Raw genomic sequence first — 388,181 nt, 5'->3', positions numbered from 1 at the left:
CGAGGGAGCCGGCGGTGTAGCCGTTCGAGGCCACCAGGCCCTCGACGACCTCGTCCTCGGTGATCTCCAGATACGCGGCGAGTTCGGCCACGGTGGGCGGGGCGTCCAGCACCGTGGTGAGGTGGTCGCGGGCCTTGGCCAGCTCCACCCGCAGTTCCTGGAGCCGGCGCGGTACATGGACGGCCCAGCTGGTGTCGCGGAAGAACCGCTTCATCTCGCCGACGATGTACGGCACCGCGAAGGTGGTGAACTCCACCTCGCGGCTCAGGTCGAACCGGTCGATCGCCTTGATCAGCCCGAGGGTGCCGACCTGGAGGATGTCCTCCAGCTCGTCCCGGCCCCGCCCGCGGAAGCGCCGGGCGGCGAACTGCACCAGCGACATGTTCATCTCGACCAAGGTGCTCCGCGCGTACGAGTATTCGCGGGTGCCCTCCTCCAGGTCCTGCAGCCGGTCGAAGAACAGCTTCGACAGTGTCCGCGCGTCCTTCGGGGGCGTCTTCCGCGCTTCTTCGATGAACGGCAGCCCACCTACGGTCGGAACGTCGTGGCCGGCCCGGGCCGGTCCTGTGGTTGTTCCTGCACCGTACGTGGTTACCGCCATGTGGTCCCCTCACGCTGCCGAGTATGTCCAGCATCGCCTGCCCGCGATCGCGGCAAGCACACCAGGATCGGAACACGACTGATGGGGCGGTGAGGCTTCCGGACTACCAGTGCCACCGGACCACGACGCCGAATGTGCCGCCAACACCCAGGTGAGATGAGCCCGCGCTGCCATGCGATCTTCACGATCACTTCTTCCGGCCTGCGGTCGCGCTGTGCCACTCTTGCGGGACCGGCGGTCGTTCGACTCGGGAGCATGCATGGATTCTTCCGCCGCACAGGTCCCGAGGGACGTGCCACGGTTCACAGTGTCCTGCGTCCTGGGGACTCCCAGCTTGATCACGGTGCGCGGAGAGGCCGATCTGGGCGGCATCGAGCTGCTGCAGAGCGCCGCGGACCGCGCCTTGGAGCACCACTCCCACGTGGCCTTCGACCTCGCGGGGGTGACCTTCGCCGACTCCACCTTTCTCAGCATCCTCCTGCAAACCCGCCTGAACGCCCTGGAACGTGGCGGAACCGTCCTTCTGCTGGCACCCAGCGCCAGCGTCCGCCACCTGCTGAGCATTACCGGCGCACTCGATCTCTTCCCGGCGGCCGAGTGAAAGACAGTTCAAACAGCTGTGAGTGAGAGCCGGCTGCCCGAACGCGGAGTTGCGCGAGGGATAGGCGTGGGTGGCCTACGGCGTGTGTCGAAAGTGGATGGTTGTGGTTCTGTGGCCTGTGTTTTTATGGCGGAGTGAACAACGAGAGATTCGGGTCTTCTGTGGAGAGGCCGGGCCCCAGGGTCCGCCCGAGGGCTGATGGCGATGTCGAGGGGTGCGTGAGGGTTCTCGCGGAGGTCCATCGACGTGACGGGTACCCGGTGAATTGGCCTGGCCGGCCTCATGAGTGGTTGTCGCAAGCTTCTCTCTTGGGGGCCTGGGTAGCTGAACTTGGTGGCCGTCTCGTTGGTCATGTCAGCTTGTCTCACAGCGGCGAAGGAGATCTGGCTCCTGGCTTGTGGAGCGAGCGCAGTGGGACGAGCGAGGATTTGGCCGCGGTGGTGAGCCGGCTATTCGTTGCCCCGCAGGCCAGGGGGCACGGCATCGGAGCACTGTTGATGGGCAGAGCAGCGGAGGAAGCACGACGTCGTGGCCTGCACCCGGTGCTCGACGTTGTGGTCTCGGATACTGCCGCGGCGGCCCTGTATGAGCGGCTGGGCTGGGAATTGATGGCCACGGTCGAGCAACGATGGAGTCCTTCTCAGCTGGTGGCGATCCACTGTTACGCGGCAGCGTCGTGATCTGGCGGGACACAGCAGCCACTCGTTGATGGCGGCGACGATGACGGTCGCCTCATGGACGCCCGCTTGGCCCCGAGTAGCCCGGACACCCCACGACTAGGCTGTCTCCATGATTCGCGCTGTGGTGTTCGACGTCGGTGAGTGCCTGGTGGACGAGACCCGTGAGTACGGCACCTGGGCCGACTGGCTTGGTGTGCCTCGGCACACCTTCGCCGCCGTGTTCGGCGCGGTCATCGCGGAGGGCCGTGACTACCGGGAGACGTTCCAGGTCTTCCGGCCCGGGTTCGACCTGTCCGAGGAACGAGCGCTACGGGCAGCCGCCAGGAAGCCCGAGTGGTTCGGTGAGGACGACCTGTACCCGGACGTGCGGCCCAGTCTGTCGGCGTTGCGAGAGTCCGGCCTGTGGGTGGGCATCGCCGGCAATCAGACTGTGCGAGCGGGCGCCCTACTCCGCGACTTGGATCTGCCGACCGATTTCATTGCGACCAGCGACGACTGGGGCGTTTCGAAGCCCGATGTCGCGTTCTTCGAGCACGTGGTCGAAGCCGCTCCAGCCGGACCGGGCGAGATCTTGTACGTCGGCGACCGGCTGGACAACGACATCCGCCCCGCGGTTCGAGCGGGGCTGCTGACCGCACTGATCCGCCGCGGACCGTGGGGGACGATCCAGCAGCGCGACCCGGATGCGGATGCCGTCACCGCCATGCGCATCAGTTCCCTCACCGAACTGCCGGAACTGATCGCGAAGTTCAACGCTGGAGGGCGCTGAACGTCATTCCCGAGGCCCAGAGCGGATCGTTGACCGCGATTTGGCGGCGATGGCGGCTGCAAACGGGGCCAACCGTGTTGCTGTAGGTCGAGGAGCAAGAACCCGATGTCCTTGACACCAGGGTGAACGCCGTTCATGTCTCCGCTAGGAGGTCGTTGAACGCGGCAGCCACGACAGTAGGACCGTAAGCGGCGAGCGCCCATAGTGCGGAGACCTTCGAAGCTGCAGTCCACAGCTTCTCGGAGGCAGAGGGTGGACGGAAGGCACAGATGTTGAGTTGGCGCTCCTCGAAGGGACCGTGGTCGAGATACCGCAGACCGCCAGTGCCGCAGAGGTAAGTGCCGGCGTTCACCGCAGCCGTGAGGTCGGCCAGGCGCATTGAGCGGTCCGAGGAGGCGGAGAGATCGCCGCTGCGCACGATGGAGCCATGCCATCTCAAGAGGTTCAGCAACGCACGCGTGGTGGCTTCGGCAGCGGCGGCAGTACGACCGGTCTCGGTGACCGCGTGAACGGCGGGTTCGAGCACGGCCTGCAGTAGTGGCCAGTAGTCGCTGAGCTGGTAGTGCTGTGCGGGCAACTGGCTGAGGCGACGGGCGGCACGTGCCGGATCTGCAAGCCGAGCGTCGCGGATCAACGTCGCTCGCCCATATGGGAGGTGAGTCTCCAAGGACAGCCACTGGTGCTGCTCCGGGTGGTCAAGTACAGCGAGGCGAGCCCGGTGCTGGTAGTCGCGGCGGGCGAATTGGACATCGTCGAGGATCACCCAGACATCGGCCGCGTAGAGCTTCGCGAGAGTGGAAAGGCGGGGCAGCAGGTTGGGCTGATGGATCGCACACGAGCGTGCCGCCGGCGCGTCCAAGAACGTACCGTGATCAAGCGGGCAGCAACCAGGTGTCGTAGCCACGGGAGCGGAGGCGGTCGAAGGCATCGCGGACTCTTCCCGGGACGTGCTGCTCCACGGCGAAACCGCGCTTGGGGTAATCCATCACACGGTCCAAGTCGCCCATGAGCATCTCAATGAGCTGCTTCTCGTCGTCATGTGTCCTGACGTACTCGTCGTACGGCATGTGCTGGGAGACGCATACCGGCTCCACCTCGGGCCAGAGCTTGCGGCATGTGGCGTAGGCGCGACGCTGCATGTAGGGCATCGAGATGAGGAGCAGGGTGGATACTGCGATGCCCGTGTTCTCCAGCACCTCGCGGGAGAAGCCGATGTTCTGGCCGGTGTTGGTTGCCTTCGGCTCAAGCAGGATGGCTTCGTTCGGCACCCCGAGGCAGAGCGCGTGCTCGCGATAGTGGGTGGCCTCACCGCGGGGAAACCGCGCCCGGGTGGCTGTGCTGGTGTCGCCCGTGAAGACCACCTTCGGGAACATGCCGTCGTGGTACAGATCGGCGGCGGCGGTGGCCACACCGAGATCGAGGCTGCCAAGGGCGATCGCAGCGGAACAGGGCTTCAACTCGTGGCCCATCTGGTGGAAGTCCCAGATCACGCGAGCGTCGGCCCGGTCCGCGTCGCTGATCGGATCTTGGTAGGTCACGTGTACTCCTCGCTGGTGCGCACGGTTTTGATACTTCGTAGTTGGTGCTTCAGGCCGTATCGCGTGGCGATTTCGGAGGCACGATCGAGTACAGAGTGGCCGACGCTGCGGGTGGCGGGGTCGGTGAGCAGAATGTGGCCGTGCGCGGTATCGATCTGGACCCGCTGGAGCGGGGTCTCGAATCGACCGTTGTTGCGTGCCGTATCGATGAAGGCCAAGGCGCGGGTGAGATCGCCGACACCACGGTGGGCCGTTACGAGCGCGAACAGCGCATGCGTGAGGGCACGTTGGCGTGGGTGGCTCACTACCGGCGCCGGGTGGAGGAGCTCGCGGGGGCTGTCACCGGGGTGCGCGATCAGGTGGCCTCCGGCGAGGCGGTGACCGTTCCTGCGCTTCCGTCGGCGTCCGTCCAGGAGGGCCCGTTCGCCGATGTCGACCGCAGCCTGATCGCACTGGGCCAGTTGGCCGTCGAGGCGGTTGAGCAGGCGTCCGCAATCGCCGCGACGAATGTATCGCGCTCGGCGTCTTCGCCCGGCTCAAGCAGGTCGCGCTGGCCTCCTACGATCGGATCGTCGGCCTCGTGCTCGACCAGATCGCCGTCGATGGCTCCATCACCAAGGCACCGGGTGGCGGTGAGGTCGCCGGACGTTCACCAGTCGACCGTGGCAAACAGGGCCTCAAACGCTCAGGCATGACGGATGGCTACGGAAATCCGCTGGGCCGCGTGCTGGCCGGAGGGAACCGTCACGACTCCCCGCTCCTCGCCTCGACCCTGGACCGCCTGGACGACCTGGGACCCCTGCCGGACGACGTTACCGTGCACCTGGACGCCGGCTACGACTCTGACAAGACCCGCGCCCTGCTCGACGAGCGCGGCCTGCACGGCCGCATCGCGCACACGGGCGAGAAAGCACCGATCCAGGCACGTCAGAGGTGGCATGTCGAAAGGACCCACGCCTGGCAGAACGCCTTCTACCGCCTCGCCCGCTGCTACGAGCGCCGGGTAACTGCCATCGACGCCTTCTTCGACCTGGCCGACACCATCATCACCGTTCGTACCCTGATTCGACGGGCATGGACGACCCACCGCTGGGACGAACGCCCGATCCGCCGCCCGTGAGAGCACGCCTGTCTGGGGACCTCTCGTCGGCGTTGCAGCGAGCGGTCGTCGGTGGTCGGTGCGCCGGCTGCGGGCCATGGGGAGTGCGCCCGCCGACTGCTATCCCGGGGTGCTGTCTTCGCTCATGGTCTGGGTGCCGATGACGTTGAGGAGCCGGAGCCGGTCGGCGGCTTCGCTGCCAGGAGCGGCGGTATAGGCGACGATGCGCAGATCGCTGCCGGGAGCCGTCAGCACGTCACAGTCGAAGGTGATTGCGCCGGCATCGGGGTGATGGACGGTCTTGGTGTCCGACTCATGGACGCCCACGATGCCCGTGTCCCACAGGCGTGCGAAGTCGGTGCTGACACCCCGCAGGTCCTTGATCAGGGAGCGCAGGCCGGCATCGGCGGGGTAGCAGGCGGTCGCCGCCCTGAGATCGGCGACCACGGCCGCCTCGAACCGGGCCTCCTGCTCGGGGGTGTGGCTGACCCGGCTGGGCAGACCGGCGAAGTGCCGCCAGACGATGTTGCGCTCGCGTCCGCGCAGCGCGGACGGGTCTCCGAACAGGGCAGCCCACAACGGGTTCCACAGAATCAGGTTCCAGGCGGCGTCATACACGCTCAGCGGTGCGCCGTCCAGCTGGTCGAGCAGCCTTCGGACCCCCGGTGGAATGTGCGCCGACAGCTGCCCGGGACCCGGCGCCGGCTGGCCCGCGAGGAGATACAGGTATTCGCGCTCGGCTGCCGACAGACGCAGGGCGCGGGCCAGCGCGGACAGGACCTGCGCCGACGGGGAAGTGGCCCGGCCCTGTTCCAGGCGGGTGATGTAGTCCACCGACAGGCCGGCGAGCTGGGCCAGTTCCTCGCGGCGCAGTCCGGCGGCCCGACGTACCCCGCCCGCAGGCAGTCCGACCGTGGCGGGGGCGATCCGGTCCCGCCAGCCATGCAGGGCTCTGCCCAGTTCCCTGGATTCGCTCACCGTCCCAGTATCGCGCCGCCGCGCCCGGACAGCCTGGTACTGCTGGTCCACTGGCTGAGGCGGGCACTACTTGTTCGTCTGCGGTGCGACGACGGTGGAGACATCACCGACCCACCGATCACCACCGGAGTGAGCACATGACCGCCACATTGATCACCGGAGCGAACAAGGGCCTCGGTTTCGAGACGGCTCGCCGCTTGATCGAGGCCGGGCACACCGTCTACGTCGGGGCACGCGATGCCCACCACGGCCGAACGGCGGCCGAGAGGCTCGGCGCCCGCTTCGTTCAGCTCGACGTCACCGACGAGGACTCCGTCAAAGCCGCCGCCGAATTCGTCCGCGCGGACGCCGGCCGCCTCGACATCCTGGTCAACAACGCCGGGATCGTGGGCGCGCGCAAGCCAGTCGGCGAGGTCACCGGGGCCGACATGACGACCACGTACGACACGAACGTCTTCGGCGTCGTGCGCGTCACGCACGCCTTCCTGCCCCTGTTGGAAGCAAGCGACGCCCCGGTCGTCGTCAACGTCAGCAGCGGTCTGGGCTCGCTGGCGGCGTGCGCCGACCCCAGCCGGGTGGAGTTCCAGGTGACAGTGCTGGACTACAACTCCTCCAAGACCGCGCTGGTCATGGTCACCTCGCAGTACGCCAAGGCGTTCCCCGCCATCCGGTTCAACGCCGTCGACCCCGGCTACACCGCCACCGACCTCAACGGCCACCAGGGCACCCAAACCATCGAGGAGGGCGCGGAGATCATCGTCCGCATGGCCTCGATCGGCGCCGACGGCCCGACCGGCGGCTTCTTCGACAAGACCGGCCCGGTCATCTGGTAACGATCCGGTCGCTGATGCGTGGGCGATGGCGCCCAGCGGATGGGTCGGGACGTAAGCCGGCCGCTCAGGCAACAGCGCGGCAAATTGGTCCCAGAGCGGTTCGGTCAGCCACGATGGCGGGACAGGCACAGGTCTCCCCGTTGATCACAGAGCGTCGCAACTCCAGGGTCACCCATGCCTGCGCCTGCTTTGCTGCCGGGGTGCACCACCGCGCCTATCCGCGCGGCCTCTAAGGTCGGACACTGGATTTTCCCTTCCAGTCCTTAGCGTGGGTTCGCTCGAGGGGGCCGCGGTGGCGATGTGGGCCGACTTGGGTTTTCAGGAAAGCCCGTATGCGACTCGACCGGTCCCTGCCACAGGGAAGGGATAGAGCCTCTTCGTCGGGCGAGACGCCGCGGCCAAAAGGATGGCTAACTAATACTCCGGCCGTAGATCGTGATCTTGCTGGTCGGGGCCGGTGCGGAGAGGGCTGCGGTCACCGTTGATCATCGTGAGTTGTGTCGACAAACGAAGATCAGGCGGTGGCCACAGGTCACAGCGTCGTACCTACCCCATGGCGGTCGATGTTCGACCAGACACAGGTGTGGTCGTCCCGCGATCCCCAGGCATGGGGGATGTCGATCGCGTGGATACTGGGCCCATGCGTATCGACTTCGATCCCGCCGAGCAGGACCGCGGGTCGTTCTACAAGCTCCTGACCTCGGTGATCGTGCCCCGGCCGATCGCCTGGGTGTCGACCACGAACCGGGACGGTTCCGCGGACAACCTCGCACCGCACAGCTTCTTCACCGTCTCCTGCGTGAGTCCGCCCATCGTGCAGTTCACGTCGGTGGGGCGGAAGGACTCGGTGCGGAACGTGGAGGAGACCGGGCAGTTCGTGGTCAACCTCGCGCCGGAGCACCTGTTCGAGCAGATCAACGCGACGGCGACGGACTTCCCGCACGGGGTGAGCGAGTTCGACGAGGTGGGGATCGCCCGCGAGCCGAGTACCCGGGTGAAGCCGCCGCGGGTGGCCGCGTCGCCGGTGGCACTGGAGTGCGAGCTGCACAGCACGCTCCGGCTGGGGGACTCGACCGTGGTGTTCGGGCGGGTGGTGTACGCGGTGGTCTCGGAGGCCGTGATGTCCGACGGCCTGCCCGACGTCCGCGCGCTGCGCCCGCTGGCCCGGCTGGGCAAGGACGAGTGGGGCACCCTCGGCGAGGTGCTGGAGATCAAGCGGATCCCGCTGGCGGACTGGCCGGATCCGCTGGGGCGTTGACGCCTTCGAGCGGGTCCGCGGGCGTGTCCGGGCCGGCGTCGGACGTCCGGGTCCGGCGGCGCGCGTACGCCGTCGCCGCGACCGCGGTCACCCCGAGGAACCCGAGCGCGAGCAGGAACGTGGGGGACGTCGGCGAGGCGGCCCGGGCGCCCGCGACCACGTAGGCGGCGGTGTTGGCGGCGCTGCCCGCGGCCGTGGCGGTCAGGAAGGGCGCCAGGCGGATGCGGGACAGCGCCGCGGCGTAGTTCGCCGCGGCGAACGGCACGCCCGGGAAGAGCCGGAGCGCCAGCGTGCTGCGGAATCCGTGCCGGCTGAGCTGGCGGTCGAGGGACAGGACGAGACGCCCCCGCAGCAGCGGCCGTACGGCGTCACGTCCGAGGAAACGGCCGAGCAGGAAGGCCAGTCCGGCTCCGAGCACCGTGCCGCCGATCGCCGCGGGCAGCCCCGCGTGGATGCCGTAGAGCGCGCCGGCCGCGGCGTTGAGCAGCGGGCGCGGGACGAAGGCGACGGTGGCGAGGCCGTACGCGAGGGCGAACAGCAGGACCGCGGTGGTGCCCGAGGTCTGCGGCGGCCAGCCCTTGGTCAGCAGCCGCTGCGGCTGCCAGGCGATGGCCAGCGCGATCCCCACGGCCAGCACCGCGACGAGCAGCCCGAACCGCGTCCACGGCGAGAGCATCAGCCGCGAGCAGCGTACGGCCAGCCGCGCGACCGCCCCGCGGGACGACGGTGCCGGCACGAAGTCCGCCTCAGCCTCTGCCATTTGCCGAGCCTAACCGAGCGGCGCGGCCCCGGCCGATGCCCGGGCCCCGGACGGGTGGTCCCGCCCCGGCCTCGACGTACTGCCGGGACGCCGCTCCGAACGCGCCCTGGTCCGGCGAGCCCGCCCGGGCCACCACGCCCCTACGCCGGCTCCTCGACCTCCCGCCGCACCCGCGGCCCGCCTTCCGCGATCACCGCGGACGACGTCACCGCCGTGCGCCGGTCGAGCCGTCCCGCCGTGACCGCGATCGCGAGCCCGACCACCGCCAGGACGGCACCCACCAGCGCGGGCGAGGTCCAGCCCCAGCCCGCCGAGATCGCCGCGCCGCCCAGCCACGCGCCGCCGGCGTTCGCGAGGTTGAAGGCGGAGTGGTTGGAGGCGGAGGCGATGGTGGGGGCGTGCCGGGCCTTGTTCATCACGAGCATCTGGAGCGGCGTGGTGGTCATGAAGCCGACCGCGCCGAGGACGACCACGGCGATCGGCGCGGCGACCTTGGAGCCCGCGGCGAAGTGGAAGCCGACCAGGACCACCGCGAGCGCGGCCAGCGAACCGTAGAGGGTGGGACGCAGGGCGCGGTCGGTGAGGGGGCCGGCGGCCAGCGCGCCGAGGGTCATGCCGATGCCGAACAGCGCGAGCAGCAGGGTGACGGAGGAGTCGGAGAACCCGGTCACCTCGGTCATCATCGAGGCGAGGTAGCTGTAGACGGCGAACACCCCGGCGAACCCGAACACCGCGGTGAGCAGGCCGAGTACGACCTGGGGTTCGCGCAGCGCGCGGAGTTCCTGGGCCACGCCGACGTGCTCCTCCGCGGGCAGTCGCGGGATCAGCAGTGCGAGGGACGCCAGCGCGACCAGCCCGATCACCGAGACCACCACGAACGTCGCGCGCCAGCCGAGGTGCTGGCCGAGGGCTGTCGCGGCGGGCACGCCGACGATGTTGGCGACGGTCAGCCCGAGGAACATCGCGGCCACCGCACGCGCCCGGCGCTCCTCGGCGACGAGCCGTGCGGCGACGACCGCGCCGACGCCGAAGAACGCGCCGTGCGGCAGCCCCGCCAGGAAGCGGCCCGCCAGCAGGGTCCAGTAGCCGGGCGCGAACGCGGAGGAGAGGTTCCCGACCGTGAACAGGCCCATCAGCAGCAGGAGCATGCGCTTGCGCGGGATGCGGGAGCCCAGCGCGGTCAGCAGCGGGGCGCCGACCACGACGCCGAGCGCGTAGGCGGAGACGAGGTAGCCGGCGGTCGGCACGGAGGTACCGAGGTCGCCCGCGACGTTGGGCAGCAGGCCCATCATCACGAACTCCGTGGTGCCGATGCCGAAGGCACTCACCGCGAGGGCGAGGATGGCCAGGGGCATGGAGGGTGTCCTTTGCGGAAGGAGGGGTGGGGACGGCTTGTTAAGTTTAACAGCGGAACAAAGTCTCCCACCCGCTGGATTCCCGTACGTCACCGGCAGATGAAGAACCATCGACAGTTGCGTCACCAGCGGGTTCGCGGGTGCGCCGACCCACTGACCGGTGCGCGGGCGCCAACCCGGATGCGCCGGGCGGTAATTCGTTCGACGGACCTGCCGCGCTCATGGATGATCGTCCTATGTTCCGGCTCGCCTTCCTCGCAGACGCCACCGCAGCAGCGGTCGCGCTGAAGGCTGCCCGGAACGCATCGGCCGCACAGGCCGCATCGGCCGCCCGGCCCGCCTTCCTCGACGGCGCACGAAGCTGACCCTCCCCGGAACGACATATCCGGCGGACCCCGCAGGGGGAGGGTCGGTACGGCCCGGGGTCCGCGAGGCGGTCCGCCGCCTTCCCCCTTCCGGCCACCGCACGTCACGCGGCGGCCGTCGAGGAAGAGCCCACCCATGCCCAAGCAGGCGTACATCCGCACCAAGCCGCACCTGAACATCGGCACCATGGGTCATGTCGACCACGGCAAGACCACGTTGACCGCCGCCATCACCAAGGTGCTGGCCGACCGGGGGAGCGGCACGTTCGTGCCGTTCGACCGGATCGACCGGGCCCCGGAGGAGGCGCGGCGCGGCATCACCATCACCATCGCGCACGTCGAGTACGAGACCGACACGCGGCACTACGCGCACGTCGACATGCCGGGACACGCCGACTACGTCAAGAACATGATCACCGGCGCGGCCCAGCTGGACGGGGCGATCCTCGTCGTCTCGGCGCTCGACGGCGTCATGCCGCAGACCGCCGAGCACGTGCTGCTCGCCCGCCAGGTGGGCGTGCGCCACGTCGTGGTGGCGCTCAACAAGGCGGACGCGGCCGACGACGAACTGGCCGACCTGGTCGAGCTGGAGGTGCGCGAACTGCTCTCCGCGCACGGCTTCGCCGGTGACACGCTGCCGGTGGTCCGTGTCTCCGGGCTGCGCGCGCTGGCCGGCGAGCCGCGCTGGACCGCCGCGATCGAGGCGCTGCTCGACGCCGTCGACACGTACGTGCCGGTGCCCGAGCGGTACGTCGACGCGCCGTTCCTGCTGTCGGTGGAGAACGTCCTCACCATCACGGGGCGCGGCACCGTCGTGACCGGCGCGGTCGAGCGCGGGGTGGTGCGTCCCGGGGACCGGGTCGGCGTGCACGGCGTCGACGGCGAGGCGCTGACCAGCGTCGTCACCGGGCTGGAGACCTTCGGGAAGCCGATGGAGTCCGCGCAGGCCGGCGACAACGTGGCGCTGCTGCTGCGCGGGGTGCAGCGCGGGCAGGTGCGGCGCGGTGACATCGTCGCGGCGCCGGACAGCGTGACGCCGCACCGCCGTTTCACCGCCCGGGTGTTCTTCGTGCCCGCGGCGGAGGGTGGCCGGCACACGCCGGTCGCCACCGGCTACCGGCCCCAGTTCTACATCCGCACCGCGGACGTGGTCGGGGACGTCTCCCTCGGCGCCGAGGGGATGGCGCTGCCGGGCGACACCGCCGACATCGCCGTCGAGCTCGGGCGGGCGCTGCCGCTGGAGCCCGGGCTCGGCTTCGCGATTCGCGAGGGCGGTCGCACGGTGGGGGCGGGCACGGTGACGTCCCTCGGGTAGCCGGCCGCGGACGGGGCCGGGCGGGTCCGCCCGCCCGGCCCGGTCCGTTCACCGGCCCGGCGGGGCTGGTCCCCCCGGTGCCCGCGCCTCCCGGATCGCCGGCCGGTCCGGGAGGAGGGGAGGATGGAGGGGTGCAAGGTGAAGCGATTCCTGTGACGCGTGCCGTGGACTTCGGGGTGGCGAAGCTGCTGCCCGACGTGGACCGGGACGACGCGTGGCTGCTGACCGTCGACGGCGCGCCGCAGTCCTACGTGGACCTGGCCGACCCGGAGTACGTGGAGTTCGAGTACGTGCGGCGTGTCGCCCATGTCGTGGAGGCGGTGTGCGACACGCCGGTCGAGCGGGACGGGCCGCCGGCGATGGTGCACCTGGGCGGCGGGGCGATGACCCTGCCGCGCAGATTCGCCCGGACGGTGCCGGACGCGGCGCACGACGTCGTGGAGGCCGACCGGGGTCTGGCCGCGCTGGTCGCCGCATACCTGCCCTGGCACGCGCCGCAGATCCGTACGCACCTCGCGGACGCCCGCGAGTGGCTGGCCGGGCGGCCGGACGGGAGCGCCGACGTCCTGGTCACCGACGTGTTCGGCGGGGCCAGGGTGCCCGCGCACCTGACGACGGTCGAGTTCGCGACCCACGTGGCCCGCGTCCTGCGCCCGGGCGGCGTGTACGTGGCGAACCTCGCCGACCAGGCGCCGTTCGCCTTCCTCGGCTCGCAACTGGCCACCGTGCGTGCCGCGTTCGGGCCGGGGGTCGAGGTGTGCGTGCTGGTGGAGCCGGGGGTGCTGCGCGGCCGCAGATACGGCAACGCGGTGCTCGCGGCGGCCCGTTGCCCGCTGCCCACGGACGTGGTGGCGCGGCGGTGCGCGGCGGATCCGTTCCCCGCCCGGGCGCTCGACACGGCGGAGGCGCTGCGCGCGTTCCGGGGCTCGCCGGTGTACGACGCGGCGGCGACCGACTCGCCCGAGCCGCCGGACGGGGCCTTCACGGTCGGCTGACCCCCGGCCCGTTCGGCCCCGTACCGCCCCCGGCGCTGCCTAGGCTGAAGCGGCGCGGAAGCGACGCCGCGCCCCGAACCAGCGGAGGACACGGTACCCATGGCGACGTTCGAGATCTCCACGGCCGGCGCGGACGAGCTGAGGACGTTCGCCGACTGGGCCGACGACGAGCAGTGGAACCCGGGCCTGTCGGACGGCGAGGCGTTCTACCCGACCGACCCGCACGGCTTCCTGCTCGGCCGGCTCGACGGCCGGGCGGTCGCGTCCGTGTCGGCGGTGCGCTACGGCCTCGACCACGGGTTCCTCGGCTTCTACATCGCGCGCGAACCGGTGCGCGGCCAGGGCTACGGGCTGCGGATGTGGAACGCGGCCATGGACCGCCTCGACGGACGCAACGTGGGCCTGGACGGCGTCGTCTCCCAGCAGGACAACTACCGCAAATCGGGCTTCCGCCGGGCCTGGAACCACATCCGCTACGAAGGCGTGCCGTCCGGCGAGCAGGCCCCCGCCGGCGTCACCCTGGTCGACGCCGGCACGCTGCCCTTCGCCCGGCTCGCCGGCTACGACCGGCGGTTCTTCCCCGCCGCACGCGACGTCTTCCTCGCCGCGTGGATCGGCCTGCCGGGGCACACCGCGCTCGCGGCGGTCCGCGACGGGGAGCTGTGCGGGTTCGGGGTGCGCCGCCCCGCCCGCTCGGCGGCGCGCGTCGGCCCCCTCTACGCCGCCTCCCCGGACATCGCGCACGCCCTGCTCGGCGCGCTGGCCGCCACCGCCCCGGGCCTGCCGGTCGCCGTCGACGTCCCCGACGTGAACCCGGCCGCGACCGCCCTCGTCGAGCGCCTGGGGCTGCGGCCCACCTTCGAGACGGCCCGGATGTACACCGGCCCCACCCCCGCGATCGACATCGCGGGCATCTTCGGCAACACCACGCTCGAACTCGGCTGAACGGCCGGGCGCCGCGCGGCGGTCCGAGGCGTCAGGGGGTCTGGGCGAGGTCGGCCGGACCCGCGGGCAGCGGCCGCACGTCGGGTGCCGCGGTGGCGATGCCGGCGTGCTCGGAGGCGACCTTCACGCGGCGTTCCAGCCGGCGCACGTCGGGCAGCAGCAGGACCGCGCCGGTGAGCAGCAGGACCAGCACGGAGGAGCCCCACAGCGCCCGGGTCCTGCCGAAGGCGATCGCGGCGGGACCGGCCAGCGCGGTCGCGATCGGGGTCAGCGACACCGAGCCGAGCCAGTCGTAGGCCGACACGCGCGACATCTTGTCCTCGGGGATCTCCTGGTGCAGCGCCAGCATCCAGCCGACCGCGAAGACCTCCACGGCCAGTCCCGTGACGAACATGGCCGTCGACAGCAGCCACGTCGGGACGGCCAGGGCGAGCGCGGCGGCGGGCAGCGCCATCGGGAAGACGCCCATGGTGCCGGCGAGCAGCATCCGGCGCGGGCGCCAGCGGATCATCAGCAGCCCGCCGCAGACCGTGCCGACACCCGCGGCGGCCACCGCGATGCCCCACGGGCCCGCGCCCCCGAGATGCTCGCGGGCGACCAGCGGCCCGTAGACCGACTCGGTGGCCGTGACGACGCCGTTGACGACGCCGAACTGGAGCACGATGCCCCACAGCCAGGAGCGGGAGGCGAACTCCCGCCAGCCCTCCCGCAGTTCTCGGACGATGCCGCCGGACTCGGCGGGGCGCTCCACCGCCTTGGTGCGCAACCTCGCGCGCATGGCCGCGGCGAGGGCGAACCCGGTGGCGTCGACGGCCAGCACCCAGCCCGGGCCGACGGCCGCCACCAGCGCGCCGCCGAGGGCCGCGCCGATGATGCTCGCGCCGTTCATCGACAACCGGTAGACCGAGAACGCCTTGCCCGCGTGGCCCGGGTCGACCGTCGAGAGCACCATGCCCTCGGAGGCGGGCGAGAAGAACGCCTGCCCGGTACCGCCCACCGCGGCCAGCGCGGCCATCGTCCACAGCGCGGGCGAGCCGGTGATCACCAGGATCGCGAAGGCCGCCTGCGACGTGGCGTTGAGCAGGTTCGCGCCGACCATCACCCGCTGCCGCGGCAGCCGGTCCGCGACCGCGCCGCCGACCAGCAGGAAGACCACCAGGGCCAGCGTGCGGGCGGCGACCACCAGGCCGACGTCGGTGGCGCTGCCGCCCTGCTCGATGACCGCGTAGGCGGCGGCGATGGTCGCGCCGGAGTTGCCGAGGTTGGAGATGAAGGACGCGCTGACCAGCAGCCGGAAATCCCGACCGGCCCAGGGCGGGGGATGCGGGAGGGACGGCAGCCGCCCGAGCAGGGCACGCACGGTGCCGTCGGGGTGGCCGGAGCGGGGGCTGGTGCGGTTCACCCGGGAACTATCCAGGAAAGCCCCGCCCTCCGCCAGGGAATATCGGCTCGGGCCCCTGGCTCAGGCCCGCCCGGTCCGGGCCCGTGGCGCGGGTCCGCGTGTGCACGGTCCGGCGCCGCCCGGTTCGGGTCCGCGTGTGCTCGGCTCGGGTCCGCGGTCCGGGTCCGCGGTCCGGGCCCGCCCGGCTCGGGGTGGGTCCCGGGTCCGCGCCGGGTCGGTCCGACGACGGTCCGGGGGCCGCCCTCGGCCCGTCCGGGGTCCGCCGCGCCGAGCCGCTCGGGCCCGGCGGGCGGCCGGGGCTACTTCTTCAGTGGCCGGATGGTGCTCTTGATCTTGTCCACGACGGACTGCGCGAGCTGGTCGGACACCCCTGTGTCGGCGTAGAGCACCCACACCACCGGCGTCGGCGTCTTCTGCGCGGGGTCCAGCCACGCGACGGTATAGGCGACGCCGCCGGGCGACGAGCACTTGTTGGCCTTCGGCACGTTGGTCGCGGTGGCCTCGGACTGCCAGCCGCTGATGCCGTAGGCGTCCTTGAACGCCTTGCTGTCCTTGGCCTTGGAGAAGGTGCCCTTGCCGTTGTCCTGGTAGGCCCAGTACGCCCACGCCTCGGCCTCGTTGTCGGCGGCGTTCTTCAGGCTCTTCGCCCCGCTGCCGCCCTTGGTGCCCACGGCGGCCCGGTCCGAGTCGCCGTCCTTGGTCGTGCACCACGCGTGCTTGTAGTACGCGGGCGCGCTCATGACGACCTGCGGGTCGCCCTTCTTGTCGGTGAAGCCGATGCTCATGCCCTCGGTGTCGACCGTCCAGTCCGGCGGCACGTCGAACGCGACGTTGCGCTCGTCGCGCTTGACCACCTTCCAGCCGGGGATGACCGGCTTGAGGTCGGTGGCGGCGCCGCGCGGGTTGTCGCTGCTGTCACCGCCGCTGGCGGCGGGGGCGCCGGTGGACGGCGTGCCGGTCGGCTTCACCGACGCGGTGGGCTTGGTCGTCTCCTTGGCGTCGTCCTTCTTGTCGTGGTTGCCGGTGACGTAGACCGCGCCCACCGCCACGGCGGCGATCACCGCGACGGACGCGGTGATGGCGATGCCGATGGTCAGCTTCCGGTTGTCCTTCTCCGGCGGCGGCCCGCCCGGTCCCCCGGGGCCGCCGGGCGAGCCCGGGCCCCACGACTGCGGGTTCGTCGGGTAGCCGGACGGCGGCTGGCCGGGCTGCTGGTAGCCGGGCTGCGCGTACGGGTAGGCGGGCTGGCCGTACGGCTGGGTCTGCTCAAAGCCGGACGGCTGCGGCGCCTGTGGGGGTTGTTGCGGCTGCTGCTGCGGTTGCTGCGGCGGCTGGTAACCCGGCTGCTGCTGGTACCCGGGCTGCGTGTACGGGTTGGGCGGTTGCCCGTACGGGCCCTGCGAGGGCTGCGGTTGCTGCGGTTGCTGAGGGGGGGTGCCCTGCGGGTACTGCTGCCCCCCGGACTGCTGGTCTCCTGGCCACATGGCTCGAAACACTAGGGGAGCGGGCCGGGCGGTTCCACGCTGGATCGCTCTACTCACTGGTAACATACGGCCATGTCCGAGACGACGCCCTCCATAGGCGAATTCCTCACGGCCACCGTGCCGATGGTCCGCACCCTGAACCTCCAGTACGTCGAGATCACGGCCGAGCGCGCGGTCGTCTCGCTGCCGGACCTCCCCGAGTACCGCAACCACGTCGGCGGTCCGCACGCGGGCGCGATGTTCACCGCCGGCGAGTCCGCCTCGGGCGCCGTCGTGGTCGCCGCGTTCGGCGACCAGCTCGCCCGGGCCGTGCCGCTCCCGGTGCGGGTCGAGGTCACCTACGCCAAGATCGCCCGAGGCGAGCTGCTCGCCACCGCGACGCTCGGCCGGCCCGTCGCGGAGGTCGTCGCCGAACTCGACGCGGGGCAGCGCCCCGAGTTCGCGGTCGAGGTCTCCCTCACCCGTGAGGACGGCGCCGAGACCGGGCGGATGACCGTCGTGTGGACGCTGCGCCCCCACAGCTGAGGGGCCGGTCGGCCGCGCGGCAGGTGGGAGCCACGGAGTGGTGACCGGGGGAGCACCGCTGAGCGGACGGGTTGTCCGCTCCGTCGGTTAGGCTTCCTTGAGCGTGCTGCGGGCACGCGTTCGACCGCCACCCCCGGGGAGGGACCTGCTGTGCACGTGCAGGACTGGCTCGACGGCATTCCGCCGGTCGCCGTCTACCTGATGGTGGGTCTCGTGGTCGGGGTGGAGAGCCTCGGCATCCCGCTGCCCGGCGAGATCGTGCTGATGACGGCGGCCCTGCTGTCCTCGCAGGGCCACGTCAGCCCCTGGATCGTGGGTGCGTGCGCGATTCTCGGCGCGGTCGTCGGCGACTCGATCGGCTACGCCATCGGGCACAAGGGCGGCCGGCCCCTGCTGGACTGGCTCGGCCGGCGCTTCCCCAGCCATTTCTCGCCGGGCAACATCGCCACCGCCGAACGCTCCTTCCAGCGCTGGGGCATGTGGGCGGTCTTCTTCGGCCGGTTCGTGGCCCTGCTGCGGATCTTCGCCGGCCCGCTCGCCGGCGTGCTCAAGATGCCGTACTACAAGTTCCTGATCGCCAACGCGCTCGGCGGCATCGTCTGGGCCGGCGGCATCACCGCGATCATCTACTACGTCGGGATCGTCGCCGAGCCCTGGCTCACCCGCTTCGGCTACGTCGGGCTCGGCATCGCGGTGCTCTTCGGCATCGGCTCCTTCCTCTACGTCCGGCGCCGCGCCGCCAAGGCCCAGGCCGAACTCGAGGCGAAGGCCGAACCCGAGGTCGTCGTCACCTCGTCCGGCGAGTAGCCGGAGCAGGCCGAGCAGAGCGAGCGAGGCGCAGCGGCGGAAGACGCCGGCTCCGGCGACGATCCGCCCCGCCGCTACCCGGCCCCACCCGGCAGCTGCGGTACGTCACCCCCGCCGCCCAGCGCCTCGCGGTGCGTCCCGGCGAGCGCCACGTAGTGCTCCGCGTTCAGCCGCAGCATCTCCCGCTCCTCCGCGGTCAGCTCCCGCTTGACCTTCGCGGGCACCCCCGCCACCAGCGAGTGCGGCGGCACCTGCATGCCCTGCGGCACCAGCGCCGCGGCCGCCACCAGCGAACCGGCACCGATCCGGGCCCCGTTGAGCACCGTGGCGCCCATTCCCACCAGCACGCCGTCCTCGACCACGCACCCGTGCAGCACCGTGTTGTGCCCCACGGTGACGCCCGCGCCCACCACCGCGGGGAATCCGGGATCGGCGTGCACCGTGCAGTTGTCCTGGATGTTGGAGCCTTCGCCGATCCGGATCTTTTCGCAGTCGCCGCGCAGCACCGCGTGGTACCAGACGCTCGCCCGCGCCCCCAGCGTCACGTCGCCGAGCACGACCGAGGTCGGCGCCGCGTACGCACTCGGGTCCAACCGCGGCTGCCTGCCGAGGATGCCCGCGACCAGTGCCCCGGCCGCCTGCCCCACCGCGCCCGCATCCGCGCCGCCCTCGCCCGGGGTCCCGCCTGCCTGCCGCACCGACTCCGCCATGCCCGCTCCGTCCGCTCCCGCGCCACTCCACCAGTGTTCAGCGGCACCGTATACGGTGGCCGTGTGCCCGAGAACGAGAACGTGTTCTTCTCCCTGCTGTCCGGTGCCGCCGCCTGGCGCCGGCGCGCCACCACCCGGCTGGTGCACCGCGCCTGGCGCCGCGTGCAGAACGCGGGCGCGGTCACCGCGGAGCGCCCCGGTCTGCTGCGTTTCGGCCGGATCGGGGCCGGTACCCGGCTCGCCTTCCCGCAGGGCACCGTCTTCGGGGAGCGATGGATCCACCTCGGGGCGTGCTGCATCATCGGCGAGCAGGTCACCCTCACCGTCGGCCTCGCCCCCGCCGACGTCGACTACGGCCCGGACCCGGTGATCCGCATCGGCGACGGCGTCGTCCTCGGCCGGGACAGCCACGTCGTCGCCATGGCCCCGATCGTGATCGGCGACAAGGTCTACTGCGGCCCCAACGTCTACGTGACCAGCACCAACCACTCCTACCACGACCCGGACCAGGCGATCGGTGAGCAGTGGCCGAGCTCCGCGCCGGTGGAGATCGGCCCGGGCAGCTGGCTGGGCGTGGACAGCGTGGTGCTGCCCGGCGCCCGGCTCGGCCGCAACGTGGTCGTCGCCGCGGGCTCCGTGGTGCGCGGCGAGATCCCCGACCACGCGGTCGTGGCGGGCGCCCCCGCCAGGATCGTCCGCCGCTGGTCGCCCGACACCGGCTGGCAGCCGCCCCTGCGCACCCCCGCGCCCTCTCCCCTTCCCGATCGGGTGCCGCCCGAGGAGCGCCTCGACGTCCCCGAACTCGAAGCACCCGCCGGCGCCTGACCTCCCCGCGCCCGAGCCCCAGGCTTCCCCCGGGGCCGCGCCGCCCGCCTCGGGGATCTGGTTGGATTGGCGGTATGCGCGCACCGATCGGACCCTTCGAGGATGCCCAGCCCGCCACCGAGCGACGCGAGTTGCTGCCGCCGCCGGTCGCCGCGGCGGTGACCGCGGAGATGCTGCACGTGGACACCGACCCGGCCATCGCCGACACCGCTGACTTCGTCGCGACCTACGGCCAGGACCTGCTGGAGAAGTCGGCCAACTGCGTGGTCGTCGCCGGCAAGCGCGGCGGTGAACTGACCCTGGCCGCCTGCGTGGTGCTGTCCACCACGCGCGTCGACGTCAACGGCACGGTCCGCCGCCACCTGGGCGCGCGCAAGGCGTCCTTCGCCTCGATGGACACCGCGGTGAGCGAGACGGGCATGGAGTACGGCGGCATCACCCCGGTCGGACTGCCCGCGGCCTGGCCGCTGCTCGTCGACGCGGCCGTGGTGGAGACCGCCCACGTGGTGATCGGCAGCGGAGCCCGGCGCGGCAAGCTCATCGTGCCCGGCAAGATGCTCGCGACCCTGCCCGGCGCGGTGGTCCTGGACGGCCTGGGCGCCTGAACCCCGGCCCGCCCCGCACCACCCCGACAGCGACGCCCAGCCTGCGCCCGCCCCACTACCGGGGCCGGCGTCAAAGCTGCAGTATCTCGACGGCAGGACAGCGGTAGAATAATTCCCTATGTCTAGCGCCGACGCTGGCATAGAGGGGGCACGGTGGAGCGGGAAGACGAAGCCGCACTTCAGGCACTCGGTCTCACGGCTGAGGAGCGGGCAGGCATGGGGCTGGACCGCCCTGCGGATGGCGAGCCGGAGACCCTGGCAGACGTCTACATCAGGCGGTCGAAGAAGAGCGAAGACCTGGCGACCCTGCGGGGTCATCTGCGCCAGGTGCACGCCTATCTAGCGCGAGAGGACGTGGCGATCCGTCACGTGTGGCTGGAGCAGAAGAGCGCCAGCAAAGTGCATGTCCGTCGCGACGAGTTCGATAACGCGTGTGCGGCCGTGCTCGCTGGCCGCTCAAAAACCCTGGCAGCATGGAAGACGGACCGCTTTGACCGACGCGGAATGGGGCAAGTTACCCCGCTGCTCGACGAGTTGGAGAAGCGGCGGGGGCGTCTCGTCTCAACGTCCGAAGGGCTGGACAGCTCACGCGGAGGCCGCGTTGTCTTTGCGTTGCTGTCGGACCGCGCGATGGAGGAATCACGGGATATCTCCAAACGCGTCCTCATCGGGCTCGAATCACATCGGGTAATCGGTCGTGTTCCCGGCGGACCTCTTCCATTCGGGCTGCAGCGTGTCGGCAACGGTCGGATCGCCCCACACCCGGACGAGTATCCAACGGCCCGGAAGATTGCTGAACTTCTCCTAGAAGGTCTTGGGGGAACCACGGCCGCACACCGAGTCAACGCGGAGGGACTGTCTACCCGCTCGGGGCGGCACTGGTCTGCCAATGCAATCGCGCGTATGGCGCAGTCCCCCCTTTGGGCGGGACTCGTCCCCTTCCGGGAGCGACACATCGACGAGTTTGGGCAGCCGATCGACAAATGGGGGACGTGGAAGGCTGACGTCCTCCTAGACGCCAGTGGCACGCCAGTGTCTTGCGGAACTGGCGTAGTGACGCTGACCGAGTGGTATGCGATTAAGGCGCAGTTCTCCTCTCGAACGTTCCGCGGCGCCAAGGGGATGCACGGAGCAAAGCGACCCGGAAAGCTTCTGACTGGAATCATGAAGTGCCCACACTGTCAGGTGGGGATGGTGTCGGGTGGCGAGTCTTACCGTTGCCGCACGCATCTTGAGGGTGGCCCCACAGCCTGCCGGGGAGTCCGAACGAAGGCGTCTCGCGTTGATTTCGTGGTGGGGGAGATGTGGGTGACCCACGTGTCAGCGCTGGAGCCAGGCGGCGAGGCCTTATACGAGATTGCGCGCCGATGGCTGTCATATCAGGACCCTGAAAAGAAAGCGCGACACCGTCACACGGAGGCCGCGCTTAAGGACTCTCATCGACGGGCGGAGGAGCTGGATGCGGCGTACTACGTGCACGGCCGCATGAGTGCCGAGCGGTACGCGCAACTTGCCGACGCGCTAGCGGCACAGGTTGCACTCCTGGGCGAAGACTTGCGGGAGTTGGAGCGGCAAGCTGACCTGACGCCGCTTCTCGACGCGGAACTGTTGACGGAGGCTTGGGCGACGGCGGAGCTGGACGACAAACGGATGTTGCTCCGCAGCGTCGTCGACGAGTTGGTTCTACTACCGTCCGCAAAGCAGGGAGACAGGACGCCCATTGAGAATCGGCTTCGCGTCCGATGGGTTGGCGGCCCGAAGTAGCCCGCGAACGACGGAGAGCGCCCCCCAGGACCCTCTTGGGGGCTCTCTCTTGTGTCTGGCGACTCGTCGGCCGTCGACGTTGACCACGGGCCCGCTGGTGGCCGCTCGGGCAACTTCGCCCCGGGGCGGCGCAGCTGCCAGCGGATGAACTCATGGATCACCTCGCCGCGCGGGCTGCGGCCGGCGGGGTTCGCCACCTTGGCAGCCACTAGGAAGGGCTCCCACTCATCATCAGGCATCCGCACCCCCCCCGGGGAGGGTCCCAGCCTCCTCCGCTGATGGAAGAGACCGACGGTGTCTGTCGCCCTTAGGCAGTTTCGTTTGGATCACCGGCCGGACCAGAGGAAGATCCCGCGATGTGGAGTCCGCCCAGGTAGATGGCGGCTGTCTTCTCGTAGCGGATGGCAATGCCTCGCCACTGTCTCAAGCGATTGATGCACCGCTCGACGGTGTTGCGCTGTTTGTAGGTCTCGTGGTCGAAGGCTGGCGGCCTGCCGCCTCGGCTGCCCCGACGGAGCCGGTGGCTGCGCTGGTCTGCGGGGACTGGGATCACTGCCCGGATGCCGCGGTTACGCAGGTGCTCGCGGATTGCGCGGAAGGAGTACGCCTTGTCGGCCAGGACCAGATCCGGCCTGGTGCGAGGCCGTCTTCATCGACGGGGAACTCGTAGGCGGGCCATGACCTCGGTGAAGGCAGGTGCATCACCGGCTTGTCCGGCGGTGAGAACGAACGCGAGGGGCCAGCAGCGGGCACCGGCCGCGTGCTGGTGCGCTCGCACGATCGTGGAGTCGACCGAGACGGCCCAGTTGAGGTCCTCGTCTGCGTCCGTTGGTGCCACCAGAGCGGTAAACACTCGCTCCCAGGTGCCGTCGACGGCCCACATTCGCAGCCGGTTATAGACGCCACGCCAGTTGCCGTACTTCTCCGGCAGGTGGACCCATTGCGTCCCGGTCTGGAATATGTGGGCAATGGCGTCGATCACTTTCCGGTGGTCGCGCCAGCGGCCACCCCGCTTCGGCGTGCGGTCCGGGAGTAACGGCTCGATCCGCGCCCACTGCGCATCGGTCAACGACATGACCTGACAACGAGGTGCATCGTTGCCGGACGCTGCCCTATTCAGCCAGGTCTGGCATCTGACGTCGTGCTTCCGACATCCACAGCCCTTCTCCGCCACGCGTCATTGACTCATCGCGTCCCTAGTACTCCAGCTGTAGATCTTGATCTTGGCCTGTGGGCCGAGAGCATCTCGGGTCGGAGGTCGGTTTCTGCTGGCCGCTGGCAGGTAGACCGGGCCCGGTGAAGCAGGCACTATGCCCCGGTGAGCATCGTCATCAAGTTCTTCGTGGCACCGGACCATGAAGCCGCCGCTGCTGTCGCGGAGGGTGGTCCCGACGGGGTCTTCGAGTCGCTGACCTTCGGCAACTTCGATGTCGAGGAGGCTCTGATCGAGTGGGAGAGTATCCTCGCCGGTCGGAGCTTCGAAGAGGTCCTCGACGACGATGTTCCCGAGACTGTTGCCGACCCGGACGAGGGCGAGGGTCCGCTCGTCCTTGCCGTCTCCCGCACCCTTCAAGCCGCCCTGAGCGCCGCCGACGCGCACCGGCTCGCAGAGGTCAGCCAGCTGTGGGTGGCTGAGCGGGCGGCAGAGGGCGAGGGCTTCGATCCCGAGATCGCTGTGTGGATCCTGAGGGGCTTGGCCAACGTGGCTCGTGCCGTCGGCGAGGGAGACGAGAGCTTGTACTGCTGGGTGGCGTAGAAGGGAACGGCCACCGTTGATCATCGTCGGTTGTGTGGACAGACGAAGATCAGCTGATGGCTGTGGGCCACAGCGTAGACCCTGCCCGGTGGCAGCCGGTGTTCGACAGCCTGATGGCGAGGGTGGCAGGGCGGTTCGCCCGGGTCGAGCCGCGTCGCAGAGCACGGGCGTTCGTGCTGGGCCTGCTGGCAGAGTTGCCGCGGAAGAACTGCTGGACGATCGCCGAGCACGCCGGTGACAGCAGTCCGGCCGGTATGCAGCACCTGCTCAGCCGCGCGTCCTGGGACGCCGACCGAGTTCGCGACGACATACGGGACTTCGTGGTCGAGCACCTCGGCAACACGGACGCCGTCCTCGTGGTGGACGAGACCGGCGACCTGAAGAAGGGCACCGCGAGTGTCGGGGTGCAACGCCAGTACACCGGGACCGCGGGCCGCATCGAGAACTCGCAGGTCGCCGTCTACCTCGTCTACTCCACCCCGGCCGGGCACGCTGCCATCGACCGCCGCCTCTACATCCCACGCTCCTGGACCCAGGACCCCGACCGATGCAGAGCGGCGGGCATCCCGGAGGACACGGGGTTCGCCACCAAGCCCGCCCTGGTCACCGAGATGATCGCCCAGGCCCTGGACGCCGGCGTCACGGCCTCATGGGTCACCGGCGACGAGGTCTACGGCGGCGACCCGCACCTGAGCGCCGAGCTGGAGAGCCGTCAGGTCGGCTATGTATTGGCCGTCTCACGCAAGCGACCGATCCCGACCCGCGCGGGCATCTTCACGGCCGGCATGCTGGCCCACTGCCTCCCGAAGAAGGCCTGGCAGCGACTCTCGGCCGGAGACGGTGCCAAAGGTCACCGCTTCTACGACTGGGCCCAGGTCGAGATCGACAGCCCGTCCGGCAGCACAGGGCACCGGTCCTTGCTCATTCGACGCAACCGGCGCACCGGCGAACTCGCTTTCTACCGCTGCTACTCGGCTGGACCCGTTCCTTTGAGCACCCTGGTCAGGGTGGCTGGCCGCCGCTGGACCGTGGAGGAGACCTTCCAGTCCGCGAAGGGACTGACCGGGCTGGACGAGCACCAGGTCCGCCGCTGGACCTCGTGGCACCGCTGGACCACGCTGGCCATGCTCGCGCACGCCTTCCTCGTGGTCACGGCTGCCCTCGAACGGACCGCCGTGGCCACCTCACCAGGGCTCGCTCCGCTGACCTGCAGCGAGATCCAACGGCTCTTCGCCGCCTTCGCCGCACCACAACCCTGCGGCCTGGCGCACCGCCTCAGCTGGTCAAGCTGGCGCCGACGACACCAAGCCCGTGCACGCAGCAGCCACTACCAGCGCCAGGCCCTCCAACAGTCGTGATCAAGATCTACAGCTGGAGTACTAGGCTGCTGACTCCAGATAGTCCAGCCGTGCCTGCGTCAGGCTCAGCCTGCCGTTGGGCCCGCCCCGCACGATGTGCGCGTCCGCGCCATCCTGCCCATCGTCCTCCCAGCCGCACTCCGGACAGATCTCAAAATTGGCCTGTTCCTCCAGAGTCCGCTGGAAACAGCAGGGGCATGGGATGAGGCCGCCAGCGGCGTCGCTTGACTGACTGGAGAGCGAGTCTTCAGAGGCCATGGCTGACATCGTTGCACTCTCTTCATGATCCACACGACAGCCCCTAGCTCTGGCGGCGCCGTCCAGCGCGCCACCTGCCATCCCCGTGGCAGGGGGCTTTGTTGTGCGGTCGACTGCTAACGCAGGGAGTTAATCTCGATCGCGGGACAGCGATCCATGACCATGTCCAGACCCGCCTCCCGCACCCGCGCGTACGCCTGCTCGTCGACCACGCCGAGCTGGAACCAGACCGCCTTCGCGCCGACCGCCGCCGCCTCGTCGGCCACCGCGCCCGCCAGCGCGGAGTTGACGAAGACGTCCACCACGTCGACGGGGAAGGGGATCTCCGCCAGCGACGCGTATCCCTTCTCGCCGTGCACCGACTCCGCCTTCGGGTGGACCGGCACCACGCGCTTGCCGAACCGCTGCAGCACCGCCGCCACGCCGAACGCCGCCCGCGACGTGTTGTTCGACAGGCCGACCACCGCCCAGGTGTCACCGCTCTCGGTGAGGATCCTGCGCACCGTCTCCGCGTCGCCGTACATCCCGCTCACCCTTCCCCTGCTTCTGCCCGCCCGCACGCTTCCCCGCGCTTCCTGCCTGATCAACGCCCCGCCCGGCACCATGATTCCCCCGGCACTAGGCTGAAAGGGTGGTAGATCGGTATCTGACGGTGGCGCGGCCGGGCGTGTACGAAAGTGAGATCAAACGCTCGCGGTTCCGGTGCGCGCTGGCGCCGGCCGGCAGCCAGGAAGAGGCCGAGGAGTTCGTCCGCGCCGTGCGCAAGGAGCACCCGGGGGCCTCGCACCACTGCTACGCGTACGTCATCGGCCCCGACGGCCGCCTGCACCGGGCGAGCGACGACGGCGAGCCCGGCGGCACCGCGGGCACCCCCATGCTCCAGGTCCTGCTCGCCCGCGAGGTGCGCGACACCGTGGCGGTCGTCACCCGCTACTACGGAGGCGTCCAGCTCGGCGCCGGCGGGCTGGCCCGCGCGTACGGCGGAGCCGTGTCGGCGGCGCTGGACGCGACCGGCACCGTCGAGCGGCGCCTGCTGGCCCTGCTCACCGTCACCGCCGACCACCAGCGCGCCGGACGGCTGGAGAACGACCTGCGCACCGCCGGCCACGCCGTGCGCGAGGTGGAGTACGGCGCCGCGGTCACCTTCCGTCTCGGCGTCCCCGAACCCGACACCGCGGCCTTCCGCTCCTGGCTCGCCGACGCCACCTCCGGCACCGCCACCTGCACCACCGAGGGCAGCGCGTATGTCGACGTCCCCTGAACCGCCGCCCCCGGCACGGCGCAAGGCGACTCCGCGGTAGCCGGAGAGTGCCCCGCGGGGTGTGCGGGCGAGGGGCGGGAGTGATCGGTAGTACGGTGCTGCTCTGCGGGTGAACGCCCGGGGACGATGAGGGGGACGGGTGCGGTTCGGAGCGGTGGCGTGAGATTCCTGCACACCTCGGACTGGCACCTCGGCCGGTCCTTCCACCGGGTGAGCCTGCTGGAGGACCAGCGGACCTTCCTCGACCACCTCGTGGCCACGGTGCGCGCCGAGCAGGTGGACGCGGTGCTTGTCGCCGGCGACGTCTACGACCGGGCGGTGCCCCCGCTGGGCGCGATCGAGTTGTACGACGAGGTCCTGCACCGCCTCGCCGATCTCGGCGTGCCGGCCGTGCTCACCTCCGGCAACCACGATTCGGCCCGGCGGCTAGGGGTCGGCGCCGGGCTGATCGGCCGGGCCGGCGTCCACCTGCGGACCGACCCCGCGACCTGCCACCTCCCGGTCCTGCTGCCCGACCCGCCGCACGGCGACGTCGCCGTCTACGGCCTGCCCTATCTCGAACCCGCCCTCGTCCAGGCCGAGTTCGACACCGAGCGGGCGGACCACACCGCCGTGCTGGGCGCCGCCATGGACCGGGTCCGCGCCGACCTCGCCACCCGCCCGGCGGGCACCCGCGCGGTCGTCGTCGCGCACGCCTTCGTCACCGGCGGCGCGCCCTGCGACAGCGAGCGCGACATCACCGCCAGCGGTGTCGAGGCGGTGCCCGCCGGCCTCTTCGACGGAGCCCATTACGTCGCGCTCGGCCATCTGCACGGCTGCCAGACCATCAACGACCGCGTGCGGTACTCCGGTTCGCCGCTGGCCTACTCCTTCTCCGAGCAGCACCAGCGCAAGAGTATGTGGCTCGTCGACCTCGGCCCCGGCGGCGACGTCACCGCACGCCGCCTCGACACCCCCGTGCCCCGCCCGCTCGCCCGGTTGCGCGGCCACCTCGACGACCTGCTCGCCGACCCCGCGCTCGAACCGCACACCGGGTCGTGGGTCGAGGCCACGCTCACCGATCCGTTCCGGCCGCACGAGCCGATGGCGGCGCTCGCCAAGCGGTTCCCGCACATCCTCGCGCTGGCCTTCGAGCCCGACCGCGACACCGAGGACCCGCTCGCCACCTACGCCCGCCGGCTGCACGGCCGCACGGACCAGCAGATCGCCGAGGACTTCGTCGCCCACGTGCGCGGCAACGGCCCGGACGGAGCCGAACGCGGCGTCCTGCGGGCCGCGTTGGACGCGGTACGGGCCGACGCCGTCCGGGCGGAGCGCGACTGATGCGCCTGCACCGCCTCGTCCTCACCGCCTTCGGCCCGTTCGCCGGCAGCCAGCGGGTCGATTTCGACGAACTCTCCGCGGCGGGGCTGTTCCTGCTGCACGGCCCCACCGGCGCGGGGAAGACCTCCGTCCTGGACGCCGTCTGCTACGCGCTGTACGGGCAGGTGCCCGGCGCCCGGCCTGCGAACCGGCTGCGCAGCGACCACGCCGAGCCGGCTACTCCGACCGAGGTCGTCCTCGAACTCACCGTCGGCGGGCGGCGGTTGGAGATCACGCGGCGCCCCGAGCAGTTGCGGGCGAAGAAGCGGGGCACCGGCACCACTGTCGACAAGCCGGTCACGCTGCTGCGGGAGCACGTCGGGGGCACCTGGCAGGGCCTGTCCACGTCGCATCAGGAGATCGGCGAGGAGGTGCGGCAGCTCCTCGGCATGAGCTGCGAGCAGTTCTGCCAGGTGGTGCTGCTGCCGCAGGGCGAGTTCGCGACGTTCCTGCGCGCGGGCGCGGTGGAGCGCGCCGCGCTGCTCGGGCGGCTCTTCGACACGCGCCGTTTCAAGGCCGTCGAGCAGTGGCTCCGCGACCGCAGGCACGACGCGGAACGGCAACTGGCCGCAGGCGACGGTGAACTGCGGCAACTCGGCGCGCGGATGCGGCAGGCGGCGGGGTACGGCGGCGCGCCGTACGGCTCCGGGTCCGTGTCCGATCCCTCCGGCGCACCGGATGACGGACCCGGATCCGGCATCGACGTCGGCTCCGCGGGCGACGCGGCGACCGAACTCGGCGCCGGCCTGCTCGCCGAGGCCGCCGTCCTGCGCTGCGAAGCCCGCGAGCGCTACGACGTGACGGCCGGCGCCGTACGCCTCGCCGAGGACGGGCACCGCACCGCGGCCGAAGCGGCCGCCGTCGCGCGCGAGGTGGCGGCCCTGCAACAGCGGCGTCGCGACGCCCTCGACCGCGAGACGGCCGCGGCCCGGCAACGGCCCGCCCGCGCCGCCGTCCGGGACCGCCTCGACCGCGCGCATCGTGCCCTCGCCGTCGACCCCGCGCTCGGCCTGCACGACAAGGCAGCGGCCCGGCACGCGGAGGCCCTCGCCGCGGAGCGGGCCGCGGTCGGCCGGCTCGCCGGTTCGGGCGAGCTCCCCGCGCTCCTCGCCGCCGATCTCCCCGCAGACGCCGTCACCCCGATCGCGCTGCCCGCGCAGGACACGCACCCGACGTCCGCCGCGCCGACCGCGACCGGTCGGGGTTCCTCCCGTTCCTCCGGCGCGGCACACGACGGGTTCCGGGCCGGCGCCGGCCGGGGTGAGGCGTCCGCACGCCGTGGGCCGTCCGGTCCGGCCCCGGGGGAGGAGTTGCCGGGTGCGGCCGGTGGTGAAGCGGTCCGCGGCGTCCCGGCGCAGTACGGGCCCCGGCGTGCGGACGCCGCGGAAGCGTCCGCGCCCGCCCCGCGGCGGCTGTCCGTCGACGCGATCGCGGGCAGGGTGGGGGAGTTGCGGGAGGAGCTGGGCTCCCTGGCCGGCGCGGGCGAGGCCGAGGCGCGGCTGGAGGAGATCGCCCGGCGGCGGGAGCTGTTGGAGCGGGAGGAGCGGGCCGACGAGGGCGCCGTGCGGGAGGCGCAGGCGTGGCTGGAGGGCTGGGCGCGGGAGCGGGGACGGCTGCAGGGCCGGGTGGAGGCGGCCGCTGAGGCGGCGGCACGCGCGGAGGGACTGGCCGGGAGGGTCGAGGCGGCGCGCGGACGGCGGGACGCGGCGGCCGAACGGGACCGGCTGGCACGGGGGACGGAGCGCGCGGAGCAGGCCGCCCGCGAGGCCCGCGACCGCGCCGCGGAGGCCCGCGAGGCGTGGCAGGACGCCCGGGAGGCCCGGATCGCGGGAATCGCCGCCGAGTTGGCGGACGGCCTGGTCGACGGGGAGCCCTGCCGGGTCTGCGGCGCCGAGCAGCACCCCGCCCCGGCCCGCCCCGGCGCCGGCCGCCGGACCACGTCCGCCGACGAGGACAGGGCGAACGCGGCCTACGAGCAGCGCCGTTCGGCGTACGAGACGGCCGGAGCGGAAGCAGCCCGGCTGCGGGCCGCACGCGACGCGGCCGCCGCCTCGGCCGGAGCCGCGCCGTACGCCGAACTCGCTGCCGCCTGCGCCGAGTCCGAGGCCGAGCATGCCGCCGCCGTACGGTCCGCCGGGGACCTCACGGAGGCCCGCCGCGCCCTCGCCCGCGCGGAGGAGGAACGTGAACGCCGCACCGCGCAGCGGGAAGGCGCGCTCAGCCGCAGCGCCGCCCGCACCTCCCGGCGGGAGGAACTGGACGAGCAGCACCAGCGGTTGGCCGCCGAACTCGCCCGGATCCGCGCGGGCCACGCGACCGTACGGGCCCGGCACGCGTCCCTGACCGCGCGCGTCGGGCTGCTGGACCTGGCGGCGGACGCGGCGCGGGAGCGCATCGACGGCGAGCGGCGGCTCGCGGAGGCGGTGGCGGCGCTCGCGCAAGCTGCCGCGGCGGCGGGGTTCGGGTCTGCCGCGGAAGCCGCCGCGGCGCTGCTGCCACCGGCCGAACTCGCCCGAACCGAGCGGGAGGTGGCCGCCTGGGCGCGCGAGGAGGCCGCGATCGAGGCGGCGCTGGCCGCGCCCGAACCGGCTGCCGCCGCCGCGCTGCCGCCCGCCGATCCCGACGGCGCGCAGCAGAGCGCGCAGGCCGCGCACCGCCGGTTGCGGGACGCCTCCTCCGCGGAGTCGGCCGCCGCCACGCGCTGCCGGGAACTCGACCGGCTGACCGCCGAGGGCACCTCGCGGGTACGTGAACTCGCCCCGGCGCGTGAGGAGTTCAGCCGCCTCAAGCGGCTGGCGGACCTGGTCGCGGGCAACTCCGCCGAGAACCAGTACCGGATGGAGCTGGAGACCTACGTCCTGGCCGCCCGGCTGGAACAGGTCGCCGCGGCGGCGGGGGTGCGGCTGCAGCGGATGTCCGCGGGCCGGTACACGCTCGTGCACAGCGACGCCCGCGCGGGCCACCGGGCCAAGTCGGGCCTCGGCCTGATGGTGGTGGACGCCTGGACCGGCACCGAGCGCGACACCGCGACGCTCTCGGGCGGCGAGACGTTCTTCGCCTCGCTCGCGCTGGCCCTGGGCCTGGCCGACGTCGTCACCGACGAGGCGGGCGGGGTCCGGCTGGACACCCTCTTCATCGACGAGGGCTTCGGCAGCCTGGACGAGCAGACCCTCGACGAGGTGCTCGACGTCCTGGACGGGCTGCGCGCCCGCGACCGCGCCGTCGGCATCGTCAGCCACGTCGCGGACCTGCGCCACCGCATTCCCGCCCAACTGCGGGTGGTCAAGGACAAGGACGGGTCGAGCGTGCGGATGCACACCGGCGCACGCTGACGGTATCCCTCGCCGCGCCCGGGCCTGTTGCGAGGGATTCCGCCGGCCGGCGCGGCCGCGGCGTCACAGGACGAGCGGGCGGCGTGCCAGCGGCGAGGAGTAGACCACGCTCGTGGTGACCGCGCCGAGCCCGGAGATCCGCCCGGTCACCTCCTCCAGGTGCCGCATCGACCGCGCCGCGACCTTCATCACGAAGCAGTCGTCGCCGGTGACGTGGTGGGCCTCCAGCACCTCGGGGGTGGTGTCGAGCAGGTCGTGGAAGGGCTTGTAGTTGCCGTGCGGATAGCGCAGCCGCACCAGCGCCAGCACCGGCAGGCCGACCCGCTCGGGGTCGATCACGGCGGAGTACCCGGCGATCACCCCCGCCTCCTCCAGCCGCCGCACCCGCTCGGTGACGGCGCTGGCGGACATCGCGACGACCCGGGCCAACTCCGCGTAGCTCGCCCGCGCGTCCTCCTGCAGGGCCGCCAGCAGCCGCCAGTCCGTCGCGTCAAGGGAAAACGTGGTCATTCCCCAGCGATACCAGGGAAAGCCCGGTCGATCAAGAAGAGCGCCGGGGAATCCGCCTTCAGCCCGCGGGGAGGGGGCCATAGATTTCCCGGCATGACAGCCACCACGCAGAGCGCCGCCGCACCCGGACCATCACCCGCCGTACCCGAACTCGCCTCACCCGCAGTCGAACTCACTCCACTCGCACCCCAAAGTGCGTGCCCCGCCCCCGAATCAGTCGCACCCGTACCCGAACTCGCCGTACCCGTACCCGAACTCGCCCTACCCGCACCCGCACCCGCCGGACCCGTGCTCAGCACGCCCCCGGCCGCACCCGCCGAGGCGGCCGCGTACTTCGCCGCGAGCCTCGCCTTCCACACCGACGTCTCCGACGTGGCCGCCGCGCTCGCCGCCGGCGGCGACCCCGGGTTCACGCTGGTCGACACCCGCAGCACCGAGGCGTGGGACCAAGGCCACATCCCCGGTGCCGTGCACCTGCCCACCGCAGAGATCCCGCGGCTGGCCACGACCTTCCTCGACCCGGCCCGGCCCGTCGTCGTCCACTGCTGGGGCCCGGCCTGCAACGGCGCCGCCCGCGCGGCGCTCGCCCTGGCCCAACGCGGCTACCGGGTCAAGGAGATGCTGGGCGGCATGGAGTACTGGATCCGCGAGGGCCTCGGCTACTCCACCGCCGACGGCCCTGCCCGCCGCGACCCGGACCCGCTGACGGCGCCCGTCGTCGCCGACGTGTGCGGCTGCTGACCCCCCGGCGCCCTCACCGCCGAGACGGCGGCCCGGGACACCGTCGCGGAGGGGCCCGCCGTCAGACGTGTCCCGCCGGCGGAACCCCCGCCGTCACTCCGGCATCGTGGTCAGCTCGTACGACCACAGGTCCCCGCGGTTCGCGACGCGCTCGAAGCCGATCCGCTCCAGGACCTTCTGCGAGGCGAGGTTGCCCGGCTCGGTGGTGGCCAGGACGACCACCACCTCCGGCTGGCCCAGTGCCCACTGGCACAGGGCACGGGCCGCGTCGGTCGCCCAGCCCGCTCCCCGGCCGGACTCCGACAGGTCGTAGCCGATCTCGACCGCGCCGCGGTCCGGCGGGCCGTGGAAGCCGACGCCGCCGACGGCGATCCGGTCCTCGGTGCGCTGGATCGCGAACAGCCCCCAGCCGGGATGGTAGACCCCCGCGCCGGCGGCGGCGACCGTCATCGACGCCGCGCTCATCGTGCCCTCGCCCGGCACCCCGTCGATCCAGGTGAGCGCCCCGGGCTTGCCGTCGGCCAGCAGCGCGGCCTCCCCAGGAAGCTGCTCGCGCAGGGTGAGCCGGCCCTGGGTGAGCACCAGGCTCCCGGCGTCGTGGGAAGCGTGCAGAGTCATCGGGCCGAACCGCCTTGTCGCCAACGGAAGGAAGCAGGAGCCGGACCCGGCCCGCACGACACCCGGAAGGCGCGCGTGAGGAACACCGAGACCCCCTATCCGGCACCCTACGCCCTGGTCACTCGCCCCGGGAGGGCGTCCCGCGCACTGCTCACCGGGGCCCGCGGGACGGTGCGCGGAGCGGGCCGGCGGGGCCCGGTTCGAGCCGGACCCCACGTGCCCCGGGAGCACGCCGCGGGCGCGACGGCCCCGCCCGCACCACTACAGCGCGGACAGCTCCACGAGGAGATCGTCCAGGCCCAGGGAGCCCAGCGACAGCGCGGCCATGTGCCATGCCTTCAGGTCGAAGGCGTCGCCCCGAGCAGCACGGGCGGCGGCCCGCCCGGCCAGCCAGGTGCGCTCGCCCATCTTGTAGCCGATCGCCTGGGCGGGCATGCCGAGGTAGCGGATCAGCTCGCTCTCGACCGTGTCGGCGGGGCTGCCGCTGTGGGCGGCGAGGAAGGCGTGGCCCAACTCCGGCGTCCAGCGCTCCCCGGGGTGGAACGGCGAGTCGGCCGGGATGGTCAGCTCCAGGTGCATGCCGATGTCGATGATCACCCGCACCGCGCGCATCATCTGCGCGTCGAGGTACCCCAACCGCCGCTCGGGGTCGGTGAGGAAGCCGAGTTCGTCCATCAGCCGCTCCGCGTACAGCGCCCAGCCCTCCGCGTTCGCGCTGACCAGCCCGACGGTGGCCTGGTAGCGGGACAGGCTCTCGGCGATGTGCGTCCACTGGGCGAGCTGGAGGTGATGGCCGGGCACGCCCTCGTGGTACCAGGTCGAGACCAGGTCGTAGATGGGGAAGCGGGTCCGGCCCATCGTCGGCAGCCAGGTGCGGCCGGGGCGGCTGAAGTCCTCGGTCGGTCCGGTGTAGTACGGCGCGGAGGCACCCCCGGGCGGGGCGATGCACGCCTCCACCTTCTTGACCCGCTCGGCGAGTTCGAAGTGCGTGCCGTCCAGCGCGCCGATCGCCTCGTCCATCAGCTCCTGCAGCCAGGCGCGCACCTCCGGCACGCCCTCGATGACGGTGCCGTGCTCGTCGAGGTGGCGCATCACCTGCCACGGGTCGCCGTCGGGGAGGATCTTGCCCGCCTCCGTGACCATCTCCGCGAGCAGCCGGTGGAACTCCGACCAGCCGTAGGCGTACGCCTCTTCGAGGTCCAGGTCCGCGCCGTTCCAGAAGCGCGAGAGGCGGGCGTAGCGCTCGCGGCCCACGGTGTCCGGAGCGCCCTCGACGGCCGGCGCGTACGTGTCGCGCAGCCAGTCGCGGATCTGCGCGAAGGCGGCCGCCGCCTCGGCCGCCGCCGCGTCCAGCTCCGCGCGCAGCTCGGCCGGGCCGTCCGCGGTGAGCTGGGCGAACCAGCTGCCCGCGGCGCCGTCGCCGACCCACGTGCCGATCTGCCCGATGACGGTCTCGACCTGCTTCGGGCCGCCCAGCAGGCCGCGGTCCAGGCCCGCTTCCAGCGAGGCCCGGTAGCCGGCCACCGAGGCGGGCACCGCGCGCAGTCGCGCGGCGAGGTCGGCGTGGTCCGCGGCGGTCTCGGTGGGCATCAGGGTGAAGGTCTCGCGGATGCTGTGCAGCGGCGAGTTGATGTTGCTGACCGTCCGGAGGTGCTCGTCGGCCTGGTAGACCTCCAGGTCGGCCGACAGCCCGCCGCGCAGCAGGCCGGCGCAGCGTCGCTCCACCGGGCTGTCGCCGCCGGGCCGCGCCTCGGCCTCGGCCAGCCGGGCGAGGGTCTCGCGCGCCAGGTCGGCCACCGCCCGGGCTCCGTCGGGGGAGTAGTCCGGCAGTCTGCGGGCACTGCCCGGCGCGCCGAGGTACGTACCGAGGGTCGGGTCGAGGGCGATCAGGTCGTCGACGTAGGCATCGGCGACCTGGCGGGGCAGCGGGTTGTTGGTGAGAGTCGACATGCGGCCATCTTGGTATGCCGAGTGGTACGGCGTCACCCCGGGACTGCCTGCGCGACCTGCGACCGGCCGCCCGGCCCGGGCGGAACGGTCCGGTCCGGACGCTCGCCGGACCGGGCCGGGCCGGAAACGAGCCCGGTCGCCGTCTCGTCACACCGGACGGTCGATCACCGTCCAGGGCAGCAGCGCGGGTGCGCCGGCGGCCGGCGCGGGCAGCGTGGCGGTGACGACGAGGGTGCCGTCCTCGACCTGGTAGTCCAGCGGCAGGTCCAGCTCGCGCATGGTGGCGATCATGCCGGTGTTGGCGGACCGGGTCACTGCGTAGACGCTCTCGCGGCCCGCCTCCACCGCGAGTTCGACCAGCTTGCGCAGCAGGGCGGCGCCGATGCCGCGGCGCTGCCAGTCGTCCTCGACCAGCAGCGCGACCTCGTTCTCGTCGCCGTCCCAGAGCAGGTGGCCCAGTGCGACCAGGCGGCCGGAGGCGGTCTCCACCGCGAGGGACTGGCCGAAGCGCGGGCTGAGCAGGTGGGCGAGATAGCGGTCGGCGTCGGCGACCGGGCCGTGGTAGCGCTGGGCGAGCGTGGCGGGCGAGCAGCGCTCGTGCAGGGCGAGCGCCGCCGTGTGGTCCTCGGGGCGGGCCCGGCGCAGGCTGATCTCGTTGCCCTCGGGCAGGGTCAGCACGTCCCGGCGGTGCGGCATGCGCACGCCGAGCCGGGCGTCCAGCTCGACCAGGGCCCGGGCGCGGGCGAACTCGGTGGGCGTGAAGGGCAGATGCTCGCGGCGTACGGTGATCATGCCGCCGGACGGGTCTCGCAGCCGCATCACGGTCGGCGCGTCCTCGGACCCGCCGTCCCCGCGCCGCTCTCCGTCCGGGCCGTCCGGCCGCTCCTGGCGTTCGTCCTGCTGCTCGTCGTGCTGCCCCGCGGGGGTCGAGCCGATCGTGCAGCGGCCGAAGAGCTGCCGCAACGCCAGCGGGAGTTCGGCCGCGTCCAGCGCGGTCCGGGTGGCCAGGGTGAGCATCCGGGTGGGCATGTCGACCAGGTCGTGCGCGTCGGCCCGCTCCAGCCAGGTGTCGGTGCCGCCGGCGTCGGCGACGGTCAGGGCGAGCGCGGCCGCGGGAACCCCGGACGGCGCCCGCAGCAGGAACTCGTCCACGGTGGCGTCGGCCAGCGGGTGCGTCTGGAGGGTGACGATGTCGACCCGGCCGGCCGCCAGCGCCGTGCACACGGCGCCGAGGGTGCCCGGCGCGTCCCGTACGGTCGTCCGCATCCGCCACAGCGTGGTCGGGCCGGGAACCGACGCGGAGGAGGGCGCGGGGGCGATGGCTGCCGGAAGCAGCGGGTGGTCGGCGTTCCGGGTGTGTGCCTGCGCGCGCTCACCGGTGTCGCCGTGCCGTCCGGTCCACCACAGGTGGAAGCCCGCGGCGAGCAGCAGCCCGGCCGCCGAGGTGATCAGCAGCACTCTCCCGTCGGGGCCGTCGTTGACCAGGTCGGCCACGCAGTCGGCGACGGCCATCGCGGCGAACAGCGCAGCTACTTCGGCGAGTTCACGGCCCCAGTGACGGCGCCGTGCGGGGGCGGAGGCAGAGGAGGTCGAATGCGGCATACGGCCACCATGCCGAAGACGTGTTGCGCGATCACGAACACACCATGACCGGACGGTAAAGGGGCGATCTTTTCGGTTAACTCACCTTTTCGTGGGTTTCGCCGATCTCGGGTGAGTCCGGGTCGTCCCCGCAGGTGGCGCGCCCAGCAGGCGCACCGCGCGGGCGATCGCCTCCGGCGCGAGATGCGCGTAGCCGACCACGAGGTCGACCTCGTCCCCGGCGGCCTGCCGGGGAGCGGGCCCGGCGGTGTAGTCCGACAGCGGACGCAGCCGCACCCCCGCCGCCGCGGCCCGCGCGAGGAACCGCTCCTGCGGCCCGTAGCCCGCCGGCAGCGTGACGATCGCGTGCAGCCCGGCCGCGATGCCGCTGACCCGCGCGCCGGGCAGGTGCTCGGCCAGGGCGGCGACCAGCGCGTCCCGCCGCAGCCGGTACAGCCGCTGGCAGCGCCGCAACTGCCGGTCGTACTGGCCGGTGGTGAGGAACTCCGCGAGGACGGCCTGCTCGGTGACGGGGTTGCCCAGATCCATGGTCCGCTTGCGGGCCGCCGCCTCCTCGACCACGTCGGCCGGGGCCACCAGCCAGCCCAGCCGCAGCCCCGGCGCCAGGGACTTGCTCACCGACCCGGTGTACGCGACGTGGCCGGGCGCGAGGCCCTGCAGCGCGCCGACCGGCGCGCGGTCGTAGCGGAAGTCGCCGTCGTAGTCGTCCTCGATCACGAGACCGTCCACCGACCGGGCCCACGCGGCCAGTTCGGCACGCCGCGACGCCGAGTACGCCACGCCCGAGGGGAACTGGTGGCTGGGCGTCGCGATCACCGAGCGCACCCCGGAGGCCGCCAGGGCGTCCACCCGCAACCCGTCGGGTCCGACCGGCACCGGCACGGCCGACAGCCCCACCGCGGCCAGCAGTGCGTGGTGTTCCGGGCTGCCCGGGTCCTCCACGGCGACCGCGCGCTCGCCCCGGGCGTGCAGCACCATGCCGAGCAGCGTGTGCGCCTGGGCCACCCCCGAGACCACCATCACCTGGTCCGGCTCCGCGGCCACGCACCGCCGCCGGACGAGGAGTTCGGCCAGTGCCTGCCGCAGCTCGGGCAGCCCGCGCGGATCGGGGTAGCCGAACGCGCGGTGCGGCAACTGCGCGACGATCCTGCGGTGCGCGGCGGACCAGGCCGCCCGCGGGAAGAGCGAGAGGTCCGGCAGGCCGGGCCGCAGATCCGCCGGGCCGCCCCGGTCGTCCGTTGCGAAGCCGCTCACGGCCGGTACGGCGGGGCCGGCCGCGGTGCGAGCCACCCACGTGCCCGAACCCCGCCGCCCGGTCAGGTAGCCCTCGGCGGTCAACTGCTCGTACGCGTCGGTCACCACGCCCCGCGACACCCCGAGGTCGGCGGCCAGCGCCCGGCTCGACGGCATCCGCACCCCGGCCGCCAGCCGCCCCGACCGCACCTCCTCGCGCAGCGCCGACTGCAGCGCGCGGCCCCGCCCGCGGCGTGCGACGTCCAGCGACGGCAGCAGTACCTCCCACGCGGCGGTGGGCACCTCCCACGCGGCGGTGGCCCCGGCGGCGGCGTGGCTCGCGGGAGTCGCGGCGCCGCCCGCACCGGAAGTGGTTCCCCAACTTTCCATGAAAGTGGACCTTAAAGCAGACCGCCTCGGCTCCGTACGGTCCGGACATGAACTCCTCGCACCGCACCGGCGTGCTCCTCAGCGCCCTCGCCTGCGTCCTGGTGGGCGCGTCCTTCACCGCGGGCGGCGCCCTCGTCCACTACCCGCACGCGGGCGGCCAGGCACTGCGCTACGGCGCCGCGTTCCTGCTGCTGGCCGGCCCGGCCCGCCGGAGCGCGGCGAGGTTACGGGCGCTGCGCCTGCGTCACTGGCTGCTGGCGGCGGCCGTCGCCGGGGTCGGCATGGTCGGCTTCAACCTGTCGGTGCTCGCTGCCGAGCGGACCGCGCAACCGGCGGTGCCCGGCGTGCTGGTGGGCTGCGCGCCCGTCGTGGTGGCGGTGCTGGTCCCGCTGGCCACGGGACGCCGGCCGACCCGGTCCGTCGCCGGGGGAGCGGTGCTGGTGGCGGCGGGCGCCTTCGCCGTGCAGGGCTGGGGCGGCACCGACGGCCGGGGCCTGGCGTGGTCGGTGGCGGCCCTCGGCGGCGAGGTGGGGTTCGCGCTGCTGGCCGCCCCGCTGGTGCGCCCGCTCGGGCCGCTGCTGCTGTCCACCTGCGTGTGCGGGTTCGCCGCCCTGGAGGCGGGAGTACTGGCCGCGGCCGGCGACGGGTTCCGGGTCCCGACGGCTCCACAGGCGCTGGCACTCGGCTGGCAGTCCGTCGTGGCCACCGTGATCGGCTTCGTCTGCTGGTATGCCGGGTTCCAGCGGCTGGGCACCGAGCGGGCCACCCTCTTCTCGGGCCTCATCCCGGTCGCGGCGGCCCTGACCGCGCCGGTGGTCTCCGTCGGCACGCTCGGGATCGGGCAGCTCGCCGGCAGCGGGCTGGTGGCCGCGGGCGTGGCGGTGGGCTCGGGCGCGCTGCGGGGCGTGGAGCCGCGCGCGAAGGAGGACGTGGGGGAGCGCTCGACGGAGGGCCTGGCGGCGGGCGTGACGACGGCCGTGGCGGCGGACGGGCAGCGGGTGACGGCCGACCGCCGGGGCTGAGCGTGGCGGGCGCGCGGGGGATCGGTGCACGTCGGCGAGGGCGGGCCGGGCCGGCGGGTGCGGCCGGCGGGGGGCGTGCGGCGGGCCTGCGGAGGAAGGGGAAAGCGGGAGAAAACGGTCACTGCATTTATGCGTGGGGGCGGGAACTCCGCCGGGATGGGGGGAGTTGTGTCAGTACGGGCCGGTGCGAGTCGCCGGCCCGGCCAGCGGCTCCGACCGGGCGCCCCCGTCCCGGTCGGAGCTTCGAAGGCCGTCCGCGCGTCCGCCGGCCCCCTCCTCCGGCGGGCCGCGGGCGGCGCGCCGGAAGAGGGTGTGCCGGAGCCGGGCGTGCCGGTCACGGCACTAGTTCACGCCGAACGCCTGCTGCAGCGGGTCGATCGCGAAGTAGGCGAGGAAGCAGACGGACACGCCCCACACCAGCGGGTGCACCTCGCGGGCCTTGCCGAGGGCCGTCTTGAGCACGACGTAGGACAGGAAGCCCGCGCCGATGCCGTTGGTGATGCTGTAGGTGAAGGGCATCACCGCGATGGTCAGGAACGCGGGGATGGCGGTGTCGAACTCGGTCCAGTCGATGGTGCGCACCTGTGCCATCAGCAGGAAGCCGACGGCGACCAGCGCGGGCGCCGCCGCCTGCGCGGGCACCACCCCGGCCAGCGGCGACAGGAACAGCGACAGCGCGAAGAGCGCGCCGGTCACCACGCTCGCCAGGCCGGTGCGGGCCCCCTCGCCGACGCCTGCCGCCGACTCCACGAAGGCGGTGTTGGAGGACGACGACGCCAGGCCGCCCGCGACGGCCGCGGCACCGTCGATGAAGAGCACCCGCCCGATGTTGGGCACCCGGCCCTTCTCGTCGAGCAGCCCCGCCTCCGTGGAGATGCCGACGATCGTGCCCATCGCGTCGAAGAAGTCCGACAGCACCAGGGTGAACACCGACAGGATGCAGGTGACCACTCCGGCGTCCCGGAACCCGCCGAAGAGGCTGAAGTTGCCGACCAGCCCGAAGTCCGGTGTGGCGACGAGCTTGTGCGGCACGGTGGGCGGGTTGGTGCCCCACGCCAGGTCGGGGATGTCCGCGATCTTGTTCACGATGATCGCCACGATGGTCATCACCACGATGCTGATCAGGATCGCGCCGCGCATCCTGCGCGCGACCAGCGAGACGGTGAGCAGCACCCCGACGCAGAAGACCAGCACCGGCCATCCGGTCAGCGTCCCGTTGCTGCCGAGCTGCACCGGGGTGGTGTTGTGCGCGGCGTCGGGGATGCGGGTGACGAATCCCGCGTCGACCAGGCCGATGAACGCGATGAACATGCCGATGCCGACGGCGATCGCCTGCTTGATCGCCGGCGGGATGGCGTCCATGATCGCCTGCCGCAGGCCGGTCACGACCAGCAGGCAGATCAGCAGGCCCTCCAGCACCACCAGGCCCATCGCGTCCGGCCAGCTCATCTGCGGGGCGAGCTGGAAGGCGACCACCGCGTTCAGGCCGAGGCCGGTCGCGATCGCCAGCGGGAGGTTGCCGCCCACGCCCATGATCACCGTCATGACGGCGGCCACCAGCGCGGTGACGGTGACCACCTGGTCGGTGTGCAGGTGGACGTGGTTCATGTCGGCGCTGCTGGTGAGGATGATCGGGTTGAGCACGAGGATGTAGGCCATCGCGAAGAAGGTCGCGATCCCTCCGCGCACCTCCCGCCCGGGTGTCGATCCCCTCTCGGATATCCGGAACCATCGGTTCAGGGCGTTGTCGTCGCCAGGTGGGGCGGGTGCGGGCGTCACGGCGTCGGCGACGGGTCCGGGCATGGTGCTCCTTCTGGAATTGTCCGAAGTCGGTGGCGGGGCACACGGATTGTGCCCCCGTGCGGCGCCGCGCGGGTTTCCCCGGCGTTACCCCGTATCACCGTCGGGTTTCGGACATGCCCAGGTCAACACTTGCGTCAGGGAAAGATCACCCGTCGTCCCCGCCGCCGGCCCGGTCCCGGCCGTCGTGGGCCGCGCTCACAGGCCGCCGGTCACCCGCAACGTCGCGCCCGTGGTGTAGGACGCGTCCGGCGACAGCAGCCACACCACCGCCCCGGCCACCTCCTCCGGCTGCCCCGGCCGGCGCATCGGAATGCGGTCGCTCTTGCGCCACGGCCGCTGCGCGTCGCCCATCGCCGCGTGGATGTCGGTCACGATCATGCCGGGCTGCACCGAGTTGACCCGCACGCCCTCCTCGGCCAGTTCCTTCGACAGGCCGAGCGACATCGCGTCGACCGCCGCCTTGCTCGCCGCGTAGTGCACGTACTCGCCGGGGCTGCCCAGGGTTGCCCCGCCCGACGAGATGTTCACGATCGCGCCGCCCGCGCCGCCGTACCGGGTGGACATGTCCAGCACCGCCCGCCGCGCGCAGATCAGCGCGCCCATCACGTTGACGTCCACCACCCGGCGCATCACCTCGACCGGGGTCTCGGCGAACCGGCCGAGCGGGCCGGTGATGCCCGCGTTGTTCACCAGGCCGGTGGCCGGGCCGAGCGTCTCGCGCACCGCGCCGAAGAAGGCGTCGACCTGCTGCTCGTCGCTGGTGTCGACCTGGTGCACCATGCAGGTCCCGCCGCCGTCGCGGATCTGCCGGGCCACCTCCTCGGCCGCCTCCTGCGCCCGCTCGTAGCCGATCGCGACCTGGTGGCCCGCCGACGCCAGACGCAGCGCCACCGCCGCCCCGATACCGCGGCTGCCACCGGTGACCACCGTGACCTGCTCCATCGCCCCGCTCCTCGCTGTGCCGTTCGCGCCGTCCACCCTGCGTGGCCGTCGCCGTCCGTGCGCCGTGCGCCGTACCCCGTGCGTGGCGCGCCGTCCCCGGTCGTCCCGCAAAGATCACGAACGCTACCGCAGCGCGCCGTCAACATCGTATGAACGCCTCATGTATCCGGTTCCGCCGGGCATGGGCGGGTTCGAGGATTGGTCTTGACCAAGTTTGCGATGCGCCTCTATCGTCCTAGTAGTGCAAGGACCTTTAATAAACACGGGTTCGGAAACAAGCCTGAACAACGCGTGACCCGGCCGGGGCCCCGGCGGTCACAGCCCCGGCGATTGCGAGGACAGGGTGGGGACCACGCAGCTCGAAGCTGTGCAGGAGCCGAAGTACTGGCACCTCAAGACCGTGCTGAACGACGCACTCGACTCGGAGTTCGAGGTCGGCGAGATCCTGCCCAACGAGCGGGACCTCGCCGCGCGCTTCGGGGTCGCCCGCGCGACCCTGCGCCAGGCGCTCGAACAGCTGGAGCTGGAAGGCCGCCTGCAGCGCCGGCGCGGCGTCGGCACCACCGTGGCGCCGCCCCGGATCGGCGTGGCCGTCGGACCGTCGGCGAACGTCTGGCCCGGCGCCGTGCGTGACGCGTGGACCACGATCGGCTGCGTCGAGGCGGTCGCCCCCGCGCCGATCGCGGCGCTGCTCGGCACCGACCCCGAGCAGGCCGTGCACACCGTGCGCCGCGAGCGGGTCACGCAGGGGCAGCCGGTCGCCACCGAACTGCTCTACGTGCCGCCCGCGTCGGTGCCCGGGCTGTCGACGCTGCTCACTCCCGCCGAGCACGCCCCCGCCGTGCTGGACGAGTTGCACTCCCTGGAGCTCGAAGGCGAGGACCGCGCCGTCGAGTTGGGCTCGGCCCGTGCCGAGGACGCGAAGCAGCTCGACCGGCTGCCGGGCGCGCCCGTCCTGGTGGTGACCACCCGCTACTACGCGCAGGGGCGCGTCGCCGCCGCCTCGGTCGCGACCTACCGCGCCGACACCTGCCGGCTCACCTTCGGCGACTCCGGTGCGCTGGAGGTCATGCACGAGCAGCCCGGGCGCCGCCAGGCGTCCTGACCGGCCGGGGCCGCACCCCGCGGACCCGTCGCCCGCCCGCTCTCTCCACGCGCCCGCATCCGGCCGCGTTCGGCCCGCTCCCGTCGTGCACGGGGGCGGGCCGCAGCCGTGTCAGGGGCGAGGGCGGGCCGGGAGCGGGGCCGGGTCGGGGCGGGAAGGCCCGCGCGGGCCCAACTCCCCCCGGTCCACCCGTAGGTGCGCGCCGTGCGGTCAGCGCCGCGGCAGCGACGACTGCTCGACCGCGAACAACTGCTCCTCCACGTGGTCGAGCGCCAGCCGCAACGCCCCGGTGGCGATCGCCTCCTGGCCCAGCGCGGAGAGCACCACGTTCGGAGGCCGCAGGCAGTAGCGCGCCAACTCCGAGCGCAGCGGCTCCAGTACGCCGTCGAGCCCGGCCGCCCAGCCGCCGATCACCACCAGCTCCGGGTCGATCGCCAGCACCAGCGCGGCCACGTCGTGCACCAGCCGGCGCAGGAAGCGGTCCAGCGCGTCCTTGGCCTGCACGTCGCCCTCGCGGGCCAGCGCGAACACCCGCTCCACGGCGGGCTCGTCCAGCGGGTGCAGCGGCGTCCCGGTGGTCGACAGCAGGTGCTCGGGCGTCACCTCGCGGCCCAGCAGGTGCAGCGCGCCGATCTCCCCGGCCGCGCCGCCGAAACCACGGTGCAGCCGGCCGCCGATCAGCGAGCCCGCGCCCGGGCTCAGCCCGGCGAGCACGAAGACGACGTCGTCCGTGCCGACCGCGGCGCCCTTCCAGTGCTCGGCGACCGCGGCCACGTTGGCGTCGTTCTCCACCAACACCGGGCAGCGGAAGGAGCGTTGCAGGCGCTCACCGAGGGCCAGCCCGGTCCAGCCCGGCAGCGCGGTGCCCAACCGCACCTCGCCGCCCGCCTCCACGATGCCGGGACTGCCCACGCCCACCGCCCACAGGGTGCTGCGGGCCACGCCGGCCCTGCGCAGCAGGTCCGCGACGGTGCCGCGGACCCGGTCGATCCGGTCGTCGGCTCCGGCCGACTCCGCGACCTGGTGGCCGAGCGAGTCCAGTACCTGGCCGCTGAGGTCGGAGAGGACCGCGCGCACCTGGTGCGCGCCGATCTCGATGCCCAGCAGGTGCCCGGCCTCGGCATGGAAGCGGAAGCGGCGGGCGGGCCGGCCCTGCTTGCGCGTGTCACCCGGCTCGGGCGCGACCTCCACCACCAGGTCGGACTCCGTCAGCCCCTCGATGACGCCCTCGACCGTGGGCCGGGACAGCCCCGTGTCGTGCACGAGTTCGGTCAGGGTCGGGGTCTGCGCTCCGCGCAACGCATGGAGGACGACCGCGGAGTTGATCCGCCGGAGCAGGGACGGGTCCCCGCCGGTGAGGCGCTCCAAGGTGTGTCCTCCCAGCCTGTACCTGTGTCGCGGATCGTACCCGGCGCGGGGCCGCGCGGCGAGTGCCGCCGGAACCCGTCCTCCGCGCCGTGCCCCGGGAGCCGCCCCCGGACGCCTGCCGCGCCCCGTACGTCCTGCCCCCGGACACCGTACGACCAGCACGGACGTGCCCGGACTACGGCCCGGGCACCGCTTCCGCGGCAGGCCCCGCGAGGTGCCTCGCGACGCCCCCCGCGGCCGGTTCGGCGAGGCCGCTTCCGTCGAGTTCGGCGCGGTCCGCCGGGAAGGCCGCCGCGCGCAGCCGGGCGAACTCCTCGGCCAGTGCGGTGGGCGACCAGTGCGCGTTGAGGCCGCTGGGACTGGGCAGTACCCAGACGCGGGCGCCGCCCAGGGTCCGTTCCTGCGGGCCGACCGACGCGTGCTTGTCGGCGAACGCGACGCGGTACGCGGTCACGCCCAGCACCGCCAGCCACTCCGGCCGGTGCCGCGCCACCTTCGCGGTCAGCGACCTGCCGCCGGCGACCAGCTCCTCGGCGGTCAGCTCGTCGGCCCGCGCGGTCGCCCGCGGGGCCACGTTCGTCAGGCCGAAGCCGAGCGCGAGGACCTGGTCCTGCTCCGCCGGCGCGAACCGGCGCGGGGTGAAGCCCGAGGCATGCAGCGCCGGCCAGAACCGGTTGCCCGGGCGGGCGAAGTGCCGACCCTGGTAGGCCGACATCAGCCCGGGGTTGATCCCGCAGAACAGCACCCGCAGGCCGGGCCCGACCACGTCCCGCAGCGTGCGGGTACGGGCCTCGGCCAGCTGCTCGGGTGTCAGAGGATCGCCCCCGGCCGGTACGCCGCCGCCTGCGGGTACGCCTTGACGACCTCCTCGACCCGCCCGGCCACCTCGGCGACCTGCTCGGCCGCCGCACCGGTGAAGGACAGCCGGTCGGCCATCAGCGCGTCCAGCGCGGCCCGGTCCAGCGGGATCCGGTCGTCGGCGGCGAGCCGGTCCAGCAGCTCGTTGCGCTCGGTGCCCTGCTCCCGCATCGCCAGGGCCGACGCGACCGCGTTCTCCTTGATCGCCTCGTGCGCCGCCTCCCGGCCCACCCCGGCCCGCACCGCGCCCATCAGCACCTTCGTGGTGGCCAGGAACGGCAGGTAGCGGTCGAGTTCGCGCGCCACCACCGCCGGGAACACGCCGAACTCGTCCAGCACCGTCAGGAAGGTCTCCAGCAGGCCGTCGAACGCGAAGAACGCGTCCGGCAGCGCCACCCGGCGCACCACCGAGCAGGACACGTCGCCTTCGTTCCACTGGTCGCCGGCCAGCTCGCCGGTCATCGAGGCGTAGCCGCGCAGCACCACCATCAGGCCGTTGACACGCTCGCAGGACCGGGTGTTCATCTTGTGCGGCATCGCCGAGGAACCGACCTGGCCCGGCTTGAAGCCCTCGGTGACCAGCTCGATCCCGGCCATCAGCCGGATCGTCTTCGCCAGCGAGGACGGCGCGGCGGCGAGCTGCACCAGCGCGGTCACCGCCTCGTAGTCCAGCGAGCGCGGGTAGACCTGGCCGACGGAGCTGAACGCCCGCGAGAAGCCGAGGTGGTCGGCGATCCGCTGCTCCAGGTCGGCGAGCTTGGCGCTGTCCCCGCCGAGCAGGTCCAGCATGTCCTGCGCGGTACCGACCGGGCCCTTGACGCCGCGCAGCGGGTACCGGTTCAGCAGCTCCTCGATCCGCCCGAACGCCACCAGCAGCTCGTCGGCGGCCGTCGCGAAGCGCTTGCCGAGGGTGGTCGCCTGCGCCGCCACGTTGTGCGAGCGGCCGGTCATCACCAGCTCGCCGTACTGGCCCGCGAGCTGCCCGAGCCGGGCGAGCACCGCGACGGTACGGTCCCGGGCGTGCTCCAGGGACAGCCGGATCTGCAACTGCTCGACGTTCTCGGTCAGATCGCGCGAGGTCATGCCCTTGTGGACCTGCTCGTGCCCGGCGAGCGCGTTGAACTCCTCGATGCGGGCCTTCACGTCGTGCCGGGTGACCTTCTCGCGCTCCGCGATCGACTCGAGGTCGACCTGTTCCAGCACCCGCTCGTAGTCCGCGATCGCCTGCGGCGGCACGTCGACGCCCAGGTCCGCCTGCGCCCGCAGCACGGCGAGCCAGAGCCGGCGCTCCAGGACCACCTTCTGCTCGGGCGACCACAGCGCGGCCAGCTCCGCGGAGGCATAGCGACCGGCGAGGACATTCGGGATACGCGGCTTGGCTGTCACGTGTGGAGATTCTACTGGTCGTGAGGGGTGGCCCGTACGGCGGCGAACCCGGCGCCGCCCCCCGCGGAGACGGCCGCGGTTCGGTCCCGCGCTCACGCGGCGGGACGGGCCCCCGGGCGGGCGTCAGGCGTCGGTCGCGGGGACGGCCGCGCTGTCGGCCGGTGCCGGGGCCGAGGTGGTGGGGGACGGCGCGAGGTAGGGGAGCAGGTGTGCGCGCTTGGGGCTGCGGCCGTCACCGCTGGAGCGGCCGGTCAGGCGGCGGCCGATCCACGGCAGCAGGTGGGCGCGGGTGAAGCGCAGGTCGGAGACGCGGCGGGCGGTCCACCCGGCGCGCACCTCCGGGGGCAGCGGGCGGGTCCAGTCCGACTCCGGAGGCAGGCCCAGGGCCTGCCAGACCGCTTCCGCCACGCGCGCGTGGCCCTCGGCGGTGAGGTGCAGCCGGTCCTCGGCCCACATCCGCGCGTCGCCGAGGACGTGCGCGCCGTACAGGTCGACGACGACCGCGCCGTACCGCGCCGCCAGGTCGTCCACGAAGTCGAACAGCTCCACCATCCGCGGCAGGAACCGCGTCGCGACCGGGCCGCGCCTGATCGGACTGCGCATCAGCACGAGGCGGTCGCAGGCCGGGGCGAGGCGCTGCACGCAACTCTCCAGCGCCGCGCACACCGCGGCCACGTCGCAGCCCGGCCGCAGCACGTCGTTGAGCCCGCCGACCAGGGTGATCACGTCGGGGCGCATCGCGGCCGCCGCGTCCACCTGCTCGTCGGCGATCTGCCGGATCAGCTTCCCGCGCACCGCGAGGTTGGCGTACCGCAGGCCGGCGCCGCCGTCCCCCCGCGCCGCGGCCGCCGCCAGCCGCCCCGCGAGCAGGTCCGCCCAGCCCCGGTAGGAACCGTCGGGCAGCAGGTCCGACATCCCCTCGGTGAAGGAGTCTCCGACGGTGACGAGGCTGGTGTACGTGGCTGGGGTCCGCATGGCCCGCTGATCGTACCCGCGCGCCGCCTCGAGTCGCGGCGGGACCTCGCCGTACCCGCGGTGCGCGGCGCCGGTCAGGTCCGGCCGCGCACCACCAGCTTCTTCAGGACGTCCTCCATGGTGACGAGGCCGACCCCGCGCCCGTCCGCGTCGACGACGGCGGCGAGGTGGGCGCGCCCGGCCCGCATCGCGGTGAGGACGTCGTCGAGGGGGGTCGCCGCGCCGACCCGGGTGATGCGGCGCAGCGCGGAGCGCGGGAAGGGCGCGTCGCGCGGCTCGGCGTCCAGGGCGTCCTTGACGTGGAGGTAGCCGAGCACCCGCCCGTCGTCGTCGGCGACCGGGAAGCGGGAGAAGCCGGACCGGGCGCTCAGGGCCTCCAGCTCCTCCGCGGTGACGCCGAGCCGGGCGCGCACCACCCGGTCCGGCGGCACCACGATCTCGCCGACCGGCCGCCGCCCGAGTTCCAGCGCGTCCCGCAGCCGCTCGGCGGCCCGCTCGTCGAGCAGCCCGGCCGCGCCCGCGTCCACCACCATCCGCGACAACTCGTCGTCGGAGAACACCGCCGCGACCTCCGTGCGCACCTCCACCCGCACCAGCCGCAGCCCCAGGTTGGCCAGCGTGTTGATCGCGAAGATCAGCGGGCGCAGGGCCCGGGTCAGCGCCACCAGCGGCGGCCCGAGCAGCAGGGCCGAACGCACCGGGTCGGCGAGCGCGATGTTCTTCGGCACCATCTCCCCGAACAGCATGTGCAGGTAGGTCGCGACCGCCAGCGAGATCACGAAGGACACCGGGTGCACCGCACCGTGCGGGACGTGCAGCAGGTGGAACAGCGGCTCCAGCAGATGGGTGATGGCCGGCTCGGCGACGATGCCGAGCACCAGCGTGCAGGCGGTGATGCCGAGTTGGGCGGCGGCGAGCAGCGGGGAGACGTGCTCCAGGCCCCACAGCACCCGGTGCGCCCGCCGGTCGCCGGCCTCCGCGCGCGGCTCGACCTGGTCGCGGCGTACCGTGATCAGCGAGAACTCGGCGCCGACGAAGAAGCCGTTGACCACCAGGGTGAGCAGGCCGACCACGAGCTGGACGGCGGTCACCGGGCGGGCCTCCTGCCCCCGGTGGCCTCGCCGCCGCCCGGACCGGCGCCGAGCGGCGGGGAGACCAGCCGGGCCCGTGCCGCGCGCCGGCCGCTCGCGTCGCTCACCTCGATCCGCCAGCCCTCCACCTCGAGCACGTCGCCGCGCTCCGGGATCCGGCCGAGCCGGTGCGCGATCAGCCCGGCCAGCGTCTCGTACGGCCCGTCCGGCACGTGCAGGCCGATCCGCTCCAGGCGGTCCTCGGTACGCGCGGCGCCGTCGGCGTCGTAGACCCGCCGGCCCAGCGGGTCCTCACGCAGGAAGAGCAGGTCGGGCAGCTCCACCGGGTCGTGCTCGTCGCGCACCTCGCCGACCACCTCCTCGACGATGTCCTCCAGCGTCGCTACGCCGGCGGTGCCGCCGTACTCGTCGATCACCACGGCCATCGACCGGCGGCTGGAGAACCGGTCGAGCAGCCGGTCCACGGCCAGGGAGTCCGGGACGAGCAGCGGCTCGCGCAGCAGCTGGGTGACCGGCAGCCGGGGCCTGCGGTCGGCGGGGACCGCGAGTACGTCCTTGATGTGCACGGTGCCGATCACCGTGTCGAGGGACTCGCGGTAGACCGGGAAGCGGGACAGCCCGGTGGCGCGGGTGGCGTTCGCGACGTCCTCGGCGGTGGCGCTCGCCTCCAGCGCGGTGACCTGGACCCGGGGCGTCATCACGTTCTGCGCGGTCAGGTCCGCCAGGCCGATGGTGCGGACGAACAGTTCGGCGGTGTCCGGCTCCAGGGCGCCGGCCTTCGCCGAGTGCCGGGCGAGCGCGCGCAGCTCCTGGGGGCCGCGGGCGGAGGCCAGTTCCTCCGCCGGTTCCAGGCCCATGCGGCGCAGCACCCGGTTCGCGGCGTTGTTCAGGTGCCGGATCAGCGGCCCGAACGCCGTGGTGAAGGCGCGCTGCGGGGCCGCGACCGCCTTGGCGACGTCCAGCGGGCGGGAGATCGCCCAGTTCTTCGGTACCAGCTCGCCGATCACCATCAGCGCCACGGTGGACAGCGCCGTGCCCAGCACCAGTGCCAGCGAGGCGGCCGCGGACGACGGCAGCCCGGCGGCGCGCAGCGGACCGCGCAGCAGCTTGGCGACCGACGACTCGGCCAGCATGCCGATGATCAGCCCGGTCACGGTGATGCCGAGCTGCGCGCCCGACAGTTGCAGGGTCAGCGAACGGACCGCGGACAGCGCCGCCGCCGCGCCGCGCTGCCCGTCCCGGCTGGCGCGCTCCAGGTCGCCGCGCTCGACGGTGGTCAGCGAGAACTCCGCCGCGACGAACACGCCGCAGACGAAGGTGAGCAGCAGGGCCACCGCCACCAGGAGCGTTTCGGTCATCGGAACACCTCGGTCCCATGATCGGCCAGGGTCCGCGCGCCCGCACGGCACGGCGGTCCGCCGGTACGACCGCGATCCCGCCCGAAGGCGGGCGCGGCCGCCGCTCCAGGCCGCCGCCACAGATCGCCGGGCCGGCTCGGGCCCGCTCAGGCCAGCGGCTTCGTCCAGCGCCGCCAGTGCTCCTCGGGTCCGTAGCCGGCCGCCCGCCAGGCGTGCTGCGCGCGGGCGTTCGCCTGCAGGACCATCGCGTCGCCGCGCCGCCCGCCCAGCGCGAGGAAGCGCACCTCCGCCGCCTCCAGCAGCGCGCGGGCCACTCCCTGGCGGCGCGCGTCCGGGTGCACGGCGAGCCGGTACAGGTGGCAGCGCCACCCGTCGAACCCGGCGATCACCGACCCGACCAGCAGGCCGTCCCGCTCGGCGAGCAGCAGCGACTCCGGGTCCCGCGCCAGCAGCGCGGTCACCCCCGCCTCGTCGTCGCTGATGCTCGTGCCCTCGGCGGCCACCCGCCAGAAGGCCAGGACGTTTCCGGCGTCCGCCGCCGCGGCGGGCCGTATGCGAAGGTCGTTCACGCCATCCAGCCAAGCAGCCCCCCGCCGGGGCGGCGACGGAATTCCGCGATGCGAGACACCGGCGGGGCCGTGGGAGACCACCCGGCGCGGCACCCGGAGGCGCCGCGCGGCGCCGGCCCGCGCGTCCCCCGAGGGCGCTCTTGCCGCTACTAGCGCCCGAGCGCTAGCGTGGACGCATGGCGAAGACCCAGTTGAACGTGCGGGTGGAAGAAGCCACGGCGGAGACGGCGCGGGAGCGCGCCTCGCAGCGCGGCATCAGCGTGAACCGCTACATCGAGGAACTCGTCCAGCAGGACGAAGGGGAGAACGGCCGGGCGTTCGTCCAGGCCGCCGCCGACTTCATGAGGCGATACGAAGCGGTCTTCGACGAGGAGTTCGGCACTCCCGCCCAGCCGGCCGAAGGCACCCGTTGACCCTGCGCGTCGACCTCGCCTGGCTGCTGATGGTCGCCGAACACAACACGCCGGGAGATCCCCAGGTCACCGACTGGGGCGCGCTGGTGGCCGCGGTCAGCCGGCACCGCGCCGAGATATTCGGCCGCCCCGTCTACGGCGACGAGCACCTGCGGGCCGCCGCGCTGCTCCAACTGCTGGTGCACGTGCCGGCGCTGGAGCGGTCCAACGCGCTGTTCGCCACCGCCGTGGCCTACGCCTACCTCGTCGCGGAGGGGCTGAAGGTGACCACGTCGCCCGAGCAGGTCCGCGACTTGGCGCGCCTGGTCAAGGCCGGCGGGGTCGGCGTCGACCGGATCGCCCGGGAACTGCGCGCCTGGACCCGCTGAACCGGGCCGGCCGGACGTGACCCGGTCAGGCCAGGTCCGGCCACGCCCGGCCCCGCTCGTCGGTCGTGCCCGGCGCCGCGTGCCGCCGGGCGCTCACCCCTGCGCGGGCAGCTCGGGCCTCCCGTAGACCTGCCCGAAGCCCGCCGCGTCCCACACGCCGCCCAACTGCGGGGCGAGCCAGTCGCGGGCAGCGGTCCGGAACACGGTGGGCGACAGGGCCGCGGCCGACTCAGGCAGCGCGCCGAGCAGCGGCGAGCCCGCCGCCACCGGCAGGTCGGCGACGTTGCAGCGCTCGGCGAGCCCCGGGTCGGCCGCCCAGCTGCCGATGATCACACCGAGACAGGTGAGCTTGCGGGCCCGCATCGCCTCCGCGGTCAGCGCGGTCGCATTCAGCGTGCCCAGGCCCGCCGGTGCGACCAGCAGCATCCCGGCGTGCAGCAGGGCCGCCGCGTCCGCCAGCGTGGAGCCCTTCTCGTCGTAGCGGACGAGCAGGCCCCCGGCGCCCTCCACCAGCACCACGTCGTGCACGGCGGACAGCTTCGCCGCCGCCTCCGCGATCTCCTCCGGGCCCACCGCGGGGCGCCCCGAGCGCCGCGCGGCCGTCGCGGGTGCCAACGGCTCGGGGTAGCGCGCCAGTTCCACCGCGGTCACCTCGCCGGCCAGCCGCGCCACCTCCGCGGCGTCCCCGGGCTCGCTCGGCGACACCCCGGTCTGCGCGGGCTTGAGCACCGCCACGCTCAGCCCCTGCGACAGCGAGGCGGCGGCGACCGCGGCCGTCGCCACGGTCTTCCCCACCTCGGTCCCCGTCCCGGTCACCACGACGATCGCCATGCTCGCAACTCCCCTCGGAAAGACCCCCAGCATGCCCGCCCACCCCCCACCTCCCGCAAACGGGTCCCGGCCGCGGGCCGGATCCCGGTGCGGGCGGCGGCGTCTCAGCCGCGGTCCAGCCGGCGGACACCCGCGGTGACCGCCCACCAGAAGACGGCCAGCGCGAGCACGGCGACCGTGACGGAGTCCCAGGGGGCCCGCAGCCGGCCGGACCCGCCGAAGGTACCCAGCCAGGACAGCAGCGTGAGCGCGGCCAGGTAGACCACCAGCCAGGCGCCGTCGCCCAGTTCCCGGCGCAGGGTGGCGCGGGACTCCTGTCGCCGCAGGAAGAGAAAGAGGAGCAGCCCGCCGAGCACCAGCGGCAGCGCCAGGCGCAGATCGTGCCAGCCGGACCAGTAGACGAACTCCCCGGAGATGACGAAGGCCACCGGGGCGATCGCGCGCAGCCCGGGCACCCAGCCGGGGAGCCGGTCGCGGGGGCTGAACAGGAAGACGGCCGCGGCCACCGAGGAGGACGCGTAGATCAGCAGATACATGTCGCCCATGACGCTGACGATGTTCTGCCAGCCGCCGAAGGGCAGCAGGAACACCACGATCACCGCGAGGTTCAGTGCCAGCGCCCGGTTCGGGGTGCCGAAGCGCCGGTCCACCTGCATGACGGTGCGCGGCAGCAGGCCGTTCTTCGCGAGCGCGTACGTGTGCCGGGAGTCGATCGCCACCCCCACGTAGGCCGAGCCGCCCGGGGAGATCACCGCGTCGACGTAGAGCAGGCTGGACAGCCACTGGAGGTTGAGCAGCAGTGCCAGCTGGCCGAACGGCGAGTCGAAGTCGACGCCCTTCCATCCGTTGCCGAGCAGCCGCTCCGGTACCGCGTAGAGGAAGGCCAGCTGGAGGGCGAGGTACATCGCGACCGACAGCCCGATGCCGGCCAGCACCGAGGACGGCATGGTCCGGCGCGGGTCGCGCGCCTCGCCGGAGAAGTCCAGCGGGGCCTGGAAGCCGTTGACGGAGTAGACGATGCCGCCGGCGGACAGCGCGCTGAGGCAGGCCGCGTAGCCGTACGGGGCGAAGCCGCCGTGCGAGGTCAGCCGGTCGCCGGTGTGCAGTCCGGAGGCGAACAGCGCGATCACGGTGATCGTCGGCACCACGACCTTGAACACCGACACCGCGTTGTTGACCCGCGCGAAGAGCTGGACGCCGAACCAGTTGAGCGACGTCAGCACCACGCTCACGCCGAGCGCCAGTCCCAGTCCGGAGGCGCTGAGGGTGTGGCCGTTGTACAGGCGCGGCAGGTAGTGGGCGCTGTACTGCATGATCGCGGTGATCTCGGCGGCCGTGCCTCCGACGGACAGCAGTACGGACCAGCCCACCATGGTGCCGACCAGGCGCCCGCTGGCGTACAGCGGCCAGCGGACGGTTCCGCCGCCCTCCGGCCGGGACGCGCCGAGTTCCACCATCACCAGGGCCACCAGCGCGCTGAGCAGCCCGGCGCCCACCCAGGACAGCAGCGAGGCGGGGCCGGCGATCTGGGCGGCGAACATGGCGGCGAAGAGCCAGCCCGAGCCGAGGATGTTGGAGAAGCCGATCGCGGTCAGGCCCCAGAAGCCCAGGCGGTGCTTGAGCCGTCGCTCCTGGGCGGCGACCGGCTCGCCACCCTCGGCGGGCGGCGGCGCCGGGGGGCCGTCTGGCAGCCGGTCCTGGGACACCGCACGCTCCTCGACATCGCCGCGCTCCGACCCCGCCCCGCCCTGAGGGTGCCATGCCGGGCCCGGCGGGGGCGGTACCGCTGCGTACCGCGCGGCGCGTGCGCGGGGCCGGCCCGGTCGAGGCGGGGACCAAGACCGCGCGGGCGGACGGCCCTTGGGCCGGCTCCACGTCCTACGGCTGGGACGTGCTGCTGTCCTGGCCCGACGCCGGGTTCCGCGTGAGGCCGTCACCGCCGGGGGAGGGCGTGGCCGTGGACGTCGAGTGGGGGGTGGGGGACTGGCTCGCGCCGCCACCCGAGCCGGAGGTGCTGCCTGTCCCGGTCCCGTCGCCGCCGCCGGGATTCGACGGGGAGGAGGGGGTCTGCGTGGGCGTCGGCTGCCCGCTGTGCTCGGGCGCCGTGCTGGGGGCACCCGACTGCGGATGGTCCGGCCGGGACGGGGCGTCCCCGCCGCTCCGGGTCGCGCTGCCGGAGGGCGTGGGGGTGCCGGTCGGGTCGCCGCCCGAGGGCGTGGTCGTGTGGTGCGACGAGCCGCCGCCGGAGAAGACGTCGCCGACGGTGGTGCCGCCGGACCCGCTGATGCTCCTGCCGGAGGTCGCCTCGTATGCCGTGATCCCGCCCATGGCCAGGCCGAAGGCGATCACGACCGCGACCACCGGGCGCTTCCACCCGCGCCCGCGGGCACGGTGGAGCGTGCCCGCGCTGAACTCGCCGTCGGCGGGCGGCTGCCACAGCGGGCCGGTCCGCGTGGGGACCGGCCCGGTGGCCGCGAGCAGCCGCGTCGCGTCCGTGACGTCGCCGGGGAGGTGCTCGGGTTCGGCCGCAGGGAGCAGCCCGGTCGGCTCGCTCGGCGGGAGCAGCGCGGTCGGGTCGGTGATCGGGGAGGCGTGGTCGGGGAGCAGCGCGGTGCGGTCGGGGTCGGCGGGGTCGAAGCTCGCGGTGGGGTCGGTCGCGAGACGTGCCCGGGTGTCGTCCGGACCGTGTCCGCCGGACCGCTGGATGGCGGTCTTCGTGAGGAGGGCGGAGGGGGCGTCGCCGGAGTGGAGGGTCGGCAGGTGCAGCGTCGGCAGCGTGACCCTGGGCCGGGCCTGGACGGCGACCTCGTGCACGTGCCGGCCGGTGCGCCGGAAGACGTAGTGGAAGATCGAGCCGCCGCAGGTGCCCAGGGCGCTGACCACGCCGGCGCCCATGATGGTCCCGTAGACGCCCAGGTTGGAGGCGAGCTTGGCGGCCACGACCGCGGCGACGGCGCTCCCGGCCACCTGCGGGACGCTCAGGTCGAGCGGCTTGTCCTTCGGCGTGCCCGAGGGGGTCGCCTCCGGCTGCTCCTTCGGTTGCTCGTCATCGACCTGCCTGTCGTCCATGCCAGCCCTTGCCTGCCTCTCCCGTGCCCGGCTCCTGCCGTGCCGGCCCTTCCCGCCCGGTCCATGACGGGAAACGCCCGTTCGGGGGTACAGGTTCCGTTTGCGGCGTTTTTGTGAAGAGCGCCACGGTGGGGCGGGGAGAGGCGGGCCGCGACGAGCGAGCGTCGTGCCTCCGGGGGAGGGGATGCGGCAGGGCCCCGGTTGCCCGGGGCCCGGGTCACCCGGCGGCGGCCGCCGCGCGGATGGCCTCGCAGACCCGGGCGACGTCCTCGTCGCCGGTGACGTACGGCGGCATCGTGTAGATCAGGTCCCGGAAGGGCCGCAGCCAGACACCCGCGCGGACCGCGGCACGGGTGGCCGCGTCGATGTCGACGGGATGGTCGAGCTGGACCACCCCGATCGCGCCGAGGACGCGGACGTCGCGCACCCCGGGCAGCGCGGCGGCCGGGGCCAGCCCGTCCCGCAGCCCGGCCTCGATCCGCTTGACCTCGGTCGCCCAGTCCTGGGCGAGCAGCACGTCGAGGGACGCGTTGGCGACGGCGGCGGCGAACGGGTTGCCCATGAACGTCGGGCCGTGCGCGAGGACCGGCACCTCGCCGCGGGAGATCCCCTCGGCGACCCGCGAGGTGCACAGGGCCGCGGCGAGTGAGACGTATCCGCCGGTGAGCGCCTTGCCGACGCACATGACGTCAGGCGCGATCCCCGCGTGCCCGGCGGCGAACAGCCGCCCGGTGCGGCCGAACCCGGTGGCGATCTCGTCCAGGACGAGCAGCACGTCGTGCTCGTCGCACGCCTCCCGCAGCACCCGCAGGTACGCGGGGGAGTGGAAGGCCATCCCGCCGGCGCCCTGGACGACGGGCTCGACGACGACCGCGGCCAGCTCGTGCGCGTGACGTGCGATCAGCCCGCGCAGGTGGGCCGTGTACGCGGCCGACGGCTCGGCGTCGAACCCCGGCGGCGGCGCGTCCGCGAAGACCTGCTCCTGTAGCACGCCGGACCAGAGATGGTGCATACCGCCATCCGGGTCGCACACCGACATCGGCTGCCAGGTGTCGCCGTGGTACCCGCCGCGCCACGTCAGCAGCCGCCGCTTGCCCGGTCGCCCCAGGGAACGCCAGTACTGCAGGCACATCTTGAGCGCGACCTCGACCGACACCGAGCCGGAGTCGGCGAGGAAGACGTGCTGCAGCGGCTCGGGGGTGATCTCGACCAGCCGCGCGGCCAGCCGCACCGCCGGCTCGTGGGTCAGCCCGCCGAACATGACGTGGCTCATCCGGTCCAGCTGGGCGTGCGCCGCCTCGTCCAGGACCGGGTGCCGGTAGCCGTGGATGGCCGACCACCACGACGACATGCCGTCGACGAGTTCGGTCCGGCCCTCCGCGGGTGCGGCCAGCCGCAGCCGGACGCCGGAGGCCGACGCGACCACCAGCGGCTCCTGGCGGCCGGGCATCGGGCCGTACGGGTGCCAGACGTGCTGCCGGTCCAGGTCCAGCAGCACGTCCGCGGGCAGCGGTTCAGGCATTGGGCGGCAGGTCCGTCCCCGCGCCGCGCCGCCGTACGGCGACCAGGTCCGTACGGGCGCCCGCGCTCGCGGCCGGTCCCGGCGCCGACGTCGCGGCGGCGACGGTCCGCGCTGCCGCCGGCTCGCCGTGCTCGCAGGACCCGCATCCCGTGTCGTGCGACCCGCAGCCGGAGCCCCCGGCGGCCGGGGCCCCGTCGCCGTCCGCCCGGCGGTGGGCCGGCAGCGTCGTCGTCTCCGCGCCCTCCACCTCGAAGCCCGCGTCCGTGATCATGTCGAGGTCGGCCTGGCCGGCCTGCCCCTCGCTCGTCAGGTAGTCGCCGAGGAAGATCGAGTTGACCAGGTGCAGCGCCAGCGGCTGCATGGTGCGCAGGTGCACTTCCCGCCCGCCCGCCAGCCGCACCTCGACGTCCGGGCAGACGAACCGCACCATCGCCAGGATGCGCAGGCACCGCTGCGGGGTGAGGTTCCACTCCTTGGCCAGCGGGGTGCCCTCGAACGGGATCAGGAAGTTCACCGGCACCGAGTCCGGGTCCAGGGCGCGCAGCGAGAACACCACGTCCACCAGGTCCGCGTCGCTCTCGCCCATCCCCGCGATCAGCCCCGAGCACGCCGACAGCCCGGCCGCCTGCGCCTGCCGCACCGTGTCCACGCGGTCGTCGTAGGTGTGCGTCGTGGTGATGCCGGCGTACGTGCCCTCGGAGGTGTTGAGGTTGTGGTTGTACGCGTCCGCGCCGGCGGCCCGCAGCCGCTCCGCCTGGTCGCCGGAGAGCAGGCCCAGGCAGGCGCACACCTCCACGCCCTCGTTGCCCTCCTTGATCGCCTCGATGGTCTTCGAGACCCGGTCCACGTCGCGGTCGGTCGGGCCGCGCCCGCTGGCCACCAGGCACACCCGCTTCGCACCGCCGGAGACCCCGGCCGTGGCCGCCGCGACGGCCTCGTCCGGCTTCAGCCAGGTGTACTTGAGGATGTCGGCCTGCGAGCCGAGCCGCTGCGAGCAGTACGAGCAGTCCTCCGGGCACAGCCCGGACTTGAGGTTCACCAGGTAGTTGAGCTTGACCCGGCGGCCGAACCACTGCCGGCGCACGCGGCCCGCCGCGGCCACCACGTCGAGCAGTTCGTCGTCGGAGGTCGCGAGAACCGCCAGCGCCTCGTCCCGTGTCGGCGGTTCGCGCCGCAGACCCTTGTCCACCAGTGCCGTCAGCAGATCCATGCCCGTCATCCTCGCTCACGGCGGCGGGCCCGGCCAAGAGCGCACCGCACAACACCGGTGGCCCGAAGTGTGTGGATCACCACACTCCGTACCGGTCCGCGGACCCAGTACGTTGCTACCCGTGGACACCGCAGCTCAGCAGCAGGAACCTGCCGAAAGCCCCTTCGGGTGGCTCGCCGACGCCGACCGGGTCCGACGTGCCGCGGGCCTGCGCCGCGAACTGCGGCCCCGCGCGGCCGACTCGCCGCTGCTCGACCTGGCCGGCAACGACTACCTCGGCCTGACCCGTCACCCGGAAGTGGTACGGGCCGGCGCGGACGCCTGCCTGCGCTGGGGCGCCGGCGCCACCGGCTCCCGCCTGGTCACCGGCACCACCGCGCTGCACGCCGAACTCGAGGCCGAGCTCGCCGCCTTCACCGGCTTCGAGGCCGCCCTCGTCTTCGCCTCCGGTTATGCCGCCAACCTCGCCGCGATCACCGCGCTGACCGGGCCCGGCACCCTGCTGGTCTCGGACGCCGCCAACCACGCCTCCCTCATCGACGGCTGCCGCCTGTCCAAGGCCACCACGGAGGTGGTGCGGCACGCCGACCCCGACGCGGTGCGCAAGGCGCTGCAGGGCCTCCACGACGGGACGGCGCGCGACGCCGACGGACACCAGGGCCACGGCGACCCTGACGCGCGGGCGCTGGTGGTCAGCGACGCGGTGTTCTCCGTGGACGGCGACGCGGCGCCGCTGGCCGGGCTGGTCGCGGCCTGCCGCGCGCACGGTGCGGCGCTGCTGCTGGACGACGCGCACGGCCTCGGCGTGATGGGCGAGGGCGGCCGGGGCAGCGCCAACGCCGCCGGACTGGCCGGGGCGCCCGACGTGGTGTGCACCGTCACCCTGTCGAAGTCGTTCGGCGCCCAGGGCGGCGCGGTGCTCGGCCCGGCCGTCGTGATCGAGCACCTGGTCAACGCGGCCCGGTCCTTCATCTTCGACACCGGCCTGGCGCCGGCCGCCGCCGGAGCCGCCCTGGCCGCGCTGCGGCTGCTGCGCCGCGAACCGGACCGGGCGGGCCGCGCCCGGCAGGTGGCCCGGGACTTCCACCGGCTGCTGGCCGAGCGCGGTCTGGACGTCACCGCGCCCGACGCCTGCGTGGTGTCGGTGCGCGCACCCACGCCCGGCAGCGCTCTCGCATGGGCCGCGCGCTGCCGGGACGAGGGGCTGGCGGTCGGCTGCTTCCGCCCGCCGTCCGTGCCGGACGGGGTCTCCCGGCTGCGGTTGACCGCGCGCTGCGACCTGACCGGCCGTCAGGTCCGCCGCGCGGTCGATGTCATCGCCGCGACGGCCCCACCGCGCTGAGCGGCCGCCCGACCGCGCCGAGCGGACCGTCCTCGGCCAACTCCCGGAGGAAATCGGCCCATGCCCGCGGTGCGAAGAGCAGCGCGGGCCCGCTCACGTCCTTGGAGTCGCGAACCGCGGTCAGCCCGGAGGGGAGCCGGGCGGCTTCCACGCAGTTGTTCGCGGCGGTGCTGTGACTGCTGCGCCGCCAACTCGCGCCGCTAAGCGTCTCGCTGGAGGAAATAAAACGGGGCAGCGTTGTCATGAAACCTCCTTACGGATGCTGTTGATCATTTCGGCCGACTCCTCCCGGTGAAGAGCGCGGCCACTCAATCGGGCGAACGCTGCTCCGTACGCCCCGATGTCTTCTTTCCGATCGACGTAGAGACTACTCGTCAAATGGTCGACAACCACCACGTCGAGATCCGCACTGCGCGGAAATGAGAAGATGACGAAAGAATTAGTCACTCCTTGGTGTCCGCCGGCTGCGAAGGGCAGCACCTGCAGCCGTACCTGCGGCAGCTCCATCGCCTCGCGCAGCCGCAGCAACTGCTCGGCCATCACCTCCCGGCCGCCCACCCACCGCCGCAGCACCGACTCGTCGAGCACCGCCCACAACTCCAGCGGGCGGTCCTGCCGCAGCACGGCCTGCCTGGCTATCCGGACGTCGACGAGCGCGTCCACCTCGCGCTCGCTCAGGTGCGGCATCACGTCCCGGGTCAGCGCGCGGGCGTACGCCGGGGTCTGGAGCAGTCCCGGCACCACGCTGTTCTCCATCGAGCGGGCCCGGCTCGCGCCGGTCTCCAGGGTGATGAAGTCGCGGTACTCCGTGGGCAGTACGTCGCGGAAGTCGTGCCACCAGCCGCGCTGGTAGCCGCGGCCGGCCAGCGTCGCCAGCAGGTCGCGCAGGTCGCGGTCGCGCACCGCGTACACGTCCAGCAGCACCGCCACGTCCTCGGCGAGTACGCTGCTGCGGCCGGTCTCGATCCGGCTGACCTTCGACTGGTGCCAGCCGGCCAGCCGGGCCGCCTCCCCGCTGGTCAGTCCGGCCAGATCGCGCAGCCGACGCAGCTCCTCGCCGAGCCTGCGCCGGCGCACGGCCGGGACTCGTTCCATGATGTCTCGTGCCTCCTGGGCTGAAGTGGGTGCGGCGGTCGTCCACCACGAACACTGCGATACGCCAGTGTGCCGACCAAATGCGTTCTCACGTAGCAGAGTTCACCGTTTTGAGCGACAGATATATGCATTGCACTGCCCTCGGTCGCTTATGGCGGCACGATGGATGACACTCTGGCGCGAATCAGCCGCATCCGGACCCGATCGTACGGAACCACGTACGCCACGGTGGCCGGCCCGGCGGGAAAGGGAACAGCGTCGTCATGGCCGACCTTCAGGAAGCAACCCTCACCCTGCCGAGTGATCCCGCGTCGGTGTCCGCGGCCCGGGCCTACGTGTGCGCGCGGCTCGCCGAGTGGGGGCTGCCGCCCGCCGCGCCGGCGCTGGACTCGGTCCGTCTGGTCGTCTCCGAACTCGCCACCAACGCCGTGCTGCACACGTCCGGTCTGTCGCCGAACTTCACCGTGGACCTTCGCCTGGAGCGCGCGGAGCACTTGCACATCGGCGTCACCGACTCGCATCCCCGCTGGCCGCAGCGCCTGCCCGGCGCGGTCCAGCAGGACAACGGGCGGGGGATGGTGATCGTCCGCCACCTCATCGCCGAGTCCGGCGGCAAGTTGCGCATCATCCCGACCTGCGACGGCGGCAAGACCGTCTGGATCATGATCCCTTGGGCGGTCCCGGTGGTCTGAGCGACCGCCAAGTACCAGCGCACCGCATCTCGGTGAGCCCGACGGGTCCTGGCGGGCGCTCACTCGTCCGGCGCGTGCGGGGCCCGCACCAGAAGGGCCTCGGCTCCGACCGGGGTGAATCCCGCGGCGAGGAACGCCCGCAGGCTCGCCGCGTTGCCCGGCGCCACCTGCGCCCACAACGGCCCGCCGCCGGGCACCAGATGGCGCGCCGCGACAGCGAGGGTCCGCCCCAGTCCCCGCCCGCGGGCGCCCGGCTCGACCTCCACCGCCGTCTCCCAGCGCCCCGCGACGCCGCGGCCCAGCAGGAGCGTCCCACCCGGGAGCGACCAGGCCCGCACCTCGTCGCGGTGCCTCAGCGCCCGTACGATCCGCGGGTGCGAACGGTCGGCGGTCTCCCGCAGGGCGGGACCGGGCGGCGGCCCGGGCAGCGGCCCGGCCGTCATGAGGACGTCGATGTTGTTGACGTGACGGCCGGTGCGGGCCGAAAGAGCGCTGAGGAAGGGCGGGTTGAGCGGCGCGGAGAGGTCCTCCGGCGGCAGCAGCGACCGCAGCGCGCCCACGCCCCCGCTGGATCCGGCGTCCTCGTCCGCGTCGAGGTCCGCGAAGACCACGGTGTGCGCGGTGAACGCGATCACCCCGCAGTCGCGTGCGGACGTTTGCGGCACGAAGGTGACGCTCCCGTCGGGCGGGGGGAAGGCGCCGCGCGCGGCATCCGCGAGCAGCCGGGCGAGTACGGCGGAACGGTTCATCCCCGCATCCTTCCGCCCGGCCGGCATGCGGTGCCCGCGGGGGCCGCCGGAGCGGCCAACTCCGGTTGCCCGAAGCGGCGTACGGTCCCCCGTACAGGAGGACGCGCCGACGATCGGGTGACGGTCCGCGGCGGCGGGGCCGGCGACCGGCACGCTGCCTTCCATGATCATGAACCGAGTCAGGTCGCTCGCCGCGGCCGGCGCGCTGATCCTGACCGCCATCCTCGCCACTCAGACCTCCGCCGGTCCGGCGACCGCCGCCGCGGACACGGTCAGGGTGCCCGAAGCGGCCGCGGCGGCGGCCTTCTGCCCCACCGTCGGCGACCCCCTCTACGCCGCGGCCGACCGCAGCGTCGACGTCCACCGCATCGTTCCGGACCCGCCGACCTACCGCGGCACCTGCGATGAGCTGTACCGCGCAGACGGCCGCGCGCCCTCCGTCGTCTTCCACGACGGCTTCCACCCGAAGGCCCCGCTGGACGGGCAGTACGACCTCGCCGCCTACGTCGAGGTCAACCAGCCCTCGCCGTTCGTCAGCACCAGCTACGACCACGACCTCTACAAGCAGTGGAAGTCCGCCTACAACTACTACGTCGACGCTCCCGGCGGGATCGACGTCAACGCCACGATCGGCGACACCCACAAGTGGGCCGCGCAGCACGAGGTCGCCTTCGCCGGCGGCATCGCGCGGCGCTTCATCGTCGGCGCCTGCCCGGTCGACAAGGCGACCAGGAGCGAGGTCCTGTCCGCCTGCGTCCGCAACCCGTTCTACGTCCCGTGGCGCGGCACCCCCGCGCCCGAGCCCGAGAGGCCCGAACTCCTCCCGGTGAACTGACCCGCCGCGCCCCCGCCCTCCGCGCCGCCGCACGCGCGGGGCGAGGGCGCGCCCGCGTCAGCCGTCGCGCTCCGCCACCGACTCGACCAGCCGCTCCAGGTCGTCGAGGTCGGCGGCGTACTCCGCGTCCCAGTCGACCGGGGGCAGGAGCCAGTCCGCGACCGCGGCGTGCGCGGGGAACGCATCGCCGGCCCTCCCGCGCACGCCGCGCGGATCGCCCGGGCCGAACCGCCCACCGGACTCGGAGGCGATCCACCCGAGGACGTAGGTGCTCACCAGGCGCTCCAGGCGCGGCACCTGCCCGGGCGGCACGCCGGCGTCGAGCAGGGCGCCGTAGAGCAGGTCCACGGTCCCGACCGCGTCAGGGGTGACGGCGGGACGGGAGAACAGCAGGGTGACCGCCCACGGATGACCCATCGCCAGACTCCGCGCGGTGTCGGCGAACGCCCGCAGGCGGACCCGCCAGTCCTGGCTCCCCGACAACTGGGGCGCGGCTTCGCCGACGTTCGCCAGCAGCCGCCCGAGCATCGCGTCGAGCAGGCCCGCCTTGTCCTTGACGTGCGGGTAGAGCGCCATGGGCGTGACGCCGACCGCCTGTGCCACCGCCCGCATGGACACCCCGCCCAGGCCCCGCTCGTCGGCGATCGCCAGGGCCGCCTCCACGATCTCTTCCCGTTTCCCGCTCATGCCTCTACACTGTAGATCTATACGGTGTAGATCAACTTCAGGGGGCGGTGGTCCGGGATGGACGCGGAGGGTTCGGGCGGCATGCTCGCGGCACGGGGACTCAGGAAGCGCTACGGCGGGCGGACCGCGCTCGACGGCTTCACCCTCGATGTGGGCCCCGGCGAGATCACCGGCCTCATCGGGCACAACGGAGCGGGGAAGACCACCTTCGTGGAGGTCGTCACCGGCCTGGTCCGCCCGGACGCGGGCCGGGTCGAGGTCTGCGGGACCGACGCGCTCGCCCATCCGCGGGCCGCCCGCGCGCTGCTGGGAGTGGCGCCCCAGGAGCTCGCGCTCTACCCGACGGTGACGGTCCGGGAGCACCTGCGGCTGTTCGCGGGCCTGGCCGGCCTGCGGCGGGGCGCCGCCGGCCGCTCGGTGGCCGCGGTCGCCGAGGAGCTGATGCTCGGCGACGTCCTCGACCGGCGGTGCGCGGTGCTCTCCGGCGGGCAGCGCCGCCGGACCCAGGCCGCCGCCGCGATGGTCGGTGCCTCCCGGGTCCTGCTGCTCGACGAGCCGACGGCGGGCGCCGACCCGGAGACCCGCGCCGCCCTGCTCGCCGCGGTCCGGGCTCGTGCGGCGGCAGGCGCGGCGGTCGTCTACACCACCCACTACCTGCCCGAACTCGTCGACCTGGACGCCACCTTGGCCGTGGCACGGGACGGCCGCGTGGTCGCCCGCGGCGCGCGTGCCGAGCTCACCCGTGACCTTCCCGGCGAGATCCGGGTCACCCTCGACCCGGCCGGCCCGCGCCCCGTCCTGCCCGAGGAACTGCGGGCCCGCACCCGCCCCTGCGGACCGGACGGCCTGCGCATCGCCACCCGCAATCCGCCCGCGGATCTCGCCACCCTGCTCGGCACGGGCTGCGCCCCCACCGCCGTCGACGTGCGCCGCCCCGATCTCGACGACCTGTATGCGGCACTGGCCGCCACCACGCCGGCCCGCAGGGAGGCCAGCCATGCGGCATGACCCGGTCGTGGGCGCGGCCGCGGCAGTCGGGAAGCGCCCGCCGAGGAGGGCCGGGCACGAGCCGCGGGAGTTCCTGCTGCGCGCCGGGGTGCTGGTCCGGCACAACACCGCGGTGCTGCTGCACGAACCCGGCCCGCTGATCGGCCGGTTGGTGATGCCGTTGATGATGCTGCTCGCGATGCGCCCGCTGTATCGCGCCGCGCAGGGACCGGCCGGCACCGCGCAGGCGGTGGTGGGGTCGCTGGTGATGTTCTCGCTGCTCGCGCTGTCGGTGGTGGGCAGTTCGATCCTCTCCGAGCGGGCCTGGCGGACCTGGGACCGGCTGCGGGCCACCCCGGTGCGGCCGCTGGAACTCCTGGTCGGCAAGGCCGTCCCGGTGCTGGGCGTGCTCGCCGCCCAGCAGGCCGTCGTGCTCGGCTTCGGTGTCGTCGCGTTCGGCATGCCGGTTGCCGCCCCCGGCCTGCTCGGGCTCGCCTGCGTCGCGTGGGGGCTGGCGCTGCTGGGCATGGGCAGCGCGGTCGGCCTGCTCGCCCGCAGTTACGGCCAGCTGTCCGCCGTGCTGGACATCGGCGCGTTCCTGCTCACCACGCTCGGCGGCGCCCTGGTGCCGATTTCCACGCTGCCGGGCTGGGTGCGCGCGATCGCGCCCGCCTCGCCCGGCTACTGGGGCGCCGACTGCCTGCGGCACGCCGCCGCGGGCGACACCGGCCGTACCCTCACCGGTGTCGCGGTGCTGCTCGCGGTCGCCGTGGTCAGCGGGTCCATCGCCGCGTGGCGGGTGTCCCGCGGATGGGGCCGCGCGACGGCGATGTGACACCGCGTCAGCCGGCGTCCTCAATTCACCCGGCCGTACCACACGCCGCTGGTCCAGATCCGCTCCAGCCGGACCGTGGCGCCGGTCTTGGGCGCGTGCCAGATGTAGCCGCCGCCCGCGTAGATCCCGACGTGGTACACGGAGGAGCCTGACGAGCCGCTGTGGAAGAAGACGAGGTCGCCCGCCCTGCGGGAACTCGCGGAGATGTGCGTGGTGCGGTTGTACTGCGCCGAGGCGGTGCGGGGGAGTTTCTTGCCCGCCCGTTTGAACGAGTACAACGTCAGCCCCGAGCAGTCGAATCGGTTGGGGCCGGTGGCGCCCCACTGGTAGGGCGAGCCCTTCTTCGACGCGGCGATGCTCAGCGCCTGGGCCGAGACGGCGGCGGCGTCGGCCTGCTGGGCGGCGCCCGGCAGCAGGGGTGGGACGGCGACGGCAGCCGCCGTGAGCAGGGAGGCGGCTCCGAGCCGCGAGAGCCGGGCGGACGCCGGCCTGAGGTCGATGCGGTTGGGCGTGCACATGCGCAACCCTTCGTCATCAGCCTGCGAAGGATGACCTGTCGGGTTCGGGCTGGCGAAGATGCCCGGCCGCGTACGGCGGCTTCACCCCAAGGGCGCCCCGGCGCCCGCCGGAGACCGGCGGGCGCGGGTCGACCCGTCGTGCTGGGTCCTCCGCTCCTGCCGTTGCACTCGTGTCGACCTGGCATCCGCGCGTCGGCAGGACTGGGCATCCGCACGGACCGCCCCGCCACGGTGGCGGGGGCTTGTCGTCACCACGGATGGTTACGCACACGGCGAGCCGGTGCGGGGACAGAAACGCGCGATGTGAGTTTCGTCACATCGCCTCCAGCCGGGTGAACCCGAGGCGCAACCCCCCGGTCGTGCGCCCCCCTCGTACCCGCTGAACTGCGCGAACCGGTGGGCGCCCGGAGGCGGTCCAGCCGACACGCGCAATCGCGCACCCGATTGCCACACGAACTTCCGATACGCCAATGGGCTGATGGGATCGGGAGGGGTATCGGCGAAAAAGGTGACAGGCAGTCACGCCGGTCGAGATCACTCAGGGGTCCGCACGGGCCGCCTCATTCGCCCGGAGCCTCCGGTCCGCCCGATCCGCCCGATCCGCCCGACCCGGCGGTCGCCGGATCGGGCGCCACCGCGACCCGTGCGGACCGCCGCTCCCCGTCCAGGACGCGCAGCGCCCGGCCGAGCGTGGCGTGGTGCAGGTCCGTCTCACCGCGCAGGTGCATCACCGTCAGCGCGTCCCGCAGCGCCACCGCCCGGCTGACGAGGGCCTGGGCGGAACGCAGCGCCGTGTAGGTGTCGGTGGTGCGGGAGGGGTTGATCCGGCCCATCAGGTCGACCAGTTCCAGGTAGCAGTCGACGAGTTCGCCCTCCGAGCGGGTGAGGGCGGGCAGCGGCGGGAGTTCGGGCACCACCGGGGCTCACCGCGCGCGGGGCCCGCGCGGGGCCGCGGACTTGCGGCTGGTGGTCATCATGTCGACCAGCCCGTACGCGACCGCCGACTCGGCGTCGAGGATGGTGTCGCGCTCCAGGTCCGCGGTGATCCGCTCGGCCGGCTGCCCGGTGTGCCGGACCAGCAGGGTCTCCAACTGCTCGCGGGTGCGCAGCATCTCGTTCGCCTGGATCTCCAGGTCCGAGGTGTCTCCCTGCACCACGTCGCCCAGCGCCGGCTGGTGGATGAGTACGCGCGCGCCCGGTGTGATCATCCGCTTGCCCGGAGCGCCCGCCGCCAGCAGGACCGCGGCCGCCGACGCGGCCTGCCCGATGCACACCGTCGCCACGTCGCAGGTGACGAACTGCATGGTGTCGTAGATCGCGGTCATCGACGAGAAGGAGCCGCCGGGGGAGTTGATGTAGACGCTGATGTCCTGGTCGGGGGACGCGCTCTCCAGATGGATGAGTTGGGCCATCACGTCGTTCGCCGAGGTGTCGTCGATCTGGGTGCCCAGGAAGATGATCCGTTCCTGGAGCAGCTTGGAGTACGGGTCCATGGTGCGCACGCCGTTGCTGCTGCGCTCGGTGAACTCGGGCAGGACGTAGCGGGCGGTGGGGGTCAGGGACGCCGTCGGCGTCCTGGGCGTCATGCGGTCGGTCATCGCACACCTCCGTCGACGCCGCGCCGATGCCTCGGGGCGCCGCCTCGGGGTCCCCGGCGCCGGCATCGCGCACGGCATCAGTGCCGTCAGGTCAAAATGTACAGGACGTACATCTCGTTATGATGGTGAGCATGACCCACGACGTACCGGTGACACAAGCGCGCGCGCAGCTCGCCGAACTGATCAACCGCGTGGTCTACGGCGGCGAACAGGTGGTGCTGACCCGGCACGGCAAGCCCCTGGTCGGCCTGGTCTCCGCCGCTGACCTGCAACGACTGCGGGAGCTCGACGAGCAGGCCGAGGAGCAGGTGATCAGTACGGTCTCGACCGTGGGCGGTCGCGCGTCCGCCACGGGCGAACGCCGCCGGTTCGGCATCGCCGCCGAGCATCGCGGTCCCCAGCCGGGCGACCGCCGCCCGTAACAGCCGTTAACGCGGGGGAAATCCCGCGGAACTAATCTCGCGGTCCGGAGACTGTGAGGTGTGGCTGTGCGGTTGACCCCCCATGAGCAGGAGCGGCTGCTGATCCACGTGGCCGCCGACGTGGCCGAGCGGCGGCGCGCCCGCGGCCTGCGCCTGAACCACCCCGAGGCGGTGGCGCTGATCACCGCGCACATCCTCGAAGGCGCCCGGGACGGCCGCGGGGTGGCGGAGTTGATGGCGTCCGGCCGGACCGTGCTGACCCGCGCGGACGTCATGGACGGCATTCCCGAGATGATCCCCGAGGTGCAGGTCGAGGCGACCTTCCCCGACGGCACCAAGCTCGTGACCGTCCACGACCCGATCGTCTGAGGGGGCGGCGCCGTGATCCCCGGAGAGATCCTGCCCGCCGAGGGGACCGTGCCGATCAACGCCGGCCGCCCGGTCACCCGGCTCACCGTGCTCAATGCGGCCGACCGCCCGGTCCAGGTCGGCTCCCACTACCACTTCGCCGAGGCCAACCCGGGGCTGCGGTTCGACCGGGCCGCCGCCCGCGGCCTGCGGCTGAACATCGCCGCCGGAACCGCCGTCCGCTTCGAGCCCGGCATCCCCGTCGAGGTCGAACTCGTCCCCGTCGCCGGGCACCGCGTCGTCGCCGGACTGCGGGGCGAGACCGCGGGGCCGCTCGACGCGACCCCCGAGCCGAACGGAGCCGCCGGTGCCTGAGCTGTCCCGCGCCGTATACGCCCGCCTGTACGGGCCCACCACCGGCGACCGGATCCGCCTCGCCGACACCGATCTGCTGATCGAGGTGGAACGCGATCTCGCCGGCGGCCCCGGCAGCGCCGACCACCCCGGTACGGCGGGCGACGAGGCGGTGTTCGGCGGCGGCAAGGTCATCCGCGAGTCCATGGGCCAGGGCCGCGCCACCCGGGCCGAGGGCGCCCCCGACACCGTGATCACCGGCGCCGTCGTCCTCGACCACTGGGGCGTGGTCAAGGCCGACGTCGGCATCCGCGACGGCCGGATCACCGCGCTGGGCAAGGCGGGCAACCCGGAGACGATGGACGGGGTCCATCCCGACCTCGTGATCGGCCCGGACACCGAGGTCATCGCGGGCAACGGCGCGATCCTCACCGCCGGCACCATCGACGCGCACGTCCACTTCATCTCGCCGACCCTGGTCGACCAGGCGCTCGCCACCGGCTGCACCACCCTGGTCGGCGGCGGCACCGGCCCGGCGGAGGGCAGCAAGGCCACCACGATCACCCCGGGCGGCTGGCACCTGGCAAGGATGTTCGCCGCACTGGAGGCGTACCCGGTCAACGTCGGGCTGCTGGGCAAGGGCAACACCGTCAACCAGCCCGCGATGCACCAGCAGCTCAGGGACGGCGCCGTCGGCTTCAAGATCCACGAGGACTGGGGCGCCACCCCGGCCGCGATCGACGCGTGCCTGTCCGTCTGCGAGCGCAGCGGCGCACAACTCGCCATTCACACCGACACGTTGAACGAAGCGGGCTTCGTCGAGGACACGCTTGCCGCGATCGCCGGACGCGGCGTGCACGCCTACCACACGGAGGGCGCCGGCGGCGGGCACGCGCCCGACATCATCACCGTCGTCTCCCAGCCGCACGTCCTGCCGTCCTCCACCAACCCCACCCGGCCGCACACCGTCAACACCGTCGAGGAGCACCTCGACATGCTGATGGTCTGCCATCACCTCAACCCGGCCGTCCCCGAGGACCTCGCGTTCGCCGAGTCACGCATCCGGCCCACCACCATCGCCGCCGAGGACGTGCTGCACGACCTCGGCGCCATCAGCATCATCAGCTCCGACTCCCAGGCCATGGGACGGATCGGCGAGATCGCGATGCGCACCTGGCAGACCGCGCACGTCATGAAGCGCCGCCGCGGGTCCCTGCCCGGCGACGGCCCCGCCGACAACCACCGGGCTCGCCGCTACATCGCCAAGTACACCATCAACCCCGCGATCGCCCAGGGGCTGGACGCGGAGATCGGCTCCGTAGAGGCCGGAAAGATGGCCGACCTGGTGCTGTGGCAGCCCGCGTTCTTCGGCGTGAAACCCCAACTGGTCATCAAGGGCGGCCAGATCGCCTACGCGCAGATGGGCGACGCCAATGCGTCCATCCCCACACCCCAACCGGTGCTGCCCCGGCCCATGTTCGGCGGGGTCGGCGCCGCGCCCGCCGCGAACTCCGTCAACTTCGTGACCCGGGCCGCCCTCGACGACGCGCTGCCCGAACGGCTCGGCCTCGCCAAGCGGTTCACCGCGACCCGAGGCACCCGCAAGGTCACCAAGGCCGACATGAGGGAGAACGACACGCTGCCCAGGGTGGAGGTCGACGCCGACACGTTCACCGTACGGATCGACGGGGAGGTCGTGGAACCATCACCCGCGACCGAACTTCCCATGGCCCAGCGCTACTTCCTCTTCTGAGGGATCATGGCGACGGACCACGGCTGCCCCGTCCCCGGCGCGCGTGCCGCACTGCTGCTGCTCGCCGACGGCCGCTTCCCGGCGGGCGGACACGCGCACTCCGGCGGCGCCGAGGCGGCGGTGGCCGAGGGCCGGCTGCGGGACGCGGGTACGCTCGCGGAGTTCTGCCGGGGCCGGTTGCACACCACGGGACTGGTCGCCGCCGCACTGGCCGCGGCGGCGACCTCCGGGGCCGATCCGCTCGGCCTCGACGACGCGGCGGACGCGCGCACGCCGTCCGCCGCGCAGCGCGCGGTGTCGCGGCGGCTGGGCCGCCAACTGCTGCGGGCGGCACGGGCCGTGTGGCCCGCCCCTGCGCTCGACGACCTTGCGGCGGCCCGGCCGCGCGGCGTGCACCAGCCCGTCGTGCTCGGGCTCACCGCCGCGTCGGCGGGGCTGCTGCCGCTGGATGCGGCGTACGCCGCGGCGTACGACTGCGTCAGCACGCCCGCGTCGGCGGCGGTGCGGCTGCTCGGGCTCGACCCGTTCCAGGCGGCGGCCGTCCTGGCCGCACTGGCCGCGGAGGTCGACTCCGTCGCGGAAGAGGCCGAGGGCGCCGGGCGGCGAGCCCTGCGGGAAGGGCCCGCCGCGTTGCCTGCGGGATCGGCGCCCCTGCTGGATCTTGGCGCGGAAGCGCATGCGGGGTGGGCCGTGCGGCTCTTCGCGTCATGAGGGGCCCTCCGGGGGCGGGGGCCGCGACCCTCCGGGGCGGTGGGTTCCGTCGGTCGAGGGATCACCTGTCGGTGGTGGGTTCTCGCGCAGTTCTCCTCCAGGGCGTCGCCTGGGAGGTGCCCCCACGCGCCCCTGATCGGTGCGGGTTGGCGGAGTTCGTGGAGCACTCCTCCCCAGGGCTTCGCCTGGGAGGTGCGCCGCGCTCCTGGTCCGTACGGGAGCCACAGGGCATGGAGTTGGACGTGTCGGACGAAGGGAGTGGTGAGGATGCATCGGGATGGGCCCGAGGTCTTTCCGGAGCGGTATACGGCTTCGGTGGAAGTGGGGGAGAGGGCGCTGCGGGTGGGGCTGGGCGGGCCCGTGGGGTCGGGGAAGACGGCGACCGTGGCCGCCTTGTGCCGGGCGCTGCGCGCCACCGTGTCGATCGGGGTGGTGACGAACGACATCTACACGCGGGAGGACGCGGACTTCCTGCTGCGGGAGGCGGTGCTGCCCGCGGAGCGGATCGTCGCGGTGGAGACGGGGGCGTGTCCGCACACCGCGATCAGGGACGACATCTCGGCGAACCTGGAGGCGGTCGAGGAGTTGGAGGAGGCGGTCGGCCCGTTGGACCTGGTGCTGGTGGAGTCGGGCGGGGACAACCTGACGGCGACGTTCTCGCGGGGCCTGGTGGACGCGCAGGTGTTCGTGATCGACGTGGCGGGCGGCGACGACATCCCGCGGAAGGGCGGCCCCGGGGTGACGACGGCCGACCTGCTGGTGGTCAACAAGATCGATCTGGCCCCGTACGTCGGCGCCGACCTGGAGCGGATGGCCGTCGACGCGGCCGCCCAACGCGGCGCGCTGCCCGTGCTGTTCACCGCAGTGAAGCAGCCGGGCGGGATCGACCCGGTCGCGGCCTGGGTGGGTGACCGGCTGGCCGCGTGGCGGGCGGTCCGCACGTGACGGACAGCACGGCGGCGCAGGGGGTGACGGCCGTCGCGCGGATGCGTGCGGTGCCCGACGGGCGGGCCGGCACGGCGCTGCCTCTGCTGGCCGGCGAGGGACCGTTGGCGCTGCGGCGGACCGGGTCGCCCGGCGATGGGGGTGCGCACGTCACCGTCGTGGGGGCGATGACGGCGCCGCTCGGCGGGGACCGGCTGCGGATCGAGGCGGAGGTGGCGCCCGGCGCCCGGCTGACCGTGGGCGCCTCGGCGGCGACGGTGTCGCTGCCCGGCCGGGACGGCGAGCAGGCGGCGTACGACGTGCGGCTGGCCGTCGGGGCGGACGCCGAACTGCGCTGGCTGCCGGAACCGGTGATCGCCGCCCGCGGCAGCGACCTGCGCATGACCACCCGGGTCCGACTCGCTGCCGGGGCCCGCCTGTTGCTGCGCGAGGAGCAGATCCTCGGCCGCTACGGCGAGCCGGCCGGCCGCCTCGTCACCCGCCTCTCCGTGGAACTCGACGGGCGCCCCCTGCTCGATCAGGAACTGTCCTTCGGCCCGGGCACCGCGCCCGGGTGGGACGGCCCGGCCGTGCTCGGCGGTCATCGTGCGGTCGGCCAACTCCTGCTGGTGGCACCGGAGCTGGGGGAGGAGAAGGCCGAACTCGCCGACGTGCCGGCGGAGTACGGTCGCGCGGCGCTCACCCCGCTCGCCGGCCCGGCCCGGCTGGTCACCGCGATCGCCCCCGACGGACACCACCTGCGCCGCCTGCTCGACGCCTACCTGCACCGTTTTCCGGGCGGGTGACTCCCCGGCCGCTGACCGCCGGCCCCCTCAGACGTCCGCCGCCAGTGCCTCCGCGAAGATCCGCGCCGCCCCCGCCGGTTCCGGGCGGGTCAGCACCTCCACCCGGTGGACCAGGCGCGGCGCGACCAGCGGGACTGCCACCACGGACCCGGCCGGCACGTCCCCGCCCCAGCCGGCCGCCCAGCCGGGCAGCGCGGCCAACCCGTGTCCTGCGGCGGCGAGTTGCCGCACCACCCCGGAGTCCGCACCGCGGTACCGCATCCCCACCGGAAAGGGCGAGCCCGTCGCCGCGCGCAGCGCCGCCAGGTCCACCGCGGCGTCCGGCGCGTCCAGCCACCGCGCATCCGCCAGATCGGCCAGCCGCAGCCCGCCGCGCCCGGCCAGCGGATGGTCGGCCGGCAGCAGCACCATCAGCGGGTCCTCGCCCGCGCGCACGACCGACAACCCGGCCGCGTCCGGCAGCGGCAGCGGGTCGGTCGGCGCCACGGTCCCGGCCACCAGGCCCGCGTCCAGAGCGCCGTCCGCGATACCCCGCACCACCTGCGCCGGGTCCAGCAGCCGCAGTTCCACCTCGGCCCGGGGCGTCCGCGCCCGTACGACGTCCAGCGCCCGCACCGCCCGCCCGCCGAGCGCGAGCGCGCCCGCCGCGCCGATCACCAGCCGGTCCGGGGGAGTGCGCGCCACCCGTACGACGTCCGCGCGGGCGGCGGCGAGGCGGGCCAGCAGGGGGCCGGTGTGGTCGAGCAGCCGGGCACCCGCCTCCGTGGGCGACACCGGGCGGCGGCCGAGGAGTTCCACGCCCAGGTCGGCCTCGAGTGCGGCGACGTGCTGGGAGACCGCCGACTGGGTGTAGCCGAGTTCCCTGGCCGCCGCCGAGAAGGAGCCCAACCGCGCCACCTCGGCGAACGTACGCAGCAGATGCGGGTCCATGTCCATCAGTATCACTGATGTCGCCACCATCGATCATCGTTGGACGCGATGACCCGGTGGCCCGCAGCATGGGAGGCATGACGACGACACCGCCGGAAGCGGCACCTCCGTCCCGCCCCGCACGCCTCGCCCTCGTCGGGGACCGCTCCCCGTCCGTCCGTTCGCACCAGCGCATCCCGGGCCTGCTCGCGGCACTGAACGAGCGCCATGGCCTGGCCGTCGATCCGTACTGGATCCCCACGCAGGACGCCGAACTCCCCGGCGCCGTCGACGGTTTCGACGCCGTGTGGCTGCTGCCGGGCAGCCCGTACCGCAGCGAGGCGGGTGCGCTCGCGGCCGTGCGCACCGCCCGGACCCGCGGCATCCCCTTCCTCGGCACCTGCGGCGGCTTCCAGCACGCGCTGCTGGAGTACGCCCGCGACGTCTGCGGACCGGCCGGCGCCAGGCACCTTGAGAACGACCCGAGCGACGCCGAGTACGGCGACGACGTCCTGATCGCCCCGCTCGCCTGCTCGCTCGTGGGGCGCGAGGGGCGCCTCCGCACGGTCCCGGGCAGCCTCGCCGAACGCCTGCTCGGCAGCAGGGAGACGGTCGAGCGGTACCACTGCGGGTACGGGCCGGTGCCGGGGCTGCTGCCCCGGCTGGAGGCGGCCGGGCTCCGCTTCACCGGGCACGACACCGAGGGCGCCGCCCGGGTCGCCGAACTGCCCGGCCACCCCTTCTACCTCGCCACGCTCTTCCAGCCGGAGCTGTCCGGCGACGGCAACGACCCGCACCCCTACATCAGGGCTCTTGCCGAGGCCGCGCTCGCCCGGGTGGGCAGCCGCCGGACCGCCACCGCCTCGCCCGGCCCCGCCTGACCCGACGCCGGCTGCTCCGGGTCACGCCCGCCACACCGGGTTACTCCGTGGACTCCGCCGCGATCGGCTCGGTGCGCGGCGCGGCCACCCGCACGTAGTCCTTCGTGTTCAGCGCCAGCGAGCGGTCCAGCCGCGCCGCGTTGAAGAAGATCTCGTCGTGGACCAACAGCCCCGGATCGACGACCAGTTCCAGCTTCTCGTCGAACGAGAAGGGCAGCACGGTGCCGCTCACGCTGCCCGCCAGGCGCTCGGCGATGTCCCGGGACGCGAACGACACGTAGGTGCCGGAGAGCATCGCCTTCACCGCGCCCAGGTCCACCCGTCGGTCGCCCGGCACCACGGCGAGGACGTAACGCGTCACCTTCTTCCCCACCTTGACCATCACCACGATGCACTTCGCCGCCTGTGGCAGGGCGTTGCCGCGCATCGCGCTCACCAGCTCGGTGGCGCCCTCCGGTGCGTGGTCGATGATCCGGTACTGCGCGCCGTGCTCGTCCAGCAGCCCGATCAGCCGGTCGTAGGTCTCGTGGTCGCCGTCGGTCCCGCCCGCCGTCTGCGTGTCGTCCGACGCGTGCGTCACTTGCTCGCTCATGGCCCCGCTCACTGTGCTCGTGTTCCGGTCCCGGTCCTTCGTCGCGGGTCCGGCGCGTCGTCCCGGTCCTCCGATGCGTCCCGGCCCTCCGGAGCGTCCGGCGCGAACACCGCGGTGAACGCCGCCCGGGTCGGGGAGTTCCCGCTCCGGTCCAGCACCGCGAAGACCGCCTCGTCCACCGCGCCGGTGAACCGCCCGCCCGGACCGAGCAGCGCCGCGAAGGCTCCCGCGACCTCGGCCGGGTCGTTGCGGAAGACCCCGCAGCCCCAAGCGCCCAGCACCAGACGCCGGTAGCCGTTCGCCACCGCCACCTCCAGCACGCGTTCCGCGCGTGCCGCCAGCGCCGGTCCGACCTCCCGCACCCGCTCCGGCATCGTACGCGCGATCACGCCCGCGTTCGGTGCGGGGGAGGTGAGGAAACCCGCGAGGTACGGCTGTGCGAGGAGCGTGCCGGAGTCCGCCCGGAAGACGGGGACCGCGGGGGAGTGGATCACCCGGTCGCTGTAGAAGGTGTCGCGGACCTCGCGGTGGTGGGCGTAGAACTCCGGTGCGCGCAGCAGGCAGTGGTACAGCGCCGAGGCCCGGCACAGCGCCTCCTCCTGCGCCTGGGCGCCGTTGACGTAGCCGCCGCCCGGGTTGCGCGCGGAGGCGAAGTTCAGCACCGCGACCGCGCCGGCGCCGTCCGCGACCAGCCGTTGCGCCGCCTGCGTGCTGCTCTCCGGCGTGACCGTGCAGCGCGTGCCGGGCCCGCCGCCGGCCGACGCCGGGACCTCGACCGGCATCGGGCCGTACATCGCCGTGCCGTCGGCCGCGCCCGCCACCGCGGCGGCCACGTCCACCCAGCGCCCGTCGGGGCCGGTCCAGCCGCCCTCGGCGATGATCCGTGCGTTCTCGCGGGCGATGTTCCGCAGTCGTGCGCTCATGCTCCGGCACGGTACGGCCAAGACCCGCCCCCGCACGATCCGTTATCGCCCGCGCGGGGGCCGCGGCACGGGTCCGGGGTGCGCCCCGCGCGGCCGCCGGACGCCTCCGCACACCGCCTTGCACCGCCCGCAAGACGCGATATAGCGTGAACCGTGTTCCGTCGGATCCCCCCAGGAGGTCGCCTCGTGTCCGAACCGTCGCCGCGGAAGTCGCCGGAGCCGGGCGGGACGGTCGACGCGCACCTGCGGGTGTCGGACGACGAACGGGACCACAGCGCGGCCCTGCTCGGCGACGCGTTGGCCGCCGGGCGGATCGACGTCGGCGAGCACGCCGAGCGGCTGGAGGCCGTCTACGCCGCACGCACCCGCGGGGACCTGGCACCGGTCACCGCCGACCTGCCGACCGCCACACCCGGTGCCCCGTTGTCCGCGCCGGGCGACAGCGCGCCCGTCGAGGCGCTGTTCGCGAAGGTACGGCGCGCGGGGCAGTGGCCGGTGCCGCCGCACACCGTCGCCCGGGCCCGTTTCGGCGCGATCGTCATCGACCTGCGGCAGGCGGTGTTCACCCGCCGCGAGGTGGTGATCGAGGCCGTCTCCTTCTTCGGCAAGGTCGAGATCCTGGTCCCCGACAACGCGAACGTCTACGACACCGGTTCCGCCCTGTTCGGGAAGCGGTCCCAGACGGGCAGCCGGGAGGGCAAGGAGGCCGACGGTCCGGTCGTGCGGATCACCGGGCGTTCGGTGTTCGGCCACGTCCGGGTGATGCGCGGCTCGAAGTGGGCCGCCTGGCTCGGTCACCACATGGGCGGCCAACTGGACGCCGGCATGGAGCAGTTCAGCCGCCACCTGGATCGGCGCATGGAGCACCTCGGCCGGCACATGGATCGCCGCATGGGCCGGGGAACGGGCGGGGACGACGGCGGGGACGGCGGCCGCGACTCCTGAGCGCGTGGCCCCGGCGGCGGCCGCGCCCGGCCGACAGCCCCTCCGATCCCGAGCCAGGCCGCGCCTCGCCGCCCGCCGCCCGCCCGCCGCCGTGACGCCGCACGCGGCGATCAGCCCCGCTTCGCCAGCCAGGCGTCCTCCGCCGCGTAGTCGAACCAGTCGCCGGACGCGTCCGAGAGCTTCGCCGGCAGCGGGAAGCGCTCCTTCCAGTCCGCGCCGGTCACCTCGTCCACCAGCCACGCCACCGTCCCGGGCAGCGAGTCCTCGTACGTCGTGACCGCCCGGTATCCCAACTCCCGCTCGGCCGCGGTCATGTCGAGCACGACCGGGTACTGCGTCGCCCACGGGTGGCTGCCCACGGTCGGCTCCGGCGGCGGCCCGTCCACCAGGACGGTCTCGGAGGTGCGGCCCATCGCCCGGTCGATCTCGGCGCTGATCTCCGCGGCGGTCGGCACCGCGGGGTCGCCGGCGTTGAGCACCCGCGAGCCGGGAGCGCGCGCGGCCAGCCGGACGAGTTCGGCGATGTTCGCGGCGTGCACCGGGTGGAACCTGGTGGTCCCGCCGTACGGCAGCACGCGCACCGTGCGGCCGTCCAACGCCCGCTTCACGAAGTACAGTTCGCGCGGCAGCGGGCTGTGCGGGCCGTGGATCGCGCCGGCCCGCAGCAGCGTGCTCGGCAGCCGGTCGCCGGCCGCCAGCAGGGTCTGCTCCAGCTCCACCTTGCGGGTGCCGTACGTCTCCGGGCCCGCGGCGACCGTCGGCTGCGTCTCGGGGATCGGCACCGGATAGCGCGGGAAGCCGTCCGGCTCCTCCTGGGTGTCGAAGCTGCGGCCCTCCTCGTCCCGGTAGATCGCGGCGCTGGAAATCACCACCGCCGAACCGATCCGGTCGGCCAGTGACAGCAACTGCCGGGCGTGCTCGCCGTCGTAGGCGACGCAGTCCAGCAGGACGTCGCAGCCGTCGCCCAGCGCCGCGGCCAGCGCGGCGGTGTCCGTGCGGTCCACCCGCACGGTCCGGACCCCGGGCGGCCAGCCGCCGTCCGATCCGCCGCCCCGCGACGCCGCCGTCACCTGCCAGCCGTCCGCGGCGAGCGCGCGCACCGCCTGCCTGCCGATCTGCCCTGATGCTCCGAGGATGAACGCTGTTCCCGTCATGCGCCGAACGTACGGCCCCCCGATCGGCCCGACCAGGGTGTTATGCCCTGCGCGGATCCGCGCAGGGCGCAATCCGCCGGTACGGCGCGGGCGCGGGGACGGCGGGGCGCGGCCGGGGGCCAGGGGGACGGCAGAGCCACGGAGACGGCGCCCACGAAACGGCGGCCCCCGGCCGGGCCGGTGGAAATCGCGATGCGGCGGCCCCGTCCGGCTGCCTACAGTTGGCAGTGCCGCGAAGCGAAGGCAGGGGCTCCTTCTCCCCCACAGGGGGGAATTCCTCCCCTGCCGGCCCGTACTCGCAGCACCCCACGGGGGGAGACAACTGGACACGGGTGGCCGGCGAAGCGCAGTGCGGGCCTCCTTCAGGATCAAGCGGTTGCGGGTTCGAGTCCTGCCCGGACCCTTCGGGCCCGGTAGCTCAATCGGCTGGAGCACCTTGGCACGCGCCCGTACGACCCGGCACTCGCCGGCCGCCCGGGCCCAGTTGTGGCACCTCCCGTCCGGTCGCCTCGCGGCCGGACCGACGACGGTGGACGACAACCGAACAGGCGCCGCGAAGCGCAGCACGAGCCTACTTCCGCTCATCACGGGGAGGTCGCGGGTTCGAATCCCGCCCGGCCCGCCAAGGGGGGCCGGTAGCTCAGCACGGCAGAGCACCATGAAGCCCGTGCGACAGGAACTCGCGGCGCCCGTCCGGGCCCACCGGCCGGTCCGATCATCCACCCCCACCCGTACCGCACGCGGGCCTCGCCCTGCCCGCGGCCGGCCGAGTGCGGGACCACGCCCTCATGGCAACTGCCATGACGACACGTCAGGAGATCGGAACCATGGGCAAGTTCGCCGCGCGCCGCCGCGCTCCCACCGGCCCGGTGGCCACCACCGGCCGCACCACCACCTACGAGGGCGGCGCCGCCTTCAGCCGGGACGCCAAGAGCGACCTGTTCCTGCTCGCCGCCGCCTCCATGGTCGGCGAGGACACCTTCTACGAGTCCGCCGCCGACCGCGACAGCCGGTTCCGGCAGCTCGTGCACGCCGTGACCCGGACCGACCCGGACTGGGTGGCGCGGTTCGTGCCGTACCTGCGCGGTGAGATGAACATGCGCTCGGCCGCGGTCGTGGTCGCGGCCGAGTCCGCGCTGGCCCGTCGCGCCGGCACCGACGTCGTGCCGAGCGTCTCCGTACGGAAGCTGGTCGACTCCGCGCTGCTGCGCGCCGACGAGCCCGCCGAGTTCCTCGCCTACTGGAAGGCGCGCACCGGCAAGGCCACGCTGCCTGGCGGGGTGCAGCGCGGTCTCGGCGACGCCGTCACCCGCCTCTACACCGAGCAGGCCGCGCTGAAGTACGACGGGGCGGCCGCGGCCTGGCGGATGGCCGACGTGGTGGCGCTCGCCAAGCCGCGCCCGGCCGGGCCGTGGCAGGCCGACCTGTTCGACTACCTCGCCGACCGGCGCTGGAAGCGGGACGTCGTGCGGGTCACCGCCCGGCTGCCGGTGCTCACCGCCTACCGGGCCGCCATGGCCATGCCCGTCGCCGAGCGCCGCGCGTACTTCCTCGCGGACCCGGCGCGGTTGGGCGCTGCCGGGATGACGTGGGAGCAGCTGGCCTCGCTCGGGGCGATGGACGCCGCCGCCTGGTCGGCGATCGCGCCGCGGATGGGGCTGATGGCGCTCACCCGCAACCTGCGCAACTTCGACGAGGCAGGCGTGCCCGACGACGTCGCCGAGCGGCTCGCGGCGCGGCTCGCGGACCCCGAGCAGGTGCGGCGCTCCCGGCAGTTCCCCTACCGGTTCCTGTCCGCGTACCGCGCGGCGCCGTCGCTGCGCTGGGGCGCCGCACTGGAGCGGGCGCTCCTCGCGTCGACGGGGAACATCCCGGCGCTGCCGGGCCGCACGCTGGTCCTGGTCGACACGTCCGCGTCGATGCGGCGGGCGATCTCGGGGCGCAGCCAGGTCCGGCACGTGGACGTGGGCGCGCTGTTCGCGGTCGCGCTGGCCGCGCGGGGCTGCGACGTCGACCTGGTCGGCTTCGCCAGCGGCGTGTTCAGCCACCGGCTGCGGCGCGGCGGGAGCGTGCTGCGGCAGGCCGACGAGTTCTGCGCGCGGGTCGGTGAGGTCGGGCACGGCACCGAGACGGTCACCGCGCTCAAGACCGCCTACCGGCGGCACGACCGGGTGGTGCTGTTCTCGGACATGCAGGCGTTCGCGTACCCGGGGACCGGCGCGCACGGCCTGTCCGTGTCCACGGCGGTGCCCGCCTCCGTGCCGATGTTCGGCGTCAACACGGCGGGGTACGCGCCGTCGGCGCTCGACACCGCCACCGCGGGCCGCTACGAGATCGCGGGGTTCTCGGACCGGCTGTTCACGCTGGTGGACCTCCTCGCCCGCGGCCGCGACGCCACGTGGCCCTGGGAGCCGTGAGGGGCGGTGATCGCCCGCCGCGGAAGCCGCCCACCGGTCCGGGCGGGGGAGAAGCGGGGGAGAAGGGGCCTTGTTCCGCGCGCCGTCCGGAGTGCCCGGCCGGGCGGCACGCGGCCGGGCACTCGAACCGCCGAGGCGCCCGTGCTCTTCGCCGGCGGCGAAGCGCACCCCCTGGGCCGCGCCGGGCCTTCCCGGGGCTCGCGTCGTACGGGGTGATCCGGCGCCCGTCCCCGCCCGACGCCCGTCCGGACCTCGCGGCTACCAGTCGCCGTCCACCACCTGCCCGGGCGCGTCACCCAGCGGCGTGATCTGCTGCGAGTCCGGGGCCACCCACGGCTGCTCGTCGTCGCCGAGCCAGTCGCCGGCCGGCCGCACCTGCTCCAGCGGGCCGGCCGCCGCCACGTCGTCGGCGTCCGCGTCGTAGTACGCGAACCACGGCAGCCCGGCGGCGGTGTAGGCGGCCCGGTCCACCGGTGAGGCGGGCGCCGGCTCCCCGGTGATCTCCCGCCACTGCGGAGCCGTCGCCAGGTGCACGAACACCCGGCCGGAGGGCTTGCGCCGCCAATCGTCCAGCGGCCGCACGTCGCGGTAGACCTCCTGCCGCATCAGGCCGCCCGCGCCCAGGCCCATCGCGGCCGCGGTCCGCCGGGCCGCCGGTGACCGTGGTCCGCCGGGTTCCGCCGCCGGGCTCTCCGGTGCGTGGGCCGCCATCGGCACGGCCGGCGGCCCGGGCGCACCGCCCGGCTGCGCTCCGCCGACCCCGCCCCACCCGGCCACCTCCCGCTCGGGAACCGCCCGTGCGCGCTGCTCGGCGTGCCACCGCGCCAGCACCGACGTGCGGAGCTCGAACACCTGCAACTGCACGCCGCCCCAGACTTCGGCGCCCGAGACCTGGCCCTCCACGGTCGCGCCCAGCCCCAGCGGCACCGCCACGAACTGCCGGATCGTGCCCCGGCCGGAGTTGATGCCGTCCAGCCACGGCTGGCGCGGCAGCACCAGGTAGTTCTGCGGATCCTGCGCCAGCCGGTCGCTCCACGGCCGCCCCGACACCGCGCACACCTTGCCCACCCCCACCTGGAGGGCGACCGGGGCGGAGGCGGAGAAGCTCAGCCACATCGCCTCGCGCTGGTAGACCGGCAGCAGCACCCCGCCGTGCCCGAGCCACTGCTCAGGAGCCCGGTCCGGGTAGTCCGCGACCCGCCGCAAGGGGAAGCCGCCCAGTCCGGGCGGCAGCGGATGGGTGCCGGTCTCCGGCAGCCGCAGCGTCCGCATGAAGCGCACCGTGGCCCCGCCGGGCAGCTCGAGCGCCCCCTGCGAGACCCTCACCTGTCCGCCCATCCACGGGCCCCCCTCCGGTCAACCGCGACCGCGCGCCTGCAGCGACGCCAGATAGGCGTTGTACGCCACGAGTTCCGCGTCGCCGTTCCGCTCCGCGGCCCGGTCGGTACGGCGCGCCTGCCGCTTCTCGGAGGTGTACCACTGGAACAGCAGGGCCACCAGCACGACCACCGAGGGGATCTCGCTGAATGCCCACGCGATGCCACCGGCCGCCGTCTGGTCGCTGAGCGGGTGCACGTTCAGCGACGCGGGCGGGTGCTTGAAGGTACTGACCATCGGCTCGCTCGCCATCATCAGCGCGATCCCGAAGAACGCGTGGAACGGCATGCCCGCGAACAGCTCCAGCATCCGCATCACGTAGCCCGGCCGATGCGGGCCCGGGTCGATCCCCATGATCGGCCAGAAGAACACCAGGCCCACCGCGAGGAAGTGCAGCATCATCGCGATGTGCCCGGTCTGGCTGCGCATCAGGTCGTCGAAGATCGGCGTGAAGTACAGCCCGTACAGGCTCGCCACGAACAGCGGGATGGTGAACGCCGGGTGGGTGACCACCCGCATCAGCCGGCTGTGCAGGAACGCCACCAGCAGCTCGCGCGGACCGGTGCGGCCGCGCCCGGCGGTCGGCAGCGACCGCAGCGCCAGCGTCACCGGGGCGCCCAGCAGCAGCAGGAGCGGCGAGAGCATGCTGAGCACCATGTGCTGCACCATGTGCACGCTGAACATCGCCATGCCGTAGTCGTTGAGCTTCGTGCACATCGTCACGCCGACGGTCAGCACCCCGACCGCGAAGGACACCGTGCGGCCCACCGGCCACCGGTCGCCGCGGCGGATCAGCCGCGCCACGCCCCAGCCGTACAGCGCCAGCAGCACGACGCACAGCACCAGGAAGAACGGATCACCGCCGAAGGCCAGCCCGCGGCCCAGCGTGAACGGCGGCAGGTCCGCGTCCATGCCCGGCATTCCCGGCATGGCCAGCATGGCCGAACCGCCGTGATCCATCTGTCACTCCTTCACCCGATGTGCCCGCACCAGACTAGAACCGCCCCCGGTCGCGGATCCGGCCGGGGGCGTCGACAGCGGGTGGGGAGGGGGTCAGCGGCGGATCCACCGCCCGGGTACGGCGCTCAGAGCACGCACTCGGCCTCGGTGTAGCGCTCGACCGGCACCGTCTTGAGGTGCTCGACCGCCTCCGAGAGCGGGACCAGGTCGATGTCGGTGCCGTGCAGCGCCGTCATCATCCCGAACCTGCCGTTGTGCACGGCCTCCACCGCGTGCCAGCCGAAGCGCGTGGCCAGCACCCGGTCGTACGCGGTCGGGGTGCCGCCGCGCTGCACGTGGCCGAGTATCACCGGGCGGGCCTCCTTGCCCAGCCGCTCCTCCAGCTCCACCGAGAGCTGGTTGGCCACCCCGGAGAACCGCTCGTGCCCGTAGACGTCGGTCGCGCCGGAGGTGAAGTCCATCGTGCCCTCGCGGGGCTTGGCGCCCTCGGAGACCACCACGATCGCGAACTTCTTGCCCGCCTCGAAGCGCTTGCCGACCACGTCGGTCAGCTCCTGCACGTCGAACGGCCGCTCCGGCACCACGATCGCGTGCGCGCCCGCCGCCATCCCGGAGTGCAGCGCGATCCACCCGGTGTGCCGGCCCATGACCTCCACGATCAGCACCCGCTGGTGCGACTCCGCGGTGGTCTTCAACCGGTCCAGCGCCTCGGTCGCGACGGTCACCGCGGTGTCGAAACCGAAGGTGACGTCGGTGGAGGCGATGTCGTTGTCGATCGTCTTCGGCACTCCGACTATCGGCAGCCCCGCGTCCGACAGCAGCCGGGCCGCCTTGAGCGTGCCCTCGCCGCCGATCGGGATGATCGCGTCCAGGCCCAGGTCGGCGACGTGGCCGCGGGCCTGCTCCACCCCGCCGCGCAGGTGCGCCGGCTGGACCCGGGAGGAACCCAGGATGGTGCCGCCGCGGGCCAGGATGCCGCTCACCGCATCGAGGTCGAGCTTGCGGTAGTCGCACTCGAGCAGGCCCTTCCACCCGTCGTGGAAGCCGATGACCTCGTCGCCGTGGTCCACCACGGCACGGTGCACCACGGACCGGATGACGGCGTTCAGCCCGGGGCAGTCGCCGCCGCTGGTCAGGACACCAATACGCATCGCTCGCTACTCCTGCAACTCAACCGGACGGCCGGACCCCGTCGTCCGGATGGATCGTCGCCAGCTTACCGAGCGGGACCCGGGCGCCTCCACGGCGACCGCACTGCGGACACCTGACGATTACCCGAACGGCAGGGCACGTCCGCACAGCGTCACGGTGACGTCCCTGGTCCGCCCGGGTCCTGCGGTTCAGGCCGGCTGGACCGCCGCGGCGATCCGCTCCGCGCGCAGCGCGTCGTACCACTGGTCGTCGACCGGCGGCAGCGCGTTGACGTCCAGCGCCAGCTTGATCAGCATGTCCGCGATGTGCGGGTTGCGGGCCATGACCGGGCCGTGCATGTAGGTGCCGAACACCGTGTCGTTGAACGCGCCCTCCGTGCCGTCGCCGGTGCCGTTGCCCCGTCCGATCCGCACCCGCGCGAGCGGACGCGCGGTCGGCCCGAGGTGCGTGACGCCCTGGTGGTTCTCGAACCCGGTCAGCGGCGGCAGACCCAACTGAGGATCGATGTCGGCCAGTACGTCACCGACGCACCGCTCGCCCTCGCCGCGCGTGCTCACCACGTCCAGCAGGCCCAGGCCCGGCTCGGGGTGGCCCAGGTCGTTGACGAACTCGTGGCCGAGGATCTGGTAGCCCGCGCAGACCGAGAAGACGATCGCGCCGTTGGCCACGGCCCGGTTGAGCCCGCCGTCGCGGCGCAGGCGTTCCGCCGCCAGCCGCTGCGGCCGGTCCTCGCCGCCGCCGACCAGGTAGATGTCGCCGGAGGTGGGGATCGGCTGGTCGGAGCGGACGTCGACCCGGGTGACCGGCACCCGGCGCTGCTGCGCCCGCCGTTCCACCACCAGCGCGTTGCCCTGGTCGCCGTAGGTGCTGAGCAGGTCGGGGTAGACCCACACCAGGCGCAGGCTGGAATCACTCATGCGTGCTTCTCCTCGGGTCCGTTGGGGGGATCGGGCCTGGGACCGGGCAGCGGCGGGTCCCGGGGCGTCCGCCCACCCCGCCTCGCGGTTCAGTTTCCGACCTTACGGCGCAGGTCCTGGAACGCGGTGTAGTTGGCGATCGCCTCGATCCGGCCGGGCGGCGCGGAGCGCACCGCCTCGTCCAGGTCGGCGCAGACCCGGAACTCGAGCCCGGCCACCTCCAGCCGCACCGCCAGGTCGAGCCGGCGGTCACCGAGCACCATGATCGGATGCCCCGCGAGGCGGGTGTAGTCGACGTCCCACAGCCAGGAGGTGTCGGTGCCGTCGGCCCCGCGCGCGTTCACCGACAGCACCACCGGCGCCGGCGGCCCGTCGATCAGCGAGAACGTCTCCAGCCAGCCCGCGGGGTTCTTCGCCAGCAGCAGCCGGACCTGGCGCTGCCGGTAGGTCACCACGTCGTAGCGGCCGGCGACCGCCTGCACCTTGTACATCCGCTCCAGCGCGACCTTGGGGTCGATGCCGAAGGCGGCCGCGACCGCGGTGGACACCGCCGCGTTGGACTTGTTGGCGCGGCCGGGGAGTTGGAGGTGGATCGGCCACGCGACGCCGTACGGGTCGACGACGTGGTCGCCGGACAGTGCCCACGTCGGGGCGGGGCGGCGGAAGCCGCACTCGCCGCAGAACCAGTCGTCCGACGGGCGCTGCAGCACCCCGCCGCAGGACGGGCAGGACCAGGCGTCGTCCTTCCACTCCTGGCCGGCCCCGACCCACACCACGGTCGGGCTGGAGGAGGCCGCCCACACGATCAGCGGGTCGTCGGCGTTCGCGACGACGATCGCCTCGGAACCCGCCAGCCCCTCGCGCCACTTCTCGGCGAGCATCCGCGTCTCGGCGGCGCGGTCGAGCTGGTCGCGGGAGAGGTTGAGCAGGGCGATCGCCTTGGGCGTGACGTCCCGCGCCACACCGGCGAGGTACTTCTCGTCGACCTCGATCACGCCGAAGCGGGCGTCGGAGCCGCCCGCCAGCGCCGAGGTGATGCCGGCCGGCATGTTCGCGCCCAGCGCGTTGGACACCACCGGGCCGCCCGCGCGCAGCGCCTCGGCGAGCAGCCGCGTGGTGGTCGTCTTGCCGTTCGTGGCGGATACCAGCACGACGTCCAGGTGGCGGGCGAGGCGCGCGAGCAGGTCGGGGTCGAACCGCAGCGCGACCTTGCCGCCGATCACCGATCCACTGCCCTTGCCTGCGACGCGGGATACGGCCGCCGCGGCCCTGCCCGCCGTCACGGCGAGCTTCGCCCGCGGCGTCAGCGGCTCAGAGTTGCCTGCCATCCTGTTGTTTCCTCCTCGACATTCGCCCGGGCATCAGCCTATCGACTTCCGGGCGGGGGAGTTGACCGCCGCGAGGGCCGGTGCCGCGCTCCGGCCACGCCGGGCGGCGGGTCGCCCGGCTGCCCCCGTCGGGGGTTGCCGAACCGGTGGGGATGGCGAGGCCGTTCGGAACGCGGCGCGGCGTGCGCCCTACAGTCCCTGGCTGCCGGCCCGGTCGCCGGCGAGGGTGAGCCGTCCCCACAGCAGGTCCGCCAGGGTACGGACGAGTTCGTCGCGGGAGCATGGCCGCTCGCCCAGCCACCAGTCCCCGGCGGCGAACATCATCCCGACGATGCCGTGGCCCCAGATCCGCGCGACCTGCCGGGAGTCCGGGCCCAGGTCGAGCCGCTCGGCGATCACCTCGCCCAGGTCCTCGCCCATCCGCCGCAGCAGGGGCGCCTGGTGGCGGCCGACGTCGAACCCCTTCTCCCCGTCGGCCGCGGGCGTCTCGGCCGGGTGCATCAGGAAGCGGTAGACCTGCGGGCGGGTCTCGATCGCCGAGAGGTACGCGTGCAGGGTCGCCTCGACCCGGTCGCGCCGGTCGCCGGGGGAGTCCAGCGCGCTGCGCAGGGTGGCCAGCAGCGCGTCGGTGTGCCGCTTGGCGAGCGCCCGGTACAGCCCCGACTTGTCGCCGAAGTGGCGGTAGAGGATCGGCTTGGTGATGCCGGCCTCGGCGGCGATGGCGTTCATCGACGCCTCCGGCCCGTCCCGCAGTACCACGCGCTCGGCGGCCTCCAGCAGCTCGGTGCGGCGCCGCTCCGTGGCGGTCCGCTGGTCCTGCCGATGCCCGGTCTCCACCGTGCGCCTCCTGGTCGTCCGCCGCGCTCGGAGGGCACCGAGCGCCGCTGGTCCACTGCTCGTGTGCCACTGCCCTGGGCGCAACGTAACACCCCTGGGCCCGTTCACGGCCCGGCGGCCTGCGAGTTGACATCCCCTACCGAACGGTAACAGACTGCTGTTACCGCAAGTAACAAGTACGTGGAGGGGACGATGGGCGACTTCACGCTCGAACTCAACGACGAACAGCAGTCCGTGCGCGAGTGGATCCACGGCTTCGCCGCGGACGTGATGCGCCCGGCCGCCGCCGAATGGGACGAGCGCGAGGAGACGCCCTGGCCCATCATCCAGGAGGCAGCCAAGATAGGGCTGTACTCGCTCGATTTCTACGCCCAGCAGTTCTTCGACCCGACCGGCCTCGGCATCCCCATGACGATGGAGGAGCTGTTCTGGGGTGACGCGGGCATCGCGCTGTCCATCGTCGGCACCGGCCTCGCGGCGGTCGGCGTGCTCGCCAACGGCACCGAGGAGCAGATCGGCACCTGGGTGCCGCAGATGTACGGCGACGCAGACGACGTGAAGGTGGCCGCCTTCTGCTCCTCCGAGCCGGACGCCGGCTCCGACGTGGGCGCGATGCGCACCCGCGCGGTGTACGACCAGGCCAAGGACGAGTGGGTGCTCAACGGCACCAAGACCTGGGCCACCAACGGCGGCATCGCCAACGTGCACGTGGTCGTCGCCGTGGTCGACCCCGACCTCGGCACCAAGGGCCACGCGTCCTTCATCGTGCCGGCCGGCACCCCGGGCCTGTCCCAGGGCCAGAAGTTCAAGAAGCACGGCATCCGCGCGTCACACACCGCCGAGGTCGTGCTGGAGGACGTCCGGGTCCCCGGTGACTGCCTGCTCGGCGGGAAGGACAAGCTCGACGAGCGGCTGGCCCGTGCCCGCGAGCGGGCGAAGTCCGCCGACGGGGAGAGGGTCAAGAACGCGGCGATGGCCACCTTCGAGGCGTCCCGCCCGGCGGTCGGCGCCATGGCCGTCGGCACCGCCCGCGCCGCCTACGAGTACGCCCTCGAATACGCCAAGACCCGCGAGCAGTTCGGCCGGCCGATCATCGACAACCAGGGGGTCGCCTTCCAGCTCGCGGACATGCGCACCCAGATCGACGCTGCGCGGCTGCTGGTGTGGCGGGCCTCCTGGATGGCCACCGCCGGGCGCCCCTTCACCTCGGCCGAGGGCTCCATGTCCAAGCTGTTCGCCAGTGAGACCGCGAAGAAGGTGACCGCGCAGGCGGTCCAGATCCTCGGGGGGAACGGCTACACCCGTGAGTACCCGGTGGAGCGGATGCATCGGGACAGCGCGATCTACACGATTTTCGAGGGCACCAGTGAGATCCAGCGGCTCGTCATAGCCCGAACCCTCTCCGGCCTGCCCATCCGCTGAGGCCGAGGCTGCCCTGACCCGCTGGGGTGCCCCTGTCCGCCGGCTACGGGACCTTGCGGTCCACGGTGGCCGTTCGCGCGGTTCCCCGCGCCCCTGGGTTTGTGCGGGTCCCTCCGCGAAAAGAGGCTCACCACCCAGAGGGCGCTGGGGGCCACCTCCCAGCCGCCAGGCTGGGGGAGGAACTGCGCGACAAGCCCACCACCGGCAGGTAGTCCCTCAACCGGCCGGCAGGGGCACCCCCGGGGGTCAGGGCGCGCCAGCCGGGAGGGTCAGTCGCGGTAGCCGCGCAGCAGGAACCACCCGAGGAACGCGGCTCCGACGACGGACACCACGATGAAAGTCCGCATCACCGGCCCGGGGCCGGGCGACTGGCTGACCGCCAGGGTGGTCAGCACGTGGTGGATCTGCATGGCGACTCCTTCGACTCGACGCTCCAGCGTAGCCCCGGGCGTCGCGGCCACCGCCCGCAGGGGTGGGCGTGGCGGGGCGCGCCGCGCGCGACGTGACGGCGGACACGTCAGGGCCTGCCCGGACCCTCACACCTGGGCCCCGGGGTCTGGTTCAATGGGGGGCATGGCCAGGACTGCTGACACCGGGACAGGTCGCGACGACCTCGAGCCCTTCTGGCCGTCCCGGCAGGAGCACCACTTCGACCGCTGGTGTTGCCGCGCGATCCCCGCGCGGAACCGCTTCTCCCGCTGACCTCGCGCCGCATCCGGCTCCCTCGCCGCCTGCCGCCCACCCACCAGCCGGTTTCCGGTCCCGCGCATACGGAGTCCTCCCGACCCCTCGCGCGAAAGAGCCGAACCCATGTCGAACGTCTCCTCCATCCCCTCCGCTCCCGCCGCCGTGACCGCCGCTCCCGCCGCCCGGCAGCGGCTGCGCGCCGTACGGCCCGACGAGGTTCCACCTGCCCCCGACTTCCTGCCGCCGGGCGCCACTTGGCTGCCGGCTCCCGGACACGTGCTGCCCGCGGTGGCCGGCGGCGCCCCGATGGTCGGCTACCTGGTCCTGGTCCCGGCCGACCGGGTCGGGGCCGAGCCGGCCCGTACGCTCGCCGATCCGTACGCGCTCGACCCCGGTCCGGCCGGCCCGCCGGTCGCCGAGCAGGGGCCGGCCGTGCCACCCGGGCCCGCCACGCCGGTGCGGATAGACGCCGAGCGCCGTACCGCCGACGTCGAGGGCCGCCCGCTGGACCTGACCTACCTGGAGTTCGAGCTGCTGGCCCACCTGGTCGCGCACCCGCACCGGGTGCACTCCCGGGACCAGCTCGTCACCACCGTGTGGGGGTACGGCCACGTCGGGGACGGCCGCACCGTCGACGTCCACATCGCCCGGCTGCGCCGGAAACTGGGCGCGGAGCACCGCGGCAGCATCGTGACCGTGCGCCGGGTCGGCTACAAGTACGCGCCCGCGCCGACCGCGCGCTGACCCGCCCGTCAGGGGCATCCGGCCGGTGATCCCGCATCCCGTCCGGTTGCGGGTCCCGGTCGCGTGCCCGCGCGGCCGGGGCTACGGCACCACCGTGACGGGCCATCGCCCGGTCTTGACCAGCCGCACCGCGACCGAGCCCACCAGGCGGTGGCCGGCCCGCTCCGAGGCGCCCACCACCACCGCGTCGGCGGTGAGTTGGTCGGCCGCCATCGCCAGCCCGTTGTAGGGGTCGCCGCGGAAGGTGTGGAACTCCCACCGCACGGTGAAGGTGCCCTGCACCCGCGCCACCGACTTGCGGATCTCCGCGAGCAGCAGATCCGCGATCCCGGTGTCCGCCTCCGACACCGGCACGCCGAGCGCGGCGCCACCGGCGATGTACGGCTGTACGTAGACCAGTGCGAGCAGGGCGTGCTGGCGTCGGGCCAGACCACCGGCGTACGCCGCGGCACGCCAGGAGGAGTCCGAGCCGTCGAGCCCGGCGACGATCACTTTCGGTCCGTCGGTGCCACGTTCGAAACGTGCCGGTAGCTTCTGCTCTTCCACCAGGTCAGGCTATCGGCCGCGAGCACCGGTGGATCACCCCCGTGCACGCAGCGTTCTCACCCGATTGGTCCTATTGCCACGACATGGGCGCATTTGCGGGGCACGCTGGTGAAGAGGAGTGAAGCAGGTGATCGCCCGTCCGGTGCACCGGTCGACCAACGGCCCGTGCCCGCGCTCGGCGGTGCCCACGCCGCTACCGGGGAGGTTTGCGATGCCTTGCGTGTCCACGAACGTGTTCGTGCGGCGTACGCCGACGGAGGTCTTCGACTTTCTCGCCGATGCCCGCAACCTCGCCCTGTGGAGCTCCGGGGTGGCGTCGGTGGAGTCGGCCTACGTACGGCCGGGGGGAAACGCGGTGTATCGCTACCGGTATCCCGGGCGGCGGCGGCCGTACCACCTGGTCTGCGCGGACTACGAGCCCGGCCGCCGGATAGCGTTCCGCGGCCAGCGGATGTGGTGCCCGCTGGGCACGCAGGTCCCGCTGTACGCGTTCGAGTTGCTGCCGCACGCCGACGGCACCCTGGTGCGGCTGTCGGTGACCAGTTCGCTCAGTGCGGCGCTGCTGCTCCTCGCGCCGCTGGTGGCGATGGCCTGGCGCCGTGATCTGCCGGCCGACAGCCTGAAGTTCCGCGACCTGCTGGGTGAGGGCCGTACGACCGGCGAGGCGTTGCCGGCGGCGTCGTCCGAGGTCGTCCCGAGCGTGGGGGCGGGAGCGAACGCGGGTGCGGGCGGTCCGGGCGCCGGCCCGGTCCCCGGAACCGACGCCGCTCCCGCCGGCGCGCCCGAGAACGTCCCGTCGGTGCCCGCCGCCACCCCCATGCGGACCTCCGCGACCCCGCACGGATTCGACTATGCTCATTGAGTGTTAAACTAACGTGGTGGCAGGGTGCGTGACGTGCCCGCCCCCGTGACTGCCCCGGCCTGGTCCCCCCGTCCCGGCCGGGGCTCCTTCATGTCCGGCGGCGCCAGCGCCCGGAACGCCTCCGCGACCTGCATCAGCCAGGCCACGTCCTCGTCGATCGTGCCGCTGCGCGGCAGGGCCGGGGCCGTGGACGGAGGGCGGCGCGCCGGTGGTTCGGCACCCGCGCGGCGCGCCTCCACGGCCGCCGTCAGTGCCGCCGCCTCCACCACCACGTCCGACATCCCGCCGCCCTGCGGCAGGCCCGCCACCGCGCCGGTCCCCGCCGCGGTCCGCGCGGCCAGCCACGCGGGCACGTCGGCCGGGAAGTACGGCCGCAGGGACAGCCGGCCGTCGTGGATCTCGATCACCCGCCGGTACAGCGCGAACTGCGTCTGCCGCAGCGCCGGCCGGCCCGGCCGGAAGCGGCTCGGCCGCGACGGGAGCAGCGCGATGGCCGGGTGCGCCTCGTACAGCGCCGACCACAGCGGTTCCAGCGCCCGGTACGCGCGCGCGGCCCGCACCAGCCGCAGCGGCGCGGTCAGCAGCCGTCCCCACGACGTGGCGGTCGCCCCGACGACCGCGAGCAGCGCGCAGGTCAGTGCGAGCACGGCCGCGGGGACGTCCTCGGCGGTGTCCTGACGCCCGGACCGCAGCACCTGCGCGGCGTCCGCGAGCAGCAGCAGCGCCCACACCGCCCCGACCGCGCCGCTCGCCTTCATCAGCACCAGCCCGGTCCGCAGCGAGCTGCGCGGCATCCGCCGGGCGTGCCGGCCGAGCAGCGTTGTGAACAGCAGCAGGCAGCGCAGCGCGTACGCCACGAACAGCACGTCGTAGCCGGCCAGCAGCCAGCGGCCCGGGGTGCCGGCCACGAAGCCGGTGCCGCCCCGGTCGTGCAGGCCGGCGGGCACGAACAGCGCGGCCAGCAGCAGGGCGGTGCCCAGCGCCTGCCAGGTCAGCCGCCGCTCGGTGCCGTGCCCGGGTTCGCCCAGCGCTCGTGCGATCAGCGCCAGCGAGGTCAGGCCGGTCACCTTCAGCTCCGCGCCCAGCAGTACCCCGATCTGCGGCACCGGTCCGAACCGGTCCAGCGCGGTCACCGTGGCCGGGGCCAGCACGAGCAGAGCCGCGCCGATGGACAGCGCGAACCGGTCGATGTGGCGGGTCGCGGGATCGGTCTCGTGATGCCGGTGGAGCAGCATCCGGTAGCAGGAGAACGCGATGAGCAGCGCGCCCGCGCCGTAGGTCCCGCCGTCAACCACGCGCCCGGCCCCATGCGGCGAGCGCGCCGAACATCGAGCCCAGCCGCCGCTGCTGGCCCTCCGCGAGCTGAGGCGCGGCCGCCTCCCGCGCCGCGCGCGAGCAGATCAGCGACGCCAGTAACTCCGCCTCGTGCTCCTGCGGTTCGGTGTAGACGGTGCGGCCCAGCACCCTTCGGACCAGGGCGTCGGGGAGGTGGCTGAGCAGCGCGTCGGTGCCGGCCGGGCCGGGCCCGCCCGGAACCGGGCCGCGCGCCGCCCGGTCGTGCCCGCACACGAGGTGGGCCGCTTCGTGCAGCAGGATGTGCCGCTGGTGCAGCACCGTGGTGTCCGTGGCATAGACGATGCAGTCCGCGTGGTCGGTGACCATCAGCAGCCCGCAGGGCAGGTTCGGGCGGGTGTCTACCGGGATCAGCTCGATCGGCCGCCCGCGCCGCTCGGCCAGCCGGGCGACCAGGGCCACCTCGTCGAACGGCCTCGGCAGGGAGGTGTCGCCCATGACCTGCCGGTACTTCTCCCACAGCGCGCTGTGCGCCGGTTGCGCCCTCACGTCCTCACCCCCGTCGGAGCCGGTGTCCGACGACTCGTCCCGAGCACCGGATCTCAGGAACCCACCGCCCTAAGGGGAGTTCCTATCGGCCTCCCTCTTGGCGATCAGGTCGATCATGTCGCTGATGGTGCCCATGCCCTCCGGCGACAGGTTCACCGCTCGCAGCGCGACGCTGCGCACCCCCGCGTCCCGCAGGGCGCCGAGCAGTTCCAGCTCGGCGGCGATCCGCGCGCCCTGCTCGTCGTCGAAGAAGTACGCCACCGGGATCTGGAAGAACTGCGCGAGCGCTTCCAGGTGGCGCTTGGTCGGGTTGGTCCGCCGCCCGGTGCGCAACTGCCACAGGTAGGTGGTCGAGAAGCTCTCCCCGGTCGCGTCGCGGCAGGCGCGTGCCACCTCCTCGTGGGTGTACACCTCGCGGTCCGGCCGGCGCACCACGCGGAAGAGCGCGTCGATCTTCTCCGCGAGAGTCGCCGTCCCCGTATCCGGCGCCACCCCGTCCCCGTTCCCGACCCCGTTGATCATGCCGCGATTCCACCGCCCCGCCCCGACCGGAGGCCCATCGTATCGGTGCGGGGCGGCAGTTGGCACTCCCGTCCCGCCGCCCCCGTCCGTCGCGGCCGGGCGCCCGCCGGGCTACGCCGGGCGGGAGGGGTCGTCGTCGCCGTCCTCCAGCCGCACCCGGGCGAGCTTGTCGGGGTTGGTGACCAGGAAGATGTCGGTGACCTGGTCGCTGTCCGGGTCGAGGTCCATGACCATCACGGCGTAGGGCGAGTCGCCGGAGAAGACGACGGCCGACGGGTCGCCGTTGACGTAGCGGTAGCGGATGTCCAGGGCCGCGGGCAGCTGTTTGCCGGCGTAACCGGTGAGCATCCGCGCGACGTTGTCGCGTCCCTCGACCGGGCGCAGCGCGGAGCGGGCCTTGCCGCCGCCGTCGCTCCACATCGTGACCTCCGGTGCGAGCAGTTCCATCAGCGCGGCGAGGTCCCCGCCGAGCGCGGCCGCGACGAACCGCTCGGTGATCTGCTGCTGCAGGCGCGGGTCGGCCTGGTAGCGGGGGCGCCGGGCGTGGACGTGCTCGCGGGCGCGGTGGCCGAGCTGGCGGACCGCGGCGGGGCTGCGGTCGAGGATGGCGGCGATCTCGGTGTGGGCGTAGCCGAAGACCTCGTGCAGCACGAACACCGCCCGCTCCAGAGGGGTGAGCGTCTCCAGGACGACCAGCAGCGCCATCGACACCGACTCGTTGCGCAGCGCCGTCTCCGCGGCGTCGGCCGCCCGCGCGGCTGCGTCGGACTCCCGTGCCGGCGGGGTCTGCGTGACCAGCGGCTCCGGCAGCCAGGAGCCGACGTACGTCTCGCGACGCCGGTTGATGCCGGCCTGCCGCGCCAGCGCCTGGTTGACCGCGATCCGCACCAGGTAGGCGCGCGGATTGTCGATCTCCGCCCCGTCGGCCCGGTCCGTGCGGCGGGTCCAGGCGAGCCAGGTCTCCTGGAGCACGTCCTCGGTGTCGGAGACGCTGCCGAGCATGTTGTAGACCACCGAGAAGAGCAGCTCGCGCAGGCCGACGAACGCCTGCGTGGCCCGGTCGCCGGCCCGGCCGGCGGTGGCCTCGGCCACGGGCCCGGCCGGGACCTCGCCGGTGAGCGCGGAGCCTTGCTCGGCGGTGGCCTCGGCCGCGCCCCGGGCGGTGAGCGCGGCGCCGAGCTCCGTCGTGCCCAACCCGGCGGTCGCGCCGGCCGTGCCCTCGGCGCCGAATCCGGCGATCGACTTCGCCGTGTCCTCGGCCGGGACGGGCGAACCCTCGGCGGCGGGTGCCGCGCCGAACTGCGTGCTGGGCTCGCCTGCGGGCGCGGGTCGCCGCTGCGGGGTGTCGGACACGATGGAGCCTCCCGTGGTGCGTTTCCCCGGAGAGGTCCCGCGCCCGCCGGGTGTGACATCGCAGCAGGGGAATGTGGGGCAGGTCACATCATCCTCGGGAGTGCCGCGTCAGTAGCGCAGCACTGCGGCGATGTGACCGGAGTCCGCCAGATCCCCGTCCGGCACGAACCGTACCCGGGCCCCGGTGTCCAGCGCCTGCTCGGCGATCTCGTCCACGATGTCGTCCCGGGCGCCCCGCTCGCCGGAGTCCGCGGGCACCAGGTGCTCGCCGTCGTCCCTGACCGTGGTGCGGTAGCCGTCCTCGATCGCCACCAGCGACGCGCGGCCCTCGGTGACCGACTGCCACACCTCGTCGACGCCGCCCGCGAACGTCCGGCTGCCGCGGGCGCGGTCCAGGTCGTCCAGCACCGCCGCCACCGCCCGCTCGTCCCGCTGCCGGTCGGCGTCCTCGACCGCCCGGGCCAGCGCCTCGCCGGGACCCTGGGCGAGGCCGCCGTGGCCGATGTGCGCCACCGCGTCCCGGGCCACCGGCCCGACCTCGTCCAGCGCGCTGATCGCCTCCGGCTCTGCCACCAGGTACATCGGCCGCGGATCGGCCGCCTGCACGGCCGTCACCGCGTCGGTGACCTCCCGCAGGAAGGTGCGGGTGTCCTCGTCGTTGAAGGTGCTGGGGGTGTCGCCGATCTGCTCCTCGCGCTCCGGGTCGAAGTCCACCGGCGGCCGCCGCACCGGGAAGTGCCCCTGCTCCTGCTGCGGGGTCTGCTGGCGCCCGCCGCTCCACAGCGTCGCCGCGTCGGCCGACAGCGCCAGGACCCAGAACGGCTGGTTCGCCGCGTACGCCGCCACCAGGTTGCGGGTCAGGAACGTCTGCGCCAGCAGCACCCGCTCCGGCACGGACCGCTCCAGCGACCACACGTGGTGTTCGCCGGGCGCGGCGAAGATCGCCAGGCCGTCCTCGGCGTACACCAGGTCGACCTCGGCGAGCGCCAGGTCGAGCTGCCCGATCACGTCGATGCGGTCCGCCCGGGAGACCTCGGGGTCGCTGTGCACCGCGTTCTTGGCCTCCTCCAGGAGGTTGCGCAGCCGCACGCCGTCCTGCGCGTTGTCCGGCTGGCGCCGGTGGGTGGGCAGCAGCACCGACACCGCGGGGTACTTGCGGGGGCGGCGCAGCTCGGCGAGCGCGGCAGGGGTCAGCGGCTGGTGCATGGAGGGCATGGGCACACCTTTCCGGCGGCTTGCGAAGACGCTCGCGGCGGCGGGTCGCGCGCGCTGGGCGCGGGGCCGGAGCGGCGGACACGACGGGCGGGGGGCGCCGGAACCCGTTCCGGCCGCGGGTGCGGCCCGAACCGTCCGTCTCCCGGTGTCTTCCCGTCTTGCTCTCTCTTCCTGGACTGTCCCTTCCTGGATATATCAATCAGTCGACTTCCGCAGCCCAGCGGACTCGCCGAGCAGCTCGTCCTCGGCCCACGCCACTGCCAGTGCCCGGGTCCCGCGTACCTCCGCGCCCGCCGCCAGGCCGCCATGGCCGTGCGCCTGTCCGCCGGGCACCACGCACACCCGGTGCCCGGCCGCGGTGACCCGGGCCAGCGCCGCCTCCAGCATCGCCCGGGCCGGCGGCCGCACCGTCAGGACCTCGGCCAGGTCCAGCACCAGCCACCCCGGCCGGTCCGGTGCCACCGACGCCAGCGCGTACAGCACCCGCTCCACCGCCGTGAAGTCCAGCTCGCCGCGCGCGGCCACCACCGCGACACGCGATCCCTCCCGCGCCAGCAGCTCCCGTTCCCGGGGCGGGCGGGCGGCGCCCGAGGGCTGCTGCCCGGCCGTCGTGCAGGCGGTGACGGTGTCGGGGCCCGGCGCGGGCGCGTGCATCAGGTGCATGCCGAACCGCCCGGACATCTCGCGCAGCGCGGCCACCGCCCGCACCGGGCTGCCGGTGGGGTCCAGGGGCGGGCTGTAGCAGGCGAGACCGAACCGTCCCGGGCTCGCCGCGGTGAGCCCGCCCGACACGCCGCTCTTGGCCGGCAGCCCGACCCGCACCAGCCAGTCGCCGGCCGCGTCGTACATCCCGCAGGTCGCCATCACCGCGAGCACCTGCACCGCGACCGGCTCGGGCACCACGCGGCGGCCGGTCACCGGGTTGACGCCGCCGGTCGCGAGCGTCGCGGCCATCACCGCCAGGTCCACGGTGTCGACCCGCACCGCGCACTGCCGGAAGTAGGTCTCCACCGCCGCGCGGGGCTCGGTGCGCAACGAGCCGGCGGCGTGCATCAGGTAGGCCAGCGCCCGGTTGCGGTCACCGCTCGCCGACTCCGAGAGGTACACCTCCTCGTCGACGTCCAGCCGGCGCCCGGCGAACGCGCCCAGCCCGTCCAGCACCCGCGCGAACCGCTCCTCGGGGCTGCCCGCGGGTACCAGGTTGGTGGTCGCGATCGCCCCCGCGTTGATCATCGGATTGGCGGGGCGCCCGGTGCCGCGCTCCAGGCTGATCGCGTTGAACGCGTCCCCGCTCGGCTCGTTGCCCACCCAGCGGTGCATCTCGTCCAGCCCCAGCTCCGCCAGCGCCAGCGCGTACACGAACGGCTTGGACACCGACTGGATCGAGAACCGCACCGCCGAGCGCCCCGCCTGGTACCGGTGGCCGTCCATGCTGACCAGCGCCAGCCCGAAGTCCTGCGGATCGGCCAGCGCGAGCTTCGGGATGTACGAGGCGACCTCCCCGTCCGTCAGCGGCAGCAACAGGCGGTGCACCTCGGCCAGCCCCGCGCTGATCACGTCCAACGGTCCCGTGTCGATCATGCGTCCATGCTTCGCGCGGTCCGGCCCGCCCGCAACGCGGAGCGGTCCCGCACCGCGGGCGGGCACCGGCCGCGTCCCGACCGATCCGCGGTCGTCGCCGGCCGCCGGACCCGCCGACGAACGCGGCCCGTCACGCACCGGCCCCCCACCCCCGCCCGTGACACACGCAGAGTGATGTGCCAAGCTGCCGACCGCGAGGGGGAGGCGTTTCGATTGGCGGGGCGGGAGTCGAGGACAGGTCTGGACGGGGCGCGGGTGGCGCTCGCCGTCGTGGTCCTGGCGGGGATCGCGGTGACCGCGATGCTGCTGCGGCCGAGCAGCGGCGCGATGAGCCAGGGCCGCGGGCCGATGGGCGGTGGCGGCGCCACCGTCGGCGTGGCCGCGCTGTGGGTGGTGGCCGCCCTCCTGGTCAACGGGCGCTACCGGGAACGGTTCAACCGCTACGACGAGCGGCGCGGCGTCGCCGAGCAGCGCCTCGCGGACGTCGTCCGCCACCTCCTGCTCCTCTCGCCGGTCGCCGTGCCCGTCCTCCTGCTGGGCCTGCACCGCTTCGACACCACGTCCGGCGGCCGGAAGCCCTACCCCTCGGTCCTGCCGACCCGGTCCGACGACACCACCCCCACCCCGTTGCCCACCGACCACAAGCCGCACGACGACAAGGGGTCGCTGCACCTGCCGGGCTGGCTGCTGCACGCCGGGCTCGCCCTGGTGGCCGTGGTCGTCGCCGCCGCCGTGGCCTACGCCGTCTGGTACCTGCTGCGGGTGCTGCGTCGGCCGGAACCTGCCGCGCCCCACGGCGACTTCGCCGTGCTGGACGACGAGGAGGAACTGCTGGCCCAGGCCGTGGACTCCGGTCGCCGCGCCCTGCGGGACACCGACGACGCCCGGGCCGCGGTGATCGCCTGCTACGCCGCGATGGAGACCTCGCTCGCCGCGTCCGGTGTCGCGCGACGCGCCTCGGACAGCCCGCAGGACCTGCTGGAGCGCGCCGCCGCCGACGACCTGCTGAGCGGCCCGGCCGCGGGCGCCCTGACCGAACTGTTCCGCGAGGCCCGCTACTCCACGCACCCGATGGACGACGGCGACCGTCGGCGGGCGTCCGACGCCCTCGGCGAGATCGCCGCGCAGCTCGAACGGCGGGCCGCCGCGGACACCGCCGACGGCCCCGCCCCCACCGCGGAGGCCGGCCGGTGACCAAGCACCCCGACGCCCCCGTGCCCCGCCACCGCATCGTGCCCGAGACACCGGCACCCACGGTGCCGGTCCGCAGCACGGCCGCCGCCCTCGTCGCGGGCGGAGTCCTCGCGGTCGCCCTGGTCGCGCTCACCGACGGCGTCGCCGCGGCCGGCACCGCCCTGGTGCTGCTGTCCCTCGTCGGGCTCGGCATCGTTCGCTACGTCGCCGGCAGTAACGCCCAGGACAGCGGCTACCGCAAGGCCGTACGCCTGCTGGGCAGCCGCGCCCCGGCCCTGGGCGAGTGGCAGCGCATCGTCGACCACTCGCTCGGCAGGGACGGCGCCGTCCCCTTCGCCACCACCCTGCGCCCGCAGCTCCAGCGACTGTTCGCGTCCCGGCTGGCCGAGCGGCACGGCATCGACCTGTACCGCGCCCCGCAGCGGGCCACCGCACTGGTGGGGGAAGCGTGGTGGCCGTGGATCGACCCGGCCCAGCCGCCCCCGGCGCCCGAACTGCCGGAAGCCGTCCTGGCCGGGCTGCTGGACCGGCTCGAAGCGCTGTGAGCTGCCCGCCGCCGGTGCCCGTTCCCGTGCCGGGCCGCCCGGGTCCACCGCGCGCCGTGGGCCCGTCCCCTTCCCGTTTGCCGTTCCGTCGCCCCGTTCGCACAGAGTGAGGATCCCCGCTGTGAGTAGTGAGAAGTTGCCGGTCGAGGACAGCGCGGTGCTCTCGCCGCAGGCGGCGGGAGCGCGGGCGGCCGAGGTGCTGGAAGAGGTGCGCGGCGCGGTGGTGGGCAAGCCGGAGCCGCTGGCCCTGGTGATGCTGGGCATCCTGGCAGGCGGGCACGTGCTGATCGAGGACCTGCCCGGGCTCGGGAAGACCCTGCTGGCCCGGTCGTTCGCGACGGTGCTCGGACTGGACTTCCGGCGCATCCAGTTCACGCCCGACCTGCTGCCGTCGGACGTGACGGGCGCGCCGTTCTACGACCAGCGCTCGGGGGAGATGGTGTTCCGGGCCGGGCCGGTCTTCACCCACCTGCTGCTCGCCGACGAGGTGAACCGGACCCCGCCGAAGACGCAGGCGGCACTGCTGGAGGCGATGGCGGAGTCCCAGGTGTCCGTGGACGGGAGCACGCGGGCGCTGCCCGACCCGTTCGTGGTGGTGGCGACGGCCAACCCGATCGAGTACGAGGGGACGTACACCCTGCCCGAGGCGCAACTGGACCGGTTCCTGCTGCGGGTGCGGATGGGCTACCTCGCCGCGGCCGAGGAGGTGGGGATGCTGCGGGCGCGGGTGGCGCGCGCGGCTCCCGAGGCGCGGCTGAGGGAACTGACCGGCCCGCGCGAGGTGCTGGCGATGCGCGCCGCCGTCGAGCGGGTCGAGGTGGACGACGACCTGCTGGAGTACGTGGTCGCGCTGGTCGGGGCGACCCGCGCGCACCAGCACATCCAGGTCGGCGCCTCGCCGCGCGGCGGGCTGGCGCTGGTGCAACTGGCCCGGGCCCGCGCGGTGATGGCGCTGCGGGACTACGCGACGCCGGAGGACGTGAAGTCGGTGGCGGTGCCCGCGCTGGCGCACCGGGTCACGCTGAAGCCCGAGTTGTGGGTGCGGCAGATCGACGCGGACGAGGTGATCCGGGAGATCGTCGGGACCGTGCCGGCGCCGCAGACCCTGCCGCGCGCCGCCGCCGCGTCATGACCGGACGGCCGTCGCCCGACGGCTCCGGGACCCGCCCGGCACCGGACCCGGCCGATCCGCGCGCCCGGGCGGTCGAACGCGCCCTGGGCGGACGGCAGGTGGGCCGGGACGGCGTGTACCAGGCACCGCCGGAGCCCACGCACGGCTGGCGGGTGAGCGAACGGGCCCTGGGCTGGAGCACGGTGGCCGCGGTCGGTCTGGCCGCGGCGCTGCTCAGCGGGCACGCGTGGGTGCTCGCCCTCGCCGCGATCCCGCTGACGCTGCTCGCCGTCTCCCTGCCGCTCGGCGCCCGGCCGCAGCACGTCGAGACCACCGTCGAGGTCGCCCCGCGCCGCTGCTTCGAGGGCGAGACCGTCACCGCGCGGATCACCGTCGCCCACGACGGCTCCGTCGGCCGGCTCGACCCGGGCATCACCCCCGGCCCCGGCATGCGGGTGGACGCGCTCGCCGTCGGCCGCGCCCGTATCGAACTGCGGCTGACCGCCGAGCGGTGGGGCCGCTGGACCCCGGGCACCGTCGACATCGACCTCTACGACACCGGGGGACTCGCCCGCCGCACCGTCCGCGTCGACCTGGGCGAGGTCGAGGTCTTCCCGCTGCCGACCGCCGCGGGGCTCACCCCCATCCCGGTCCGGCTGCCGACCCGGCTGGGCGAGCACGCCTCGCCCCAGCGCGGCGAGGGCATCGAGGTGATCGGGGTGCACCCCTACGTCCGGGGCGAGCGGCAGCGCCGGATCAACTGGCCCGCCACCACCCGGCGCGGCTCGCTGCAGCTCCACCAGTTCGCCGCCGAGCGCGCCGCCGACACCGTCGTCATGCTCGACGTCTTCGGTGACATCCGCGACCCCGTGACCGGCCTGTCCTCCCTGGACGAGACCTTCCGCGCCGCCGCCGGCCTCGCCCGCGCCTACCTGAGCACCCACGACCGCATCGGCGTGGTCTCCATCGGCGGCGCCACCCGCTGGCTGCAGCCCGGCAGCGGCGACGCGTACTTCTACCGGATCGTGCAGAGCGTGCTGGAGGTGCGCAAGGACCTCGCCCGGCGGGGCACCGGCCGGGTCCGGCTGCCGCCGCGCGCGCTGCCCGAGGGCGCCCTCATCTACGTCGTCACCCCGCTCGCCGACCAGCGCATCCTCGACGTGCTGCACCAGGTCAGGGCCGGCGCCAACCCGATGGTGGTGGTGGAGATCCCCTCCGGCGACCCGGAGGTCGAACCGGGCGACGTCACCGCGGAGATGGCGCTGCGGCTCTGGCGGGCCAACCGCGACGCGATCCGCTTCGCGCTCGCCGAGCGCGGCATCGCCGTCATCGCCCACCAGCCGGGGCAGACCCTCGACCTCGCGCTGGCCCCGCTGCTGCGCACCCGCATCCACGGAGGAAGCCGATGAGCCCGACGGTCCGGGGCCGGCGCGCCGCCCCGCTCGCCACCCGCTGCGTGGGCACCGCGCTCGTGGTGGCGGCCTGCGATCCGCCGGCCGCGCTGCGCGGATCGTCGCTGCAACCGGCGCTGGTGGTGATCGCGGCCCTCCTGGCGTGGTGGGCGAGCCCGATGATCGACGAGCGGCCCGCGCAGACGTCGATGCGGTGGCCGGCGCTCGCCGCCCGGCGGCGTGGCACGGTCATGGCCGCCGCCTCGATCGCCATCGCGGCCGTCACCGACCCCCCGGTGTGGCTCGCGGCCTGCGTCGCCGTCCTGCTGCTGGCGTATCTGCTGCTCACCGACGCCTGGACGACCGGCGTCACCGCCCCCGCGCGGCGCCCCGCGCCGGGGCCCGCCCTCGTGACGGCCGCGGCCAGCGCGCTGGTCCTTCTCGCCGCCGAGGCACCGCTGTCGCACACCCCGTGGGCCCGGCTGGCCGCCGCGCTCGCGGTCGCCGCGACGGTCACCTCCCTCGTGCTCGTGCTCCGCCGGCGCGGCGGTGGCGCCCCCCGCTGACGCGCCTGGCGCCCGGAGGGGGACGAGCCCGACGGCGTCGTGCGGTGTGCTCGAGCCGGCGGTTGTGGTGGCTGGTGGCCAAGGAGCACGCAGGGCGAGGGCGTGGGTGGGGACAGTGATCAGGGCGTGGATGCCCGCGAGGGTGAGGCAGCCGCCTCGGGAGCCTCGCCGGTCCAGGATCCTGCCGACAGGTATGCCGAGGGCCGCGGAGATGACGAGTGCCGTGGAGAAGGCGGCGGTGACCGCGGAGTTGGGCCATCCGGTGTCGGTGGTGATGCGCGGGGCGAGTACGGGAAATGCGAGTAGACGACGCCCCAGCTGGTGATCTGGGTGGCGCACAAGGCGGGGAGCACGGCGCGGGGCCGCGACCGATCCGTACGGGTCGCGGCCCCTGGGGTGTGCAGGTCGGTCATCGACGTGTCAGCAGCACGAGGCCGTGGTGCTTCCTGCGGAGACTGCCGCGGTGTCCTGCGTGGTGGCGCAACAGGTGCTGCCCTGTTGCTTGGTGAGGCTGTCGGCGTCGGCCTTCACGACGTAGACCTCCCAGGGTTCGCTGCCCGGTCCGTGGACCCACACCTTGTCCTGGACCGCGTAGCAGCAGGTGGTGTCGTTCTCCACGTCGGTGGCCAGGCCCGCGTCGGCGAGGCGGGTGGTGGCGGCGTGGACGGCGTCGGTGGTCTCGACCTCGACGCCGAGGTGGTCCATGCGGGTGTCCTCATCGGGTGTCCCCTGCACCAGGACGAGCTTGAGCGGTGGCTCGGCGATGGCGAAGTTGGCGTAGCCGTCGCGGAGTTTGCTCGGGGCGGTCCCGAAGAGCTGGGTGTAGAAGGCGATGGACGCCTCCAGGTCCGGGACGCGGAGGGCGAGTTGTACGCGAGACATGGCGATCCTTCCGTCGTGCGGGGGTGGTGGGGGTTCAGCAGCCGCCGGTCGACACGGGTGTGCCGGTGCCGATCTGCAGGACGGACGGCGCGGCGCAGCAGCCCCCGGCCTGTTCGGACCGGGGGTCGTCGAAGAGGCCGGAGCCGCCGCAGACGCCCGTCTCGGGCAGGGTCAGCTCGACGCGGTCGGCCGAGTCGAGGTCGCCGGCGAGGGCGGCGGCCACGGAGCGGACCTGCTCGTAGCCGGTCATCGCCAGGAACGTCGGGGCGCGGCCGTAGGACTTCATGCCCACCAGGTGCACGCCGTGCTCGGGGTGGGACAGTTCGCGGTGGCCGTGGGGGTGGACGGTGCCGCAGGAGTGCTGGTTGGGGTCGATGAGCGGGGCGAGGGCGACCGGGGCCTGGAGGCGTTCGTCGAGGCCGAGGCGGAGTTCGGTGAGGAAGGAGAGGTCGGGTCGGAAGCCGGTCAGGACGATCACCTCGTCGACCGGGTCGAGGCGGCGGCCGTCCTCGGCGACCAGGACGAGCTCGTCGCCTTCGCGCTCGACGACGGTGGTGCGGAAGCCCGTGACGGCGTCGGCGTGTCCGTCGTCGACCGCGGCCTTGGCCCGCAGGCCGAGTGCTCCGCGGGCGGGGAGCTGGTCGGCCTCTCCGCCACCGAAGGTGGAGCCGCTGATGCCGCGCCGCAGGACCCAGACCGCGCGGGTGCCGGGGGAGTCCTCGGCGAGGTCCGCGAGGAGGGCGAGCGCGGTGAACGCGGAGGCGCCGGAGCCGACGACCGCGGTGCGCCTGCCGGCGTAGCGGGCGCGATCGGCGTCGTTGCTCAGGTCCGGGACGCGGTAGGAGATGCGGTCGGCGGATGCGTCCTCGCCCAGGGCGGGCAGTCCGTCGCCGCCCAGTGGGCTCGGGAGGGACCAGGTGCCGGAGGCGTCGATGACGGCCGCTGCGGTGAGCCTCTCTTCGCCGCCGTCGGAGTGCTGGACGTGGACGGTGAAGGGCTGCTTCTCGCGGTCGGCGTCGACCACGCGGTCGCGGCCGGAGCGGGAGACGCCGGTGACGCGGCTGTCGTAGCGCATGTGGTCGCTGAGGGCGTCGGCGAGCGGCTGGAGGTACTGCTGGGCCCAGTCCGCGCCGGTGGGGTAGGTGTCCGCGCGGGGCCTGGTCCAGCCGGTGGGGGCGAGCAGCTTCTCGGCGGCGGGGTCGACGAGTTCGGACCAGGTGGAGAAGAGCCGTACGTGGCCCCACGCGCGGACGGCGGCGGCCGCGTGGCGGCCGGCTTCCAGGACCAGGACGTCCTGGCCGCGTGCGGTGAGGTGGGCCGCGGCGGCCAGGCCGATCGGGCCGGCTCCGATGACCACGGTGGGCGGGGTGGTGGCGGGCGCGTTCACGGTGGTTCTCCTCTGTTGGCCCTGATTCGACATTCATCAATGCGCTGTCGTCCCAGCCTCGCACTTGGTTTGATGAACGTCAACTTAGACACTCGTCGAACCCATACGCGACTGAGGCGTACCTTGAGGTGGTGGCCATCGGACGGGGCCGGTTCCGGCGGAGGGTTGGCGTTCCCCCATTGATTCGATGTGTGTCAACATAGAAGCATGTCGAAAGTGGAGTTGCTGCCCGTGCTGGAGCCTGACGCGGACGCCGTCCCGTGCTGTCCGCCGCTCAGCGAGCGTGCCCTGACCGCCGAGGAGTCCGTCCGTACCGCGGCGATGTTCAAAGCGCTCGGTGACCCGGTGCGCCTGCGGCTGTTCTCCCTGGTGGCATCTGCCGAGGGCGGAGAGGCGTGCGTCTGCGACATCTCCGACGTCGGCGTCTCCCAGCCCACGGTCAGCCACCACCTGAAGAAGCTGCGCGAGGCGGGGCTGCTGACCTCCGAGCGGCGCGGCACCTGGGTCTACTACCGCGTGGCGCCGTCCGTGCTCGCGGCGATGGGCAATCTGCTGGCGACGTCCAGCTGAGAATCCCCCTCGCCCAATCCCTCACCCTCTCGGCTGTTGCCGGCGATCTCGCTCACCCGTTACGCAGCGGGTGGTCCCGCCCGCGCAGGTCGTGAGGATTCGCCCGGTCCCGCCGTCGTGGCGAAGAGGGCGAACTCATCGACGCGCGCTGCCCCCGGGGACTTGAGGCCAGGAGTTCGGCGATCTCCCGGGCCGCGTCGCGGGCCGGGCGGCCGACGCCGATCAGGGTGGCGGAGGCGGGGCCGGTCCAGTCGCCGTAGCCGAGCAGGTGGAGGCGGGGTTCGGCGCTTGCGCGGGTGCCGGTCGTGGGGATGTGGCCGCGGTGGGTGCGCAGTCCGAGGGGTGCCAGGTGGGAGAGGGCGGGGCGGAAGCCGGTGCACCAGATCACGGCGTCGGCGGGAGCGGCGCTGCCGTCGGGCCGGACCGGCCCTTCCGGGGACAGTCGCGAGAACATCGGCTGGGCTGTGAGCCGGCCCGCGTCACGGGCGACCCGGACCGGGGGCACCGCGACGATGTCGCCGAGCGAGGCGACTCCGCCGGTGTCGGCTGCGCCGCTTTCGAGGGCGCGGCGGCGGGCAGTGGCGGCGTCGAACAGGGCGCGACCGTCGATGGCGTCGGCGAGGAAGCGCGGAGGACGCCGCGTGACCCAGGTGAGGTCGCAGTGGGCGGAGAGGTCGGCGGCGATCTGGGCGCCTGAGTTGCCGCCGCCGACCACGGTGACACGCTGCCCGGCGAAGTCCGCCGGGCCGCGGTACTCCACGGTGTGGAGTTGCCGGCCGCCGAATACCTCGCGGCCGGGAACGGCGGGCAGGAAGGGACGCGCCCACGTGCCCGTTGCGCTGACGACGGCTCGGGTGCTCCACTCGCCGGAGTCGGTGTCCACCCGGAGGAGTTCGCTGTCGCGGTGAACGCCGCGTACCCGGACCGGCCGGTGGACCGGTAGTTGGTAGCGGTGTTCGTACGCGGTGAGGTAGTCCACGACGTGGTGCGCGTCGGGGTGGACCTCGCCGCGCTGGTGCGGCATGGGGCGGCCGGGCAGGGAGGAGTAGGGGGCGGGGGAGAACAGGTGCAGGGAGTCCCACAGGTGCTGCCAGGCTCCGCCTGCCGCGAACTGGGCGTCGAGGATGGCGAACTCGATGCCCAGGCGGCGGAGGTGGTATCCGGCGGCGAGCCCGGCTTGGCCGCCGCCGATCACCACCACGTCCATCCGACGATCAGTCACTGCGTCGGCCTGCCCGGCCGAGATGTTCGGCTGCTCACGCGGTTGCTCCGACAGCGGCGGGAGCGGTGGTGAACCGTCGGCGCCAGGCGAGGGAGACGTAGACGAGGGCGATCAGGACCGGGACCTCGATGAGCGGGCCGACGACGCCGGACAGGGCCTGGCCGGAGGTGACTCCGAAGGTGCCGATGGCGACGGCGATCGCGAGCTCGAAGTTGTTGCCGGCCGCGGTGAAGGCCAGGGTCGCGGTGCGGTCGTAGGACAGGCCGATCGACTTGCCGAGGGCGAAGGTGCCGAACCACATGATCGCGAAGTAGGCGAGCAGCGGCAGGGCGATGCGGGCGACGTCGCCGGGCTGGTGGGTGATCGTCTTTCCCTGGAGGGCGAAGAGGATGACGATCGTGAACAGCAGCCCGTACAGGGCCCACGGGCCGATCCGGGGCAGGACCTTGGCTTCGTAGTCGGTGCGGCCCATCTTCTGCTCGCCGATGCGGCGGGTGAGGAACCCGGCGATCAGCGGGATGCCGAGGAAGATGACGACGTTGAGGGCGATCTTTCCGACAGAGATGTTCAGGTGCTGCCCGTTGCCCAGGCCGAGCCACTTCGGCAGGACGTCGAGGTAGAACCAGCCGAGCAGGCCGAAGGCGATGACCTGGAAGACGGAGTTCAGGGCGACCAGGACGGCGGCCGCCTCGCGGTCGCCGCAGGCGAGGTCGTTCCAGATGATGACCATGGCGATGCAGCGGGCGAGACCGACGATGATCAGGCCGGTGCGGTAGGCGGGCAGGTCCGACAGGAACACCCAGGCGAGGGTGAACATCACCGCCGGGCCCACGATCCAGTTGATCAGGAGCGAGGACACCAGCAGCCGCCGGTCGCCGGTGACGCTGTCGAGCTTGTCGTAGCGGACCTTGGCCAGGACCGGGTACATCATGATCAGCAGGCCCAGCGCGATCGGCAGGGACACCCCGCCGATCTCGACCTTGGCCAGCGTGTCGTTCAGGCCGAGAATGGCTCGGCCCAGTCCGATACCGACGCCCATGGCGATCAGGATCCACACCGCGAGGAAGCGGTCCAGGGTGGAGAGCTTCGCGACGATCGAGGGTTCCTCGACCGCGGCGGGCGCTTCGGCACGGGTCACGGGCAGGACCTTTTCGTGTCGGCGGCCGCGGTGGCGCGTGCGGTGGCGGCGAGTTCGGTGAACTGGCCGGCGAGGGTCTCGATGACGTCCGGTCGCAGCTTGTAGTACGTGAACCGGCCGCAGGGCTCGGTGTCCACGACGCCGGCCTCGCGCAGGACCTTCAGGTGGTTGGAGAGGTTGGTCTGCCTCGCGCCCGTCTCCTCCACCAGGTGGGTGGTGCAGAGCGTCTCGCGGGAGAGCAGGGTCACGATCTGGAGCCTGAGGGGGTCCGCGAGAACCCGGATCAGGTCAGTGTCGACTGACGTCAGCATGGGCTGATACTGTCACATCAGTGGTGGCTGACACCACCGGGCCCTGATGTCCATCGGGCCTGATGCGTCGTTCGACGAGAGAGACCCTCAGATGTCCGACAAGCCGTCCGTGCTGTTCGTCTGTGTCCACAACGCCGGCCGCTCCCAGATGGCCGCCGCGTGGCTCACCCACCTGGCCGGGGACCGCGTCGAGGTCCGCTCCGCAGGCTCCACGCCCGGAGATGCGGTCAACCCCGTCGCGGTCGAGGCGATGAGGGAGGTCGGCATCGACATCTCCGCCGAGACCCCGAAGGTACTGACCATCGACGCGGTCCGCGCCTCGGACGTCTGCATCACCATGGGCTGCGGAGACGCCTGCCCGGTCTTCCCCGGCAAGCGGTACCTGGACTGGAAGCTGGACGACCCGGCCGGTCAGGGCCTGGACGCCGTCCGCCCGATCCGCGACGAGATCCGGGTGCTGGTGGAAGACCTGATCGCCGAGATCGCCCCGGGGCCTGCCGCCTGAGCGGGACCGCCGAGGTGCGGGAGGTCATCGTCATCGGCTCCGGCCCGGCCGGATGCACCGCCGCCCCCTACGCCGCCCGCGCCCAGCCCAAGCCGCTGCTGTTCGGCAGCTCGATCTTCGTCGGCGGCTCGCTGACCACGACCGCCGAGGTCGAGAACTTCCCCGGTTTCCCCGAGGGCATCGACGGCCCTGACCTGATGAACTCCAGGCGCGCCCAGGCCGAGCGCCTCGGCGCCGAACTGATCGACGACGACATCGTCTCCGTCGACCTGACCGGCGAGATCAAGGAACTGACGGACTCCGAGGGAACGGTGCGGTGATCATCGCCACCGGCTCCGGCTGTCGCAAGCTCGGCCTGGCGGCCGAGGAGCAACTCTCCGGCCGCGGCGTCTCCTGGTGCGCCACCCGCGACGGTTTCTTCTTCAAGGACCGTGACAACGCAGAGCGCTACCTCGCCCACCTCGCCGACGCCGCGGGTCGCGGGACGCAGACGGGCGACGAGCAGCACGGCGCTGCTTCGGACGGGGCTCTGGCGCCCGTCGGCTGACCGCCGCACTCCGCCCGCGGGAGGGGCCGCACTCCGCCCGCGGGCTCTGGGTCCGAGACGACTTGGAGGTCGTCAAGGAGTCCGCACCCGGCAGCACGCCTGGGCCGGCTTCCGGGGAGGGACCCGCGCTTCACCAGACACCCCGCCACCCACCACTTCACCGGTTCAGCCCGAACCACCCAGTTCATCAGGCCTCCCTCTGTTCACCTGCGGCCATGGTGCTTTACCGTTTAACCGCGCCGCTCACCGGCGCCATCGGACGAGCAGGCAGGGGAAGACGCCATGAAGGACATCACGCCGGTCGCCGACGGCTGGGAACTGCGCGTTCCCGACCACGGCAGCGTGCCCGCGCAGGTGCCCGGGTGCGTGCACACCGACCTGCTGGCCGCCGGACTGATACCCGACCCGTACCTGGACCTGAACGAAGCCGAGGTGGCGTGGGTCGGCCGGGCGGACTGGACGTACCGGACCGTGCTCGGGCCGCTGGACGGGCCGGGCGAGGCGGGCCACGAGCGGGCCGATCTGGTCTTCGACGGGCTGGACACGGTCGCGGAGATCCGGCTGGGCGACCGCGTACTGGGGGCCACCCGCAACATGCACCGCGGCTACCGCTTCGACGTCACCGGCCTGCTGGACGGCGCCGGCGGCACCCCGCTCACCGTGGCCTTCACCTCCGCCTACACCGAGGCAGAACGGGTCCGCGCGCTGCTCGGCGACCGGCCGAACGCCTACCCCGAGCCCTTCCCCTACCTCCGCAAGATGGCCTGCTCCTTCGGGTGGGACTGGGGACCGACCCTCGTCACCGCCGGGATCTGGAAGCCGGTGCGGATCGAGCGCTGGTCCACCGCCCGGCTCGCGGGCGTCGCCCCGCTGGTCACCGTCGACGGCGCCACCGGCCGGGTGGAGGCCCGGATCGACCTGGAGCGCACCCCCTCCGGCGCCGCGCGCCCGCTGACCGTACGCCTGCGGGTCGGCGGCTCCGTCGCCGAGGCGACCGCCGCGCCCGGCACCGACCACCTCACCGTGAGCTGCGAGGTGCCCGACGCGCGGCTGTGGTGGCCGCGCGGGTACGGCGAACAGCCGCTGTACGCCTGCGAGGTGAGCCTGCTCGACGGCGACGAGCAGCTCGACGGGTGGGAGCGGCGGATCGGTTTCCGCTCGGTCGAGCTGGACACGTCCCCCGACGAAGGCGGTTCGGGGTTCACACTGGTCGTGAACGGCGTGCGGATCTTCGCGCGCGGCGTCAACTGGATCCCGGAGGACGTGTTCCCGAGCCGGATCGGCGCGGACACCTACCGGCTGCGACTGGAGCAGGCGGCGGACGCGGGCGTGGACCTGGTGCGGGTGTGGGGCGGGGGGATCTACGAGAGCGAGCACTTCTACGACGCCTGCGACGAGTTGGGGCTGCTGGTCTGGCAGGACTTCCTGTTCGCCTGCGCCGCCTATCCGGAGGAGAAGCCGCTGCGCGGCGAGGTCGAGGCCGAGGCGCGGGAGAACGTGGCGCGGCTGATGCCGCACGCGTCGCTCGTGGTGTGGAACGGCAACAACGAGAACCTGTGGGGTTTCCGGGACTGGGAGTGGGAGGAGCAGCTCGCGGGGGAGAGCTGGGGGGAGGGCTACTACCTGGGCCTGCTGCCGCGGGTGGTCGCCGAGGTCGACCCGACCCGGCCGTACTGGGCGGGCAGTCCCTGGTCGGGGTCGTGGGACCACCACCCGAACGACCCGGAGCACGGGACCGCGCACTCGTGGGAGGTGTGGAACCGCGAGGACTACGCCGCGTACCAGGACAGCGTGCCTCGCTTCGTGGCGGAGTTCGGCTGGCAGGCCCCGGCGGCGTACGCGACGATGCGGCGCGCGCTGAGCGACGACCCGCTGGCGCCCGACTCCCCGGGCATGCTGCACCACCAGAAGGCCGGCGACGGCAACGGGAAGCTGGCGCGCGGCCTGGCCCCGCACTTCCCGGTACCTGCCGACTTCGACGGCTGGCACTATCTGACCCAGGTCAACCAGGCACGCGCGGTGGCGGCGGGCGTGGAGCACTGGCGGTCGCACTGGCCGCGGTGCGCGGGCACGGTGGTGTGGCAGCTCAACGACTGCTGGCCCGTGACATCGTGGTCCGCGATCGACGGTGACGGCCGCTTCAAGCCGCTCTACCACGAGTTGAAGCGGCTCTACGCCGACCGGCTCCTCACCGTCCAGGAACGCGACGGCGCCCTGGCGCTCGCCGTCGTCAACCAGTCCGGGCAGGAGTGGGCCGGCACCGCGTGGCTGCGCCGCGTCGACGTCGACGGAGCCGTGCTCGCCGAGGCCCGGGTGCCCTTCACCGCGGCCGCGCGTACCGTCGCCCTCCTGCCGGTCGACCCCGGCCTGCGGCCCGCGCCGGACGGCGGCAGGGAACTGCTGGCCGCCGACGCAGGGGAACTGCGCGCGTACTGGTTCCCCGTGCCGGACAAGGACGTCGCGTACCCGGAGCCGCAATGGGACCTGGAGCTGGCCGTGCGCGGCGACGGCGCCGACGGCACCGCGCCCGTGGTCGAGCTCACCGTCACCGCCCGCACCCTGCTGCGCGACCTGCTGCTCCAGGCCGACCGGCTCGACCCGGCCGCGACCGCCGACCGCGGCCTGATCACCCTGCTGCCGGGCGAGAGCGCCACCCTCACCGTCCGCGGCTGGCCGGACCCGACCCGGAAAGCCGCGGCCACCGCCCTGCGGACCGTCAACGCGGCGGTCATACGGTAGGTTGATCCCGGCGCCGCAGTGCGCCCACACGACGAGCCGAGGAGGTGGGACCGATCAACCCCTGCACGACGAACCGGTCGTTCCCACCGTCCGGCCCCGCGCACTGACGCCTCGGCGTCACGGAGCGACGGCAGGGCCGGGGGAGCGCCGCACGCTTCCCGAAGGGCACCACACCATGCCAGAACCCGCCTTCCGCACCCCCCGATCCACCTGGCCCGAGACGGCCGACGTCGTCACCGCCCTGCGCACCGCCGGGTGCGTCTTCGCCGAGGACGAGGCACGCCTGCTGTTCTCGGCCGCCGGTACCCCGGACGAGCTGGCCGCCATGGTGGAGCGGCGGGCCGGCGGCTTGCCGCTGGAACACGTCGTGGGCTGGGCGGAGTTCGCGGGGCTGCGGATCGCCGTCGACCCGGGGGTGTTCGTGCCCCGGCGCCGCACCGAGTTCCTGGTGGCGCGGGCCGCGGCACTCCTGCGCCCGGGCGCCGTCGTGCTCGACCTGTGCTGCGGCTCCGGCGCGGTCGGCGCGGCCCTCGCCGCCGCCGTGCCCGGCATCGAACTGCACGCTGCCGACCTCGACCCCGCGGCCGTCCGGTGCGCCCGGCGCAACCTCGCCCCCGCGGGCGGGCAGGTGCACCACGGCGACCTGTTCGCGCCGCTGCCCGCCGGCCTGCGCGGCCGGGTGGATCTGCTCGCCGCGAACGTCCCCTACGTTCCCACCGGCGACCTGCCCTTCCTGCCGTCCGAGGCCCGCGACCATGAGGCGCCGCTCGCGCTCGACGGCGGCGCCGACGGGCTCGACCTGCTGCGCCGGGTGGCCCGTTCCGCCGGCAGCTGGCTCGCCGCCGGCGGCGCGCTCGTCTCCGAGACCAGCCGGGCCCAGGCGGCCGCCGCCCGCGCCGTCGTGCGGGCCGAGGGCCTGACCGCGCGCACGGCCCACGACCCCGACCTCGGCGCCACGGTCCTCCTCGCCACCCGCCGGTAGCCGCGCCCGCGCCCGCCGCGCACCGGGGCGGGCGCGGGTGGACCCGGATGCGTCCAGTCCATTGACATGTCCGGAGCCACCCCCCTACCTTCGCCGTCGAAGCGCTTCGACGAGCCGTGTCGAATCGATTCGACGCACATCGCACGTCGCACGTCCCCGCGCACCTTCCGACGCCAGGTGGAGGACCTTCCATGTCGACAGCGCGCCGCCCGCTCGTCCTGACCGCGATGGCCCTGGCCGCCTCCCTGCTCCTCGCGTCGTGCGGGAGTTCGGGGGGCGGCCAGGGCGACGGCAAGACCCTCAAGCTCTGGCACTACGAGGGCGCCGACAGTGCCATGGGCATCGCCTGGAACCAGGCGATCGCGGAGTTCAAGAAGACCCACCCCGGGGTGAAGGTCGAGTTCGAGGCCAAGGGCTTCGAGCAGATCCAGAAGACCGCCTCGATGGTGCTCAACTCCGACGACGCCCCGGACGTCATGGAGTACAACAAGGGGAACGCCACCGCGGGGCTGCTGGCCAAGCAGGGCCTGCTCACCGACCTGACGCCGGAAGTCACCAAGTACGGCTGGAACAAGCTGCTCAGCCCGAGCGTCACCACCACGAGCGAGTACAACGCCGCGGGTGTGATGGGCTCCGGCAAGTGGTACGGCGTGACGAACTTCGGCGAGTACACGATGGTCTACTACAACAAGGACCTCTTCGCCGCCAACGGTGTCAAGGTGCCCACCACGCCGGAGGAGTTCACCGCCGCGCTGGCCGCCTTCAAGGCCAAGGGCATCACCCCGCTGGCGAACGCCGGCGCCGAGTACCCCGCCCAGCAGTACCTCTACCAGCTCGCCCTCACCAAGGCCGACCGCTCCTGGGTGAACGCCTTCGAGCTGTACAAGGGCAAGGTCGACTTCCACGACCCGGCCTGGACCTATGCCGTCGACACCTTCGCCGACTGGGTCAAGAAGGGCTACATCGCCAAGACCTCCAGCGGCGCGAAGGCCGAGGACGCCGGCGTCTCCTTCATCAGCGGCAAGTACCCCATCTTCTTCTCGGGCAGCTGGTGGTACGGGCGCTTCAAGAGCGAGAACAAGTTCGCCTGGGGCTCCTTCCTGTGGCCGGGGTCGAAGCTGACGCTGGGCTCGGGCGGCAACCTGTGGGTGGTCCCGAAGAAGGCGAAGAACAAGCAACTCGCCTACGACTTCATCAACATCACGATGAAGCAGGACATCCAGAACGCGCTGGGCAACAACGGGGGCATCCCGGTCGCCGCCTCGCCGTCGGCCATCACCGACCCGGCGTCCAAGACGCTCATCGAGAACTTCAACAAGATCTCGGCCGCCGACGGCCTCGCCTTCTACCCGGACTGGCCGGTCCCCGGCTTCTACGACGTGCTGGTGTCCGCGACGCAGAAGCTGATCACCGGCAGCGGTTCGCCCGACCAGGTCCTCGACCAGTTGCAGAAGGCGTACGACGCGGGCGTCCCCACGTCATGAGGGCCCGATCGCACGCCCGGGGCGGCGGCCTCGCGCTGTACCTGGTGCCCGGCGCGCTGGCGTTCCTCGCGGTCATCGTCCTGCCGTTCGCGATGAACGTCTGGTACAGCTTCACCGACTGGCAGGGGGTGGGCTCGCCGCACTGGACCGGGCTCGCCAACTACCGCCGGCTGTGGTCGGACGACCAGTTCTGGGAGTCCTTCCGGCACAGCCTCGCGATGGTCCTGGCGATGGCGGTGATCCCCACCGCCCTCGGCCTGGTCGTGGCCGCCGCCCTGTTCGACTTCGTGGCCAGGAACTTCGGGTCGCGGATCGCCAGCCTGCTGCGGGCCTGCTTCTACCTCCCGCAGGTGCTGCCGATCACCGTGGCCGGCATCGTCTGGAGCTGGGTGCTGGCCCCCGAGGGCGGCGCGCTCAACGCGCTGCTGAAGGCGGTCGGGCTCGGATCGCTGCGGCAGGACTGGCTGGGCGACCCGAAGGTGGCCCTCTACAGCGTGATGGCCGTCATGGTGTGGGTCCAACTCGGCTTCCCGGTGGTCATCTTCATGTCGGGCCTGCAGCGGATCGACCCCGCCCTGCACGAGGCGGCCGAACTGGACGGGGCCTCCTGGTGGCAGCGGTTCTGGCACCTGACCCTGCCCCAACTGCGGCCGGAGATCTACGTGGTGATGCTCTGGTGCACCATCGCCGCGCTCAAGGTCTTCGGTGCCGTCTACGTGCTGACCAAGGGCGGGCCCGCGGACGCCACCGACGTCCCGTCGTACTTCTCCTTCGCCACCTTCTTCGAGAAGACCCAGGTCGGCTACGGCTCGGCGATCGCCACCGTGATGGCAGTGATCATCCTCGCGCTGGCCCTGGTGGGCCTGCGTTTCCAGACCCGTGCGGAGGACGCGCAGTGACCACGGCCAAACGCCTGCCCGCGCTGACGGTGATCGTGCTCGGCGCGGTCGTCATGGTGCTGCCCCTGCTGATCGTGCTCAACAACGCCGTCAAGTCGCCCGGCGACTACTCCGCGCACGGCCCGCTCGCGCTGCCCCACAAGATCTACCTCAGCGGCATCAAGAGCTTCTGGACCCGGGTGGACTTCGGCCGGATGCTGCTCAACTCCACCGTGATCTCCGGGTCGGTGGCGGTGATCGGCGTGGCGCTCTCGCTGCTCAACGCCTACGCGATCGGCATCGGCCGGATCAAGGGGCGGACCTGGGTGCTGGGCTTCTTCGTGCTGGCCAACATCCTGCCGCAGGAGTCCCTGGTCTACCCGCTGTACTACGTCGCCAAGCAACTCGGCCTGTACGACACCCGGTGGAGCCTGATCATCGTCTTCAGCGTCATCCAGGCGGCGTTCGGCACCTACCTGCTCTCCTCGGTGCTGGGGTCCTTCCCCCGGGAGATCATCGAGGCCGCGCGGATCGACGGTGCGAACAGCTGGCAGGTGCTGTGGCGGATCGTCGTCCCGGTCAGCCGCCCGACCCTCGGGGTGCTGATGGTGTTCTTCTTCATCTGGACCTGGAACGAGTTCCTGCTGCCGCTGGTGATGCTGCCGTCCAACGACAACCAGACGGTGGCGGTGGCCCTCGGCGTGCTCCAGGGGCAGCGGCTGATGGACGCCACCATGACCAACGCGGCCGGCCTGCTGGGCTCGTTGCCCGCCATCGCCTTCTTCCTGATCTTCCAGCGCACCCTCACCCGCGGCATCGCCGTGGGCGCGGTCAAGTGAGATCCCTTCCTCCACGAAAGGCTCGCCGATGAAGTTCACCGACGGCTACTGGCTGCTGCGCGAGGGAGTCACGGCGGCGTACCCGTCCGGAGTGCTCGACGTCGTGCCGGGGAAGGGCACGCTCACCGCGTACGCGCCCACCCAGCCCATCCGGAACCGCGGCGACCTGCTCAAGGGGCCGGTCGTCACGATCGAGTGCACCACGCCGATGCGCGACGTCATCGGCGTGCGCGTCACCCACTTCGCGGGCGGCCCGCCGGCGGGCCCGCACTTCGACCTGACCGGCGACGGCCACGAGGGGGTCGTGACCACCGGCGCGGACGAGGCGGTGCTGACCTCGGGCGCGCTCAGCGTCTCCCTCGCCCTGGGGGACACCTGGCGGATGGAGTTCCGCGCCGGCGGACGCACGCTGACCAGCAGCGACGCCAGGGGCATGGGCTTCATGACGACCGCGGAGGGCGGCCACCACGTCCGCGAGCAACTGCGCCTCGGCGTCGGCACCAGCGTCTACGGGCTCGGCGAGCGCTTCGGGTCGCTGGTCAAGAACGGCCAGACCGTGGACATCTGGAACGCCGACGGCGGCACGAGCAGCGAACAGGCGTACAAGAACGTGCCGTTCTACCTCACCGACGCCGGCTACGGGGTCTTCGTCGACGACCCGGGGAAGGTGTCGTTCGAGGTCGCCTCGGAACACGTGTCCCGGGTCGGGTTCAGCGTCGAGGGCCAGCAACTGCAGTACTACGTCATCCACGGGCCCACCCCGAAGGACATCCTGCGCCGGTACACCGCCCTCACCGGGCGCCCCGCGCTCCCGCCGGCCTGGTCCTTCGGCCTGTGGCTGTCCACCTCCTTCACCACCTCCTACGACGAGGAGACCGTCACCGGCTTCGTGGCGGGCATGGCCGAGCGCGAACTGCCTTTGTCCGTCTTCCACTTCGACTGCTTCTGGATGCGGGAGTTCAACTGGTGCGACTTCGCGTGGGACCCGCGGGTCTTCCCCGATCCGGCCGGGATGCTGCGCCGGCTGGCGGACCGAGGGCTGAAGGTCTCGGTGTGGATCAACCCCTACATCGCCCAGCGCTCCCCGCTGTTCGCCGAGGGGAAGGCGGCCGGATACCTGCTGAAGCGGCCGGACGGCGGGGTCTGGCAGTGGGACCTGTGGCAACCCGGCATGGCCCTGGTGGACTTCACCAACCCCGAGGCCGGCGCCTGGTACGCCGCCAAACTGGAGGCGCTGCTGGCCATGGGCGTCGACTGCTTCAAGACCGACTTCGGCGAGCGCGTCCCCACCGACGTCGTGTACTTCGACGGCTCGGACCCCGAGCGGATGCACAACTACTACACCCACCTGTACAACCGGACCGTCTTCGAGGTGCTGCGCAAGCACCGCGGCGAGGGCGACGCGGTGCTGTTCGCCCGCTCGGCGACCGCCGGCGGGCAGCAGTTCCCCGTCCACTGGGGCGGGGACTGCGAGTCCACCTGGGAGTCCATGGCCGAGTCGCTGCGCGGCGGCCTCTCGCTCGGCCTGTCCGGCTTCGGCTACTGGAGCCACGACATCGGCGGCTTCGAAGGGCTGCCCGACGCCGGGCTGTTCAAGCGCTGGATCGCCTTCGGCATGCTCTCCTCGCACAGCCGGCTGCACGGTTCGTCCTCCTACCGGGTGCCGTGGCTGTTCGACGAGGAGGCCGTGGACGTGCTGCGTGCCTTCACCCGGCTGAAGCTCGCCCTGATGCCGTACCTGTACCAGGCCGCCCACCAGGCCCACGCCGAGGGGCTGCCCCTGATGCGGGCGATGGTGCTGGAGTTCCCCGACGACCCCGCGTGCGCCCACCTGGAGCGGCAGTACATGCTGGGCGGCGACCTGCTGGTGGCACCGGTGTTCACGCCGGAGGGCGAGGTGGCGTACTACGTGCCCGAGGGCACCTGGACGCACTTCACCACCGGCGAGCAGGTCACCGGCCCGCGCTGGGTGCGCGAGCGGCACGGCTACCTCAGCCTCCCGCTGCTGGCGCGCCCCGGCGCCGTCATCCCGGTCGGCGCGGTCGCCGACCGCCCGGACTACGCGTGGACGCACGAGGTGACCCTGCGGGTGTTCCGGCCCGAGGACGGCTCACGGACCACGGTGCGCATCCCGCGGCACGGCGCCGAGGAGGGCGCGGCGGCCGAGCCGGTCGAGGTCACGGTGGTGCGCGAGGGCGCGGTCCTGCGGGTCGACAGCACCGGCGGCTCGTCCCCGTGGGGCGTCGAGGTCGTGGGCGGGCCCTCGGCGCGGGCCGCTGCCGGAACCGGTAGCCTCACCCTCGATCTGTCCGGCTTCTGACGTAAGTTCGCACAGTGGGCCGTCGTCAAAGGGAGCTCCATGGTCAAGATCACCGACGTCGCCGCGCACGCGGGAGTCTCCCCCAGCACGGTCAGCTACGCGCTCAGCGGGAAGCGGCCGATCTCGGCGGAGACGCGGCAGCGCATCGAGCGGAGCATCCGCGAGCTGGGCTACACACCGCACGCCGGCGCCCGGTCCCTGGCCAGCAGCAGGGCTCAGGTGCTGGCCCTGGTGCTGCCGCTGCGCAAGGGCATCCACGTGCCCGTGGTCATGCAGTTCGCCACCTCGGTGGTCACCGCGGCCCGCGCGCACGACCACGACGTGCTCCTCCTCACCCAGAGCGAGGGTGAGGAGGGGCTGCTGCGGGTGGCCAGGAGCGCCATGGCGGACGCCTTCGTCCTGATGGACGTGGAGTTGGAGGACCGCCGGCTGCCGCTGCTGCGCTCCCTGGACCGGCCCTCGGTGCTGATCGGGTTCCCCGCCGACCCGACCGGGCTGACCTGTATCGACCTGGACTTCCACCGGGCCGGCGAGGCATGCGTGGAACACCTGGCGGAGCTGGGGCACCGCCGGGTGGCCCTGGTCGGCTCGCCGCCCGAGGTGTACGCCCGCGACACCGGGTTCGCCCGGCGGGTGGCCGACGGCTTCCGCGAGGCAGCCGACCGGGCCGGGCTGCCCTCGAGCGTGTGGCCGTGCGCCGACACCTCGGTGGCCGCCCGGGCGCTGGCCGAGCGGCTGGTGCGCGAGCAGCCGGACCTGACCGGCATCGTGGTGCACAACGAGCCGATCGTCCAGCCGCTCATCGAGGCCCTGGTCGCCCAGGGGCTGCGGGTCCCGCAGGACGTGTCGGTCACCGCGATCTGCCCCGACGAGATCGCCGAGCAGGCACCGATCCCGGTCACGTCGGTCTCCATCCCGTCGGCGGAGGTGGGGGCGGGGGCGGTCGAGCTGCTGATGGCCAAGCTGCGGGGCCAGGCCGTCCCGGAGTCCACCCTGCTCCCGGTCCGCCTCACCGCGCGCGCCTCCACCGCGCCGCCCCCCACCGCGCGCCCGGCGCACGGCTGACCGTGCGCCCGGGGGCAGCGGCTATTCCGCGGGACCGTCCGCCGGGCGCATCCCGGCCGACCACTTCTCCTCGATGTTGCCGAACTTCCAGATCGCCAGCGCCACCGCCCAGGTGACGAAGAACAGCCCGACGATGACGTAGCCGACGATGTTGAGGTCGAGCCCGCCGATCCAGTCCCAGAAGGCGCCGTGCAGCCCGGCCTTGTCGGCGACGAGCCCGAGCAGCTCGACGGTGCCGATGATGAGGGCCACGGCGACGGACAGCCCGGTGATGGTGAGGTTGTAGTAGACCTTCCGGACGGGCTTGGAGAAGGCCCATTCGTAGGCGAAGTTCATGAACGACCCGTCGATCGTGTCCAGCAGGCACATCCCCGCCGCGAACAGGACCGGCAGGCAGAGGATCGCGTACCAGGGCAGGCCCGAGGCGGCGCCGGACCCGGCGAGGACGAGGAGGGCGATCTCCGTGGCGGTGTCGAAGCCCAGGCCGAACAGCATGCCCAGCGGGTACATCTGCCAGGGCTTGGTGAGGGACTTCATCAGCCGGCCGAGCAGGCGGTTCATGAAGCCGCGGTTGTCCAGCTGCTCCTCCAGCCCGGCCTCGTCGAACTCGCCGTGCCGCATCCGCCGGAAGACCTTCCAGATCCCGGCGAGGATCAGCAGGTTGAGGAACGCGATGACGTAGAGGAACGCACCCGAGACGGTCGTGCCGATCCAGCCGGTGACGTCGTGCAGCCGCGAGTTGTCGTCCTGGACCGGGCCGGCCAGCGACCGCACGCCGATGGAGAGCAGGAACGCCAGCACGAAGACGATGCTGGAGTGGCCCAGGGAGAACCAGAAGCCCACCGAGAGCGGCCGCTTGCCCTGGCCCATGAGCTTGCGGGTGGTGTTGTCGATCGCGGCGATGTGGTCGGCGTCGAAGGCGTGCCGCATCCCGAGCGTGTAGGCGGTGACGCCGATGCCGACGCCGAACACCCCGGTGCCGGTCCGGTAGTGGTGCGGCGCGACGATCGCCGCGAGGGTGAACCATCCGATCACGTGCAGCGCCACGATGAAAGCGGCCATGCCGCCCAGCCGGAGCCACTCCGCCCGCGACATGGAGCCGGAGATCCGGTGCCAGCGTGACCCGGGAGCGGCCGGGACCTCGAGGAGGGAAGTCAACGTTGCGTCCTTTGCGACGGGGGCGGGGCACCTCAGTGCGACACGTTACTTGTTGCAACTCACTCGCAACAAGCCCGGGCCGGCAACTACCTACCCCGCCGACCTGCCCTCATGCGGGGCGCACGGGAGCCCGCGACAGCACGCAGTCCCCGCAGAGCGCGCCCGCGCGCCCGGGCGCGGCCCGGTAGATGAGGCAGCAACTGCTCCGGCGGAAGGCCCCGGCGGCGGTGTGCAGCCCGCCCCCGCGCAGGGGGTCCCGCTCCAGCAGCAGCCCGGCCAGCGTGCGGGCCCGGGCTGCCGCGTCCGGGCGGGCGGCGGCGATCATCGACGCGGCGCCGTTCAGCGCGGACGCCGCGTTGCCCCGCAGGACGTGCGGCGACACCCGGAACCGCCCGCACGCATCACCGATCTCGCGCACCGCGCCCGCGAACACCGCGGTGGCGAAACGGTCGGCGAGCGCGGCGGGATCGGCACCATGCGGGTCGCCGTCCTCCGCCGCGCAGAGGGCGTCGTCACCCGCCGGCGGCAGCGCCAGCGGGTACGGTCCGCCGAGCGCGGGCCGCCACCGCAGGTCCGCCAGCCGCAGCCGCTCGGGCACCCGCCCGTGGAGCACCGCCAGCGCCAGGAAGGGTGCCACCAGCCGCGCCACCAGCCCGAGATGGACCACCGACGCGGCGACCCGCACCTCGACGGCCTGCTCGGGCTGCCCGCCACCCTGGGCCAGCAACTCGCGCACGCGTGCCACCCGGGCCGTCAACGCGTCGCCGCCGTCGGCGAGTTCGGCCATCGACCGCCAGCCGTCCGGGCCGGTCGTCCCGTCCCCCGGAGCCGGCCCGCCCGCGCCGATCGCCTCCACCGCGAAGAACGGCCCCAGCTGCGCCAGGGCCGTTCGTACCTCGACTTCGTCCACCCCGCCACCCTGCCACCGCGCGGGCGGCCGGTCGCGGGCGGCTCCCGCGGTCACACCCCCATCGGGTCGGCCCGGGGCGCCGGGGCCGCGCGGACCGCCGGAGCCGGGTGCAGCACCCGCTCGGCGAGCGGCGCGAAGACCAGCCCGATCGCGGACCACATCAGCAACTGCGCGGCCACCGAGTACAACCGGAACTGGAACAGCACGTCCGCGGGGAAGCCCGGGTAGACGATGCGGCCGTGCGGATCGGTCAGCGGCAGCGGTGTCTCGGTGGCGTGGTCGCCGTAGTGCTCGCGGTTGGCGGCGAGATGCCCCAGCGGGGGCAGCAGCGCGATCACCACGCCGATCGCGACCGCGAAGGCGGCTCCGGCCAGCAACGTGGCGTTCCACGTGCCGAACCGCTCCTTGAGCCGCTGGCCGCACCACACGGCGAGCGCCAGCAGCGTGATCGAGCAGACCACCATGATCAGGTACAGGCCGGTGCGCGCCCTGATGGTCTCCTCGTGCCCGATCGCCGGCGGGTTGGCCGGGTACTTCAGGAACGGCACCAGGGAGAAGCCGAGGAAGCCGCCACCGGCCACCAGGAGCGCGAGCGTGCGCGGCCGGAGATTCCCGACCCGCCCCAGGCACACGGTGTACACCACCGCGAAGATCGCGCCCATCGCGACACCGAAGAGGATCAGCCCCACGCCGATGCCGACGTCGGCCTGCACCGTCCGGCTGAACAGGTCGGGGCCGGCCGGGTCCACCGGCAGGCCCGCGGCCTTGTCGAGGGCGGCCTGCGCGGCGTCCCGCCCGTTCTCGTAGTCGATCGCCCGGCCGATCTGCGGCTCGGCGAAGATCCGTGCGAAGACGAACGCGAGCAGCCCGGCGAGGGCGCCGGCGAGCACGCCGCGCAGGATGAGTCGCTTTTCCATGTCGAGTTGTCCGCCTGCCGTGGTCGTCAGTGGCAGGGGAAGCCGAGGAAGTGCCGGGCGTCGTGCACGAACTCGTGGACGTGCATGTCCCGGCCGAACACGGAGACCGCGCCCTGGTCGACGCCGATGAAGTAGTACAGGGCCAAGGCGAGGATCGTGGTGCCCGCCAGCCACAACACGGCCTGGGAGACGGGCAGGACGACGGGCGTGGCCTCGGACGAGCCGGGGGTGGACATGCTGCTCACGGGTGGGCCTCCTTCGGGGATCTTGCGTCCCTCGTTCGATGGGGCTTCGTGACGGCGGAGTATCTGACTGCCCGAACGCCCGGGAGGCGAGCGGGTTCACAGTGGCGCGACCGTGCCGGATTCCCACCGGCTTCCTCACACCTTCACGAACTGCCAGCGTAGGGGCCCGCGATCGGGCACGTCAACGGATGTCACGTGCATGTCGCCACCCCACGTCGCGACCTGTTGCCGACCGCCATCTCCGGACCGGGAGTCCGGAACCCGCCCGCCGGATGTCCGGATCTGTGGGAGGCCCGTCCTCACGGACATGCCCGCAGGGAGCGTTCCCCGCCGATGCTGGGGGAGTGGCAGCGGTCCCGGCGGCTCCCGCCCGAGGACCGGCAGATCGACGAAAGGCGCAGGTGACATCCATGACGGCAGAGACCGGCTACCCGGCCGACGTGCGCATCCCCGACACCGCCCTGGCCCGGGAGGCCACCGAACTCGTCCGTGACTCCGCGACCGAGCTCATCTACCACCACTCCCGGCGGGTCTACTGCTTCGGCAGTCTCCAGGGCAGCCGCCGCGACCTCAGCTTCGACCCCGAACTCCTCTACGTCGCCGCGATGTTCCACGACCTCGGCCTGGGCGAGCGGTTCCACGCCAGCGGCCGGCGCTTCGAGGTCGACGGCGCCGACGAGGCACGCCGCTTCCTGCAGTCCCACGGCGTGCCCGAGGACAGCGTCCGCCGGGTGTGGACCGCGATCGCCCTGCACACCACCCCGGGCATCCCCGCGTTCATGGAACCCGAGGTCGCGCTGACCACCGCCGGTGTCGAGTACGACGTCCTCGGCATCGGCTACGGCGACATCGGCGACGCCGACCGGGCGGCGATCGTCGCGCTCCACCCGCGGCCTGACTTCAAGCGGCGCATTCTCGCCGCATTCACCGACGGCATCCGCGCCAAGCCCGGGACCACGTTCGGCAACGTGAAGGCCGACGTGCTGGCCGCCTACGTCCCCGGCTTCGAGCGGGGCGACTTCGTCACCACCATCCTCGACTCGCCGTGGCCGGAGTGACCCCGGCCGCGGGCTGAGCCCGGGGGCTCGCCCGCCCGGACCCGCGTCGCCCGGGCATCCACCGATCGGTGGATGCCCGGGTCCACCCATCGCCGCCGCACCCCGCCCCGCTGGTCGATCCGCCCGCCCGCCCTGCGGCGGGAGCCTTCTGCATGACGGCGAACACGCGCCGCGCAGGGGAAGAGGCAACGGGATGACGGTCATCGAGGTCGACGGGCTCCACAAGCGGTACGGCGAGCTGACCGCCGTGCACGACGTGTCGTTCACGGTCGCCGAGGGCGAGATCTTCGGCATCCTCGGCCCGAACGGCGCGGGCAAGACCACCACCGTCGAGTGCCTGTCGGGCCTGCGGGTCCCCGACGGCGGCACCGTCTCCGTCCTCGGCCACGACCCGCGCCACGAGCGCGACGCCCTGCGCCAGGTGCTGGGCGTCCAACTCCAGGAGAGCGGGCTGCCGGACAGGCTCACCGTCCGCGAGATCCTCGACCTGTTCGCGTCGTTCTACCGACGCCCCGCGGACAGCGCCGAGTTGCTGGACCGGCTCGGCCTGCGCGACAAGGCCGCGGCCCGCTACAAGAAGCTCTCCGGCGGCCAGAAGCAGCGGCTCGCGATCGCGCTGGCCATGATCGGCAACCCCCGCGCGGTCATCCTCGACGAGCTCACCACCGGCCTGGACCCGCACGCCCGCCGCAACACCTGGGAACTCGTCGAGCAGGTGCGTGCGGGCGGCGTGACCGTCGTCCTCGTCACGCACTTCATGGAAGAGGCCGAGCGGCTGTGCGACCGGGTCGCGCTGATCGACGCCGGCCGGGTCGTGGCCGTCGACACTCCGGCGGGCCTGGCCGCCCGCGCCGACCGGAACCAGCGGATGCGCTTCCGGCCCTCCGCCGAACTGGACGAGGCGGTGCTGCGCGCGCTGCCCGAGGTGAGCACGGTGACCTGGCACGGGCCGCAGGTCGAGATCACCGGCGACGGCAACCTCGTCCTCGCCGTCACCTCGCTGCTGGCCCGGCGCCGGATCATCGCCGCCGACCTCCGTGTCGAGCAGGCCACCCTCGACGACGCGTTCATCGCGCTCACCGGCCACGACGGCGCGTCCTGAGCCGTCGCCCCGTGCGCCTCTCCCGGCCGACCCCGAAAACCCGCGGCCTCGGCCGAACCCGCAGCCGGACCCGCCTCCGTACAGACAAGGACCCCGCGATGAGCACCCCCGCACCCGCCCTCCCGCACATGACCCGCCAGGGCTTCCGCGCGCTGACCGCCACCCAGGGGCGGCTGCTGCTGCGCGAGCCGGCCACCCTGTTCTGGCTGCTGTTCCCGCTCGGCATGGTGATCCTCTTCGGCAACATCCCCGCCTTCACCACCGATTCCGGCTCCCTGGGCGGCAGAAGCGTCATCGACGTCTACGTGCCGACCATCGCCGCGATGGTGCCGCTCTTCCTCGGCTGCGTCCTGCTGCCGACGAACATGGCCCAGCTCCGGGAGAAGGGCGTCCTGCGGCGGTTGTCGGTCAGCCCGGTGCCCGCCGCCGGGATGCTCGCCGCGCTGCTCGCCGTGATCGCCGCGCTCATCACGGCCGGCGTCACGCTGATCATCGCCGTCGGCCGGCTCGCCTTCCACGTCACCCCGCCCGCCGACCCCGGCGCCGTGGTCTCGTCCTTCCTCCTCGGCAGCACCGCGGTCCTCGCGCTCGGCCTGGTGGCCGCCGCACTGGCGCCCACCTCCGGGGCCGCCACCGGCACGGGCGTGCCGGTCATGGTGCTGAACTTCTTCTTCAGCGGCCTGTACTTCCCGGTCGCGGAGATGCCGCATGCCCTGCGGGAGATCGGCGCGTACGTCCCCTTCGGTGCGGTGACGGCCGCCTGGTCCGGCGAGGGCGCCCTGTGGCAGCACCTGCTGGTGCTGGCCGGATACACCGTGGTCGGCGCCATGGTGGCCGTACGCACCTTCCGTTGGGAATGATGACCAGGTGAACGCACCACGGACAGCACGCGGCACCGCCCCCGGGCGGTCCGCCGCCATGGCGGGGCCGCAGGCGCAGGACCGGCCTGCCGAGCCCCCGCCCGGCGGGGAGCAGGCCGCGGACGACCGTTTCCGGCAGCTCCAGCACCTGCTGCCCTACGGCGGCCTCGCCGTCTCGCTGGCCCTGGTACTGGCCCTCGGGCCGCACCACCCGCGGTCCGTCGCCGCGGCGGTGGGACTGTCGGCGGCCGCCGCCCTGTGGCACCGGTTCATGGCGGTGCCGTACCCCCCGCCCGCCGGCCGCCAGGGCCAGGCGATCGCCTACTGCGCCGGAGTGCTGCTGTTCATCGCCGGTCTGGTGCTGCTCAGCCCCTACTTCGGCTTCTTCGGCTTCACCGGCTACCTCCAGGTGGCGCTGCTGCCCCGGTGGCTGCGGCCCCCGGCGATCGCGGTCAACGCGGCGGCGATGGCCCTCAGCCAGGTCGGCGGCATCGGCCACCTGCACGGCGGGGGCGCAGCCGCCTACGCCGGGCTGGTCGTGGTCAACCTGCTGGTCGCCGGTGCCATCACCTACCAGGGCATCGAGGAGGACCAGCGCAGCAGGCGGCGCGCCAGGATGGTCGACGAGCTGGCCGAGGCCAACCGGAAGCTGCGCGAGACCATGGCCGAGAACGCCGGGCTGCACGCCCAACTGGTCACCCAGGCACGCGAGGCGGGAGTCCTCGACGAACGGCAGCGGATGGCCGGCGAGATCCACGACACCCTCGCGCAGGGCCTGACCGGCATCGTCACCCAGCTGGAGGCCGCCGACCGGTTCGACGGCGAGCCGCTGCGCCGCGCCCGGCACATGGCACTGGCCCGCCGGCTCGCCCGGGAGTCGCTGGCCGAGGCCCGCCGCTCGGTGCAGGCGCTGCGCCCCGGTCCGCTGGACGCCGCCGCGCACCTGCCCGGCGCGCTGGCCGATCTCGCCGAGCGGTGGACCCAGACGTCCGGGATCGCGGTACGCGTCGAGGTCACCGGCGACGCCGTGCCGCTGCCGCCTGCGCTGGAGGTCGTGCTCTTCCGCACGGCCCAGGAGGGCCTGGCCAACATCGCCAAGCACGCGGGGGCGAGCCGGGCCGGGCTGACCCTGTCCTACACCCATGAGGTCGTCGTGCTCGACGTCCTCGACGACGGCGCCGGCTTCGACGCCTCCGCCGCCGCTGACCGGGCCGGGCGGAGCGAGGACGGACACGGCTACGGGCTCACCGCGATGCGGCAGCGGCTGCGGCAGGTCGGCGGGGCGCTGGCGATCGAGAGCGCGCCCGGCGACGGGACGGCGCTCAGCGCGAGCGTCCCCGCGGTGCCGGCGGCACCGGACCCCGAGCCCGGCGAGGCCCCCGGGGTATCGGCGCCCGGTACGGACGCGGCTGCGCGGGAGAACGGTACGGACCCGTCTTCCGGGCCACCCGCGCACGCCGCGGACCAGGCTTCCGGGCCCTTGGCGCACGGTACGGGCCCCGCCCTCGGACCGCCGCCGTACGGCAGGAGCCGGACGGAGCCGCCGCGGGCGCTACCTCATCCGGCGCCGATACGGCCGCGGGGGAGCTCCCGCAGGGCCCCGCGGCCACGAAACCGGGACGCACCCCCACCGGCGGCCCCGGGATCATGGACAATGCCCTGTGACCATTCGCCTGCTCGTCGCCGACGACCACCCCGTCGTCCGTGACGGCCTGCGCGGCGTCTTCGACGGCGACCCGGACTTCGAGGTCGCCGGCGAGGCCGCCGACGGGGCCGAAGCCGTGGACCGGGCGCTCGCACTGGGCGTGGACGTGGTCCTGATGGACCTGCGCATGCCGCGGATGGGCGGCGTCGAGGCGATCGGCCTGCTGCGCGAGCGCGCCCCCGCCGTCCACGTGCTGGTCCTCACGACCTACGACAGCGACGCCGACGTGCTGCCCGCGATCGAGGCCGGCGCCACCGGCTACCTCCTCAAGGACGCGCCGCGCGACGAGCTCGTCCGCGCGGTCCGCGCCGCCCACCAGGGGCAGTCCGTGCTCGCGCCCACCGTCGCGCAGAAGCTCATCGGCCGGGTCCGCGAGCCCGCCGGGGGTACGGCCGCTGCCTCCGGGACGCTCACCGAGCGCGAGCTGGAGGTGCTGCGGCTGGTCGCCGCGGGAACCACCAACCGGGAGGCGGCCCGGCAGCTGTTCATCAGCGAGGCCACGGTCAAGACCCACCTGCTCCACCTCTACGCGAAACTCGGGGTGCGCGACCGCGCCGCCGCGGTGGCCGCCGCCTACCGCACGGGCCTGCTCACCTGAGCGCGTCACGGCCTGGCGCCCGCCCGCCCGGGATCCAGGGAATCCCGTCCCCCGGGAGGCGGAATCGGGCCATTCAGGGCATGATGGTGTACAGCCCCTGGGGAGGTGTGTGCCCATGGACGACTATCCCACCGTGTACGAACTGGTCTTCCAGGCCCCGGCCGTCGAGGACGACGTCGTGGTCGTACACCGCACCGACGCCTCCGGCGCGGGTGGTTACCCGGTCTACGAGGACGAGACCGGCATCGTCCGCGCCGAGATCAGTGCCGACGGCGAGGTCCGGATGATGGCGAGCGGCGGTCACCAGCAGCCGCTGCCGCCGATGGCGGTGCGCGCGGCGTGAGCAGTCCGCGCGCCTGAGTGACCCGCGCGGCCCGAGCATCCGGGGCCGCCCGGGCGAACCGAGCAACGGAAGCGGGCGGGTCGCGGCGAAGCTGCCGCGGCCCGCCCGCTTCGTGCCGGGGCGGCGCTCCGGGCGGCTCAGCCGCCGCCGGGGCCCTTTCCCTCCACCAGGACCGCCCGGTCGCGTGCGGCCACGACGGCCGTCGACAGGCTCGCGATGTCGTAGGCGCCGTGGTGGCGGCGGCCGTTGATGAAGAACGTCGGGGTGCCGGAGACCCCGCTGAGGTCGGCCGACTCCACGTCCTGCGCGACCCGCGCGGCGCCCTTGCGGGCCTTCAGCGCGTGCCGGAACTTGTCGAGGTCCAGGCCGAGCCGCTCCGCGTGGCGGACCAGGTCCTTGATGTCCAGCTCGTCCTGACTGGTGATCAGCAGGTCGCGCATCTGCCAGAAGCCGCCCTGCATCGCCGCCGCCTCCGAGGCTTCGGCGGCGAGTTGCGCGTGCGGGTGCACGTCGGTCAGCGGCAGGTGCCGCCACACGTAGCGCACGTCGCCGAAGTCGGCGAGCAGCTCGCGCACCACGTCCTCGGCCTGCCCGCAGAAGGGGCACTCGAAGTCGCCGTACTCGACCACGGTCACCGGCGCCTCCAGCGGGCCGCGCACGTGGTCGCGGGCCGGGTCGACCGGCTCGGCCAGGTCGACCACGGAGTGCGCGGTGCCCAGCAGGGCGCGGGCCCGGCGCGCCTCGGGCAGCCGCGAGGTCACCAGGGCCACCGCCGAGGTGCTGAGCATCGCGAAGACCACCGCGCTGAGCACGCCGATCTTCGCCTCGTCCAGCCGGTCCCCGGAGAACGCCAGCGTCGCGATCAGCAGCGACACGGTGAAGCCGATGCCCGCGATGGTGCCGCCGCCGGTCACCGCCGCCCAGCCCACCGGCGGCCGCACCCGGCCCCTGCTGAGGCGGGTCGCCAGCGCCGTCGACCCCACGATGCCGATCGGCTTGCCGAGCCCGTAGGCGAGCAGGATGCCCAGCGTGATCGGCGAGGTGAACGCCCGCGCCAGCAGCGAGCCGTTGATCTCGATGCCGGCGTTGGCGAGCGCGAACAGCGGCACGATCACGTAGCTGGTCCACGGGTGGTACAGCCGCTGCAACCGGTCGTTGGGCGACAGCGCCGACGCCAGTCCCAGCCGCGCCTCCCGCTCCAGCTCGGGCGTCGGCTGCTCGCGGAAGGACCGGAACAGGCCGCTGGCCCGCTCCAGGGCCTCGCGCGGAGCCGGGTAGGCGTACGCCAGCAGGCCGATGATCAGACCGACGACCACCGGGTCCACCCCGGAGTGCACGAACCCCGTCCACGCCCCGATCCCCAGCACCGCGTACACCATGCCGCGGCGTACACCGGCCTGCCGGACCCCCCACGTCACCAGCAGGAACCCGATCCCCACCGCCAGCGGCGTCCACGAGATGTGCTCGCTGTAGGCGATCGCGATCACCGCGAGGCCCACGAAGTCGTCGACCACGGCCACGGTCAGGATGAAGGTGTGCAGCCGGCGCGGGAAGCGCGAGCCGAGCAGCGCGAGCATGCCCAGCGCGAACGCGGTGTCCGTGGACATCGCGCTTCCCCAGCCGTGCGCCGCGTCGCCGCCGGCGTTCACCGCCAGGTAGATCGCCACCGGCACCACCATGCCGCTGACCCCCGCGAGCAGCGGCAGGGTGATCCGCTGCCGGTCGCGCAGCTCGCCCATGTCGAACTCGCGCCGCGCCTCCAGCCCGACCACCAGGAAGAACAGCGTCATCAGGCCGCTGTTGACCCAGTCGCGCAGATCCATGTCGACGCCGTGGCCGCCCAGTTGCACCGACAGCCGGGTGCTCCACACCGAGGCGTAGTCGCCCGGCGCGACATTCACCCACACCAGCGCCGCGATCGTGGCCAGCAGCAGTACCGCCGCGCTGCCGGACTCCGTGCGGATGTACGCCCAGTGCGACGCGGTGCTGTCGCGGTCCCGCTCGCTGCGGTCCTGCTCGGCCCGGTCGGTCAAGGGAGCCGTGAAGCCCCGGAACATCCAGCCTCCCCTCGTGTGAACTGCTCTGACTCACCCTGGCACGGTTGGTTGCCGCCGGGCGCGCCGAAACCGCCGAGCCGCCCTCGGCGGCCGCGCCGGTGCCGTACCCTCCCGAACGGGGAGGATGCAGCGATCATCGCGGATCGGGGGCGGGCATGGCGACCGGTACGGCGGACGGGGAGCACACCGTCGAGCTCAGCGCGGGCACCCTGGCCTACGGGGACACCGGCGGCGACGGGCCGGTCCTGGTCCTGCTGCACGGCCTCGCGCAGAACGGCAGCGTCTGGCGGAAGGTCGTCGACGAGCTGCGTACCGACCACCGCTGCCTGACCCCGACCCTCCCGGAGGGCGGGCACCGCATCCCGATGCGTCCGGAGGCGGACCTGTCGCCGCGGGCGGTCGCCGCGCTCGCGGCGGAGTTCATGGACCGGCTCGACCTGCGCGACGTGACGCTCGCCGAGGTCGACTCCGGCCGCGCCCAGCAGGTCGCCGCCTTCCACGGCGAGCGGATCGCCCGGCTGGTGCTGGTCGCCTGCGAGGCCTTCGAGAACTACCCGCCGGGCCTGCCCGGCAAGATGATCACCCTGGCGGCGCGCGTGCCCGGCGCCCTGCACCCGGCGGTGCGGATCATGGCCGCCAGGCCGCTGCGCCGCTCCACCGCCGGCCTGGGCGTGCTGAGCAAGTACCCCGTGCCCGACGAGGTGGTCGACGGCTGGATGCGGCCGCTGCTGACCGACCCCGCCATCCGCGCCGACCTGCGCCGCTACCTGCTCGGAGTGCGGCACGGCGAGATGGCGGAGGCCGCCGAGGAGCTGCGCCGCTTCGACCGCCCGGCGCTCGTGGTGTGGGCGACGGAGGACCGGATGATGCCGGCCGCGCACGGCCGCCGGCTGGCCGAACTGCTGCCGCGCGGCCGCCTGCTGGAGGTCGCCGACTCCCGCACGCTCGTCCCCGAGGACCAGCCGGGGCTGCTGGCCGGGGTGCTGCGCGACTTCGTCGCGACGACGGGCTGAGCGGCGGGGGAGCCTCGGGCCCTCCGGGCCGGAACCGCGCGGCCCCGACGCGCGTATTCCGTAAGGACCACCGGTGATCCCAGCGGGCCCGCTGGTGGGAGGATGGTAACGGTCGTAATTCGTAGCACCACGACGACAAGGGGGCGGTCGGTGATGGCACGGGACGAAGCCGTGATCGGCTGCACGGGGGAACTCCTCATCGGCACCCGTGGACCCGCCGGACCCGGCGAGGTCCACGTGCGGGTCAGGGGCGGCACCGAGACCTTTCTCGCCTGGTCGGACGAACCGCTGCCCAAGGGGGCGACCGTACTGGTGGTGGAGTCCCGCGGCAGCCGCCAGGTCGACGTCATCGAATGGGCCGACAGCCTGGACGCGCCGGCGGGTTGAGCCGCGCACATGGAGGAGACGAAGGATGTTCGGATACCGCGTTCCCGCGCCGGATGAAGCGATGCTGATCTCAGGGGGGCGACGAGGGCTGGGCGGTGCGCCGTTCCGCGTGGTGACCGGCCACGGCAAGTTCGTGCTGCCGGTGTTCCGCAAGACCCGGTTCCTCACCCTCGCCATGTGCGAGGCCGAGGTGTCGGAGAAGTGCGTGACGCGTCAGGGCATCGCCCTGACGGTGAAGGCCGTCATCGCGTTCAAGGTCGGCAACGACCACGAGAGCATCGTCAACGCCGGACAGCGCTTCCTGTCCGACCAGGACCAGATGGCGATCCTGACCGGGCGGATCTTCGCCGGTCACCTGCGGTCGATCATCGGCTCGATGACGGTGGAGGAGATTGTCACCGAGCGGCAGAAGCTCGCCACGGAGGTGCTGGAGACCTCCAAGTCCGAGATGGCGAAGATCGGCCTGACCGTCGACTCGCTGCAGATCCAGTCCATCGACGACGGCGCGACCGGCTACATCGACGCCATGTCCGCGCCGCACAAGGCCGCCATCCAGCAGCAGGCGCAGATCGCGCAGGCGCAGGCGACCCAGGCGTCCGTCGAGGCGCAGCAGGTCGCGGCGCGCAACCAGGCGGAGTACGCCCGGCAGACCGCGGTCGTGCAGGCCGAGTACAACGCCGAGGTGGACCGGGCCCAGGCCCAGGCCGCCCAGGCCGGCCCGCTCGCCCAGGCGCACGCCCAGCAGGAGGTGCTCGCGGCGCAGACCGAGCTGGCACTGCGCGCCGCCGAGCTGCGCCAGCAGCAGCTCGTCGCGGAGATCGTCAAGCCCGCCGAGGCCGAGGCCGAGCGGATCCGGGTGCTGGCGGTCGCCGACGCCGAGCGGATGCGGATCCAGGCCGCGGCCGCGGCCTCGCACGACCGGGTCGCGCTGGACAAGATGCTCATCGACCAGCTCCCGCAGATCGTCAAGGAGGCGTCGGCGGGTCTGTCCGGCGCCAACGTCAACGTCCTCAACGGCGCCGACGGCCTCAGCGAGATCGCGGCAGGTCTGGTCAGCCAGGGTCTGACCATCCTCGACTCGGTCCGCAAGAACCTCGGCGGCGAGCAGAACGGCGAGGCCCCCGGCACCGGGCTGACCCTGCGCGGGCACGTCGACGGCAAGGGCCGGCGGAACGGCTCCTCCGACGGCCCGGTCGACATCGACTGAGCAGTGCGGTGGCGCCGGCGGCGGCGCGGCGGCGGGACGCTCCGGCGGTCCCGCGCGCCGCGCCGCCGCGGCCTTTCGGGGCCGGGCGGGGAGATCTTGCACGAGCGGGCGGGTTCCGGGCGTGCGCGTGCTTCCCGGGACCGGGCGGTGTGAGCCCGGCTCAGCTCCGGTCGCGCAGGTCCTTCACCCGCTGGATCTTGCCCACCGACCGCTCCAGGGTCTCCGGGTCGACCACGGTGACCTCGACCGACACCCCCACGCCGTCCTTCACGGCGCGGGCGATCGACTCGGCGGCGGCTGCGCGCCCACCCGCGTCCGCCCCGGCCCTCGCCTCGACCCGTACCGCCATGTGGTCCATCCGACCCGGCCGGGTCAGCTCGATCCGGAAGTGCGGCGCGACCGCGGGGGTGCGCAGCACGATCTCCTCGATCTGGCTGGGGAAGACGTTCACCCCCCGCAGGATGATCATGTCGTCGCAGCGGCCGGTGACCTTCTCCATCCGCCGCATCGCCGGGCGCGCGGTGCCCGGCAGCAGCCGGGTCAGGTCGCGGGTGCGGTAGCGGATCACCGGCAGCGCCTGCTTGGTGAGGGAGGTCAGCACCAGCTCGCCGCCCTCGCCCGGCGCCATCACCGCGTCGGTGAGCGGGTCTACCACCTCGGGCAGGAAGTGGTCCTCCCAGATGTGCAGGCCGTCCTTGCCGTCGGCGAACTCCTGCGCGACTCCCGGCCCGATCACCTCCGACAGTCCGTATATGTCCACCGCGTCGATCGCGAACCGCTCCTCGATCTCGGCCCGCATCCCCTCCGTCCACGGCTCGGCCCCGAAGATCCCCACCCGCAGCGAGGTGCTGCGCGGATCGACGCCCTGCCGCTCGAACTCCTCCAGCAGCGTCAGCATGTACGACGGGGTGATCATGATGATCTCCGGCTCGAAGTCCCGGATGATCTGCACCTGCCGTGCCGTCATCCCGCCGGACGCCGGGATCACCGTGCACCCGGCCCGCTCGGCGCCGTAGTGCGCGCCCAGGCCGCCGGTGAACAGCCCGTAGCCATACGCCACATGGACCTTGTGGCCGGGCCGGCCGCCCGCCGCCCTGATGGAGCGGGCCACCACCTCCGCCCAGACCGACAGGTCGTGCTCGGTGTAGCCCACCACCGTCGGCAGCCCCGTGGTCCCGCTCGACGCATGGAGCCGCCGGACCTCGCCCATCGGCACCGCGAACATCCCGAACGGGTACGCCGCCCGCAGGTCCGCCTTCGTGGTGAACGGGAAGTGCGCCAGGTCCGCCAGGCTCCGGCAGTCCTCCGGCCGGACCCCGGCCGCGTCGAACTTCCGCCGGTACGGCTCGACGTGCGTGTACGCGTGCCGGAGGGTCGCCTGGAGCCGTTCGAGCTGGAGTTCCGCGAGCTCGTCCGGCCCCATCCGCTCCGCCGGGTCCAGCAGTTCGTCCGGAACGCTCCCGCTCATGCTGCTCTCCCTCGCACTCCGGTCCCTCACCGACCGACCGTTCGGTTCGACCTCGGAGCAAACGAATCAGCAACCGCTTCCGCTGTCAAGGAGTCGCATCCCCCGGCTCCTCCTCCACCCGGTGCCGCGACCGGGTGCGGTACCCGGCGACCTTCGCGAGGTTGCCGCAGCGGTCCATCGAGCACCACCGGCGGCGGCGCGCCTGCGAGTCGTCCACGAACAGCAGCGAGCACACCGGGTTCCCGCACTCCTTCACCCGCGCCGCCCCGGGCCCGCCCAGCAGCAGCACCCCGTCCCTCGCCACGGTGGCCAGCGCTGCCCCCGCCACCGGCCCGCGCTGCTGCCACCGCGTCCCCGGCCCGCCGGCGTGGTCCCCGCCGGCGGCCACGAGCTGCGGCGCCAGATCCGGCAGGACCGCGACCCGGTTGACGACCGCGATGTCGGTCTGGCCGTACGCCCGCCCGTCCATCGCCGCCCGCACCAGCCGGTTCAGCGCCTCCCGCAGCACTCGGGCCTGGGCCAGGCCCGCCGCGCCGACCTGCGGCAGCAGGGCCCCGGTCGGCAGCAGTCCCGCCTCGGCGAACCACCGTGCCAGGGAGGCCGGTTCGGGCAGCCGCTCCACCGGCTCCGTGTGCCGCATGCCGAGCGTGGCCACGAAGTCCAGGCACACCCGCCCGCCCACGAACCGGAAGTCCGTCCCGCTCTCACCGCTGGCCGTATGAGTCGACACCATGACACGACCGTAGCAGTTGACACCTCTTCAAGCGGTGTCGCAGAGTGGGAGCCCCTCACCGGTGACGGCGGGCCGGGCGGATTCCGGCCGGCGGTCGCCGACGACACGAGACAAGGTGGCCCATGCGCGCGGTACGGATCGACGAGTTCGGCGGCCCCGACGTCCTGACCCCGGTCGACATGCCCGACCCCGTCGCGGGCCCGGGCGAGGTCCTGGTCCGGGTGCGGGCGGCGGGCGTCAACCGCGCCGACGCCCTGATCCGGGCCGGCCGCTACCACCGCGCCCGGCCGCTCCCGCTGGTCCCCGGCCTGGAAGCGGCGGGCACCGTCGCCGCCGTGGGGGAGGGCGTCGACGGCCTCGCCCCCGGGACGCCGGTGATGGCCATGGGCGCCGCCACCCCGGGCTTCTACGCCGAGCTCGCCGCCGTGCCCGCCACCCGCGTCGTCCCGCTTCCCGACGGCATCGACCCCCGGGCCGCCGCGGGGCTGCCGACCGCCTGGCTGAGCGCCTGGTACTGCCTGCACCGGCTGGCCCGGATCCGGAAAGGCGAGACGGTCGTCGTGCACGCCGCCGCGAGCGGGGTGGGCACCGCCGCCGTCCAGATCGCCGCACACGCCGGTGCCCGGGTGATCGCGACCGCCCGCAGCGCCGAGAAGGTCGGCTGGGCGTCCGGGTTCGGCGCCCACGAGGCCCTCGACACCTCCGGACTGTCCGGCGACGCCGCCGTGGAGGAGGTGCTGCGGCTGACCGGCGGCCACGGCGCCGACGTCGTCCTGGACACGGTCGGCGGGGACGTCTTCGCGCAGAGCCTGCGCCAGACCGGCTTCGCCGGGCGCGTCGTCGCCCTGGCCAACGTCGCGCTCGCGCCCAGCACCGTGGACACCCGCGACTTCTACCCGAAGAACGTCTCCATCCACGGCTTCCAGCTGACCGGCCTGATCGAGCACGGCTACGACCCGCGGCCCGACCTCGGCGAGATCGCCGCGGGCGTCGCGGCCGGCACCTATCGCGTGCCGGTCGAGGCGTCCTTCCCGCTCGACCGGGCCGACCGCGCCCACGCGCAGCTCGAACAGCGCGACAACCGCGGCAAGATCGTGCTCACCGTCCAGGACTGAGCCCGCGCCTGAGCCCGCACGAGCCGCGCGTCCGGTCCGAGGGCGCCGCGGATTCGTGCGTACGCCGCCGCGGAAGAACCTCTGAGGCGCGGGGCGTCAGAGCGCCGAGTGGCCCGCGACCAGCGCGGTCGCGAGCGAGGAGAGCCGCGCGCGCTGGTCGCCGGTGAGATGCGCGGCGAGAGCGCGGATGCGGTGGCCCGCCTCGGCGGCGCCCTCGCGGGCCAGCGCGTGGCCGTCCTCGGTCAGCGAGACGAGGACGGCACGGCCGTCGCGGGGGGAGGGCGCGCGGCGGACGAGGCCGCGCCGCTCGGCCCGGTCGACCAGGCCGGTCATGCTCGACTTGTCGAGTCCCAGGTGCCGGGCGAGTTCCTGCATGCCGGGCTTGCGGTCGCGCAGCACCCCGAGCAGGCGGAGCTGGACCACCGACAGCCCGTGCTCGGCCGCGACCTCTCCCAGCACGCCCTGGACGAGGAACGAGAGCTGCGCCAGGCCGTCGGCGATCCCCAGGTCCCCGCTTGCGGGCTCGGGCGAACCGGGTGCGGGAGTGCCTGGCTCGCGTGTGCCGGGCTCCGGCGCGGAGAGGGCAGGGGTCGAGGCGTCGTCGGGCATGGGGCCACCCTAGCTTGACTTAGTACGTGGCACCAATTAATTTGATTGGTGTCACGTACTAAAGCAGCTTCGCGTACCCGTTCTGCCACTCGAAGGAGTCGCCATGCGCGCCGCCGTCGTCCGCTCGTTCGACCAGCCGCCCCGCTACGAGCACTTCGCCACCCCCGTCCCGAGCGGCGGGCAGGTCCTCGTCGACGTGCTCGCGGCGGGCCTGCACCCCCGGGTCCGCTCGGGTGCGAACGGCACCCACTACACCAGCGACGGGCGCCTTCCCCTGGTGCCCGGCATCGACGGTGTCGGCCGGCTGCCCGACGGGCGGCGGGTGTACTTCGTGGCCGACGACGACGTGCCCGGCACGATGGCCGAGCAGGCGCTGCTCGATCCGCGCCGCTCCGTCCCGCTGCCCGAGGACGCCGACCCGATCGTCGTCGCGGCCGCGATGAACCCGGCGATGTCCTCGTGGGTGGCGCTGCGCAAGCGGATCTCCTTCCGGCCCGGGCAGAGCGTGCTGGTGCTCGGCGCGACCGGCAACGCGGGCCGGATGGCGGTGCAGATCGCCCGCCGCCTGGGCGCCGCCCACGTCGTCGCCGCCGGGCGGGACCCCGGTCGGCTGGACCTGCTCACCGGCCTGGGCGCCACCGACGTGGTGTCGCTGGCCGGCGACCCGCAGGAGGCCGCGGACCGGCTGGGCGAGGCCGCCGCCGACGTCGACGTCGTCATCGACTACACCTGGGGCGCCCCGACCGAACTCGCCATCCCCGCGCTGCTCACCCGGCGCACCGAGCGCAGCGCGGCCCTGGACTGGATCCAGATCGGCTCCATGGCCGGACCCGACATCACCCTGCCCTCCTTCGTGCTCCGCGCGGCCAACCTGCGGATCATGGGCAGCGGTCAGGGCTCGCTCACCGCGGCCGGAATGATCGCCGAACTCCCCGCCCTGATCGAGGAGTTGTCCTCCGGAACGCTCACCGCCGCCGCCCTTCCGCTGCCGCTCGCCGACGTCGAGCGGGCCTGGACCACCCCCACCGAACCCGGCGGCCGCGTTGTCCTGACCACCTCTGCCTGATATCCGTCCCACGGTTCCGCTGGCGGCCCACCTTCCCGCGGGGTAGGACAGGAGGTGCGAGGCCGCGATCCGTGGGCAGGCGCACGCCAGGAACAGCAGCCGGGCCGCAGAAGGGAAGGTCAGCCGTGGCACGACCGAAAATCCTCGTGGTGGGCGCGGGCTTCGCCGGAGTGGGGTGCGTACGCCGGCTGGAGCGCAGACTCGGCGCCGGCGAGGCGGACATCGCCCTGGTGACGCCGTTCTCGTACCAGCTCTACCTGCCGTTGCTGCCGCAGGTCGCCTCCGGCATCCTCACCCCCCAGTCCATCGCGGTCTCGCTGCGCCGGAGCAAGAAGTACCGCACCCGGATCGTGCCCGGCGGCGCGATCGGCGTGGACACCAAGGCGAAGGTCTGCGTCGTCCGCAACCTCGCCGGGGAGATCGTCGACGAGCCCTACGACTACCTCGTGCTGGCGCCCGGCAGCGTCACGCGCACCTTCGACATCCCGGGGCTGGCGGACAATGCGCGCGGCATGAAGACCCTCGCGGAGGCCGCCTTCGTGCGCGACCACGTGATCTCGCAGCTCGACCTCGCCGACGCCAGCCACGACGCCGCCGAGCGCACCGCGCGGCTGCAGTTCGTCGTCGTCGGCGGCGGCTACGCGGGCACCGAGACCGCCGCCTGCCTTCAGCGCCTGACCAGCAACGCCGCCACGCGCTACCCGCGGCTGGACCCGCGCCAGATCAAGTGGCACCTGATCGACATCGCGCCGAAGCTGATGCCCGAACTCGGCGAGAAGCTCGGCCTGAGCGCGCAGAAGATCCTGCGGGACCGCGGCATCGACATCTCGCTCGGCGTCTCCATCGCCAAGGCGGGCCCGGAGGAGGTCACCTTCACCGACGGCCGGGTCCTGCCCTGCCGCACCCTGATCTGGACCGCGGGCGTCGTCGCGAGCCCGCTGATCAAGACCCTGGACGCGGAGACGGTACGCGGCCGCCTCGCGGTCACCGCGCAGATGTCCGTGCCCGGCCGGTCCGGGGTCTTCGCGCTCGGCGACGCCGCCGCCGTGCCCGACCTCACCAAGGACGACGAGGCCGCGGTCTGCCCGCCCACCGCCCAGCACGCCATGCGCCAGGGCCGCAAGGTCGCCGACAACGTCATCGCGTCCCTGCGCGGCCGGCCCCTGCAGCCGTACATGCACAAGGACCTCGGGCTCGTCGTCGACCTCGGCGGCCGGGACGCCGTGTCCAAGCCGGTCGGCATCGAGCTGCGCGGCCTGCCCGCCCAGGCCGTCGCCCGCGGCTACCACTGGTCCGCCCTGCGCACCAACGTGGCCAAGACCCGGGTGCTCACCAACTGGCTGCTCAACGCCGTCGCCGGCGACGACTTCGTGCGGACCGGCTTCCTGGCCCGCACCCCCGCCGCGCTGCGCGACTTCGAGTACACCGACGCGTACCTGACGCCGGAGCAGGTCCGCGAGCACACCGAGGCCGCCCACCTGCAGCAGAAGTAGCCCCGACCCGCGCCTGCGCGGGTCGGGCCCGCATATACCCGCCCCGCGCAGGCGTCCCGTGTCCGCCGTGCCCCCGGCAGGTGGCATGATCGGAGCGTGGCAGACCGCATCATCGCCGCCTGTGACGGCGCGTCCAAAGGAAATCCGGGTCCGGCCGGCTGGGGCTGGGTCATGGCCGACGGCTCGGGCGAGCCCGACCGGTGGGCGGCGGGCCCGCTGGGCACGGCGACCAACAACGTCGCCGAACTCACCGCCCTGGAAGAGCTGTTGACGACCGTCGACCCCGCGGTGCCGCTGGAGGTCCGGATGGACTCCCAGTACGCGATGAAGGCCGTCACCAGCTGGCTGCCGGGCTGGAAGCGCAACGGCTGGAAGAACTCCGCGGGCAAGCCCGTCGCCAACCAGGAGCTGGTGGTGCGCATCGACGCCCTGCTGGCGGGGCGGGCCGTCGAGTTCCGGTACGTGCCCGCGCACCAGGTCGGCGGCGACCGGCTGAACGACTTCGCCGACCGCGCCGCCAGCCAGGCCGCCTCCACCCAGCAGGCCGCGAGCAGCGCGGTCGGCTCGCCCGCCCCGCCGCCCGCTCCCGCGAGCTCCCGCAAGCCCGCCAAGGGCGGGGCTCGCTCCTCCACGCGGCCGGCGCCGGGCGGCGGCGGGTCCGAGGCGTCCGGGTCCGGCTCCGGGTCCGGCAAGGCCGGCGGGGGCGCCGTGCGCACGCTGAAGGCCAAGTACCCGGGCCGGTGCCGCTGCGGCCGGCCGTACGCTGCGGGCGAGCCGATCACGAAGAACCCGGACGGGTGGGGTCACCCGGACTGCCGCTGACGGGGCTGCGCCGCTTGCCGGAGCCTGGGCACGGTACGGGGAGGTCCGGGCCGTCCGGGGGCGTTCAGTCCCCGACCGCGTCCCCGCCGTCGCCCGTGGCCGCGTCGGCCCGGGCCGGCCGCGAGGGGTCACCGGCGTCCTGGTAGCGCAGCAGCAGCATCGCCGCGTCGTCGTGGAGCGGCCCGCCCGTGTGCCGGATCAGGTCCGCCCGCAGCGCCTCCAGGGCCCGCTGCGGGTCGCGGTCGGCCAGCACGTGCGCCCGCTCGCCGAGGGGGTAGAACGTCCCCGACCGGTCCCGGGCCTCGGTGACCCCGTCGGTGTACAGCAGCATCTGGTCGCCGGGGTGGAAGTCCACCTCGAACGGCAGCGGCGGCTGGTCCTGCCGCAACCCGAGGCCCAGCGGCAGCGAGTACGCGGGCGGCTCGGGGAAGCGCACCTGCCCCCGGGGACCGACGATCATCGGCGGCGGGTGGCCGAAGTTCAGCAGCGTGGTGCCGCCCATCGGGCGGATCTCCGCGATCACCGCGGTGACGAACTTCTCGCCGCCGAGGGTGCGGTCGGCCGCGCGCTCCACCCGCTCACCCACCCCGGTCAGGGTCTTCTCGTCGTGCGCCGCCTCGCGGAAGGCGCCCAGCACCACCGCGGCCGTCTCCACCGCGTCCAGCCCCTTGCCCTGCACGTCGCCGATGATCACCCGCACCCCCGCGGGCGACGACACCACCTCGTACAGGTCCCCGCCGATCCTGGCCTCGGTCACCGCGGAGGTGTACGACACGGCGGCCCGCAGAGGGCCGGCCCTGCGCGGGACCGGCCGCAGCAGGACGCGCTGCGCGACCTCCGCGATCGACCGGACGTTCGCCAGTTCCGCCTCGCGCCGCTGGCGGGTGACCGCGGCGATCACCGCGGCGATGGTCACGCCCAGCACCGCGCCGATCGCGGCGAACCCGCGCCGCTCGGCGAACAGCCCGTCCACCGCGCCCAGCGCGCAGACCACGGCGACGGCCAGCGCGCCGATCACCGCGGTCCGCACCCAGGAGCCGACCAGCCCGGCGAACGCCGGGCCGAGCGCCACCAGCGGCAGCAGGCCCACGCTCGCGCCGCCGATCCCGTCCACCAGGGCCACCACCGCCATCACGGCGTAGGGCAGCACCGTCAGGGACAGCGGCGCGGACGGCCGGTCCATCGCGACCGGAAGCAGGCTGCTCCCGGTGTCGGACCCTCCGTCGGCCGCCGGCATGACGTCCGGCTCGGCATCCTGGTCCACGCGGTCGGCCTCGCCGTCCCCGGGCGCGGCAGGGGACTGCGAGCGCTCCGGGGCGGGAGGGCGGTCGGCCCGGGATCGTCGCAGCACGGTCACCTCTCCTTCCCCGTCCTCAAGGCTAGGCCGGGGACGCCGATCAGGCCCGCGGATCCTCACAGGCCGTTACCGCTTCGCGTCCGGATTCAAAGCTTCGCGTACCTCACAGGTACCCCCGCACCGGGCGCACACCCCCGCACCGGGCGCACACCCCCGCACCGGGCGCACACCCCCGCGCCGGGCGCACACCCGTGCGCCGGGCGCACACCCGTGCGCCCGGGTCAGGACGGGGGATTGCCGGTCTCGCCCGCGATGAAGGGGGTGATCTCGAACATGCCGGCGCACTCCGTGATCTGCCCGGTGAACGTCAGCGACGCCTTGCTGCCCGGCGGGTACATCTTGAGCTGTGTCGAGGCCGGCAGGCAGGTGCCCTGCTGGTTGGCGGTGTGGATGGTGTCGCTGGCGGTCCCACCGGGCTTCAGCACGACGGGGGAGTAGTCCATGGGCCTGCGGGTGGCGGGCTGGCCGATCTGCTGGCCGTTCGCGTCGAGCATCGACAGGCCGGGATAGCCGGTGAGATGGCAGGCCGTCGAGCCGGTGTTGGTGATCACCAGGTAGCGGTAGAGGTTGCCGGCGCCCGCGTCGCCGCCGCCGAGGGCGGCGCTGAGCTGCGAGGCGGCGCACATCGGGGTGGTGTCCCCGCCCGTCGGGGCGGTGGAGGGCGCGCCGGCGCTCCCGGTGGTGGCGCCGGAGGTCGGTGTCGTGGGAGTGGGCGCGGCCGGGGTGTGCGAGCCGCCCGTGCCGGTGGCCGGTGTGCCGGACGGCCGGGCCGTCGGCGTGCCGGAGGGCGTGGGGGTGCCGGTCAGAGAGTTGCTGGCCGGGGGGCCGACCACCTCGTCGCCGTTGCCGCCGGGGTCGATCACCCCGGTCACGAAGAGCGCACCGGCGATCACGGCGGCGGCCACGCCGCCGCCCGCGAGCGCGCGGACCGTGCGCCGCCGCACCGCCCGGCGCCTGATGCGCTCGAACGAGCCCGGTGGGGCGGCAAGGTAGCCGCCCGGCGGCCGCATCAGGCGCTCCACCGGGTCGGGGGCGCCGTCGCCCTCGGGGTCGTCGATCCCGCCGAGGCGGTCGAACCGCTCCGTGTGGGAGAAGGGATCGGCGCGCGCGCCGGGGTCGCCACCGCCCTGGTGGCCGGAACCGCCGGAACCGCCGGGAGCCCCGGGTCCACCGTGGTCGTCGGGCCGGTCCGGAACCCCGGGGCGGTCAGGAAATCCGGTCATGGTGCTCCCCGAGCTTGGCGCGCAGCAGTTCACGGGCGGCGTGCAGATCGGCCTTGACGGTGCCCTCCCGGCGGCCCAGCAGGGCCGCCACCTCCCGGACCGGCAGGTCGGCGTAGTAGTAGAGCAGCGCCGGGTTGCGCAGCCGCTCCGGCAGCGACTGCACGAGCATGCGCACCGTGGGGTCGGTCGCCTCCGGCTGCTGCTTCACCGCTTCCTCCGTCGTCACCCGGCGCAGGGCGCGCCGTTCGCGCTCCAGTCTGCGCCAGTGGTCGCGCACCAGGTTCGCCGCGGTCACGTAGAGGAACCCGCTTGGCTCCTCGACCTTCGTCCAGCGCGCCCACAGCCGGGTGAACGCCTCGGACGCGATCTCGTGCGCGGTCCCGTCGTCGTCCACCAGCTTGCGCACCCAGCCCGCCAACCGCGGGTACAGGGCCGCGAACAGCTCGGAGGCCGCGCGCTCTTGAGACCGGATGACCGCTCCCCTCGCTCGTCGTGACTGCCCGGCGGGGCCCGCCGACCGTACCGGCCCGGTCAGGCCGCACGGTCGGCGGGCCGGTACGGTCGGCGTCGGGTTCACGATCCGGACACCAGCGAGGCGTACACGATCACGTTGTCCGGGTAGCCGCCGCCCCCGCTGATCCGGGTCCCGCCGCATGTGATGAGACGCAGCTCAGGGTGGTCGACGTTCCCGTACACGGCCGATGTCGGGAAATGCGACTTGGCGACGGTCTGCACCCGGTCCACGACGAAGGTGGCCACCGAGCGGTCGGCGCGGACCACCGACACGGTCTCCCCCTTGCGTAGCTCGTCCAGGTGCAGGAACACCCCGTCACCGTAGGCGCCGACGGTGACGTGCCCGAGGATCACCGAGGGGCCGAGCTGGCCGGGCGTCGGCGAGCCGTCGTACCACCCCGCGGGGGCGTGCTTCTCGATCGGCGGCACCTTCACCTCGCCGTCCGCGGCCAGGCCGAGGGACTCCACCGGCGTGTCGACGCCGATCGAGGGGATGCGCAGGCGCGCGGGCGTCGAGCGGGCCATGGGCTGCGCCGAGGCCGAGGCCGAGGCCGCGGGTGCGGACGTGGACGGGCTCGGCACGTGGCCCGCGGCCGAGGTGCTCGGCGCCACCGACCCGCCGTCGGACGGCGTCTGCGCGGGCGCGGTCGACGCGCACCCGCACAGCAGCGCCAGGCCCGCCGCGAGCGCGCACACGGCGCTCCCGCGGCGGGCCCGGCGGCCGGCGGCCTCCTGACGTACGGCGGTCACGCCGGCCGGGCGGCTCAACGGCCGTCCCGCACCCTGCGGCGGCGCGCCACCGCGAAGCCGGCCGCACCCAGCACGAGCGCGCCCGCGCCGGTCGCGGCGAGCGCCGTGCTGTCACTGCCGTGCGAACCGGTCGCCGCCAGGCCGGTGTCGGGGGCGCCCGAGGGCACGGTGGGCACCTGGGCGCCGCCGTTGGCACCCGTCGACGGTGCGGAGGTGGGTGACGTGGTCGGGGTGCCGCCGTCGTTGCCGCCCTTGCCGGGACCCATCGGGGTCACCGAGAAGGTGTTGAAGCACTCGGTGATGGCGCCGGGGATCGTGAGCGACGCGGTGTTCCCGGGCGGGTAGATCTTCAGCTTCGAGGACGGCTGCAGGCAGGTGCCCTGGTGGTTGGCGGTGTGGATGGTGTCGCTCGCCGACGCGCCGGGCTTCAGCACGACCGGGGAGTACGTCCGGGGCTCCCGGGTGGCGGGCTGCCCGATCTGCTGGCCGTTCGCGTCGAGCATCGACAGACCCGGGTAGCCGGTCAGGTGGCAGGTCGTCGAGCTGGTGTTGGTGATCACCAGGTAGCGGTAGAGGTTTCCGGCACCCGCGTCGCCGCCCCCGAGGGCGGCACTGAGCTGCGAAGTGCCGCACATGGGAGTGCCGGTGGAGTCCGCGACGGGCGAGGACGCCATCGCCGGCACGGCTCCCAGCACGGCCATCGCGAACACCGCGGTTCCCGCGGCGAGTGAACTGCTGCGCATCTCCTGCTCCTTGTCTCCCCGGATGTCTTCCCAGGCCCCTCCCGGGGCTTCCCCGGGCGACTCGCGGAACCCGTCGTCCGGAATCGGGAACAGAGACGACCGGTCCCGCGCCCGGGTTGTAAAGAAACGTCAAAGTCCGTCCGATTGACCCCAACGACCTTGCTGACCAGCCGACTTCGGGTTTCGGCCCACCCTTCACTACGATCCTGCGATGATCATGCGAAAGCTACTGGCCGCCGGATCGGCCTGCGGGCTGATGGCCGCGCTGGCCTGCGGCCTGCTGCCGGCCACCGCCCACGCCGGGGAACCGGTGCCGGGAGCCACCCCCAAGGTCGAACTCGTCCTCGACGTCAGCGGCTCGATGAGTGCCAAGGACATCGACGGGCAGTCCCGGATGTCCGCCGCCAAGCAGGCGTTCGACGACGTCGTGGACTCCACGCCCGACGGAGTCGAGCTCGGCATACGCACCCTCGGCGCCAACTACCCCGGTGACGACCGCAAGACCGGTTGCAAGGACACCAAGCAGCTCTACCCCGTCGGCGAGCTCAACCGGGATCAGGCCAAGAGCGCCGTCGCCACCCTCCAGCCCACCGGCTGGACCCCCATCGGCCCGGCGCTGCTCGCCGCCGCGAGCGACATCAAGGGCGGCGACGGCACCCACCGCCTGGTGCTCATCACCGACGGCGAGGACACCTGCGCGGCCAACCCCTGCGACGTGGCCCGGCAGATCGCCGCACAGGGTGTCGACCTCACCATCGACACCCTCGGCCTGGTGCCCGACACCCACACCCGCAGCCAGCTCAGCTGCATCGCCGAGGCGACCGGCGGCACCTACACCACGGTGCAGCACCGCCAGCAGCTCACCACCAAGGTCAAGCAGCTCGTCGACCGCAGCACGGACGTCGCGGTGACGCCCACCGCCACCCAGGGCGCCGACACCTGCGCGGGCGCGCCGGTGCTCAAGCGCGGGCTGTACAGCGACCGCGAGACGTTCTCCCAGAACCGCTGGTACCGCGTCGACGTGCGCCCCGGGCAGGAACTGCGCGCCTCCGCCACCGTCTCCGACGACCGCTCGGTGAACGCCGACTACGGCGTCCTGCTGCGCGGCGTGACCCTGCACGGGCGGGAGATCGTCCGCGACGACGAGAGCGGCACCGGGCGCACCGACGCCGTGTCGGCCGGCATCCGCTACCCGAAACCGAAGGCGGACGACGACGACACCCCGGCCGAGACGGTGTGCCTCCAGGTCGGCAACTCCTTCTCCGCGCCCGCCTCGGTCAAGACCACGCCCGGGCTCCCGGTCGAGCTGTCCATCGACCTCGTGCACAGCCCCGACCAGCCGTCCGACGTGGCCTTCTACGGACTCGGCCGCGGCTGGTGGCTGCTCGGCCTGCTCGCCGCCACCGGCATCGTCGCGGGGCTGATCACCGGCTGGGCCGCCCGCTGGCGCCTGAACACGGGGAGGACCCGCTGATGCGCACGCTCCGACTGATCGGCGCGGTCACACTGCTGGCCGCCGCCGCGCTGACCTCCCTGACCGGCACCGCACTCGCCGACGACTCCAGCGCCACCCCCGACCCGAGCGCTTCCGCCACCGGCTCCGACGCGCCGCCCACCCAGGCGGGCACCGACTTCCGCACCGCCACCGTGGTCGGGCAGGGGGTCCAGGCCACCGCCGACGCCTCGGCGGGCGACTACCTGTACTGGCAGTTCCCCGCCGACACCGGGCAGCACGTCACCGTGCACGCCACCGTCACCTTCCCCACCACCTCGACGCGGCACGGCGCGTCCAGCTGGCAGGTCGACGTCTACGACGGCCTGCGCCGCCGCCAGCCCTGCCGCTACGGCACCCAGACCGCCACCGCGGCCGCGTCCGCGACGTCCGTCGACCTCGTCTGCCACCTGCGGACCATCCGCTCCTGGGCCGAGCCGTGGTCGAACGACCCGCTGCGCGGCGCGTACTACGTGCGCGTCACCGTGCTGGACCTGCCCTCGACCGACCTCGGTCAGCCGGTGCACGCCACCGTCGAGGCCACCTCCGACGGCACCGCCGGCAGCCAGGCCGTCGACGGCTCCGTCGCCCCGGTGGTGACCGCGAACGGCCCCCGCGTCGCGCCCTCGGACGGCTGGGCCGGCACCTGGTGGTCGCCGCGCTGGCTGTGGACCGGAGGGGGCGGGCTGCTCGCCATCCTGCTCGCCTTCGCCGGCCACCGGCTGGCCCGCGGTCCGCTGCGGCCGCCCGCGCCCTCCCGCCCGCCGATGTACGACCGCCCGGACCGGCCCCGCGAGCCCGCCGGGTACGGCGACTGAGGCGAGCGGGGGAGACCGGGGATTCCGGAGGACCGGACGACCGGGCCGTGCGCGGGTGCCGCGCACGGCCCGGTCCGTCGTTCCGTGCGGTCCTTCCGGGCGCGGGGGCCGGGAGCCCGGCCCCCGATTGCGCCCACGGCGGACCCCGACGGTCCGGCGAGTGGACCCCGACCGGTCACGCACGGCCCGGACCCGGTAACGTCCTGTGCGTGGTCGGCTGCCGGCCGGTCCGCGGCCGCGGGATTCCCGCGGACCGGGGCGAACCGCCAGGCATGATCACGCCGTACCGGGGAAGGCGAGGCGAGGCACCGGGCCATCCCCGAGTCCTTCCCTGTCCCGAACGGAGCGGCACCCCAGTGACCAGCGAGCACCCGTCAGCGCCCCCCGCCACCGCGCCCGCCGTGGACGCGCCGCGAGGAGCCCCCTGCTGGGCGAACCTCACCGCGCGCGACCTCCAGGCGTCGGAGAAGTTCTACGGCAGCGTGCTCGGCTGGGAGTTCCGCAACACCACCCTCGGCAGCCACTTCGCGGTCGCCCTCAGCAACGGCCGCCCCGTCGCCGGCATCGGCGCGGTCGCCACGGACCTCCAGATCGCGGTCGGCTGGACCCCGTACTTCTTCGTCCCCCAAGTGGACGAAGCCGCCGCCCGCATCCGGGAGCGCAGCGCGACGGTGGCGCTCGGCCCGGTCGCCTTCGCCAAGGGCCGGGCGCTGCTCGCCGCCGACCGGGACGGCGCGGTCTTCGGCGTGTGGGACGGCCGGCTGCCGAGCGGCTGGGAGAGCTGGAACGACCAGGGGCCCGTGGTGGTGCGGCTGCGCACCCGCGACGCCTTCGAGGCCGCGATCTTCTACGGCGGCGTGATGCAGTGGGCCGACGGCAGCCCGGACGGGTGCACCGTGGACTACGAGCACGACGAGGTCGTCGTGCGCAGCGGCGGCGCGGTCGTCGCCCGGCTGAGCTCCGGCGCGGTCGAGGCCGATCCCGACCCGACGGTGCGGCCGCACTGGGACGTGCAGTTCACCGTTCCCGACATCGAGGCGTGCGTGGCCGCCGCGCGCGGCCTCGGCGGCACCCTGGTCCGCCAGGGCGCCACCTACTCCGGTGCCTTCGCGGAACTGCGCGACCCCGACGGCGGCCTGTTCACGGTGATCACCGACCGCGCCGACGGACCCGCGAACTGACCGGAGCGGTCCTGGCAGCGGATCCTGGCAGCACGGACCCGCCCGTCCGTCCCGCGGGTCCGGCGGCGTGCTCAGTCGAGGTACTTCTCCGCCCAGATCGTCTTCCCCGACGGCGTGTACCGCGTGCCCCAGCGGTCGGCGACCTGCCCGACCAGGAACAGCCCGCGCCCTCCCTCGTCCCACGGCTGGGCGCGGCGCGCGTGCGGCGAGGTGCTGCTGCCGTCGGAGACCTCGCAGATCAGCGCGTGGTCGCGGATCAGCCGGAGCGTCACCGGCGGGCTGCCGTGCCGTACCGCGTTGGTCAGGAGCTCGCTGACCACCAGCTCCATCGCGAACGCGTGCTCGGCCAGGCCCCACGCCTCCATCCGCGCCATCAGCGCGGCCCGCGCCGTCGCGACGTCCTCCGGTCGTGCGGGCAGCTCCCACATCGCCACCCGGTCACCGTCCAGCACCCGGGTGCGCGCCAGCAGCAGCGCCACGTCGTCGTCGCGCTCGGCGGGCAGGTGCGCGTACACCCGCTCGCACATCCCCTCCAGGACGTCCTGCTGCCGGCCCGCCCCGTCCCGGCCCGCCCGGTCGGTGCCGGGCGAGAGCAGTGCGGCCAGCGTCTGGGTGGCGTCGTCCGCGGCCTGGTGCCGCAGGTCCAGCAACCCGTCGGTGTACAGGGCGATGACGGTGCCCTCGTCGAGCGTCACCTCGCTGCCCTCGAAGGGCACCCCGCCCACGCCCAGCGGCGGGTTCTTCGTCACCGGCGCGAACTCCACCCGGCCGTCGGGGGAGACGAAGGCCGGCGGGGTGTGGCCGGCGTCCGCCATCGTGCAGGTCCGCGTGATCGGGTCGTAGACCATGTACAGGCAGGACGCGCCGGGCTCGTTGCCCTCGTCGCCCTCGCTCATGCGCAGCACCAGGTCGTCCATCCGCGCCAGCACCTCGTCGGGTGCCAGGTCGAGGTCGGCGAGGGTGTGCACCGCCGTGCGCAACCGCCCCATCGTGGCCGCCGCCTGAACCCCGTGCCCGACGACGTCGCCCATCACCAGCGCCACCCGGGCGCCCGACAGCGGGATCACGTCGAACCAGTCGCCGCCCACGCCCGCCGCGGTGTCGGCCGGCACATACCGGTAGCGCACCTCCGCGGCGCTGCTCGCGGGGAAGTCATGGGGCAGGAGCCCCCGTTGCAGGACCAGCGAGGTGTCGCGGCTGCGGGTCAGCGCGCGCTCCCGTGCCCGGCCGACACTGATGAGTACCGCGACCGACGCCGTCGCGGCCACGAGTCCCAGCCGGATCACCCACATGTCGGTGCTGTCCTCCGGCTGCCAGTGCCGCAGCGCCGCGTAGGTCGCCACGGTCAGCGCGCCGATGAGCGCGGTGGCCTGCACTCCGTGCACCGCGGCGGCGAGAAAGGGCACCACCGTGAGGACCAGTCCGAAGTGGCCGGTGGGTGAGGTCAGGACGAGTGCGGTGGCGGTGGCGGCGAGTACCAGCAGAGGCGCCGCGCGCCACAGGGGCGCGAGGCCGTAGCGTGCCGTCGCGTCGGCGCCCGATTCCGCGCCGGTGTGATTCACCTTGCCCCCTTCGACAAGTCGACGGGAACGCCTCGCGTCCACCCGCCTCCGTTCCGAGGTGAACCGGCGTTACCGAAAGCCTACGTCAGAGACATCGTGGTCGCTGAGAGTGACCGGTGCGGCGGGTGCGGGTGCTGCCGCGGGTGACGGCTCCGGTGCGGGCGCGCCGAACCGGGCGAGGCAGTGCCACACCTTCTTCAGGTCCTGCGGGTCGTACCGGCCGCCGGCCACCGCCGCTCCGATGACCGCCGGGTCCAGCCGGCCGTCGACCGCGATCCGGGCCCCCAGCTCCACGAACCGGGGGCCGCGGTAGTCGGGATGCCGGCGCAACTCCTCGACGGCGAGACGGAATCCGCCGTGCCACTGGAGCGGGAAGGGCAGCGCGCGGGCCTGCTCCTCCACCGCGGTGCCGCGGTAGCAGGGGTCGAGGACGAGGGCCTCGACGTCCTCCGCGAGCCGCACCGGCCGGTGCACTTGCGCCTCCACGTAGTCGTCGAGCGCGTCGGCGCGGTCCGCCTCCGCCAGCGCGACCAGCGCCATGCGCGCGGCCACGCCGAAGTCGGAGGGCTCGCAGAAGCTGTCGGGGTAGCAGAAGGTGGTCCGCGCGAGCACGTGCCCGGCCAGCCGGAAGTGCGCGGAGCCGAACCGCGGCGCCGCGCCGGTCGGGCGGCGGCGGAAGTTCAGTGCGCCGTACACCGGCCGCTGCTCGGGCGGCGCGTCGTCGTACGCGGCGCCGAAGATCCGGCTCTCCCAGCGCCAGCGGTCGCCGCCCGGGTACGCCGTGAGGCCGCCGTTGCTGCTCCCGGTCACGAACTGCGAGCGGTAGACGCCGTCGGCGGCCAGCGTGGCCAGGATCGCGCGGTCCCCGTGGGCCCGGTCCGGATGGAAGTTCAGCGTCACCCGCAACCGCGGGTCGAGCGGGCCGCCGGCCGACAGCCCCTCGACATGGCGCAGGGCCCGCTGCGCGGGCGTGGGTGGCAGGTCCTTGCTCGTCATCCCCGCAGTGTGCCCGGCAGGACGCGAACCCGCGCACATGATTTCGGGGGAGCCTGCCCCGGCGGACGTCGCCGCGTGGGCGACGTCCCATGGATGGATCGCTGAGACCCGTCCGCGCAGGGGCCGAGCTCGTACCAGCGGTGCGAGGTCTCCGTGGTGCCGCGGGACCGTTCACCCGGTCCGGCGCGGTTCATTCGCCGTCGCACCGCTCCAGAACGAGGCTCGCGGACCCGGCTTCGAGTCCGTTGGAGTCCTCCAGGTGGAGATGAGCCCCGTCGGGCGTGCCGTCCCGCGCGAGTGTGAGCAGATGGTCGGCCAGGGTCTTCAGCCCTGCGGCGTTTGCTTCGATGACGATCTCTCCGCCGAGGTCGCGCACCTCGATGCGCGCACCCTCCTCCCACGTGAAGACTCTCGTCACCCCGTCCGCCACCGTATTGAGGCGCGTGGACACCGGCGGAGAGCCGTTCGATTCGGAGGTCATGCGCAAGGATCACCCATCGACCGGGGCCTGAGCCAGTAGGTTGCGCGTAGGTGCACGCCTTCCAGGTCCGTTGGATGAGCCATAGGGTCGTTCGCCTTCGTGGCTCAATGAGACGGAAACGGACGGCAGGGAACGCCCACCCCGTCCGCTGCTCGGCGGTGCACGTGATCGCTCGACGAGCGTCACGCGCGGGTGCGGTGCCCCCGTCGGGCGAGCGGGTGGCGGGCACGCGGGGACACCCGCTACTCGTCCTCGAACTCCTCGACGGACGGCGGCAACCGGTACTGCCGTTCCACGTCGGCGAGCCGGGCGCGACGCACCTCGCCGATCGCGTCGAGGTCCGCGCAGACGACGGTGTGCGCCGGCATGACGAGGTCGTCGGGCAGGGGGTCTATCCCTCCGACCCGTACGGCGATCGAGCCGACGACGTACGTCGTACCGCCCGGTCTGGTGGGCTCGATCCGCCACCAGTACCGACGCGGCACCTCCTTGGCCCGCATCGACCTGGTCGCCAGATGCACCCAGCGTTCGTAGTTGGTGAGCACGGTCCGCACTTCCATGCCGCACTTGGGGCACTCGTCGGGCTCGATCGGCTCGAAGCTCTCCGGACCCGGGTCGGGCCTGGGCAGGGCCGTTGCCCCGTCGAGGTCCGCCATCTCGTTCGCCACCCGGTTCCAACACGGATCGCAGCGCATCACCTCGAGCGGGAACGCCACCCCGCGCATCTGCGCCGGCCGGCTCGGGTCGCCGCAGTCCCCACACACGTGCCGCTGTTCGGTGCGCCCACCACCCATACCTTCGAGTGTGAGCACGTGGGCGCACCGAGTAATAGGGCGAGTTCAAGCCCAATCCTGCTGGTCGAGCGAACCTGCCGGTTCGACGCCGGCGGACGGGCAGGGATCGCTCGGCGACCGGGGGAGCCGGATGTGCGGGCAGGCCCGAGAGCCGGGACCCGATCCGAACCGGTCGGCCTCGGCGATGCGGGCGACTCCCGGTGACGCCCGGGGCGAAGCCCCAAGGGCAGAAGGTCAGTTGGCGGACGCGGGCGCCGGCGTGGCGGGCAGGGGCTGGAGGCTGGCCGGCACGGACTCCAGAGCGCTGTCCCAGACCGCGGCCATCTTGTCGTACCCCTCCTGCTTGGGGTGGACGCCGTCGGCGAGGTCGTCCGCGGTGAGCGCGGCGTGCATGTCCACGAGGTGGACGTTCGGGCCCTTGCTCGCGACGATGTCCGGGATCGCGGCGTTGTACGTGTTCACCATCGTGGCGTGCGGCTCGCCCTGCTCGGTGATGATCCGGGCCACGAAGAGCTGCACGTCCGGCTTGGTCCGGAGGATGTGGTCGATGAGAGTGGACAGCCGGGCGGGCGCATCCGCGACGTCGTCGTCCTGGTTGATGTCGTTGGTGCCGATGTGCAGCAGGATCGTGCGCGGGTCGGTGGCGTTCAGCCAGCCGACGATGTTCGCGTCGAGCTGGTCGATGCGCCAGCCGGGGTGGCCTTCGTGGTCGTGGTCGCCGAGTTCGGCCGGCCCGTTGGTCTGCGAGCCGACGAAGTCGACGAGATGGCCCGCGCCGGCCAGGTCCTGCCACAGCGTGACCCGGTAGCCACCGGGGTAAGGCGTGTAGCCGTCGGTGATGGAGTCGCCGAGGGGCATGATCCGGACGCCGCCGTTGGACTCGCCCGGTATCGCCGCGACCGCGGAGGTCTGCGGCAGCGCCACCACGAGCGCCGCGAGCAGTCCGGCGAGCGCGGCGAGCAGGGACAGCGCGCGCCGGCGGGCGGCGGCGGGGGAACGGCCGGGGCGTCCCCGGCGAGGGAGGGTTCCGCGCATGGTGGGGGAGTCTCCTTTCGCGCGGCGCGGGCGAAAGAAGCCGCCTCGCGCCAGGAAACGTGCGGGAAAATGAAGGACTTTGCTCAGAAGTCGAGCGGGCTGATGCTGCCTCACATCAGACTGCCGGACCGCGTCGAGGTCACGAGGCATGCACATCAAGGCAGTTGGGGAGGGGTGTGGGTGCTTCGCGTGGAGGCAGGCGAGCAACGGGCGGGCGTGCGGGCGGAGATGGCATTCTGCGCGATGCCGTAGACAAGTCCGCCGGCCCTCTCTAGGGTCTGAGCGAGTCGCGCACTGTCGTCACCAGTCTCACCAGACCCTTCAGCTCCTCCGGTCCCACCCCACCCGCACGCCGGTTCCCGCACCGGCCGGCCCCCACACGACAGAGGAAGCCCCGATGACCAGACGACCCCTGCCCGGGTTCCGCCGCCGCGCGCTGCCCCTGATCGGTGGCTGCGCGGCGGCCCTGCTGATCGGCGCGTCCGGCGCGCTGCCCGCGAACGCCGCCGCCCACCCGAGCGGCTCCGCCGCGCGGCCCCCGAAGGCGGCCGCGCCCGCGTGGGACGGCACCTTGTGGGCCACCCAGCTCCAGTTCGACGACCACGGCACCGCCTGGTCCCAGGCGAGCTTCGCCGCGCTGAAGGCCGACGGACTCAACAGTGTCGAGATCGACCTGCCGTGGAACACCCTCGAACCGTCCGCCGGCCACTACGACTTCACCGAACTCGACCAGGAGCTCGGCAACGCCGCCGCCGCGGGCATCAAGGTCGTCCCGATCTTCTGGCAGGCCGGCTGGGGCGGCAGTCCCGCGAACTGGATCACCAGCCGCGAGGTCAAGAGCGACGGCACGCAGGGCGACCAGCCCGTGTGGTGGGACCCCACCGAGCAGCCCGAGTACTTCGACTACGTCACCAGCACCCTGAAGCACATCGTGTCCAACCCCGGGTACGGCGGCTCGATCCTCGACTACGGCCGGCTCGACGCCCAGTGGGACATCAACAGTGGCGCGGGCGGCTTCGCCCCGGCGGACGTCGCGGAGTTCCACAGCGCCTACCTGCCGCGCACCTACGGCACCGTCGCCGCGTTCAACACCGCGAACGGCACGACCTACAGCTCGTTCGACCAGGTGCCCGCCGCGCCGGCCGGGCAGCCGCTGGCCGGCGTCTACCAGGCGTTCCGCGCCTGGAGCGTGCAGGACACCTACAGCAGGCTCGCCGCCGCGGCCCGCGCCGTCACCAACACACCGCTGTACTTCTACTACGGCGGCCACGTCGGCGACGGCGCGAACTACGCCAACAACCCCGACACCTTCTTCAAGGTCGCCAAGCAGTACCGCGTCACCATCATCGAGGACGCCGCCAACAGCCCCGGCCTGTCGATGCTGTTCGGCAGCCTGTCGCGGGCATACGGCGTGAAGGTCGCCCAGGAGTGGACCGCGCCGACGGACGACGCCTCGATGAAGGCCCAGGCCGCCCAGTGGGTGTCCCTGCACGCCATGGACCTGCCGCAGAACGGCGGTGAGGACTTCTTCATCCACGACGGCACCAGCAAGGACACCATCGGCTGGCCGGTCTACACCGGCTTCGTCCCCACCCTCGAAGGGATGACCGGGTCCTACCCGACGAAGCCGGCCGCGGTGTACATCGACTACTCGCTCGCCTACGGCAACCCCTCCGGCGGCAGCCTCGGCGCGCCCGAGGACCACATCACGAACCTGTGGCTGGCCCAGCAGGCCGGCTTCTCCGTCGTGACCAGCCAGGAGGTCGCCAACGGGGCGGTGAAGCTGGGGCAGTTCAAGGCGGTGCTCCCGCTCAACGGGGTCGACGCGACGCTGAAGTCCTACCAGTCCGGGGGCGGCACCCTGCTCACCTCCGACGCGCAGATGGCGCAGTACGCACCCGCGTACGTCCGGCTCTCCGGCGCCGGCACCGCGCAGACGGTCCCGGCGGTCGCCAACGACCGCAGGAGCGCGTCGCTCACCCTGGCCGGGATCAGCCCGACCACCGGCTACGACGGCCCGGTGACCGTCCTGCCCTCCGGCCTGAACCTCGTCTCCGGCAGCTACCACCTCGTCGACGCCGCCGGCGGGACCGTCCTCCCGCAGAAGGCCGGCGCCGACGGCGGCCTGTGCGCGGCGGCCACGCTGGCCACGGGCGCCCTCGCCGAGTGGAAGGTCGTCCCGGGCGCGATCCCGTCCGGCACTCCGGTGCCGGCCGCTTGCGCGTAACGCTCGCGCGTCGCTTGGCGCGGTCGCCGTCGCTGTCTGCGGCCCGGACCCGGTCCGCCCCTCGCGGGCACCGGGCCCGGGCCGCCGTAGCATCGGCGCGTGAGCCGCAAGGAGGGCAGGGCACGCCGACTCGCCGTCGGCGAGGCGGAGTTCAGGTGGTCGGTGCTGCACCGCCACGAGGCGCGGGGCGAGGGCCGGTACGAGGACTGCCGCCAGGTCGTGGTGATCCGCCGGTCCGGCCGGCCGGGGTGCCTGCGCGTGGTGTTCCGGGCCGCCCCGGGCAGGTACGTGCCGGGCGGGGCGACGACGGCCTCGGGCACCGTCGGGGTCGTCGGCGGCGCGGCGCTGAACCTGCACGAGCCCGGCACCGCGCGGGCTCTGCTCGACGAGGCCCTGGCCCGAGGGTGGCGTCCCGAGGGGAGCGTGGCCGAAGAGGCGGACGGCTGGGCGCTGTTCGGCGCGGTGGCCGCCCGCCGCGGCGCGAAGCCGGAGTGCTGATCCGACGGCCGGCTCCGTGCCCCCGGCGCGGGGCGGACCACCTCGACGGCCGCCGGATCGCCCGGCAGCGCGCGGAAAACCGCGTGACGCGGTCGGCGCCGTTCGCCAGACTCACCGGCATGAGTCCGAGGATCACCCGCATCAATCCCGACGACCTCCATCCCACCGCCGGCTACAGCCACGTCACCGTGGTCGAGGCGGGCCGCACCGCCCATCTCGCCGGCCTGGTCCCGCTCGACCGCGCCGAGGCGCTGGTCGGGGCGGGATCGCTCGACGCGCAGATCGACCAGGTCGCCGCGAACGCGCTGGTCGCGCTGGCCGCGGTCGGGGCCGGGCCGGAGGATGTCGTCCGCTCCGTCATCTACGTGTGCGGCGACGAGACCGACCCGCTGGGCGCCGCCTGGCGCCGCCTCACGGACTCCGTCATCGGCCCGGCGTTCACCACCGCGAGCACCCTGCTCGGCGTCACCCGGCTCGGCTACAGCGGGCAACTGGTCGAGGTCGACCTGACCGCGGCGCTGCCCTGACCCGGGGGAGGACCCGCGGATGAACGCCCACCTGCGCGTGTGGTGCCTGCGGCACGCCGAGTCGGAGAACGTCACCTCCGGCATCGCGGGCGCCGTACCGCACGCGGCGCTCACCGCCCGGGGCCGCGAGCAGGCCGCCGCGGCAGGCCGTGTGCTCGCCGCCCACCGGCCGGTGGCGGTCTGCACGAGCAGCGCGCTGCGCGCCCGCGAGACCGGGCGGATCGTCGCCGAGGCCGCCGGTGGCGTCGTGACGCGGGCGCTGCCCTCGCTCGTCGAGGTCGGCATCGGCACCTTCGAGGGCTCGGCCGACCCGGCCGTCCACCGCCGCACCGCGGAGGTGCTGCACGCCTGGGTGGTCGGCCAGGACCTCGACCAGCGCGTCGCCGACGGCGAGAGCGGCCACGAGGTGCTCGCGCGAGTCACCGGAGCCTTCGACGACATCGCGGCCGCCCACCCGGGCGACACCGTCGCCGTCGTCGGCCACGTCGCGTCCCTCACCGCCGCCCTGAGCCACCTCTGCGGCCTCGGCCCCGCGGTCTGGGGCACCCCGTTGCCCCACGCCGCCCCCTTCCTCGTGATCCACGACGGCCGGACCTGGCACTGCCAATCCTGGCCCGCCCCCGCGCCCACGGGGAACTGAGACGCTGGACCGCCGGGGACGCGGGTGCGGCGGACGGCGGCCGGATGTCAGTGGGCCGTGGTTGCCTGGAGTCAGGACCGCAAGGGGCGTGCCGGGCAGCACGGAAGGTGGGAGCGGTGGCGGAGCGGAACCGGGTCACCCCGCTCGGCGAGGTCGCCGCGTTTGCGTTGCGCGGGGCGTGGACGGGCAACCGGGGGATCCTGCACGACGGTCACCGGGTGGTCCGCTTCCACGCGAGCGACGCGTGGCTGACCTGCGCTCTGGAGTTCCGCGGACGCTGGCGGCGGCAGTGGGAGCCGCACCACTACACGTACCTGTTCTTCCACGACGAGGCGGTGTCGCTGGCCGCCGGGCACCGCCCCTGCGCGGAGTGCCGCCGCGCCGCCTACACCGAGTACCGCGAGGCGTGGAGCAGCGCGCTGTCCGTGCCGGTGCCCTCCGCCCGGGAGATCAACCGGCACCTGCACGCCGAGCGGCTGTACCGCGGCACCCACCGGCGCCGCCTGCACGACATGGTGTGGTCCGGGCTGCCCGACGGCGTGTTCGTGCTCCTCGACGGGCGGACCCCGGCACTGCTCAGCGGCGGCGCCCTGGTGGAGTGGACGCGAGACGGCTACGGGGCGCGGCGTCGGGTGCCCTCCGCCGGGCGGGCCGTGGTGGTCACCCCGCCGTCCTCGGTGGCGGCGCTGCGCGCGGGCTACCGTCCCCAGATCGACCCCGGGGCCGCGCCCGCCTGATCAGCCGCGCCCCCGCACCCACCACCCTCACCCCTCGTCGGCGAGCACCTCGTCGAGCGAGCGGCGGTGCTCCGCGGCGGACGCGGGGTCGGTGTCGATCTGGTCCGCCAGGCAGATCAGGGACTTCCAGACCAGCCAGCCCCGGGCCCGCGACCAGGTGGCGGGGTCGTGGCCGACGGCCGCGCGGAACGCCTGCCTGCTGCGTCCGGAGAACATCGTCCAGGCGATGACGAGATCGCAGGCGGGGTCGCCGACCCCGCAGGTGCCGAAGTCGATGACCGCGGCCAGCCGGCCGTCCTCGACCAGCAGGTTGCCGTGGGCGATGTCGCCGTGGAACCAGACCGGTTGATCCTCCCACCGGCTGGTGAGGGCCTCGTCCCAGATCCGTTCGGCCCGGTCGGTGTCGATGCCGTGGCCCGGACGGCGGCGCAGTGTCGCGAGGGCCTGCCGGGTCTCGTCGTCGTAGTGGGCGGGCGGACCGCCGCGGTGGAAACTGTGTGCGCCGGCCGCGGGGCCCCCGGAGGCGTCCGCGCGCTGGAGGGCGCGGACGAACCCGGCCACCGAGACGGCGAACTCGGCCAGGTCACCGATGCGTTCGGCGCGCGCGGTCTCCCCGGCCAGCCAGCCGCGCACCGACCACGGGTACGGATAGCCGCAGCCGGGTTCGCCGGTGGCGAGCAGCGGCGGCACCGGCACCGGCAACTGCGGGGCCAGGACGGGCAGCCAGCGGTTCTCCTTCGCCACCGCGGGGACGTACCCCTCGGCGGTCGGCAGCCGTACCGTCATCGCGTCGCCGAGCCGGTACGTCCGGTTGTCCCATCCGTCGACGGGAACCGGCGCCACCGGCAGTCCCGCCCACTGCGGGAACTGCTCGGCGAGCAGCCGCCGTACCAGCGCGGCGTCGATCCCGGCCCGCCCGTCGGCCCTGCCGCCCCCATCGACGGGGGAGTTGCTCTCAGAGCTCTCGATCACCCAGGGATGGTGGAACGCGGACCCGCGCCCCCGCAACGGGTTTTGGCCTCCGCACCGGGCCGTCCGCGCACGATGCGCGAGGAGTTCGCACCTGCGACGAAGTTGCCCGTACCGGAACGCCCACCTACGCTGGCTGCGCCGTGGTGCTCGGGAAGATCGGTGCGATACCGAAGCGGCCCTCGCCACTGTGATCGGGAAGTCGTCGTGTTCGTTCCGCCCCGCATGCCGGGGCGGAGGCCACTGGTCGCCTGTGCGGCCGGGAAGGCCGAGCGCGGCGGCGTTCGACCCGTAAGCCAGGAGACCGGCCACGGCACCGCACGACGACACTGTCCACGAGGTGCTGGAGAGGCTGCCCCGACATGACCCTGCCCGAAATCGGCCCGGCGCCCGCCGGCCCGGCCGGCACGACGCCGGTTCCCCCGCTGCGGCGCTTCGGCCGCGCGGACCTGATACGTACCGGCGTGCTGCTGGCCGCCGTCGCCGCCCTGCACGTGGTGGCGTTCGCGATCCTGGTGGTCATGGTCGCGCCGCACCACTACGCCGTCGGCAAGCAGGCGTTCGGCGTCGGGCTCGGCGTCACCGCGTACACGCTCGGCATGCGGCACGCCTTCGACGCCGACCACATCGCCGCCATCGACAACACCACCCGCAAGCTGATGGCCGACGGCCAGCGGCCCGTCTCGGTCGGCTTCTGGTTCGCCCTCGGGCACTCCAGCATCGTCATCGTGCTGGCCGGGTTGATCGCGGGCGGCGCGAAGATCGCCGGTACCCTCTCGAACCAGGACTCCGGCACCCACGCCACCCTCGGGGTGATCGGCACCACCGTGTCCGGGTCCTTCCTCTATCTCATCGCGGCGCTCAACCTGGTCGCCCTCGCGGGCATCCACCGCGTGTTCAAGGAGATGCGCGCCGGCAACTTCGACGAGCACGAGCTGGAGAAGCACCTCGACAACCGCGGCTTCATGAACCGCGTCCTGGGCCGCCTGACCCGGTCGATCCGCCACCCCGGGCAGATGTTCCCGGTCGGGATGCTGTTCGGCATCGGTTTCGACACCGCCACCGAGGTCACCTTGATGGTGATGGCCGGTTCGGGCGCCGCGGCAGGGCTGCCCTGGTACGCGATCCTGTGCCTGCCGCTGCTGTTCGCCGCCGGCATGAGCCTGTTCGACACCCTCGACGGCACCTTCATGAACTTCGCCTACCACTGGGCGTTCTCCAACCCGGTGCGCAAGGTGTACTACAACCTCACCATCACCGGGCTGTCCATCGCGGTGGCCTTCGTCATCGGCACCATCGAACTCGTCGGTGTCCTGCACGACAACGCGGGGTTCAGGAACGCCTTCACCGACCAGGTCGCGGGCATCGACCTGAACAACGTCGGCTACGTCATCGCCGGGCTCTTCGTCGTGGTCTGGGCGTGCGCGCTGGCGTACTGGCGCCTGGCCCGGGTCGAGCACCGCTGGGGCGGGGCGGCGGCGGGCGGGTCCTCAGGGCGGTGACACGGGCGGTGACACGGGCGGTGACACGGACGGCGACGCGGACGGCGGCGACAGGGAGGTCGCCCCGGCGGCCGGGGTGCGGGTCACGGCGAGAACGGCCATGTCGTCCTGGCGGTCATGGCCGGTCCACCGGTCCACGTCCTCGGTCAGCGCGTCGACCAGGTCCCGCGGATCCGCGAAGTCCCGGCCGGCCAGCGCGGAGCGGCACGGATCGTAGAAGACCCCCTTGCCGTCCCGTGCCTCGGTGACCCCGTCGGTCACGAACAGCACGCTCGCGCCCGTCGGCAGCGGCCAGCGGTCGATCGGGCGCTCGTGCGTGGCCGCGCCCGGCAGTCCCATGCCCAGCGGCAGCGCGTACACGCTCGGCCGCAAGGGCGTGAACGACCCGCCCGAGACGAGATAGGGCGCCGGGTGCCCCCGGTTGACCAGGAGGAGGGTGCGCCCGTCGAGGGGCACCTCGGCGAACAGCGCCGTGGCGAAGTCCTCGGCCGGGAAGTCCACGCCCTCCCGCGCGGCGTTGCGCGCCAGCGCCTTGTCCATCCGCGCGGCCAGCGCGGCCAGGCTCGGCGCGTGCTCCGCCTCCTGCCGGAACGCCCCGATCGCGACGGACACCGCGCCGATCGCCTGCAGTCCCTTGCCGCGCACGTCCCCGATCATCAGCCGCACGCCGAACGGTGTCTCCTGGACCGCGAACAGGTCGCCGCCGATCCGCGCCTCCGCCTGCGCCGCGGTGTACGTCGACGCGACGGCCAGCGGCCCGGCCCGGGCCGGGAGCCGGGGGAGGACCGCCCGCTGCGCCGCCTCCGCGACGGCCGTTGCCCGCGCGAGCTCGGTCACCTGCCGTCTCATCAGCACGTTGACCGCCAGCGCCAGCACCCCCACCACGCCGACCACCGCCGCGTCCACCAGGGTCGCCAGCAGCGGCTGCCCCTGGCCGAGGTCCAGCACGACGGCGGCGACCGTCGCGAGCACCGCGAAGAGCACGCCGACACCCAACGACAGGGTCCCGGCGGCGGCCAGCGGCGCCGCCGCCAGCAGCGGCAGACCCACGTACGGTTTCGGGCCGAAGAGGTCGAGCAGGGCGCCTGCCACCAGCGTCAGCGTGGCGAGCAACCCGGGCGCCCTCCACAACGCGGCTCGCTCTCCCATCGCCCGTGCTCCTCATGGCGCCTGGTGACCGGGGCCGCCCGCCGCGCCTGCCGCGGGCTTTCGTCCCTCAACGGTAACGGCTGGCGGGAGGCCCGCAAGCGCGACGCCGCGACGGCCGCCCGGGAGACCCGCAGCCCTCACCAGCCGGGAACGAGCCGAGAAGACATCGGAGCTGTCGGCGATCCGACCGGTCCGGATCCTTGACAGGAAGCGGAAGAGAACCGAACTTGAGAGGGCTTCGCTCACGGATTCATCAGATGTATCGTGCCCCGCCCCACCGACTGCCCCCCACCATCGGTAGCGCCGGCCCGCCCCCACGCGGACGGCCCGAAGGGACCGTGACGCCATGCAGCGCCCCACCGGAACGTGGCCCACCCACCGCATCCTGCTGCTCTGCGCGGCGCTGGCGCTTGCCGTCGGCACGCCTGCGGCGCTGGGTGGTGGCCCCGCCTCAGCCTCCGCCTCCGCGGCCTCGGCCGCCGCACCCGCCGTGGTCGTGGACGACGGCGGCACCTCCCTCACGCACCGGGCCGCCGCGGACACCGGCGCCCTCGGCGTGACCTTCGGATTCGAGACCTCCACGCTCGCCGGCGGCCCGTACACCAACCAGGGCAGCACCATCTACAACCTGCCGATGTACCAGGCGGCGGACCAGCCCAGCTCCCAATTTTGGCTGAACTGCGTGGAGCAACTGGTCTCCGCCGGGGTGGACTTCGTCGCGGTCGACACCCGCGGCTTCGTACCCGGTTCCGCCGTGCCCAACGGCGGCGGCGACCCGCGCGAGCTGACCGAACTCGTGGCCGCCATCAACCAGGCGGGAGCGGCCGGCACGCTCAAGATCGCCGCGTTCGACGACACCCCCGCGTCGATGACAGACAAGAAGAACCAGGTCAAGCACCACACCGGCGGCTACTCCCCGCCGTTCGACATGAGCGACACGACCGGCGCGGGGGAGGGCGGCTACCAGTACCTGTGGGACGACGACCTCAAGGCGTTCTTCCAGGCCGTCCCGAGCAGCATGCTCTACAAGGTCGACGGCCGCCCGCTGGTCTACCTGTGGTCCGACAACAGCTTCGCCTTCAGCAACCAGGGCGGCGGCAACTCCGCGGCGATGCTCTCCTACGTCCGCACCCAGGCGCAGGCGCAGTTCGGCGAGAACCCGTACTTCGTGACCGACCAGTCGTGGATCGCCAACGATCCGGGGGTGGCGTCCGTCGCGGACGGCCAGGACGCGTGGTTCGGCGTGCCGAGCCCGGCGTACACCAACGCCACGCTCAACGGCCACACCTTCGGTGCCACGGTGCCCGGCTTCTCCTTCGTGACCGGCTCCACGAACATGGTGATCGACCCGGACCACGGCCGGACCCTCGTGAACGACCTCGCCGCGACCGTCGGCGCGAACGACTCCCTCACCCTGGTCGAGGGCTTCAGCGACTGGCTGGAGAACGCGGCGCTGTGGCGCACCGAGGACGCGCCCTATGCCACCACGCTGCGCGACTACCCGGGCCAGGACATCAACATCCTGCGCCGCTACTCCAAGGCGCCCTTCCCCGGCACGCTGACCGTCCAGGCGGAGACCGCCGACTCCGTCTCCGACACCACCTCCGGCAACGACTTCGGCGTCTACCGCGCGGACGGCCTCGACGTGCAGACCACGACCGACACCGGAGGCGGCTGGAACGTCGGCCTCGTCGCCACCGGCGAGTGGGAGCAGTGGAACGAGGTCCCCCTGCAGAACACCGAGGACTTCACGGTGCGCGTCGCCACCCCCAACCCCAGCACGCAGCTGCGGTTCGTCGTGGACGGCGTCGCCGGTCCCACCCTCACCGTGCCGGACACCGGCGGCTGGCAGACCTGGCAGACCGTCGACGCGGGCACCTTCCAGTTCAAGCCCGGCACCTACCACACGGTCCGGATCGAGTACCCCAACGGCGGCCTCAACGTGGACTGGTGGCAGGCCGTCAGCTCCTGAGCCCCTGCTCCGCCTCGTCCAGGGCGCGCGCGTAGGTGACGGACTCGCGGTCCACCGCGAACCCGAACTGCCGGTAGAACCCGAGCGCGCCGCTCGGGTTGGCCGTGTCCACGGTCAGCGAGGCCGTGGCGTACCCGGCGCCGCCCGCCGCCCGCAGCAGGTCGGCCAGCAGCGCCGGGGCCGCGCCCCGGCCGCGGTAGGCGCGCCGCGTGCCCAGGTAGCCGACATGGCAGTCCCGGCTGCCCGTGGCGGCGGTCTCGGCGGTGCTCTCCTCCGCCAGCAGGTAGGCCGCCACCTCGTCGCCCGCCATCAGCAGCCGCGACATCGCGGGCCGGAACGAGCGGGCGCCGGTGACCCATGTGCGCCAGTCGGTCCGGTCGAGGCTGGAGAAGTTCCAGTGGTCGCGGAACGCGTCGTTGTGCGCGAGCCGGGCGGCCTCGTCGTACGCCGCGTCGTAGGTCACCAGCCGGGTGCCCTCCGGCGCGGGCCGGGCCTCCGGGCGGTCCCCACCCACCGGCTGCTTCATCCCGAACCACCAGCGGCAGGCGGTGAAGCCGCATTTCTCGGTGAGTTTCAGCAGCCCCGCGTCGCCCGCCTTGCCCTCCAGCAGCAACTCGCCCGGCAGCGCGGACAGCGTCGCGTCCCCGGTGTGCCGGGCCCGTGCGCGCCCCTCCAGCCAGCGGACCAGCCGGACCCCGATGCCGCGCCGCCGCCACTGCGGGTGGACCGTCGCCTCGCCCTGGAAGCGCGCGACGTCCACCGCGCCGTGCGGTGTGTGCAGCACCGCGAACGCGGCCAGGCGCGATCCGTCCCACAGCCCGACGGTGTCGCGCGCGACGTCCAGCTTGGGGTCGTCCAGGACGTCGAGGAGTTCCCCGGCATCGACGTGGTCGCCAGCCCGGTCCACCCGCTCGACCGCCTCGTGGAGGTCCAGCCAGGCAGGGACGGCGTCCCCGCCGAGCGGGCGGGTGCTCAGCTGCCCCGTGCTGTCCAGATTGTCCATGATTGCCATCTTTTCACGCTGCCGATCCGCGGTCGCGGCGGCGCCCGCCCGGCGCGGGAGGCGGGGGTGGGCGGCGGTCGGCGCACGTGAACTGCGTCACAATGCCGGGTGGTGTGCACCGCCCCCTTCCGGGCCGGGCGGCGGGCAACGGCCCGCCCGGGGTGGCCGATCCGGGTGGACCACGCCCCCGAACCGGGTGGTAGGCCCTCCGTCACGCTCTCCGGAGAACTTAGGGGAACCTTCCCCGCGCCGCGGGTGCCTGGTACAGATGGAGGGGATACGCCAGCACATCGGAAGTCTTGCCATGAACCAGGACAACACGCCCGGCCTCACCCCCTTCGCGATCGACCTGACCTTCGAGGAAGCCCGGCGACGGGCCGAGGTCGTGGCCGCGCTCGGGCCCGACTGGGACCCGGTGGCCGTCCTCCGCGGTGAGGACGAGGCACACGCCCTGCTCTACTCCGGCCTGGACGCCGAGCAGCAGCGCACCTACGACCTGCTGGTTGCGGCCGGCGTGCTGCCAGGGGAGGAGCCCGGACGTGCCGCTGCCCATTGACCCGCAGGCGGACCCCGCCCGCCGCGCCTGGGTGGCCTGCCCGGTCTGCGAGGACGACCGCCACTGCGCGACCTGCGCCGACCGCCGCAACTGCGGCGAGCACTGGCGCTACCTGATCTCGAACCGGGGTCCGGTCGTCCACCTCCAGTGCCCCCGGTGCACGCACATGTGGGAGCTGAACACCCGCCCCGGCGTCACCCCCCGCGACGACGGCACCGCCTGCGCCTGACGCGCCCGGTCCCGTACCAAGCCCACCCCGGCGGCGCCCGACGCCGACCTCGCGCGCCGGCCGCCGCGACCGCCGCCCTACGATGCGATCACGTGTACGGGCGCGGGCCCGTCGCCGCCGAGCGGAGGGCACCATCGTGATCAGCTCCACCGACGAGGAACTGCTGCGGCGCGCCGTCGCCATCGCGGCCGACGCCGTCACCCTGGGAGACGCCCCCTACGGCTCGCTGCTGGCCGGACCGGACGGCGCGATCCTCGTCGAGGCCCACAACACCGTCCGGCGCGACAACGACATCAGCGCCCACCCGGAGCTGAAGCTCGCCCGCTGGGCGGCCCGCGAACTCGACGCCCAGACGGCCGCGCGCACCACCATGTACACCAGCTGCCAGCCGTGCGGGATGTGCGCGGGCGGCATCGTCCGCTCGGGCCTCGGGCGCGTGGTCTACGCGCTGTCCACCGAACAACTCGTCGAGCTCAACCCGGAGTCGGGCGCCTGGCCGGCGGTGGCGCAGGACGGACCGGCGCTGTTCGAGGCGGCCCGGGTGCCCATCGAGACGTACTACCGCTCCTGACGCCCGTCGGGCGTCGGCGGGCGGCACCCCGTCGCCACCGGTCGCCGGTCGGGTCAGTCGCAGGCCTCGGACCAGGCCGGCCCCATCGGGTCGCACTGCTCCCCGCCGGGTGGCGTGTCCACGGAGTGCGCGACGAGCACACCGAGCACGGCAAGGACCGCTGCCGCCACGGTCAGGGCCGCGAGCCGCACCCACGATCTGTTCTCGGCTTTGCCTGGCATGGGCATACCTCCCCCTCCCTGCTGAGACCCCGAGGATCTTGGATCGGTTCCGGCCGGGGGCCGTTCAGATCTCCGTCACGCGGGGGCGCGCGGCGGGGGAGCGCACCGGGTCGGGGACGGGCTGCTCGTTCTCGAAGGAGATCAGGAGGGTCCGCAGGAGGCCGGCCAGGACCTGCTGCTCCTCCGGGCCCAACGCGTCCAGCATCCGCCGCTCGTTGGCCAGGTGCAGCGGCGCCACCCGCGCGATCAGCGCCTCGCCGGCAGGGGTGAGGCCGACCAGCAGGCTGCGCCGGTCGTGCTCGTCGGGGAGGCGCTCCACCAGCCCGGCGTACTCCAACCGGTGCAAGGTGTGGGTGATCGCGCCGGCGGTGCGCATCAGCGCCTGGTGCAGGTCGGTCGGGGTCATTCGGTGCGGCGGGCCGACCCGGGCCAGGCTCGCCAGGATGTCCCAGCTCTGCCGGGTCAGTCCGTGCTGCCGGAACACCGTGTGCAGGCCCGAGTCGACGTACGCGTGCAGGCGGCCGAGCCGGGCGATCACCGCGATCGGGGAGGTGTCGAGGTCGGGCTGGTGGGCGGCCCACTGCGCCTGGACCCGGTCGACATGATCGCTGTCGGCTGAAGGGGAGTCATTTACCTGCACATTAAAATAAACTAGTCTCCGCTCCATTGGACCGCAAGCGCACGCCAGGAGGCACCCGTTGACCGAGTCCAGTCCCGACACCGGCGTCGGCCCGCGGAGTCTCACCGCGCTCCTGCACGAGGCGACCGCGCTGGCCGGCGCGTTGACGGGGGCCGACGCGGAGCGGCTGACCGCCAGCGTGCTGCGGCCGCTGTCGGCCGCGGTGGAGCGGCTCCCGGCGGATCCGGCGGGGACGCCCCACGAGCCGCCCGAGCCCCCCAAGTCCCCAGCAGCGGCGGCGCCTTCGGAGGCAGCCGCCGGTGAGCGGCTGTGGGCGCTGGCGCAGGAGGCGACCCGGCTGCGGACCCACCCTGAGGCGCCCGCCGGACTGGTCGAGGCCGCCGCCGCCCTCCAGGACCTGGTCCGTACCCAGGGCGACGGCGACACCGCGGCCCGGCGGCTGGCCGAACTCCGCCGGCTCCAGGAGCGGTTGCCGGCCGCGGTCGTCCCGGTGCCCGACGGGCCCTACCTCGTCACCAACGCCGAGGACGTCACCGACCACCTCGGCGAGCCCGTCGCGGTCACCCCGACCACGGCCCTGTGCCGGTGCGGCGCCTCCGCGCGCAAGCCGCTGTGCGACGGCAGCCACGCCACCAGCGGCTTCACCTCGACGAAGGACCCCCACCGGGTTCCGGACCGGCGGGACACGCATGTCGGGCAGCAGGTCGACGTCCTGGACAACCGGGGGACGTGCCAGCACTCCGGCTACTGCACCGACCGGCTCGCGACGGTCTTCCACCAGCAGGGCGACACCTTCGTCACCCCCAGCGGGGGCCGCATGGACGAGATCGTGCGGGCGGTCCGCGACTGCCCGTCAGGTGCGCTGTCCTTCGCGATCGACGGGGCCGAGGCACGCGACACCGTCGATCACCACGGCACCCGCCCGCCCGCGATCGAGGTCACCAAGGACGGCCCGTACCGCGTCACCGGCGCCGTCCCGCTCGTCCGGCCCGACGGCGCGCCGGTGGAGCGCAACCAGGGCGCCTCCCTGGAGCACTACGCCCTGTGCCGCTGCGGCCGGTCGCAGAACAAGCCGTTCTGCAGTGGCATGCACTGGTACGTCGGCTTCCGTGACCCGGCCCCGGACGCCGAGCACCGGCCCACCGTCTTCGAGTGGGCCGGCGGCCTGCCGGCGCTGGAGCGGATGACGCGCCTGTTCTACGAGAAGCACGTCCCCCAGGACCCGCTGCTGGCACCGCTGTTCGCCACGATGTCCCCCGACCACCCGCAGCGCGTGGCGAAGTGGCTCGGCGAGGTGTTCGGCGGGCCCGCCCGCTACAGCGAGGAGTACGGCGGGTACACCCGGATGGTCTCCCAGCACGTGGGGAAGGGCCTGACCGAGGAACAGCGGGCGCGCTGGGTGCAGTTGCTGACGCGGTCCGCCCAGGAGGCGGGCCTGCCCAACGACCCGGAGTTCCGCTCCGCCTTCGGCGCCTACATCGAGTGGGGCTCCCGCCTGGCGGTGGAGAACTCCCAGACCGGCGCCACGCCGCCGCCGAACATGCCGATGCCGCACTGGGACTGGCACACCGCGGCAGGCGCCCCCGGATCGCGCGTCTCGGCGCTCGCCCCGCCCGCCGCGGAGACCGGACCGCCGCCGGCGCTGCCGGCCGACGGCGAGCAGGTGCGGTTCGGCGAGCACGTCAAACCCCTGTTCCGGTCGATGGACCGGCAGTCGATGACCTTCGTGTTCGACCTGTGGTCCCACGAGGACGTCAGCCGGCACGCCGACGCGATCCTGCAGCGCCTGCGCGCCGGCACCATGCCCTGCGACGGGGCGTGGCCTGCCGACCGCATCGACGCGTTCGCCCGCTGGATCGACGACGGAAGGCAGCCGTGACCGCCCCTTCCGCCCCGCGTACCGGGGCGCCGGCATGGCCCTGACCGACAGCGGGCGGGTGGAGGCGTTCAGCGACGGCGTCCTCGCCATCGCCATCACCCTGCTCGTGCTGGACCTGCGCGTACCTGCGCGGGATGACCTGCACGGCGCGAGCCTGGCGTCGGCGCTGTCCCACCAGTGGCCCGCCTACGCCGCGTACCTCGTCAGCTTCCTCACCATCGGCATCATGTGGGTGAACCACCACGCGATGTTCACGCAGGTGCGGCAGGTCGACCGGCCGGTGCTGTTCGCGAACCTCGCGCTGCTGCTCGCCGTGTCGTTCCTGCCGTTCCCGACCCACCTGCTCGCGGAGTACCTCACCGCGGACGGCCGCGACGCGCACACCGCCGCGGCGGTCTACAGCGCGACCATGCTCGCCGTTGGCCTCGCGTTCAGCGTGCTGTGGCTGGCCATCACCCGCACCGCCGGGCTCCTGCACGCACACCTGGACCGCGCCGCCGGCCGGGCCGCCCTGCGCCGGTTCGGCGTCGGTTCGGTCGCCTACGCGGGCACCGTCGCGCTGTCCTTCGTCAACGCCTACGCGACGCTGGCCGTCCACGGCGCCCTTGCCCTCTACTACTGCTTCGACCAGCTCGCGACCTCCGGCCGGGCGCCGGTGCCGGAGCCCGGGGCGGAGTGAGCGCGAGCGCCGCCGGCCGTCAGAAGTTGATCATGTGGCCGGCCAGGCCGTGCACCGCCTCCTTGACCGCCTCGCTCAGCGTCGGGTGCGCGTGCACGTTGCGGGCGACCTCGTGGACGGTGAGGTCCCACTGCTGGGCGAGGGTGAGTTCGGGCAGCAGCTCCGTCACGTCGTGGCCGATGAGGTGGGCGCCGAGGAACTCGCCGTGCCGGTTGTCGGCCAGGAGCTTCACGAAACCGCCCGGCGCGCCGAGGCCGTGCGCCTTGCCGTTGGCGGTGAAGGGGAACTTCACCACCTTGACGTCGAAGCCGCGCTCGCGCGCCTGGGCCTCGGTCCAGCCGAAGCTGGCGATCTGCGGCTGGCAGTAGGTGCCGCGCGGGATCATCACGTAGTCCAGTTCCATGGTCTCCGCGTCCGCGAGGGTCTCCGCGGCGACGATGCCCATCGCCTCGGCGGCGTGCGCGAGCATGAGCTTCGCGGTGACGTCGCCGATCGCGAAGAGGTGCGGCACCGAGGTGCGGCAGCGGCCGTCCACGTCGATCGCGCCGCGCTCGGTCAGCCGGACCCCGGTGTTCTCCAGCCCGTAGCCCTCGACGTTGGGCGCGAACCCGATGGCCTGCAGCACCATGTCGGCCGCCAGCACCTGCTGGGCGCCGTCCTTGCCGGTGACGGTGACCCGCACCTGGTCGCCGGAGTCGTCGATGCCGTCCACGCGGGTGGAGGTCAGGGCGCCGATGCCGAGCTTGCGGTACTGCTTGGCGAGTTCCGCCGAGACCTCCTCGTCCTCCAGCGGCGCCAGCCGGTCGAGGAACTCGACGATGGTGACCTCGACCCCGTAGTTGTGCAGGACGTACGCGAACTCGACACCGATCGCGCCCGCGCCGGCGATCACGATCGAGCGCGGCAGCTCCTCACGCAGGATCAGCTCCTCGTAGGTGACCACGCGTTCGCTCAGCGACGTGCCGGGCAGCAGCCGGGTGGAGGCGCCGGAGGCGATGATGCAGTGCTCGAAGCCGACCGTGCGGGTGGAGCCGTCGGACTGCTCCACCCGCAGGGTGTGCGGGTCGAGGAAGCTGCCGCGCCCGTCGATCTCGGTGATCTCGTTCTTCTTCATCAGGAAGTGGACGCCCTTGACCCGGCCGTCGGCGACCTTGCGGCTGCGCCGGAAGGCCTCCCCGTAGTCGAAGGTGATCGGGCCGTCGGAGACGATGCCGAACGTCTTGGCCTCGCGGGTGACGAGGTGGGCGAGCTCGGCGTTGCGCAGCAGCGCCTTGGAGGGGATGCAGCCGACGTTCAGGCACACCCCGCCCCAGTACTTCTGCTCGACCACCGCGACCCGCTTGCCCAGTTGGGCGGCGCGGACGGCGGCGGTGTACCCGCCGGGGCCTGCTCCGAGTACGACGACGTCGAAGCGCTCGTCCATGGAGGTTCCTCTCGACAAAGAACGCCGTGCTCCGTCGGCACGGCTCGGCCCGCACCAGGCACGGGCATCCTGACGGCAACGTGATCACACGTTAGCGTCAAGCGGCGCCGTTCCGCGTGCGGTCACCCTGCTGCCGTGAAACGCAGCCTGATCGTGCGGGACTCCGGGCGGAGCGCGAACTCGGGCCACACGTCGGGTCCGCAGGCCCGGGAGCCGAGGCCGTGCTGGGCGGCGTCCACGATCAGGTGGGTCGCCGTGGAGGGCGGCAGCTCGTGGGGGTGGCCTGCGCGTGCGATCTGCTGCGGGGTGTGCCGGCTGAGCGAGAAGCCGGGGCGGCGCCCCTGCGTGTCCGGCAGCGCTGTGAGGTGCAGCACCTCACTCCCCGCGGCGGTCAGCGTCAGCTCCCGCACCCGGGAGCGGTGCCCGGTCTCCTGAGGGCGGGCGTAGTCGACCCCGAAGTCGCCGACGGTGGAGGCGAACCGGCCGGTGCGTGCGGCGCGCAGGCTGTCGGGGTAGGACTCGAACGGGCCGAGGCCGAACCACGCGACGCCGTCGACCGCGGCCGCGCCGTCGGGCAGCGCGAGCCGGACACCGATCCGCGGCCACACCGTCGACCAGCCGCGCGACGGCTCGATCTCCACCCGCAGTTCGAGGGCGTCGTCCACCAGCGACCAGACCGACTCCACCGACACCGACAGCGCCGAGTCGGCCGCGGAGACCCGGTCGAGCGTGCGCAGGGCGCCCTGGGTCGCCTCCACGGACACCCGACGCGTGGTGAGCCGGTCCAGGCCGTCGCGCCGCCACAGGTCGGCGTTCGAGACGCCGGGCACCGACGCGTCGCTCCCCTCGACCTCCTCCGACGCGCCCTTGTCGTTGTCGGTCGGCGCGCGGAACAGCTCCAGCCGCGGGCCGGCCACCACTCGTCCGGCCAGCCGCACCAGGGAGCCGCCGGCGAACTCGGCGATGCCGAGCGCCAGGGTGCCCTCGCTCGGCCGCCACCCGGTCACCGGCCGCACCGCGGGCGCGGATCGAGGCGCGGAACGGTCCAGTTGCGCGGTCGCGACCACGTGGCCCGCCGGCGCCCAGGCGGTGTCCGCCGCGAGCACCGCGTCGAGGGTGAGCCAGGTCTCCGCGTCCCGGGACACCGCGATCGGCGGCAGCGGAACCCGCACCGACCCGCCCGCGGGCACCACCGGGACATCCAGGTCGCCGCCGTCCACCCGCGTCCCGTCGTGCTCGACGCGCCACCGCAGGGTCAGGTCGGAGGTGTCGGCCGAGTGCCGCAGGTTGCCGATCTCCACCTCGTCCCCGTCGAAGGCGAAGCGGATCGGCTGCACGACCGCCTTGTACTCGTGCAGGCTCGGGGTCGGGACGTCGTCGCTCAGCAGCATGCCGTCCATCACGAAGTTGCCGTCGTGCACGACCTCCCCGAAGTCACCGCCGTAGGCGTAGTACGGCGTGCCGTCCTCGGTGGTGGCCAGGATGCCGTGGTCGCGCCACTCCCAGACGAAGCCGCCGTGCAGCCGCGGATGGTCGTGGACCAGCGCCTCGTACTGGTCGATCGCGCCCGGTCCGTTGCCCATCGCGTGGACGTACTCGCAGTGCAGGAACGGCCGGGTGCGCTGGCGGGCGCCCTGGGCGGGGGTGCAGTTCAGCAGCGGCGTGGTGGAGCCGTCGGTGCCGATCTGCTCGGTCTCGGGCACCGACGCGTACATGCGCGAGTAGACGTCGGTGTACTCGCCGGCGTGGTCGCCCTCGTAGTGCACCGGCCGTCCGGTGTCGCGGGCGTGCACCCAGGCGGACATCGCCGCGAGGTTGCCACCGGTCCCCGCCTCGTTGCCGAGCGACCACATCACGATGCTGGGATGGTTCTTGTCGCGCTCGACGGTGCGCTCGATCCGGTCGAGGCAGGCGGCGCGCCAGGCCGGGTCGTCGCTGGGGTTGCCCGCCCAGCCGAGCTTGTCGAACCCGTGCGTCTCCAGGTCGCATTCGAGGACGACCCAGAAGCCGAGCTCGTCGGCGAGGTCGAGCAGCCGCGGGTGCGGCGGGTAGTGGCTGGTGCGGATCGCGTTGACGTTGAACCGCTTCATCCGGGCGAGGTCCTCGCGGGCGTGCGCCTCGTCGAAGACCCGGCCGCGCTCGGGGTGCGTCTCGTGGCGGTTCATCCCGTGGAACACCACGCGCCGGCCGTTGACCAGGAACCGGTCGCCGCGGATCTCGACGGTGCGGAAGCCGACCCGCAGGGCGATGCTCTCCGCGGCCGACGACACGATGGCGTCGTACAGGCGCGGCTGCTCGGCCGACCAGGGGTGCACGCCTTCGACGTCGACCGGAGCCACGTCGGCGGGCGTCGCCCACACCTGCTCGACGCCGAGTCCGGGCAGGCGCAGGGTGACCGGGAACGCCTCGGGACCGGCGGTGATCTCGGGCTCGATCCGGCCCCGCCCGCCGTCGAACCCGGTGCGCAGCCAGACGTCGTCGATGCCGCCGGCCGGCCGGGCGAGCAGCGTCACCTCGCGGAAGACGCCCGGCAGCCACCACTGGTCCTGGTCCTCCAGGTAGCTGGCCGCCGACCACTGGTGCACGCGCAGCGCCACCACGTTGTCGCCCGGCCGCACGTACGCGGTCACGTCGAACTCGTGGGCGAGCCGGCTGCCGGCGGCGCCGCCGACCTCCTCGCCGTTGACCCAGACCGTGAAGAGCGACTCGACACCGTCGAACCGCAGCAGCACGCGCTCGGCGTCCGACCACGCCGCGGGCAGCTCGACGTGGCGGCGGTAGTCGCCGGTCGGGTTCTCGTCCGGGACGTGCGGCGGGTCGATCGGGAACGGGTACTGCACGTTGGTGTAGATCGGCCGGCCGTAGGCGCCGTCGCCCTGCAGCACCCAGTGCGAGGGCACCGGGATGTCGTCCCAGCCGCCGTCGTCGTAGCCCTCGGCGGCGAAGTCCTCCGGCACCGCCGCCGTCGGCGACAGCCGGAAGCGCCAGTTCCCGTCGAGCGGGATGCGGGGGGCGTCGGAGTGCAGCCACGCGCGGGCCGCGCGCAGCGCGCCGCGCCCGGGAGCGGTGTCGGAAACGTGGCGGAAGGTGGACGAGTGCACGGGGTCACGACTCTTTCGTGGAACGGGCGGGACCGGGGCGCCGGCCCGCCGGGGCGGGCCGGCGTGACCGGGGACTACCTGACCATGATCGTCCGTATCTCCCACGGACCGAGGGCGAGGTCGACCACACCGGTGGCGGGCGTCACGGACGACAGCGGCCGGCCGAGCAGGTCGACCGTGGTGGCCTCCGTGAACGCGCCGGTCACGCGGGCGGTGACCGGCGTGTCCCGCATCGCCGCCAACCGCACCTCGATGCCGGGCTCCTGCCCGTCGTCCGCGACGCGGCGGATGCTGGAGACGAGGACGCCGGCGCCGTCGACCCCTATGCCGGGGGAGTCGGCGGGCAGGGGGCCCGCGGCCGGCGCGGTCCCGCGGGCGACCAGCACGTCGTTGCGGAACTCCTCGGCCAGCGCCACCGCGTCGGCGCCCTGCCAGCCGGCGGCGGAGGGCAGGACGGCGAGGCGGTTCTCGATGCGTACGCCGAGGTCCTGCGCGCCGGGCACCGGGATCTCCGACGCCGCGGGCTCGTCGCGCAGCGGGTGGATGTTGACGCTGATCGAGCCGATCGCGCGCAGCAGGGTGACGGCGAGTTCGGAGCCGCCGTCGGCGAGTTCGTACTCGGTCGCGTGGTCGACCAGGACCGTCGCCGGACCCGCCGCCACGAACGACGCGGCCGGGAAGGTCGGGATCGGGTACTCGCCCCAGCCGCCCTCCGCGGTGAGACCGCGCTCGGTGACGGCGAACTGCCCGGCCGACGCGGAGACGGAGACCGGCTCGGGCAGCGGCACGTGGAAGCGCACCCGGTGGTCGGCCGACCGGTTGAGGAACGAGGTGCACACCCGCACGAACGGCTCGCCGGTGCGGAGTTCCACGACGGTCTCCACCGGGGTCGCCACGGTGTGCCCGCTGCGCACGTCCCGGTCGTCGCCGAGCGCGACGGGCCAGTCGTAGACCCGGGTGACGCGGACCCGGGACCGCAGCGGGCCGTCCTCGAGGAGTTCCGCCTCGACCCGCGCGGGCCGCTCCACCCGCACGTCCTGGGCCGGGGGTGCGTAGTTGTAGCTGTCACCGCGGTCGCCGCCGTCGACGAGGCGGCCGACCCCGCGCAGCACGGTGCCGTCGGCCCCGGTCACGTCGAGGGTGCCGTCGGCGTTGACGGCGACCTCGACCAGCCCGTTGGACAGCGTGCGGGCCGTCGCGGTGGCGGGTGCCGTCGCCGGTGCCGGGGGAGCGCCCTCGCCCGGGGCCACGTGGACCGAGGCCAGGCCGGAGGCGGGGACGTGCACGGGCACCAGCGCGGTCGCGCGGGCCTCCTCCAGCGTCAGCACCCGCCACTCGCCGGGATGCGCGGCGGCGGCCTCGGCGACCTCGCGGCGCAGCACCATCAGGTCGAACGGGCCGCTGGTGGGCACCTCGGCGAGATGGAACACGAGCGAGCCGGCGCTGAGTTCGTACGTGTCGATCAGCCGGCCGAACAGTTCACGGCGGTGGATGCGGCGCAGCACCCGCTCCAGCTGCGAGGCGTCCATCCGCTCGTCGCTGAGCACCGTCGGGGCCTGCGCGACCAGTTGCACCGGCCGCGTCGACCCGTCCGCCGCGGTGGCGACGAGCACGGCACCCTCGTCCGGGGCCGCGGCGTCGACCTCGACCAGGGCGGTGCGCGGCACGGGCAGCGGGTTGGCGACCAGGTAGCCGTCGCTCGGCACCCGGGCGGCGGGCTCGGCGAGGGCCGCGTCCCGGACCGCGCGGGCCGCGTGCGTGGCCTCGGCCAGCCGCGCCTCGACCTGGTCGCTGGTCTCGTCGGTACCGGAGCCGACGACGGAGTCGTGCGCGCTCGACTCGATGATCTTGTGCCAGGCGAGCGCGAGGAAGGGCGCGTCGTCGCGGGCCGACCACAGCGCGTTCATCCGCTCGGCGTGGTCGATGGTGCGCTCGGCGACGGCCATCCGCTGCTTGAGCGCGAGCCGCACGGACAGCACGCCCGGCAGGATGTTGCCGCGCACGTGGCTGCGCAGCTCGCCGGTGACGACCGCGGAGACATCGTCGCGCACGTGCTCGCGGATGTACTCGTCCAGCGTCGCGATGGTGATGGGGCGTCCGACGCCGGACGCGCGGTTCAGCCAGTCGGCGAGCCGCGGGTCGGGCGCGTTGTGGTCGGTGCCGGCCATCGCCAGCACCGGGTCGTTGCCCCACCGCTCGCCGGTCATCTCGGCGTACTCCGCGAGCGCGTGGCCGATCCGGTCGGGCACCAGCAGGACGTCGAGGCCGTTGTCGTAGCCGTCGAAGAGGAACTCGGTGCGCACCTCGGAGCCGTCGGGGGCGAGCCAGCGGAAGGCGTGGCCGTCGACGGAGCCGGGAACGCCCCGCCACAGCGCCGCGTGCTCGATCCCGGCGCGAGCCAGGATCTGCGGCATCTGCGCGACATGGCCGAACATGTCCGGCAGGTAGCCGATGGGCATCGAGCCGCCGAGTTCGGCCGCCGCCGCCCATCCCATCCGGAGGTTGCGCACGATGGTCTCGCCGGAGCAGAGGAACTCGTCGAGCAGGATCAGCCACGGCCCGATCGCGAGCCGCCGCTCGCCGACCAGGGCGGCCACCCGGTCGCGGTTCTCCGGCCGCATCTCCAGGTAGTCCTCGATCGCGGCCATCTGCCCGTCGACGGTGAACCGGAAGCCGGGGTTCGCCTCCGCCGTCTCCAGCACGGTGTCGAGGGCGGCGACGAGCCGGTGCCGGAAGACCTGGAACGGCTCGTACCACTCCCGGTCCCAGTGGAAGTGGGGTACGAAGACGGCTGAGTCGGGCAGCCGGCCGGGGTCGGCGGAGTTCTGCATGGCGGGAGGGACCTTCTGTTCGGCGGGCTGTGCGGCGGGCTGTTCGGGCGAGCGCGCGGGGCGCGGCTCGGTATGCGGGCACGCCGGGACGGCATGCCGGGATGGCGCGGCCGCCCGGACGTGCGGGTCGGGCGGCCGCGTGGGGGCGACTGCGTGCGTGCGGGCGGCGCTACTTGAGGGCGCCGGAGGCGAGACCGGTGCGCCAGAACCGCTGGAGGAGGATGAACACGACGATCACCGGCAGGATCGAGACGAGCGACCCGGTGATCACGGACTCCTGGAGCAGAGGGGCGCGGGCGGTCTGGCCGTTCCACTCGTACAGGCCGAGGGTGATCGGGAAGAGGGACTCCTTCTGCAGCATCACCATCGGCAGGAAGAAGTTGTTCCAGATCGCGACGAACTGGAACAGGAAGATGGTCACCAGCGACGGCGACATCAGGCGCAGGGCGACCGAGAAGAACGTGCGGAACTCGCCCGCGCCGTCCAGCCGCGCCGACTCCAGCAGCTCGTCGGGGACCGCGGCGGCGGTGAAGATGCGCGCGAGGTAGACGCCGAACGGGCTGACGATGCTCGGCAGGAACACCGCGAAGTAGGTGTTGACGATGCCGGTCTTGGAGAACAGCAGGAACAGCGGGAGCGCCAGCGCCGTGGTGGGGACCAGCACGCCGCCGAGGATGACCGAGAAGAGGAACTCGCGGCCCCGGAACGGGAACTTGGCGAGCGCGTAGCCGCACAGCGCGGAGATGAAGGTGCCGACGGCGGCGCCCAGCACGGCGTAGATCACGCTGTTGACGGCCCAGCGGCCGTAGATCCCGCCGTCGCGGCTGAAGAGGGTGTGCAGGTTGTGGAAGAGGTCGAAGTGCGAGAACGCCAGCCCGAAGGTGGAGGCGAGGTCGCTCTGCGGCTTGGTCGCCGCCACGATCAGGAAGTAGATCGGCAGCAGGAAGTAGATCGCCAGCAGGAACATCAGCGACATGGCGGCGGTGCGGCCGACGCGGCTCTCGCGGGCCGTGCTCGGGTTGCTCACAGTCCGGCCCTCCTCGTGGTCAGTCGCATGAACCCGAAGCTCAGGACGAAGGTGACGACGGCGATGACGACGGAGATCGCCGCTGCCTGCTGGTAGTTGTTCCCCGAGGCCACCGCGTACGCGAGCATGTTCGGCGTGTACGTGCTGGAGATGTTCGAGGAGATCTGGCGCAGCACGGCCGGCTCGGCGTACAGCTGCAGCGTGCCGATGATCGAGAACACCGTGGTGAGGATGATCGACGGCGCGATGATCGGGACCTTGATCCGCCACGCGATCGCCCAGTTGCTCGCGCCGTCGAGCCGCGCGGCCTCGTACAGCTCCTGCGGGATCGACTGGAGGGCCGAGAAGAGGATCAGCATGTTGTAGCCGGTCCACAGCCAGGTGGAGACGTTCGCCGTCGACCACAGCACGGCGCCCGGGCCCAGGAAGTTCGGTGTCAGGCCGACGTCCTTGAGCACCTCCACGACCGGGCTCAGCTGCGGCGAGTACAGGAACGACCACATGATCGCGGCGATGACGCCGGGAACGGCGTACGGCATGAACGCCGCGATCCGGAAGAACGACCGGAGCCGGAGCAGCGGGCTGTCGAGCAGCAGCGCCATGATCAGCGCGACGAACAGCATGACCGGCACCTGCACGACGCCGAACAGCCCGATGCGCTCGATGCTGCTCCAGAACTCGGTGTTGTGGAACACCTGGACGTACTGGTGGAAGCCGCCGAACGTGGTGTACGACGTGCCGTACTGGCCGCCGGTGCGGCGCACGACCCGGAAGCTCTGCCAGATCGCGTAGCCGATCGGCACCAGGTAGAAGAGCACGAACGGCAGGAAGAACGGGGTGAGGAACGCGACGATCGTGCCGGCCCGGGGGCCGCCGCCGAGATGACGGCGGCGGCGCCCGGAGGCCGCCACCACGCGGGTCGCGCGGGATGCGGTGTCGGTCATGCTGCGGTCACTTGCCCGCGGTCGCCGGGATCGCCAGATCCTTCATCGACTTCAGCGCCGCCGCCTGCGCGGCCGACAGCGAGCCGGTCAGCGTCCCACTGCCCGCGGCCGCCTTGGCCATGGAGTCCTGGAGGGCCAGGTTGACCGTCTTCTGGGTCGGCCCCCACGCGAAGCTGGTGTCGATGTTCTGCGACGAGTCGGCGAACACGTCGAAGATCTTCTGGTTGTTGTAGTACGGCACGCCCTGGGACAGGGCCGGCAGCTTGGTGCCGGCGGTGGCCGCCGGGTAGAGGCCGCCGAGCTTGTTCTCCAGCGCGAGGGCCTGCGGGTCGGTGTTCAGCCAGGAGTTGAACTCGACCGACTCGTAGAGGTGCTTGCTGCCCTTCATGAACGCCACGGTCGAACCGCCCCAGTCGCCGGAGGCGGCGTTCGTGCCCCACGTCGGCATCGGCACGACCGCCCACTTGCCGGCCTGGTCGGGCAGGTTGTCGCGGAACATGCTGTAGCCCCAGGCGGCGCCGACGTAGCTGGCGACCTGGTTCTTCTGGTAGGCCGCGTACATCGGGGTCGACCCGTTGGCGAGGTCGGTGCGCACCAGCTTCTGGTCGATCAGCTTCTGCCAGTACGCCGCGACCTGCTTGCTCTGCGCGGAGTCGACGCTGACGTGCCAGGAGTTGCCGGAGTAGGAGTACATGTGGGCGCTGTTCTGCCACAGCAGCCCGTTGAACCACTCCGCGTTGTTCGGGTCGAAGAACGTGATGCTCAGGTTGTGGTCGGCGTCGTGCAGCTTCTTCGCGTCCGCGGCGTACTCGTCCCAGGTGGTGGGGATGGAGAGGCCGTGCTGCTTGAAGATGTCGCTGCGCACGAACAGGGCCATCGGGCCGGTGTCCTGCGGGAAGGCGAACACGCCGGTGCCGCCGAAGCTGGCCTGCGACCAGGTCCAGGGCACGAACTTCGACTTGGCGGCGGTGGCGGCCTTGCAGGACGAGGCGTCCACGAAGGCGTTCTGGGTGCGCAGGTCGGGCAGCTCGTCGTAGCCGACCTGGGCGAGGTCCGGCGCCTTGCCCGCCTTGAGGGCGTTGCCCAGCGTGCCGTACTGGTCGTTGGAGATGTTCTTCGTCTGCACCTGGACGTTCGGGTGGCTCTTGTTCCACAGGGCGACGACCTTGTCCATGCCCGGAACGGTGTTCCAGTACTGGAGGGTCACCTTGCCCTTCGCGGGGGCGCACGCTGCCGCCGCCGCGGACGAGTGACCCGACGGAGCGCTCGACGAGCACCCGGTGAGTACCACCAGACTGGCTGCCGCGGCGACGCCGGCGAGGCGTATGCGCGTGACTGTGTTGCTCATATTTGTCCTTGAGAGAACGGCCGGCGATGCGCTGGCCGGGTCGACGTTGACACCTCAGGCAAGGGGGGATGTCTTCCGAGTGAAACGGACGCGACGCAACGGTGTCGGGTCGGGCGACAGGCGCCCTGGCGGGAGTTAGCAAACCATGTTTGCTAATTGCCCCGCAATACTTTGTGAGGACAAAGTTCGGTCACTCCGTCGCGAGGAGCAGCGCGGACGGCCGCGGTGAGAAGGTGTTGTCGAGCACGAGGGTCGCCGCTCCGACGGCCGCGACGTCCACCGGGATCGCCGACTGGGCGAACCTGATCGGGTGGGGCGGGATCAGCGCGGGGTCGGCGTGCACCGCGCCCGGCAGTGCGGCGAGGATCGCGGGGGAGACCCGGGCCCAGAACGGCCCGCCGAAGATGACCTCGTCGATGTCGAGGAGGTTCACGATCACCACGATGGCGCGTGCGAGCGCCTGCGCGGCGCCGGTCAGGATCACGCCGGCACCGGCGTCCCCGGCTGCGGCGAGCGCGGCGAGACGGGTGAAGGCGGCGTCCACGTCGACGGTGGAGTCGGGACTGCCGGCCTCCGCCGCGGTGAGCACGCCGGCGTGCACCGCCTGCTGGACCAGGGTGCGCGGCACCGTGATGTGCCCGACGCACCCGCGCCGCCCGCAGGCGCACACCTCGCCCTCGGGATCGACGGTGATGTGGCCGGCGTCGCCGGCGTTGGAGCCGATCCCGCGCACCACCTCGCCGGCCACCGACAGACCCGTGCCCAGGCCGGTGCCGTAGTACATGAACGCGAAGTCCCGGCTGCTGGTGGGATCGGCGAACCACAGCTCGGCGACGACCGCGGCCGTGGTGTCCTTCTCCAGCAGCACCGGCAGGCCGGTGGCCTCGGCCAGCGCGCGCCGCAGCGCCACTTGGTGCCAGGTCGGCATCATCGGCGGGTTGAGCAGCAGGCCCTCCTCGACGTTCACCGGCCCGGGCGACGCGATGCCGATGCCGAGTATCCGGGACCGGTCGACGGCGGAGCCCGCGATGAGCGCCTCGATCGCGTTCGCCATCTCGTCGATGACCGCGCTCGGGTCCCCCGCGGTCGGCGTGCCGGTGCGGGAGTGGTCCCGCACCGTGCCGGACAGGTCCACCAGGACGTAGGTCACCGCTGCGGGGTCGATGTGCACCCCGACCGCGAAGCCGCCGCTGGGGTTGAGCTTGACGACCGCGGCCGGCTTGCCCGGACCGCTGTTGCGCCGGCCCTGCTCGTCGACCAGGCCGGCGTCCAGCAGGCGGCGGCAGACCTTCGTCACCGTCATCCCGCTCAGCGCGGTCAGGGCGGCGAGTTCGGACCGGGTGATGCCCTCGGGGCGCCGGCGAATGGCGTCGAGGACAACCGTCTGGTTGTACTCGCCGACGGCGGGAAGGTTGGTTCCCGTGCGATTCATGGCTGACCCTCCGCCCGCGCTGTGACCCGTCGGCAGCCTAGCCGGGTCCTCCGGGCGCCGGGACGCTGCCCCTTCACCGCCGCCGCCGGGCCGTCCGTTCCGGCGCAGGTGGGGTGCATGCCTCAGCCGTGCCCGGCCCCGTCCTCACCGCCGTCCCCCCGGCCGGCGGCATCCCCGGCGGCGAGCAGCGGACGCTGCGCGCGCTTGTGCGCGGCGTACTCCGCGTGGGCGGCGCGCGTAGATTCCAGCGTGGACTGCTCGCTCACCGGGACGTCCCACCAGCTCTCGCTGTCGGGGGCCGGGACGAGCGGGTCGGTCTCGACGTGGATGACGACGGGGCCGCCGTCGTCCGGCCACGCCTTCGCCCGGTCGATCGCCGCCTCCAGTTCGGCCCGCGAGTGCACCTCGATCACGTGCGCGCCGAGGCTGCGGGCGTTGGCCGCGAGGTCGGTCGGCAGCGGCGGGCCGTCGAGGCGGCCGTCGGCGGAGCGGTAGCGGTAGCGGGTGCCGAACCGCTGCGACCCGAGCGACTCCGAGAGCGAACCGATGGAGTGGAAGCCGTTGTTCTGGACCAGGACGACGATGACCTTCACCCGCTCCTGGACCGCCGTGACCAGTTCGGTCGGCATCATCAGGTAGCCGCCGTCACCGACCATGGCGAAGACGTCCCGGCTGCCGTCGGCGAGCCGGACACCGATCGCCGCCGGGATCTCGTACCCCATGCAGGAGTAGCCGTACTCCACGTGGTACGCCTTGCGGTCGCGCACCCGCCACAGCTTGTGGAGGTCGCCTGGCATCGACCCGGCCGCGCAGAGCACGACGTCCCGCGGGTCGGAGCGCTCGTTGACGCAGCCGAGCACGGTGCTCTGGGTGAGCACTCCCTCCGCCAGCTTGTCCGTCACCGAGACGTCGGGGTGGTAGGCCGCCTCGACCTCGGCGTCCCAGTCCGCCCACCCGGCGGCCTGCCGCTCCTCGTACGCCACGGGCACCCGGTATCCGTCCACTGCCGCGGTGAGCGCCGTGAGCGCCTCGCGGGCGTCGGCGACGACGGACAGGCCGGCGTGCTTGCCCGCGTCGAAGGCCGCGATGTTGACGTTCACGAAGCGGACGCCGGGATGCTGGAAGGCCGTTCGGGAGGCCGTGGTGAAGTCGCTCCACCGGGTGCCCACGCCGATGACGAGGTCGGCGTCCCGGGCGAGGGCGTTCGCGGCGGTGGTGCCGGTGGAGCCGACGGCGCCCATCAGCCGCGGATGGCCGTGCGGCAGCGAGCCCTTGCCCGCCTGCGTCTCGCCGACCGGGATGCCGGTCGCCTCGGCGAACGCGCGCAACGCGTCCTCGGCGCCGGAGTAGTGGACGCCGCCGCCCGCCACGATCACCGGGCGCCGCGCGGCGCGGACGGCGGCCGCCGCCGCCTCGACGCGGGAGGCCTCGGCCGGCGGGCGGGCGATGTGCCAGGTCCGCGGGGCGAACAACTCCACCGGCCAGTCGTGGGCTTCGGCCTGGACGTCCTGCGGCAGCGCGAGCGTCACCGCACCGGTCAGCACCGGGTCGGTGAGCACCCGCATCGCACCCAGCAGCGCGGACGGCAACTGCTCCGGCCGGGAGATCCGGTCGAAGAAGCGGGACAGCGGTCGGAAGGCGTCGTTGACGCTGATGTCCGCGGCGTACTCCTGCTCCAGCTCCTGGAGCACCGGCGTGCTCACCCGGGTCGCGAAGGTGTCGGAGGGCAGCAGCAGCACCGGGATGCGGTTGATCGTCGCGAGGGCCGCACCGGTCAGCATGTTCGTCGAGCCGGGGCCGATCGACGCGGTGCAGGCCCACGTGGCGAGGCGGTCCCGCTGCCGCGCGTAGGCCACGGCGGTGTGCACCATGGCCTGCTCGTTGCGGGCCAGCACATAGGGCAGGTCGGTCGCGCCGTCCGCCTCGTGCTCCTGCTGGAGCAGGGCCTGCCCGATGCCCGCGACGTTCCCGTGCCCGAAGATGCCGAGGACCCCGGCGAACAGCCGCCGTCGCTCGCCGTCCCGCTCCGACCACTGGGCGGCGAGGAACCTGGTCGTGGCCTGTGCCACCGTCAGCCGCACCGTCGCGGCCCGCTCCGTGCTCATGCCGTGTCTCCTGAGGCTGTGCCGGACAAGGGGAGTCGCCCGTCGAAGGGTCGGCCGGGCCAGGTGTCGCGGACCCCGGCGTGGGCGGGGTCGTCGCAGATCAGCCAGGCCCGCTCGGGCCCCGGGCCTGCCATGACGTTGAGGTAGTACAGGTGCGCGTCGGGGGCGGCGATCGACGGGCCGTGCCAGCCGTAGGGCACCAGGACCACGTCGCCGGTGCGCACCTCGGCGAGCACGTCGATCGGCCGGTCGTCGCTCGCGGCGTAGACGCGTTGATAGCCGACCGGATCGGTGCCGCCCGGGTCGGTCGAGCGCGTCTCGAAGTAGTAGATCTCCTCCAGGACCGTCTCGGCGCCCGGGCGGGGCGTGTCGTGCTTGTGCGGCGGCCACGAACTCCAGTTGCCGGCCGGGGTGATGACCTCGCAGGCGATGATCGCGTCGGCGTCGAGGACGTCCGGCGTGCCGAAGTTGCGCACCTCGCGCGAGGCGGTGCCCGCGCCGCGCCGCTCCACCGGCACCTCGCCCGCGGTGACATGGCGGAACTCCCGCCCGCCGGCCGAGCCGGACCCCGTCCCGCCGGGCCCGCCGTCGCCGGTGACCAGCGCGCCGGCGAGCGCGACGCGGGCCGGGGCGCCGCTCGACGACCGCAGCGTGATCCGCGAGCGTGCCGGTACGTAGGCGACGTCGGTGGCACCGGCGAAGACGTCGGCCCGGCCGGCCAGTTCGGCCTCGTGGGCGATCCCGTCGGGGGTTCGCGCCGTCACGCGGACGCCGCCGGACAGCGGGACGACCAGGTACTCCCAGTCGCCGCCGTCCAGCACGCGGGTGTCCGCCCCGGACAGGGCGGCGACCCGCAGGCTCGTGTGGTGCCAGCCCTCGCGCCCGGGGCCGACGGCGACGTCCCATCCGTCGCCCGCCGCGCTGCCGAGGGGGAGGGTCCACCGTCCGTCGCCGTTCATGCGCCGCTCCCGTGCACGAGGTCCGCCGCGATGTCGACCGCCGCGGCGACATCGCCGTCCGGCGGATAGAGGAGCGCGCGTCCGACGACCAGGCCGCGCACGGCCGGGATCTTCAGCGCGGCTCCCCATGCCGCGTAGGTGAGGTGGGCCTCGCCCTCCGGGTCGCCGCCGAGCAGGAGGGTGGGCATCGTGGTCGCGTCCAGGACCCGGTCCAGCTCGTCGACCACCGGCAGCTTGAGCCAGGTGTGGGCACTGCTCGCGCCCAGCCCGCTGGCGATGGTGATGGACCTGATCACGCTGTCGGGGTCGAGGAGGTTGCGCACCCGGCCGTTCTCGCGCACCGACAGGAACGGCTCGACCATCGCCATCAGCCCGTGCTCGGCGAGCTCGGTGACCGCGGCGGCCGTCGCTTCGAGGGTCGCCACCGTGCCGGGGTCGCCGAGGCAGATCCGGGTGAGGGTCTTGCCGCCTTCCAGGCCCTGCGCGGCGATGGCCTGCGGGGTGTACGCCGTGATGCGGTCGTCGAGTTCGAAGGCCGAGCCCTGGATCCCGCCGCGGTTCATCGAACCGAGGGCGACCTTGTTCTCCAACGCGCCCATGAGCAGCAGGTCGTCGAGCAGGTCGGGGGTGCTGAGCACCCCGTCCACGCCCGGCCGGGACAGCGCGGTGGCGAGCCGGTCCAGCAGTTCCGTGCGGCTGGCCATGGCCCGGTCGTTGCCGCGCACGCCCAGCGCGCCGCGGGCCGGGTGGTCGGCGGCGACGATGAGCAGCCGGCCGTCGTCCCCGATCAGCGGGCGCCGCGCGCGCTCCTGCCAGGAGCGCCCGATCCGTTCGGGATGGCGAGCCCTTATCTCGGTCAGTTCGGCGGCGTTCATCCTGCCGTCCCTTCGGATGTCGACGGCCGGGAGGCGAGGGCCGCCTCCACCTCGGCGGCCGTGGGCATGGCCGTCGAGCAGGCGAGGCGGGAGGCGACGATGGCGCCTGAGACGTTGGCGAACGCCAGGGTTCGGCGCAACGGCCAGCCGTTGAGCAGGCCGTGCACGAGCGCGCCGCCGAAGGCGTCGCCGGCGCCCAGGCCGTTGACCACCTCCACCGCGAACGGCGGTACCTCGACCCGCTCCTCGCGGGTGGCGGCGAGCACGCCCTTGGGGCCCTGCTTGACCACGGCCAGTTCGAGCCCGCGCTCCAGGAGCGCGTCGGCCGCGCGCTGCGGGTCGCGCTCGCCGACGGCGACCTCGCACTCCTCGCCGTTGCCGACGGCGACGGTGACATGGTCCAGCGCCAGGCCGACCTGCTTCCTCGCCTCCTCGGGACCCGACCAGAACATCGGCCGGTAGTCGAGGTCGAGCACCGTATGGGCGCGCCGGCCGCGGGCCTGCCACGCGGCGAAGTGGGCCGCCCGGCTGGGTTCGGCGGACAGCCCGGTGACGGTCGACCAGTAGACGCCCGCCGCGCGGATGTCGTCCAGCGGCAGCTCGTCGGGCTCGATCATGAGGTCCGGCGCGGTGGGATAGCGGTAGAAGTAGAGCGGGAAGTCGTTCGGCGGGTGGAGCTCGCAGAACGTCACCGGGGTGGGCGGCCCGTCCGGTACCGAGAGCGGCGCGATGTGCACCGGGTCCACGCCGAGCCGCGCGGCCTCACGCCGTACGTAGCGGCCGAAGGGGTCGTTGCCGACGCGGGTGATCAGGGCGGCGTGGCGGCCGAGCCGGGCCGCGGCGACGGCGACGTTCGTCGCGCTGCCGCCGAGGAACTTCTCGAACGTCCGCACGTCCTCCAGGCCGACGCCGTGGTCGAGCGGGTAGATGTCCACCCCGGTCCGCCCGATGGTGACGAGATCGTGGGCCATCGGTCACTCCACCGCGCCGGGAGCGCGCCCCGGCGTCCGGGCGAGGGACAGGAGGTAGGCGAAGGAGGCGCGCACATCGTCCACCGGGTCGGCGGCACCGGCCTCACCGGGCGCGGCCCGGAGCACGGTGTCCTGTTCGAGTACATACCACCCGGTGTAGCCGCTGCCCTCCAACACGCGGACTATCGCGGCGATGTCCACGTCGCCGCTGCCCAGCGGCGCGTACATGCCCTCGGTCACGGCACGGGTGTAGGTCAGGGCGCCGCTGCGCACCTGGCGGGCGAGGTCGAGGCGCACGTCCTTGAGGTGGACGTGCGCGATGCGGTCCGGCCACCGGGTCGCGGTGGCGACCGGGTCGCCGCCGCCGATCAGCAGGTGCCCGGTGTCGAGGCAGAGGCCGACCACCGAGCCCTCCAGCACCCGGCGGGTCTCCTCGCCCGACTCGATCATCGTGCCGACGTGCGGGTGCAGCGTGGCGACGAGGCCGGCCGCGGCCGCGGTGGCGGAGATCCGGTCGAGATTGGCCAGCAGCCGCTCCCAGCCCGCCTCGTCGAGCACCGGGCGGGCGTCGTACCCGTCGGTGCCGGTGGCCGCCGCGATGACGACGGTGCCGGCGTCGGCGGCGAGCAGGCCGGCGATCGCCGCCTCGACCTGGGGGAGCGGGTCGTGCCCGGGATCGTGCAGCACGACGGGGACGAACTGGCCCACCGCCCGCAGCCCGTACGAGGCGAGGACCGCGGCCTTGTCGGCGGGGGCGTCGGGCAGGAAGCCCTCCGGGCCGAACTCGGTGGCGGTCAGCCCGATGTCGCGCATCTGGCCCAGGACCAGGCCGGGTTCGAGCTGGTGGCCCCAGCCGGGCACCTCGGACACGCCCCAGGAGATGGGCGCGCCCGCGACGCGCTGGGCGAGCGGGGTCGTCATGGCCGCGCTCCCGTCATCCGTCCGACGCCGGCCGACCTGATCCGCATGCCCGCCCCTTCCCTCGCTTCTCGCAACTGTCGCGCTCCCGGGTCGTCTGCCCCGCTCGCGTCCATCGAGCGTGCCTTCCCGGGCGACAGCATGTCAATGGTTTGTCCTGACATTCTGACTTCCGATCCTGCGGATCGTGCGACGTCAGGCCATGATCGGCCGCTCGCCGCGGCGCGGTTCGGACGCCGCTCGGCACCTGCGCCGGCGTACGGGCAGGAGTCGGGCCCGCCGTCGAGGAGGCGGCCGCGTGCGGCGCTCAGCGGGCTGCCACCGTCATCTCGAACGAGTAGCGGGAGGCCCGGTACACGTGGCAGCCGTACTCCACCGGCGTGCTGGACGCGTCGTAGGCGATGCGGACCATGGTCAGCAGGGTCGCGCCGCGGGTCTCGTCGAGGAGCCTTGCCTCGGCGGCGGTGGCCCGGCGGGCGCCGATGGTCTGCTCCGCGGTGCTCAGGGTCACGCCCGCGCGGCGCACCAGCTGGTACAGCCCGGCCCCGGCCAGCGCCTCCTCGGTCAGCTCCACGGTGCCCACCGGCAGGTGGTTGTGCAGCAGCGCGATCGGCTCGTCGTCGGCGTACCGCAGCCGCTCGACCGCCACCACCTCGGTGCCCTCCTCCACCCGCAGCGCGACGGCGACGTCGCCGTGGGCGGGCACGGTCTCTATGGACAGCACCTCGGTGCGCGGCCGGCGCCGGTCGCGCTCCAGGTCCTCGTAGAGGCTGGTGAACCCGACCTGGCGGCGGATGCGGTTGGTCAACACCTGGGTGCCGACGCCGCGTTTGCGGCTCAGCAGCCCCTTGTCGACCAGGTGCTGCATGGCATGGCGCATCGTCGGGCGGGACAGCCCGAACTGGTCGGCCATCGAGACCTCGTTGCTCAGCCGGGTACCGGGCGGCAGCACCCCGGTCTCGATGAGCTTCTCCAGCTGCTGGGCGAACTGGAAGTACAGAGGCACCGGACTGCTGCGGTCGATGGTGATCTGTTTCGCGAACGACTCCATGCCCACCCCTCCTTGGACTGCTGGCGACGGCCAGTATGGCGCATCCCACACTAAGCTCTGTACGTCCATATGTCATTACAAACTCTTGCCTTGTCATCCGCTGAAGAGTAGAAACCAGGTGGGCAGTCCAGGTCCTCCGCTCGAAAGGCATCCGCACATGCGCATCGGACTCATCGGCACGGGCCGTATCGGCAGGTTCCACGCCGCGACCCTCGCCGGCCTGCCGACCGTCACCGGCATCGTGGTGCACGACGCCGACGAACCCTCGGCCCGCGCCACGGCGCAGGAGGTCGGGGCGGAGTACGCCGGCGACCTGGACGGGCTGCTCGGCTCCCGTCTGGACGGCGTCGTGATCGCCGCGCCGACGTTCGCCCACGCCGAACTCATCCTCGCCGCGCAGCGCGCCGGGCTGCCGACCTTCTGCGAGAAGCCGGTCGCCGGCACGCTGGAGGAGACCGACGCGGTGCTGGCCGCGACGGCGGGCTCGACCGTCCCGCTGCACATCGGGTTCCAGCGCCGCTTCGACACCGGCTACCAGGCGGTGCGCGAGGCGATCGGCAGCGGCCGGCTCGGCTGGACGCACACGTTGCGGGCCTGCACCTCCGACCCGACGCCGCCGCCGCGCGGCTACATCCCCGGGTCCGGCGGCATCTTCCGCGACTGCTCGGTGCACGACTACGACATCATCCGGTGGGTCACCGGCCGCGAGGTCACCGAGGTGTACGCCACCGGCGCCAACCGCGGCGAGGACTTCTTCGCGGACGCGGGCGACGTCGACACCGGCGTCACCCTCCTCACCCTGGACGACGGCACCCTGGCCACCTGCACGGCCACCCGGTACAACGGCGCCGGTTACGACGTCCGGCTGGAGGCGTGCGGCTCCAAGGGCACCCTCGTCGCCGGCCTCACCGACCGGACCCCGCTGACCTCGGCCGAGGGCGACCCGTGGCCGACCGGCGAGCCGCACCCCGGCTTCATGGAGCGGTTCCTGGACGCCTACCGCGCCGAACTCACCGCGTTCACCGAAGTGGTGGCCGGCACCCGGCCCAGTCCCTGCACCGGCCAGGACGCGCGCGCCGCCCTGGCCGTCGCCGACGCCGCCAGCCGCTCGCGCGCCGAGGGCCGCCCGATCCGGCTCGACCCGCCCGCCTGAGCCCCCCGGCGACGCCGGCCGACCCCGTGCGACCACCTCGAACCGTCCCGCCCGCCGCTCGGGCACGGGACCGCGTCGTCGGGGTCGGGAGACGATCAGCAGCCCGTTCGACTCGAAGGAGACATGAATGGATGCTGCCGAGCGCATCGCACGGGGTCTGCTCTACACCGAGAGCGACACGACGACGTGGACGTCCGGATCGGGGACGGCGTCATGATCGCGCCGAACGTCACCCTCACCACCACGGGCCACCCGATCCACCCCGAACTCCGCTACGACCACAACCGGTTCTCCGAGCCCGTGACCATCGAGGACAAGGTCGGGATCGGCGGCAACGTCGTCGTCCTGCCGGGTGTGACCATCTCCCACGGATCGGTCATCGGCGCCGGCAGCGTGGTGACGAAGGACGTCCCGCCCATGGTGGTCGCGTTCGGCGCCCCTGCCGGGCCGTGCGGCCCATCACCGACGACGACCTGAAAGGCCGCCGGGGCGACGACTCCTGAGGCACCGTCACCGCCCGAGGCCCGCGAGCGCGCCGATCGCCCCGAGCCCGACGGCGGCGCACGCGACCGCGGCCGACACCGCCACGCACCGCCTGCGCAGGCTCACGTAGCGGGCGGTGTACTCCAGGCGCAGCTCGCCGGCGCGCTCGCAGATACGGGCCAGCATCGCCCGCGAGTCGGCGGTCCGGTCCGCGACGTACACCCGCTCCACGTCGTCGCGCTGTCCCGTGGTGAGCCAGGGCAGCAGGTCGGTGAACTCGCGGGCCCGGCGGCGGGCCTCCTCGACCTCGGCGTTCCAGAGCAGGAAGCCCTCGACCTCCCAGATGCCGTGCTCGTCTTTCCCGAGCGCCCGCGCCTGGGACCCGCGCCTCTCCTTCCTCATGGCTGCTCGCCGCCCGGCGCCGAGAACCCCGGCCCGGTGGTCGGTGCGGCGGTGTGGTCCACCGTGGCGATGTCCGGGTGGTGCAGGTCGAACGCCGGGGACTCGGAACGGATCCTCGGCAGTGTGAGGAAGTTGTGCCGCGGCGGCGGGCAGGAGGTCGCCCACTCCAGCGAACGGCCGTAGCCCCAGGGGTCGTCGACCTCGACCTTCTTGCCGTACTTCGCGGTCTTCCACACGTTGTACAGGAAGGGGAGCATCGACAGGCCGAGCAGGAACGAACTGATCGTCGAGACCGTGTTCAGCGTGGTGAAGCCGTCCGCCGCGAGGTAGTCCGCGTAGCGGCGCGGCATGCCCTCCACGCCCAGCCAGTGCTGGACCAGGAAGGTGCCGTGGAAGCCGATGAACAGCGTCCAGAAGGTGATCTTCCCGAGCCGCTCGTCGAGCATCTTGCCGGTCATCTTCGGCCACCAGAAGTGGAATCCGGCGAACATCGCGAACACCACGGTGCCGAAGACGACGTAGTGGAAGTGCGCGACCACGAAGTACGAGTCGGAGACGTGGAAGTCCAGTGGCGGCGCCGCCAGGATCACACCGGTCAGACCACCGAACAGGAAGGTGATCAGGAACCCGATGGACCAGAGCATCGGTGTCTCGAAACTCAGCGAACCCTTCCACAGGGTGCCGATCCAGTTGAAGAACTTCACCCCGGTCGGTACCGCGATCAGGAAGGTCATGAACGAGAAGAACGGGAGCAGCACGCCGCCGGTGACGTACATGTGGTGCGCCCACACCGTCACCGACAGGCCCGCGATCGAGATCGTCGCGGCGATCAGCCCGATGTAGCCGAACATCGGCTTGCGGGTGAAGACCGGGATGACCTCGGAGATGATGCCGAAGAACGGCAACGCGATGATGTACACCTCGGGATGGCCGAAGAACCAGAACAGGTGCTGCCACAGCAGCGCCCCGCCGTTGGCCGCGTCGAAGACGTGCGCCCCGAACTTCCGGTCGGCCTCCAGACACAGCAGCGCGGCCGCGAGCACCGGGAACGCGAAGAGCACCAGGAGGGCCGTCAGCAGCACGTTCCAGCAGAAGATCGGCATCCGGAACATCGTCATGCCCGGAGCGCGCATGCAGATGATCGTGGTGATGAAGTTGACCGCACCGAGAATGGTGCCGAAGCCGGAGAGCGCCAGACCCATGATCCACATGTCGGCGCCGATGCCGGGCGAGTTGATGGCGCTGGTCAGCGGGGAGTACGCGAACCAGCCGAAGTCCGCGGCACCTTGGGGCGTGAGGAAACCGCCGACCGCGATGAGCGAGCCGAACAGGTAGAGCCAGTAGGCGAGCATGTTCAGCCGCGGGAACGCCACATCGGGCGCGCCGATCTGCAGCGGCATGATCCAGTTGGTGAAGCCCGCGAACAGCGGCGTCGCGAACATCAGCAGCATCACGGTGCCGTGCATCGTGAACGCCTGGTTGAACTGCTCGTCGGACAGGAACTGGTTGCCCGGACGCGCCAGCTCGGCGCGCATCAGCAACGCCATCACGCCGCCGACGAGGAAGAAGGCGAACGACGTCACCAGGTACATCGTGCCGATCGTCTTGTGGTCGGTGGTGCTCGCCCAGCTGACCACGACGCTTCCGGCTCGCCTGCGCTGGTACGGAACTTCGTCCGAGTACGAGTCGTCGAGTTCGGCCGAACCCGTGGTCATGCCACTCGTCACTTCAACTCTCCTCCACCCGGCCATGGGTTGGCCATGGGGAAAGAATGGTGAACCCGAGGGGGAAAAGGGCGCGGGCCTCGCCGCTGCGTCAGCCGATCGGAGCAATCGTGCGCGCGGGCCGGACCTGCCGAAACGTATCGGCGGACGTGCCCCGTGCGCACCGGACGCCGCGAGTCCCCCCGTGCACCGGACGCCGGAACGCGCGACCGCGCGGGACCGCCCCGGAAAGGAGCGGCCCCGCGCGGGCGAGCGGGACGGGTCAGCTGCCGAAGACCTGGAAGTCCCAGAGCGAGTAGCCGTATTGGGTGGCACGCTGGGTCCCGTACACGCGGACATAGCGCCCGCTGCACGAGACGTTGATGTTCTGCACACCGCCTGGTCCGGTCGTCGTGCTGTAACAGGTGGTCCAGGTGTTCGCGTCGTTGGACACCTGGATCTGGAACGCCTTGGCGTACGCGGCTTCCCAGTTGAGAGTCACCTTGGTGAGGGCGTAGCTGCGCCCGAGGTCGACCTGGAGCCACTGCGGGTCGCTGAACCCGCTCGACCACCGGGTGCCGCTGTTGCCGTCCACCGCCGCGGAGGCGGGGAACGTCGCGTTCTCCAGCGACGACGCGGTCGCGGTCTTGCCCTGCGCGACGTCGCTGCCGGTGCTGCCGCCGCCGGGGGCCTTGTTGTAGACCGCCACGTAGTCGATGTTCATCTGTCCGCCGGAGACGGTGGAGGCGTTGGGGCCGCCGCCGAACGCGGCGGGGAAGCCGCCGCCCATCGCCAGGTCGTAGATGATGAAGAACGGGTGGTCCACGGCGTTGGCCCACGTGGTGGCGTCCACCTGGGTCGACTTGACGGTGAAGTAGTTCTGGCCGTCGAGGTACCAGCGGATCTGCTCGGGCGAGACCGAGCGGTCGATCTGCACGGCGTAGGTGTGGTAGCCGGTCTGGCAGCCGGAGCAGGCGTGCTCGCCGGAGCCGATGCCGGTCGACTCGTTGCACGGGCCGCCGGGGTTGGTGCCGCAGTGCAGCGTGCCGAACACCGAACTGCGGGCGTTGATGTCCTCCAGGATGTCGACCTCGCCCGAGGTCGGCCAGGTCGTGCCCGTGCGCAGAGTGGAGCCGAGCATCCAGAACGCGGGCCAGTAACCCGCCCCGTTGGAGGTGTTGAGGTTCGGCTGCTGGATCGAGGACTGCATCTCGACCACGCCGCCGGCCGGAGCGCCGAACGACGACGACTGCGTCTCGATCCGCCCCGACGTCCAGCCGGAGCCGGGGTTGGAGCCGGAGTGCAGGGCCTTCAGCACGAGGTGGCCGTTGCCGTCCTCGTAGACGTTGGAGGTGCTGTTGGTCATGGTCTCGATCTCACCGGTGCCGAAGCTGCTGCCCGGGCCGGTGTCGTACTTCCAGGTGGAGCTCGGCACGCCGGTGTTGGCCGCGCCGCTGAAGTCGTCGCTCCACGTGGTGGTGAAGCCCGCCGGTGGTGCGGGGACCGCGCTGGGTGCGGCGGCGGGGGCGGCGGCATCGGCCGCCGCGGGGGTGGCCGCGCCTCCGGTGCCCGTCGCGGCGGTCAGGCCGGCCAGGCTCATGGCGCTGACGGCGAGTGCGGCCAGCGCCAGCCGAGCCTTGCCGCGCCGCGCGCGCCTGCCGCTGCTGCCCGGGTCGAGCGGTTCCGTGTGCTGTGGTGCCTGTCTGGCGAACATGCGTTCTCCTGTCCCGTATGAGGCCGACGTGGGGGGTGCCCCGTGCGAGGTGACCTGCGAGAGCGGAACCCGCGGTGCGGACCGGTGCCCGGGCCCGGATCGGCCGCCCGGCGCGGACCGCGAGCGGCGTAACCGTTTGCGGTCCGCGCGCGGTTCGGACATCGGGAGGCCGCGGGGCATGGTGTTCTCCTGACCGGGTGGGGGACCGCGTACGGGAACGACGCTCGTGTGAGAGCGCTCTCTCAGTCTGGGAGTTGTATAGAGCTCCCGCCGCGGCGGCGTCAAGAAGCCGCACAGGAAACGGGGTCGGGCCGCGGGGGGAACGCTGCGGCCGGAGCGCGGTGAGGACATGAGCCGCCGGGTCGGCGGGCCCGCGCGCCTCCCGGCGGGCGGCGATATTCGCTGGACACCGACCGAACCGGCGGCCAGCGTGGGGGGAATGGAGCAGCAGGACATCTGGGACGCGGAGACGGCCGAGCAGTACGACACGCCCGGGCAGGGCATGTTCGCCGACGAGGTGCTGCGTCCGGCCGTGGACCGGCTCGCCGCACTCGCGGGTACGGGAGCGGCGCTGGAGTTCGCGATCGGGACCGGCCGGGTGGCCGTCCCGCTGACGGAGCGGGGTGTCCCGGTCACCGGCATCGAGCTGTCGCCGCCGATGGTGGAGGTGCTGCGCACCAAGGCCGAGGAGGCCGCGATCCCGGTGGTCATGGGCGACATGGCGACGACGGGCGCACCGGGGGAATACACCCTGGTCTACCTCGTCTTCAACACGATCGCGAACCTGCTCACCCAGGACGAGCAGGTCAGCTGCTTCCGCAACGCGGCCCGCCATCTCCGGCCCGGGGGGCGGTTCGTGGTCGAGCTGTGGGTGCCCGAGCTGCGCACCCTCCCGCCCGGTCGGACGGCCACGGTCTGCCGGTCCGAGCCCGGCTACATCGGTCTGGACACCTACGACGTCGTGTCCCAGCACGTCGTCTCGCACCACTTCCGGTTCGACGAATCCCGGCAGGCGCGGCTGTTCCGCACCCCGCACCGGTACGTGTGGCCGGCCGAACTCGACCTCATGGCCAGGCTGGCCGGGTTCGAGCTGGAGACGCGGCACGCGGACTGGGACGGCGCGCCGTTCACCGCCGACTCGCCCTCCCACGTCTCCGTGTACCGCCTCCCGGCCTGAGGTCTACCAGGCGCCGTGCTGGGCCATGCCCAGCGTCAGCGCGGCCACGGCGGTGGCGAGGAACACGATCCCGCCCACGATGTTCCGCGAACCCACCCGCAGGTGGGCGAAGATGGCGCCGACGAAGTACAGCACCAGGCCGCAGGCGGCGAGGGTGCCGAGGACCGGCACGGCGAGCCCGGCCAGCAGTCCCAGGGTGCCCGCGGCCAGCAACGTCCCCAGCACCGGTACGTACTTGCGCGGCAGACCCTTCATGTCCGCCTGGGTCTTGGGGTATTCGTGGCCGATCAGGTAGGTGACTGCCGCGGCGCCGTTGAAGACCGCGCCGACGAGGGTGACCGTGAGAAAGGTGGCGTGCACGTTTTCTCCGCTTCTGTGGTGACGGGGACCTGCGGCAACCCGACGCGGGGTGCCGTTCTCCCGTCAGGACCGGGTGGCACACCGGTTTCGTGACACCTGGGTGTGGAGGACCGCGGGGCGGGGCGGGAGACGCCGGGCCCCGGCCGTCTCCCGCCCGCGTCCAGGTCGCCCGAAGGAGGGAATCGGCCGCCACGTGCGGAGGACAGGCCGGTGCCGGGGGCGCGGTGGCCTCGTTCGCCTCGGGGGGTGCTTCCTCCCGTCCGGCCGCTGGGAGCAGGGCCGGTGAGCGCGCCCGTGCGAGCGGGCGGAGACCGGAGGTCACACGCATGACGACGTGGCGGGACTGCCTCGTGGCGGGGAACGTGCACTCCGCGGGGGCGCAGGAGGACTACACGGCGGCCGCGCGCTACCTGCGCAGACGCGAACCCGCCCTGTACACGGCGATCCGCCTGGTCGGCTGGGACGAGTACCAGCCGCACGCCGTGGCCGGGTACGCGTTCGCGTCCTTCACGGACGACCTGTGCGACTACGGTTCGCCGCCGGAACGCGCGCTCCGCCTGGACGCGTGGCGCCGGGAGGTGACCGGCGCCCTGGAGTCGGGAACCGCCCCCCACCCGCTGCTGCGCGCCTACGTCGGCTCGGTGCGCGAGCGGGAGATGCCGCACCGGTGGGTGCACGCCTACCTCGACGGGGCAGGCGTCGACCTCGACTTCCAGGGGTTCGCCGACGAGGCCGACCACCAGGCGTACATCGACCGCCTGTCCTGGCCGTTCGCCATGATCACCGCCGACCTGGTGCACCGTGGTGGCGGCAGCGAGCACTACGCGCGCTGCTGCCGCCTGCTGGCCGACCTGTGGCAGCGCACCGACTTCCTCGTCGACCTCCACCAGGACCTGCGGGGCGGGCGGCTCTACCTGCCGGAAGACGCCCTCGCCCACCACGGCGTGACCCGCGGCGACCTGGAGTCGCGCAGCTCCAGCGGCCGGGTACGCGCGCTGGTGCACGCGACCGCCGACACCGGACTGGCCCTCGCCCGCCGGGCGTTCTGCGTCCTGGAGGAGATGCCCGGCCCGATGCGCCCGCTGGTCCGCTTCATGATCCACCTGGCCCGGCTCCGCCTGGAGCGGGTCAGGTCAATCGGAGCCGGGATCACCCGGAGGCCCGTCGGCGACCGGCCGGTCGCCTGCCTGCGGCTCCTGTCCGCGGCCCGGTCCGAGACACGCCGCGCCCGAGCACGGCGGGCCCGGCCGGACGGAGAGGAGGAGGACGGGTCCGGGTCGTGCCCGGCCGGCCCGCCGCCTTCCGGGCCCGCCACGGCCAAATCCGATGCCATGGCGGGGACCCGGGCCGCCGCCCCGGTCGGCACCTCGCCGGACCCGGCGCGGGACCCGGCGCACGATCCGGCTCGGGGTCCCTCCGCCGCGACCGAGGCGCTCCGCCGGGCCCTGGCGGAGGAGACGGCCGCGCGCTGGCCCACCCACGCCGAGGGCATGGACGCCATCCACCACTACGCGCTGATCCCCTCGGGCAAGCTGCTGCGCCCGTTGCTGCTGTGCCACAGCGCGCTGGCCCTCGGCGCCGAGCTGGACCAGGTCCTGCCCGCCGCCGTCGGCTTCGAGTGCGCGCATGTCGGCAGCCTCGTCCACGACGACATCCTCGACGAGGACGCCGTACGCCGCGGCAGGCCCGCCGTCCACACCGCCTACGGTCCCGGGAAGGCGCTCCTGGCGGGCAACGCCCTGCTCTTCACGTGGTTCCGCGGCCTGGCCGAATGCGCCGAGCGGGGCGTCGACCGCCGCCGGATCACCGACGCCCTGAGTGTCCAGGCCCGCGCCGGGGTGGAGATCTGCCGCGGCATGGTCGACGAGCTGGCCATGGCGGGCGACCTCGGCTGCGGCACCGACGCCTACCTGGACATGGCCCGGCGCAAGACGGCGGTCCTCCTCGCGGCCGCCTGCCGCGTGGGCGCGATCCTCGCCGACGCCCCGCCCGACGTCCAGGACCGCCTGTCCGCCTACGGCGAGGCACTGGGCATCGCCTTCCAGATCCGCGACGACCTCATCCCGTATCTCGCCCCCGGCGACGGCGACGGCAAACCCGCCGCCAGCGACGTGCGCAACGGGCGTCCCACCTACCCGGTCCTGCTCGCGCTGGAGTCCGCGGACGGCGCCACCCGCAGCGCCATCCGGCAGGCCCTCACCGACCGGACCGACCCCGCGGCGGCGCGGCTGCGGATGGGTGAACTGCTGAGCGCAGCAGGGGCGTTGGCCGCGGCCCGGACCGCCGCGGAGGGGTACGGCACGCGGGCCCGGCAGGCTTTGCACGGCCTGCCGGAGAGCCCGCATCTGAGCGCGCTGCGGCTGCTCACCCGGCCCCTGCCGGCCGCGCGGCGGGCCGGCCCCGGGGCGCCGGCGACCAGCTGGGAACCGGGAGCCGGCCGGGCGCCCGCGCCGCGTCACGGCGACGGGGCTCCCGAGCCGCGGCAGGGCGCCGGGCGGGCGCCGGAGTACCCGCACTGAAGCGCCGCCCCGCGCCGGGTGGACCGGCGCGGGGCGGCGCGGGCCGCGGAGGGGAATCAGGCGAGGGCGCGCTTGTGCAGGGCGGTGACCGCGGTGCGGGCGGAGCTGAACGCGCCGTGCTGCCACGCGTCCATGTAGCTCAGCCAGTCGCCGGCGAAGTAGACGTGGCCGGTCGGCGCGGTGAGCGGCTTGTACCGGGGGTCGTCCGGGCCGCCGGGAGTGCTGTGCCAGGCGGCCTCCTGGTGCGGGAACTGGCGCCAGTGGTGGGAGAAGGAAGTGGCGAGCTCGGAACGGTACTTGTCGCCGTAGATCTTCACGCCGGCCGCCACTGCCCGGGCCTCGCGCTGGGCCGGGGTGAGCGGGGCGTAGGAGTCGGCGTTCGCTCCGGTGTTGTAGTAGCCGATCAGCAGCCCCCGCTCGCCGTGGAAGCCGTAGGAGGGGTGCCAGATGTGCGTGACGTCGAGGTCGGTCTCGGTGATGCCGCCGTATATCCGGTAGTCGGTCTCCCACCAGCGTGACCTGTACTCCAGGCCGATCTTCGCCGCGGACGACGGCGTGATCGCCTCCAGCGCGGACTGCACGCCGGAGCCGAGGTTGTGCGGGACCTTGGCCAGGATGTTGGGCGGCATCGCGGACACGCAGAAGTCCGCTTCGATGCTGCGGGCCCGGCCGTCGCGGCTGTAGGCGACCGTGACGCCGTGCTCGGTGTCGGTGATCCGCGTGACGGCGCTGCCGTACTGGATGCGGCGCGCGCCGATCGCAGTCGCGAGCGCGTACGGGATCCGGTCCATGCCGCCGACCGGCTGGAACATCAGCATCGCCTGGTCGAACTCGAACTCGAAGGAGAAGTAGCGGCCGACGCCGCTGGCGAAGACCTCCGAGGCCGACGGGACGTCGCCGGCCACCACTCCCGGCTGCCCCGCGGCGCCGGGCCACACGCTGTAGCCGCGACGTGTGCTGCCGGTGTACTCCAGGGAGCCGCCGAGGTCGCCGTAGTCCTTCAGGAACTCCATCAGGCGTTCCTTGTCCGACGCGGTCAACTGCTGGTCCAGCGAGCCCTGGTCGGTGAGCTTGGCCAGCATCTCGGTGGTGTAGCCGAAGACGTCGGCCTTCGCGGCGCGGTAGCGCGCCGGGGCGGTCATGCCCGCGGACTCGTTGTAGAGGAAGGCGTCCGCGTTGACGTTCGTGAACACCTCGATGGGAACGCCCAGTTCGCGGCAGTAGTCCAGGGTGACCATCCACTGTGCGAGGCGGGCCGGTCCGGCGTTCATGTACTGGCCCGGGGAGAAGCGGGCCGTCTGCGTGGTGCCGTACAGGTCGGTGGTGGTCGTGCCGCCGCGGACGGTGAAGTTGCGGCCGCCGGGGCGGTTCTGGGCTTCGAGGATCGTGCAGTCGTAGCCGGCCTTGCCGAGTTCGTAGGCGGTGGCGAGCCCGGCGATGCCGCCGCCGAGCACGACGACCTTCGCGGCGGCCCGCCCGGAGAGCGTGAAGTCGCTCTTGCGCGGCGCCTGGTAGCTCGCCGCCTCCCGGGTGGCCGCCTCGGCCGACTGGGTCAGGCCGAGGGCGCCCATGGTGGCGAGCATGGCGCCGGCCCCACCGGTGGCACCCACAGCCCGCAGGAACGCGCGTCGGTTCAACTGGGTCACTGTCATGTCCCCTTTCCTTCACTGGCCGTTGGGGACTCTGGCAGCGGGGTGTTACGCACGACGCCTGTGCGTGTGTCCTGCAGGTAAGCGAGCAAGGGTGCCCCGGAAGCGGCGGGAACGTCCCCCTTCCGGTGCGAAGCAGCCGTATTGCCGCAGGCCCGCGGGCCGGGTGGGAACGCGGGGAACAAGGGGACGGCGGTCGGCGCCAAGCGCACGGGCCCCGATCGCATGCCGGGACGGTGTGTCAGAGCGCGGCGAGGCGGTCCACCAGCAGTTCCACCCTCGGCTCGATGTCCTCCGGCGGCAGCCGTCCCGCCCGGGTCAGGGTCGCCAGCCCGTGCAGGGACGCCCAGAACACCTCGGTGAACAGCCCCGGTTCGACGCCGTCCCCGGCGACCTCGCCCAGGCTCTCCAGCAGCGCGGCGAAGGCGTCCTTCAGGGGCTCCGGGGTGTCCTCCCGCGCGTACGCCAGGCCGCCGTCGAGCTGGAACAAGGCGTCGTAGACCGCCGGGTTGCGTGCGGCGAAGTCGAGGTAGGCACGGGCGAGGGCGGCGACCCGGTCGCGCGGGCCGCTCGCTCCGGAAGCCGCGGCACGCATCGCCACGGCCATCTCGGCGGCGCCTTCAAGGGCGACGGCGCCGATGATCTCGCGCTTTCCGCGGAAGTGGCTGTAGAGGACGGGCTGGCTGTATTCGATGCGCTCGGCGAGCCGGCGCGTGGTGACCGCGTCCCAGCCCTGCTGCTCGGCGAGTTCACGGGCCGTCGCCACGATGAGGCGCTCGCGCTCCGCCCGTTCGCGTGCCTTGCGTTCCTGTACCGACATGAATTGATCCTAGCATCGCTAGACAATCGAGCGGCAACAGTACTAGCGTTGCATCGTCAGCTAGCAGCGCTAGATGCCAGGGGGTCATCATGCTCAGCGCACTTGAGGTCGTCTCCAGCGTGGTCGTCGGCGTGATGGTGGGGGTGGAGTTCTCCGTCGCCTTCGTCATCAACCGGATCCTCGATGCCCTCCCGGAGGACAGCGGCCAACTCGGCCGAGCCCACGGGGGCCGGATGCTCGGCGCCGTGATGCCGGTCTGGTACCTCACGTCGCTCGCCCTTGTCGCGGTCCGGGCCGTCGCCGGATGGCACCACCACGGCACCGGACTCGTCGTCGTCGCCGGCGCGCTGCTGATCCTCAGCGTGATCATGTCGCTTCTGCTGCTCGTCCCGATCAACAACCGCGGCAAGACGTGGACCCCTGACAACCGGCCGGCGGACTGGAAGGAGCAGACGAAGCGCTGGGACCGATTCCACTACGTCCGCGTCGCCGTCATCATCGCCGCCTTCGCCCTGCTGGTCGCCTCCCTCACCTGAGCGTGCGGGTACCCGCACATCTTCGAGCAGATCGGCGTATGACACGGCAGTTGCAGCCGGGGGAGGGCAGCCGGAGACCCCTGTCCCCCCGGGCGGTCACGTATCCATCCACCGTGCCGGGAGCCGAGGCCGCCACCACGCGTGGCACCGTCCCTGAAGACCTGAAGAGGAGCCGCCATGACCGTGGAACTGAATCACACCATCGTCCCCGCCCGTGACCCGCAAGCCTCGGCGCGCTTCCTGGCCGAGATCCTCGGCCTGAGTGTCGATCCGCCGGTGGCGCACTTCACGCCGGTCACGCTGGCCAACCAGGTCAGCCTGGACTACGACAGGAGCGACGACTTCGAGCCGCACCACTACGCGTTCATGGTCGGCGAGGAGGAGTTCGACGCCGCCCTCGCCCGGATCCGGCAGGGCGGCATCATCCACTACGGCGATCCCGCATGCCAGGAGATCGGGCAGATCTATCACAGCAAGAACATCGCAGGCCGCAGGGGCACTTACTTCCACGACCCCGACGGACATCTCATGGAAATCCTCACTCCGGGCGGTGCCGGGTCGTGATGCCGACGGCGACCCGGCGGAGCGCAGCCGTCGCTGACGGAGGCATCGCGTTCGTAGTCGCGGGCGACACGGTGACGCGCGTGGACGGGTGTCCGGATCAGCGAGGCCCGCTCGGGCATGCGGCACGCCACCGGCAAAGCCCTCTGGCACCGCGGTCGCCATGGCGCTCGGCGCCGAACTGCCGCTCGCCACGCTGTGTGCCGGCCGGCGCTGCGGACGCTGAGCCGGTCCGCGTGACGGCCGCATCAGTACATCGGTCACGCCCGACCAGGACACCTCGACACGATCCTGTGACGAGCTCATAGGACATGGTCCGAAGGCTTCACGCGATTCCGGTCCGTCGGGCGGCGGTCCGCGAGCATGCACAGCGGTCGCGGCCCTGACGCTCTGTAAGGGATAATTTCCCGCATGCGGGTTGATACGCGGGTCATCGCTCTGGCCGGTGGTGCAGTGGTGGCGGCGATCGTGCTCGGCTTCTGGGCAGGAGCATGGATCGGTGCCGCAACTGGATTGGGTGGGCTTCTGACGCCGGTGCTGCTGGAGGCAGCAATGAGGCGACGGGACGGTCGCGTGGCGACGGCTGAACGCGCCAAATCCGTGTTTCAGCCGGTGAGTCCGCTCGCCGTGACCGCGAGCATCACGGATCTGTTGCGGCCGGAGAACGAGGTCGTCCCCTTTCGCCGTCGGCCGGAGTCGGCGGAGTTGCTTCGATGGTGCCTGACTCCTCAGCAGCAGAAAGTGCGGCTGATCACTGGGGAGGGTGGCGTCGGAAAGACCCGTCTGGCCGTGCAACTCGGACGCGACCTTGTTGCCGGGACATGGCAGACGCGATGGGTGCGTCGGGGCGGGGAGGCCGATGCCGTCCGTATCGCGGGCGAGTTGGGACAATCGGTGCTCTTGGTTGTCGACTACGCCGAGACAAGGACGGGCCTGCTGCAACTGGTGCGGGCCGCAGCGAGCCTGCCGGACCAGCCGCCGTTTCGGCTTCTGCTCCTGGCGCGTAGCGCCGGGGAGTGGTGGGAGGAACTCCTCGGTAGCTGCGACGACTCATTGAGTGAGGCATTGACCGCGTCGCCACCGCTCGCTCTCGAGGCGATGCCCGGCAGCAGCTGTGGAGAAGCGTTCGTCGATGCGGTGAGTGCGTTTGCCGCGAGGCTCGGCCTTCCTCCGCCCGATGCGGTCATCGCGGATCACGAGCCGAACGTTGTCATCCTTGCCCTGCACGCAGCGGCCTTGCTGGCCGTGGTGGAACAACAGGGTGGATCGGATGTGACCGCAGCACTTGGCGTTGGCACCGAGGTTTTCAGTCGTCTGCTTCGGCATGAAGCGCGCTATTGGCACCAATCGGCCCGGGCCCGCGCGCTCCTCCTCGATCCGGGCGTGGAACGCCGAGCGGTCGCGCTGGGAACATGGATCGGCGCCAACAGTGAGGCCACTGCGGCCGATCTGCTCAGGCATGTTCCCGATCTCGTCGCGTCACCGGAACTCCGTGGAAGGACTGCGCGCTGGCTGCGCGACCTGTACCCGGCCGGTTCGGATGGCAGAACTGACGAGCACCCGGAATGGCTGGGTTCATTACAGCCGGACCGGCTCGCCGAGCGGCTCATCGGGGAGCTGCTGGCCGATGATCCGGGCCCGTTGCGGTCACTGCTTGCGGCGCTCGAGTCGCGGCGCCTGCTACGCGCGCTGACCATTGCCGTGCGCGCCGCCCAGACCGACAGCCGCGTCACCACCTGGCTCCAGGAAGCGTTGGGCGCCTTTCCGCACGTGCTGGTCCCGCCGCTGATCACCGTCGCGATCGAGACCGACCCTGCTGTCGGCCGTCTCATCGCGCAGGCAGTGGAGGAGGAGACCGACGCGGCGACCTTGCTGGCTTTTGACAGCATCATCCCGGGCCGCACGCTTGCTCTCGCCGAACCGGCGGTGGTGATTGCGCGTCGGATCGCGCACCTCGCCTCGCCGGGCAGCAGCAACCGCGCATCCCGGCTCATCCGCCTCGGCACCAGGCTTTCGAATGCGGGTCACGACGCGGAGGCCATTGCGGCAATCACGGATGCTGTCACCATCTTCCGGCGCCTGGAAGCCGAGACGCCAGGAGAGTTCACGTACGAACTCGCCAGCAGCCTGATGGGATTGACCGGTTCCCTGGTACGCGTTGGCCGCTCGGTAGAGGCAGTGACCTCCGCCCAGGAGGCGGTCACGCTCCTTCGTGTACTGGCCGACCGCGACCTTTCCACGTACGGCCGCACCTTCGCGGACACGCTGGTGAACCATGGCGGAGCCTTGTTCTTCGTCGGGCGCACGGAAGAGGCGCTGCCGGCGCTTGACGAAGCCGTCGCCATCTATCGGAGCTTGTCCGTGGCGGGCGCCGGTGACGGCGCTGTGGACGTGGACAGCGATGACATCGCGGCTGCACTGACGTTCAAGTCCGTGTGTCTGGGAATGCTGGGCCGCGCCGAGGAGTCATGCGCGATCTCGGAGGCAGCGGTCGCCAGCTATCGTCGGCTGGCCGAGGAGAACGCCGACGCGTTCGGGCCGTTGTTGCCATCCGGACTCCTGATACATACGGCCCTGTTGCTCGGATGCGGACGGTTGCAGGATGCGCTTCGGGCGGTCGAGGAGGCGGAGGCGATCTACCAGAGCCTCGTGGTCGATCGACCCACAGCCTTCAACAAGGATCTGGCTCAGGTTCTCGCGGTTCGGGCGCTATGCCTGGAGGCGCTCGGACGCACGGCTGCGGCGCGGGAAGTCCTTGACCTTGTTGTCAACATCTGTGGGCGCACGGCAACTGCTGACGCCGCAGTGGAAACAGCGGATATCTCAGGGATGTTGGTGGAACACGCCACGATTCTGGAGCGGTGCGGCAGGCCGGCCGAAGCCGAGCTGGCGCGTGGTACAGCCGCCGCCCTCGCCGACCGGAGCGCATCAGAGTTCCTGACACCTCATCAACCATGAGCATCGAGGACTCGCTGCCGGTCGCTGGACCGGTACGGCCGACGTCTCTGACGGCCGCTCCCACGCGATCCCGCCCCGAAACGCCCCGGAACGGCTGATCAGAGGTGGGATGCGGCCTGCTGGTGGTGCGTGTGGCGCCCGGGGCGGGTGTGTAACAGGAGTGTCCTGACGGGCAGTCGGGTGGAACGGCCTGACGGGTCGGACGAGTCCTGGTGATCAGGAACGCTCGCTCGTACCGACTCGTACGGACCCACACCGGTTCGTACCGGCTCACACCGGGCAACCGGAGCCTCCAACCGACACCGAGGAAGAAAAGATGCGCGTCCACAAGCTCACCTTCGCCGCCGTGATCGTCGCCGCGGGACTCTCGCTCACCGCCTGCAACAACGACGACAGTTCGGCGAAGAGCGATCCGACCTCCTCGACCACCGTGACGTCCGCGGACGGCGGTGCGAGCTCGGACGGCTCGGGCACGGGCGGTTCCGACCAGGCCGCGACCGGCTCCGGCGGGCAGGGCACGGGCACCGGCACGTCGTCCTCGGGCGGCGGCTCCGGCTCGGGCGGTTCGGGCACGGGCACGACCGGCTCCGGCGGGCAGAGCACGTCCGGCGGGATCGGCTCCGACGCGAGCGGCAAGGGCGGCAAGTGCCGCACCGACGACCTGAAGATCACGGCGACCGACACCTTCATCGACGGCGACCCGGCCGGCAGCGTCGCGGTGGGGCTGAAGAACGACAGCGGCCGGACCTGCACGCTCGCCGGGTTCGCCGGCGTCGACCTGACGACCAACGTGGGGGCGGTGTCCGCGAAGCGCGTCGGTGCCCCGGCCACCGCGATGAGCCTCAAGAACGGGCAGGAGGTGGACTTCAACGTCAACTACCCGCTCAACACGACGGGCGGCACTGGGGCCCGCATCACCGGGCTGCGGGTGACCGCGCCCGACGACACGACGTCGGTCACCGTGCGCTGGCCGGGCCGGGCCTCGCTGCCCACCGGCACGGACACCGGCGGCCAGGGCGTGGAGGTCGGCCCGATCGGCAGCGCCGGCCAGGGCGGCTGACCCGCTCGCGCGCCGGTTCGGGAGCGCGGACCAATCAGCACGAGGCCCGCCGTGAGGCGTTCGGATGGCTCCACCGCTACAACACCCGACGCCGCCACTCCCGCCTCGGGCACCGCAGCCCGATGGCCTACGAAACAGCGAGGCTAGACAATCTCTGCCTTCGGATTGACGTTCTTCGCGAGGAGTTCGTTCATCTCGCCGAAGGCCATCGACGCCTTGCTGTTGCTCTCGTCGTGGAAGCGCAGCAGGTAGTGGTACATCACGGCGACGCACTTGTCACGGCTCTTGTACTCCGCGTTGTCGGTGAGCTGCAGGCGCTCGGAGATCTCCTTGATCTTCCCGTCGGGCGTCGTGTAGAGCGGGTGCCACCGGAGGGTGACGGCGGGGTTGAGCCGCTGGATCATGCGCAGTTGGGGGATCTCCTGCGCGATCAGGACGCTGTCGGGGTTGTACGCCCGCAGGAACACGTGGACCGGGCCGGTCGCGCGCTCGACGAACGCGGTGGACAGGACGTTCCACAAGGGCGCCTGGAGCTTCCAGTTGGCGTGCAGCTCCAGCTGGTCGACGACCTTTCCGAGTCGGGTGAACTCCAGGGAGGTGTGCCCCTTGCCGTGGGCGTAGACGCTCACGTCGAAGCCGCCGGACCAAAGCGCCAGAGTGGGAGTGGTGATCCGCAGGTGGTCGCCCACGAGGTTGACGAGCTCTCGGTACCAGGTGTTGGAGGCCCGGAGCTTGCGCCGCTCCGCCGGGTCGATCGACTCGTCCGAGGATTGCCGGTTCAGGACCTCCTGCTCGGCGACTCCGCCCAGCAGCAGTTGCCAGGCGCTCTCGGTCACGTCCGCCGGGAATCCGCCGGCTTTCATCATCTTCTGGAACACGGGCCATTCGGGGTGGTCCTGCGCCCTGGCGGCGTAGTGTTCCGTGGGTGCGTCGGCCGAGGGCTTGCGGCGTTGCACGGTGCGCGCGGCCCCGGCGCCGTCCGTCGCGCGCTGGGCCGTCTGCTCGGCTGCGGGTGCGGCGGTCCGGTCGGTGGCCCGTTCGGGCGTGGGGGCGCTTCCGGACATGACCCGCCGCGCGTTCTCCTCCGCGGCGACCTCGAACCGGTCGGACGGGTCGGAGATGTTCATCCCGTTCCCGTTGTCGGTCCCCGCGACGGGGCCCTGCCGCTGCTGGAGGACATGCGTGAGTTCGTGGGCGAGGGTGTGCCGGTCACCGCCGCCCTCGCCGATGACGATATGGCTACCGGAGGTGTAGGCGCGGGCTCCGATCTCCCGCGCCGACTTCTTCGCGGCTGCGTCGTCGTGCACGCGTACCTCGCTGAAGTCGGCGCCGCCGAACCTCGCCTGCATGTCGTGCAGTTCCCGGTCGGGCAGCGGCCGGCCGGGAAGGCCGAGCACGTCGTGCGCCGCCATGCGACGCTGCACCGGGCCACCGTCCGGCGCATCCTGCTGATGGCAGGAGGACGAACCGTTCACCTGCTGCTGCGTCTCCAGCAGGTGGGCGACCGTGGCGTTGCCGGCCAAACGCTGTAAGGCAACGACGGTTGCCGGCGAGGGCCCGCCCAGAAGCTGCCCGCCGAAAGCGGCCACCGTGCCGAGTCCTTCGGGACGCGCCGGCGCTGTGGGCCTGCGCGGCACGCTTCCCTGCCTCCGCGTAACGCTCACGTCCCGCTTCCGCTCCTGCACGTACTCACTCCTTCGGTACTCCACGCCGCGCGCCGGTTGTCCGTCCCACTGTGGTGGCCGGCCGGGCCGACGCTCTCCCCAATCTGCTCCCTTTCTAGACGGCGACGACCAGGCGCGACAACAAGCGAAAGGGCATGCGGCACGTTCTCGCGGGTACCGTACGTGCCCTCGCCGGGCTGGAAGGTGACGAACCGGGGAGGTGACGAGAGCGAGCCGGCAGCATCGACGCGGAGGTACCGCACGTCGGGGCGCCCCGGCGAGCGGGTTGTGGCGGCCTTCGACCACGACAGGCGCGGCGAGGTCTTCCTGAGCACCGTCACTGCAGCCACCCCGGTATGGCCACTGACCTGACGCTTGGTCACAGCGCGAACGGACGGTAGGCCGACGCTTGCTCGACTACCTCGGCCGCTGTCGGCTCCTGCTCCTCGGGCCGGAAGATCAGATGCGACGTAGCCGCTCGGACGGGCGTGGACGTGGTCGAGCGCCTCCAGTACGGCGTCGGCCTGGGCATCGTCCGCGTAGCGCCCATCCGTGACCTTCTGGAGGAGTGCAACGGACGATTCGCGGCCCGTCACCGACATGGCCCGAGCCATGTACACCAGTTGCACTTCTCCATATGCCCTGGTCAGGAGGCTCTTTCTGAGCCCGGTCCACTGACGATGCGTCAGGGTGACGGTGGTTCGTGACTCACCCGATCGGGGTTGCTCCGCGTGACGACTCCCGTCAGCCGACCTTGAATACGCGTCACCCCGACATGCGAGCCCACCAGTCCCGGGGCCGTGGTGGCGACCCGCGCGGGTATTCCGATCCGGGCGCCGATGAGTTCCGGGGGCCGGGTCGGTCCACCCTGGCGTCAGCACATCACGCACCCCCCGAAGGACAGCACATGAGCGAGCGGACCCCGGGCGCCTACGCCGAGGTGGACGGCCTGGAGATGTACTACGAGGTGCACGGCGACGCCGACGGCACGGGGCGGCCGCTGGTACTGCTGCACGGCGGGGTGCTCACCATCGACCTGAGCTTCGGGGCGCTGCTGCCGGCGCTGGCCGCCCGGCGCCAGGTGATCGCCGTCGAGATGCAGGGCCACGGCCACACCGCCGACACCGACCGCCCGCTCACCGTCCCGGGGCTGGCCTCGGACGTCGGGGCGCTGCTCGACCGGCTCGGGGTCGAGCGGGCGGACCTGCTCGGCTACAGCCTCGGCGGGCTCGTCGCGCTGCAGATCGCCGTCACCCGGCCCGAGCGGGTCGGCCGGCTGGTCCTGGCGGCCACCCACTACGCCCAGGACGGCTACCACCAGGAGATCACCGGGCTGGACCGGACCTCCCCGCGGATGCCCACCGAGGCCGACTTCGCCGCGATGCGCGCCGCCTACGAGCGGGTCGCCCCCGACCCCTCGCACTTCGGGGACTTCCAGGCCAAGTGCTCGGCCGCCGCCATGGCCCCGCTGCCGTGGACCGGCGCGGACCTGGAGGGCATCGCCGCCCCGACGCTGCTGGTCATCGGCGACACCGACTTCGTACGCATCGAGCACGCGGCCGAGATGCACCGCCTCATTCCCCATTCCCAGCTGGCTGTGCTGCCCGCGACCACGCACATGGAACTGGTCCGCCGTGCCGCACTCCTGCTCCCGATGCTCGACGCCTTCCTCGGCGAGTGAACGCCGGCGCGCCGCACACTCTCACCGGGCGGCCGGTCTCGCGCGGTCGATCGCTGCTGCCGCCAACGGCCGGTGTCGCCGAGCATCGCCGGGGGCCGGCCGGCGGTGCCGGCACACTGAAGAGCGGTCGAGGAGGCCCCGCGCGCGGATCGTCAACTTGCCGCCGCGCGAGGGGGTGATGACCGCAGCATCGGCGCCGACAACGCTCGGTCAGGACGGGACCGACACCACCAGGGGTGACCCGGTGCCGGTGTGGTGCGCGTGCGCGGCTCCGGAAGTCCTGATGCGGCGTCAGGAACGCAGGAGGGTGTTGAGCCGGGCGGCCTGGAGGGTCAGGTGGTCGCGCTCGGCGAGGTCGAGGGCCTTGCGCGCGGCCTCGTGGTAGAGCCGCGCCGCCGTTTCGAGGTCGCCGTCGCGCTCGTGGAGGTACGCCGCCACCGCCGCATAGCGGGGCAGCGACGCGTCCAGCGCGGCGAGCTCCGCCAGCCCGGCGCGCGGGCCGTCGGCCTCGCCGACGGCCACCGCGCGGTTGAGCCGGACGACGGGATTCGCGGTCAGGGCGGCGAGCTCGTCGTACCACTCGACGATCTGCACCCAGTCGGTCTCCTCGGCCGTGGGCGCGTCGGCGTGCAGGGCCGCGACGGCCGCCTGCGCCTGGAACTCGCCCAGCCGGTCGCGGGCGAGGGCCGCCTGGAGGATCGCGACGCCCTCCGCGATCGCCGCGATGTCCCACCGGCCGCGGTCCTGCTCGGCGAGCGGCACGAGGCTGCCGTCGGGCGCCGTGCGGGCCGCGCGCCGCGCGTGGTGCAGCAGCATGAGGGCGAGCAGCCCCGACACCTCGGGGTGGTCGATCGACGCGGCGAGTTGCCGGGTGAGCCGGATCGCCTCGGCGGCAAGGTCGACGTCGCCGGAGTAGCCCTCGTTGAAGACCAGGTAGAGCACGCGCAGCACCGTCGCGACGTCGCCGGGCCGGTCGAAGCGCACGCCGGAGACGGTCCGTTTGGCGCGGCTGATGCGCTGCGCCATGGTCGCCTCGGGCACCAGGTAGGCCTGGGCGATCTGACGGGTGGTCAGGCCGCCGACGGCGCGCAGCGTGAGCGCGACCGCCGATGACGGGCTCAGCGACGGGTGGGCGCACAGGAAGTAGAGCCGCAGCGTGTCGTCCGCCTCGGGCGCGGGCCCGGGCGCCGGCTCCTCCTCCACGCGGTCCTCGCGCCGGCGGCGGGCGGCGTCCGCCCGGGTCGCGTCGAGGAACTTGCGCCAGGCCACCGTGACCATCCAGCCCTTCGGGTCCCGCGGCGGATCGGCGGGCCAGACGCGGACCGCCTCGACCAGCGCGTCCTGCACGGCGTCCTCGGCCGCCGCGAAGTCGGCTCCGCGGCGGACGAGGACGGCCAGCACGCTCGGGGTGAGGCTGCGGAGCAGCACCTCGTCCATCGGCGAGGTCACTCCGTGACGGTGTGGTGCGCGGTCAGGAACGGGCGCACCTCGAGCCACTCGTGGATCGGCTTCCCGCCCGCGCCGGGCGCGGCCGACAGCTCCCCGGCCAGTTCGATCGCGCGCTCCTGGCTGTCGACGTCGATCACCATCCAGCCGGCGATGAGGTCCTTCGTCTCGGCGAACGGCCCGTCGGTCACCGGCGGGCGGCCCTCGCCGTCGTAGCGGACGAACATCCCGTCGGGGGAGAGCGCCTGGCCGTCGACGAACTCGCCGGTGCCCTCCAGCCGGTCCGCGAAGTCCTGCATGTACCGCAGGTGCGCGGAGACCTCCTCCGGCGTCCACCGGTCCATGGGGACGTTGTTGACCGCGGCCGGAGCGCCCCGGTAGTGCTTGAGCAGCAGGTACTTGGCCATGGTGGGTCTCCTCGGTGCTGGTGCGACCCATTGTGGTCGCGCTCACCCCTGGGACGGAGCCGGACGCGGCTTCTCGACATCGCCGCGCGGATTTCTTCCGGCGGTTTTCTCCGGCCCCGCTCCGGCCCCGGTCCGCCCCCGCCACGGCCCCCTCCCACCCCGCCCCGAGCCGCCGGGACCCGGCGGGAAAACGGTTCGTCGCCGCCGGTCCGGCCGCACTAGCCTCAGCGGCCATGGGAGCACGAGCGCAGTACGTGGTGGTCGAGAACGGTGCCTGGCGGCGGCACTTCTCGCACTGGGCCGCCAACCGGGTGGTGGCCGACCTGCTGCCCGGTCCGGCCGCGGCCACCCGCTGCTTCCGGGCCAACCGGGAGATCGACGAGTGGCTGGACGACGTGTGGTGCGAGGGCGCCGCACTGGTCGACCACGACCGGCGGGTCCTGCGCTGGTTCGCCTTCGCGGACAGCTGGGCCGACCACGTCGCCGCCCGCGCCGTCCTGGCCCGGACCTGGCCCGGCTGGGACGTGCGCTTCGCGCACGACGGCATGGGCGACCTGACCCACCACCTGGGCCTGGGCAGGGACCTGACCCGCGCCCCGGGCTGGTTCGAGACCTTCGAGCCGTTCTGGTCCCCGGACGCCGAGGAGACCGAGCCCTGGTCGGTGGTCTCCCTGCGCCTGCCCGGCGGAGCCGTCCGCGCCTGGGGCAGCGGACTGGAGACCGTCGAGCAGGTCGCCGCCGGCCCCCGTCTGATCGACCTGCTCGCGGGGTCCCCGGCCACCCCGCCGCCCGCGGACATGCCGTACGGCGGCGTCCACTTCGACCCGCGGGCCCGTACCGTCTCGATGTGGGCGGTGCAGACCGTGGCCGGCGTCCACGACTGGCCGCTGCCGGGCTGGGAGCGCTGGAGCCTGGACTTCCGCGGCGACGACCACACCCACCAGGCCGCGCTGCTCCCCGCGGACTTCCCCTTCCCGCGGCCGCCGCTGGCGCCCGCGCTGCGGGAACTGGCCGGACATGCCGGCACCCCGCCGCCCGACGCCGGCGCGGTGCTCGGCCGAGCCGCCGCCGCGGCCGGCTTGCAGGGCACCGCCGCCGTGGTGAACCCGTCCGCGCTGGTGCCGCACGAGACCGGCGATCCCACGCCCGCGGAACTGGCGGAGCTGCGCGCGGTGCTCGACGAGCTGGTCGCCGCCGCGGAGGACGCCGAAGGGGCACGTCCGGACGCGTGACCGTCCGGGCAGGGGGCCCGCGCCGAGCGGTCGCGCCGCTCTGCGCGCCGGGCGAACGGGCACCGCGCCCGCCCGTTCACACCGCACAGTGGGGGCATGCCGAACCGCGTAGCCGTCCTGTCCGACATCCACGGAGTCCTGCCGGCCCTGGAGGCGGTGCTCGCCGAACCCGACGTCGCCGCGGCCGATCGCCTCGTCCTCACCGGTGACATCACCGCCGGCCCCCAACCGGTCGAGGTGCTCGACCTGCTGGCCGGACTCGGCGACCGCGTCGTGTGGATCAGCGGCAACGCCGACCGCGAACTCGTCGAGTACCGCCGCGGGCAACGCGACACCCTCCCCGATCCGATCGCCCCCTGGGCGGCGGGCCGGCTCCGTGAGGACCAGCTCGACCTCCTGGCCTCGCTGCCCCGTTCACGCTCCCTGTCCGTGAACGGCCTGGGCGAGGTGCTGTTCTGCCACGCCACCCCGCGCGACGACGAGGAGGTCGTCCTGGTCGACTCCCGCCTCGACCGCTGGAAGGAGGTCCTGAGCGGGCTCGCCCCCGACCTGCGCACCGTTGTCCTGGGCCACACCCACATGCCGTTCGTCCGCCTCGTGTTCGGCCGGCTCGTGGTCAATCCCGGCAGCGTCGGCATGCCCTACGGACGCACCGGAGCGCACTGGGCGCTGCTGGGCCCGGGCGTCGAACTGCGCACCACCCGCTTCGACCTCGACGCCGCGGCCGCCCGGCTCGCCCGGGACTCGTCCTACCCCGGCATCGCCGAGTGGGCCGACTACTTCCTGCACGCCCGCGCGACCGACGCCGACGCCCTCGCCGCCTTCGGCCCGCGGGACGGGCGCCACGACCACCCGTGAGGGTCACCCGCCGAGCGGGCCCGACCGCGCACCTCCCCGTCCGGCGCGGCCCTGCGACGCGCCGGACGGGCGGGGCGGACGACCTGCTGCGGATGGCGGGCGCTCGCGTTCCGGCCCGAGCGTGCCCGCCACCCTCACCCCCCGTCGCGATCCGACCCTAGGACCGGCCGCCGACCTACGCGCGCCACCGCGTGCACGGGAAGTCGCCGATTCGCGCACGGCCATGCGAGCGGAAAGCGGGCGGCGGGAAACCGATGAGGGCGTAACTGGCAAGAGGGAGGCCGGAATTGGCGCGGACACGCCTGTACGGTCGGTACCCGCGTGCCCTACGGTCCGGCGTGGGGGCGGGACGATCGGGGGTCGACCTGACATGAAAACGCGCATCACTGCGGCACGACTCGATCGGCAGGATGACCTGCAGGCAGCCGCCTCCTCGCTGCTGGTGCCCCTGACGGTCACCGCCCCGGGCGACACGCCGTTCTGGGCGAGTGTCGAGGCCGCCGCCGCGGGCCCCGCGGTGATCGCCCGCATCAGCGGCGCCGCGCACACGGTCGCCCGGCAGGCCCGTGCGATCAGCTCCACCGACCGGGAGCTGGTCAAGGTGGTGCTCTTCGACCGCGGTCACGCGCTCGCGGCGCAGGACGGGCGCCAGCAGGCGGTCCGCTCAGGGGAGTGGGCCGTACTCGACACCACCCGGCCGTACGCGCTCGCGGTCCCCGAGCCCTGCGCCGTGCTGGCGGTGGGGCTGCCCCGCGGCCGGCTGGGTCCGTACGCCGGGACCCTGGCCCGCCGGACCGCGCAGCCGCTCCCGAGCGGGCGGGGCGTACGCGGCGTCATGCGCGCACTACTGCGCGGCGTCGACGAGCACATCGACGGCGACCTGCCCGCCACCAGCGGCGCGCACCTCGCGGACGCGCTGACCGCGCTGCTCATCGCCGTGTACGCCGACACCACTGCCGAACGCGCCGACGTGCCCTGCGACCTGACGGAGCGGATCATCGGCTTCACCCGCGCCAACCTCGCCGACCCGGGACTGTCGGTGGAGTCCGTCGCCCGCGTGCACGGCATCTCGCCCCGCCACCTGCACCAGCTCTTCCGGCGGGCCGGCGGCCGCACCTTCGCCGCGTGGGTCCGGCACGAGCGCCTGCTGCGCGTCCACCGGGACCTGGCCGATCCGGCGCTGCGCCACCTCACCACCGCGGTGATCGGCGCGCGCTCGGGCCTGCACGACCCCTCCCACCTCAGCCGCGCGCTGAGAGCCGAGTTCGGCCGGACCCCGTCGGAGATCCGCCGCACCGGCGGAGCGGGTCCGGGTACCGGCTGACGGGGGCCGCCCGCCCCCTCCGCATGCTGACGTACCGTCAGATCGATCCGCCCACCTGGACGGAACCGGCCCCGAGGACGTTCAGGAGGGCGAGCGCCTCCGCGCCGGGCGAACCGGGCGGCGCGCTGTAGAGCACCAGGTGCTGGTCGCGATCGGTGAGGGCGAGCGCGTCGCAGTCGACGGTGATCTCACCGAGGACCGGGTGCCGGAAGGTCTTCGTCAGCGTCGGCGGCGCCTGCACGTCGTGCCGCTCCCAGAGCCGGGCGAACCCGGTCCCTGCCGCCAGGAGCTCGTCGACGAGCCCGGTGACCGCGGGATCGGTCGGGTAGCGCGCGAGGGTGGAGCGCAGCTGCATCACCACGTGGAGCCGGAACTCCGCGGCGTCGGAGACCCCGTACAGCGTCCCGCCGGCGTGCGGCGCGTCGAGGAACGCCCGGCGGGCGAGGTTGCGGTCCTGCGGGGCGAGCTCGCCGAAGTCCTCCATGAGCGCGGCCGCGAGGTCGTTCCACGCGAGCACCTCGAACGCGGCGGACATCACGAACGCGGCGGTCTGCGGCAGCCGCTCCAGCAGCGTCAGGATGCTCGGGCGGACGTCGCGCCGGTGCAGCCCGGTGCGGCTCGGCGCCGTGCCCGCCAGGACGTGGAGATGGTCGGACTCGGTGTCGGTGAGCCGCAGCGCGCCCGCGATCCCGGCGAGCACCTCGGCCGACGGCCTGGGCGCGCGGCCCTGCTCCAGCCGGACGTAGTACTCCGTCGAGATGTGCGCGAGGACCGCCACCTCCTCCCGGCGCAGGCCGGGGGTCCGGCGCCGCGTGCCCGAAGGGAGGCCGACGTCCTCCGGCCGCAGCCGCTCGCGACGGCTGCGGAGGAACGCTCCGAACTCCTGCTTGTCCATACCGCCAGTCTGCACCGCCCGCGGCGGCCCAGCGTGGTACTGCCTGTGCCTGCCTACGGCCCGGTGGCCGTGCCGACACTGGCGTCATGACCCAGCACACCGACATCGCACCCCTCGGCCTCCTCACCGGCAAGGTCGTCCTCATCACCGGCGCCAGCCGCGGCATCGGGGCCGCCGCGGCCCGGCTCTTCGCGCGGGAGGGCGCAGCCGTGGTGCTCGCCGCCCGCGGCACCGACGCCCTCGGGCGGATCGTCACCGCCATCCGCGCCGACGGCGGCGTCGCCGACGCCGTGACGACCGACCTCGCCGACCGCGCGAGCATCCGCGCGGCGGTCGACCGGGCCGGCGAGCTGCACGGACGGCTCGACGGCGCCTTCAACAACGGCGCGGCGATCCAGCGTCCCGGCCCGCTGGACGGCACGAGCGACGAGGACCTCGAGGAGCAGTTCGCGGTGAACTTCCGCGGGCACTGGACCGCGATGACGGCCGAGGCGGAGCTCATGCGCCGGAGCGGCGGCGGAGCCATCGTGAACACCTCCAGCATCGGCAGCCGCCGTGCCAACCCGGAGCTGCCCGCCTACGGCGCGATGAAGCGCGCGCTCAACAGCATCACCGAGACCGCGGCGGTGACGTGGGGACCCCAGGGGATCCGTGTGAACGGCATCACCCCCGGCGGCACCGCCACGGAGATGATCGACGCGTGGGAGGCGTCGTCCCCGGGGGTCATCGAGCGCATCAACGCGAGCATCCCGCTCGGCAGGATGGCCGAGCCCCGCGAGGTCGCCGAGGTGGCCGCGTGGCTGCTCAGCGACCGCGCCTCGATGGTGACCGGGGCGATCGTCCCGGTCGACGGCGGCGCCGGCGCCTGAGGGTCCCGCGCCCCCGGGTGCCGCCGCGGCCCCGGACCGGAACCGGTCGGCCACGGCTGGGCCGGGGGAACGGACCGGGCGCGCCCCCCGCCGATGCGGGGAGCGCGCCCGGGTACGAGCCCGCGTCGCCTCAGGAGGCGGACCGTTCGCTCATCCGCCGTAGCCGAGCGCGAACAGGTGGACGGTTCCGGACGCGCCCGTCACCGGGAGCGTCACCGAGGCGACCGTCTTCGTCGCGTCCAGCGGCACCTTCACCGAGAAGACGTAGGCGTTCACGCCGTCCGTGCCGCCGTCCGCGGTGTTGCGGTAGCCGGTGGTGATGGCCGTCGTGTCGCCCGCCACCGGCTTGGTGCCGCCGCCGTTGAGCGTCCAGTCGGAGAACGCGACCGTCGCCTTGGCGGTGGTGCCGTCGGTGTAGGTGACCGTCAGGTCACCGGGCACACCGCTGCCGTCGGTCGGCGCGTTGGCCGCCGCCCCCAGCAGCCCGAGGTACGCGCCCGAGGTGCCCGCCGGCTGCGGGAGCGTCTGGCCCGCGACCTCCAGGTTGTCCGGGGAGCCGGCCTTGATGGTGGGCCAGGTGTAGTCGATGCCGTCCGCGGTGACCTTCCCGCCGCTGGTGACGCCGGCGGTGGTCAGCGCGTTCTGCGAGTACGCCCACCCGCCGTCGTCGAAGCCGCCCGAGAAGTGGGAGGCGTCGGGGTAGACGCCCTCGTTCGTCTCGTACGGCCACAGCTCGCCCGGCTTGGCGACGGCCACTCGCAGCGTCGCCGCGGCGAGCGAGGAACCGCTGCTGTGGTCGGTCACCGCGAAGGTCACGGCGTAGGAGCCCTCGGTGTCACCGGCGGTCACCGGCACCTTGGCCTCGGCGGTGCCCGACGGCGGCACGGTCAGCGAGCCCGACGCGGTGCCGACCGTCACCCCCGAGGGGGCGGTGGCGGACCAGTCCGCGGTGACCGCCTTGCTGCCGAGGTTCGTCAGCCGCAGGGTGGCGTCGCCGGACCCGCCCGGCGCGACGATCAGCCCGTCACTGGACGGCCCGGTCGCCGCCAGCACCTTCCCGCCACCCGTGGTGTCCGACGGCGGGACCGAAGCGGCCGACGCGCCCCACGAGGTGTTCGGCGTGGTGCCGAGGGTCCAGTCGAGGCTGCCGGCCTTCTCGAACTGCCCGAAGGTCAGCCACGAGCTGTTGGTCGCCTTGCCCTTGACGTCGAGGGACTGGACGTAGGGGGCGTTCGTCGCGGCCTGGGGCGCGTTGATGGAGACCTGCTTGCCGTCGGCGAAGGTGACCTTCGCGACTGGGAAGACCGGGCTGCCCAGCACCAGCGTGTCGGTGCCCGGCGTCTCCGGGTACATCCCCAGCGACGACCACACGTACCAGGAGCTCATCGCGCCCAGGTCGTCGTTGCCGAACGAGCCGACCGGCGCGTTGAAGTACAGCTTCTGCTGCGCCTCACGGACGGCTGCCTGCGTCTTCCAGGGCTGCTGGACGTAGTTGTACTCCCAGGGGATCTCCAGGCTGGGCTCGTTGCTCAGGTCCGCGTTGGTGCCCGACGGCTGCGCGATGTCGCTGAGCAGGCTGTCGAGGTAGGACGAGTAGGCCGCCGTGCCGCCGCGGGCGGTGATCAGCTGCTGGAGGTTGAACGGCACCATCGGCGTGTACTGCGCGGAGGTGCCCTCCACGAAGCCGTTCGAGGTGCCCGGGGTGAACCCGCCGGCGAACTGGCCGTCGGTGTTCTTGCCCTGCATGTAGCCCGTCTGCGGGTTGAAGACGTTCATCCAGTCCTGCGCGCGGGATGCGAACTTGGTGTAGTCCGCGGTCTTGCCGAGCGACTTCGCGAAGGACGCCAGCGCGTAGTCGGCGCTGTCGTACTCCAGCTGGGTGGAGACCGGACCGTAGAAGTTGCAGCAGGAGTACGTGCCGTCCAGCGGCAGGTAGCCCTTCGCGTCCCGCACCGCCTCGCCCGGGCGGTCCTGGTTCGGCGCGGTCGCCTCGTGCTCCATCGCCGAGAGCGCGTGCGCGGTGTCGAAGTTGCGGACACCGAACGCGTAGGCGTCGGAGATGATCGACGCGGCCGGGTCGCCGACCATGACGTAGCTCTCGCCGTTGTTCGACGCCCACTTGGGCAGCAGGCCGGTCTGGTCGTACCCGTTGAGCATCGAGGTGACGATGTCACCGGTCTGCTGCGGCGCGACCATCGAGATCAGCTGCGTCTGGGAGCGGTAGGTGTCCCAGCCCGAGTAGTTGGCGTACTGGGCCTTCTGGCCCTTGGCCAGCTTGTGGACCTGGTTGTCCATGCCCATGTACTGGCCGTTGTCGTCGGAGAACACGTTCGGGTGCAGCAGCGAGTGGTAGAGCGCGCTGTAGAACTGCACCTGCTGGTCGTGCGTGCCGCCGCCGATCCGCACCCGGCCGAGGACGTCGTTCCACGCGGCGTGGTTCGCGTTCCGCATGGCGTCGAAGTTCCAGCCCTTGACCTCGGTCGACAGGTTGGACGCCGCGTTGTCGTCACTGGTGTACGAGATGCCGACCGCCGCCGTCACGGTGCTCTTGCTCGCCGTGTCGAACGTCAGGTACATCCCGTTGGCGCCGGTCACCGGCGGGTCCGCCGCCTGCGACTTCGCGGCGGAGGAAGCGCTGCCGCTCGGGTGCACCTTCGGCGACGGAGTGCCCGGCACCGTGAAGTGCTGCTCGTGCAACGGGGTGTTGGAGGGCTTCGCGAGCTGCTGCTGCGGCCGGCCCTCGCTGAGCGACTTGGTGTTCGGGTTGATGGTGCTGCCGACCCAGGTGCCGCTCGCGGTGAACGGCTGGTCGAACTTGATGTCGAAGTGCAGGGTGTAGTGGTTCGAGGCGCCGCAGAAGTGCCCGCTGTCGACGGAGCCGCTCACCTCGTTCTTGCCCACCACCTGCACCCGGGTGCCGTCCACCTGGGACGCGCCGCTGCTCAGCTTGAGCAGCAGGTTCGACTGGGCGCCGGCCGGGAAGGTGAACTTGCCCAGGCCCGCGCGCGTGGTGTCGGTCAGCTCGGTCTTGACCCCGCCGGCGTCGGTGACGCCGTAGTAGCCCACGCCGGTCTGCTCGTCGTCGTGGCTGAACTGCGAGCTCGTGTTGGACAGGTTCCCGGACAGCGCGCCGGTCACCGGCAGGATCGGCACGTCACCGGCGACGCTGCACCCGGGGCCGGAGACATGCGTCAGGCTGTAGCCGGAGATCTTGCTGTCCTTGTACTCGTAACCGCCGCCCTGGGTCCGGTCGGGCGTGGTGTCCGGGCCCCACTGCATCATGCCGAACGGCACGTCGGGCCCCGGGAAGGTGTTGACGGCGCCGGAGGTGCCGATCAGCGGATTGATCAACGCCGCCGGGTCCGCGACGAGTTGGGGGCCCGATGCCGCGTTCGCACCGGCGAGCGACTGGAACGGCAGCGCCGCGATGCCCACGAGGGACACCACGACAAGGCGTTGACGGAGTCTGCTGCTGAAACGGGGCCGGTCGGGGCGCCGTTGTCTGACCATCGGTTGCCTCCGCGAGACGTGCTTCGCACATGGGTGTGCCAGGGACGGATGGCGTCCTCGATCGGCATCGGCGCCGTACTGCCCACCTGACTGACAACGTTGCCAATCTGCACGAGGCATGAGTAGAACGCGGACCCTGATCGCCTGTCAATGACCTGGAAGCACTCGACGACTCCCGCACCCCAGTGATCACACCGGTCCCGGCGTGTCGGGCATGCTCGTACGATGCCTCCGGCGACGCGAGTGGTGAGGTCAGCGTGCGTGTCGCGGGATCCGCGCCGCGGCGGCCGGTTCAGCGGGCGAACGGCGGGATCCCGCCGCCAGGCACCCATTCGGGCGGCTGGACGGACATGACGCAGCGTCAGGGTGCGAGGCGGTAGACGACGTTGCGGCGCAGCGGGCCCTCGGGGACGGTCGGGTCGTCGAAGTCGTCCGCGGGGTCGTGCGTCATGCCCAGGCGGCGCATCACCGCCTGCGAGCGGAGATTGGTGGTGGTCGTGATCGCGAGGATCTCCGGCAGCGCCAGGGAGTCGAAGCCGTAGGCCGTCACCGCGCGCGCCGCCTCCGTGGCGTATCCGTGGCCCCAGGCCGGCCGGGCGAGCCGCCAGCCCGCCTCGACGCCGGTGAGCGGCACCTCCTCGTCCACCGGGTCCAGCCCGGCGAAGCCGATGAACTCACCGGTGGCCGTCAGTTCCACCGCCCACCAGCCCCAGCCCCGCTGGTCGAGTTCGGTCCGGAAGAACGCCGCGGACGTGTCGCTCTGCTCGCGCGTGAGCACCTCGGGAAAGTACTCGCGCACCTCGGGGTCGGCGTTCATCGCCGCCCACGGGTCGAGGTCGGAGTCACGCCATCCGCGCAGCAGGAGGCGGTCGGTTCGCAGTTCTGGCATTTCGCCAGCGTAACGTGATCAGGGCGCGTCGAAGCGCTCCCCGACCGGGCGGGCCGGCGTGCCTCCCTGCACCGCGCCGTCGGCGGGGGCAGCGGGTCGACTCCCGCCCGATCGGCGGACGTTGGCGGTTCGCGGCCACGTCGCCGCTGCCGCCCGGCAGTCCTTCGACCGCCCGGGTAGGGTGTGGCGCTTGCGGCCGGCACGGTCACGCGGGGGGCCCGGGTGACGTCAGGTCCGCGCGGGCCCCGCCCGCCTCGCGGGGAGACATCAGCGTGTTCAGGGGGAGAACGTGGCACATCCAGCCGTCATCACGAGCCGTTTCCTGGAGGGTGCGGAGCGTCAACGGGCCTGGGGGACCGGCCTGCTGGTGGTCGCCGGCCTGCTGTGGATCTACGCGGCCTTCGAGCTCTTCACGCCCTACCACGCCGACCGCGGGCACTGCACCGCACCGTTCGCCCGCGACCAGGACACCGTGCACGCCCAGTACGACCAGGACTCCAGTGCCGTCTTCGGCTCCGACGACCACGAGAAGGCCGTCGCCTGCGCTGCCGACCGCGACTGGCCCAAGCCCGTCGCGGCCCTGATCATCGCCCTTCCCCTCACCGCGGTGGGCTCCTCGCTGATGACGGCCGGCACGGTCGGCGCCCGCGTGCAGAGGCTGATCAGGGACATGGAGCAGTCCACGTCCTGACGGCCCGCGACGCGCACCGGGTCCGGCCGGGACACCCCTCCCCGCGATCATGAAGCACAGCTTGGGCGCGGGTTAAGAAACCCTCGATGGACCGGCGCGGCGCGGGAGGGAAGGGTGGGATCGCCGCGGCGAACGTGCCGCGGCGACCCGTCCAGGTTCAGGGAGTCACGCCGGTGAAGGCACTTGTGAAAGCGAAGGCGGAGCCCGGCCTGTGGCTGACGGACGTGCCCGAGCCGGCGCTCGGCCCCGACGAGGTGCTGATCAAGGTGCTGCGCACCGGCATCTGCGGCACCGACCTACACATCCGGGCGTACGACGGCTGGGCGCAGCAGGCGGTGCGCACCCCGCTGGTGCTCGGCCACGAGTTCGTCGGCGAGGTCGTCGACGTGGCGCCCGGCGTGACCGGCATCGCCCCGGGCGACCAGGTCAGCGGCGAGGGCCACCTGGTCTGCGGTACCTGCCGCAACTGCCTGGCCGGCCGCCGCCACCTCTGCCGCAGCACCGTCGGCCTGGGCATCGGCCGGGACGGCGCGTTCGCCGAGTACGTGACGCTGCCCGCTGCCAACGTGTGGGTGCACCGGGTTCCGGTCGACCCGGACGTCGCCGCGATCTTCGACCCGTTCGGCAACGCCGTGCACACCGCGCTGTCCTTCCCGCTGGTCGGCGAGGACGTCCTGATCACTGGGGCCGGCCCGATCGGGATCATGGCCGCGGCGGTCGCCCGGCACGCCGGCGCGCGCAACGTGATGATCACCGACGTCAGCCCGTACCGGCTGGAACTGGCCGAGCGGGTCGGGGTCAGCCTCGCCCTCGACGTCCGCACCTCCACCATCGAGGACGGCCAGCGCTCCCTGGGGCTGCGCGAGGGGTTCGACGTCGGCCTGGAGATGTCGGGCCGCCCCGAGGCGCTGCGCGAGATGGTCGCCAACATGACCCACGGCGGCAAGATCGCCCTGCTCGGCCTGCCGACCGAGGAGTTCGCGGTGGACTTCGCCCGCATCGTCACCTCCATGATCACCCTGAAGGGGATCTACGGCCGGGAGATGTACGAGACCTGGTACGCCATGTCCGTGCTGCTCGAAGGCGGCCTGGACCTCAGCCCGGTGATCACCGGCCGCTACTCCTACCGGGACTTCGACGAGGCGTTCGACGAGGCGGCCGGCGGACGGTGCGGCAAGGTCATCCTCGACTGGACGGCCTGACCACCGCCCCCCGGTCCGCCCCGGCGCCCGCAGAAGAGGCCGCACGGACCAGGCCCGTGGCCCCCGCGGAGCCCCGGCCCCGCCGACTCGTTCGCGCTGACCCGTTCCCGTAGACCCGCCCCGCCCCGCCCCGCGCGGTCCCCGGTTGCACCGCACCCGCCCACCCCTCAAGGAGAGCCACCCGATGCTCGACTCCGTCCGCGCGGACCTGCGCGCCACCCTCGACGAGATCCGCACCGCGGGGCTGCACAAGCCCGAGCGGGTGATCGGCACGCCGCAGAGCGCCACCGTCGCCGTCACCGCGGGCGGCCGGCCCGGCGAGGTGCTCAACTTCTGCGCCAACAACTACCTGGGCCTGGCCGACCACCCCGAGGTCGTCGCCGCGGCCAAGGACGCGCTCGACCGCTGGGGCTACGGCATGGCCTCGGTGCGCTTCATCTGCGGCACCCAGGAGGTGCACAAGGAGCTGGAGGCCCGGCTGTCGTCCTTCCTCGGCACCGAGGACACGATCCTGTACAGCTCCTGCTTCGACGCCAACGGCGGGGTCTTCGAGACCCTGCTCGACGAGCGCGACGCGGTGATCTCCGACGCGCTCAACCACGCCAGCATCATCGACGGCATCCGGCTGTCCAAGGCCCGCCGGCTGCGCTACGCCAACCGCGACATGGCCGAGCTGGAGCAGCGGCTCAAGGAGGCCGGCGACGCGCGCCGCACCCTGATCGTCACCGACGGGGTGTTCTCCATGGACGGCTTCGTCGCCCCGCTGGAGCAGATCTGCGACCTGGCCGACCGCTACGGCGCCATGGTCATGGTGGACGACTCGCACGCGGTCGGCTTCGTCGGCCCGCGCGGGCGCGGCACGCACGAGCTGCACGGCGTGATGGACCGCGTCGACATCCTCACCGGCACCCTCGGAAAGGCCCTTGGCGGCGCCTCCGGCGGCTACGTCGCCGCCCGCGCGGAGATCGTGGCGCTGCTGCGGCAGCGCTCGCGCCCGTACCTGTTCTCCAACTCGCTGGCCCCGGTGATCGCGGCCGCCTCGCTGAAGGTGCTGGACCTGCTGGAGGACGACTCGGACGCGGGTCAGGGCCCGCGGCTGCGCGCCCGCCTGCACGCGAACACCGCGCTGTTCCGGGAGCGGATGGCGCAGGAGGGCTTCGAGATCGCGCCGGGCGACCACCCGATCGTCCCGGTCATGATCGGCGACGCCGAGCTCGCCGGACGGCTGGCCGACCGGCTGCTGGAGCACGACGTGTACGCGATCGGCTTCTCCTACCCGGTCGTGCCGCACGGCAAGGCCCGGATCCGGGTGCAGCTGTCGGCGGGCCACTCCACCGACGACGTCGAGCGGGCCGTCGGGGCGTTCGTGGCGGCCAGGGCGTCCCTGGCAGGATGACCGGGTGATCGACACCCGGCGACTGCGCACCCTGCGGGCCGTGGCGGACCACCGTACGGTGACCGCCGCGGCGGCCGCGCTGTACCTCACCCCCTCGGCCGTCTCCCAGCAACTCGCGGCGCTGGAGGCCGAGGTCGGGCACCAGCTGCTGGTCCGCGACGGGCGCGGGGTCCAGCTGACCGCGGCCGGGGAGATCCTGGTCGCGCACAGCAGCACCGTCCTCGCCCAGCTGGAACGGGCCGAGGCGGAGCTCGCCGCGTACGCCGGGGGAGAGGCGGGCGTGGTCACCGTGGTGTCCTTCGCCACAGGGATCACCACGGTGCTGGCCCGCGCGATGGCCGCCCTGGCCGCGTCGTCCCCCGGCATCCGGGTCCGGGTGCGCGACGCCGAGGGCGACGAGAGCCTGACCATGGTGCTGGACGGGCACGCGGACCTGGCCGTGGCGGTGGAGTACCGCGGGGCGCCGCGCGACGACGACCGGCGGCTGTCCCGGGTCGCCCTGTACGCCGAGCCCTTCGACGCGGTGCTGCCGCGCGGCCACCGGCTGGGCCACTGCGAGCGGGTACGGGTCGAGGACCTGGCGGACGAGCCCTGGATCAGCCCCTACCCGGGCAACCCCTGCCACGACGTGGTGACGCTGGCCTGCGAACTGGCCGGGTTCCAGCCCCGGGTGACGCACTCCTCCGACGACTTCAGGGCGGTGGCCGCCCTGGCCGGTGCGGGGGCGGGCGTCGCGCTGGTGCCGCGCTCGGCGCTGCGCGGCGTGCACCTGCCGGACGTGGTGATCCGGCCGGTGGCCGGCAGCCCCGCCACCCGTCGCGTCTTCGCGGCCGTACGGCGCGGGGCGGAGGAGCACCCGCTGATCCGCCCGCTGCTGGACGCCCTGCGGGCCGCCGCCGAGCACGCCCGGCCCGGCGCGGAGAGCTGATCCGCGGATCAGCGCATGAGGAGGGTCACACCGTCGCCGGTCGGCCCCCGGCGCTCGGCCCCTCCGCCGGCGCCGGCTGCCGCACCATGAAGACGTCGACCGGGTCCTCGCGCTCCAGGCCGAAACCGTGCCGCTCGTAGAGCCGGCGGGCGGCGCTGCCCTGCAGGACGTTCAGGCGTACCACCGCGCCCTGCGCGTCGGCGCGCCCGAGCACCTCGCGCAGCACGGCCGAGCCCAGCCCGCGGCCCTGGTGCCGGGGGGCGAGGTAGAAGTGCTCCAGCAGCAGCCCCTCGTCGCCGGGCCGGACCGTGACGGAGCCGGCGAGCTCACCGTCCACGTCGACGATCGACGTGTACTGCGCGGAGAAGGTGTCCCGCAGCCGCTGTCGCACCCGGTGCGCGTCGTACCGGCCGAGCCGTTCCAGATCCGCGCGCAGCACCACCGCCCGCAGCTCCACGAGCGGTTCGAGGTCGGCGCCCGTCGCCGGACGCAGCGCCCATCGCGCCCCGTCGCCGGCCGGCGGCGCCCCCTCCGTACGGTCCTGACCTGCCAGTACTCCACTGTCCATGAGCGGATCATCGCATCGGGCGCCGCGCCGGCAGCGAGCGGTCTCGCCAGTCGGACGCGGATCCCCGCGATGCGGCCGGGGACCCGCAAGGGGCCCTGACACGCGGGGAATAGGGTGCACGCGTGGAACGGATCCTGGTGGTGGGCGTCACCGGTGCGGGCAAGTCCACGCTCGCGCGGGCCCTCGGCGGCCTCCTCGGCGTGCCGTACCACGAGATGGACGCGCTGTACTTCGACGGCCCCGGCTGGTCGGTCAGCACCCGCCTGACCGAGGACGTGGCACGACTCGCCGGCGGGCCCCGCTGGATCATCGACTCGCTCGGCTACCCGGAGGTCCGCGACCTGCTCTGGGAACGGGCCGGCACCGTGATCTGGCTGGACTATCCCAAGCGGGTCGTCATGCCCCGCGTCCTGCGCCGGTCCGTGCGCCGCACCGTCACCCGCGAGGTCCTCTTCGGCGGCAACCGGGAGACGTGGGCGGGCTGGCTGAGCCGGGAGCACCCGGCCTGGTGGGCCTGGTCCCAGCACGGCGCCCGCCGCCGCGAGGTCGCGCGCCGCGTCCGCGACCCCCGCTTCGCCCCACTCGACGTCCTCCGCTTCGCCCACCCCCGCGACGCGGCCGCCTGGCTGTCCACCCTCACCCCGGCCGACCCCTCGGAGGTGCCCGCCCCGTGAATCCGGCAGCGCGAACGCACGACGACGTGACGCCACCGACCCAGAGCGCCGTGCAACTGGCGGGCGGCGAACCGTTCCTGGTCCGGGACAAGCCCGTTCCGGTGCCGGGGGAGCACCAGATCCTCGGCCGGGTGGAGTGCGTCGGGCTGTGCTGGTCGGACGTCAAACTGCGCCGGCAGTTCGAGCAGCACGTGCGCAAGGGGCCGGTCCTGCGCGACGCGTGGCTGCGGGACGTCCCGTCCTACGTGCCCGGGCGGCTTCCCGCGGTGCCGGGGCACGAGGCCGTGCTGCGGGTGGTCGCGGTCGGAAGTGCGGTGACGGGCGCGGTCGTCGGCGGACGGTACGTCGTGCAGCCGGACTTCCGGGACCTCCCCACAGCGCACTCCAACGGCGCGTTCGGCTACAACTTCGAGGGAGGGCTGCAGCAGTACGTGCTGCTCGACGAGCGGGTGGTGCTCGCCGCCGAGGGCCGGAGCCACCTGCTGCCGGCTCCCGGGACGGCCGCCGCGAGCCAACTGGCCCTGGTCGAGCCCTGGGCGTGCGTGGAGCACGCCTTCGCCGCGCGCGAGCGCCGCCGGCTGCGGTCCGGCGGCACGGTCCTGGTCGCCGGCGCGGGTGACGCGGGCGGGCTCGACCTGTCCGCGAGCGGCCGCGTGCTGTGCACGACTCCGCACCCGGGCATGACCGCGGTGGACCCCGCCGCGCTCGCCCCGCGCTCGGTGGATGACCTCCTCTACCACGGGTCCGACGCCGCCGAGTTGGAGCGGTTGATGCCCCTGATGGCGAACGGCGGCCTGGTGCTGGTCGCGACCGGCGGGCGCCGGTTCGGGCGCCCCGTCGACCTGTCGGTCGGGCGGGTGCACTACGGCGGCCTGCGGATCGCCGCGACCACCTCCGACGACCTCGCCGACGCCCTGGCAGGGATCCCCGCCACCGGCACGCCGCGCGAGGGCGCCCACGTCACCGTCGTGGGCGCGGGCGGCCCGATGGGCGTGATGACGATGGTCCGCGCGATCCTCGCCTCCCGGCCCGCGGTCGCCGGGTCGGGGCCGGCCGCCTTGGTCGAGGGCGCCGTGCGCAATCCCGCGCGCGCCGCGGCCCTGCGCCGGCGGGTGGCCCGCGCCGCGGCCGAACACGGCGTCGAGGTCCGCCTGTTCGACCCGCGCACCGAGCGTCCGCGCGGCCCCGTCGACCACTGCTTCCTGATGGCTCCGGTCCCCGGCCTGATCGGGACCGCGATCGAGGACGCCGCCGAGGGCGGGGTCATCGACGTGTTCGCGGGCATCGCCGAGGACGTCCCCGTCGACCTGGACACCTACGCGGCGAAGCGGCTCCACCTCACCGGCACCTCGGGCAGCGCGGTGGGGGACATGCGCGCGGTGCTGGCCGAGGTGGCCGCCGGCCGGCTCGACACGAACCTCCCGGTCGGCGCGGTCAGCGGGATGGCGGGCGCCCTCGACGCGCTCGACGCCGTACGCGACCGCGCGATCCCCGGCAAGGTCGTCGTCTACCCGGCGCTCGACGACCTCCCGTTGCTCGACCTCGCCGCGCTGGTCGCCCGCCATCCCGGCATCGGCCCACTGCTGGAGGACGGCAACTGGAGCGGGCCGGCCGAGCGCGAACTGCTCCGCCTCGCCGCCCGGCGCTGACCCGCCCCGAGGCGCCGGTCGGAAGGCTGCGTGGCGGGGCCAGGTCCCGGACCGTACGGCCGCACTACGATGACCCGCGTGAAGCCGCGCTACGAGCAGCCGGGCGCCCCGGGCGGGACCACCCTGGTCTGCTTCGTGCGCCGTCAGCGCGCGTTCGACTTCGCCTGGCACTACCACGAGGAGTACGAGCTCACGCTCATCACCGAGGGCGACGGCACCCGTTACGCGGGCAGCACCGTGGAGCGCTACCGCCCCGGGGACCTGGTGCTGCTCGGCCCGAACCTGCCGCACACCTTCACCTCCGAGCCCACCGAGGGGGTGGCCGAGGCGGCCGTCACGCAGTTCCGCCACGACTTCCTCGGGCCGGGGTTCTTCGCGCTGCCCCAGTTCCGCGCGCTCGACGGCCTGCTGGCGCGGTCCGCCCGCGGGCTGCGCTTCGCGCGGGTCCCCGGCGGCGTGCGGGCCCGCGTGGCCGAGCTGCCCCACCTCGATCCGGCGGCGCAGACCGTCGCGCTGCTCGACGTGCTGTGCCGGCTGGCCACCGGCGTCGAGAGCACCCAGATCACCGGGCCCGGCTACACGCCAGCCCCGGGCAGCGTCGTGCGCGACCGGGTGGACGCCGTGTGCCGCCACCTCCAGCAGACCCACACCGAGCCGGTGGACCAGGCGGAGGTGGCGGCGCTGGTGCCCATGTCGCCGACGTCCTTCAGCCGCTTCTTCCGCGGCGCCATGGGCCGCACCTTCACCGACTACGTCAACCAGCTGCGGGTGGAGACCGCCTGCTCGCTGCTGGCAGGGACCGGGCTGCCGGTCACCGAGGTCGCCGCGCGCAGCGGGTACCGCAACCTCTCCCACTTCAACCGCCGTTTCCGGCAGTTGAAGGGGCTGCGCCCGACGGAGTACCGGACCGCGCACCAGCGGCCGGAGACGATCCGTCCGGCCGGGCCCCCGCCCGCGGGGGAGTTCGGCGCGTAGACCTCGTGGGGGCTCTCCGGGTGTGCCCACGCGCCGGACCACGCGACGACGGATGACGAATGCTGCACGCGCTGTCAAAAACCCACGCCTGTACTCCCGTTGACATCGCCCCGCGCGGGCCTGTCACGCCCAGACCACCACGTACGCACTCCGGTACAACCTCTTGACCCGCTTTGCAAGCGCATGCAAGGGTTGCACCACGAAGGGAGTGAGCGATGACCACCAAGGCACGTGTCGCCATCGTCGGCACCGGAAGTCGCGCACAGCTGTTCACCGAGGGGCTCGCCCGCCGCGAGCACATCGAGGTCGCCGCGTTCTGCGACCCCAACCGGGTGCGGATGGCCCACCACAACCGCTTGCTGGCCGCCGCCGGGCGGCGGCCGGCACGCACCGGAGGCCCGGAGGACTTCGCGGACCTGCTCCGCTCCGAGCGGGTCGACACCGTCGTCGTCACCACCGTCGACGCGCTGCACGACGTCTACACCGTCCCCGCACTGCGGGCAGGCTGCCGGGTCGTGAGCGAGAAACCCATGACCACCGACGCGGAGCGCTGCCGCCGCATCCTGGACACCGTTGAGGAGACCGCCGGCGACCTGTCGGTGGCCTTCAACTACCGCTTCAACCCCGTGCACGAGCTGGTCCGCAGGGAACTTCACGGCGGCGCCATCGGCGACGTGCTGTCCGTGCACTTCGAGTGGCTGCTTGACGTGCGCCACGGCGCCGACTACTTCCGCCGCTGGCACCGGGAGAAGGCCAACAGCGGGGGCCTCATGGTGCACAAGGCCGGCCATCACTTCGACCTCGTCAACTGGTGGCTGGGTGCCCGCCCCGAGCGGGTCTTCGCCCTGGGCCGGCTCGGCTTCTACGGCCGTGCGAACGGCGAGCGCACCGGCTACCGCCGTGACTACGACCGTGCCCACGGGTCGCCCGCCGCCGCGGCCGACCCCTTCGCGCTGCACCTGGAGGACAACGAGGGCCTGCGCGCCCTGTACCTGGAGGCCGAGCGGGAGGACGGCTACCACCGCGACCGGAACGTCTTCGGCGACGGCATCACCATCGAGGACGACATGGCGGTCCTGGTCCGTTACGCGACGGGCGCGAGCATGTCGTACCACCTCACCGCCTACTCCCCGTGGGAGGGCTACCGGGTGATGTTCAACGGCACCGGCGGCCGGCTGGAGCTGGAGGTCGAGGAGAGCGCGTGGCAGCGGCCGCGGGCCGGACTCACCTCCGCCAAGGGCGCCGTCCACGGGGACACCGCGCTGGAGAACGCCGGCGGTGCGCGCATCCTCGTCCGGCCGCTGTGGCAGCCACCGCGCGAGGTGGAGATCCCGGAGTTCGACCATGCCGGGCACGGCGGCGGGGACGCCCGGATGATGCGGGCACTCTTCGACGGCGAGGCGGCCGGCGAGGCCGCCGGGGGAGCGCCGATCGCCGGCCACGTGGACGGCGCCCTCGCGCTGGCGGTCGGGCTCGCCGCCAACACCGCCTTCACCGGCGGCGAGGCGGTCGACATCGATGACGTGGTGCGCGTCAAGTGACCGCCACCATGGCCGACGTGGCACGCGAGGCGGGGGTGTCCGCATCCACCGTCTCGCGGGTCTTCAGTCTGCCGGGGACCGTACGTACCGACACCCGGGAGCGGGTGCTCGCAGTCGCCCGGCGGCTGGACTTCACGCCCAACCGGACGGCCAGCTCGCTCGCCCGGGGCCGCACCCGGACGCTCGGCCTGCTGGTGCCGGACGTCGTGAACCCGTACTACGCGGAGATCGTCAAGACCGTGCAGCGCCGGACGCGGGCCAAGGACCACGCGCTCTTCCTGGCCGACACCGGTGATGATCCGGCCGACGGATTCGAGCTGGCGCGGATCATGGCCCGTCAGACCGACGGCCTGTTGCTCGCCGGCCCGCGGATGACCGACGGGATGGTGGGGGAGCTGACCCGGGCGGGTCCGGTGGCACTGATCGGCGCCCGGTTGCCGGAGACGGACAGCGCCTACGCACAACTCGACACCGGGATGCGGCACGTGGCCCGGCATCTGGCGGCGCTCGGCCACACCCGGATCGTGTACGTCAACGGCACCCGCACCGCCCGGACACCCGGGCACCGGCAGCCGGTGCAGGATGCGTGCGACGAGTTCGGGATCGAACTGGTCGAGCAGCTCGGCCCGTTCGACCTCACCTTCGACAACGGTGTCGCTGCCGCGGACCTGGTACCCACCAGCGGCGCGACCGCGGTCATCGCCCACAACGAGATGGTCGCGCACGGGGTCGCCTGCGGCCTGGCCCGCCAAGGACGGTCCGTGCCCAGCGACTTCAGCCTGGTGACCGTCGACGACACGTTCATGGCGCGGGCGATCCACCCCGCCCTCACCGCCCTGCACATTCCTCTCGACGTGATGGGCGTGCGCGGGGTGGACCTGCTGCTGCAGAGGATCGAGGACCCGGACGGCGAGCCCCGGCACGCGGCGCTGCCCACGAGCCTGGTGGTCCGAGGATCCACCGGGCGGCCGGGCGGCGCCAGGCCGTGAGCCCGAGCGACTCCGCCCAGCGACCGCCGGGCGCCGCGAACCGCTGAACCTCGCCGGTCACGGCACCGGCCCCCGACCCACCAAATACCCGGTCCCGCCCCTTGAGGGTGACGGCCCCTCATCCGCCACTCGCCGACGTGCCTTGCCCGGGACGGGTTCCGCCCCGGCATGTCCGTGGCCCGAGCACGCCCCGCGGCCCGTCGCGACGACCGCCGCCGCCCCGTGCTCCCCCCTGCGCTGCGTGCCCGCCACCGCACCTGCGAGGCGCAGCCGACGGAAAGGCCCGTACCACCCAGTCATCATCCGTCAGCACCGAGAAGGAGGAACGTCCCGTGAGACGCACAGTGAAAGTTTGCGTGTTCGCGACCGCGGCCCTGCTCGCCGCCACCGGGGTCGGCACCGCGACCCAGGCCCAGGCCCGGCCCCTTGCGGCCGGGGCACATCCGGCTGCCGCGGCCGCGCAGCTGCTGCCGACCGGCTACCTGGACACGAACGGAAGCCAGATCATCGACTCGACGGGCAAGCCGGTGCGCATCGACGCAGCTGCCCTGCACGGCAACTCCCGCCTCGACCAGAACGTGATCGTCAACCAGGACACCCCGCTCGCGGGGCTGGACGCCAATATGCGGGCGATCCGCGCCGCCGGTTTCAACACCGTGACCCTCGCCTGGAGTGATGCCAGCCTGCACGACGCCAACGCCGGCGCCTACCTGGCCGGCCTCGACGCGGTGGTCACCGCGGCCGGCAGCCAACTCCTCAAGGTCATCATGAACCACCACAACGACGAGGGCGCGGCCGGCAACGGCAACTGCCTGGCCCAGCAGGGCAACGGGCTGTGGTACGACAGCGGGCCCGGCACCGACGGCACCGACGGCTGCGGCACGCCCGGCACCGTCACGCAGGCGTCCTTCCTCGCCGACTGGCAGGAGATCGCCACCCGCTACAAGGGCAATTCCACGGTCATTGGCTTCGACCTCGACAACGAGCCGCTCGCGTACCCCGGTGAGAGCACGTGGGGCGATGGCGGCGTCACCGATATCCAGGCGATGTACACGTCCGTGGGCAACGCCGTCGAGACCATCGATCCGGGTGTCCTGGTGATCTGCGAGGGCCCGCAGAACTACGGCGGCTCCTTCGCCGGCGGTGCGGGCGTGAAAGCCTTCGAAGGCGATCTCACCGAGGTCGCCGCCCATCCGGTCGTGCTGTCCACCGCGAATGCCGGACGGAAGCGGGTCGTCTACTCGGTGCACGAGTACCCGTACTCGGTTGGCCACACCACCCCGGACAGCGGCCCCGAGGCCGTCGCCCGGTACAACGCGGTATGGGGATACCTGGAGGCGCAGAACATCGCGCCGGTGTGGATCGGCGAGGCCGGCGCGGCGATGACCACGGACGACGACACCGCCTGGGCGAACACCCTCACGTCGTACGTCAACGGCCAGGAAGGCGCGAGCGGCGGGCCGGCCTTCACCGGCACCCAGCAGGGCGTCAGCATCACGTGGTACGTCTGGGACACCCAGGGGCTGGGCGCACTCAACAGCGACGGGACGCTCAACCAGGCCCGTTTCGGCGTGTACTCCCAGTGGCACACCTGACCGCACCCCACACCACGCACCGCGACCACGGCCGGCCGCTGAACCGCCTCATGTGACCGTTTCTGCGCGATGCATTGACGTTGGACTGGTCCAACGATACGTTCCCATTCCGGCGTTGGACTGGTCCAACAAATTCCTGACAGCGCGTCGTTGGACCAGTCCAACGAAAGGGGGACGGCATGGCCAAACTCACCATTCGTGATATCGCCAGATTGTCAGGACTGTCGAAGTCGACGGTTTCCCTGGTGCTGAACAACAGCCCGAAGGTGGACCCGGAGACGCGCCGCAGGGTCCTCGCGGTGATGCGCCGCAACAACTACGTGCCGAGCTTCGCGGCCACCGCGCTCGCCAAGGGCAACACCGGCCTGATCGGCATGATTGTGCCGGGCCTGACCTGGCGCTTCATGGCGGACATCAACTACGGCGTGGCCAAGGTCGTCGAGGACACCAAGTACGAAATCGTGCTGTTCACCAGCACCAACGAGCGCGACTACGGTGGCGCCATCGACCGGGTTCTGAGCTCCGGCCTGTGCGCCGGGCTGCTCGTGGTCGCCCACGACCAGCGGCAGCTGGAGCGACTGGTCGACCTGCACCGCAGCGGTCTTGTCGTCGTCCTGATCGACACGCTCGGCGCGGAAAGCGACCTGCCCGCCGTCGGAGTCGACAACCACACCGGCGGCCTGCTGGCCGCCCGCCACCTGATCGAACTCGGCCACCGCCGGATCGCCAGCATGCTCGGCCCGCTCAACCACGCGTATGTCCAGGAGCGCCTGCGCGGGGTGCGGGACGCCCTGCGGGAGGCCGGCCTGGCGCCCGACCCCGCCCTTGAGGTCGAGACGGACTTCGATGAGGCGCTGGTGCGCAGCCGTACCCGCGAACTGCTGGAACTGCCGCCCGGGCGCCGCCCGACGGCGCTGTTCGCCTACCACGACTCGGCCGCCTTCGCCGTGCTGGACGAGCTCGCGCAGGCCGGCGTGCGGGTCCCACAGGAGGTGTCGGTGGTCGGTTTCGACGACATCGACGCCGCCGCCCATGTCCGTCCGGCCCTCACCACGGTCCGCCAGCCCTTCGCCCGGATGAGCGAGCGGGCCGCGGACATCCTCCTCGCCACACTCGACCATCCCGACTCCGACGGGACGCCCCAGCGCCTCGTCCTTCCCACCGAACTGGTCGTGCGGGACAGCACCGGTCCCGCCCCTGCAGACGCCTGACACTCCTGCGCCCACGGAACACCCCCACCCCCACCCCATCCCCCCGCACCGCCTCGACGCCCGCCGGTGAAGCCGCGGCACGGAGCGTCGCGGTGCCGTGCCCACCCGGCGCCGCACGCCTCCCCCGGCATCGGCGGTCCCCTCCTCGACGACACCTTGCTCACGATCGGAGCGTAAGGTCTCATGTCCCCACTCAGCAGACGCGGCTTCCTGGCCGCCTCCGCCGCCGGCGGCACCGCGCTCGCCACCGCACTGTCCGGATGCTCCTCGTCGTCCTCGACACCTCCGGGCACCACGACGATCAAGCACTGGGACTGGTACGTCAGCCAGGAACCGTGGCTGAAGAACGAGATCCAGCTGTTCCAGAAGGCCCACCCGAAGATCCGGATCAAGCGGACGGTCCAGGTGAGCGACCGGTACCCGGACCTGATCAACCTCGCCTTCCGTGGTGGCGAGGCACCGGACATGCTGATGATCCCGTCGAGCCCGAAGTTCGAGGAGCAGGTCGCCGACGGCTGGCTGCGCCCGCTGGACGGCTTCGCCACCCCGCAGTGGCGCGGCAGGTTCCCCGCGGGGAACTTCTTCAACGGCGTCGACATGGTCGAGAACAAGGTCTACAGCGCCCCGTTCGGCGGCAACGCGCCCTGGTTGCAGCTGTACATCCACAACGGCCTGTTCAAGCAGGCGGGCATCACCAATCCGGACGGCTCCGCCAGGCTCCCCAGAACCTGGGACGACGTCACCGCGGCCGCGGAGGCGATCACCAGCAAGAGCGGCGGCCGGTCCTACGGCCTGGGGTTCGGCAACGTGCCGAACGTCTCGCTGCCGTGGTGGGTGGAACTGTTCGTCCGCGGCGCCGGCTCACCGGCCGGCTACGGCGTGGACGGCCTGGACTACCGGGTCGGCAAGTGGACCTTCGGATCCGACCGCAACTACGCCGACTTCCTGGAACTGCTGCTGGAGTGGAAGAAGAAGGGCTACATCTACCCCTCGTCCATGTCCATAGGCGACGAGCAGGCGCGGGCGTTCTTCGAGCGGGGCAAGTTCGGCATGATCGTCGGCGGCGTGTGGAACCAGACGACCTGGACCCAGCACCACTTCACCGACTACAGCCTGACCACGCTGCCCTCGCCGACCGCGACCCCGAAGGCGTTCTTCTACTACCCGCCGGGTGGCAGGGTGTGGGCCCTGTCCCAGCACTCGAAGGTCTCCGACGCCGCCTGGCAGTGGTTCGACTGGCTGCACGGCCCGGCCGCCGGACAGCGCTGGGTGGAGGCGGGCCAGGGCCTGTCGATCTTCCCGGAGGCGAACCAGCGGGCCAGGATCAACTCCCAGGCGTTCCGGGCCTTCGTCGACCTGCGCAAGTACGCGATGCCGTGGCCGGTACCGGCGATCCGCAACCCCGACGTGTCCAAGGTCGTGGTCCCGGCCGTCACCCCGGACCTGCCCGACGTGCTCACCGGCCTCTACACCGGACAGCTCAAGGACATGGGCGCGGCCCTCTCCGACCTGGAGGACCGTCGCAACAAGGCCCTGGCCGACGGCGTCAAGGAGGCCCGGGCCAAGGGCGCCAAGGTCAGCCTGTCCGACTGGGTCTTCACGGACTGGGACCCCACCCGGCCGTACCAGAACAAGCCGGCCTGACCCGGAGGATTCCGTGCAACTCCTCGACACCGCCACCCCGAAGCCGCCGACCGACGGGCTCGGGGCGGCCCACAGGGCGGCACCGCCGAAGAACGGCCGGTGGCGCCGGCTCGTGGCCGGCAGGCTCAGCTATCTCTACCTCGCGCCGCTGATGGTGCTCCTGCTGCTGTTCGTGGTGTACCCGATCTTCGGCTCCCTGGCGTACACCTTCTACCGCTGGAACGGCATCGGCTCGCCCGGGGACTTCGTCGGTCTCGACAACTTCCGCCAGATCGCCCACGACTCGATCTTCTGGCGGGCCGTCAGCCACACCTTCGTGTACTCGATCGTCGTGGTGCCGGTCCAGCTGGCGATCGCGCTGGTGCTCGCCCTCGTGCTCAACGACCGGAAACTGCGCTTCTCGGCGTTCTACCGCACCCTTTTCTTCTTGCCGGTGGTCACCTCGCCCGCCGTGGTCGGCGTCGTCGTCCAGTTGATGCTCTCCAACTTCGGCGACACCCTGAACGGCTGGCTGCTGGACGCCCACCTGATCGGCAGGCCGGTCGACTGGCTCGGCAACCCGAGGATCGCGCTGGGCATCATCATCGTCGTCGGGATCTGGCAGACCCTCGGATACAACCTCGTGTACTTCCTCGCCGGACTGCAGACCATCCCGGAGGAAGTCTACGAGGCGGCGAAGATCGACGGTGCGGGCCACGTGCGGACGTTCGTGAACATCACCGTGCCGCTGCTGCGACCGGTCGGCCTGATGATCGTCATCCTGGCGTTCATCGGCTCGTTCCAGGTCTTCGACCTGGTGCAGGTACTCACCGGCGGCGGGCCGTACTTCGGCACCGAGGTCGTCAACACCTACATTTACCACCTGGCCTTCGGCGGCAACCAGGCCGCGGCCACCGAACCGAACGTCGGCCTGGCCTCCGCGGCCTCCTTCTTCTACGGCCTGCTGCTCATCGGCTTCTCCGTGCTGCAGGTGCTCATCTTCCGGTCCCTCGCCAAACGCCGCGCCGCTGGGCGCGCCTGAAAAGGGGGCAGCCACGTGGCACTCCTGGTCTCCAGCTCCCGCCGCGACCGGACACCCGCCCGCCGCCGGGCGGCCGTGCGCCGCACGGCGGGCCGGTCCCTGATCCACCTGCTCCTGCTGGTCGGCGGCCTGCTCTGGTTGTTCCCGTTCCTGTGGACCCTGGGCAGCTCGTTCAAGAGCGCCGACGGCTTCTTCTCCCGGGGCCTCAACCCCTTCCCGGACGGCGTGCACCTGTCCAACTACAGCGGCGCCTGGAAGGGGGCGTCCTTCGGCACCTACTTCGTCAACACCGTTCTGGTGGCCGGCGGCTCGGTCGTCCTGACCCTGCTCGCGACCTCCATGGCCGGCTACGTGCTGGCCCGTACGGACTTCCCTGGCCGCAAGGCCTGCATCGGGCTGATCTCGGTGACGCTCTTCCTGCCGCACGGCTACACGATCATCCCGGTCTTCGACATCGTGCGCGGACTGCACCTGCTCAACACCTTGTGGGCGGTGATCATCGTGCAGTCCTCCAGCAGCCTGGTCTTCGCCACCTTCCTGTTCATGGGCTACTTCTCCACCATGGACCGGGAGATCGAGGACGCGGCCAAGGTCGACGGGGCTGGGTTCCACCAGACCTTCTGGCGGGTAATGCTGCCGCTGTCCGGCCCGATGCTGGCCACCGTCGGCCTGTTCACCTGCATCAGCGCCTGGAACAGCTTCTTCGTCCCGCTCGTGTTCACCCTCTCCAAGCCCGAACTGCGCACGCTGCCGGTGGGGATGTACTCCTTCGTCGGGCAGAACTCCACGGACTGGACGTTCCTGTGCGCCGGCTCGGTGATCTCCCTCGTGCCGATCGTGGCGGTCTTCCTGCTGCTGCAGCGGTACTTCGTCAACGGACTGGCCGGCGCCGTCAAAGGCTAGAAAGGAGCCTCCGTGTCCCTGCGCCTCGCCCTCCTCAGCTTCTGGCACGTGCACGCGCGCGACTACGCCCGCCAGGCGTCCGAGCACCCGGGCACCGAGATCACCGCCGTCTGGGACGAAGACGGCGCCCGCGGGAAGCGCTGGGCCGACGACCTCGGCGCCCGCTTCCACCCCGACCTCGGCGGCCTGCTCGCCAGCGACGACGTCGACGCGGTCGTCGTCACCTGCCCGACCGCCTCCCACCGCGAGGTCATCACGGCCGCAGCGGCAGCGGGCAAGCACGTCTTCACCGAGAAGGTCCTCGCCCCGACCCCGGCCGAGTGCGCGGAGATCACCGCAGCCGCGGACGCCTCCGCCGTCGCCCTGATGCTCTCGCTGCCCAGGCTGTACGAGGGCTACACGACCGCCATCCGCAAGGTGCTGGCCGACGGCGTGCTCGGCCGGCTCACCCTGGTCCGCGCCCGCCTCGCCCACGGCGGTTCGGTCGGCGCGGGCTGGCTGCCCGAGCACTTCTACGACCCCGCGGCCGCCGCGGGCGGCGCTCTCATCGACCTCGGCTGCCACCCCATGTACCTGACCCGGCTGTTCCTCGGCCGCATGCCGGAGACCGTGACCGCGTCCTTCGGGCACGTGACCGAGCACGCCGTCGAGGACAACGCGGTCGCCGTCCTGCGCTGCGCGGACGGCGCCCTCGGTGTGGTGGAGGCCTCCTTCACCGCGCCCGCCTCGCCGTTCTCCCTCGAAGTGCACGGCACCGAAGGATCACTGGTGTACGGCACCCCCGAGCCGAAGCTGCTGCTGAACACCGGCGGCGACTGGCGTGAACTGCCCCTGCCGCCGCGTACCGGCACACCCTTCGACCTGTTCGTACGCCATGTCGCCGACGGCACCCGTGACGAGGAGAACCTCGCCCTCGGGCTCGACCTGACCCGCCTCATGGCCGCCGCCATCCGCAGCAGCCGGGAGGAAGGACACCACCTATGACCCTCTCCATCGGCCTCATCGGCTGCGGGAACATCTCCCGCGCCCATCTGCGCGGCTACCTGGCCGTCCCGGACCAGGGCGCCGTCACCGCCGTCGCCGACATCGACCCGATCACCGCCGCCGAACGCGCGGAGCAGGCCGGCGGCGCCCGGGCGTTCGCCTCCTACCGGCGGATGCTCGACGAGGCGGACGTCGACGCCGTCGACATCTGCCTGCCCCACCACCTGCACGCCGAGGCGATCATCGCCGCCGCCGAGGCGGGCAGGCACATCCTGTGCGAGAAACCGCTGTGCCTGACGCTTCCGGACACCGACCGGATCGCCGGGGCCGTCGCCTCGGCCGGAGTCACCCTGATGTGCGCCCACAACCAGCTCACGCTGCCCGCGGTCGCCCGTGCCCGCGCGATCATCGACTCCGGGGTGCTGGGGCAGGTCTACGAACTGCGCACCACCGACAGCTTCTTCAACGACTTCGACCCCGCCACCATGGGCTGGCGCGCGCACGCGGCCACCAGCGGCGGCGGCGAGCTGATCGACACCGGCTACCACCCCACCTACCTGCTGCTGTACCTGGCCTCGGCCCGCCCCGCCGCGGTGACCGCGATGCTCAGCACCCACCGGCTGGCGTTCATGGAAGGCGAGGACTCCGCCCGGGTGCTCGTGCGCTTCTCCGACGGCGCGGTCGGCGAGGTGGTCACCAGCTGGGCCTACGAAGCGGCCCCGTTCACCGAGAAGTTCTCGGTGGTCGGCGAGCGCGGCAGCCTGTGGAGCGACGGCACCACGCTGTGGCACAAGCCGCGCGGTCAGGAACCCACCAGGGAGCAGTTCCCCGCCGTCGACTCTGTCCCGGCTGTCTGCGCCGACTTCGTCGCCCGGGTACGGGACCGCGCGCGGCCGGTGCACACCCACGAGGAGGGCACGGACGTGCTCAAGGTGATTCTCGCGGCCTACCGGTCGGCGCAGGAGCAACGGGAGATCGGTCTGTGACGGGGTACGCGACCGGCGACTTCGACTTCGATCCGCGGCGCGGCGTCGCCGAGTCGTTGTGGACCGCGAGCGGCTGGTCCACGGTGGCCGCGATCCCGGGCACCGTCTGCGGGGTGGGTGCCTGCTACGCCCCGCCCCATGCCGCGCCCCGGGCCCGGCTGGCCGTCGTGCTGGAGGCCGACGGCCTCCGCGTCAGCGACACCGGCGCCCGCGGCATGCAAGTCACCGAGCTGCTGCCCGCCGGCGGCACCTGGCGGCTGGACGGGATCGAGCGGCGCGGCACCTACCATCGCCGGCACGACGGACAGCTGACGTCACTGCTGGTCACCTCGGAGCTGACACCGCTGCACGGACACCCCGGGTACGTGCTGCGGGTCGCCGTGCGCAACCGTTCCCAACGGGATCTGACGCTGCGCCTGCTGCCCGAGCTGGCAACCGGTCCGGTCGGCGAGCTACCGCTGACCGACTGGGGCTGGATGCCGCCGGAGCCCGAGGCGGCCGCGCACCAGCGGCCCGCCCTGCGGCACGGGCCGCTGGAGACGGCACTCGCGCCCGCGGACGAGGCCGTCTTCGAACTGGCGGTGCTGCTCGACGGCAGCAATCCGGCGGGATTCCCGGGCGCGTGGGCGCGGGAGTCCCGCGCCCGGATCGGACGGCGGACCGCGGAGGCCCTGGCACGGGTGCCGCGGCTCACCACGGAGGTGCCGGGACTCGACACGTACTACCGGCGCTCGCTCGCCAGCGGCCTGGTCTGCCTGTGGGACAACCCGGCCTTCGCCACCGTTCCCTTCCCCGCCACCTCCGGCATCGACGGCGGCGCCCTGTGCGCGTACGCCTGGGACACCGGCGGTTACGCCCCGCACACCCTCGCCCTGCTCCTCGGCCGCCGCACCGCCGACGTCCTGGAAGTCATGGTCAAGGGCGACCTGACGGACCATTACGCCATCGCGCCCGACGGCAGCGGCATCGGCGTCGCGTACGCCTACAGCGGCTGGTCACTGGTGATGCTCGCGCACGCCGCCGCCTGCCATGACGGGATCACCCCGGACCTGGTGGCGCGGCTGCACGACACGGAGGCGCATCTCGCCCAGCGCTTCCCGGCCGTGGGGGAACTGCGAGACTACGGCGGCCAGCAGAACCTGCTGGAGATGCGCTCCACGGGCTGGGAGCACGTGGTGGCCAGCCCCAACGCCGAACGGGCCTGGAGCCTGGACCTGCTGGCGGAACTCGCCGAGGAGTACGACGCCCCGGTGCGGGCGGCCCCGCTGCGGGCCCAGGCCCAGCGCATCCGCCAGGCAGTGGCGCAGGAGCTGTGGGACCCGGAGGCGGGTTGGTTCCGCAGCCGCTACCCCGACGGCCACACCGAACTCGCCTATTCCGTCCAGGCGTTCGACGCCATGCGGGCCGGTGCCTGCACCCCGTCGATGAGCACGGCGCTGCTGGCGCACCTGCGCGACGGCGCCTTCCTCGGCCGCTACGGCATCAGCAGCGTCTCCGCCGAGGACCGCCTGCACTACGAGCTCGGAGACGTCGACTGGTCCGGCGGTGGCGCCTACACCGGCGAGGCACCGCAGCTGGCACTGACCCTGTGGGAGCAGGCCAGGCCCCGATCCGCCTGGGACGTGCTGCGACGGGTGCTGTGGATGGGAGAACACTTCCCGTACTTCCCGCAGGACCACTACTGCGACCGCCCCGCCGCACAGCCCCGCGGCCGGCGTGCCAACGTGATCGCCGGGCTGACCGGCGCCGAGGCGGTCCTGCTCGGCATGGCCGGGCTACGGCCGCGGGTCGACGGCACCCTCGACCTCGACCCTCCGGACTGGCTGCCCGGCGGGCTGGAACTGCGCGGGCTGTACTACCGCGGCCACGAGATCGACGTGCGACGCTCCGCCGGGCACTGCGAGGTGTCGGTGGACGGCCGAGTCATCAGCGCCGGGGCGCCCGCTCCGCTTCGCCTCCTGGGAGAGCCGACATGACCGACCTTCTCGACCGCTTCGAGCACGAGGGCTACGCCGTCTTCCGCGAGGTCGTGGACCCGGACCTGATGCGGGAGACGGCCGGACACGTCGAGTGGCTGCAACGCCGCCACCCGGACCTGCGGCCCGAACAACTGGGCCACACACTCCTGCGCGACGACCCGTTCTGGCTGCGGCTGATCTCGGACGACCGGCTGCTGGACATCGCCGAGACCTTCGTCGGCCCGGACATCGCCCTGTTCGCTTCCCACTACATCAGCAAGCCGCCGTACTCGGGGCAGCCCGTGCTGTGGCACCAGGACGCGGCGTTCTGGCCGTTGGAACCCATGCGGGTGGTCACCTTGTGGCTGGCGGTCGACCACTCGACCCCGGAGAACGGCTGCGTGCGACTGGTCCCCGGCAGCCATCGCGGCGGCATCGCGGCGATGCGCGAGAACACCGCGGTGGACAACGTGCTCGGCGAGGAGATCGCGGTCGACGTCGACGAGTCGGCGGCCGTCGACATGGTGCTGGCGCCGGGCGACGTCGAAGTGCACCATCCGAACATCGTGCACGGCAGCAACGCCAACACCTCAGCGCGCCGGCGCTGTGGCCTGACCATCCGCTACATCCCGACCTCGACCCGCATCACCGCCGACGAGCAGCCCTATCCCAGCGCGTTCCACCTGCGCGGCGAACCCGGCGTGAACACCTACCAGCCCTGGCCCGAGTTCGACCCGGCGCGGCACTACGCCTTCAGCTCCGCGGGGCCGTCGCCGGCCTGACCGTGGTCCGGGGGCGGGCGGCCCCGGACCACGCACCGGCGCCGGTGTCCGGGAGAACCCTGCCTCCCGGACACCGGCGTTTTGTATCGTGCCGGCGGTCAGCCGGCCGTGGCCGCAGCCGGCTGGTCGTAGCCGGCCACGCCGTGCACCAGCTGCGTGAACTCCTTCCCGCTGGTCGTCAGGTTGAGCTCCACGTCGATCTCCCAGCGGCCCGCGGCCGGAGCGGTCGCGACCAGGTTCGCCGCGGCGGTCGTGCGGCCCGACGCGTCGGTGACCGGCGCTGCCGCCACCTTCTGCACGACCGTGCCGTCCGGGCCGATCAGCCAGAACGTCATCGGGTTGTCGGCACTGGCGTCGGGCGTCGTGAAGGCGACGTTCAGCGACTGCTTGCCCGCGGGCACGTCCAGGCCGTAGGTGCTGATCTGGCCGACCTGCCGCCCGACGCTGCTGGTGATCGTGGTGTCGAACGCGCCTCCCCGCGAGGGGATGAGCGTCCTGCGGGCGACCGGCACGGACGTGCGGGCGCCGTTGCCCGCGACGAACTGGACGGACTCCGGGTGGTCGCCGGGCGCCGCGGGCATGGACACCCGCAGCGGCACGGTGGCACTGGAGTGGGCCTTGATCCGCACCTGGTGCACCGCCGGGGCGGTCACGTAGTGCTGGCCCGTGACGCGGAAGGAGACGTCGCCGGTGTAGGTGCCGGGGACGTTCGGCGGCTCCTGGAGGTGGGCGCGGCCGTTCGCCCACAGCACCCGCGCGGTCCAGCGGCCCGCCACCGGCGCGGTGACCTCGACGTGCTGGATGTCGGACACCGTGCCGAGGCGCCCCGCCCTGGTGGGCGGCGTGCCGTAGTCGTAGGAGATCTGGGTGAGGCTGCCCTTGGGGTCGATCAGGGTGAAGGACAGGATGGTGGAGTTCGCCGGGTCCGGGATGCGCAGGTCGGCGTTGAGCCGGTCCAGTCCCTTGGGCACGTCGAACGTGACGGGCGCGGCGGCCGTGGCCCCCTCGGCGGGCACCGGCAGGCTCGGGTCCGGCGCGCTGACCGGTTCGGTGACGGTCCGGCCGATCTGCGTGGTCCGCCCCAGCGACCGGTAGTCGGCGCTGACCTCGGTGTCCTTGCGGCTGGTGTTGAACAGCGTGACGGCCTGGGTGCTCGTGCCCGCCGGGGCGGTGACGTCGAGCTGCGTCGGCGAGGTGACGAGCAGGTCGGCGGCGTCGGCCGGCGCGCCCTTGCCGTGAGTGGACACGGTCGTGCCGGGCTCCTGCTGGGCGGCCCTGACCGCGGCGGCGACGTTCAGCAGACCGGAGCCCTGCTGGTCGGCGGGCGCGCCGACGTCGGTCGCCGTGCTGGTCAGGATCTCCTTGACCAGGGCGGGGGTCGGCTTGGCCCCGGCGTGGGAGTCGGCGTAGGCCTGGATCACGTCGGCGGCGGCGCCGGCGACGAGCGGGCACGACTGGCTGGTGCCGCCGAACGCCTCGGTCTGCGTGTTCTCCGGGCAGTCGCTGCCGTTGGGGTTGCAGGCCGCCTCACCGCCGTATCCCGGGGCGACCAGGTCCACGACGCGGTTGTTCGGCGCGGTGCCGCCCGACGACAGCGGGGTGATGTCGTCGTTGGTCCAGCGGGTGTAGCCGGTCGCCTGGGCGCTCAGCCGCAGCGTGTTGGTCGCGCCGACGGCGATGGCCAGCGGGTCGGTGGCCGGCGAGGACACGGTGCCGGAGTCGCCGCTGTCACCGGAGGACACCACCACGGTCACGCCCGCCGCGATCGCCGCGTCGTTCGCCGCGTAGAAGACGGCGTACCGGCCCGGCTGCGGGGTGAAGCCGTAGGACTCGGAGATGATGTCGGCGTGCTCGGTCACGACAGCGTTGTCGATACCGGCGACGACCTCGGACTCGGACTGCGTGACGGCGCCACCGGTACCGCTGGGCGGGGTGTCGATCACCGAGCTGTCGACGAGCGAGGCGTCCGGCGCGACACCCTTGATGGTGAAGGTGCAGCCCGACGGCAGCCCGGAGTACGGCAGTTCCTTGGAGTAGTCGTAGACGACGGTGCCCTGGCCGGCGATCGACGAGGCGTCACCGTAGAACTCGCCGTCGCTGTCGTCGGCGGTCGGGTCGGGGGCGTCCAGCACGACCGGCGTGCCGTCCTTGCGGATGAAGTTCGGGTTGCCCGCGAGGTCGTTGATGCCCTCGTTGGCGACGATCACGCCCTGGCCGGTGGCGATGTCGTTGCCCTCGGCGCCGGCCTTCGGGTCGTCGGAGGACGCGCGCACGTCGGACAGCGCCTCGGGCTCGGTGAACGGCTTGGCCGGATCGGCCGGGCACAGCGCCGGGTTCAGCTTGGCCGGCTTCGCCTTCGGCACGCTCGACGCGGGATCGACGGTGATCGTCGCGTCCGGGAGGATCTTCGCCACCGCCGGGTCGGCGCGCAGCCGCTCGACCTCCGCGGCGGACAGGTGCGCCGCGACGGCGTTGACGCTGACGAGCTGCCGGATGTCGGTGCCGCCGCCCGCCTTGATGGCGGAGACGATCGAGCGCTGGTCGGAACGGGTGGCCGATGTGCGGGCGGTGCCCTGGGCCTTGAGGGCGAGGCCGGTGTGCTGGTCGGCCAGGACCACGATGACCGCGCCGCCCGCGTCGGCCCCGTACACCGCGGGGGCCAGGGGAGCGGACGTGACCGGCGCGGCGGAGGCGCCGCCGGTCCCCATGAAGGCGAGCGATATGCCCGCGGTGAACGCCGTTGCCAGAGTTGCCAGTCGAGTTCGGTTCACTGAACCCTGCTTTCGTCCGGGTGGGTTCCCGCGACGGTCCCGGTGGCCGCCGCCACCGGGGTGCGGGCCCGTAGGGCATGGGAAGGGCGTAGGTCGGTGATGACGACTCCCACGTGAAGATCCGAAGGAAAAAACGCTTGTAGAGTACACGCCAACTTCACTTGCGGTCCCGTGCTGCGGGAAAGGTGTGCGAGAGAAATCGCCTCGTCAACCCGCCCTGGCGGCAACGCTGTTCGGGCGCGGGCCGGGCCACGGGTTCGGGCGCGGGAGAGGTCACGGGTCCGGGTTCGGCGAGGGGTCGGCGCGAGCCGCCGTGGCGACCTCGGGAACCGCGCGCACCTGCGCGGGTGTCGTTGCTTGCACCCACCACCAACGGACCGGATGCGAGGACGGGATGAAGCGACGCGTGACGAGATACCTGGCCGCGGCACTGCTGGCGCTCATCGCGCTCCCCGCGCTGGCGGGCTGCTCCAGCGACAAGCGCGGCACGGGGGATTCACCCGTGGCCAACCACCGAGGCGACGACACCCCCGCCAACGTGACCAACTTCCCCGACCAGTTCGCCAACATCGCCACCAAGTGCGTGGCGGGCGCGCCCGGTTTCCGGGCGTTCGTCACCACGCGCGACGCCGCCCCCGTCGTGCTCGCCGACCCCACCTGCAAGGGCTGACGGGCGCCGACGGGGGCGCGGGAACCGCGACCGGCTCGGGAACCTCGGCCGGCTCGGCACCGACCGGGACCGGTCAGGAACCTGATCTCGCCCCCGAGACCGGGGCGGCGGTCCGGTCCACCCGGAGGTCGACGGTGGAGCTCGCCAGGACCTCGCCGCGGGGGAGCAGTGGCCCGGCCAGCGCCGTGGTGACCAGCGCCATGATCACCATCATGGTGAACATCTGGCTGTCCAGGACGCCGAGTTGCACCGCCGCGTTGAGGATGATCAGCTCGGTCAGGCCACGCGTGTTCATCAGCAGGCCCAGCGTCCAGGACTCCCGCCAGGGCAGGCCGGACAGCCGGGCCGGCACCATCGCCCCCAGCAGCTTGCCTCCGCAGGCGACCGCCAGGATGGCGGCCAGCTCCAGGTACTGGCGGGGGTGCAGGCCGTTGATGTCGACGCCCAGGCCGGTGACGATGAAGAACACCGGCAGCAGCACCAGGCTGACGTGGTCCAGCGGCTTGCGCAGGTGCTCGGCGAGCTGGGCCGCGGGCTCGCGCGGCATGATGAAGCCGAACAGGAAGGCGCCGAAGATGCTGTGGATGCCGATCCAGGTGGTCAGGTAGCCCGACAGGAAGGTACCGGCGGCGAGCGTCACCACGAGGTACCGCCACTGCTGGCGCCCGGCGAGATGGGCGACCAGCCGGGCCAGGGCCGGGCGCACCAGGAAGAACATCGCCACCACGTACACGGCGCTCAGGCCCAGCACCTGGAGCAGGTCCTTCGGGCCCCGGGAGCTGACCAGCGCGGAGACGTACGCCAGCATGCACCAGGCCAGGACGTCGTCCACGGCGGCGCTCGCCAGTGCCAGGGTGCCGACCCGCGTGTGGGTGAGCCGGTTGTCGGTGAGGATGCGCGCGAGCACCGGGAACGCCGTCACGGACATCGCCGCACCCATGAACATGGAGAACGTCAGGAACGAGATGTGGTGGCCCGCCACGGTGTCGTGGTGCGGGTACAGCAGCGTGGAGACGGCGACGCCCAGGCCGAAGGCCAGCGCGACCGAGCTCAGCGAGACCGCGGCCGCCATGCCCCGGTGCGGACGGATGATCCGCTTCTCGAACTCCCAGCCCACCATGAACATGAACAGCAGCAGGCCGACCTGCGAGACCGCGGAGAGCAGCGGGCGCACGTCGGCCGGGAAGAGCTTGTGGGGCAGGTCGCCCGGAAGTAAGCCGAGCAGGCTGGGCCCGAGGGCGATACCGGCGAGGATCTCGCCGATCACCGCGGGCTGGCGTACCCGCCGGACGAGCCAGCCGAGCAGGATCCCGGTCAGCAGGACGATGGCGATGCCCGCGACCATCGTGGCCACCTGCAGGTCCGCGTGCGCCGCGACGCTTTTCAACGCGAGGCTTCTCATGAAGGACAGCACCTTTCGGAACGGGGACGTTCGGCGTGGAGCGACGGCGTGGACGGCCCGCCGCCGCGAGGGCGAGGAACCGGACGGACCGTCCGTGGTGCGCGGGTGACGTGCGGTGCGGTGGAGCCGGGGAACCGTGCGGGCTCGCTGCGGCGCGCTGCCGGCCGCGCGGGCCGTCCCGCCGGTCGGGTGCGGCGGTGGCCCACGCGGTGCGGCCGGGCACGTGCGCCAGGTGCGGGTGCCCGGATCCGGTGGCGTACGGCGGGAGTTGCCCACCGGCGCGGTCCGGACCGGAGCTTCCTACCCCGCGCACGGCCGGGGAACGCCGTGCGGCAGCGCGCCGGGGTGGGGAACCGGCCGCACGGGCGGAAGCGCGAGCCCCGCGCGCGTCCGGGCAGGCCCGCACGCGGACGCGCGGCCGGGCCCGCGGGCAGGCGGGTGCGCGTCCGTACCCGCGCGCGGGCGCGAACCCTGCCGACCCGGTCGCCGATCCGTCGGCGCCGCTCGGGCCGAACGGGCCTGCCGGCAAGGCGAGGTGGCGCTACCCGCCGAGCCAGGCCAGCGCCGCGGCCACCAGCGTCTGCACGCCGGTCGCCAGCGTGGGGTCGAGCACCGGCGCGAAGGAGGGCGAGTGGTTGGTGGGAATGTCGGCAGCGATCCGGCCCGCTGCCTCCGCCGCCGCGTAGGCCGCCGGATCGCTGCCGCGGACGAACCAGTACGCGGACGGTATGCGGCCACCGTCCGTCAGCAGCCCGAAGTCCTCGCTGGCGGGCACCAGCGGCACCGGGACCAGCCGTTCGGCGCCGAAGTGCTCGGTGAACGCCGCCAGGACGGCCTCGCCGGCCGCCTCGTCGTTGACCAGCGCCGGAAAGCCGTACAGCAGGTCGACGTCCGGTTCCGGCGCCCCGGAGGTCGCCGCCTCGCCGCGGACGATCCGCTCGATCGCCGCCAGCGCCCGGTCGCGGACCGCGGGCTCGAACGAGCGCAGGGTCAGGCCCAGTTCGGCCTCGTCGGGGATGATGTTCTCCTTGGTGCCGGCGTGCATCGACCCGATGGTCAGCACCAGCGGATCGGTGGCCGCGACCTCACGGGACACCACGGTCTGCAGGCGCAGCACGGTCGCCGCCGCCAGGACCACCGGGTCGACGGTCGACTCCGGCCGCGATCCGTGGCCGCCCTTGCCCCGCAGCCGGACCCGGATGGCGTCGCCCGCGGCCATGGTGACACCGTTGCGGTGGCCGATCCGGCCGGCCGGTCCGGGGCCCACGTGCTGGCCGAACGCGACCGCGGGGGTGCCGAACCGCTCGTACAGGCCGTCGTCGAGCATCGCCCGGGCGCCGCGGCCGATCTCCTCGGCGGGCTGGAAGACCAGTAACAGCCGGCCCGACCAGCCGGTGCGGTGCCGGGCCAGCACGTTCGCCGCGCCGAGCAGCCACGTCGTGTGCAGGTCGTGGCCGCAGGCATGCGCCACCCCGTCGCGCACGGACGCGTACGGCAGGCCGGTCTTCTCGGTCACCGGCAGCGCGTCGATGTCGGCGCGCAGCAGCACGGTCGGCCCGTCGCCCCGGGCGAGGACGCCGACCACGCCGGTGCCGCCGACCCCCTCGACGGTCTCGCAGCCGAGCGCGCGCAGCCGGGTCGCGATCAGGTCGGCCGTGCGGTGCTCCTCGAAGGACAACTCCGGGTGGCGGTGCAGGTCCTGGTACAGGTCGGTCAGCTCGGTCAGCAGGTCGGGTGGCACGGAGATCATCGGTTACCTTCCGTCCGGTCGGCGGGACACGGGTCGATGGTAGGGGCGCCCCTTGTCTGAGTGAGCGCTCACTCGTTAATCTCCGGGGGTGACCGACGACACGAGCGGGGGAGCCCGGCGGCGGCGCCGCGCGCCCACCCTCGACCCCGAAGAGCGGCGCGCCGCCATCATCGCCGCCACCCTCCCGCTCCTGCTGGAGCGCGGCGTTTCCGTGACCACGCAGCAGATCGCCCGGGCCGCCGGCATCGCCGAAGGGACGATCTTCAGCGCGTTCCCCGACAAGCAGTCCCTCGTCCACGCCACCGTGCTGAGCAGCTTCGAGCCCTCGGCCCTCGTGACCGCGATCGGCGCCATCGACCCCGGCCTGGACCTGCGCGACCGGCTCGCCGAGGTGATCGGCATCATCGCCGACCAGCTCGTGACGACCGAACCGCTGGTGGCCGCGCTGCGCAGCCGGCCGGTGCCCGCGGAGGTCAGGGACCCGTTCCTGGCGGAGGTGGCGCGCTACCGGCAGCGCCTCATCGCGGCGGTCGCCGACGTGGTCGAACCGGACGGCCGGCTGCTCCGCCAACCGCCGGTGATGGTTGCCCAGTTGGTGGTCGCGATGGTGTTCGCCACCACCCGGGGCACCTTCGGCCTCGGCGACGCGCTCGACACCAGCGAGATCTCCACGCTGCTGCTGGACGGCCTGCTCCGGCGGGACCAGGACACCGGCCCCGCGCGGCGGCCGGCCCGGGCGACCGGGAAGGTGCGGCGCTGATGTTGGTCGGTCTGATGAGCCGTCACCTGCGGCCCTACCGCCGGGCCCTGACCCTCGTCGTGCTCCTGCAGGCCGCGCAGTCCGTCGCCGCGCTCGAACTGCCCAGTCTCAACGCCGACCTCATCGACAACGGTGTGCTCACCGGGGACAACGGGTACATCTGGCGGATCGGCGAGGTGATGGCGGGCATCGCGTTCGTCCAGATCTGCTGCTCGATCACCGCGGTGTACCTGAGCTCCCGGGTCGGCACCTCGCTGGGCTACGACCTGCGGGCGGCGGTCTTCGACCGCGTGCTGGCCTTCTCCTCCCAGGAGGTCAACCGGATCGGCACGGCCTCGCTGTTCAACCGCACCACCAACGACGTGCAGCAGGTGCAGCTGCTGTCGCTGCTCACCGGCACCCTGCTGGTGCCCGCGCCGATCATCTGCGTCGGCGGCGTCATCATGGCGCTGCGCCTGGACGGTCCGCTCTCCGGCCTGTTCGCGGTCATCATCCCGGTGCTGGTGGTCATCGTGGGGGTGCTGCTGGCCCGGATGCTCCCGCTGCACCGGCTGGCCCAGACCCGGCTGGACCGCGCCAACGGCATCCTGCGCGAGCAGATCACCGGCGTCCGCGTCATCCGGGCGTTCGTCCGGGACGACCGCGAGCGGCGCAGGTTCACCGCGGCCAACGAGGAGCTCACCGAGGTGTCGCTGCGGGTGAGCCGGCTGATGGCCGTGATGTTCCCGCTGCTGATGCTGGTGATCTACCTGTCCAGCGTCGCCGTCCTGTGGTTCGGCGGGCACCGGATCGCCGCCGGGGGGATGCCGGTCGGCGCGCTGCCGGCCTACCTCTCGTACCTGATGCAGATCCTCATGTCGGTCCTGTCGGCCACCTTCATGTTCACCATGATCCCGCGGGCCGCGGTCAGTGCCGAGCGCATCCAGGACGTGCTTTCCACGCAGCCGGCGGTGCGGCCACCGGACCACGGCGTGACCGCGCTGCCGCGGACCGGCGAACTCGAACTGTCCCAGGTCGAGTTCCGCTACCCGGGCGCCGAGTCGGCCGTGCTGCAGGGCGTCGACCTGCTGGCCCGTCCGGGCACCACCACGGCGATCGTCGGCGGCACCGGCAGCGGGAAGACGACCCTGCTCACCCTGGTGCCGCGGCTGATCGACGCGAGCGCGGGTACCGTCCGGGTCGGCGGCGCCGACGTGCGGGAGCTGGCCCCCGGAGTGCTCGCCACGCAGATCGGATACGTACCGCAGCGGCCGTTCCTCTTCTCCGGCACCATCGCCGGCAACCTGCGGCACGGCAGGCCCGACGCCACCGAGGCCGACATGTGGCACGCCCTGGAGGTCGCCCAGGCACGGGAGTTCGTCGAACGCCTCCCGCAGGGCCTGCACGCCGAGGTCGCCCAGGGCGGCTCGAACCTGTCCGGCGGGCAGCGTCAGCGGCTGGCCATCGCCCGCGCGCTCGTCGGCCGGCCGTCGATCTACCTGCTCGACGACTCCTTCTCCGCGCTGGACCACGCCACCGAGGCGGCGCTGCGGACCGCGCTCGCCGGCGAGACGGCCGCGGCCACCGTGCTCGTCGTCGCCCAGCGGGTCAGCACCATCCAGGACGCCGACCACATCCTCGTGCTGGACGAAGGGCGCGTCGTCGGGGCCGGCACCCACACCGAACTGCTCGCGCACAACGCCACCTACCGGGACATCGCCCGGTCCCAGCGCGACGACCAGGAAGCGGCGTGACATGACCCAGCCCACCACCATCAGGCGACCGCCGCTGGCGGGCGCGGTCGGCGCCGGACGCGCGCTGGGCGGCGGACTGCCGCCGCCCGCCGTGCTGGACCTGCGCGGCTCGGTCCGCCGGCTGGCCCGCACCCTGCGCCCCGACCGCCGGCTCATCGCCGCCACCGCCGGCTGCTCCGTGATCAGCGTGGGCCTCGCGGTGCTGGGGCCGCGCCAGCTCGGCAAGGCCACCGACGTCATCATCACCGGGCACATCGGCGGCCAACTGCGGCCCGGCGTCACCAAGTCCGCGGCGATCGCGCACCTGCGCGCGACCGGGGACGGCCGGGTGGCCGACGTGGTGTCCGCGCTGCCCGTCGTGCCCGGCCGCGGCATCGACTTCTCCCGCCTGGGCGCCGTCCTGCTCGTCGCCCTGCTGCTCTACGCCGGCTCCGCCGTGTTCGGCATCGTCCAGACCCGGCTCACCGCCCGGGTGGTGCAGCGCGTCGGCTTCCGGCTCCGGGAGGAGGTCGAGGCGAAACTCTCCCGGCTGCCGCTGAGCTACTTCGACGTGCAGCCGCGCGGGGACGTGCTCAGCCGCGCGACCAACGACATGGACAACCTCACCCAGACCATGCAGCAGACGCTCAGCCAGCTGCTCACGTCGATCCTCACCATCGCCGGCGTGGTCGCGGTCATGTTCTGGGTGTCGTGGCTGCTGGCCCTCGTCGCGCTGACCACGGTCCCGCTGTGCCTGCTGGGATCGGCCCGGATCGGGCGCCGGGCCCAGCCCCACTTCGTCACCCAGTGGGCGACCACCGGCCGCCTCAACGGCCACATCGAGGAGACCTACGCCGGGCACACCGTGGTGCGGGTCTTCGGGCTGGAGGAGGAGGCGCGGCAGACGTTCGACCGGCACAACCGCGAGCTGCGCCGGGTCAGCTTCCGGGCGCAGCTCGCCTCCGGGGTCATCCAGCCCACCATGCTGTTCCTGGCCAACATCAACTTCGTCCTCGTCGCGGTGAGCGGCGGGCTGTTCGCCACCGCGGGCATGGTCACCCTCGGCAGCGTCCAGGCGTTCATCCAGTACTCCCGCCAGCTGAGCCAGCCGATCACCCAGGTCGCGACCATGAGCAACCTCCTGCAGTCCGGCATCGCCTCCGCGGAGCGGATCTTCCAGCTGCTCGACACCGACGAGCAGCCGCCCGACCCCGACCCCGCGGTCCGGCCGGCGGCGGTACGCGGCCGGATCGTCTTCGAGGACGTCAGCTTCCGGTACACCCCGGACGAGCCGCTGATCGAGCACCTGTCGTTCACCGCCGAGCCGGGGCAGACCGTCGCGATCGTCGGCCCCACCGGCGCGGGCAAGACCACCCTGGTCAACCTGCTGATGCGGTTCTACGACCTCACCGGCGGCCGGATCACCGTCGACGGCGTGGACATCGCGACGATGACCCGCGAGGACGTGCGGCGCGGCATCGGCATGGTGCTGCAGGACACCTGGCTGTTCCGGGGGACCGTCGCCGACAACATCGCCTACGGCGCGCACGACCCGGCGCCCGAGCGGATCGAGCGGGCCGCGCACGCCGCGCACGTCGACCACTTCGTGCGCGCGATGCCCGACGGCTACCGGACCACGCTCGACGCGGAGGGCACCAACCTCAGCGCCGGAGAGCGGCAACTCGTCACCATCGCCCGCGCGTTCCTGGTGCAGCCGAGCATCCTGATCCTCGACGAGGCGACCAGCTCGGTGGACACCCGCACCGAGGTCCTGATCCAGCGCGCGATGAACACGCTGCGCGCCGGGCGGACCAGCTTCGTCATCGCCCACCGGCTGTCCACCATCCGCGACGCCGACCTGATCCTCGTCATGGAGGCGGGGCGGATCGTGGAACAGGGCACCCACGAGCGACTGTGCGCCGCAGGCGGTCCCTACGCGCGGCTGCACGCCGCGCAGTTCACGGGGGCGGAGCGCGGGTCGGGCTGACGCCGCCTCAGGCAACCGGGTCTGGGGATCGGTTCGGGCGGCCGGTACAGCCTGCCTGTGCTGCCCACCCGTTCCGGTCCGACGGTCCTGGCCGCCGGTTCCGGTCCGACGGCGTCACGCCACCGGGTCGGCCGCTCCGACGTGGATGACCTGGCCCGACATGATGGCGGCCGCGTCGCCGGCCAGGAAGGCGACGGTGGCGGCGAGTTCGGCGGCCGCCACCTCCTGCCCGGCCGCGGGGAAGCCCGACGCGGGGGAGCCCGGCGCGGACGGCAGGATCTCCGCCGCGGCCGGCGCGCGCACGCCCAGCCCCGCCACGACGAGGTTGGCCGTCACGCCGAACACGTCGGCCTCCATCGCCAGCGTCCGGGTGAACCCCTCCAGCCCGGCCCTGACCGTGGTGTTCTCCCGCTGGCCCGGCCCGCACAGCACGTCGGCCACGGTGACGATGCGCCCGCGGCCCTCCCTGATCATCGGGTCGAGCACCGCCTGGCTGATCAGGAACGACTCGCGCAGCAGCCCGCCCACGCACGCGTCCCAGTCCGGCACCTCGTGCAGCGGCGCGCCCAGCCGGGCCTCGACGACGTTCAGCAGCACCGCGGGCGGGCCGAGTTGCCCGTCCACCTGGTCCACCGCCTGCTGCACGGAGCCGGCGTCGTGCGGGCGCACCGCCAGGGCCAGCGCCCGGCGGCCCACCCGGCGCGCGTGCGCCACGACATGGGCACCGGCCTCCGCCGACGGGCCGAGCACGGCGAGGTCGAACCCCTCCTCGGCCAGCCGTCCCGCGATCGCGTCCCCGGCGGCCCGCCCCGCCCCGCAAAAGATGGCAACTGCGGCCATCACGGCCTCCCCCCGCCGACCTCCACCCGAAATCGTGCCGGGAGCGTAGCAGCCGGATCGGCCCCCGGCGCCGATCGCTGACGCGCCGCACGCACGGCGACGCGCACCGTGCAGATCGCTCTGGACCCCGCCGACGGCGGCTGCCTACACTCGGCGACGTCCCTTGAGGCCCTGAGGCGGCAGCGTCCCGCCCCGGCAGCCCAACCGACGGTCTCAGGCTCTCCTGTCGCGGAAGACCTGCCCCCAGCGCTGTCCCCAGCCGGGAGCGCGGGCAGCGCGACGGGGCCGCCCGAACGGATCACCGAGGCCCGCCCCGCCACCGCGCGGCGGCGCCCAGCCCTGCAGCCGTACACCGAATGGGAGCGCGCCATGCCCGGCAACGACCACTACGTCCGGCAGATCCTGAAGTCGTTATCCCCCGATGAGGACCGCGTCTGCCTGGTGTACGAGGACACCCCGACGCGCGCCGGCGAGCTGTCCGCCGCGGTCCGCTCGGCCGCGGCCGGGCTGCGCGCGCAAGGCGTCGGCGCCGGCGACGTCGTCGCCGTGATGACGGTCAACAACACGCCCGCGACGCTGATCCTGCGCTATGCCGCCGGTCTCGTCGGTGCCGTCGTGGTGCACGTCGGCACCGTCAACGCGGTCAACCCCGGTGACGTGCTGCGGGTGCGCGAGCAGTTCGACATCGTGCGGTCCACCCGGGCGCGTGTGTTCGCGATCGACGCCGACAACGCCGAACGGGCCCGCGAGCTGCGGGACCGCTTCGAGCGGCCCGTGCTGCTGGTCGCCCTGGGCGACCTCGGCCCCGACGTCGTCGACCTGAGCGTGCTGCCGCCCGACGCCTTCGACCTGGCCGACGCCGCCCAGGGCGAGCTCGCCGTCGTCACGTACACCAGCGGGTCGACGGGGCGGCCGAAGGGCGTGTGCTGGTCGTACGAGGTGCGCAACGACGTCCTCGCGCGGATGGCGGCGCAGGCGCACCGTCAGACGGTGCTCATCACCGCGCCGTTGACCCATACCGCGGCGTTCACCTCCGACAACGTGCTGGTCGCCGGAGGGACCGTGGTCCTGCACCACGGGTTCGACGCGCGGGCCGTGCTGCGGGCGGTCGAGCGGCACCGGGTCACCCGCATGATGCTCTCCGCCCCGCAGGTGTACGCCCTCAAGGACCACCCGGACGTCAACAGTGCGGACCTGTCCAGCCTGCGCGACCTGATGTACACCGGCAGCCCGGCCGCCGCCGACCGGCTCGCCGAGGCGGTCAAGGTCTTCGGCCCGGTCCTGTGCCAGATCTACGGCAACAGCGAGTGCGGCCAGATGTGCCGGCTGTCCGGTGACGACCACACCCGGCCGGAGCTGCTGCGCACGGTCGGCCGGCCGGTCGACCTGGTGACGCTGAGCATCCGGGACCTCCAGGACGACCGGGAGTTGCCGCCCGGCGAGCCGGGCGAGGTGTGCGTGCACACGCCGCTGGCGATGACCGGGTACTGGGACGACCCGGAGCAGACCGCGCGGACGCTGCGCGACGGCCGGCTGCACACCGGCGACATCGGCCACCTCGACGAGGAGGGCTACCTGCACCTGCGCGGGCGGATCGCGGACGTCATCAAGACCAACGGCATCAAGGTCTACCCGGCGGCCGTGGAGGGCGCGCTGGCGGCCCATCCCGGGGTGGCGCAGGCGGCGGTGTTCGGCGTCGCCGACGCCGACCGGCTGGAGCGCATCCACGCCGTGGTGGTCGCCCGTGACGGCCACCACGTCACCGCCGACGACCTGCGCGATCACGTCGCCACCACCCTGTCGCCGAACCAGGCCCCCGCCGTCGTGACCTTCCGCGCCGAGCTGCCGGTGCTCGGATTCGGCAAGCCAGACCGGTTGCGGCTGCGCGCGGAGGCCGAGGAAGCGGCGCGAGTGCCGAGCCACAACGAATGGGAGATGAGATGACCCTGCCCACCACGTACGCCGCCGGGCGGGACACCCAGCCGGCCGAGGCGGCCTGGCACGCGTATCTGGCCGCGGTGGACGAACCCACCCTGCTGGTACCGGTGCTGGCCTCCGCCGCCGGGGCGGGTGGGCCGGCGGGAGCGGCACGCACCGAACGGGAGCTGTCCGAGGCGGTCAGCGGCCGGCTGGCCGCGCAGTGCGCGGTGCGCGGGCTGGCCCTGGAGTCGGTCGTGCGGGTCGCCTGGGGAGCGGTGCTCAGCCTGCTGACCGGCGGCGTGCACGTGGTCTTCGGCGGCCCGGCGCTGCCGGTGCGGCTCCACTACCGGGCGGCGGCCTCCTTCGCCGCCGCGGCGGAGGAGCTGGCCGGCGAGCAGTCCCGGCTGGCCGGCCACGAGCCGGCCTGGAGCGATCCGTCGGGGGAGCTGTTCGACACCGCGCTGGAGGTGGCCGGCCCGCAGTCCTCGGACCCGCTGCCCGGCGGGGCGCCGGTGCGCTGCACGGTGCATCCCGGAGCGCGGACCCGGCTGTGCGTGACCGCGCGGGGAGCCGTCGGGACCGACCTGCCGGCGGAGTTGCTGGTCCGGCTGCTCGAAGGGTTCGCCGACGACCCGGACCGCCCGATCGGCACCGTCGCGCTGCTGACCGGCGACGAGCACCACCGGGTGCTCGGCGTGTGGAACGACACCGGCGAGGAGCCCGCCCCGGTCTCCCTGGCCGAGGTGGTGCGCCGCCAGGCCGCCGACCATCCGCACCGCACCGCGCTGGTCGGGGACGGCGAGACGCTGACGTACGCCCGACTCGACGAGCGCGCCGACCGGCTGGCCCGCCTGTTACGGCGGCGCGGCTGCCGTCCCGAGGACATCGTCGCGCTGGTGCTGCCCCGCTCGGTGGAGATGGTCGTGGCGATCGTCGCGGTCGGCCGGGCGGGCGCCGCCTACCTGCCCGTGGACCCCGACTACCCGGCCGAGCGCGTCGCGTTCATGCTGGCCGACGCGCGGCCGGCGCTGCTCGTGACGACCGCCGGGTCCGCGCCCCCGGCCGGGATCGGACCCGAGCCGATCGTGCTGGACGACCCCGGGACCGTCGCCGACCTGCGCGACGAGTCCGCCGCCGGAAACCCGATCCCGCCGTGCCGGACGGCCAACCCGGCCTACGTCATCTACACCTCGGGCACGACCGGGCGCCCCAAGGGGGTCGTGGTCACCCACGCGGGACTGGCCTCGCTCGCGGCGGCGAAGGTCGAGCGCATGGCGGTCGCGCCGGACAGCCGCGTCCTGCAGTTCGCCTCGCCCAGCTTCGACGCGTCCATCACCGAACTCGTCGCGGCCTTCACCGCCGGCGCGACGCTGGTCGTCCCGCCGCCCGGGCCGCTGGCCGGCGAGGAACTCGAACGGGTGCTGCTGGCCGAGCGGATCAGCCACGCGGTGCTGCCGCCCGTCGCGGTGGCCAGCCTCGCCGAACCCCGGCTGAAGGGCCTGCGCACCCTGGTGATGGCGGGCGAGGCGTGCCCCGCCGAACTGGCCGCGACCTGGTCCGGCGGGCGCCGCACCATCAACGCCTACGGCCCGACCGAGGCGACCGTGTGCGCCACCATGAGCGAGCCGCTGTCGGGTTCCGAGCCGCCGCCGGTCGGCGGCCCGATCACCGGCCGGTCGGTCTACGTGCTCGCGGACGGGCTGCGGCCGGTCCCGCCCGGCGTCGTCGGCGAGGCCTACGTCGCCGGCTCCGGCCTCGCCCGCGGCTACCTGCGCCGGCCCGGCCTCACCACCACCCGCTTCGTGGCCGACCCGTTCGTGCCGGGCGGGCGGATGTACCGCACCGGGGACCTGATGTCCTGGCGACAGGACGGGACACTGGCCTTCCACGGCCGGGCCGACGACCAGGTCAAGATCCGCGGCTACCGGGTCGAACTCGGCGAGGTGGCCGCCGCGGTGGCCGGTCACCCCGGCGTCGCCCGCGCGGTCGCCGTCGTCCGCGACGAGGAGCCCGGCGGGCCGCGGATCGTGGCGTACCTGGTCCCCGAGGACGGGGCCGCGCCCGACCCGGACGACCTGCGCCGCCACGTCGAGCGCTTCCTGGCGCCCTACATGGTGCCGGCCGCGTTCGTGGACCTGGACGACCTCCCGCTGACGCCCAGCGGCAAGCTCGACCGGGCCGCACTCCCCGCGCCGAAGGCCGCCCCCGCCCCGGCGGGCCGGCCACCGCGCACCCCCACGGAGACTGCGCTCGCCGAGTCCTTCGCGAAGGTCCTCGGCATCCCCGAAGTGGACATCGACAGCGACTTCTTCAAGCTCGGCGGCAACAGCATGCTCACCATCGTGCTGATCCGCGAGGCCCGCCGGGCCGGGCTGTCGATCTCGCCGCGCGACCTGATCAACCACCCGACGATCGAGGCGCTCGCCTCGGTCGCCAGGACCACCGGGTGAACGGCACCCACCGCCAGCACGGAAGGAGCGACGTGTGAACACCCGACCGGTGATCTCCCCGGACGACATCGACGCCATCGACCTGGCCGACGCGCGGCTGCACGCCGAGTACGACCTCAGCGAGGTGTGGCGCCACCTGCGTGCCCACCGGCCGGTCTACTGGCACACCCCCCGCGAGTCGCGGCCCGGCTTCTGGGTCGTGAGCCGCTACGCCGACGCGATGACCGTCTACCGGGGCAAGGACCGGTTCACCACCGAGGGCGGCAACGCGCTCGCCACGATCCTCACCGGCGGCGACTCGGCGTCCGGCACCATGCTGGCGGTCACCGACGGCCAGCGGCACGCGCAGATCCGCAACATCCTCATGCGGGCGTTCTCCCCCCGGATGCTGGACGAGATCAAGCAGGCCCTGAAGGTGACGGTGGACCGGCTGCTGGTCGAGGCGATCGAGAAGGGGCCGTGCGACTACGCCCACGACGTGTCGGGCAACGTGCCGCTGGGCGCCATCTGCGACCTGCTCGCGATCCCCCGCGAGGACCGCAGGCACCTGCTCGACCTGACCTCGCACGCCTGGAGTTCGGACTACGCCGACGCCCCCTACGAGGACAGCTGGACGGCGAAGAACGAGATCCTGCTGTACTTCTCCGACCTGGCCACCACCCGCCGCGACGGCAAGCACGACGACGTGGTGAGCCTGCTGGCGAGCAGCCGGATCGACGGCGAGCACCTGACCGACGCCGAGTTGATGGCCAACTGCTACGGCCTGATGATCGGCGGCGACGAGACCGGCCGGCACGCCATCACCGGCGGCCTGCTCGCCCTCATGGAGAACCCCGACCAGTGGGCCGCCCTGAAGAAGGGCGAGGTGGACATGTCCACCGCGGTGGAGGAGGTGCTCCGCTGGACCCACCCGTCCCTGCACGGCGGCCGTACGGTGACCGGCGACGTGAGCATCGGCGGCGAGCGGTTCGCCACCGGCGACGCGGTCAGCGTGTGGATCTCCTCGGCGAACTTCGACGGCGAGGTCTTCGCCGACCCGGACCGCTTCGACCTCAACCGTTCCCCGAACAAGCACCTGACCTTCGCCTTCGGCTCCCACTTCTGCCTCGGCCACTACCTGGCGCGGCTGGAGATCGAGGCGGTGCTCGACGGGCTGCAGCGGCTGGTCGCCGACATCGAGCCGCTCGGCCCGGCGCAGCCGATCTACTCCAGCATCCTGTCCGGCCTGCAGTCCCTGCCGGTCCGCCTCGTCCCGGAGCCGGGCGCGACCGCCGCGTCCTGACCCCCCATCAGAACGGAGAAACCGTCATGAACCAACCCGATCGGGAGTCCACGGACGTCGACGTCGTCGTGGTCGGCGGCGGGCCGGCCGGCTCCACCGTCGCCTCCTTCGTCGCCAAGCAGGGCGGCCGGGTGCTGCTGCTGGAGAAGGAGACCTTTCCCCGGTACCAGATCGGCGAGTCGCTGCTGCCGTCGACCACGCAGTGGATCTGCGGGCTGCTCGGCGTGGCCGACGAGGTGGAGGCGGCCGGCTTCCAGACCAAGACCGGCGGCACCTTCCTGTGGGGCGCCAGCCCGAAGCCGTGGTCCTTCACCTTCGCCACCGCAAGCCACCGCGGGCGCCACGCGTTCCAGGTCGAGCGGATGAAGTTCGACAAGATCCTCCTGGACAACGCCCGGCGGCTCGGCGTGGACGTGCGCGAGCAGTGCGCCGTCAAGGACGTCGTCTCCGACCCGGACCGGGTGCGCGGCGTGACGTACACCGACGCCGGCGGCGCCGAGCACACCGTCACCGCCCGGTTCGTCGTGGACGCCTCCGGCAACAGCAGCCGCATCCGCCGGCACGTCGGCGGCACCCGCGAACTGGCCGAGTACTTCCGCAACATCGCCGTCTTCGGGTACTTCGAGGGTGGCAAGCGGATGGACCCGCCGCTGCGCGGGAACATCCTGTGCGCGGCCTTCGGCGGCGGCTGGTTCTGGTACATCCCGCTGACCGACGAACTGACCAGCGTGGGCGCCGTGGTGCCGGCCGACATGGTCGACAAGATCCAGCAGGACCGCGAGGCCGCGCTCACCCAGTTCATCGGCGAGTCCCCGATGATCAGCGACTTCCTCACCGACGCGCGACGGGTGACGGAGGGCCCGTACGGAGAGGTGCGGGTGCGCAAGGACTACTCGTACAGCAACACCCGCTTCTGGCGGCCCGGCATGGCGCTGGTCGGCGACGCGGCCTGCTTCGTCGACCCGCTGTTCTCCACCGGCGTGTACCTGGCCACGTACAGCGGGCTGCTGGCGGCGCGCTCCATCAACAGCGTGCTGGCCGGGCAGGTCGAGGAGCAGCGTGCCTTCGCCGAGGCCGAGTTCCGCCACCGCCGCGAGTACAACCTGTACTACGAGTTCCTCAAGGCGGTCTACGACACCCACCAGGACGAGACGTCGTACTTCTGGACCGCGAAGAAGCTGACCGGCGGCACCGCTTCGGAGGCCGACTCCTTCAGCTACCTCACCGCCGGCCTGGGCGCGGGGGAGTACACGCCGGTGGACGGCGGACCCGGCGCCCCCGACGCGGCGGCGCGCTCGCGCGGGCGCGGCCCCGACGAGGACGCCGCGATGCGGGCGTTCTGGCAGGGCCGCACCGAGGAGTTCACCACCGAGCACCACCCCGACCCCAACCACCTGCGGCTGGACGACGGCAACCACCAGCGGCTGCTGCGCACCATCGAGGAGGGCTGGCGGGCCCGGCCCGACCGGCTGACGGTCTCCGGCGACAGCATGTACTGGCAGGAGCCGGAACCGGAGCCCGAGCCGGAGACCGCGATCAGCGCGCCCGCACCCGGGGCCGGATGACCCCGGCCAGCTGAGCGAGCGGGCCGGGCAGCGCCATCTCACGGTGCTCGCAGTCGACCTCGTGCTCCTCGATCAGCCCCGTGACGTGGGGCCGCCAGGCCGCCCGGTTCGCCGAGGCGGGCCGGCGGCCCCGCGTCGCACGGAACAGCAGCAGGTCCCCGTCGAACGCGGCCTCAGGCGGCTGGCGCATCAGCCGGGCGTTGTTGAGGAAGACCTCCACGACTGCGTGCCGGCTTGCCTCGTCGAGAGCCGACAGCGGCCCGCCCTCGACCCCCAGCGCCGCCACCACCCCGGCCCGGTCCGGCACTTCCTCCCCGCCGGCGGGCGTGCCGCCGACGAAGTGCACCAGCTCGGCGAGCATCTCCGGCTCCTGCGGCGGGCGGCCGTCCGCCGGGCCGACCCCCGGGTAGCTGTCGAGCACCGCCAGCAACTCCACCCGCTCACCGCGGGCCTGCAGCATCGTGGCCAGGGTGTGCGCGACGTGCCCGCCGAAGGACCAGCCCAGCAGGTGGTAGGGGCCGTCCGGCTGCACCCGCAGGATCTGCTCCAGGTAGTCGGCGGCCATCTCCCGCACGGTCGCCGGCAGCGTCCCCCGACCGTCCAGCCCGCGCGCCTGGAGGCCGTGGACGGGGTAGCCGGTGCCGAGGCCGTGCAGCAGCCCGGCGTAGCACCAGCTGAGCCCGACGCCCGGGTGCACGCAGAACAGCGGGGCCCGCCCGCCGTGGGCACGCAGCGGCAGCAGCACGCCCAACGCGTCCCGCTGGCTGCCCACGCCCACCCGTTTGCCCAACCCGGCCACGGTCGGCGCCTCGTACACGTCGCGGACCGACAGCTCCGCGCCGAGCACCTCGCGGACCCGCTCGACGAGGTGGGCCGCCAGCAGCGAGTGGCCGCCCAGGTCCAGGAACGAGTCGTCGATGCCCACGGCCGGGAGCGCCAGCGCCTCGGCGAACAGGTGGCACAGCAACTCCTCGCGCGGCTCGCGCGGCCCCCGGCCGGCCGGGCTCGGCTCGACGTTCGGGGCCGGCAGCGCCTTCCAGTCGACCGCGCCGTCACCGGTCGACGGCAGGTCGTCCAGAACGACCACCGCGGCCGGCACCGCCCGTTCGCGCAGCACCCCGCCGAGGTAGGCGGCGCCGGCCAGGTACGCGCGCAGGGCCGCCGGATCGATCCGGCGGCCGGGCGCGGCGACGGCGTAGCCGACCAGGCGGCCGTCGGTGAGCGTGACCGCGGCCCGGGCGACATCGGGGTGCTCGGCGAGCACCGGGCCCAGCTCGGCCAGCTCGTCCGGGTCGGGTAACAGGTCACCTGGGCCGGTCGCGGCCGGTCCGCCGGCGGCCAGCCACACGGCCAGACCGGCCACGGTCGGCGACTCGAAGACGTGCCGCACCGACAACTCGGCGCCCAGCACCTCCCGGACCCGGCCGACCAGCCGGGTGGCCAGCAGCGAGTGCCCGCCGAGGTCGAAGAAATCGTCGTCGACGCCGACCGCGTCGACCCCGAGCACCTCCGCGGCCAGCTCGCAGAGCGTCTGCTCGGTCAGCGAGCGCGGCGGCCGCCCCCCGCCCGCCCCGGCGAGGTCCGGCACGGGCAGCGCCCGCCGGTCCAGCTTGCCGTTGCCGGTCAGCGGCAGCGCGTCGAGCACCACCACGGCGGCCGGCACCATGTGCTGGGGCAGCCGCTCGGCCAGCGCGCGGCGCAGCGCCACCGGATCGACGCCCTGCTCGTCCGCCGGGACCACGTAGGCGGCGAGCCGCCGGTCACCGGGACGGTCCTCGCGCAGGACCACCACCGCGGCGCCGACCTCGGGCTGCTGGGCGACGGCCGCCTCCACCTCGCCGAGCTCCACCCGGAAGCCGCGCACCTTCACCTGGTCGTCGGCGCGGCCCAGGAACTGCAGCGTGCCGTCGTCGTTCCAGCGGGCCAGGTCCCCGGTGCGGTACATGCGCCCGCCGGGCGGCCCGAACGGGTCCGGCACGAACCGCTGCGCGGTCAGCGCGGGCCGGTGCAGGTAGCCGCGGGCCACCGCGCGACCCGACAGGTACAGCTCGCCGGGCATCCCGACCGGCGCCGGGGGCAGGTCGGGCCCGAGCACGTGCGCCCGCGCGCCGCGGATCGGCCGGCCGATCGGCGGGGCCGGCGAGGCCGCCCCGGCGGGGTGCAGCGCGGTGCCCGCCGTCGCGCACACGGTGAACTCGGTCGGCCCGTACGCGTTGACGAGGGTGCGTCCCGGTGCCCAGGTGTCCACCAGCGTGCCGGGGACCGCCTCCCCGACCACGACGACCGTGGTGCCCGGGCGGATCGCCTCGACCGGGATGCTGGCCAGCACCGCGGGCGTCAACGTCACGTGGGTCACCGGCGGTTCGGCGGCCAGGGCGGCGATGACGGCGTCGACGCGCGGCTGCCCGGCGTCCGGCAGCACCAGGGCCGCGCCCGACGTCAGGGCCTGGCACAGCTCCCAGAACATCGCGTCGAAACCCACCGACGCCGCCTGGAGCACCCTGCTGCCCGGGCCGGCGCCCAGCGTCTCGCGCTGGTGACGGGCCAGGCCCGGGACCCCGGCGTGGGTGGCCAGCACGCCCTTCGGGGTGCCGGTCGAGCCCGAGGTGTAGATGAGGTAGGCCGGGTGGGCCGGCAGGAGCGGCCGGGTCCGCTCGGCGTCCGCGACCTCGTGATCGCGCAGTTCCGCCAGCCCGGCGGCGACCCCGGGCTCGTCGAGCACCAGGGCGGGTGCGCCCGAGCCGTCCAGCAGCGGGAGGTGCGCGCGGCCGGTCAGTACCAGGTGCGGGGCGGCGTCCTCCAGCAGCGACCGCAGCCGCTGCCGCGGGTGGTCGACGTCCAGGGGCAGGTAGGCGCCCCCGGCCTTGAGCACCGCCAGCGCCGCCACGACCAGGTCCACCGACGGCGGCAGCGCCACCGCCACCAGCCGCTCCGGGCCGACCCCGCGGCCGATCAGGTAGCGGGCCAACCGGTTCGCGCGGGCGTGCAGTTCGCGGTACGTGAGCGTCGTGCCGCCGCATCGCACCGCCGGCCCGTCGCTGCCTGCCCACCGGGCCAGCAGGTCCGGCACGGTGACATCCTGGGTGTCGTCGCCCGCCGGCCCGGCGGCCAGCCGGAGCAGCCGATCGCGCTCGGCCGGCGAGGTCAACTCCAGTCGCGCGACCGGCAGTCCGGCATCGGCGCCGACCACCTGGCGCACCGTCCGGAACAGCCGCTCGTGGTGGCCGGCCAGCTCCGCCCGGCCGTACAGCGCCGGATTGGCGTCGCTGTGCAGCAGGTAGCCCTCGCCGGGACCGAGATCCTCCGCGGCCACGCTGAAGTCGGCCACCGGGCCGTTGGTCAGGCCGTGGATGCGCCACTCCCGCGCGCCGTCGTGCAGGCGGCGCGGGAAGGACATGACGTTGACCACCAGCCCGAACAGCTCCCGCCCGCCGGCGCCGCGCTCCAGCTCGCGGGCCAACTCCCCGCTGCCGTACCGCTGGTAGCGCAGCCCTTCGAGGAGCCGTTCCGCGGCCTGGGCGCGCAGCTCGCCCACCGTCGTGCCGGGCGTGATCGTCATGCGCAGGGGGACCGCCTGGGACAGCATGCCCGGTATCCGCCGCAGCCGCCGGCTGTCCCGCCCGCCGACCGCGAGCCCGATCACGACATCGGACGCACCGGTCATCCGGTGCAGGTAGGCCGCCGCGGCGGCCACCAGATGGGCCGGCGCGCCCGACGCGGCCGGCAGGTGCGGCGCCGCTTCCCCGCGCAGCTCCGCGTGCGGGACCTGCCGCGTCTCCCGCAGGAAGTCCGACGGCAGCGCGGCGGGCGGCTCGCCGAGCCGCACCGCCTCGGGTGCGTCGCGCATCCGCTCCCGCCAGAAGTCGCGGCACCGCCCGAACGCCGCCGAGCCGCGGAACTCCCGCTCGTCCGCGAGCAGTTCGGCCAGGCCGCCGAACGTGCACGGCGGCGCGGGCGTCCCGGCGTGGCCGGCGGCGTACACCTCGGCGACACGGCCCACCATCAGCCCGAAGCTGTAGGCGTCCATCAGCAGGTGGTGGTTCGCGTGGTACCAGACGAACCGGTCGGGTCCCTCGCGGAACAGCGCGAACGAGAACAGCGGCGCCCGGTCCAGCGGCACCGGGTCCCGCAGGTCGGCCCGCATCCACTCCAGCGCGGTGGCCCGCGGGTCGGGCGCGGCGCTGACGTCGACGAACGGCAGCGACCAGTCCGGCTGCCCGCCGAGGATCTGCCGCGGCTCGCCGTTCTCCTCCACGAACCGCAGCCGCAGCGCGTCGATCTCGTCGACCACGCGCCGCAGCGCGGCCTCGAACACCTCCGGCCGCACCGGCCCGAGGATCTCGGTGCAGCCGCCGATGTTGTAGACCGGGTTCGAGGGGGCGGACTGCTGCGCGAGCCAGATCTCCCGTTGCGCCGCGGTGAGGGGCAGTGAGGCGCTGGGCGTGGCACCGGGTTCCATCTCGCTCCGTTTCCCTTGCGTTGCGCTCAGATGGTGATTCCGCCGTGGATCTCGAAGACGGAGGCGGTGACGTACGCCGCGCGGTCCGAGGCGAGGTACGCGATGAGGTCCGCGACCTCCTCGGCGCGGCCGAACCGGCCCAGCGGCACCGCGTCGAGCAGCTTCTTGCGGGACCGCTCCGGCATGGCCTGGATCATGTCCGTGTCGATGAGGCCGGGCGCGACCGTGTTCACCCGGATCCCGAACCGGCCGACCTCCTTGGCCAGTGCCTTGGAGAAGCCGATGATGCCCGCCTTGGACGCGGAGTAGTTGGTCTGCGAGGCGTTGCCGTGCACCCCGGCCACCGAGGACAGGGTGACCACGCTGCCGCGCCGCCGCTTCATCATCGCGAACGCCGCGGCGCGGCAGACCTCGAAGACCCCGGTCAGGTTGGTCGAGAGGACGCTGTCCCACTCCTGGTCGGACATCATCACCAGCGGCTGGTCACGGGTGATCCCCGCGCACGTCACGGCCACCTCGACCGGCCCCAGGGTCGACTCCGTCTCGGCCAGCCAGCCGCGTACCGCGTCGCCGTCGGTCACGTCGGCGGCGACGGCCAGGCACCGCCCCCCGTACCCGGTGGCCAGGTCCACCACCTCGCGCGCCGCGGACTCCTCCGAGCGGTAGCAGAAGCTCGTGTCGAAGCCCTCCCGGGCCAGCCGCAGCACCGTGGCGCGGCCGATCCCGCGGGAGCCGCCGCTGACCAGCGCGACCCTCCGGCCGTCGTCGTCTGCCATCCGTCCCCCTCAGCCTCGTGGCGGGCGCGCGGCGGAGTGCCGCTCGCCCAGGCGCAGCACCGCGCAGGCAACGGTGCCGTCGCGGTCGACGGAGCTGACCACAGCCGGCCGCCCCGCCGCTTCCGGCACCCGGTCCAGCGCGCTGAGCACCGACACCAGCTGGAAGGCGGCGGACGCCGCCCCGGTGTCGCCGAACGGCAGCTGCGGCAGGCGCTGGAGGGCGCCGGGGCCGAACAGGTCGGCCAGGACCGCACGTTCCGTCTCGCCCGCCGGGCCGGGCGGGCAACTCGGCGACACCGCCCAGACCTCGTCCGCGCCGACGCCGGCCGAGACCAGGGTGCGCAGCGTTACCTGGCGGAGCGCGTCGGCCGGATCCTCGCCGTGGTAGACCTGGCTGCGCACCGCGAGCAGTTCGGCGAGTGCCGGGCCGCTGGGCGCGTCCTCGCTCAGCAGCACCGCGCACCCCTCGCCGAGCAGCACCGGACCGGCGCCGACCGGCCGGGCATGGTGCTCCAGCCAGGAGCGGGTCACCGAGAACTCCTCGGCGGCGCCGCACACCACCTTCCGCGCCCGGCCACAGCCCATCAGCCGCCGCTGGTAGCTCAGGGCCAGCAGCCCGGCGGCCCGGCCCCCGGCGACGGTCGCGTTGGGCCCCCGCAGCCGATACCGGATCGCGCACTGCCCGGCGGCGCAGTTCATCACGGTGTTCGGCATCCGCGCCGGGTCGACGTAGAACGGCCGCGCCCCCTGCAGGGACTCGCGGGTGAAGTCGGTCATGCTCTGCACGCTGCCGGTGGTGGTGCCCAGCACCAGCCCGGTCTGCTCCGGTGCGTCCGGTGCCGGCTCGTCGGTCCCCTCCAGCAGCCGTCCGACGGCGACCGCGGCCAGCGCCGTGACCCGGTCCATCACCCGGGTCCCCTTGCCGAGCGCCTGCCGGGGGGAGAAGTCGGGTACCAGGCAGGCGTGCGGGTCCGGCGGCGCCGGCCACTGCTCCGGATCGAGCGCGGCGGTGGGGGAGGCGCCGGACCACAGGCCCTCGGTGAACGCGTCCCGACCCGTACCGAACGGTGAGACGGCGTCCCACTGAGTGATCACGATGCCCATGTGAGTCTTCCTTACCGGTACTTGCCGAGGACCACCACGGCGTTGGTGCCTCCGAAGGCCATCCCGTTGTTCTGCACGATCCGCAGGTCCGCCTCGACCGACGTGTTGGGCACGCAGTCGATCGCGCATTCCGGGTCGGTCCGTTCGTGGTTGATGGTGGGCGGGATGAAGCCGTGCGTGATCGCCAGCGCGCACCCGATCGCGCCCAGGGCACTGGCCGCGCCCATGGAGTGGCCCAGCATCGACTTCAGCGACACCGTGCGGGGCGGCTGCTCGCCGTAGACCTCGCGGATGGCCATGCTCTCGGTGACGTCGTTGTGTTTCGTGCCGGTGCCGTGCGCCGAGATCAGGTCGACCTGATCGGGCGTCACCCCGGCATCCCGCAGCGCGAGACGGATGCAGCGGGCGACGCCCGCCTGGTTCGGCGCGACCGGGTGGAAGGCGTCGCAGCTCAGCCCGCACCCGAGGATCTCCGCGTAGATCCTGGCGCCGCGGCGCAGGGCGGAGCCGAGCTCCTCCAGCACCAGCAGCCCGGCGCCCTCGCCGGTGAGGATGCCCTTGCGGTCGACGTCGAACGGGCGGCACCGGTCCGGCGCGATCGTGCCCAGCCGGTAGAACCCGGTGAACGTCTTGCGGCACATGGCGTCCGCGCCGCCGCACAGGGCCACGTCGACCTCGCCCGAGCGGATCGCGTCGAGCCCGCTGCCGATCGCGTAGTTGCCCGCCGAGCAGGCGGTGGCCACCGTCGACGCCTCCGCCTGGCGCAGCCCGAGCTCCTGGGCAACGGCGGTGGACAGCCGCAGCGGCGACACCCGCCGCACCGCGACCCGGTCGTACGCCTCCGGCCCGCCGTCCAACTCGGCCTGCACCAGCCGGTCCAGGTCGTACGCCTCGCCGTCCGTGGTGCCCACGGAGACCAGCACGGGTTCGTCCCGCAGCCGCTCGACGGGAAGGCCCGCGTCCTCGACGGCCATCCGCGCCGCCGCGACCGAGAACTGGCTGGCCTTGCCCAGCTCCTCGAGGTCGAGGGTGCGGATCCATCCGGCCGGGTCGAAGCCGACGACCTCGCACCCGTTGTCGTACTCGAAGCCCTTCGTGTCGAACACGCTGATCGGCCGGACACCGCTGCGGCCCTCCCGCAGCGCGTCGGCGAAGTCCGCGGCCCCGATGCCGATGCTGGACAGCACACCGACGCCGGTGACGACCACCCGCCGCCGCCCGGCGGGCGAAGGGTCCACCACCGCTCCCGTTGACATGTGTGTGCTCCCCTTGATCGGTGGGCGGTCGCTACCAGCCCGGTGTCGCCTCGAGAACCTCGTACACGCCGCGCATGTTGACCATCCGCGGCACTTCGGACTGGGCGATCACGACGTTGAACCGCTTCTCCAGCCCGGCGAGGATCTCGATCAGCATCAGCGAGTCGGCCTCGTGGACGTCGACGAAGCTGCTGGTGTCGGTGACCTCCGGCTCGTCCAGCTCCAGCAGCTCGCAGACGAGTTCCTTGACCTGGGTCCGGCGCTCGTGGTCCATCCGTTCCTCACCTCCGTCCCGGCCGCCCGGTGCGGGCGGACTGCCTGTCATCCGGCCGCACCGGAGTCCGGTGCGGCGTGCGTGGTGGCCGCCTGCCGGCCGAGCCGTACGGGCAGGGCCGCCAGGCCGTGCATGATCACGCTCGGGCGCCAGCGCAGCTCGTCGGCGGGTGCCGCCAGCGCCATGTCGGGGAAGCGTTCGAGCAGCCGGCCGAGCGCGACCTGCGCTTCCATCCGGGCCAGCGCCGCCCCCACGCAGAAGTGGATGCCGTGCCCGAAGCTGAGGTGGCCGCCGGTCTTCCGCTCGATGTCGAAGGCGTCCGGGTCCGGGAAGCGCCCGTCGTGGTTCGCGGCGCCCAGCGCCAGCAGCACGATGTCGTTCGTCGTCACCGAGGAGCCCCCGATGGTCATCGGCTCCGCCGCGTACCGCCATGTGGTGACGGGCGCGGGGGAGTTGTAGCGCAGCGACTCCTCCACCGCCGGGTCCAGCAGTTCGGGCCGGGCGCGCAGCTTCGCGAGCTGGTCCGGGTGCTGCAGGAGCGCCAGCAGCGTGCTGCCGAGCAGGTTCACTGTCGTCTCGTGCCCGGCGATCAGCAGCAGGCCGGCCATCGAGACCAGCTCCAGCGGGCTGAGCCGGTCGCCGGCGTCGCTCGCCTCGACCAGGTCGGACAGCAGATCGTCGGCGGGCGCCGAGCGCTTGGCGGCCATCATCTGCGCGAGGTAGCCGCCCATGGCGGTGGTGGCCCGGCGCAGCTCGTCCCGCGACCCGGAGCCCACGATGACGGTGGACCAGGCGCGGAAGGCGCGCTGGTCGGCGCGGGGGATGCCGAGCAGCTCGAAGATGACGGTGAGCGGCAGCGGGAAGGCGAAGGCGTCGACGAAGTCGACCGTGCCGCCGGCGCCCTGCTCCACCATCGCGTCCAGCAACTCGTCGGTGATCTGCTGCACCAGCGGCCGCAGCCGTTCGACGCGGCGCGCGCTGAACCCCTTGACCACCAGCTTCCGCAGCCTGGTGTGCTCGGGCGGGTCGCTGTTGAGCATGTCGGTGGCGACCGTCTCGGCCCGGTCCGATCCGTCGAGCCGCGCCAACGTCGCCCGGTCGATGATCGCCCGCAGCCGCGCGGAGTCCTTGCGCAGCCGCCCGTCCATCAGCGCCGCGGACACCTCCGCGTAACCCGTGACGACCCATACCGGAATGCCGCTGGGGGTGTTCGCGCGATGTATCGGGCCCACTCCGCGAAGCTCCGAGAAGACGCGGTAGGGGTCGTGCATATAACGGTCGCTGAAAAGGCCGTTCCCGCTCAATGTCTCGACCGTCACGGTGCCCCCTTTCTTGCGGTTGCCGGATGAGCGCGATATGCCGTCGTGCGTCGGCTGTTTCGTGCGGGGAATTCAGCGGGACAACGGGGTGCCCCTCGGCGAACGGGCTTGACCGTACCCGATGGTGCCAGTGCCGACAACCCTGTTCATCTGCGCCGGACGGCGGCGTGCGGCGCCGCGGAACGGCCTTCGAACCGGCCATCTGTTCATGACCGCAGGGGAATTGTCGGCCCATCCGACATCGGTCCGGGGTGTTGCTCAGCGGTTATCGACGTCGATTGTCCGCGCTCACCAGGAACGTAATGGAGCGCACTGCGGACGGCCGTGATCATCTCTTTTCGCGGCGCCCTATGACGTGGTCTCCCCGTGCCCGTCGACGCATCATCCCCGATGTCCTGGGAGTTGACCAGATCGGTTTTGCCCTTCCGCTGCCGGCGGGCCGTCGCCGGTAAGGCCCGGGCCTGCCGAAACACCCCGTGCGCGGGCCCGATCCACCGGCTCGACGGGAGTGCGGCGGTCCGTGCTCACGCGCACCCCGACGCCCGGGGGTTGGGGTGTCCGGTGGACGGGACAGCGCGCGTCGCGGGCGCGCCCGGGCGCGCTGGGTGCGGGGCGGGAGCGGGTCGGGTGGGGGTCGGTATCGGGACGGAGGGTGACGTACAGGTGAATAACCGTTTCTTGCGGGATATCGCCCTACCGGGCGGGCTGCGGCGGTTCCTGCGGTTCCCGCGGCTCCGCGGTCCGGGCAGGGCGTGTGGGCCGAGAGGGCCGGCGGCGACGGGTGCGCCGGGGGTCCGGATGGACGTGTATGTGAACATCGGCCCCGATGCCATGGACCGGCGGCGCGCTCCGGCCACGGAAGCGGCCCGATCCCGTCCGGGCCGAGGGGGGCCGTGGCGGCGGATGGCCGTTCACATGACGGAACTTCCGTCACAGTTCTGGTCGTTGACCGCCTCCGGCCTGCGGTTTGCCTGCAGGCGCCATGTGTTGGGAAGTGTTTCCTTGTCTTGAGTCTTGACCTCAAAAGAAACACGACAACACACTGAGCATCATTCCCCTCACGGGACGCAGGGCATCTCCACACGCACGGCGTGCACGGTGCGGCTGCCACGCCCCCTCAGCGGAGCGGCGCCGAACTCCGCGTACCGCAACGAGACGAGGAGCACCCCATGACCGGATTCAGCCGTCGAGATTTCCTCAGGGCCGCCGGTGTCGGGTCCGCCGCCCTGGCCGTGCCATGGGCGGCCGGCGCGGACCGGGCGGGCGCGAGCACGGCCGCGCCGACCGTGCTGAGCGGGACCGTGAGCGCGTCGGGCAACTGGCAGGTGACCGCGAGCGCCCTGGGCTGGACCTTCGGCGGCTCGCTCGGCTCGGCGGCGACCGGCATCGCCACCCGCTCGGGATCGGACGCGGTGGGCTCGTACACCGAGACCACCTTCACCTTCCGGTCGGGCGCGCGGAAGGGCGGCATCCGCGTCTACGACGCCGCGTCGTCCGTCATCTTCACCGACACCTACGTCGAGGCCGGCGCGGGCGGCGACCCGTTCCCCACCTTCACCGGCTACCCGAAACTGCCGTACCGGCTCAGCCACAGCGACTGCTTCGGCCGGTTCCAGTTCAACACCTTCGCCGGCGCCTCGGACAGCCCGTGGGTGTTCTTCGACGCCAAGGGCGGCACCTTCGTCCTCTCGGCGGCGAACCACTTCCAGGAGGCGCAGACCTCCCAGGCCGCGGACGGCTCGATCGCCGCCGGCGTGCTCGACTCGATCGCCACCCTGCCGGCCGGCTACTCCCGGCAGACGATCCTGTCGACCCACGCCGGGGTCGGCGCCGCCCACCAGGCGTGGGGCTCCGCGCTGACCCGACTCGCGGGCAAGCAGCCGGTCGCCAACGACGCGGGCCCGGTGCTGGCCACGCTGGGCTACTGGACCGACAACGGTGCGGACTACTACTACAAGTACGACACCTCCAAGGGCTACACGGGCACCCTGCTGGCCGTTCGCGACGAGTGGGCGGCGCAGAAGATCCCGATGGGCTACATGCAACTGGACAGCTGGTGGTACCCCAAGGGCCCGAACGCCGACTGGAACGACCTGCCCGACGGCGCCTACCTGTACGAGGCGGACAAGGAGCTGTTCCCGGACGGGCTGGCCGCGTTCCAGAAGCAGTTGGGCAAGCCGCTGGTCACGCACGCCCGGTGGATGGACCGGTCGAGCCCGTACCACGGCGAGTACGCGTTCTCCGACAACGTCGTCATCGCCCCGGAGTTCTGGCAGAGCGTCATGGACTACCTGCGGGATTCGGGCGTCGTCGTCTACGAGCAGGACTGGCTCTGCAACAACGCCAAGCCCGCCGAGAACCTCACGGACGCCGACGCGTTCTTCGACAACATGGCCCACCACGCGGCGGCCGACGGCATGGACATGCAGTACTGCATGGCGCTGCCGCGCGACTACCTGCAGACCACCCGCTACCCCAACCTGACGACCATCCGGGTCAGCGACGACCGCTTCGACCGCCCGAAGTGGGACATGTTCCTCTACGACTCGCAGCTCGCGGGCTCGCTCGGGGTGTGGCCGTGGGTCGACGTCTTCCTCAGCGGCGAGACCCGCAACCTGCTGCTGGCGAACCTGTCGGCCGGACCGGTCGGCGTCGGCGACGCGCTGGGGAAGGTCAACGCCGCCAACCTCTTCCAGGTGGCACGCCCCGACGGGGTCATCGTCAAACCCGACGTGCCGATCGTCCCGACCGACGCCACCTACGTCGGCGAGGCCGCCGGGCAGATGCCTCCCATGGTGGCCACCACCCGCGCCGCGCACCCCGGGCTGACCTACGCGTACGTCTTCGCGTACGCCCGGCAGGTCGCCGCTCCGCAGCAGGTCCTCCAGGCGGAGAGCGCCACCCTGTCCGGGGTGGTCGTCGGCACGGACAACGCCGGCTACACCGGGAGCGGGTTCGCGGACTACCAGCACGCCTCCGGCGACTTCGTGGAGTGGACGGTGCAGGCACCCGCGGCGGGCACCTACACCCTCCAGTTCCGCTACGCCAACGCCGACTTCACCCCCCGCCCGCTCGCGGTCACGGTGAACGGCGGCGCCGCGCACGACGTGGCCTTCCCCTCCACCGGCTGGTGGACGTCGTGGAGCGTCACCGGACTGACCGTCACGCTGGCCAAGGGCGCCAACACCGTCCGCGCGACCGACACCGGTGCGAGCGGCCCCAACATCGACTGGCTGGGCGTCACCCAGGGCGCGGTGCCGACCGGCCTGCGCCAGAACGTGTCCTTCACCCTCGCCGAGGCCGGCGTGACCGGACGGGCGTACGCCTACGACTACTTCGCCGGCACCGGCACCCTGGTCGGCGCGGGCGGCAGCGTACGCGCCACCGTCACCGACGGCACCTACTGGGTGATCGCCCCGGTCGGCGCGTCCGGCATCGCCTTCCTCGGCGACGCCGGGAAGTTCGTCGCGCACGGCGACAAGCGCCTCACGCACGTGAGCGACGACGGGAAGGTGCACGCCACCGTCGCCTTCTCCGCGGGCGAGGGCCCGGTGACGCTGCACGGCTACGCCCCCCGGAAGCCGACCGTCCAGGCGACCACCGGCAGCGTCGGGGCCGTCGGCTACGACACGTCGACCAAACTGTTCACCGTCACCGCCACCGCGGGGTCGGGCGACCAGGCGGTGCTCACCGTCACGCCCTGACCGCATCGGCGCGCCCGGCCCGTCCCGGAGCACGGGCCGGGCGCGCCGCCTGTGGGCCAGAGGGTGTCAGCGGGCGTCAGCGCGCCCAGCGGTCCATCGACGCGGCGGTGCCGACGAGGCACTCCAGGGCGCCGTCGCACCCGTGGTGTTCGGTGCGCGGACCTGCCCACGGGGCGGGGCGGGTCACCGACTGCTGAGCAGGTTCAGTGTGTTGGTGGCGTCGTCCACGAAGAAGACCCGGTCGGGGCAGGTGGCCACCGCGAGCCCGAACAGGGCGCCGGCTCCGGCCGGGTCGCCGCTCTTGTCGAGGGTGCGCACCGCCACCTGGTCCCCACGGGGCGTGGTCTCCACGAGGTTTCCGTCGCCGCTGTTGACGGTGAGGATGTTCCCGTTGGGCGCGACGGCCAGGCCCAGCGGACCGTTGAGCTTGCCGTCCGTGGTCACGACCTGCCCGGTGCCCGCACTGTCCCTCCGGTCCACGGCGTCGGGGATCGCAGTGATCCGGTTGTCCACGGTGTCGGCCACGTAGAGGGTCTTCCCACTCAGGCCGACGCCCGTCGGCCCGATGACCAGAGCGGCGGGGTCGGTCTTCTGGTCGAATCCCGACCCGATGGTGGTCGTGTCGACCCTGACGGGCGGCTTGTCACCACGGAGTCGGAGGCCGATGCGCAGGACAGTGCCGTCAGGCACGATGTCGCCGCCCCCCGCCACGGTGCCGTTGAGGACGTTGGTGACGAACAGGTCCGTACGGTCGCCATGGGTCGTGGCGGTCATGTCCCAGGGGCCGTTGATGCCGTCGCCGCTGAAGGTCTCGCGTACCGTGCCCCGGTTGTCCAGCACGATCAAGCAGCCGGCCTGCGCCGTGGCGGACGTGCCGTCGGTGGTGGGCAGGCTGCCCACGACGACCCAGCCACCCGGCAGGACCGACAGTGCGGTGGTCAGCCCGACGCCCCCGGGGCATGCTCCGGGCAGGTGCTTCGGGTCGATCTGCGCGAACAGGCTCGCCGTCCCCTTGGGGTCGACCTGCACCAGGGTGGTCCCGGTGCCCTGCTGGTTGGCGGCGTCGTTGAAGTTGCTGACCAGCACGTTGCCGCGGTGCAGGCGGCCGGCGCTCTTGTCGATGACGACGGTGCCGTAGGGATTGACATCACCGTTACTCGGAACGGTCGAGGCGACGGTGCTGACGTTCTTCAGCGGCTTGACGAACGGCCGGGCGCTCCCGTCGCTTCCACCGGGGCCACCGTGCGGCGCGGCGGCAGCCGCCTGGCCGGCCGTCAGGAAGGTGGCGGCAGCGACGAGCGCCACGGCCGCTGTACGGGGAACGTGAAACCTCATGGGTTCTCTCTCCTTGGAGTGCCCTCGGTCGCACCCCCGCGACCCCCGGACATCTGCACGCGGGCCGGCAGTTGTCCGGCCATCGACCACATAAGTGCCATCCACATCGCGACGCTCGCCGAACAGGGCCACCAGCGCGACCGCTGTCGGCCGTCAGGTGTGTGCCTCCCCGCCATGCGCCCGCCGTCCGTGGACGGCCGCATCCACGCCGGCGGGATGTCGGCGCCCGCACCGTGACGACGACCCGGTCGCAGCCCGGTGCGCTGTCTCCGCGTCCGGCGTCGGAACGGTCACGTGCCCGTACCCGGTCGCCCCGCGGGCGCCCAGGGCGACGGCGTATCGAGTGCCGGAAGTGCGGAGGCGGGCCGACCCCCGCGTCGTGTCCGCGGGGCGGGGCGGCGGTGCTAGCTTCGTGCCGCGTGCGTACGGCCGGCGCCGAGGTCACAGGAGAGGTGGATCCGGTGAGCGAGCAACTGCCCGAGGGCGCATGGGTGTTGACGGGAGACGAGATCGACGCCCTCGACGCGAGATGGGCGTCGTGCTGGACCCCGGGCGAGGTCGCGCGCCGGCTGGACGGGATCGCCGCGCCGTGGTGCGTCGCGGCGGGCTGGGCGCTGGACCTGTTCCGCGGCACGCAGACCCGCCCGCACGGGGACATCGAGATCGCGGTCCCGGCGGCCCGCTTCCCGGAGGTCCGCGCGCGCTTCCCCGGCTTCCGCCTCGACGCGGTCGGCACCGGCCGGATCTGGGAGGACGCCGGCCCGGAGGCTCTGGCCGCCACCCACCAGACCTGGCTGCGGGACGCGGCCACCGGCGACTACCTGCTCGACGTCTTCCGCGAACCGCACGACGGCGACACCTGGATCTGCCGGCACCACCCGGCGATCCGGCTGCCCTACGACGACATCATCCGCCGTACCCCGGACGGCATCCCCTATCTGGTGCCGGAACTGGTCCTGCTGTTCAAGGCGAAGCACGCCCGCCCGAAGGACCAGGCGGACTTCGACCGCACCCTGCCGCACATGACCGCGGTCCAGCGCGGGACGCTGGCCGACCTGATCGCCCGCGCGCATCCCGGACATCGCTGGCTCGCGGACCTCTGACGTTCGCGGGCCCGGGGACCTGTGACGCCGGAAAAGTTCGAGTGACACCGGGGGAGCGAGTACCACCGCCGGGCGGGAGCGCGTCAGGCCGCCGGCCCGTCGGCCATGATCCGCTCCAACGTGCGCCGCCCCATCAGGCTCAGCGACGGATTGCTCTCGACGTAGTACCAGACCAGGCCCATCGCCTGGACGAACGCCCACGCCTTCCCGCGCCCCCAGGCGATCTCCCCGCACCCCAGGCGCTCGCGCAGCACCTGCCGGGGCGCCGCCTCCAGCAGGTGCCACGCGCCGACGAGGTCCAACGACGGGTCCGCCGGCCCGAATCCGCCGACGTCGAGCACGCCCGCGAGCCGGCCGGCCGCCACGAGCACATTGCCGGCGATCAGGTCGCCGTGCGCCATGACGTCCCGGTCCGCCCCGCGCGGCAGGTCGCGCAACGCGGCCCACTGGCGGCGCAACCGGGGGACGTCCAGGAGTTGCCCGCTGTGCCGGAAGCAGGTCTCCATCCAGGTGTCGTGGGAGCGCAGCTCGCCGCCCCGGCCCGTACCGGAGAAGGTACGGCCCTGCGTGGGGATCGCGCGGAGGTCGGTGAGCAGGTCGGCCAGGTCACCTGCGAACGCCGTCGACCCGCCCGGGTCCTCGTCATCGGCGACGGTCCCGGGCAGCCAGGTCTGCACCGACCAGGGGAGGGGGTAGCCGGCCCCCGGCCCGCCCAGCGCCACCGGCTCGGGCGTGGCGAACCGCGTGCGGCCCGCCAGTTCGCGGGCCGCCGCCGCCTCGGACTCCAGCAGGCGCCGCGTCGACGCCGGGTCGTCCCCCTGCAGCGGGAGCCGGGCCGCGAGCCGGTCGCCGATCCGGTAGACGGCGTTGACCGTGCCCTGCGTGCCGACCCGCCGCAGCGGCAGGCCGCTCCACTCGGGAAACTGCGCGTCCACCAGCGCGCGTACCGTGCGGGGCGTCACCGTCAGCTCGTTGGCGTGCATCTTCATGGGGGAAGCATCCGCGCCCCGATCTTCGACGGCAACGCGTTTTGTCGGGGCGGTGGGTTCTCCGGGAGCCGTGCTCCGGGGGCGCCGCGATCCCGGGCCGCACGATCACGGGGCGCCGTGCTCCCGGCGCCTCCTGGGCCGGGAGCGGACGTCGACCCGAGTTCAGTCGTGGTCGTACCTGCTCCCGGTCGCGAGCACGTCCGGCAGCCCGATCGTGTCGAAGAAGCCCGGCAGCCCGCGGTCCGCGGCCGTGCCCGCCGGCGGCGTTCCGTCGCGGACGATCCCGGACAGCGTGTCCTGCACGGCGCGGGTGGCGGCCAGCAGCGCCGACACCGGGAAGATGACCATCCGGTAGCCCAGTTCGCGCAGGCGCTCCATGCCCATCGGCGGGGTCCGGCCGCTCTCCACCCAGTTGAAGAGCAGCGGGACGTCGGGCAGCGCCCTTGCCGTGGCCTCGATCTCCTCCTCGCTGCGCAGCGCCTCCACGAACAGCAGGTCCGCCCCGCAGTCGCGGTAGCGGCGTGCGCGCTCCAGCGCCGCGTCGAAACCCTCGACGGCCCGCGCGTCGGTGCGCGCGATGATCACGAGGTCCGGGTCGCGGCGCGCCGCCACCGCGGCCTCGATCTTGCCGGCCATCTCCGCTGCGGGGACCACCGACTTGCCGTCCAGGTGCCCGCACCGCTTGGGTGCCTGCTGGTCCTCCAGGTGCAGCGCGGCGACGCCGGCCGCCTCGTACTCCTGCACGGTGCGGACGACGTTGAGAGCGTTGCCGTAGCCGGTGTCGGCGTCGGCGACGACGGGGACACCGACCGCCGAGACGATCCGGCGGGCGGCGCCGGCCATCTCGGTCATGGTGAGCAGCCCGACGTCCGGCCGTCCGATGAGGGAGGCGCTCGCGCCGAACCCGGTCATGTAGACGGCGGGGAAGCCCGCCTGCTCGACCAGCCGGGCGCTCAGCGCGTCATAGGCGCCCGCGGCGGGCACCGGGTCGTCGCCCGCGAGCAGTTCGCGCAGGCGACGCGGGCCGGACGGACCCGTGTTCAGCAGATCGGACATGCGGCGACCCCGATTCTCGTTGTTTCTCTCGCGTCTCTGGTTCCAGGTACCCGCTACCCGTACCCGGCCCCTGCTGCCGGACGCGCCGCCGCCCACCCTTCCCCGCGCGCGCCGCCCCCCGCCGTCGCCGCGCCGGCCGACCGCGCGGCACGCCGCGTGCGGGTGACGGTCCGTCCGCCACACCACCCGGACCGCTGACGCGCCGCCCCCGGCCCGCCGGCCCCGCCCCGCCGACTGTTCGGTGGAAGGAGGTTGAACGGTTGGCCGTTGCCACGCGTACTCCCCCCAGGCGTCACCGGCGCCTCACAGACCTCGCAATGCGGCAGAAGAGGTGGGAAATGCCCTCACGAAGCATACGGTTGAACGGGACGACGGTGCAGGCCGACTACGAGTCGGCCGGATCGGGCAGCAGCCAGAGCTCCGAGCAGTTGCTGGACTGGCTGCGGAACCGGCAGTCCCAGCGCGGCCCGCGGTTCGGCTGCGGCCTCGCCCAGTGCGGGGCCTGTACGGTCCTGCTGGACGGAGCGGTCACCCGCTCCTGCGTCCGCCAGATGCACACCGTCGCCGACGGCGCGGAGATCCGCACCCTCGACGGCCTCGCCGACGGGCGGCGGCAGCACCCGTTGCAGCGCGCGTTCGTCGAACTCCAGGCGGCGCAGTGCGGGTTCTGCGTCAACGGCATGGTCATGGGCTCGCTCGGGTGGCTGGAAGGCCGGATCGCCGCGGGCAACACGGCGGTGCCGACCGAGCAGGAGACCAAGGACTTCCTGTCCGGCGCGGCCCCGGACAACACCCGCAACTACCTGTGCCGTTGCGGTACCCACACCCGCATCGTCGCCGCCGTGCGCGCCGCGGCGAAGGAGATGACCGGATGACCACCGTCGCGAAACCCTCCCGCCGCCAGTTCCTCGCCGGAGCGGGCGTCCTCGCCGTCGCCTTCACCGTCGGCAACGGCGTCGCCCACGCCGGCACCCCGGACGGCATCGTCCGCATCGACGACAGCGCCGGGGAACCCGACCAGTCCTGGCTGGTCCTGACCGAGGACGCCATCACCGTCTACAGCGGCAAGGTCGAACTCGGCACCGGCATCCAGACCTCCCTCACCCAGATCGTCGTCGAGGAGCTGCGCCTGCGCGTCGCCGACGTCCGCTACGTCCAGGGCGACACGCTGCTGTCCGTCAGCCAGGGCGGCACCACGGGCTCCAAGAGCATCCAGAACGGCGGCGTCCAGCTGCGCCAGGCCGCTGCCACCGCCTTCGCCGAACTCCGCCGGCGGGCCGCGGCCGCCCTGCGCGTCGACGCCCGTGAACTCCACGCCGCCGACGGGGTCTTCCGTGCCCGGGGCCGCAGCGTCGGCTACGGGCGGCTGCTGCGCACCGGCAGCAGCGTGCTGCCCCTCGACACCGCGGCGCCCGTCCTGGCGCCCCGCGACTACCGGGTGGTCGGCACCAGCCAGCCACGGGTGGACCTCCCCGGCAAGCTCGACGCCACCTTCGCCTTCCTCCACGACATCGCCCCGCCCGGCACCCTGCACGGCCGCGTGATCCGCCCGCCCGGCCGCAATGCGCACAGCCCGGTGATCGGCGACCTCGACCGCGCGCAGGCCGTCGACGGCTTCGTGACGCTGGTCCGGCACGACCGCTTCATCGGGGTCGTCGCCGCCACCGAATGGGCCGCCGCCCGCGCGGCCTCGCCCTCCACCGGCATCACCGTCACCTGGAGCGACGGCCCGGCGATGATCCCCCAGGCCGAGCTGCCCACCGCCCTGCGCGACCCGGAGAACCAGTACGCCACGGTGGTCGAGATCGACGACGGCGTCGACCCGCTGTTCGCTGCCGCCGGCACCGTGCTGACCGCGCAGTACTTCACGCCCTTCCACATGCACGCGACCATGGGCGCCTCCACTGCCGTCGCCGATGTCCGCTCCCAGCCCGACCCGGACACCGGCATCCAGGCGACCGTCTGGTCCGGCACCCAGAACGTCACCGCGCTGCGCGGCGCCCTCGCCGGGCTGCTCGGCCTGCAACCCACCGCGGTCCGGGTCATCTACGAGGAGGCGTCCGGCTGCTACGGCCACGACGGCGTGGACGACTGCGCCGCCGACGCCGCCCTGCTCTCCCAGGCCGCCGGCGCACCGGTCCGCGTGCAGTGGACGCGCCAGGACGAGCACGGCTGGGAGCCCTACGGCGGCGCGCAGGCCCACGACATGAAGGGCGCGCTCGGCACGCACGGCATCACCGCGTGGTCCCACCTGAACTACGCGCCCACCGCCAACAGCCGCCCCTCGGCCGGCAACCCGGGCACGCTGCTGGCCGGCGCCCTGACCGGGCTGCTGCCCGACCCGCTGCCCGCCAGCTCCGTCGACACCTCCGGGCGCAACGCCCCCCTCACCTACGCGATCCCGCAGCGGGTCGAGGCGCGGCTGATCAAGAGCTTCGAGACCATCGGGCCCGCCTCACCGGCCCCCGCCGCCCCGCTCACCTACCGCATCCCGCGCACTACCGCGCTGCGCTCCCTGGGCGGCTTCTCCAACAGCTTCGCCAACGAGTCGTTCTTCGACGAGCTCGCCCACGCCGGCGGCCACGACCCCCTCCGGCTGCGGATCGACTCGCTCCCCGACCCGCGCGCGGTCGACGTCTGCCGCGCGCTGCTGCCGGCCTGGAACCGCCGGCCGAAGGGCGGCGACGGCGTGGGTGCGGGTGTGGCCTTCCACCAGTACGAGGTCGTCAACGCCTACGTCGCCACGTACGTCGAGGTGCACGTCGACGCGGCGACCGGCGCGGTCCGGGTCGACCGGGTGGTGGTCGCCCACGACTGCGGCCTGGTGATCAACCCCGACGGCCTGCGCAACCAGATCGAGGGGAACGTCGTCCAGGGCATCAGCCGCACCCTCAAGGAGGAGGTCCACTACACGGGCGACGCCGTCACCTCCCTGGTCTGGCAGTCGGCGACCCCGGGCGCCGCCTACGACGTGATCCGCTTCAACGAGGTACCCAGCATCGAGACCATCCTTCTGGACCGCCCCGACCAGCCCGCGTGGGGCGCCGGCGAACCCACGATCGGCACCATCGGCGGAGCCGTCGCCAACGCCGTCTTCGCCGCCACAGGCGTGCGAGTGCGCACCCTCCCGATCACCCCGGACAAGCTGCAGGGCGGAACCGCGTGACCGCCGCCCGCCTCCTCCTCCCGCCGCCGCACCGAGGGGAGCCGCCGCGCCGTGCTGGACATCGCTGAGGAACTGCACCGGTGGTGCCTGCGGGCGGAGCCCTTCGCGGTCGCGACGGTCTCCCAGGTGGGCGGCAGCACGCCGCGCGGACCGGGCGCGGCCCTCGCCGTGGACGGCGCGGGCACGGCCGTGGGCAGCGTGTCGGGCGGCTGCGTGGAAGCAGCCGTCTACGACCTGTGCGCGGACGTCCTCGCCGACGGCCGGCCGCTGGTCCGGAGCTTCGGCTTCTCCACCGACGACCTGTTCGACATCGGCCTGACCTGCGGCGGGACCGTCGAGGTGCTCATCGAGCGGATCGTCCCCGCCGACCGGCCGGAGATCGTCGCGTTCCTGGCCGCGGCGGCGCGGCGCGAGCGGGTGGCGCTGGTCCGCCCGGTGGCCGATCCGGCCGCCGGGCCGGGCCGGGCGCTGGTGGTCCGCCCCGACCACCCGGACCGGGGGAGCCTCGGCGCCGCGGAGCTCGACCGGATCGCCGGCGACCGGGCCCGCGAGCTCCTGGCCGCGGGCACGACGGGACCCCTGGTGCCCTGGCCGGGCCACGCCACGAGGCTGCTGGTGGAATCCAGCGTTCCCGCCCCCCGCCTGCTGCTGTTCGGGGCGGTCGACGTCGCCGCCGCGCTCGCCCGGCTGGGCTCGGTCCTGGGATACCGCGTCACGGTGTGCGACGCGCGCCCGGTCTTCGCCACGCCGGCCCGCTTCCCGGCGGGCGTCGAGGTGGTGGTGGACTGGCCGCACCGCTACCTCGCCACGGCCGACGTCGACGCCCGGACGGTGATCTGCGTCCTCACCCACGACCCGAAGTTCGACGTGCCCCTGCTGGAGCGCGCGCTGGGCCTGCCGGTCGCCTACGTCGGCGCCATGGGGTCGCGCCGCACCCACGACGACCGGCTGGCCCGGCTGCGGGCCGTGGGGCTGGACGAGACCCGGCTGGCCCGGCTGCGCAGCCCGCTCGGACTGGACCTGGGGGCCCGCAGCCCGGAGGAGACCGCGCTGTCCATCGCCGCCGAGATCGTCTCCGACCGGCACGGGCGCAGCGGCCTTCCGCTCACCGGGACCAGCGGCACGATCCACCCCCCCGACCGGGTGCGCCCCTCCGCCCGGCCGGCTCCCACGCGGCCGTGAGCGGGCACCCGGCCGCGGTCGTCCGACGCGCAGCCGGCCGTCGGTCAGCCGACCGGCGGCCGGCTGACCGGTGACCCGCTTCCACGGGTAGACGACCGGTCGTACACTGACCGGTATGGGACGTACGAGTGAGGCACGGGAGAAGATCCTCGCCGCCGCGCAGTCGCTCATCGAGCTGCGCGGCTACTCCGCGCTGGGCGTCGCCGAGATCTGCAAGGCCGCCGGCGTGCCGAAGGGGAGCTTCTACTACTTCTTCGAGTCCAAGGAGACGCTGGCGCTCGCCGTGATCGACGAGCAGTGGGCGGCGCAGGAGCGCGACTGGGCCCGGGTGCTGCGCGGGGACGCGGAGCCGCTGCTGCGGCTGCGGCAGCTGTTCGAGGAGACCGAGCACGCCCAGCGCTCCGGCCAGCGCAGCTGCGGCACCGTGTCCGGGTGCATGTTCGGCAACCTGACGCTGGAGCTGAGCAACCAGACCGAGCCCATCCGGATCCGGCTCCAGCAGGTCTTCGACGCCCAGGTGGACATGGTCGAGTCGGTCGTCGGCGAGGCCCGCGAGCGCGGTGACATCACCGCCACCGACGACCGGGAGGCCGCGCGCTCGGTCGTCGCCCAGCTGGAGGGCCAAGTGCTCTTCGCCAAGCTCTACAACAACACCCGCCGGCTGGACGCTCTGTGGGCGAACTGCCTGGCGCTGCTGGGCGCCCGCGCGCCGCAGGACGTCCCCGTAGGGGCCTGAGGCGACCTCGCGGGCCGGCGTCCCCGCGGGATCCGCCACCCCGCGCCCCCGCGGACCGTCCGCCTGCGGACGACCCTTGATCGTTCCGCGCTCTGCTGACAGGCTGCGCCCATGGATCTGGGACTCGCGGGGCGGACGGCCTTCATCACCGGTGGAAGCGGCGGCATCGGGCTGGCCATCGGCCTGGCGTTGCAGAAGGAGGGCGTGGAGGTCACCGTCTGCGGCCGGGATCCCGAACGGCTGAAGGAGTGCGGGCTGCCCGGCGTCCAGGCCGACGTCACCGATCCCGACGCGCTCGGCCGCGCGGTCGACGAGGCCGCGGAGCGGATGGGCGGACTCGACCTGCTCGTGGCCAACGCCGGCGGTGCCCACGGCGGAGGGCTGCTGGACTCCACCCCCGAGGACTGGCTGCGCACCTACCAGGTGAACGTCCTGCACGCCGCCCACGCCGTGCGCGCCGCGGTGCCGCACTTCGAGGGGCGGGGCGGGGGCAGCGCGCTGGTGGTCGCGTCGATCACCGGGTGGAAGCCCGGCCCCAAGTCGTCCTACGCGTCGGCGAAGGCCGCGGAGATCCACCTCGCCGCCACGCTGGGCCAGGAACTCGGGCCGCGCAACATCCGCGTCAACGCGCTCAGCCCGGGTTCGGTGATGTTCGAGGGCGGCGGCTGGGCCTGGTTCCGCGACAACCGCCCCGACCAGTTCGAGGCCTTCGCCCGCGACGACTTCCCCGCCGGCCGGCTGGTCGATCTCCAGGAGGTGGCGGATGTCGCCTGCTTCCTGCTCTCGCCCCGGGCCGGCGGCGTGAACGGCGCGAACATCTGCGTGGACGGCGCCCAGGACCACCCGAGCGCGGGCCGCTTCTTCCCATCCGGCGCCTGACGCCCCACCTCGGGCCCCACGGAACGGGGCGGCGGCGCCCCGGCTGCACCATCCCGGCGCGCGTACCCCTGGCCTTGCGTCCACCCGCCACCGCAGGGACCGTTCGGCACGCTCACGACGGGACCACCTGCGCGCTCTTTCGCGTCCCCGACGGCCCGCTGGAAGGCGTGCAGGGCCTCCTTCTCCAGCAGCCAGGCCCGCTTCCACCGCCGGTACTCGGGCGAATCGGGGTCGTGCACCGCGCCGTTGACCGCTCGCAGGGCGCGCATGGCCATCCCGATCAGCGAGATCGCCTCGCACCACTCCCGTGCCGGCTCCTCCAGAGCGGCGTGGCACCATCTCACCTCGTGGGTCGCGGCCACGGCCTCGCCCACGCAGGCGCGGAAGGCCAGTTCCAGCGCGGCGCTCTCCTGCCCGTCGACCACCGCCGCCTCGAAATGGAGCGCCGCCTGTATCGCCACGTATCCCTTCTGGTGAAAGGCGTTGCACGCGACATCGATCGCGTCGATCGCCGCGCCCACGGCCCGTAACGCCTGCTCGTGCGCCGCCTGTTCGCGTGCGGCGCGGCCCGCGGCCCTCGCCCCCACCGCTGCACCTACGGCCCCCGCGGCCCCCGCGACGCATGCCGCGAGGACCGCCGCCACCCCCTCGTCCATGCCCGGTATCTTGCCGCGTGCATCGGGCGGATGCCATCGCGGGCCGTACGCCCGGCGGCTCGACACCCGAGGGCGCCGGAGCCCGTCGGACCCGGTGCTGCCCGTCCCATCGGCGATACGCAGGATGTGTGCTCTCAGTACTCCGTCGTCGTCACGCTGGACGGATGCTGCGACCACCACGAAGTGCGGAGCGCGCATCACCGGACCCTGCGGTCCCAGGACCCTCAACTCCGTTGCTGCGCACGTACGGTCCCGTCCCTCCGCTGGTGGCCTACACTGACTCGCTCCACATCAAGCGGAGTTCACGCCGTGCACGGGCGTCGTCGGCGCCTGTTCGGCGGCGGCGACGGAGACGGGGGCACCGTGCGGAGGAACCACGGCGAGTTCAGGGGACCAGGACGGACGCCAACTCAGGCTGAGGCGGGGGCATTGACGGCTGGACGCGCAAGGCGGGGCCGGGGGTGGCGGATGGGCGGCCGGCTCATGGCCGTCGGGATCGCCGCGCTCGCGCTGGGCGCGGTGACGCTGACGCCGGCCGGCGCGACCTCGGGCGTGCGGGACGCGGCCTCGTCGGGGCAGGCGCCGCGGGTGTCCACCGCCGCGGCCACCCCCGCGTCGGCCACCACGCCGGGAGCCGCTACCCGCGCCTCCGCCGCCGCTGCCGCGCGGCTCCAACTCAGCGTGCACCCGGTCTCGGACGCCACGGTGTCGGCGATGGACGCCACCTTCACCAACACCAGCGTCGATACCGTCGTGAACACGGTGAACCACCACCTGCACGCCATCGGCAGCAGCGCGTGCACCAGCTCCGAGGCCGCGACCGCGCCCAGCACGCCCACGGTCGCGGCGGACAGCACCTACTGCTGGGACGAGGGCGACGCCACCACGCAGTACTGGTCGCCGCAGGGCATGACCTCCTCGGGCGACGCCGACGGCGACGGGCTGTGGGGCACCGACCGTGTCGTCGTGTCGGGATGGGGGAGCGCAAACACCTCACCCGCGATGGGGCGCCTCGCGCTGATCAACGAGACCGCGGGGTCGGCGAACAAGGACGGCTACCGCTGGGTGCTGCCCGTCATCCCCACCGACGGCGGCACCGACTTCGCCCGCTTCGGGTCCCACATGGGCGGCATGGTCTGGTGGGGCGACAAACTCCTGATCACCGCGTCGCTCGACGGGGACGCGCACCACAACGCCATCTACGTCTTCTCGACCCAGCACATCTACCAGGCCAACACCGACGCCTCCTGGATCGGCCACGACGGCAGCGAGACGTCCGCGGACGGCTACCAGTACTTCTGGCCGGCGATCGGGTCGTACAGCGTCGACGCGTCCTGCAACTACACCGACCACAGCGACGGCCGCCTGCCGTGCTTCGACGGGCTGTCGATGGACCGCTCCAGCAGCCCGTACACCCTGGTCGCCAACGAGTGGGTCTCCAGCGGCGCCACCGACGCGACCTCCCGGATCTGGCGGTACCAGCTCGCCCCGGCCGGCGACGCCATGCCCCTCGCGGTGAACAGCTCGGGCACCGCCGCCCCGCTCGACGTGTACGACACCGACATCATCGGCATCCAGGGCACCCTCGACCAGACCGAGAACGGCGAGAAGGTCATCTACACCGCCGACGCCCTCGGATCACCGCAGGCCCGGGGCCTGCCCTGGCGGGTGCCGTTGCCGGCCACCGGCGCGCAGACCGCGGCCCACGTCTCTACGTCCACCGGCGGCAGCGCGACCGGGCAGGGCACCTGGGCGCAGCACACCGAGGGGATGACGTACATGTCCGACCAGAGCCGGGCGTGGGTGCAGACGGAGTGGGCCGCCGACAAGGACGGCAAGTGGCCCACCAGCGACCCGGTACGGCAGCGGATCGTGTTCGACCTTCCGGTGAGTGACCTGCGCGCGGCCCTGACCGGCTGACACCCTCCCGCCGCGCGCCCGTTGCGTCCGCTGCCGCCGTGATCCGTACGCCGGCAGCGGGCGCAGCGGGATCCTCCGGAGGGACATGCCCGACGCGGTCCGACGCCGCCCGACCCGGAGGTGACGGCGCGTACGGTGAACCGACGGCGTTCCCGCAGACCCACCACGCCGCCGCGGTGCGGCCGGGTGCTGGCCGGGGAAGAGCTCCCGCGCTCCCGTGCCCGCCACCTCCACGTGGCCACGGAGGTGGCCAAGGCCCTGGCCCTGCTCGCACTGGGCGTGTCCGTCCTCACGAACCTGACGCCCTGAAACAGCCCCGCGACCCACGCAGCCTCGCCCCGGCTCCGGCAGCCCCACCGACGGCTCGTGTCACGGGTACGAGAACGGCGGGAACCTTCGGCCGGGTGCCGGACACATACAGGGCATGGAACTGAACGACGCTGTTCCCACCGCACCCGGGGGAGGGATCTCCGACCGGCAGTTGTGGGCACGGGCAGTCGACGGCGACCGGGAGGCGTTCGGCCGGATCTTCGACCGTCATGCGAAGACCGTCTACAACTACGCGTTCCGGCGGACGGCCGACTGGTCCGAGGCGGAGGATCTCACGGCGACCGTCTTCCTCCATGCGTGGCGTCGGCGGTCGGAGACCGTGCTGGACCGTGATTCGGCTCTGCCGTGGCTGCTCGGGATCGCCGATCGCCTGCTGTCGAACACCAGACGGCGGTTGCGGCGGGCAGAGGCGCTGCTGTACCGGCTCGTCTCGCATGACGAACCCGTGGGCGACCACGCCGACCGTGTCGCCGGACTGGTCGACGACGAGCGTCGGATGTCCCAGGTCCATCGCGCGCTGGCCCGGCTCCCGCGCCACGAGCGCGAGGTCGTCGAGCTGTGCATGTGGTCCGGCCTGGATCAGCAGGCGGCCGCGGCGGCGCTGGGAGTGGCGGTCGGAACCGTGAAGTCGAGGCTGCACCGGGCACGGCGCAGGCTGGGTGCCGACCTCTCCGGCAAACCCACGGCGGCGACGTCGTCCAGTTCGAAGAAACCCGTCACTGCGGAGGAGGTCGCACGATGAATGACGCGCAGGGTGTTCCGACGCCTCCTCCCGATCGTGATCTGCCGGACCACCGGCGGATCCGAGAGGAGCTACTGATGAAGATCGACCCGGAGGACAAGCACGCTTCGCTGCCGCGCAGGTGGGGGGTGCCGCTGGTTGTCGCGACCGGTGTCGCGGCGGCGAGCATCGCGGCCGTGGCCGTCTTCGGCGGGCAGGGGACCGCCGCCGCCAAACCCGTCCTGGCCGCCGGCGGCGGCAGCCCGAGCAGCGCTGCGACGTCACCGGGTCCGAGCCCGACGCGGGCCTCCTCGTCGGGCGGGACCGGCTCGGCGCCCTCCTCGGCCCCTGCCCCCGGCGGCGCCACCGTCACCAGCGTGGCCACGGCCCCGATCGACGCAGGGACCGTCGCCAAGATCCTGTCCTCCTGCCTCGGATCGGACGCCCGGAGATACCACGCGGTGATCGGTGTCCGCACACCGGTCGCCTCGCGGGACTGGGACGGCACGGTCATCGCCGTCGACTCCGCAGGCCAGTACGTGCAGTGCGAGACCAAGGGCAATCGGGGCACCAGCCAGGACGTGCCGCCGACCTTCATCAACAACCGCCTGTGGGGGACGGGCCACATCGTCGAGTACTTCGACTCCATCGGCGAACCGGCCGGCCAAGGCAGGTACGTCTCGGTCGGTGCGGGGCACTACGCCTCGGGCGTCGCCAAGATCACCATCAGCTACGGCGACAACCCGAAGGAGTACCCGGCGGTCATGGCGGGTGGCGCATTCCTCTACACCGCAGCCTTCTCCACCGGGGCGTCCGCCACCCATCATTTCTCCGCGATGCCGAACCCGTACGTCCACGCCTACAACGCGGCCGGCAAGGAGATCTACAACCAGGAGAAGGACGCGGAGCTCACCGGCAACCACAAGTAAGCCGGCCCGACGCCGCTTTCATGTGACGGGCTCCTTCGCACCCCTCACCTCCCGGCCGCACCCGATGAAAGCCGGGTGCGGCCGGGAGGCGGCTCCGGCTGTTCGTGGGGAGCAAGGACGGGTGCCCGTCAACCGCCTGCTCGATGGGCAGGGTTACGACGTACGCAGCCACGCGGCGACCCGCTCCACCGCACCCTCCTTCAGCGCGTTCGGTGCGGCGGAACCCGTGATCGAGGCGGCAGCAACCGCCGCGAGCCGTTCGTCGCTCAGGCCCAGGACGGAGCGGGCCGGTTCGTATTCGCGCAGCAGGTCCGTGTCGAACAGCAGCGACTCGTCCGCGTTGAGCGAGCACCAGCGCATGAGGCATGCGCCAGGCTCCCTCGCAAACGGAGTCGCGGCGCGCGCGCCCGCCCGCCCGCCCCACGATCGCGGCTCGCGGCCGGCGGCCGCAAGCGTGATGACGGGCACTCAGGACCCGGGGCGCACGACGGCTGCTGGGATACTGCCGTCCTGTGACCTCTTCCACTCTCGCCCGCCGCATTCACGCCACCTCCCACCTCACCGGAGAGTTCGTCCTGCGCTCCGGCCGCCACGCGACGGAGTACTTCGACAAGTACCGCTTCGAGAGCGATCCCGTCCTCCTGGACGCCATCGCCGGGGAGATGGCCGTCCTCGTCCCGCCGGACACGCAGGTGCTGGCCGGACTCGAGATGGGCGGCATTCCCGTGGTCACCGCGCTCGGTCGGCACACCGGCCTGCCGTGCGCGTTCGTGCGCAAGGAGGCGAAGGCGTACGGCACGTGCCGCCTGGCCGAAGGCGCCGACATCGCCGGGCGCCGGGTGCTGGTCGTGGAGGACGTGGTCACCAGCGGCGGCCAGATCGTCCTGTCCACCGCCGAACTGCGCGCCCTGGGCGCGGACATCGCTGAGGCCCTGTGCGTCATCGACCGGCAGCAGGGCGGCGCGCAGGCGCTCGCCGCGGAAGGGATCGGCCTGCGGTCCTTCCTCACCGCGGACGCCTTGAAGGCGGCCGTCGGCGGCTGAAGCGCGGTGCGGTCGGCGGCGCATCCCCCGAAGTCCGGCGGCCGGACAACCGATCCGGCGGATACCGCACTTGGTGGACTGCGGCACTAGCCTGGCGGCTGTCAGATCGGGTCGTTCCGAGACTTCACCTCCACGGGGGACCGCGTGGCCACTCACGAGCAGCCAGCCGGGGCACCGGACCTGGACGAACTCAGTCGACGAGCCCGGGCGGCGGGTGTCCCGGAGCGCGACGAGGGGTTGATCGTGTGCGAGAACCTGGTGCGCATCTACCAGACCGAGGGCGTCGAGGTGCAGGCACTGCAAGGTCTTGATCTGGCCGTGTCCCAGGGAGAGATGATCGCGTTGATCGGGGCCTCCGGTTCGGGCAAGTCCACGCTGCTGGCCATCCTCTCCGGCCAGGACGTGCCCACCGCCGGATCCGCCGAGGTCGCCGGCCACGACCTGCTGGCGATGAAGCGCCGTGACCGGCTCGGCTACCGGCGCTCGACCGTGGGCTTCGTCTGGCAGCAGAGCGCGCGAAACCTGCTGCCGTACCTCACGGCGGCCGAGAACGTGATGCTTCCGATGACCTACACCGGGGTCAAGCGCTCCCGGCGCCGAGCCCGCGCAGAGGAACTGCTCGACCTGCTCGGCGTCGGCCACTGCCGCGACCGCAATCCCGACGCGCTCTCCGGCGGCGAGCAGCAGCGGGTCGCCATCGCCGTCGCCAACGCCAACGAGCCCAGGGTCCTGTTCGCCGACGAACCCACCGGTGAACTCGACACCGCCACCAGCGACGAGATCTTCGCCGCGCTGCGCCGTGCCAACGAGGACCTGGGCGTCACCGTTGTCGTGGTCACCCACGACGCTCTGGTGTCCGAGCAGGTCCAGCGCACCGTGCGGATCCGCAACGGCCGTACCTCGACCGAGGTGCTGCGACGCGTGTCCACCGACAAGCACGGCGTCGGCTCCGTCACCGCGGAGGAGTACGCAGTGCTGGACCGCAACGGACGGCTCCAGATCCCGCGCGAGTTCACCGAGCGCCTGCACCTGCGCAAGCGGGTGCGGCTGGCTTTGGAAGCCGATCACGTCGGAGTGTGGCCCGACGCAGCCGCGCGGCAGGCGTCTGCCGCGGAGGGCGGCAGCAGCGCGGAGAGCGACGGGAGCGACATGAAGAAGCGATGAGCAGGCGTTCACATGACGCGTAGTACGGCGGCCAGGCGGCGTTTGCGTGCGAGGACGGTCTCCGTGGCCGCGGCGGCGAGAACCAGCAGGATCGCGCCGCCGACGAGGACGAGAGTCAGAGAGTAGTCGGTCCGCAGGGGCGGTCGGCCGGGTCCGCCGGTGAATTGACCCAGGTTCAGGGTCTGCGCCATGAGTCGCGGTTCGAGCAGGCCGACAAGGGCGCCGCCCAATGCCGAGACCCCTGCGAACGGGAGCATCTGCAGGAAGTTCACCGCGCCGGCCTCCTTGCCGCCCAGCCCGAGAGTGCGCAGCAACGAGGTGGTGCGGCTGCGCTCGCCCGAGGTGAGGATCAGATCCAGGGCGACCGCGAGCAGGCCGGTGAGGGCGGCCAGGGCCGAGGTGGTGGCGTAGATGTTCCCGAGCCCCTGGGTCAGGCCGTCGTCGCGCAGGGCAGCCAGCGTTTGGGAGCGGGTGCGCACCTGCGCCAGCGGCCCGAGCGCCGTGGTCGCCGCCGACCGCAGTGCCGTGGTGCTGGTGGCGGCGTCACCCTCGCCGTGGAGCAGTAGGACGGTGCTTCCGGAGGACTGCTGCGGCATCAGGTGCTCGGCGGAGGCAGTGGTGATCAGCATCGGGGTCCCGGGGGTGACCTGTTCCGAAACCGGTCCGAGCAGAGGGTCACGCAGGTCCGCCGCGGTGAGGGTGCCGACAGGGTTCAACGAGAGGTGCACGGCAGGACGGCCGTGGGTCTGGATGGTCGAGGTGAAGCCGCCGCCGGCCTCCCGCGCACGCAGGGCGGGCGAGACGACGGAAGGGAGCGCGACACCCCTGCCGCCCGGCGTCCGCGGCGAGGCGGTCAACGCGGACAGCAGGGCACCGGCCAGTGGCGAACGCGGGGCGACGGCGACCAGTTGCCGGGGATCCACGGTGATCACCGCGACCGGCGAGATCTCTGCGCCGTCGGCGTCTCCCACCAGGTCGAGCGTGTGCAGGTGCTGAAGAGCCGTACGTATCCCGGCGGTGCCGTTCAGCGTGCCCGGTGCCGGCGTCGTGCTCCCTGGGGTGATCGCGCAGGCGTCGGCGCCGGCGCTCCAGGCCGCGCCCGCGGCCAGGCCATCGCCGATCGTGTGCTGCACCAAGCCACCGAACACAGCCGTTCCCAGGGTCAGGACCATGACGAACAGGGCGAGCCCGGTCGCCGGCGCATCATGGGCGGCCCCGGATACGGCGACGAAGCCCACCGCGCCCTTGCCGCGACGGGTCCGCCGGGCCAGAAGGCGCAGCGCGAGCGGGTGGATCCGCAGCAGGACCAGAGCAGCGGCCAGGGCGACCAGTACCGGTACCGCGCCCAGCACCGGGTCGGGTCCCTGCGATCGCAGCGCGGCCACGCCTGCGGCCGCCGCGAGCAGCACCGTGGTCTCCATGACCACGCGCCGGCCGCCGGCGACGGTCCGGCGCGGGCGCCGGCGTCGACGGGGACCGCGCGGTTCGCGCACCGCGAGCCAGGTCATCAGCGACACCGCCAGCGCCACCGTCGCGGCGGCGAGGGCGGCCGCCATCGGTTGCGGCGACCCGGACGTTCCGGTGGGAGCAAGGGACCGGCCGCCCGCCCAGCCGAGCAGGGCTGCGATAAGTACCACCGGCCATGTCACGGCGCTGCGCAGGAGGACCAGCCGTACCGTGGACGCGCCTCGCGCGCGCTGCAGCCGCAGATGCGGCCCACGGCGGCGCAGCAGCAGCCGGACCGCGACCACCGCGGTCGCCAAGGAGACGGCGGCCAGCGAGTCGATCGCGAACGTCGCGAGCGCCCTGGCCTGGTGGTCCTGCGTGGTGAAGGTGTCGAGGAGCGGGGTCAGGGCGTCGGCCACCACCAGCGGCCCGGTGCGCTGGCCGCCGACCTGGCAGCTCTCGCCGCCGGTGAACTCGTCGGTTCCGCGGCAGAGTGCGGTGTCCAGGTCCACGCCGTAGCGGGACAGGGGCCCGCTCAGCGCGCGGGCCCGGTCGAGTGCCGCCCGGCGCAGGTCGGCGTGCATCTCCCAGGTCACCGACGGGCCGGACACCCCGGCGTTGGCCAGCCAGTCGGCGGCATCGGTGCCGACCAGGCCGGCTACGGCGAGAACGCTGCCGGCGGCGTTCTGAGCGGGATACCGCAGCGGCTGGGCCACCGTCTGCCAACTGCTCCAGAAGTCGTCGGCCCCGGACGCCGGACGGAAGACTCCGCTCACCAGGAGCACCGCGTGGGAAGCCGGCAGTCCGGCGCGCGGACTCGCGAAGTCCAGTCCGAGCCGACTGCCGACGCGAACCCCCAGGGCCTGCGCGGTGGCCTGCGACAATCCGATCTGCGGCGCTGTGCCGAGCGGCGTGCGGTCGGCCGGGGCGTGGCCGCTCACATAGCGCAGGTGGGCCTTCGCCTGCGGCAGATCGCTGATCGCCAACTTGGCGCTGGTGATCGCCGGTCCCGGCGGATGCGGCGAGGTGAGCGTCGCCTGGTTGTACTCGTAGCTCCCGCTGCCGGCGAGGGTGACGTGGCGCGCCGCTGAGCCGCTGAGCCGATGGACCAGAGTGCGGCCGTCGCTGAGCAGGCTTGCCATGTTGACGCTGGGCGGGCCGGAGTTGAAGACTTCCGGCACTGTGCTCACGCGGATCAAGGAGGCTTGGGTCTGCGCGGCGGCGATCCGCTGCCGCAGCGCTCGGTCCTCCTGGCGGCCCGCAACGGCGGGAGCCCATGCACACATTCCCGTCAACGCCAGAACCAGCACCGCCAAGCAGGCCAGCAGCGGTAGATCGCCCCTGGTCTCCCTGCGTATCAAGCGCAGCGTCATCGCGGTGCCCGTACTGAGCGGCGCATCGCCGTCCGCCCTTTCCCGTCGTGTCCGGCCGTGCGCCTCAACGGTCGTCCCCTGCCCGCAGCACGCGCACCAGGTCCACCCGAGCCAGCAGGCTGGCCAGCGCCAGCACGACCGCGCTGACGGCAAGAGCGGTCACCGCGGCGGTCACCGCCACAGTGCGCCAGGGCACGACCAGCGGCAGGGGCGGATACGGGGCCTGGCCGGTGTCGTCCACAGTGACCAGCGGCAGCACGGCTGTCGCCAGTGCCATGCCCATCAGCGCTCCCGGGACCACCGCGAACAGTGTCAGACCCAGCTGCTCCGCGCCCAGCAGCGAGGACAGGTTCCGCGAGCCCACGCCGATCGCTCTCAGCAGGGCGAACTCCCTCTGTCGCCGCCGCGCGGAGATCACCGCGTGGACGGTGAAGGCGATGATCGCGAAACCGGGGGCCAGATATCGGATGAGTTCCAGTATCCGGCGCAGCCCGCTGCGGAACGGGTCGGCCTCCAGCGCCGCGGCGGTGTGCGCCGTGGTCGTGACACGGCCCAGAGCGGGCTGCGACTGCGCGGCTGCGGCCGTGCGCGCACCGTCGGTGCTGCCGATCCACCAGAACGCGGGGTCCTGCTGGGGTGCGCCCGCAAGCGTCAGCGCACTGGCGAGCCTGCGCTGGTCGGCGATCAGATGCCCCTGCCCGCGACCCAGTCCGCGCAGCGAGTCGACCCGCCCGACGATCCTGGCGGGCACCGGTCTGCCGCCGCCCAGGTCCAGCGTGGTGGTGCTGCCGACGGCGAGGTGGGCGTCGTGCAGCGCCTGGGCGTCGGCCCGAACCGGAAGCGGAGCCGGTCCGCCGGCGGAGCTCGCCACGAGTCTGACCTGGCTGCCCGGCTGCGTGTCGGTGTCGGCCGTGCCGGGGAGGTCGCTTTCGGCTGCCGGGGGCCCCTTGAGGCCGGTGCTGATGGTGGTCCGGAGCGCGTCGGGGCCACCGTGGCGAATCGAGCACACGCCCGCAGTGCCGTAGAGGTAGAGGCCGGACGTGTTCCCTTTGCAGGCCGCCGCGGTGGCGTCCGGGGCGTCTTCGGTGCTGTCGGCCCAGACCTGTCCGGCCGGCAGGGGAGTGGCCCACCTGTCCGCGGTGCCGCGTGAGCCGACTCGCATCACGTCCAGGTCCAGGAGCGCGGGGCGCACCTTCGGCTGGGGCAGGACGGTCACGGCGGTCACCGTCAGCGGGTACGCGCGCGGGTGGCCGCCGCTCAGCGGGACGTCCAGGGGGACCACGACGATGTGCCGTGCCCCGTCGGCGGCAGGCAGGATCACGGGCAGCGTGCTGTCGAGGCCGGCCGCGTCCTGAACGGTCAGTTCCAGACGCGGCGCGGCGGTGCTGCCGTCGCTGCGTACCCTCTCGTCCAGCAGCAGCGCGGTCGGGCGCCCCGGGATGGTGATCCCGAAGGCGGCCGACGAGGGTGTGCGGGATGCGGAAACGGCGGTGGTACCGACCAGTTCCTCGGTGGCCCCGCCGGGCAGGTTCGCGCCTGCTCGGGTCACCGGTGCCACGTCCGTTACCGCAGGCAACGCGCGATAGGCGGCGCTCAGTGCCGCGGCGGGGTAGTCGTCCTGCTGGTCCGGATCGATCCTGACGTCCGCGCCCACCGTGAACGCGGCCTGCTCGGACGCGAGGCCGCCCAGGCAGGCCAGCGCGGTGGTGGCGAAAGCGCTGACGGACACGGCCAGGCACATCAGCACCACGGGGCCGGCGTGGTGCGCGGCACGACGGCTCAGTTGCCAACCGGCGAGGGCGAGCACCAGACCCCGGCTGCGGCGACCGAACGCGTCCAGCAACCGGGAAGTCAGCGGCAGGAGCCGCAGCAGCAGGAGTGCCGCTGCCCCGCTCGCCAAGGTGGGCACCAGGACCAGCACGGGGTCCACCGACACGCGGCCCCCGAGGCCGCCGGCGATCAGCGAGCGGTGCCGCCGCAGCTCCAGATACCCCAGGACCGCGAGGGCCAGCAGCGCCAGATCGGCACCCAGCCGCTGCGCGACAGCGGCCCGGGCGCCTCGGACCACCCGCAACCGCATCGACGGCAGCACGGACAGCAGCCCCGCCACGCCGTGCACCAGCAGGGTCAGAGCCACCGTCGCCCAGGCGTCAGGACCTCGGCTGCCAGGATGCAGCAGCCCGGCCAGATACGGTGCGGCAACAGCGGCAGGGATACCGGTGAGAGCCCATTCGGCTGCCGCGCCGCGCAGCAGGCGCAGGGTGCCGGCGCCCCGTGCCTGCTGCAGGGCCAGCTCACCACGCCGGTGCACGGTCATCTGACGCGCCGTCAACATCAAGACGGCAAGGGCGAGGACCGCCAGCATCACGCTCGGCATGAACAGCGCGGATCGGGCCGCCACGGTCGGCACCGCCAGGTCGTCGATCGCCTCCGGAAGACCGGACGACACGGCCAGGTCGTCCAAGGAAGGTTTCTTCCCCCGGAACACCGACACGTCGCTCCGACTGCCGGTGAAATTGCGGACCCGATTGCGCAGCCCTGCCAGGTCCCCCGTGTCGAGGCCCGAGAAGTCGGGCTGCATGGTCCAACGCACCGTCAACTGCCCGTTCAGGACGGCGTTGCCGTTCAGCGCCGCCGCCGGGACCAGCAGCAGTTTCTGGCTGGCGCTCTCGCCCTCGGTCAGGTCCCCGGCCATGGCGGGCCAGAACCCGACGGCACCGGCCGCACGGAAGACGCCGGAGATCCGCAAGGTGACCGCGCGGCCGGAGAGATCCTGTAAGCGGAGGCTGGAACCGGGCCTGAGCCCCAGGCGTTCGGCCAGCGGCTGGGGCACCGCCGCGTCCACCGGGGCGGTGGAACCGGTGGAGACCCGGACAGCGGGCAGGGAGGTGAACGCGTCGGCCGAGGCGTCCGCCGTACCGGCGGGCCAACGCCCGGCGACCAGACGTCCGAACCTGCCCGCATCCTGCACCGCGACCGGGTGCAGTCCGCTGCCGCCGGGACCGCGCGGCGCGCCCGCGACCCCGTCGACACCCACCACCGAGACGGGCGCAGTGCCCAGCAACCCGACGTAGGTATGCTGCGGCACACCGTCGAACACCCTGGCGCCCGCGGCTCGAACCCCCTGATCGGCAGCCGCCATTCCGCCGGTCCGGAAGGACGCGTTGACGGACACCTGCGCGTCGAGGTCGGCGGTCAGCTTCCGGACCGCCTCGGAGTCGACCGAACCACCTGCCACCGCGACCAGGGCGGACAGCGCCGTCGCACACAACAGCACGGTCAGCGCGACGGCGGCGAGAACCAGCCCGTGCTGGGTCGACCGCCTGGCGACGGCGGGAAGACGCCGGCGGGGGCGGTGGGGAGCGCCCGGACACCGCCGTGGCCCCTGGGGAAGGCCCGTGGCGACCACATGAACCCCCGCGGTATCGAACATGTGACGTAACGGTGCGTCATAGTCCTATCAGGCAACGACAGGCGCCGCAAGGAACACGATCTTCCACCGTCGCGGACGGGCGGTCGGGCGAGCGTTCGTGACCGGTACAGGACGCGATGCAGGCTGTCCGGAGCGCCGGAGCGCCGGAGCCCGGGAAGCCACCCGCCCGCACTCCCGCTCCGTCGGCGCGGGCGCGTGCCCCATGACTCCTTCCCCTCCCTGATCCCGTGCTGTTTGCCCCGTGCCTGGTCAGAGCGTTGGACGGGGGAGGCCCGCCGGCACCCGGGCATATCATCTGCGGTCTACACGGAAGTGGGGACCGACATATGAGCGAGGCCGTACCGCATCCTCCGTCCTGCTGCGCACCCGGGCGCGGCGGCGGTCCCGGTGAGTTCGTGGTGCTCGGTACGCCACCGGGTGCGGCCTCGGAAGCGGGAGCGGTCGGCGGTCCGGCGGGGACGGCCGGCCCGGGGGAGGGGCACGGCCCGGACGGCTCGGTGCTCCTGCCGGGCGGCACCTTCCTGATGGGCACCGACGACGCCGAGGGGTTCCTCGACGACGGCGAGGGCCCGGTGCGCCAGGTGACCCTGCGGGCGTTCCGGATCGACGCCCACGCGGTGACGAACCGGCGGTTCGCCGCGTTCGTGGCCGACACCGGCTACGTCACCGAGGCCGAACGCTTCGGCTGGTCGTACGTGTTCGCCGGCTTCCTGCCCGCGCATCTGCGCCGGGGCGCCGCCCGGCCGGAGCGCACGCCGTGGTGGTGCGGGGTGCCCGGGGCGTGGTGGCGAGCACCGCTGGGGCCGGGCAGCGGCGTGGACGACCTCGTGGCGCACCCCGTCGTGCACGTGTCGTGGGCGGACGCCGACGCGTACTGCCGGTGGGCCGGCGGCCGCCTGCCGACCGAGGCCGAGTGGGAGTACGCCGCCCGGGGCGACCTGGAGCAGCGCCGGTACCCGTGGGGCGATGAACTCCTGCCCGGCGGCGAGCACCGCTGCAACATCTGGCAGGGGCGCTTCCCCACCAGGAACACCGCCGAGGACGGGTACGAGGGCACCGCCCCGGTGGACACCTTCGCGCCCAACGGGTTCGGCCTCTACAACATGGCGGGCAACGTGTGGGAGTGGTGCGCCGACTGGTGGACCACCGACCACCCGGCCGGCCGGCGCAGCAACCCGACAGGCCCCGCCCGGGGCACCTCGCGGGCGATGCGCGGCGGCTCGTACCTGTGCCATCACTCCTACTGCAACCGCTACCGCGTCGCCGCCCGTACCTCCAACACCCCCGACAGCACCACCGGCAACCTCGGGTTCCGCTGCGTCCGCGACGTGTGAGAACGCCCCTTCGCGGACGCCCGATTGTGAACGCCCGTGAAGGGAACGTAACCCCGGTGATAAGGATCAGGTCGCGACGGGAGAGCTGACGAAGCGCCAGAACCCTTTCTGACGTGGTGACTTGCCGCCCGGACCCGGAACCGGCGGCGCCGAGTTCTTTTTTCCGGAGCATTGACGAAAAAATCGGCGGGTCCGCATCCTGTCGGCATGCAGCAACAAGACGGCCTCCTGTCCCGCCTGCGCCGGGGCCACGAGCAACTGGTGCTGGACCTGCTGCGCACGCACGGACCGCTGAGCCGGGGCGAGTTGGGTGCGCGCTGCGGTCTGTCGCGCACCACGCTCTACGACATCGTGGGCGCGCTGGTCGCCAACGGCGCGGTGGTCGCGTCGGCGCCGGAGGCGGGGCAGCGCAAGCGGGGCCGGCCGGTGGAGCGGCTCGCCCTCAACCCGGAGGCCGGGCAGGCGATCGGCATCGACTTCGCGCGGCGGGCCGTGCACGTCGCGGCGGTCAACGTCGCGCACGAGGTGGTCGGTTCGGCGAGTGAACCGCACGGTCCCGATCTGAGCTGGGCCGACCGGGTCGAGCTGGCCGAGCGGCTGATCGGGAAGCTGGCCGGGGACTCGCTCCGGCTGGACGCGCTCAGTGCCATCGGGGTCGGGATGGTCGGGCCGGTCGTCGGACCCGGACCCGTCGTCGGACCGGCCCAGGCCCCGGCGGTCGCGCTGGTGGGGAAGGGCGGGTCCGACGCAGGGTCCGGGTCCGGGACGGCGGCCACGGCGGGAGACAAGGGAACGGGTGCGGCAGGGGGCACCCCGGAGAACCCGGCGGAACCGGCCGCAGAGGTCGCGTCGCCCGCACACCCCACCGATACGACCGCCCGGCCGCCGGAAGACCCCGGCGCCGTCTCCCGCCTGCTGCGGGACCACTTCGGGGTCCCGGTGCTCGTGGACAACAACACCCGCCTCGCCGCGCTCGCCGAGTCGACCTGGGGCGCGGCCGCGGGCGGCGAGGACGTCCTGTACCTGCGGCTGTCGCACGGTGTGGGCGGCGGGCTGGTGGTCGGCGGCGCGCTGCACCGGGGCGCCCACGGCCTGTCCGGCGAGTTCGGCCACATCACCGTCGACCCGGACGGCGCCCCCTGCGAGTGCGGGGGCACCGGCTGCCTGGAGACCGTCGCCTCCGTGGGGGCGGTGCTGGACGCACACCGCGCGGCCGGGGGCCGCGCCGACGACATCGCGGCGCTGACCGCGGCGGCGCGCGACGGCGAGGACGCCGCGGTCGGCGTGTTCGCCACCGTGGGGTGGCAGGTCGGCACGGTCCTGGCCGCGGTGTGCAATGCCATCGGCCCCGGGGTGATCGTCGTCGGTGGCGAACTCGCCGCCGCGGGAACGGCGTTGACGGACCCGATCGAGCGCGCGCTGTCCGCCCGCATATTGCCCGTGTCCCGCGACCGGATCGACCTGCGCTCCGCCGCGCTGGGGGAGGTCGGTGCCGCGCTCGGCGGCATCGCGCTCGTGCTGCGGGAGTCACCCCTGCTGAACCGCTACCCCGCCGTACCCGACGCCGCGGGTACCGAGCCGGCCCCGACAGCGTCGTCGGCCGCCTTCCCGACCGGCACCCGCACCCGTACGCCCCCCGCGGCGCCCACGGATCCTGCGACCCGCACCCGATCCGCCGCACCGAAGGCCCAGCGGGACGCGGGCAGCGTCGGCGAACCCCGAAGCACCCGATGAGCAGCCGCGAGCGGAACGAGGCAACGATGGACCTGGTGACGAGCCGGAAGGACGCCGCACCGCCCGCGGGGGCGCCCTCCGACGGGGCCGCGACCGCCCCGCCCGACCCGCGGGTCCGGCGCCGTGGCGTACCGCGCCTGGTGCTGAACCTGATCGCGGTCGCGATCGGCCTCGGTGTGTGGGCGCTGCTGGCCGCCCGCGGGGTGCACGACCTGCCCGGCCCGGTGGCGGTGGGACGGCGGGCCAGCCAACTCCTGGGCGACGGCACGCTGGAGGGCGACATCGCCGCCAGCCTGCGCCGGGTGCTCGTCGGCTTCCTGCTCGGCACCGCGCTCGCCGTCGTCGTCGGGTTCCTGATGGGCTGGTACCCGGTGGCGCGGGGCCTGTTCGAGCCGTACATCCAGTTCTTCCGCACGGTGCCGCCGCTGGCCCTCATCCCGCTCGCCGTCGTGCTGTTGGGCATCGGGGAGACACCGAAGATCTTCGTGATCTTCATGGCCGCGTTCCTGTCCAGCGTGGTCGCGACCTTCCAGGGCGTGCTGGACGTCGACCGCACCCTCATCGACGCGGCGCGGGTGCTGGGTGCGAAGGACCGGACGGTCTTCCTCAAGGTGGTCATCCCCGCCTCGGCGCCGTTCATCCTGGTCGGCATGCGGATCGGGCTGGGCGCGGCCTGGTCGACCCTGGTGGCCGCGGAGCTGATCGCCGCGCAGGAGGGACTCGGCTTCCGGATGCAGCACGCCGAGACGTACTACGACCTCGACACGATCTTCGTGGGACTGATCACCATCGGCGTGCTCGGCCTGGTCATGGACCGGCTGCTGCTGCTCGCCGAGCGGCGTCTCACCGGTTGGCAGGAGCGACGATGACGCACAAGATCTCCTTCCGGGACGCCGTCAGGACGTACCCGGTGAAGAACGGGACCTTCACCGCGCTGGGCGGGGTGACGCTGGACATCGAGGAGCGGGAGTTCGTCACCGTCGTCGGGCCGTCCGGCTGCGGCAAGAGCACGCTGCTCGGCATGGCCGCCGGGCTGGTCGAGCCCAGCGCGGGCGAGGTGTCCGTGGACGGCCGGCCGGTCACCGGACCGGGGCCCGACCGCGGGGTGATCTTCCAGCAGTACGCGCTGTTCCCGTGGCTGACGGTGCGCCGGAACGTCGAGTTCGGGTTGCGGCTGACCTCGATGCCGGCCAGGGAACGCCGGGCGCGCGCCGACCACGCGATCGAGCTCGTGGGCCTGTCCGACTTCGCCGACGCCCTGCCGAAGACCCTGTCGGGCGGGATGAAGCAGCGCTGCGCCATCGCCCGCGCCTACGCGGTCGACCCCGAAGTGCTGCTGATGGACGAGCCGTTCGGGGCGCTGGACGCGCTGACCCGGGTGCAGTTGCAGGACCGGCTGCTGGATACCTGGGCCAAGGAGCGGCGCACCGTCCTGTTCGTCACGCACGACGTGGAGGAGGCGGTCTACCTCGCCCAGCGGGTCGTGGTGATGGCCGCCCGGCCCGGACGCGTGCACACCGTGATCGACGTGGACCTGCCCTATCCCAGGACCGAGGAGATCCGGCTCTCCGCGGACTTCGCCGCGCTGCGCAACCAGGTCTGGCACTCCGTCTACCACCAGGCCCCGGCGAACGCGGACGCCTGATCCCGCTTTCCCGGGCCGGGCCCTCTCTTGAACCACCGCGCACCCGCTGCGACCCGCACCCCGCGTGACCCGCACCCACCTCACCCGCTGAGCACCCCGAAAGGACGCCCCATGTCCCCGATGAGCCGTCGCGGCTTCGTCACCGCACTGTCCGCATCCGCGCTCTCACTCACCGCGACCGCCTGCTCCTCCGGCGGGTCCGGCGGCTCCGGTGGCGGCACCAAGGTCCGCTTCGGCTACATCGGCGACTTCAACGGCTCCAGCCTGCTGGCGATAGCCGACAAGCAGGGCCTGTGGAAGAAGGCGGGCCTGAGCGCGAGCGTCAAGGTCTTCACCAACGGCCCGATCCAGATCCAGGCGCTGGGCGCCGGCGACCTCGACTACGGCTACATCGGCCCGGGCGCGCTGTGGCTGCCCGCGACCGGCAAGGCCCGGGTGATCGCGATCGACACCCTCACCTTCGCCGACCGGGTGATCGCCCAGCCGGGCATCACCTCGATGCAGGGGCTCAAGGGCAAGAAGGTGGCGGTGCCCGAGGGTACGTCGGGCGAGATGATCCTCAACCTCGCGCTGCAGAAGGCGGGGATGACCACCTCGGACATCAAGAAGGTGGCGATGGACCCGGCCACCCTCGTGTCGGCCTTCTCCGCCGGGCAGATCCAGGGCGCCGGCTTCTACTACCCGCTGATCGACACGATCAAGAAGCGCGTACCGAAGCTGGTGGAACTCGCCGCCGACCGCGACTTCCCCGACCACGCCTTCCCGACCGCGTTCGTCTCCGGCCCCAAGGCCGATCCGGAGCGGGACCAGAAGGTCGTCCGGGTGCTCCAGCAGGCCAACGACTGGCGGGTCGCGCACAAGGACGAGGCGATCGGCCTCGCGGCGGACATGCTCCAGGTCAGCAAGGCACAGGTGCAGGCCGACGCGGCCAACGTGCAGCTGCTCACCACCGCGGAACTGGTCGCCAAGACCAAGGACGGCACCGTCGAGAAGTGGCTCAGCGGCCTCACCGACTTCTTCGTCGGAACCGGCCAGGTCAAGAAGGCGCCGGCCCCCTCGGCCTACTACGACGGCACCGCCTACGCGAAGGTCTACGGCAAGTGAACCTGCTGTTCCTGATGACCGACCAGCACCGGGTGGACACGCTGGGCGCCTACGGGAACCCGCACGTGGCCACCCCGCACCTGGACCGGCTGGCGGCCGGCGGCACCCGCTTCGACCGCTTCTACACGCCCACCGCGATCTGCACGCCCGCCCGGGCCAGCCTGCTCACCGGCCAGGCCCCCTTCCGCCACCGGCTGCTGGCCAACCACGAGCGCAACGTCGGCTATCTGGAAGACCTGCGCGAGGACGTCTTCACCTTCCCCGCCGCCCTCGCCGAGCGCGACTACCAGCTCGGCCTGGTCGGCAAGTGGCACGGCGGCACCCAGCGCAACGCCGCCTCGTACGGCTTCGAGGGCCCGGACCTGGCCGGATGGCACAACCCCGTCGACCACCCGGACTACCTCGCCCACCTCGCCGAGCACGACCTGCCGCCCTACCGGATCTCCGAGCCGGTCCGCGGCACCATGCCCAACGGCAATCCGGGCAACCTGCTCGCCGCCCGCCTGCACCAGCCGGTGGAGGCGACCTTCGAGTACTACCTCGCCAGCCGCACCATCGAGCAACTGGAGCGCTACGCCGCCACCGGCCGGCCCTTCTTCCAGGCCACCCACTTCTTCGGCCCCCACCTTCCCTACCTGCTGCCCGACGCGTACTACGACCTGTACGACCCCGACCTCGTCGAGCTGCCCCCCTCGATCGCCGAGACCTTCGAGGGGAAGCCGCCGGTACAGCGCAACTACAGCGCCCACTGGACCTTCGACACGATGCCGATCGAGGTGACCCGCAAACTCATCGCCGTCTACTGGGGCTACGTCACCCTCATCGACGAGCAGATCGGCCGGATCCTGACCCGGCTGGACGAGCTCGGCCTGAACGACGACACCTCGGTGTTCTTCACCGCCGACCACGGCGAGTTCACCGGCGCCCACCGGCTGCACGACAAGGGCCCGGCGATGTACGAGGACATCTACCGCATCCCCGGCATCATCCGGGTCCCCGGCCTCCAGCCGCAGGTCCGGCAGGAGTTCGCCACCCTCACCGACTGCACCGCCACCATCCTGGAACTGGCCGGCTGCGATCCGGCCCCCGCCGTGGACAGCCGCAGCCTGCTGCCCCTGGTGCGCGGCGAGCACCCGCGGTGGCGCACGGAACTGCTCGCCGAGTTCCACGGCCACCACTTCCCCTACCCGCAGCGCATGATCCGCGACGACCGCTACAAGCTCGTGGTGAACCCCGAGTCGGTCAACGAGCTGTACGACCTGACCGCCGACCCGCACGAACTCACCAACCGCTACCCGCATCCCGAACTGGCCGACGTCCGCCGCCGTCTGATGCGCCGGCTCTACGGCCTGCTCCGCGAACGCGGCGACAACTTCTACCACTGGATGACACCGATGTACGACATCGGCGCCTCCGACTACGACCCCAGTCTCAGCGCGTTCGAACCGGAGCGCTCGGCCTGACCCGCGCGGGGGCGCCGACCCGCCTCCGCGGCCCCCGGTCACCGCTCACACCTCCAGGTCGGCGAGGACCTCGCGGGCGGCCCGGGCCCCGGAGGCGAGGGCGCCCTGGACGGAACCGGTCGCGCGGTGGTCCCCGCACACGTAGCGGCGGGCGCCCGCCCCGCCCTCCATCCGCGTGGTCCGGGTCAGCGGCCACGGGGGAGCCATCGCCGGCAGGGCCTCCGCGACGCGGTACTCCCCGACGGGCTCCCAGTCCCGGGTAACGGTGTCGTACAACTCCGCGAGGACGCGGCGCACCTCGGCCTCGGTCGGGGTGTCCGCGGCGCCGAGCACCGACGTCGAGACGAGGGCGCGGCCCGGCGGCGCGTACGTCGGGCCGACCTCGCTGAGCACCACGGTGTTCAGGACGCGCCGGGCCGAGTCGGTGAGCAGGACGGGCTCGGCGAGCGGGGAAGCGGGCGCGCTGTGGTAATAGGTCGTCACCGCGCGGGTCGGCACCGCGGGCAGCTCGGGCAGCAACCGGCCGGCCGCGCCCGGCCCGGTGGCGACCACGACCGCGGCGGCCCGCAGCTCCCCGCCGCCGGCCAGCAGCACCCCGTCGCCGGTCAGCGCCTCGACCGCCGACTCCAACCGGACCGTGCCGGGCGGCAGCCCGTCGGCGAGCAGCGCCGGCACCGCGCCGATGCCGTCGGCCGGCAGGCAGAGGGTGCCGCGCAGCATGGACCGCCACACCAGGTGGAAGAAGCGGCTGGACGTCTCCAGGTCGTCCTCCAGGAAGACTCCCGACAGGAACGGCCGCAGTACCCGGTCCGCGAACTCCTCCGACAGGCCCGCGTCGGCCAGCGCGGTCCTGGTGGTGCGATCGGCGCCCCGCTTCAGCACGCGGGCGGGCGCGAACATGTCCCGACCGCTGAGGACTCCGAGCGCGGCCAGGTCGCGCGCGGACCCCAGCCGTCCGGGCACGAGGCCGGCCAGGCCGCCGAGCCGATCCGGCCCCCGGCTGGGATCGGCGAACCGCACCCGCCCCTCGGGGGTGTGCACCAGCATTCCCGGGGTGAACGGCCGCAGCCGCAGCGCCCGCAGCTCAAGACGCCGCTTGACCTGCGGATAGGACGTGTTGAACACTTGAAAGCCGCGATCGAGCCGGAACCCGTCCCGTACGTCGGTGCGCATCCGCCCGCCCACCCCGTCGGAACCCTCCAGCACCCGCACCCCGATCCCGGCCTCCGCGAGATCCCGCGCGCACGCCAACCCCGCCACACCCGCGCCCACGACCAGCACGTCCACCGGTTCCACCCCATCCGCCGCCACGACCGCCACCACCCTCTCCTCACGTGGGGCATACCCGCCCCACCCCGGAATCCACGAGGCCATCCGAGTGAAGGTCGGCGATCCCGCGGGTCGTTGGGCTCGCGCCATGTCGGTCGCGCAAGGGAGAAAGGGACCGTCGATGGCCGAAGCCACCGCGCCGCTCACCGAGTTCATCCGCGCCTACGAGCAGGCGACGAACAGCCACGACATCACCCGGCTCGTCCCGCTGATCGCGCCCGAGGCCGTCTACTGGTTCTCCGACGGTTCGCACCGCGGCCGCGAAGCCGTCCTCCGCGCCATCGCCGACACCTTCGCCACCATCCGCGACGAGACCTACCGGATCGACGATCTGGAGTGGATCGTCCACAGCGATGACCACGCGGTCTGCCGCTACCGGTTCACCTGGACCGGGGCCGTCGACGGCCGGCCGCGATCAGGCAGCGGGCGCGGCACCAACGTACTCGTCAACAACGCCGGAACCTGGCAGATGCTCCACGAGCACCTCAGCGCGTGACCGGGCCTCGCCACCACGTCCGACACCGCCTCGGCTGACCACGTCGATCGACTCTCCTCAGCGCAGCACCGCCGCCAGCAAGTCGCCCCCCAGCTCGGTCAGATCACCCACGTTCACCGTGTACCGGACGTAGCGGCCCTCCCGCCGGGCCGTGAGGAGGCCCGCGCGGCGCAGGATGGCGAGGTGGCGGGACACCTCCGGAGGTGAAAGCTCCCATGCGTGGGCCAACTCGCCTGTGGTGTGCGGGCCTCGGGCCAGGGTGCGCAGCAGCCGCAGCCGTACCGGATGTGCGAGCGCCTCCAGCCGCAGCGTCACCGTTTCCAGCGAGACGGGCTCGGGTGGGCCCGGCTCGGCGACGGGGTACTGCAGCACCGGCTGCCACCCGGGCGCGTGGACCGCCACCAGGTGCGGCCGGCCGAAGACACTGGGGAGGAAGGTGACCCCGGAGCCCTGAGCGGCGGTCGCATTGTCCTGCAACTTGTCCACGATGATGCAGTTGCCGTCCGGCGCCAGGGCGACGGCGCCGGAGATCGACGCGAGCGCCGCCCCGACGCCCTGACGCTTCAGCAGATCGTTCTTCAGCCGCAGGTCGGTGGCGAGTTGTACGGCGACACCCGCCCAGGCGGCGTCGAAGAAGGCCTCGGCGCACTGTTCGAGGGTGTCGCGCACCCGCGCCCGTACGGCGGCCGGGTCCGCAAGCAGGCGTTCCGCGAAGGCCTCCTGGAGCGCACCGCGCGCCTGGGCGAGATCCAGGGCCCGCTCGCGCGCTGTTACGTCGGCGAGGGGCGACGGCGCGGCGAAGTGGACCCGGTTGCTGCCGCACGTGGTGATGAGCGCTGCGGTGACGTAGGTCTCGTCGTCGATCCGGTCCACGTCGTCCAACTCCTCGGCGAGCGTGGGCCGGGGCCGCGCGGGAACCAGGAAGTCGGCTCGTGAGGAACGCCAGAGGAACTCCGCCTCCCTGAGCCGCTCGGCCAGCTCCGGCGGGAGCCCGGCCCAGACGTCCCCGGCCCAGCCGGCGAGCTGCGGGTGGTGCGCGGGTTCGGCCAGCACGTGCAGCATCGCGGTCAGCTCGGCCAGGGGCGAGGCAGCGAATCGCAGCTGCCCGGGCTGCGGGCCGCCGATGCCGATTCTCAACGTCATTCGCCCATTCTCGCTGGTCGGCCGACCGATGGCCGCTTCGGTTGACGGTTTCCGTCAACCGGCATGGCCCGCCCTGCGGCCGAACGCACCGTTGACGCCATGGCAACGACCACCAAGCTCCAGCCGCGCGCCCTCGTCCGTGCCTCCGGAGGCCCCCGCTATGCCGTCGCCCTGGCCGTGGACGCGCTCGGCACCGGCTTGCTGCGGCCCTTCCTGCTGCTCTACGGGGTGACGGTGCTGCGGCTGTCCGCGTCGGTCACCGGCGTCGCCATGACGGTCGGCGTCGTCATGGGCCTGGTGTGCATGCCCGCGGTGGGCCGCTGGCTGGACCGGGGCGCACGCAGCACGGTTGTGGCGGCGTCGATGCTGGTGCGGGTGGTGGGCGTGGCGCTGCTCCTGCTCGCCCCGGCGGGGCACGTCTGGCTGTTCGCGAGTGCGGCGCTCTTCCTCGGCATCGGCAACCAGGCATGGCCCGCCGCCCACGCGGCCCTCGTCGCCACGGTCGTCCACGGCCGCGAACGCGACGCCGCTCTCGCGGGAGGCCGCGCGCTGCGCAACGCCGGCCTGGGCGTCGGTGCCCTCCTCGCCACCGCATGCCTGGCGGGCGGCACCACCGCACTTCAGGCCCTGGCAGCCGTCACCGGGCTCGCCTACCTCGCCGCGGCCGCCTTGGCATGGTCGGTGCACCTGAGCACGCATCCGGCCGCCACCGCGACCACGGACAGGACCGAGGAGCCCGCACCCCGGATGCGCGCGCTGCTGGCCGCCAACGTGGTCTACGTCTTCTGCCTCAACGTCCCCGAAGTCGCCCTGCCTCTGGTCCTGGTGACCCGGCTGCACGCATCCCAGACATGGTCGGGCACCATCTTCGTGGCGAACACGGTGCTGGTGGTCACCCTGCAGGTGCCGGTCACCGCCCTGCTGTCCCGCTTCTCCCGGCGAGCCGTGCTGGCGTTCGCGGGCGTGGTGATCGCGGCGTCCTACCTGGGCTTCCTCGCGGCCACCTCACTGCGCCACGGCTGGAGCGCCCCGGCCGTCGCCATAGTGTCCGTGCTCTGCACCCTCGGCGAGATCATCTACGCGGGCAGCGCCACCGCACTGGTCGCCGCCCTCGCCCCGCCCCACGTCCTGGGCCGCGCCCTCGCTCGTTTCCAGCTCACCACGGGCTTCGGACTCGCCGTCTCCCCGGCGGTCATCACCACCCTCGCCTCCCACGGCGAGACCGCCCTCTGGGCCACCCTCGCCGCCGCAACCCTCCTCGCCGCCGGCGCCGTTGCCCACGAGAAGGACCAAGGAACCCGGCTCACGCGGCGCCGATCCCGTCCTCAAGCGACGCACCGTCCGACCGCGACACCCGACCCGGAGAGGGTTGCCGGTCGGCCCCGGGCCGGCGCCCCCGGCCTCGACGGCCAAGGCGAACACAGTCCTGCCGGTCGGTGACGCTCAGGCCGGTGTCCCGGTCGTGTCCCGCCGACTCCACGAACGGTGTTCACCCGACCTGCGTGCGGGCCGGGGCCGAGGCGGTCACGCCGCCGGGAAGAGCTCGTCGAGCCGCGCGGAGAGCTCGGGGGTCCACTGGAGCCCCAGTGCCTCGTGGATCCCCTGCCACTGGGACTCCTTGCTGACGCCGATGACCGGAGCGGCGACCTGCGGGTGGTTGGCCAGCCAGGCCAGCGCCAGGCCGGCCGGTGTGACACCCTGCTCGGCCGCGAGCCGATCGAACGCCTCCACCCGCTTCATCAGCCCCGGATCACCCAGGAACTCGTCGGTCCGGCGCCCGGTACTGGCCCGGCTGCCCTTCTCCGGTTGCTCGCCCCGGCTGTAGCGGCCCGCGAGGATGCCGTTCGCCAGCGGCGAGTACGCGGTGTACGCCAGGCCCTCGGCCCGCGCGATCGGCAGGACGGACAGGTCGTCACCGCGGACGATCAGCGAGTAGGAGTTCTGGATCAGCTCGGGACGTACGAGACCGAGCCGGTCCGCGGCCTCCAGGGCGGACTCGAGCGCGGGCCGGTCGACGTTGGACAGGCCGTACGCCCGGATGCGGCCGCTCTCCACGGCCGAGCTGAACACGGGGAGCGACTCGGACCACGGCGTGTTGGGGTCGACCGTGTGCGCGAAGTAGAGATCGACCCGGCCCAGGGTGTCGACGCTGTGCTGCAGTTGTCGGGCCACGCGCTCGGGAGACAGGTCGGGGCCGCTGCTCGTGAAACCGGTCTTGCTCTGGATGAGCATGCCGGAGTCCGGCTGTGCCTTGTTCCACACGCCGACCACGCGCTCGCTGTTGCCGCCGGTGTAGACGTCGGCGGTGTCGATGACCCTGAAGCCCTCGGCGACCGCCCGGTCGATCAGGTCGATGCCCTCGGAGTCGGACAGTCCCAGCCCCGGGCCGGTCTGCGTCGCGACTCCGCCGATGATGCCGGTTCCGAGCACGAACCGTCCGAGCTGCGCCCGTCGCTCTGTCAGGGTCGATGCGATCCAGGTCATGGCAGGTCCTCCACGAGAGTCGGCCGCGCAGGCAGTGCGACCAGGCATGCGGGTAGTAAGTACGATTTTCGAACTCACCCCCGGTCCGCACGCTACTCCAGGTCGGTCCGGAAAGCGAACTCGCTCGCCGTGGTGCGGCCCGGGGCTCGGATGTTCCACGCTCCCGGGGGAAGGGCCGGCCGGATCGACGCTGGGAAGGGGTAGTCTGTGGGGGTGAGTCCGGAATCCGAATCGACCAGCCGCACAGCCCCCCGGGTCTGCTCCATCGCCGACGCGCTCGATGTCGTCGGGGAGCGCTGGAGCCTGCTCGTCGTGCGGGAGCTGGGATTCGAGGTCCACCGGTTCAAGGACATCCAGATCAACACCGGCGCCCCCCGGGAGACGCTCGCCCTGCGGCTGCGCAAGCTGGAGGACGCCGGAGTCATCGAGCGCCGCCGCTACAGCGAGCGCCCGCCCCGGGACGAGTACCTGCTGACCGATGCGGGTCGCGCGTTGCTTCCCGTCCTCAGGGCACTGCGGGAGTGGGGGGAACGCCACGTCACCCCGCCCCGGACACTGGACGCCTGACTCGGCTCGCCTGGCGCCGCCAACTGGTCCCGCACGGACGGGACTCGACGTGTGAGCGGTGGAGGGCTGCGGGCGGTGGTCGCCCGGGGAGTGCTGGTTCAAGGGCGACGTGACGACGACAGTCGAGTGGACCGGGCGCCGCACAGGGAAGAGCGGCGTCCGCGAGGAGGAATTCCGTTCGATCGCTGCTCGGGAAGCGGAACCGCGGCCGTCGGGTGGAGCGCGCCTCACGCCGTACGCGGATCGTCCCGGTGGTCGACGTACTCCAGGGAGATCGGGCCGATCGCGGTGACCTGCGTGACGTACTCGCCGGATTTCGCCCAGTGGAAGTGTGCGGTTCCGCTCGGCAGCACCACGACGGCCCCGGGCGGGTACGCCTGCAGCTTGTCCTCGTCGAACTCCTCTCCCAGCCCGATGTAGAAAACGCCGGAGACGACGGTGTACACCCTGTCCTCGTGGTGCCGGTGCGGCATGAGCTTCTCGCCCGCCGGCAGCCTGACCCGCACCACGTACGGATCGGGCTTCGACGTCTCGCCCACCACGACAGCGAGGCGGGCCGCGGGCGGGAATCCGTCGAACGGCTGCCAGTCGATGTCGTGGGGCAGAACCGACCGGAAAACGTCCTGGTCTACCTGGTGCGAGCCCATCCGCGCGACCTTCCTGAGAGCGGGAACGGCGCATCCTTCCCCCACCTTCAGCGTGCGCCTGTCAGCGCGCCGACGCCATCGCAGCCCCGCCGTCGCCACGGCCCGACCGCCGCTGTGCCGCGCCCACCGCCTCGTCCTCGTCGACGAGGTGCTCCCGCCACAAGCGCCCCGATTCCGTCCGGAGGGGTTCGCGCCCCCCGGAACCGCGTGGCCCGGCCGGGAGAGGTCCGAACTGCCCGGTAGGGGCCGGGTGGAACCGGGCCGGGCGAACTCCGGGACGTGTGCGTTCCCGCCCGGGCGCCGCCCGGCCCCCTCCCCACGGCGACCTCCTCAGTGATCCGCGTTCAGCAAGTCGCGCACCGCCCAACCCGCGGACCCCACCCCGTCCTTGCCGCCCTGGACGACCGCGGCCACCGCGATGTGGGAGTCATAGGCGACGAACCAGCCGTTGGTGCTCGAACCGACCTCCGCCGTGCCGGTCTTGGCGCCGCCGTCGATGCCGGACATCCGGGGTGCGGCGGTTCCGCTCTGCGCGGTGGTGCGCATCATCGCGCGGACCGAGGCGGCGGTGGACGACGCGATCGGCCGGGCGGCCGCCTTCTGAGGGATGCCGGGCAGCAGGATCGGCTGGTGGAAGGCGCCCTGGGCGATCGTGGCCGTGACGGACGCCATGGCCAGCGGGTTGGCGATGATGCGGCCCTGGCCGATGGCGTCGCCGGCGCGTTCGTTGCGGCTGCCCGCCGGGTCCGGGATCGCGGCGTCCACGGTGCCCACCCCGATCTTCCAGTCCCCGTCCAGCCCGAAGGTGTCGTCGGCCTCGTTCTTGAGGTCCGTCATGCCGAGGTGGTTGTCGGTCATGCGGATGAACGCGGTGTTGCAGGACATGGCGAAGTCCTGGGTCATGGTCGAGCCGGTCGCCGACTCGTTGTCGACGTTGTGGAAGGTCTGGCCGTTGACCAGCACCGTGGGCGTGCACTCCGCCGCGCTCGACGGTGACAGGCCGCCCCTGTCGATCAGGGCCGACGCCGTGATGAGCTTCATGGTGGAGCCGGGGGCGAGCGCGCCGGACAGCGCGGTGGTGCCGGAGGTGTCGGCGATCGCCTTGATCTGTCCGGTGGCCGGGTCGATGGCGACCAGCGCGGTGGGCTTCCCGGAATTGTGGCTGTCCCGGACCGCCTGCTCGGCGGCCGCCTGGAGCCGGGAGTCGAGCGTGGTGCGCACGACGACCGGCTTCGGCCCGGAGAGGGTCTTGAGCACCTGCACCGTGCTGCCGCTCTCGGAACGGATCAGGATGCCGCTGCCCGCCGTGCCCTTGAGCGCCTTCGAACGACTGCTGGCGACCGCGTTGATGACCGACGCGACCGCGGGATGCGCGGAGGCGTCCAGCGCGGTGCCGTCCGCGGTGGTGACCTTCACCTGGGTGGTCGGGATGGACCCGACGGCCAGGTTCTGGCCGTCGTGCAGGTCGGGGTGGAGCACGCTGTTCTGCCAGTGCACCTTCGGGTCGCCGCCGGTCCGCCGGACGACGAGCGAACCGTCGTAGGACCAGGCGGTCTTGCCGCTGTCGACCCGCAGCGCGGCGTGGAAGCGCACCAGGGTGTCGTCCGGGTGCGACGGGTCGCTCCGGGTGGCCGGAGTGATCCGGCTGAACGCCAACCCGCTCTCCCCAAGGCCGTCGTGGTAGTCCTGCAGCGCCTTCGCCGACAACGCGGGGCTGTCCGTGTCGCGCGCCGCCTTGTCGACGTCCCCCGCCGCCCACGAGGTCAGAAACCCGCGGGCGAGGGAGCCCGGGGTGGGTGTGCCGTCCTTGCCGACGACGGCGTGCACCACGGCGTACGCGCCGTATCCCGCCACCAGCAGGATCACGACCGCGGCCACGGCGACCGCGGCGCCCCCTCGTCTCCTGCGCCGTCTTCCGTGCGAACCCATGGTGTGCATGGTCATGCCGATTCCCTCCCTCTGGCACGACGCCGTCCCGAGTCCCCTGGACGAGCCGCCCTGCCAATGCCCTGAGCCGTCGACGCGGACACCGCCCGCGCGCACCCCAGGGCGGGGGAATCCCCGCACATGGGTGCGGGGGGAGTGAATCACGGTCGCTCCCCCCGCGGTGCGACACGACGCATCGGGCCGGGGGTGGGCCCGGTGGCGCGTGCTTCGCCAGTGAAGTCGGACATCCGGCCGATGTCGAATATGCTCTTGATGCCCGGCCGATTCGTGAACGATATCGATGCAGTTCAGGAGGTCTCTTGCTCACCGAAAGGCATCTGGAGATCTTCCTCGCGCTCGCGGAGGAGGAGCACTTCGGTGCCGCCGCGCAGCGCGTGGGCATCACGCAGCCCCCGCTGTCGCAGGGACTGCGGCGGCTGGAGGCGCTGCTCGGCGTGCGGCTGTTCGACCGGGGCCGCGGGGTCGCCCTCACCGAGGAGGGCGAGCTGCTGCTTCCCCACGCGCGCACCGCGCTCGCCGCCCTCGGCGAGCTGCGGGCCGCCGCCGACGCCTGCGAGCCCGCCGGCGGCCGCCGGATCAGGCTCGGCCTCGCCCCCGAGGTGCCGATCCGGCTGGTGGCCGACCTGGGCGCCGCACCCGCACGGGCCGGGGACGGGAGCCGGATCAGCGTCGTGACGGCCCCGACCGCCACCCTGCTCTCCCGGATCGGAAGCGGCCGGCTCGACCTCGCCGTCACCCAGCACCCGGCCGTGCTGGACGGGCTCTCGGCCGGTCCCGTCGTGCTCCTGCCCACCTGGATCCTCTCCCCGTCGGGCCACCCCGCGCCCCGGCACCTGCCCGTCGCGGTCCGCCCCCGCGAGGAGGCGCCGGCGGCGTACGACCTGCTCGTCGACACGCTGGCCAGTCGCGGCCGGCGGGTCGAGACCGTCGTGGTGCCCGACGAGCGCGCCGGGCTCGCGCTGGTCGCGGCCGGTCAGGCCGTGCTCGTCACCGCCGACGGCACGCTGAGCGCCGACGGCGTCGAGCGGCGCAGAGCGGCCGGTCCGGAACTGCCCCTGCGCCTGCGGGTGGTGTGGGGCGCGCGCGCCGCGCGGTCGCCCGAGGTCGTGGAGACCGCCCGGCTGCTGACGGAGACGCTCTCCCGGGAGGCGGCGAAGTGACCGCGGCAGGCGGCGCCCGCACGGTGGAGCAGGCCATCCGCGACATGTTCGCGGACGCCGGTGTCCGCGGCTGGCTGCACGCGTCGGACCTGGACCGGCCGGACGCCCGGGTGACGATCGACCCCGAGCACCCCGCACCGATGGGCTCGCTCTACAAGGTCCCGTTGATGGCGGCGTTCTGCCGGCTCGTGGACGCCGGGGCGCTCGACCCGCGCGCCCGGGTGACCCTGGAGCCCTCCGACCACGTGCCCGGCCCCACCGGCATCTCGCTGCTGCGCGACCCGGTGTCCGTGTCGCTGCGCGACCTGGTGGTCCTGATGATGACGATCTCCGACAACACCGCGGGAGACGCGGTGCTGCGGGAGGTCGGTGCGGAGGCGGTCGAGGAGGTCTGCCGTGATCTCGGCATGTCCCGCACGCACATCGAGGGGGGCACGGCGCGGGCCTGGTCCCAGCTCGTCACCGAGACGGGCACCCGGTCGCTGGGCGACGCCATCGCCCGCATCTCCGACAACGACGCCACCATCCCCCCGCGCGTCTACGACCCCCTGTCCAAGGCGTCCGGCACCCCCGCCGATCTGGGCCGGCTGCTGCGGGCGATCTGGACCGACCGGGCCGCGTCCGCGGCGAACTGCGCGTTCATGCGCGAGATCATGGGCCGGCAGGCGTGGCGGCACCGGCTGGCGTCCGGTTTCCCGTACGACGACGTGACCGTGTCGGGGAAGACGGGCACCTTCGGGGCGATGCGGCACGAGGCGGGGGTCGTCGCGCTCCCCGGCGGCGGCACGTACGTCGTGGCCGTCTTCACCCGGGCGGCGCGCGTCGACCACCGGCTGCCGCGCGCGGACGCCGTCATCGGGGCGGCCGCCCGCGCCGCCGTGGAGGAACTCGCCCGCGGCCGCGACGGGTAGCGCGGGGGACGCCCCGTCGGCCCCGGGGAAGCACCCTCGTGGAGCGGCCGCGCCAACGGGCGGGACACACCGGGGTGCGTCCCGCCCGCTGTCGTGCAGGGGCCGGCTGTGTACGGCGCGAGTGCCGGCCGGCGCCCGATCAGTTCAGCGAGGCGGCGAACAGGTGCATCCCCGGCAGGTTCGGCAGCGTCACGTACGCGAGTTGCTTGCCCGCGGTGACGGGCACGGACGTCGCGTAGAGGCTGACCTGGTGCGGCCCGCTCCCGCCGGGCGGCTGGTTCCAGTCGTCCATGGTGGCCACGAGGGTGTCCCCAGCGGAGGGCGAGTTGGCCCACCAGTCGGCCAGCGCGACCGTCGCCGTCGAGGTGCTCCCGTCGGTGTAGGTGAGGGTGACGTTCCCGCTCTGGTTGCCCGGTCCGCCCGCGCCGAGCAGGTCGAGCCTGCTGCCGCTGCCGGACAGCGCGATCACCTGCCCCTGCGTCGCGATGTTGTCGGGCTTCCCGGGCGCGACGTCCGGCCAGGTGAAGGTGGCCGCGCCGGAGGTCACCGAGCCGCCGGGCGTGATGCCCGCCGTGGCCAACTGCTGGGCGGAGAAGCTGTAGCCGGAGCCGTCGAAGTTCGCCGACCCCGGGTCGGAGTCGTCGCTGATGCCGGTGTTGTCGAAGGCCGCGGACCAACCCGCGTACGGCGTAGTGACGTTGGCGACGGCCTGGGCGACCTTGCCGTGACCCACCTGCGCCTCGTCGAAGGCGGCGTCCAGCGTGAGCTGCGCCGAACACGGCGAGGCGGTGGCCGGCGCGGTCACGTCGAAGGTGAGCGGGGTGGTGGAGTGCGGGCCGGCCGTCCTGATCCGGACGCTGCGCGGGCTGACGCTCCATCCGGCCTGCACGCCCGGCGTGACCGTCACGTCGCTCACCGGCACGTCGGCGTCGTTGACGAAGCTGCCGGTCACCGTCATGTGCTGCGCGGGGACGATGGACGGCGCCTGCAGGGTGACGCCCTGCGAGTCGTAGGAGCGCACGACCCGCACCGACGCGACGGCGGGCAGGTGTTGCGAGGAGTCGCCGACCAGCAGGCCGTAACCGCCGTCGGCGATCTGCCAGTTCCGGGTGGTCTCGTTCCAGGTGCGGAAGTCGGAGGCGGGCACGTCGAAGGTGACGCGGCGGGTCTGGCCCGGTGCGAGGCTCACCTTCTGGAAGGACTTGAGCTGCGCGGGCGGCTCGCCCGTTGCCGCGGGGTCGCGCACGTAGAGCTGCACGACGTCCGAACCGGCCCTGCTGCCGGTGTTGGTCACGTCCACACTGGCCCGGACCGTGCCCAGCGACGTGGTGGTGGGCGCGGAGACCTTGAGGGCGCCGAACCGGAACGACGTGTAGGACAGGCCGTAGCCGAACGGGAACAGCGGGGCGATGTCCTTCGCGTCGTACCAGCGGTAGCCGACGTCCAGGCCCTCGGAGTACTCCACCTTCCCGTCCGTGCCCGGCCACTGGGCGGCCGTGGACGCCGGGACGTCCGCCAGGCTCTTCGGGAAGGTCACGGGCAGCTTGCCCGACGGGTCGACGTCGCCGAACAGCAGCGACGCGATCGCGTTGCCGTCCTCCTGGCCGGGGTACCACGCCTCGAACACGCCCTTCACCGAGTCCAGCCACGGCATCGTGACCGCGGAACCGGTGTTCAGCACGACGACGGTGTTCGGGTTGACCGCCGCGACGTCCTCGATCAGCGTGTTCTCCTCGGCGGGCAGGTCGATGTCCTGCAGGTCGCTGCCCTCGGCCTCGAAGTCGCCGGCGAAGACCACCGCCACGTCGGAGGACCTGGCCTCGTCGACCGCCTGCTGCAGCGCGGTGCCGGGCCCGCCGGGCGGCTGCCAGCCCAGGTCCAGCAGCGAGCCGCCGCCGTCCTGGTAGTAGTCCACCTCGATGCTGACCGGCTGACCGGCCGTCAGCGTGACCGTGCCGGTCTCCGTGGTGCCGCCCTGGTCCCGCCAGTTGTCGATGACCTGCTTCCCGTCGACGAGCAGCCGGCTGCCGTCGTCACTGGTCACCGAGAAGGTGTACGTCCCCGTGCTGGGCGGGGTGAGGGTGCCGGTGTACGCCGCGGACCAGCCGCTCGCGGGCACCGAGGGCGCCGGCGGGCCGCCGTTCCAGTCGAAGTCCACCTGCGCGGTGTTGCGCGTGGTGAGCGGGTCGCCGGACAGGGCCGTGCCGTTGTAGTAGGTGCCCGTCAGGCCGCTGCCGGAGCCGGAACTCGGCGCCAGGGCCGACGACGGCACGGGCGGCAGGGCGCCGTAGAGGCTGTCGCCGGGCGCGTACCGCACCGTGGTGCCCTTGCCGGCGCGCGCGGCGATGCCCTCGTACGGCGTGACGACGGAGTCGGCGGTGACGGCCGCCGAGCCGCCGCCGGCGGTGAGCGCGTCGGGTCCGGCCTCGCGGCCGATCACGGCGATGGAGGACGTGCCGTCCTTGGCGGCGCCGCCCGCTGACGTGCCCTTCGCCGGCGTGCCCTTCGACGACAGCGGCAGCAGACCGCCGTCGTTCTTCAGCAGGACGGTGCCGTCCTCGGCGACCTTCCTGGCGACCGCGACGTGCGCGGGCGTCGTCACCACCGAACTCGGGCTGCCGGTCGGCGGGTTGGTGAACAGGTGGTACTGGAACATCGCGGTGAGGATCGGCCGCACCAGGCCGTCGATGTCGGCGGTCGACACCTGACCGTCCGCCACGGCCTGCTTGAGCGGGGCACCGTAGAACGACCCGGAGGGCATCTCCATGTTCATCTGCGCATCGGCGGAGGCGACCGTGGAGTGCGTCGCGCCCCAGTCGGAGGTGACGAAGCCCTTGTACCCGAGCTGGTCCCGCAGCACCTGCGACATGATGTACGGGTCCTGGCAGGCGGGTTGGCCGTTGATGAAGCTGTAGGAGCACATGATCGACGCGGGCTTCGCCTGCTTGATCACGCTCGCGAACTGGGAGAGGTAGATCTCCTGCTCGACCCGCTGGTCGATGATCGCGTCGTCGTCGGAGTTGTTGCGGTTCGCCTCCTGGTTGTAGACCGCCCAGTGCTTGAGCTGGGCCATCTCCCCCGTGGCCTGGATGCCGTCGACGTCGGCGGTCCCGATCTGCCCGGCCAGGTACGGGTCCTCGCCGTACGACTCGAAGGCGCGGCCCCACCGCGGGTCGCGGACGATATTCACGGTCGGCCCGAGGTCGACGTCGTCGCCCTTGCCGAGCTGCTCGCTGCCGACGACGTCGCCGTACTGCCGGGCCAGGCCCTGGTCCCACGTCGCCGCATCGGCCACGGGCGCCGGCAGCTGGGTCACGCCGGTCATCTGGTGCCCGACGCCCGCGGGGGAGTCGTCGAGCGTCAACTTCGGTATGCACAGGCGCGGGACGGCCGGCACCGTACCGGCGTAGTCGCTGCTGTTGTCGCCGTGCAGCTCGCCGAGCTTCTCGTCCAGCGTCATGCGGCCCAGCAACTGGTCGATCCGCTGGTCGACGGGGGCGTGCGAGGTCACCCAGGGGCAGGGGGACGACGTCGCGGACGCGGACGGCGCCGCGTGCGACGGTCCGGCCTGGGTGAGGAGGGCGGCGGACAGGACCGCGACGGTGAGCGCGGAGATGCGTCTGCGACGCCGTCGGGTCGAAGTGGTGCGCATGTGACTCCCTTGGCCTGATGGGCCGTTCGACATCGTTGTCGAAGCCGGACGACGGGACCATAGAAGCCGCACAGGCTACGGTCAACGGCTGCGACGGGAGTCGCCCGCACGGAGCGTCGGGCGGGCGGGGGAATGGCGCGGGTGGGGGCGCGGGTGACGCGGGGCGGCGGCCGGCCTGGCGGCGGCGAGCCGCGGTCCGCGGTCCGCGTCCCCGTGGCGGACCGGGCGGGCGGGGCCGCCTACCGGTCGCCCTGCTGCTCCGGCATTTTCGCCACGGCGTCGAGCGCGGCGTGCAGGTAGGGGATCAGGCGCTCGGTGTCGGGGCCGTCGAGCGCGGTGTGGCCGAGCAGGTGGCGGTTGAGCAGGACCCCCGCGCAGATGGCGATGAGCAGGGCGGCCCGGCCCTCGGTGTCGGTGCCGGGCAGCGCGTCGGCGAGCCGCTGCTGGTAGTTGCGCTCGATGCTCTCGCGCATGATGGCCGCCGCCCGCGGGTTGGACGCCGACCGGAGCGTGAGCAGCAGCCCCTCGGCCGGCGCGGCGTCCGCGCCGGTGGCGCCCGGCGCCTCGTGCCCGCCGGTGAGCAGCGTGCGCGCCGCCTGCGCGTTGTGTTCGGGCGTCATCATCATGGACTTCTCGTAGGCCAGGTCCACGACCTCGGCGAACAGGCCCTCCTTGGAGCCGAAGTACCGGCTGATCAGCCGGGTGTCCACCTCGGCCGCGTGCGCGATCTCCCGCAGCCCGGCCGCGTCGTAGCCCCGCTGCGTGAACGTCTCGCGGGCGGCGCTCAGGATGGCCGCCCTGGTCGCGGCCGAGTCCCGGCGGCGGGCGGGGGCAGGGGGAGGGGCGTCCTGGCTCATGGCGTCCAGGTTACGCGGTGCGCAGGGGCGCCGACCGGGCCTTCCTTGCATGTCCACGAGTGTGGACTTACGATGTCCTCAGTTGTGGACATGCTGCACCAGGCGGCGTCCTGTCACCGAACGAGAAGGATTCACCATGCCCGTTCCCCAGCGTTCCCTCGGAACCGGCGGCCTGTCGGTGGGCGCCGTCGGCTACGGAGCGATGAGCTTCGCCCGCCCCTACGGGCAGAGCGCGGAGCACGCCAGCGACGACAGCGCCGACGCGCTCCTCGGGCGCGCCGTCGAACTCGGCGTGACCCTCGTCGACACCGCCGACATCTACCGCGGCAGCGAGGAGGCGATCGGCAAGGCGCTGGCCACGCGCCGCGACCAGGTGGTCCTCGCCACGAAGTTCGGCATCGTGCGCGGGCTGACCCCCGGCGGCGCCCCGGTCCTCAACGGCCGGCCGGAGTACGTCCGCGAGCGCATCGAGAGCTCCCTGGCCCTCCTCGGCACCGACCACGTGGACCTGTACTACCAGCACCGGGTCGACCCGGACGTCCCGATCGAGGAGACCGTCGGCGCCATGGCCGAACTCGTCGCGGCGGGCAAGGTGCGCCACCTCGGGCTCAGCGAGGCCGCGCCGGACACCATCCGCCGCGCCCACGCCGTCCACCCGATCAGCGCGGTGCAGACCGAGTGGTCCTTGTGGTCGCGCGACATCGAGCGGGAGGTCCTGCCGCTCACCCGCGAGCTGGGCATCGGGATCGTCCCGTACAGCCCGCTGGGCCGGGGGATGCTCACCGGCCGGATCACCTCGCGGGAGGACCTCCCGGAGGGCGACTACCGGCGGAGCATGCCCCGGTTCTCCCAGGAGGCGTTCGACGCCAACCTGGCCGCCGTGGAGACGGTGCGCGAGATCGCCCGGGCGCACGACGCGGCTCCCGGCCAGATCGCGCTCGCCTGGCTGCTGGCGAAGGCGGACGACGTCGTGCCCATCCCCGGCACCCTCCACGTCGCGCGCCTCGAGGAGAACAGCGGCGCCGCGCGGGTACGGCTCACCGCGGCGGAGATCGCACGGCTCGACGCGCTGCCCGTCCACGGAGAGCGCGAGAGCGATCTCGGCCACAACTGGTTCGACGGCGTGACCCCGCCCCTGCGCTGACCGCCACCCGTCCGGAAGGGGGGCGCCGTCCCACGCGGCGCGGGGGCGGGGGAGGGCGACCTCCCCCGCCCCCGGCCGGCTACCGCACCTCTCGCGCGCGGGTGCCGGCCGGCGCGGTGACGTGCAGGGTCACCACGGCCGCCGGGAGCGCGTACGGCGTGTCCGTGCCGAAATCGAGCCGGGCCCGGTAGTCGCCCGGTCCGGTCACCGCGGTACTGCCCGCGTCCAAGGTGACCGTCACGGTGGCGGACGCCCCCGGCCGCAGGGTGAGCCGCCGGGTGCTCTCCTTGAGCCACGGGACGTCGGACGTCGGGTCGACAGCGAAGCCCGGCAGGGTCTCCACCGCCGAGGTGACGGCCAGCCCGCCGGTACCGCCGCCGACCTTGGAGAAGCCGAGCGCCCCTCCGCCGCGGTAGGTGGCCGTGGTGGCGTCGGGCAGGGCGCTCCAGGTGTCCTTCTGCGGGTCGTAGGCGAAGCTCTGGTTGGTCAGCGCATCGTCGTTCACCCCGCCGGCGACCACCAGCAGCCCGTTGGCGGCCGCGTAGGCCGATCCCCACAGCGGCACGGGCATGTCCGCGAGCCGCGACCAGGTGCGGGACGACGGGTCGTAGACATAAGTGTGGGCGATGTTCCCGGCGTTGGTGGCTCCGCCGCCGCAGTAGAGCCTGCCGTCGACGGCCGCGCAGGACACCCAGGAGACCGGCTCGGGGTAGTCGGCGGCCTGGCCCCAGGAGTCGGTCGCCGGGTCGTAGACGTTGACGTCGGAGACGCCGCACTCCACGTCGCACCCGCCGACCAGGTACAGCTTGCCGTCGAGCACCGCGGAACCCGCGCCCGCGTGCGGATGCGGGTCGGACGCGCCGGTGGACCAGGTGCCGGTGGCGGTGTCGTACACCTCCAGCTTCGGGTCCGGGTCCTCCGCCGGTCCGCTCCAGCCGCCGGCGACGTAGAGCCGGTCGCCGATGAAGCCGTGACCAGGTGCCTCGCGGGCGTCGGTGGCATCGGCGAGCTGCTTCCAGGTGCCGGCGCCCGGGTCGAGGACGTAGAGGTCGTTGCTGTCGCCCTCGCCGTTGATGGAGAGCCCGGGATCGCCGAAGCCGGTGTAGAGCTTGCCCTGGTGGCTGTCGGCGATGTTGTCCATCGTGGCCGCGGGCAGGGAGGGCCCGGACTGCCAGTCGTCGGCCGGCGCCGGCGCGGTGTGCCCGGACGGCGAGGCGCCGGCGGATGCCGCGGGGACCCGGCCGAGCGGGTAGTCGCCCTTGAGGCGCTGGAGGGGCGCGCCCCCCGCTGCGTCGGGCAGCACCGTGTCGGGCTGCTCGCCGAGGGTCAAGGTGGCGTTCGCCGTACCGGTGTTGGTGATCCGCAACTGCCGCGTGACCTGCTTCCCGCGTGCCGCCGTGGCGTCGACGCTGCCGGGCGACACGGCGAGCCGGCCGGCCTTCAGGGCGTAGGAGACCGCGGTGGTGCGGTCGGCTCGCACCGTCAACGTCCTTGGCCGGCTGGTGTATTCGCTCTTGGACGCGGTGAGGGTGTGCCGGCCGGGGCCGGGGGTGAACAGCGAGAAGTAGCCGTCGTCGAGGGTCGGGTCCTCGGGGGTCGCCACGGTCCGGGTGTGCACGGCGGCATCGCCGGCGTCGCTGATCGTGGCACCGGTCGCGGGCAGGCCGGTGTTGGCGTCCGTCGCGGTGCCGACGACCAGGCCGCCGGGCGTGGGCGTGTAGTCGCGCTGCCCGACGAAGACGTCGTCGACGCCCCAGTACCAGACGCCCGTCGCCGCGTAATGGAAGCGGAGCTGGACGGCCTTGTCGTTCGCGTACGCGGTGAGCGGCACGACGACCGGGGTGGGTCCGGCGTAGTACACGTTGTCGTCGGGCGACCAGACCGGCGTCCAGGTGGCCCCGCCGTCGTCGGAGGCCTCCACGCCGAAGTCCATCCGCGAGGGGTTGTAGGTGTACATGGTGTCGAAGGCCAGCTCGGGGGTGTCCTTGCCGGTGAAGTCGTAGACAGGGCTGACCAGTTCGGAGTCCTGGCTGGCGTCCCAGCCGTAGTAGGTGCTGTCCACGATGGCGAAGGACCCCTGGCCGCCGGTGCTGTTGCCCTCGCCCGCCGGGTCGTCGAACTCCCAACCGCCCTGGGTGCCGTCGGCGTTGGTGACCGTCCAGCCCTGCGGCGCGGCGCTGGGTGAGTCGAAGGTCTCGGTCGTGCCGGTGAGGTGGACGGCGTAGCCGGGGGCGGTGGCGACCCAGGGATCGGCGTCCATCGCGAGGTCCGCGGCCAGCGGGCGCGTGCCGACGTGGATCTTCCGGGTGAGGGCCTCGTACCCGGGGGAGACGGCGGACACGTCGAGCGTGAAGTCGGCGTCGCGCGGCAGCGTCACCCGGTAGGCGCCGGTGACGGGGTCGGTCCAGACCGCGTTGGGGTCGCCCTCGACACCGATCCTGGCGTAGAGCGGCCAGCCGTGGCCCGAGCCGTCCGTGACCTTCCCCGAGACGGTCTCGCTGGGCACCCGGGTCACGCTGATGTTCCTGGTCACGGAGGCGCCGTCGGCGATCGCGACGTCCTTCAGGGTGCGGGTGGCGTACCCGAAAGCGGTGGCGGTCACGTCGTGGCTGCCGGCGGGCAGCGCCAGGGAGTAGTGGCCCGAGGCGTCGGTGCGGGCGGCGTCGGTGCCCGAGGAGATCGTGGCGCCGACGACGGGCCGGCCGGTCGCTCCGTCGCGGAGCGTGCCCGACAGCAGGCCGTGCGGGCCGGTGCGGAAGGACTGCAGGCCGTTCGGGGTGCCCAGGCCGGTGGGACCGTCGTAGCCCGCGCCGGCCTTGCACAGGTAGGCCGGGTCGCAACCGCCGTTGCTCCCCGTCGTGACGTCGTTGAGCCCGTCGCGGTCGGCGTACGGGTAGGCGTTGGGGTACGTGCCCGCGACCGGGGTGGCCGCGTCCGCGTAGACCGACGCGATGACGGGCGACGACGCGCTGGTGCCGCCGAACACGCCCCAGCCGCTGCCGCCGTAGGTCTGGTAGACCGCGACCCCGGTCGCCGGGTCGGCGACCGCGGAGACGTCGGCGACGGCGCGGTGGTCGCAACCGGTGTCCTGCTGGAAGGCCGGCTTGGGCTCGTAGAGCGAGCATCCGGAGCCGGCCTGCGCCCAGGCCGCCTCGGACCAGCCGCGCGCGCTGCTCCCGTCGCGGCTCAGCGAGGTGCCACCGACGGAGGTGACGAACTGCGAGGCCGCGGGGTAGGCGACGCCGTAGCCGTAGTCGCCGGAGGAGGCCACGACGGCGACACCCGGGTGGTCGTAGTGGGCGTCGAGCGCGGTCGTCTCCGACGGGTCCTCGCCGCTGCCCGGGCCCGCCCGGTAGTCGGTGCCGTAGGAGTTGGAGACGTACTTCGCGCCGAGCGCCACCGCGGTGTCGACCGCCGCGCCGAGATTGTCGCCACTCGGGTCGTCCCCCTCGACCAGGAGGATGTGTGCCTGGGGGGCTATCGCGGAGACCATGTCGAGGTCGAGGGATATCTCCCCGGCCCAACTCGGGTCCGGCTGCGGGTAGGCGCTGCCCCCGCGCTGGTCGACCTTGGTGAAGCAGCCGTCGGCCGAGGTACACGCGGGCAGGCCGAACTGCGCCCGGTAGGCGGCGAGATCGGCCTCCGCGGCGGGGTCGTCGTAGGCGTCGACGATCGCGACGGTCCGGCCCGCGCCGCCGCCGGCCGGGAGATTGTAGGCGCTCTGCAGGTCGCCCGGCCCGTACCCGGCGGGCGCGGTGGCGACCCGCGCCCCGCGGGCCGCGGACACGTCGGTACGGCGCAGAGCGAAGCAGGCGAAGTCGCCCGGCTGCGGGGTACCGCAGACGGGCCTGTACGACGGGGCGCCCGCGCTCCCGCCCGCGCTGCCGCCCGTCTGGGGTGCCGGCTGGGCAACGGCCGCGGGCGCCTGCAGCCCCAGCACCGCCACCGCCGCCGCGACGGCGCCGAGAAGCGCCCGCCCGCCTCGCACCCTTCGCCCCGCGAAGAATCCCGATCTTCCTTTTTCGCGCACCGGCCACTCCCGTATGGACTCAGCGGAAGACGCCCCTCGCGTGCGACGACACCACAAGGGGCACTGTCGCCACACAGTGGATCCAATGGACTAGACATGTCAATGGGCCCTGGACGCAGACCAGTTGGCGCCGTCAGTGCGTGACGGTGCCCCGGCGGGAGGCCCGCCGGGGCGCCGGGAGAAGCGTCCGGGATCAACCGGTGGTGCAGGGTGCCCCGTTGAGCGTGAAGGACGACGGCGGGGCGTTGGTGCCGCTGTAGGAGGCGTTGAAGCCGAGCGTCGCGGACGCGCCGGGCTGGAGCGTCGTGTTCCAGGGCGGGGCCGTCGCCGTGACCTGGGCGCCGCTCTGCGCCCAGGTGGCGCTCCAGCCGTTGTCGATCCGCTGGTTCCCGGGCCAGGAGAAGCCCAGCACCCACTCGCCGACGGGCCGGTCACCGGTGTCGGTCACCGTGACCGTGCCGGTGAAGCCGGTTCCCCAGTCATTGACGCTGTAGGCCACCTTGCAGGTCGCGGACCCGGACGCGGCCGGCGACAGGGTGAGCATCGTCGCGGTGTACGGCGGCAGGGTCTGCGCCGTGGCCGAGCCGGCGGTGCCGGCGGTGATACCGGTGGCCGGGGAGGTCAGCGTCGCGGTGGCGGGCGCCCCGGAGCCCGGGGTGAAGCCGGTGTAGTCCAGGGCGACGCTGTAGGTGGTCGACGGATCGTCGTTGACGAGCATCACCTTCAGGCCGCCGCCCGCGGACTTCACCGCGTACGCCTGCACCAGCGGCGCGCTGGACGCGGCCTTCACCACCGTGTCGCCCGGGTGCAGGAACGCGCCCGCCAGCTTCAGCCCGTAGTACGCGGGGAAGGCCGTGTCCGCCGCCGGCTCGCACAGCTGCGTGCCGTCCTGCGCGGCGCCGCAGGATCCGTCGGACAGGACGCCGTAGTCGCCGTATTGCGCGGAGCCGGCGAGATCCGCACCGTTGTCGCCGCCGGTGACGATGCCGTTGTGGAGCTGCCACCAGTCCACGTTGGCGACCCCGTTGCCGGTCCACTGGGCGTAGTCCTGCACCAGGTAGAGGGCGTTGACCACGCTGAGGGTCTGCTTGCCCGGGTTGGACGAGACCGAGTTCGTCTCGGTGAGCATGATCGGCAGATCGGCGTCGCCCGCGTACTGCCCGAACTCCGACCGCAACGAGGCGGTAATGTCCGGGATCTGCGCGGTGTCGGCGAGCAGTCCCGCGTCGGTCGGGCCGGGCGGCGTCACGTTGCTCGGGTTCTGCGGGTACCAGTGGACGTCGGCGAAGTCCACGGAGGAGCCGAGGGCGTCGAGCACGGTCTGGTTCCAGGGTTCGGGGCTGCCGGGCGCGGTGATGCCGTCGGGCCAGCTCCCGGGGGCGGTCAGCACCACACCGACCTTGATCGTCGGATCGACCGCCTTCATCGCCCGGATGTACCCGGCGGCCGTCCGGGCGTAGACCGCCGGGCCGCAGGAGTCCGGCTGGGTCGGCGGCGGGAAGGTGGACCCGCAGTGGTCGTCGGGTTCCCAGGAGCCGCCGTAGGTGCCGTTGCCGTAGACCTCGTTGCCGATCTCCCAGTACTGCACGTGGTCGTGGTGCTCGACGTTCGCGTACCGCACCCAGTCGGCGGCGACCTGGGCGCCGCTCTCCGCGGGGGAGCGGGTGGCGCCGACCCGGTCGCCGGTGCCGTAGTCGACCGTGACCATGGTCTGCGCCCCGGCGGCGGCGGCCGTCGCCGTGAAGTCGTCGAAGTCCGTGGGCAGGTGGGCGCCCGAGACGATGTCCGTGCTGCTCTGCCAGTCGTAGGTGTCGGACTGCGTCCCGCCGGGGAAGCGCATCAGCCCCACCCCGGCGTCCTTCACCAGACCCGGCACGGCGGAGTCGGTGACATGGGTGTCGTAGGTGGAGGCGTTCAGCCCGACGGCGGTCGAGGGCACGGTCGCCAGGTCGGTCCCCGCGGCGACGGTGACGGCCGCGGTGCCGGTGTCCGCGGCGGAGTGCGCATGGGCGCGGGGGGTGGACGTGGCCGCTGCGGCGGGCAGTGCCGCCAGCAGCACCACGACGGGCACGGCGAGGCCGGCGGCCAGGCGGCGAAGGGGAGTGCGGGTGGGGGGATTGCGCATCGACTCTCCTGAAGGGGGGTCCTTCGTCCGGCGCCGTGTGGGGGAGCGCCGGACGCGCGAGCGGATGGGAGCGCTCCCATCCACGAACGACCCTCACCCCCGCGCGGTCCTCGTGTCAACATGCCGTCGGCGTACGGCCGGTGGCGGGCCCGGCGTCACCGACGGGCCCGCCGCGTTCGGGAGTGGTGGGAAAGGCGGTCAGCCGGGCAGGTTCCAGTGCTGCGCGCCGGTGCCGTTGCAGTCCCAGATCTGGAGTTGGGTGCCCTCGGACGTCGAACTGTTCGGGTCGTCCAGGCACTTGCCGGAGTTGGGGTTGAGCAACGAGCCGTTCGACTGGGGCTGCCAGACCTGGGCGCCGGTGCCGTTGCAGTCGTAGAGGTCGACCGTGGACCCGTCCGCGGTGCCCGAGGAGTTGACGTCCAGGCACTTGCCCAGCGCCTGCAGCGTGTTGCCGGAGGCGACGGTCCACTGCTGGGCGGAGCTGCCGTTGCAGCCCCAGATCTGCACGGGATTGAGGTTCGTGGTGCTGGAGGAGCGGTCGTCCACGCACAGGGAGGAGGAGATCCCCGAGGTGATCGGCCCGGTCGCCTGACCGCTGCCCCCGGTGCCGCTGAAGGCGCCGGTGCCGTTCGGCGTGCCCAGGCCGGTCGGGCCGTCGTAGCCGGCGGTTCCGGTGCACAGGTAGGACGGGCTGCAGGAGCCGTCCGACCCCGACGTCACGTCGTTGAGCGCGGACGCGTGGCCGTACAGCACCGACGCGGCGCTCGCGGAGGGCGCGCCGGCGAGTGCGAAGGTCGAGGCGATGATCGGCGAGGAGGCGCTGGTGCCGCCGACCACGAACCACCCGCCCTGCCCGTAGGTGTCGTAGACCGCCACGCCCGTGGCCGGGTCGGCCACCGCCGAGACGTCCGCGACGGTCCGGTGGGAACCGCAGCCGGTGTCGGTCTGCCAGGACGGCTTGGCCTCCCAGGAGGAGCAGCCCGCCCCGGCGCCCGACCAGGCCGACTCCGTCCAGCCGCGCGAGGTGCCGGAGTCCTGGCGCAGGCTGGTGCCGCCCGCGGCGACGACGTACTTCGACGTGGCCGGGAAGCTCACCCCGTAGCCGCCGTCGCCGGTGCTGGCGACGTCCACGACCCCGGCGTGGTTGAAGTCGGCGTCGGCGCCGGCGTCACCCGAACCGTCGCCGGTGCCCCAGCTGTTGGAGATGAAGTGGGCGCCGAGGGACACCGCCTCGTTCTGCGCCGCGTCCAGGTCGCCGGCCTCGATCACCAGGATGTGGCACAGCGGGCACACCGCGGAAACCATGTCGACGTCCAGCGACGCCTCCGTTCCCCAACCCGTGTCACCTCCGGGGTAGTTGCCCTGCTGCCCGCTCCCGTTGACCTTCCGGAAGCACCCGTTGGCGGTGGTGCACGCGGGCAGGCCGTACTGGGCGCGATAGGTGGCGAGGTCCGACTCGAGGTTGGGGTTGTCGGCCAGCTCCGTGACGGCCACGGTGGCACCGCCGCCGCTCGATGCGGCGGCGGAGGCCAGGTTGTAGGCGCGCTGCAGGTCCGAGGGGCCGTAGCCGGACGGCGTCGCCTTCGGGGAGAGTGCGTCGTCGTGGAGCGCGTGCAGGTCGGTGCGGACCAGGGCGTAGCAGACCGGGGCGCCGGGGTGCAGCGGCTCGGAACACGCGTGCGCGGTCGTCACTTTGCCGGAGGTGGCGGAGGTGCCGGACGGGGTGGCGGCGTGGGCCGCCGGCGACGCGGCGGCAAGCCCCGTCGCCGCGACCAGCGTCAGGACCCACTGGACTGATCTCTTCAAGGTGTCACCTGCTCGTGTGGGGGGTGGCGGCGGTCCCGGCCCGTCGCCGGCGGACGTGCGGGAGCCGCCGACGCGCCGGGCACGCTCTGCCACAGGGCGCGTCCGACGTGCGGGGTGGGGCAGGCCCGGAGCGGCCCGACGAGCTGGCGACGTTGCCTGACCCGATCCTGACAACGTTGCCAAATCGCCTCCGGCGCCCGGGAGTTCGTCATCCATGGACTCGAAGGGGGCGCCGGGACGGCCGTGCCGGTGGGGCGGACGCGCCGCGAGGAGAGCGCTCCCCGAAGGTAGCCAGTCGCCATGCACGCGTCAATGGTCTGGACAAAGCCCCGGGAGCCCCGCCGCTGCGGGGGCCGACCGCCGAACCGGCGGCCCGGCTCGGCCGATGCGCCCGGCCACCGGGCAGTCGTCCGCAGGAGGCGCGGCGAGCCGTGCCGTCTTGCGCAGGCCGTGAGGCGGCGCGGCCATGAAGCGGCGGCCGATGAGGCCGGCGGAGGATACGGTGGGGAGCCATGACGCCGGAACCCCCGGGCGGGGAGCACGCCCTGCGAAGCAAGTACATGCTGATCTTTCGCGGGGGCGCGGTCTCCCGGCAGGATCTGTCGCCCTCCGAGCTCCAGGCGCACGTCGAGAAGTGGTACCGCTGGTCCGACGAGCTGGCCCGGCAGGGTCGGCGCAACACCGGAACCGCGCTCGACAACCCGGGCGCCGTGGTCCGCGGCCAGGAACATGCGGTCACCGACGGCCCCTACACGGAGTCGAAGGATCTGGTGACCGGCAGCATGGTCTTCGAGGCCGCCTCCCTGGCAGACGCCGTCGCCGTGGCCCACACCTGCCCGACGTACGAGTTCGGCGGCTCGGTCGAGGTGCGGCCCGTCCAGGACCCCGGGATCTGAGGCTCGTGGACGCGAGGCCCGCCGCCGTGTCGGGTACGGAGCCGGTCGAGGACCTGGTCCGCAAGGAGTACGCCCACATGGTCAGCGCGCTGACCCGGGTCCTGGGTCCGTCCAACCTCCCGCTCGCCGAGGACGTCGTCCACGACGCACTGGTCAGCGCCATGCACGCCTGGCGTTTCGGGATGCCGCAGGACCCGAAGGCGTGGCTCGTCCGGACCGCACACAACCGGGCGATCGACATCATCCGCCGCGAACGGCGCCACCGCTCGCTCCTGCCCGAACTGGCCACGGCGACGGCGCTGACCAGCACGATCGAGGCGGCACTCGCTCCTGCCGCCGAGAGCGCCGGACAGCTGGCGATGATGTTCGCGGTGTGCGACCCCGGCCTGAACCGCGAGACGCATGTGACCATGATCCTGCGGTGGCTGTGCGGTCTGTCGCCCAAGGAGATCGGTCAGGCGTTCCTGGTCGACACGCGGACCATCGACCGACGGCTGCACCGGGGGCGCGGTCGGCTGCGCCGGCTGGGCCGGTTGCCCGATGTGGACGACCTGCCCGACGCCGGCACCCGGCGCGACTCCGTCCTGCGGGCGCTCTACCTGCTGTTCAACGAGGGCTACCACGGCAGCAACCCGCACGACCCGGTCCGCCCGTTCCTGTGCGAGGACGCGCTGCGTCTGACCGAGCTGCTGCTGGATGCCACGGCCACCGCGCAACCTGACGTGCACGCCCTGGCCGCCTTGTTCTGCTTCGACACCGCCCGCCTGCCGACGCGTCTGGACGAGCACGGAGTGTTCGTGCCCCTGGAGGATCAGGACCGCGGCCGCTGGGACCGGGCGCGCATCGAGCGCGGTCTGACGCACCTGGCCCGCTCGGCCGCCGGGGACCACCTGTCCCGCTGGCATCTGGAGGCCGGCATCGCCTGCGAGCACGCGATCGCGCCGTCGGTCCGGGAGACCGACTGGGACCGGATCGTCGGCTTCTACCAGATCCTCGCCGAGCGGTCCCGGAGCCCGGTCGTGGCGCTGAACCGCGGGCTGGCCGTGGCCGAGCGGGACGGCCTCGACGCCGGCCGCCGCGAGCTGATCGCCTTGGCCGGGGAGCCGAAGCTGTCCCGGTATCCCTTCTACTGGGCGGCCCGGGCCGACCTGGAACGGCGGGCCGGCAGCCACACCGCGGCCCGGGAGCTCTACTCCCGCGCCATCGCGCTGTCCCGGAGCCCGGCCGAGCGCACGTCCTTCGAGCGGCGGATCGAGAACCTGTAAATCTCCTGGCGCCGTGTCCGGTTCCGGCGGCCGCCGTTCGTCGTCCTGGTGAAGACCGACAACCAGGAGGAGAAATGAACGATCTACTCGACGCCGCTGTCGTCGCGCACGGCGGCTTGGACCGATGGAACCAGGTCACGTCGATCACCGTGGACGCCTCCGTCACCGGCGCCCTCTGGTCCCTCAAGGGCCAGGACGACGCGCTCAAGGACGTTCGCTTCGAGGTGGACACCACGCGGGAGCGGCTGACGACGGACTTCACCGGCCAGGACAGACGGTCCGTCTTCGAGCCCCACCGAGTCGTCCTGCAGCGCCGTGACGGCACGCTGATCGACGCGCGCGACGACCCGGAGACGTCGTTCGACGGTCATCGGTTCCAGACCCCGTGGGACGACCTCCATCTCGCCTATTTCGCCGGGGAAGCACTGTGGACGTATCTGAACACGCCGTTCCTCTACACCCTGCCCGGGTTCGCCACTCAGGAGATCGCCCCTGTCGACGTCGACGGTGAAACGTGGCGGCGGCTGCAGGTGACTTTCCCCGACCACGTCAAAACCCACACCCGGCAGCAGATCTCCTGCTTCGGCCCGGACGGGCTGCTGCGCCGCCATGACTTCACCATCGACATCCTCGGCGGGGCGACCGGACTGCTGTACGCCACCGGCCACCGCGACGTCGACGGCATCGTCGTCCCCACCACGCGCCGGGGCTACGCCTGGCAGGGCGACTACCAGCTCGTCCCGGAGCCCCTGCTGGTCGCCATCGACATGGGCGAGATCACCCTCCGCTGACCTCAGGCGGCTGACCGGCGGCCCGTACAGGACCGGCCGGCCGTCACCGGATCGACCACCCGAGAAAGGGAACGGCAATGCGCAGACTCATCGAATCGACCCTCGTCTCGCTGGACGGCGTCATCGAAGCGCCCGAACGATGGGCCCGCTTCGACGCCGAGGCCGCGGCGTATTCCATGGCGGAGCTGGAGAACTACGACGCCTTCGTCATGGGCCGGGTGACCTACGAGAAGTTCCTCGCGAACTGGGGCCGCACCACCGGAAATCCCTACACCGACCTCATCACCGCCATGCCCAAGTACGTGGCGTCCCGGTCCCTCACCCGGTTGGCGTGGAATGCCACCGTCCTCGGCCCCGACCCGTCCACCGCGATCGCCCGGCTGAAGGAACGGCCCGGAAAGGACCTCATCAAGTACGGCACCAGCCGTTTCGACGACACGCTCGTGCGCGACCACCTGATCGACGAGTTCCGCTTCTGGATCATGCCCGTCGTGGTCGGCTCGGGGCAACGGCTCTTCCAGGACGTCGACACCTCCGGCCTCCACCTCAGGCTCACCGACCACAGGAGGCTGGAGAACGGGTCGGTGATCCTCAGCTACGCACCGGACTGACGGAGGTGCTGAAGGACGGTACGCGCGGCTGTCGTGGACCGGCGAGGTCGTGGCTCCGGGCGCCGCGGTCCTCGCCGCGCCCGAGTGCCGGGCTCAGGACCCGTCGCCCACCAGAGCGATCGCGCGCGACTCGGGAACCCCCAGCATCAGCAGGCTCGTGATCGTCGCCGCTCGGGCGCCGGGCGTCCCGTTCGTCCGGTCGCTGTCCGCGAGGGCGAACACGACGCCGTAGGCGACCTGGCTCAGAATGCCCGCGGGCAGGTGCTGGGCGAAGACATCGCTGTCCTGGCCCCGTTTCACGAGGTCGGCGAGGAGCTCGTCGACCGGCCCGAGCAGGCCGTGGATCGCCTCGCCGTACTCGCCACGGCGCAGCGCCAGCAGCACTCGGTACCGGTGCGCCACCGGCCAGACGCGGGCGATGAACTCGACCCACGCCGCGTCCGCCGCCGTGTCGGTGGCGTTGACCTCGGTGAGCACGCCCGTCACCTCGGTGACGGCCCGTTCCGTGAGGGTCCGGATCAGGTCCAGGCGCGAGGGGAAGTGGCCGTAGACCGTGCGACGGACGACGCCGGCCGCGGTGGCGATGTCGCCCATTCCGGCGTCGGGGTTCTCTCCCAGCACATCGAGGGCGACGTCGAGGATGCGATCGCGTGTCTCGTTCATCGAGCGCGCACGGGAGGACTCGGTGGGCATCGCACCATTGTTGCACACCGCTGTGCAGTGAACTACGCTGCACAGCGGTGTGCAACGAAAAGTTGCGCCGTGCTTCGACGCTCAGGAGAAGAAGGCAATGACCGCACCGACGCCGCCGCCCTCGACCCTCGTCCGCCCGTTCACCGTCTCGATCCCGGATGCGGAGATCGACGACCTCAAGCAGCGACTGGCCAGAACCCGCTGGCCGGATCCGGAGACGGTGGGGGACTGGTCGCAAGGGGTTCGCGTGGAGAACGCCAGATCTCTGGTCGGCCACTGGGAGCGCGGCTACGACTGGCGGCGCTTCGAGTCCGAGCTCAATCGCTTCCCCCAGTTCCTGACCGGGATCGACGGGCTGGACATCCACTTCATCCACGTCAGGTCCGAGAATCCCGGTGCGATGCCGCTGCTCCTCACGCACGGATGGCCGGGCTCGGTCGTGGAGTTCCTGAAGCTGATCGGCCCGCTGACCGATCCGGTCGCGTTCGGAGGGGACGCGGCCGACTCGTTCGACGTCGTCGTCCCGTCGCTCCCCGGGTTCGGGTTCTCCCAGAAGCCCACGGAGACCGGGTGGACCGTATCGCGCATCGCCGGCGCGTGGGTGGAGCTGATGAAGCGTCTCGGCTACACGAGATGGGCCGCGCAGGGCGGCGATTGGGGTGCCGTCGTCACCACCGCCCTCGGGGCCATGCGACCTGAGGGGCTGCTCGGAATTCATCTGAACACCCAGTACGCCTTTCCCGCGCGGATACCCGACACCCTGTCGCCCGAAGAGCGCCACGCCGTGGAGACCCTCGCCCTCTACACCGGCGACCTCGGCGGGTCGAACCACCTTCAGGGCACGAAGCCGGAGACCGCCGGATTCGCCCTGGCGGACTCTCCCGCCGGTCAAGCCGCCTGGATCTACGAGAAGTTCCAGTCCAAGACCGACAACCACGGGCTCGCCGAGGACGTGCTCGGCACCGACGACATGCTCGACGCGATATCCCTCTACTGGTTCACCAACAGCGCGGCGTCGTCCGCCCGCATCTACTGGGAGAACAGATCGGCCACCTTCGCCGGCCCGAAGCTGACGCTCCCGGTCGCGGTGACCGTCTTCCCGAAGGACATCCCGCGCCTGCCGCGAAACTGGATCGAGGACACGTACAGCAATCTGATCCACTACGGCGAGGCCGACAAGGGCGGGCACTTCGCCGCCTTGGAACAGCCGGAGACCCTGGTCGGCGAAATCCGCGCGGGCCTGCGCACCCTCCGTACCTGACGCGAGCGCGGCCCCGCGGCCCCGCGCCGGCTGACGGTCGCCGGTAGGTGCGTGCCCCGGGTCGGCCCGCCCGTGGCCTCGACACGCGGGCAGGTGCCGGAGGTGCTGCGAACCGTGGCGGGAAGGGGCAAGCTGGGAACAGGCCGCCTGCGAGAGGAATCACCATGCGCAACGGAGCCGTGCAGCTCGCTCTGACCACGGACGCGCGAGACGACATCATCTGGTACGCCATCATCGCGGTCATCTTCATCATCGGCGTCATCTTCGCCATTCGCAGCAACTGACCGCCGCAGCGGGGCCGGACCCTGATCCGGCTGATTCCGAGGCCGACCTCGCCACTGCTGGATCCGTTCCGCGTCCTCTCAGTCGCCGGACGTGCGGTCCAACGCGTCCGCCGCACGCGCGTTGCCGGCCAGGGCGGCACGCGTCCACCAGGCGCGCGCGTCCGCGACCTTGCCCTGGTCGTACAGCAGATTGCCGAGATTGAACATGGCGATGGTGTTGCCGGCGTCGGCCGCATGGGTCCACCAGGAGAGGATCGCCACGGTCTCCTCGGATTCCTCGGCTTCCGACGTCTCCGCCGCCTCCCCGGTCTCCTCGGGCGGTTCGGCCCGAGGGGACAGGGAACGGTCCTCGATGTCGAGACGGTCACGTGCCACCCGGGCGATGCGGCTCTGGTCGTAGAGCAGGACCCCGAGATTGAGCATCGCGTCGGCGTTCCCGGCCGCGGCCGCGCGCTCCCAGAGACGGCGTGCCTCCAGGCGGGTCTGGTTGTAGAGCAGGTAGCCGAGGTTGACCATGGCGGCGGTGTTGCCCTCCTCTGCCGCACGCGACCATCGCGTGTACGCGTCGGACACGTGGCCCTGTCGGTAGAGCAGGGTGCCGAGGTTGACCATGGCGGTGACGTTCCCGGCGTCGTCCGCGCGGGTGTACCAGTCCCGGGCGCCTTCGATGTCTCCCTGGTCGTGCAGCAGGACACCCAGGTTGACCATGGCGCTGGTGTTACCGTCCCCCGCCGCGCGGGCGTACCAGGTGCGGGCGGAGTCGCGGTCGCCGGTTTCCTCGGCGAGGACGCCGAGGTTGAGCATCGCGTGCGTGTTTCCGGCGCCTGCCGCGCGGGTGTAGCAGTCGTGGGCGCCTGCGGTGTCTCCCTGGTCGTGCAGCAGGACGCCGATGTTCGTCATCGCGGCGGTGTCTCCGCCCTGGGCCGCCTGGTCGTACCAGGAGCGTGCGGCCTCGTGGTCGCCGTCCTCCGCGGCGAGCACGCCGAGCAGCCCCATCGCGCGGGTGTTGCCGCCGTCGGCGCTGCGGCGCCAGGCGTCGCGGGCGTGCGCGCGGCGGTCAGCGACGTGGGCGGCGCGGCCGATCCCGAAGCAGGCCTGCGCGTCGGCCGTTTCGATCAGGGCGGTCCATACTGCGTCACGGACGTCCCCCGTGGCGGGCGCGGGAGACGTCGGACCGGTGTGGTTGGTGAGGATGTCGGTGACCCGGTGCCCGTTCGTCCGGCCGGGGATCGCGGCGTGCGGGAAGAGCGGGGAGATGCGGTCGGTGTGGTGGACGGCCTGGCATGCCCAGAGCACGCCCTCCTCGAACCACTCGGGTGAAGCGTCGGCGCGCTGACGGCCCGTCAGGAACGCACCGGCCAGGGCTCGCAGGACGGGGGCGGGGATCGTCGGAGGGTGCCCGCACCGCCGGGCGGTCACCGCGGCGGTCAGGACTGCCTTGCCGTAGGGGTTGTCGGCCTGCTCCCAGCGCAGGATCAGCTCAGGGGCGGCGGACAGGATCTGGGTCAGCCCGAGGCCCGTCACGCCGTGGGCGGAGGCATGGGCGAGACGGGGGTCGTGACCGGCGAGTTCCCGGGCCCGCTCCCATTCCGGCTCGGTGAAGTCCACCAGGGAGAAGACCCTGGCCTGCTCCAGAACGTCCCTGTCGTTGCGGTTCGGTGCGCCCGCCGGCTGCTCGGCGGGGGAACCGCCGGAGCCGGCGCCGTCCGGCGGGGCCCCGGCGGCGCCCGCGGGGTGTGCCACGGCAGCGGTGGGCGGGGACGGCACGGAGGACGGTGCGCGGAGCTGGTGGTAGCGGTCGGGCCAGATCGTGCCGACGAGGATGACCGGTCGGGTGTCGTCGGCCAGGAGGCGACGCACGGTGCCGGCGTGCAGGGGGCTGGGGCCGGTGAGGAAGTCCTGGATCTCGTTGAGCCAGATCACCGTGCGGCCGCGGTTCCGTCCCTCCGACCAGGCGGTGATGTCGCCTCCGCTGGTGGGCAACATCATGTGCCAGTGCGGCAGTTCGCGCAGCAGCGCCTCGTAGGCGGTGCGGGTCTTGCCCGCGGCGGCCGCTCCGACCAGCAGCACGAACCCGCCCTTCGACGACCGTGCCCGGAGGAAGGTGCGCAGATCCGCGTCGATGTCGCGGGTGACGTACTCGGGCAGGTCCGGCTGCAGGTCCTGCGGCGCGTCGACGGGCAGCGGGATCGAGGGGTGGATGTCGAGCAGGGCGGGATCCACCTCGTTCACCAGCGGGATCCTGCCGTCACGCAGCGGGAGCTGCCCGCGGGCCTGTGCGGCGCGCGCGTCCCGGTCGAGACGCATCTTCGTGCGGTCGGCCGCGGAGTCGCTGAACGTCTTGTACAGCGGCTTGACCCCGGCCAGCGCCGCCGCGGCGCCGGCCAGGACCACCGGGGCGATCCAGCGCAGCCCGGGCAGGTGGACTGCCCTGACGACCTCCGGCACGGCCGTCAGCACCGCCGTCGCGGAGACGAGTCCGACCACTGCCCACGACGACTTCCAGCGCTCCCACCCCATGGTCGTATCGTCCTCGCCCCGCGTGGAGCGCCGCCACCCACTCACCGAACCCGGCGGTCCCGAACCCGGCGCGGGTCCGCGCCCCTGTCGGGCGGGCACGGCCGCGCCCGCCCGACGGGAAGCAGGGGTGGAGTCCAGAACGAACCGCGCGCGCTGCGTGCCCCACGAACCGGGCGCCCGGACCGGTCACGGCCAACACGGTTCACTGCGGCATCACTTGGAGAAGCGCATCATGCGGCGCGCGACGTGCCGATGGTCGTGGCAAGGCGGCGGGCCTGTTCGTGAGCGGCCGTCATGGACGCCTCGTGCAGCGGAAGAAGCGGGGCGAGCGCCGGAGCCACGGGGGCCATGGTCAGCTCGGGAATCACGGTGGTGACATCCAGGCCGAGGAGCCGGTCGTGGCCCAGAACGGCCTTGAGGGTGGGCACCACGTAGTCGAGGCCCTCGTTGGGAGTGCCGGGGCCGTAGCCGCCGCCCCGGGCGGAGACGAGCACGGCCGGACGGCCCGCGACGGGGGAGAGGCCGTTGTGGACGAAGGTGCGGTCCATGACGAGGATCTGGTCCAGCCACGCCTTGAACACCGACGGCATCGAGAGGTTGTACATCGGCACGGTGAACAGGTACGCCTCGGCGCCGAGGAACTCCTCGATCAGCTCGTCCTGGAGGGCGGCGGACTTCGCCTGCTCGGGGGTGTGCAGGGCCGGGTCCGTGATGCGGGCGGTGATGCCCGCGGCGTCGAGGTGGGGTACCGGCGAGGCGGCGAGGTCACGGTGGACGACCGGGCCCAGCCACTGGTCGCGGAAGGACCGGGCGACCTGGCGGGAGACGGAGGCCTCGCCGAGCGAGGAGGAGTCGATGTGCAGCAGGTACGACATGACGTTGACACCTTTCACGGATTCAGCGGTGAGGAGGAGACGACAGGCCAGGGAGGGCCCGGGAGCCGGCGCCGAGGGCGGGCGACCTTGACCTCGATCGCTCCCTGCACGGCCTGACCTGTAATTCCTCTCTTTTGTGCGTAGCGCCATGATGGGCCAGTATGGAAGGCGGTACAAAAGGCACACGGGTGTGCGCGACGGAGAGGAATGGGTGCCATGCAGGACAGCGCTGGTACGGACACGGCGGCCGCGATCGGGCCGTGCGCGGGGATCCCCGCCGACCGCATGGCCTTCATCCGGCAGGTGCTGGACCGGGTCGGCGACAAGTGGAGCATGCTGATCGTCGCCGTCCTGGAGGACGGTCCGTTGCGCTACACCGACCTGCAGCGCCAGATCCCGGGCATCTCCCAGCGCATGCTCACCCACACGCTGCGCCAGCTCCAGGAGGACGGCCTGATCACGCGCTCCGCCTACGCCGAGGTGCCGCCGCGCGTGGAGTACGCCCTCGCCCCGCTCAGCCGCGGCCTGAAGGACATCGTCATGGAGCTGATCCGCTGGGCCTCGGAGCACCACGACGACATCCGCGCCAACCGCGCCCAGAGCGGCGCCGCCTCCTCTTCTCCCTCCTGACGAGTCGACGGGCCCGACCGCCTTTCCAAGTTCGGCGCCCGGCTCCGCACTTCGGTCACGAGCGCTCCCGCCTCGTCCTCGACCGGCCGCCGCTCGTCGCGGTGATTCGCCAAGGCCCCGAGGCGACGGGCGCCGCCGGATCGTGGGCGGAGCCCAACTGCGGGCAGACGAGGGGCATGGACACCAGCGACACGCCTCCGCAGCCGACCCGGCCGCCGGCCGCCCCCGCCTCCCGGCCGCCCGAGGTGCCGCCCCAGCCGGCCGAGCCGCCTCGGGAACCGCCGCACGCGCCCGGCCCGCGTCCGGACGGGCGCGGCGTACGCGCGGCCTCCGGGCCGGCGCTTCTCGCGGTACTCGCCGTGGCCGTGGCGGTCGTGCTGGTGCTGGTGCTGACCGGCAACGGCAGCCGCCACCACGACGACAGCGCTCCCGCGCACCACCAGCCGTCACCGGCCGGCGGCCCGAGCGGACCAGGAACGTCGGACTTCCACGCCCCCGGCACCGGCCTGATCCTCCTCGACGGCGCTTCCGGCCGGATCCAGGTGACCGCCGACCCGAACGCCCACACACTTACCGGGAGTTACCACCCCGCTGACGGCAACGGCGCGACCCTGCACGGGCGTTCGGTCCACGATCCCGCGACCGGCCGCGACGCGCTCTCCCTCGGCTGCGCCGACGGGTCCGGCATCACGGTCCCCTGCGCCGGCGACCTGGCGCTGACCGTGCCGGAGCACACCGGGCTGCGGCTGCGCCAGACCTCGGGCCGGACCGTTCTGATCGGGCTCGGCGGCGACGTCACGGTCGATGCCTCCTCGGTCCAACTCACCACGAGCGGCCTGCGGTCCGGCAACGCTCACTTCACCGTCACCTCAGGCAGCGCCGACCTCTCCTTCGCCGGCGCACCCCGCGACCTTGACCTCCACGAGACCTCCGCCTCCGTGACCGCCCACCTGCCGCACTCCTCGGACGGGTACGCGGTCACCACGGTGGCGACCTCCGCGAGCACCCAACTGGCCGTCCCGCGCAACCCCGCCTCGACCCACCGCCTCGCCCTGGCGATCACCTCGGGCTCCCTGACCGTGGCGGCGGACGGCTGAGGGCCACCCTGTCACTACGTGCCTGCGTCCGGCCGGAACCGCCCGGACCGGATCGGCAGTTCGGAAAGTCCGCCGCGCGGGGCAGTCGCAACCTCGTCCGCACCCGTTTCTATGGGGGAACGAGGGAGGGCGTATGAACGCCGACGAGGAACGCGAGTTCCGCGAGTTCGTGGCGGCGCGGTCGAGATCGCTGCTGCACACCGCTTATCTGCTGACGGGGGACTGGGAGCAGGGCCGGGACCTGCTGCAGACCGCGCTCGCGTCCACCGCCCGGCGGTGGTCGCGGCTGCGTGACCGGCAGCAGCCGGAGTCGTACGTGCGGCGGGCGATCTACCACGCCCAGGTGGACCGCTTCCGGCTGCTGAGCTGGGGACGGGAGACGGTCACCGACACTCTCCCGGACCACCCGTCCGCCGAGGCCGCCGACTGGGCCGAGACCGTGGTGCAACGCCGGGACATCATGGCCGCGCTGCGGCAACTGCCCAAGCGGCAGCGCGCGGTGATCGTCCTGCGGTACTTCGAGGACCGGCCGGACGCCGAGATCGCCGAGATCCTGGGCATCGCCCAGGGGACGGTCCGCAGCCAGACCCACAAGGCCCTGGCCACCCTCCGCGCCGCCATGGGGGAAGCCGGCCTGTCCGCTCCGACCACCCACCCCGCTGCTCCCGAAAGGGGCGTCATCGCATGAACGAGTCGACCGAACACCCCCTGGACGGAACGCTGCACGACCTCCTGCACGCCCAGGTCCGGGACGGCGAGGGCAACGCCGCGGGGCCGCATCTGGTCGGCCTGGCCGACGGAGCGCTGCGGATCGCCGGGCGGCGGAGACGGTACCGTGCCGGGGCCGGCGTCATCGCCGTGGCCGTGCTCGCCACCGTCGGCGTCGCCGTCGCGAGCGGCACGACCGGGCACACGAACGGGACGCAGCCCGCCGCTGAGGGCACCGGACCGGCGGCCCTCCTTTCCATCCTGCCCGTGTCCTCGGTCACGGAGCGCGCCTGCGTCCCCGGCAGCGGCGGCTTCACGGTGCCCGCGGCCACAAACCACCCCACCTACTGCGTCAGCGTCGACCGGAGCCGGGGGATGACCGACGTTCGCGTCGCCTCCGCGAAGGCCGACAGGAGCGCCACCGCGGGCACTTGGCAGGTCGAAGTGACGTTTTTCCCGGCCGACCGCGCCCGCTACACCGCCTTCACCGGCTCCCTCGCCACCCATGAGGCCCCGACCAACGAATTCGCCCTCGTGGTCGACGGAAAGCTCTGGGGCACACCCCTCGTGGACAGAGCCATCACCAGCGTCGACATCGTCGGCTGGGGGGACCTCACCAGCGCCGCCACCCACCACCTCGCGGACCGCCTGACCGGCCGCGCCTGACCCGCCCCGCTGTCCGGTCCCGGCCCGCCGCCCGGTCCCGCCCCACCCGGAGCAGCCGGCCCGGAAGTCCTACCCGGAAGATCCTGCCCGCCCTCACCGAGACGACCGCCGAGGGCGGGCAGAATGCTTCGGCCGAGCGCGCCGACCTTCCGACGACCCGACGACCCGTCAACCGCCCGCTCGGACCGGAAGTTCGGTGATGCCGAGGGCGAAGTCCAGGTTCCCCACCCCGTGGTTGGCGAGGCCCACCGTGACCACGCCCGCTCCTTCCAGCCAGTGCGCCATTTTCAAGTCGCCGACGTCGAGCGGGCGCAGCCCGAGGCTCTGGATGAACGCCTCCACGCTCGCCTTGGCCTGCGCGTCGTCGCCGGCGAGGAAGACGTCGGGCCGGCCCTTCTCCAGGACGTGCCGGAAGACGGTGTTGAACGCCTTCACCACGCGGGCACCGGCCGGGGCCACCCTGGCGACTTCCTGCGCGATCGAGGTCTCCTTGCGGTGGGCCAGCCCGTCGAACGTGGAGTTGAAGGGGTTGCTGATGTCGACGAGGACCTTGCCCGCGAGGGCGTCCCCGTACTGGGAGACGACCGGCACGACACCGTCGTACAGCAGGGCCAGGATGACGATGTCCCCGGCCGGGGCGCTGCCCCATTCTCCTGTCGTGGCGCCGCCGCCGAGAGTCTTCGCGAGGTCGGCGGCCTTGGACCGATCGCGGCCCATGACCTCGACGGTGTTGCCGCCCGCCACCGCCCGCGCGCCGATGGTGCGGGCCATGTTCCCGGTGCCGATGATGCTGATGCTGCTCATGAGATGTCCTGCCCTCGTGGTGGGTTGCCCGAACTAGAGGGCGGTGGTGCCGCCGTCGGCGACGAGTTCCATGCCGTTGACGTAGCTGGAGTCGTCGGAGGCGAGGAAGAGGGCGGCCGTGGCGATCTCGTCGGGGTGGCCCATCCGGCCGCGCGGGATGAGGGACTCGAACTGGCGCATGGTGGCTTCGTCGAAGAGCTCCTCCTGCTTGGCGGTGGCGACCTGACCGGGGGTCAGGACGTTGACGCGGATGCGGCGGTCCTTGAGCTCGTTGAGCCAGACGCGGGCCCAGGCCTGCTGGACGGCCTTGCTGCCGGCGTAGACACTCCAGCCGGGAAACGCGCCGAGGGAGGCGTTGGAGCCGGTCATGAGGATGGAGCCGCCGTCGTTGAAGAGCGGGAGCGCCTTCTGGACGGTGAACAGGGTGCCGCGGGCGTTGAGGCCGAACCAGGTGTCGAACTGGGCCTCGGTGATCTCGCCGAGCAGGGCGGGCTCGCCGCCGCCGGCGCTGGCCCACAGGACGTCGATGCTGCCCTTCTCCCGCTTGACGGTGTCGTACAGGCGGTCCAGGTCGTCCAGGTCGGAGGCGTCGCCCCGGACGCCCGTGACGTTGCGGCCGATCTGCCGCACCGCCTCGTCCAGGGCCTCTTGGCGGCGGCCGGTGATGAAGACGTGCGCTCCCTCGTCGACGAACAGCTTCGCGCCGGCCAGCGCCATGCCGGTGGAGCCGCCGGTGATGACCGCGACCTTGCCGTCGAGCTTTCCCATGGTCATTCCCTCGGGTCTGTGGTGCCGTGCGCACCTGGGGCGACGGTGCTAAGTACACCGCCCTGTGTGCTTAACCGTAGGCGGCGGATCGCCGGGACGCAAGCTATGTACACCGGTCGTTACCCGACTGCGGTACGGTGGACCCATGACGGAGTTGGAGAAGGGCCCCACGGGCCGCCGCCGCGGCCGGGGCGCCCGCGAGCGCATCCTCGGCGCGTCCCAGCAGCTGTTCCGGGAGCAGGGCATCAACCGCACCGGCATGGACCAGCTCTGCGCGGCGGCCGAGGTGTCCAAGCGCACGGCCTACCAGCACTTCACGAGCAAGGACGAGCTCGTCGCCGAGTACCTGCGACGGTTCGACCCCACCGTTCTGTCCGGCGTGTTCGACCGCACCGACCTCACGCCGCGCGAACGGCTCCTCGCGGCCTTCGACATCCCCGCGACCACGCCCCTGTGCCCCTACATCGCGGCCGCCGTCGAGCTCCACGACCCCCAGCACCCGGCGTCCCAGTACGCACGCGACTACAAGAAGGCCGTCGCCGCGCGGCTCGCCGACACCGCCCGCGAAGCCGGCGCCGACGACCCTGAACAGCTCGGCGAGCAGCTCGCGTTGCTCATCGACGGCGCCGCGGCCCGCACCCGGGTCCTCGACGCCGACGCTTTCCCCACCGCCGCCGCCATCGCCGCCGTCCTCATCGACAACGCCATCCCCGCCGGCTGACGTACCGCCGGTGCGCACGAACGGCCCTGTCACGCTCCGGCGCAGGAGGAGCGGCGTTCAGTCGAACGTGCTCACGCGCGCCGTGAGACGGTGTCGCCTCCGCGCTGCCACATCTCGTAGTTTCCGCATTCCGCCGTGATCTCGGCCGTCGACCGAGCCGCCGTGACGAAGTCATCCACCACCGGTGAGGTGCGCGATGCCGCCACGGCGAGGCACACCTGATCGGGCGCCAGATCCGGGATGGGCACGTAGACGACCTCCGGATGCGAGGAGAACACGGAGGCCGAGCGGGCCAGGAAGGCGATGCCCCGTCCGGCCGCGACATGCTCGAGCGTCTCGTCCACCCCGCGCACCGGGTACCCGGCGTCCGGGAGCGGGCGCTTGGTGGGCTGCGTGCTCGGGTCGCCGTGCCAGAGCAGCCGTTCGCCGGCCAGGTCGGCCTCGGTGACCTCATCCTTGCCGGCGAACCGGTGCCCGGCGGGCAGCACCGCCACCCGCGGCTCGGCGTACAGCGGGGTGACGCGCAGGCCGGCCTCGTCGATGGGCAGCCGTACATAGCCGACGTCGATACGGCCGTCGAGCAGCAGCGCCGCCTGGTCGTCCTCTTCGATCCGCTGCAGGTCCACGACCACGTCCGGGTGCCGGTCCTCGAACGCGCGGACCGCAGGGGTGACCGCGATGCCGGCCCGGAAACCGACCATCAGCCGCCGCTCGCCGCCGGCGGCCGCGGACACCCGGCGGCGGACCGCCTGGGTGGAGGCGAGCAACGGACCGGCGTCGGACAGCAGTTGCCGGCCCGCATCCGTCAGCTCCACGCCGTGGCGATCCCTGGTGAACAGCGAGACGCCGAGATCCTGCTCGAGGGCGCGGATCTGCCGGCTGAGCACCGGCTGCGCGATATGGAGCTCATCGGCGGCGCGGCCGAAATGCAGCTGGTCGGCCACGGTCACGAAATAACGCAGTTTGCGCAGATCCAGATCCATGGAACCTCCAGCTGGTGATGCCTTCAGGGTATCACCACGGCTCAAAGAGGTCTTGGACGCCGACTCGGGCCCGATGGCAGCCTGAAAACAGGCGCTTCAGAACGCCGAAGGGAATTCGGTCCAAGAATTCGACACCCGAACCAGACAGACGGGTCCAGGCCCGGAAAGCAGGAACTCCGATGAGCAGCATCAGCATGGTCGGGCTGGGAAACATGGCCCGCGCACTGGCCGGGCGGGCGCTCGCCGGCGGTCACGCCGTCGAGATCATCGGCCGCGACCAGGCCAAGGCCGAGGAATTGGCCGCCGCGCTCGACGGTGCCACTGCCGGAGCGGCCGGGGCGGCCCCGACCGGGGACCTCGTGATCCTCGCCGTGCCGTACGCCGGCGCGGCAGCGGTGGTGAGGGAGTACGGGGACGCGCTGCGCGGCAGGATCATCATCGACATCACCAACCCCGTAGCCCCCGACCTGCAGGGCTTCACCGTCCCCGACGACAGTTCCGGCGCACAGGAGATCGCCGAGGCGGCTCCCGACGACGCGCATGTCGTCAAGGCGTTCAACACGCTGTTCTCCCATGTTCTGGCGGCCGGCCCGGCCGAGGGCCGGCCTCTGGACGTGTTCATCGCCGGCGACGACGCGCAGGCGAAGGCAAATGTGTCGGCATTCGTCGAGAGCCTGGGGCTGCGCCCCTGGGACACCGGGAACCTGTTCATGGCGCGGGCCCTGGAGAACGTCGGCCTGCTGGAGCTGGGCCTCATGAACCACTCCGTCAAGCACACCGATTTCTCCCTCGGCATCACCCTCCTCGGCTGAGCACACCCTTACCACTACCTCTTGGGCCGCATGACGCGAGTTCACCTGCGGCACGAGAAAACCCCGCACCTACCTCACAAGGAACGTCAGATGCGCGTATTCGTCGCCGGGGGGACCGGCCATTCCGGTTCCTACATCATCCCCGAACTCATCGCCGCAGGACACGAGGTCACCGGCCTGGCCCGGTCGGACGCTTCCGCGGCGGCCCTGTCCGCGCTCGGCGCGAAGGTCCGCCGCGGCGACCTCCAGGACCTCGACGGGCTCAAGGACGCGGCCTCGGATTCCGACGGCGTCATCCACGTCGCCCACCGGCAGGATCTGCTGCCCTCCGGCGGGATGGACGCCGTGGCCGCCGCGGAACTCCCGATCGTGCTCGCGTACGGCGAGGCACTCGCGGGAACCGGAAAGCCACTGGTCGCTGCGGGAAGCATGGGCTCGCCCGGGAACCTGGAGCGGTCGGTCGTCGAGGAGGACCCGGCCCTCCCCGCCGGTGACGAGCACAAGGGCACCCTGCGAGTCCGCAACGTCGTGGAAAGGGCCGTTGTCGACCTCGCCGAGCAGGGGGTGCGATCTTCGGTCGTGCGGATCGCCAACATCGCGCACGGCACGACCGATCGTGCCGGCTTCCTCCCCACGCTGATCGCGCTCGCGAAGGAGAAGGGGTTCGCCGGCTACCCCGGGGACGGTGCGAACCTGTGGAACGCCGTGCACATCCGCGATGCCGCCTCCTTGTTCCGCCTGGCGCTGGAGAAGGGGCCGGCCGGCAGGTACTGGCACGCGGTCGAGGACGGGGGCACCCCGTTCCGCGCGATCGCCGAGGCCATCGCCGGCCGCCTGGGCCTGCCCGCCGTGAGCGTTCCCAACGACGCCCTGATGACGCCGGGGTACTTCGGGTTCCTCACGAACATCGTCACCCAGAGCTACCCGGCGTCCAACCTCATCACCCGCCGCACCCTCGGCTGGGAACCCACCCAGCCCGGACTGCTCGCCGATATGGACAACGGCCACTACGTCCCCGCCCGTTGACGGCGGGAACCCCGGATCGTCACGAGGCCGGCAACCGGCACGCTCGGCTTACCTGAAGGACGTCAAGATATGAAGACGGTGGGATTCATCGGAAGCGGAAGCATCGGCAGGACCCTCGCGCGGCTCGCTGTCGGGGCCGGGCACCACGTGGTGCTCAGCAACTCGCGTGGTCCCGAAACGCTCGTGGACACGGTCGCGGAACTGGGGCCGCGGGCGTTCGCGGCGACGAGCGAAGAGGCCGCAGCGGTCGGTGACATGGTCGTGATCACGGTGCCGGTCAGCGCCTTCCCCCTCATGCCCGCCGCGCGACTGGCCGGCAAGGCGGTCATCGACACCTGCAACTACGGCCCCGAGCGTGACGGGCACATCCCCGAACTCGACAGCAAATCCCTCACCTCGAGCGAGCTGCTCCTGCGGCACATCCCGGACGCCCTGCTGGTGAAGGCGTTCAACACCATCTTCTTCAAGCACCTGCTGTCACTCGCCCGCCCGGCAGGGGCGGCCGACCGCTCCTCCCTGCCGATCGCCGGAGACTCCGCGCCGGCGAAGGCCACGGTGACCGCATTCATCGAATCCATCGGCTACAACGTGGTGGACACGGGAACCCTGGCGGGCAGTTGGCGGCAGGCGACGGGCACGCCTGTATGGGGAACACCGTACGGGCCGTACTCGAACGAGAAGGGCCGGCCGGCCGGCGAGGACGCCATCCGCGCGGCACTGGCCGCCGCAACGCCGTAACCGTCGATCCCCGCGGACCGTGACGCGGTCCGGCCGTGCCATGCCCCCGCCCGGGGCACACCGGGTGGGGGCAGCGGGCCGAGGAATGAGACCGGGCGGCACCGGGAAGCTCCGCAGGAGGAGCCGCGGACGACTACCTCGGGCAGGGGGCGCGCCGGCCTCCCCGCAGCGCGACCGGGCCCTCGCGATCAGCCGCCGGCCGGGCGCGCTGGTTCCGGCGGTCCCCTGCTGCCCGTCCTCCCCGCCTCCGCCGCGCCCTCGCGCCACGTCCGCCCTGGCAGCCGGTCCGCTCCCGCGGATCGGCCGTGGTCATGCGAAGACGAGGACCTGGCGGCCGACGACGTCGCCGTGCCCGAGGGACTCGAGGTTCTCGTTGATGTCCGCGAGGTCGACCTTGGTCACGTTGTGCTTGACCAAGCCGCGTTCGGCGAGTGAGAGAACCTCGACGAGGTCGAGGTGGTTGCCCCAGAAGGAGCCCAGGTAGGACAGTTCCATGCCGACGAACGGGAACTGCCGGTGCTCGACGTGGTCGCTCATCAGCCCGACCGCCGCCACCGCCCCCTCGGGACCCAGCAGGGCGAAGTCCATGGAGATGGACTGCTCGCTGCCGACGCAGTCCAGCACCGCGTCGAGCGTCCTGCGGCCCGTGTGCCGTTCGAGCTCGTCCTGGATGGCCTCGGTGGACTTGTCCCGTACGTTGATGCCGTGGTCCGCGCCGTTGTCCTTGGCGACCTCCAGTTTGCGGTCGCTGCGGGCAAGAGCCACCACCACGGCTCCGCTGCCGAGCAGCTTGGCGTACTGGACCGCGTAACTCCCGAGCCCGCCAATGCCGGTGACCGCGACCGTGCGGCCCGGTCCGAGCTTGCCCGCGTCACGCAGTTTGCGCATTCCCCGGTACGGGGTCATGCCCGCGTCGGTCATCGGCGCGAGCAACTCCGGCTTCTTCGCGGCCTCCTTGGAGACCGGAATGACATGCCGGTACTGCACCGCCATGTACTCGGCGAAGCCTCCCGGCGGGCCGAACCCCACCCACCGGCCGTTTCCGCTGCACAGATGCTCGTTGCCCTCACGGCACTGCCGGCATGTGCCGTCACCCCAACTCGGGTTGACCACGACCATGTCACCCTCGGTGTAACCCACCGTCTTCGGAACGCCGCTGCCCAACCCCGCCACCCGGCCGGTGACCTCGTGACCGGGAATGTACGGGAAGTCCACGGGAAACGGTCCCTTGAAATACCCGTCCTGAAGCTGGTAGTCGCTGCGGCATATTCCCGTCGCGGCGACCTTCAGCAGAATCTCGTCCGCCGCCGGATCCGGAACGGGAACCTCCTCGATCCGAAGAGGCTCGTTGTAGCCGTGCATCCGGGCTGCCTGCATGTGCATGAGGTACTCCTCGCTTTCCCTTGGCGGACTGTGGCCATTTCGGTGGGGGTTGGGAAACATGTCATGCCGGACCGAGTCGCGGCTCCTCACCCAGCGTCTCGCGCATGGAGGAGACCTGCAACCTGCCTGGGGGCAGCTGAACACGGGTGTCATCGGCGTCGCCTGCAGTGCCGACTCCGGTGCCGTTGCCTCCGGACGTCCCGGCATTCCCGCGCCCAGGTTCACTGCCCAACTCGGTTCTTTTCGCGCCTACGCAAACCGTCGGTACCTGTGCATGAAACGGCAGCGTACGATTTGCTGCCGACTGGTGGGCATATCACACTGGTAGTCGGCTGCTTCGTGCGAGAGGTCGGCATGAGCAGGTGCGGCGGCGTTGGCCGCTGCTGCCTCGCGGAATGTCGGCTGTTGTGCCACCGCTCACCGATATCGCTGCGAGTGCCGCGCGAATCGGCGGGAGAATCGCAGAAGGGACATCGCAAGAATGAGCACGCATGAGGGTCGCTGCGCGTGTGGCGCGGTGACGTACGGTTTCGATGACGAGCCGTCGTTCGTCGCCAACTGCCACTGCACGGACTGCAAGCGGGCGTCCGGCGGTGAGATGGCGACATTCGCACTCGTCGCCGAGTCGGATTTCCACGTGACGGGTGAGACCACGAGCTTCCACTACCCGAAGAACGCGGAGACGTGTGCGGGCAACGGTCTCGACCGGGTCTTCTGCGTGCGCTGCGGTTCCCGGGTGTACACGAACAACCTGGCCGACTTCCCCGGAGGCGTCTTCGTTCAGGAGGGCAGCCTTGACCGCCCCGATCCGTGGTTCTCCCCCCAGGTCGAGATCTTCACGTGGAGCCGGCAACCCTGGGTGCAGGCGCTTCCCATCCCGCAGTACGACCACGGTGTCACGGCCACGGCGGAGGCATCCTAGAGAGCGCCGGCCGTTGGCAGTTGTCCGGCACGGGGATCACGTGGTCGCGGTGCCGGCGGAGTTGGTGATCCACCTGGCCGGCGGCCTCGGTCCGAGCCGCGTCTCCCGTGACCGCCCGCCGTCACCGACCCGGCCGGTGCCGAGCGGCTCGGCAGGCGGCGCGAGGTGATGGTGCGGGATCCGGAGGTGCCCCTGGCGGTTCGGCCGGCGGTCGTTCGGGCGGAAGGCTGCCCTCCACTGGTGGTGATGCATAACCTCATATGTATGACGATGGGGGATGAACTGCTGCTGCTCGCGATCGATCCGCGTAAGCGGCGGATACGGGGTGGGGGCCGGCTCCGGTTCGCTCTGCGGGCGGCGGAGTTGGCGGAGTTGGCCGCGGGTGGACGGATCTCGCTCGGGGCGCGGCGGATCGAGGTGGTGGAACCCTCGCGCGGAGGGGACCGGCGCCTCAACAACGTGCTTCACAGCCTGTGCCGGGCCACGCCTGCGCCCACCGTGAAGGACTGGCTGCGCGAGACCCCGCGCTCCCTTGTCAGCGAGTACCTGTCCCGTCTGCAGGATCAGAGGGCAGTGCGCGTTCGCCGATGGCGCGACCGCGGCGGCCGAACCCGCCACGACATCCTCTCCGTCGACGTGTCGCGCCGCCGGGCGCTGGTGGCGCATGTCGACACCGTGGTCCGCTCCGGCTCCGCCGCGCCGTCCTCCGCCGAGAGCACCCTCGTCCTTACCGCCCTCGTCCAGGCGGCCGGCCTCGCCCGCACCGTGTACCCCGGTCCGCGCGGCTTCCCTGCCCGCCGCCGTCTGGCTCGGCTCGTCGCCGCTGATCGCCTCGCCACCACGACCGCGCACGCCGCCGTCGCCGACCTGGAGCTCGCGGACGCCCTCGCCACCGGCGTCGACCTCCTCAGCCGCCGTCTCTACGACGAACTCACGGATCTGTACGCCGACTTCACCACCGGCGGCCACAGCCTCGGCCATGACCTGGACCCCGGTGCCTGGTCCGGCGCGGACTCCACCTCACACACGGGCGTTCACCACGCACCCGGCGACCATGGCGGCGCCCACCACGGGGGAGGCGGCGACGGGTGGTGACCCGTACGAGTTCGCCGGCGCCGTCGACTGCAGCGATCGGGAACACCGGCACTGCTCGTTGTACACGGGTGCTGCCTGAGCGGCGGGCTGTCCTGCCAACGCTGCTCAAGCAGCACCCTTGAGTGTCAGTGACGGCGCGTCAGGATTCGGGTTTCGTGGTGGTGGCGCTGGGTGTGGCGGCTGCTTTGCTGACGTGGGGCGAGACGCGTGCTGGGTGCCGGTGTCTCCGTCCGACGTGCGGGGTGGGGCGGGCCCGGAGTTGTCCCGACGGGCCGGCGACGTTCGCTGACCCGATCCGGCGATGTTGCCACATCACCTGCAGCGCCCGGGAGTTCGGCATCCGTGGACTCGGATGAGGTGACGGGACGGCCGTTCCGGTGAAGCGGACTCGTCGCGAGGCGAGCGCCCCGGGAAGCGCGAACCGTCCAGCCGCTCGGACCGCCGCAGCGCGCGCCCCGCGGCGTGCGAGGTCGCGCCGAGTGCACCCCCCGCCGAGCGCCGCCCCGGGTGCCGGCGGGAGCTTCGTGCCAGGCGGCGTCCCTACGGCCTCGGCGTCTCGGCCGCTCGCGGCCTGGTGACGCCCGGGGCGCGGCGGGGGTCGATGCACCGTACATGTTCTCCCGGACCGTGACCGACGGGCCTGCTGGTGCTGGAGGTGTCCAAGGGGCGGGAGTCCGATGAGGAATGCCCGCACCAGGGCTCTTGGCAGGATTGTCAGACGGTCATATAGTCAGGCAATCGATCGCGGGAGCCAAGCCAAAGGGGGCGATATGGCGATGAGTCATGCCATCCCGTCGGAGTACATCACCGACGAGGGGAGGCGCCCGTGAGCGGGTACGAAGTCGTCGTCGCCCGCTACGGGACGCGGCAGACGGTCCGCAGCGAGGTGTTCCTCAACTACGGCCTCTACGGCGAGCCGGACGCGCCGATCGGGATGGACTACTTCTTCTGGGTCGTGCGCAACGAGGCCCGCACCTTCGTGGTCGACACCGGCTTCAGCCGGGCCGGCGGGGCGAACCGCGGGCGCACCACGCTCATCGACCCCGTGGAGGCGTTCACCGCTCTCGGAGTCGACCCGGCCGACGCCCCCACGGTGATCGTGACGCACGCCCACTACGACCACATCGGCAACCTCGACCACTTCGACCGCTCGCAGGTCGTCGTGGCCCGCGCCGAGGTGGACTTCTGGGCCGGGCCGCACAGCCGCCGGGTGCAGTTCCACCACTCCGTGGAGGACGCCGAACTGGCCGAACTGGCCTCCGTCGTCGACAGCGGACGCGCGGTGCTCTTCGACGACCGCGTCACCGTCGCCGACGGCATCGAGGTCATCCGCGTCGGCGGCCACACTCCCGGCCAGAGCGTGGTCCGCGTCGAGACCGCCGACGGCCCGGTGCTGCTCGCCTCCGACGCCGTCCACTACTACGAGGAGAGTGAGAAGGCGATGCCGTTCGTCTCGGTCGCCAATCTCGTCGACATGTACGCCGGCTTCGACACGATCGAGGCCATGGCCGCGGGCGGGGCGGCCCAGGTGGTCAGCGGGCACGACCCGGCCACCCTGGACCGCTTCGGCCGCGACGGCGGCCCGCTCGGCGACGCCACCGCCGTGATCGGCAGGGCGCGGACATGACCGGCGGACGCTTCGAGGGCCGGGTGGCCGTCGTCACCGGCGCCGGAAACGGTCTCGGCCGCGGCAGCGCCCTGCGGCTGTCGCAGGAGGGCGCCCGCGTGGTCGCCGTGGACATCGACGAGGCGGCGGCCCGCCGCACCGCCGCCGAACTGCCCGGCGAGGCCGTTGCCGTGGCCGCCGACGTGGCCGACGAGGAGGCGACCGCACGCTGGGACGCCGCGGCCGTGGCCGCGTTCGGCCGGGTGGACCTCTACCACCTGAACGCCGGGATCTTCGGCACCTTCGCCCCGCTGCCCGAGCTGACCGTCGAGGAGTTCGACCGGGTGCAGGCGGTGAACGTGCGCGGCCAGTTCCTCGGGCTGCGGGCCGCCTTCCGCCGCTTTCGCGCGCAGGGCGGCGGCGGGGCGATCGTGCTCACCGCCTCGATCGCGAGCCTGACCGGCAGCGCCGACCTGCTGGCGTACCAGACGTCCAAGCACGCGACGCTCGGCCTGCTGCGCGGGGCCGCGCTCTACGGCGGCCCGATCGGGGTGCGGGTCAACGCGGTCGCCCCCGGCATCGTGCCGACCGACCTGTTCGCCGCGGCGGCCGGCACGGTCGGCGGCAAGAACGACATGGAGCGGCGGGCGTCCACCACGCCGCTGCGCCGGGCCGGGACCCCGGCGGACATCGCGGCGGTGACCGCGTTCCTGCTCAGCGAGGACGCGGCCTACATCACGGGCCAGGTGGTCTCGGCCGACGGCGGCGCCAGCGTCGTCAACACCGTCCGTCCCTCGGGCGGCGCCGGGGCCTGGCCCACACACGAACTGGACGAAGCGCTGTACGGCACCGCGGTGCCGGCCGGCGGAGACGGAGGGATCGGATGAGCGGACGGATCGGATTCATCGGCCTGGGCAACATGGGCGGGCGGATGGTCAGGCGGCTGGTCGAGAGCGGGCACGAGGTGCTCGGCTTCGACGTCCGGGACGGGCTGGCCGCCGAGGTCGGCGCGCGGCCGGCCGGCAGCGCCGGCGAGGTCGCGGCCGCTTGCGGCACCGTGCTGCTGTCGCTGCCCGACAGCAAGGTGATCGAGAAGGTCGTCGGGGGCGAGGACGGCGTGCTCGCCCACGCCCGCGACGGCCAGATCGTGGTCGACCTCAGCACCGCGAACCCGGCCTCCACCCGGGCACTGGCCGAGCGGTTCGCCGCGAAGGGCGCGGCCTTCCTCGACGCGGGCATCTCCGGCGGCGCGGCCGCCGCCGACAAGGGCGCGCTCACCCTCATGGTGGGAGGCGACGCCGAGGCGCTGGAGCTGGTCCGCCCGGTCCTGGACGCCTTCTCCTCGCGCGTCTTCCCGTGCGGCGAGAGCGGAGCCGGGCACACCGCCAAGGTCCTCAACAACTTCCTGAACGCCGTCGCGCTCGCCTCCACCGCCGAGGTCATGGTCGCCGGCAAGAAGGCCGGCCTCGACCTCGCGGTGCTGCTCGATGTCCTCAACGCCAGTTCCGGGGTCAACTTCGCGACGCTGAACCGCTTCCCGCGGATCATCACCGGCGACTACCTGGAGGGCGGCCTCACCAACGCCCTGATGATGAAGGACGTCACCCTCTACGCCGACCTCGCCGCCGACCTCGGCGTCGCCTCCCTCAACGTGAGCGGCCCGCTGGCCAGCTTCGGTCTCGCGGGCGGCCTCGGCTACGCCGACCGGATCAGCAACACCGTGGTGGACGCGATCGGCGACGTCTCCGGCGGGGTGCGGCTGCACACCGGGAGCGCCGAAGGGGGAGCGGCGTGATCATCATGCCCGGCCGTTCCGCGGAAGTGCCCGACTCGGCACGGAAGTCCGACACTTTCACCGGCCAGGTGTGGGCCGACCCGGTCTTGCCCGCCACCGACGGCGTCGTGATCAACACCGTCTTCTTCGCCCCCGGCGCGCGGACCTTCTGGCACCACCACGAGCACGGCCAGATCCTGCACGTCCTCGCCGGCTCCGGCCTGATCCGCAGCGAGGACGGGCCCGTCGAGCAACTGCGCCCCGGCGACGTGGTGTGGGTGCCGCCGGGCGAGCAGCACTGGCACGGCGCCGGCCCCGGCTCCTATCTCGTCCATCTCGCCATCTCGCTCGGTACCACGGTGTGGGCCGAGGAAGTCGCCGGTGCCACGGGTGCCGGCCCCCGCCCGATGTGAGGACTCCCCGATGACGACAGACGCAACGCACGCCGAGACCTACCAGCGCGGGCTCGACCTGCGCCGCGCGGTGCTGGGCGCCGCGCACGTCGACCGGTCCCTCGGCCAGGTCAGCGACTTCACCCGCCCGGTGCAGGAACTCGTCACCGAGTACTGCTGGGGGGCGGTGTGGGGCCGCGAGGCGCTGGACCGCAAGACCCGCAGCCTGCTCAACCTCGGCATGCTCACCGCCCTGAACCGCTCGCACGAGCTGGCGGTCCACGTGCGCGGTGCCCGCACCAACGGCGCCTCCGTCGCGGAGATCCAGGAGGTGCTGCTGCAGACGGCGGTCTATGTCGGCGTGCCCGCCGCGCTGGAGTCCTTCCGCGTCGCCGAGAAGGTGCTGCGGGAACTGGGCGAGGTCGGGGAGGCGGACGGCGATGAGTGAGAACCAGGGCGGGGTCGCCTTCGTCGGCCTCGGCAGGATGGGCCTGCCGATGGCCTCCCAGCTGGTCCGGGCGGGGGTGCCCACCGTCGGCTTCGACGTCGGCCCCGCGGCCCGCGAGTCCTTCGCCGCTGCCGGCGGCGCCGTGGCGGACTCCGCGGCCGCCGCGGTCGCCGGCGCCGCGACGGTGATCCTGATGCTGCCGGACTCCGGCGTGGTCGAGTCGGTGCTGGGCGACCCGGAGGTCGTCGCTGCGCTGCGGCCGGGGACGACCGTGGTCGACATGAGCTCCTCCGAGCCGGCCCGTACCCGTGCGCTCGCCGGGAAGCTCGTCGGGCTCGGCGTGGCGATGGTCGACGCCCCCGTCTCCGGCGGCGTGGCGCGGGCTGGCACCGGCGAACTCGCGGTGATGGTCGGCGGGGAGGACACCGACGTGGCACGGGTCGAACCGCTGCTGACCCGTCTCGGGACCCTGTACCGCTCCGGCGGTATCGGCAGCGGCCACGCGGTGAAGGCCCTCAACAACCTGATGTCGGCCACGCACCTGCTGGTCACCAGCGAGGCCGTGCTCGCCGGACGGCGGTTCGGCCTCGACCCGGCCCGGGTGCTGGAGATCGTCAACGCCTCCAGCGGGCGCAGTGGTTCCAGCGAGAACAAGTGGCCCCGCTTCGTGCTGCCCGGCAGCTACGACTCCGGTTTCGGCCTGCGGCTGATGCTCAAGGACATGCGGATCGCCGTGGCCCTGGCCGAGCAGGTGGGGCTGCCCAGCCGGCTGGGCGCCGACGCGGTCGAGGTATGGGCCCGGGCGGCCGAGGAACTGCCCGCCGACGCCGACCACACCGAGATCGCCCGCTGGCTCGACGAGCACGCCCCACCGCCCGCGGGCGCGTGACCACCGTCCCCGTACGGGCAACCCCGAAGGCCGCTCCGGAAAGGGCGCGGGGCGCCCACCGCACGAGAAAAGGCACACCATGACACTCAACGCCCGCCAGGAAGAGATCAAGGCGCGGTTCATCGAGGTACGCGGGACGTGGAGCCCGAGCTGGGAGTCGATCCTGCGCCTCGATCCCGAGTTCCTTCTCGCCTACCTCGACTTCTCCGCCGTGCCCTGGCGGCAGAACCACCTGACGCCTCAGGTGAAGGAACTGATCTACATAGCCGTCGACGCCAACGCGACGCACATGTACCTGCCCGGGGTGCGCCAGCACGTACGCGCCGCCCTGGACGTCGGCGTGACCCCGGCCCAGATCATGGAGGTGCTGGAGCTGTGCGCCACGCTCGGCATCCACGCCATGAACATCGGCGTGCCGGTCCTGGTCCAGGTCCTCCAGGAGAAGGGGTTGCGCACCGGGCCCGCCCCGCTCACCGAGCGGCAGGAGCAGATCAAGGCGGAGTTCACCGGGAACCGCGGCTACTGGAACCCCTTCTGGGACGACATCCTCGAACTCGACCCCGAACTCTTCGCCGCCTACACCGAGTTCTCCTCCGTGCCCTGGCGCGGCGGCTCGCTGGAGCCGAAGGTCAAGGAACTCGTCTACATCGCCTTCGACACCGCGGCCACCCACCTCTACACCCTCGGTCTGAAGGCCCACATCGAGAACGCCCTCGGTTACGGCGCCACCGCCGAGGAGATCCTGGAAGTGATGGAGATCGCCTCCGTCCTCGGGATCCACGCGGTCACCGCCGCGGCGCCCATCCTCGACGAGGTCGTCGACGAGGTGCGCGCGGCCGGGCAGAACGGCGGGTCCGGGCGATGACGGCGACCTCGTCCGGCCCCGCCGACCAGCCCGGCGCAGCGGACCAGTCCGGCCCCGCAAACCAGCCGGGCGCAGCAGACCAGCCCGGCCGGACGGCCCCCGCCGACCAGGCCCCGGTCCTGGTCACCCGCGTCGGCGAGCGGATCGCCCGGATCACGCTGAACCGCCCGCACAAGCGCAACGCGCTGGACCGGCAGGCCCGCCAGGCACTGCGCGACGCACTGGCGGAGTGCCGGGACGCGAGCGTGGTGGTGCTCGCCGGCGCCGGCGGCACCTTCTGCGCCGGAATGGACCTCTCCCAGCTCGCCACGAAGAGCAGGGACGACGAGGACGAGCTCAATCGCAGCTGGCGGATGGTGCAGGAGGACATCCGGCACCACCCCGCCATCGTCATCGCCTCGGTGGCCGGCTACGCCCTGGGCGGCGGCGCCACCCTGATCAACACCTGCGACCTGGCCGTGGTCGCGGAGGACGCGCGGATCGGCACCCCGGAGATCGGCTTCGGCTTCTACCCCGGCCTCGCCGGGCCGGCTGCCCAACTGCGGTTGTCCGCCAAGCGCGCGGCCTGGATGGTGCTCACCGCCGAGCGCATCGACGGCCGCACCGCCGAGGCGTGGGGCATGGCCAACCTCGCCGTGCCCGCTGCCGAGCTGGACCGGCGGACCCTCGAACTCGCTGAGCGCGTGGCCGGATTCGATCCGGTGGCGCTGGAGTGGTCGAAGAAGGCGCTCTGGCAGATCCCGATGCACATCGGCGAGTGGGGCGCGGCCCTGGAGTTCGGCGCCTATGTCAACGCCGAGATCCACGCGCGCACCCGCTCCCACGAAGGCGCCCTGGAGGGGTTCCTCGGCGGCGTCCGCCACCCCGGGCAGGGGGCCGACCGATGACCGCGGAACCGGCCGCACCCGTGCCCCCGCGTGTGCTGCGGGTGCTGGAGCTGACCGAGAGCGTCGCCGGAGGCGTGTGCGGGCGGCTGTTCGCCGGCCTCGGCCACGACGTGGTGCGCGTCGCCACCGACCCCGCCGACCCGTTGCGGCACCGTGCCCCGCTCAACGCCGACGGGCTGTCGCTGGAGTTCGTCGCCGTGCACGCGGGCAAGCGCGGCCTGGACGCGGCCGGCCCCGACGGCGGGCTGCCGGACGTGCACCGCCTGCTCGCGGACGCCGACGTCCTGGTCCTGGACGCGACCCCGAGCCGGGCCCGCGCGCTCGGCCTCGACCCGGGCGAACTCGCCGCCGCCCACCCCGAACTGGTCACCGTGTGGATCACCGGCTTCGGCCCGTCCGGTCCGTACCGCGACCTGCCCGCCGACAGCCTGCTCGCCGAGAGCTACGGCGGCCTGGCCACCATGATCGGTGAGGCCGGGCGGAAGCCGCTCGCCCTCGGCGGCGAGCAGGCCGCGCACTGCGGGGCCGTCACCGGCTTCCTCGGCGCGATGCTGGGACTGCTGCGCCGCGACGCCGGGCAGGGCGGCGACCTCGTCGAGGTGGCGCTGTGCGACGTCGCCGCGTACATGGACTGGAAGAGCGACGTCAACTGGTCGATGACCGGCCTCGCCCCGGGCCGCGCGGTGCGCGACCAGGGCGACTGGCGGCTGGTGCGCGCGGCGGACGGCTGGGTCGGCTACATCTTCCTGCCGCGGCACTGGCCCGCGGTGGTGGAGCTGATCGGCGACCCGGCGCTGCGCGACCCCGCGCTCGCCTCGGAGGAGGAGCGCAGCGCGCACCCGGAGCGCTGGTGGCCGGTGATCGAGCGGTGGACCGCGCAGCTGCCGGCGCAGGAGGTGTACACCCGCGCCCAGGAGCTCGGCCTGCCCTTCGGCTGGGTGGCCCGCACGTCCGACCTCGCGGCCTCCGAACAGCTCGCCGGCCGGGGCTTCCTCGGCCTCGGGCCGGAGGCCCGCGCCGGCCGGGTGCCGGCCGTCGGCGGCCCGCTGCACGGCGCCGGACTCGGCTGGGACTCCGGCCGGCCGCCGGCCCCGCAGCCGGACACCGCGTGGCTGCCGCGCAAGGAGCCCGCATCCCGCCCGTCCGCATCCCGCCCGCCGGTAGACCTCCGGGCCGCAGCCGAGCGCCCGCCGCTCGACGGGCTCGTCGTCCTCGACTTCGGCACGATCACCGCGGGCGCGGCGGTCACCCGGCTGCTCGCCGACCACGGCGCCACCATCCTGAAGGTCGAGTGGACCGACCGGCCCGACACCTTCCGCACCTGGAAGCTCACCGAGTCCCAGCTGCGCGCCGGAACACCGCCCACCTCGCCCTACTTCCCGTCGAACAACATCGGGAAGCTGGACGTGGCGATCGACCTGAAGACCGCCGAGGGGCAGCGCCTGGTACGCGAACTGGCCCGCCACGCCCACGTGGTGGTGGAGAACTTCCGGGTGGGCGTCACCCGCCGGCTCGGCATCGACGCGGCAACGCTGCTCGCGCAGAACCCGCGCCTGGTGTGCCTGTCGCTGTCCAGCCAGGGCCAGCACGGCCCGGAGGCGGGCAACCGCTCGTTCGGATCGACGCTGGACCTGCTGTCCGGCCTCGCCTCCGTCACCGGCTACCCCGACCGCGGGCCCACCTGGTCCTCGTACGAGGTCAACTACCCCGACCAGCTGGTGTCCCTGGTGGGCGCGGCCGCCGTGGCCTACTGCGTGCAGCAGGACGTCACCGGCGCGGAACTCGACCTCTCCCAGCGCGAGGCGGTGAGCTGGACGCTGTCGGCGCAGATCGCCGACTACGTCGTCAACGGCCACGACGCCCGGGTGACGGGCAACCGCCGCCCGGGGGCGGCGCCGCACGACACCTTCCCGGCCGCGGGCGAGGACAGCTGGCTGGCGGTGGCGTGCACCACCGACGCCCACCGCGCGGCGCTCGCCGGCTGGCTCGGACGCCCCGACCTCGCCGGGCGGGACCCGGCGTGGTGGGACGGCGAGGAGGCGGCCGAGCTGGTCGGTGCGGTCACCGCCGCGCTGCCCCGCGACGAGGCAGCCGCGGCCCTGCTGGCCGCGGGCGTGCCCGCCGTTCCGGTGCTGACCGCCGCCGACCGGGCCGCGACCGCGCGGTTCACCGAGCGCGGCGTGACCTTCGGCGGTGACGGGCCGCCGGTGAAGGGTTCCCCGATGGTGTTCGCCCGCTACTCCCCGGCCGTCCGGCCGGTGGCGCCGGCGATCGGCGAGCACACCCGGGAGGTGCTGACCGGGTTGGCCGGCCTGGCACCCGACGACGTTCGGCGCCTTGAGGGCGCCGGCGCCGTCCACTGCGCCCGGCCGGCGGGACCGGCCGGGGGAGACGACGCACGGAAGGAAGGCGAGAGCCGGTGACTGACGCGATGAGCTCCGCAGGCGGACTCATGAGCGCGGAGATGGTCGCCATCCCCGCGATGGTGATCCGGGGCGGTACCAGCAAGGGGGTCTACCTGCGCGGACGCGATCTGCCCGCGGACCGCTCCCTGTGGGGCCCGTACCTGATCGACATGTTCGGCGCGCGCGACGCCCGCCAGATCGACGGGATCGGCGGCGCGATGCCGACCACGAGCAAGTGCTGCATCGTCGAGGAGAGCGCGCGCCCCGACGCCGACGTGGACTACACCTTCGCCCAGATCGGCATCGGCGAGGAGCGGGTCTACTGGGACTTCAACTGCGGCAACCTCACGCCCGCCGTGGGGACGTACGCGATCCTGGCCGGCCTGGTGCCTGCGGTGCCGGGGCGGACCAGCGTGCGGGTCTACCAGACCAACACCCGCATGCTGCTCACCGTCGACGTGCCGACCGGCCCGGACGGCAGCCCGCTGGTCGCGGGCGACTTCCGGATGGCCGGGGTGACCGGGCCGGGGGCGCCGGTGACCACCGACTTCTCCCGGGCGATCGGCGCCTCGCTGGGCGGCGGCCTCTTCCCGACCGGCCGGCGCACCGACGTGATCACCGTGCCCGGTGTGGGCGAGGTGACCTGCTCGATCCTGGACCTGGCGAACATGTGTGTGTTCTTCCGGGCGGAGGATGTCGGCCTGACCGGCCTGGAGATGCCCGCCGACGGCCCCCTGGGCGTCGCCGAGCGCTTCCACGAGGTGCGGCGGGCCGCCCAGGACCTGCTCGGCGTCGACCACGCCACGACCACGCCCTGGCCGGTGGGGGTCACCGCGGCACGGGACTTCGCGCTCTACGGCGGCGGAACGCTCGCGGCCGCGGACTACGACTTCGCCGTGCGCTTCGCGGGCATCCAGCCGATGCGCGACACCCTGCACGAGGCGTTCCCGGGCACGGCGAGCTGCTGTACGGCGGTGGCGGCGGTGACCGAGGGGACGGTGGTCCACGACCTGTACCCGCGGCGCAAGCCCGGCAGCGTGCTGCTCGCGCACCCCTCGGGTGTCTCGGTCGTCGAGGCGGCCACCCACGACGAGGACGGGGGGTGCGTGGTCGATGCCGTCCGGATCGCGCGTACCGCCCGGCCGATCATGCGCGGGGAGGTGTTCGTGCGGAAGGCGGAGGTCGAGCGGTTGTGCTCGGCGATCCCCGCCGAGGACCGCATCCGGTCGGCAGTGCCGCCCGCCGGGGCCGTCGCTGAGTAATCGCACCACGTCAGGCCTATTGCTGTGCCTCCCTCCGGGAGCTACAGTCGGCACACTTCACGAATTGTCAGTCTGTCAGACAATCTTTCTCATCGGTCCCACGTGCATCGATGGGATGCGTAAGTTCACAAGGAGTCGGTGATGGCAAGACATCACAGCGGACGGGTCGGTACACGGCTCGCCGCGGGTTTCCACGGGCGGCAGGGCCGGCGCAGAGGCGCGCTCGCCGCCGCGGTGGCCGCCGCTGCCCTGGTCCTGAGCGCGTGCGGCGGCTCGGGCTCGGGCAGCTCGGCCAGCGGTGACATCAAACTGGGCATCTCGGTGCCCCTGAGCGGTGCGGTCGGCTCCAGTTGCGCGCCGATGAACAAGGCGATGCTCGCCTGGTTCGACCACGTCAACGCCCAGGGCGGCATCGGCGGCCACAAGATCAAGGTCGACAACCGCGACGACGGCTACGACGCGGCCCGCGCGGTCACCAACACCAAGGCGTTCATCAGCGAGAAGGTCGTCGCGGTCACCGGCCAGTGCGGCAGCCTCCAGCCGCCCGCCCAGCTGCCGCTGCTCAACGCGGCCAAGATCCCGTTCATGTACGTCTTCGGCGCCTCCACCTCGCTGCTGAAGCCGCTGAGCCCGATGTACTTCAACCTCATGCCGACCTACGGCAGCCAGCTCGTCTCCGAGATCCCGTGGGTCTTCCAGCAGCACGGCCCCGGCACGGTCGCCCTGCTGAGCACGGTGACGCCGGACTCGCCCACCACCGCCAAGGAGGTCGAGGCGGCCGTGAAGAAGGCCGGTGGCACCTTCGTCGGCGACTACAACGCCCCTCCCGGCACCGCGGACTTCTCGCCCGAGGTGCTGAAGATGAAGCAGAAGCACCCCGACTACGTCGTCCTGGACCAGATCCCGCAGGACGCCGCCCGGTTCACCCAGGCGATGACCGACAACGGCTTCGCGCCCAACAAGTACCTGGTCGGCTCCAGCGCGGTCTCCCAGCAGACGTTCCTCAGCGGCGTCTCTCCCGCGCTCCAGTCCAAGCTGCTGGTCACCTCCGACACGATCGCGCCCGCCAGTGCCGAGGCCACCGACTGCGTCGCCGTCCTGAAGGCGGCCAAGATCGAGGTCGAGGGCGTGACCCTGCGCGGCTGCGGCACCGCCCAGGTGGTGGAGTCGGTGCTGAAGGCCGCCAAGAAGCCGATCGACAGCCAGAGCGTCGTGGCGGCCATGGAGAGCATGTCGCAGGTGAAGGCCTCCGAGATCTACCCGCCCGTCTCCTTCTCCGCCACCAACCACGTGGGGGTCTCCAACCTCTACGTCTTCGGCGTGAAGAACGGCGCCTTCTACCAGGCCGGCTCGATCGGCGGATGACGGACCGACCGCAAGGACGCGCGGTGGCGCGGCCGTCCGGGCCCCACGGGGACCCGCACGGCCGCCCCCGGCGGAGTGGGAGAACGACATGGGACTTGCTCTATCGGTCATCGTGAGCGGCATCGCCTTCGGGCTGCTCATCGGCATGCTGGCCTTCATCCTCGTCTTCCTCTACAAGACGACAGGAGTGGCCAACTTCGCAGTCGGCAACATCGGCATGTTCGAGACGTTCATCGTCTACGAGCTGTGGAAGGACGGCATGGGCCTGTGGCCCGCGGCCGGCATCGGGCTGGTGTGCAGCGCCGTCTTCGGCGTGCTCATCTACCAGGTGGTGCTGCGGCCCTTCGGCGGCAGCCAGGCCAACACGCTGGTACGCACCGTCGCGCTGTTCCTGCTGCTGGCGGCGATGGCGGACGTCTTCTTCGGCCGCGACCAGCCGTACCACTTCCCGTCTCTGCTGCCCAGCGGAGGCACCAAGGTCGGCGGGGTGCTGCTGCGCTGGTCCGACCTGATCACGGTGGGCATCGTGCTGGTGATCGTCACGGGCTTCGTGGCGATGTTCCGGTACACGCGCACCGGCCTGCAGTTCCTGGCCGTCGCGCAGCGCCCGGAGACCGCGCGGCTGCTGGGCGTGCGCGCCACGCGCCTGTCGACGATCGCCTACATGCTCGCGGGCTGCCTGGCGCTGCTCATCGGCCTGCTGCTGGCACCCAAGCAGCTGCTCTTCTCGCAGATGATGAACCCGATCCTGCTCTTCGCCTTCGCGGCGGCGGTCGTCGGCGGGTTCACCAGCCTCGGGGGCACGTTCGTCGGCGGCATCATCATCGGCGTCGCCACCGACCTGGTCTCCACCTACCTGGGCAGCGACCTGACCCTCGCCAGCGCGCTGGCGATCATGCTGCTCACCCTCGCCGTGCGCCCCAACGGGCTGTTCGGCACCGCCCAGGTGAGGCGGCTGTGAACGCGCCCACCCGAACCCATCACGAAAACGCGGGAGTTGAACCATGCTGACGCGAGCCAGGGACGACGTGGGATGGCCCGCGCTGGTACTCCTGTTGCTGCTGGCGCTCGCACCGCTGGCGGTGACCGGTGTCAGCGAACAGGGCATCCTCGTCGTCGCCATGATCTACGCGGTCGGGGCGGTCGGGCTGGACGTGCTCACCGGCTACTCGGGCCAGTTCTCCTTCGGCCAGTTCGTGTACTTCGCCATCGGCGCGTACGTGATGGCCGCGGTACGCATCCACGCCCACTGGCCGTGGGTGCCGGCCATCATCGCCGGCGTCGTCGCCGCCGCGCTCGTCGCCGCGGTGATCGGCTCGCTCTTCGTGCGGCTGAGGTTCTTCGGCTCCGCGGTGGGCACGTTCTTCCTCGGCGCGGTAGCGGTGGACCTGATCAGCGGCGCCCGGCTGTCCCACTGGACCGGCGGCTCCAACGGCCTGGCCGTGCTGCCCGTCACCATCGGCGCCAACAGCCTCTCCGAAGGCGACTGGCTCTACTACACGGTGTGGATCGCGCTCGCCGTCAGCGTCGCGCTGTGCCTGCGCTACACCAAGGTCCGCGCGGGCATGGCGGCCCGCGTGGTGAAGGAGAACGAGGTCGTCGCCGCCGTCCTCGGCGTGCGGGTCTTCCGCGAGAAGGTGCGCGCCCAGGCCCTGGCCGGAGCGGTCGCCGGGCTCGGCGGGTGCATGCTGGCGCTGGACGTCGGCTACCTGTCGCCCGACACCTTCGGCATCAGCCAGTCCATCGAGCTGTTCGCGATCGTCGCCGTCGGCGGCACCGGCAGCATCGTCGGCCCGGTGCTGGGCGCCGTGTTCTTCTTCAGCCTGGTCAACGGCTTCGCCTCCACCTCGGCGTCCGCCTCGCAACTGCTGTTCTCCCTGGTGGTGCTGGCCGTCGTGGTGCTCTTCAACCGCGGGCTGTACGACCTGGTCGAGCAGGCCGTGCGCAAGCTGTTCGCGCTGCGCCGGGCACCGGCTGCGACCGGTGCGCCGGAGGGCCCGAAGACGGCCCGGGCCGGCGACGCCCCCGTGGCGCCCGACGAGCAGCCGGTGCCCGCGGCCACCGCCGAGGACCGCCCGCGCCAGGCCCCCGCGGGCCCGCCGCTGCTGGTGCTGGAGAGCATCGGCGTCGATTTCGGCGGGGTACGGGCGCTGGGCGGGGTGGACCTGAGCGTCGCCCGCGGCGAGGTGCACGCCGTCATCGGTCCGAACGGCGCGGGCAAGACCACGCTGCTCAACTGCATCAGCGGCATCCAGCCGGCCACGGGCCGGGTGGTCCTGGACGGCGACGACGTGACCGCGCTGCCCGTCTCCGTACGCCGGGGGCGCGGCATCTCGCGGACCTTCCAGCACCCCTCGCTGGTCGCCGACCTCACCGCCCGGCAGAACGTCGAGGTGGGCGCGTACGCCACGCACAACGGCTCCGCCCTGCTGGAGATGGCCGGGCTGCCCGGCACCCGGCGCCGCGACCGGGTCGCCCGTGAACGGGCGGTCGCCGCACTGGAGTTGCTGGACTTTCCGGCGTCCCGCTGGGGCGTGCACGCGGGCGAGCTGACGATGGGCGAGCAGAAGCACATCGACATCGCGCGTGCGCTGGCCAACGAGCCCAAGCTGCTGCTGCTCGACGAGCCGACCGCCGGGCTCGGCGAGGAGGAGATCGACGCCGTCGCCGGCGCCATCGAGGGCGTGCGCCGTGCGGGCGTGACCGTGGTGGTGATCGCCCACCATGTCGGGTTCGTCCGCAGGATCGCCGATCGCTGCACGGTGCTGGACTTCGGTCGGGTCCTCACCTCCGGCACGGCCGGCGACGTGCTGAGCGACGACCAGGTCGTCGATGTGTTCGTCGGAGCCGGAGGGAAGTCATGACCGCGGTGAGCGAGGAGAGGGCCGGCGCCGGCCTGAGCATTCAGGACCTGCACGTGCGTTTCTCGGGTGCGCGGGTGCTCGACGGGCTGTCACTGGCCGTCGCGCCCGGGGAGATCGTCGGCCTGGCCGGCCGCAACGGCGCCGGCAAGACCACCACGCTGCGCGCCATCTCGGGCCTGGCCGCCCGCAGCGGCGGGGTGATCTCGCTGGACGGCGTGCGGCTGCCGGCGCGGCCCGAGGCCGTCGCCCGAGCCGGCGTCGCCCACGTCCCCGAGGGCCGCGGCATCTTCGCCGACCTCACGGTGGAGGAGAACATCCGGCTCGGGATCGTCCGGAAGGTGCCTGCCGAGCGGACGCTTCGGGGCGCGCTGGAGGAGGCGTTCCCGGCCGTCGTGCGGCTGCGCGGCCAGAAGGCCGGCCGGCTCAGCGGCGGCGAGCAGCAGATGGTCGCCCTCTTCCGCGGGCTCATCGGCAGCCCGCGGGTGCTGCTCGTGGACGAGATGAGCCTCGGCCTCTCGCCCCGGGCACTGCGCACGGCCATCGAGGCGCTGGCCGGGCTCGGCCGGGCGCACGGCATCGGCGTGCTGGTCGTGGACCAGAACAGCCGCATGCTGCACGAGCACTGCGACCGGGTCCACCTGCTCAACGACGGGCGGGTCCGGTTGTGGGAGGACGCCAGCGACATCGCGTCGGCGTACTTCGCATGACCGCGCGTCCAGGGGCACTGCCGCGCGCGGCCGGCGGCGCCGTCACGGCCGCGGCCGCCGCCCCGCCGGCCCTCGCGGGGCGGCGGCCGCGGCGGCCGCGAGTGGCGGCCACGGACCGCGCAGGCCCTATGCTGGGTGGGCGCACCGGCTCATTGTCAGACAATGTATGAGCGCCGATCGGCGTCCCCGGCTCCGCCGCCGACATGCAGGGACGCCGGCACCGTGAAACGAAGCACACGGCCGCGAAGGCCGCCTTTGGGAGGACACAGCGTGGGATCGGACAAGAGCACGGCGGGCAGCGAGGCCGGAGCGCCCCTCGCCGGGGCGCGGATCGGCCGCGTCGCCGCCCCGATTCGCGAGCAGGTCCTCGACGTGATCCGCCAGGGCATCCTCGACTTCCAGCTGCGGCCCGGACAGCGACTGATCGAGCGGGAGCTGATCGAGCAGCTGGGCGTGTCGCGGCCGACCATCCGCGAGGTGCTCTCCCGCCTCGTCGCCGAGGGGCTGGTCACCATCCAGCCCCAGCACGGCGCGATCGTCGCGGTGCTCTCCCCGGTCGAGGCCGAGGACATCTACGAGATGCGGGTCCCGCTGGAGGTGCTGGTGATGCAGCGCTTCGTGAAGCGGGCCGGCGACGAGGAGATCGCCGAACTGCGCCGCGCCCTGGTCCGGATCGAGGAGATCACCGAGGCCGGCTCGGAGACCCAGACCCGGCTGCGGGCCAAGGACGACTTCTACCAGATCGTCTTCGAGGGCGCGCGCAGCCCGGTCCTCGCCCAGACCCTGCAGACCATGCAGGGGCGCATCCGGCTGCTGCGGGCCACCTCTCTTGCCACCGCCGGCCGCCCCGAGGCGTCGCTGGAGGAGATCCGCCAGCTCGTCGACGCCATCGAGCGGCGCGACCTGGACGCGGTGGCGGCCGCGGCGACCGCGCACGTGCGCAACGCCGCCGCGAGCGCGCTGAACCAGCTGGCGGAGAACGAGGCGGAAGCGGCCCGGAACTGACAGCACGTCACGCGCCGTGGGCCCCTCCGGGGGAGAGCGGCGGCCCGGCATCTGCCGGGCCGCCGCTTCGCCGTCTCACCCGCCGGGCGGCACCTGCCGGGGGTCACCTCCCGGGTTCACCCGCCGGTGGCCAGCGCCCAGCGGACGAAGGTCACCTCGTCGTTCACCGGCTCGAACACCGCCGTGACCGCGCGGCCGATCGCCATGCCGGTGAGGTCTCCGCGCATGATGCCGTACATCTTCAGCCCGCAGGTCAACTCCACCAGGCCGACCACGTAGGGCAGTTCGTCGGCGAAGGCCGGGTCGAGGGCGCGGTGGTAGGTGGCGTGGCTCCACAGGGTGCCGGCCGGCTCGACCTCCTCCCAGGCGAACTCCGCGTGCTGGCACTCCGGGCACACCGCCTCCGGCGGCCACAGCCGGTAGCCGCAGAAGGTGCAGCGCGGGACGGTGAGCCGACCCTCGCGGGTGGCCGCCCAGAACGGCGCGGTCACCGGGTCGGACAGGTCGGGCAGGGGCTTGGCGATCGTGTTCACAGCGCACTCCGGGTGGACAGGATGGTGGCGGCGCCCTTCCAGAAGTCGTGCGTCTGGGCGTGCAGGGCGATCTCCGCCCCCGGGACCTGCCGGTCCCCGGCCTCGCCCCGCAGTTGGGCCACCGCCTCGTACAGGTGCATCCAGTTGTGGGTGTAGCTCTCGGAGAGCTGCCCGCCGTGGGTGTTGACCGGCAGCCGCCCGCCCGGCCGGGTGTGGCCCTCGGCCAGGAACGGACCGGCCTCGCCGATGCCGCAGAACCCGTAGTACTCCAGCATCTGCAGCACCCACACCGAGGTGCCGTCCTGCAGGTACGCCAGGTCCATGTCGCCGGGCCCGAGGCCGGAGTTGCGGTACACCTGCTCGGCGATGTCGCCCAGCCACGGGCGCATCAGCTTGTCGTCGTTCTGCTCGTTGCGGATCGCCGAGCGCTGCGCCATGCCCAGCAGGTGCACCGGTGCGGCGTGCAGATCGACCGCCCGCTCGGAGGAGGTGACCACGAAGGCCGCGCCGCCGTCGGAGATGACGGTCAGGTCGGCCCGCCGCAGCGGCTCCACCACGTAGGGCTGCGCGAGGTAGTCGCCGATGCCCATGGGGGAGCGGAAGACCGCGCGCGGGTTGAGCGCCGCCCATTCCCGCTGCGCGACGCTGACCCAGCCCAACTGCTCCTCGGTCGTGCCGTACAGATGCATGTGGCGCCGGGCCGCCATCGCGGCCGGGCCCGCCACGTGCAGGAAGCCGTTGAGGGCCGCCCACTCCGCCGAGCCGCCGATCGGGCGGCTGAAGCCGATCCGCGCGCTGCGGGCGTTGGTGCCGTAGGTGAGCAGCACCGTGCTCGCCAGGCCGGCCCGGATCGCCATCGCGGCGAGGTGCAGCGAGAAGCCGGCCATGCCGTAGTCGAGGGTGGTGCTGTAGTCGGGGTTGATGCCGAGCAGGGGCCCCATGCTCTCGTCGGTGCCGTGGTCGGTGAGCGGCGCCTTGCAGGTGATCAGGCCGTCCACGGCCGACTTGTCGATCCCGGCGTCCTCCAGCGCGGCCACCGCGGCCCGGACTGCGATGATTTCGGGTGATTCACCAGGAATCTCCCCTTGTTCCGTGGCTCCCGCGCCGATGACCGCGACTCCGGGGGGCGGCCCGATTCCTGAACCCACACCCAACTCCCTCTGTCAGTTCGTCCGACTGTCAGACGATAATATCTGCAAGGACCCCACGGGCACCATGCCCGAACGGGAATCCATCGATGGCACCGCCGCAGGTCACGGCCCGGCGGCCGGCGCCGTCCCCGCACAACAGGCCACGGGGGGCATCGGATGACACCGGACGAAGCGCACACCGAAGCGGCGGCAGAAGCCGCGGCCCAAGGCTGGCGGCCCGCGGCGATCGGCCGGGTCTCCACGCCGCTGCGCAACCAGGTACTCGACATCCTGCGGCGGGAGATCCTCGACCTGAAGCTGCGCCCCGGCCAGCGGCTGATCGAACGCGAACTCATGGAACGGCTCGGGGTGTCCAGGGCCACGGTCCGCGAGGCCGTGGTCCGCCTGGAGTCCGAGGGCCTGGTGACCTCCGTCCCGCAGCGCGGCGCGATCGTCACGGTCCTGACGGTGAGCGAGGCCGCCGACATCTACGAACTGCGCGGCGTCCTGGAGATGCTCGCCGCCCGGCGGTTCACCGAGCGTGCCACCGACGGCCAGGTGCGCCACCTGCGCCAGGTCTACGACGAGCTGGCCACCGCGTCCGCGCCCACCGAGGACACCCTCGGCCCGCTGCGCGCCAAGGACGCCTTCTACGAGGCCCTGCTGGAGGGCGCCGCCAGCCCCGTGCTGACCTGGACCCTCACCGGCCTGCAGAGCAGGGTCCGGCTGCTGCGGCAGACCTCCTTCTCCGTGCCCGGCCGGGTGCGGCAGAGCCTGGCCGAGATCCACACGCTGCTCTGCGCGATCGAGGCCCGCGACGCGGACGCCGCCGCCGAGGCCAGCGCCACCCACATCCGCAACGCCGCCCGGATCGGCCTCGCCCGCATGTCCGAGTCCGTCCCGCCCGAAGTTCCCTAGGCACTTCGTGCGCGCGCGGGCATCGGCTTCCCTGCGAAGAGGTTGGCGGGCATTGGCGAGGGGTGCGCGAAGGAGCCCGACCATGGCGGAATGCCCGTGGTGTTCGCCTTCCCGAGCGCCTTACGTGGCGGCTCGACGCGTTCGGCCCTGGCGAAGCACCGGGTGTGCGGGATTCCGGTTGTCCACGATGACATCGGCGGGGGATCGAGGATCGGCCTCGGTGTCGTAGATCCGCTCGGCGGGGATGTAGTAATCGCAGTAGTGCTCTGCAGTCGCCTGCTCGGATTCCCTCCAGGCGGCGTCACGCCCGGCGCCCCTGGCCGGCACCAGGTCGAAATCGATGTCGACGAAGATGCGGAAGTCAAAGAAATCGCGAAGTTCCGGGCGGAGCGGACAGGCGCCGTCGGCGATCACGACCGCGTCGTCGGACACGGACCGCACCTCGTCCGGGAACGGATTCTGGTTCCGTTGGTCGAAGAACCTCACGCGGATCCGTCGAACTCCGCCCGGTCCAGGGGGCGACAGCAGGAGAGCGCGGATCGCGTCGGGATCGAACGCGCCGCGGTAGAAGCCGGCCGGGCCCGGAGGCCGCTCGGCCCGGGTCCACTTGAAGTCGTCCGGTTCGGCCCCGAAGGCAGCTCCGCCCGCAATCCGTTACCGCGGCGGCCAGTTCCCCGGCCAACGTCGATCTGCCGGACGCGGAGAATCCGTCCACACCGACGCGACGGGGATGCGGCCGTTCGATCTCGCGGATCAGCCGGGCCAGACGGTGGAGAACCTCCGTGCGTTCGCCGGTGTCCGGCGGGGTACTGGAGTCCGGACAGGTGGCGGGCCCCGAGGACGGAGGCCGGTCCCGCTCGAAGGAGCGCCGCCGACACCGCGGATACCCCAAAAGCTGACGCGGAGCCGACCGGTTGTTCGCGGTGCCCTCACGTTCACTGCCCCGACGGGTCACGGCTATTCACGGATCCTGGTGCGCGGAGTGCCGGCTTCATCCCTCGGCCCGGAACCCGAACGCGGGCATCGGCGGACAGTAGGTGACCGTGTCCGACGCTCCGAAGGAAATCCATGAGTTCAGTGCGAGATGGCCAGTGACGGCGGCGCCGGAGACCGGTGTCCGCCATGCCCCGGGTCCGGACGAACCGTCCGAATCCGACGCGTCGATCATCGAGAGATCGTTGGACGAGCCCGAGGCGTTCGCCGAGCTCTTCGACCGCTACGCCGAGGACATCCACCGGTATGCGGCGCGACGGGTCGGGGCGGAGGTCGCGGACGACCTGATGGCCGAGGCGTTCGTGGTCGCCTTCCAGCGGCGGCGCCGGTACGACGTGTCGCGACCGCAGGCGCGCCCGTGGCTGTACGGGATCGCCACGAATCTCGTCCACGACCACCGGCGGGCCGAGGCGCGCCGGCTGCGGGCCCTGTCGCGGGCGGCCGCGACCGCGCCCGACGGCTGGAGCGGCGGCGACGAACCGATGGCCGAGCAGGTGGCCGCCCGCGTCTCGGCCGAGAGCGTGCGCGGCGCGCTGGCGGGAGCCCTGGCGAAGCTGCCGGCCCGCTACCGGGACGTACTGCTGGTCGTCGCCTGGGGGGACCTCAACTACGCGGAGGCCGCCGAGGCCCTGGGCATACCGGTGGGCACCGTGCGCTCGCGGCTGAACCGGGCCCGCGGCAGACTGCGCGACGCGCTCGGCGGATCGGATCCCACCATCCTCCAAGAAGAAGGAGCCTGATCATGGACAACCTCGATTCCGTGCGCGAACTCGCCGCCGACACGCCCCCGTTGAGCCACGACGCCCGCTCCGCCGCTCGTCACCGGCTGCACCGTGCCATCGCCGACGAGAGCCGCCGCGGCGTCTCCGTGCAGTTGCCCCGGCGCAAGGTGTTCCGCCTCGTGGCGGCCGCGACCGTCGCCGCAGGGGTGGGCGGATCGGCCGTCGTCGCCTCGACCCGCGGCGGCTCCGCCCCCTCCCGGCCGGGTGGCGCCCACTCCGGGTCGATACCAGCCGTCACCGTGGCCGAGGTGCTGCACAAGGCCGCTGACAGGACGCGCTCCAGCGGCGGGCAGCTGCCGATCCCGCGCAACGACCAGTACTTCTACACCAAGACCTTCACCACGCACACGCTCGTGAACGGCGGGAGGACCAGGACCTGGACCGACGAGAGCTGGCTGTCGGTGGACGGCTCCAAGCCCTCCCGGCGGGAGGAACTCGGCAAAGTCCACGACGACCCCCCTACGGGCAAGCACGAGGTGCCGTCGCTGCCCACCGAATACGCGCAGTTGAAGAAGTGGCCGACGGACCCGGACACGCTGTACAGGTTGCTCGGGGGCGGGAGCAAGGGCGTCTGGGCTGATCCGAAGGACTCGACCGACCCCGCTCCCGACCCTGACTCCCAGGTGTACATGGAGGCGTGCCTCATGTTGAAGGGGCCGCGCGTCATGCCGCCCGGGCTGCAGGCCGCCCTCTTCGAAGTGCTCGCGAAGCTGCACCGGATCAAGCTGGATCACGACCAGGTGGACGCTCTCGGCCGGCACGGGATCGGGGTGGCGTACCCCGACCTGTCCTTCGGCCTCGTCTTCGACCGCTCGACCTACGACTACCTGGGCCTGCGCGAGACGAGCGGCGAGCTGAAACGCATCAAGGGCAAATGGCGGCAGGTCGACGGGTACACCGGGGTGACGGCCCTGGAGAAGGTGGGCGTGGTCGATCGCATCGGCCAGCGACCCTGACCAGGATGGCTCCACCCGTATGTCGCTCGGCCCGTGGCGCCTTGGCGTCTGGCGCCAGTGGGGCCGATTTCACGAGGTCGCGGCGGCGGGGAAGGAGAGCAGGACCTTGCTCGAGCGTTCGGCGGCTGCCGCCTCGTGGAAGGCCGACTCCGCGTCGTCCAGCGGGAAGACGGAGGTGACGATGGGCGCGAACCGCTCGATGTTGCGTCCCATGATCTCCAGGGCCGCGGGCATCTCGTGGTAGAAGCGGCTGGAGCCCATCAGAGTCAGTTCCCGGGGGACGACCAGGTGCAGCGGGGCGGTGACGCCGATGGGAGGAAGGTGTCCCACGTTGACGAGCACACCGCCCGAGCGCAGTGATCGCAGGGCGGTGGCCAGTCCCTGCGGGGTGCCCGAGGACTCGATCGCGATGTCGGCCGACGGGACCGGTACCGGGACCGGGGCCTCGGCGTCGACCCGCACCACGTGCGTGGCCCCGATCCGTACGGCCAACCGCAGCGGATGGTCGAAGACGTCGGTCGCCGTGATGGTCGCGGCGCCCAGCGCGCAGGCCATGGCGACGCTGAGCAGGCCGATGGGACCGGAGCCGATGACCAGGACATCGCTGCCCTCGACCGAGCGGTTCAACTCTCGTACACGGTCAAGGCCGTGGAGCGCGACCGAGGCCGGTTCGGCCAGGGCGGCGGTCTTCATGTCGAGTGCGTCGGGGACCGGGACGAGCCGGCGAGCGGGCAGGACCAGGCGTTCGGCGAATCCGCCGTCGGTATGCGGTATCCGGGCCGCGCTGCCCAGGTACCGGAGGTCCGCGCACAGGTGCTCGGCGCCGCGCCGGCACAAGCCGCATGCCCCACAGACCCGGGCCGGATGCACGGCGACGCGGCTGCCCAGGGCCGGCCCCGACCCGTTCGCGGCCGGTTCGGCGACGATCCCGACGACCTCGTGCCCGAGCACCATGGGGGAGCGCAGTACGGACTCGCCGATCCGCCCCTCCTTCCAGTAATGCAGGTCGGAGCCGCAGATACCGCCGTAGGCGACAGCCACGACGGCTTCGTCCCGTCCAGGAACGGCCGCGAGCCTGGCACCGGCTGTCAGGGGAAGGGGGCCGGAAGCCGTCGGGGGGGAGACGAGCAGAGCCCTGACTTCCATTCAGATCACCGCCGTCATGCCGCCGTCGACGTAGATCACTTGACCGTTGACGAAGTCCGACGCGGACGATGCCAACCAGATCGCCGGGCCGACCACGTCCTCGACCCGGCCCCAGCGTCGGGCCGGGGTGCGGCTGGTGATCCATCCGCTGAACTCGGGATCGGCGACCAGCGACGCGTTCAACTCCGTGTCGAGATAGCCGGGCGCAAGCCCGTTGACCTGCAGACCCGAGGGCGCCCACTCGGCGCACATTGCCCGGGTCAGCCCGACCAGTCCGCTCTTGGCCGCCGCGTACGGCGCGGTCGTGGGACGCACGAGGTGGCTCTGCACCGAGCATATGTTGATGATCTTCCCGCTGCCGCGCGGCAGCATCCGCCGGGCGAGAGCACGGCCGACGGTGAAGGCGCCGGTGAGATGCACGTCGATCACGCGCTTCCAGTCCTCGGTCGGCATCTCGGTGAGTGAACCGCGAATCTGGATCCCGGCGTTGTTGACCAGGACGTCAGGGCAGCCGTGGGCAGCCATGAGTGTCTGGCACGCTTCTTCGGCAGCCGCGGTGTCGGTGACGTCGAAGACGCTGAACTGCACCTCCAGCGGTGACCGGCGGGGATCGTGAGACAGCAGTTCGCCGCGCAGCGCCTCGGCGCTCGCTGCGACTCGCGTGGCATCGCGGCCGTTGAGAACGACTCGGGCCCCGGCCAGGGCGTAGCCACGTGCGATGGCGTAGCCGATGCCGCGCCCGGAACCGGTGATCAGGGCGAGCCTGCCGGTCAGATCGAACGCCGGAAGGCCGGCGTGGGTGGCGAGAGGCACGTCACTGCTCCGGAGAGGGTGTGGTTCCCAGCACTTCGACACCCGTCGCGCGCACCAGCGTCAGCGCGGCGGCCGCGGCGGCCTCCGGGTCTCGGGCGGCGATGGCCTGAATGACGCGTTCGTGGCGGTCCAGCGAGGCTGCGGTGTCGCTGGTGAACAGCTGGCGCCGGTCGGAGTACCGGGCGTGCAGGGTGGCCAGGAGGGTCTGCACGAGCTGGCTGAAAACGGTATTGGCGGCGCCCTCCAGCATCGTGCGATGGAAGGCGGTGTCCGCCTCGACGAACGTCGCGCGGTTGCGCCGGCCGTAGGCCTCCCGCATCCAGTCCAGATGCTGGTGGAGCCCGGTCACGAGTGCGGCTTCGCCGTGCACCGCGGTGATCTTCACCGCGGCCGGCTCCACTGCCTCGCGCAGCGCCATCAGCTCCCCGAGTTGGGCGTCCGCGTCCGGGCCGTCGGCACGCCAGGCGATGACCTGGGGATTGAGCAGCGCCCACGTCGCCTGCGGCTGGATCGTCGTGCCCGCCTTGTGACGGGGCCGGATCATGCCGAGGATCTCCAGCGCGCGCAATGCCTCGCGGACCACCGAGCGCGAGACCTCGTACTCGGCGCCGATCTGCTCGGGGGAGATGACGCTGCCCACCGGCAGGTCGCCCTGGGCGATCCGTCGGCCAAGGGCGTCCATCAGCTGTGCGTGCAGGCCGTTCGGCCTGGCTCCTGGTGATCCGAAGCTCGACAACTGCAGCTCCTACAGGTGGATATGGGACTCGATCACGGACGACGACGCTACTCCGGGCGTGCAGGAGTCTTGACCAACTCCCGCCAATAGTCTGATTATACAGACTATATTTCAACTGGCGGGAGGGATCGTGCAGATCACCGCGGTGGAGACGTTCCTCGTGACGCCCCGGTGCACGAGCTCCTGGGGCCAGGTCCGCGACGGGGTGCGGGTCTACGGCGCGTCCTGGGTGTCGCCTTCGGCGCCACCCTTCTGGCCTGCATCACCAACGGACCGGTGATCATGCAGGTTTCCCCTTGCTACCAGCGGATTGTCCTCGGTCCGGTCCTGACGGTCGCCGTCGTCACCGACCGGCTCCGCGCACGCCCGGGAGAAAGGAAACAGCGATGACCCGCACACCGACCAAGCTCGCAGCCCTGCTCATGCTGCTCGTCGGCACGGCAGTGGCACCTGCGACCGCCCACGCCACCGACCATGTCGCCGCGCCCGCCGCGGACACCGGCCAGACCTACCGGATCGTCGAGGCCGGCAGTGGCAACGTGCTCGGCGCGATGCGCTCCGGTGACGACCCGCCCATGACCGTGGACGCCTACGCCGACAACCCCGACCAGCTCTGGCGGATCGCCGACGCCGGCGACGGATACTCCGAGATCGTCAACGACGGCACCGGCAAGGCCCTGTCGACCGTGAACGGTGGCTCCGGCAACGGCGCCGTCGTCCATCTGTGGGACTACCTGACCACCTTCCCCGACCAGCACTGGAAGATCACCGACAGTCCGGACAGCACCGTCACCCTCGCCAACCAGGGCACAGGCGACCGGCTGCTGTCCACCGACGACGGCGCCACCACGGCCGGCACGGCCACCCAGCTGTGGGACCAGGTCGACGGACGGGCCGGGCAGACCTGGAAACTGGTCCCCACGACCCTCACCCGCGACATCACCGTGCACACCGGCGACGTCGTCAACAAGGTGCCGAAGACCACCGTCGCCACCGGCATGGAGGACGTCAACCACGAGATCTACGGCGGCATCTACAGCCAGATGATCTATGGCGAGGCGTTCCAGGAACCGGCCGCCGACCCCGGAGTCAGCGGCATGTGGCGCTCGTTCACCACCGGCTCCGCACGGGCGACGTACGCGCTCGCGGACCCGTTCAAGGGCTCCCAGAGCCAGCGCCTGCAGTTCACCTCAGGCTCCGGGAGCGTCGGAGTGGAGAACCGCGGCCTGAACCGCCAGGGCCTGTCCGTCGTTGCCGGCCGGCCCTACGACGGGAAGGTCACACTGCGCGCACAGACGCCCCAGCGGGTCCGGTTGAGCTTCCAGAACGCCGACGGCTCCAAGGTGTACGCCCACACCACCGTCACCACCAGCGGCACCGGATGGAAGACCTACTCCTTCTCGCTCAAGCCGAGCAACGCCGACGCCCATGCCCGGTTCGCCATCGAGCTGACCGCACCCGCCACTGTCGACGCGGGATACGCCTTCGTCGAGCCCGGGGCGTGGGGCCGCTACAAGGGACTGCACGTGCGCAAGGACGTTGCCGACGCGATGGTCGCGCAAGGGCTGAAGGCGATCCGGTTCGGGGGCTGCGCCAACAGCGGCTGCGGCGACGTCCCGGACTACAAGTGGAAGACGATGACCGGCGATCCGGTGAACCGGCCGGTCACCAAGGGATTCTGGTACCCGTACGAGTCCAACGGCTGGGGGATCTTCGACTTCCTTCAGCTCGGCGAGGCGATGGGCATCCAGGCCGTGCCCTCGCTGAACATCGACGAAAGCCCCTCCGACATCGCCGACCTCATGGACTACCTGTACGGCCCGACGAGTACCCGGTGGGGCGCCCAGCGCGCCGCGGACGGCCACCCCGCGCCCTACACGGCCAAGCGCTTCGAGCTCGGCAATGAGGACGCGGTCGACGAGACGTACTGGAACAAGTTCAAGGCCCTCGCGGACGTCATCTGGTCCCGCGACCCCTCGATCAAGCTGGTGGTGGGCGACTTCACCTACTCCGACGTCATCACCGACCCGTTCCACGTCACCGGCGGCGGCAAGGTGAACACGCTGGCCGCACATCAGAAGATCCTCGAACTGGCCAAGCAGTACGGCGCCGAGGCCGACTTCGACATCCACCTGTGGACGGGGCAGACCGACGGAGTCCTCGGCCAGATCAAGGCGCTGGACAGCTACGCCTACTGGCTCGGGCGCCTCGCACCCGGCGCCAGGTACAAGGTCGTCGTCTTCGAACTCAACGCCGACAGCCACGACCAGGCCAGAGCCCTCGCCAACGCCTACGCGATCAACGCCCTGCAGCAACGGCCGGATGTCGACGTCGTCTCGTCCGCCAACGCCCTGCAGGTCGAGGGGCAGAACGACAACGGCTGGGACCAGGGCCTGGTCTTCATGACCCAGAGCCAGGTCTGGGGGCAGCCGCCGTACTACGTCGACCGGATGAAGGCCTCCTCCTACCGGCCGAACGCGGTGCGCACCGAGCTCACCGGCACCGACGACAGCGTCTTCGACGCCACCTCCATGATCAGCGACGACCGCAGGAGCCTGTCGATCGACGTGGTGAACTCCTCCGCGCAGCCCCTGGAGTACACCGCCACTCTCGACGCCTTCACCGCGGCCGGTGACGCCACGGTGACCACTCTCAGCGCCCGCCCCAACGCCACGAACACCTCGACCAACCCGCTCAACGTCGCGCCCGTCACCTCCTCGCTGACGCCCGATCCGGGCGGGCACACGTTCACCTACGTATTCCCGGCCTACTCGTACACCTCGCTCCAGCTCAACGGCGGCACCCCGGCTGCCGGCGGGCGGTAGGCAGCGTGCGCGCGTACCCGGCCGCGCCCTGCACGCTGCACCGGGCCCACCACGCGGAGGGCCCGGTGTGGGACCACACCCGCGCCGAGCTGCTGTGGGTCGACATCTACCAAGGACTCGTCCACCGGGCGCGGTGGAATGCCGGCACCCGCACCCTCGGTGTGTGCACACCTACCGCGCCGGCCAGGCGGTCGGCGCGGTGGTCCCGTGCGCCGACGCAGGCCAAGGGTGGGTCGTCGCCTCCGAGTTCGGCTTCTCCCGCCTGCACGCCGACGGGACCTTCCAGGTGCTGGCCGAGCCCGAACGCGGGCGCCGTCCCGTCACGCGGATGAACGACGGCACGTGCGATCCGCGGGGGCGGTTCTGGGCCGGCAGCATGGCCCACGACCGCACCCGCGGCGCCGGCACCCTGCATCTGCTGGCCGGTGACACCAGCAGGCCCATGCTCGGCGAGGTCACCATCTCCAACGGAATGGCCTGGACCGGCCCGGACGAGTTCCTCTACATCGATACGCCCACCCAGCGGGTCGACCGGCTCGGCGTCGCCGGGAACGGCGCGATCACCTCACGTGAGACCGCCTTCGCCATCGCGCCGGGGCTCGGTTCGCCGGACGGTATGACCGCCGACCGGGAGGGCTGCCTGTGGATCGCGATGTGGGGAGCGGGCAGCGTGCTGCGCTTCACCCCGGCGGGCGAGGTCGTCGCGCGGATCACCCTGCCCGCACGGCAGGTCAGCAGTTGCTGCTTCGGCGGGCCGGAGCTGCGGACACTGTTCATCACCACGTCGCAGGAGGACTACACGCCCGAGCAGAGCGCCCGCGAGCCGGACGCGGGCCGGCTGTTCGCCGCCGAGGTCGACGTCCCTGGCCTGCCCGCCGACCTGTACACCCGCACACCCGGCGGCGTGGCACCCACCGTCACACCATGAACGGAGGCACACCATGAACGGATCGTCCCCGACGCCCACCCGGGTCGCGCTGGTCGGCTGCGGAGCGATGGGGGAGATCGTGGCACGCGACGTCTACCCCGCCGCTGTTCGCGGCGGCCCGGTGGAACTCGTCGCCGTGGTCGACCCCGACGACGCACGCGCCGCCGCCGCGGCCCGGTACACCGGAGCGCGCAACCACCGGACGCTGGCCGACGCGCTTGCCCAGGAGGACATCGACGCTGTCGACATCCGGGTGCCGCACCATCTGCACGCCGCTCTCGCACGGGAAGCCATCGGGCACGGCCGGCACGTGCTGATCGAGAAGCCGATCGCCACCACCGTCGCCGACGCCGCGTCGATGGTCGACGCGGCCAAGAGCGCCGGCGTGGTGCTGGCCGTCGCCGAGAACTACCCCCACCTGAAGGCGGTCCGCGACGCCCGCCGACTGCTCGCGGAGGGACGCCTCGGACGCGCCCTGGCCATCCAGGGCACCCGCGCGTACCGGATCGACGGGGTGTGGGTGCGCGACGGCTGGCGGAAGAGCGACGGTCCGGCCGGCGGGATCCTCCTCGACCAGGGAACCCACCAGGTGAGCCTGATCCGGCAGCTCGGCGGACCCGTGACCGCGGTGTCCGCGGCCGGATCGCTCGACACCGTCACCCTGACGCTGCGCCTGGACAGCGGCCTGGTCGCGCAGTCCCTCATCACCTGGCACAGCCCCGGTCCTTGGGACCAGGCCGAGGCGAGCGTCATCGCCGAGGGCGGCCGGCTCGACGTGGTCGTCGACTACGAAGGGCACACCGGCGGCTGCGTCACCTGGACACCTGGCGGCACCGACCGCCAGGGCGCCGAGAACTACTACGACAGCCACCGGCTGATCGTCGAGGACTGGATCGACGCCGTCCGGAACGGCACCGGGAGTCGCGTTCCCGGAGCTGAAGGGCTGGAGGACCTTGCGGTGGTCGCCGCTGCCGCCGAGTCACTCGACCACGACGGCGCCTTCATCCCCGTCGGTCGCCGGTGACCGAGCCATGTCGCCGAGGAACTCCACCAGGGCGGCCCTGGACATCGGACCGCTCGCGGCCGCTGTTGCCTCGCCCCGATCGATCAGTACGAGCGAGGGCGCGCCGGTGACGCCGTACCGCCGAACGGGGCCCGGGCACCTTGCGATGTCGGACCGGAGGACGATCAGCCGGCCCTGGTAGGTGTCGGCCACCTCGTTCACCAGCGGGTCCATGGCTTTGCAGGCCGCTGCTGCCTTGGGCCAGACCCCGTGGAAGTAGGCGAGTACCGGGACGTTCGCCCTGGCCAGGATGAACTCGAACTCGGCGTCCTCCTGCGGTTGGTGGACTCTGCTTGCCATCGGTACTCCCGTCACCGGCTCGTCCTGGCGGTGCCGCCCGTCACCGTGTCCTGCGTACCTGGGCGGCTTTGCGGGCTTCGGCCATCATGCGTGCTTCCGCTGCTTTGCGGGATTCCTTCGGGGGACGGCCGGAACGGGTGCCGAGGCCCCGGAACGCCGTGGTGCCGGACTTCGCCCGGTCCTGGACCGGTGGCCGTTTCGCGCCGGTGATGCGGGTCAAGGCGTCCTCGCCGGAGTGCACCTGGGTGACCGTGGGGCGGATCCCGGCGTCGGACATGATCCGGTTCACGTCGCGGCGTTGGCCGGGTGTGACCAGGGTGACCACGCTGCCGGATTCCCCGGCACGTGCGGTGCGCCCGCTGCGGTGGAGGTAGTCCTTGCCGTCGGTGGGCGGGTCCACGTTGACGACGAGGTCCAGGTCCTCGACGTGGATGCCGCGAGCGGCGACGTCGGTGGCCACCAGTACCGTGATCCCGCCGTCCTTGAACCGGGCCAGCGTGTGCGTGCGCTGCGGCTGCGACTTCCCGCTGTGCAGGGCACCCGCGGAAACGCCGCTGCCCCGCAGATGGCGGGTGAACTGGTCCACCGCGTGTTTGGTGTCCAGGAACATCAGGACCCGCCCGTCCCGGGCGGCGATCTCGGTGGCCGTCGCGTACTTGTCGGCGGGGTGGACGTTCAGGACGTGGTGTTCCATCGTGGTGACCGAGCCCCGCGGCGGGTCGAGGGAGGCCAGAACCGGATCGCTCAGGTAGTTCCCGACCAGGTGGTCGACGTTGCGGTCGAGGGTTGCGGAGAACAGCATCCGCTGCCCGCCCGACGGGACCTGGTCCAGGATCTCCGAGACCTGCGGCAGGAAACCCAAGTCGCACATCTGGTCCGCCTCGTCCAGCACGACGATCCGTACCCGGTCCAGGTGGCAGCTTCGCCGGGTGACGAGGTCGGCCAGCCGTCCCGGCGTCGCCACCACGACCTCGGCACCCGCGTGAAGCGCTGCTGCCTGGCGGCTGATCGACAGCCCGCCGACCACCGTCACCGAGCGCAGCCCGAGTGCCTGCGCGTAGGGGGCCAGTGCCTCGCTCACCTGTTGGGCGAGTTCCCTCGTCGGTACGAGGACCAGCGCGAGGGGACGCTTGGGTTCGGCGCGCCGGCCCTCGGTGCGCGCGAGCAGCGCGAGCCCGAAGGCGAGGGTCTTTCCCGAGCCGGTCCGCGCGCGGCCGAGGATGTCCCGGCCGGCCAGCGCGCTCGGCAGGGCCGCCGCCTGGATCGGGAAGGGCTCCCGCACGCCGTGTGCCGCCAGCGCCTCCGTCAGCCCGGCCGGCAGGTCCAGCTCCGCGAAGGACCCGGCCGGCGGCAGGCCGGGCGCCACCGTCCCCGGCACCGAGAGATCCCCCCGCGGCGCCCTTGCCCGATCGGACCTGCCCGGTCCGGAGCGGCCGGAGGCCGGCTGCTGCGCGTTCATGGGGGTCCTTCCTCGGTTCGGCGCCCTTGAAAGGATTCCGGCTCCCTGCCTGTCCGGCACGGGCCCGGACCGTCTCCGAGCATGCCTCGACATTATCAGCGCGGGCCCCGCCCCGGCCGCCCCGTGACCTGGCCGGCCAGGGTCCGGGCCGGCGCCGCTGCCATGAGGTGAGTGCATGAGGTGAGCGGAGGGCTGCTGCCGTCCGGCGGGCGGGGTCGGTCCGCGGCCACCGCTCGCAGTCCCGGTTGTGCGAGCCGGCCGCCGAGGTGGGCGGGTGCGGTGGAGTCTCGTACCACCAGTTCGGGTTCGTGCATCGGCGCCCTGCGGATCTTCGCCGACGCCAAGGGCGACATCACCCAGCCGGTGAACGTCACCGGCAACACCATCAAGGACACCTCCTACCAGACGGTCCTGCTCGGCCACGCCCACCAGATCAGCGGTCCGACCCTCGACCACGACACCATCACCGGCCCCGGCACCTCCGGCTTCGACATCGACGACGTCCCCGGGAGCATGACGGTCAGCAACACCTCCGCCAGCGGCACGGCCTCGTCGGCCCTCCACAACCCGGGCGGCTGCACGATGAACCGGGGCCCGGGGACCTCCGGATTCAGACCACCGTCCCTCCCTCGAGCCGCCTCGCCCTCCGGAACACCCGACTGCGCGCCTCAGGCGCAGCCGGGTGTTCCGGAGGTCGGTGAGGTGGGGACAGTCCCTGGACCCCCGGGGACGGCGGGCCGCCGGAGGGGCGGGCCGCCGGACTCACGGGGTCTGCCGACGCGTCACACCTGGTCGATCACCCAGCGGGACGCCGTCCCGATGGTGGGCTGGAAGTTGACCTGGGATCCGACCACTCCGCTTCCGTTCAGGTAGTGGCCGCTCACGTCGTGACGGATCGACTTCGGACTGCCGGACGTGGTCGTCCACCGCTGGTAGGAGTCGGTACTGTCACACGGGAGGGTGTAGACCTCCGCGCCGTTCCCGTCGAGGCACTCGTTCGTCGCCGGGTTGCGGAAGACACCGCCTGCGATCTGCCACACCTGCTTCGCGCTGCGGTCGCAGGTGCCGAGGACGACGATGCCCTGCTGCCCTGTTTTGGCGGTGACCTGGAGACAGGCGTTGCTGCTGTTGCCGTTGATCACCTGGTAGTTCGTCACCGCCGCCTGCGCCGAGGTCGCCGCGCCGAGCATCACCGTCGAGCCGACCGCGAGCGCCGCACCCGCACCGGCGAGTCGGATGAGGCTTCCCTTGAGTTCCATGTCGATCCCCTTTCGTTCGGATTGCCGCCGCCCACAGTGAGGCGCGGCACAGCCCGGGCAGGGCGTTCCCGGTGGAATCCGGATCCGCCGGACCCCGCCGCCGGATGAGCTACATTTCTGGACTCCGATGTCCGGACGATTCCGGACGGCGAGACGGGGGAGAGCGGCGTACATGGGCGGAACGGACTCACCGCAGAGCTGGTTCGTCAACCGGTTGCAGCGCCTGCGCACCTCCTCGGGGTCGCCCACCCAGGCGCAACTGCTGGCCTACGACGAGAAGAAGGTCCTCTCCCGGTCGTCGCTGTCGGACCTGCTCGCCGGCAAGTTCACCAAGCCGCCCCCGTGGGAGCGGGTCGCGGCCTACGCGACCGCCTGCGTGCGCGCCGCGAACGCCGCCCGGATCGACCTCTCGCCCCAGGAGGAGATCGCGCGGCTGCGCGGCGACCACGCCACCCTCACCGACCTGCTGGAGGCCGCGTTCAGGGATGTCCGCGTTCCGGCGGCACGTCCCGGAGGCTCGCGATCCCGCCCGGCGACGTACCGGCTGCCACCGCGCAACACCCACTTCACCGGTCGCGACGCCGCACTGCGCGCGTTGCGGCAGCGCCTCACTTCGGGCGACGACGGCGGGATGCAGGCCGTGCACGGGCTGGGCGGCGTCGGCAAGACGCAGCTCGCGGTGGAGTACGCCTATCTCTACCGCTCGGAATACCGGTACGTGGTGTTCGTGGACGCCGAGGATCCCGATCTGGTGGCGTCGCAGTTCGCGTCGCTGGCCAGGGAACTGGGACTGGCGGAGGTGGGTTCCGAGCAGGTCGTCTCGCAGGTGTACGGCCGATTACTGGACCACACGCCCTGGCTGGTCATCTTCGACAACGGGGAGAGGCCCGGCACGCTCCTCGACGCGCTGCCGCCGGGCGACCTGGGGAGCGGCGGCCACATCATCGTCACGACCAGGCGCCGTGGCTGGTCGAGCAGGGCCGGCGTCATCGACCTGGAGGTGTTCACCCGCCGGGAGGCGGTGGAACTGCTGGCCCGGCGGGTGCGCGGCCTGACCACAGCGGTGGCCGACCGGATCGCCGAGCAGTTGGGGGACCTGCCGCTGGCGCTGGAGCAGGCGGCCGGGTACATGAACTACAACCACACCGCACCCGAGGTCTACCTGGCCCTGCTGTCCTCGCGGCTGGAGGACATGATCGCGCTCGGCGACCTGGCGGACCGGCCGGCGGTGGTGGTCGCGACCCTGTGGCAGCTCAGCGTGCGCAAGCTGGAGGTCGAGCAGCCGCACGCCAGGCAACTGCTGGAGCAGTGCGCCCTGCTGGCGCCGGAGCCGATCCCGCTGGACCTCTTCACCGCAAGTACCGAACCCCTGAACGCAGCCGCGGCCGATCCGGTGGCGTGGGACACGACGGTCGGAGCGCTGGCCGGTCTGGGGCTCGCCCGGCGTGAATCCTCCTCCCTGCTGCTGCACCGGCTGGTGCAGGCAGCCGTCCGCGCCGCGATGCCGGCCGACGTACGCACCGGCGCCCGGGTGCGGCTGTGCCGGGCGTTGCTCGCGGCGGTGCCGCACGACGTCCACGGTGACCCGGACGCGCGGCCGCGATGGCAGCGGCTGCTCCCGCACGCGCTCGTGGTGACCAAGGACGAACCGCCGGCCGAATGCGCCGCGGAGACCGCGGAACTGCTGAGGCTGGCGTCGGAGTTCCTCCTGTCGATCGGGGACCACTCGGTGGCGCTGTCCCTGTGCGAGCGTGCCGTCGCGATCGACGAGTCGCTCGAACACAGGGATGCGGAACTCGGCTTCGACCTGATCACCCTGGCGCAGATCCACCGGGACCGCGGCGCTCCGGAGCGGGCGGGTCCGACGGCGGAACGTGCCCTGCGCCTGCACGAGTCCTGCCTGCCGGCGGACAGTCCCGCCATCGCGACGGACCTGGCCACTCTGGCCCGCATCCGGCACCTTCTCGGCGATCACCGGGCCGCGGTGCTCCTGGCCGAGCGCGCACTGCGGATCGACGAGGCGGCGTACGGGCCGGACGACCCGTACGTCAGCTTCGACCTGATCGCGCTGGCGGGCGTCCACCTCGCCCTGGACGACCATGCCGTGGCCGTGCCGCTGATCTGCCGGGCGCTGCGCATCCGCGAGGCCAGCTACGCGCCGGACCATCTGTACATCGGGTACGCCCTGCTGCTCAAGGCCCGGGCTCTGCACGCGCTGAACGACCCCGCCGCAGCGGGCCTCGCGCGCAGGGGCGCGCAGATCCTGAACGCGCGGCTGGGCAGGACCCACCCCCAGACCGCCGACGCCGTCGCCCTGGCCGACCTGCTGGCGGGAACGGTTTCGAGAGAGTGAATTCGCGCCGTCCCTTCCGTGTGCAGGGACCTCTGCGCGAGCTGTCTCCGCATTTCGAGCGGCGCCTTGCGCTGTTCTGCCGGCGGTGAACACCTGCCCGACCGGGCTCGACGATCACTACCGTTCAGTCTCATGACGACGGTTACCACACGCAGGGTCGAGTACCCGGCCGACGGCCTGACGATGGTCGGACATCTCGCGCTCCCGGCGGGTGTCGACCGCCGGCCCGCGGTGCTGCTCGGACCAGAGGGCATGGGGCTCAGCGACGTGGAGCGCCGCCGGGCGGAGGCTCTGGCCGAGCGGGGATACGTGGCGCTGGCCTTCGACCTTCACGGTGGGCGCTATCTGGGCGCCCCCGAGGAGATGCTGGCCCGTTGCATGCCGCTGCTCGGGGACCCCGACCGGATGCGGGGCATCGGCCACGCGGCGCTCGACGTGCTGCGTGCCGAGCCGCGGACCGACCCCGCCCGGATCGCCGCCGTCGGCTACGGCACCGGGGGCGCGATCGCGCTGGAACTCGGGCGCGATGGCGCCGACCTGCGCGCGATCGGGACCGTCAACGCAGTGACCACGGGCCGACCGGGCGAGGCAGCGCGCATCCGCTGTCCGGTGTGGGCCGGGGTCGGATCGGAAGACCCGATCATGCCGCCCGCGCAACGGGACGCGTTCACCGCCGAGATGCAGGCAGCGGGCGTCGACTGGCGCCTCGTGGTCTACGGCGGCGCCCTGCACGCTTTCCACCACCCGACGGTCGACCACCCGACGGTCCCTGGTGTCGGCTACCACGAACTGCATGCGAAGCGAGCCTGGCGCGACGTCGTCGACCTCCTCGCCGAGTGCCTGCCCGTGACGGAGCGGTCCGGTCAGGAACCGTGAGACGTCTGCCGAACGGCGACCCGCGCCGCTCGGCAACCACCCGTTCAACGAGGCGCTCAACCGGACCGGCATCCGCCCGTCCAACCGGCCGTGGCGCACCGACACGCGGCCCGCAAACCGCCCCGGGCCCGCGGGTGGGCGCCGGCAGTGTGGAGCGCTGGTTGCCCGGTGGCAGGGCGTGGTTTTGGGCCGGCGCTGCTGCCATGAGGTGACAAGCTCGGCACCGTCCGAGCTGGTTGGACGGCTGCTTCGGGGTCCAACCGACGTCGGACAAGCCCTCGCTCCACTGAGACCCGGCAACCACGCGGCGGCGTGCAGCCGACCGGTCGGTGCGGCGCACCGGGCACGCGTCCGCGTTGTGGCGGTCGAGGACGGCGCGGGCTTTTTCGGTGGCGGCGTTGCGGAGGCCTGGGAACCATCTGTGCACGGTGCCGTGGGACGGCGGATCAGACGGACTTGACCTCGCCGCCGTCCATGCGCAGGGTCGACCCGGTCATCCAGCGGGCCGCGGGCGAGACCAGGAACGCCATCAGTTCGGCGATCTCCTCCGGCTGGCCGAAGCGTCCGATCTCGGCCTTCTGCGGGAACTTCTCGATGGCCTCCTCGACGGTCATGTCGTGCAGGGGTGCCCAGTGCTCGAGATAGGAGCGACGGCGCCCGGTCATGACCGGGCCGGGCAGCACGCTGTTGACCTGGACACCGTCGGTGATGCCACGGTCCGAGAACGCCTTGGCGAGGGCCGCGATCGCCGCGTTGATCGTGCCGACGGCCGCGTAGGGGGCCTTGGGGAAGATCGCGGAGTTGCCCGACATCAGCACGACGGAACCCTTGGCCTCGGTCAGCGCGGGCCATGCCGCGATGGTCAGGCGTCGGGCGCCGTGGAGCTTGAGGGCCATGCCCGCGTCCCACTGCTCGTCCGTCATCTCGAACAGGTCGATCTGCGGTACCGCGCCGGCGATGTTGACCAGAGCGTCGATGCGGTGGAACGTCCCCAGGGTCCGCTCGACGACGGTTGCCGGTGCCGCCCGGTCCGAGAGGTCCAGGTCGACGACAAGTGGCTCGGCCCCTGCCTGGCGCACCTCGGCGGCGGTGTCCTCCAGGCGGCTCTTGTTGCGTGCGACAAGTACGACCGAGGAGAAATCCCGTGCCAGCCGGATCGCTGTGGAGCGACCCATACCCTGGCTGGCGCCGGTGACCACTGCTACGGAGTTCGGCATTGCACTCTTCCTTTCTGCTCTGAAGGTCAGCTCGGCCCGCAACCGCGGTGGACCGGTCGCGGACCCGCGCGTCTGTGTCGTACGTCAGTGGCCGGCAGGGTCGGTCGGACGGGTCGGTCGGACTCGGCCCTTTGCGGTCTGCGCGCTGCCCGGCGGGCCTGCTCGTTGGTGAGGACGCCGGCCGGGGCCTGGTCAGGTGGTGAGGAATGCGCGGATCGCGGTGGCGATCTCCTCGGGGTGGGTTTCGAGGGCGAAGTGGCCGGTGTCGAGGAGGCGGATGTCGGCGTGGGGGATGTCGCGCCGGAAGGTTTCGGCTCCGGCGGGTAGGAAGAAGGGGTCGTTGCTGCCCCAGATCGCGAGGAGGGGGGGCGTGCTGGTTCGGAAGTACTCCTGGAAGGTGGGGTAGAGGGCGATGTTGTTCTGGTAGTCGAGGAAGAGGTCGAGTTGGATCTCGTCCGCGCCGGGTCGGGCGAGGTAGTGGTTGTCGAGGCTGTAGCCGTC

Annotated in this window: 342 protein-coding genes, 6 pseudogenes and 2 riboswitches; of the genes and pseudogenes, 191 read left to right on the top strand and 157 right to left on the bottom strand. The window is 72.8% G+C overall.

All coding sequences use genetic code 11. The annotated features are described in order from the left end of the window. On the bottom strand, nucleotides 1-601 hold a 601-nt coding region (locus C4U44_RS21115; RefSeq protein WP_103887412.1), incomplete at its 3' end, for a sigma-70 family RNA polymerase sigma factor. 343 nt (nucleotides 602-944) lie between these two features. Here C4U44_RS21115 and C4U44_RS41585 point away from each other — a divergent pair. The 3 genes from C4U44_RS41585 (at nucleotide 945) to C4U44_RS21100 (ending at nucleotide 2,651) form a co-directional block, all read left to right on the top strand. Beyond that, nucleotides 945-1,202, top strand: a complete 258-nt coding sequence (locus C4U44_RS41585) for an STAS domain-containing protein (protein ID WP_235032238.1) — start codon at nucleotides 945-947, stop codon at nucleotides 1,200-1,202. 218 nt (nucleotides 1,203-1,420) lie between these two features. Further along, a complete protein-coding gene (locus C4U44_RS21105) occupies nucleotides 1,421-1,882 on the top strand; it encodes a GNAT family N-acetyltransferase (RefSeq protein ID WP_103887467.1) in 462 nt (153 codons plus the stop codon). A gap of 109 nt (nucleotides 1,883-1,991) precedes the next feature. Continuing rightward, on the top strand, nucleotides 1,992-2,651 hold the full coding sequence (locus C4U44_RS21100) for an HAD family hydrolase (RefSeq protein WP_103887410.1): 660 nt from the start codon (nucleotides 1,992-1,994) through the stop codon (nucleotides 2,649-2,651). A gap of 133 nt (nucleotides 2,652-2,784) precedes the next feature. On the opposite strand, the gene C4U44_RS21095 is transcribed toward C4U44_RS21100, so the two are convergent. The 3 genes from C4U44_RS21095 to C4U44_RS21085 all read right to left on the bottom strand — a co-directional run bounded on the left by C4U44_RS21095 (nucleotide 2,785) and on the right by C4U44_RS21085 (nucleotide 4,494). Next, nucleotides 2,785-3,510 (bottom strand): WbqC family protein, encoded by a 726-nt coding sequence (locus tag C4U44_RS21095; RefSeq protein ID WP_235032230.1) that lies wholly within the window; start codon nucleotides 3,508-3,510, stop codon nucleotides 2,785-2,787. 13 nt (nucleotides 3,511-3,523) lie between these two features. Further along, a complete protein-coding gene (locus C4U44_RS21090) occupies nucleotides 3,524-4,120 on the bottom strand; it encodes a YdcF family protein (RefSeq protein WP_103887465.1) in 597 nt (198 codons plus the stop codon). Between the two features lie 65 nt (nucleotides 4,121-4,185). After that, on the bottom strand, nucleotides 4,186-4,494 hold the full coding sequence (locus C4U44_RS21085; RefSeq protein ID WP_200823336.1) for a hypothetical protein: 309 nt from the start codon (nucleotides 4,492-4,494) through the stop codon (nucleotides 4,186-4,188). 182 nt (nucleotides 4,495-4,676) lie between these two features. Here C4U44_RS21085 and C4U44_RS21080 point away from each other — a divergent pair. Further along, nucleotides 4,677-5,309, top strand: a pseudogene (locus C4U44_RS21080) (IS5 family transposase); the annotation flags it as partial. Nucleotides 5,310-5,408: 99 nt separating this feature from the next. On the opposite strand, the gene C4U44_RS21075 reads toward C4U44_RS21080, so the two are convergent. After that, complete coding sequence (locus tag C4U44_RS21075; protein WP_103887408.1) at nucleotides 5,409-6,266, bottom strand: helix-turn-helix transcriptional regulator; 858 nt, start codon at nucleotides 6,264-6,266, stop codon at nucleotides 5,409-5,411. A gap of 137 nt (nucleotides 6,267-6,403) precedes the next feature. Between C4U44_RS21075 and C4U44_RS21070 the strand changes: the two genes are divergently transcribed. Beyond that, on the top strand, nucleotides 6,404-7,099 hold the full coding sequence (locus C4U44_RS21070; protein ID WP_103887407.1) for an SDR family oxidoreductase: 696 nt from the start codon (nucleotides 6,404-6,406) through the stop codon (nucleotides 7,097-7,099). Here the strand turns inward: C4U44_RS21070 and C4U44_RS21065 are convergent. Continuing rightward, nucleotides 7,098-7,228 (bottom strand): annotated as a pseudogene (locus C4U44_RS21065) (IS5/IS1182 family transposase); the annotation flags it as partial. The gene C4U44_RS21070 and the pseudogene C4U44_RS21065 overlap by 2 nt on opposite strands. Nucleotides 7,229-7,739: 511 nt before the next feature. On the opposite strand from C4U44_RS21065, the gene C4U44_RS21060 reads away from it, so the two are divergent. Beyond that, nucleotides 7,740-8,357, top strand: a complete 618-nt coding sequence (locus tag C4U44_RS21060; protein WP_103887406.1) for a flavin reductase family protein — start codon at nucleotides 7,740-7,742, stop codon at nucleotides 8,355-8,357. Here the strand turns inward: C4U44_RS21060 and C4U44_RS21055 are convergent. Beyond that, nucleotides 8,311-9,117, bottom strand: coding sequence for a TVP38/TMEM64 family protein (locus C4U44_RS21055; protein WP_103887405.1), 807 nt, complete (start codon nucleotides 9,115-9,117; stop codon nucleotides 8,311-8,313). The genes C4U44_RS21060 and C4U44_RS21055 overlap by 47 nt on opposite strands. A gap of 140 nt (nucleotides 9,118-9,257) precedes the next feature. Beyond that, nucleotides 9,258-10,472 (bottom strand): MFS transporter, encoded by a 1,215-nt coding sequence (locus tag C4U44_RS21050; protein WP_103887404.1) that lies wholly within the window; start codon nucleotides 10,470-10,472, stop codon nucleotides 9,258-9,260. 221 nt (nucleotides 10,473-10,693) lie between these two features. Between C4U44_RS21050 and C4U44_RS41580 the strand changes: the two genes are divergently transcribed. The 4 genes from C4U44_RS41580 to C4U44_RS21035 all read left to right on the top strand — a co-directional run bounded on the left by C4U44_RS41580 (nucleotide 10,694) and on the right by C4U44_RS21035 (nucleotide 14,092). Further along, nucleotides 10,694-10,837, top strand: coding sequence for a hypothetical protein (locus tag C4U44_RS41580; RefSeq protein WP_160145075.1), 144 nt, complete (start codon nucleotides 10,694-10,696; stop codon nucleotides 10,835-10,837). A 136-nt stretch (nucleotides 10,838-10,973) separates the two neighbouring features. Next, nucleotides 10,974-12,152, top strand: coding sequence for an elongation factor Tu (tuf, locus tag C4U44_RS21045; RefSeq protein ID WP_103887403.1), 1,179 nt, complete (start codon nucleotides 10,974-10,976; stop codon nucleotides 12,150-12,152). Between the two features lie 152 nt (nucleotides 12,153-12,304). Then, a complete protein-coding gene (locus tag C4U44_RS21040; protein WP_235032229.1) occupies nucleotides 12,305-13,147 on the top strand; it encodes a spermidine synthase in 843 nt (280 codons plus the stop codon). Nucleotides 13,148-13,246: 99 nt separating this feature from the next. Continuing rightward, nucleotides 13,247-14,092 (top strand): GNAT family N-acetyltransferase, encoded by an 846-nt coding sequence (locus tag C4U44_RS21035; protein WP_103887401.1) that lies wholly within the window; start codon nucleotides 13,247-13,249, stop codon nucleotides 14,090-14,092. 31 nt (nucleotides 14,093-14,123) lie between these two features. Here the strand turns inward: C4U44_RS21035 and C4U44_RS21030 are convergent, their stop codons facing one another. Together C4U44_RS21030 and C4U44_RS21025 are read right to left on the bottom strand one after the other, a co-directional pair. Then, the gene (locus C4U44_RS21030; RefSeq protein WP_103887464.1) at nucleotides 14,124-15,452 is read right to left on the bottom strand and encodes an MFS transporter; all 1,329 of its coding nucleotides are present in this window, start codon (nucleotides 15,450-15,452) and stop codon (nucleotides 14,124-14,126) included. 341 nt (nucleotides 15,453-15,793) lie between these two features. After that, nucleotides 15,794-16,978 (bottom strand): hypothetical protein, encoded by a 1,185-nt coding sequence (locus tag C4U44_RS21025; RefSeq protein ID WP_103887400.1) that lies wholly within the window; start codon nucleotides 16,976-16,978, stop codon nucleotides 15,794-15,796. Nucleotides 16,979-17,050: 72 nt separating this feature from the next. Here C4U44_RS21025 and C4U44_RS21020 point away from each other — a divergent pair, with 72 nt between their 5' ends. Both C4U44_RS21020 and C4U44_RS21015 read left to right on the top strand, forming a co-directional pair. Continuing rightward, on the top strand, nucleotides 17,051-17,503 hold the full coding sequence (locus C4U44_RS21020) for a DUF4442 domain-containing protein (protein WP_103887399.1): 453 nt from the start codon (nucleotides 17,051-17,053) through the stop codon (nucleotides 17,501-17,503). Between the two features lie 150 nt (nucleotides 17,504-17,653). Next, on the top strand, nucleotides 17,654-18,310 hold the full coding sequence (locus tag C4U44_RS21015) for a DedA family protein (protein ID WP_103887398.1): 657 nt from the start codon (nucleotides 17,654-17,656) through the stop codon (nucleotides 18,308-18,310). 74 nt (nucleotides 18,311-18,384) lie between these two features. Here the strand turns inward: C4U44_RS21015 and C4U44_RS21010 are convergent, their stop codons facing one another. After that, nucleotides 18,385-19,020: a gamma carbonic anhydrase family protein gene (locus C4U44_RS21010; protein WP_103887397.1), complete on the bottom strand. Its 636-nt coding sequence runs from the start codon at nucleotides 19,018-19,020 to the stop codon at nucleotides 18,385-18,387. Between the two features lie 63 nt (nucleotides 19,021-19,083). On the opposite strand from C4U44_RS21010, the gene C4U44_RS21005 reads away from it, so the two are divergent. The 3 genes from C4U44_RS21005 to C4U44_RS20995 all read left to right on the top strand — a co-directional run bounded on the left by C4U44_RS21005 (nucleotide 19,084) and on the right by C4U44_RS20995 (nucleotide 22,214). Beyond that, nucleotides 19,084-19,845, top strand: a complete 762-nt coding sequence (locus tag C4U44_RS21005; protein ID WP_103887396.1) for an acyltransferase — start codon at nucleotides 19,084-19,086, stop codon at nucleotides 19,843-19,845. A gap of 74 nt (nucleotides 19,846-19,919) precedes the next feature. After that, nucleotides 19,920-20,450 (top strand): YbaK/EbsC family protein, encoded by a 531-nt coding sequence (locus C4U44_RS21000; protein WP_103887395.1) that lies wholly within the window; start codon nucleotides 19,920-19,922, stop codon nucleotides 20,448-20,450. 153 nt (nucleotides 20,451-20,603) lie between these two features. Continuing rightward, nucleotides 20,604-22,214 carry a recombinase family protein gene (locus C4U44_RS20995; RefSeq protein WP_146088305.1) on the top strand — a complete coding sequence of 537 codons (1,611 nt, stop codon included), beginning with the start codon at nucleotides 20,604-20,606 and terminating at the stop codon, nucleotides 22,212-22,214. Nucleotides 22,215-22,521: 307 nt separating this feature from the next. Here C4U44_RS20995 and C4U44_RS20990 read toward each other — a convergent pair. After that, nucleotides 22,522-23,289: pseudogene (locus C4U44_RS20990) on the bottom strand (IS5 family transposase). 243 nt (nucleotides 23,290-23,532) lie between these two features. Here C4U44_RS20990 and C4U44_RS20985 point away from each other — a divergent pair. Together C4U44_RS20985 and C4U44_RS20980 are read left to right on the top strand one after the other, a co-directional pair. After that, on the top strand, nucleotides 23,533-23,970 hold the full coding sequence (locus tag C4U44_RS20985; RefSeq protein ID WP_103887393.1) for a hypothetical protein: 438 nt from the start codon (nucleotides 23,533-23,535) through the stop codon (nucleotides 23,968-23,970). Between the two features lie 56 nt (nucleotides 23,971-24,026). Continuing rightward, nucleotides 24,027-25,328, top strand: coding sequence for an IS701 family transposase (locus tag C4U44_RS20980; protein ID WP_456052644.1), 1,302 nt, complete (start codon nucleotides 24,027-24,029; stop codon nucleotides 25,326-25,328). 21 nt (nucleotides 25,329-25,349) lie between these two features. Here C4U44_RS20980 and C4U44_RS20975 read toward each other — a convergent pair whose 3' ends face one another. Together C4U44_RS20975 and C4U44_RS20970 are read right to left on the bottom strand one after the other, a co-directional pair. After that, nucleotides 25,350-25,586, bottom strand: coding sequence for a CPCC family cysteine-rich protein (locus tag C4U44_RS20975; RefSeq protein ID WP_103887392.1), 237 nt, complete (start codon nucleotides 25,584-25,586; stop codon nucleotides 25,350-25,352). A gap of 116 nt (nucleotides 25,587-25,702) precedes the next feature. Next, entirely contained in the window at nucleotides 25,703-26,110 is a 408-nt protein-coding gene (locus C4U44_RS20970) for a CoA-binding protein (protein ID WP_103887391.1), read from the bottom strand. 107 nt (nucleotides 26,111-26,217) lie between these two features. Between C4U44_RS20970 and C4U44_RS20965 the strand changes: the two genes are divergently transcribed. The 3 genes from C4U44_RS20965 to C4U44_RS20955 all read left to right on the top strand — a co-directional run bounded on the left by C4U44_RS20965 (nucleotide 26,218) and on the right by C4U44_RS20955 (nucleotide 31,541). Continuing rightward, nucleotides 26,218-26,847, top strand: a complete 630-nt coding sequence (locus C4U44_RS20965) for a YigZ family protein (protein ID WP_103887390.1) — start codon at nucleotides 26,218-26,220, stop codon at nucleotides 26,845-26,847. Nucleotides 26,848-27,006: 159 nt separating this feature from the next. Then, the gene (locus C4U44_RS20960; protein WP_103887389.1) at nucleotides 27,007-28,170 is read left to right on the top strand and encodes an exonuclease SbcCD subunit D; all 1,164 of its coding nucleotides are present in this window, start codon (nucleotides 27,007-27,009) and stop codon (nucleotides 28,168-28,170) included. Continuing rightward, a complete protein-coding gene (locus C4U44_RS20955) occupies nucleotides 28,170-31,541 on the top strand; it encodes an AAA family ATPase (protein ID WP_103887388.1) in 3,372 nt (1,123 codons plus the stop codon). The genes C4U44_RS20960 and C4U44_RS20955 overlap by 1 nt, the downstream gene beginning before the upstream one ends. Before the next feature lie 63 nt (nucleotides 31,542-31,604). Here the strand turns inward: C4U44_RS20955 and C4U44_RS20950 are convergent, their stop codons facing one another. Continuing rightward, a complete protein-coding gene (locus C4U44_RS20950; protein WP_103887387.1) occupies nucleotides 31,605-32,051 on the bottom strand; it encodes an Lrp/AsnC family transcriptional regulator in 447 nt (148 codons plus the stop codon). Between the two features lie 288 nt (nucleotides 32,052-32,339). Here C4U44_RS20950 and C4U44_RS20945 point away from each other — a divergent pair, with 288 nt between their 5' ends. Then, the gene (locus tag C4U44_RS20945; RefSeq protein WP_235032235.1) at nucleotides 32,340-32,792 is read left to right on the top strand and encodes a rhodanese-like domain-containing protein; all 453 of its coding nucleotides are present in this window, start codon (nucleotides 32,340-32,342) and stop codon (nucleotides 32,790-32,792) included. 93 nt (nucleotides 32,793-32,885) lie between these two features. On the opposite strand, the gene C4U44_RS20940 is transcribed toward C4U44_RS20945, so the two are convergent. From C4U44_RS20940 to pdxR, 4 genes are all read right to left on the bottom strand, one after another. Then, nucleotides 32,886-33,410 carry a GNAT family N-acetyltransferase gene (locus C4U44_RS20940; protein WP_103887385.1) on the bottom strand — a complete coding sequence of 175 codons (525 nt, stop codon included), beginning with the start codon at nucleotides 33,408-33,410 and terminating at the stop codon, nucleotides 32,886-32,888. A gap of 261 nt (nucleotides 33,411-33,671) precedes the next feature. Then, entirely contained in the window at nucleotides 33,672-35,360 is a 1,689-nt protein-coding gene (locus tag C4U44_RS20935; protein WP_103887384.1) for a DUF885 domain-containing protein, read from the bottom strand. Nucleotides 35,361-35,507: 147 nt separating this feature from the next. Beyond that, nucleotides 35,508-36,962: a GNAT family N-acetyltransferase gene (locus tag C4U44_RS20930; protein WP_103887383.1), complete on the bottom strand. Its 1,455-nt coding sequence runs from the start codon at nucleotides 36,960-36,962 to the stop codon at nucleotides 35,508-35,510. Between the two features lie 81 nt (nucleotides 36,963-37,043). Then, nucleotides 37,044-38,585 carry a MocR-like pyridoxine biosynthesis transcription factor PdxR gene (gene pdxR / locus C4U44_RS20925; protein WP_103887382.1) on the bottom strand — a complete coding sequence of 514 codons (1,542 nt, stop codon included), beginning with the start codon at nucleotides 38,583-38,585 and terminating at the stop codon, nucleotides 37,044-37,046. Nucleotides 38,586-38,632: 47 nt separating this feature from the next. On the opposite strand from pdxR, the gene C4U44_RS20920 reads away from it, so the two are divergent. Next, nucleotides 38,633-39,607, top strand: a complete 975-nt coding sequence (locus C4U44_RS20920) for a DMT family transporter (RefSeq protein WP_103887381.1) — start codon at nucleotides 38,633-38,635, stop codon at nucleotides 39,605-39,607. A 342-nt stretch (nucleotides 39,608-39,949) separates the two neighbouring features. Here the strand turns inward: C4U44_RS20920 and C4U44_RS20915 are convergent, their stop codons facing one another. Continuing rightward, a complete protein-coding gene (locus C4U44_RS20915) occupies nucleotides 39,950-41,410 on the bottom strand; it encodes an NCS2 family permease (RefSeq protein WP_103887380.1) in 1,461 nt (486 codons plus the stop codon). Between the two features lie 195 nt (nucleotides 41,411-41,605). Next, nucleotides 41,606-42,352, bottom strand: coding sequence for an SDR family oxidoreductase (locus C4U44_RS20910; RefSeq protein WP_103887379.1), 747 nt, complete (start codon nucleotides 42,350-42,352; stop codon nucleotides 41,606-41,608). 343 nt (nucleotides 42,353-42,695) lie between these two features. Between C4U44_RS20910 and C4U44_RS20905 the strand changes: the two genes are divergently transcribed. After that, nucleotides 42,696-43,457, top strand: coding sequence for a GntR family transcriptional regulator (locus C4U44_RS20905; RefSeq protein WP_103887378.1), 762 nt, complete (start codon nucleotides 42,696-42,698; stop codon nucleotides 43,455-43,457). Between the two features lie 210 nt (nucleotides 43,458-43,667). Here the strand turns inward: C4U44_RS20905 and C4U44_RS20900 are convergent, their stop codons facing one another. The 7 genes from C4U44_RS20900 to C4U44_RS20870 all read right to left on the bottom strand — a co-directional run bounded on the left by C4U44_RS20900 (nucleotide 43,668) and on the right by C4U44_RS20870 (nucleotide 51,062). Next, nucleotides 43,668-44,825, bottom strand: coding sequence for an ROK family protein (locus C4U44_RS20900; protein WP_103887377.1), 1,158 nt, complete (start codon nucleotides 44,823-44,825; stop codon nucleotides 43,668-43,670). A 175-nt stretch (nucleotides 44,826-45,000) separates the two neighbouring features. Continuing rightward, nucleotides 45,001-45,639 carry a G/U mismatch-specific DNA glycosylase gene (gene mug, locus C4U44_RS20895; protein ID WP_103887462.1) on the bottom strand — a complete coding sequence of 213 codons (639 nt, stop codon included), beginning with the start codon at nucleotides 45,637-45,639 and terminating at the stop codon, nucleotides 45,001-45,003. After that, nucleotides 45,636-47,069 (bottom strand): adenylosuccinate lyase, encoded by a 1,434-nt coding sequence (gene purB, locus C4U44_RS20890; protein WP_103887376.1) that lies wholly within the window; start codon nucleotides 47,067-47,069, stop codon nucleotides 45,636-45,638. Before purB ends, mug begins: the two co-directional genes overlap by 4 nt. A gap of 123 nt (nucleotides 47,070-47,192) precedes the next feature. Then, nucleotides 47,193-48,044: an SGNH/GDSL hydrolase family protein gene (locus tag C4U44_RS20885; RefSeq protein WP_103887375.1), complete on the bottom strand. Its 852-nt coding sequence runs from the start codon at nucleotides 48,042-48,044 to the stop codon at nucleotides 47,193-47,195. A gap of 74 nt (nucleotides 48,045-48,118) precedes the next feature. Then, nucleotides 48,119-49,135, bottom strand: a complete 1,017-nt coding sequence (locus C4U44_RS20880; RefSeq protein WP_103887374.1) for a hemolysin family protein — start codon at nucleotides 49,133-49,135, stop codon at nucleotides 48,119-48,121. Next, nucleotides 49,132-50,493: a hemolysin family protein gene (locus tag C4U44_RS20875; RefSeq protein WP_103887373.1), complete on the bottom strand. Its 1,362-nt coding sequence runs from the start codon at nucleotides 50,491-50,493 to the stop codon at nucleotides 49,132-49,134. The genes C4U44_RS20880 and C4U44_RS20875 overlap by 4 nt, the downstream gene beginning before the upstream one ends. A 146-nt stretch (nucleotides 50,494-50,639) precedes the next feature. Continuing rightward, nucleotides 50,640-51,062 (bottom strand): GNAT family N-acetyltransferase, encoded by a 423-nt coding sequence (locus tag C4U44_RS20870; RefSeq protein WP_103887372.1) that lies wholly within the window; start codon nucleotides 51,060-51,062, stop codon nucleotides 50,640-50,642. A 176-nt stretch (nucleotides 51,063-51,238) separates the two neighbouring features. On the opposite strand from C4U44_RS20870, the gene C4U44_RS20865 reads away from it, so the two are divergent. Continuing rightward, complete coding sequence (locus C4U44_RS20865) at nucleotides 51,239-51,475, top strand: antitoxin (protein WP_103887371.1); 237 nt, start codon at nucleotides 51,239-51,241, stop codon at nucleotides 51,473-51,475. Further along, a complete protein-coding gene (locus C4U44_RS20860) occupies nucleotides 51,472-51,843 on the top strand; it encodes a fic family toxin-antitoxin system, toxin component (protein ID WP_200823335.1) in 372 nt (123 codons plus the stop codon). Before C4U44_RS20865 ends, C4U44_RS20860 begins: the two co-directional genes overlap by 4 nt. Nucleotides 51,844-51,936: 93 nt before the next feature. On the opposite strand, the gene bioD is transcribed toward C4U44_RS20860, so the two are convergent. The 5 genes from bioD to bioB all read right to left on the bottom strand — a co-directional run bounded on the left by bioD (nucleotide 51,937) and on the right by bioB (nucleotide 58,475). Further along, complete coding sequence (bioD, locus tag C4U44_RS20855; RefSeq protein ID WP_103887370.1) at nucleotides 51,937-52,674, bottom strand: dethiobiotin synthase; 738 nt, start codon at nucleotides 52,672-52,674, stop codon at nucleotides 51,937-51,939. A 104-nt stretch (nucleotides 52,675-52,778) separates the two neighbouring features. Further along, entirely contained in the window at nucleotides 52,779-54,284 is a 1,506-nt protein-coding gene (locus tag C4U44_RS20850; protein WP_235032234.1) for an APC family permease, read from the bottom strand. Between the two features lie 268 nt (nucleotides 54,285-54,552). Then, nucleotides 54,553-55,743: a hypothetical protein gene (locus C4U44_RS20845; protein WP_103887369.1), complete on the bottom strand. Its 1,191-nt coding sequence runs from the start codon at nucleotides 55,741-55,743 to the stop codon at nucleotides 54,553-54,555. Between the two features lie 217 nt (nucleotides 55,744-55,960). Next, nucleotides 55,961-57,265, bottom strand: coding sequence for an adenosylmethionine--8-amino-7-oxononanoate transaminase (locus C4U44_RS20840; protein ID WP_103887368.1), 1,305 nt, complete (start codon nucleotides 57,263-57,265; stop codon nucleotides 55,961-55,963). Further along, the gene (gene bioB / locus C4U44_RS20835; protein WP_103887367.1) at nucleotides 57,258-58,475 is read right to left on the bottom strand and encodes a biotin synthase BioB; all 1,218 of its coding nucleotides are present in this window, start codon (nucleotides 58,473-58,475) and stop codon (nucleotides 57,258-57,260) included. The genes C4U44_RS20840 and bioB overlap by 8 nt, the downstream gene beginning before the upstream one ends. 121 nt (nucleotides 58,476-58,596) lie before the next feature. Between bioB and C4U44_RS20830 the strand changes: the two genes are divergently transcribed. Further along, nucleotides 58,597-59,817, top strand: a complete 1,221-nt coding sequence (locus C4U44_RS20830; protein WP_235032228.1) for an 8-amino-7-oxononanoate synthase — start codon at nucleotides 58,597-58,599, stop codon at nucleotides 59,815-59,817. Here C4U44_RS20830 and C4U44_RS20825 read toward each other — a convergent pair. Next, nucleotides 59,789-60,061: a DUF397 domain-containing protein gene (locus C4U44_RS20825; RefSeq protein ID WP_103887365.1), complete on the bottom strand. Its 273-nt coding sequence runs from the start codon at nucleotides 60,059-60,061 to the stop codon at nucleotides 59,789-59,791. The genes C4U44_RS20830 and C4U44_RS20825 overlap by 29 nt on opposite strands. Then, entirely contained in the window at nucleotides 60,058-60,912 is an 855-nt protein-coding gene (locus C4U44_RS20820) for a helix-turn-helix domain-containing protein (protein WP_103887364.1), read from the bottom strand. The genes C4U44_RS20825 and C4U44_RS20820 overlap by 4 nt, the downstream gene beginning before the upstream one ends. A gap of 263 nt (nucleotides 60,913-61,175) precedes the next feature. Here C4U44_RS20820 and C4U44_RS20815 point away from each other — a divergent pair, with 263 nt between their 5' ends. Continuing rightward, a complete protein-coding gene (locus C4U44_RS20815; RefSeq protein WP_103887363.1) occupies nucleotides 61,176-61,604 on the top strand; it encodes an ATP-binding protein in 429 nt (142 codons plus the stop codon). 59 nt (nucleotides 61,605-61,663) lie between these two features. Here C4U44_RS20815 and C4U44_RS20810 read toward each other — a convergent pair whose 3' ends face one another. After that, the gene (locus C4U44_RS20810) at nucleotides 61,664-62,353 is read right to left on the bottom strand and encodes a GNAT family N-acetyltransferase (protein ID WP_200823334.1); all 690 of its coding nucleotides are present in this window, start codon (nucleotides 62,351-62,353) and stop codon (nucleotides 61,664-61,666) included. Nucleotides 62,354-62,516: 163 nt separating this feature from the next. Between C4U44_RS20810 and C4U44_RS20805 the strand changes: the two genes are divergently transcribed. Then, entirely contained in the window at nucleotides 62,517-63,188 is a 672-nt protein-coding gene (locus C4U44_RS20805) for an ADP-ribosyltransferase (RefSeq protein ID WP_160145074.1), read from the top strand. Between the two features lie 57 nt (nucleotides 63,189-63,245). On the opposite strand, the gene C4U44_RS20800 is transcribed toward C4U44_RS20805, so the two are convergent. Further along, complete coding sequence (locus C4U44_RS20800) at nucleotides 63,246-63,875, bottom strand: TetR/AcrR family transcriptional regulator (protein WP_103887360.1); 630 nt, start codon at nucleotides 63,873-63,875, stop codon at nucleotides 63,246-63,248. Nucleotides 63,876-63,932: 57 nt separating this feature from the next. Between C4U44_RS20800 and C4U44_RS20795 the strand changes: the two genes are divergently transcribed. Then, entirely contained in the window at nucleotides 63,933-64,883 is a 951-nt protein-coding gene (locus C4U44_RS20795; protein WP_322973647.1) for an ABC transporter ATP-binding protein, read from the top strand. Continuing rightward, nucleotides 64,873-65,697 carry an ABC transporter permease gene (locus tag C4U44_RS20790; protein ID WP_103887359.1) on the top strand — a complete coding sequence of 275 codons (825 nt, stop codon included), beginning with the start codon at nucleotides 64,873-64,875 and terminating at the stop codon, nucleotides 65,695-65,697. The genes C4U44_RS20795 and C4U44_RS20790 overlap by 11 nt, the downstream gene beginning before the upstream one ends. Before the next feature lie 20 nt (nucleotides 65,698-65,717). Here the strand turns inward: C4U44_RS20790 and C4U44_RS20785 are convergent, their stop codons facing one another. The 3 genes from C4U44_RS20785 to C4U44_RS20775 all read right to left on the bottom strand — a co-directional run bounded on the left by C4U44_RS20785 (nucleotide 65,718) and on the right by C4U44_RS20775 (nucleotide 67,813). Next, the gene (locus C4U44_RS20785; protein WP_103887358.1) at nucleotides 65,718-66,215 is read right to left on the bottom strand and encodes a C40 family peptidase; all 498 of its coding nucleotides are present in this window, start codon (nucleotides 66,213-66,215) and stop codon (nucleotides 65,718-65,720) included. 560 nt (nucleotides 66,216-66,775) lie between these two features. Beyond that, nucleotides 66,776-67,132, bottom strand: coding sequence for a hypothetical protein (locus C4U44_RS20780; RefSeq protein ID WP_103887357.1), 357 nt, complete (start codon nucleotides 67,130-67,132; stop codon nucleotides 66,776-66,778). A 6-nt stretch (nucleotides 67,133-67,138) separates the two neighbouring features. Next, nucleotides 67,139-67,813 carry an ATP-dependent Clp protease proteolytic subunit gene (locus C4U44_RS20775; RefSeq protein WP_235032227.1) on the bottom strand — a complete coding sequence of 225 codons (675 nt, stop codon included), beginning with the start codon at nucleotides 67,811-67,813 and terminating at the stop codon, nucleotides 67,139-67,141. Between the two features lie 131 nt (nucleotides 67,814-67,944). On the opposite strand from C4U44_RS20775, the gene C4U44_RS20770 reads away from it, so the two are divergent. From C4U44_RS20770 to C4U44_RS20740, 7 genes are all read left to right on the top strand, one after another. Next, nucleotides 67,945-68,235 (top strand): type II toxin-antitoxin system Phd/YefM family antitoxin, encoded by a 291-nt coding sequence (locus tag C4U44_RS20770; protein ID WP_103887455.1) that lies wholly within the window; start codon nucleotides 67,945-67,947, stop codon nucleotides 68,233-68,235. A 66-nt stretch (nucleotides 68,236-68,301) separates the two neighbouring features. Next, entirely contained in the window at nucleotides 68,302-68,604 is a 303-nt protein-coding gene (locus C4U44_RS20765) for an urease subunit gamma (RefSeq protein ID WP_103887356.1), read from the top strand. Between the two features lie 12 nt (nucleotides 68,605-68,616). After that, nucleotides 68,617-68,958 carry an urease subunit beta gene (locus tag C4U44_RS20760; protein ID WP_103887355.1) on the top strand — a complete coding sequence of 114 codons (342 nt, stop codon included), beginning with the start codon at nucleotides 68,617-68,619 and terminating at the stop codon, nucleotides 68,956-68,958. Further along, entirely contained in the window at nucleotides 68,951-70,690 is a 1,740-nt protein-coding gene (locus tag C4U44_RS20755; protein ID WP_103887354.1) for an urease subunit alpha, read from the top strand. The genes C4U44_RS20760 and C4U44_RS20755 overlap by 8 nt, the downstream gene beginning before the upstream one ends. A gap of 6 nt (nucleotides 70,691-70,696) precedes the next feature. After that, a complete protein-coding gene (locus C4U44_RS20750; protein WP_103887353.1) occupies nucleotides 70,697-71,401 on the top strand; it encodes an urease accessory protein UreF in 705 nt (234 codons plus the stop codon). A gap of 267 nt (nucleotides 71,402-71,668) precedes the next feature. Beyond that, nucleotides 71,669-72,346: an urease accessory protein UreG gene (ureG, locus tag C4U44_RS20745; protein WP_103887352.1), complete on the top strand. Its 678-nt coding sequence runs from the start codon at nucleotides 71,669-71,671 to the stop codon at nucleotides 72,344-72,346. Between the two features lie 41 nt (nucleotides 72,347-72,387). Further along, the gene (locus C4U44_RS20740; protein WP_103887453.1) at nucleotides 72,388-73,131 is read left to right on the top strand and encodes an urease accessory protein UreD; all 744 of its coding nucleotides are present in this window, start codon (nucleotides 72,388-72,390) and stop codon (nucleotides 73,129-73,131) included. A gap of 27 nt (nucleotides 73,132-73,158) precedes the next feature. Here C4U44_RS20740 and C4U44_RS20735 read toward each other — a convergent pair whose 3' ends face one another. Further along, nucleotides 73,159-74,061 carry a LysR family transcriptional regulator gene (locus C4U44_RS20735; RefSeq protein WP_103887452.1) on the bottom strand — a complete coding sequence of 301 codons (903 nt, stop codon included), beginning with the start codon at nucleotides 74,059-74,061 and terminating at the stop codon, nucleotides 73,159-73,161. A gap of 77 nt (nucleotides 74,062-74,138) precedes the next feature. On the opposite strand from C4U44_RS20735, the gene C4U44_RS20730 reads away from it, so the two are divergent. After that, nucleotides 74,139-74,921 carry a CTP synthase C-terminal region-related (seleno)protein gene (locus tag C4U44_RS20730; RefSeq protein WP_103887351.1) on the top strand — a complete coding sequence of 261 codons (783 nt, stop codon included), beginning with the start codon at nucleotides 74,139-74,141 and terminating at the stop codon, nucleotides 74,919-74,921. A gap of 40 nt (nucleotides 74,922-74,961) precedes the next feature. Here C4U44_RS20730 and C4U44_RS20725 read toward each other — a convergent pair whose 3' ends face one another. Continuing rightward, the gene (locus C4U44_RS20725) at nucleotides 74,962-75,513 is read right to left on the bottom strand and encodes a YbaK/EbsC family protein (RefSeq protein ID WP_103887350.1); all 552 of its coding nucleotides are present in this window, start codon (nucleotides 75,511-75,513) and stop codon (nucleotides 74,962-74,964) included. 8 nt (nucleotides 75,514-75,521) lie between these two features. Then, on the bottom strand, nucleotides 75,522-76,436 hold the full coding sequence (locus tag C4U44_RS20720) for a TIGR02452 family protein (RefSeq protein ID WP_103887349.1): 915 nt from the start codon (nucleotides 76,434-76,436) through the stop codon (nucleotides 75,522-75,524). 186 nt (nucleotides 76,437-76,622) lie between these two features. Here C4U44_RS20720 and C4U44_RS20715 point away from each other — a divergent pair, with 186 nt between their 5' ends. Next, complete coding sequence (locus C4U44_RS20715; protein WP_235032226.1) at nucleotides 76,623-77,381, top strand: DUF1707 SHOCT-like domain-containing protein; 759 nt, start codon at nucleotides 76,623-76,625, stop codon at nucleotides 77,379-77,381. A 110-nt stretch (nucleotides 77,382-77,491) separates the two neighbouring features. On the opposite strand, the gene C4U44_RS20710 is transcribed toward C4U44_RS20715, so the two are convergent. Further along, a complete protein-coding gene (locus tag C4U44_RS20710; protein ID WP_103887348.1) occupies nucleotides 77,492-78,535 on the bottom strand; it encodes an NAD-dependent epimerase/dehydratase family protein in 1,044 nt (347 codons plus the stop codon). An 827-nt stretch (nucleotides 78,536-79,362) separates the two neighbouring features. Here C4U44_RS20710 and C4U44_RS20705 point away from each other — a divergent pair. Continuing rightward, nucleotides 79,363-80,952 (top strand): TROVE domain-containing protein, encoded by a 1,590-nt coding sequence (locus C4U44_RS20705; RefSeq protein ID WP_103887347.1) that lies wholly within the window; start codon nucleotides 79,363-79,365, stop codon nucleotides 80,950-80,952. Between the two features lie 258 nt (nucleotides 80,953-81,210). On the opposite strand, the gene C4U44_RS20700 is transcribed toward C4U44_RS20705, so the two are convergent. The 6 genes from C4U44_RS20700 to C4U44_RS20675 form a co-directional block, all read right to left on the bottom strand. Next, the gene (locus C4U44_RS20700; RefSeq protein ID WP_103887346.1) at nucleotides 81,211-82,290 is read right to left on the bottom strand and encodes a hypothetical protein; all 1,080 of its coding nucleotides are present in this window, start codon (nucleotides 82,288-82,290) and stop codon (nucleotides 81,211-81,213) included. A gap of 18 nt (nucleotides 82,291-82,308) precedes the next feature. After that, the gene (locus C4U44_RS20695) at nucleotides 82,309-83,289 is read right to left on the bottom strand and encodes a cytochrome c oxidase assembly protein (RefSeq protein WP_103887345.1); all 981 of its coding nucleotides are present in this window, start codon (nucleotides 83,287-83,289) and stop codon (nucleotides 82,309-82,311) included. Nucleotides 83,290-83,414: 125 nt separating this feature from the next. Further along, the gene (locus tag C4U44_RS20690) at nucleotides 83,415-84,440 is read right to left on the bottom strand and encodes a 6-phosphofructokinase (protein ID WP_103887344.1); all 1,026 of its coding nucleotides are present in this window, start codon (nucleotides 84,438-84,440) and stop codon (nucleotides 83,415-83,417) included. A 189-nt stretch (nucleotides 84,441-84,629) separates the two neighbouring features. After that, nucleotides 84,630-85,358 carry a type 1 glutamine amidotransferase gene (locus C4U44_RS20685; protein ID WP_103887343.1) on the bottom strand — a complete coding sequence of 243 codons (729 nt, stop codon included), beginning with the start codon at nucleotides 85,356-85,358 and terminating at the stop codon, nucleotides 84,630-84,632. Nucleotides 85,359-85,447: 89 nt separating this feature from the next. Next, on the bottom strand, nucleotides 85,448-86,686 hold the full coding sequence (locus tag C4U44_RS20680) for a Mur ligase family protein (protein ID WP_103887342.1): 1,239 nt from the start codon (nucleotides 86,684-86,686) through the stop codon (nucleotides 85,448-85,450). Between the two features lie 189 nt (nucleotides 86,687-86,875). Beyond that, nucleotides 86,876-87,523 (bottom strand): TetR family transcriptional regulator, encoded by a 648-nt coding sequence (locus tag C4U44_RS20675; RefSeq protein ID WP_103887341.1) that lies wholly within the window; start codon nucleotides 87,521-87,523, stop codon nucleotides 86,876-86,878. Between the two features lie 192 nt (nucleotides 87,524-87,715). Between C4U44_RS20675 and C4U44_RS20670 the strand changes: the two genes are divergently transcribed. Continuing rightward, nucleotides 87,716-88,945, top strand: a complete 1,230-nt coding sequence (locus C4U44_RS20670; protein WP_103887340.1) for an acyl-CoA dehydrogenase family protein — start codon at nucleotides 87,716-87,718, stop codon at nucleotides 88,943-88,945. A 269-nt stretch (nucleotides 88,946-89,214) separates the two neighbouring features. On the opposite strand, the gene C4U44_RS41970 is transcribed toward C4U44_RS20670, so the two are convergent. Continuing rightward, nucleotides 89,215-89,355, bottom strand: a complete 141-nt coding sequence (locus tag C4U44_RS41970; RefSeq protein WP_200823333.1) for a hypothetical protein — start codon at nucleotides 89,353-89,355, stop codon at nucleotides 89,215-89,217. Between the two features lie 163 nt (nucleotides 89,356-89,518). On the opposite strand from C4U44_RS41970, the gene C4U44_RS43270 reads away from it, so the two are divergent. Next, on the top strand, nucleotides 89,519-89,647 hold the full coding sequence (locus C4U44_RS43270) for a hypothetical protein (protein ID WP_265737335.1): 129 nt from the start codon (nucleotides 89,519-89,521) through the stop codon (nucleotides 89,645-89,647). A 108-nt stretch (nucleotides 89,648-89,755) separates the two neighbouring features. Then, nucleotides 89,756-90,376, top strand: a complete 621-nt coding sequence (locus tag C4U44_RS20665; RefSeq protein WP_103887339.1) for a winged helix-turn-helix domain-containing protein — start codon at nucleotides 89,756-89,758, stop codon at nucleotides 90,374-90,376. A gap of 81 nt (nucleotides 90,377-90,457) precedes the next feature. Here C4U44_RS20665 and C4U44_RS20660 read toward each other — a convergent pair whose 3' ends face one another. After that, nucleotides 90,458-90,925: a universal stress protein gene (locus C4U44_RS20660; protein WP_103887338.1), complete on the bottom strand. Its 468-nt coding sequence runs from the start codon at nucleotides 90,923-90,925 to the stop codon at nucleotides 90,458-90,460. Between the two features lie 217 nt (nucleotides 90,926-91,142). On the opposite strand from C4U44_RS20660, the gene C4U44_RS20655 reads away from it, so the two are divergent. Further along, nucleotides 91,143-91,784, top strand: coding sequence for an SRPBCC family protein (locus tag C4U44_RS20655; RefSeq protein ID WP_160145073.1), 642 nt, complete (start codon nucleotides 91,143-91,145; stop codon nucleotides 91,782-91,784). A gap of 8 nt (nucleotides 91,785-91,792) precedes the next feature. Here the strand turns inward: C4U44_RS20655 and C4U44_RS20650 are convergent, their stop codons facing one another. From C4U44_RS20650 to glsA, 6 genes are all read right to left on the bottom strand, one after another. Beyond that, complete coding sequence (locus C4U44_RS20650) at nucleotides 91,793-93,079, bottom strand: MAB_1171c family putative transporter (protein WP_103887336.1); 1,287 nt, start codon at nucleotides 93,077-93,079, stop codon at nucleotides 91,793-91,795. Further along, a complete protein-coding gene (locus C4U44_RS20645) occupies nucleotides 93,072-93,626 on the bottom strand; it encodes a ParH-like protein (RefSeq protein WP_200823332.1) in 555 nt (184 codons plus the stop codon). Before C4U44_RS20645 ends, C4U44_RS20650 begins: the two co-directional genes overlap by 8 nt. A 69-nt stretch (nucleotides 93,627-93,695) precedes the next feature. Beyond that, the gene (locus tag C4U44_RS20640; protein ID WP_103887335.1) at nucleotides 93,696-94,148 is read right to left on the bottom strand and encodes a helix-turn-helix domain-containing protein; all 453 of its coding nucleotides are present in this window, start codon (nucleotides 94,146-94,148) and stop codon (nucleotides 93,696-93,698) included. 111 nt (nucleotides 94,149-94,259) lie between these two features. Beyond that, complete coding sequence (sigJ, locus tag C4U44_RS20635; protein WP_103887448.1) at nucleotides 94,260-95,240, bottom strand: RNA polymerase sigma factor SigJ; 981 nt, start codon at nucleotides 95,238-95,240, stop codon at nucleotides 94,260-94,262. 369 nt (nucleotides 95,241-95,609) lie between these two features. Next, nucleotides 95,610-96,707 (bottom strand): baeRF3 domain-containing protein, encoded by a 1,098-nt coding sequence (locus tag C4U44_RS20630; protein WP_103887447.1) that lies wholly within the window; start codon nucleotides 96,705-96,707, stop codon nucleotides 95,610-95,612. Between the two features lie 204 nt (nucleotides 96,708-96,911). Beyond that, the gene (glsA, locus tag C4U44_RS20625) at nucleotides 96,912-98,297 is read right to left on the bottom strand and encodes a glutaminase A (protein ID WP_103887334.1); all 1,386 of its coding nucleotides are present in this window, start codon (nucleotides 98,295-98,297) and stop codon (nucleotides 96,912-96,914) included. A gap of 255 nt (nucleotides 98,298-98,552) precedes the next feature. Here glsA and C4U44_RS20620 point away from each other — a divergent pair, with 255 nt between their 5' ends. From C4U44_RS20620 to C4U44_RS20600, 5 genes are all read left to right on the top strand, one after another. Further along, nucleotides 98,553-99,491 (top strand): DUF4129 domain-containing protein, encoded by a 939-nt coding sequence (locus C4U44_RS20620; RefSeq protein ID WP_235032225.1) that lies wholly within the window; start codon nucleotides 98,553-98,555, stop codon nucleotides 99,489-99,491. Beyond that, on the top strand, nucleotides 99,488-100,036 hold the full coding sequence (locus C4U44_RS20615) for a hypothetical protein (protein ID WP_103887332.1): 549 nt from the start codon (nucleotides 99,488-99,490) through the stop codon (nucleotides 100,034-100,036). The genes C4U44_RS20620 and C4U44_RS20615 overlap by 4 nt, the downstream gene beginning before the upstream one ends. Nucleotides 100,037-100,172: 136 nt before the next feature. Next, the gene (locus C4U44_RS20610; RefSeq protein ID WP_103887331.1) at nucleotides 100,173-101,168 is read left to right on the top strand and encodes an AAA family ATPase; all 996 of its coding nucleotides are present in this window, start codon (nucleotides 100,173-100,175) and stop codon (nucleotides 101,166-101,168) included. Further along, a complete protein-coding gene (locus C4U44_RS20605; RefSeq protein WP_103887330.1) occupies nucleotides 101,165-102,556 on the top strand; it encodes a DUF58 domain-containing protein in 1,392 nt (463 codons plus the stop codon). The genes C4U44_RS20610 and C4U44_RS20605 overlap by 4 nt, the downstream gene beginning before the upstream one ends. After that, nucleotides 102,553-103,104 (top strand): hypothetical protein, encoded by a 552-nt coding sequence (locus C4U44_RS20600; RefSeq protein ID WP_103887329.1) that lies wholly within the window; start codon nucleotides 102,553-102,555, stop codon nucleotides 103,102-103,104. The genes C4U44_RS20605 and C4U44_RS20600 overlap by 4 nt, the downstream gene beginning before the upstream one ends. Before the next feature lie 156 nt (nucleotides 103,105-103,260). Here C4U44_RS20600 and C4U44_RS42605 read toward each other — a convergent pair. From C4U44_RS42605 to C4U44_RS20585, 3 genes and pseudogenes are all read right to left on the bottom strand, one after another. Further along, a pseudogene (locus C4U44_RS42605) lies at nucleotides 103,261-103,517 on the bottom strand (MFS transporter); the annotation flags it as partial. A 7-nt stretch (nucleotides 103,518-103,524) separates the two neighbouring features. After that, the gene (locus tag C4U44_RS20590) at nucleotides 103,525-103,986 is read right to left on the bottom strand and encodes an ArsI/CadI family heavy metal resistance metalloenzyme (protein ID WP_103887328.1); all 462 of its coding nucleotides are present in this window, start codon (nucleotides 103,984-103,986) and stop codon (nucleotides 103,525-103,527) included. Between the two features lie 34 nt (nucleotides 103,987-104,020). Then, complete coding sequence (locus C4U44_RS20585; RefSeq protein WP_103887327.1) at nucleotides 104,021-105,373, bottom strand: FAD-dependent oxidoreductase; 1,353 nt, start codon at nucleotides 105,371-105,373, stop codon at nucleotides 104,021-104,023. A gap of 207 nt (nucleotides 105,374-105,580) precedes the next feature. Here C4U44_RS20585 and C4U44_RS20580 point away from each other — a divergent pair, with 207 nt between their 5' ends. After that, on the top strand, nucleotides 105,581-105,943 hold the full coding sequence (locus tag C4U44_RS20580; protein WP_103887326.1) for an ArsR/SmtB family transcription factor: 363 nt from the start codon (nucleotides 105,581-105,583) through the stop codon (nucleotides 105,941-105,943). 52 nt (nucleotides 105,944-105,995) lie between these two features. Here the strand turns inward: C4U44_RS20580 and C4U44_RS20575 are convergent, their stop codons facing one another. The 3 genes from C4U44_RS20575 to C4U44_RS20565 are packed head-to-tail and all read right to left on the bottom strand — an operon-like array spanning nucleotide 105,996 to nucleotide 108,614. Continuing rightward, nucleotides 105,996-107,150, bottom strand: coding sequence for an ArsO family NAD(P)H-dependent flavin-containing monooxygenase (locus tag C4U44_RS20575; RefSeq protein WP_103887325.1), 1,155 nt, complete (start codon nucleotides 107,148-107,150; stop codon nucleotides 105,996-105,998). 49 nt (nucleotides 107,151-107,199) lie between these two features. Continuing rightward, nucleotides 107,200-108,303: an ACR3 family arsenite efflux transporter gene (arsB, locus tag C4U44_RS20570; protein ID WP_103887324.1), complete on the bottom strand. Its 1,104-nt coding sequence runs from the start codon at nucleotides 108,301-108,303 to the stop codon at nucleotides 107,200-107,202. Beyond that, a complete protein-coding gene (locus C4U44_RS20565; RefSeq protein ID WP_103887323.1) occupies nucleotides 108,300-108,614 on the bottom strand; it encodes an ArsR/SmtB family transcription factor in 315 nt (104 codons plus the stop codon). Before C4U44_RS20565 ends, arsB begins: the two co-directional genes overlap by 4 nt. Before the next feature lie 91 nt (nucleotides 108,615-108,705). On the opposite strand from C4U44_RS20565, the gene C4U44_RS20560 reads away from it, so the two are divergent. From C4U44_RS20560 to C4U44_RS20520, 9 genes and pseudogenes are all read left to right on the top strand, one after another. After that, the gene (locus tag C4U44_RS20560) at nucleotides 108,706-109,119 is read left to right on the top strand and encodes an arsenate reductase ArsC (protein WP_103887322.1); all 414 of its coding nucleotides are present in this window, start codon (nucleotides 108,706-108,708) and stop codon (nucleotides 109,117-109,119) included. After that, nucleotides 109,116-109,555 (top strand): annotated as a pseudogene (locus C4U44_RS20555) (NAD(P)/FAD-dependent oxidoreductase); the annotation flags it as partial. The gene C4U44_RS20560 and the pseudogene C4U44_RS20555, both read left to right, overlap by 4 nt. A 393-nt stretch (nucleotides 109,556-109,948) precedes the next feature. Next, the gene (locus tag C4U44_RS20550; protein ID WP_103887321.1) at nucleotides 109,949-112,405 is read left to right on the top strand and encodes a glycoside hydrolase family 2 protein; all 2,457 of its coding nucleotides are present in this window, start codon (nucleotides 109,949-109,951) and stop codon (nucleotides 112,403-112,405) included. 175 nt (nucleotides 112,406-112,580) lie between these two features. Then, nucleotides 112,581-113,387, top strand: a complete 807-nt coding sequence (locus tag C4U44_RS20545; protein WP_103887320.1) for a putative protein N(5)-glutamine methyltransferase — start codon at nucleotides 112,581-112,583, stop codon at nucleotides 113,385-113,387. Between the two features lie 191 nt (nucleotides 113,388-113,578). Continuing rightward, a complete protein-coding gene (locus tag C4U44_RS20540) occupies nucleotides 113,579-114,871 on the top strand; it encodes an ABC transporter substrate-binding protein (RefSeq protein WP_103887319.1) in 1,293 nt (430 codons plus the stop codon). Next, nucleotides 114,868-115,770: a carbohydrate ABC transporter permease gene (locus C4U44_RS20535; protein WP_103887318.1), complete on the top strand. Its 903-nt coding sequence runs from the start codon at nucleotides 114,868-114,870 to the stop codon at nucleotides 115,768-115,770. Before C4U44_RS20540 ends, C4U44_RS20535 begins: the two co-directional genes overlap by 4 nt. Next, the gene (locus C4U44_RS20530; RefSeq protein WP_103887317.1) at nucleotides 115,767-116,588 is read left to right on the top strand and encodes a carbohydrate ABC transporter permease; all 822 of its coding nucleotides are present in this window, start codon (nucleotides 115,767-115,769) and stop codon (nucleotides 116,586-116,588) included. Before C4U44_RS20535 ends, C4U44_RS20530 begins: the two co-directional genes overlap by 4 nt. A gap of 28 nt (nucleotides 116,589-116,616) precedes the next feature. Then, nucleotides 116,617-118,908, top strand: coding sequence for an alpha-xylosidase (gene yicI, locus C4U44_RS20525; RefSeq protein ID WP_103887316.1), 2,292 nt, complete (start codon nucleotides 116,617-116,619; stop codon nucleotides 118,906-118,908). 39 nt (nucleotides 118,909-118,947) lie between these two features. Continuing rightward, nucleotides 118,948-119,973 (top strand): LacI family DNA-binding transcriptional regulator, encoded by a 1,026-nt coding sequence (locus C4U44_RS20520; protein WP_103887315.1) that lies wholly within the window; start codon nucleotides 118,948-118,950, stop codon nucleotides 119,971-119,973. Nucleotides 119,974-119,994: 21 nt separating this feature from the next. Here the strand turns inward: C4U44_RS20520 and nicT (C4U44_RS20515) are convergent, their stop codons facing one another. From nicT (C4U44_RS20515) to C4U44_RS20500, 4 genes are all read right to left on the bottom strand, one after another. Next, the gene (gene nicT, locus C4U44_RS20515; RefSeq protein ID WP_103887446.1) at nucleotides 119,995-121,068 is read right to left on the bottom strand and encodes a Nickel transporter NicT; all 1,074 of its coding nucleotides are present in this window, start codon (nucleotides 121,066-121,068) and stop codon (nucleotides 119,995-119,997) included. Between the two features lie 172 nt (nucleotides 121,069-121,240). Beyond that, nucleotides 121,241-122,041, bottom strand: a complete 801-nt coding sequence (locus C4U44_RS20510; RefSeq protein WP_103887445.1) for a (2Fe-2S)-binding protein — start codon at nucleotides 122,039-122,041, stop codon at nucleotides 121,241-121,243. 50 nt (nucleotides 122,042-122,091) lie between these two features. Continuing rightward, nucleotides 122,092-122,958 (bottom strand): CbtA family protein, encoded by an 867-nt coding sequence (locus C4U44_RS20505; protein WP_103887314.1) that lies wholly within the window; start codon nucleotides 122,956-122,958, stop codon nucleotides 122,092-122,094. A 26-nt stretch (nucleotides 122,959-122,984) separates the two neighbouring features. Then, nucleotides 122,985-123,194, bottom strand: coding sequence for a CbtB domain-containing protein (locus tag C4U44_RS20500; protein ID WP_103887444.1), 210 nt, complete (start codon nucleotides 123,192-123,194; stop codon nucleotides 122,985-122,987). A 45-nt stretch (nucleotides 123,195-123,239) separates the two neighbouring features. After that, a riboswitch (cobalamin riboswitch) is annotated at nucleotides 123,240-123,363 on the bottom strand. A gap of 250 nt (nucleotides 123,364-123,613) precedes the next feature. On the opposite strand from C4U44_RS20500, the gene C4U44_RS20495 reads away from it, so the two are divergent. From C4U44_RS20495 to C4U44_RS20470, 6 genes are all read left to right on the top strand, one after another. Continuing rightward, nucleotides 123,614-124,261 carry an HD domain-containing protein gene (locus C4U44_RS20495; protein WP_103887313.1) on the top strand — a complete coding sequence of 216 codons (648 nt, stop codon included), beginning with the start codon at nucleotides 123,614-123,616 and terminating at the stop codon, nucleotides 124,259-124,261. A gap of 193 nt (nucleotides 124,262-124,454) precedes the next feature. Next, nucleotides 124,455-125,363, top strand: a complete 909-nt coding sequence (locus C4U44_RS20490; RefSeq protein WP_103887312.1) for an ABC transporter ATP-binding protein — start codon at nucleotides 124,455-124,457, stop codon at nucleotides 125,361-125,363. A gap of 98 nt (nucleotides 125,364-125,461) precedes the next feature. After that, nucleotides 125,462-126,223 carry an ABC transporter permease gene (locus tag C4U44_RS20485; protein WP_103887311.1) on the top strand — a complete coding sequence of 254 codons (762 nt, stop codon included), beginning with the start codon at nucleotides 125,462-125,464 and terminating at the stop codon, nucleotides 126,221-126,223. A 7-nt stretch (nucleotides 126,224-126,230) separates the two neighbouring features. Continuing rightward, complete coding sequence (locus C4U44_RS20480) at nucleotides 126,231-127,931, top strand: sensor histidine kinase (RefSeq protein WP_235032222.1); 1,701 nt, start codon at nucleotides 126,231-126,233, stop codon at nucleotides 127,929-127,931. Next, the gene (locus C4U44_RS20475) at nucleotides 127,885-128,526 is read left to right on the top strand and encodes a response regulator (RefSeq protein ID WP_103887309.1); all 642 of its coding nucleotides are present in this window, start codon (nucleotides 127,885-127,887) and stop codon (nucleotides 128,524-128,526) included. The genes C4U44_RS20480 and C4U44_RS20475 overlap by 47 nt, the downstream gene beginning before the upstream one ends. A 115-nt stretch (nucleotides 128,527-128,641) precedes the next feature. Further along, entirely contained in the window at nucleotides 128,642-128,869 is a 228-nt protein-coding gene (locus C4U44_RS20470; protein ID WP_103887308.1) for a DUF6296 family protein, read from the top strand. Between the two features lie 137 nt (nucleotides 128,870-129,006). Here C4U44_RS20470 and nhaA read toward each other — a convergent pair whose 3' ends face one another. After that, on the bottom strand, nucleotides 129,007-130,926 hold the full coding sequence (gene nhaA, locus C4U44_RS20465; protein ID WP_103887307.1) for a Na+/H+ antiporter NhaA: 1,920 nt from the start codon (nucleotides 130,924-130,926) through the stop codon (nucleotides 129,007-129,009). A 155-nt stretch (nucleotides 130,927-131,081) separates the two neighbouring features. Between nhaA and C4U44_RS20460 the strand changes: the two genes are divergently transcribed. The 3 genes from C4U44_RS20460 (at nucleotide 131,082) to C4U44_RS20450 (ending at nucleotide 133,533) form a co-directional block, all read left to right on the top strand. Continuing rightward, nucleotides 131,082-131,939, top strand: coding sequence for an alpha/beta fold hydrolase (locus C4U44_RS20460; RefSeq protein WP_103887306.1), 858 nt, complete (start codon nucleotides 131,082-131,084; stop codon nucleotides 131,937-131,939). 153 nt (nucleotides 131,940-132,092) lie between these two features. Further along, nucleotides 132,093-132,326, top strand: a complete 234-nt coding sequence (locus tag C4U44_RS20455; RefSeq protein WP_103887305.1) for an NfeD family protein — start codon at nucleotides 132,093-132,095, stop codon at nucleotides 132,324-132,326. 25 nt (nucleotides 132,327-132,351) lie between these two features. After that, nucleotides 132,352-133,533, top strand: coding sequence for an SPFH domain-containing protein (locus tag C4U44_RS20450; protein WP_103887304.1), 1,182 nt, complete (start codon nucleotides 132,352-132,354; stop codon nucleotides 133,531-133,533). Between the two features lie 160 nt (nucleotides 133,534-133,693). Here the strand turns inward: C4U44_RS20450 and paaK are convergent, their stop codons facing one another. Next, entirely contained in the window at nucleotides 133,694-135,001 is a 1,308-nt protein-coding gene (gene paaK, locus C4U44_RS20445; protein ID WP_103887303.1) for a phenylacetate--CoA ligase PaaK, read from the bottom strand. A gap of 85 nt (nucleotides 135,002-135,086) precedes the next feature. Next, nucleotides 135,087-135,734: a CGNR zinc finger domain-containing protein gene (locus tag C4U44_RS20440; protein ID WP_103887302.1), complete on the bottom strand. Its 648-nt coding sequence runs from the start codon at nucleotides 135,732-135,734 to the stop codon at nucleotides 135,087-135,089. Between the two features lie 122 nt (nucleotides 135,735-135,856). Between C4U44_RS20440 and C4U44_RS20435 the strand changes: the two genes are divergently transcribed. After that, entirely contained in the window at nucleotides 135,857-136,849 is a 993-nt protein-coding gene (locus C4U44_RS20435) for a quinone oxidoreductase family protein (protein WP_103887301.1), read from the top strand. 96 nt (nucleotides 136,850-136,945) lie between these two features. On the opposite strand, the gene C4U44_RS20430 is transcribed toward C4U44_RS20435, so the two are convergent. Next, nucleotides 136,946-137,458: a MarR family winged helix-turn-helix transcriptional regulator gene (locus C4U44_RS20430; RefSeq protein WP_103887300.1), complete on the bottom strand. Its 513-nt coding sequence runs from the start codon at nucleotides 137,456-137,458 to the stop codon at nucleotides 136,946-136,948. Between the two features lie 103 nt (nucleotides 137,459-137,561). On the opposite strand from C4U44_RS20430, the gene C4U44_RS20425 reads away from it, so the two are divergent. The 3 genes from C4U44_RS20425 (at nucleotide 137,562) to C4U44_RS20415 (ending at nucleotide 140,839) form a co-directional block, all read left to right on the top strand. Beyond that, entirely contained in the window at nucleotides 137,562-138,524 is a 963-nt protein-coding gene (locus tag C4U44_RS20425) for a quinone oxidoreductase family protein (RefSeq protein ID WP_103887299.1), read from the top strand. A 125-nt stretch (nucleotides 138,525-138,649) separates the two neighbouring features. Beyond that, on the top strand, nucleotides 138,650-140,017 hold the full coding sequence (locus C4U44_RS20420; protein WP_200823331.1) for an NAD(P)/FAD-dependent oxidoreductase: 1,368 nt from the start codon (nucleotides 138,650-138,652) through the stop codon (nucleotides 140,015-140,017). Between the two features lie 96 nt (nucleotides 140,018-140,113). Next, on the top strand, nucleotides 140,114-140,839 hold the full coding sequence (locus tag C4U44_RS20415) for a ribonuclease H family protein (RefSeq protein ID WP_103887298.1): 726 nt from the start codon (nucleotides 140,114-140,116) through the stop codon (nucleotides 140,837-140,839). A gap of 64 nt (nucleotides 140,840-140,903) precedes the next feature. Here the strand turns inward: C4U44_RS20415 and C4U44_RS20410 are convergent, their stop codons facing one another. The 5 genes from C4U44_RS20410 to C4U44_RS20385 form a co-directional block, all read right to left on the bottom strand. Continuing rightward, the gene (locus C4U44_RS20410) at nucleotides 140,904-142,022 is read right to left on the bottom strand and encodes a PP2C family protein-serine/threonine phosphatase (RefSeq protein WP_200823341.1); all 1,119 of its coding nucleotides are present in this window, start codon (nucleotides 142,020-142,022) and stop codon (nucleotides 140,904-140,906) included. Between the two features lie 395 nt (nucleotides 142,023-142,417). Then, nucleotides 142,418-143,419: a DUF4232 domain-containing protein gene (locus C4U44_RS20405; protein ID WP_103887297.1), complete on the bottom strand. Its 1,002-nt coding sequence runs from the start codon at nucleotides 143,417-143,419 to the stop codon at nucleotides 142,418-142,420. Next, nucleotides 143,403-143,891 (bottom strand): RNA polymerase sigma factor, encoded by a 489-nt coding sequence (locus C4U44_RS20400; RefSeq protein ID WP_235032233.1) that lies wholly within the window; start codon nucleotides 143,889-143,891, stop codon nucleotides 143,403-143,405. Before C4U44_RS20400 ends, C4U44_RS20405 begins: the two co-directional genes overlap by 17 nt. Before the next feature lie 101 nt (nucleotides 143,892-143,992). After that, nucleotides 143,993-144,682 (bottom strand): class F sortase, encoded by a 690-nt coding sequence (locus C4U44_RS20395; RefSeq protein WP_235032221.1) that lies wholly within the window; start codon nucleotides 144,680-144,682, stop codon nucleotides 143,993-143,995. Between the two features lie 14 nt (nucleotides 144,683-144,696). Next, the gene (locus C4U44_RS20385; RefSeq protein ID WP_103887294.1) at nucleotides 144,697-145,425 is read right to left on the bottom strand and encodes a DUF4232 domain-containing protein; all 729 of its coding nucleotides are present in this window, start codon (nucleotides 145,423-145,425) and stop codon (nucleotides 144,697-144,699) included. Nucleotides 145,426-145,636: 211 nt separating this feature from the next. Here C4U44_RS20385 and C4U44_RS20380 point away from each other — a divergent pair, with 211 nt between their 5' ends. The 3 genes from C4U44_RS20380 (at nucleotide 145,637) to C4U44_RS20370 (ending at nucleotide 148,916) form a co-directional block, all read left to right on the top strand. After that, on the top strand, nucleotides 145,637-146,899 hold the full coding sequence (locus tag C4U44_RS20380; RefSeq protein WP_103887293.1) for a VWA domain-containing protein: 1,263 nt from the start codon (nucleotides 145,637-145,639) through the stop codon (nucleotides 146,897-146,899). Then, complete coding sequence (locus C4U44_RS20375; protein WP_235032220.1) at nucleotides 146,899-147,735, top strand: hypothetical protein; 837 nt, start codon at nucleotides 146,899-146,901, stop codon at nucleotides 147,733-147,735. The genes C4U44_RS20380 and C4U44_RS20375 overlap by 1 nt, the downstream gene beginning before the upstream one ends. 356 nt (nucleotides 147,736-148,091) lie before the next feature. Then, nucleotides 148,092-148,916 carry a VOC family protein gene (locus C4U44_RS20370; protein ID WP_103887292.1) on the top strand — a complete coding sequence of 275 codons (825 nt, stop codon included), beginning with the start codon at nucleotides 148,092-148,094 and terminating at the stop codon, nucleotides 148,914-148,916. 71 nt (nucleotides 148,917-148,987) lie between these two features. Here C4U44_RS20370 and C4U44_RS20365 read toward each other — a convergent pair whose 3' ends face one another. From C4U44_RS20365 to C4U44_RS20345, 5 genes are all read right to left on the bottom strand, one after another. Next, nucleotides 148,988-150,478 (bottom strand): ATP-binding SpoIIE family protein phosphatase, encoded by a 1,491-nt coding sequence (locus C4U44_RS20365; protein ID WP_322973646.1) that lies wholly within the window; start codon nucleotides 150,476-150,478, stop codon nucleotides 148,988-148,990. Between the two features lie 69 nt (nucleotides 150,479-150,547). Next, nucleotides 150,548-151,474 carry a DUF3626 domain-containing protein gene (locus C4U44_RS20360; protein ID WP_103887291.1) on the bottom strand — a complete coding sequence of 309 codons (927 nt, stop codon included), beginning with the start codon at nucleotides 151,472-151,474 and terminating at the stop codon, nucleotides 150,548-150,550. 190 nt (nucleotides 151,475-151,664) lie between these two features. Then, entirely contained in the window at nucleotides 151,665-151,955 is a 291-nt protein-coding gene (locus tag C4U44_RS20355) for an Imm32 family immunity protein (RefSeq protein WP_235032219.1), read from the bottom strand. Nucleotides 151,956-152,197: 242 nt separating this feature from the next. Continuing rightward, entirely contained in the window at nucleotides 152,198-152,749 is a 552-nt protein-coding gene (locus C4U44_RS20350) for a DUF6083 domain-containing protein (protein WP_146088304.1), read from the bottom strand. A 234-nt stretch (nucleotides 152,750-152,983) separates the two neighbouring features. Further along, on the bottom strand, nucleotides 152,984-153,784 hold the full coding sequence (locus tag C4U44_RS20345) for an SGNH/GDSL hydrolase family protein (RefSeq protein ID WP_103887289.1): 801 nt from the start codon (nucleotides 153,782-153,784) through the stop codon (nucleotides 152,984-152,986). A gap of 397 nt (nucleotides 153,785-154,181) precedes the next feature. On the opposite strand from C4U44_RS20345, the gene C4U44_RS20335 reads away from it, so the two are divergent. From C4U44_RS20335 to C4U44_RS20315, 5 genes are all read left to right on the top strand, one after another. After that, a complete protein-coding gene (locus C4U44_RS20335) occupies nucleotides 154,182-156,011 on the top strand; it encodes a beta-galactosidase (protein WP_103887287.1) in 1,830 nt (609 codons plus the stop codon). Between the two features lie 99 nt (nucleotides 156,012-156,110). Next, nucleotides 156,111-156,509 carry a hypothetical protein gene (locus C4U44_RS20330; protein ID WP_200823330.1) on the top strand — a complete coding sequence of 133 codons (399 nt, stop codon included), beginning with the start codon at nucleotides 156,111-156,113 and terminating at the stop codon, nucleotides 156,507-156,509. A gap of 119 nt (nucleotides 156,510-156,628) precedes the next feature. Further along, complete coding sequence (locus C4U44_RS20325; RefSeq protein WP_103887434.1) at nucleotides 156,629-157,036, top strand: RidA family protein; 408 nt, start codon at nucleotides 156,629-156,631, stop codon at nucleotides 157,034-157,036. Between the two features lie 19 nt (nucleotides 157,037-157,055). Beyond that, entirely contained in the window at nucleotides 157,056-157,676 is a 621-nt protein-coding gene (locus C4U44_RS20320; protein WP_200823329.1) for a histidine phosphatase family protein, read from the top strand. A gap of 116 nt (nucleotides 157,677-157,792) precedes the next feature. Continuing rightward, a complete protein-coding gene (locus C4U44_RS20315) occupies nucleotides 157,793-158,413 on the top strand; it encodes a hypothetical protein (protein WP_103887286.1) in 621 nt (206 codons plus the stop codon). 27 nt (nucleotides 158,414-158,440) lie between these two features. On the opposite strand, the gene C4U44_RS20310 is transcribed toward C4U44_RS20315, so the two are convergent. Further along, a complete protein-coding gene (locus C4U44_RS20310; protein WP_235032218.1) occupies nucleotides 158,441-159,385 on the bottom strand; it encodes an aminoglycoside phosphotransferase family protein in 945 nt (314 codons plus the stop codon). Nucleotides 159,386-159,509: 124 nt separating this feature from the next. Beyond that, nucleotides 159,510-159,709, top strand: a riboswitch (cobalamin riboswitch). Nucleotides 159,710-159,744: 35 nt separating this feature from the next. On the opposite strand from C4U44_RS20310, the gene nicT (C4U44_RS20305) reads away from it, so the two are divergent. Then, complete coding sequence (nicT, locus tag C4U44_RS20305; RefSeq protein WP_103887285.1) at nucleotides 159,745-160,884, top strand: Nickel transporter NicT; 1,140 nt, start codon at nucleotides 159,745-159,747, stop codon at nucleotides 160,882-160,884. Here nicT (C4U44_RS20305) and C4U44_RS20300 read toward each other — a convergent pair. After that, a complete protein-coding gene (locus C4U44_RS20300; RefSeq protein ID WP_200823328.1) occupies nucleotides 160,873-162,033 on the bottom strand; it encodes a PP2C family protein-serine/threonine phosphatase in 1,161 nt (386 codons plus the stop codon). The two genes, nicT (C4U44_RS20305) and C4U44_RS20300, sit on opposite strands and share 12 nt — an antisense overlap. 346 nt (nucleotides 162,034-162,379) lie before the next feature. Between C4U44_RS20300 and C4U44_RS20295 the strand changes: the two genes are divergently transcribed. Then, nucleotides 162,380-164,005 (top strand): DUF5010 domain-containing protein, encoded by a 1,626-nt coding sequence (locus C4U44_RS20295; RefSeq protein ID WP_103887283.1) that lies wholly within the window; start codon nucleotides 162,380-162,382, stop codon nucleotides 164,003-164,005. On the opposite strand, the gene C4U44_RS20290 is transcribed toward C4U44_RS20295, so the two are convergent. Beyond that, nucleotides 163,995-165,008, bottom strand: a complete 1,014-nt coding sequence (locus C4U44_RS20290) for a GNAT family N-acetyltransferase (protein WP_160145071.1) — start codon at nucleotides 165,006-165,008, stop codon at nucleotides 163,995-163,997. The two genes, C4U44_RS20295 and C4U44_RS20290, sit on opposite strands and share 11 nt — an antisense overlap. Nucleotides 165,009-165,312: 304 nt before the next feature. On the opposite strand from C4U44_RS20290, the gene C4U44_RS20285 reads away from it, so the two are divergent. The 3 genes from C4U44_RS20285 to C4U44_RS20275 all read left to right on the top strand — a co-directional run bounded on the left by C4U44_RS20285 (nucleotide 165,313) and on the right by C4U44_RS20275 (nucleotide 166,364). Further along, nucleotides 165,313-165,564 carry a DUF6400 family protein gene (locus C4U44_RS20285; RefSeq protein ID WP_200823327.1) on the top strand — a complete coding sequence of 84 codons (252 nt, stop codon included), beginning with the start codon at nucleotides 165,313-165,315 and terminating at the stop codon, nucleotides 165,562-165,564. Continuing rightward, nucleotides 165,548-165,793, top strand: coding sequence for a hypothetical protein (locus C4U44_RS20280; protein ID WP_103887280.1), 246 nt, complete (start codon nucleotides 165,548-165,550; stop codon nucleotides 165,791-165,793). Before C4U44_RS20285 ends, C4U44_RS20280 begins: the two co-directional genes overlap by 17 nt. Before the next feature lie 136 nt (nucleotides 165,794-165,929). Further along, complete coding sequence (locus C4U44_RS20275) at nucleotides 165,930-166,364, top strand: nucleoside deaminase (protein WP_103887279.1); 435 nt, start codon at nucleotides 165,930-165,932, stop codon at nucleotides 166,362-166,364. A 53-nt stretch (nucleotides 166,365-166,417) separates the two neighbouring features. On the opposite strand, the gene C4U44_RS41575 is transcribed toward C4U44_RS20275, so the two are convergent. Together C4U44_RS41575 and C4U44_RS20270 are read right to left on the bottom strand one after the other, a co-directional pair. Continuing rightward, nucleotides 166,418-166,585 carry a hypothetical protein gene (locus C4U44_RS41575; protein ID WP_160145070.1) on the bottom strand — a complete coding sequence of 56 codons (168 nt, stop codon included), beginning with the start codon at nucleotides 166,583-166,585 and terminating at the stop codon, nucleotides 166,418-166,420. A 64-nt stretch (nucleotides 166,586-166,649) separates the two neighbouring features. After that, nucleotides 166,650-167,225, bottom strand: coding sequence for a MarR family winged helix-turn-helix transcriptional regulator (locus C4U44_RS20270; protein WP_235032217.1), 576 nt, complete (start codon nucleotides 167,223-167,225; stop codon nucleotides 166,650-166,652). A 58-nt stretch (nucleotides 167,226-167,283) separates the two neighbouring features. On the opposite strand from C4U44_RS20270, the gene C4U44_RS20265 reads away from it, so the two are divergent. Both C4U44_RS20265 and C4U44_RS20260 read left to right on the top strand, forming a co-directional pair. After that, complete coding sequence (locus C4U44_RS20265) at nucleotides 167,284-169,104, top strand: CDGSH iron-sulfur domain-containing protein (protein WP_235032216.1); 1,821 nt, start codon at nucleotides 167,284-167,286, stop codon at nucleotides 169,102-169,104. A 34-nt stretch (nucleotides 169,105-169,138) separates the two neighbouring features. Further along, nucleotides 169,139-169,783, top strand: a complete 645-nt coding sequence (locus C4U44_RS20260) for a TMEM175 family protein (RefSeq protein ID WP_235032215.1) — start codon at nucleotides 169,139-169,141, stop codon at nucleotides 169,781-169,783. A 19-nt stretch (nucleotides 169,784-169,802) separates the two neighbouring features. Here C4U44_RS20260 and lpdA read toward each other — a convergent pair whose 3' ends face one another. The 13 genes from lpdA to C4U44_RS20195 all read right to left on the bottom strand — a co-directional run bounded on the left by lpdA (nucleotide 169,803) and on the right by C4U44_RS20195 (nucleotide 188,768). Further along, entirely contained in the window at nucleotides 169,803-171,206 is a 1,404-nt protein-coding gene (lpdA, locus tag C4U44_RS20255) for a dihydrolipoyl dehydrogenase (RefSeq protein WP_103887277.1), read from the bottom strand. A gap of 122 nt (nucleotides 171,207-171,328) precedes the next feature. Beyond that, on the bottom strand, nucleotides 171,329-174,307 hold the full coding sequence (locus C4U44_RS20250; RefSeq protein ID WP_103887276.1) for a glycoside hydrolase family 2 TIM barrel-domain containing protein: 2,979 nt from the start codon (nucleotides 174,305-174,307) through the stop codon (nucleotides 171,329-171,331). A 74-nt stretch (nucleotides 174,308-174,381) separates the two neighbouring features. Next, nucleotides 174,382-177,138: a glycoside hydrolase family 38 N-terminal domain-containing protein gene (locus tag C4U44_RS20245; RefSeq protein WP_235032214.1), complete on the bottom strand. Its 2,757-nt coding sequence runs from the start codon at nucleotides 177,136-177,138 to the stop codon at nucleotides 174,382-174,384. Nucleotides 177,139-177,307: 169 nt separating this feature from the next. Continuing rightward, nucleotides 177,308-178,114: a carbohydrate ABC transporter permease gene (locus tag C4U44_RS20240; RefSeq protein ID WP_200823339.1), complete on the bottom strand. Its 807-nt coding sequence runs from the start codon at nucleotides 178,112-178,114 to the stop codon at nucleotides 177,308-177,310. Between the two features lie 47 nt (nucleotides 178,115-178,161). Then, on the bottom strand, nucleotides 178,162-179,109 hold the full coding sequence (locus C4U44_RS20235) for a carbohydrate ABC transporter permease (protein WP_103887274.1): 948 nt from the start codon (nucleotides 179,107-179,109) through the stop codon (nucleotides 178,162-178,164). A gap of 7 nt (nucleotides 179,110-179,116) precedes the next feature. Continuing rightward, a complete protein-coding gene (locus tag C4U44_RS20230; protein WP_103887273.1) occupies nucleotides 179,117-180,457 on the bottom strand; it encodes an ABC transporter substrate-binding protein in 1,341 nt (446 codons plus the stop codon). 190 nt (nucleotides 180,458-180,647) lie between these two features. Next, nucleotides 180,648-181,889, bottom strand: coding sequence for an ROK family transcriptional regulator (locus C4U44_RS20225; protein ID WP_103887272.1), 1,242 nt, complete (start codon nucleotides 181,887-181,889; stop codon nucleotides 180,648-180,650). A 122-nt stretch (nucleotides 181,890-182,011) separates the two neighbouring features. Then, a complete protein-coding gene (gene iolD / locus C4U44_RS20220; RefSeq protein ID WP_103887271.1) occupies nucleotides 182,012-183,994 on the bottom strand; it encodes a 3D-(3,5/4)-trihydroxycyclohexane-1,2-dione acylhydrolase (decyclizing) in 1,983 nt (660 codons plus the stop codon). Then, complete coding sequence (gene iolB / locus C4U44_RS20215; RefSeq protein ID WP_103887270.1) at nucleotides 183,991-184,953, bottom strand: 5-deoxy-glucuronate isomerase; 963 nt, start codon at nucleotides 184,951-184,953, stop codon at nucleotides 183,991-183,993. Before iolB ends, iolD begins: the two co-directional genes overlap by 4 nt. After that, nucleotides 184,950-185,828, bottom strand: coding sequence for a Cgl0159 family (beta/alpha)8-fold protein (locus C4U44_RS20210; protein WP_103887269.1), 879 nt, complete (start codon nucleotides 185,826-185,828; stop codon nucleotides 184,950-184,952). Before C4U44_RS20210 ends, iolB begins: the two co-directional genes overlap by 4 nt. After that, nucleotides 185,825-186,799 (bottom strand): 5-dehydro-2-deoxygluconokinase, encoded by a 975-nt coding sequence (iolC, locus tag C4U44_RS20205; RefSeq protein ID WP_103887268.1) that lies wholly within the window; start codon nucleotides 186,797-186,799, stop codon nucleotides 185,825-185,827. Before iolC ends, C4U44_RS20210 begins: the two co-directional genes overlap by 4 nt. 3 nt (nucleotides 186,800-186,802) lie before the next feature. Next, on the bottom strand, nucleotides 186,803-187,720 hold the full coding sequence (locus C4U44_RS20200) for a TIM barrel protein (protein WP_103887267.1): 918 nt from the start codon (nucleotides 187,718-187,720) through the stop codon (nucleotides 186,803-186,805). A 304-nt stretch (nucleotides 187,721-188,024) separates the two neighbouring features. After that, entirely contained in the window at nucleotides 188,025-188,768 is a 744-nt protein-coding gene (locus tag C4U44_RS20195; protein ID WP_103887266.1) for a GntR family transcriptional regulator, read from the bottom strand. Between the two features lie 157 nt (nucleotides 188,769-188,925). Here C4U44_RS20195 and C4U44_RS20190 point away from each other — a divergent pair, with 157 nt between their 5' ends. Both C4U44_RS20190 and C4U44_RS43475 read left to right on the top strand, forming a co-directional pair. Next, a complete protein-coding gene (locus C4U44_RS20190; RefSeq protein ID WP_103887265.1) occupies nucleotides 188,926-189,921 on the top strand; it encodes a Gfo/Idh/MocA family protein in 996 nt (331 codons plus the stop codon). 180 nt (nucleotides 189,922-190,101) lie between these two features. Then, nucleotides 190,102-190,424, top strand: a pseudogene (locus tag C4U44_RS43475) (DapH/DapD/GlmU-related protein); the annotation flags it as partial. 7 nt (nucleotides 190,425-190,431) lie between these two features. On the opposite strand, the gene C4U44_RS20180 reads toward C4U44_RS43475, so the two are convergent. The 3 genes from C4U44_RS20180 to C4U44_RS20170 form a co-directional block, all read right to left on the bottom strand. Then, on the bottom strand, nucleotides 190,432-190,806 hold the full coding sequence (locus tag C4U44_RS20180) for a hypothetical protein (RefSeq protein WP_103887264.1): 375 nt from the start codon (nucleotides 190,804-190,806) through the stop codon (nucleotides 190,432-190,434). After that, on the bottom strand, nucleotides 190,803-192,521 hold the full coding sequence (gene ctaD / locus C4U44_RS20175) for an aa3-type cytochrome oxidase subunit I (protein ID WP_103887263.1): 1,719 nt from the start codon (nucleotides 192,519-192,521) through the stop codon (nucleotides 190,803-190,805). The genes C4U44_RS20180 and ctaD overlap by 4 nt, the downstream gene beginning before the upstream one ends. 271 nt (nucleotides 192,522-192,792) lie before the next feature. After that, on the bottom strand, nucleotides 192,793-194,223 hold the full coding sequence (locus tag C4U44_RS20170) for a discoidin domain-containing protein (protein ID WP_200823325.1): 1,431 nt from the start codon (nucleotides 194,221-194,223) through the stop codon (nucleotides 192,793-192,795). A 439-nt stretch (nucleotides 194,224-194,662) separates the two neighbouring features. Here C4U44_RS20170 and C4U44_RS20165 point away from each other — a divergent pair, with 439 nt between their 5' ends. Next, the gene (locus C4U44_RS20165) at nucleotides 194,663-195,400 is read left to right on the top strand and encodes a class I SAM-dependent methyltransferase (RefSeq protein ID WP_103887262.1); all 738 of its coding nucleotides are present in this window, start codon (nucleotides 194,663-194,665) and stop codon (nucleotides 195,398-195,400) included. A gap of 3 nt (nucleotides 195,401-195,403) precedes the next feature. Here C4U44_RS20165 and C4U44_RS20160 read toward each other — a convergent pair whose 3' ends face one another. Then, nucleotides 195,404-195,760, bottom strand: a complete 357-nt coding sequence (locus tag C4U44_RS20160; RefSeq protein WP_103887261.1) for a DoxX family protein — start codon at nucleotides 195,758-195,760, stop codon at nucleotides 195,404-195,406. Nucleotides 195,761-196,086: 326 nt separating this feature from the next. Here C4U44_RS20160 and C4U44_RS20155 point away from each other — a divergent pair, with 326 nt between their 5' ends. Then, entirely contained in the window at nucleotides 196,087-198,279 is a 2,193-nt protein-coding gene (locus tag C4U44_RS20155; protein ID WP_103887260.1) for a polyprenyl synthetase family protein, read from the top strand. Between the two features lie 56 nt (nucleotides 198,280-198,335). On the opposite strand, the gene C4U44_RS20150 is transcribed toward C4U44_RS20155, so the two are convergent. Next, complete coding sequence (locus tag C4U44_RS20150) at nucleotides 198,336-199,862, bottom strand: flavin monoamine oxidase family protein (RefSeq protein ID WP_103887427.1); 1,527 nt, start codon at nucleotides 199,860-199,862, stop codon at nucleotides 198,336-198,338. Between the two features lie 307 nt (nucleotides 199,863-200,169). After that, on the bottom strand, nucleotides 200,170-200,748 hold the full coding sequence (locus C4U44_RS20145) for a TetR/AcrR family transcriptional regulator (RefSeq protein ID WP_103887259.1): 579 nt from the start codon (nucleotides 200,746-200,748) through the stop codon (nucleotides 200,170-200,172). A gap of 89 nt (nucleotides 200,749-200,837) precedes the next feature. On the opposite strand from C4U44_RS20145, the gene C4U44_RS20140 reads away from it, so the two are divergent. From C4U44_RS20140 to C4U44_RS20125, 4 genes are all read left to right on the top strand, one after another. Then, complete coding sequence (locus tag C4U44_RS20140; RefSeq protein WP_103887258.1) at nucleotides 200,838-201,284, top strand: DUF1772 domain-containing protein; 447 nt, start codon at nucleotides 200,838-200,840, stop codon at nucleotides 201,282-201,284. A 177-nt stretch (nucleotides 201,285-201,461) separates the two neighbouring features. Continuing rightward, nucleotides 201,462-201,848, top strand: a complete 387-nt coding sequence (locus C4U44_RS20135; RefSeq protein WP_103887257.1) for a VOC family protein — start codon at nucleotides 201,462-201,464, stop codon at nucleotides 201,846-201,848. A 408-nt stretch (nucleotides 201,849-202,256) separates the two neighbouring features. Further along, complete coding sequence (locus C4U44_RS20130; protein WP_146088303.1) at nucleotides 202,257-204,803, top strand: tetratricopeptide repeat protein; 2,547 nt, start codon at nucleotides 202,257-202,259, stop codon at nucleotides 204,801-204,803. Nucleotides 204,804-205,119: 316 nt separating this feature from the next. Then, nucleotides 205,120-205,863, top strand: a complete 744-nt coding sequence (locus C4U44_RS20125; protein ID WP_103887255.1) for a DUF4232 domain-containing protein — start codon at nucleotides 205,120-205,122, stop codon at nucleotides 205,861-205,863. 143 nt (nucleotides 205,864-206,006) lie between these two features. Here the strand turns inward: C4U44_RS20125 and C4U44_RS20120 are convergent, their stop codons facing one another. Further along, nucleotides 206,007-207,386, bottom strand: a complete 1,380-nt coding sequence (locus C4U44_RS20120) for an eCIS core domain-containing protein (RefSeq protein WP_235032212.1) — start codon at nucleotides 207,384-207,386, stop codon at nucleotides 206,007-206,009. A gap of 1,048 nt (nucleotides 207,387-208,434) precedes the next feature. Between C4U44_RS20120 and C4U44_RS20110 the strand changes: the two genes are divergently transcribed. Next, nucleotides 208,435-209,208, top strand: a complete 774-nt coding sequence (locus tag C4U44_RS20110; protein WP_103887254.1) for an alpha/beta fold hydrolase — start codon at nucleotides 208,435-208,437, stop codon at nucleotides 209,206-209,208. A 291-nt stretch (nucleotides 209,209-209,499) separates the two neighbouring features. On the opposite strand, the gene C4U44_RS20105 is transcribed toward C4U44_RS20110, so the two are convergent. After that, entirely contained in the window at nucleotides 209,500-210,645 is a 1,146-nt protein-coding gene (locus C4U44_RS20105) for an RNA polymerase sigma factor (protein WP_103887253.1), read from the bottom strand. Between the two features lie 8 nt (nucleotides 210,646-210,653). Continuing rightward, the gene (locus tag C4U44_RS20100; RefSeq protein WP_103887252.1) at nucleotides 210,654-211,061 is read right to left on the bottom strand and encodes a YciI family protein; all 408 of its coding nucleotides are present in this window, start codon (nucleotides 211,059-211,061) and stop codon (nucleotides 210,654-210,656) included. Nucleotides 211,062-211,294: 233 nt separating this feature from the next. Between C4U44_RS20100 and C4U44_RS20095 the strand changes: the two genes are divergently transcribed. From C4U44_RS20095 to C4U44_RS20085, 3 genes are all read left to right on the top strand, one after another. Beyond that, nucleotides 211,295-212,293, top strand: coding sequence for a hypothetical protein (locus tag C4U44_RS20095; RefSeq protein ID WP_146088302.1), 999 nt, complete (start codon nucleotides 211,295-211,297; stop codon nucleotides 212,291-212,293). A gap of 96 nt (nucleotides 212,294-212,389) precedes the next feature. Continuing rightward, on the top strand, nucleotides 212,390-213,151 hold the full coding sequence (locus C4U44_RS20090) for a metallophosphoesterase family protein (protein ID WP_103887250.1): 762 nt from the start codon (nucleotides 212,390-212,392) through the stop codon (nucleotides 213,149-213,151). Between the two features lie 370 nt (nucleotides 213,152-213,521). Beyond that, entirely contained in the window at nucleotides 213,522-214,475 is a 954-nt protein-coding gene (locus tag C4U44_RS20085) for a helix-turn-helix domain-containing protein (protein WP_160145069.1), read from the top strand. A gap of 37 nt (nucleotides 214,476-214,512) precedes the next feature. Here the strand turns inward: C4U44_RS20085 and C4U44_RS20080 are convergent, their stop codons facing one another. Further along, nucleotides 214,513-215,370 carry a helix-turn-helix transcriptional regulator gene (locus C4U44_RS20080; protein WP_103887248.1) on the bottom strand — a complete coding sequence of 286 codons (858 nt, stop codon included), beginning with the start codon at nucleotides 215,368-215,370 and terminating at the stop codon, nucleotides 214,513-214,515. 86 nt (nucleotides 215,371-215,456) lie between these two features. Here C4U44_RS20080 and C4U44_RS20075 point away from each other — a divergent pair, with 86 nt between their 5' ends. Next, entirely contained in the window at nucleotides 215,457-216,239 is a 783-nt protein-coding gene (locus tag C4U44_RS20075; RefSeq protein ID WP_103887247.1) for an SDR family NAD(P)-dependent oxidoreductase, read from the top strand. Nucleotides 216,240-216,389: 150 nt separating this feature from the next. Here C4U44_RS20075 and C4U44_RS20070 read toward each other — a convergent pair whose 3' ends face one another. Further along, a complete protein-coding gene (locus C4U44_RS20070; protein ID WP_235032211.1) occupies nucleotides 216,390-219,686 on the bottom strand; it encodes a lectin in 3,297 nt (1,098 codons plus the stop codon). Between the two features lie 424 nt (nucleotides 219,687-220,110). Then, nucleotides 220,111-220,638 carry a GNAT family N-acetyltransferase gene (locus C4U44_RS20065; protein ID WP_103887245.1) on the bottom strand — a complete coding sequence of 176 codons (528 nt, stop codon included), beginning with the start codon at nucleotides 220,636-220,638 and terminating at the stop codon, nucleotides 220,111-220,113. 289 nt (nucleotides 220,639-220,927) lie between these two features. Between C4U44_RS20065 and C4U44_RS20060 the strand changes: the two genes are divergently transcribed. The 4 genes from C4U44_RS20060 (at nucleotide 220,928) to C4U44_RS20045 (ending at nucleotide 224,855) form a co-directional block, all read left to right on the top strand. Continuing rightward, nucleotides 220,928-221,329: a hypothetical protein gene (locus tag C4U44_RS20060; RefSeq protein ID WP_146088301.1), complete on the top strand. Its 402-nt coding sequence runs from the start codon at nucleotides 220,928-220,930 to the stop codon at nucleotides 221,327-221,329. Nucleotides 221,330-221,502: 173 nt separating this feature from the next. After that, on the top strand, nucleotides 221,503-222,531 hold the full coding sequence (gene tdh / locus C4U44_RS20055) for an L-threonine 3-dehydrogenase (protein ID WP_103887425.1): 1,029 nt from the start codon (nucleotides 221,503-221,505) through the stop codon (nucleotides 222,529-222,531). 184 nt (nucleotides 222,532-222,715) lie between these two features. Then, complete coding sequence (locus C4U44_RS20050; protein ID WP_103887243.1) at nucleotides 222,716-223,927, top strand: glycine C-acetyltransferase; 1,212 nt, start codon at nucleotides 222,716-222,718, stop codon at nucleotides 223,925-223,927. A 4-nt stretch (nucleotides 223,928-223,931) separates the two neighbouring features. Next, entirely contained in the window at nucleotides 223,932-224,855 is a 924-nt protein-coding gene (locus C4U44_RS20045; protein WP_103887242.1) for a LysR family transcriptional regulator, read from the top strand. 25 nt (nucleotides 224,856-224,880) lie between these two features. On the opposite strand, the gene C4U44_RS20040 is transcribed toward C4U44_RS20045, so the two are convergent. Then, nucleotides 224,881-225,423: a GNAT family N-acetyltransferase gene (locus tag C4U44_RS20040; protein WP_103887241.1), complete on the bottom strand. Its 543-nt coding sequence runs from the start codon at nucleotides 225,421-225,423 to the stop codon at nucleotides 224,881-224,883. A gap of 122 nt (nucleotides 225,424-225,545) precedes the next feature. On the opposite strand from C4U44_RS20040, the gene C4U44_RS20035 reads away from it, so the two are divergent. The 14 genes from C4U44_RS20035 (at nucleotide 225,546) to C4U44_RS19970 (ending at nucleotide 242,335) form a co-directional block, all read left to right on the top strand. Beyond that, nucleotides 225,546-226,097, top strand: a complete 552-nt coding sequence (locus C4U44_RS20035) for a P-loop NTPase family protein (RefSeq protein WP_103887240.1) — start codon at nucleotides 225,546-225,548, stop codon at nucleotides 226,095-226,097. A 26-nt stretch (nucleotides 226,098-226,123) separates the two neighbouring features. Then, nucleotides 226,124-227,746, top strand: a complete 1,623-nt coding sequence (locus tag C4U44_RS20030; protein WP_160145068.1) for an alcohol dehydrogenase catalytic domain-containing protein — start codon at nucleotides 226,124-226,126, stop codon at nucleotides 227,744-227,746. A 78-nt stretch (nucleotides 227,747-227,824) separates the two neighbouring features. Beyond that, a complete protein-coding gene (locus C4U44_RS20025; RefSeq protein WP_160145067.1) occupies nucleotides 227,825-228,721 on the top strand; it encodes an AraC family transcriptional regulator in 897 nt (298 codons plus the stop codon). Between the two features lie 215 nt (nucleotides 228,722-228,936). Further along, nucleotides 228,937-230,262 carry a Gfo/Idh/MocA family protein gene (locus C4U44_RS20020; RefSeq protein WP_103887237.1) on the top strand — a complete coding sequence of 442 codons (1,326 nt, stop codon included), beginning with the start codon at nucleotides 228,937-228,939 and terminating at the stop codon, nucleotides 230,260-230,262. Further along, nucleotides 230,259-231,251 (top strand): LacI family DNA-binding transcriptional regulator, encoded by a 993-nt coding sequence (locus C4U44_RS20015; RefSeq protein WP_103887236.1) that lies wholly within the window; start codon nucleotides 230,259-230,261, stop codon nucleotides 231,249-231,251. Before C4U44_RS20020 ends, C4U44_RS20015 begins: the two co-directional genes overlap by 4 nt. A gap of 356 nt (nucleotides 231,252-231,607) precedes the next feature. After that, nucleotides 231,608-232,846 (top strand): glycoside hydrolase family 5 protein, encoded by a 1,239-nt coding sequence (locus C4U44_RS20010; RefSeq protein ID WP_103887235.1) that lies wholly within the window; start codon nucleotides 231,608-231,610, stop codon nucleotides 232,844-232,846. A gap of 179 nt (nucleotides 232,847-233,025) precedes the next feature. Further along, nucleotides 233,026-234,057, top strand: coding sequence for a LacI family DNA-binding transcriptional regulator (locus tag C4U44_RS20005; RefSeq protein ID WP_103887234.1), 1,032 nt, complete (start codon nucleotides 233,026-233,028; stop codon nucleotides 234,055-234,057). Nucleotides 234,058-234,240: 183 nt separating this feature from the next. Further along, the gene (locus C4U44_RS20000) at nucleotides 234,241-235,701 is read left to right on the top strand and encodes an ABC transporter substrate-binding protein (RefSeq protein ID WP_103887233.1); all 1,461 of its coding nucleotides are present in this window, start codon (nucleotides 234,241-234,243) and stop codon (nucleotides 235,699-235,701) included. A 13-nt stretch (nucleotides 235,702-235,714) separates the two neighbouring features. Continuing rightward, nucleotides 235,715-236,722 carry a carbohydrate ABC transporter permease gene (locus tag C4U44_RS19995; RefSeq protein ID WP_235032210.1) on the top strand — a complete coding sequence of 336 codons (1,008 nt, stop codon included), beginning with the start codon at nucleotides 235,715-235,717 and terminating at the stop codon, nucleotides 236,720-236,722. Between the two features lie 15 nt (nucleotides 236,723-236,737). Further along, the gene (locus tag C4U44_RS19990) at nucleotides 236,738-237,625 is read left to right on the top strand and encodes a carbohydrate ABC transporter permease (RefSeq protein ID WP_235032209.1); all 888 of its coding nucleotides are present in this window, start codon (nucleotides 236,738-236,740) and stop codon (nucleotides 237,623-237,625) included. A 12-nt stretch (nucleotides 237,626-237,637) separates the two neighbouring features. After that, nucleotides 237,638-238,609, top strand: coding sequence for a Gfo/Idh/MocA family protein (locus C4U44_RS19985; RefSeq protein ID WP_103887232.1), 972 nt, complete (start codon nucleotides 237,638-237,640; stop codon nucleotides 238,607-238,609). Then, nucleotides 238,606-239,595 carry a Gfo/Idh/MocA family protein gene (locus C4U44_RS19980; protein WP_103887231.1) on the top strand — a complete coding sequence of 330 codons (990 nt, stop codon included), beginning with the start codon at nucleotides 238,606-238,608 and terminating at the stop codon, nucleotides 239,593-239,595. The genes C4U44_RS19985 and C4U44_RS19980 overlap by 4 nt, the downstream gene beginning before the upstream one ends. Continuing rightward, nucleotides 239,592-241,571, top strand: a complete 1,980-nt coding sequence (locus C4U44_RS19975; RefSeq protein WP_103887230.1) for an MGH1-like glycoside hydrolase domain-containing protein — start codon at nucleotides 239,592-239,594, stop codon at nucleotides 241,569-241,571. The genes C4U44_RS19980 and C4U44_RS19975 overlap by 4 nt, the downstream gene beginning before the upstream one ends. Next, the gene (locus C4U44_RS19970) at nucleotides 241,568-242,335 is read left to right on the top strand and encodes a phytanoyl-CoA dioxygenase family protein (RefSeq protein ID WP_103887229.1); all 768 of its coding nucleotides are present in this window, start codon (nucleotides 241,568-241,570) and stop codon (nucleotides 242,333-242,335) included. The genes C4U44_RS19975 and C4U44_RS19970 overlap by 4 nt, the downstream gene beginning before the upstream one ends. Nucleotides 242,336-242,433: 98 nt before the next feature. Here C4U44_RS19970 and C4U44_RS19965 read toward each other — a convergent pair whose 3' ends face one another. Beyond that, nucleotides 242,434-245,106 carry a S8 family peptidase gene (locus C4U44_RS19965; RefSeq protein ID WP_146088300.1) on the bottom strand — a complete coding sequence of 891 codons (2,673 nt, stop codon included), beginning with the start codon at nucleotides 245,104-245,106 and terminating at the stop codon, nucleotides 242,434-242,436. Nucleotides 245,107-245,512: 406 nt separating this feature from the next. On the opposite strand from C4U44_RS19965, the gene C4U44_RS19960 reads away from it, so the two are divergent. Next, complete coding sequence (locus tag C4U44_RS19960) at nucleotides 245,513-245,776, top strand: hypothetical protein (RefSeq protein WP_103887227.1); 264 nt, start codon at nucleotides 245,513-245,515, stop codon at nucleotides 245,774-245,776. A gap of 73 nt (nucleotides 245,777-245,849) precedes the next feature. Here C4U44_RS19960 and C4U44_RS19955 read toward each other — a convergent pair whose 3' ends face one another. After that, nucleotides 245,850-247,178 (bottom strand): cation:proton antiporter domain-containing protein, encoded by a 1,329-nt coding sequence (locus C4U44_RS19955; RefSeq protein ID WP_103887226.1) that lies wholly within the window; start codon nucleotides 247,176-247,178, stop codon nucleotides 245,850-245,852. Between the two features lie 541 nt (nucleotides 247,179-247,719). Next, a complete protein-coding gene (locus C4U44_RS19950) occupies nucleotides 247,720-248,928 on the bottom strand; it encodes an amidohydrolase (protein WP_103887225.1) in 1,209 nt (402 codons plus the stop codon). 88 nt (nucleotides 248,929-249,016) lie between these two features. Between C4U44_RS19950 and C4U44_RS19945 the strand changes: the two genes are divergently transcribed. The 3 genes from C4U44_RS19945 to C4U44_RS19935 are packed head-to-tail and all read left to right on the top strand — an operon-like array spanning nucleotide 249,017 to nucleotide 253,387. Then, nucleotides 249,017-249,688: a TetR/AcrR family transcriptional regulator gene (locus C4U44_RS19945; RefSeq protein ID WP_103887224.1), complete on the top strand. Its 672-nt coding sequence runs from the start codon at nucleotides 249,017-249,019 to the stop codon at nucleotides 249,686-249,688. Next, nucleotides 249,688-251,421, top strand: coding sequence for an ABC transporter ATP-binding protein (locus C4U44_RS19940; protein ID WP_103887223.1), 1,734 nt, complete (start codon nucleotides 249,688-249,690; stop codon nucleotides 251,419-251,421). The genes C4U44_RS19945 and C4U44_RS19940 overlap by 1 nt, the downstream gene beginning before the upstream one ends. Before the next feature lies 1 nt (nucleotide 251,422). Then, entirely contained in the window at nucleotides 251,423-253,387 is a 1,965-nt protein-coding gene (locus tag C4U44_RS19935) for an ABC transporter ATP-binding protein (RefSeq protein WP_103887222.1), read from the top strand. Between the two features lie 114 nt (nucleotides 253,388-253,501). On the opposite strand, the gene C4U44_RS19930 is transcribed toward C4U44_RS19935, so the two are convergent. After that, nucleotides 253,502-254,227, bottom strand: coding sequence for an SDR family oxidoreductase (locus C4U44_RS19930; RefSeq protein WP_103887221.1), 726 nt, complete (start codon nucleotides 254,225-254,227; stop codon nucleotides 253,502-253,504). A gap of 369 nt (nucleotides 254,228-254,596) precedes the next feature. Here C4U44_RS19930 and C4U44_RS19925 point away from each other — a divergent pair, with 369 nt between their 5' ends. From C4U44_RS19925 to C4U44_RS19910, 4 genes are read left to right on the top strand one after another with little or no spacing between them, the layout of a single operon-like run. Then, nucleotides 254,597-256,171, top strand: coding sequence for a class I adenylate-forming enzyme family protein (locus C4U44_RS19925; RefSeq protein ID WP_103887220.1), 1,575 nt, complete (start codon nucleotides 254,597-254,599; stop codon nucleotides 256,169-256,171). Beyond that, the gene (locus C4U44_RS19920; RefSeq protein ID WP_103887219.1) at nucleotides 256,168-258,597 is read left to right on the top strand and encodes an amino acid adenylation domain-containing protein; all 2,430 of its coding nucleotides are present in this window, start codon (nucleotides 256,168-256,170) and stop codon (nucleotides 258,595-258,597) included. The genes C4U44_RS19925 and C4U44_RS19920 overlap by 4 nt, the downstream gene beginning before the upstream one ends. Nucleotides 258,598-258,631: 34 nt before the next feature. After that, nucleotides 258,632-259,879 (top strand): cytochrome P450, encoded by a 1,248-nt coding sequence (locus tag C4U44_RS19915; RefSeq protein ID WP_103887218.1) that lies wholly within the window; start codon nucleotides 258,632-258,634, stop codon nucleotides 259,877-259,879. A gap of 26 nt (nucleotides 259,880-259,905) precedes the next feature. Next, a complete protein-coding gene (locus C4U44_RS19910) occupies nucleotides 259,906-261,444 on the top strand; it encodes a tryptophan 7-halogenase (protein ID WP_103887217.1) in 1,539 nt (512 codons plus the stop codon). Here the strand turns inward: C4U44_RS19910 and C4U44_RS19905 are convergent. The 6 genes from C4U44_RS19905 to C4U44_RS19880 are packed head-to-tail and all read right to left on the bottom strand — an operon-like array spanning nucleotide 261,416 to nucleotide 270,632. After that, the gene (locus C4U44_RS19905; RefSeq protein WP_103887216.1) at nucleotides 261,416-265,903 is read right to left on the bottom strand and encodes a non-ribosomal peptide synthetase; all 4,488 of its coding nucleotides are present in this window, start codon (nucleotides 265,901-265,903) and stop codon (nucleotides 261,416-261,418) included. The genes C4U44_RS19910 and C4U44_RS19905 overlap by 29 nt on opposite strands. Nucleotides 265,904-265,929: 26 nt before the next feature. Continuing rightward, entirely contained in the window at nucleotides 265,930-266,679 is a 750-nt protein-coding gene (fabG, locus tag C4U44_RS19900) for a 3-oxoacyl-ACP reductase FabG (protein WP_103887215.1), read from the bottom strand. Between the two features lie 9 nt (nucleotides 266,680-266,688). Further along, entirely contained in the window at nucleotides 266,689-267,783 is a 1,095-nt protein-coding gene (locus C4U44_RS19895) for a beta-ketoacyl synthase N-terminal-like domain-containing protein (RefSeq protein ID WP_103887214.1), read from the bottom strand. 11 nt (nucleotides 267,784-267,794) lie between these two features. Then, nucleotides 267,795-269,039 (bottom strand): beta-ketoacyl-[acyl-carrier-protein] synthase family protein, encoded by a 1,245-nt coding sequence (locus C4U44_RS19890; RefSeq protein ID WP_103887213.1) that lies wholly within the window; start codon nucleotides 269,037-269,039, stop codon nucleotides 267,795-267,797. Nucleotides 269,040-269,070: 31 nt separating this feature from the next. After that, entirely contained in the window at nucleotides 269,071-269,313 is a 243-nt protein-coding gene (locus tag C4U44_RS19885; protein WP_103887212.1) for an acyl carrier protein, read from the bottom strand. Nucleotides 269,314-269,360: 47 nt separating this feature from the next. Continuing rightward, nucleotides 269,361-270,632, bottom strand: coding sequence for a cytochrome P450 family protein (locus tag C4U44_RS19880; protein ID WP_235032208.1), 1,272 nt, complete (start codon nucleotides 270,630-270,632; stop codon nucleotides 269,361-269,363). Nucleotides 270,633-271,801: 1,169 nt separating this feature from the next. Here C4U44_RS19880 and C4U44_RS19875 point away from each other — a divergent pair. Next, a complete protein-coding gene (locus C4U44_RS19875) occupies nucleotides 271,802-274,336 on the top strand; it encodes a CBM35 domain-containing protein (RefSeq protein ID WP_103887210.1) in 2,535 nt (844 codons plus the stop codon). A 183-nt stretch (nucleotides 274,337-274,519) separates the two neighbouring features. Here the strand turns inward: C4U44_RS19875 and C4U44_RS19870 are convergent, their stop codons facing one another. Then, nucleotides 274,520-275,671, bottom strand: a complete 1,152-nt coding sequence (locus tag C4U44_RS19870; protein ID WP_235032207.1) for an NHL repeat-containing protein — start codon at nucleotides 275,669-275,671, stop codon at nucleotides 274,520-274,522. 461 nt (nucleotides 275,672-276,132) lie between these two features. On the opposite strand from C4U44_RS19870, the gene C4U44_RS19865 reads away from it, so the two are divergent. Then, on the top strand, nucleotides 276,133-276,774 hold the full coding sequence (locus C4U44_RS19865; protein ID WP_103887421.1) for a nucleotidyltransferase domain-containing protein: 642 nt from the start codon (nucleotides 276,133-276,135) through the stop codon (nucleotides 276,772-276,774). Nucleotides 276,775-276,857: 83 nt separating this feature from the next. Here the strand turns inward: C4U44_RS19865 and C4U44_RS19860 are convergent, their stop codons facing one another. Next, complete coding sequence (locus tag C4U44_RS19860; RefSeq protein ID WP_103887209.1) at nucleotides 276,858-277,763, bottom strand: aminoglycoside phosphotransferase family protein; 906 nt, start codon at nucleotides 277,761-277,763, stop codon at nucleotides 276,858-276,860. A gap of 162 nt (nucleotides 277,764-277,925) precedes the next feature. Continuing rightward, complete coding sequence (locus C4U44_RS19855) at nucleotides 277,926-278,819, bottom strand: isocitrate lyase/PEP mutase family protein (protein ID WP_103887208.1); 894 nt, start codon at nucleotides 278,817-278,819, stop codon at nucleotides 277,926-277,928. A 359-nt stretch (nucleotides 278,820-279,178) separates the two neighbouring features. On the opposite strand from C4U44_RS19855, the gene C4U44_RS19850 reads away from it, so the two are divergent. The 10 genes from C4U44_RS19850 to C4U44_RS19810 all read left to right on the top strand — a co-directional run bounded on the left by C4U44_RS19850 (nucleotide 279,179) and on the right by C4U44_RS19810 (nucleotide 289,338). After that, entirely contained in the window at nucleotides 279,179-279,694 is a 516-nt protein-coding gene (locus C4U44_RS19850) for a (2Fe-2S)-binding protein (RefSeq protein WP_200823323.1), read from the top strand. Next, entirely contained in the window at nucleotides 279,691-281,985 is a 2,295-nt protein-coding gene (locus C4U44_RS19845; protein WP_103887206.1) for a xanthine dehydrogenase family protein molybdopterin-binding subunit, read from the top strand. Before C4U44_RS19850 ends, C4U44_RS19845 begins: the two co-directional genes overlap by 4 nt. 51 nt (nucleotides 281,986-282,036) lie before the next feature. Continuing rightward, nucleotides 282,037-283,167, top strand: coding sequence for an XdhC family protein (locus C4U44_RS19840; protein ID WP_103887205.1), 1,131 nt, complete (start codon nucleotides 282,037-282,039; stop codon nucleotides 283,165-283,167). A gap of 115 nt (nucleotides 283,168-283,282) precedes the next feature. Beyond that, nucleotides 283,283-283,903, top strand: a complete 621-nt coding sequence (locus C4U44_RS19835) for a TetR/AcrR family transcriptional regulator (protein WP_103887204.1) — start codon at nucleotides 283,283-283,285, stop codon at nucleotides 283,901-283,903. A gap of 111 nt (nucleotides 283,904-284,014) precedes the next feature. Next, the gene (locus C4U44_RS19830; protein ID WP_103887203.1) at nucleotides 284,015-284,782 is read left to right on the top strand and encodes an SDR family NAD(P)-dependent oxidoreductase; all 768 of its coding nucleotides are present in this window, start codon (nucleotides 284,015-284,017) and stop codon (nucleotides 284,780-284,782) included. 267 nt (nucleotides 284,783-285,049) lie between these two features. Continuing rightward, the gene (locus C4U44_RS19825) at nucleotides 285,050-285,259 is read left to right on the top strand and encodes a hypothetical protein (protein WP_103887202.1); all 210 of its coding nucleotides are present in this window, start codon (nucleotides 285,050-285,052) and stop codon (nucleotides 285,257-285,259) included. A 647-nt stretch (nucleotides 285,260-285,906) separates the two neighbouring features. Further along, nucleotides 285,907-287,358 carry a hypothetical protein gene (locus tag C4U44_RS19820; protein ID WP_103887201.1) on the top strand — a complete coding sequence of 484 codons (1,452 nt, stop codon included), beginning with the start codon at nucleotides 285,907-285,909 and terminating at the stop codon, nucleotides 287,356-287,358. A gap of 135 nt (nucleotides 287,359-287,493) precedes the next feature. Then, nucleotides 287,494-287,667 carry a hypothetical protein gene (locus tag C4U44_RS41570; protein ID WP_160145066.1) on the top strand — a complete coding sequence of 58 codons (174 nt, stop codon included), beginning with the start codon at nucleotides 287,494-287,496 and terminating at the stop codon, nucleotides 287,665-287,667. 115 nt (nucleotides 287,668-287,782) lie between these two features. Next, a complete protein-coding gene (locus C4U44_RS19815; RefSeq protein WP_103887200.1) occupies nucleotides 287,783-288,430 on the top strand; it encodes an RNA polymerase sigma factor in 648 nt (215 codons plus the stop codon). A 77-nt stretch (nucleotides 288,431-288,507) separates the two neighbouring features. After that, nucleotides 288,508-289,338, top strand: coding sequence for a hypothetical protein (locus C4U44_RS19810; protein WP_200823322.1), 831 nt, complete (start codon nucleotides 288,508-288,510; stop codon nucleotides 289,336-289,338). Between the two features lie 153 nt (nucleotides 289,339-289,491). Here the strand turns inward: C4U44_RS19810 and C4U44_RS19805 are convergent, their stop codons facing one another. Then, complete coding sequence (locus C4U44_RS19805) at nucleotides 289,492-289,698, bottom strand: hypothetical protein (RefSeq protein WP_103887198.1); 207 nt, start codon at nucleotides 289,696-289,698, stop codon at nucleotides 289,492-289,494. A gap of 152 nt (nucleotides 289,699-289,850) precedes the next feature. Between C4U44_RS19805 and pyrE the strand changes: the two genes are divergently transcribed. Both pyrE and C4U44_RS19795 read left to right on the top strand, forming a co-directional pair. After that, nucleotides 289,851-290,381 carry an orotate phosphoribosyltransferase gene (gene pyrE / locus C4U44_RS19800; RefSeq protein WP_103887197.1) on the top strand — a complete coding sequence of 177 codons (531 nt, stop codon included), beginning with the start codon at nucleotides 289,851-289,853 and terminating at the stop codon, nucleotides 290,379-290,381. A gap of 144 nt (nucleotides 290,382-290,525) precedes the next feature. Then, nucleotides 290,526-291,545, top strand: coding sequence for an ABC transporter ATP-binding protein (locus C4U44_RS19795; RefSeq protein WP_407642869.1), 1,020 nt, complete (start codon nucleotides 290,526-290,528; stop codon nucleotides 291,543-291,545). Nucleotides 291,546-291,553: 8 nt separating this feature from the next. Here C4U44_RS19795 and C4U44_RS19790 read toward each other — a convergent pair whose 3' ends face one another. Next, complete coding sequence (locus C4U44_RS19790; RefSeq protein WP_235032206.1) at nucleotides 291,554-294,181, bottom strand: hypothetical protein; 2,628 nt, start codon at nucleotides 294,179-294,181, stop codon at nucleotides 291,554-291,556. Between the two features lie 247 nt (nucleotides 294,182-294,428). After that, nucleotides 294,429-297,641: an FtsX-like permease family protein gene (locus C4U44_RS19785; protein ID WP_235032205.1), complete on the bottom strand. Its 3,213-nt coding sequence runs from the start codon at nucleotides 297,639-297,641 to the stop codon at nucleotides 294,429-294,431. 482 nt (nucleotides 297,642-298,123) lie between these two features. Between C4U44_RS19785 and C4U44_RS19780 the strand changes: the two genes are divergently transcribed. The 6 genes from C4U44_RS19780 to C4U44_RS19755 all read left to right on the top strand — a co-directional run bounded on the left by C4U44_RS19780 (nucleotide 298,124) and on the right by C4U44_RS19755 (nucleotide 305,077). After that, nucleotides 298,124-299,131, top strand: coding sequence for a formylglycine-generating enzyme family protein (locus C4U44_RS19780; RefSeq protein WP_103887194.1), 1,008 nt, complete (start codon nucleotides 298,124-298,126; stop codon nucleotides 299,129-299,131). A 207-nt stretch (nucleotides 299,132-299,338) separates the two neighbouring features. Beyond that, nucleotides 299,339-300,865, top strand: coding sequence for an ROK family transcriptional regulator (locus tag C4U44_RS19775; protein ID WP_103887193.1), 1,527 nt, complete (start codon nucleotides 299,339-299,341; stop codon nucleotides 300,863-300,865). A gap of 26 nt (nucleotides 300,866-300,891) precedes the next feature. Next, nucleotides 300,892-301,734, top strand: a complete 843-nt coding sequence (locus C4U44_RS19770; protein WP_103887192.1) for an ABC transporter permease — start codon at nucleotides 300,892-300,894, stop codon at nucleotides 301,732-301,734. Continuing rightward, on the top strand, nucleotides 301,731-302,510 hold the full coding sequence (locus tag C4U44_RS19765) for an ABC transporter ATP-binding protein (RefSeq protein ID WP_103887191.1): 780 nt from the start codon (nucleotides 301,731-301,733) through the stop codon (nucleotides 302,508-302,510). The genes C4U44_RS19770 and C4U44_RS19765 overlap by 4 nt, the downstream gene beginning before the upstream one ends. Before the next feature lie 111 nt (nucleotides 302,511-302,621). Continuing rightward, nucleotides 302,622-303,614, top strand: coding sequence for an aliphatic sulfonate ABC transporter substrate-binding protein (locus C4U44_RS19760; RefSeq protein ID WP_103887190.1), 993 nt, complete (start codon nucleotides 302,622-302,624; stop codon nucleotides 303,612-303,614). Continuing rightward, entirely contained in the window at nucleotides 303,611-305,077 is a 1,467-nt protein-coding gene (locus C4U44_RS19755) for a sulfatase-like hydrolase/transferase (protein ID WP_103887189.1), read from the top strand. Before C4U44_RS19760 ends, C4U44_RS19755 begins: the two co-directional genes overlap by 4 nt. A 45-nt stretch (nucleotides 305,078-305,122) precedes the next feature. Here C4U44_RS19755 and C4U44_RS19750 read toward each other — a convergent pair whose 3' ends face one another. Beyond that, nucleotides 305,123-306,397 carry an NAD(P)/FAD-dependent oxidoreductase gene (locus tag C4U44_RS19750; protein ID WP_235032203.1) on the bottom strand — a complete coding sequence of 425 codons (1,275 nt, stop codon included), beginning with the start codon at nucleotides 306,395-306,397 and terminating at the stop codon, nucleotides 305,123-305,125. A 130-nt stretch (nucleotides 306,398-306,527) separates the two neighbouring features. Between C4U44_RS19750 and C4U44_RS19745 the strand changes: the two genes are divergently transcribed. Continuing rightward, nucleotides 306,528-306,902, top strand: a complete 375-nt coding sequence (locus C4U44_RS19745; protein WP_235032202.1) for a YybH family protein — start codon at nucleotides 306,528-306,530, stop codon at nucleotides 306,900-306,902. Between the two features lie 57 nt (nucleotides 306,903-306,959). Here the strand turns inward: C4U44_RS19745 and C4U44_RS19740 are convergent, their stop codons facing one another. Beyond that, entirely contained in the window at nucleotides 306,960-308,045 is a 1,086-nt protein-coding gene (locus tag C4U44_RS19740; protein ID WP_103887187.1) for a helix-turn-helix domain-containing protein, read from the bottom strand. A gap of 99 nt (nucleotides 308,046-308,144) precedes the next feature. On the opposite strand from C4U44_RS19740, the gene C4U44_RS19735 reads away from it, so the two are divergent. Further along, nucleotides 308,145-309,485: an MFS transporter gene (locus tag C4U44_RS19735; protein ID WP_103887186.1), complete on the top strand. Its 1,341-nt coding sequence runs from the start codon at nucleotides 308,145-308,147 to the stop codon at nucleotides 309,483-309,485. An 84-nt stretch (nucleotides 309,486-309,569) separates the two neighbouring features. Here the strand turns inward: C4U44_RS19735 and C4U44_RS19730 are convergent, their stop codons facing one another. Then, on the bottom strand, nucleotides 309,570-310,529 hold the full coding sequence (locus C4U44_RS19730; RefSeq protein ID WP_160145065.1) for an aldo/keto reductase: 960 nt from the start codon (nucleotides 310,527-310,529) through the stop codon (nucleotides 309,570-309,572). A 213-nt stretch (nucleotides 310,530-310,742) separates the two neighbouring features. Here C4U44_RS19730 and C4U44_RS19725 point away from each other — a divergent pair, with 213 nt between their 5' ends. Beyond that, nucleotides 310,743-311,096 (top strand): winged helix-turn-helix transcriptional regulator, encoded by a 354-nt coding sequence (locus C4U44_RS19725; protein ID WP_103887184.1) that lies wholly within the window; start codon nucleotides 310,743-310,745, stop codon nucleotides 311,094-311,096. A 227-nt stretch (nucleotides 311,097-311,323) separates the two neighbouring features. On the opposite strand, the gene C4U44_RS19720 is transcribed toward C4U44_RS19725, so the two are convergent. Together C4U44_RS19720 and C4U44_RS19715 are read right to left on the bottom strand one after the other, a co-directional pair. After that, nucleotides 311,324-311,743, bottom strand: a complete 420-nt coding sequence (locus C4U44_RS19720) for a cupin domain-containing protein (protein WP_103887183.1) — start codon at nucleotides 311,741-311,743, stop codon at nucleotides 311,324-311,326. A gap of 330 nt (nucleotides 311,744-312,073) precedes the next feature. Beyond that, nucleotides 312,074-313,687 carry a penicillin-binding transpeptidase domain-containing protein gene (locus C4U44_RS19715; protein WP_103887182.1) on the bottom strand — a complete coding sequence of 538 codons (1,614 nt, stop codon included), beginning with the start codon at nucleotides 313,685-313,687 and terminating at the stop codon, nucleotides 312,074-312,076. A gap of 302 nt (nucleotides 313,688-313,989) precedes the next feature. Here C4U44_RS19715 and C4U44_RS19710 point away from each other — a divergent pair, with 302 nt between their 5' ends. Together C4U44_RS19710 and C4U44_RS19705 are read left to right on the top strand one after the other, a co-directional pair. Continuing rightward, on the top strand, nucleotides 313,990-314,850 hold the full coding sequence (locus C4U44_RS19710) for a LysR family transcriptional regulator (RefSeq protein ID WP_103887181.1): 861 nt from the start codon (nucleotides 313,990-313,992) through the stop codon (nucleotides 314,848-314,850). Continuing rightward, the gene (locus C4U44_RS19705; RefSeq protein WP_235032201.1) at nucleotides 314,847-315,761 is read left to right on the top strand and encodes a serine hydrolase; all 915 of its coding nucleotides are present in this window, start codon (nucleotides 314,847-314,849) and stop codon (nucleotides 315,759-315,761) included. The genes C4U44_RS19710 and C4U44_RS19705 overlap by 4 nt, the downstream gene beginning before the upstream one ends. Before the next feature lie 139 nt (nucleotides 315,762-315,900). Here C4U44_RS19705 and C4U44_RS19700 read toward each other — a convergent pair whose 3' ends face one another. Further along, nucleotides 315,901-319,413, bottom strand: coding sequence for a glycoside hydrolase family 3 C-terminal domain-containing protein (locus C4U44_RS19700; RefSeq protein ID WP_160145064.1), 3,513 nt, complete (start codon nucleotides 319,411-319,413; stop codon nucleotides 315,901-315,903). Nucleotides 319,414-319,652: 239 nt separating this feature from the next. Continuing rightward, nucleotides 319,653-320,270, bottom strand: coding sequence for a TetR/AcrR family transcriptional regulator (locus C4U44_RS19695; RefSeq protein ID WP_160145063.1), 618 nt, complete (start codon nucleotides 320,268-320,270; stop codon nucleotides 319,653-319,655). A gap of 136 nt (nucleotides 320,271-320,406) precedes the next feature. Between C4U44_RS19695 and C4U44_RS19690 the strand changes: the two genes are divergently transcribed. Then, nucleotides 320,407-321,414 carry an aldo/keto reductase gene (locus C4U44_RS19690; RefSeq protein ID WP_103887178.1) on the top strand — a complete coding sequence of 336 codons (1,008 nt, stop codon included), beginning with the start codon at nucleotides 320,407-320,409 and terminating at the stop codon, nucleotides 321,412-321,414. Nucleotides 321,415-321,493: 79 nt separating this feature from the next. On the opposite strand, the gene C4U44_RS19685 is transcribed toward C4U44_RS19690, so the two are convergent. From C4U44_RS19685 to C4U44_RS42590, 3 genes are all read right to left on the bottom strand, one after another. Continuing rightward, entirely contained in the window at nucleotides 321,494-325,402 is a 3,909-nt protein-coding gene (locus C4U44_RS19685; RefSeq protein WP_103887177.1) for a Kelch repeat-containing protein, read from the bottom strand. 235 nt (nucleotides 325,403-325,637) lie between these two features. Continuing rightward, on the bottom strand, nucleotides 325,638-327,569 hold the full coding sequence (locus C4U44_RS19680; protein ID WP_103887176.1) for a cellulose binding domain-containing protein: 1,932 nt from the start codon (nucleotides 327,567-327,569) through the stop codon (nucleotides 325,638-325,640). A gap of 198 nt (nucleotides 327,570-327,767) precedes the next feature. Then, on the bottom strand, nucleotides 327,768-329,375 hold the full coding sequence (locus tag C4U44_RS42590) for a S53 family peptidase (RefSeq protein WP_322973644.1): 1,608 nt from the start codon (nucleotides 329,373-329,375) through the stop codon (nucleotides 327,768-327,770). Nucleotides 329,376-329,887: 512 nt separating this feature from the next. Between C4U44_RS42590 and C4U44_RS19670 the strand changes: the two genes are divergently transcribed. The 4 genes from C4U44_RS19670 to C4U44_RS19655 all read left to right on the top strand — a co-directional run bounded on the left by C4U44_RS19670 (nucleotide 329,888) and on the right by C4U44_RS19655 (nucleotide 332,938). After that, entirely contained in the window at nucleotides 329,888-330,271 is a 384-nt protein-coding gene (locus tag C4U44_RS19670; RefSeq protein ID WP_103887174.1) for a YciI family protein, read from the top strand. A gap of 5 nt (nucleotides 330,272-330,276) precedes the next feature. Then, nucleotides 330,277-331,536, top strand: a complete 1,260-nt coding sequence (locus tag C4U44_RS19665) for an RNA polymerase sigma factor (RefSeq protein ID WP_103887173.1) — start codon at nucleotides 330,277-330,279, stop codon at nucleotides 331,534-331,536. Between the two features lie 74 nt (nucleotides 331,537-331,610). Beyond that, the gene (locus C4U44_RS19660) at nucleotides 331,611-332,327 is read left to right on the top strand and encodes a hypothetical protein (protein WP_103887172.1); all 717 of its coding nucleotides are present in this window, start codon (nucleotides 331,611-331,613) and stop codon (nucleotides 332,325-332,327) included. 77 nt (nucleotides 332,328-332,404) lie between these two features. After that, entirely contained in the window at nucleotides 332,405-332,938 is a 534-nt protein-coding gene (locus C4U44_RS19655) for a dihydrofolate reductase family protein (RefSeq protein WP_103887171.1), read from the top strand. 93 nt (nucleotides 332,939-333,031) lie between these two features. On the opposite strand, the gene C4U44_RS19650 is transcribed toward C4U44_RS19655, so the two are convergent. Next, a complete protein-coding gene (locus tag C4U44_RS19650) occupies nucleotides 333,032-333,631 on the bottom strand; it encodes a TetR/AcrR family transcriptional regulator (RefSeq protein ID WP_103887170.1) in 600 nt (199 codons plus the stop codon). 97 nt (nucleotides 333,632-333,728) lie between these two features. Between C4U44_RS19650 and C4U44_RS19645 the strand changes: the two genes are divergently transcribed. After that, nucleotides 333,729-334,892: an epoxide hydrolase family protein gene (locus C4U44_RS19645; RefSeq protein WP_103887169.1), complete on the top strand. Its 1,164-nt coding sequence runs from the start codon at nucleotides 333,729-333,731 to the stop codon at nucleotides 334,890-334,892. A 362-nt stretch (nucleotides 334,893-335,254) separates the two neighbouring features. Here C4U44_RS19645 and C4U44_RS19640 read toward each other — a convergent pair whose 3' ends face one another. Together C4U44_RS19640 and C4U44_RS19635 are read right to left on the bottom strand one after the other, a co-directional pair. Continuing rightward, entirely contained in the window at nucleotides 335,255-337,696 is a 2,442-nt protein-coding gene (locus tag C4U44_RS19640; RefSeq protein ID WP_146088298.1) for a tetratricopeptide repeat protein, read from the bottom strand. Between the two features lie 230 nt (nucleotides 337,697-337,926). Further along, the gene (locus C4U44_RS19635) at nucleotides 337,927-338,571 is read right to left on the bottom strand and encodes an FMN-dependent NADH-azoreductase (protein WP_103887167.1); all 645 of its coding nucleotides are present in this window, start codon (nucleotides 338,569-338,571) and stop codon (nucleotides 337,927-337,929) included. Between the two features lie 207 nt (nucleotides 338,572-338,778). Here C4U44_RS19635 and C4U44_RS19630 point away from each other — a divergent pair, with 207 nt between their 5' ends. The 4 genes from C4U44_RS19630 (at nucleotide 338,779) to C4U44_RS19615 (ending at nucleotide 341,672) form a co-directional block, all read left to right on the top strand. Then, nucleotides 338,779-339,201, top strand: coding sequence for a winged helix-turn-helix transcriptional regulator (locus C4U44_RS19630; protein WP_200823321.1), 423 nt, complete (start codon nucleotides 338,779-338,781; stop codon nucleotides 339,199-339,201). Nucleotides 339,202-339,377: 176 nt separating this feature from the next. Next, nucleotides 339,378-340,298: a DUF4097 family beta strand repeat-containing protein gene (locus tag C4U44_RS19625; protein ID WP_103887165.1), complete on the top strand. Its 921-nt coding sequence runs from the start codon at nucleotides 339,378-339,380 to the stop codon at nucleotides 340,296-340,298. A gap of 133 nt (nucleotides 340,299-340,431) precedes the next feature. Continuing rightward, nucleotides 340,432-340,986 (top strand): SigE family RNA polymerase sigma factor, encoded by a 555-nt coding sequence (locus C4U44_RS19620; protein WP_103887164.1) that lies wholly within the window; start codon nucleotides 340,432-340,434, stop codon nucleotides 340,984-340,986. Then, the gene (locus tag C4U44_RS19615; RefSeq protein ID WP_103887163.1) at nucleotides 340,983-341,672 is read left to right on the top strand and encodes a hypothetical protein; all 690 of its coding nucleotides are present in this window, start codon (nucleotides 340,983-340,985) and stop codon (nucleotides 341,670-341,672) included. The genes C4U44_RS19620 and C4U44_RS19615 overlap by 4 nt, the downstream gene beginning before the upstream one ends. Before the next feature lie 168 nt (nucleotides 341,673-341,840). On the opposite strand, the gene C4U44_RS19610 is transcribed toward C4U44_RS19615, so the two are convergent. Next, nucleotides 341,841-342,476 (bottom strand): NADPH-dependent F420 reductase, encoded by a 636-nt coding sequence (locus tag C4U44_RS19610; RefSeq protein WP_103887162.1) that lies wholly within the window; start codon nucleotides 342,474-342,476, stop codon nucleotides 341,841-341,843. 33 nt (nucleotides 342,477-342,509) lie between these two features. Beyond that, nucleotides 342,510-343,244 (bottom strand): SDR family NAD(P)-dependent oxidoreductase, encoded by a 735-nt coding sequence (locus tag C4U44_RS19605; protein WP_103887161.1) that lies wholly within the window; start codon nucleotides 343,242-343,244, stop codon nucleotides 342,510-342,512. Nucleotides 343,245-343,389: 145 nt separating this feature from the next. On the opposite strand from C4U44_RS19605, the gene C4U44_RS19600 reads away from it, so the two are divergent. Beyond that, complete coding sequence (locus C4U44_RS19600) at nucleotides 343,390-343,965, top strand: TetR/AcrR family transcriptional regulator (RefSeq protein WP_103887160.1); 576 nt, start codon at nucleotides 343,390-343,392, stop codon at nucleotides 343,963-343,965. Nucleotides 343,966-344,036: 71 nt separating this feature from the next. Here C4U44_RS19600 and C4U44_RS19595 read toward each other — a convergent pair whose 3' ends face one another. Then, nucleotides 344,037-344,948 carry a LysR family transcriptional regulator gene (locus C4U44_RS19595; RefSeq protein WP_103887159.1) on the bottom strand — a complete coding sequence of 304 codons (912 nt, stop codon included), beginning with the start codon at nucleotides 344,946-344,948 and terminating at the stop codon, nucleotides 344,037-344,039. Between the two features lie 179 nt (nucleotides 344,949-345,127). Here C4U44_RS19595 and C4U44_RS19590 point away from each other — a divergent pair, with 179 nt between their 5' ends. The 3 genes from C4U44_RS19590 (at nucleotide 345,128) to C4U44_RS19580 (ending at nucleotide 347,524) form a co-directional block, all read left to right on the top strand. Next, the gene (locus C4U44_RS19590) at nucleotides 345,128-345,760 is read left to right on the top strand and encodes an NADPH-dependent F420 reductase (RefSeq protein ID WP_103887158.1); all 633 of its coding nucleotides are present in this window, start codon (nucleotides 345,128-345,130) and stop codon (nucleotides 345,758-345,760) included. A gap of 90 nt (nucleotides 345,761-345,850) precedes the next feature. Next, the gene (locus C4U44_RS19585) at nucleotides 345,851-346,786 is read left to right on the top strand and encodes an SDR family oxidoreductase (RefSeq protein ID WP_103887157.1); all 936 of its coding nucleotides are present in this window, start codon (nucleotides 345,851-345,853) and stop codon (nucleotides 346,784-346,786) included. A gap of 69 nt (nucleotides 346,787-346,855) precedes the next feature. Beyond that, complete coding sequence (locus C4U44_RS19580) at nucleotides 346,856-347,524, top strand: NADPH-dependent F420 reductase (RefSeq protein ID WP_407642868.1); 669 nt, start codon at nucleotides 346,856-346,858, stop codon at nucleotides 347,522-347,524. Nucleotides 347,525-347,833: 309 nt separating this feature from the next. Here C4U44_RS19580 and C4U44_RS19575 read toward each other — a convergent pair whose 3' ends face one another. Beyond that, nucleotides 347,834-348,907 (bottom strand): NAD(P)-dependent alcohol dehydrogenase, encoded by a 1,074-nt coding sequence (locus tag C4U44_RS19575; RefSeq protein ID WP_235032200.1) that lies wholly within the window; start codon nucleotides 348,905-348,907, stop codon nucleotides 347,834-347,836. 481 nt (nucleotides 348,908-349,388) lie between these two features. Here C4U44_RS19575 and C4U44_RS19570 point away from each other — a divergent pair, with 481 nt between their 5' ends. From C4U44_RS19570 to C4U44_RS19490, 17 genes are all read left to right on the top strand, one after another. Then, nucleotides 349,389-349,829, top strand: coding sequence for a GFA family protein (locus C4U44_RS19570; RefSeq protein ID WP_103887156.1), 441 nt, complete (start codon nucleotides 349,389-349,391; stop codon nucleotides 349,827-349,829). A 264-nt stretch (nucleotides 349,830-350,093) separates the two neighbouring features. Further along, nucleotides 350,094-350,924, top strand: a complete 831-nt coding sequence (locus C4U44_RS19565; RefSeq protein ID WP_160145062.1) for a GOLPH3/VPS74 family protein — start codon at nucleotides 350,094-350,096, stop codon at nucleotides 350,922-350,924. An 826-nt stretch (nucleotides 350,925-351,750) separates the two neighbouring features. Continuing rightward, nucleotides 351,751-352,551, top strand: a complete 801-nt coding sequence (locus tag C4U44_RS19560; RefSeq protein WP_103887154.1) for an N-acyl homoserine lactonase family protein — start codon at nucleotides 351,751-351,753, stop codon at nucleotides 352,549-352,551. Then, nucleotides 352,548-353,417 carry an SDR family NAD(P)-dependent oxidoreductase gene (locus C4U44_RS19555; protein WP_103887153.1) on the top strand — a complete coding sequence of 290 codons (870 nt, stop codon included), beginning with the start codon at nucleotides 352,548-352,550 and terminating at the stop codon, nucleotides 353,415-353,417. Before C4U44_RS19560 ends, C4U44_RS19555 begins: the two co-directional genes overlap by 4 nt. Further along, nucleotides 353,414-354,325, top strand: coding sequence for an NAD(P)-dependent oxidoreductase (locus C4U44_RS19550; RefSeq protein ID WP_103887152.1), 912 nt, complete (start codon nucleotides 353,414-353,416; stop codon nucleotides 354,323-354,325). The genes C4U44_RS19555 and C4U44_RS19550 overlap by 4 nt, the downstream gene beginning before the upstream one ends. A gap of 5 nt (nucleotides 354,326-354,330) precedes the next feature. Next, on the top strand, nucleotides 354,331-354,717 hold the full coding sequence (locus C4U44_RS19545; protein WP_103887415.1) for a cupin domain-containing protein: 387 nt from the start codon (nucleotides 354,331-354,333) through the stop codon (nucleotides 354,715-354,717). A gap of 10 nt (nucleotides 354,718-354,727) precedes the next feature. Beyond that, entirely contained in the window at nucleotides 354,728-355,144 is a 417-nt protein-coding gene (gene pcaC, locus C4U44_RS19540; RefSeq protein WP_103887151.1) for a 4-carboxymuconolactone decarboxylase, read from the top strand. Then, nucleotides 355,137-356,033, top strand: coding sequence for an NAD(P)-dependent oxidoreductase (locus C4U44_RS19535; RefSeq protein ID WP_103887150.1), 897 nt, complete (start codon nucleotides 355,137-355,139; stop codon nucleotides 356,031-356,033). The genes pcaC and C4U44_RS19535 overlap by 8 nt, the downstream gene beginning before the upstream one ends. A gap of 79 nt (nucleotides 356,034-356,112) precedes the next feature. Further along, nucleotides 356,113-356,898, top strand: coding sequence for a carboxymuconolactone decarboxylase family protein (locus C4U44_RS19530; RefSeq protein ID WP_103887149.1), 786 nt, complete (start codon nucleotides 356,113-356,115; stop codon nucleotides 356,896-356,898). Then, nucleotides 356,895-357,785: an enoyl-CoA hydratase/isomerase family protein gene (locus C4U44_RS19525; protein ID WP_103887148.1), complete on the top strand. Its 891-nt coding sequence runs from the start codon at nucleotides 356,895-356,897 to the stop codon at nucleotides 357,783-357,785. The genes C4U44_RS19530 and C4U44_RS19525 overlap by 4 nt, the downstream gene beginning before the upstream one ends. Beyond that, the gene (locus C4U44_RS19520; protein ID WP_103887147.1) at nucleotides 357,782-360,208 is read left to right on the top strand and encodes a CaiB/BaiF CoA-transferase family protein; all 2,427 of its coding nucleotides are present in this window, start codon (nucleotides 357,782-357,784) and stop codon (nucleotides 360,206-360,208) included. The genes C4U44_RS19525 and C4U44_RS19520 overlap by 4 nt, the downstream gene beginning before the upstream one ends. Next, complete coding sequence (locus C4U44_RS19515) at nucleotides 360,205-361,452, top strand: PrpF domain-containing protein (RefSeq protein ID WP_146088297.1); 1,248 nt, start codon at nucleotides 360,205-360,207, stop codon at nucleotides 361,450-361,452. Before C4U44_RS19520 ends, C4U44_RS19515 begins: the two co-directional genes overlap by 4 nt. 141 nt (nucleotides 361,453-361,593) lie before the next feature. Beyond that, a complete protein-coding gene (locus C4U44_RS19510; RefSeq protein WP_103887145.1) occupies nucleotides 361,594-362,817 on the top strand; it encodes an ABC transporter substrate-binding protein in 1,224 nt (407 codons plus the stop codon). Between the two features lie 88 nt (nucleotides 362,818-362,905). Then, nucleotides 362,906-363,778 carry a branched-chain amino acid ABC transporter permease gene (locus C4U44_RS19505; protein ID WP_103887144.1) on the top strand — a complete coding sequence of 291 codons (873 nt, stop codon included), beginning with the start codon at nucleotides 362,906-362,908 and terminating at the stop codon, nucleotides 363,776-363,778. Nucleotides 363,779-363,821: 43 nt separating this feature from the next. Continuing rightward, nucleotides 363,822-365,681, top strand: a complete 1,860-nt coding sequence (locus tag C4U44_RS19500) for a branched-chain amino acid ABC transporter ATP-binding protein/permease (RefSeq protein WP_103887143.1) — start codon at nucleotides 363,822-363,824, stop codon at nucleotides 365,679-365,681. Continuing rightward, the gene (locus C4U44_RS19495; protein ID WP_103887142.1) at nucleotides 365,678-366,388 is read left to right on the top strand and encodes an ABC transporter ATP-binding protein; all 711 of its coding nucleotides are present in this window, start codon (nucleotides 365,678-365,680) and stop codon (nucleotides 366,386-366,388) included. Before C4U44_RS19500 ends, C4U44_RS19495 begins: the two co-directional genes overlap by 4 nt. Nucleotides 366,389-366,658: 270 nt before the next feature. Then, nucleotides 366,659-367,393 (top strand): GntR family transcriptional regulator, encoded by a 735-nt coding sequence (locus tag C4U44_RS19490; RefSeq protein WP_160145061.1) that lies wholly within the window; start codon nucleotides 366,659-366,661, stop codon nucleotides 367,391-367,393. A gap of 116 nt (nucleotides 367,394-367,509) precedes the next feature. Here C4U44_RS19490 and C4U44_RS41565 read toward each other — a convergent pair whose 3' ends face one another. Together C4U44_RS41565 and C4U44_RS19480 are read right to left on the bottom strand one after the other, a co-directional pair. Next, entirely contained in the window at nucleotides 367,510-367,926 is a 417-nt protein-coding gene (locus C4U44_RS41565; protein ID WP_160145060.1) for a Zn-ribbon domain-containing OB-fold protein, read from the bottom strand. After that, on the bottom strand, nucleotides 367,923-369,074 hold the full coding sequence (locus tag C4U44_RS19480) for a thiolase C-terminal domain-containing protein (RefSeq protein WP_200823320.1): 1,152 nt from the start codon (nucleotides 369,072-369,074) through the stop codon (nucleotides 367,923-367,925). The genes C4U44_RS41565 and C4U44_RS19480 overlap by 4 nt, the downstream gene beginning before the upstream one ends. Before the next feature lie 159 nt (nucleotides 369,075-369,233). On the opposite strand from C4U44_RS19480, the gene C4U44_RS19475 reads away from it, so the two are divergent. Then, complete coding sequence (locus C4U44_RS19475; protein ID WP_103887139.1) at nucleotides 369,234-369,974, top strand: GntR family transcriptional regulator; 741 nt, start codon at nucleotides 369,234-369,236, stop codon at nucleotides 369,972-369,974. A 120-nt stretch (nucleotides 369,975-370,094) separates the two neighbouring features. Here the strand turns inward: C4U44_RS19475 and C4U44_RS19470 are convergent, their stop codons facing one another. Further along, nucleotides 370,095-370,406: a nucleoside/nucleotide kinase family protein gene (locus C4U44_RS19470; RefSeq protein WP_146088296.1), complete on the bottom strand. Its 312-nt coding sequence runs from the start codon at nucleotides 370,404-370,406 to the stop codon at nucleotides 370,095-370,097. Nucleotides 370,407-371,065: 659 nt separating this feature from the next. On the opposite strand from C4U44_RS19470, the gene C4U44_RS19465 reads away from it, so the two are divergent. Both C4U44_RS19465 and C4U44_RS19460 read left to right on the top strand, forming a co-directional pair. Beyond that, nucleotides 371,066-371,707: an RNA polymerase sigma factor gene (locus tag C4U44_RS19465; protein ID WP_200823319.1), complete on the top strand. Its 642-nt coding sequence runs from the start codon at nucleotides 371,066-371,068 to the stop codon at nucleotides 371,705-371,707. A gap of 2 nt (nucleotides 371,708-371,709) precedes the next feature. After that, nucleotides 371,710-372,705 carry a CU044_5270 family protein gene (locus tag C4U44_RS19460; protein ID WP_103887137.1) on the top strand — a complete coding sequence of 332 codons (996 nt, stop codon included), beginning with the start codon at nucleotides 371,710-371,712 and terminating at the stop codon, nucleotides 372,703-372,705. A 69-nt stretch (nucleotides 372,706-372,774) separates the two neighbouring features. On the opposite strand, the gene C4U44_RS19455 is transcribed toward C4U44_RS19460, so the two are convergent. The 3 genes from C4U44_RS19455 to C4U44_RS19445 are packed head-to-tail and all read right to left on the bottom strand — an operon-like array spanning nucleotide 372,775 to nucleotide 375,346. After that, nucleotides 372,775-373,797 carry an alcohol dehydrogenase catalytic domain-containing protein gene (locus C4U44_RS19455; RefSeq protein WP_407642870.1) on the bottom strand — a complete coding sequence of 341 codons (1,023 nt, stop codon included), beginning with the start codon at nucleotides 373,795-373,797 and terminating at the stop codon, nucleotides 372,775-372,777. A gap of 54 nt (nucleotides 373,798-373,851) precedes the next feature. After that, nucleotides 373,852-374,664: an SDR family oxidoreductase gene (locus C4U44_RS19450; protein WP_103887135.1), complete on the bottom strand. Its 813-nt coding sequence runs from the start codon at nucleotides 374,662-374,664 to the stop codon at nucleotides 373,852-373,854. Between the two features lies 1 nt (nucleotide 374,665). Further along, nucleotides 374,666-375,346 (bottom strand): FadR/GntR family transcriptional regulator, encoded by a 681-nt coding sequence (locus C4U44_RS19445; RefSeq protein WP_103887134.1) that lies wholly within the window; start codon nucleotides 375,344-375,346, stop codon nucleotides 374,666-374,668. 440 nt (nucleotides 375,347-375,786) lie between these two features. On the opposite strand from C4U44_RS19445, the gene C4U44_RS19440 reads away from it, so the two are divergent. The 3 genes from C4U44_RS19440 (at nucleotide 375,787) to C4U44_RS19430 (ending at nucleotide 380,177) form a co-directional block, all read left to right on the top strand. After that, nucleotides 375,787-378,225 (top strand): RICIN domain-containing protein, encoded by a 2,439-nt coding sequence (locus tag C4U44_RS19440; RefSeq protein ID WP_103887133.1) that lies wholly within the window; start codon nucleotides 375,787-375,789, stop codon nucleotides 378,223-378,225. A 163-nt stretch (nucleotides 378,226-378,388) separates the two neighbouring features. Then, nucleotides 378,389-379,153 (top strand): SMP-30/gluconolactonase/LRE family protein, encoded by a 765-nt coding sequence (locus tag C4U44_RS19435; protein WP_200823318.1) that lies wholly within the window; start codon nucleotides 378,389-378,391, stop codon nucleotides 379,151-379,153. A 13-nt stretch (nucleotides 379,154-379,166) separates the two neighbouring features. After that, a complete protein-coding gene (locus C4U44_RS19430) occupies nucleotides 379,167-380,177 on the top strand; it encodes a Gfo/Idh/MocA family protein (protein ID WP_103887132.1) in 1,011 nt (336 codons plus the stop codon). Here C4U44_RS19430 and C4U44_RS19425 read toward each other — a convergent pair. Then, nucleotides 380,133-380,516 carry a thioredoxin family protein gene (locus C4U44_RS19425; protein ID WP_103887131.1) on the bottom strand — a complete coding sequence of 128 codons (384 nt, stop codon included), beginning with the start codon at nucleotides 380,514-380,516 and terminating at the stop codon, nucleotides 380,133-380,135. The genes C4U44_RS19430 and C4U44_RS19425 overlap by 45 nt on opposite strands. Nucleotides 380,517-380,556: 40 nt before the next feature. Next, a complete protein-coding gene (locus C4U44_RS19420) occupies nucleotides 380,557-381,975 on the bottom strand; it encodes a DEAD/DEAH box helicase (RefSeq protein ID WP_103887130.1) in 1,419 nt (472 codons plus the stop codon). Between the two features lie 279 nt (nucleotides 381,976-382,254). On the opposite strand from C4U44_RS19420, the gene C4U44_RS41145 reads away from it, so the two are divergent. Then, complete coding sequence (locus C4U44_RS41145; protein WP_146088295.1) at nucleotides 382,255-382,848, top strand: hypothetical protein; 594 nt, start codon at nucleotides 382,255-382,257, stop codon at nucleotides 382,846-382,848. On the opposite strand, the gene C4U44_RS19405 is transcribed toward C4U44_RS41145, so the two are convergent. Then, complete coding sequence (locus C4U44_RS19405; RefSeq protein ID WP_200823317.1) at nucleotides 382,758-383,234, bottom strand: RICIN domain-containing protein; 477 nt, start codon at nucleotides 383,232-383,234, stop codon at nucleotides 382,758-382,760. The genes C4U44_RS41145 and C4U44_RS19405 overlap by 91 nt on opposite strands. 172 nt (nucleotides 383,235-383,406) lie before the next feature. On the opposite strand from C4U44_RS19405, the gene fxsT reads away from it, so the two are divergent. Both fxsT and C4U44_RS19395 read left to right on the top strand, forming a co-directional pair. Beyond that, nucleotides 383,407-385,587, top strand: a complete 2,181-nt coding sequence (fxsT, locus tag C4U44_RS19400; protein WP_103887126.1) for an FxSxx-COOH system tetratricopeptide repeat protein — start codon at nucleotides 383,407-383,409, stop codon at nucleotides 385,585-385,587. Nucleotides 385,588-385,719: 132 nt separating this feature from the next. Further along, nucleotides 385,720-386,463: a dienelactone hydrolase family protein gene (locus C4U44_RS19395; RefSeq protein WP_103887125.1), complete on the top strand. Its 744-nt coding sequence runs from the start codon at nucleotides 385,720-385,722 to the stop codon at nucleotides 386,461-386,463. Nucleotides 386,464-386,909: 446 nt separating this feature from the next. On the opposite strand, the gene C4U44_RS19390 is transcribed toward C4U44_RS19395, so the two are convergent. Both C4U44_RS19390 and C4U44_RS19385 read right to left on the bottom strand, forming a co-directional pair. Next, nucleotides 386,910-387,680 (bottom strand): SDR family oxidoreductase, encoded by a 771-nt coding sequence (locus C4U44_RS19390; protein ID WP_103887124.1) that lies wholly within the window; start codon nucleotides 387,678-387,680, stop codon nucleotides 386,910-386,912. 192 nt (nucleotides 387,681-387,872) lie between these two features. After that, a partial coding sequence (locus tag C4U44_RS19385; RefSeq protein WP_146088294.1) for an alpha/beta fold hydrolase occupies nucleotides 387,873-388,181 on the bottom strand: 309 nt, incomplete at its 5' end.

The organism is Actinacidiphila yanglinensis, from assembly GCF_900107965.1.
GTDB classification, from domain to species: Bacteria; Actinomycetota; Actinomycetes; order Streptomycetales; family Streptomycetaceae; genus Actinacidiphila; species Actinacidiphila yanglinensis.
Note: the sequence above shows the minus strand (reverse complement) of the source record. Positions and strands in the feature narration are given on the sequence as shown.

Bases quoted from the DNA above. Each gene is read 5' to 3' on its own strand.
- C4U44_RS20300 (WP_200823328.1), bottom strand. From the start codon at position 162,033: ATGGGAGAGCGAGCCGCGTTGTGGAGGGCGCCCGGGTTGCTCGCCACG.
- C4U44_RS19615 (WP_103887163.1), top strand. From the start codon at position 340,983: ATGAACGAGTCGACCGAACACCCCCTGGACGGAACGCTGCACGACCTC.
- C4U44_RS20405 (WP_103887297.1), bottom strand. From the start codon at position 143,419: ATGACCGGATTTCCTGACCGCCCCGGGGTTCCGGACCGGCCCGACGAC.
- C4U44_RS19670 (WP_103887174.1), top strand. From the start codon at position 329,888: ATGACGCCGGAACCCCCGGGCGGGGAGCACGCCCTGCGAAGCAAGTAC.
- C4U44_RS20440 (WP_103887302.1), bottom strand. From the start codon at position 135,734: ATGGTGTCGACTCATACGGCCAGCGGTGAGAGCGGGACGGACTTCCGG.
- C4U44_RS19530 (WP_103887149.1), top strand. From the start codon at position 356,113: ATGACACTCAACGCCCGCCAGGAAGAGATCAAGGCGCGGTTCATCGAG.
- C4U44_RS19860 (WP_103887209.1), bottom strand. From the start codon at position 277,763: ATGAAGATGCACGCCAACGAGCTGACGGTGACGCCCCGCACGGTACGC.
- C4U44_RS19815 (WP_103887200.1), top strand. From the start codon at position 287,783: ATGGAACTGAACGACGCTGTTCCCACCGCACCCGGGGGAGGGATCTCC.
- C4U44_RS20450 (WP_103887304.1), top strand. From the start codon at position 132,352: ATGTTCGGATACCGCGTTCCCGCGCCGGATGAAGCGATGCTGATCTCA.
- C4U44_RS20320 (WP_200823329.1), top strand. From the start codon at position 157,056: ATGAACGCCCACCTGCGCGTGTGGTGCCTGCGGCACGCCGAGTCGGAG.
- C4U44_RS20110 (WP_103887254.1), top strand. From the start codon at position 208,435: ATGAGCGAGCGGACCCCGGGCGCCTACGCCGAGGTGGACGGCCTGGAG.
- C4U44_RS20485 (WP_103887311.1), top strand. From the start codon at position 125,462: ATGAGCACCCCCGCACCCGCCCTCCCGCACATGACCCGCCAGGGCTTC.
- C4U44_RS19395 (WP_103887125.1), top strand. From the start codon at position 385,720: ATGACGACGGTTACCACACGCAGGGTCGAGTACCCGGCCGACGGCCTG.
- C4U44_RS20840 (WP_103887368.1), bottom strand. From the start codon at position 57,265: ATGCCTGAACCGCTGCCCGCGGACGTGCTGCTGGACCTGGACCGGCAG.
- C4U44_RS20260 (WP_235032215.1), top strand. From the start codon at position 169,139: ATGGCCCTGACCGACAGCGGGCGGGTGGAGGCGTTCAGCGACGGCGTC.
- C4U44_RS19535 (WP_103887150.1), top strand. From the start codon at position 355,137: ATGAGTGAGAACCAGGGCGGGGTCGCCTTCGTCGGCCTCGGCAGGATG.
- C4U44_RS20145 (WP_103887259.1), bottom strand. From the start codon at position 200,748: ATGTCGGTACAGGAACGCAAGGCACGCGAACGGGCGGAGCGCGAGCGC.
- C4U44_RS19745 (WP_235032202.1), top strand. From the start codon at position 306,528: ATGGCCGAAGCCACCGCGCCGCTCACCGAGTTCATCCGCGCCTACGAG.
- C4U44_RS19430 (WP_103887132.1), top strand. From the start codon at position 379,167: ATGAACGGATCGTCCCCGACGCCCACCCGGGTCGCGCTGGTCGGCTGC.
- C4U44_RS20770 (WP_103887455.1), top strand. From the start codon at position 67,945: ATGACCCACGACGTACCGGTGACACAAGCGCGCGCGCAGCTCGCCGAA.
- C4U44_RS20560 (WP_103887322.1), top strand. From the start codon at position 108,706: ATGTCCGACAAGCCGTCCGTGCTGTTCGTCTGTGTCCACAACGCCGGC.
- C4U44_RS21000 (WP_103887395.1), top strand. From the start codon at position 19,920: ATGCGCGCACCGATCGGACCCTTCGAGGATGCCCAGCCCGCCACCGAG.
- C4U44_RS20040 (WP_103887241.1), bottom strand. From the start codon at position 225,423: ATGGACAGTGGAGTACTGGCAGGTCAGGACCGTACGGAGGGGGCGCCG.
- glsA (WP_103887334.1), bottom strand. From the start codon at position 98,297: ATGATCGACACGGGACCGTTGGACGTGATCAGCGCGGGGCTGGCCGAG.
- C4U44_RS20670 (WP_103887340.1), top strand. From the start codon at position 87,716: ATGGGCGACTTCACGCTCGAACTCAACGACGAACAGCAGTCCGTGCGC.
- C4U44_RS20105 (WP_103887253.1), bottom strand. From the start codon at position 210,645: ATGGACGAGGTGCTGCTCCGCAGCCTCACCCCGAGCGTGCTGGCCGTC.
- C4U44_RS20435 (WP_103887301.1), top strand. From the start codon at position 135,857: ATGCGCGCGGTACGGATCGACGAGTTCGGCGGCCCCGACGTCCTGACC.
- C4U44_RS19605 (WP_103887161.1), bottom strand. From the start codon at position 343,244: ATGGGAAAGCTCGACGGCAAGGTCGCGGTCATCACCGGCGGCTCCACC.
- C4U44_RS19925 (WP_103887220.1), top strand. From the start codon at position 254,597: ATGCCCGGCAACGACCACTACGTCCGGCAGATCCTGAAGTCGTTATCC.
- C4U44_RS19955 (WP_103887226.1), bottom strand. From the start codon at position 247,178: ATGAGAAGCCTCGCGTTGAAAAGCGTCGCGGCGCACGCGGACCTGCAG.
- C4U44_RS20665 (WP_103887339.1), top strand. From the start codon at position 89,756: ATGTCGAACGTCTCCTCCATCCCCTCCGCTCCCGCCGCCGTGACCGCC.
- C4U44_RS19830 (WP_103887203.1), top strand. From the start codon at position 284,015: ATGGATCTGGGACTCGCGGGGCGGACGGCCTTCATCACCGGTGGAAGC.
- ctaD (WP_103887263.1), bottom strand. From the start codon at position 192,521: ATGACCACGGGTTCGGCCGAACTCGACGACTCGTACTCGGACGAAGTT.
- C4U44_RS20720 (WP_103887349.1), bottom strand. From the start codon at position 76,436: ATGAGCGCACGACTGCGGAACATCGCCCGCGAGAACGCACGGATCATC.
- C4U44_RS20725 (WP_103887350.1), bottom strand. From the start codon at position 75,513: ATGAGCGAGCAAGTGACGCACGCGTCGGACGACACGCAGACGGCGGGC.
- C4U44_RS19445 (WP_103887134.1), bottom strand. From the start codon at position 375,346: ATGGACGCCCTTGGCCGACGGATCGCCCAGGGCGACCTGCCGGTGGGC.
- C4U44_RS20285 (WP_200823327.1), top strand. From the start codon at position 165,313: ATGAACCAGGACAACACGCCCGGCCTCACCCCCTTCGCGATCGACCTG.
- C4U44_RS20180 (WP_103887264.1), bottom strand. From the start codon at position 190,806: ATGAGGAAGGAGAGGCGCGGGTCCCAGGCGCGGGCGCTCGGGAAAGAC.
- C4U44_RS20325 (WP_103887434.1), top strand. From the start codon at position 156,629: ATGAGTCCGAGGATCACCCGCATCAATCCCGACGACCTCCATCCCACC.
- C4U44_RS20200 (WP_103887267.1), bottom strand. From the start codon at position 187,720: ATGACGACCCCGCTCGCCCAGCGCGTCGCGGGCGCGCCCATCTCCTGG.
- C4U44_RS19655 (WP_103887171.1), top strand. From the start codon at position 332,405: ATGCGCAGACTCATCGAATCGACCCTCGTCTCGCTGGACGGCGTCATC.
- C4U44_RS19390 (WP_103887124.1), bottom strand. From the start codon at position 387,680: ATGCCGAACTCCGTAGCAGTGGTCACCGGCGCCAGCCAGGGTATGGGT.
- C4U44_RS20090 (WP_103887250.1), top strand. From the start codon at position 212,390: ATGCCGAACCGCGTAGCCGTCCTGTCCGACATCCACGGAGTCCTGCCG.
- C4U44_RS20005 (WP_103887234.1), top strand. From the start codon at position 233,026: ATGGCCAAACTCACCATTCGTGATATCGCCAGATTGTCAGGACTGTCG.
- C4U44_RS20235 (WP_103887274.1), bottom strand. From the start codon at position 179,109: ATGACCGACACCGCATCCCGCGCGACCCGCGTGGTGGCGGCCTCCGGG.
- iolB (WP_103887270.1), bottom strand. From the start codon at position 184,953: ATGAACGGCGACGGACGGTGGACCCTCCCCCTCGGCAGCGCGGCGGGC.
- C4U44_RS20100 (WP_103887252.1), bottom strand. From the start codon at position 211,061: ATGGCCAAGTACCTGCTGCTCAAGCACTACCGGGGCGCTCCGGCCGCG.
- bioB (WP_103887367.1), bottom strand. From the start codon at position 58,475: ATGGATCTGCTGACGGCACTGGTGGACAAGGGTCTGCGGCGCGAACCG.
- C4U44_RS20885 (WP_103887375.1), bottom strand. From the start codon at position 48,044: ATGCGGACCCCAGCCACGTACACCAGCCTCGTCACCGTCGGAGACTCC.
- fxsT (WP_103887126.1), top strand. From the start codon at position 383,407: ATGGGCGGAACGGACTCACCGCAGAGCTGGTTCGTCAACCGGTTGCAG.
- C4U44_RS20700 (WP_103887346.1), bottom strand. From the start codon at position 82,290: ATGGGCGGACAGGTGAGGGTCTCGCAGGGGGCGCTCGAGCTGCCCGGC.
- C4U44_RS19905 (WP_103887216.1), bottom strand. From the start codon at position 265,903: ATGGAACCCGGTGCCACGCCCAGCGCCTCACTGCCCCTCACCGCGGCG.
- C4U44_RS20600 (WP_103887329.1), top strand. From the start codon at position 102,553: ATGAGCCCGACGGTCCGGGGCCGGCGCGCCGCCCCGCTCGCCACCCGC.
- C4U44_RS19640 (WP_146088298.1), bottom strand. From the start codon at position 337,696: ATGGGGTGGGAGCGCTGGAAGTCGTCGTGGGCAGTGGTCGGACTCGTC.
- C4U44_RS20085 (WP_160145069.1), top strand. From the start codon at position 213,522: ATGAAAACGCGCATCACTGCGGCACGACTCGATCGGCAGGATGACCTG.
- C4U44_RS19695 (WP_160145063.1), bottom strand. From the start codon at position 320,270: ATGAGCCAGGACGCCCCTCCCCCTGCCCCCGCCCGCCGCCGGGACTCG.
- C4U44_RS20915 (WP_103887380.1), bottom strand. From the start codon at position 41,410: ATGCCCGGACCCGTCGCCGACGCCGTGACGCCCGCACCCGCCCCACCT.
- C4U44_RS19870 (WP_235032207.1), bottom strand. From the start codon at position 275,671: ATGAGGTTTCACGTTCCCCGTACAGCGGCCGTGGCGCTCGTCGCTGCC.
- C4U44_RS19425 (WP_103887131.1), bottom strand. From the start codon at position 380,516: ATGGCAAGCAGAGTCCACCAACCGCAGGAGGACGCCGAGTTCGAGTTC.
- C4U44_RS20575 (WP_103887325.1), bottom strand. From the start codon at position 107,150: ATGGACGTGGTGGTGATCGGCGGCGGCCAAGCCGGGCTCGCCGCCGGA.
- C4U44_RS19545 (WP_103887415.1), top strand. From the start codon at position 354,331: ATGCCCGGCCGTTCCGCGGAAGTGCCCGACTCGGCACGGAAGTCCGAC.
- fabG (WP_103887215.1), bottom strand. From the start codon at position 266,679: ATGGCAGACGACGACGGCCGGAGGGTCGCGCTGGTCAGCGGCGGCTCC.
- C4U44_RS20350 (WP_146088304.1), bottom strand. From the start codon at position 152,749: ATGGGTGGTGGGCGCACCGAACAGCGGCACGTGTGTGGGGACTGCGGC.
- C4U44_RS20150 (WP_103887427.1), bottom strand. From the start codon at position 199,862: ATGCTCGCCACCATGGGCGCCCTCGGCCTGACCCAGTCGGCCGAGGCG.
- lpdA (WP_103887277.1), bottom strand. From the start codon at position 171,206: ATGGACGAGCGCTTCGACGTCGTCGTACTCGGAGCAGGCCCCGGCGGG.
- nhaA (WP_103887307.1), bottom strand. From the start codon at position 130,926: ATGTTCCGGGGCTTCACGGCTCCCTTGACCGACCGGGCCGAGCAGGAC.
- iolC (WP_103887268.1), bottom strand. From the start codon at position 186,799: ATGGCCCACGATCTCGTCACCATCGGGCGGACCGGGGTGGACATCTAC.
- C4U44_RS20550 (WP_103887321.1), top strand. From the start codon at position 109,949: ATGAAGGACATCACGCCGGTCGCCGACGGCTGGGAACTGCGCGTTCCC.
- C4U44_RS19620 (WP_103887164.1), top strand. From the start codon at position 340,432: ATGAACGCCGACGAGGAACGCGAGTTCCGCGAGTTCGTGGCGGCGCGG.
- C4U44_RS20545 (WP_103887320.1), top strand. From the start codon at position 112,581: ATGCCAGAACCCGCCTTCCGCACCCCCCGATCCACCTGGCCCGAGACG.
- C4U44_RS19740 (WP_103887187.1), bottom strand. From the start codon at position 308,045: ATGACGTTGAGAATCGGCATCGGCGGCCCGCAGCCCGGGCAGCTGCGA.
- C4U44_RS20955 (WP_103887388.1), top strand. From the start codon at position 28,170: ATGCGCCTGCACCGCCTCGTCCTCACCGCCTTCGGCCCGTTCGCCGGC.
- C4U44_RS19920 (WP_103887219.1), top strand. From the start codon at position 256,168: ATGACCCTGCCCACCACGTACGCCGCCGGGCGGGACACCCAGCCGGCC.
- C4U44_RS20355 (WP_235032219.1), bottom strand. From the start codon at position 151,955: ATGACCTCCGAATCGAACGGCTCTCCGCCGGTGTCCACGCGCCTCAAT.
- C4U44_RS20490 (WP_103887312.1), top strand. From the start codon at position 124,455: ATGACGGTCATCGAGGTCGACGGGCTCCACAAGCGGTACGGCGAGCTG.
- C4U44_RS19420 (WP_103887130.1), bottom strand. From the start codon at position 381,975: ATGAACGCGCAGCAGCCGGCCTCCGGCCGCTCCGGACCGGGCAGGTCC.
- C4U44_RS20590 (WP_103887328.1), bottom strand. From the start codon at position 103,986: ATGTCTCGCGTACAACTCGCCCTCCGCGTCCCGGACCTGGAGGCGTCC.
- C4U44_RS19650 (WP_103887170.1), bottom strand. From the start codon at position 333,631: ATGCCCACCGAGTCCTCCCGTGCGCGCTCGATGAACGAGACACGCGAT.
- C4U44_RS20785 (WP_103887358.1), bottom strand. From the start codon at position 66,215: ATGTGCACGCCCAACCGCATCGACCTCAGGCCGGCGTCCGCCCGGCTC.
- C4U44_RS20580 (WP_103887326.1), top strand. From the start codon at position 105,581: ATGTCGAAAGTGGAGTTGCTGCCCGTGCTGGAGCCTGACGCGGACGCC.
- C4U44_RS19890 (WP_103887213.1), bottom strand. From the start codon at position 269,039: ATGTCAACGGGAGCGGTGGTGGACCCTTCGCCCGCCGGGCGGCGGCGG.
- C4U44_RS20135 (WP_103887257.1), top strand. From the start codon at position 201,462: ATGACCGTGGAACTGAATCACACCATCGTCCCCGCCCGTGACCCGCAA.
- C4U44_RS19855 (WP_103887208.1), bottom strand. From the start codon at position 278,819: ATGTCCGATCTGCTGAACACGGGTCCGTCCGGCCCGCGTCGCCTGCGC.
- C4U44_RS19600 (WP_103887160.1), top strand. From the start codon at position 343,390: ATGACGGAGTTGGAGAAGGGCCCCACGGGCCGCCGCCGCGGCCGGGGC.
- C4U44_RS20500 (WP_103887444.1), bottom strand. From the start codon at position 123,194: ATGTCCACCCCCGGCTCGTCCGAGGCCACGCCCGTCGTCCTGCCCGTC.
- C4U44_RS43270 (WP_265737335.1), top strand. From the start codon at position 89,519: ATGGCCAGGACTGCTGACACCGGGACAGGTCGCGACGACCTCGAGCCC.
- C4U44_RS21070 (WP_103887407.1), top strand. From the start codon at position 6,404: ATGACCGCCACATTGATCACCGGAGCGAACAAGGGCCTCGGTTTCGAG.
- C4U44_RS20790 (WP_103887359.1), top strand. From the start codon at position 64,873: ATGCGGCATGACCCGGTCGTGGGCGCGGCCGCGGCAGTCGGGAAGCGC.
- C4U44_RS19760 (WP_103887190.1), top strand. From the start codon at position 302,622: ATGTCCCCGATGAGCCGTCGCGGCTTCGTCACCGCACTGTCCGCATCC.
- C4U44_RS20505 (WP_103887314.1), bottom strand. From the start codon at position 122,958: ATGGAAAAGCGACTCATCCTGCGCGGCGTGCTCGCCGGCGCCCTCGCC.
- C4U44_RS19500 (WP_103887143.1), top strand. From the start codon at position 363,822: ATGCTGACGCGAGCCAGGGACGACGTGGGATGGCCCGCGCTGGTACTC.
- C4U44_RS19585 (WP_103887157.1), top strand. From the start codon at position 345,851: ATGCGCGTATTCGTCGCCGGGGGGACCGGCCATTCCGGTTCCTACATC.
- C4U44_RS21060 (WP_103887406.1), top strand. From the start codon at position 7,740: ATGCGTATCGACTTCGATCCCGCCGAGCAGGACCGCGGGTCGTTCTAC.
- C4U44_RS20470 (WP_103887308.1), top strand. From the start codon at position 128,642: ATGGACGACTATCCCACCGTGTACGAACTGGTCTTCCAGGCCCCGGCC.
- C4U44_RS19505 (WP_103887144.1), top strand. From the start codon at position 362,906: ATGGGACTTGCTCTATCGGTCATCGTGAGCGGCATCGCCTTCGGGCTG.
- C4U44_RS20460 (WP_103887306.1), top strand. From the start codon at position 131,082: ATGGCGACCGGTACGGCGGACGGGGAGCACACCGTCGAGCTCAGCGCG.
- C4U44_RS20125 (WP_103887255.1), top strand. From the start codon at position 205,120: ATGCGCGTCCACAAGCTCACCTTCGCCGCCGTGATCGTCGCCGCGGGA.
- bioD (WP_103887370.1), bottom strand. From the start codon at position 52,674: ATGGCGATCGTCGTGGTGACCGGGACGGGGACCGAGGTGGGGAAGACC.
- C4U44_RS19405 (WP_200823317.1), bottom strand. From the start codon at position 383,234: ATGGAACTCAAGGGAAGCCTCATCCGACTCGCCGGTGCGGGTGCGGCG.
- C4U44_RS19770 (WP_103887192.1), top strand. From the start codon at position 300,892: ATGGACCTGGTGACGAGCCGGAAGGACGCCGCACCGCCCGCGGGGGCG.
- C4U44_RS19595 (WP_103887159.1), bottom strand. From the start codon at position 344,948: ATGGATCTGGATCTGCGCAAACTGCGTTATTTCGTGACCGTGGCCGAC.
- tuf (WP_103887403.1), top strand. From the start codon at position 10,974: ATGCCCAAGCAGGCGTACATCCGCACCAAGCCGCACCTGAACATCGGC.
- C4U44_RS19730 (WP_160145065.1), bottom strand. From the start codon at position 310,529: ATGACCTGGATCGCATCGACCCTGACAGAGCGACGGGCGCAGCTCGGA.
- C4U44_RS19680 (WP_103887176.1), bottom strand. From the start codon at position 327,569: ATGCGCAATCCCCCCACCCGCACTCCCCTTCGCCGCCTGGCCGCCGGC.
- C4U44_RS21010 (WP_103887397.1), bottom strand. From the start codon at position 19,020: ATGGCGGAGTCGGTGCGGCAGGCAGGCGGGACCCCGGGCGAGGGCGGC.
- C4U44_RS20225 (WP_103887272.1), bottom strand. From the start codon at position 181,889: ATGAATCGCACGGGAACCAACCTTCCCGCCGTCGGCGAGTACAACCAG.
- C4U44_RS20950 (WP_103887387.1), bottom strand. From the start codon at position 32,051: ATGACCACGTTTTCCCTTGACGCGACGGACTGGCGGCTGCTGGCGGCC.
- C4U44_RS19475 (WP_103887139.1), top strand. From the start codon at position 369,234: ATGACACCGGACGAAGCGCACACCGAAGCGGCGGCAGAAGCCGCGGCC.
- C4U44_RS20290 (WP_160145071.1), bottom strand. From the start codon at position 165,008: ATGGACAATCTGGACAGCACGGGGCAGCTGAGCACCCGCCCGCTCGGC.
- C4U44_RS20375 (WP_235032220.1), top strand. From the start codon at position 146,899: ATGCGCACGCTCCGACTGATCGGCGCGGTCACACTGCTGGCCGCCGCC.
- C4U44_RS20775 (WP_235032227.1), bottom strand. From the start codon at position 67,813: ATGACCGACCGCATGACGCCCAGGACGCCGACGGCGTCCCTGACCCCC.
- C4U44_RS20685 (WP_103887343.1), bottom strand. From the start codon at position 85,358: ATGAGTGATTCCAGCCTGCGCCTGGTGTGGGTCTACCCCGACCTGCTC.
- C4U44_RS20385 (WP_103887294.1), bottom strand. From the start codon at position 145,425: ATGCGCAGCAGTTCACTCGCCGCGGGAACCGCGGTGTTCGCGATGGCC.
- C4U44_RS20865 (WP_103887371.1), top strand. From the start codon at position 51,239: ATGGCGAAGACCCAGTTGAACGTGCGGGTGGAAGAAGCCACGGCGGAG.
- C4U44_RS20920 (WP_103887381.1), top strand. From the start codon at position 38,633: ATGAACTCCTCGCACCGCACCGGCGTGCTCCTCAGCGCCCTCGCCTGC.
- C4U44_RS19570 (WP_103887156.1), top strand. From the start codon at position 349,389: ATGAGCACGCATGAGGGTCGCTGCGCGTGTGGCGCGGTGACGTACGGT.
- C4U44_RS19460 (WP_103887137.1), top strand. From the start codon at position 371,710: ATGGACAACCTCGATTCCGTGCGCGAACTCGCCGCCGACACGCCCCCG.
- C4U44_RS19630 (WP_200823321.1), top strand. From the start codon at position 338,779: ATGGGTGCCATGCAGGACAGCGCTGGTACGGACACGGCGGCCGCGATC.
- C4U44_RS19580 (WP_407642868.1), top strand. From the start codon at position 346,856: ATGAAGACGGTGGGATTCATCGGAAGCGGAAGCATCGGCAGGACCCTC.
- C4U44_RS19980 (WP_103887231.1), top strand. From the start codon at position 238,606: ATGACCCTCTCCATCGGCCTCATCGGCTGCGGGAACATCTCCCGCGCC.
- iolD (WP_103887271.1), bottom strand. From the start codon at position 183,994: ATGAGCACGGAGCGGGCCGCGACGGTGCGGCTGACGGTGGCACAGGCC.
- C4U44_RS20535 (WP_103887318.1), top strand. From the start codon at position 114,868: ATGAGGGCCCGATCGCACGCCCGGGGCGGCGGCCTCGCGCTGTACCTG.
- C4U44_RS20295 (WP_103887283.1), top strand. From the start codon at position 162,380: ATGCAGCGCCCCACCGGAACGTGGCCCACCCACCGCATCCTGCTGCTC.
- C4U44_RS21055 (WP_103887405.1), bottom strand. From the start codon at position 9,117: ATGGCAGAGGCTGAGGCGGACTTCGTGCCGGCACCGTCGTCCCGCGGG.
- C4U44_RS20095 (WP_146088302.1), top strand. From the start codon at position 211,295: ATGGGAGCACGAGCGCAGTACGTGGTGGTCGAGAACGGTGCCTGGCGG.
- C4U44_RS19835 (WP_103887204.1), top strand. From the start codon at position 283,283: ATGGGACGTACGAGTGAGGCACGGGAGAAGATCCTCGCCGCCGCGCAG.
- C4U44_RS41580 (WP_160145075.1), top strand. From the start codon at position 10,694: ATGGATGATCGTCCTATGTTCCGGCTCGCCTTCCTCGCAGACGCCACC.
- C4U44_RS20050 (WP_103887243.1), top strand. From the start codon at position 222,716: ATGCTCGACTCCGTCCGCGCGGACCTGCGCGCCACCCTCGACGAGATC.
- C4U44_RS20730 (WP_103887351.1), top strand. From the start codon at position 74,139: ATGACGACGACACCGCCGGAAGCGGCACCTCCGTCCCGCCCCGCACGC.
- C4U44_RS19700 (WP_160145064.1), bottom strand. From the start codon at position 319,413: ATGCGCACCACTTCGACCCGACGGCGTCGCAGACGCATCTCCGCGCTC.
- C4U44_RS19765 (WP_103887191.1), top strand. From the start codon at position 301,731: ATGACGCACAAGATCTCCTTCCGGGACGCCGTCAGGACGTACCCGGTG.
- C4U44_RS20750 (WP_103887353.1), top strand. From the start codon at position 70,697: ATGGCGACGGACCACGGCTGCCCCGTCCCCGGCGCGCGTGCCGCACTG.
- C4U44_RS20710 (WP_103887348.1), bottom strand. From the start codon at position 78,535: ATGACGGGAACAGCGTTCATCCTCGGAGCATCAGGGCAGATCGGCAGG.
- C4U44_RS19525 (WP_103887148.1), top strand. From the start codon at position 356,895: ATGACGGCGACCTCGTCCGGCCCCGCCGACCAGCCCGGCGCAGCGGAC.
- C4U44_RS19495 (WP_103887142.1), top strand. From the start codon at position 365,678: ATGACCGCGGTGAGCGAGGAGAGGGCCGGCGCCGGCCTGAGCATTCAG.
- C4U44_RS20935 (WP_103887384.1), bottom strand. From the start codon at position 35,360: ATGTCGACTCTCACCAACAACCCGCTGCCCCGCCAGGTCGCCGATGCC.
- C4U44_RS20540 (WP_103887319.1), top strand. From the start codon at position 113,579: ATGTCGACAGCGCGCCGCCCGCTCGTCCTGACCGCGATGGCCCTGGCC.
- C4U44_RS20690 (WP_103887344.1), bottom strand. From the start codon at position 84,440: ATGCGTATTGGTGTCCTGACCAGCGGCGGCGACTGCCCCGGGCTGAAC.
- C4U44_RS20190 (WP_103887265.1), top strand. From the start codon at position 188,926: ATGCGCATCGGACTCATCGGCACGGGCCGTATCGGCAGGTTCCACGCC.
- C4U44_RS19930 (WP_103887221.1), bottom strand. From the start codon at position 254,227: ATGGCCGCAGTTGCCATCTTTTGCGGGGCGGGGCGGGCCGCCGGGGAC.
- C4U44_RS19885 (WP_103887212.1), bottom strand. From the start codon at position 269,313: ATGGACCACGAGCGCCGGACCCAGGTCAAGGAACTCGTCTGCGAGCTG.
- C4U44_RS20075 (WP_103887247.1), top strand. From the start codon at position 215,457: ATGACCCAGCACACCGACATCGCACCCCTCGGCCTCCTCACCGGCAAG.
- C4U44_RS20495 (WP_103887313.1), top strand. From the start codon at position 123,614: ATGACGGCAGAGACCGGCTACCCGGCCGACGTGCGCATCCCCGACACC.
- C4U44_RS19625 (WP_103887165.1), top strand. From the start codon at position 339,378: ATGGACACCAGCGACACGCCTCCGCAGCCGACCCGGCCGCCGGCCGCC.
- C4U44_RS19935 (WP_103887222.1), top strand. From the start codon at position 251,423: ATGACCCAGCCCACCACCATCAGGCGACCGCCGCTGGCGGGCGCGGTC.
- C4U44_RS21100 (WP_103887410.1), top strand. From the start codon at position 1,992: ATGATTCGCGCTGTGGTGTTCGACGTCGGTGAGTGCCTGGTGGACGAG.
- C4U44_RS20195 (WP_103887266.1), bottom strand. From the start codon at position 188,768: ATGGAGTCGTTCGCGAAACAGATCACCATCGACCGCAGCAGTCCGGTG.
- yicI (WP_103887316.1), top strand. From the start codon at position 116,617: ATGAAGTTCACCGACGGCTACTGGCTGCTGCGCGAGGGAGTCACGGCG.
- C4U44_RS19440 (WP_103887133.1), top strand. From the start codon at position 375,787: ATGACCCGCACACCGACCAAGCTCGCAGCCCTGCTCATGCTGCTCGTC.
- C4U44_RS19805 (WP_103887198.1), bottom strand. From the start codon at position 289,698: ATGCGCTGGTGCTCGCTCAACGCGGACGAGTCGCTGCTGTTCGACACG.
- C4U44_RS41575 (WP_160145070.1), bottom strand. From the start codon at position 166,585: ATGCCAGGCAAAGCCGAGAACAGATCGTGGGTGCGGCTCGCGGCCCTG.
- C4U44_RS19970 (WP_103887229.1), top strand. From the start codon at position 241,568: ATGACCGACCTTCTCGACCGCTTCGAGCACGAGGGCTACGCCGTCTTC.
- C4U44_RS20970 (WP_103887391.1), bottom strand. From the start codon at position 26,110: ATGTACGGCGACGCGGAGACGGTGCGCAGGATCCTCACCGAGAGCGGT.
- pdxR (WP_103887382.1), bottom strand. From the start codon at position 38,585: ATGGAAAGTTGGGGAACCACTTCCGGTGCGGGCGGCGCCGCGACTCCC.
- C4U44_RS20165 (WP_103887262.1), top strand. From the start codon at position 194,663: ATGGAGCAGCAGGACATCTGGGACGCGGAGACGGCCGAGCAGTACGAC.
- C4U44_RS20065 (WP_103887245.1), bottom strand. From the start codon at position 220,638: ATGCCAGAACTGCGAACCGACCGCCTCCTGCTGCGCGGATGGCGTGAC.
- C4U44_RS20825 (WP_103887365.1), bottom strand. From the start codon at position 60,061: ATGACAACGCTGCCCCGTTTTATTTCCTCCAGCGAGACGCTTAGCGGC.
- C4U44_RS20335 (WP_103887287.1), top strand. From the start codon at position 154,182: ATGACCAGACGACCCCTGCCCGGGTTCCGCCGCCGCGCGCTGCCCCTG.
- C4U44_RS20695 (WP_103887345.1), bottom strand. From the start codon at position 83,289: ATGGATCACGGCGGTTCGGCCATGCTGGCCATGCCGGGAATGCCGGGC.
- C4U44_RS20605 (WP_103887330.1), top strand. From the start codon at position 101,165: ATGACCGGACGGCCGTCGCCCGACGGCTCCGGGACCCGCCCGGCACCG.
- C4U44_RS19590 (WP_103887158.1), top strand. From the start codon at position 345,128: ATGAGCAGCATCAGCATGGTCGGGCTGGGAAACATGGCCCGCGCACTG.
- C4U44_RS20565 (WP_103887323.1), bottom strand. From the start codon at position 108,614: ATGCTGACGTCAGTCGACACTGACCTGATCCGGGTTCTCGCGGACCCC.
- C4U44_RS19690 (WP_103887178.1), top strand. From the start codon at position 320,407: ATGCCCGTTCCCCAGCGTTCCCTCGGAACCGGCGGCCTGTCGGTGGGC.
- C4U44_RS19660 (WP_103887172.1), top strand. From the start codon at position 331,611: ATGAACGATCTACTCGACGCCGCTGTCGTCGCGCACGGCGGCTTGGAC.
- C4U44_RS19845 (WP_103887206.1), top strand. From the start codon at position 279,691: ATGACCACCGTCGCGAAACCCTCCCGCCGCCAGTTCCTCGCCGGAGCG.
- C4U44_RS21090 (WP_103887465.1), bottom strand. From the start codon at position 4,120: ATGGGCCACGAGTTGAAGCCCTGTTCCGCTGCGATCGCCCTTGGCAGC.
- C4U44_RS19510 (WP_103887145.1), top strand. From the start codon at position 361,594: ATGGCAAGACATCACAGCGGACGGGTCGGTACACGGCTCGCCGCGGGT.
- C4U44_RS19635 (WP_103887167.1), bottom strand. From the start codon at position 338,571: ATGTCGTACCTGCTGCACATCGACTCCTCCTCGCTCGGCGAGGCCTCC.
- C4U44_RS21035 (WP_103887401.1), top strand. From the start codon at position 13,247: ATGGCGACGTTCGAGATCTCCACGGCCGGCGCGGACGAGCTGAGGACG.
- C4U44_RS19565 (WP_160145062.1), top strand. From the start codon at position 350,094: ATGACGATGGGGGATGAACTGCTGCTGCTCGCGATCGATCCGCGTAAG.
- C4U44_RS20155 (WP_103887260.1), top strand. From the start codon at position 196,087: ATGACGACGTGGCGGGACTGCCTCGTGGCGGGGAACGTGCACTCCGCG.
- C4U44_RS19555 (WP_103887153.1), top strand. From the start codon at position 352,548: ATGACCGGCGGACGCTTCGAGGGCCGGGTGGCCGTCGTCACCGGCGCC.
- C4U44_RS20815 (WP_103887363.1), top strand. From the start codon at position 61,176: ATGGCCGACCTTCAGGAAGCAACCCTCACCCTGCCGAGTGATCCCGCG.
- C4U44_RS20810 (WP_200823334.1), bottom strand. From the start codon at position 62,353: ATGAACCGTTCCGCCGTACTCGCCCGGCTGCTCGCGGATGCCGCGCGC.
- C4U44_RS20000 (WP_103887233.1), top strand. From the start codon at position 234,241: ATGTCCCCACTCAGCAGACGCGGCTTCCTGGCCGCCTCCGCCGCCGGC.
- C4U44_RS20170 (WP_200823325.1), bottom strand. From the start codon at position 194,223: ATGTTCGCCAGACAGGCACCACAGCACACGGAACCGCTCGACCCGGGC.
- C4U44_RS19720 (WP_103887183.1), bottom strand. From the start codon at position 311,743: ATGGGCTCGCACCAGGTAGACCAGGACGTTTTCCGGTCGGTTCTGCCC.
- C4U44_RS20975 (WP_103887392.1), bottom strand. From the start codon at position 25,586: ATGGCCTCTGAAGACTCGCTCTCCAGTCAGTCAAGCGACGCCGCTGGC.
- C4U44_RS19910 (WP_103887217.1), top strand. From the start codon at position 259,906: ATGAACCAACCCGATCGGGAGTCCACGGACGTCGACGTCGTCGTGGTC.
- paaK (WP_103887303.1), bottom strand. From the start codon at position 135,001: ATGAGCGGGAGCGTTCCGGACGAACTGCTGGACCCGGCGGAGCGGATG.
- C4U44_RS21020 (WP_103887399.1), top strand. From the start codon at position 17,051: ATGTCCGAGACGACGCCCTCCATAGGCGAATTCCTCACGGCCACCGTG.
- C4U44_RS20020 (WP_103887237.1), top strand. From the start codon at position 228,937: ATGACCACCAAGGCACGTGTCGCCATCGTCGGCACCGGAAGTCGCGCA.
- C4U44_RS20875 (WP_103887373.1), bottom strand. From the start codon at position 50,493: ATGACCGAAACGCTCCTGGTGGCGGTGGCCCTGCTGCTCACCTTCGTC.
- C4U44_RS20245 (WP_235032214.1), bottom strand. From the start codon at position 177,138: ATGCAGAACTCCGCCGACCCCGGCCGGCTGCCCGACTCAGCCGTCTTC.
- C4U44_RS20080 (WP_103887248.1), bottom strand. From the start codon at position 215,370: ATGGACAAGCAGGAGTTCGGAGCGTTCCTCCGCAGCCGTCGCGAGCGG.
- C4U44_RS20360 (WP_103887291.1), bottom strand. From the start codon at position 151,474: ATGACGAGCAAGGACCTGCCACCCACGCCCGCGCAGCGGGCCCTGCGC.
- C4U44_RS19780 (WP_103887194.1), top strand. From the start codon at position 298,124: ATGAGCGAGGCCGTACCGCATCCTCCGTCCTGCTGCGCACCCGGGCGC.
- C4U44_RS20140 (WP_103887258.1), top strand. From the start codon at position 200,838: ATGCTCAGCGCACTTGAGGTCGTCTCCAGCGTGGTCGTCGGCGTGATG.
- C4U44_RS20210 (WP_103887269.1), bottom strand. From the start codon at position 185,828: ATGAACGCCGCCGAACTGACCGAGATAAGGGCTCGCCATCCCGAACGG.
- pcaC (WP_103887151.1), top strand. From the start codon at position 354,728: ATGACGACAGACGCAACGCACGCCGAGACCTACCAGCGCGGGCTCGAC.
- nicT (WP_103887285.1), top strand. From the start codon at position 159,745: ATGACCCTGCCCGAAATCGGCCCGGCGCCCGCCGGCCCGGCCGGCACG.
- C4U44_RS20930 (WP_103887383.1), bottom strand. From the start codon at position 36,962: ATGCCGCATTCGACCTCCTCTGCCTCCGCCCCCGCACGGCGCCGTCAC.
- C4U44_RS21025 (WP_103887400.1), bottom strand. From the start codon at position 16,978: ATGTGGCCAGGAGACCAGCAGTCCGGGGGGCAGCAGTACCCGCAGGGC.
- nicT (WP_103887446.1), bottom strand. From the start codon at position 121,068: ATGTCGCGGGCGGAGTGGCTCCGGCTGGGCGGCATGGCCGCTTTCATC.
- C4U44_RS20240 (WP_200823339.1), bottom strand. From the start codon at position 178,114: ATGTCGCTGATGTTCCTGCTGGCGATCTACTTCCTGCTGCCGATCTAC.
- C4U44_RS20795 (WP_322973647.1), top strand. From the start codon at position 63,933: ATGGACGCGGAGGGTTCGGGCGGCATGCTCGCGGCACGGGGACTCAGG.
- C4U44_RS19940 (WP_103887223.1), top strand. From the start codon at position 249,688: ATGTTGGTCGGTCTGATGAGCCGTCACCTGCGGCCCTACCGCCGGGCC.
- C4U44_RS19520 (WP_103887147.1), top strand. From the start codon at position 357,782: ATGACCGCGGAACCGGCCGCACCCGTGCCCCCGCGTGTGCTGCGGGTG.
- C4U44_RS19825 (WP_103887202.1), top strand. From the start codon at position 285,050: ATGGCCATCCCGATCAGCGAGATCGCCTCGCACCACTCCCGTGCCGGC.
- C4U44_RS19875 (WP_103887210.1), top strand. From the start codon at position 271,802: ATGACCGGATTCAGCCGTCGAGATTTCCTCAGGGCCGCCGGTGTCGGG.
- C4U44_RS19575 (WP_235032200.1), bottom strand. From the start codon at position 348,907: ATGCACATGCAGGCAGCCCGGATGCACGGCTACAACGAGCCTCTTCGG.
- C4U44_RS20455 (WP_103887305.1), top strand. From the start codon at position 132,093: ATGGCACGGGACGAAGCCGTGATCGGCTGCACGGGGGAACTCCTCATC.
- C4U44_RS20820 (WP_103887364.1), bottom strand. From the start codon at position 60,912: ATGGAACGAGTCCCGGCCGTGCGCCGGCGCAGGCTCGGCGAGGAGCTG.
- C4U44_RS19775 (WP_103887193.1), top strand. From the start codon at position 299,339: ATGCAGCAACAAGACGGCCTCCTGTCCCGCCTGCGCCGGGGCCACGAG.
- C4U44_RS20380 (WP_103887293.1), top strand. From the start codon at position 145,637: ATGATCATGCGAAAGCTACTGGCCGCCGGATCGGCCTGCGGGCTGATG.
- C4U44_RS20425 (WP_103887299.1), top strand. From the start codon at position 137,562: ATGCGCGCCGCCGTCGTCCGCTCGTTCGACCAGCCGCCCCGCTACGAG.
- C4U44_RS19895 (WP_103887214.1), bottom strand. From the start codon at position 267,783: ATGGGCATCGTGATCACTCAGTGGGACGCCGTCTCACCGTTCGGTACG.
- C4U44_RS19735 (WP_103887186.1), top strand. From the start codon at position 308,145: ATGGCAACGACCACCAAGCTCCAGCCGCGCGCCCTCGTCCGTGCCTCC.
- C4U44_RS20430 (WP_103887300.1), bottom strand. From the start codon at position 137,458: ATGCCCGACGACGCCTCGACCCCTGCCCTCTCCGCGCCGGAGCCCGGC.
- C4U44_RS20345 (WP_103887289.1), bottom strand. From the start codon at position 153,784: ATGCGCGGAACCCTCCCTCGCCGGGGACGCCCCGGCCGTTCCCCCGCC.
- C4U44_RS20680 (WP_103887342.1), bottom strand. From the start codon at position 86,686: ATGGCAGGCAACTCTGAGCCGCTGACGCCGCGGGCGAAGCTCGCCGTG.
- C4U44_RS20735 (WP_103887452.1), bottom strand. From the start codon at position 74,061: ATGGACCCGCATCTGCTGCGTACGTTCGCCGAGGTGGCGCGGTTGGGC.
- C4U44_RS19550 (WP_103887152.1), top strand. From the start codon at position 353,414: ATGAGCGGACGGATCGGATTCATCGGCCTGGGCAACATGGGCGGGCGG.
- C4U44_RS20740 (WP_103887453.1), top strand. From the start codon at position 72,388: ATGCGTGCGGTGCCCGACGGGCGGGCCGGCACGGCGCTGCCTCTGCTG.
- C4U44_RS41970 (WP_200823333.1), bottom strand. From the start codon at position 89,355: ATGCAGATCCACCACGTGCTGACCACCCTGGCGGTCAGCCAGTCGCCC.
- C4U44_RS19610 (WP_103887162.1), bottom strand. From the start codon at position 342,476: ATGAGCAGCATCAGCATCATCGGCACCGGGAACATGGCCCGCACCATC.
- C4U44_RS20980 (WP_456052644.1), top strand. From the start codon at position 24,027: ATGGCTGTGGGCCACAGCGTAGACCCTGCCCGGTGGCAGCCGGTGTTC.
- C4U44_RS19810 (WP_200823322.1), top strand. From the start codon at position 288,508: ATGAAGATCGACCCGGAGGACAAGCACGCTTCGCTGCCGCGCAGGTGG.
- C4U44_RS21050 (WP_103887404.1), bottom strand. From the start codon at position 10,472: ATGCCCCTGGCCATCCTCGCCCTCGCGGTGAGTGCCTTCGGCATCGGC.
- ureG (WP_103887352.1), top strand. From the start codon at position 71,669: ATGCATCGGGATGGGCCCGAGGTCTTTCCGGAGCGGTATACGGCTTCG.
- C4U44_RS20805 (WP_160145074.1), top strand. From the start codon at position 62,517: ATGATCATGAACCGAGTCAGGTCGCTCGCCGCGGCCGGCGCGCTGATC.
- C4U44_RS20800 (WP_103887360.1), bottom strand. From the start codon at position 63,875: ATGAGCGGGAAACGGGAAGAGATCGTGGAGGCGGCCCTGGCGATCGCC.
- C4U44_RS20410 (WP_200823341.1), bottom strand. From the start codon at position 142,022: ATGGACCGGCCGTCCGCGCCGCTGTCCCTGACGGTGCTGCCCTACGCC.
- C4U44_RS20705 (WP_103887347.1), top strand. From the start codon at position 79,363: ATGGGCAAGTTCGCCGCGCGCCGCCGCGCTCCCACCGGCCCGGTGGCC.
- C4U44_RS19950 (WP_103887225.1), bottom strand. From the start codon at position 248,928: ATGATCTCCGTGCCACCCGACCTGCTGACCGAGCTGACCGACCTGTAC.
- C4U44_RS20940 (WP_103887385.1), bottom strand. From the start codon at position 33,410: ATGACTCTGCACGCTTCCCACGACGCCGGGAGCCTGGTGCTCACCCAG.
- C4U44_RS20640 (WP_103887335.1), bottom strand. From the start codon at position 94,148: ATGATCAACGGGGTCGGGAACGGGGACGGGGTGGCGCCGGATACGGGG.
- C4U44_RS20230 (WP_103887273.1), bottom strand. From the start codon at position 180,457: ATGAGCAACACAGTCACGCGCATACGCCTCGCCGGCGTCGCCGCGGCA.
- C4U44_RS20630 (WP_103887447.1), bottom strand. From the start codon at position 96,707: ATGCACCAGCCGCTGACCCCTGCCGCGCTCGCCGAGCTGCGCCGCCCC.
- C4U44_RS20910 (WP_103887379.1), bottom strand. From the start codon at position 42,352: ATGGAGCAGGTCACGGTGGTCACCGGTGGCAGCCGCGGTATCGGGGCG.
- C4U44_RS19645 (WP_103887169.1), top strand. From the start codon at position 333,729: ATGACCGCACCGACGCCGCCGCCCTCGACCCTCGTCCGCCCGTTCACC.
- C4U44_RS19820 (WP_103887201.1), top strand. From the start codon at position 285,907: ATGGGCGGCCGGCTCATGGCCGTCGGGATCGCCGCGCTCGCGCTGGGC.
- C4U44_RS20845 (WP_103887369.1), bottom strand. From the start codon at position 55,743: ATGGACGACAGGCAGGTCGATGACGAGCAACCGAAGGAGCAGCCGGAG.
- C4U44_RS20130 (WP_146088303.1), top strand. From the start codon at position 202,257: ATGCGGGTTGATACGCGGGTCATCGCTCTGGCCGGTGGTGCAGTGGTG.
- C4U44_RS19715 (WP_103887182.1), bottom strand. From the start codon at position 313,687: ATGACCATGCACACCATGGGTTCGCACGGAAGACGGCGCAGGAGACGA.
- C4U44_RS20520 (WP_103887315.1), top strand. From the start codon at position 118,948: ATGGTCAAGATCACCGACGTCGCCGCGCACGCGGGAGTCTCCCCCAGC.